416 protein-coding genes, 1 tRNA gene and 2 pseudogenes (2 of these 419 running past the window's edge) are annotated in these 457,276 nt (G+C 66.7%); 231 read left to right on the plus strand and 188 right to left on the minus strand.

The annotated features are described in order from the left end of the window. Positions 1–183: the 5' portion of a TetR/AcrR family transcriptional regulator gene (locus SGRAN_RS05250; protein ID WP_067181275.1), read on the minus strand. The gene continues 423 nt to the left of window position 1, outside the view; only the first 183 of its 606 coding nucleotides appear in the window; the start codon lies at positions 181–183; its stop codon lies off the left edge, out of view. A gap of 447 nt (positions 184–630) precedes the next feature. Between SGRAN_RS05250 and SGRAN_RS05255 the strand changes: the two genes are divergently transcribed. From SGRAN_RS05255 to SGRAN_RS05265, 3 genes are read left to right on the plus strand one after another with little or no spacing between them, the layout of a single operon-like run. Further along, positions 631–1,677: a phosphotransferase family protein gene (locus SGRAN_RS05255; protein ID WP_237233784.1), complete on the plus strand. Its 1,047-nt coding sequence runs from the start codon at positions 631–633 to the stop codon at positions 1,675–1,677. Between the two features lie 10 nt (positions 1,678–1,687). Next, a complete protein-coding gene (locus SGRAN_RS05260; RefSeq protein WP_067181276.1) occupies positions 1,688–2,434 on the plus strand; it encodes an SDR family NAD(P)-dependent oxidoreductase in 747 nt (248 codons plus the stop codon). Between the two features lie 14 nt (positions 2,435–2,448). Beyond that, positions 2,449–3,675: an acyl-CoA dehydrogenase family protein gene (locus SGRAN_RS05265; protein WP_067181278.1), complete on the plus strand. Its 1,227-nt coding sequence runs from the start codon at positions 2,449–2,451 to the stop codon at positions 3,673–3,675. 66 nt (positions 3,676–3,741) lie between these two features. Here the strand turns inward: SGRAN_RS05265 and SGRAN_RS05270 are convergent, their stop codons facing one another. Then, on the minus strand, positions 3,742–4,374 hold the full coding sequence (locus tag SGRAN_RS05270; protein ID WP_082737082.1) for a TetR/AcrR family transcriptional regulator: 633 nt from the start codon (positions 4,372–4,374) through the stop codon (positions 3,742–3,744). Between the two features lie 475 nt (positions 4,375–4,849). Between SGRAN_RS05270 and SGRAN_RS05275 the strand changes: the two genes are divergently transcribed. From SGRAN_RS05275 to SGRAN_RS05305, 7 genes are all read left to right on the plus strand, one after another. Next, positions 4,850–7,156 carry a TonB-dependent receptor gene (locus SGRAN_RS05275; RefSeq protein ID WP_082737083.1) on the plus strand — a complete coding sequence of 769 codons (2,307 nt, stop codon included), beginning with the start codon at positions 4,850–4,852 and terminating at the stop codon, positions 7,154–7,156. Positions 7,157–7,167: 11 nt separating this feature from the next. Then, on the plus strand, positions 7,168–8,739 hold the full coding sequence (locus SGRAN_RS05280) for an AMP-binding protein (protein ID WP_067181285.1): 1,572 nt from the start codon (positions 7,168–7,170) through the stop codon (positions 8,737–8,739). A gap of 34 nt (positions 8,740–8,773) precedes the next feature. Then, positions 8,774–9,964 (plus strand): lipid-transfer protein, encoded by a 1,191-nt coding sequence (locus SGRAN_RS05285; RefSeq protein ID WP_067181288.1) that lies wholly within the window; start codon positions 8,774–8,776, stop codon positions 9,962–9,964. Then, the gene (locus tag SGRAN_RS05290) at positions 9,961–10,419 is read left to right on the plus strand and encodes a MaoC family dehydratase N-terminal domain-containing protein (RefSeq protein ID WP_067181290.1); all 459 of its coding nucleotides are present in this window, start codon (positions 9,961–9,963) and stop codon (positions 10,417–10,419) included. The genes SGRAN_RS05285 and SGRAN_RS05290 overlap by 4 nt, the downstream gene beginning before the upstream one ends. Next, positions 10,412–10,819 (plus strand): MaoC/PaaZ C-terminal domain-containing protein, encoded by a 408-nt coding sequence (locus SGRAN_RS05295; RefSeq protein ID WP_067181293.1) that lies wholly within the window; start codon positions 10,412–10,414, stop codon positions 10,817–10,819. The genes SGRAN_RS05290 and SGRAN_RS05295 overlap by 8 nt, the downstream gene beginning before the upstream one ends. 23 nt (positions 10,820–10,842) lie before the next feature. Next, complete coding sequence (locus SGRAN_RS05300; protein ID WP_067181295.1) at positions 10,843–11,673, plus strand: SDR family NAD(P)-dependent oxidoreductase; 831 nt, start codon at positions 10,843–10,845, stop codon at positions 11,671–11,673. Between the two features lie 102 nt (positions 11,674–11,775). Further along, positions 11,776–13,176 (plus strand): hypothetical protein, encoded by a 1,401-nt coding sequence (locus SGRAN_RS05305; RefSeq protein WP_172709616.1) that lies wholly within the window; start codon positions 11,776–11,778, stop codon positions 13,174–13,176. A gap of 91 nt (positions 13,177–13,267) precedes the next feature. Here the strand turns inward: SGRAN_RS05305 and SGRAN_RS05310 are convergent, their stop codons facing one another. Then, positions 13,268–14,332, minus strand: coding sequence for a phosphotransferase (locus SGRAN_RS05310; protein ID WP_172709617.1), 1,065 nt, complete (start codon positions 14,330–14,332; stop codon positions 13,268–13,270). A 17-nt stretch (positions 14,333–14,349) separates the two neighbouring features. Then, a complete protein-coding gene (locus SGRAN_RS05315) occupies positions 14,350–16,032 on the minus strand; it encodes a GMC family oxidoreductase (protein ID WP_067181300.1) in 1,683 nt (560 codons plus the stop codon). Between the two features lie 174 nt (positions 16,033–16,206). Here SGRAN_RS05315 and SGRAN_RS05320 point away from each other — a divergent pair, with 174 nt between their 5' ends. The 5 genes from SGRAN_RS05320 (at position 16,207) to SGRAN_RS05340 (ending at position 23,260) form a co-directional block, all read left to right on the plus strand. Next, a complete protein-coding gene (locus tag SGRAN_RS05320) occupies positions 16,207–16,425 on the plus strand; it encodes a ferredoxin (RefSeq protein ID WP_067181302.1) in 219 nt (72 codons plus the stop codon). Next, positions 16,422–17,636 carry a cytochrome P450 gene (locus tag SGRAN_RS05325; RefSeq protein WP_067105196.1) on the plus strand — a complete coding sequence of 405 codons (1,215 nt, stop codon included), beginning with the start codon at positions 16,422–16,424 and terminating at the stop codon, positions 17,634–17,636. The genes SGRAN_RS05320 and SGRAN_RS05325 overlap by 4 nt, the downstream gene beginning before the upstream one ends. Before the next feature lie 82 nt (positions 17,637–17,718). Then, the gene (locus tag SGRAN_RS05330; protein ID WP_067181304.1) at positions 17,719–19,182 is read left to right on the plus strand and encodes an aldehyde dehydrogenase; all 1,464 of its coding nucleotides are present in this window, start codon (positions 17,719–17,721) and stop codon (positions 19,180–19,182) included. A gap of 123 nt (positions 19,183–19,305) precedes the next feature. Further along, entirely contained in the window at positions 19,306–21,723 is a 2,418-nt protein-coding gene (locus SGRAN_RS05335) for a TonB-dependent receptor (protein ID WP_067181306.1), read from the plus strand. Positions 21,724–21,838: 115 nt separating this feature from the next. Then, positions 21,839–23,260 carry an MFS transporter gene (locus SGRAN_RS05340; protein WP_067181308.1) on the plus strand — a complete coding sequence of 474 codons (1,422 nt, stop codon included), beginning with the start codon at positions 21,839–21,841 and terminating at the stop codon, positions 23,258–23,260. A 6-nt stretch (positions 23,261–23,266) separates the two neighbouring features. On the opposite strand, the gene SGRAN_RS05345 is transcribed toward SGRAN_RS05340, so the two are convergent. Next, positions 23,267–23,734 (minus strand): MarR family winged helix-turn-helix transcriptional regulator, encoded by a 468-nt coding sequence (locus tag SGRAN_RS05345; protein WP_067105192.1) that lies wholly within the window; start codon positions 23,732–23,734, stop codon positions 23,267–23,269. A 144-nt stretch (positions 23,735–23,878) separates the two neighbouring features. On the opposite strand from SGRAN_RS05345, the gene SGRAN_RS05350 reads away from it, so the two are divergent. From SGRAN_RS05350 to SGRAN_RS05415, 14 genes are all read left to right on the plus strand, one after another. Continuing rightward, on the plus strand, positions 23,879–24,742 hold the full coding sequence (locus SGRAN_RS05350; protein ID WP_067181310.1) for an enoyl-CoA hydratase-related protein: 864 nt from the start codon (positions 23,879–23,881) through the stop codon (positions 24,740–24,742). A 48-nt stretch (positions 24,743–24,790) separates the two neighbouring features. After that, positions 24,791–26,410 carry an AMP-binding protein gene (locus SGRAN_RS05355; protein WP_148650799.1) on the plus strand — a complete coding sequence of 540 codons (1,620 nt, stop codon included), beginning with the start codon at positions 24,791–24,793 and terminating at the stop codon, positions 26,408–26,410. Next, positions 26,407–27,207 (plus strand): SDR family NAD(P)-dependent oxidoreductase, encoded by an 801-nt coding sequence (locus tag SGRAN_RS05360; RefSeq protein ID WP_067181320.1) that lies wholly within the window; start codon positions 26,407–26,409, stop codon positions 27,205–27,207. The genes SGRAN_RS05355 and SGRAN_RS05360 overlap by 4 nt, the downstream gene beginning before the upstream one ends. A 79-nt stretch (positions 27,208–27,286) precedes the next feature. Next, positions 27,287–28,579 carry a Zn-ribbon domain-containing OB-fold protein gene (locus tag SGRAN_RS05365; protein ID WP_067181322.1) on the plus strand — a complete coding sequence of 431 codons (1,293 nt, stop codon included), beginning with the start codon at positions 27,287–27,289 and terminating at the stop codon, positions 28,577–28,579. After that, entirely contained in the window at positions 28,576–29,754 is a 1,179-nt protein-coding gene (locus tag SGRAN_RS05370; RefSeq protein ID WP_067105187.1) for a lipid-transfer protein, read from the plus strand. Before SGRAN_RS05365 ends, SGRAN_RS05370 begins: the two co-directional genes overlap by 4 nt. A 25-nt stretch (positions 29,755–29,779) precedes the next feature. Continuing rightward, complete coding sequence (locus tag SGRAN_RS05375; RefSeq protein WP_082737423.1) at positions 29,780–31,444, plus strand: AMP-binding protein; 1,665 nt, start codon at positions 29,780–29,782, stop codon at positions 31,442–31,444. 70 nt (positions 31,445–31,514) lie between these two features. Then, positions 31,515–32,663: an acyl-CoA dehydrogenase family protein gene (locus SGRAN_RS05380; protein WP_067186921.1), complete on the plus strand. Its 1,149-nt coding sequence runs from the start codon at positions 31,515–31,517 to the stop codon at positions 32,661–32,663. Beyond that, the gene (locus SGRAN_RS05385) at positions 32,663–33,430 is read left to right on the plus strand and encodes an acyl-CoA dehydrogenase family protein (RefSeq protein ID WP_067181324.1); all 768 of its coding nucleotides are present in this window, start codon (positions 32,663–32,665) and stop codon (positions 33,428–33,430) included. Before SGRAN_RS05380 ends, SGRAN_RS05385 begins: the two co-directional genes overlap by 1 nt. 12 nt (positions 33,431–33,442) lie before the next feature. After that, complete coding sequence (locus SGRAN_RS05390) at positions 33,443–34,225, plus strand: SDR family NAD(P)-dependent oxidoreductase (protein WP_067181327.1); 783 nt, start codon at positions 33,443–33,445, stop codon at positions 34,223–34,225. Between the two features lie 49 nt (positions 34,226–34,274). Continuing rightward, positions 34,275–35,513, plus strand: coding sequence for an acetyl-CoA C-acetyltransferase (locus tag SGRAN_RS05395; RefSeq protein ID WP_067181330.1), 1,239 nt, complete (start codon positions 34,275–34,277; stop codon positions 35,511–35,513). 30 nt (positions 35,514–35,543) lie between these two features. Further along, entirely contained in the window at positions 35,544–37,862 is a 2,319-nt protein-coding gene (locus tag SGRAN_RS05400) for an acyl-CoA dehydrogenase (protein ID WP_067181331.1), read from the plus strand. Between the two features lie 160 nt (positions 37,863–38,022). After that, positions 38,023–38,805, plus strand: coding sequence for an enoyl-CoA hydratase-related protein (locus tag SGRAN_RS05405; RefSeq protein ID WP_067181334.1), 783 nt, complete (start codon positions 38,023–38,025; stop codon positions 38,803–38,805). A 43-nt stretch (positions 38,806–38,848) separates the two neighbouring features. Next, positions 38,849–39,415 (plus strand): FAS1-like dehydratase domain-containing protein, encoded by a 567-nt coding sequence (locus tag SGRAN_RS05410; protein ID WP_172709618.1) that lies wholly within the window; start codon positions 38,849–38,851, stop codon positions 39,413–39,415. Continuing rightward, a complete protein-coding gene (locus tag SGRAN_RS05415; RefSeq protein WP_067181338.1) occupies positions 39,415–39,864 on the plus strand; it encodes a MaoC/PaaZ C-terminal domain-containing protein in 450 nt (149 codons plus the stop codon). The genes SGRAN_RS05410 and SGRAN_RS05415 overlap by 1 nt, the downstream gene beginning before the upstream one ends. 72 nt (positions 39,865–39,936) lie before the next feature. Here SGRAN_RS05415 and SGRAN_RS05420 read toward each other — a convergent pair whose 3' ends face one another. After that, entirely contained in the window at positions 39,937–41,547 is a 1,611-nt protein-coding gene (locus SGRAN_RS05420; protein WP_067181340.1) for a flavin-containing monooxygenase, read from the minus strand. Next, the gene (locus SGRAN_RS05425; RefSeq protein WP_311880686.1) at positions 41,544–43,304 is read right to left on the minus strand and encodes an N-acyl-D-amino-acid deacylase family protein; all 1,761 of its coding nucleotides are present in this window, start codon (positions 43,302–43,304) and stop codon (positions 41,544–41,546) included. Before SGRAN_RS05425 ends, SGRAN_RS05420 begins: the two co-directional genes overlap by 4 nt. A gap of 100 nt (positions 43,305–43,404) precedes the next feature. On the opposite strand from SGRAN_RS05425, the gene SGRAN_RS05430 reads away from it, so the two are divergent. Continuing rightward, entirely contained in the window at positions 43,405–44,568 is a 1,164-nt protein-coding gene (locus tag SGRAN_RS05430) for an acyl-CoA dehydrogenase family protein (protein WP_067181345.1), read from the plus strand. A 19-nt stretch (positions 44,569–44,587) separates the two neighbouring features. Beyond that, on the plus strand, positions 44,588–45,706 hold the full coding sequence (locus tag SGRAN_RS05435; RefSeq protein ID WP_067181348.1) for an acyl-CoA dehydrogenase family protein: 1,119 nt from the start codon (positions 44,588–44,590) through the stop codon (positions 45,704–45,706). A 3-nt stretch (positions 45,707–45,709) separates the two neighbouring features. On the opposite strand, the gene SGRAN_RS05440 is transcribed toward SGRAN_RS05435, so the two are convergent. Continuing rightward, the gene (locus SGRAN_RS05440; RefSeq protein WP_067181351.1) at positions 45,710–46,813 is read right to left on the minus strand and encodes a CaiB/BaiF CoA transferase family protein; all 1,104 of its coding nucleotides are present in this window, start codon (positions 46,811–46,813) and stop codon (positions 45,710–45,712) included. A gap of 102 nt (positions 46,814–46,915) precedes the next feature. Between SGRAN_RS05440 and SGRAN_RS05445 the strand changes: the two genes are divergently transcribed. Beyond that, positions 46,916–47,590, plus strand: coding sequence for a nitroreductase (locus tag SGRAN_RS05445; protein ID WP_067181354.1), 675 nt, complete (start codon positions 46,916–46,918; stop codon positions 47,588–47,590). Between the two features lie 33 nt (positions 47,591–47,623). On the opposite strand, the gene SGRAN_RS05450 is transcribed toward SGRAN_RS05445, so the two are convergent. After that, positions 47,624–49,213 carry an AMP-binding protein gene (locus SGRAN_RS05450; RefSeq protein ID WP_172709620.1) on the minus strand — a complete coding sequence of 530 codons (1,590 nt, stop codon included), beginning with the start codon at positions 49,211–49,213 and terminating at the stop codon, positions 47,624–47,626. Between the two features lie 52 nt (positions 49,214–49,265). Then, entirely contained in the window at positions 49,266–50,435 is a 1,170-nt protein-coding gene (locus SGRAN_RS05455) for a thiolase family protein (RefSeq protein WP_067181358.1), read from the minus strand. A 364-nt stretch (positions 50,436–50,799) separates the two neighbouring features. On the opposite strand from SGRAN_RS05455, the gene SGRAN_RS05460 reads away from it, so the two are divergent. Both SGRAN_RS05460 and cueR read left to right on the plus strand, forming a co-directional pair. Next, positions 50,800–53,316, plus strand: coding sequence for a heavy metal translocating P-type ATPase (locus SGRAN_RS05460; protein WP_067181361.1), 2,517 nt, complete (start codon positions 50,800–50,802; stop codon positions 53,314–53,316). Further along, the gene (gene cueR, locus SGRAN_RS05465; RefSeq protein ID WP_067181364.1) at positions 53,313–53,762 is read left to right on the plus strand and encodes a Cu(I)-responsive transcriptional regulator; all 450 of its coding nucleotides are present in this window, start codon (positions 53,313–53,315) and stop codon (positions 53,760–53,762) included. The genes SGRAN_RS05460 and cueR overlap by 4 nt, the downstream gene beginning before the upstream one ends. A 63-nt stretch (positions 53,763–53,825) precedes the next feature. Here the strand turns inward: cueR and SGRAN_RS05470 are convergent, their stop codons facing one another. Together SGRAN_RS05470 and SGRAN_RS05475 are read right to left on the minus strand one after the other, a co-directional pair. Next, complete coding sequence (locus SGRAN_RS05470) at positions 53,826–58,580, minus strand: autotransporter outer membrane beta-barrel domain-containing protein (protein ID WP_148650800.1); 4,755 nt, start codon at positions 58,578–58,580, stop codon at positions 53,826–53,828. Between the two features lie 106 nt (positions 58,581–58,686). Then, positions 58,687–59,769: a helix-turn-helix transcriptional regulator gene (locus tag SGRAN_RS05475; RefSeq protein WP_067181369.1), complete on the minus strand. Its 1,083-nt coding sequence runs from the start codon at positions 59,767–59,769 to the stop codon at positions 58,687–58,689. A gap of 193 nt (positions 59,770–59,962) precedes the next feature. On the opposite strand from SGRAN_RS05475, the gene SGRAN_RS05480 reads away from it, so the two are divergent. From SGRAN_RS05480 to SGRAN_RS05525, 10 genes are all read left to right on the plus strand, one after another. Beyond that, positions 59,963–61,657, plus strand: a complete 1,695-nt coding sequence (locus tag SGRAN_RS05480; protein ID WP_067181371.1) for an alpha/beta hydrolase-fold protein — start codon at positions 59,963–59,965, stop codon at positions 61,655–61,657. Positions 61,658–61,672: 15 nt separating this feature from the next. After that, a complete protein-coding gene (locus SGRAN_RS05485; protein ID WP_067181373.1) occupies positions 61,673–62,392 on the plus strand; it encodes a hypothetical protein in 720 nt (239 codons plus the stop codon). 123 nt (positions 62,393–62,515) lie between these two features. Beyond that, entirely contained in the window at positions 62,516–63,109 is a 594-nt protein-coding gene (locus SGRAN_RS05490; RefSeq protein ID WP_148650801.1) for an RNA polymerase sigma factor, read from the plus strand. Then, the gene (locus SGRAN_RS05495) at positions 63,081–64,052 is read left to right on the plus strand and encodes a FecR family protein (protein WP_172709621.1); all 972 of its coding nucleotides are present in this window, start codon (positions 63,081–63,083) and stop codon (positions 64,050–64,052) included. Before SGRAN_RS05490 ends, SGRAN_RS05495 begins: the two co-directional genes overlap by 29 nt. A 75-nt stretch (positions 64,053–64,127) precedes the next feature. Beyond that, positions 64,128–67,397 carry a TonB-dependent receptor gene (locus SGRAN_RS05500; protein ID WP_082737092.1) on the plus strand — a complete coding sequence of 1,090 codons (3,270 nt, stop codon included), beginning with the start codon at positions 64,128–64,130 and terminating at the stop codon, positions 67,395–67,397. A 64-nt stretch (positions 67,398–67,461) separates the two neighbouring features. Then, the gene (locus tag SGRAN_RS05505) at positions 67,462–69,387 is read left to right on the plus strand and encodes a S9 family peptidase (RefSeq protein WP_067181383.1); all 1,926 of its coding nucleotides are present in this window, start codon (positions 67,462–67,464) and stop codon (positions 69,385–69,387) included. Then, entirely contained in the window at positions 69,384–71,195 is a 1,812-nt protein-coding gene (locus SGRAN_RS05510; protein WP_148650802.1) for a DUF885 domain-containing protein, read from the plus strand. The genes SGRAN_RS05505 and SGRAN_RS05510 overlap by 4 nt, the downstream gene beginning before the upstream one ends. After that, positions 71,192–73,012 (plus strand): DUF885 domain-containing protein, encoded by a 1,821-nt coding sequence (locus SGRAN_RS05515; protein ID WP_067181388.1) that lies wholly within the window; start codon positions 71,192–71,194, stop codon positions 73,010–73,012. Before SGRAN_RS05510 ends, SGRAN_RS05515 begins: the two co-directional genes overlap by 4 nt. After that, positions 73,009–74,232, plus strand: coding sequence for a M1 family metallopeptidase (locus SGRAN_RS05520; protein WP_148650803.1), 1,224 nt, complete (start codon positions 73,009–73,011; stop codon positions 74,230–74,232). Before SGRAN_RS05515 ends, SGRAN_RS05520 begins: the two co-directional genes overlap by 4 nt. Beyond that, positions 74,229–75,338 carry a dipeptidase gene (locus SGRAN_RS05525; protein ID WP_067181392.1) on the plus strand — a complete coding sequence of 370 codons (1,110 nt, stop codon included), beginning with the start codon at positions 74,229–74,231 and terminating at the stop codon, positions 75,336–75,338. Before SGRAN_RS05520 ends, SGRAN_RS05525 begins: the two co-directional genes overlap by 4 nt. Here the strand turns inward: SGRAN_RS05525 and SGRAN_RS05530 are convergent. The 5 genes from SGRAN_RS05530 to SGRAN_RS05550 are packed head-to-tail and all read right to left on the minus strand — an operon-like array spanning position 75,312 to position 80,682. Next, a complete protein-coding gene (locus SGRAN_RS05530) occupies positions 75,312–76,151 on the minus strand; it encodes an ABC transporter permease (RefSeq protein WP_067181394.1) in 840 nt (279 codons plus the stop codon). The genes SGRAN_RS05525 and SGRAN_RS05530 overlap by 27 nt on opposite strands. Next, the gene (locus SGRAN_RS05535) at positions 76,148–77,314 is read right to left on the minus strand and encodes an ABC transporter permease (protein WP_082737094.1); all 1,167 of its coding nucleotides are present in this window, start codon (positions 77,312–77,314) and stop codon (positions 76,148–76,150) included. The genes SGRAN_RS05530 and SGRAN_RS05535 overlap by 4 nt, the downstream gene beginning before the upstream one ends. Before the next feature lie 7 nt (positions 77,315–77,321). Next, entirely contained in the window at positions 77,322–78,371 is a 1,050-nt protein-coding gene (locus tag SGRAN_RS05540) for an ABC transporter substrate-binding protein (protein ID WP_067181399.1), read from the minus strand. After that, positions 78,368–79,492 carry an ABC transporter ATP-binding protein gene (locus SGRAN_RS05545; protein WP_148650804.1) on the minus strand — a complete coding sequence of 375 codons (1,125 nt, stop codon included), beginning with the start codon at positions 79,490–79,492 and terminating at the stop codon, positions 78,368–78,370. The genes SGRAN_RS05540 and SGRAN_RS05545 overlap by 4 nt, the downstream gene beginning before the upstream one ends. After that, a complete protein-coding gene (locus tag SGRAN_RS05550) occupies positions 79,486–80,682 on the minus strand; it encodes an aminotransferase-like domain-containing protein (RefSeq protein WP_067181401.1) in 1,197 nt (398 codons plus the stop codon). The genes SGRAN_RS05545 and SGRAN_RS05550 overlap by 7 nt, the downstream gene beginning before the upstream one ends. Positions 80,683–80,841: 159 nt before the next feature. Between SGRAN_RS05550 and SGRAN_RS05555 the strand changes: the two genes are divergently transcribed. From SGRAN_RS05555 to SGRAN_RS05575, 5 genes are read left to right on the plus strand one after another with little or no spacing between them, the layout of a single operon-like run. Next, entirely contained in the window at positions 80,842–82,236 is a 1,395-nt protein-coding gene (locus SGRAN_RS05555; protein WP_067181403.1) for an amidohydrolase, read from the plus strand. Further along, positions 82,233–83,513, plus strand: coding sequence for an amidohydrolase family protein (locus SGRAN_RS05560; protein WP_067181406.1), 1,281 nt, complete (start codon positions 82,233–82,235; stop codon positions 83,511–83,513). The genes SGRAN_RS05555 and SGRAN_RS05560 overlap by 4 nt, the downstream gene beginning before the upstream one ends. Further along, the gene (locus SGRAN_RS05565; protein ID WP_067181409.1) at positions 83,510–84,232 is read left to right on the plus strand and encodes a hypothetical protein; all 723 of its coding nucleotides are present in this window, start codon (positions 83,510–83,512) and stop codon (positions 84,230–84,232) included. The genes SGRAN_RS05560 and SGRAN_RS05565 overlap by 4 nt, the downstream gene beginning before the upstream one ends. Before the next feature lie 11 nt (positions 84,233–84,243). Continuing rightward, entirely contained in the window at positions 84,244–85,650 is a 1,407-nt protein-coding gene (locus SGRAN_RS05570; protein WP_082737096.1) for an amidohydrolase, read from the plus strand. Further along, positions 85,647–86,903 (plus strand): amidohydrolase family protein, encoded by a 1,257-nt coding sequence (locus SGRAN_RS05575; RefSeq protein WP_067181415.1) that lies wholly within the window; start codon positions 85,647–85,649, stop codon positions 86,901–86,903. The genes SGRAN_RS05570 and SGRAN_RS05575 overlap by 4 nt, the downstream gene beginning before the upstream one ends. A gap of 8 nt (positions 86,904–86,911) precedes the next feature. On the opposite strand, the gene SGRAN_RS05580 is transcribed toward SGRAN_RS05575, so the two are convergent. After that, on the minus strand, positions 86,912–89,722 hold the full coding sequence (locus SGRAN_RS05580; protein WP_067181417.1) for a M16 family metallopeptidase: 2,811 nt from the start codon (positions 89,720–89,722) through the stop codon (positions 86,912–86,914). 44 nt (positions 89,723–89,766) lie between these two features. Next, entirely contained in the window at positions 89,767–91,101 is a 1,335-nt protein-coding gene (locus SGRAN_RS05585; RefSeq protein WP_082737098.1) for an amidohydrolase family protein, read from the minus strand. Between the two features lie 139 nt (positions 91,102–91,240). Here SGRAN_RS05585 and SGRAN_RS05590 point away from each other — a divergent pair, with 139 nt between their 5' ends. The 16 genes from SGRAN_RS05590 to fghA all read left to right on the plus strand — a co-directional run bounded on the left by SGRAN_RS05590 (position 91,241) and on the right by fghA (position 105,496). Next, a complete protein-coding gene (locus SGRAN_RS05590; RefSeq protein ID WP_067181420.1) occupies positions 91,241–92,167 on the plus strand; it encodes a 4-hydroxy-tetrahydrodipicolinate synthase family protein in 927 nt (308 codons plus the stop codon). Between the two features lie 206 nt (positions 92,168–92,373). Then, on the plus strand, positions 92,374–93,414 hold the full coding sequence (locus SGRAN_RS05595) for a rod shape-determining protein (protein ID WP_067181423.1): 1,041 nt from the start codon (positions 92,374–92,376) through the stop codon (positions 93,412–93,414). Positions 93,415–93,701: 287 nt separating this feature from the next. Beyond that, on the plus strand, positions 93,702–94,478 hold the full coding sequence (locus tag SGRAN_RS05600; protein ID WP_067181426.1) for an SDR family NAD(P)-dependent oxidoreductase: 777 nt from the start codon (positions 93,702–93,704) through the stop codon (positions 94,476–94,478). Then, complete coding sequence (locus SGRAN_RS22920) at positions 94,475–95,278, plus strand: enoyl-CoA hydratase/isomerase family protein (protein ID WP_082737099.1); 804 nt, start codon at positions 94,475–94,477, stop codon at positions 95,276–95,278. Before SGRAN_RS05600 ends, SGRAN_RS22920 begins: the two co-directional genes overlap by 4 nt. 59 nt (positions 95,279–95,337) lie before the next feature. Next, complete coding sequence (locus SGRAN_RS05610; RefSeq protein WP_311880708.1) at positions 95,338–96,039, plus strand: UdgX family uracil-DNA binding protein; 702 nt, start codon at positions 95,338–95,340, stop codon at positions 96,037–96,039. 13 nt (positions 96,040–96,052) lie between these two features. Beyond that, a complete protein-coding gene (locus SGRAN_RS05615; protein WP_067181430.1) occupies positions 96,053–97,066 on the plus strand; it encodes a ligase-associated DNA damage response exonuclease in 1,014 nt (337 codons plus the stop codon). After that, complete coding sequence (locus tag SGRAN_RS05620) at positions 97,063–98,655, plus strand: cisplatin damage response ATP-dependent DNA ligase (protein WP_067181433.1); 1,593 nt, start codon at positions 97,063–97,065, stop codon at positions 98,653–98,655. Before SGRAN_RS05615 ends, SGRAN_RS05620 begins: the two co-directional genes overlap by 4 nt. Before the next feature lie 98 nt (positions 98,656–98,753). Further along, positions 98,754–99,371, plus strand: a complete 618-nt coding sequence (locus SGRAN_RS05625) for a superoxide dismutase (RefSeq protein WP_067181436.1) — start codon at positions 98,754–98,756, stop codon at positions 99,369–99,371. A 118-nt stretch (positions 99,372–99,489) separates the two neighbouring features. Next, on the plus strand, positions 99,490–100,869 hold the full coding sequence (locus SGRAN_RS05630; RefSeq protein WP_067181440.1) for an L-serine ammonia-lyase: 1,380 nt from the start codon (positions 99,490–99,492) through the stop codon (positions 100,867–100,869). A gap of 18 nt (positions 100,870–100,887) precedes the next feature. Next, positions 100,888–101,139 carry a hypothetical protein gene (locus SGRAN_RS22120; protein ID WP_172709622.1) on the plus strand — a complete coding sequence of 84 codons (252 nt, stop codon included), beginning with the start codon at positions 100,888–100,890 and terminating at the stop codon, positions 101,137–101,139. A 170-nt stretch (positions 101,140–101,309) separates the two neighbouring features. Next, on the plus strand, positions 101,310–102,422 hold the full coding sequence (locus tag SGRAN_RS05635; RefSeq protein WP_067181442.1) for an S-(hydroxymethyl)glutathione dehydrogenase/class III alcohol dehydrogenase: 1,113 nt from the start codon (positions 101,310–101,312) through the stop codon (positions 102,420–102,422). A 7-nt stretch (positions 102,423–102,429) separates the two neighbouring features. Next, a complete protein-coding gene (locus tag SGRAN_RS05640) occupies positions 102,430–102,813 on the plus strand; it encodes a VOC family protein (RefSeq protein WP_067181445.1) in 384 nt (127 codons plus the stop codon). A gap of 17 nt (positions 102,814–102,830) precedes the next feature. After that, positions 102,831–103,706 carry a formyltetrahydrofolate deformylase gene (gene purU, locus SGRAN_RS05645; RefSeq protein WP_067109207.1) on the plus strand — a complete coding sequence of 292 codons (876 nt, stop codon included), beginning with the start codon at positions 102,831–102,833 and terminating at the stop codon, positions 103,704–103,706. A gap of 49 nt (positions 103,707–103,755) precedes the next feature. Continuing rightward, a complete protein-coding gene (locus tag SGRAN_RS05650; RefSeq protein ID WP_067109204.1) occupies positions 103,756–104,133 on the plus strand; it encodes a VOC family protein in 378 nt (125 codons plus the stop codon). A gap of 8 nt (positions 104,134–104,141) precedes the next feature. After that, positions 104,142–104,645 (plus strand): prolyl-tRNA synthetase associated domain-containing protein, encoded by a 504-nt coding sequence (locus SGRAN_RS05655; protein ID WP_067186924.1) that lies wholly within the window; start codon positions 104,142–104,144, stop codon positions 104,643–104,645. Continuing rightward, positions 104,642–105,496, plus strand: a complete 855-nt coding sequence (fghA, locus tag SGRAN_RS05660) for an S-formylglutathione hydrolase (protein ID WP_067181448.1) — start codon at positions 104,642–104,644, stop codon at positions 105,494–105,496. The genes SGRAN_RS05655 and fghA overlap by 4 nt, the downstream gene beginning before the upstream one ends. A gap of 4 nt (positions 105,497–105,500) precedes the next feature. On the opposite strand, the gene SGRAN_RS05665 is transcribed toward fghA, so the two are convergent. The 5 genes from SGRAN_RS05665 to SGRAN_RS05685 form a co-directional block, all read right to left on the minus strand. After that, on the minus strand, positions 105,501–106,478 hold the full coding sequence (locus SGRAN_RS05665) for a quinone oxidoreductase family protein (RefSeq protein WP_067181452.1): 978 nt from the start codon (positions 106,476–106,478) through the stop codon (positions 105,501–105,503). A gap of 98 nt (positions 106,479–106,576) precedes the next feature. After that, positions 106,577–108,334 carry a DEAD/DEAH box helicase gene (locus SGRAN_RS05670; RefSeq protein WP_067181455.1) on the minus strand — a complete coding sequence of 586 codons (1,758 nt, stop codon included), beginning with the start codon at positions 108,332–108,334 and terminating at the stop codon, positions 106,577–106,579. A 146-nt stretch (positions 108,335–108,480) separates the two neighbouring features. Then, positions 108,481–109,659 (minus strand): BaiN/RdsA family NAD(P)/FAD-dependent oxidoreductase, encoded by a 1,179-nt coding sequence (locus SGRAN_RS05675; RefSeq protein WP_067181458.1) that lies wholly within the window; start codon positions 109,657–109,659, stop codon positions 108,481–108,483. 6 nt (positions 109,660–109,665) lie between these two features. Further along, entirely contained in the window at positions 109,666–109,845 is a 180-nt protein-coding gene (locus SGRAN_RS05680; protein ID WP_067109190.1) for a hypothetical protein, read from the minus strand. Continuing rightward, entirely contained in the window at positions 109,842–110,318 is a 477-nt protein-coding gene (locus SGRAN_RS05685; protein ID WP_067181460.1) for a GreA/GreB family elongation factor, read from the minus strand. The genes SGRAN_RS05680 and SGRAN_RS05685 overlap by 4 nt, the downstream gene beginning before the upstream one ends. Positions 110,319–110,448: 130 nt before the next feature. Here SGRAN_RS05685 and SGRAN_RS05690 point away from each other — a divergent pair, with 130 nt between their 5' ends. Both SGRAN_RS05690 and SGRAN_RS05695 read left to right on the plus strand, forming a co-directional pair. Then, entirely contained in the window at positions 110,449–111,213 is a 765-nt protein-coding gene (locus SGRAN_RS05690; protein ID WP_067181463.1) for a head GIN domain-containing protein, read from the plus strand. Positions 111,214–111,257: 44 nt separating this feature from the next. Then, complete coding sequence (locus tag SGRAN_RS05695; protein ID WP_067181466.1) at positions 111,258–111,968, plus strand: head GIN domain-containing protein; 711 nt, start codon at positions 111,258–111,260, stop codon at positions 111,966–111,968. Positions 111,969–112,086: 118 nt separating this feature from the next. Here the strand turns inward: SGRAN_RS05695 and SGRAN_RS05700 are convergent, their stop codons facing one another. Next, positions 112,087–112,938: a LytR/AlgR family response regulator transcription factor gene (locus SGRAN_RS05700; RefSeq protein WP_172709623.1), complete on the minus strand. Its 852-nt coding sequence runs from the start codon at positions 112,936–112,938 to the stop codon at positions 112,087–112,089. A gap of 89 nt (positions 112,939–113,027) precedes the next feature. On the opposite strand from SGRAN_RS05700, the gene SGRAN_RS05705 reads away from it, so the two are divergent. Genes SGRAN_RS05705 through SGRAN_RS05720 form a run of 4 tightly spaced genes read left to right on the plus strand, consistent with a single transcriptional unit; the run spans position 113,028 to position 116,185 of the window. Beyond that, the gene (locus SGRAN_RS05705) at positions 113,028–114,161 is read left to right on the plus strand and encodes an acyltransferase family protein (protein WP_311880687.1); all 1,134 of its coding nucleotides are present in this window, start codon (positions 113,028–113,030) and stop codon (positions 114,159–114,161) included. Between the two features lie 58 nt (positions 114,162–114,219). Next, positions 114,220–114,576, plus strand: coding sequence for a hypothetical protein (locus SGRAN_RS05710; protein WP_067181474.1), 357 nt, complete (start codon positions 114,220–114,222; stop codon positions 114,574–114,576). Beyond that, a complete protein-coding gene (locus SGRAN_RS05715; RefSeq protein ID WP_067181476.1) occupies positions 114,573–115,658 on the plus strand; it encodes an alpha/beta fold hydrolase in 1,086 nt (361 codons plus the stop codon). The genes SGRAN_RS05710 and SGRAN_RS05715 overlap by 4 nt, the downstream gene beginning before the upstream one ends. Continuing rightward, positions 115,655–116,185 carry a GNAT family N-acetyltransferase gene (locus tag SGRAN_RS05720; RefSeq protein ID WP_067181479.1) on the plus strand — a complete coding sequence of 177 codons (531 nt, stop codon included), beginning with the start codon at positions 115,655–115,657 and terminating at the stop codon, positions 116,183–116,185. The genes SGRAN_RS05715 and SGRAN_RS05720 overlap by 4 nt, the downstream gene beginning before the upstream one ends. A gap of 22 nt (positions 116,186–116,207) precedes the next feature. Here SGRAN_RS05720 and SGRAN_RS05725 read toward each other — a convergent pair whose 3' ends face one another. The 4 genes from SGRAN_RS05725 to ispG are packed head-to-tail and all read right to left on the minus strand — an operon-like array spanning position 116,208 to position 118,510. After that, complete coding sequence (locus tag SGRAN_RS05725) at positions 116,208–116,687, minus strand: GNAT family N-acetyltransferase (RefSeq protein WP_067181482.1); 480 nt, start codon at positions 116,685–116,687, stop codon at positions 116,208–116,210. After that, complete coding sequence (locus SGRAN_RS05730) at positions 116,684–117,064, minus strand: type II toxin-antitoxin system VapC family toxin (protein WP_067181485.1); 381 nt, start codon at positions 117,062–117,064, stop codon at positions 116,684–116,686. The genes SGRAN_RS05725 and SGRAN_RS05730 overlap by 4 nt, the downstream gene beginning before the upstream one ends. Next, the gene (locus SGRAN_RS05735; RefSeq protein ID WP_067181488.1) at positions 117,061–117,303 is read right to left on the minus strand and encodes an AbrB/MazE/SpoVT family DNA-binding domain-containing protein; all 243 of its coding nucleotides are present in this window, start codon (positions 117,301–117,303) and stop codon (positions 117,061–117,063) included. Before SGRAN_RS05735 ends, SGRAN_RS05730 begins: the two co-directional genes overlap by 4 nt. Before the next feature lie 55 nt (positions 117,304–117,358). Then, positions 117,359–118,510: a flavodoxin-dependent (E)-4-hydroxy-3-methylbut-2-enyl-diphosphate synthase gene (gene ispG / locus SGRAN_RS05740; protein ID WP_067181490.1), complete on the minus strand. Its 1,152-nt coding sequence runs from the start codon at positions 118,508–118,510 to the stop codon at positions 117,359–117,361. Positions 118,511–118,728: 218 nt separating this feature from the next. Here ispG and SGRAN_RS05745 point away from each other — a divergent pair, with 218 nt between their 5' ends. Together SGRAN_RS05745 and SGRAN_RS05750 are read left to right on the plus strand one after the other, a co-directional pair. Further along, complete coding sequence (locus SGRAN_RS05745; protein ID WP_067181493.1) at positions 118,729–119,496, plus strand: TorF family putative porin; 768 nt, start codon at positions 118,729–118,731, stop codon at positions 119,494–119,496. A 230-nt stretch (positions 119,497–119,726) separates the two neighbouring features. Beyond that, positions 119,727–120,458, plus strand: coding sequence for a TorF family putative porin (locus tag SGRAN_RS05750; RefSeq protein ID WP_067181496.1), 732 nt, complete (start codon positions 119,727–119,729; stop codon positions 120,456–120,458). 43 nt (positions 120,459–120,501) lie between these two features. On the opposite strand, the gene SGRAN_RS05755 is transcribed toward SGRAN_RS05750, so the two are convergent. The 4 genes from SGRAN_RS05755 to SGRAN_RS05770 all read right to left on the minus strand — a co-directional run bounded on the left by SGRAN_RS05755 (position 120,502) and on the right by SGRAN_RS05770 (position 125,665). Then, positions 120,502–121,650 carry an alpha-hydroxy acid oxidase gene (locus SGRAN_RS05755; RefSeq protein WP_067181499.1) on the minus strand — a complete coding sequence of 383 codons (1,149 nt, stop codon included), beginning with the start codon at positions 121,648–121,650 and terminating at the stop codon, positions 120,502–120,504. A 102-nt stretch (positions 121,651–121,752) separates the two neighbouring features. Beyond that, positions 121,753–122,973 (minus strand): NAD(P)/FAD-dependent oxidoreductase, encoded by a 1,221-nt coding sequence (locus SGRAN_RS05760; protein ID WP_067181502.1) that lies wholly within the window; start codon positions 122,971–122,973, stop codon positions 121,753–121,755. Continuing rightward, complete coding sequence (locus tag SGRAN_RS05765) at positions 122,973–124,613, minus strand: amidohydrolase (protein ID WP_067181505.1); 1,641 nt, start codon at positions 124,611–124,613, stop codon at positions 122,973–122,975. The genes SGRAN_RS05760 and SGRAN_RS05765 overlap by 1 nt, the downstream gene beginning before the upstream one ends. 173 nt (positions 124,614–124,786) lie before the next feature. After that, positions 124,787–125,665: an NAD(P)-dependent oxidoreductase gene (locus SGRAN_RS05770; protein ID WP_082737101.1), complete on the minus strand. Its 879-nt coding sequence runs from the start codon at positions 125,663–125,665 to the stop codon at positions 124,787–124,789. Between the two features lie 58 nt (positions 125,666–125,723). On the opposite strand from SGRAN_RS05770, the gene SGRAN_RS05775 reads away from it, so the two are divergent. The 3 genes from SGRAN_RS05775 to SGRAN_RS05785 all read left to right on the plus strand — a co-directional run bounded on the left by SGRAN_RS05775 (position 125,724) and on the right by SGRAN_RS05785 (position 128,059). Beyond that, complete coding sequence (locus SGRAN_RS05775) at positions 125,724–126,974, plus strand: threonine ammonia-lyase (RefSeq protein WP_067181511.1); 1,251 nt, start codon at positions 125,724–125,726, stop codon at positions 126,972–126,974. A 177-nt stretch (positions 126,975–127,151) separates the two neighbouring features. Then, complete coding sequence (locus SGRAN_RS05780; protein WP_082737428.1) at positions 127,152–127,550, plus strand: acyl-CoA thioesterase; 399 nt, start codon at positions 127,152–127,154, stop codon at positions 127,548–127,550. Further along, positions 127,547–128,059, plus strand: a complete 513-nt coding sequence (locus SGRAN_RS05785) for a GNAT family N-acetyltransferase (protein ID WP_067181516.1) — start codon at positions 127,547–127,549, stop codon at positions 128,057–128,059. The genes SGRAN_RS05780 and SGRAN_RS05785 overlap by 4 nt, the downstream gene beginning before the upstream one ends. A gap of 10 nt (positions 128,060–128,069) precedes the next feature. Here the strand turns inward: SGRAN_RS05785 and SGRAN_RS05790 are convergent, their stop codons facing one another. Continuing rightward, entirely contained in the window at positions 128,070–128,399 is a 330-nt protein-coding gene (locus SGRAN_RS05790) for a DMT family transporter (RefSeq protein WP_067112112.1), read from the minus strand. Positions 128,400–128,500: 101 nt separating this feature from the next. Between SGRAN_RS05790 and SGRAN_RS05795 the strand changes: the two genes are divergently transcribed. Next, on the plus strand, positions 128,501–128,983 hold the full coding sequence (locus tag SGRAN_RS05795; protein WP_067181519.1) for a GNAT family N-acetyltransferase: 483 nt from the start codon (positions 128,501–128,503) through the stop codon (positions 128,981–128,983). A 3-nt stretch (positions 128,984–128,986) separates the two neighbouring features. Here the strand turns inward: SGRAN_RS05795 and SGRAN_RS05800 are convergent, their stop codons facing one another. Continuing rightward, positions 128,987–129,682: a class I SAM-dependent methyltransferase gene (locus SGRAN_RS05800; protein ID WP_067181523.1), complete on the minus strand. Its 696-nt coding sequence runs from the start codon at positions 129,680–129,682 to the stop codon at positions 128,987–128,989. Continuing rightward, positions 129,675–130,133, minus strand: a complete 459-nt coding sequence (locus SGRAN_RS05805) for an Rrf2 family transcriptional regulator (RefSeq protein WP_067181526.1) — start codon at positions 130,131–130,133, stop codon at positions 129,675–129,677. The genes SGRAN_RS05800 and SGRAN_RS05805 overlap by 8 nt, the downstream gene beginning before the upstream one ends. A gap of 248 nt (positions 130,134–130,381) precedes the next feature. Here SGRAN_RS05805 and SGRAN_RS05810 point away from each other — a divergent pair, with 248 nt between their 5' ends. Continuing rightward, entirely contained in the window at positions 130,382–130,891 is a 510-nt protein-coding gene (locus SGRAN_RS05810; protein WP_067181529.1) for a GNAT family N-acetyltransferase, read from the plus strand. Here SGRAN_RS05810 and SGRAN_RS05815 read toward each other — a convergent pair. From SGRAN_RS05815 to SGRAN_RS05830, 4 genes are all read right to left on the minus strand, one after another. Continuing rightward, positions 130,870–131,637, minus strand: coding sequence for an alpha/beta fold hydrolase (locus SGRAN_RS05815; protein ID WP_067181532.1), 768 nt, complete (start codon positions 131,635–131,637; stop codon positions 130,870–130,872). The two genes, SGRAN_RS05810 and SGRAN_RS05815, sit on opposite strands and share 22 nt — an antisense overlap. A 19-nt stretch (positions 131,638–131,656) precedes the next feature. Continuing rightward, the gene (locus SGRAN_RS05820; RefSeq protein ID WP_067181533.1) at positions 131,657–132,826 is read right to left on the minus strand and encodes a PQQ-dependent sugar dehydrogenase; all 1,170 of its coding nucleotides are present in this window, start codon (positions 132,824–132,826) and stop codon (positions 131,657–131,659) included. Between the two features lie 204 nt (positions 132,827–133,030). Then, positions 133,031–133,666: a sigma-70 family RNA polymerase sigma factor gene (locus SGRAN_RS05825; RefSeq protein WP_067181536.1), complete on the minus strand. Its 636-nt coding sequence runs from the start codon at positions 133,664–133,666 to the stop codon at positions 133,031–133,033. Further along, the gene (locus tag SGRAN_RS05830; RefSeq protein WP_237233788.1) at positions 133,663–133,920 is read right to left on the minus strand and encodes a NepR family anti-sigma factor; all 258 of its coding nucleotides are present in this window, start codon (positions 133,918–133,920) and stop codon (positions 133,663–133,665) included. The genes SGRAN_RS05825 and SGRAN_RS05830 overlap by 4 nt, the downstream gene beginning before the upstream one ends. A gap of 510 nt (positions 133,921–134,430) precedes the next feature. Between SGRAN_RS05830 and SGRAN_RS05835 the strand changes: the two genes are divergently transcribed. Further along, entirely contained in the window at positions 134,431–135,057 is a 627-nt protein-coding gene (locus SGRAN_RS05835; RefSeq protein ID WP_067181541.1) for a sigma-70 family RNA polymerase sigma factor, read from the plus strand. A gap of 371 nt (positions 135,058–135,428) precedes the next feature. Here SGRAN_RS05835 and SGRAN_RS05840 read toward each other — a convergent pair whose 3' ends face one another. Then, positions 135,429–136,226 (minus strand): response regulator, encoded by a 798-nt coding sequence (locus tag SGRAN_RS05840; protein ID WP_067108234.1) that lies wholly within the window; start codon positions 136,224–136,226, stop codon positions 135,429–135,431. Positions 136,227–136,436: 210 nt separating this feature from the next. On the opposite strand from SGRAN_RS05840, the gene SGRAN_RS05845 reads away from it, so the two are divergent. Both SGRAN_RS05845 and SGRAN_RS05850 read left to right on the plus strand, forming a co-directional pair. Further along, positions 136,437–137,975, plus strand: coding sequence for a sensor histidine kinase (locus tag SGRAN_RS05845; protein WP_082737102.1), 1,539 nt, complete (start codon positions 136,437–136,439; stop codon positions 137,973–137,975). A gap of 314 nt (positions 137,976–138,289) precedes the next feature. Next, positions 138,290–140,158, plus strand: coding sequence for an arylsulfatase (locus tag SGRAN_RS05850; protein ID WP_237233790.1), 1,869 nt, complete (start codon positions 138,290–138,292; stop codon positions 140,156–140,158). Here the strand turns inward: SGRAN_RS05850 and SGRAN_RS05855 are convergent. After that, complete coding sequence (locus tag SGRAN_RS05855; protein ID WP_067181543.1) at positions 140,078–141,031, minus strand: formylglycine-generating enzyme family protein; 954 nt, start codon at positions 141,029–141,031, stop codon at positions 140,078–140,080. The two genes, SGRAN_RS05850 and SGRAN_RS05855, sit on opposite strands and share 81 nt — an antisense overlap. Continuing rightward, a complete protein-coding gene (locus tag SGRAN_RS05860) occupies positions 141,028–141,660 on the minus strand; it encodes a TetR/AcrR family transcriptional regulator (protein ID WP_067181545.1) in 633 nt (210 codons plus the stop codon). The genes SGRAN_RS05855 and SGRAN_RS05860 overlap by 4 nt, the downstream gene beginning before the upstream one ends. Before the next feature lie 128 nt (positions 141,661–141,788). Here SGRAN_RS05860 and SGRAN_RS05865 point away from each other — a divergent pair, with 128 nt between their 5' ends. After that, complete coding sequence (locus SGRAN_RS05865) at positions 141,789–142,433, plus strand: hypothetical protein (protein WP_067181548.1); 645 nt, start codon at positions 141,789–141,791, stop codon at positions 142,431–142,433. Between the two features lie 14 nt (positions 142,434–142,447). Continuing rightward, positions 142,448–144,082 carry a sulfatase-like hydrolase/transferase gene (locus SGRAN_RS05870; protein WP_067181550.1) on the plus strand — a complete coding sequence of 545 codons (1,635 nt, stop codon included), beginning with the start codon at positions 142,448–142,450 and terminating at the stop codon, positions 144,080–144,082. A 12-nt stretch (positions 144,083–144,094) separates the two neighbouring features. On the opposite strand, the gene SGRAN_RS05875 is transcribed toward SGRAN_RS05870, so the two are convergent. Further along, positions 144,095–144,709 carry a TetR/AcrR family transcriptional regulator gene (locus SGRAN_RS05875; RefSeq protein WP_067181553.1) on the minus strand — a complete coding sequence of 205 codons (615 nt, stop codon included), beginning with the start codon at positions 144,707–144,709 and terminating at the stop codon, positions 144,095–144,097. A gap of 226 nt (positions 144,710–144,935) precedes the next feature. Between SGRAN_RS05875 and SGRAN_RS05880 the strand changes: the two genes are divergently transcribed. From SGRAN_RS05880 to SGRAN_RS05895, 4 genes are read left to right on the plus strand one after another with little or no spacing between them, the layout of a single operon-like run. Beyond that, positions 144,936–147,266 (plus strand): TonB-dependent receptor, encoded by a 2,331-nt coding sequence (locus SGRAN_RS05880; RefSeq protein ID WP_082737104.1) that lies wholly within the window; start codon positions 144,936–144,938, stop codon positions 147,264–147,266. Further along, positions 147,266–147,616: a c-type cytochrome gene (locus SGRAN_RS05885; RefSeq protein ID WP_199775053.1), complete on the plus strand. Its 351-nt coding sequence runs from the start codon at positions 147,266–147,268 to the stop codon at positions 147,614–147,616. The genes SGRAN_RS05880 and SGRAN_RS05885 overlap by 1 nt, the downstream gene beginning before the upstream one ends. Continuing rightward, entirely contained in the window at positions 147,616–149,031 is a 1,416-nt protein-coding gene (locus SGRAN_RS05890; RefSeq protein WP_067181562.1) for a D-arabinono-1,4-lactone oxidase, read from the plus strand. Before SGRAN_RS05885 ends, SGRAN_RS05890 begins: the two co-directional genes overlap by 1 nt. Further along, a complete protein-coding gene (locus SGRAN_RS05895; protein ID WP_082737105.1) occupies positions 149,024–150,301 on the plus strand; it encodes an alanine racemase in 1,278 nt (425 codons plus the stop codon). The genes SGRAN_RS05890 and SGRAN_RS05895 overlap by 8 nt, the downstream gene beginning before the upstream one ends. A gap of 142 nt (positions 150,302–150,443) precedes the next feature. Here SGRAN_RS05895 and SGRAN_RS05900 read toward each other — a convergent pair whose 3' ends face one another. The 14 genes from SGRAN_RS05900 to SGRAN_RS05965 form a co-directional block, all read right to left on the minus strand. Further along, positions 150,444–151,721 carry a M20/M25/M40 family metallo-hydrolase gene (locus tag SGRAN_RS05900; protein WP_067181566.1) on the minus strand — a complete coding sequence of 426 codons (1,278 nt, stop codon included), beginning with the start codon at positions 151,719–151,721 and terminating at the stop codon, positions 150,444–150,446. A gap of 158 nt (positions 151,722–151,879) precedes the next feature. Then, positions 151,880–153,067, minus strand: coding sequence for an acyl-CoA dehydrogenase family protein (locus SGRAN_RS05905; RefSeq protein ID WP_067181568.1), 1,188 nt, complete (start codon positions 153,065–153,067; stop codon positions 151,880–151,882). Beyond that, positions 153,064–154,125: an acyl-CoA dehydrogenase family protein gene (locus tag SGRAN_RS05910; RefSeq protein WP_067181570.1), complete on the minus strand. Its 1,062-nt coding sequence runs from the start codon at positions 154,123–154,125 to the stop codon at positions 153,064–153,066. The genes SGRAN_RS05905 and SGRAN_RS05910 overlap by 4 nt, the downstream gene beginning before the upstream one ends. Then, positions 154,122–155,729 carry an AMP-binding protein gene (locus SGRAN_RS05915; RefSeq protein ID WP_237233799.1) on the minus strand — a complete coding sequence of 536 codons (1,608 nt, stop codon included), beginning with the start codon at positions 155,727–155,729 and terminating at the stop codon, positions 154,122–154,124. The genes SGRAN_RS05910 and SGRAN_RS05915 overlap by 4 nt, the downstream gene beginning before the upstream one ends. A 28-nt stretch (positions 155,730–155,757) precedes the next feature. After that, the gene (locus SGRAN_RS05920) at positions 155,758–156,891 is read right to left on the minus strand and encodes a nitronate monooxygenase (protein WP_067181573.1); all 1,134 of its coding nucleotides are present in this window, start codon (positions 156,889–156,891) and stop codon (positions 155,758–155,760) included. A gap of 59 nt (positions 156,892–156,950) precedes the next feature. Further along, positions 156,951–157,340: a MarR family winged helix-turn-helix transcriptional regulator gene (locus SGRAN_RS05925; RefSeq protein WP_210434202.1), complete on the minus strand. Its 390-nt coding sequence runs from the start codon at positions 157,338–157,340 to the stop codon at positions 156,951–156,953. A 101-nt stretch (positions 157,341–157,441) separates the two neighbouring features. Continuing rightward, positions 157,442–158,650 carry an NnrS family protein gene (locus SGRAN_RS05930; RefSeq protein ID WP_210434203.1) on the minus strand — a complete coding sequence of 403 codons (1,209 nt, stop codon included), beginning with the start codon at positions 158,648–158,650 and terminating at the stop codon, positions 157,442–157,444. A gap of 215 nt (positions 158,651–158,865) precedes the next feature. Continuing rightward, on the minus strand, positions 158,866–159,723 hold the full coding sequence (locus SGRAN_RS05935; protein ID WP_067181579.1) for an SMP-30/gluconolactonase/LRE family protein: 858 nt from the start codon (positions 159,721–159,723) through the stop codon (positions 158,866–158,868). Next, positions 159,696–160,511 (minus strand): SDR family NAD(P)-dependent oxidoreductase, encoded by an 816-nt coding sequence (locus SGRAN_RS05940; protein ID WP_067181582.1) that lies wholly within the window; start codon positions 160,509–160,511, stop codon positions 159,696–159,698. Before SGRAN_RS05940 ends, SGRAN_RS05935 begins: the two co-directional genes overlap by 28 nt. Before the next feature lie 5 nt (positions 160,512–160,516). Further along, a complete protein-coding gene (locus SGRAN_RS05945) occupies positions 160,517–161,515 on the minus strand; it encodes a transketolase family protein (protein ID WP_082737107.1) in 999 nt (332 codons plus the stop codon). Next, the gene (locus SGRAN_RS05950; RefSeq protein WP_199775056.1) at positions 161,512–162,366 is read right to left on the minus strand and encodes a transketolase; all 855 of its coding nucleotides are present in this window, start codon (positions 162,364–162,366) and stop codon (positions 161,512–161,514) included. The genes SGRAN_RS05945 and SGRAN_RS05950 overlap by 4 nt, the downstream gene beginning before the upstream one ends. Before the next feature lie 25 nt (positions 162,367–162,391). Next, positions 162,392–163,177: an SDR family NAD(P)-dependent oxidoreductase gene (locus SGRAN_RS05955; RefSeq protein ID WP_067181584.1), complete on the minus strand. Its 786-nt coding sequence runs from the start codon at positions 163,175–163,177 to the stop codon at positions 162,392–162,394. 62 nt (positions 163,178–163,239) lie between these two features. Then, complete coding sequence (locus tag SGRAN_RS05960; RefSeq protein WP_237233811.1) at positions 163,240–164,598, minus strand: cytochrome P450; 1,359 nt, start codon at positions 164,596–164,598, stop codon at positions 163,240–163,242. 104 nt (positions 164,599–164,702) lie between these two features. Beyond that, entirely contained in the window at positions 164,703–165,362 is a 660-nt protein-coding gene (locus SGRAN_RS05965; protein ID WP_067181586.1) for a TetR family transcriptional regulator, read from the minus strand. A 175-nt stretch (positions 165,363–165,537) separates the two neighbouring features. Between SGRAN_RS05965 and SGRAN_RS05970 the strand changes: the two genes are divergently transcribed. From SGRAN_RS05970 to SGRAN_RS06040, 15 genes are all read left to right on the plus strand, one after another. Then, entirely contained in the window at positions 165,538–167,952 is a 2,415-nt protein-coding gene (locus SGRAN_RS05970; protein ID WP_067181589.1) for a TonB-dependent receptor, read from the plus strand. Positions 167,953–167,999: 47 nt separating this feature from the next. Then, positions 168,000–169,127, plus strand: coding sequence for an NAD(P)-dependent alcohol dehydrogenase (locus SGRAN_RS05975; protein ID WP_067181591.1), 1,128 nt, complete (start codon positions 168,000–168,002; stop codon positions 169,125–169,127). After that, positions 169,120–170,553, plus strand: a complete 1,434-nt coding sequence (locus SGRAN_RS05980; protein WP_067181594.1) for an aldehyde dehydrogenase family protein — start codon at positions 169,120–169,122, stop codon at positions 170,551–170,553. Before SGRAN_RS05975 ends, SGRAN_RS05980 begins: the two co-directional genes overlap by 8 nt. Next, on the plus strand, positions 170,550–171,362 hold the full coding sequence (locus SGRAN_RS05985) for an enoyl-CoA hydratase-related protein (RefSeq protein ID WP_067181596.1): 813 nt from the start codon (positions 170,550–170,552) through the stop codon (positions 171,360–171,362). The genes SGRAN_RS05980 and SGRAN_RS05985 overlap by 4 nt, the downstream gene beginning before the upstream one ends. Beyond that, positions 171,359–172,147 (plus strand): enoyl-CoA hydratase/isomerase family protein, encoded by a 789-nt coding sequence (locus SGRAN_RS05990; protein ID WP_067181599.1) that lies wholly within the window; start codon positions 171,359–171,361, stop codon positions 172,145–172,147. The genes SGRAN_RS05985 and SGRAN_RS05990 overlap by 4 nt, the downstream gene beginning before the upstream one ends. Then, complete coding sequence (locus tag SGRAN_RS05995) at positions 172,144–172,959, plus strand: VOC family protein (RefSeq protein WP_067181601.1); 816 nt, start codon at positions 172,144–172,146, stop codon at positions 172,957–172,959. The genes SGRAN_RS05990 and SGRAN_RS05995 overlap by 4 nt, the downstream gene beginning before the upstream one ends. A gap of 1 nt (position 172,960) precedes the next feature. After that, a complete protein-coding gene (locus tag SGRAN_RS06000; protein ID WP_067181604.1) occupies positions 172,961–174,508 on the plus strand; it encodes an acyl-CoA synthetase in 1,548 nt (515 codons plus the stop codon). 3 nt (positions 174,509–174,511) lie between these two features. Next, entirely contained in the window at positions 174,512–175,612 is a 1,101-nt protein-coding gene (locus SGRAN_RS06005; protein WP_237233814.1) for a phosphotransferase family protein, read from the plus strand. Continuing rightward, positions 175,609–176,949 carry an acyl-CoA dehydrogenase family protein gene (locus SGRAN_RS06010; RefSeq protein WP_237233825.1) on the plus strand — a complete coding sequence of 447 codons (1,341 nt, stop codon included), beginning with the start codon at positions 175,609–175,611 and terminating at the stop codon, positions 176,947–176,949. Before SGRAN_RS06005 ends, SGRAN_RS06010 begins: the two co-directional genes overlap by 4 nt. After that, the gene (locus SGRAN_RS06015) at positions 176,949–177,242 is read left to right on the plus strand and encodes a putative quinol monooxygenase (protein WP_067181610.1); all 294 of its coding nucleotides are present in this window, start codon (positions 176,949–176,951) and stop codon (positions 177,240–177,242) included. The genes SGRAN_RS06010 and SGRAN_RS06015 overlap by 1 nt, the downstream gene beginning before the upstream one ends. 37 nt (positions 177,243–177,279) lie before the next feature. Beyond that, on the plus strand, positions 177,280–178,344 hold the full coding sequence (locus tag SGRAN_RS06020; RefSeq protein WP_067181613.1) for a zinc-binding dehydrogenase: 1,065 nt from the start codon (positions 177,280–177,282) through the stop codon (positions 178,342–178,344). 13 nt (positions 178,345–178,357) lie between these two features. After that, a complete protein-coding gene (locus SGRAN_RS06025; RefSeq protein ID WP_067181616.1) occupies positions 178,358–179,581 on the plus strand; it encodes an NAD(P)/FAD-dependent oxidoreductase in 1,224 nt (407 codons plus the stop codon). Positions 179,582–179,920: 339 nt separating this feature from the next. Beyond that, positions 179,921–180,430 (plus strand): RNA polymerase sigma factor, encoded by a 510-nt coding sequence (locus SGRAN_RS06030; protein WP_404950399.1) that lies wholly within the window; start codon positions 179,921–179,923, stop codon positions 180,428–180,430. Between the two features lie 5 nt (positions 180,431–180,435). After that, positions 180,436–181,446 carry a FecR family protein gene (locus tag SGRAN_RS06035; RefSeq protein WP_172709625.1) on the plus strand — a complete coding sequence of 337 codons (1,011 nt, stop codon included), beginning with the start codon at positions 180,436–180,438 and terminating at the stop codon, positions 181,444–181,446. 264 nt (positions 181,447–181,710) lie between these two features. Beyond that, a complete protein-coding gene (locus tag SGRAN_RS06040) occupies positions 181,711–185,241 on the plus strand; it encodes a TonB-dependent receptor domain-containing protein (protein WP_237233836.1) in 3,531 nt (1,176 codons plus the stop codon). 584 nt (positions 185,242–185,825) lie between these two features. Here the strand turns inward: SGRAN_RS06040 and SGRAN_RS06050 are convergent. Further along, positions 185,826–185,912 (minus strand) — tRNA-Leu (locus tag SGRAN_RS06050). A gap of 319 nt (positions 185,913–186,231) precedes the next feature. Between SGRAN_RS06050 and SGRAN_RS06055 the strand changes: the two genes are divergently transcribed. From SGRAN_RS06055 to SGRAN_RS06125, 15 genes are all read left to right on the plus strand, one after another. After that, positions 186,232–187,812, plus strand: a complete 1,581-nt coding sequence (locus tag SGRAN_RS06055) for a hypothetical protein (RefSeq protein ID WP_067181623.1) — start codon at positions 186,232–186,234, stop codon at positions 187,810–187,812. An 83-nt stretch (positions 187,813–187,895) separates the two neighbouring features. Next, positions 187,896–190,574, plus strand: a complete 2,679-nt coding sequence (locus SGRAN_RS06060; protein ID WP_067181626.1) for a TonB-dependent receptor domain-containing protein — start codon at positions 187,896–187,898, stop codon at positions 190,572–190,574. A gap of 591 nt (positions 190,575–191,165) precedes the next feature. Continuing rightward, complete coding sequence (locus SGRAN_RS06065) at positions 191,166–192,035, plus strand: type II secretion system protein N (RefSeq protein ID WP_067181628.1); 870 nt, start codon at positions 191,166–191,168, stop codon at positions 192,033–192,035. Between the two features lie 4 nt (positions 192,036–192,039). Continuing rightward, positions 192,040–194,244 (plus strand): type II secretion system secretin GspD, encoded by a 2,205-nt coding sequence (gspD, locus tag SGRAN_RS06070; RefSeq protein ID WP_067181631.1) that lies wholly within the window; start codon positions 192,040–192,042, stop codon positions 194,242–194,244. A 17-nt stretch (positions 194,245–194,261) separates the two neighbouring features. After that, positions 194,262–195,743, plus strand: coding sequence for a type II secretion system ATPase GspE (gspE, locus tag SGRAN_RS06075; RefSeq protein WP_067186935.1), 1,482 nt, complete (start codon positions 194,262–194,264; stop codon positions 195,741–195,743). Beyond that, positions 195,736–196,953, plus strand: coding sequence for a type II secretion system inner membrane protein GspF (gene gspF / locus SGRAN_RS06080; RefSeq protein ID WP_067186934.1), 1,218 nt, complete (start codon positions 195,736–195,738; stop codon positions 196,951–196,953). The genes gspE and gspF overlap by 8 nt, the downstream gene beginning before the upstream one ends. Positions 196,954–196,965: 12 nt before the next feature. Further along, a complete protein-coding gene (gspG, locus tag SGRAN_RS06085) occupies positions 196,966–197,448 on the plus strand; it encodes a type II secretion system major pseudopilin GspG (protein ID WP_067181633.1) in 483 nt (160 codons plus the stop codon). After that, positions 197,423–197,914, plus strand: coding sequence for a GspH/FimT family pseudopilin (locus tag SGRAN_RS06090; RefSeq protein ID WP_067181636.1), 492 nt, complete (start codon positions 197,423–197,425; stop codon positions 197,912–197,914). Before gspG ends, SGRAN_RS06090 begins: the two co-directional genes overlap by 26 nt. Continuing rightward, a complete protein-coding gene (gspI, locus tag SGRAN_RS06095; RefSeq protein WP_237233852.1) occupies positions 197,904–198,365 on the plus strand; it encodes a type II secretion system minor pseudopilin GspI in 462 nt (153 codons plus the stop codon). The genes SGRAN_RS06090 and gspI overlap by 11 nt, the downstream gene beginning before the upstream one ends. Positions 198,366–198,436: 71 nt before the next feature. After that, on the plus strand, positions 198,437–199,090 hold the full coding sequence (gspJ, locus tag SGRAN_RS06100; RefSeq protein ID WP_148650808.1) for a type II secretion system minor pseudopilin GspJ: 654 nt from the start codon (positions 198,437–198,439) through the stop codon (positions 199,088–199,090). Beyond that, positions 199,087–200,091, plus strand: a complete 1,005-nt coding sequence (gspK, locus tag SGRAN_RS06105) for a type II secretion system minor pseudopilin GspK (protein ID WP_067181642.1) — start codon at positions 199,087–199,089, stop codon at positions 200,089–200,091. The genes gspJ and gspK overlap by 4 nt, the downstream gene beginning before the upstream one ends. A gap of 1 nt (position 200,092) precedes the next feature. Next, entirely contained in the window at positions 200,093–201,250 is a 1,158-nt protein-coding gene (gspL, locus tag SGRAN_RS06110; protein ID WP_067181644.1) for a type II secretion system protein GspL, read from the plus strand. 8 nt (positions 201,251–201,258) lie between these two features. After that, positions 201,259–201,729: a type II secretion system protein GspM gene (gene gspM, locus SGRAN_RS06115; protein ID WP_237233859.1), complete on the plus strand. Its 471-nt coding sequence runs from the start codon at positions 201,259–201,261 to the stop codon at positions 201,727–201,729. After that, positions 201,726–202,445, plus strand: coding sequence for a type II secretion system protein N (gene gspN, locus SGRAN_RS06120; RefSeq protein ID WP_067181649.1), 720 nt, complete (start codon positions 201,726–201,728; stop codon positions 202,443–202,445). The genes gspM and gspN overlap by 4 nt, the downstream gene beginning before the upstream one ends. Before the next feature lie 6 nt (positions 202,446–202,451). Next, complete coding sequence (locus SGRAN_RS06125; RefSeq protein WP_067181651.1) at positions 202,452–203,195, plus strand: prepilin peptidase; 744 nt, start codon at positions 202,452–202,454, stop codon at positions 203,193–203,195. Here the strand turns inward: SGRAN_RS06125 and pal are convergent. The 15 genes from pal to SGRAN_RS06200 form a co-directional block, all read right to left on the minus strand. Further along, positions 203,182–203,553, minus strand: coding sequence for a peptidoglycan-associated lipoprotein Pal (gene pal, locus SGRAN_RS06130; RefSeq protein ID WP_404950401.1), 372 nt, complete (start codon positions 203,551–203,553; stop codon positions 203,182–203,184). The genes SGRAN_RS06125 and pal overlap by 14 nt on opposite strands. 244 nt (positions 203,554–203,797) lie before the next feature. Further along, positions 203,798–205,171 (minus strand): Tol-Pal system beta propeller repeat protein TolB, encoded by a 1,374-nt coding sequence (gene tolB / locus SGRAN_RS06135; RefSeq protein ID WP_067181652.1) that lies wholly within the window; start codon positions 205,169–205,171, stop codon positions 203,798–203,800. Positions 205,172–205,177: 6 nt separating this feature from the next. Next, positions 205,178–205,975 (minus strand): hypothetical protein, encoded by a 798-nt coding sequence (locus tag SGRAN_RS06140; protein ID WP_237233860.1) that lies wholly within the window; start codon positions 205,973–205,975, stop codon positions 205,178–205,180. Positions 205,976–206,011: 36 nt separating this feature from the next. Beyond that, complete coding sequence (gene tolR / locus SGRAN_RS06145) at positions 206,012–206,518, minus strand: protein TolR (RefSeq protein ID WP_067181655.1); 507 nt, start codon at positions 206,516–206,518, stop codon at positions 206,012–206,014. After that, positions 206,518–207,216, minus strand: a complete 699-nt coding sequence (gene tolQ, locus SGRAN_RS06150) for a protein TolQ (protein ID WP_067181657.1) — start codon at positions 207,214–207,216, stop codon at positions 206,518–206,520. The genes tolR and tolQ overlap by 1 nt, the downstream gene beginning before the upstream one ends. Continuing rightward, the gene (locus SGRAN_RS06155; RefSeq protein ID WP_067181660.1) at positions 207,210–207,674 is read right to left on the minus strand and encodes a YbgC/FadM family acyl-CoA thioesterase; all 465 of its coding nucleotides are present in this window, start codon (positions 207,672–207,674) and stop codon (positions 207,210–207,212) included. Before SGRAN_RS06155 ends, tolQ begins: the two co-directional genes overlap by 7 nt. Before the next feature lie 98 nt (positions 207,675–207,772). Then, positions 207,773–208,795 carry a Holliday junction branch migration DNA helicase RuvB gene (ruvB, locus tag SGRAN_RS06160; RefSeq protein ID WP_148650957.1) on the minus strand — a complete coding sequence of 341 codons (1,023 nt, stop codon included), beginning with the start codon at positions 208,793–208,795 and terminating at the stop codon, positions 207,773–207,775. 139 nt (positions 208,796–208,934) lie between these two features. After that, positions 208,935–209,276 carry a GIY-YIG nuclease family protein gene (locus SGRAN_RS06165; protein WP_067181662.1) on the minus strand — a complete coding sequence of 114 codons (342 nt, stop codon included), beginning with the start codon at positions 209,274–209,276 and terminating at the stop codon, positions 208,935–208,937. Between the two features lie 68 nt (positions 209,277–209,344). Beyond that, on the minus strand, positions 209,345–209,746 hold the full coding sequence (locus SGRAN_RS06170; protein WP_067181665.1) for a GFA family protein: 402 nt from the start codon (positions 209,744–209,746) through the stop codon (positions 209,345–209,347). Next, positions 209,743–210,345, minus strand: a complete 603-nt coding sequence (gene ruvA / locus SGRAN_RS06175) for a Holliday junction branch migration protein RuvA (RefSeq protein WP_067181668.1) — start codon at positions 210,343–210,345, stop codon at positions 209,743–209,745. The genes SGRAN_RS06170 and ruvA overlap by 4 nt, the downstream gene beginning before the upstream one ends. Before the next feature lie 91 nt (positions 210,346–210,436). Continuing rightward, positions 210,437–210,910 carry a crossover junction endodeoxyribonuclease RuvC gene (gene ruvC, locus SGRAN_RS06180; protein ID WP_067186937.1) on the minus strand — a complete coding sequence of 158 codons (474 nt, stop codon included), beginning with the start codon at positions 210,908–210,910 and terminating at the stop codon, positions 210,437–210,439. Positions 210,911–211,076: 166 nt separating this feature from the next. Continuing rightward, positions 211,077–211,823: a YebC/PmpR family DNA-binding transcriptional regulator gene (locus tag SGRAN_RS06185; protein ID WP_067112384.1), complete on the minus strand. Its 747-nt coding sequence runs from the start codon at positions 211,821–211,823 to the stop codon at positions 211,077–211,079. Between the two features lie 72 nt (positions 211,824–211,895). Continuing rightward, on the minus strand, positions 211,896–212,213 hold the full coding sequence (locus SGRAN_RS06190; RefSeq protein ID WP_067181670.1) for a YbjQ family protein: 318 nt from the start codon (positions 212,211–212,213) through the stop codon (positions 211,896–211,898). 164 nt (positions 212,214–212,377) lie between these two features. Beyond that, entirely contained in the window at positions 212,378–212,620 is a 243-nt protein-coding gene (locus SGRAN_RS06195; protein ID WP_067112377.1) for a DUF2312 domain-containing protein, read from the minus strand. A 786-nt stretch (positions 212,621–213,406) separates the two neighbouring features. Next, positions 213,407–213,736 carry a DUF1244 domain-containing protein gene (locus tag SGRAN_RS06200; protein WP_067112997.1) on the minus strand — a complete coding sequence of 110 codons (330 nt, stop codon included), beginning with the start codon at positions 213,734–213,736 and terminating at the stop codon, positions 213,407–213,409. Positions 213,737–213,799: 63 nt separating this feature from the next. Here SGRAN_RS06200 and pyk point away from each other — a divergent pair, with 63 nt between their 5' ends. The 7 genes from pyk to SGRAN_RS06235 all read left to right on the plus strand — a co-directional run bounded on the left by pyk (position 213,800) and on the right by SGRAN_RS06235 (position 223,115). Further along, positions 213,800–215,296: a pyruvate kinase gene (gene pyk, locus SGRAN_RS06205; RefSeq protein WP_237233867.1), complete on the plus strand. Its 1,497-nt coding sequence runs from the start codon at positions 213,800–213,802 to the stop codon at positions 215,294–215,296. Positions 215,297–215,479: 183 nt separating this feature from the next. Further along, positions 215,480–216,253 carry an arginyltransferase gene (locus tag SGRAN_RS06210; protein WP_067113001.1) on the plus strand — a complete coding sequence of 258 codons (774 nt, stop codon included), beginning with the start codon at positions 215,480–215,482 and terminating at the stop codon, positions 216,251–216,253. A gap of 93 nt (positions 216,254–216,346) precedes the next feature. Next, on the plus strand, positions 216,347–216,733 hold the full coding sequence (locus SGRAN_RS06215) for a DUF3060 domain-containing protein (RefSeq protein WP_067181672.1): 387 nt from the start codon (positions 216,347–216,349) through the stop codon (positions 216,731–216,733). Positions 216,734–216,944: 211 nt separating this feature from the next. Beyond that, complete coding sequence (locus SGRAN_RS06220) at positions 216,945–219,383, plus strand: FAD-dependent oxidoreductase (protein ID WP_067181675.1); 2,439 nt, start codon at positions 216,945–216,947, stop codon at positions 219,381–219,383. Next, positions 219,383–220,261 carry a hypothetical protein gene (locus SGRAN_RS06225; protein WP_067181678.1) on the plus strand — a complete coding sequence of 293 codons (879 nt, stop codon included), beginning with the start codon at positions 219,383–219,385 and terminating at the stop codon, positions 220,259–220,261. Before SGRAN_RS06220 ends, SGRAN_RS06225 begins: the two co-directional genes overlap by 1 nt. Before the next feature lie 15 nt (positions 220,262–220,276). Then, positions 220,277–222,223, plus strand: coding sequence for a cytochrome c3 family protein (locus SGRAN_RS06230; protein WP_067181680.1), 1,947 nt, complete (start codon positions 220,277–220,279; stop codon positions 222,221–222,223). Positions 222,224–222,266: 43 nt separating this feature from the next. Beyond that, on the plus strand, positions 222,267–223,115 hold the full coding sequence (locus SGRAN_RS06235) for a phosphodiesterase (RefSeq protein ID WP_067181682.1): 849 nt from the start codon (positions 222,267–222,269) through the stop codon (positions 223,113–223,115). Between the two features lie 592 nt (positions 223,116–223,707). On the opposite strand, the gene SGRAN_RS06240 is transcribed toward SGRAN_RS06235, so the two are convergent. The 7 genes from SGRAN_RS06240 to SGRAN_RS06270 form a co-directional block, all read right to left on the minus strand. Continuing rightward, on the minus strand, positions 223,708–224,652 hold the full coding sequence (locus tag SGRAN_RS06240; RefSeq protein WP_067181685.1) for a D-2-hydroxyacid dehydrogenase: 945 nt from the start codon (positions 224,650–224,652) through the stop codon (positions 223,708–223,710). Between the two features lie 112 nt (positions 224,653–224,764). After that, complete coding sequence (gene cysS, locus SGRAN_RS06245; RefSeq protein WP_067186939.1) at positions 224,765–226,237, minus strand: cysteine--tRNA ligase; 1,473 nt, start codon at positions 226,235–226,237, stop codon at positions 224,765–224,767. 210 nt (positions 226,238–226,447) lie between these two features. Continuing rightward, a complete protein-coding gene (locus SGRAN_RS06250; protein ID WP_067181687.1) occupies positions 226,448–232,462 on the minus strand; it encodes a hypothetical protein in 6,015 nt (2,004 codons plus the stop codon). Between the two features lie 30 nt (positions 232,463–232,492). Continuing rightward, positions 232,493–234,316 carry a ShlB/FhaC/HecB family hemolysin secretion/activation protein gene (locus SGRAN_RS06255; RefSeq protein ID WP_148650810.1) on the minus strand — a complete coding sequence of 608 codons (1,824 nt, stop codon included), beginning with the start codon at positions 234,314–234,316 and terminating at the stop codon, positions 232,493–232,495. Positions 234,317–234,512: 196 nt separating this feature from the next. Continuing rightward, the gene (locus SGRAN_RS06260) at positions 234,513–235,277 is read right to left on the minus strand and encodes a hypothetical protein (protein ID WP_067181690.1); all 765 of its coding nucleotides are present in this window, start codon (positions 235,275–235,277) and stop codon (positions 234,513–234,515) included. After that, positions 235,264–237,333 carry an adenylate/guanylate cyclase domain-containing protein gene (locus SGRAN_RS06265; RefSeq protein WP_082737430.1) on the minus strand — a complete coding sequence of 690 codons (2,070 nt, stop codon included), beginning with the start codon at positions 237,331–237,333 and terminating at the stop codon, positions 235,264–235,266. Before SGRAN_RS06265 ends, SGRAN_RS06260 begins: the two co-directional genes overlap by 14 nt. 4 nt (positions 237,334–237,337) lie before the next feature. Then, positions 237,338–240,442, minus strand: coding sequence for a CHAT domain-containing protein (locus tag SGRAN_RS06270; protein WP_067186942.1), 3,105 nt, complete (start codon positions 240,440–240,442; stop codon positions 237,338–237,340). Between the two features lie 251 nt (positions 240,443–240,693). Here SGRAN_RS06270 and SGRAN_RS06275 point away from each other — a divergent pair, with 251 nt between their 5' ends. The 7 genes from SGRAN_RS06275 (at position 240,694) to nadA (ending at position 245,925) form a co-directional block, all read left to right on the plus strand. Then, the gene (locus SGRAN_RS06275; protein WP_067111309.1) at positions 240,694–241,032 is read left to right on the plus strand and encodes a DUF1476 domain-containing protein; all 339 of its coding nucleotides are present in this window, start codon (positions 240,694–240,696) and stop codon (positions 241,030–241,032) included. A 13-nt stretch (positions 241,033–241,045) separates the two neighbouring features. Then, positions 241,046–241,279 (plus strand): BolA/IbaG family iron-sulfur metabolism protein, encoded by a 234-nt coding sequence (locus SGRAN_RS06280; RefSeq protein WP_067181692.1) that lies wholly within the window; start codon positions 241,046–241,048, stop codon positions 241,277–241,279. Between the two features lie 49 nt (positions 241,280–241,328). Continuing rightward, positions 241,329–241,661, plus strand: coding sequence for a Grx4 family monothiol glutaredoxin (grxD, locus tag SGRAN_RS06285; protein ID WP_067111307.1), 333 nt, complete (start codon positions 241,329–241,331; stop codon positions 241,659–241,661). 63 nt (positions 241,662–241,724) lie between these two features. Further along, positions 241,725–242,942, plus strand: a complete 1,218-nt coding sequence (locus SGRAN_RS06290; RefSeq protein WP_082737115.1) for a GGDEF domain-containing protein — start codon at positions 241,725–241,727, stop codon at positions 242,940–242,942. A gap of 355 nt (positions 242,943–243,297) precedes the next feature. Beyond that, positions 243,298–244,227 (plus strand): MBL fold metallo-hydrolase, encoded by a 930-nt coding sequence (locus SGRAN_RS06295; protein WP_237233869.1) that lies wholly within the window; start codon positions 243,298–243,300, stop codon positions 244,225–244,227. Then, positions 244,224–244,841: a DUF4230 domain-containing protein gene (locus tag SGRAN_RS06300; RefSeq protein ID WP_067181695.1), complete on the plus strand. Its 618-nt coding sequence runs from the start codon at positions 244,224–244,226 to the stop codon at positions 244,839–244,841. Before SGRAN_RS06295 ends, SGRAN_RS06300 begins: the two co-directional genes overlap by 4 nt. Before the next feature lie 94 nt (positions 244,842–244,935). Then, a complete protein-coding gene (nadA, locus tag SGRAN_RS06305) occupies positions 244,936–245,925 on the plus strand; it encodes a quinolinate synthase NadA (protein ID WP_067111304.1) in 990 nt (329 codons plus the stop codon). A gap of 10 nt (positions 245,926–245,935) precedes the next feature. Here the strand turns inward: nadA and SGRAN_RS06310 are convergent, their stop codons facing one another. Together SGRAN_RS06310 and SGRAN_RS06315 are read right to left on the minus strand one after the other, a co-directional pair. Continuing rightward, the gene (locus SGRAN_RS06310) at positions 245,936–246,220 is read right to left on the minus strand and encodes a helix-turn-helix domain-containing protein (RefSeq protein ID WP_237233871.1); all 285 of its coding nucleotides are present in this window, start codon (positions 246,218–246,220) and stop codon (positions 245,936–245,938) included. Beyond that, positions 246,186–246,461 carry a BrnT family toxin gene (locus tag SGRAN_RS06315; protein ID WP_067186944.1) on the minus strand — a complete coding sequence of 92 codons (276 nt, stop codon included), beginning with the start codon at positions 246,459–246,461 and terminating at the stop codon, positions 246,186–246,188. The genes SGRAN_RS06310 and SGRAN_RS06315 overlap by 35 nt, the downstream gene beginning before the upstream one ends. Positions 246,462–247,169: 708 nt before the next feature. Between SGRAN_RS06315 and SGRAN_RS06320 the strand changes: the two genes are divergently transcribed. The 7 genes from SGRAN_RS06320 to SGRAN_RS06350 all read left to right on the plus strand — a co-directional run bounded on the left by SGRAN_RS06320 (position 247,170) and on the right by SGRAN_RS06350 (position 255,773). Then, the gene (locus SGRAN_RS06320; RefSeq protein ID WP_148650811.1) at positions 247,170–247,364 is read left to right on the plus strand and encodes a hypothetical protein; all 195 of its coding nucleotides are present in this window, start codon (positions 247,170–247,172) and stop codon (positions 247,362–247,364) included. Continuing rightward, a complete protein-coding gene (locus tag SGRAN_RS06325) occupies positions 247,361–247,555 on the plus strand; it encodes a hypothetical protein (protein WP_067181701.1) in 195 nt (64 codons plus the stop codon). Before SGRAN_RS06320 ends, SGRAN_RS06325 begins: the two co-directional genes overlap by 4 nt. Before the next feature lie 1,208 nt (positions 247,556–248,763). Further along, the gene (locus SGRAN_RS06330) at positions 248,764–249,027 is read left to right on the plus strand and encodes a GlsB/YeaQ/YmgE family stress response membrane protein (RefSeq protein WP_067110264.1); all 264 of its coding nucleotides are present in this window, start codon (positions 248,764–248,766) and stop codon (positions 249,025–249,027) included. Positions 249,028–249,205: 178 nt separating this feature from the next. Beyond that, the gene (locus SGRAN_RS06335) at positions 249,206–249,478 is read left to right on the plus strand and encodes a GlsB/YeaQ/YmgE family stress response membrane protein (RefSeq protein ID WP_174521660.1); all 273 of its coding nucleotides are present in this window, start codon (positions 249,206–249,208) and stop codon (positions 249,476–249,478) included. A gap of 281 nt (positions 249,479–249,759) precedes the next feature. Beyond that, entirely contained in the window at positions 249,760–250,965 is a 1,206-nt protein-coding gene (locus tag SGRAN_RS06340) for an efflux RND transporter periplasmic adaptor subunit (protein ID WP_404950403.1), read from the plus strand. A gap of 34 nt (positions 250,966–250,999) precedes the next feature. Then, positions 251,000–254,416 carry an efflux RND transporter permease subunit gene (locus SGRAN_RS06345; protein WP_067181707.1) on the plus strand — a complete coding sequence of 1,139 codons (3,417 nt, stop codon included), beginning with the start codon at positions 251,000–251,002 and terminating at the stop codon, positions 254,414–254,416. A gap of 73 nt (positions 254,417–254,489) precedes the next feature. Beyond that, a complete protein-coding gene (locus SGRAN_RS06350) occupies positions 254,490–255,773 on the plus strand; it encodes a DUF445 domain-containing protein (protein WP_404950404.1) in 1,284 nt (427 codons plus the stop codon). Between the two features lie 280 nt (positions 255,774–256,053). Here SGRAN_RS06350 and SGRAN_RS06355 read toward each other — a convergent pair whose 3' ends face one another. Next, positions 256,054–256,848 carry a Rossmann-fold NAD(P)-binding domain-containing protein gene (locus SGRAN_RS06355; protein WP_067181710.1) on the minus strand — a complete coding sequence of 265 codons (795 nt, stop codon included), beginning with the start codon at positions 256,846–256,848 and terminating at the stop codon, positions 256,054–256,056. Positions 256,849–257,016: 168 nt separating this feature from the next. Between SGRAN_RS06355 and pepN the strand changes: the two genes are divergently transcribed. Then, entirely contained in the window at positions 257,017–259,617 is a 2,601-nt protein-coding gene (pepN, locus tag SGRAN_RS06360) for an aminopeptidase N (protein ID WP_067181713.1), read from the plus strand. A gap of 148 nt (positions 259,618–259,765) precedes the next feature. Here pepN and SGRAN_RS06365 read toward each other — a convergent pair whose 3' ends face one another. From SGRAN_RS06365 to SGRAN_RS06385, 5 genes are all read right to left on the minus strand, one after another. Continuing rightward, positions 259,766–260,086 (minus strand): DMT family transporter, encoded by a 321-nt coding sequence (locus tag SGRAN_RS06365; protein ID WP_067181715.1) that lies wholly within the window; start codon positions 260,084–260,086, stop codon positions 259,766–259,768. Positions 260,087–260,333: 247 nt separating this feature from the next. Next, complete coding sequence (locus SGRAN_RS06370) at positions 260,334–260,933, minus strand: ABC-type transport auxiliary lipoprotein family protein (RefSeq protein WP_067181717.1); 600 nt, start codon at positions 260,931–260,933, stop codon at positions 260,334–260,336. Between the two features lie 11 nt (positions 260,934–260,944). Next, on the minus strand, positions 260,945–261,886 hold the full coding sequence (locus tag SGRAN_RS06375) for an MlaD family protein (protein ID WP_067181720.1): 942 nt from the start codon (positions 261,884–261,886) through the stop codon (positions 260,945–260,947). Continuing rightward, on the minus strand, positions 261,886–262,752 hold the full coding sequence (locus SGRAN_RS06380) for an ABC transporter ATP-binding protein (RefSeq protein WP_067181721.1): 867 nt from the start codon (positions 262,750–262,752) through the stop codon (positions 261,886–261,888). Before SGRAN_RS06380 ends, SGRAN_RS06375 begins: the two co-directional genes overlap by 1 nt. Continuing rightward, a complete protein-coding gene (locus SGRAN_RS06385) occupies positions 262,752–263,858 on the minus strand; it encodes an ABC transporter permease (protein ID WP_067181724.1) in 1,107 nt (368 codons plus the stop codon). Before SGRAN_RS06385 ends, SGRAN_RS06380 begins: the two co-directional genes overlap by 1 nt. A 98-nt stretch (positions 263,859–263,956) precedes the next feature. Here SGRAN_RS06385 and SGRAN_RS06390 point away from each other — a divergent pair, with 98 nt between their 5' ends. Then, a complete protein-coding gene (locus SGRAN_RS06390) occupies positions 263,957–264,664 on the plus strand; it encodes an HAD family hydrolase (RefSeq protein ID WP_082737116.1) in 708 nt (235 codons plus the stop codon). Positions 264,665–264,924: 260 nt separating this feature from the next. On the opposite strand, the gene SGRAN_RS06395 is transcribed toward SGRAN_RS06390, so the two are convergent. The 6 genes from SGRAN_RS06395 to lgt all read right to left on the minus strand — a co-directional run bounded on the left by SGRAN_RS06395 (position 264,925) and on the right by lgt (position 270,956). Continuing rightward, on the minus strand, positions 264,925–266,217 hold the full coding sequence (locus tag SGRAN_RS06395; protein WP_067181727.1) for a cystathionine gamma-synthase family protein: 1,293 nt from the start codon (positions 266,215–266,217) through the stop codon (positions 264,925–264,927). Between the two features lie 94 nt (positions 266,218–266,311). Then, the gene (locus tag SGRAN_RS06400) at positions 266,312–267,718 is read right to left on the minus strand and encodes an SLC13 family permease (protein WP_067181730.1); all 1,407 of its coding nucleotides are present in this window, start codon (positions 267,716–267,718) and stop codon (positions 266,312–266,314) included. Between the two features lie 24 nt (positions 267,719–267,742). Further along, positions 267,743–268,510 (minus strand): peptidoglycan editing factor PgeF, encoded by a 768-nt coding sequence (gene pgeF, locus SGRAN_RS06405; protein ID WP_067181733.1) that lies wholly within the window; start codon positions 268,508–268,510, stop codon positions 267,743–267,745. Continuing rightward, positions 268,507–269,028, minus strand: a complete 522-nt coding sequence (locus tag SGRAN_RS06410) for a GNAT family N-acetyltransferase (RefSeq protein ID WP_067110241.1) — start codon at positions 269,026–269,028, stop codon at positions 268,507–268,509. Before SGRAN_RS06410 ends, pgeF begins: the two co-directional genes overlap by 4 nt. Positions 269,029–269,032: 4 nt before the next feature. Beyond that, positions 269,033–270,028 (minus strand): class I SAM-dependent methyltransferase, encoded by a 996-nt coding sequence (locus SGRAN_RS06415; protein ID WP_237234049.1) that lies wholly within the window; start codon positions 270,026–270,028, stop codon positions 269,033–269,035. A gap of 52 nt (positions 270,029–270,080) precedes the next feature. Then, positions 270,081–270,956: a prolipoprotein diacylglyceryl transferase gene (lgt, locus tag SGRAN_RS06420; protein ID WP_067181737.1), complete on the minus strand. Its 876-nt coding sequence runs from the start codon at positions 270,954–270,956 to the stop codon at positions 270,081–270,083. Between the two features lie 76 nt (positions 270,957–271,032). On the opposite strand from lgt, the gene SGRAN_RS06425 reads away from it, so the two are divergent. The 9 genes from SGRAN_RS06425 (at position 271,033) to SGRAN_RS06465 (ending at position 280,157) form a co-directional block, all read left to right on the plus strand. Next, on the plus strand, positions 271,033–272,739 hold the full coding sequence (locus SGRAN_RS06425) for a class I adenylate-forming enzyme family protein (RefSeq protein ID WP_067181740.1): 1,707 nt from the start codon (positions 271,033–271,035) through the stop codon (positions 272,737–272,739). A 195-nt stretch (positions 272,740–272,934) separates the two neighbouring features. Next, entirely contained in the window at positions 272,935–274,176 is a 1,242-nt protein-coding gene (locus tag SGRAN_RS06430; RefSeq protein ID WP_067181742.1) for an SAM-dependent methyltransferase, read from the plus strand. Between the two features lie 42 nt (positions 274,177–274,218). Next, positions 274,219–274,512, plus strand: coding sequence for a type II toxin-antitoxin system RelE/ParE family toxin (locus SGRAN_RS06435; RefSeq protein ID WP_067181744.1), 294 nt, complete (start codon positions 274,219–274,221; stop codon positions 274,510–274,512). After that, the gene (locus tag SGRAN_RS06440) at positions 274,509–274,793 is read left to right on the plus strand and encodes an addiction module antidote protein (RefSeq protein ID WP_076074348.1); all 285 of its coding nucleotides are present in this window, start codon (positions 274,509–274,511) and stop codon (positions 274,791–274,793) included. Before SGRAN_RS06435 ends, SGRAN_RS06440 begins: the two co-directional genes overlap by 4 nt. 148 nt (positions 274,794–274,941) lie before the next feature. Beyond that, positions 274,942–276,180, plus strand: coding sequence for a mechanosensitive ion channel family protein (locus SGRAN_RS06445; RefSeq protein ID WP_067181750.1), 1,239 nt, complete (start codon positions 274,942–274,944; stop codon positions 276,178–276,180). Between the two features lie 308 nt (positions 276,181–276,488). Further along, a complete protein-coding gene (locus tag SGRAN_RS06450; protein WP_067181753.1) occupies positions 276,489–277,706 on the plus strand; it encodes an argininosuccinate synthase in 1,218 nt (405 codons plus the stop codon). 192 nt (positions 277,707–277,898) lie between these two features. Next, positions 277,899–278,117, plus strand: a complete 219-nt coding sequence (locus SGRAN_RS06455; protein ID WP_067181756.1) for a hypothetical protein — start codon at positions 277,899–277,901, stop codon at positions 278,115–278,117. A 49-nt stretch (positions 278,118–278,166) separates the two neighbouring features. After that, positions 278,167–279,168, plus strand: a complete 1,002-nt coding sequence (locus SGRAN_RS06460) for a threonine aldolase family protein (RefSeq protein ID WP_067186947.1) — start codon at positions 278,167–278,169, stop codon at positions 279,166–279,168. Continuing rightward, positions 279,165–280,157, plus strand: coding sequence for a DMT family transporter (locus tag SGRAN_RS06465; RefSeq protein WP_067181760.1), 993 nt, complete (start codon positions 279,165–279,167; stop codon positions 280,155–280,157). The genes SGRAN_RS06460 and SGRAN_RS06465 overlap by 4 nt, the downstream gene beginning before the upstream one ends. Before the next feature lie 337 nt (positions 280,158–280,494). Here SGRAN_RS06465 and murA read toward each other — a convergent pair whose 3' ends face one another. After that, positions 280,495–281,778: a UDP-N-acetylglucosamine 1-carboxyvinyltransferase gene (gene murA / locus SGRAN_RS06470; RefSeq protein ID WP_067181763.1), complete on the minus strand. Its 1,284-nt coding sequence runs from the start codon at positions 281,776–281,778 to the stop codon at positions 280,495–280,497. 73 nt (positions 281,779–281,851) lie between these two features. On the opposite strand from murA, the gene SGRAN_RS06475 reads away from it, so the two are divergent. Further along, complete coding sequence (locus SGRAN_RS06475) at positions 281,852–282,853, plus strand: DMT family transporter (protein WP_172709626.1); 1,002 nt, start codon at positions 281,852–281,854, stop codon at positions 282,851–282,853. 10 nt (positions 282,854–282,863) lie between these two features. On the opposite strand, the gene SGRAN_RS06480 is transcribed toward SGRAN_RS06475, so the two are convergent. Together SGRAN_RS06480 and SGRAN_RS06485 are read right to left on the minus strand one after the other, a co-directional pair. After that, positions 282,864–283,466: a 2-hydroxychromene-2-carboxylate isomerase gene (locus SGRAN_RS06480; protein ID WP_067181769.1), complete on the minus strand. Its 603-nt coding sequence runs from the start codon at positions 283,464–283,466 to the stop codon at positions 282,864–282,866. 200 nt (positions 283,467–283,666) lie between these two features. Next, positions 283,667–284,410, minus strand: a complete 744-nt coding sequence (locus SGRAN_RS06485; RefSeq protein WP_067181772.1) for an SDR family oxidoreductase — start codon at positions 284,408–284,410, stop codon at positions 283,667–283,669. 118 nt (positions 284,411–284,528) lie between these two features. Here SGRAN_RS06485 and SGRAN_RS06490 point away from each other — a divergent pair, with 118 nt between their 5' ends. Next, on the plus strand, positions 284,529–285,023 hold the full coding sequence (locus tag SGRAN_RS06490) for a winged helix-turn-helix transcriptional regulator (RefSeq protein ID WP_067181776.1): 495 nt from the start codon (positions 284,529–284,531) through the stop codon (positions 285,021–285,023). 132 nt (positions 285,024–285,155) lie between these two features. Here SGRAN_RS06490 and clpS read toward each other — a convergent pair whose 3' ends face one another. From clpS to SGRAN_RS06505, 3 genes are all read right to left on the minus strand, one after another. Then, the gene (clpS, locus tag SGRAN_RS06495; protein ID WP_067113696.1) at positions 285,156–285,521 is read right to left on the minus strand and encodes an ATP-dependent Clp protease adapter ClpS; all 366 of its coding nucleotides are present in this window, start codon (positions 285,519–285,521) and stop codon (positions 285,156–285,158) included. A gap of 183 nt (positions 285,522–285,704) precedes the next feature. Further along, positions 285,705–286,442 carry a phasin family protein gene (locus SGRAN_RS06500; RefSeq protein ID WP_067113698.1) on the minus strand — a complete coding sequence of 246 codons (738 nt, stop codon included), beginning with the start codon at positions 286,440–286,442 and terminating at the stop codon, positions 285,705–285,707. A gap of 123 nt (positions 286,443–286,565) precedes the next feature. Beyond that, positions 286,566–288,377 (minus strand): PHA/PHB synthase family protein, encoded by a 1,812-nt coding sequence (locus SGRAN_RS06505; protein WP_067181779.1) that lies wholly within the window; start codon positions 288,375–288,377, stop codon positions 286,566–286,568. A 116-nt stretch (positions 288,378–288,493) separates the two neighbouring features. On the opposite strand from SGRAN_RS06505, the gene SGRAN_RS06510 reads away from it, so the two are divergent. The 3 genes from SGRAN_RS06510 (at position 288,494) to SGRAN_RS06520 (ending at position 292,014) form a co-directional block, all read left to right on the plus strand. Further along, positions 288,494–289,708 (plus strand): LL-diaminopimelate aminotransferase, encoded by a 1,215-nt coding sequence (locus SGRAN_RS06510; protein WP_067113702.1) that lies wholly within the window; start codon positions 288,494–288,496, stop codon positions 289,706–289,708. 76 nt (positions 289,709–289,784) lie between these two features. Then, a complete protein-coding gene (locus SGRAN_RS06515) occupies positions 289,785–290,264 on the plus strand; it encodes a DUF2721 domain-containing protein (RefSeq protein ID WP_067186948.1) in 480 nt (159 codons plus the stop codon). 436 nt (positions 290,265–290,700) lie between these two features. Continuing rightward, positions 290,701–292,014 (plus strand): spinster family MFS transporter, encoded by a 1,314-nt coding sequence (locus tag SGRAN_RS06520; RefSeq protein WP_067181782.1) that lies wholly within the window; start codon positions 290,701–290,703, stop codon positions 292,012–292,014. Here the strand turns inward: SGRAN_RS06520 and SGRAN_RS06525 are convergent. Further along, a complete protein-coding gene (locus SGRAN_RS06525; protein ID WP_067113033.1) occupies positions 292,011–292,601 on the minus strand; it encodes an NADPH-dependent FMN reductase in 591 nt (196 codons plus the stop codon). The two genes, SGRAN_RS06520 and SGRAN_RS06525, sit on opposite strands and share 4 nt — an antisense overlap. Positions 292,602–292,697: 96 nt before the next feature. Between SGRAN_RS06525 and SGRAN_RS06530 the strand changes: the two genes are divergently transcribed. After that, entirely contained in the window at positions 292,698–293,582 is an 885-nt protein-coding gene (locus tag SGRAN_RS06530; RefSeq protein ID WP_067181786.1) for a haloalkane dehalogenase, read from the plus strand. Here the strand turns inward: SGRAN_RS06530 and SGRAN_RS06535 are convergent. The 5 genes from SGRAN_RS06535 to SGRAN_RS06555 all read right to left on the minus strand — a co-directional run bounded on the left by SGRAN_RS06535 (position 293,579) and on the right by SGRAN_RS06555 (position 299,878). After that, positions 293,579–294,175, minus strand: a complete 597-nt coding sequence (locus SGRAN_RS06535) for a ferric reductase-like transmembrane domain-containing protein (RefSeq protein WP_237234050.1) — start codon at positions 294,173–294,175, stop codon at positions 293,579–293,581. The two genes, SGRAN_RS06530 and SGRAN_RS06535, sit on opposite strands and share 4 nt — an antisense overlap. Before the next feature lie 54 nt (positions 294,176–294,229). Beyond that, on the minus strand, positions 294,230–295,519 hold the full coding sequence (locus SGRAN_RS06540; RefSeq protein ID WP_067113039.1) for an adenylosuccinate synthase: 1,290 nt from the start codon (positions 295,517–295,519) through the stop codon (positions 294,230–294,232). Between the two features lie 245 nt (positions 295,520–295,764). Further along, positions 295,765–296,880, minus strand: coding sequence for an ATP phosphoribosyltransferase regulatory subunit (locus SGRAN_RS06545; protein WP_067181793.1), 1,116 nt, complete (start codon positions 296,878–296,880; stop codon positions 295,765–295,767). Between the two features lie 163 nt (positions 296,881–297,043). After that, a complete protein-coding gene (gene serA, locus SGRAN_RS06550; RefSeq protein ID WP_067186949.1) occupies positions 297,044–298,630 on the minus strand; it encodes a phosphoglycerate dehydrogenase in 1,587 nt (528 codons plus the stop codon). Between the two features lie 120 nt (positions 298,631–298,750). Beyond that, complete coding sequence (locus tag SGRAN_RS06555; protein ID WP_067181796.1) at positions 298,751–299,878, minus strand: phosphoserine transaminase; 1,128 nt, start codon at positions 299,876–299,878, stop codon at positions 298,751–298,753. Positions 299,879–300,132: 254 nt separating this feature from the next. Here SGRAN_RS06555 and SGRAN_RS06560 point away from each other — a divergent pair, with 254 nt between their 5' ends. Together SGRAN_RS06560 and SGRAN_RS06565 are read left to right on the plus strand one after the other, a co-directional pair. Then, positions 300,133–300,804 carry an extensin family protein gene (locus tag SGRAN_RS06560; RefSeq protein WP_237233873.1) on the plus strand — a complete coding sequence of 224 codons (672 nt, stop codon included), beginning with the start codon at positions 300,133–300,135 and terminating at the stop codon, positions 300,802–300,804. A gap of 37 nt (positions 300,805–300,841) precedes the next feature. Beyond that, positions 300,842–301,714 (plus strand): LOG family protein, encoded by an 873-nt coding sequence (locus SGRAN_RS06565; protein ID WP_067181803.1) that lies wholly within the window; start codon positions 300,842–300,844, stop codon positions 301,712–301,714. A 69-nt stretch (positions 301,715–301,783) separates the two neighbouring features. Here SGRAN_RS06565 and SGRAN_RS06570 read toward each other — a convergent pair whose 3' ends face one another. Next, a complete protein-coding gene (locus tag SGRAN_RS06570) occupies positions 301,784–302,233 on the minus strand; it encodes a c-type cytochrome (RefSeq protein ID WP_067181806.1) in 450 nt (149 codons plus the stop codon). After that, positions 302,233–302,883 carry a c-type cytochrome gene (locus tag SGRAN_RS06575; protein WP_067181810.1) on the minus strand — a complete coding sequence of 217 codons (651 nt, stop codon included), beginning with the start codon at positions 302,881–302,883 and terminating at the stop codon, positions 302,233–302,235. Before SGRAN_RS06575 ends, SGRAN_RS06570 begins: the two co-directional genes overlap by 1 nt. A gap of 168 nt (positions 302,884–303,051) precedes the next feature. Here SGRAN_RS06575 and SGRAN_RS06580 point away from each other — a divergent pair, with 168 nt between their 5' ends. Next, positions 303,052–303,942, plus strand: a complete 891-nt coding sequence (locus SGRAN_RS06580) for a prephenate dehydratase (protein ID WP_067110357.1) — start codon at positions 303,052–303,054, stop codon at positions 303,940–303,942. A gap of 24 nt (positions 303,943–303,966) precedes the next feature. Here SGRAN_RS06580 and SGRAN_RS06585 read toward each other — a convergent pair whose 3' ends face one another. From SGRAN_RS06585 to SGRAN_RS06600, 4 genes are all read right to left on the minus strand, one after another. Beyond that, on the minus strand, positions 303,967–304,644 hold the full coding sequence (locus SGRAN_RS06585; protein WP_067181814.1) for a CDP-alcohol phosphatidyltransferase family protein: 678 nt from the start codon (positions 304,642–304,644) through the stop codon (positions 303,967–303,969). Between the two features lie 123 nt (positions 304,645–304,767). Then, a complete protein-coding gene (locus SGRAN_RS06590; RefSeq protein WP_237233875.1) occupies positions 304,768–305,259 on the minus strand; it encodes a hypothetical protein in 492 nt (163 codons plus the stop codon). Then, positions 305,256–308,063 (minus strand): DNA polymerase I, encoded by a 2,808-nt coding sequence (gene polA, locus SGRAN_RS06595; RefSeq protein ID WP_067181817.1) that lies wholly within the window; start codon positions 308,061–308,063, stop codon positions 305,256–305,258. Before polA ends, SGRAN_RS06590 begins: the two co-directional genes overlap by 4 nt. Before the next feature lie 66 nt (positions 308,064–308,129). Next, entirely contained in the window at positions 308,130–308,618 is a 489-nt protein-coding gene (locus SGRAN_RS06600; protein ID WP_067181821.1) for a GFA family protein, read from the minus strand. Positions 308,619–308,965: 347 nt separating this feature from the next. Between SGRAN_RS06600 and sul2 the strand changes: the two genes are divergently transcribed. Both sul2 and SGRAN_RS06610 read left to right on the plus strand, forming a co-directional pair. Continuing rightward, positions 308,966–309,781, plus strand: coding sequence for a sulfonamide-resistant dihydropteroate synthase Sul2 (gene sul2, locus SGRAN_RS06605; RefSeq protein WP_001043260.1), 816 nt, complete (start codon positions 308,966–308,968; stop codon positions 309,779–309,781). A gap of 86 nt (positions 309,782–309,867) precedes the next feature. Further along, a pseudogene (locus SGRAN_RS06610) lies at positions 309,868–310,110 on the plus strand (phosphoglucosamine mutase); the annotation flags it as partial. A gap of 235 nt (positions 310,111–310,345) precedes the next feature. Here the strand turns inward: SGRAN_RS06610 and SGRAN_RS06615 are convergent. The 3 genes from SGRAN_RS06615 to SGRAN_RS06625 all read right to left on the minus strand — a co-directional run bounded on the left by SGRAN_RS06615 (position 310,346) and on the right by SGRAN_RS06625 (position 313,008). Continuing rightward, on the minus strand, positions 310,346–311,839 hold the full coding sequence (locus SGRAN_RS06615) for an IS91-like element ISCR2 family transposase (protein ID WP_001120888.1): 1,494 nt from the start codon (positions 311,837–311,839) through the stop codon (positions 310,346–310,348). A gap of 210 nt (positions 311,840–312,049) precedes the next feature. Next, entirely contained in the window at positions 312,050–312,274 is a 225-nt protein-coding gene (locus SGRAN_RS06620; protein ID WP_000743213.1) for a hypothetical protein, read from the minus strand. Then, positions 312,271–313,008 carry a recombinase family protein gene (locus SGRAN_RS06625; protein WP_001366550.1) on the minus strand — a complete coding sequence of 246 codons (738 nt, stop codon included), beginning with the start codon at positions 313,006–313,008 and terminating at the stop codon, positions 312,271–312,273. The genes SGRAN_RS06620 and SGRAN_RS06625 overlap by 4 nt, the downstream gene beginning before the upstream one ends. 147 nt (positions 313,009–313,155) lie before the next feature. On the opposite strand from SGRAN_RS06625, the gene SGRAN_RS06630 reads away from it, so the two are divergent. From SGRAN_RS06630 to SGRAN_RS21515, 5 genes are all read left to right on the plus strand, one after another. Then, positions 313,156–313,488, plus strand: a complete 333-nt coding sequence (locus SGRAN_RS06630) for an ArsR/SmtB family transcription factor (protein ID WP_000447876.1) — start codon at positions 313,156–313,158, stop codon at positions 313,486–313,488. Further along, complete coding sequence (gene arsH / locus SGRAN_RS06635; RefSeq protein ID WP_001239389.1) at positions 313,485–314,252, plus strand: arsenical resistance protein ArsH; 768 nt, start codon at positions 313,485–313,487, stop codon at positions 314,250–314,252. The genes SGRAN_RS06630 and arsH overlap by 4 nt, the downstream gene beginning before the upstream one ends. Beyond that, positions 314,249–314,755 (plus strand): arsenate reductase ArsC, encoded by a 507-nt coding sequence (locus SGRAN_RS06640; protein ID WP_000140066.1) that lies wholly within the window; start codon positions 314,249–314,251, stop codon positions 314,753–314,755. The genes arsH and SGRAN_RS06640 overlap by 4 nt, the downstream gene beginning before the upstream one ends. Further along, positions 314,752–315,819 carry an ACR3 family arsenite efflux transporter gene (arsB, locus tag SGRAN_RS06645; RefSeq protein WP_001272375.1) on the plus strand — a complete coding sequence of 356 codons (1,068 nt, stop codon included), beginning with the start codon at positions 314,752–314,754 and terminating at the stop codon, positions 315,817–315,819. Before SGRAN_RS06640 ends, arsB begins: the two co-directional genes overlap by 4 nt. A gap of 114 nt (positions 315,820–315,933) precedes the next feature. Then, the gene (locus SGRAN_RS21515; protein WP_000131871.1) at positions 315,934–316,137 is read left to right on the plus strand and encodes a hypothetical protein; all 204 of its coding nucleotides are present in this window, start codon (positions 315,934–315,936) and stop codon (positions 316,135–316,137) included. Between the two features lie 36 nt (positions 316,138–316,173). Here the strand turns inward: SGRAN_RS21515 and SGRAN_RS21520 are convergent, their stop codons facing one another. The 11 genes from SGRAN_RS21520 to guaA all read right to left on the minus strand — a co-directional run bounded on the left by SGRAN_RS21520 (position 316,174) and on the right by guaA (position 325,696). Continuing rightward, positions 316,174–316,398, minus strand: a complete 225-nt coding sequence (locus SGRAN_RS21520; RefSeq protein ID WP_000211355.1) for a type I toxin-antitoxin system ptaRNA1 family toxin — start codon at positions 316,396–316,398, stop codon at positions 316,174–316,176. A gap of 63 nt (positions 316,399–316,461) precedes the next feature. After that, complete coding sequence (locus SGRAN_RS21525) at positions 316,462–316,710, minus strand: hypothetical protein (protein WP_000213809.1); 249 nt, start codon at positions 316,708–316,710, stop codon at positions 316,462–316,464. A gap of 4 nt (positions 316,711–316,714) precedes the next feature. Further along, positions 316,715–318,142: a P-type conjugative transfer protein TrbL gene (trbL, locus tag SGRAN_RS06650; protein ID WP_001405816.1), complete on the minus strand. Its 1,428-nt coding sequence runs from the start codon at positions 318,140–318,142 to the stop codon at positions 316,715–316,717. 10 nt (positions 318,143–318,152) lie between these two features. Continuing rightward, entirely contained in the window at positions 318,153–318,389 is a 237-nt protein-coding gene (trbK, locus tag SGRAN_RS06655) for an entry exclusion lipoprotein TrbK (protein ID WP_000718002.1), read from the minus strand. A 12-nt stretch (positions 318,390–318,401) separates the two neighbouring features. Next, a complete protein-coding gene (gene trbJ, locus SGRAN_RS06660; RefSeq protein ID WP_000836966.1) occupies positions 318,402–319,181 on the minus strand; it encodes a P-type conjugative transfer protein TrbJ in 780 nt (259 codons plus the stop codon). A 140-nt stretch (positions 319,182–319,321) separates the two neighbouring features. Beyond that, positions 319,322–319,510 (minus strand): FitA-like ribbon-helix-helix domain-containing protein, encoded by a 189-nt coding sequence (locus SGRAN_RS21530; RefSeq protein ID WP_000024442.1) that lies wholly within the window; start codon positions 319,508–319,510, stop codon positions 319,322–319,324. A gap of 1,032 nt (positions 319,511–320,542) precedes the next feature. Next, positions 320,543–321,424, minus strand: a complete 882-nt coding sequence (gene repC, locus SGRAN_RS06665) for a replication protein C, IncQ-type (RefSeq protein ID WP_000743064.1) — start codon at positions 321,422–321,424, stop codon at positions 320,543–320,545. Further along, entirely contained in the window at positions 321,411–322,238 is an 828-nt protein-coding gene (locus tag SGRAN_RS06670; RefSeq protein WP_001162384.1) for a helicase RepA family protein, read from the minus strand. The genes repC and SGRAN_RS06670 overlap by 14 nt, the downstream gene beginning before the upstream one ends. 4 nt (positions 322,239–322,242) lie before the next feature. After that, the gene (locus tag SGRAN_RS21535) at positions 322,243–322,464 is read right to left on the minus strand and encodes a helix-turn-helix transcriptional regulator (RefSeq protein ID WP_001179606.1); all 222 of its coding nucleotides are present in this window, start codon (positions 322,462–322,464) and stop codon (positions 322,243–322,245) included. A gap of 147 nt (positions 322,465–322,611) precedes the next feature. Beyond that, the gene (locus SGRAN_RS06675; RefSeq protein ID WP_000954590.1) at positions 322,612–323,814 is read right to left on the minus strand and encodes a tyrosine-type recombinase/integrase; all 1,203 of its coding nucleotides are present in this window, start codon (positions 323,812–323,814) and stop codon (positions 322,612–322,614) included. A gap of 304 nt (positions 323,815–324,118) precedes the next feature. Next, complete coding sequence (gene guaA / locus SGRAN_RS06680) at positions 324,119–325,696, minus strand: glutamine-hydrolyzing GMP synthase (protein ID WP_067181824.1); 1,578 nt, start codon at positions 325,694–325,696, stop codon at positions 324,119–324,121. Between the two features lie 224 nt (positions 325,697–325,920). On the opposite strand from guaA, the gene SGRAN_RS06685 reads away from it, so the two are divergent. Further along, positions 325,921–328,551 (plus strand): TonB-dependent receptor plug domain-containing protein, encoded by a 2,631-nt coding sequence (locus tag SGRAN_RS06685; protein WP_067181827.1) that lies wholly within the window; start codon positions 325,921–325,923, stop codon positions 328,549–328,551. 6 nt (positions 328,552–328,557) lie between these two features. Here the strand turns inward: SGRAN_RS06685 and SGRAN_RS06690 are convergent, their stop codons facing one another. The 4 genes from SGRAN_RS06690 to SGRAN_RS06705 form a co-directional block, all read right to left on the minus strand. Then, positions 328,558–329,607, minus strand: coding sequence for a glycosyltransferase family 4 protein (locus tag SGRAN_RS06690; protein ID WP_067181830.1), 1,050 nt, complete (start codon positions 329,605–329,607; stop codon positions 328,558–328,560). Next, the gene (locus SGRAN_RS06695) at positions 329,604–330,485 is read right to left on the minus strand and encodes a UDP-2,3-diacylglucosamine diphosphatase (RefSeq protein WP_067181833.1); all 882 of its coding nucleotides are present in this window, start codon (positions 330,483–330,485) and stop codon (positions 329,604–329,606) included. Before SGRAN_RS06695 ends, SGRAN_RS06690 begins: the two co-directional genes overlap by 4 nt. A gap of 117 nt (positions 330,486–330,602) precedes the next feature. Continuing rightward, positions 330,603–332,036 (minus strand): aldehyde dehydrogenase family protein, encoded by a 1,434-nt coding sequence (locus tag SGRAN_RS06700; RefSeq protein ID WP_067181838.1) that lies wholly within the window; start codon positions 332,034–332,036, stop codon positions 330,603–330,605. Positions 332,037–332,174: 138 nt separating this feature from the next. Then, positions 332,175–333,821 carry an acetolactate synthase large subunit gene (locus tag SGRAN_RS06705; protein ID WP_067186951.1) on the minus strand — a complete coding sequence of 549 codons (1,647 nt, stop codon included), beginning with the start codon at positions 333,819–333,821 and terminating at the stop codon, positions 332,175–332,177. A gap of 459 nt (positions 333,822–334,280) precedes the next feature. Here SGRAN_RS06705 and SGRAN_RS06710 point away from each other — a divergent pair, with 459 nt between their 5' ends. Then, positions 334,281–335,288, plus strand: coding sequence for a hypothetical protein (locus tag SGRAN_RS06710; RefSeq protein ID WP_067181842.1), 1,008 nt, complete (start codon positions 334,281–334,283; stop codon positions 335,286–335,288). A 41-nt stretch (positions 335,289–335,329) separates the two neighbouring features. On the opposite strand, the gene cobT is transcribed toward SGRAN_RS06710, so the two are convergent. Both cobT and SGRAN_RS06720 read right to left on the minus strand, forming a co-directional pair. After that, positions 335,330–337,159, minus strand: a complete 1,830-nt coding sequence (gene cobT, locus SGRAN_RS06715; RefSeq protein ID WP_067181846.1) for a cobaltochelatase subunit CobT — start codon at positions 337,157–337,159, stop codon at positions 335,330–335,332. Beyond that, a complete protein-coding gene (locus SGRAN_RS06720; RefSeq protein WP_067186952.1) occupies positions 337,156–338,394 on the minus strand; it encodes an alpha/beta hydrolase in 1,239 nt (412 codons plus the stop codon). The genes cobT and SGRAN_RS06720 overlap by 4 nt, the downstream gene beginning before the upstream one ends. Positions 338,395–338,513: 119 nt before the next feature. On the opposite strand from SGRAN_RS06720, the gene SGRAN_RS06725 reads away from it, so the two are divergent. Beyond that, the gene (locus SGRAN_RS06725) at positions 338,514–339,578 is read left to right on the plus strand and encodes a DUF5694 domain-containing protein (RefSeq protein WP_067181849.1); all 1,065 of its coding nucleotides are present in this window, start codon (positions 338,514–338,516) and stop codon (positions 339,576–339,578) included. Between the two features lie 18 nt (positions 339,579–339,596). Here the strand turns inward: SGRAN_RS06725 and cobS are convergent, their stop codons facing one another. The 3 genes from cobS to SGRAN_RS06740 form a co-directional block, all read right to left on the minus strand. Next, the gene (gene cobS / locus SGRAN_RS06730; RefSeq protein WP_067181852.1) at positions 339,597–340,586 is read right to left on the minus strand and encodes a cobaltochelatase subunit CobS; all 990 of its coding nucleotides are present in this window, start codon (positions 340,584–340,586) and stop codon (positions 339,597–339,599) included. A 93-nt stretch (positions 340,587–340,679) separates the two neighbouring features. Then, positions 340,680–341,117 carry a nuclear transport factor 2 family protein gene (locus SGRAN_RS06735; protein ID WP_067181855.1) on the minus strand — a complete coding sequence of 146 codons (438 nt, stop codon included), beginning with the start codon at positions 341,115–341,117 and terminating at the stop codon, positions 340,680–340,682. 11 nt (positions 341,118–341,128) lie between these two features. Beyond that, positions 341,129–341,719, minus strand: a complete 591-nt coding sequence (locus SGRAN_RS06740; protein WP_067111254.1) for a DnaJ domain-containing protein — start codon at positions 341,717–341,719, stop codon at positions 341,129–341,131. A gap of 28 nt (positions 341,720–341,747) precedes the next feature. Between SGRAN_RS06740 and SGRAN_RS06745 the strand changes: the two genes are divergently transcribed. From SGRAN_RS06745 to SGRAN_RS06755, 3 genes are all read left to right on the plus strand, one after another. Next, the gene (locus SGRAN_RS06745; RefSeq protein ID WP_067181858.1) at positions 341,748–342,026 is read left to right on the plus strand and encodes a BolA family protein; all 279 of its coding nucleotides are present in this window, start codon (positions 341,748–341,750) and stop codon (positions 342,024–342,026) included. Beyond that, complete coding sequence (locus SGRAN_RS06750; RefSeq protein WP_067181861.1) at positions 342,023–342,910, plus strand: pirin family protein; 888 nt, start codon at positions 342,023–342,025, stop codon at positions 342,908–342,910. Before SGRAN_RS06745 ends, SGRAN_RS06750 begins: the two co-directional genes overlap by 4 nt. Before the next feature lie 73 nt (positions 342,911–342,983). Then, on the plus strand, positions 342,984–343,907 hold the full coding sequence (locus SGRAN_RS06755; RefSeq protein ID WP_067181864.1) for an alpha/beta fold hydrolase: 924 nt from the start codon (positions 342,984–342,986) through the stop codon (positions 343,905–343,907). Positions 343,908–344,047: 140 nt separating this feature from the next. Here the strand turns inward: SGRAN_RS06755 and SGRAN_RS23120 are convergent, their stop codons facing one another. After that, positions 344,048–344,488, minus strand: coding sequence for a hypothetical protein (locus SGRAN_RS23120; protein WP_311880688.1), 441 nt, complete (start codon positions 344,486–344,488; stop codon positions 344,048–344,050). Positions 344,489–344,514: 26 nt separating this feature from the next. On the opposite strand from SGRAN_RS23120, the gene SGRAN_RS06765 reads away from it, so the two are divergent. After that, positions 344,515–345,654: a serine hydrolase domain-containing protein gene (locus SGRAN_RS06765; protein ID WP_237233879.1), complete on the plus strand. Its 1,140-nt coding sequence runs from the start codon at positions 344,515–344,517 to the stop codon at positions 345,652–345,654. A 23-nt stretch (positions 345,655–345,677) separates the two neighbouring features. On the opposite strand, the gene SGRAN_RS06770 is transcribed toward SGRAN_RS06765, so the two are convergent. Next, positions 345,678–346,505: a PhzF family phenazine biosynthesis protein gene (locus tag SGRAN_RS06770; protein ID WP_067181870.1), complete on the minus strand. Its 828-nt coding sequence runs from the start codon at positions 346,503–346,505 to the stop codon at positions 345,678–345,680. Next, on the minus strand, positions 346,502–347,080 hold the full coding sequence (gene pdxH, locus SGRAN_RS06775; protein ID WP_067186954.1) for a pyridoxamine 5'-phosphate oxidase: 579 nt from the start codon (positions 347,078–347,080) through the stop codon (positions 346,502–346,504). The genes SGRAN_RS06770 and pdxH overlap by 4 nt, the downstream gene beginning before the upstream one ends. Before the next feature lie 192 nt (positions 347,081–347,272). On the opposite strand from pdxH, the gene SGRAN_RS06780 reads away from it, so the two are divergent. From SGRAN_RS06780 to SGRAN_RS06820, 9 genes are all read left to right on the plus strand, one after another. Continuing rightward, positions 347,273–348,202 (plus strand): DnaJ C-terminal domain-containing protein, encoded by a 930-nt coding sequence (locus SGRAN_RS06780; RefSeq protein WP_067181873.1) that lies wholly within the window; start codon positions 347,273–347,275, stop codon positions 348,200–348,202. Positions 348,203–348,205: 3 nt separating this feature from the next. After that, positions 348,206–349,288, plus strand: coding sequence for a YihY/virulence factor BrkB family protein (locus SGRAN_RS06785; protein WP_076074434.1), 1,083 nt, complete (start codon positions 348,206–348,208; stop codon positions 349,286–349,288). Continuing rightward, positions 349,285–350,112, plus strand: a complete 828-nt coding sequence (locus SGRAN_RS06790; RefSeq protein WP_067111277.1) for an SDR family oxidoreductase — start codon at positions 349,285–349,287, stop codon at positions 350,110–350,112. Before SGRAN_RS06785 ends, SGRAN_RS06790 begins: the two co-directional genes overlap by 4 nt. A 7-nt stretch (positions 350,113–350,119) precedes the next feature. After that, a complete protein-coding gene (locus tag SGRAN_RS06795) occupies positions 350,120–350,635 on the plus strand; it encodes a GNAT family N-acetyltransferase (protein WP_210434204.1) in 516 nt (171 codons plus the stop codon). 61 nt (positions 350,636–350,696) lie between these two features. Continuing rightward, a complete protein-coding gene (locus SGRAN_RS06800) occupies positions 350,697–351,125 on the plus strand; it encodes an endonuclease domain-containing protein (RefSeq protein ID WP_067186956.1) in 429 nt (142 codons plus the stop codon). Further along, the gene (aroC, locus tag SGRAN_RS06805) at positions 351,122–352,198 is read left to right on the plus strand and encodes a chorismate synthase (RefSeq protein ID WP_067181879.1); all 1,077 of its coding nucleotides are present in this window, start codon (positions 351,122–351,124) and stop codon (positions 352,196–352,198) included. Before SGRAN_RS06800 ends, aroC begins: the two co-directional genes overlap by 4 nt. 7 nt (positions 352,199–352,205) lie before the next feature. Next, a complete protein-coding gene (locus SGRAN_RS06810; RefSeq protein ID WP_067181882.1) occupies positions 352,206–353,975 on the plus strand; it encodes an SLC13 family permease in 1,770 nt (589 codons plus the stop codon). Positions 353,976–354,074: 99 nt separating this feature from the next. Beyond that, complete coding sequence (locus tag SGRAN_RS06815; RefSeq protein WP_067181885.1) at positions 354,075–355,421, plus strand: dicarboxylate/amino acid:cation symporter; 1,347 nt, start codon at positions 354,075–354,077, stop codon at positions 355,419–355,421. Between the two features lie 53 nt (positions 355,422–355,474). Then, positions 355,475–356,800: a dicarboxylate/amino acid:cation symporter gene (locus SGRAN_RS06820; protein ID WP_067181888.1), complete on the plus strand. Its 1,326-nt coding sequence runs from the start codon at positions 355,475–355,477 to the stop codon at positions 356,798–356,800. Between the two features lie 50 nt (positions 356,801–356,850). Here SGRAN_RS06820 and SGRAN_RS06825 read toward each other — a convergent pair whose 3' ends face one another. After that, positions 356,851–357,708 carry a hypothetical protein gene (locus tag SGRAN_RS06825; RefSeq protein WP_067181891.1) on the minus strand — a complete coding sequence of 286 codons (858 nt, stop codon included), beginning with the start codon at positions 357,706–357,708 and terminating at the stop codon, positions 356,851–356,853. Positions 357,709–357,945: 237 nt separating this feature from the next. On the opposite strand from SGRAN_RS06825, the gene SGRAN_RS06830 reads away from it, so the two are divergent. Together SGRAN_RS06830 and SGRAN_RS06835 are read left to right on the plus strand one after the other, a co-directional pair. Continuing rightward, the gene (locus SGRAN_RS06830; protein WP_082737121.1) at positions 357,946–359,337 is read left to right on the plus strand and encodes a cytochrome P450; all 1,392 of its coding nucleotides are present in this window, start codon (positions 357,946–357,948) and stop codon (positions 359,335–359,337) included. Positions 359,338–359,374: 37 nt separating this feature from the next. Continuing rightward, positions 359,375–360,091, plus strand: coding sequence for an extensin-like domain-containing protein (locus tag SGRAN_RS06835; protein WP_237233883.1), 717 nt, complete (start codon positions 359,375–359,377; stop codon positions 360,089–360,091). 225 nt (positions 360,092–360,316) lie between these two features. Here the strand turns inward: SGRAN_RS06835 and SGRAN_RS06840 are convergent, their stop codons facing one another. The 9 genes from SGRAN_RS06840 to SGRAN_RS06880 all read right to left on the minus strand — a co-directional run bounded on the left by SGRAN_RS06840 (position 360,317) and on the right by SGRAN_RS06880 (position 369,427). Next, the gene (locus SGRAN_RS06840) at positions 360,317–360,679 is read right to left on the minus strand and encodes a HesB/IscA family protein (RefSeq protein WP_067181897.1); all 363 of its coding nucleotides are present in this window, start codon (positions 360,677–360,679) and stop codon (positions 360,317–360,319) included. 103 nt (positions 360,680–360,782) lie between these two features. Continuing rightward, positions 360,783–361,265: an SUF system Fe-S cluster assembly protein gene (locus SGRAN_RS06845; protein WP_067181899.1), complete on the minus strand. Its 483-nt coding sequence runs from the start codon at positions 361,263–361,265 to the stop codon at positions 360,783–360,785. Continuing rightward, a complete protein-coding gene (locus SGRAN_RS06850) occupies positions 361,262–362,464 on the minus strand; it encodes an aminotransferase class V-fold PLP-dependent enzyme (RefSeq protein WP_082737433.1) in 1,203 nt (400 codons plus the stop codon). Before SGRAN_RS06850 ends, SGRAN_RS06845 begins: the two co-directional genes overlap by 4 nt. A gap of 38 nt (positions 362,465–362,502) precedes the next feature. Then, on the minus strand, positions 362,503–363,228 hold the full coding sequence (locus SGRAN_RS06855; RefSeq protein WP_067181903.1) for a SufD family Fe-S cluster assembly protein: 726 nt from the start codon (positions 363,226–363,228) through the stop codon (positions 362,503–362,505). Positions 363,229–363,433: 205 nt separating this feature from the next. Beyond that, on the minus strand, positions 363,434–364,282 hold the full coding sequence (gene sufC / locus SGRAN_RS06860) for a Fe-S cluster assembly ATPase SufC (protein WP_067181906.1): 849 nt from the start codon (positions 364,280–364,282) through the stop codon (positions 363,434–363,436). An 80-nt stretch (positions 364,283–364,362) separates the two neighbouring features. Further along, complete coding sequence (sufB, locus tag SGRAN_RS06865) at positions 364,363–365,850, minus strand: Fe-S cluster assembly protein SufB (RefSeq protein ID WP_067181909.1); 1,488 nt, start codon at positions 365,848–365,850, stop codon at positions 364,363–364,365. 4 nt (positions 365,851–365,854) lie between these two features. Beyond that, positions 365,855–366,346 (minus strand): Rrf2 family transcriptional regulator, encoded by a 492-nt coding sequence (locus tag SGRAN_RS06870; RefSeq protein WP_067181912.1) that lies wholly within the window; start codon positions 366,344–366,346, stop codon positions 365,855–365,857. 295 nt (positions 366,347–366,641) lie between these two features. Continuing rightward, positions 366,642–367,523, minus strand: coding sequence for a helix-turn-helix domain-containing protein (locus SGRAN_RS06875; protein ID WP_067181915.1), 882 nt, complete (start codon positions 367,521–367,523; stop codon positions 366,642–366,644). A gap of 95 nt (positions 367,524–367,618) precedes the next feature. Beyond that, positions 367,619–369,427, minus strand: coding sequence for a DUF885 domain-containing protein (locus SGRAN_RS06880; protein WP_067181918.1), 1,809 nt, complete (start codon positions 369,425–369,427; stop codon positions 367,619–367,621). Positions 369,428–369,510: 83 nt separating this feature from the next. On the opposite strand from SGRAN_RS06880, the gene SGRAN_RS06885 reads away from it, so the two are divergent. The 3 genes from SGRAN_RS06885 (at position 369,511) to SGRAN_RS06895 (ending at position 374,235) form a co-directional block, all read left to right on the plus strand. Continuing rightward, a complete protein-coding gene (locus SGRAN_RS06885) occupies positions 369,511–370,581 on the plus strand; it encodes a quinone-dependent dihydroorotate dehydrogenase (RefSeq protein ID WP_067181921.1) in 1,071 nt (356 codons plus the stop codon). A 70-nt stretch (positions 370,582–370,651) separates the two neighbouring features. Continuing rightward, positions 370,652–372,343, plus strand: a complete 1,692-nt coding sequence (gene ggt / locus SGRAN_RS06890; RefSeq protein ID WP_067186959.1) for a gamma-glutamyltransferase — start codon at positions 370,652–370,654, stop codon at positions 372,341–372,343. A 62-nt stretch (positions 372,344–372,405) separates the two neighbouring features. Next, a complete protein-coding gene (locus tag SGRAN_RS06895) occupies positions 372,406–374,235 on the plus strand; it encodes an AMP-dependent synthetase/ligase (protein WP_210434205.1) in 1,830 nt (609 codons plus the stop codon). Positions 374,236–374,633: 398 nt separating this feature from the next. Here SGRAN_RS06895 and SGRAN_RS06900 read toward each other — a convergent pair whose 3' ends face one another. The 7 genes from SGRAN_RS06900 to SGRAN_RS06930 all read right to left on the minus strand — a co-directional run bounded on the left by SGRAN_RS06900 (position 374,634) and on the right by SGRAN_RS06930 (position 379,267). Further along, complete coding sequence (locus SGRAN_RS06900; protein ID WP_237233884.1) at positions 374,634–375,080, minus strand: hypothetical protein; 447 nt, start codon at positions 375,078–375,080, stop codon at positions 374,634–374,636. 64 nt (positions 375,081–375,144) lie between these two features. Beyond that, the gene (gloB, locus tag SGRAN_RS06905; RefSeq protein WP_067181927.1) at positions 375,145–375,873 is read right to left on the minus strand and encodes a hydroxyacylglutathione hydrolase; all 729 of its coding nucleotides are present in this window, start codon (positions 375,871–375,873) and stop codon (positions 375,145–375,147) included. Between the two features lie 67 nt (positions 375,874–375,940). Further along, on the minus strand, positions 375,941–377,032 hold the full coding sequence (locus SGRAN_RS06910) for an NAD(P)H-dependent flavin oxidoreductase (protein WP_067181929.1): 1,092 nt from the start codon (positions 377,030–377,032) through the stop codon (positions 375,941–375,943). A 1-nt stretch (position 377,033) separates the two neighbouring features. Next, positions 377,034–377,471, minus strand: coding sequence for a VOC family protein (locus SGRAN_RS06915; RefSeq protein WP_067181932.1), 438 nt, complete (start codon positions 377,469–377,471; stop codon positions 377,034–377,036). A gap of 23 nt (positions 377,472–377,494) precedes the next feature. Further along, positions 377,495–377,932: an acyl-CoA thioesterase gene (locus tag SGRAN_RS06920; RefSeq protein WP_067181935.1), complete on the minus strand. Its 438-nt coding sequence runs from the start codon at positions 377,930–377,932 to the stop codon at positions 377,495–377,497. 9 nt (positions 377,933–377,941) lie between these two features. Then, positions 377,942–378,742 carry an alpha/beta fold hydrolase gene (locus SGRAN_RS06925; RefSeq protein WP_067181938.1) on the minus strand — a complete coding sequence of 267 codons (801 nt, stop codon included), beginning with the start codon at positions 378,740–378,742 and terminating at the stop codon, positions 377,942–377,944. Between the two features lie 120 nt (positions 378,743–378,862). Continuing rightward, positions 378,863–379,267: a MerC family mercury resistance protein gene (locus SGRAN_RS06930; protein WP_067181941.1), complete on the minus strand. Its 405-nt coding sequence runs from the start codon at positions 379,265–379,267 to the stop codon at positions 378,863–378,865. A gap of 149 nt (positions 379,268–379,416) precedes the next feature. On the opposite strand from SGRAN_RS06930, the gene thrS reads away from it, so the two are divergent. Both thrS and SGRAN_RS06940 read left to right on the plus strand, forming a co-directional pair. Further along, positions 379,417–381,420, plus strand: coding sequence for a threonine--tRNA ligase (thrS, locus tag SGRAN_RS06935; RefSeq protein ID WP_067181944.1), 2,004 nt, complete (start codon positions 379,417–379,419; stop codon positions 381,418–381,420). Beyond that, a complete protein-coding gene (locus SGRAN_RS06940; RefSeq protein ID WP_067181947.1) occupies positions 381,417–382,178 on the plus strand; it encodes a sulfite exporter TauE/SafE family protein in 762 nt (253 codons plus the stop codon). The genes thrS and SGRAN_RS06940 overlap by 4 nt, the downstream gene beginning before the upstream one ends. Here SGRAN_RS06940 and SGRAN_RS06945 read toward each other — a convergent pair. Together SGRAN_RS06945 and SGRAN_RS06950 are read right to left on the minus strand one after the other, a co-directional pair. Further along, positions 382,175–384,679 (minus strand): ABC transporter permease, encoded by a 2,505-nt coding sequence (locus tag SGRAN_RS06945; protein ID WP_067181950.1) that lies wholly within the window; start codon positions 384,677–384,679, stop codon positions 382,175–382,177. The genes SGRAN_RS06940 and SGRAN_RS06945 overlap by 4 nt on opposite strands. A 28-nt stretch (positions 384,680–384,707) precedes the next feature. Then, positions 384,708–385,409 (minus strand): ABC transporter ATP-binding protein, encoded by a 702-nt coding sequence (locus tag SGRAN_RS06950; RefSeq protein WP_067181953.1) that lies wholly within the window; start codon positions 385,407–385,409, stop codon positions 384,708–384,710. 17 nt (positions 385,410–385,426) lie between these two features. Here SGRAN_RS06950 and SGRAN_RS06955 point away from each other — a divergent pair, with 17 nt between their 5' ends. After that, a complete protein-coding gene (locus SGRAN_RS06955) occupies positions 385,427–386,143 on the plus strand; it encodes an arylesterase (protein WP_067181956.1) in 717 nt (238 codons plus the stop codon). Between the two features lie 2 nt (positions 386,144–386,145). On the opposite strand, the gene SGRAN_RS06960 is transcribed toward SGRAN_RS06955, so the two are convergent. Both SGRAN_RS06960 and SGRAN_RS06965 read right to left on the minus strand, forming a co-directional pair. Next, positions 386,146–386,796 carry an MOSC domain-containing protein gene (locus tag SGRAN_RS06960; RefSeq protein ID WP_067181958.1) on the minus strand — a complete coding sequence of 217 codons (651 nt, stop codon included), beginning with the start codon at positions 386,794–386,796 and terminating at the stop codon, positions 386,146–386,148. Then, positions 386,793–387,344 (minus strand): MarR family winged helix-turn-helix transcriptional regulator, encoded by a 552-nt coding sequence (locus SGRAN_RS06965; RefSeq protein WP_067181961.1) that lies wholly within the window; start codon positions 387,342–387,344, stop codon positions 386,793–386,795. The genes SGRAN_RS06960 and SGRAN_RS06965 overlap by 4 nt, the downstream gene beginning before the upstream one ends. A 95-nt stretch (positions 387,345–387,439) precedes the next feature. Between SGRAN_RS06965 and SGRAN_RS06970 the strand changes: the two genes are divergently transcribed. Beyond that, positions 387,440–387,679 (plus strand): thioredoxin, encoded by a 240-nt coding sequence (locus SGRAN_RS06970; protein ID WP_067181964.1) that lies wholly within the window; start codon positions 387,440–387,442, stop codon positions 387,677–387,679. A gap of 78 nt (positions 387,680–387,757) precedes the next feature. Here the strand turns inward: SGRAN_RS06970 and SGRAN_RS06975 are convergent, their stop codons facing one another. From SGRAN_RS06975 to SGRAN_RS06985, 3 genes are all read right to left on the minus strand, one after another. After that, positions 387,758–388,216 carry an outer membrane beta-barrel protein gene (locus SGRAN_RS06975; RefSeq protein WP_067113725.1) on the minus strand — a complete coding sequence of 153 codons (459 nt, stop codon included), beginning with the start codon at positions 388,214–388,216 and terminating at the stop codon, positions 387,758–387,760. Positions 388,217–388,625: 409 nt separating this feature from the next. Next, positions 388,626–389,858 (minus strand): 23S rRNA (adenine(2503)-C(2))-methyltransferase RlmN, encoded by a 1,233-nt coding sequence (gene rlmN, locus SGRAN_RS06980; protein ID WP_210434206.1) that lies wholly within the window; start codon positions 389,856–389,858, stop codon positions 388,626–388,628. Between the two features lie 61 nt (positions 389,859–389,919). Then, on the minus strand, positions 389,920–390,264 hold the full coding sequence (locus tag SGRAN_RS06985) for a hypothetical protein (RefSeq protein WP_067181969.1): 345 nt from the start codon (positions 390,262–390,264) through the stop codon (positions 389,920–389,922). Positions 390,265–390,542: 278 nt separating this feature from the next. On the opposite strand from SGRAN_RS06985, the gene SGRAN_RS06990 reads away from it, so the two are divergent. Continuing rightward, entirely contained in the window at positions 390,543–391,226 is a 684-nt protein-coding gene (locus tag SGRAN_RS06990; RefSeq protein WP_067181972.1) for a hypothetical protein, read from the plus strand. A gap of 19 nt (positions 391,227–391,245) precedes the next feature. On the opposite strand, the gene SGRAN_RS06995 is transcribed toward SGRAN_RS06990, so the two are convergent. After that, positions 391,246–391,740, minus strand: coding sequence for a hypothetical protein (locus tag SGRAN_RS06995; RefSeq protein WP_067181975.1), 495 nt, complete (start codon positions 391,738–391,740; stop codon positions 391,246–391,248). A 161-nt stretch (positions 391,741–391,901) separates the two neighbouring features. Between SGRAN_RS06995 and dnaN the strand changes: the two genes are divergently transcribed. After that, positions 391,902–393,017 (plus strand): DNA polymerase III subunit beta, encoded by a 1,116-nt coding sequence (gene dnaN / locus SGRAN_RS07000; RefSeq protein WP_067105679.1) that lies wholly within the window; start codon positions 391,902–391,904, stop codon positions 393,015–393,017. Between the two features lie 251 nt (positions 393,018–393,268). Here dnaN and SGRAN_RS07005 read toward each other — a convergent pair whose 3' ends face one another. Beyond that, positions 393,269–394,609 (minus strand): PQQ-dependent sugar dehydrogenase, encoded by a 1,341-nt coding sequence (locus tag SGRAN_RS07005; protein WP_067181979.1) that lies wholly within the window; start codon positions 394,607–394,609, stop codon positions 393,269–393,271. A 159-nt stretch (positions 394,610–394,768) separates the two neighbouring features. Between SGRAN_RS07005 and SGRAN_RS07010 the strand changes: the two genes are divergently transcribed. Beyond that, the gene (locus tag SGRAN_RS07010) at positions 394,769–394,984 is read left to right on the plus strand and encodes a hypothetical protein (protein ID WP_082737434.1); all 216 of its coding nucleotides are present in this window, start codon (positions 394,769–394,771) and stop codon (positions 394,982–394,984) included. 13 nt (positions 394,985–394,997) lie between these two features. On the opposite strand, the gene argC is transcribed toward SGRAN_RS07010, so the two are convergent. From argC to SGRAN_RS07025, 3 genes are all read right to left on the minus strand, one after another. After that, entirely contained in the window at positions 394,998–395,924 is a 927-nt protein-coding gene (argC, locus tag SGRAN_RS07015; protein ID WP_067181982.1) for an N-acetyl-gamma-glutamyl-phosphate reductase, read from the minus strand. Continuing rightward, complete coding sequence (locus SGRAN_RS07020; RefSeq protein ID WP_237233885.1) at positions 395,921–396,871, minus strand: C40 family peptidase; 951 nt, start codon at positions 396,869–396,871, stop codon at positions 395,921–395,923. The genes argC and SGRAN_RS07020 overlap by 4 nt, the downstream gene beginning before the upstream one ends. A gap of 84 nt (positions 396,872–396,955) precedes the next feature. Then, on the minus strand, positions 396,956–398,359 hold the full coding sequence (locus tag SGRAN_RS07025; RefSeq protein WP_067181988.1) for a leucyl aminopeptidase family protein: 1,404 nt from the start codon (positions 398,357–398,359) through the stop codon (positions 396,956–396,958). Positions 398,360–398,455: 96 nt separating this feature from the next. Between SGRAN_RS07025 and SGRAN_RS07030 the strand changes: the two genes are divergently transcribed. Genes SGRAN_RS07030 through SGRAN_RS07040 form a run of 3 tightly spaced genes read left to right on the plus strand, consistent with a single transcriptional unit; the run spans position 398,456 to position 400,419 of the window. Then, positions 398,456–399,256 (plus strand): DUF4163 domain-containing protein, encoded by an 801-nt coding sequence (locus SGRAN_RS07030; RefSeq protein ID WP_237233887.1) that lies wholly within the window; start codon positions 398,456–398,458, stop codon positions 399,254–399,256. A 5-nt stretch (positions 399,257–399,261) separates the two neighbouring features. Continuing rightward, positions 399,262–400,197: a glucose 1-dehydrogenase gene (locus SGRAN_RS07035; protein WP_082737122.1), complete on the plus strand. Its 936-nt coding sequence runs from the start codon at positions 399,262–399,264 to the stop codon at positions 400,195–400,197. Between the two features lie 39 nt (positions 400,198–400,236). Continuing rightward, positions 400,237–400,419: a DUF3008 family protein gene (locus SGRAN_RS07040; protein ID WP_067181993.1), complete on the plus strand. Its 183-nt coding sequence runs from the start codon at positions 400,237–400,239 to the stop codon at positions 400,417–400,419. A gap of 16 nt (positions 400,420–400,435) precedes the next feature. On the opposite strand, the gene SGRAN_RS07045 is transcribed toward SGRAN_RS07040, so the two are convergent. Continuing rightward, complete coding sequence (locus SGRAN_RS07045; protein ID WP_067186963.1) at positions 400,436–401,992, minus strand: flavin-containing monooxygenase; 1,557 nt, start codon at positions 401,990–401,992, stop codon at positions 400,436–400,438. Between the two features lie 191 nt (positions 401,993–402,183). Here SGRAN_RS07045 and SGRAN_RS07050 point away from each other — a divergent pair, with 191 nt between their 5' ends. Together SGRAN_RS07050 and SGRAN_RS07055 are read left to right on the plus strand one after the other, a co-directional pair. Beyond that, positions 402,184–403,308, plus strand: a complete 1,125-nt coding sequence (locus SGRAN_RS07050) for a DUF47 family protein (RefSeq protein WP_169799626.1) — start codon at positions 402,184–402,186, stop codon at positions 403,306–403,308. Between the two features lie 178 nt (positions 403,309–403,486). Then, positions 403,487–404,500 carry an inorganic phosphate transporter gene (locus tag SGRAN_RS07055; RefSeq protein ID WP_067181996.1) on the plus strand — a complete coding sequence of 338 codons (1,014 nt, stop codon included), beginning with the start codon at positions 403,487–403,489 and terminating at the stop codon, positions 404,498–404,500. A gap of 46 nt (positions 404,501–404,546) precedes the next feature. Here the strand turns inward: SGRAN_RS07055 and SGRAN_RS07060 are convergent, their stop codons facing one another. After that, on the minus strand, positions 404,547–405,182 hold the full coding sequence (locus SGRAN_RS07060) for a response regulator transcription factor (protein ID WP_067181999.1): 636 nt from the start codon (positions 405,180–405,182) through the stop codon (positions 404,547–404,549). A 321-nt stretch (positions 405,183–405,503) separates the two neighbouring features. Between SGRAN_RS07060 and SGRAN_RS07065 the strand changes: the two genes are divergently transcribed. The 6 genes from SGRAN_RS07065 (at position 405,504) to SGRAN_RS07090 (ending at position 410,319) form a co-directional block, all read left to right on the plus strand. Beyond that, positions 405,504–405,965 carry a curli assembly protein CsgF gene (locus SGRAN_RS07065; protein ID WP_067182002.1) on the plus strand — a complete coding sequence of 154 codons (462 nt, stop codon included), beginning with the start codon at positions 405,504–405,506 and terminating at the stop codon, positions 405,963–405,965. Beyond that, entirely contained in the window at positions 405,962–407,071 is a 1,110-nt protein-coding gene (locus tag SGRAN_RS07070) for a CsgG/HfaB family protein (RefSeq protein WP_082737123.1), read from the plus strand. The genes SGRAN_RS07065 and SGRAN_RS07070 overlap by 4 nt, the downstream gene beginning before the upstream one ends. Positions 407,072–407,384: 313 nt before the next feature. After that, entirely contained in the window at positions 407,385–408,800 is a 1,416-nt protein-coding gene (locus SGRAN_RS07075; RefSeq protein WP_067182006.1) for a hypothetical protein, read from the plus strand. 60 nt (positions 408,801–408,860) lie between these two features. Then, a complete protein-coding gene (locus SGRAN_RS07080) occupies positions 408,861–409,484 on the plus strand; it encodes a hypothetical protein (protein WP_067182008.1) in 624 nt (207 codons plus the stop codon). Beyond that, a complete protein-coding gene (locus tag SGRAN_RS07085) occupies positions 409,481–409,954 on the plus strand; it encodes a hypothetical protein (protein ID WP_067182011.1) in 474 nt (157 codons plus the stop codon). Before SGRAN_RS07080 ends, SGRAN_RS07085 begins: the two co-directional genes overlap by 4 nt. A gap of 83 nt (positions 409,955–410,037) precedes the next feature. Next, positions 410,038–410,319 carry a hypothetical protein gene (locus tag SGRAN_RS07090; RefSeq protein ID WP_148650812.1) on the plus strand — a complete coding sequence of 94 codons (282 nt, stop codon included), beginning with the start codon at positions 410,038–410,040 and terminating at the stop codon, positions 410,317–410,319. Here the strand turns inward: SGRAN_RS07090 and SGRAN_RS07095 are convergent, their stop codons facing one another. Beyond that, entirely contained in the window at positions 410,320–411,801 is a 1,482-nt protein-coding gene (locus tag SGRAN_RS07095; protein ID WP_067182015.1) for a DUF4403 family protein, read from the minus strand. A gap of 74 nt (positions 411,802–411,875) precedes the next feature. After that, complete coding sequence (gene rimO / locus SGRAN_RS07100) at positions 411,876–413,246, minus strand: 30S ribosomal protein S12 methylthiotransferase RimO (RefSeq protein WP_067182017.1); 1,371 nt, start codon at positions 413,244–413,246, stop codon at positions 411,876–411,878. Positions 413,247–413,330: 84 nt separating this feature from the next. Here rimO and SGRAN_RS07105 point away from each other — a divergent pair, with 84 nt between their 5' ends. From SGRAN_RS07105 to SGRAN_RS07115, 3 genes are all read left to right on the plus strand, one after another. Further along, the gene (locus SGRAN_RS07105) at positions 413,331–413,657 is read left to right on the plus strand and encodes a DUF423 domain-containing protein (RefSeq protein ID WP_067182023.1); all 327 of its coding nucleotides are present in this window, start codon (positions 413,331–413,333) and stop codon (positions 413,655–413,657) included. A gap of 108 nt (positions 413,658–413,765) precedes the next feature. Next, complete coding sequence (locus SGRAN_RS07110; RefSeq protein WP_067182026.1) at positions 413,766–414,917, plus strand: acyl-CoA dehydrogenase family protein; 1,152 nt, start codon at positions 413,766–413,768, stop codon at positions 414,915–414,917. Further along, on the plus strand, positions 414,914–415,891 hold the full coding sequence (locus tag SGRAN_RS07115; protein WP_237233893.1) for an acyl-CoA dehydrogenase family protein: 978 nt from the start codon (positions 414,914–414,916) through the stop codon (positions 415,889–415,891). The genes SGRAN_RS07110 and SGRAN_RS07115 overlap by 4 nt, the downstream gene beginning before the upstream one ends. Here the strand turns inward: SGRAN_RS07115 and SGRAN_RS07120 are convergent. Beyond that, the gene (locus SGRAN_RS07120; RefSeq protein WP_067182030.1) at positions 415,858–416,652 is read right to left on the minus strand and encodes an IclR family transcriptional regulator; all 795 of its coding nucleotides are present in this window, start codon (positions 416,650–416,652) and stop codon (positions 415,858–415,860) included. The two genes, SGRAN_RS07115 and SGRAN_RS07120, sit on opposite strands and share 34 nt — an antisense overlap. A gap of 101 nt (positions 416,653–416,753) precedes the next feature. Between SGRAN_RS07120 and SGRAN_RS07125 the strand changes: the two genes are divergently transcribed. The 3 genes from SGRAN_RS07125 to dmpG are packed head-to-tail and all read left to right on the plus strand — an operon-like array spanning position 416,754 to position 419,502. Further along, on the plus strand, positions 416,754–417,533 hold the full coding sequence (locus SGRAN_RS07125) for a 2-keto-4-pentenoate hydratase (RefSeq protein WP_067182033.1): 780 nt from the start codon (positions 416,754–416,756) through the stop codon (positions 417,531–417,533). A gap of 5 nt (positions 417,534–417,538) precedes the next feature. Beyond that, positions 417,539–418,468 carry an acetaldehyde dehydrogenase (acetylating) gene (locus tag SGRAN_RS07130; protein ID WP_067182036.1) on the plus strand — a complete coding sequence of 310 codons (930 nt, stop codon included), beginning with the start codon at positions 417,539–417,541 and terminating at the stop codon, positions 418,466–418,468. Then, a complete protein-coding gene (gene dmpG, locus SGRAN_RS07135; protein ID WP_067182038.1) occupies positions 418,465–419,502 on the plus strand; it encodes a 4-hydroxy-2-oxovalerate aldolase in 1,038 nt (345 codons plus the stop codon). Before SGRAN_RS07130 ends, dmpG begins: the two co-directional genes overlap by 4 nt. Positions 419,503–419,728: 226 nt before the next feature. Here the strand turns inward: dmpG and SGRAN_RS07140 are convergent, their stop codons facing one another. After that, the gene (locus tag SGRAN_RS07140) at positions 419,729–420,544 is read right to left on the minus strand and encodes a hypothetical protein (protein WP_237233895.1); all 816 of its coding nucleotides are present in this window, start codon (positions 420,542–420,544) and stop codon (positions 419,729–419,731) included. A 39-nt stretch (positions 420,545–420,583) separates the two neighbouring features. On the opposite strand from SGRAN_RS07140, the gene SGRAN_RS07145 reads away from it, so the two are divergent. The 6 genes from SGRAN_RS07145 to SGRAN_RS07170 all read left to right on the plus strand — a co-directional run bounded on the left by SGRAN_RS07145 (position 420,584) and on the right by SGRAN_RS07170 (position 428,454). After that, positions 420,584–421,768 carry a CaiB/BaiF CoA transferase family protein gene (locus SGRAN_RS07145; RefSeq protein WP_067182041.1) on the plus strand — a complete coding sequence of 395 codons (1,185 nt, stop codon included), beginning with the start codon at positions 420,584–420,586 and terminating at the stop codon, positions 421,766–421,768. Positions 421,769–421,770: 2 nt separating this feature from the next. Continuing rightward, positions 421,771–422,637, plus strand: coding sequence for a crotonase/enoyl-CoA hydratase family protein (locus SGRAN_RS07150; protein ID WP_067182044.1), 867 nt, complete (start codon positions 421,771–421,773; stop codon positions 422,635–422,637). 11 nt (positions 422,638–422,648) lie between these two features. Further along, positions 422,649–424,271, plus strand: coding sequence for an acyl-CoA dehydrogenase family protein (locus tag SGRAN_RS07155; protein ID WP_067182046.1), 1,623 nt, complete (start codon positions 422,649–422,651; stop codon positions 424,269–424,271). Positions 424,272–424,279: 8 nt separating this feature from the next. Beyond that, complete coding sequence (locus tag SGRAN_RS07160) at positions 424,280–425,026, plus strand: crotonase/enoyl-CoA hydratase family protein (RefSeq protein WP_237233897.1); 747 nt, start codon at positions 424,280–424,282, stop codon at positions 425,024–425,026. Positions 425,027–425,167: 141 nt separating this feature from the next. Continuing rightward, entirely contained in the window at positions 425,168–425,770 is a 603-nt protein-coding gene (locus SGRAN_RS07165) for a Yip1 family protein (RefSeq protein ID WP_067182051.1), read from the plus strand. Positions 425,771–425,940: 170 nt separating this feature from the next. Then, entirely contained in the window at positions 425,941–428,454 is a 2,514-nt protein-coding gene (locus tag SGRAN_RS07170) for a TonB-dependent receptor (RefSeq protein ID WP_067182054.1), read from the plus strand. Between the two features lie 106 nt (positions 428,455–428,560). Here SGRAN_RS07170 and SGRAN_RS07175 read toward each other — a convergent pair whose 3' ends face one another. The 3 genes from SGRAN_RS07175 to SGRAN_RS07190 all read right to left on the minus strand — a co-directional run bounded on the left by SGRAN_RS07175 (position 428,561) and on the right by SGRAN_RS07190 (position 432,858). After that, complete coding sequence (locus tag SGRAN_RS07175) at positions 428,561–430,009, minus strand: TonB-dependent receptor domain-containing protein (RefSeq protein WP_311880709.1); 1,449 nt, start codon at positions 430,007–430,009, stop codon at positions 428,561–428,563. Positions 430,010–430,071: 62 nt separating this feature from the next. Continuing rightward, positions 430,072–431,243, minus strand: a protein-coding gene (locus SGRAN_RS07180) for an IS3 family transposase (RefSeq protein ID WP_148650813.1) whose coding sequence is annotated in 2 segments (ribosomal slippage) — positions 430,072–430,979 and positions 430,979–431,243 — 1,173 coding nt in all. Because the reading frame shifts where the segments join, the coding sequence is not laid out codon by codon here. A gap of 31 nt (positions 431,244–431,274) precedes the next feature. After that, a complete protein-coding gene (locus SGRAN_RS07190) occupies positions 431,275–432,858 on the minus strand; it encodes a TonB-dependent receptor (protein WP_311880689.1) in 1,584 nt (527 codons plus the stop codon). 434 nt (positions 432,859–433,292) lie between these two features. Here SGRAN_RS07190 and folE point away from each other — a divergent pair, with 434 nt between their 5' ends. The 7 genes from folE (at position 433,293) to SGRAN_RS22135 (ending at position 440,806) form a co-directional block, all read left to right on the plus strand. Continuing rightward, positions 433,293–433,889 carry a GTP cyclohydrolase I FolE gene (gene folE, locus SGRAN_RS07195; RefSeq protein WP_067105618.1) on the plus strand — a complete coding sequence of 199 codons (597 nt, stop codon included), beginning with the start codon at positions 433,293–433,295 and terminating at the stop codon, positions 433,887–433,889. Positions 433,890–434,191: 302 nt separating this feature from the next. Next, the gene (locus SGRAN_RS23230; RefSeq protein ID WP_404950434.1) at positions 434,192–434,524 is read left to right on the plus strand and encodes a helix-turn-helix domain-containing protein; all 333 of its coding nucleotides are present in this window, start codon (positions 434,192–434,194) and stop codon (positions 434,522–434,524) included. A gap of 641 nt (positions 434,525–435,165) precedes the next feature. Further along, positions 435,166–435,846: a hypothetical protein gene (locus SGRAN_RS07200; protein WP_210434208.1), complete on the plus strand. Its 681-nt coding sequence runs from the start codon at positions 435,166–435,168 to the stop codon at positions 435,844–435,846. 107 nt (positions 435,847–435,953) lie between these two features. Then, positions 435,954–436,505, plus strand: a complete 552-nt coding sequence (locus SGRAN_RS07205) for a hypothetical protein (protein WP_067182065.1) — start codon at positions 435,954–435,956, stop codon at positions 436,503–436,505. 87 nt (positions 436,506–436,592) lie between these two features. Next, the gene (locus SGRAN_RS07210) at positions 436,593–437,423 is read left to right on the plus strand and encodes a fimbria/pilus periplasmic chaperone (protein WP_082737125.1); all 831 of its coding nucleotides are present in this window, start codon (positions 436,593–436,595) and stop codon (positions 437,421–437,423) included. Between the two features lie 9 nt (positions 437,424–437,432). Beyond that, positions 437,433–439,922: a fimbria/pilus outer membrane usher protein gene (locus SGRAN_RS07215; RefSeq protein ID WP_067182070.1), complete on the plus strand. Its 2,490-nt coding sequence runs from the start codon at positions 437,433–437,435 to the stop codon at positions 439,920–439,922. Further along, positions 439,919–440,806, plus strand: coding sequence for a hypothetical protein (locus SGRAN_RS22135; protein WP_148650814.1), 888 nt, complete (start codon positions 439,919–439,921; stop codon positions 440,804–440,806). Before SGRAN_RS07215 ends, SGRAN_RS22135 begins: the two co-directional genes overlap by 4 nt. 5 nt (positions 440,807–440,811) lie before the next feature. Here the strand turns inward: SGRAN_RS22135 and SGRAN_RS22140 are convergent, their stop codons facing one another. From SGRAN_RS22140 to traA, 3 genes are all read right to left on the minus strand, one after another. Then, on the minus strand, positions 440,812–441,219 hold the full coding sequence (locus SGRAN_RS22140; RefSeq protein ID WP_172709628.1) for a hypothetical protein: 408 nt from the start codon (positions 441,217–441,219) through the stop codon (positions 440,812–440,814). 120 nt (positions 441,220–441,339) lie between these two features. Beyond that, on the minus strand, positions 441,340–442,041 hold the full coding sequence (locus SGRAN_RS07220; RefSeq protein ID WP_067182072.1) for a DUF6118 family protein: 702 nt from the start codon (positions 442,039–442,041) through the stop codon (positions 441,340–441,342). Positions 442,042–442,052: 11 nt separating this feature from the next. Beyond that, positions 442,053–444,989: a Ti-type conjugative transfer relaxase TraA gene (traA, locus tag SGRAN_RS07225; protein WP_067182075.1), complete on the minus strand. Its 2,937-nt coding sequence runs from the start codon at positions 444,987–444,989 to the stop codon at positions 442,053–442,055. A 172-nt stretch (positions 444,990–445,161) separates the two neighbouring features. Between traA and SGRAN_RS07230 the strand changes: the two genes are divergently transcribed. Genes SGRAN_RS07230 through SGRAN_RS22540 form a run of 3 tightly spaced genes read left to right on the plus strand, consistent with a single transcriptional unit; the run spans position 445,162 to position 445,905 of the window. Next, positions 445,162–445,467: a conjugal transfer protein TraD gene (locus tag SGRAN_RS07230; protein WP_067182078.1), complete on the plus strand. Its 306-nt coding sequence runs from the start codon at positions 445,162–445,164 to the stop codon at positions 445,465–445,467. Further along, positions 445,451–445,747 (plus strand): conjugal transfer protein TraD, encoded by a 297-nt coding sequence (locus SGRAN_RS07235; protein WP_067182081.1) that lies wholly within the window; start codon positions 445,451–445,453, stop codon positions 445,745–445,747. The genes SGRAN_RS07230 and SGRAN_RS07235 overlap by 17 nt, the downstream gene beginning before the upstream one ends. Continuing rightward, a complete protein-coding gene (locus tag SGRAN_RS22540) occupies positions 445,744–445,905 on the plus strand; it encodes a DUF6771 family protein (RefSeq protein WP_172709629.1) in 162 nt (53 codons plus the stop codon). Before SGRAN_RS07235 ends, SGRAN_RS22540 begins: the two co-directional genes overlap by 4 nt. Positions 445,906–445,907: 2 nt before the next feature. On the opposite strand, the gene SGRAN_RS07240 is transcribed toward SGRAN_RS22540, so the two are convergent. The 4 genes from SGRAN_RS07240 to SGRAN_RS07255 all read right to left on the minus strand — a co-directional run bounded on the left by SGRAN_RS07240 (position 445,908) and on the right by SGRAN_RS07255 (position 447,977). Continuing rightward, positions 445,908–446,339, minus strand: coding sequence for a MucR family transcriptional regulator (locus SGRAN_RS07240; RefSeq protein WP_067182083.1), 432 nt, complete (start codon positions 446,337–446,339; stop codon positions 445,908–445,910). Positions 446,340–446,410: 71 nt separating this feature from the next. Next, entirely contained in the window at positions 446,411–446,923 is a 513-nt protein-coding gene (locus tag SGRAN_RS07245; protein WP_067182086.1) for an RNA polymerase sigma factor, read from the minus strand. Positions 446,924–446,979: 56 nt separating this feature from the next. Further along, positions 446,980–447,489, minus strand: a complete 510-nt coding sequence (locus SGRAN_RS07250; protein WP_082737128.1) for a sigma-70 family RNA polymerase sigma factor — start codon at positions 447,487–447,489, stop codon at positions 446,980–446,982. Next, the gene (locus tag SGRAN_RS07255) at positions 447,486–447,977 is read right to left on the minus strand and encodes a hypothetical protein (protein WP_237233900.1); all 492 of its coding nucleotides are present in this window, start codon (positions 447,975–447,977) and stop codon (positions 447,486–447,488) included. Before SGRAN_RS07255 ends, SGRAN_RS07250 begins: the two co-directional genes overlap by 4 nt. A 216-nt stretch (positions 447,978–448,193) precedes the next feature. Between SGRAN_RS07255 and SGRAN_RS22785 the strand changes: the two genes are divergently transcribed. Both SGRAN_RS22785 and SGRAN_RS21550 read left to right on the plus strand, forming a co-directional pair. After that, positions 448,194–448,637 carry an excalibur calcium-binding domain-containing protein gene (locus SGRAN_RS22785; RefSeq protein WP_237233902.1) on the plus strand — a complete coding sequence of 148 codons (444 nt, stop codon included), beginning with the start codon at positions 448,194–448,196 and terminating at the stop codon, positions 448,635–448,637. Positions 448,638–448,697: 60 nt separating this feature from the next. Continuing rightward, positions 448,698–449,042 carry an Imm8 family immunity protein gene (locus SGRAN_RS21550; RefSeq protein WP_082737130.1) on the plus strand — a complete coding sequence of 115 codons (345 nt, stop codon included), beginning with the start codon at positions 448,698–448,700 and terminating at the stop codon, positions 449,040–449,042. A gap of 44 nt (positions 449,043–449,086) precedes the next feature. Here SGRAN_RS21550 and SGRAN_RS07260 read toward each other — a convergent pair whose 3' ends face one another. The 4 genes from SGRAN_RS07260 to SGRAN_RS07275 form a co-directional block, all read right to left on the minus strand. Continuing rightward, positions 449,087–450,007 (minus strand): nucleotidyltransferase and HEPN domain-containing protein, encoded by a 921-nt coding sequence (locus SGRAN_RS07260; RefSeq protein WP_067182093.1) that lies wholly within the window; start codon positions 450,005–450,007, stop codon positions 449,087–449,089. A 118-nt stretch (positions 450,008–450,125) separates the two neighbouring features. Beyond that, on the minus strand, positions 450,126–451,880 hold the full coding sequence (locus tag SGRAN_RS07265) for a ParB/RepB/Spo0J family partition protein (protein ID WP_067182095.1): 1,755 nt from the start codon (positions 451,878–451,880) through the stop codon (positions 450,126–450,128). Between the two features lie 479 nt (positions 451,881–452,359). Further along, the gene (locus SGRAN_RS07270; protein WP_067182098.1) at positions 452,360–454,567 is read right to left on the minus strand and encodes a KAP family P-loop NTPase fold protein; all 2,208 of its coding nucleotides are present in this window, start codon (positions 454,565–454,567) and stop codon (positions 452,360–452,362) included. A 486-nt stretch (positions 454,568–455,053) separates the two neighbouring features. Beyond that, positions 455,054–455,704, minus strand: a complete 651-nt coding sequence (locus SGRAN_RS07275; RefSeq protein WP_237233913.1) for an outer membrane protein — start codon at positions 455,702–455,704, stop codon at positions 455,054–455,056. A 445-nt stretch (positions 455,705–456,149) separates the two neighbouring features. Here SGRAN_RS07275 and SGRAN_RS07280 point away from each other — a divergent pair, with 445 nt between their 5' ends. The 3 genes and pseudogenes from SGRAN_RS07280 to SGRAN_RS22925 all read left to right on the plus strand — a co-directional run. Beyond that, a complete protein-coding gene (locus SGRAN_RS07280; protein ID WP_067182103.1) occupies positions 456,150–456,377 on the plus strand; it encodes a helix-turn-helix transcriptional regulator in 228 nt (75 codons plus the stop codon). After that, the gene (locus SGRAN_RS07285; RefSeq protein WP_067182106.1) at positions 456,374–456,571 is read left to right on the plus strand and encodes a hypothetical protein; all 198 of its coding nucleotides are present in this window, start codon (positions 456,374–456,376) and stop codon (positions 456,569–456,571) included. Before SGRAN_RS07280 ends, SGRAN_RS07285 begins: the two co-directional genes overlap by 4 nt. Positions 456,572–456,649: 78 nt before the next feature. After that, positions 456,650–457,276 (plus strand): annotated as a pseudogene (locus SGRAN_RS22925) (recombinase family protein); its annotated part runs 447 nt beyond the window's last position; the annotation flags it as partial.

The raw sequence follows: 457,276 nt of genomic DNA on the forward strand, positions 1-457,276 counted from the left end.
GCGCGCGTAATAATAAAGGGCGGCGCGGGTGATATCGAGCGCATCCGCGATATCCTCCAGCGTCGCATGCCGAAACCCCTTCTCGGCAAAGACGCGCGCGGCGGCGCGGATGACCTCGTCGTGCCGGTCGAAGAATTTCTGCTTTCGCGGGCGCGGCGGCCGTTTTGCAGAGACTGCGTCCATCTTTCGTCCTTCGTTACGGTCGCAGGCGCGCGGTGAGTGGCAATGACAAACGTCGGGCCCGGGATGCCCGCCGGTGCCGCCTCTTAATCCGACCCTGCGAAACGATTAATCAGCTTCAACGTCAAATAAACTGCGCGTTGAAATTTGCAACGCCGAAGGCCTCTTTGAGGCGGCAAGAGGCGCCGCTAGTTGACAAGGAAACTTCATAAATCTACTAACTGTTCAGACAAAAAATGGAGAAGCTGGATGAGGATATCGCTTTTGGCGGCCATGCCGGGTTGCGGCGTAGCGGCGGCTCCGGCTACCGTTGCGCACGCCGATAGCGCGGACCTGTTCAACGGTCCCTGCGAGCGGCCCGACATCGGGGAAATCCAATAGAAGCCCGGACATTCGCTTCCGTCGTCCCCATCTGGCGGGGATGACCGGATGCGCTATCAGGTGACTGGAATGCGTGAAGGGGCAATGATGATCGAAGGGGTCGATCTGGCCGCGCTGCGGGCGTGGATGGATGGGCAGGGCATTGGGAAGGGCCCGATCGTCGACGCGCATCCGCTATCGGGCGGCACGCAGAACATCCTGCTACGCTTCAGGCGCGGCGAAGAGGTCTATGTGCTGCGCCGTCCTCCGCTCAATCTGCGCGCCAACTCCAACGAAGCGATGCGGCGCGAAGCGCGCGTCCTGGCGGGCCTTGCCGGAAAGGGCGTTCCGCATCCGCGGTTGATTGCCGCATGCCCCGACGAGGCGGTAATCGGCGCGGCCTTCTATTTGATGGAACCCGTGGACGGCTTCAATCCGGTGGCGGGATTGCCGCCGTTGCATGCCGGCGACCCGGCGATCCGCCATCGCATCGGCCTGTCGATGGTGGAAGCGATCGCGGCGCTGGGGGCGATCGACTATCGCGCCGCCGGGCTCGAAGGGTTCGGCAAGACCGACGATTATCTGGAGCGGCAGGTCGGCCGCTGGCGGGCGCAGCTTGCCTCCTACGCCGATCTGCCGGGCTGGCCCGGCCCCGATGCGATCCCGGGCGTCGATACCGTCGGGCGCTGGCTCGACAGGCACCGGCCGGCGGATTTCCGCCCCGGGATCATCCACGGCGATTTCCATCTCGCCAACGTCATGGTCCGCCCCGACGGCGGCGACCTGGCCGCCGTCGTCGACTGGGAACTCAGCACGATCGGCGACCCGCTGCTCGATCTTGGCTGGTTGCTCGCGACCTGGCCCGAGGGCGACGTCCCGCGCGCGACCGACGTCGCGGCGACGCCGTGGCAAGGCTTTGCGACGCCGGCGGAACTGGTCGCGCATTATGGCGCCGTCAGCGGACGCGATCTCGCGGCGCTCGACTGGTATGTCGTGCTTGCCTGCTTCAAGCTCGGCATCATCCTCGAAGGCACTTACGCCCGCGCCTGCGCCGGAAAGGCGCCGCGCGAGACGGGCGACCGGCTCCATGCCCATAGTGTCGACCTGTTCGCGCGCGCATTGCGCCGCATTGGCTGAAAGGAAGAAGATGAAGGACGATACCGACTTTTCAGGCAAGCGCGTGCTTGTCGTCGGCGGGTCGAGCGGAATCGGCAACGGCATCGCGCACGGGTTCCGCGAACGCGGCGCGCGGGTCCATGTCTGGGGCACGCGCGCCGATGCTGGGGATTACGGCCCCGCCGACGGGTCCGACCTGTCGGGCCTCGGCTATGACTGCGTCGATGTCGGCGACCCCGACGCGATCGAAGCCGCGCCCGCGCCGGCTTCGTTTGACGGGGGCCTCGACGTGTTGATCCTGTGCCAGGGAACCGTCATCTATCGCCGCGGTGAATTCGAGCGCGCGGGTTGGGACCGGGTGATGGCGGTCAATCTCGACAGCCTGATGCACTGCGCGCGCAAGTTCCGCGCGGCGCTGTCGGACAGCAGCGGATCGATCGTCATCGTCAGTTCGGTTTCGGGACTGAAAGCGAATATCGGCAACCCCGCCTATGCGGCGTCGAAGGCCGGGGCGATCAGCCTGACCAAGACGCTGGGGCAGGCGTTCGCCGCCGACGGTATCCGCGTCAACGGCCTCGCGCCCGGTCTCGTCGATACCAAGCTGACAAAGGTCACGACGCAAAATCCCGCCCGGCTCGAAGGCGCGCTCGCGAATATTCCGCAGCAGCGGCTGGGGACACCCGCCGACATGGCGGGCACCGCCATTTTCCTCGCCTCGCCGCTTGCCTCCTATGTCACGGGCCAGACCATCGTGGTCGACGGCGGGCTGATGCTGTAACGAAAGGCAGAAACATGGATTTCGAATATAGCACCAGGGTCGCGGCCCTGCTCAAGACGCTCGAAGCCTTCATGGACGAGCATGTCTATCCGAACGAGCGGGCCTATTACGACTTCGTCCACGACCAGAACAATCTGTGGCAGGAATGGCCGCAGATGGAGGCGCTGAAGGACAAGGCGCGCGCCGCCGGGCTGTGGAACCTGTTCCTGCCGCACGAATATGGCGAATTCTCTCCGGGGCTTTCCAACCTCGAATATGCGCCGCTGGCCGAAGCGATGGGGCGCGTGCCCTGGGCGAGCCAGATCTTCAACTGCTCGGCGCCCGACACCGGCAATATGGAGGTGCTGGCCAAATTCGGTTCGCCGGACCAGCAGGAACGCTGGCTGAAGCCGCTGCTCGCCGGCAAAATCCGCTCGGCCTATGTGATGACCGAGCCGCAGGTCGCTTCGTCCGATGCGACCAACCTCGAGCTGTCGATCCTGCCCGACGGCGACGATTATGTGATCAACGGCCGCAAATGGTGGATATCGAACGCGATGCATCCGCGCTGCGACATCTTCATCGTGATGGGCAAGACGCATTTCGACGCGCCGCGTCACATCCAGCACTCGCAGATCCTCGTCCCGCGCGACACGCCGGGGGTCGAGGTGGTGCGCCATCTGACCGTGTTCGGCTCGCACAATTCGCCGGGCGGCGAGGTCGAGCTGAAGTTCGACAATGTGCGCGTGCCGAAGGAAAATCTGATCCTGGGCGAAGGGCGCGGGTTCGAAATCGCGCAGGGGCGCCTCGGGCCGGGGCGCATCCATCACTGCATGCGCTCGATCGGACAGGCGCAGCGCGCGCTCGAACATATGGCGCGCCGCGCCGACAGTCGCGTCGCCTTCGGCAAGAAGCTGGCCGACCAGAGCAGCATCCGGCAGGATGTCGCGCGCAGCTTCTGCGAAGTGGAAATGGCGCGGCTGCTGACGCTGAAGGCGGCCGATGCGATGGATCGGTACGGCAACAAGAAGGCGAAGGACCTGATCGCCGCGATCAAGGTGATCGCCCCGACGATGGCGCAGACCGTCGCCGACCGCGCGATCCAGGTGCACGGCGGCATGGGGGTGAGCGACGACACGCCGGTTGCCGGCTTCTTCACGCTCAACCGCTATATCCGCATCACCGACGGACCCGAAGAGGTGCATATGTCGCAGCTCGGCAAGCAGAAGATCGCCGAATATGCCGCGATGAACGCGCGATAAGCGGCACATCCGGATTCCGGCGATGCCGGGCGGCGAACGCCCGGCATCGCCTTTCCGTGAACCGCGCTAGCGGGGAAAGCCGTCCGGAAGGGGCGGGTGGATCAGTCCGTTGACCAGCATCATCATCATGGCGTCCATCAATTCGCCCGCGGTTTGCTGGCCGTCGTTCGCATACCAGCGGGCCAGCGTGTTCGCCGCCGCATAGAGGGTGAACGCCAGAAGCCGGTCGTCGCAGCTCTGGATCGACCCTTCGGCGATGCCCTCCCGGATCAGCCGCCGCACCATGTCCGTGAGTTCGCGCCGCTGCTCCAGGCTCTTTTCGCGCAACGGCGACGGCAGGTCGTTGGGCGCGGTGAGGGCGAGGCAGCGACCGAAGTCGTCGGTCATGCATTCGGCGTAGAACCGGAAATATATGACGATCTTCCGGAGCGCGGAGCTGTCCGTATCTTCGCAAATCTCCAGAAAAGCCCTTTTAATCTTCCCGGCGGCATAGATGTTCGCTTCGAGAAGAAGCTCGTCCTTCGACCGCACATAATAATAGAGCGCGGCGGGCGTCATGCCCAGTTCGTTCGCGACGTCGTTCAGCGACGACCCGTGATAACCCAGCCGCGCAAACACCCGCGCAGCCCCCTGGATCACGTCGAGCTTCCTCGTGGCGTAGCGACGATTTCTTTTGGGGCTGACGGTGGGTGACTGCATGGCGATTCCTAAATGATGGCGAGCGGCCGGCGGGGCGGCCGGGCCGGATCATATTCCGCCCTCCGCGCGACGACCTGCATGTCGCGGGTGAGCCCTTGGCATCCTTGATATGGGATCCCCCGGCCGTCCCTCGGCCTTGTCCACCCCCTTTTTTCCGAAGACCGTAGCACAGCGGCATGCCGACCCCAAAGGCCGGTATGAATCGCTCGCGAGAGACGGGACACGGGGGTGTTCCTGCCGTTGCGGGGCGCTATCGTCATTGCTGTCCAATGAGTCAAATTAATATGAAAGCTCGTTTGCTTCGTAAATGGGCATCTTACGGAGTTATCTGCAATATGCTGCGAAAATTCGCTGTAATTTTGTACTGTCGTTGACAGCACGCCCAAATTATTCTAATGATCGTTTAGGAAAAAAATAGAGGATTCGGGTTGGCGGACCAAGGCTCTCCCGGGTCTCGAATGGAGAGGATGCTGGGATGGGTAGAAAACGCATGTTCATGCTGTCGGGCGCGGTTTTCGTTGCGATTTCGGCCGGTGCCGCTTCGGCGCAGGAGGCGCAGCCCGCGCAAGGCGAAAACGAGATCATCGTGACCGCGCAAAAGCGCTCCGAGAATATCCAGGACGTCCCCATCTCGATCGCGGCCTTTTCCAGCGCGCAGATGGAGCAGGCCAATATCGCCGATATCGCCGACCTGGGTCGCGTGGCGTCGAACTTTTCGGTCACCAAGCCGGGGCAGGCCGCGAACGTCCGGATTTCCGTCCGCGGCATCGCTTCCTCCAGCAACACGGCGACCGAGCCGAGCGTCGCGTCGTTCGTCGACGGCATCTATATCCCGCGCCCCGGCGCCGTCATCACCAGCTTCCTGGACATATCGGCGGTCGAAATCCTGCGCGGGCCGCAGGGAACGCTGTTCGGGCGCAATGCCAGCGTCGGCGCCCTCAGCCTCCGCACGGCGGAACCCGAGCAGAGCTTTTCCGGCCGCCTGACCGGAGAGATCGGCAACGCCGACCGCTACAAGATCGACGGTTACATCAACGTCCCTCTGTCGGACAATGTCGCGGTCCGCGTCGCGGCGCTGCGGCAGTGGTTCGGCGGATATTGGCACAACCGCCTCGATGGCAAGCAGTTCGGAGGTGCGGACGATTTCGTCACGCGCGGATCGATCAAGGCGGAGTTTGGAAATGTCACCTGGCTGGTGCGCGGCGACTATGCCGAGACCAGGGGGGACGGCGGATATAATGCCGACTTCATCGCTTCGTCGATCAGTCCCGCTCAACTCGATGCGTTGCAGGCGCGGCTCGGGGGCCTTCTCCCCGACACCGAAATCGGGGACCGCAACGCGAATTTCGTCCGCGTCGGCGACTTGCGCGACCGGCAATGGGGCGTCAGCAGCGACCTTTCGCTGGATAGCGGCGGGTTCACTTTCCGGCTGATCAACAGCTACCGGGACTGGACCTCCTCTCAGCTCGACGGCGACCTCGGCTATCTGCCGGTGCCGCTGGTGACGCGCACCGGCGATTACGACAGCGAGAGCCAGAGTCACGAGCTTCAGATCATTTCGCCCAGTGACGAGCTTCTCGGTGGGAAGCTGGATTTCGTGGCGGGGCTTTATTATTTCGAAGAGGATTATCGCATCGGGGAAGGTTTCAACCTTCAAAGCGGCTTCTGTGGTCTCGCCGCCAGTGCCGCGCAGAGGCCGGCTTGCAACGCCTCCCTGGTTTCTCCCGGCGGCGACGGGGCCACGGACCTTCAATTCTCCCAGAACGTCAAGAGCTATGCCGTCTACGGCCAGTCCACCGTCCATCTGACGGACCGGCTGGACGCCACGCTCGGCGTCCGCTGGACGCGCGATGAAAAGCGCGGCCTGTTCGATCAGAAAGTCAACAATCCCTTCGGCGCGGCGCTGCGGGCCGCCGAGCTTACGCCGTTGTCCCTGAACGACAGCAAGGTGACGTGGCGGGCCAATCTGTCCTACAAGCCGACCGACGACCTGATGCTCTTCGCCACCTATTCGACGGGATATAAGTCGGGCGGATTCAATTCGGGCGGCGGCACGCCGGCGCTTGGTCAGCGGCGCCTGTTCGCCCGCGAAGAAGTCGACAATTACGAGCTCGGTGTGAAATCGAGCTGGCTGGACGACAGCTTGCAGGCCAATCTGACGCTCTATCGCATGGACATCGGCGGCTATCAGGATCGCGGTTTCGATGGCACCAGTTTCGTCGTCCGCAATGCCGGCAGCCTGCGGCAGCAAGGCATGGAATTCGACGTCGTCATGCGGCCGGTCCGCGATTTCTCGGTCACTGCGTCGCTTGCCTATCTGGACTCGAAGTTCACCAGCTATGAATTCGGGCCCAACCTGCCCGGCCTTTCGGGAACGCAGGATCTGAAAGGGAAGCGCGTGGCCTTCGCGCCGGAATTCACCGGCAATGTCGCGGCGGAATGGCGCGGCGACATCGGGTCGAACCTCGAATGGAGGATGAACGGCAATATCTCGTTTCTCTCCGACTATTTCAGTTCGGTCAACGATGGGAACCCGCAAACCATCATGGACGGCTTCGCGCAGATCGGCGCCCGATTCTCGATCGGAAGCATGGATGAGCGCTGGACCCTCGCCCTGTTCGGCAACAACCTGATCAACCAGTCCTTTTGCTCGTCCACCGCCTATCAGCTTCTCGACGGTCCTCTGGGCCTGCGGAACGGGGTCTTCCCCGGAAGCACGGCGATCCGCTGCATCCACGGCGAGCCGCGAACCTATGGCGCATCCGCCACGGTCCGCTTTTGAGGATCGGCAGAGTGACCGGGTCGGTTGAAGACGGGGGCGGCAGCGTGGCCGCGGTTCGCGCCGCGGTCACAGGCTGCGCCGACCGCCCTGCGATCATAACCCGTCATGCCGAACTCGACTGGAGCGGCACGCTGGAGAGCGCGGCCCGCATCGCCGGCGCGTTGCGGTCGCTGGGTGTCGGGCGCGGCGACCGGGTGGCGATCCTGGCGGCGAACGACGGCCTCTATGTGCAGCTTTATCTGGCGATCCCCTGGATCGGGGCCGTGCTGACGCCTTTGAACTGCCGGTGGAGCGTCGCGGAAAATGCCTTTGCCCTGGCCGATTGCCGACCCTCGCTGATGATCGTGGGCGAAGGGTTCGAACAGGCGGCGCAGGACGCGATCGCGCGAAGCGGGCTTGCGCTTCCAGTCGTTTCGTCCGGCGCGCTGCGCCCCGAATGGGTACCGGCCAGCGAGTTTTCGGGACACGCGCCCGTCCCCCCCGAACAGGTGGACGGCGATGCACCGTGGGGCATTTTCTATACGGGCGGGACCACCGGCCGCGCCAAGGGGGTCATGCTCAGCGGAGCGAACGTCGCCGGCAACTCGCAAACCGTGCGCACGCTTGGCGTGTTTCCCGATGGTTGTCGCGCGCTCATCGCGGCGCCGCTCTTTCACCTCGCCGGCGCATCGGCGCTCATGTCGACGATGCTGGCCGGGGGCGCCGCGGTCGTGGCGCCGGGCTTCCATCCCGCCGAAACGCCGCGGCTGATCGCGGACAACGGCGTCACCGACGCCTTTCTGGTTCCGGCGATGATCCGGATGGTCCTCGACGATCCGGGTTTCGATCCGGGCCTGCTGTCGGGCGTGCAGCGGATTCTCTATGGCGCCTCGCCGATGTCGGAGGCGTTGCTCGACCGCATCACGGCCGCAGCCCCGCACGCCCAGTTCTACCAGGCCTATGGCATGACGGAAACCTCAGCGGCGGCGACGCTCCTCACCCCGGACATGCACCGGGACGAGAATCGCCGGGCGGGCAAGCACCGCAGCGCCGGCCGGGCGATCCCCGGCACCGAGGTGCGTGTCGCCGACCCGGCCGGCCGCCCCGTCGCGGTGGGCGAGGTCGGCGAGATATTGGTCCGCGGGCCGGGCGTCATGCTCGGCTATTGGGAACAGCCCGAGACGACGGCCGCCGCGCTGGCGAACGGCTGGATGCACACCGGGGACGGCGGATATCTGGACGAAGACGGATTGCTGTTCGTCGTCGACCGGATGAAGGACATGATCGTTTCGGGCGGCGAGAACGTCTATTCCGCCGAGGTCGAAGCCGTGCTCGACAGTCACCCGGCCATCGCGCAGTGCACCGTGATCGCGGTACCGGACGCGCGCTGGGGCGAGCGCGTCCATGCTGTCGTCGTCTTCCATCCCGACACGGACACCGGCGAAGAGGAACTGGTGGCGTACTGCCGGGATCACATTGCCGCATATAAATGCCCGAAATCGTTCGAGTTCGTCCCGGTCCTGCCGCTGTCCGCCGCGGGCAAGGTGCTGAAGGCCGAGTTGCGGGCGCGGCATTGGACGGGGCAGTCGTCCAACGTCTCCTGACCGATTTCCATCATTTTTCCAAGGAAGTGAACCGATGAAGAATGTGCATGTTGCCGGTGTCGGCATGATCCCCTTCACCAAGCCGAGCCAGGCCGAGGACTGGGACGTGATGGCCGAAAAGGCAGTTCGGCTCGCGCTGGCCGATGCCGGGATCGGCTATGACCAGATCGAGCAGGCCTATGCCGGCTACGTCTATGCCGATTCGACCGCGGGCCAGTCCGCGCTGTACCGCGTCGGCATCACCGGCATCCCGATCGTCAACGTCAACAACAATTGCTCGACCGGGTCGACCGCGCTGTATCTCGCGCGGCAGATGGTGGCGTCGGGGGCCGCCGACTGCGTCCTCGCCGTTGGGTTCGAGCAGATGAATCCGGGCGCCATCGGCATGATCTTCAACGACCGGAAACGGGTGATGGACCTGCACCAGTCGGTGCAGGAGGAGATTCAGGGCGTCGCCGAAGGCGTGCCTTTCGCCGCCCAGCAGTTCGGCGGTGCCGGCATCGATTATCAGCAGCGTTACGGCATCGGCGACGAGGTTTTCGGGATGATCGCCGTGAAGGCGCGGCGGCACGCGGCGGGCAATCCGCTGGCGCTGTTCCGCGATCCGCTGACGCTGGAAGAGGTCATGGCCGCCAAGCCGCTCTACGGCCCGGTCACCCGGCTCCAGGCCTGCCCGCCGACCTGCGGCGCGGCCGCGGCGATTCTCGTTTCGCCGGCCTTCGCGGCGCGGCACGGGTTGGATGCGTCGGTGGAAATCGTCGCGCAGGCATTGACGACCGACACTGCCGCCGCCTTCGAAAACCGATCGATGATGAGCGTCGTCGGCTACGACATGTCGAAGGCCGCCGCCGATCAGGTCTATGCGGCGGCGTCGATTGGGCCCGACGAAGTCGACGTGGTGGAACTGCACGACTGTTTCACGCCCAACGAGCTCATCACCTATGAGGCGCTCGGCCTGACTGCGGAAGGCACCGCCGAGCGCTATATCCGCGACGGCCAGAACAGCTATGGCGGCAAGCATGTCGTCAATCCGTCGGGCGGCCTGCTGTCCAAGGGGCACCCGCTCGGCGCGACCGGCCTCGCCCAATGCTATGAACTGACGCACCAGCTTCGCGGCACGGCCGACCGCCGGCAGGTCGAAGGCGCGCGCGTCGCGCTCCAGCACAATATCGGGCTGGGCGGCGCCTGCGTCGTCACCCTGTACCGAAAGGCCGGCGCGTCATGATCGATCGCGACAAGCATATCGGGCAGGCGTCCGAACCCCGCACGGTCGAGGTCGAGCGCGGCTTCCTGCGCTTCTTTGCGGAGGCGACCGGGGAAACCGACCCCGTCTATTTCGACGATGCGGCCGCGCTGGCCGCCGGGTTCCGGGCCATCCCGGCACCGCCGACCTACCTCTTCTCGCTCAACATGTCCGTCCCCGCGAAAATCGGCGCGGTCCTCGATCCGGTGAACGGGATGGGCGTCGACATGAGCCGCATTCTGCATGGCGAACAGAGCTTCACCTATCACCGCCCGATCTGCGCGGGCGACCGCCTGACCCTGGTGACGACGACCCGGGACATCTACGCCAAGAAGGGCGGGGCGCTGGAATTCGTGGTCCAGGACACCACGGCGCACGACGAGGACGGCGTGCTCGTGGCGGAAATGGAAAGCGTGACGGTGGTGCGCAATGGCTGAGACTCTCGCAGTGGGCACCATATTGCCCGAACTCGTTCGCGGTCCGATCGATCGCACCACCCTCGCACTGTTCGCGGGCGCCAGCCACGATCATGTCCGGCTCCACATCGACAGCGACTATGCCCGCGACGCCGGGATGGGCGACGTCTTCGCGCACGGCATGTTGTCGATGGCCTATCTTGCGCAGGCGCTGCGCAGCTGGGCGCCGCAGGATCGCATCCGGCGCTGGAACGTGCGGTTCACCGCGATCACCCCGCTCTATGCGACGGTCCGCTGCACCGGCGAGGTGCTGGAGGAAATCGAGATGGACGGCGAGCGCGCCCTGCGCATCGCGATCAACGCCTTCATCGACGACGGCACCCGGACGCTCGCGGGCGAAGCGCTCGTCGCGGTCGCCTGAAACAAAAGGAAAGACAGGATATCATGACGTTGAAACTGGAAGGCAAGGTCGCGATTGTATCGGGATCGGGACGCGGCATCGGCCGCGCGGTCGCGCTGAAGCTTGCCTCGGAAGGCGCCGCCGTGGTCGTCAACGACCTCGACGAGGCGCCGGCGCTCGAAACGATCGCGGCGATCGAGGCCGCGGGCGGCCGCGCGGCGGCGTGCATCGGCAATGTGACCGCGCCCGATTTCGGTGGGCGCTTCGTCCAGACGGCGCTCGACCGGTTCGGCGGCCTGCATATCATCGTCAACAATGCGGGCTATACGCGTGATGCCGTGATCCAGCGGCAGAGTGACGAGCAGTTCCAGGCGATGCTGGACGTGCACACCGTCGCGCCGTTCCGCATCCTGCGGGCGGCCGCCGAGCCGATCCGCCTGTTCGCCAGGCAGGAGGCTGCCGAAGGCCGCGAGGTTATCCGCAAGGTCGTCAACATCTCGTCGATCGCCGGCACGAACGGCAATGCCGGGCAGGTCAATTATTCGGCCGCCAAATCGGCGCTGATCGGCATGACCAAGACGATGTCGAAGGAGTGGGGGCGCTACAAGGTCTGCGTGAATTGCGTCGCCTTCGGCTTCATCGAGACGCGGCTGACCAAACCCAATGACGATCCGGATTCGCGCATCGGCATCGAAGGACAGGAAATCCAGGCGGGCGTCCCTCGCCAGATGCTGGAGATGCTGAAGACCGCGGTTCCGCTGGGCCGGGCGGGCCTGCCCGAGGAAGCGGCCGGCGGCGTCTATCTGATGTGCGCGCCGGAGAGCGATTATATCAGCGGTGAAGTCGTGTTGGTCGGCGGCGGCGTCAGTCTCTAGCCATCCTGGGTCGGGCGTCGGGAGAAAGAGGGTGAAGGATCGATTCCGCGCGGCGCTGCCAACAAAGCAGACGTCGGCATCCCGCAACCTCGAAAGGACAGTATGATGATCAGATCGATAGCCGCAGCCATTCTTGCGGGCCGCCGGTTCGAACTCAAGCAGTCGCGCCTGGGGTTGGCTATGGTGTTGGGGGGCCTGGCGGCCGCCAACTTCACCCCTTCGGCTATGGCCGCTTCCCATTCGCAGCGCGGACAGGACGCCAGTGCGTGTTTCTGGTTTGGGCCGTATGTCAAAGACAATCCGGGATTCAATGTCGGTTTCCCCGATACCGGAGCGGCATACTGGTCGGCGAACATCGCCATGCCAGCCGGGTCGAAGATCGTGCTCAGGGGGCAGTACGCACATGCCCGCTACCAATCGGTCAGCGCCTACGAAGCAAATGGCGCGGCGCTTGATTCGCTAACCGACTACCAGATTGCCCCTGACCGGGGCTCGCGTAACCCTTTCCTCCCCGGCGAACGGCGAACGGGTGAGAAGAATCGATCATTCACCGTGGAAATCCGGAACGAAGCTGTCCCTGCCTCGGATCGCGCATCCAACACGCTATATGCGAAGGCATCGGCTGGCGATCGGCAAATTCTGTTCTTCCGCTTGTATGTTCCCGACAAGAACCGAGACTTGACCGGCGGCGTGGGACTGCCGACGCCAGAACTCGTGCTCGCCGATGGACGCCGGATGACCGGCAAAGCCGCTTGCGCCGCGCTCAACGTCGCGGCGGAGATCGTACCGATCCCGATACCCACCAAGGCGCAGTACGCGGCGCTTCGCGACCGGCCGGGCGCACCGGATGGTTTCCCAGCCCAGAATCCGCCGGTATTCCATGCCTTCTATAATCCGAAGTTTCGAACCGCGTGCCTGTACAGCCTGAATCCGGGGGTCGACTGTCGTCCCGCCACGGCCCCGGCGCGCGCCGGCGGCCTCTACCCGAACATCGACAACAACTATATCGCTGCCTATTTGAGCCGCCGCTACGGAAAGGTGCTCGTGTTCCGGGGGAAATTGCCGACGGTGCCGACAACCTACAACCGCACCCCGCGCTCGTCGGAGGGACAGTTGCGCTACTGGTCGATCTGCCAGACCGAGAGCATCGCAACCACCCGGACCACCTCCTGCCTTTACGACGAGCAGGTTCCCATCGATAGCGATCGCAACTATGTGATCGTCAGCAGCCTCGACAGCGACCGTCCCAAGAACGCGACCGCGAAATGCGGCGTTGGCTTCCTGTCATGGTCTGCCGTCGGCGACGGGGCAGGGCATCTCGACGATGCCTATATATATGTGCGCAACTTGCTTCCTTCATCCGGCTTCTCCCATGCGAACCAGAATACGAAGCTGCCGGGCGATGAGGCGGCGGTGCTGGGCGATTACCTCCCCCGGGCGGAGTATATGAGCATCGAGGAGTTCGAGAAAATGGGGTGCCCGGCCAGTCGCGACGAGCGCTAGCGGGGTATGGCGAAGTCTACTCAGGGCGCCGGTGGGCGGCAGAAGCTTTGGGGTCTCCGCCGACCTGTAATGGCGTGAGGCTGCCTGCGCGCTACACGCCGAGGGCGCCAAGGCAGTCGTGGTCCGCCGCCGCGGCGGCAAATCGTTCGGCGACCGCGATGTTGTTTTCCTCGGACTGCATCTCGACCGGGTTCACCGTCCAGAAGAACAGGCCGTAGGCATCGTGCAGGATATAGTCTTCCCATGCCGTTTGCAGCGCGATCGCGGGGCCGCCGAGTGCGTGCAGTTCGGTCAGATAGTCCTGCAGGAGATCGCGCTCGCAATGCCGTCTGTCGTCGATGCTCAGGGTCGAGCCGACGAGATAGTTCACGTCATGCGCCCACGACCCGCGCGCCAGCGTCTGCCAGTCGTAGAAGCCCAGCGCTCCTTCCTCGTCGATATAGGTGTTCCCGATATGCGGATCGCCGTGGAGCAGGCAGAATGGTTCCGTCAGATGCGATTGCCGCAGACGGTCGAGCGCCGCGCCCATTCGCGCGACGTCGCGGGCAAAGACGGGAAGCTGGGCCGCGCGCGGCAGCGTCATGATTTTCGCCCAGGTCGCCGGCTCGCGCTGCCGCGCTTCGTGCCCGCCTCCCGGCAGGGCGGGGCCGAGGCTGGCGATGGTGTCGAGGAACGCCCCGTTCCACCATTTGGCATGGATTTTCGCCAGTTGCCGCAACCCGCTGCGCACCGCGTCGATCGCCACCGTTTCGGTGGCGAGGTTGAAATGGATGTCCCGCAGCGTGAGGTCTTCCATGACGATGACCGACTGGCCGGACGCGTCGAATTCGGCGAAAAAAGCCTGCGGACAGCGCATGCCGAGTTCGGGCTGGAGCGATTTGTAGAAGACCGCCTCGTTGATGTAGCGGCCCCGCGGCATCAGATATTCGCTGTTCGGCGAATAGGCGCCCTTGACGCAGACCGATGCGGGCAGGGGGCGGTCGGGGGTGCCGCCCTCGGCGACGATTTCCATGAGCATCTTGGTCCCGGTGCCCTGGATGACGAGGGTGGGCTTCGCCGCATGCACCCTGGCCGCGGGCGCGTGGGTCCGCAGCGCCTGCTGCATCCAGTCGGCGGTGAAATCGTCGAGCGTCTTGGGAAGTGCGAATCCTGCCATCTGTCCGTCCTTGAAAATCATGCCGCCGTGCCGGGTCGTCCTGGACCGTCGCGGTCGGCGAGAATCATGTCGGCCGCCTTTTCGCCGATCATGATGGCGGGGGCGTTCGTGTTGCCCGAAATGAGCCGGGGCATGATCGACGCGTCCGCAACGCGGAGACCCTCGACGCCCCGGACGCGCAGCCGCGGGTCGAGCACGGCGAGGGCATCGTCGCCCATCCGGCATGTTCCGACCGGGTGATAGAGCGACGTCCCGCTGGATCTGGCATAGTCGAGAAGCTCGGCGTCGGTCTCGATTCCGGCGCCGGGCCGCAATTCGCTCTCGATATAGGGCCGCAGGGCGGGTTGCGACGCGATGGCGCGCGCCCAGCGCAGACCCTGGACGGTGACGGACCGATCCTCGGCCTCGGCCAGATAGTTGGGCGCGATGGCGGGGTGATCGCGCGGATCGGACGACCGGATCGTCACCGAACCCCGCGATTGCGGCCGCATGTAATAGGCGGAAAAGGTCATGCCGGGCTGGCGTTCGAGCGTCATCGCGATGAACCGCTTGCGCCCCGTCGCCGCCAGGTCGGCGGTCGCGGGCAGGATGTGGAACTGGATATCGGGCGTCTCCAGCTCCGGCCGTGACTTGCAGAAGGCGCCGACCGCCGCCGCCGCGAAGGTCAGAAGGCCGCGGCGCCGGAGCACATAGCGGGCGATCTGGCCCGCAAGCCGTATCCCTTGCGTCAGCTCGTTGACCGACTTCACGCCGGGACGCAGCCGGAAGGCGGTGGCCACGCCGAAATGATCCTGCAGATTCCGGCCGACCTGCGGACTGTGGAAAACGGGTCGGATCCCGAGGGCGCTCAGCAGGCTGGCGTCGCCGATGCCGGAAAGCTGAAGCAACTGCGGCGAGTTGATCGCGCCCCCGGCGAGAATGATTTCGCGGCGCGCCCGAATCGTGTGGATCGCGCCATGCGCCGAATATTCCACGCCGACCGCTCGCCCGCCCTCGAAGAGTATCCGCAAGGCGAGCGCATTGGTCCGCACGTCGAGATTGGGGCGCGTCATCACCGGATGCAGGTAGGCGACCGCGGCGGAGCATCGCCGGCCGTTCCGCGTGGTCTGCTGATACCAGGTCGCGCCTTCCTGTTCGGCGCCGTTGATGTCGGCCCGCCGCGGTATTCCAGCCTGCTGGCAGGCATCGAGCAAGGCTTCGCCGACCGCGAATCTTTCGCGCTGGTCGCCGACATGCAGCGGCCCGCCGGCGCCGTGCCATTCGTCCTCGCCATTCTCCTGATTTTCGGCGCGCCGGAAATAGGGGAGCACATCCTCCCATGACCAGCCGGTGCATCCGAGCTGACGCCAATGGTCATAGTCCTGGGGCTGACCCCGGACATAGATCATGCCGTTGATGGACGATGTGCCGCCGAGCACCTTTCCGCGCGGCCAGGAATAGACGCGGTTTCCGGTGGACGGGTCGGGCTCGGTGCGGAAGTTCCAGTTGACCTTCGGGTCCGCGAGCGTCTGGGCATAGCCGGCCGGAACGTGGATCATCAGGTTCGACAGCCACTGCGCAGCGTTGCGATGCGGCCGGTCGTCTCCCCCCGCCTCGAGAAGGACGACGCGGTCGTCGGGGCGGGCGGACAACCGGTTGGCGAGCACGCACCCGGCCGATCCCGCGCCGACAATCACATAATCCGCAACCGCAGGCTCCATCGGCGAGCACCCGTTCCAAACCGGCCGCCCGTCGCGACCGTTCCACAAAATCATCTTGGCCGAAAAAAAGGTATGATACAATACGATATTGTTCTAGACTAAATCGAGATGCTGCGATAAATCCTGTTTCCGAAACGGCGAAAACGCTGGCGGAGCCTGGTGGAGAGGAGAGCCATGAAGGCCATTGTCGATGTCGGGAAATGCAGCGGACATGCGCGCTGCGTCGCGGTCGCGCCGCATGTCTTCGTGCTCAATTCGGACGGCTACAACGAACGGGCGATCAACCCCGTGCCTGCCGGACATGAGGTAGAGGGGCGCCGCGGCGCCCGCGCCTGTCCGGAACGGGCGATCCGCATCGTCGAAGACGGCGAAGAATCGGAGGCGGGCCGGTGAGCGGCGGATGCCCGTCGCGGCCCGACATCGCGCCGGACATGGTGCGGCGCTGGGATCTGGCGCGCGAAACCGAAGCGGTCGGCTGCCCCTTCGTCGCCGCCAGCAAGCTGCACGACGGCCCCGACATCTTCTTCAACCTTTCGGATGACCTGAGGAACGTCGACGGCGGAAGCTGGATCGTCACGCGCGCCGACCTGCAACGCGAGGTCCTCCAGAAATCCGAACTCTTCTCCAGCCGCGGCATCTCGGGATTCTCGGCCATATTGGGCGAAAGCTGGCCGCTGATGCCCGTCGAGCTCGATGCGCCCGATCACATGCGGTACCGCAAGCTGATCAACCCGCTCTTTTCGCCGCGGCGCATGGACGAGATCGAGGCCGGGGTGCGCGAATCCGCGATCGAACTGATCGAGGCGGTCCGGCATCGCGGCGGATGCGAATTCATGACCGCCTATGCCCGCGAACTGCCCGTCAACGTCTTCCTGCGGCTGATGGGGCTGCCGCTGGCAGAGGTCGATACCTTCCGGAAATGGGAGGACGAGATGATGCACAGCGACGATGTCGCGGTTCGCGCCGGCGCCGCGCATGCGCTCAAGGCCTATCTGCTCGACATCATCGGCCGCCGCCGCGCCGAGCCGACCGACGATCTGATCAGCCATCTGGTCACCGCGACGCTCGACGATCGGCCGCTCGACGACGATGCCGTGCTGGGCCTGTGCTTCTTCCTCTATATTGCGGGGCTCGACACGGTGGCGGCGACGCTGAGCTTCATCTTCGCGACATTGGCGGAGCAGCCCGACCTCCAGAATCGCCTGCGATCGACGCCGGCGGAGATTCCCGAGGCGGTGGAGGAACTGATCCGCGCCTTCGGCACGGTGGTGACCAGCCGCTATCTGACCGAGGACACGGTGTTCCACGGCGTCGCCATGCGCAAGGGGGACAGGGTGATCACGCCGCTCGGCGTCGCATCGCGGGACCCCGCCGAATATGAGGACGCCAACACGCTGAACATCGACCGGCTGAGCACGCGAAACATCTCTTTCGGGGCGGGGCCGCATCGCTGCATCGGATCGCATCTGGCGCGGCGCGAGATCACGCTCACGCTCGAGGAATGGCTCGCGCGTATCCCCGAGTTCCGGCTGGCGCCGAACGGCAAGCCCGTTCCCAACGTCGTCACCGTCTGGGGCCACGACACGCTGCAGCTCGAATGGTGAGCCCGGACCGGTCCATGCGCCGGCGCGGCCGGATCGCTTGCCGCGGGTTGCCGGAAGCCCCCGAACGGCCGGAGTACGACCTTTGAACGATCGCCCGCGGATCGCCCCCGTGGCGCGGCCCGACGCGCTCTATATCGACGGGGCGTGGACGCGCGCCTCGACGGGCCAGCGGATCGCGGTCGCGGATGCGGCCACCGCAACGGTCTTCATGGAGGTGGCCGAGGCCGGAACCGACGACATCGCGCTGGCCGTGCGGGCGGCGCGGGAGGCGTTCGACGCGGGGCCCTGGACGCAGATGACTCACGACGAGCGGGCCGCTTGGCTTTGGGCGATCGCGGACCGGCTGGAAGGGCGGCTCGCCGATCTCAAGTCGCTCTGGATCGCGGAGACGGGCATCACGACCACGCACGCCGACCGGGTCATGCCTTCGATCCCCGACGGCTTTCGCTCCTATGCCGGCCTCGCCGACAGCTTTCCCTTCAGCGAGGAACACGCCTCCTCCGTGGGCGGCCGTGCCTTGCTCCTGCGCGAGCCCGTCGGCGTCGTCGCCGCGATCATTCCCTGGAACGCGCCCGTTTCGATGATCATGCACAAATGCGCGCCGGCGCTTCTCGCCGGCTGCACGATCGTCCTGAAGGCGTCGCCGGAAGCGCCGGGCGCCGCCTGCATCTTTGCCGAGATCTGCGACGAGGTGGGGCTGCCCCGCGGTGTGGTCAACATGGTCACCGCCGACCGGCAGGCCTCCGATGCCCTGGTACGCGACCCGCTGGTCGACAAGATATCGTTCACCGGATCGACCGAGGTAGGCCAGCATATCGGCGCGGTGTGCGGTTCCCGCGTCGCGCGCTGCACGCTCGAACTGGGGGGCAAGTCCGCCGCGATCGTCCTCGACGATTTCGACATAGGGCAGGCGGCCGCCACGATTGCCGGCGGCGCCACCTTCCTTTCCGGCCAGGTGTGCGCCGCGCTGACGCGGGTGGTCGTCCGCCGCGACCGGCACGATGCCATGGTGGAGGCGCTCTGTTCGGCTTTCGCAACCGTCCGGGTCGCCGATCCCTTCGATCCTGCGACGGGCATGGGGCCGGTGGCGAGCGAGCGGCAGCGCGCGCGGATCGAGCAATATGTCGAAGGGGCGGTTGCGGAGGGCGCGACGCTTGCGTGCGGCGGCGTGCGTCCCTCCAACGGCCTGGACGGCTTTTTCGTGGCGCCGACGGTGTTCGGCCATGTATCGAACGCCATGACGATCGCGCGCGAGGAGGTGTTCGGGCCGGTGCTTTCGGTCATTCCCTGCGCCGACGAACGCGAGGCCGTCGCGCTCGCGAACGACAGCCTGTACGGGCTGAACGCCGCCGTGTTCACCGCTTCCGCCGACCGCGCCCTCGACGTGGCCCGGCAGATTCGCGCCGGCAGCGTCGGGCATAACGGTTCGCGGCCCGATTTCGGCATCGCATTCGGCGGCTTCAAGCGATCGGGAATCGGCCGCGAAGGCGGCGCGGAGGGCCTGCGGTCGTTCCTCGAAACGAAGACGGTCGTTCTGGCGCCCTGAACGGGTGCTCGGCCGAATTAAGAATGCTTCTATAAGGTATTGACACATACCATATGTAACGATACATATCCGTCGAACGAATAAGGAAGCGGGGAGTCCCGCACCGAATGGGAGGGACGGAAGATGGGTTCCAAGATAGTTGCGCTCGTTGCGGGCTGCTCGATATTCGGCCTCGCCGGTGGTGGGCAGGCCTGGGCCCAGGATGCATCGCCGGCGAACAGCGCGCCGACCGACGCCGGCGCGCGCGCCGACCAATATGGCTATGACTCGCAGGACATCGTCGTCACCGCCCGCAAGCGCGAGGAATCGCTGAGCAAGGTGCCGGTGGCGGTTTCCGCATTTTCGGGCGCGAAGCTCGAGGAAACCGGGATCAAGTCGGCGCTCGACATCGGCAATTTCACCCCCGGCCTCCGCGTGGCGCAGAGCCTTCAGGCAGACAGCAGCGCGGTCTTCACCCTCCGCGGTCAGGCGGCGAGCGAAATCCAGCTGACCTTCGACCAGCCGGTCGGCGTCTATGTCGACGGCGTCAACTATCCGCGCGTCTATGGCCTGTCCGCCGCCTTCTTCGACCTCGACCGCATCGAGGTGCTGAAAGGGCCGCAGGGAACCCTCTATGGCCGCAACACGACGGGCGGTGCGATCAACCTCGTTTCGAAGAACGCCGATTACGACGGCGAGCACGGCTATATTTTCGCCGAGCTGGGCAACCATGCCAGCCGCCGGGTCAACGGCGCGATGAATGTCGAACTCGTCGACGACAAGCTCGCGGCGCGCATCGCCTTTCAGAACTGGACCCGCGACGGCTACGGGACATCGCGCATCACCGGTCAGGATGTCGGCGGCAACAAGAACCAGACCTATATTCGGGGGTCGCTGCAATTCGACCCGACGAGCAATCTGTCGATCGGCCTGAAGGCCGATGTCCTGCGCATTCGGGAAAACGGCCCGCTGCTCACCCCGCGCTTCTACCTCCCGATGACGAACGCCGACCAGCAGGTCGCGATCGACCTGGGGCTCGACCCGACATTGCCGGCGAGCATCACGGCGGCGCGCGCCGCCCTGCAGGACGCGGTGAATCGGGGAACCGCGGACTTCTTCACGTCCGACATCAACGACAAGCAATTCGACGATCTGGATGCGGTGTCGGTCGGGCTGACCATCGCCTACGACATCAGCGACGCGGTCAGCATCAAATCGATCTCGGGTTTCCGCCGGTTCAAGAACGATCGTCAGATGGACCTCGACGGCACCCGCTTCAATCTGCTGCTCTACGGCGCCGACAGCCCGGGGCCGAACTATTTCCCGCCGTACGCGCTGGTCAAGGACCGGCTGTTCACGCAGGAACTGAACCTCACCGGCGAGGCGGGACCGCTGACCTGGCTGGTCGGCGGGTTCGTCAGCGACGAGAAGGGCGACGATTCGTCGACGAACAATCTGTGGGCGGACCAGATCCGCGTCGTGCAGGGGAACCCCTATACGATCAACCAGACCCATGTGATCGACATCATCAACCGCAGCTGGTCGATCTTCACGCAGAACGACGTGCGGCTGTCCGACCGGATCACGCTGACCGGCGGGCTCCGCTACAACCGCGAGACGAAGGGGCTGACGCAGCTCAACAATCGTTTCGCGCCCTCGACGGGCCTCTATCAGTGCAACACGACCTCGACCGCCGTCGTCACCGATCCGATGCAATGCGCCGTCACGCGCCGGGCGACCTTCGAAGGCTGGTCGTGGCTCGCCAGCATCAGTAACCAGATCACCGACGACGTGCTGCTCTATGCGAAGATTTCGCAGGGCTTCAAGGGCGGCGGCTTCGACACCCGGCCGATCGCTCCGCCGTTCCAGCCGGAAAAGGCACGCGAGATCGAGGTGGGGATGAAGGGACGGCTGCTGGACGGCCTGCTGCGCACCAATATCGCCGCCTATACGACGCGCTATTCGAACAAGCAGGAAACCGCGATCGTTCCGGTCGGCAACGTCAACACCGTGCTGACGACCAACGCCGCGCGTGCGCGGATACGCGGCTTCGAGGCCGATGTGACGTTGCAGCCCGCGCAGGGCCTGTCGCTCGGCGGCACGGTGGCCTATCTGGACGGCAAGTATAATTCCTATCCGACCGCGCTGAACCGGCTCAATCAGGTCGTCGACGCCAGCGGCGAGCATTTCCCGAATCCGCCCTGGACCTATACGTTGAACGCCCGTTATCAGTTCTTTGCGCCCAATGCGCGCATCGCGATGCAGGCCGACTGGTCGTGGGCTGCCGGCGCCCGGCCGACCCCCCGCCTCGTCGATCAGGCCCTTCCCGTCGCGCTCGTCGACGAACTGGTCCGCAGCGACGTCGGACTGCTCAACCTGCGCCTCGATTACACGATCGAATCGGCCGACGTCACGATCGCCCTGTTCGCGACGAACGCGCTCAACAAGAAATATCAGATACTGGGCTCGACCCGCGCCGGCGGCGGCGGACCCCAGCTGGCCGTGACGCGGGAACCGCGCATGTTCGGGATCTCGTTCCGCAAGTCGTTCGGCGGGGAATAGGCCGACCGGATGCGGCTCGACCGGGCGGCCCCCGATTTCCGGCGGCCGCCCTTTTTCGGTTGCCCGGCGCGGCCCGGGCGGCAGGATGGCGTGGCAAGCTGACAAGGAATCGCGCGTGGACAGGTCAAGCAAGTGGTTTCCCTATCTGGCACTGACCGCTCTCGTGCTGGCCGAATTGTCGGCATCCTACGAAACGAGCATGGTGTTTGCCGCGTTGCCGACCCTGCTGCGCGAATTTCCCGATCCGATCGGGGTGAGCTGGCTCGTCACCGGCTATCTCGTCGGCTCGGCCGCCTTCGCGGCGGTCTGCGCGCGCCTCGGCGACCTGTATGGAAGGGCGCGCATCCTCGTCATCATGCTCATGCTCTCCGCCATCGGCTCCGCGATGGCCGCATGGGCGCCGACGCTGGCATGGCTGATCGCCGGCCGGGCATTGCAGGGATCGGCGGGCGCCGTGCTGCCGCTCTGCTTCGGCCTGGCGCGCCTGCACCTTCCGGCGCCGATGCTGCCGATCGCGATCGGCGTGCTCGCGGGGACGGCATCGCTGGGCGCCGGCCTGGGGTTTCTGGCCGGCGCGATCATCGTCGACCATATCTCATGGCGCTGGATGTTCACCCTCAGCTTCGGCCTCGCTCTCGCCGGCGCGGCCATCGCGGCGTGCTTCTTTCCGCTGCGCGGCGCGGGGGCACGGCCGCAGGGCGATCTCGACGTGCTCGGCGGCATCCTCTTCGTTCCCGGCGTGGTGGGGATATTGCTGGCGGCGACCGACGCGTTCCGCTGGGGCGTGCTCGATCCGCGCAGCCTGGCCCTCGGCGTCGCGGCGCTGGGCGTGCTCGCGCTCTGGGCGCGCTACGAGCTCCGGCATCCGGCGCCGCTGATCGACATCCGCCTTCTGGCGCGCCGGGAGATTCTGCTGGCCAACGGCGTCTTTTCGATGTGCGCCTTCGGCGCGATGCAGACCACGATCATCGTGACGATGCTCGTGCAGCAGCCGACATGGACCCTCGTCGGGCTGGGCGCGACCGCGACGGCCGCCGCGCTCGTCAAATTCCCCGCCTATGCCGTGGGCACCGTCGGCTCGCCCTTCGGGGGATTGCTGACGAGCCGGATCGGCGGCCGCGGCGCGGCGATATGGTCGGCGTCGATCATGACCGGCGGATTGCTCGCCCTTCTGGCCGACCACTCCTCGATCGCGATACTGCTGGCGTTCGGGATCGTGATCCAGATCGGGATATCGATGCTCTATGCGACCGTCGGCAACATCATCGTCCTCGCCGCGCCCACCGACCGGACGAGCGAGGCGGCCGGCCTGTCGAGCGTTCTCCGCGCGATCTTCCAGGCGATCGGCTCGCAGGTCGTGCTGCTTACCCTCGCATCGTCGACGATCGCCCTCGAAGCGGGCGGAAGCCCCGCCTATCCCGACGGCCGTGCCTATGCCCTGGCGCTGATCATCATGGCGGCGGCGGGGGTGGCGGCGATCGCGATGGCCGCCGCACTGAAGAAGGAAGCGGCCGCGCCCCGTCCGGCCGCGGCGTAGCGCCGCCTATTCGGGGTCTTCGTTCGCCAGTTCGAGCAGGTTCGATTTCACGGTCTGCAGCGACCGCAGCAGATTGTCCCGATCCTCGGCCTTCACGTTTCGCAGGATGCGCTCGCTCAGCGGGCGCAGCCGCTGACGCATCGCCCGGATCGCCTGCCGGCCCTTGTCGGTCACATAGACGCGCCGGACGCGCCGGTCGACGGGGTCGTCGCTCCGGCTGATCAGGTCGGAGGCTTCGAGCCCGTCGAGAATCCCGCCCAGCGCCGCCTTGCCGACGCTCAGCACCGCGGCGAGTTCGACCTGGCTCAGCCCGTCCTCCGCCCCCAGGCGCGCGAGCACCCATGCATGCGACCGGGTGACGCCCAGGGGTTTCATATCCTTGTCGAACACGACCCGTCGCAGACGCGCGACGTCGTGCATCAGAACCCCCAGTTCGACGTCCCACTGGTCATATTTTTCGGAATGGCGTGTCATTTGTTCTCCGGCCATCTGCTTCGTATTCAAGCATACTTCATCGCGCAATCCCATTTGGTCAAGGGGCGTCTCCCGCAAAATCGGCCTTGCCACCCGATTTCGTATGGTATAGAACCATACTAGTTAGACGGTGGAGAGGAAATCATGCCCGAATTTAAAGAGATCAAGGTCGAAATCGACGGCCCCGTCGCCACGATCTCCTTCAATCGCCCGGAGCGGCTGAACGCGCTCAATGAAACCATGCACGTCGAACTGCTCGACGCGCTGGCCGAGCTGGACCCGGGCGATGCCGTGCGGGTGATCCGGCTGAAGGGCGAGGGCCGGTCCTTCTGCGCCGGCGGCGACATGGGCCAGATCTATGACAAATATCTCGAGGAATCGCCCCCGAAGGGCGCGAATGCGGCCGATCTCGGCGAGGCGCAGCTGTGGCGCGACCGCGTCTGGCTGCGGACACTGGCCGACCGGCATCTTCATCTGTGGAGCTATCGCAAGCCCGTGGTCGCGCAGGTGCACGGCTATTGCCTTGGCGCCGGCATCGAACTCATCGGTTCCTGCGACCTCATCTTCTCCGCCGAAAGCGCGCGGTTCGGGCACCCGCCCTCGCGCGCGCACGGCATCCCCGTCACGATCGGCCAGTGGCCGCTCAAGATCGGTTCGATCAAGGCGAAGGAGCTGCTGTTCACCGGCGACATGATCGGCGCCGCCGAGGCCGAACGGCTCGGGATGATCAACGCGGCGGTGTCGGACGATGCGCTCGATGCGCACGTCATGGCGATGTGCCGCAAGATCGCGAACGTTCCGCTCGATGCGCTGACGACGGTCAAGCATCTCGTGAACCGCTGGGACGAGATCGGCGGGCTGCGGACCGCGGTCTATGCCGGCGCGGACTATAACGCGATGTACCACACGACGCCCGCTTTCGACCGCTTCATCGAGATCGCGGCGAAGGACGGCGTGAACGCGGCGATCGCCTGGCGCGATGCGCCGTTCAAGCAAGCCGAATCCTGAACGCGGCCCGTGACGCCGCTTCCGTCAATCCTGGCCGAGGTATCGAACATGCACGATGACGCCCTGGCTCGCGAAAGCGAGCCCTCGATAGCCGATATTCTTACCGCCGCCGGATATCCGGCCGGAATCCGCTTTGCCGACATCGTCGCGAAGATCGCGGCGGCGCCGGCCGACCGGCTGGCGATCGAATATGAGGACCGGCGGATCAGCTATGGCGAGGCGGCGAAGGCGATCGGCGGCATCGCCCGCCTGCTCGAAAGCCGGGGGATCGGGCGCGGCGATCATGTCGGCTACATGTTCCGGGGGCACCCGCACGCCCTGTACACGCTTCTCGCGACCACGCTCATCGGCGCGGTGCTGTGCCCGATCAACTACCAGATGAGCGGCGCGCTGCTGACCCGGCTGTTCGAACGCTATCGCCTCTCGCTGGTGATCGCCGACGAAGCCTGCTTCGAAGCGGCGTCCGAAGCCGCCGCGGCGGCCGCTTCTCCGCCGGCCGTCCTCGATGGCCATGGCCCCGAATTCTGCGCCGCGGTCGACGCGGGGCACAGCGTGGCGCCCTTTCTGGCGCGCGATTATCCCGCGATCACCGACCCCGCCCTGATCATGGGCACATCGGGAACCACGGGCGAGGCGAAGGGGGTCGTCCTTGGCCAGTCATGGGCGGGCGGCGGCCTGATCGCGGCGCGCAAATGGGGCTGCTTCGACCATCCGCCGAAAGTCTACATCGCCCTGTCCTGGGGCTATACGGCGGCGGTGTGGCAGGCGTGCATCGCCTTCGCGCTCGGCGGCTCGGTGGTCATCCCCCCGCGCTTCAGCGCCAGCCGGCTCTGGCAGGATTTCCATGACCGGAAATGCGATCATATCCACCTGATGGGCACCATGCCGCGCATGTTGCTGAACCAGCCGAAAAAGCCGGAAGACGGCGCCCACGGCAGGATCGTCGTCACGTCGGCGGCGATGCCGGCCGATGCCTGGGTGCCGTTCGAGGAACGGTTCAATGCGCAGATCTTCGAATGCTATTCCTCGGTGGATTCGGGCGGATGCTGGATGACCAACGATGGAAGCGCGCCGCCGGGATCGGTCGGCAGGCCGTGGAAGGAATATGAGGCCCGTATCGTCGACGACGACGACCGCGACGTTCCGGACGGAGAGATCGGCGAACTCATCATGCGCGCACGCGATTTCGCGCCGGTCGTCACCTACTTCAACGACCCCGAGGCGTCGGCGGAGAAGGTGCGCGGCGGATGGGTGCATTTCGGTGACTATTTCCGCCGCGACGCCGAAGGCCATTACTGGTTCGTCGAACGCAAGCGCGACCTGATCCGGCGGCGCGCGATGGGCATCGCGCCCAGCGAGATAGAGACGGTGATCCGCCAGATGCCGGGTGTCGCGGAGTGCAGCGCGATCGCGGTGCCTTCGGAGCTGGGGGAAGACGAGGTGAAGCTTGTGATCGTGAAAGACAGCGGATCGGCCATCGCGCCGGCCGACATCGCCGCCTATTCGGCGGAGACGCTGCCGACCTACATGATGCCGAAATATATCGAGATCGTCGACGAACTGCCGCGCACGTTCGGCAGCGAGCGGGTGCAGCGGTTCAAGCTGCGCGAGGCCTGGAACAGCCCCGGGACGTGGGACGTTCCGGCGGCCGGGTATCTGGGCGCATGAGCGGCGCGGGCATCACCGCCGCCGTCGGCGCGGACGCGATTTCGCTTGCCGGACGCCATGTCGTCGTCACCGGCGGCGGGCGCGGGGTCGGCCGGGCGATCGCCGAAGGCGTTCTGGCGCTCGGGGCGAGCGTGACGGTCGTCGACCGCGACCCCGCGGGGCTGGAGGAACTGGAGGCGCAGCATGGCGCCCGGCTGATGGGCGCGGTCGCCGACGTGGTGGACGAGGCGGCGGCCGCACGATGCGTCGACGCCACGCTGGAGCGCTTCGGACGCATCGACGGCCTCGTCAACAACGCCGGAATCCTGCGCCCGGCGCTGATCGAGAAGATGACGATGCAGCAGTGGCGCGAGGTCATCGACGTCCACCTGACCGGCACCTTCATCTGGACGCAGCTCGTCGGCGAGCACATGCTGGCGCGCGCCGAGGCGGGACATCCCGGCGGGGCGATCGTCAACATCTCGTCGGACGCCGGTCGAACGGGAACGGTCGGACAGCTCAACTATGCCGCCGCGAAAAGCGGGCTCCTCGGCATGACGATGGCGACCGCGCGCGAATGGGGGCGTTTCAGCGTGCGATGCAACAGCGTCGGCTTCGGCGTGATCGAAACCGCCATGACCGAGACGATACGCGGCGAGCGATTCGGGGCCGCGACGCTCGCCCGCATCCCGCTGGGGCGCTGGGGGCAGGTCGAGGAGGCGGCGCATCCCGTCTGCTTCCTGCTGTCCGATGCCGCATCCTACATCACCGGCCAGCATCTTTTCGCGAATGGCGGCATGTTCATCAGTCTCGCATGATGGATCCCGCATTGCGCCGAATAGGCGGCATTCCAGAGTCCATAACGCGCGGGCCGGTCAGGCCGCAGGGAGAATATTCATGGCTGAAGAGCTGACACTGAACGATTCGAGCCGCCCGGATTCCGGCGGAGACGGGGCAGCACCCGTGACCGGGTCCGTGGTTGTCGATATGGGGCCGGTGACCGCGTTCGACATTGCGCGCTGGTCGGCCGCGCTCGGCCTGGCCCTCGACCCGTCCCGCGACGGGATGGCGGTTCCGGCGGCCTTCCTCCCCGCGCTAGCATGCGCCGCATGCGAGCAGGGCGGCCTCCTGCCGCGGCTGTTCGGCGCCGACGGAGAGGGCGTGGCGCCGCCGCAGGTCGTCCGGATCCGCACGCACCTGTCGGATGAGATCGCCGTCGGCCGGCCGGTGCGCGTGTCGCTCGCGGCGGGACCGGTCGAGGATTACGAGAAAAGCGCGGTCGGCGCGGGGCGAGCGGTCCGGATCGCCGCCGGAATATCGGGCGACGGCGGCGCCTCGTCTTCCATCGTCGAACTCACTATCCTGCAGCGAAACGCCGGGCCTGCGCCGGCGGGCCGCACCCGTTGGCCGCAGCCGCTCGTGGCCAACGACAATCGCTTCTGGTGGGACGGGGTCGATCGCGGGGTTCTGCTCATCCAGCGCTGCAAGGAATGCGGGACGCTTCGCCATCCGCCCGGGCCGAGCTGCCCCGCCTGCGGGTCGCTGTCGTGGGATACGGTCACCGCATCGGGCCGCGGCACGGTCCACAGCTTCACGATCAACCATTCGCGGCTGGGCGATCTGCCGTCGCCTTATGTCGTCGGCCTGATCGCGCTCGACGAAGGCGTTCGCATCGTCAGCAACATCGTCGGAATCGATCCCGCGGACGTCCGGATCGGCATGGAGGTGGAGGTCCGGTTCCGGCCCGCGAACAGCCTCGAACGTGCGATGCCGCTGTTCGTCCCCGCGGGCGGAGACGGGATCCTGCCCGCGTGTCTCCGCACCGGGACCGGGCTGGAGCCGGTCGACATCGAGCTTCCGGCGGCGCGCATCGCGGGCGCCGCGGTCGCCAGCAATAACCTGTCGCCGCTGCATCGCGACCCTGCCGCCGCGCGCGCCGCGGGCTATGCGGCGACCGTCCTCGACCTCGCGAGCGCGGCCGCCTTCGCGCACGATTATCTGCGCCGTCACGATCCGGGGCGCATCGAAACGTTCGAGGTCGCGGCGGGCAGGCCCGTGCTGGCGGACACTGTCCTCACGATCCGGGGGAGCCGGTCCGGCGCGCACGACTTCGCGATTACCGCATCGACACCGCTCGGCGGCGGGTTCGACGCGCAGTTCAGCATTCGGGATAGCGAGACAAGCAAATGACCAGTTCAACCAGCTTTCCGACCGGAAAGACCGCGATCGTCGGCATCGGCGCCACCGAATTTTCCAAGCAGTCGGGCCGGTCCGAACTGCAACTGGCGATCGAGGCCACGCAGCACGCGCTGCGCGACGCCGGTCTCAAGCCCTCCGACATCGACGGCCTGGTGACCTTCATGTCGGACACCAGTTCCGAAATCGACGTCGCGCGCAGCCTCGGCATGCAGGGGCTGCGCTTCTTCACCCGCACGCCTTACGGCGGCGGCGGCACCTGCGCGACGATCATGCTCGCGTCGCTGGCCGTCAATGCCGGGCTCGCCGATTATGTCGTCTGCTATCGCGCGTTCAACGAACGGTCGGGGAACCGCTTCGGCGCTCCCGCCGTCCCGGTGGCGACCTCGCAGGGCATCAACATGGGCTGGTACACCACGTTCGGCCTGGCCACCCCCGCCTCGTTCATCGCGATGGTCGCGCGGCGCTACATGCATGAATATGGCGCGACGAGCGAGGATTTCGGCCGCGTCGCCGTTGCGTGCCGCAAGCATGCGGCCACCAATCCCAACGCCTGGTTCTACGAAAAACCGATCACGATCGAGGAACATCAGGCCTCGCGCTGGATCGTCGATCCGCTTCACCTTCTCGATTGTTGCCAGGAAAGCGACGGCGGCGTCGCGGTGGTCGTGACGAGCGCGGAGCGCGCGCGCGACCTTCCGCATCGTCCCGTCCATATCGCGGGCGCCGCGCAAGGCGCGGCGGCGGGGCAGGAGGCGATGACGAGCTATGCGCGCGACGACATCGCCTGCCTTCCGGAAATGGCGATGGTCGGCCGGCAGCTCTGGGCGCAGAGCGGCATGGCGCCCTCCGACATCGACTGCGCGATCCTCTACGACCATTTCACCCCCTTCGTCCTGCTCCAGCTCGAGGAACTGGGTTTTTGCGCGCGGGGGGAGGCGCGGCACTTCATCGCCGGCGGCAATATCGAACATGGCGGGAAACTGCCGATCAACCTGCACGGCGGCCAGCTCGGAGAGGCGTATATCCATGGCATGAACGGCCTGAACGAAGCGGTGCGCCAGATCCGGGGCACCGCCGTCAACCAAGTCGAGGATTGCCGCAACGTGCTGGTGACCGCGGGAACCGGGGTGCCGACCAGCGGGGTCGTGCTGCGCGCCGATGCATGACATGATGGCGAGAGAGTTGGAGCCGATGCCCGTCCCTTCCGAATCCGCAGAATCCGCCTCGACATCGGCGGCGCGCCCCTACCGCCCGGCGGACGCGGGGCCGCTCTGGAGCCAGGCGGGCCAGATGACGATCCCCGGCCTGCTCGCCGAGGCGGTGCGCCAATGGCCCGATCGGACCTTTCTGGAGTTCGGCGACGTTTCCTACAGCTTCGCCGCGTTCGACCGCGAGGCGGACCGGCTCGCCCGCGGGCTGGAGGCGCAGGGGGTGGTCAAGGGCGCGACGGTCACGACGATGCTCGACAACAGCGACGACGCCGTCCTCATCTGGTTCGCGATCAACAAGCTGGGCGCGATCGCGGTGCCGCTCAACACCGCCCTGAAGGGCGGTTTCCTCAGCCACCAGATCAACGACGCGGGATCGGCGCTGCTGATCGCGGAGGCGCATTACATCCCGCGCGTGACGGCGATCCGGTCCGAACTGCCGACGCTGCGCACCATCATCGCGCGCGGGGGTCAGGGCGATGAATTTCCCGACTTCTCGCTCCTGCGGACATGCGGCGACGAGCCGGTCGCATCGCGCGTCGAACCCGGCGACATCGCGCTGATCATCTACACCTCCGGCACCACCGGGCCGTCGAAGGGCTGCGCGCTCCCGCACGGCTATGTCCTGACCATGAGCGGCCGGGTCCGCGAGGCGACCGACCGCCGCCAGGACGATGTCGTGCTCAGCCCGCTGCCGCTTTTCCACATCGCCGCGACCGCGAACCTGATCCTCGCCTCGATGATGGTCGGTGCCCGGTCCGTCCTGCTCGAACGCTTTTCGCTCGGCCGCTTCTGGTGCGAGGTCGAGGCGAGCGGGGCGACGCAGGTCAATCTGATGGGGTCGATGATCGCGCTGATCGCCCACGCCCCCGACAGCGACGTCGCGGCGCGCTGCTTCGGCCAGGTGCGCTGTGCGCTGGGAGTTCCCTTTCCGCCCCCGATCGAGACGATCTGGCGCGAACGCTTCGGGACGGCGATCGTCGGGAACCATGCGTTCGGCATGACCGAGGCGGCGCCGGTCGCCTATCGTCGCATCGGCCGGGAAAGGCCGGGGACGTCGGGCATAGTGTCGCCCGACTTCGATGCGCGCGTCGTAGATGACCGGGGCGAGGAATGCCCGCCCGGCGTGCCCGGCGAACTGCTGCTGCGCCCGGTGCGCCCCAACGTCATGTTCACCGGCTACTGGGGGCGCCCGGTCGAGACGATGGCGGTGTTCGGCGACCTCTGGTTCCACTCGGGCGACATCGTGTCGATCGACACCGACGGCTATCTGACCTTCGTCGATCGTAAGAAGGATTATCTGCGCCGCGGCGGCGAGAATATTTCGAGCTTCGAGATCGAGGCGGTCTTTCGCGCCCATCCCGCGATCGAGGATGTGGCGGTCCACGCCGTTCCGTCCGAGGTGTCGGAGGATGAGCTGAAGGTCGTGGCGATTCCGCGCGACGGCATGACGGTCGACGCGGAGGAATTGTGCCGGTGGTCGATCGAGCGCGTTCCCTATTACGCCATTCCCCGCTTCATCGAGTTCCGCACCGAACTGCCGCGCACGCCCACCGGGCGCGTGATGAAGCACCGCTTGCGGGCCGAGGGCATCACCGCCGCGACCTGGGACCGTGCGGCGTCGTCGATCGTGATCGAAAAAAGATGACTCGGCTTCCTCGATGGCAGGGCGGCCGCCGCGTCGCCGCGGGCGCCGCTGTGCCCGGCGGACCGCGCGCATGATCCGCCCGCTCGAACTGACCGCCATCCCCGCCGGGGACGAGGCGCTTCGCGGCGAGGTCCGGGCCTTTCTGGACCGGGAGCTTCGCGAACTGCCCGCCGGTCGCCGCGCGCGATCGTGGCTCGGCTATGACGCCGCCTTCAGCGCCCGCCTCGCCGAACGCGGCTGGGTGGGGCTGACGCTGCCGCGCCGCCTTGGCGGCGGCGGGCGAAGCCATTTCGCGCGCTTCGTCCTCAACGAGGAACTGCTCGCCGCCGGTGCGCCGGTCGCCGCGCACTGGATCGCCGAACGGCAGAGCGCGCCGCTGCTGCTGAACTTCGGCACCGCGGCCCAGCAGGCGCATTATATTCCGCGGATATGCCGCGGCGAGGCGCATTTCTGCATCGGCATGAGCGAGCCGGGGGCGGGGTCCGACCTGGCCGGCGTCCGCACCAGCGCCACCCCGTCGGGCGACGGCTGGCGGCTCAACGGGTCGAAAATCTGGACGACGAACGGCCATCTCGCCCACTTCATGATCGCGCTCGTCCGCACGTCGGGAAAGCCCGGCGATCGGCAAAAGGGGCTGTCGCAGTTCATCGTCGATCTTTCGCTGCCCGGCGTGACGCGCCGGCCGATCCTCGATCTGGCGGGGGACGCGCATTTTGCCGAGGTGCATTTCGACGATGTCGAACTGGGCGAGGATGCGCTCGTCGGGCGCGAGGGCGAAGGCTGGGCGCAGGTGATGAAGGAACTGGCCTTCGAACGCAGCGGCCCCGAACGCCTCTATTCGAGCATGGTGCTGCTGGACCAGTGGCTGGCCTTCGTGCGCGGCCGCCGCGAAACGACCGCGACCGACCGCGCGCTCGCCGGCCGGCTGATCGCGGAACTCGGCGCGCTGCGGCAGATGTCCCTCGCGGTCACCGCGCGGCTCGACGACCCCGAAAGCCCGGTCACCGAGGCGTCGATCGTCAAGGATCTGGGGACCCGTTTCGAACAGGACGTTCCCGAGCGGATCGCCGAGCATCTCGCCTCGCTCGGCACGCCGATCCCGGCCGACCTCGGCGCGGCGCTGAACTATACCGCCGCGATGGCGCCCTCCTTCTCGCTGCGCGGCGGAACGCGGGAAGTGCTGCGCGGGATCATCGCGCGCGGATTGGGGCTTCGCTGATGACGATCGATCCGCTTCTGCTCGAACAGTTCGACCGCTGCCTGCGCGCGGCGGACGCCGCCGACCCGTGGGGCGAACTTCTCGCCGCGGGTTTCCTCGACCTGTGCCGGCCCGAATCCGCAGGCGGTGCCGGGGTCGGGATCGACGGCCTCTTCGGCCTCGCGATCGCCGCGGCCCGGCTGCGCCCCGCGCTGCCGGTCGTGCAGACCATCGTGGCGCGCCGCCACGAGCCGGACGCGCTCGCGGTCGCGGATATCGAACGGTTTCTCGTCGATCGCGGCTGCGCCGACGTTGCCCGGCCGCTCGCCGCCCTGCTCGCCGCGGGCTCGATGGTCGGCCTCATGGAGGCGCTGCTCGACATGACCGTCGACTATGCGCGTGTCCGCGAGCAGTTCGGCGGGCCCATCGCGCGCTTTCAGGCGGTGCAGCACCAGATCGCGGTGATGGCGGAGCATGTCTTCGCTGCGCGCATCGCCACCGAAGCGGCCTTTGCCGGGTGGCGGCATCCGCCCCGGGATGCGCTGGTGGCCATCGCCAAGTCCCGCGCCACGCGCGCGGCGCGCGTCGTCGCGGCGACTGCCCATGCGGTCCATGGCGCGATCGGCATCAGCGGGGAGCATGCGCTGGGCGGTCTTGCCGCGCGGTTGCGGGCGCTCGGCATGGCGCACGGCGGCGCCACCTATTGGGACGAACGGCTGGGGGCCGCGGTGCTCGACGACGACGCACCGGCGATCGAGATCGTCGTCGGCCTGCAACGTTCGACGTGAAGGAGAATCGAAATGGAATTGGGTCCGCATGTTTCGGCCGTCGTGACCGGTGGCGCGTCGGGTCTCGGCGAGGCGACGGCGCGGCGTCTCGCCTCGCACGGCGTCCGGGTGGCGCTGTTCGACATCGATCGTGACCGCGGCGAACGAATCGCGGCGGACATCGGCGGCCTGTTCTGTCCGGTCGATGTTTCGGACATGGGGAGCGTCGCCGCCGGGCTGGCGCAGGCCCGCGCCGCGCATGGGCAGGAACGTATCCTGGTCAATTGCGCCGGGGTGGGCGGCGGCGCCAGGACCGCCAGCCGCGACCGCGAGACGGGCGAGGCGCGTCTCTATCCGATGGCGAATTTCGAGCGGATCATCGATATCAACCTGCTGGGGACGTTCCGCTGCATCACCAGCAGCGCGGCCGGGATGCTCGCGCTCGAACCCGACGCGGAAGGCGAGCGCGGGGTGATCGTCAACACCGCCTCGATCGCCGCAAAAGAAGGCCAGATCGGCCAAGTCGCCTATGCCGCCTCGAAGGCGGGCATCGTCGGGCTGACGCTCAACGTGGCGCGCGATCTTGCGTCGGAAGGGATCAGGGTCAACACGATCCTGCCGGGGCTGTTCGACACGCCCCTCCTTGGCCGCACGCCCGAGGCGGTGCGCCAAAGCCTGGCCTCGCAGGTCCCCTTTCCGAAGCGGCTGGGCCGGGTCGACGAATTCGCGCAGCTCGCGGAGACGATGATCACCTGCGGATATTTCAACGGCGAGCACGTCCGGCTCGACGGAGCGATCCGGATGCAGCCGCGATAGGCCGGCCCGACAGGGCACGGATCGAAACATCAGGAAAGGGAAACAGGAAATGCCGGAAGCATGGATCATCGACGCATGCCGAACGCCGCGCGGCATCGGCAAGCAGGGCAAGGGCGCGCTTGCCGACATTCACCCGCAGCAACTCGGCGCCACGGTGCTGCGCGCGCTGGTGGAGCGAACGGGAATCGACACGCGCGACGTCGACGACGTGATCTGGGGAACGAGCGCGCAGGTTCATACGCAGGGCGGCGACCTCGGCCGGATGACCGCGCTCGATGCCGGTTTCGCGGTCGAGAGCAGCGGCATCACGCTCGATCGCTTTTGCGGCTCGGGCATCAGCGCCGTGAACTTCGCGGCCGCCACGATCATGGCGGGGCAGGAGGATCTCGTCGTCGCCGGCGGTACGGAGATGATGTCGATGCCGGGACGGCGCGGCAGCGACAAACCGTCGGTCATGGATTGCGGCAATATGCGCCTGCGCGCCGCTCATCCCCAGTCGCATCAGGGCGTTGCCGCCGACGCGATCGCGACGCTCGAAGGGATTTCCCGCGCCGATCTTGATGCGCTCGCGCTGCTCAGCCAGCAGCGCGCCGATCACGCGATCCGGGGCGGCCACTTCGATCGCAGCCTCGTCCGCGTCGTGCGCGAGGATGGCTCCGTCGCGCTCGACCGCGAGGAATTTCCCCGGTCGAACACGACGCTGGAAAGCCTGGCGGCGCTCAAGCCCTCCTTCGCCGCGCTCGCCGACGTCGTGGTCGACGCGGACGGCACCACCTATCGCGACCTCGTCACCCGGGCATTCCCCGGGCTCGAGATCGACCATGTCCATCACGCGGGCAATTCCTCCGGCGTCGTCGACGGGTCGGCCGCCCTGCTCCTTGCATCGCCCGACTATGCGCGCGCGCATGGCCTGAAACCGCGCGCCCGGGTGGTTGCGATGGCCAATGCCGGGGATTCGCCGACGCTGATGCTCAACGCCCCCGTTCCGGCGGCCCGGAAAATCCTGCGCAAGACCGGAATGGAGCTCGCGGACATCGACCTCTTCGAGGTGAACGAGGCGTTCGCCGTGGTGGCCGAGAAGTTCATCCGCGATCTCGATCTCGACCGCGAGAAGGTCAATGTGAATGGTGGGGCCATGGCGCTCGGCCATCCGATCGGCGCCACCGGTGCGATCCTGATCGGCACGATCCTCGACGAACTCGAACGGCGCGACCTCGAACGCGGGCTGGTCACCATGTGCGCGGCCGGCGGCATGGCGCCCGCGATCATCATCGAACGGATCGGCTGATCCCGGTCGCCGAGAAGGAAGGGGTTTCGAGTGGCTGAAGACAGCGAACTGGAACTGCTGCGCGAAAGCGTCCGGCGGCTCGTCGAACGGAAGCGGCCGGCGATCTGGAATTCGGCCGGTGCGACCGGACGCTGCGATCCCGACGTCTGGGCCGCCGTTCGCGACAGCGGCCTGCTGCTCGCCGGGCTTGATTCCGCGCATGGAGGCTTCGACCGGGGCTTGGCTGCGGCGGCGGTCGTGCTCGAAGAAACGGGGCGCGGCCTTTTCGACGCCCCTGTTCTGGCGAACATGATCGGCCTCCAGCTTCTCCAGCGGGCGGCCGATCGATCCGCCAACGCGGCCGCCTGTCTGGCATCGGTGATCGAGGGCAGCGAGCGGCTGGCGTTCGGCTGGTCCGAACCGGGGGCTCGCTTCGGCTGGTCGGGCGCCACGGTTCACCATGTCGACGGCGATCGCATTCGCCTGTCCGGATGCAAGACGATGGTGATCGGCGGCGGCGATGCCGACACGCTGATCGTCGCGTCGCGGTTGGCCGAGGGGACGCCGGCCTTGCTGCTCGTTCCCGCCGCGCCCGCCGGCGTCGAACGCGACGGCTATGCGCTGATCGACAATCAGGGCGGCGCCGATATCCGCTTCGACGACGTCGGCCTGCCGCTCGATTGCCTGATCGCGGAGGGGGCGGAGGCGCAGGCGATTCTCGACAATGGGCTCGACTTCGCGGCGCTCGCCGCGACGAGCCAGGCGCTTGGTGCCATGCAGGCCCTTTTCGACCTGACGCTGGACCATGTGAAGCAGCGGGTGCAGTTCGGGCGTCCGATCGGCGCGAACCAGGTCGTCCAACATCGGCTCGTGGACCTGCTGCGCATGATCGCCGAAACGCGGGTCGCCACCGGGGCGGCTTTCGCAGCGCTTGCGGCGGGCACGGCGGACCGAAGCCTCGCGGTCGCGACCGCCCGCGTGCTGGGATGCCGGGCGGCGCGCAAGGTCGGTCAGGATGCGGTGCAGTTTCACGGCGCGATCGGCACGACCGACGAAAGCGTCGTCAGCCATTATTTCCGAAAGCTCATCTTCCTGTCGACGATCTTCGGCGATGCCGGGCATCATTGCGACCGGTTCGCCGCGCTCGACGATGGCGAACCGGGCGGGACGACGGGGCCGCTCTCGGAGGCCGAGGCGGCGTTCTGCGAAGAGATTCGGGCCTTCGTCGAGGCTGAATTGTCGCCAGAGACGCGGGCCATCACGGCGGCTGGAGGCACGCCGCCGCAGGCCCTTCGCCTCGAATGGGAGCAGGCTCTGGGCCGCAAGGGCTGGTTCGCTTACAGTTGGCCCGAGGCGGAGGGCGGTCCGGGCTTTTCGGTGGTCGAGCAGTTCCTGTTCGAGACCATCACCGCAGAGATGAACGCGCCGCGACTGCCGCTGTTCGGGATCAAGATGGCCGGGCCGATCCTCAATGCGTTCGGTACCGCCGAGCAGAAGGCGCGCCATCTGTCGGGGATCATGGCGGGCACGACCTCCTGGTGTCAGGGCTATTCGGAGCCCGGTGCCGGCAGTGACCTTGCATCGCTCCAGACGCGCGCGGACCGGCGCGGCGATCATTATGTCGTGAACGGCCAGAAGATCTGGACTACCGCGGCGCAGCACGCCGACTGGATCTTCATGCTCGTCCGGACGAGCCGCGAGGAAAGGCGACAGGACGGCATCACCTTCCTGCTCGCCGACATGCGCTCGCCCGGCATCACGGTGCGGCCTATCATCTCGGCCGACGGGCATCACGGCTTCAACGAGGTTTTCTTCCAGGACGTCGAAGTGCCCGTCGAGAATCGCGTCGGTGAAGAGGGGCGCGGGTGGTCGATCGCCAAGTATCTGCTGTCGCACGAACGATTGGGGGTGCTTGGATCGCTCGCCTTGCGTCAGGCCATGGGCCGCGCGGTCCGTTCGGCCGGGCGGCTCGACGCCGCCGGTCGCCCCTTCGGCGACCACCCCGCCCTGAAGGCCCGGCTGACGATGCTGAAGATACGGATGCGCGCCCTCGACGCGTGGATCGCGCGCCTGCTCGCCGACATCCGGGAAACCGGCTCGGTGGGGCAGGACGTGTCGATGGCGATGATCGCCGCGACGTTGCTCGGCCAGGACATCGCCGAGTTCAACATGGATATGCTCGGCGAGGACGCGCTGCCCTTTTCGTTCGCCGACAGCCGCGCGCCCGAACGCCGGTTCGGTCCGGCGGAGGATTTTACCCGGACGGCGACCGCCAACTATATCTACCAGCGCGTCTTCACCATCCTGGGCGGCACCACGGAGATTCAGAAGAACATCATCGCCAAGTCGATCCTCGGGCTTCCGTCCTGAAGCGGCCACCGGACAGGATCGCAAAAAGCGCTTGCTATCATGATCCTGTTCAATATGGTATAGAACCATACGGAATAGCTGGCCATAATCGGTCGGCTCGGGCGTTCGATGTTCGTGCAGTCACGCACGGTTCGAGGCGCTCCGACAGCGGAGGTCACGGGTGAGGGAATTTGTCACTACGCAAACCGACGGGCGCGTCCTGACGGTCACGATCAACCGGCCCGACGTGATGAACGCGCTTCATCACGCCGCGCATGAGGAACTGGCCGCCACCTTCGATGCGTTCGCGGCCGACCCCGATCTGTGGGTCGCGATCGTGACCGGAGCGGGCGACCGGGCCTTCTGCGCGGGTAATGACCTGAAGGCCACCGCCGCGACGCCGCTCAAGGACCGCAAGCCCTTTCCGCCCTCGGGTTTCGGAGGCATCACCCATCGCAGCGATCTCACCAAGCCGGTGATCGCGGTGGTCAACGGCATCGCCTTCGGCGGCGGCTTCGAGATCGCGCTTGCGAGCGACATCATCGTCGCGTCGGACAGGGCGGTATTCGCCCTGCCCGAACCGCTGGTCGGGCTGGCCGCCGTCGCCGGCGGAATTCACCGACTCGCGCGCATGATTCCGATGAAGCAGGCGATGGGCATGCTGCTCACCGGGCGGCGCGTCGATGCGGTCGAAGGACGCGAGCTCGGTTTCGTCAATGAGGTCGTGCCGCACGATCAACTGATGGCGAGCGCGCGCGACTGGGCGGACCGGATTCTGAAATGTTCGCCGCTCGCGGTGCGGGCGACCAAGCAATGCGCCTATGCTGGGCTCGAGCATGGCGGTGTCCATGCGGCGCTCGCGGCCGAATATCCGGCGCTCAAGGCCATGCGCGCGAGTGAGGATTTCATCGAGGGACCACGCGCCTTCGCCGGCAAGCGCCAACCCATATGGGTCGGCCGCTGAGCCCGGCGTCGGCAGGGATTCACCAACAGATCGAGGGATGAGCATGACAGGAACATCACAGGCGAAAGGCCAGCCCGACGGAGGCGCGCTCTCGAAGGCGGTCATCGGCACCTATGAGGAGGGGCTGAAGATCGTCGGCAGGAAAAGCGACGTGCACACGGCCGATTTCTCGGCAACCGAGGCGATCACCCAGTTTTTCGCCGGCAGTATCGAAGATGCCAATCCAAGCTATTGGGACGCCGGATATGCCGAGGCGCAGTGGGGCGGCATCGTCGCTCCGATGGGGCTGCTGGCGACCCTGTCGAAGGCGCTTCCATGGCGGCCGGGCGGCGTCGAGACCCGCCGCAACATCGTGTTCAGCGTCCCGCTTCCGGGCGCGACCGTGATCAATGCTTCGGCAGAAACCGAATTCTTTCGTCCGATCCTGCTCGGCGACCGGATCAGTTCTTACGACGAAGTGTCGGGCATCAGCCTGGAAAAGACGACGCGCCTCGGCACCGGCCACTTCGTCACCGTCGTCACCACCTATCTGAATCAGAATGGCGAGATCGTCGCCCGGAACACCAACAATGTGTTCCGCTTCATTCCGCACGAAAAGGGAGACGCGTGATGGCGATACGGCCGAACAGGACATGGGACGATGCGGCGGAAGGCACCGTCGTGCCGCGGATCGAGCTGGATTTTCCCTACACGCGCGTCGTCTGGGGTGCGGTCGCGTCGATGGACATGTTCCCGGGCCATCATGAAGCGGCCTACGCCCAAAGCCAGGGGCAGAAGACCATCTATGTGAACACGATGGTCTATCAGGCGTTCATCGACCGCGTGGTGACCGACTGGGCGGGACCGGGCGCCTTCATCGTCAAGCGAAAGATGACGATGCAGCGTCCCGTCTATGGCGGCGATCGCATGTACGGCGAAGGCGTCGTGACCCGCCGCTATCGCGACGATCAGGGGCGGGCGCTGGCCGACATCGACGTCGATGTCGGCAATGCGGAGGGCGTCTGCTGCCCCGCCAAGGTGACGGTGATGCTGGACGTCGCCCCGCGATCCCTGTCGTGACGGCGTTCGCTCGCCCGGCGCAGGACCCGGGCGAGCGACCCGGCATGGACGGCGACGCGGCGAGCCGTCCCGTCAGGAAAGGACAAAGCCGGCATAACCGTCGCGCGCGACGCCGGCGCAATAGGCGGTGTACCGGCCGAGCCCACCGACATAGGGCATGAAGATTTCCGGCTTTCCGGCGATGTTGGAGCCCGAATACCAGGATTTCGTCCGGGGATAGAGCGTCGCCTGCGCCACCTCGTTGACATGCTCGACCCAGGCGTCCTGCGCGTCGGGCGACGCTTCGATCGTCTCGAACCCCCTGTCGCGCATATGGTCGAGGCAGTCCGCGATCCAGTCGACATGCTGTTCGATCGACAGGATGACATTGGCGAGCACGGAGGGACTGCCCGGGCCGGCGACCACGAACAGGTTCGGAAAACCGGCGATCGACAGACCGAGATAGGTTTGCGGGCCGTCGGACCAGGCCTCGCGCATCGTCTGGCCTCCGCGCCCCCTGATGTCCATCGCCAGCAGCGGGCCGGTCATCGCGTCATAGCCGGTCGCGAAGACGATGGCATCGACCGGGCAGGTCCGCCCCGCGGTGACGATGGCGTCGCCGGTGATGGTCGATATCGGGTCCTCGTTCACGTCGACCAGCGTGACGTTCGGACGGTTGAACGTCTCGTAATAGCCGCTGTCGAGGCAGATGCGTTTGGTCCCGATGTGATAATGCGGGGTCAGCTTGTCGGCGACGTCGGGCCGCTCCACCATGTCGCGGATCTTGCGCTGGGCAAATTCGGTCGCCGTCCGGTTCGAATCGGCGTTGATCAGGAGGTCGGTGTACGTCCGCATGAGCAGCGTTCCGCCCCGGTTCCACCATTTCTCATAGTCCGCGGCCCGCCGCTCCTCCGGCACGTCGAGGGCCGATTGGGTCGCCACGTCGGACGGCGGCCTGTAAAGCCCGCTGGGGGACGCCTTGTTCGATCTCGCGATATCCGCGAAATTGCGCCGGCGTTCTTCCACCTGTTGCTCTGTCAGGGGGGCATTCCGGGCGGGAAGGCTGAAATTCGGCGTGCGCTGAAAGACGTAGAGGCGCTCGGCCTGCGCGGCGATGTTCGGGATCACCTGGATTCCGGACGAGCCGGTCCCGACGACCGCCACCCTGCGCGCGGTGAAGTCGACGCCGTCGTGCGGCCAGCGCCCCGTATGATAGACGTCGCCTTTGAAATCCTCGATTCCCGGCAATGGCGGCGTTTGCGGCAGCGACAGCGCGCCGGTCGCCGCGATCAGGAACGGTGCGACGTGGCGCGACCCGTCATCGGTTTCGACCTCCCACTCGGCCGTCGCTTCGACGAAGCGTGCGCGTGTGACGCGGGTATCGAAGACGATGTCGCGGCGCAGGTCGAAGCGATCGGCGACATGGTTGATATAGGCCAGGATTTCGTCCTGCCGGGCGAAGCGCTCGCTCCACGTCCATTCGCGCTGAAGCGCATCGGAGAATGTATATTGATAGTCGAGGCTTTCGACGTCGCAACGCGCGCCCGGGTATCGATTCCAGTACCAGGTTCCCCCGACGTCCGATCCGGCTTCGATGACGATCGCCCGTCGCCCGGTCTGCCGCAGCTTGTGGAGCATGTAGAGCCCCGCCAGTCCGGCGCCGATGACGATGACGTCGTGGCGCATGGCGTCGTTGTCGGTCATGATCGGCTGTCTCCATTGGTGCACGATGCGAAGGCTGCGGTTCGGCCGCGGCGCACGAGGCGTCCGGGAAGCCGGCCGGTGGGAAGGCCGTCGCGATAGGTCACTTCCCCGCTGACGATGGTAGCGGCGATTCCGTCGGCCCTTTGCCGCAACCGCCTCCCGCCCGCCGGCAGGTCGTGAAAGACGGCGGGGCCGTGGAGGCGGAGCCGCTCGAGATCGATGATGTTGAGATCGGCTTTCTTTCCGACCGCGATCGTTCCGCGATCGGACAGGCCGACGGCATCCGCGGGTATCGCGGACAGCTTGCGCACCGCGTCGGGCAGCGTAAGCCCGGCGCCGGGTGCGGCATCGCGGACCCAATATGTCAGCAGGAAGGTGGGATAGCTGGCGTCGCAGATCATCCCATAATGCGCCCCGGCATCTCCCAGCGCGACGATCGTGTTGGAATCGCGCAGCAATTCTCCGGCGGCGTCGAGCCTGTGGCCGATGAAATTTCCGCTGGGGCAATAGAGGATAGCTTTGCCGTCGTCCTCCAGCAGGCAGTCGTACAGCAGATCCGCCTTGCTGCGCCCCGCGCGCGCCGCCAGTCGGCCGATCTCCTCGTCGGGCGTCGGATCGTATCGAGGCGGGTCGCCGAGCCGGTAATGTTCGCGGTCGAGCGAGACCATGCGAAGCGCCGGAAGATTGTCGGATTGCGGCGTTTCGGCGAGCAGGCGTGCACGGATCGTCGGATCGCGCATTCGGGTGACGCGCTCGGGCAGCGGCAGATCGCGCAGCGGGGCGTAAGAGGGGTTCAGCGAAAAGGGATGATAGGAAAGATCGAGGCCCAGCAGCGTGCCGATCGGGCGCGGGAATATCTGCCCGCGAATGGGGGCGCCGGCGGGCTGGTCGGTGGCCAGCCTGTGCCGGAAGACGCGCCATGCATCCTTTTCGCCCGGATAGTTCGGCAATTGTTCGGCGACGAGCGTGAACGACAACGGACGGCCGGACTTTTCGACCAGGCGCCGCATGAGCGCATATTCGTCCGCAGCAGTCGAATCGACGGCGGCGATGAGCTGGAAGACGCCGTCCCCGGCGCGCCGCAATCCTTCTGCAAGGCCGAGCAGTTCCTGTTCCGCGGCGTCGACGCTCGGCGACAATTTGCCGGCTTTCGTGCGGTGCAGCAGGAAACGCGAGGTGGATACGCCGATCGCGCCCGCTCCGATCGCCTCTTCGACCAGCGCCGCCATGCGTTCGATTTCCCCGGGCGTCGCCGGCGCCCGGTCGACACCGCGCTGCCCCATGACGAAGACCCGAATGGGGGAGTGGGGTATCTGCACCGCGACATCGACGTCGAATTGCCGCTGATCGAGGAAATCGAGAAATTCCGGAAAGCTGGTCCATGTCCACGGAAGGCCGGCGGCCATCACGACATCGGGGACGTCTTCCACGCCTTCCATCAACGCCAGCAGCGCATCGCGGTCGTCCGGCCGGCACGGCGCGAAGCCGACGCCGCAATTGCCCGTGACGACCGTCGTCACGCCATGCTCCGACGAAGGGGCAAGCCGGTTCTCCCATGTCGCCTGTCCGTCGAAATGCGTGTGGATGTCGATGAAGCCCGGCGTCAGGATGCGGCCGCGCGCATCGATCTCCTCTCGCGCCGGCCCGGCCCGGCCGACCGACGCGATTCGCCCCGACGCGATCCCGACGTCGCCGGAATAGGGCTCGCCGCCCGTACCGTCGACGATCAGCGCGCCCCTGATGGCCAGATCGAGCATCGTCATATCCTCCCGCCGTTATTATGTATGCTTGAATACTATATTAGTCCATACTATTGTGCGGGCGCGCGTCCAGAACGCGTCAAGAAAGGCGATTGGCATGGACACCCGCTACCCGGCCCGGATCGAAGATTTCCGCAACGAGGTCAGATCCTATTTCGAGGATCTTGTGCGCCGTTTCGGCGGCGATGGCTCGACCGAGAACCGCACGCATTACCGGGCGCTGGCTCGACAGCTCGGCGCCGACGGGTGGCTCGGAATTTCGCTCGGCGAGGAATGGGGCGGCGGCAACCGGTCTGCGGTCGAGCAGCTCATCGTCTCCGAAGAGGCCGAACGCGCCGGGGTCTCGCTGCCCTTTCTGACCACCCATACGGTCGGACCGCTGATCCAGCGTTTCGGCAGTGCCGAGCAGAAGGAGCGGTTTCTCCCCGCGATCGTCCGGGGGGAGATATTGTTTTCGATCGGCTACACCGAATCCCAGGCGGGCACGGACCTCGCCAGCCTCTCCACCTCGGCGGTTCCGCACGCATCGGGCTATGTGGTGAATGGCGAGAAGCTGTTCACCAGCTTCTCCAACGTCGCCGACTATGTGTGGCTCGCGGCGCGCACCGATCCGCAAGCGCCGCCCCATCGCGGCATTTCGGTCCTGCTCGTCCCCACCGATGCGCCCGGCTACTCGTGGACCCCGCTGGACATTCTCGATCACTATCCGGTGTCGGTGACGCGATACGAGAATGTCGTTGTGCCGTCGGACAATCTGGTCGGCGGCGAGGGGAACGGCTGGAAGCTCATCATGGGACAGCTGAGCCGCGAGCGGGTCCTGTGCTTCACGGTCGCCGGCACCGCGCATATGGTCGAGCAGGTGACGCAATGGGCGCGCCGGACGGTCGGTATCGACGGCCGCCGCATCATCGACCGGCCGTGGGTGCAGACGAACCTCGCCCGGATGCGCGCGCATCTGGAGGTGTCGCGCCTTCACGCCGCCGAGCTCGCCGCGGCGCTCGATCAGGGCGAGATCAGCTTCGCCCAATCGTCCAGCTACAAGGTCCTCGCGAGCGAAACGCTGATCCTGTGCCAGCGCCTGCTCCTCGAAATATTGGGGGCGCAGGCGCCGCTGCGCGGCACCTCGCCGATGGCGGTCCTCGAGGGCAAGCTCATCAAGGCCTATAACGGCTATCTGGTGAAGCAGTTCGGCGGCGGGGCAAACGATATATTGCGGGGCCTGATCGCGACCGACGCGCTCGCCTTTCCGCGCATCCGCTAGATTTCGAGGGAGCAACCCAATGGACTTTCAGCCTACCGACCTGCAACGATCGGTCGCCGATCTGGCCGATCGCCTTCTCCGCGATGCCGCCGGCGAAGGCCGTTCGATCGCGGCGCTGGATACGGCGCGATGGTATGACGCAGCGCTGCATCAGCAATTCGCCGACAGCGGGCTTTACGGGATCGGCGTACCCGAAGCGCTCGGAGGCAGCGGCCTCGGCATGCGGGAGGCCTGTTCGGTGCTCGAACGGATCGGCGCGCACGGGGGGCGGGTCCCCTTTCTGTCCAATGTCGTGCTCGCCGCGATGCCGCTCGCCCGCTTCGGCCGGTCGGCGAGGCAAAGCGATGTCGCCCGCCGCATCGCATCGGGATCGCTCTGTGCGACGGCGGCGCTCGACGAACCGGCGATGGAAACGCCGTTCGGGCTCGCCACGTCGGCGGTGCGATCGGGCGACGGCTTCCTGCTCTCGGGGATCAAAACCTCGGTCTCGGCCGGCATGATGGCCGACTTCGTCCTGGTTCCTGCGCGGATGGAGGACGGGGAAAGCGGCCTGTTCCTGGTCGACGTGACGTCGTCCGGCGTCGCGCGCGAATTGCAGGTTTCGGCCGACGGCTCGCCGGAGGCGCTGATGACGCTCGACGCGGCCCCGGTCGCGGGCGACATGGTGCTTGGGGGCGAGGCGGAGCGTGCCTCGGTGCTCGATTGGATCGTGCAGCGCGCCCGCGTCGCCGTCGCCGCCTGCCAGCTCGGCGCGGCGCGGCGCGCGCTCGGCATCACCGCCGAATGGGTCAACCAGCGCGAACAGTTCGGGCGGTCGCTCGCGAGTTCTCCGATGGTCGCGCTGCGTGCCGCCGACGTCTACATTGCCATCGAGGCGCTGCGCCTGACCATGTGGCACGCCGCGGACCTGCTGGCGGCGGACATCCCGGCGTCCGATGAAGCATCGAGCGCCAAATATTGGGCGAGCGAGGTCGGCAGCCTGACCGCCGCGACGGCCCATCTGCTGCAGGGCGGGATCGGCGTGGTCATGGAGTCCGAACTGCCATGGCTCACGCTCAGGCAGCGGCACCTCGAATTCCAGTTCGGCGCCGCGCGCCAGCAGCTTGCCGAAATGGGCGCCCGGCTGGCGGCAGCCTAGCAGCTACGCCTGCTGACGCCACTCCGACAGGATGGCTTCGGCTGACATGCGGGATTGTGCGACGGGTCGCGGCCCTGCTGAGGGATGGTTGGAAAAGCGGGGGGCGGGGGCAGGCTGCACCACGTCCTGCGCGATCCGATGCACGCCGCGTTCGATCATGTGGGGATGGCGGGATGCTTCGTCGAGGCTGAGCACCGGTGCGAAGCAGGCGTCGCTTCCGTCGAAGATCGCTTCCCATTCGGCCCTCGTCTTGCCGGCCACGATGTCCGCGACCCTGCTGCGCAAACCGGGCCAATCCGACTGCTCCATCTGGCGTCGCGGGTCATGGTCCAGGCCCAGCTTCTCGCACAATATGGCGTAGAATTGGGGTTCGATCGCGCCAAGGGCGATGAATTTGCCGTCGGAACAGCGGTAGGTGCCGTAAAAATGGGCCCCTCCGTCGAGGATGTTGGTTCCCGGCGTGTCCGACCAGCGGCCGCGCGCCCGGAGCGAGTAGAAGGTCGACAGCATGTGGGACACGCCATCGCACATGGCGGCGTCGACCGTTTGTCCGCAGCCGGTGCGGCGCGCCTCGATCAGAGCCGCCAACACGCCGACGACCAGATAGAGCGAGCCTCCGCCATAATCGCCGACGAGGTTGAGCGGCGCCACGGGAGCGCCATCGGAGGAGCGAATCGAATCGAGGGCGCCCGTCAGCGCGATATAGTTGATGTCGTGCCCCGCGATCCGGGCAAGCGGCCCCGCCTGTCCCCACCCCGTCATCCGCGCATATACGAGCGCCTTGTTGCGCGCCGCGAGCCGGTCCGGCCCCAGGCCCATCCGCTCCATGACGCCAGGCCGGAACCCCTCGATGACGACATCGGCGGCGCAGGCGAGATCGAAGGCCCGCAGGCGGTCCTCCTCATCCTTGAGGTCGAGTTCCACGACCCGCCGCCCGCGAAAGATGAAATCCTCCGGCGTCTTGACCCCTGTATCCGGTCGCGCGATCGAGACGATCTCCGCTCCCATGTCGGCCAACATCATCGCGGCGAATGGGCTCGGCCCGATCCCCACGAATTCGACGATGCGGATTCCCTGCAAAGGTCCGGTCATATCCTGCGATTGCATCGGAATGCCTTTCAATAGTATTGAGCAATATGATATTATACAGTATCATATCCTGCTATAGCCAGAGAGAAATCGCATGCGTGGTGGAGGAGGGGAGCGGAATTGACTGGTGCCGATTCGTTCGATGCGTTGCTGGCCGCACGAAGCAGTTGCAGGGCCTTTCTTCCCGATTCTGTCGATCGGCCTATCATCGAGGCCATCCTTGCCAGCGCGCAGAAGACGGCGTCCTGGTGCAACAGCCAGCCCTGGCAACTCTTCATCACCACGGGCGCGGCGACGGATCGCTTTCGTACGGCCTATGCCGCGGCGGCGGATCGGTCGGAGCCCGCCCCCGACTTCGAATTTCCGTCCGAATATTCCGGCGTCTATGGTCAGCGGCGCCGGGAATGCGGGCGCCTGCTATATGAAAGCCTGGGTATAGAGCGCGGCGATCGCGCACGGGCACAGGAGGCCGCGCGTGATAATTATCGATTTTTCGGGGCGCCGCACGTCGCGATCGTGACGTCGCCGGCCGACCTCGGTCTCTATGGCGCGATCGATTGCGGAGCCTATGTCCATAATTTCATGCTTGCGGCAAAAAGTCGCGGCGTCGCGAGCATCGCTCAGGCAGCCCTGGCGCGCCATCCCGAGGTGATACGCCGTCATTTCGGAATGGCGCCCGATCGCCGGGTCGTTTGCGGTATCTCTTTCGGCTACGCCGATCCGGCCCATCCGGCGAACGCCTTCCGTACGCCGAGGGCCGCTATCGCCGAAGCAGCGCATTTTTTCGAGGTGTAGCGGGTGCCGGCGTGAGCGATCGGCCGGGCGGCCTCAACTTTGCACCGCGGTTTGGCCGGCGGAAATCGGCGCGCCCGGTCGCCTGACCGGAATGCCCAGTTCCTCCCGATCCCAGTGAAACTCGCCGTTGGGCCGGTTTCTGAGCTCATGCTTGCGTATGCGCATGCTCGGCGTTTTCGGAAATTCATCCGTGAGCGCAGCGAAACGGGGGACCATGAAATAGGGCAGACCATCCGCGCAGAAGCGAAAGAACGCGTGGGGATCGAACGTGCCCGGATCTTCGACGACCAGCCACACCTTCACCTCGTCGTCGCCGCTGTCCGACACAGCCCCGACACAAGCGGCCTCGATGACTCCCGGAAAGAGCGCCACGGCCTTCTCGACCTCCACCGACGAGATATTCTCCCCGCGGCGGCGAAGCGAATCCTTGACGCGGTCGACGAAGAAAAACCTGCCGAGCGTGTCGCGTCGCATCACGTCGCCGGTATGAAACCAGCCGTTGCGCCAGGCCTTTGCGGTGGCGGAGCTGTCGCCGACATATTCGCAAATGATCTGCCACGGCTGCCGGGTTCGCAGGATCAGTTCCCCCGGCGTGCCTTCCGGAACGTCGAGGTCATTTTCGTCGACCAGCCGGCATTCGTAATCGGGGGTGAGCCGCCCGCAATAGCCGTCGTGCAATTCGTCGTCGGGATGGCTTGCGAGCGGGCCCGGAACCTCGGTCGAACCATAGCCCGTCCGGATTTCGGCAATTCCGAAGCGTTGCTTGAACGCCTCCGGATCGCGGGGCGGCGGGCTGGCAAGGACGACGCGCACCTTGTGATCGCGATCCGACGGGCTCGGAGGCTGCTTCGTCAGAAACGGCACCATGCTGCTGATCAGCGCGGTCATGGTGACCCCGGCGCGGGCATTGTCCTGCCAATAGGTCGAGAGCGAAGGGGCCGAGCGCACATGCAGACGCACCCCGCATCCCAGCGCGGCAACGACGAAACGCAAGGCGGCGCCATGATAGAGGGGGATGTCGACGAGCAGGCAATCCTCGCTGCCCCGCGATCCGTCCGCGACGAAATTCGCGCCGCCGCGCAGACCGTGCAGATAGGTGCAGCTTGCCAGCTTCGACGGCCCGGTCGTTCCCGACGTCAAAAGGCAGATCGCCGTGTCCCAATATTCGATCGGCCGGTCCAGTCCGGGCGGCGTGCGGTCGGCCCCGTGCATCTCCTCCGCAAGCGCGATCGGGATCGAGAGGTCTTCTTCATCGAATACTGGCGCGAAGCTCGCATTCGTGACGATCAGCGCCGGCGCCGATAGCTCCAGAAGATGTCGCAGCATCGCGCCGCGGAAGCCGACGTGCGCGGGGACGATGACCGCTCCCAGGCATGCGATCCCCCACCAGACGCGCAGGAAATCGGCGCCGTTCGGCAACATCACCAGAATGCGGTCATCGCGGCGGATGCCCCGTGCGCTCAGTTCGTTCGCGAAGGCATAGGCCGTCCCCAGCGCCTCGGCGCGGGTCAGCGTCCCGCCGTCCTCGAAGCTCACCAATATCTCGTCGGGCGAGCGGCTTGCCCCGCGTTCGAGCAGGGATCTGACGACGACCTCTTCGGACTTGATGACTCGTTCGATCATTCCGGAACCCCCGCGCATCTGCATGTCTTCGGCATCGAATGCGGAGAGCCGGTCAGGCCTCCAGCAATGTGATCATGCACGCGGCCGCGCCATTGAAGATGCTGCCACCGGCATTTTCGGCGAGGCCGATCCGGGGATTCGCGACCTGCCGCGGCCCGCATCGCCCGCGCAACTGGTTGGCCAGTTCGACGATCTGGGCGGCGCCCGTGGCCCCGACGGGGTGTCCGCGCGCCGTCAGGCCTCCCGAGGGGTTGATCGGCAATCGCCCGTCGATCTGGCTCGCTCCGCTGCGGATGAGCGACGGGCCGTCGCCCCGGGCCACCAGAAGCAATTCTTCCGGCACCATGATCTCGGCCGGCGCGGCGGCATCGTGCAGTTCGACCAGGCTGACGTCCTCGGGCGATATGCCCGCCGCCTCGAACGCCTTGGCGGCGGTCCGCGAGACGATCTCGTGATTGTCCTCGATTTCGGCCGACGCGAGCAGGCTCGTCCGCACTTTCGGGCCCGTCTTGCCCTTTGCCCTGGCGAAGCCGGAGGAGCAGAGGACGATCGCCGCCGCGCCGTCGCCGATGCCGGCGCACATGGGCCGGGTGAGCGGCGCCACGATCTCCCGCGCGTTCAAGACATCCTCGCGCGAGAGCGGAACCTTGACCTGCGCGATCGGGTTCAGGCTGCCGTTCCGGGTGTTCTTCGCCACGACGTCCGCAAAATCCTCCGCCGTCGCACCCGAGCGTGCCATGTAGTTTCGCGCGTTGGCGGCATAAATTTCCATGAAGACCGGGCGGGGCTTGCCGCCATCGCCGGCCGTCTCCTGTCGAAGCGACACGTCGGTTGCGGCCGCCAGCGCCTTCGTCGCCAGCGTCCGATCGGTTGAAGTCATCTTCTCAGCGCCCACGACCACCACCACGTCGTGCATGCCCGACTGGATCGCGAGATGCGCGAGATAGAAGGCCGAAGAACTCGATGCGCAGGCATTCTCGACCGCCGCCATCGGTCGCCCGACCAGCAGCGACTGCGACAATATGGTCTGCGAGCGGATCATCTCCTGTCCGGTCACGACACCGCCCACGGCGTTGCCGACCAGCACGAGGCCGACATCCTTGCCCTCCAGCCCCGCGTCCTTCAGCGCTTCCGCCACCGCTTCGGCGGCGAGCGTTCGCGCCGGCGTATCGACGAACATTCCGAACCGGCTGGACCCCGTGCCGATGATGATAGTTTCCATCACAGATTTTCCTCTGGAGGAGCGCGGGAGACGGCAAAGGTCCGGCCCGGCGCTCTATTGACTGCAATACCCCGACCGCTCGCGGACCGTGCCGTTTGAGGTCGCCGTCCCGGCTGCCTCGATTTCCCCAAGCGTCGTGCGGCGACTAGAGCGTCATAAAATATGTATAGATATGGTATTGGTCAATACTATATTCCTGACCTTGCTCGACCGCCGGTGAACGGGACGGGTGCACGGCAAAGCGCGGCGACCGCGCACATGCCCCGGCCGGCTCCGTAGCGCTGCATTATCACCCTTGACCTTCCAACGATGGGAAGCTGCATCCTGATACCAGTTCCCATGGTGACACGTGAGGTGACGGGCGATGCCGGCCGCAAAAATCAAGGATCATGCCGTCGATTCGGCGATCCGCCTGCCTGTCGAGGGCATGAGCTGCGCGTCGTGCGTCGGGCGCGTCGAGCGAGCCTTGCGCGGGGTCGAGGGTGTCGACGCCGTCAGCGTCAATCTGGCGACCGGATACGCCGACGTCCGGGCAAGCGGAGCCGTAGACCGCGCTGCGTTGGTGCAGGCGGTCACAGCGGCCGGTTACGGTGTGCCGGCCACTGCGACCGAACTCGCGATCGAGGGGATGACCTGCGCATCGTGCGTCGGACGCGTGGAGCAGGCGCTGAAGGCGGTTCCCGGCGTGACCGGTGCATCGGTCAATCTGGCGACCGAACGCGCCAGCGTGCGCGGCGTCGCCGAGGTTGCGGCGCTGGTCGCGGCGATCGCGCGCGCGGGCTATCGGGCGCATCCGGTCGGGATCGATGCCGAGCGTGGAGGGGAGGCCGACGAGCGCCGGGATGCCGAACGCCGCGCGCTGAAGCGCGACGTCATCCTCGCCGCCGCACTGGCGCTGCCCGTGTTCCTGCTGGAGATGGGATCGCACCTGATCCCCGGCGTGCATCACCTGATCGCCCGCACCATCGGCGTGCAGACGAGCTGGCATATCCAGTTCGTGCTGACGACGCTGGTGCTCGCCGGCCCCGGCCTCCGTTTCTTCCGCAGCGGGATTCCAGCGCTGGTCCGTCTGGCGCCGGACATGAACGCGCTGGTTTCGGTCGGGACGCTTGCGGCCTACGCCTATTCGCTGGTGGCGACCTTTGCGCCGCACCTGCTACCGGCGGGAACGGTGAACGTCTATTATGAGGCCGCCGCCGTCATCGTCGCCCTGATCCTGTTCGGCCGCTATCTGGAAGCGCGCGCCAAGGGGCGCACGTCTGCGGCAATCGAGCGACTGATCGGGTTGCAGCCGCGGACGGCTCGCGTCCGCCGCGCCGGCGCGCTGGTCGAGGTCCCGGTCGGCGCGGTGGGCGCGGGGGATATCGTCGACGTGCGGCCCGGCGAGCGCATTCCCGTGGACGGCGAACTGGTCGAAGGCGGAAGCTTCGTCGACGAATCGATGATTACCGGCGAACCCATCCCCGTTGCCAAGGCGGTGGGGAACGCGCTGATCGGCGGCACGGTGAACCAGCAGGGCGCGTTCGCCTTTCGCGCCACCGCGGTGGGCGAGGCAACCATGCTCGCGCAGATCATCCGCATGGTGGAGCAGGCGCAGGGGGCCAAGCTGCCGATTCAGGCGCTGGTCGACCGTGTGACGATGCGGTTCGTTCCCGCGGTCTTCGCGGTGGCCGCGCTGACCTTTGCTGTGTGGCTGTGGGTTGGGCCGTCGCCTTCGCTGACCTTCGCGCTGGTCAATGCCGTCGCCGTGCTCATCATCGCCTGTCCCTGCGCGATGGGACTGGCGACGCCGACCGCGATCGTCGTCGGCACCGGGCGCGGCGCCGAGTTGGGCATCCTGTTCCGCAAGGGCGAGGCGCTCCAGCTGCTGCGCGATGCGGCGGTCGTCGCGGTGGACAAGACCGGGACGCTGACCGAGGGGCGTCCCGCGCTGACCGATTTCCGGGTGACGGACGGGTTCGACCGCGCCCGTGTCCTGGCGCGGATCGCGGCGGTGGAGGCGAAATCCGAGCATCCGATCGCGCGTGCGATCGTCGATGCGGCGCGGGCGGAGGGACTCGATCTGCCGGCCGTCGTCGATTTCGAATCGATCACCGGCTTCGGGGTGAAGGCCGATGTCGAGGGTGAGGCGATCCACATCGGCGCCGACCGCTACATGCGCGAACTCGGCCTCGACGTCGCCGCGTTCGCCGCCGTTGCCGAGCAGATGGGACAGGAGGGCAAATCGCCGCTCTATGCCGCGATCGGCGGGCGCCTCGCCGCCGTCGTCGCTGTGGCCGACCCGATCAAGCCGACGACGCCGGCCGCGATCGCGACGCTTCATCGGCTCGGCCTGCGCGTGGCGGTGCTGACCGGCGACAATCGCCGAACCGCCGACGCGATCGCGCGCCGGATCGGCATCGACACGGTGGTTGCCGAGTTGCTGCCCGCCGACAAGGTGGAGGCGATCCGCCGCCTGAAGGCCGCGCACGGCCGCGTCGCCTTCGTCGGCGACGGCATCAATGATGCGCCGGCACTGGCCGAAGCGGATGTCGGCATTGCCGTGGGCACGGGTACCGACGTCGCCATTGAAGCGGCGGATGTCGTGCTGATGTCGGGGCATCTGGGCGGCGTCGCCACGGCCATCGCACTGTCGCGCGCGACGATCCGCAATATCCGCCAGAATCTGTTCTGGGCCTTCGCCTATAATATCGCGCTGATCCCGGTTGCCGCGGGCATACTCTATCCGCTGTGGGGCATCCTGCTGTCGCCGGTCTTCGCCGCCGGTGCTATGGCGATGTCGAGCGTTTTCGTCCTGGGTAATGCGCTGCGCCTGCGCCGCTTCGGCCCGCCCGAAGCGGCGATGCCGGCCGGGCAGGACGCGGCGGGAGAGGCGGCATGAACATCGGGCAGGCATCGAGGGCATCGGGCGTTTCCGCCAAGATGATCCGCTATTACGAACGGACCGGCCTGATTCCGAAGGCATTGCGCAGGGAATCGGGCTATCGCGACTATTCGCCGTCCGACGTGCACATGCTCCGCTTCATCCGCCGCGCGCGCGACCTTGGCTTCGCGGTTGCGGAGATCGACGACCTGCTGAACCTCTGGCGCGACACATCGCGGCACAGCGGCGACGTGAAGCGGATCGCGCAGGCGCACATCGCCCGGCTCCGCGATCGCATCGAACAGCTCGAACAGATGGCTGCGACGCTGACCACCCTCGTGCAATGCTGTGCGGGCGACGACCGGCCCGATTGCCCCATTCTGGCGGATCTGGAAGAGGCGGGGGAGGGAAACTCGACTGGCCAAGCTGCGGGCGGCACCGGCAGGCTGCGGCATCAGCCTTGACGCGTTAGGCCGGGGGCATGGCGCGCGGGCCGGGTCGGACCCGCGCGCCGGCCCACACGGCCGTCAGAATGCCAGGCGCAGCCCCAGTGCGACGTGGTGGCCGTTGCCGCCGCCATATTCGCCGTCATAAGAGGCGGTCAGGCGCATGCCCGGCGCCAGCCGGACGCCGATTCCCGCGCCGAGCGTCGGCAGGAAGCTCTTGCGTTCCGCGCCCGCCACCACGAAGCGGCTGCCCGCTCCGATGAAACCGGCGCGGGCGGTCGTCGCTTCGCCGTTCAGCTGATAACGGAACCCCGCCTTGATCCAGGGCTCGACCGCGGCATCGTCGGCCTGTCCGCCGACCAGCGCCAGCGACGCGTCGACGAAGGTCGCCTTCACCCGTTCGCTGTCGACCGCAAGGCCGAAGGCCGCGCTGCCGGTTTCGGCGACCGCGCCGCGCCGGGTCGATACGTGCGTCAGCCCCGCTTCGGGCCGGACCGCCCAATTCGCTCCCGCCGCCAGATCGTAACCGATCGCGGCGTCGACGACGAAGCTGCGCAGGCGGTGGTCGCCCGTCACCCGCGCCGCGCCCGGAACCGCGCGGTCGGTGGTCGCATCGCTCCAGTCGTGGGCGATCAGCGCATGCAGCGTCAGTCCGCCGGTTTCGACGTGACCGGCGATGCCGGCGATCACGCCGTCGGAGTCGGTTCGCGCGTCGAGCCCGGCGATCGTCTGCCGGCCGTCCATATAGCCGACGAAGGCCCCGATCGATGCCGCTTCGCTGCCGAAGCCGATCCCGCCCAGCACCCCGTGGCTGCGGCTTTTCGCCCGCGCGGTGCCGATCGCGGCGTCGCCCTTCAGCGTCCGCCAGTCGCCGAACAGTTGCGCGAAGCCATAGAGGCCGGGCTCCGCCGCGGCGCTCGCCGCCGCGCCCGAGCGCAGCGATTTCGCCAGGCTGAGGCCCTGTTCGACGCCCAACTGCGCAGCGCTGGCATAGGCTTCGGCATGGAGCTGGCCGAACGCCGCGGTGCTGGCGAAGCCGCTGCTGTCCAGTAGCGTCGGGATGGCGCCCAGCAGCGTGGCCCCCGCGTCGCCCGACACCAGCAGGCCGTTGACATAGTCGATCGCCGCGCCGGTCTGCGTCGCCACGTCCGATGCGGCGACGAACGTGCCGAGCAGTTGCAGCTTGGTCGGCGTATAGCGCAGGAAGCCCTGAACCGCCGTACGGTCCCAGCTCGCGATCGTATATTCGCCGCTGATCCCGCCGTCCGCGACGATCATGTCATAGGCGATCCCCGGCGTCAGCGGACGGCTGCCGGTGATGGTCAGCGTGGCGCCGTTCGCGATCGTCAGCGCACCGCTGACCAGCAGCTGGTCGCTCTGCCCCACGGGGACGAATTCGAACAACAGGTTCGATCCCGACGCCATGGTCAGGTCGCCGTTGTGGATCATCACCTCCGGCGAGGCGCCGGGCGACAGCGTGCCGCCCGCCAGAACGGTGATGTCACCGTTGACCGTGCCCGCGCTGCCGAAGGTGCCGCCCTGCTGGACGGTGACGTCGGCATTGATGTCGGACCCTTGGGCGCCGATCAACCGGCCCTGGTTGATCTGGATATCGTCGAAGGTCGCGGTTCCGCCGATCTTGCCGGTGCCGCCGTTGACGTTGAACTGCTCGATCTGCTCGAAGCCCGACAGGTCGAGGATCGGCAGGTCCGCCTCCGGCACCGTTGCGGAGGAGAAGCTGGCGTTGACGATGTCGGTTCCGCCGCCGCCGACCACCGCGCCGCCGATCGCCCAGTCCCCGGTCAGGTCTAGCACATCGTCACCGCCGCCGAAGCGGACGTCGCCGCCGATCTGGCCGCTGTTGGCAAAATGGTTGCCGCCGTCGCCGAAACTCACGTCGCCGGTCACGACGCCCTGATTGACGACATTGTTCTCGCCGTCGCCCAGCGCGATGTTGCCGGTCAGGGTCAGGCCTTCGGGGTTGGCGATCCGGTTGTTGCCGTCGCCCGCCAGGATGTCGCCGGTTATCGAGGCCTGGTTGGTGACGACATTGTCGCCCCCCTTCATGTTGACGTTGCCGACGATGGTGCCCTGAAGGACGACCGTCTCGCCGCTTCCCTCGCTGCCCGACACGGCGTCGTTTCCGGCGCCGACGTCGATCGTGGAATCCTCGGTCAGGATCAACTCGCCGCCTTCGGCCACGGTGATGCCTTCTTCGGCGACGACGCGTCCGGTGCCGATCAGCTTCTCGATCTCGAAATTGACGAACTTCGCGCGCAGGACGGGGTCGATCGATCCGGTATAGAGCGCCCCCGTGATGTCGAAGACCAGCGTATCGGTCCCGGTGCCACCGTCCGCGATGCCGTCGAAGCTTGCCAGCAAGCCATGGATGAAGGTGTCGTCGCCGTCGCGCAGGAAGACATTGCCGCTGATCGACCCGTAATTCTCGATGATGTCGTCGTTGGCGCCGAGGTCGATCGACCCGATGATGACGCCGCCTTCGCGGTTGATGACGTGGTCGATCGACCCGACATAGCCGGCGGGGTCCGCGGGGTCATATTCGTCGCCCAGGGTCTGGATCGCGCCGGCCAGATAGCGATCGGGCAGGTCGGGACCGTTGAACACGACATTGGGCGCGTTGGCATAGTCGCTTCCCGCTCCGCCCTCGATGCGGCCCGAGTTGACGATGGTGATGAACTGGCCCGACGCGGCGATCGCGACCGACGAGGCTCCCGCCGTTCCGGCCTGCTCCTGATAGCCGTTGGGCAACAGGACGCTGAAGTTGGCGAGGGCCGAAATCACCCCGTCCGCGCCGTTCTCGATGCGGATGGTCGAAGTGCCCGTCACGTCGGACGCGTCGACGTTCAGCGCCGCGACCGGGTTCACCAGCACCATCTCCTGGGGCATGCCGATCAGTTGTCCGGGGACGACGGTCGCGCCGCCCGCCGCGACGATGCTGCCGGTGTTGACGACCCGCACGTCGGCCGACCCGATGTGCCCGTCATCCTCTTCGCCGGCCTCGATCTCCATGTCGACGGCGCTGCCTCCGCGCTCGTCGTTTCGTATCGTGCCGCTGTTGATGAAGACGAACCGCTGGTCGGGATCGGTGCCGTTGTAGATTTCGAGCGCCGCCTCACCGCCATAGGCAAAGGTCATGAAATTCGTCTGGTCGACGGTCCGGGCGGCCCGGACGATCGAACCGTTGTTGTCGATCGTGGCGTCGACCGTTTCGGCGTCGATCACCATGCTGCCCTCGACCGTGCCGCTGTTGACGACGGTCAGGCTCGACGCCGCGATCTCGGGCAGCCCGGACTCCTCGTCGGCGTCGCTCGACAGAAGTTCGTGCTCGATTTGCAGCGCAACGCCCCATTCGCGGGTCGATGCGGCGATCAGCCCCGCATTTTCGAAGCGCAGCGTGTCGGTGGCGATCTCGGCAAGGAAACCGTCGCGGATCACCCCGGTTGCCCCGTTGCGGATCGTCGCGCTGGTTCCGTTGAATTCATCGGCGCCGTCCGGCCCGATCGTCAGATCGAGCTCGCCCACCTCCAGCGTCAGGCCGCGGGCGAAATAGGTCGGGCTGTCCAGCCCTTCGATCGTGCCGCTGTTGTCGAATGCGAAGGTGCTGGCGATCACCCGCGCGTCGAGCCCGCCGGTGATGGTGCCGCTGTTGCCGATCGTCATCGGATTCGGCGCGGTGCTGTCGACGGCCGATCGGATGCGGACGGCCGCTTCCACCCCGTCGTCATATTCCATTTCGAGCGCCGCTTGCGGACCGCGCGCGCCATTTTCGGCCATGGCGATCGAACCGCTGTTGTCGAACGCGAAGGCGCGATCGGTTGCGGCGCGGATCAGCGTGCCCGGCCCGTTGGTGCGCAGGCTGACATCGCCTTCGTTGACGAAGCTGGCGGTGGACAGGCGGATGTCGCCGTCGACCGAGCCCTTGTTGACGAAGCTGTTCAGTGCGCTGCCATAGGGGATGCTGCGGAAGGGAGTCGGGTTGGCCGGCGTGGCGCCGCGCGGCTGCACACCGACCTTCTCCTGGGAATAGCCGATCGCCGTCGGAACGACGATCACGCCCGGCGGATAGGCGCCCACGGGATCGAGGGTGGTGATGGCGGCAGTGTTGACGACGTTGCCGTTCCCGGCAAGGTTGATCGTCGTGCCGCTGCCGGTGAGGGTCAGCGTCGTGCCGGCCCCCAGCACTTCATAGCCTTCCACCTCGAAATCGGCGGGCTTGGCATATTGTCCCAGCGCTACCGAGCCGGTTGCGCGATAGCTTTTGGCGAAGACGTCGATTCCCGCGCCGGCCGACAGCGATCCGAAGATGCCGTCGTCGTCGCCGCGCTGGAGGAAATAGGCGCTGCTGAAGCCGGTGGTGCCGAGCCGCAGGTTACCGTGCAGCTCCCCGCCTTCTTCCTGGACATAATATATCTGCGGAGCGGTGAAGAGGGACGCGGCGGGCGCGTCGTTGACCACGACGTCGCCGTGGATCGTCCCCGCGTTGACAATGCCGAAGGTCAGCCGCGGCACGCCCTGGATCGCTACACCGCCTGCGCCATCGATGACGCCCCCTTGCTGGTTGGAGACCAGCAGCCCGACCGACCCGTCCTGACTGATCGGTGGCGTGCCGGTGATGGTGCCGCTGTTGACCACGATGGTCACGGTGCCCGTTTCCCCGCGGACCGGTCCGCTCGCGCCGTCATTCTCGAACGTGCACACCGATCCGACGCATTCGCTCTGCGCCAGTGCGGGCTGAGCGGTGCCCAGCGCCAGCAGGCTCGCCCCCACGATCAGGCTCGCCTTGCGATTGGTCGCACCAGAAACAGTCGTCCGCATATAATCCCCCCCGATATGTTCGAAAAACATCGATCGAGGTCGGCTATTGCGAGGCGCGGCAGGGCGCATCACCCAGATGGGTGAAATTCGGTCTTTTTATCGATCGTTAACCAAAACGGGTCAGCAGCGACACCAGTTCGCTCTGGCGCGTGGTGGACGTCTTGGCGAAGGCGCGCTTCAGTTGCGACCGGATAGTCTCGACCGAAATTCCCCATTCCGACGCCAGTTCGGCGGGCGCCCGGTTCTCCGCGATCGCGCGCGCGACCCGCGCTTCGGCGGGTGTCAGGTCGAACAGTGCCGCGATGATGTCGGCGCCGGGCAAGGCGCGATTGTCGGGGTCGGCGAGGATGGCGAACAAGCGGACCCGGTCGAACATGCCCATCGCATCGCGGCTGGCCGGGACCAGATGCAGCACGGCGCGCCCGGTCTGGTCGTGGTCGCGAATGGCGATCGAACAGCCGCGATCGATCCAGCGCATCGTCGCCAGCCCTTCGGCCAGCCGCCGGTCCGCGACGCTGTCCGCGATCTGAAGGCGGGTGCTGCCGTCGAGCAGCAGGTCGTCGAAGGCGGCTTCGAAGCGCTTGCTCGCGCGCAGCACGCGCCCCCGGATGTCGAGCAGCGCGACCGCCATGTTCATGACGTTGAACGCCTCGACCAGGCTTGCCGCCCGTTGCCGTCGTACCTCCCCGGCCAGGGTCGCGGCGCGGGCCAGGTGCGGCCGCAGCCCGTCGAGGAAGGGGGCGGCCTGCTGCGCGGCCTGATGCGACGGAAAGCCTTCGATCGCGACCACCACCGCATCGTCGTTCGGGCCCTGGATGATGGTCCCCGAACCCGCAGCGATCCCGGCGGGAGTCAGGAATTCGGTGTACATGGGCAGCGCGTTGATCTCGTCGATGCTGTGCAGGTCGATATCTGCCAGGAAGCCCGGATAGGACGCGCGCTCCAGGCGGCGCGCGACCCGGCTGTTGTTCCGGTTCCAGCCCTGCCGGTCGAATTCCTGCGAGACCTCCGCGACCGCGGGCGAGGAGACGATCTGGATTCCGGCGGCGTTGCGGCGGATCAGATTCCCGCCCAATGCGTCCAGCGATTTCGCGATATGCTCCAGCAGGCCCGGCCAAAGGTCCGGAATCACCGCCGTTTCATAGATGCGGCCGATGATCGCGTCGGTCGCTTCATGACGATGACCCAAGCTTTTTCCTTCCCCCAAAGGCTTGCCATCGTTCATTAAATGCGATGCGAGCCATTTGCCAACCGTGAATTCGCACGGGCGTCGCCGCCATGGCCAACGTGTCGAAGCGTGCCAGCCCGTTGACGGCCGAGTGGCGGAAATCGCCGGCCGGTTCATCGTCATCCGGAGAGCTGTTATTCGAGGGGGAGCGGACGTGAGGCTTTTCAATCATTGCAGGCGGGGGATTCTGGCCGTTCTGGCGCTGGTTTCACTGATCGTCGTCGCGCCGGCTTCGGCGCAGATCAGCTTTTCGGTGACCCTGCCGTCGAAGGCTGCCGATGCCCCGGTCACCGGACGGTTGATCGTCGTCGCCGCCCCGCGCTCCAATACATCGCTGGCCCGGGCCGAGCCGCGCCAGTTGCTCGGGATGAGCGGCCCGCCGGCCTTCGGCGTCGATGTCGAGAATCTCGCGCCCGGCACGACGGTGACGGTCGATGCGAAGGCGGACGGCTTTCCATTCGACCTCGATCGGTTGCCCGCCGGCGACTACAGGATCCAGGCGGTCCTCATTCCCTATGTGAAGGCGAAGCGCGCCGATGGTCATACCATCTGGGTGCCGGTCAGCGACCAGCGCGTCGGTGCGGCGATGTTTCCCGGCAATCCGTACAGCAAGCCGCTCGACGCCCGCCTCGATCCCGCGGGCGGCGCGCCCGTCGCGCTGACGCTGACCGAGAAGATCGGTCCGGTCGCGCGCGATCCCGACACGCCGTGGATCAAGCGCGTCCGCATCAAGAGCAAGATATTGTCGGATTTCTGGGGCATTCCCATCTCGATCGGTGCCGAGGTGCTGCTGCCGAAGGATTTCGCCAAGCATCCGAACGTGCGCTATCCGGCGATCTATACGTTCGGCCATTTCGGCGCGCCGTTCAATTTCAACCCCGATCCGGCGAGCGATACCGATGGCGCTCGGCGCGGCGCGGCCGACGCCAACGTCAAGACGGGCTATCAATTCTCGCGCGAATGGACGGGCGACGGCTTCCCGCGCATGGCGGCGATCACGCTCGAGACGCCCGGACCCTATTTCTTCGAATCCTATGCGCTGAATTCGGCCAACAACGGACCGTGGGGCGACGCCATCACCAGGGAGTTGATGCCCTATCTCGAAAAGACCTTCCGGCTGATCGATCAGCCCTATGGCCGGATCGTCGAGGGAGCCTCGACCGGGGGCTGGGAGGCGCTGGCTCTGCAACTCCATTACCCCGACCTGTTCGGCGGCGCGTGGGTGTTCAATCCCGATCCGATCGACTTCACCCGCTACCAGCTCACCGATATCTACAAGGAGGACAATATGTTCACCTTGCAGATCAACGACTGGATCACGAAGGAAAAGCCCTTCCGCCGCAGCCGCGAGGGGATGCCGCTGATGGACCTGCGCACCCTCGCCGCGTTTGAGGCGATGATGGGGTCGAAGGGACGGTCCTATTATCAGCTCGACATCTGGCAGACGACGCACGGTCCGGTCGGTGCCGACGGCTATCCGGTGCTGCTCTATGATAAGAAGACCGGCGCCATCAACAAGGAGGTCGTCCGCTACATGCGCGAGCACGGCTTCGACCTGTCGGGCTATGCGCGCGACAATTGGGCGACGCTGGGACCGAAGCTGCGCGGAAAGCTGAACTTCTTTGCCGGCGAGATGGACGATTTCTACCTCAATCTCGCGGTCTACTGCTTTCAGGACATGGTCGCCGAGGTGGCGGGCCCGGATTATCCGATCCGCTTCGAATACGGCCGGCCCAAGAAGGGGCACAACTGGCACCACACCGATTGGGCGGGCGTCGTCCGCGAGGTCGCCGACCATGTCCGCAGCGCGGCCCCCGCGGGCGCGCCGGTCGATACGTGGAATTATTGAAGAGGGGGATGGACGATGACCGGGAAGCGCATGGGGCAGATGATGCTGATCGCGGCGGGCTTCGCTGCGGGCGCCGCGACGCCCGCCGCGATGGTGATGGCTGACGCCGGACCGGCGAAGAGCAGCTTTGACGAGATCAGCGTCAAGCGGATCAACATCGTCGAACCCGACGGCAAATATCGGCTGGTGCTCGCCAATTCGGAACGCTTTCCCGGCCTGTTCATGGAGGGCAAGGAATATAAGCACCACAGCCGCGATACGGGCGGCATGCTCTTCTTCAACGACGAAGGCGACGAGGTCGGCGGGCTGACCTTCGACAGCAAGACCGTGGGCGAGAACCGCCGCGCCAGCGCATCGTTGATGTTCGACCAGTACAAGCAGGACCAGACCGTCGGCATCCAGTATAGCGAGGCGAACGGCCAGCGCGCTGCCGGCCTGCGCGTCTGGGACCGGCCCGACTGGCCGATCAAGCCGCTGATGGAGATGAGCGAGCGCGCCGCGACGGCGCCCGATCAGGCCGCCCGCGACCGCATCCGCGAAGAGATGCGCGCCTATGCGACGGCGAAGGGGACGGCCGCCGAACGGCTGTTCGTCGGCAAGACGTCCGACGATGCGATCGTGAAGCTCGCCGACAAGAGCGGCAAGCCGCGCCTGCTGCTGCGGGTCGGTGCATCGGGGGAACCGAGTATCGAATTCCTCGACGCGACGGGGAAGGTGGTGAAGCGGATCAGCTGATCGCCGGCGACGCGGTGCTGCAGCACGGCCGGGCACCTGCCCGGCCCTTCGTCGTGCGCGATACAAGCATTTGTAATTCCAACAAATAAGTCATGATATTGTCATTTTTCCTTGACCCGGGCGGTGAATGCTGATGCCATCGCGGCGATGGATCATCAGGCTCGACTTCGCTGGTTCGCGCGGGAGGTGCTGCCGCACGAACCCGATCTGCGCAAATGGCTTGTCGGCCGCCTGCGCGGCCTGGGCTCGTGCGACGTCGACGAGGTGGTGCAGGAGGCTTATGCCCGGCTGTGGACCGCCGATTCCGATTCGATCCGCAACGCGCGCGCCTATCTGTTCGTCACCGCACGGCATATCGTCGGCGAGCATGTCCGCCGGTCGCGCATCGTGGCGATCGATCTGGTGGCGGATTTGGATGCCCTGAACATCGTCGATGAGGAAATGAGCGTCGACAGGCGCCTGAGTGGACAAGAAGAACTGGCGCGCCTGCACGGAATATTGCAGACGCTGCCGCCCAAATGCCGCGAAGCTTTCGAGCTGAAGAAGTTTCAGGACTTCTCGCAGCGTCAGATCGCCGAGCATATGGGGATCGCCGAGAGCACGGTCGAGAAGCATCTCGCCAAGGCGCTGCGGCTGGTCTCCGAGGCGATGAAACAGGCGCCCGCGGGCGCGGAGGATGGAAGAAGGCGTGAGCGCAGGTTCTGGAAATGGGGCTGACATCGACGCCCGGGCGGCCGCCTGGGCGGTGCGGTCGGCCGAGCGTGCGCTCGACGACCGGGAACAGCGGGAACTCGATGCCTGGCTGACCGCGGACAGTCGTCATCTTGGCGCCTATGTGCGCGCGCAGGCGCTGTGGCTCGATATCGACCGGGCGGTGGCGCTGGAGAGCGGCGCGCGCCGTGCCGTGCCGCCCGCGCGGGCGCGGAACTGGCGGCCCTTCGCCATGGCGGCTTCGCTCGCGCTCGTGGTGCTCGGCGGCGCTACCGCCTACGACCATCTCGCTGGCCGCGTCGAAACGGGGCGCAGCGAGGTTCGCCACATGGTGCTCGAAGACGGCTCCACCGTGACCCTCAATGGCGATTCCGCGGTGCAGATCCGCTACGACGACAAGGTCCGGCAGGTGATCCTGCGGCGCGGCGAGGCGTCGTTCGAGGTCGCCCACAACAGCAAGCGGCCGTTCGTGGTCCGTGCCGAGGGGCTGGACGTCCGTGCGGTCGGCACCGAATTCGTCGTCGGGATCGGCGCGAGCGGGGTCGAGGTGACGGTGGAAGAAGGCGTCGTCGCGGTCGGAGGCACGGCGAGCGGGTCGGCCGCGCCGCGCTATATCCGCCGCAACGAACAGTTCGTCGCCGCCACCACCGGCCCGCGCAAGGAGGTGCTCGACGCCGCCGATGTCGAACGGCGCATCGCCTGGCGCAAGGGGCTTCTCGTCTTCAACGGGCAGCAGCTCGGCGACGCGGCGGCGGAGGTCAACCGCTATTCCGACCTGCGCGTGACGATCGACGACCCGACGCTGGCGCGGGCCGAATTCATGGGCGTTTTCAAGCTGGGGGATGCGCGGGCCTTTGCCGGTGCCGCCGCCAGCGCCTTCAACGGCGAGGTGATTCGCCGCGGCAATGAGCTGGTGCTGGTGCGCCAGCAGAATTCTCCTTCGCACTGATAGCGGATTTCCGCGTGCCGTCCCTCGTTCGCCTTTGGAAGCGTCACTTTGCTTCGGGGCATTAGGGAGGGCAGAATGATGATCTGGGGGACACCGGACCGAATCCATACACACGCGGTGCTGATGGCCGGCGTGGCTGCGGCTATATGCTGGACGGCGCCGGCCGCGGCACAGGAACGGCAGCGCTATGTCATCCCGTCCGGCGACGCCGCGACGGCGGTGCAGCGGCTCGCCGTTCAGTCGGGCGTGCAGGTGATGATACCCGACTCCGATCTGGCGGGGGTTCGGACCAACGGCATCGATGGCAGCTATACGCCGGTCGAGGCGCTGCGCCGCATGCTCGCGGGCAAGGGGGTCGAGGTCTTCCAGAATCGCGACGGGGTGGTGGTGATCCGCCGTGCCGGCCGGGCCGCGACCGAACCCGGCACCGAACTGGTCGGCGAAGACATCATCGTGACCGGCTCGCGCATCAAGCGCGCGGGTTTCGATACGCTGCAATCGGCGACCGTGACCGATCGCGAACAGATCGAAAAGCGCGCCTATACCAACGCGATCGAAGCGCTGCAGGATACGCCGGGCTTCGCGCCCGCCGCGAACAGCCAGATCGGGGCCGCGCAGGCCAATCTCGGCGTCGCGCAGAGCTATTCCAACTTCCTCGGTCTCGGCTCGCAGCGCACGCTGACGCTGGTCAACGGCCGGCGCTTCGTGTCGTCGAACACCGTGTCGGGCAGCGGCGCGGCGACCTCGCCGGGGTCGCAGGTCGACCTCAACCTGATTCCCGTCGGCCTGATCGACCGGATCGAAACGGTCGCGATCGGCGGTGCGCCGGTCTATGGCTCGGATGCGATCGCGGGCACCGTGAACATCATCCTCAAGGACAATTACGACGGGCTGGAACTGACCGGGCAGGCTAGCCTCAGCGACCGCGGCGACGCCGCGAACCAGGCGGTGCGCGCGCTGTTCGGCAAGAATTTCGCGGGCGGTCGCGGCAACATCGTCCTCGGCGCCGAATATGTGCGCCAGGAAGGCATGGTCCTCGCCTCACGGTACAAGTTCCGCTACCTGAGCCCGTCGGGCAATGTCGATCGCACCGACGGCATCCCCGCGCAGCTCGTCGTGGGCGATCTGCGCTACGCCGCGCTGACCGAGGGCGGGCTGCCCTATCTGGCCGGCGACATCGCACCGGGAACGGGCAGCTATATTCGCGACGCTGCGGGCAATCCGCTGCAATTCGGCCCGAACGGCGATCTCGTTCCGTTCAACCTCGGCGCCAGCTTCTTCGGGTCGAGTTCGGGCCCCTATGCGATCATGCGCGACGGCGGCGATGGGCTCGATCCCGCGAAGCATTTCAGCCTGCTGACGCCGAACGAGCGATATCTGTTCAATGCGACCGGTCATTACGACCTGACCGACAACGTCACCTTCTTCGTCGAAGGATCCTACGCGCACACCAGCGGCACCAAACTCAGCGACCTGTTCCAGTTCGCGGCGCCGAACATCCTGGGCGGGCCGGTGTTGACGATGAGCATCGACAACCCGTTCCTCAGCGCCCAGGCGCGCGACATCCTCGTCGCCAACGGCGTCACGAGCTTCAAGCTCAACCGCAACATGAACGACATCGCCGATCGGGCGCCCGGCCGCACCAAGCTCGACGTCTATCGGATCGTCGCCGGCTTCCGCGGCGATTTCGATGTCAGCGGCGAAAAGTGGAACTGGGATCTTTCGTACAACTACGGTCGCAGCCGCAACGAATCCGAGTTCAATCAGGTCAATCTGACGCGCTTCCTGCAGGCGATCGACGTCGTTGGCACGCCCGGCGCTCCGGTCTGCCGGTCGGGCGGAAGCTGCGTTCCGCTCAATATCTTCGGCGAAAACCGATTCTCCGACGAGGCGGCCGAATATGTCGTCGATCGCGGCGTCGGCATCAGCATCAACTCGCTGCAGACGATCACCGCCAACCTCGACGGCCGCCTGCCGTTCGGGATCGCCGACCCGATCGCCTTCAACATCGGCTACGAGCATCGCCGCGAATATGGCAGCTTCGTGCCCGATGCCATATTGAAGGGCGGCATCAGCCTGCTCGGCGGATCGGCCGCCTTTGCCGATACGCCGCCGTTCAGCTTCAATACCGACGAAGTCTATGGCGAGACGATCGTTCCGCTGATCGACGAAGAGATGGGGCTGCCGCTCGTTCGCGCGCTCCAGTTCGAAGGCGCGCTGCGCTATGTCGATCACTCGACGGCGGGCGGCGACCTCACCTGGTCGGCGGGCGGCCGCCTGCAGCCGAGCTTCATCGAGGGGCTGACCTTCCGCGGTGTCTATACCCGCGCGATCCGGGCGCCTTCGATCGTCGAACTCGCCCTGCCCGGGGCGAGCGTGCTGCGCAACGCGGCCGACGTCTGCGCGGCGAGCCGCGTCAATTCGGGACCGAATCCCGCCGTGCGCCTCGCCAATTGCACCGCCGCGCTTGCCGCGGTCGGCGGCCCGGCTCCCAACGCCTTCAACCCGACGACCAGCGGTGCGTCGCCGGCGGGGATCGTGTCGGGCAACCTCGATCTTCGGAACGAGCGGGCGAACAGCTGGTCGATCGGCATGGTCTATCAGCCGCAAGCAGTGCCCGGCCTTCGTTTCGCGGTCGATTACAACAATATCGATCTTCACGACGCGATCAGCCGCTTCACGCTCGTGACCGCGCAGGCGGCCTGTTACGACAGCCCCAATTATCCGAACGAGAACGCGTGCAACGCCTTCAGCCGCCTGACCGCGGCAGAAGCGGCGGCGCAGCCGGGGGCGGCGCGGATCGCGGGCGATATCGCCAACGGCTACGCCGAATCCTATTACAATACCTCGTCGCAGAAGTTCGCGGGCATCCTCGGCCAGCTCGACTATCGCATCGGGGTGCCGAACATCGCGTCGGGCGGCGAGCCGGGCGCGCTGCGGCTGGGCCTCAGCGCCTTCCGCGTCACCAAGTTCACGACGCAGGTCTCGTCGGGTTCGCCGATCATCGACGTGAAGGGCACGGTGGGCACGCCCAAATGGCGGATCAACGGCCGCATCGGCTATGGTTTCGATCCGTTCGACCTCGATTTCCAGGTCGTCTGGTCGCAGAAGACGATCGCCGACCATACCGCGACGATCGAGGATACACCGATCCTCTATTATCCGTCTTCGACGATCGTCAATGCGACGCTCGGGGCCCGCATCAACGACAATTTCCGCCTGCAGTTCGGCGTGCGGAACCTGTTCGATCAGGCGGTTCCCTATGCCGGCGAGGTATCGCGCCAGTTCGGCGTCTACGACCCGATCGGTCGGACCTACACGCTGCGTGCGACGGCCAACTTCTGATGGGGGGAGCCGGGGCGGGACCGATTGTCCCGCCCCCGTTCTTCGCCGACTCCAGGGAACGAACATGACCAGATATCTGCTCGGCATCGCGCTCGCCTGCCTCGCCGTTCCGGCTTTCGCGGACGATGGCCCGAAGCGCTACACGATCGAGCAGTTGATGGATTCCGATTCGATCGGCGGCCTGTCCTGGTCGCCCGATGACAGCAAGCTGATCTTCACCAGCAACCGCACTGGCATCGCCAATATCTACGTCATGCCGTCTGCGGGCGGGGAGGCGGTGCCGCTGACCCGGTCGACCGGCGAAACGATCCGCGCGATCGGTTATTTCCCGCACGACGAGCGTATCCTTTTTTCGAGCGATCAGGGCGGCAACGAACTCGCGCATATCTATGTCCGCGAACGCGACGGAACGGCGCGCGATGTAACGCCCGGCGACCGGCACGTCGCCCGCTTCGTCGACTGGGCGCACGATGGCCGCTCCTTCTTCGTCCAGACGAACGAACGCGACCCGCGCTTCTTCGACCTCTACGAGATTCAGGCCGACGGTTATGAAAAGACCCGGCTGTTCGAGAACGACAAGGCTTATCAGGTGCGCGCGGTCAGCCCCGACCGGCGCTATGTCGCGCTCAGCCGGATCGTCGATAATGCGACGCGGCATTGCTATGTCTATGACCGGACCGCCGCGAAGCTCATCCAGCTCACCCCCGAGGGCCAACCGGTGGCCTGCGAGCCGCAGGTCTTTGCAAGCGAGGGCGCGCAGCTTTTCTACACCACCGACGACGGCGGCGAGTTCGCCTTTCTGGTGCGGCGGGACCTGGCGACCGACGAACGCATCACCGTCTTCAAGCCCGACTGGGACGTCGAGGGCGCGGCGCTGTCGCGCGACGGGCGGACGCTGATCGTCTCGGTCAACGAGGATGCGCGCTCGCGCCCCTACCTGTTCGATGCGCGCGATTTCCGTCCGATCGCGCTCGACGTCGGGACGCCCGATGCGAGCACCGCGCTGCTGCTCGCCAACCATGCCCGAAGGGCGCTGATCAGCGCCTCGAACGGCTCGACGCCGGGGGAGATATCGCTTCTCGATCTCTCCAGCGGCAGGCGCACGCCCTTGCTCGACGCGCGTGCCCCCGGCGTCGCACCCGAAGACCTTGTGCCCGGAAAGGTCGTGCGCTTTGCATCCTATGACGGGCTGGCGGTGCCGGGCATCCTCTATGTGCCGAAGGATGCGCGCGCCGGCGACCGGCGGCCCGCGGTGATCCATGTTCACGGCGGCCCCGGCGACGAAAGCCGGGTCGGCTATCGCCCCTTGCCGCAATATCTCGCCAACCACGGCTATGTGGTGTTCGAGATCAACAATCGCGGTAGCAGCGGGTCAGGCCGCACCTTCTATCACCTCGACGACCGCCGCCATGGCGACGCCGACCTCGACGACGTGGTCGCGGCGAAGCGGATGCTCGTCGACACCGGCTTCGTCGATCCCGACAAGATCGCGATCCAGGGCCAGAGCTACGGCGGCTATATGACGCTGGCCGGGCTGGCTTTCCGGCCCGACGCCTTCGCGGCGGGGGTCGACATCTATGGCGTTTCGAACTGGCCGCGCCTGCTCGCCAACACGCCGAGCTGGTGGGAGGATCTGCGCCGGCTGCTGTTTACCGAGGTCGGCGATCCCGAAAAGGATGCGGACTATCTGCGCAGGATTTCGCCGGTGTTCCACGCGGACGCGATCCGCAAGCCGCTGCTCGTGCTCCAGGGCGCGAACGACCCGCGGGTGCTGCCGGTCGAATCCGAGGACATCGTCGCAAAGGTCAAGGCGAACGGCGTGCCCGTCGACTATATCGTCTTTCCCGACGAGGGGCATGGCTTTCGCAAGAAGGCGAACCAGATCGCCGCCTATCGCGCCATCCTCGAATTCCTCGACGCGCATGTGAAGAATGCGCCGGGGAAAGAGGCGGAAATCTCCCCGTTGGGCGATTTTCCGATCGGCCGGTGACGGGGGCTCGCCTCAGCCGGCGCGAATTGCTCGCCGCCGGCGCGCTCGTTGCGGCGGCGCCGGCCTGGGCGGTCGGCGGAGACGAGGACGCGCGGCTGAACGCCTTTTTCGAATCGGTGTTCCAGCGCGATCTCGCCCGCAGTCCGTCCGCGCAATCGGCGATGGGCGTCAAGGGCGGGCAGGCGGGGTGGCCCGACGTCAGCCAGCGCCGCGCGGACGAGGATATCCGGCTGGCGCGGGGCGATCTCGCCGCGCTTCGGCGCTTCGATCGCCGCGCGCTGACGCCGCAGGCCCGGCTCAGCTACGATCTTTTCGCTTATGATGCTGAAGAGGCGATCGAGCGCCATCGCTGGCGCGGCCATCACTATCCGGTGTGCCAGATGCGCGGGCCGCAGCGCGACATTCCGCAGACGCTGATCAACAACCATGCGATCGCGGATCGCGCCGATGCCGAGGCGTATGTCGCGCGGCTGCACGCCGTGGCCCCCTATCTGGCAGCCGTCGTCGCGGGTCTGGAACGGCAGGCAGCGAACGGCGTCGCCCCTCCCGCCTTTTCCATCCCGCTCGTCATCGGCAATTGCGAGAAGCTGATCAGCGGCGCGCCGTTTCAGTCCGGGGCGCCCGACAGCCCGATGCTGGCCGATTTCCGCGGCAAGATCGCGAAGCTGGCGCTGTCCGATACCGAAAAGTCGCAGCTGCTGCGCGCAGCCGAGGCCGGCTTGCTGGAAGGATTCGGTCCGGGTTTTCGCCACCTGATCGCCTGTCTGCGCAGTATCCCCTGCGGGGAAGGCTGCAACGACGGCGTCTGGCGGTTGCCCGACGGCGATGCCTATTATGCGGCGCAACTGCGCTGGAACACGACGTTGTCCCTGTCGCCGGCGGAGGTGCACCGGATCGGGCTCGAAGAGACCGCGCGGCTTCATGCAGAGATGCGGGCCGTGGCGAAGCGCGCGGGTTTTTCGGGCACGCTCGCCGAGTTGTTCGAGCATGTGCGCACCGATCCGCGCTTCTATTATCCGGATACGCCGGAGGGGAAAGCGGCCTATCTCGACGCGATGCGCGCGAAGATCGCGGCGGTGACCGCGCGGCTCGGCGAACTCACCAACCATGTGCCGAGCGCCGACGTGGTGGTGAAGCCGGTCGAACCCTGGCTCGAAGCGTCGGCCGGCACCGCCGGCTATTTCGCACCTTCGGCCGACGGCACGCGCCCCGGCATCCTCTATGTCAACACGCGCGACATGCGGAATCTGCCGATCTACGAGCTGTCGGCGCTTTCCTATCACGAAGGGGTGCCGGGCCATCATCTCGAAAAGGCGGTGACGCGGGCGCTGACCGGCCTGCCCCGATTCCGGGCCTTCGGCGGCTATACCGCGTTCAGCGAGGGCTGGGCGCTGTTCGCCGAACAGCTTCCGGTCGAGATGGGGCTTTACGACGATCCGTGGCAGGAATTCGGCCGGCTCTCGATGGAATTGATGCGCGCGGGGCGCCTCGTCACCGACACCGGCGTTCATGCGCTGCGCTGGAGCCGGGAGCGGGCGGTCGCCTGGCTGGATGAGAACACCCCGGCGAACCATGCCGACAATGTCACCGCGATCCAGCGCTATATCGTCACCCCGGGTCAGGCCTGCGCCTATGAAATGGGGAAGCTCAAGCTCGTCGAGCTGCGCGACCGCGCGCGGACCCGGCTTGGCGACCGGTTCGACCTCCGCCGTTTCAACGACAGTGTGCTCGGCAGCGGTCCGCTGCCGTTGCCGCTGCTCGAAGCCCATATCGACGCCTGGATAGCCAAGGGGGGAGGAACCGCATGAGCAGCGGCAGTATTGGCCGGCGCCATTTCATCGGATCGACGGCGCTTGCGGGGGCCGCGCTGATCGCGCCGCCGGCGTTTGCGATCGAGACCGGAGAGGACGCGCGGCTCGACGCCTTTTTCGAACGCATCTTCCAGCGCTCGCTCGATCGCAGCCCGACGCGCCAGTCGGTACTCGGCATCCGCCGCGACCAGGACAAGTGGGACGACGTCAGCGAGGCGCGCGAGCTGGAGGACTACCGGCTGCGTCAGCGCGATCATGCCGAATTGCAGGAGTTCGACGTCGCGAAACTGTCGCCGCAGGCCCGGCTCAGCCACCGCATGTTCGCGCTCCAGTCCGAACGCGCGCTGCGCGACTTCAAATGGCGGCATCATGATTATGTGATGACCCAGATGGGCGGCGTGCACACGCGCGTGCCGAGCACGCTCACCAACAGCCATCCGATCGCCACACGCGCCGATGCGGAGGCCTATATCAAGCGGCTGGCCGGCGTCGAACCGCTGATGGCGCAGGCGGTCGCGCGGCTTCGGGCACAGGAGGCGCGCGGCATCCGGCCGCCGCGCTTCGTCTATGGGCTGGTGATCGAACCTTGCGTCAACCTGCTGAAGGGGGCGCCGTTTGAGGGAGAGGGCGACAGCCCGATCTTCGCCGACTTCAAGACCAAGCTCGCCGCGGCCGACCTTTCCGATGCCGATCGCGCCGACCTTCTCGCGCGCGGCACCGCGGCGCTGACAGGGGGCTTCGCCGCCGGCTATCGTGCGCTGGTCGCGCACCTGCGCGCGGCCGAGGCGCAGGCCGACGGCGTCGACGGCGTGTGGAAGCTTCCCGACGGCGAGGCCTATTACGAGGTGCAGCTCGAATCCTATACCACGCTGCCGCGAAAGGCGGCCGATGTGCACGCGCTCGGATTGCGCGAGGTGGCGGCGATCCACGATGCGATGCGCGCGATCATGCGGCGGACGGGTTTCGACGGCGATCTTCAGGCCTTCTTCGCCTCCATGCGCACCGACCCGCGCTTCTATCATCCCGACAGCGATGCCGGCCGCGCGGCCTATCTGGCCGAGGCCAATGCGCTGCTCGACGAGATTCGCGCGCGGCAGGGCGAATTGTTCGGTCATCTGCCGAAAGCGCCGGTCGAGGTGCGCGCGATCGAGGCGTGGCGCGAGAAGTCGGCGCCCAAGGCGCATTACCGCAACCCGCCGCAGGATGGCTCGGCGCCCGGCATCTTCTACATCAATCTCGCCGACATGCAGGCGCAGCCGCGCTATCAGCTTGCCGCGACGCTCTATCACGAGGCGATCCCCGGCCATCATATCGAAACCTGCATCGCGCACGAGATGGAGGGGATTCCGAAATTCCGCCGTTTCGCCAGCATCGCGGCGTTCAGCGAGGGCTGGGGCCTCTATTCGGAACTGCTGCCCAAGGAAATGGGGCTCTATGCCGATCCCTATTCGGATTTCGGCCGGCTTTCGCTGTCGCTGATGCGCGCTTGCCGCCTCGTCGTCGATACCGGCATCCATGCGATGCGATGGACCCGCGAGCAGGCGGTCGCGTGGCTCGATGCGAACATGCCGTCGAGCCATTACGACAACCAGCGCGAGATCGACCGCTATATCGTCCTGCCCGGGCAGGCGACCGCCTATTACATCGGCATGCAGACGATCGTCGCGCTGCGCGCGCGGGCACGCGAAAAGCTCGGCGACCGCTTCGACCTTCGCCGCTTCCACGATGTCGCGCTTGGCGCCGGTCCGCTGCCGCTGCCGCTGCTCGAGGAAAGAATAGACAATTGGATCGCCGATGGAGGAGCCGCGGCATGAGGATGATTTTCGCTTTCGCCGCTGCCTGCCTGTGCGGCGGCAACGCGCTTGCCGCGCCGCCGCACTATGACGTCGCGGCGCATTTCGACCCCGACGGCCGGCTCGACGCGGAAGTCACGATCACGCTCAGCGAAGGGGAGGCCGAAAAGGCCTTTCTGCTCTCGCAGCGTTTCGCGGTGCAGCCGACGGCGCTGCCGCACGGCGTGACGATGACGGTCGAGCCGGCCGATTCACCGATGCCCGCGCTGAACCGGTACGTCTTCCGCTTCGCCGAGCCGCACGCCGAGCCGGTCAAGCTGCATTTCCGCTATGCCGGGCCGATCGATACCGAGCATGACAGCGGCAACAAGCCGCTGCGGCCCGAAGGCTATGAGCTGTTCCTCGATCATATGTGGTATCCGGTCGGCGCCGACATCCAGACGCGCTTCACCGTCGATGCGACGATCGACGGGCTCGCGCCCGATCTGGTCGTCGTCGCGCAGGGCGACGTCACGCGGACCCCCGATGGCGTGCGGATCAAGCGGGATTTCCTCGACATCGACCTGCCGTTGGTCGCGATGCGCGGGCTGGAGCGTGCCGAGGCGCATGGCGTCGAATTCTATTCGCGCGACCTGTCGGCGTGGCGCTCGCGGCAATATATCAAGCATAGCGAGGCCGCCGCGCGCTATTTCGAGGCGATGTTCGGTCCCTTGCCCCGCAAGGTGCGGATGGCGCAGGTGTGGCGCGAGCGGTCGATGGGCTATGCGCGCACGGCCTACACGGTCGTGACCGAAGGCCGCGCGGGCAGTCCGGAGGATTCGGAGGTCGGACCCGGCCGCCATGTCGCGCACGAGATCGCGCATGCCTGGTGGATGCTCGCGAGTCCGCTGACCGACGATTTCTGGCTCGTTGAATCGGCGGCCGAATATATGTCGATGCGCTATGTCGAGCAGGCTTTCGGGGCGGAGGAACTGGCGAAGAACATCGCGGCCAAGCGCGAGGCGACGACGAAGGCCGGTCCGGTCATGGGGCACGGCCGGCCCGACCGGGTCCAGCTCTACGGCAAGGGGCCGCTGCTGCTGGTCGATCTGGAGCATCGGATCGGGCGCGCGGCGATGGATCGGCTGATGATCGCGATGGCGAAGGAGCCGGTGCACACGACGGCGATCTTCCTGCGCCACCTGACCGAGATCGCGGGTGCCGATGCGGCGCGCGAATTCGACACGGCGCTCCACACATGAAGGTCTCGCGGCGGACGGTGCTGGGCGGCGCGGCCGCGCTCGCCGTCTCCGCCCGTGCCGGGGCGACCGGGTTCGGGCGCGGTCGATACGACCGCGCCATGGTCATCGACGGCCTGTCCTCGCTCGGCCCGCTCGATCCCGAGGGGCCGGCGGTCGCGTCGCAACTGGTCGCCTATCGCGCGTCGGGGCTGACGGCGATCCACCAGACGGTCGGTGCGGCGGGGAACACCGCGGGGCGTTTCGAGGAAACGCTGCGGCGCATCGCCCGCTACGAACGCTTCGTTCGAGCCTTTCCCGACCGGCTGCTCCACGTCCGCGCCGCGGCCGACCTGCGCGCCGCACAGGACAGCGGCCGGTTGGGGGTGATCTTCGGGTTCCAGGATACGGTGCCGCTCGAAACCGACGCGGGTCGGCTCGACCTGTTCGACCTGCTCGGCGTCCGCATCGTGCAGCTCACCTACAACAAGCGCAACCTGGTCGGCGACGGCTGTCTCGAGCCCGGAAACGCCGGCCTCAGCGATTTCGGGCGCGAGGTCGTCGCCGGGCTCAACGCGCGGCGGATGATGGTCGATGCCAGCCACGCATCGCAGCGCACGATCGCAGAGGCGATCGCGGCGTCGACCGCGCCGATCGCGATCAGCCACACCGGCTGCCGCGCGCTTGTCGATGTGCCGCGCAACACCGCCGATGCCGAGCTGCGCGCGCTGGCCGATCGCGGCGGGGTCGCGGGCATCTATTTCATGCCCTTCCTGCGGGCGAGCGGGCAGCCGCGCGCCGACGACGTGATCCGGCACATCGAACATGCGGTGAAGGTCGCGGGCGAGGATCATGTCGCGCTCGGCACCGACGGCGGCATCGGGGCGGTCGGACTGACCGCCGGCTATGCCGAGAACCAGCGGCGCTTCTATGAGGAGCGCAAGGCGGCGGGGGTGGCGGCGCCGGGCGAGGCGCCCGACGTCTTCAACCTCGTTCCCGACTATAACGCGCCGACGCGCTTCCTGACGCTGGCCGACGATCTGTCGGCGCGCGGCTGGCCGGCGCGGCGCATCGAAAAGCTGCTCGGCGCCAATTTCGCGCGACTATGCGCCGACGTCTGGGGCCGCTGAGCCCGTCCGCAGCCGCTCGCCGCGCCGGCGCAGCAGTTCGGCGGTCCCCAGCAGCAGGGTCGACGCGACGATCAGCAGCGTCGCCGCGGCGGCGATGGCGGGACTGATCTGTTCGCGCACCCCTTCGAACATCTGGATCGGCAGCGTGCGCTGTTCCGGACCGGCGATGAACAGTGCCACCGTCGTCTCGTCGAACGAGGTCATGAAGGCGAAGACCGCGCCCGCGGCGATCCCCGGCGCGGCGAGCGGCGCGAGGACGCGGACGAGCTGGGTGAGCGGTGGCGCGCCGAGGCTGGCCGCGGCGCGCAGCAGGTCCGGGTCGAGGCCACTCAGCGAGGCGTGGACGACGATCACCACGAACGGCAGCGCCAGCGCGCTGTGCGCGATCACCAGCCCCACCGGCCCGTTGACGAGACCCAGCGGCGCGAACAGGAAATAGAAGGCGACCGCGACGACGACGATCGGCATGACGAGCGGCGCGCTGATCAGCGCGACGATGACCGGCTTGGCGCGCGAGCGCATGTGCGAAAGGCCGATCGCCGCCAGCGTCCCGAGCGGCGTCGCGATCGCCGTCGTCGCCACCGCGATCTTGAAGCTGTTGCCGAAGGCGTGCGTCCATTGCGGCGAATCGGCGAGCGTGCGGTACCAGCGCAGCGACAGCCCGCCTTCGGGAAAGACGAGGAAGCCGCCGGGATTGAGCGAAAGTGGAACGACCGCAAGGATCGGCAGCACCAGAAAGGCGAACACCAGCGCGCAAAAGGCGATCAGCGTCGCCCGGCCGAGCCGCCCGGATCGCGAGCGGACGGCGATCATGCCGGCACCGTGCGGACCATCGTCCGTCCCGCGAACAGCATCAGCAGCAGCGGCAGCACCAGCAGCAGGCTGAGCGCCGCGGCCATGCCCCAGTTGAGCGACTGGTTGGTATAGAAGGCGATCGAGGCGCTGATCATCTGGTCGGCGCCGCCGCCCATCAGCGCGGGCGTCACATAATAGCCGAGCGCCAGGGTGAAGACGATGATCGCGCCCGCGGCGACGCCCGGCAGCGTCTGCGGCAGATAGACCTTCCGGAACGCGAGCATCGGCGAGGCGCCGAGCGAGCTTGCGGCGCGCATCGCCGTCGGCGCAATGCCCTTCATCACGCTGTAGAGCGGCAGGATGAAGAAGGGCAGCAGCACATGCGTCATCGCGATATAGACGCCGAGGCGGTTATAGATGAGCTGGATCGGCGCGTCGATCAGCCCGATCGTCTGGAGGGCGCCGTTCACGACGCCGTTGGTCTGGAGCAGCACCGCCCACGCCGCCGTGCGCACCAGCGCCGACGTCCAGAAAGGCAGCAGTACCAGGATCAGCAGCGGGTTGGCGGTCCGCGCGGGCAGCGAAGCGAGCAGATAGGCGACCGGATAGCCGAGCAGCGTGCACAGCAGGGCGACGACCGCGCTGATCTTGAAGGTGCGCAGGAAGATGTCGCCGAACACCGCCTGCTCGCGCGGAACGCCGACGATGCGGCCTTCGGCGTCGAGCCGCCGGTCGAGCGCGGCGAGCAGATAATAGCTGGTCAGCGGTCCGTCTGCATGGCGCATCACCGACCATATGGCGGGCTGCCCCCAGCGCGGGTCGATCCGCGCGAGATCGGCGACCGTATCGCCGGGCGCGCCGGCCGCGAGCCGGTCGGCGGTGGCATAGAGCAGGCTCCGCGATCCGACCATGTCGTAGTTCAGCCGATTGGCGACGCGGTTGAGCGTGCCCGCCCGATGCGCCGCCAGCGCTTCGTGCGCCACCGTGCGCGCGAGCCCGTCGGGCGGCAGTCCGTCGCCGTCCCATGCGCGCAGCGCCGCCGCGCTTTCGGGCCAGGCGCGTTCGAGATCGCGGTCGATCACCGCGCGCGACAGCATCAGCATCACCGGCGCGATGAAGCTAGCGATCAGGAAGATCAGCAGCGGCGCGACGAGCGCGAAGGGCCACCAGCGGCGCGTCATCGGCGGATCAGCGCGCGACCCAGGCGTTGAACCGCTGGGTGAGCTGGTCGCCGTACTCGACCCAGAAATCGGCGTTGAGTTCGAGCGCGCCGACCATGTTCGCGGGGTCGCTCGGCGTATCGCGCTTCAGCTCCGGGCCGACCTCGCGGTTCGCTTCGATGTTGGTGAGGCCGGTCGGGATGAAGCGCGCCAGCCGCATCTGGCTTTCGGGCCGCGTCATGTAGCGCAGCAACTGGGCGGCCTCGGCCTTGCGCGGGCTGTTGGCCAGGATGACCCAATAATCGACGGCATAGATGTTGCCGTGCCAGTTCAGCTTGAAATGGCGGCCTTCGGTGCGGTTGGCGACGACCAGCCGGCCGGGGCTGGTCACCGACATCACCACCTCGCCCGACCCCAGCAGGTCGGGAACCTGCGAGATCGACGACCACCAGACGACATGCGGCTTGATTTCGTCGAGCTTGCGGAAAGCGCGATCGACCCCCGCCGGCGTGCGGAGCGTCGGATAGACCTGGTCGGGCGGCACGCCGTCCGCCATCAGGGCGAACTCCAGCGAATATTTGGGGGTCTTGCGCATGCCGCGCTTGCCGGGAAAGCGCCTGACGTCCCAGAAATCGGCCCAGCTTTGCGGACCGGCCCCGCGGATGCGGTCGCCGTCATAGCCGATCACATAGGACCACAGCATCGCGCCCACGCCGCAGTCGTGCACCGCCGCGGGCAGGAAGGCGTCGCGTCCGCCGAGCGCGGCCCAGTCGAGCCGCTGGAACAAGCCTTCCTCGCAGCCGAGGATCAGATCCTCGGTCTCGACCTGGACGATGTCCCAGCTCGTGTCGCCACCGGTCACCTTGGTGCGGATCACGCCGACGCCACCGCGCCAGCTGTCCTCGCGCAGCGGGATGCCGGTCGCCTGCGAGAAGGACGACCAATAGGCCTGCCGGTGCGCGTCCTGCGAGGAGCCGCCCCAGCCGACCACGGTCAGGGGGCGAAGGTCGGACCCCGATCCGCAGGCGCCGAGCGTAAGCAGTGCCAGCGCGCCGAGCGCTCTCAGCCGGAATGTCATGATCCCTCTCCCCCCGGATTCGAGCCATCCGCCGCCGGAAAGACGAAGCAGCGGTCGGTGCACCAGCCGATCGCCAGCCGGTCCCCCGGCTTTACGTCCCGGTCGGCGGAAACCCGTGCGATCAGCGATCCGCCGCCGTCGAGGCCGACATGGATGCGACGGTGATCGCCGTGATAGACAAGCTGGTCGACGCGTCCGTCGAGCGCGTTGCAACAGGGGAGCGGCTGCTCGCCCATCTCGATATGTTCGGGCCGGATCGCCGCGACGACGGCGGTGCCGGGGGTGAAGGTGGCGGCCGCGGTCGCCCGCACGATCTGGCCGCCCGCCAGCCGGATCGCGCACTGGTCGCCCTGCTGCGTGATCACCGTTGCGGCGAGGCGGTTGTTTTCGCCCATGAAACCGGCGACGAAGGCATTGGCGGGCCGTTCGTATATCGTATCGGGCGGGCCGAGTTGCTGCACCCGTCCGTCGGCGAACACCGCGATGCGGTCGGACAGCGTCAGCGCCTCGCTCTGGTCGTGGGTGACATAGAGGATGGTGAGGCCGAGCGCGCGCTGGATGCGCTTGATCTCGATCTGCAGATGTTCGCGAAGCTGGCGGTCGAGCGCGCCCAGCGGCTCGTCCATCAGCACCAGGTCGGGTTCGAAGACCAGTGCGCGCGCCAGCGCGACGCGCTGCCGCTGGCCGCCCGACAATGCGTCGGGCCGTCGGTCGCCAAGACCTTCGAGCCGAACCAGCGCCAGCGCCGCTTCGACCTTCGCTGCCGCATCGGCGCCGCGAATGCCGCGGACGCGCAGGGGAAAGGCGATATTCCCGGCGACGCTCATGTGCGGGAACAATGCGTAATTCTGAAAGACGACGCCCATGTTGCGCTTGTGCGGCGGCCGGTCGGCAAGCGAGCGGCCATCGAGATATATGTCGCCCTCGCTCGGCGTCTCGAACCCCGCGAGCATCATCAGCGTCGTCGTCTTGCCCGAGCCCGAGGGGCCGAGCAGGGTCAGGAATTCGCCGCGCTCGACCGCCAGGTCGAGCCCGGCCACCGCGGCAGCGGCGCCGGCCGCATAGCGTTTCTCGACGCCGCGGAACTCGACCAGGGGCGAGGCGGATGCCGCCATCAGCATGTCATCGATCGATAGACGGCGCCCAGTCGCCGCACGCCCTCTTCGATCTGCGGCGGCGTGGCATAGCTGTAGGCCAGCCGGACGTGATTGCGCGGGACGCCCGCGCCTTGCGACGCGAAGAAGCGGCTTCCGGCGATCAGGTGCACGCCCGCTTCGGCCGCACGCGCCGCGAGCTGGTCGCCGTCGGCCTCGTCGGGCAGCGTCACCCAGACATAATAGCCGCCTTCGGGCGCCGCGACGCGGGCGGTGGGCAGTTCGCGCGCCAGCGCCGTCATCATGGCGTCGCGGCGCTCCCGATAGGCCGCCTGCACGCGCGCGATATGCGCGGGAAAGGCAGGGGAACTCGCAAACCCATGAATGATCCTCTGGATCAGCGGCGAAGAACCGCCTTCCGATTTGAGCGCGATCATCCGCGCGATCAGCGCGGGTTCGGCGGCGACCCAGCCGATGCGCAGTCCGGGGGCGACCAGCTTGGAAAAGCTGCCGAGGTGAAAGATCGATCCCGACCGGTCGAGCGCTTTGAGCGGCGCCTGGTCCGCGCCTTCGAAGCGCACGCGGCGATAGGGGCTGTCCTCGATGATCGCGATACCGCGCTCCTCCGCGAGCGCGACCAGCGCGGCGCGGCGCGCGTCGGGCATCGTCGTGCCGGTCGGATTGTGGAATTCGGGGACGTTGTAGATCAGCTTGGGCGCCGCCCGGCCGGCGGCGGCGCGGCGATCGAGTTCGGCGGCAAGCGCCGCGACGTCGAGGCCCGCCGCATCCTGCCCGACCTCGATGAACTCGACGCCGAAATTGCGGAAGATCGGCACCGCGGTGAAATAGGTCGGCGCGGTCACCACGATCGCGTCGCCTTCGTCGAGCAGCAGCCGGCAGACGAGGTCGATCCCCTGCTTCGCGCCGTTGGTGACCAGGATGTGGTCGGCGGTCAGGTCGCAGCCGTTGGCATTCATCCACTCCGCCAGCCACGCGCGCATATAGGGCTGGCCGCGGCCCGATGCATATTGCAGCGCCTCCTCGCGATGCGCGCCGAGGGCCGCCTCGGCATAGGGCGTCAGGTCGGGCAGCAGTTGCGGCGCGGCGAAACCCGAATCGAAGAAGATCGTCCCCTCGTCGAACTCGGATGGAAAATGCGGGGCCGGAAAGCGCGTCGACAGGGGTCTTGCCCGGCGTGCCAGACGATCATCACTCAACAAATCCTGTGCCCCTCTCCTGCGCCTCGCCTGTTCGCGAAGCGGCTCACCCTGCCCGGAACGATGGTTCGGGCCGACGAATCCGCCATCATCCGACGACCAAAAAGCGAGTGGCGGATTTGCGCGCGCCATCGCTCGTGCTGGTCGGGAGGGGGAAGAATGCGACGACGTCTGCGATATACGGGGGGACGGGCCGTCGGCGCCTTATGGGCCGCGCTCGCGCTTGCCGCCGGCGGCGCCATTGCCGCCGATCCGGCCGCCGAAGGACCCTTTCCCAGCACCTATCGGCCGGCCGCCGCGGCGCCGACCGCCATCGTCGGCGCGACGCTGCTGACCGGAACGGGCGCCGAGATCGCCGATGCGACGCTGCTGATGCGCGACGGCCAGGTCGAGGCGGTGGGCGCGAACCTTGCCGTTCCCGACGGCTACGCGCGCATCGACGGTCGCGGCAAATGGGTGACACCGGGGATCATCGACGCGCATTCGCATCTCGGCGTCTATCCTTCGCCGGCCACGCCGTCGCATCAGGACGGCAACGAAGCCGTCGCACCGAACACCGCGGAGGTGTGGGCCGAACATTCGGTCTGGCCGCAGGACCCGAAATTCCGTCTCGCGCGCGCCGGCGGGGTGACGACGCTGATGGTGCTTCCGGGTTCCGCGAACCTGTTCGGCGGGCGCTCCGTGACGCTCAGGAATGTTCCCGCGGTGACGACGCAGGGCATGAAATTCCCCGGCGCTCCCTATGGATTGAAGATGGCGTGCGGTGAGAATCCGAAGCGCGTCTATGGCGCGCGGGGCCGGTCGCCGGCGACGCGGATGGGCAATGTCGCGGGCTATCGCAAGGCATGGATCGACGCTGCGGATTATGCGCGCAAATGGGACCGGTGGGAAAGCGGCGGGCGCACCGGCGAACCGCCGAAGCGCGATTTGCAGCTCGAAACGCTCGCCGGGGTGCTGAAGGGCGAGATTCTGGTCCAGAACCACTGCTACCGCGCCGACGAGATGGCGGTGATGATCGACGTCGCGCACGAATTCGGCTTTCGCATCCGCGCCTTCCATCACGCGAACGAGGCCTACAAGATCATACCCCTGTTGGTGAAGGAGGACATCTGCGTCGCCACCTGGGCCAACAGTTGGGGCGCGAAGATGGAATCGCTCGACGGGATAGAGGAAAATGCGCCGATGATCGACGCCGCGGGCGGCTGCGCGATCATCCACTCGGATGACGGCCTGCTGATCCAGCGGCTCAATCAGGAGGCGGGAATCGCGATGACCGCGGCCAACCACGCCGGCCTGTCGATCACCCGCGGCGAGGCGATCCGGTGGATCACCTCCAATCCGGCCAGGGCGCTCGGCATCGCCGACCGGGTCGGCTCGCTCGAACCCGGCAAGATGGCCGACGTCGTGCTGTGGAGCGCCAATCCGTTCAGCGTCTACGCGCTTGCCGACCGGGTCTGGATCGACGGCGTGCCGATGTGGGATCGCGGCGATCCGCGTTATCGCTTGCCGTCGGACTTCCTGCTCGGCCAGCCCGGTCAGGATTTCGCGCGATGACCCGTCTCGGCCTTTTCCTGCTGGCGCTGGTCTGCACCGGCCCGGCCGCGGCGGAAACCGTCGCGATCACCGGCGGCCGCGTCGTCACCATGGGGCCCGCGGGCGACATCGCCGACGGGACGGTGGTCATCGCCGACGGCCGTATCGTCGCGGTCGGCGCGGGCGTCGCGGTGCCGCCCGATGCGACGGTCATCGACGCGCGCGGCAAGGTCGTGACGCCGGGGTTGGTCGCGGCGGGGACGGCGCTCGGCCTCGTCGAGGTGCGGATGGTCGCCGCCGCCGACGATCGCGCCACCCACAAGCGCGACATCAGCGCCGCGTTCGACGCCGGCTATGGGCTCAATCCCGATTCGCTGCTCGTGCCTGTTGCGCGGCTGGGCGGCATCACCCGTGCGATCGCCACCCCCGCCTACGACGACAAGGGGGACCGCGAACTGCCGTTCGCCGGGCAGGCGGCGGCGGTCGTGCTCGACGGCCGCCCGATGCTGATGCGGCGCGGGGTCGCGATGGTGCTCGAAATGGGCGAGGGCGGCGCCGAACGAACGGGCGGCGCACGCGGCGGAGAGTTGGCCCTGCTGCACGCGCTCTTTGCGGAGGTGCGCGATTTCAAGGCGCGCCGCGCCGCCTATGACCGCGGCGAAACGCGCGCCTACATCCTGTCGCGCGCCGATATGGAGGCGTTGATCCCCGTCGTCGACGGCCGGATGCCGCTGCTCGTCACCGTCAACCGCGCCTCCGACATCCGCGACGCGCTTGCGATGGCCCGCGCCGAAGGCGTGAAGCTGATCCTCGAGGGCGTCGCCGAGGGCTGGCGCGTGGCGGGCGAGATCGCCGCGGCGGGCGTCCCGGTCCTCGTCACCCCGGTCCAGAACAGCCCGGCGTCGTTCGAAGCGCTCGGCGCGACGCTCGCCAACGCCCGCCGTCTCGCCGAAGCCGGCGTGCTGGTCGCGATCGAGGGCAACGGCAATCATCGGGAGCGCGAACTGCGCTACAATGCCGGCAACGCGGTCGCCAGCGGCCTCGACTGGCGCGCCGGACTGGCCGCGATCACGATCAATCCGGCGCGCATCTTCGGGCTCGCCGACCGTGTCGGCTCGCTCGAATCGGGCAAGGACGGCGACGTCGTCGTCTGGGACGGCGATCCGCTCGACACGCTGACGCGGCCCGTCGCCGTGCTGATCCGCGGCGCCCGCCAGCCCATGACCTCGCGCGCCACCGAATTGCGCGACCGCTATCTTCCGACCGTCCGGTCTTCCGCCGAAGGAGAAACCCCATGAACGTGAACAAGCTGCTTTTGCTGTATTCGGGTATATTGACCGCGGCCTTCGCGTTCGCGGTGGTGAGCGAGGCGGGGGCCGACACGCGGCCGGGCAAGGCGGCGTTCGAAGAGATCGACGTCAAGCGGATCAACGTGCGCGAGGACGACGGGACGATCCGCATGATCGTATCGAACAGCAGCCACGCGCCGGGCATCATCATGCACGGCAAGGAACGTCCGCATCCCGCCGGCAATCGCGGCGCCGGGATCATCTTCTACAATGAGGAAGGGTCCGAAAACGGCGGCCTGACCTTTGCGGGCAAGACCGGTCCCGACGGCAAGGTGTCGGGCGGCGGGCATCTGAGCTTCGACCAGTATGAGCAGGATCAGGTGATCCAGCTGACCCAGAGCGAATATGACGGGCGGCGCTGGGCGGGGATGATCATCAGCGACCGGCCCGATCAGCCGCTCGACTTCGATCTCGCCGAACGCATCTCGAAGATGCCCGACGGTCCGGAACGCACCGCGCTGCTGGAGAAGGTGCAGGCGGAGGGCAGCTTCGGGCGCCAGCGCCTCTATGTCGGCAAGACGCGCGATCGCGATTCGGCGGTGATGCTCAGCGACGCGATGGGGCGGCCGCGCATCCGGATGCAGGTGACGTCCGACGGCAAGGCGTCGATCGACTTCCTCGACGAAAAGGGCGCCCTCATCCGGTCCGTCGCCCCCAACACGCCGTGATGGGTCACGCGATGGCAGCGCGTCCGCTCCTCGTCGCGGCGGCGGCCTTCGCGCTCGCCGGCTGCGCCGCGTCCGACGGGGCGGGGCCGCAGGCGGCATCCGCCGGGCCCGCTGCGCCCACCGTCCATTCGGCCCCTTTCCCGAGCACCTATCGTCCGCCGGCAACCCGGCCGGTCGCTCTGGTCGGCGCCACCGTGCTCACCGCGACGGGGGAGGAGATCGCCAACGGCACGGTGCTGATGGAGGATGGAAAGATTGCCGCGGTCGGCGCCGGGCTGCCGGTTCCGGCGGGCTATCGGGCGATCGACGCGCGCGGCAAGTGGGTGACGCCGGGGGTGATCGACGCCCATTCGCATCTCGGCGCCTGGTCGCAGCCCGACAGCGTCGGCGCGCTCAACGACGTCAACGAGATGACCGACCCCAATACGGCGCAGATGTGGGTCGAACATTCGATCTGGCCGCAGGACCCCGGTTTCGACACGGCGCGCGAGGCGGGCGTGACGACGCTGATGGTGCTTCCGGGCTCCGCGAACCTGTTCGGCGGCCGCACCGTCACGCTCAAGAACGTGCCCTCGGCCACCGTCCAGGGCATGAAATTTCCCGATGCCCCCTATGGCATCAAGATCGCCTGCGGCGAGAATCCGAAGCGCGTCTATGGCGCGCGCGGCCGGTCGCCGGCGACGCGGATGGGCAATGTCGCGGGTTATCGCAAGGCGTGGATCGACGCCGCCGACTATGCGCGCAAATGGGATCGGTGGGAAAGCGGCGACCGCACCGGCGAGCCGCCGAAGCGCGACCTGCAGCTCGAAACGCTCGCCGGGGTGCTGAAGGGCGAGATATTCGTCCAGAACCATTGCTACCGTTCCGACGAGATGGCCAACATGATCGACATCGCGCACGAGTTCGGCTTTCGGATTCGCGCCTTCCATCACGCGAACGAGGCCTACAAGATCGCGCCCCTGCTGGTGAAGGAGGACATCTGCGTCGCCACCTGGGCCAACTGGTGGGGCTACAAGATGGAGGTGTTCGACGCGATCGAGGAGAATGCCGCGCTCGTCGAGGCGGCGGGCGGCTGCGCGATCATCCATTCCGATGACCCGGTCCTGATCCAGCGCTTGAATCAGGAGGCGGCGGTGGCGCTGTCGGCCGCCTGGCGCGCCGGGCTGAAGATCGAAAAGGCCCGGGCGATCCGCTGGTTCACCGCCAACCCGGCCCGGGCACTCGGCATCGCCGACCGGGTCGGCACGCTCGAACCGGGCAAGAATGCCGACGTCGTGCTGTGGAGCGCCGATCCCTTCAGCATCTATGCGCGCGCCGACAAGGTCTGGATCGACGGCGGTCTCGTCTTCGATCGCGACGATCCATCCTATCGGCGCCATTCCGACTTTCTGGTCGGGCAAGCGGGAGAAAGGCCATGATCCGCTTCCTCGCCGCCTGCGCGGCGCTCGCCCTCGCGGCGCCGGCGGCCGCCGAAACCGTCGCCATCGTCGACGCGACGCTGCTGACGATGACCGAGGCCGGGACGATCGCGAAGGGGACGGTCCTGATCCGCGACGGACGCATCGCGTCGATCGGCGCAAATGTCGCGGTTCCGCCCGACGCCCGCATTGTCGACGGTCGCGGCGGCGTCGTCACGCCGGGCTTCATCCAGGCCGACAGCACCCTTGGCGCGGTCGAGGTCAGCCAGGTGCCGGCGAGCGCCGACCGCGCGACGCACAGCCGGACGATCAGCGCCGGCTTCGACATCTCGCTGGGGCTCAATCCCGATTCGATCCTGCTGCCGGTCTCGCGGCTTGCGGGAATCACGCACGCGGTCACCACGCCGCTCTACGACGACCGGTCCGGGCGTGACCTGCAATTCTCGGGGCAGGCGGCGGTGATCGATCTGGCGCAGCGCCCCGACATGGTCACGCGGCCGCGCGTGGCGATGGTGCTCGAAATGGGGGAGGGCGGTGCTGAGCGCGCGGGCGGCGCGCGCGGATCGGCGATCGTGGCGCTGCGTGCGACGCTCGCCGACGTCCGCCATTTTGCGCGCCACCGCGCCGCCTACGACCGTGGGGAAGGGCGGCCGCAGACGCTGTCGCGCATCGACCTCGAAGCGCTGGTGCCGGTGGCGGAAGGCCGCATGCCGCTGATCGTCAAGGTCGATCGTGCGTCGGATATCGTCGAGATGATCGCGCTGGCCCGCGAGGAGGGACTGCGCATCATCCTCGACGGCGCCGAAGAGGGCTGGCGGGTGGCCGATGCCATCGCGGCGGCGAAGGTGCCGGTCATCGTCGACCCGCTGGCCAACCTGCCGCACAGCTTCTCGCAGGTCGGCGCGTCGATGGACAATGCCGCGCGGCTGCACGCCGCCGGGGTTGCCGTCGTCCTCAAGGCCGGCAGCGGCGTCGCGCATCGCGCGCGCGAACTGCGCTACAGCGCCGGCAACGCGGTGGCCTGGGGCCTGCCGCACGATGCTGCGGTGGCTGCCATCACCATCAACCCGGCGCGCGTTTTCGGGGTCGCCGACCGCATCGGGTCGCTGGCCGTCGGACGCGCGGCCGACCTGATATTGTGGAGCGGCGATCCGCTCGAGCCGCTGTCGCAGCCCCGCCTGATCTTCGTCGAGGGGCTCGAAAAGCCGCTGACCGCCCGGCCGCTAGACCTGCGCGACCGCTATTTGCCCTGAGCGTCGGCTCAGGGCAGCGGCTTGCCGTCGACGTCGATCAGCTTCACGGCGGGATAGCGCTCGCGCAGCGCCGCGATCCACTGTTTCGAATCGCCGGCAAGAATCAGCGTCGCCCGATCGCTCCGGATATGTCCGGCGACCGTTGCGGCGATGTCTTCGGGGGATGGCGGCGCCTTCGCGGACACTTCGGATGCGAGCACGTCGAGCGACGCATCGCTGGCAACCAGCGTCGAGAGATAGTTGGCGAGACCCGCCGCGCGCTCGGTCTGGCTCGACAGTCCGTTGGCGACGAATGTCGCGCGGTCGGCGATCCGGGCGGCGTCCATGGGCTCGCTGCGCAGGCGCGCGATCTGGTCGAGCACCAGCCCTGCGACCTCGATCGCCGATTCGGTCTTGGTCTGCGTCGCGGCGATCAGGACGGTGGCGTCGCGGCGCACGTCGAGCAGACTGCCGGCGCTGTAGCTGAGGCCGCGCTTGACGCGGATCTCCTGGCTCAGCCAGCCTTGGAAGCCGCCGCCCAGGCCCGCGTTGATGACGCGCAGCGCGGGCCAGCCCGCATCGCCCCGCCCGACGGCCGGAAGCGCCGCGACCACGGCGGTCTGGCCGGCGCCGGGCATGTCGATGGCGATGATCTGCGGCGCGCGGGGCGCGGACGCTGCGCGGGGCTGCGGCGCGGGGACGGCGGCTTCGCCTTTCCAGCCCCCGAAAATGCGATCGGCCAGCGCAAAGCCCTGATCGGGCGACAGCGCGCCCGCGACGATCAGCGTCGCGTTACTTGGAATCCACCATTGGCGCTGCGCCGCGACCAGCCCGTCGCGTGTGACCGCTGCCAGCGTCGCTGCGCTGGGTGTGCGGCCATAGGGGGCGTCGCTGAACAGGGCGGCCGGCACGGTGCGTAGCGCCGTCTGGAGCGGCTGCTTGTGCGCGACGGTGATGGCGGCGACCTGCTGGCTGCGGACGCCGTTGAGGGCGTCGGCGGGGAAGTCGGGGCGGATCGCGACGTCGGCCAGGATATGCGCCGCGGCTTCGGCGTTGGCTGCAGGCACCTGAACCGACAGGACGGTCGCGTCGGATTCGGAACTCGCCGCGATCGTGCCGCCGAGCGCCGCGATGTTGCCGGCGATCCGCTCGGCACTCCGCCCCCCGGCGCCTTTCAGCGCCAGCGCCGCGGCGATGTCGCCGCGCCCGGCCTCGCCCGGCGGGTCGGCGGCGTCGCCTCCGTCGATCACCAGCGTCAGCGCGGCCAGGGGCACGTCGGATGACCGGGCGACGACGACGCGCAACCCGTTGGCAAGGCGGCGCTCGGCAACCGACGGCAGCGTCGCGGGGACCGCCGCACCGGGTTGCGGCGGCGGCTCGCGGTCGGCCTCGCTCGCCAGCGTCACGGACGGCGCGCTCGCCGGCGGCACCGCCGGGCCCATCGCCGTCACGTCGGGCGCGCGGTCGCCGGCGTAGCCCGCGGGCCGCAGGCTTTCGTCGCGATAGCGGAGCGTCACGCGGCTCGCATCGGCCAGCCAGCGGCGCGCGATCCGCTGAAGGTCCGCCGGCGTGATCGCGCGGATGGTGGCGAGCCGTTCGTCGACCAGATGCGGATCGCCGGTCAGCACCGCGCCGCCGCCCAGCGCATAGGCGCGGCCGCGCGCCGTTTCGCGGGCGGAGAGCGCATCGCCGAACAGGCCGTTCTTCGCCGCCGCCAGTTCGCCCGGATCGAGCGGCGTATCGCGCAGCCTGGCGATCTCGGCGGCGAAGGCCGCCTCGGCTTCGCTTGGGTCGCGATCCTTGGCCAGCGTCACGACCAGCGCAAAGGCGTAGCCGTCGCGCGCGGGCAGGTTGTAACTGGTGACGGCGGACGCAAGCCCCTTTTCGTCGACGAGCGCGCGGCGCAGGCGCGACGCCGCGCCGCGGGTCAGCACGGCCTCGATCAGGTCGATTCCGGCCGCGTCACGGTCGGCTGCGGCGGGCGCGCGCCATGCGAACGCCAGCGCCGGCAGCGGCACGTTCGGCGCATAGGCGTCGATCGTCCGCGCCGCCACCGGACGCCCCTTGGCCGGATCGCGCGGAATGGCCCGCTGCGGCCGTGCGATCGACCCGATGTAGCGGTCCGCCCAGGCATCCAGCGTCTCGGGGTCGAAATTGCCCGAGACCACGAAGACCGCGTTGTCGGGCCGATAATAGGCTTCGTGAAAGGCGCGCACGTCGGCCAGCCGGGCCTGGTCGAGGTCGGCGAGCGAGCCGCCGATCGGGCGGGCATAGGGGTGCCCGTCGAAGGCGAAGGCGGGCAGCAGCGTATAGAGGATGCGGCCATAGGGCTGCGCCAGGACGCGCTGGCGCAGCTCCTCCTTGACGACGTCGCGCTCCGAATGAAAGCTTACCTCGTCGATCACCAGATTGCGCAGCCGCTCGCCTTCGAGCCACATCATCGCCTCGAGCCGGTTGGCGGGGGCGGTGACATAATAGTCGGTGTAGTCGAACAGCGTCGACGCGTTGGCGGTGCCGCCCATCGCGTTCACCGCCTCCAGCACCCCGCCGGGCAGATTCCGGGTCGTCTTGAACATCAGATGCTCGAACAGATGGGCAAAGCCGCCGCGCGCGGGGGGATCGTCGCGTTGGCCGACATCGTACCAGATGTTGATCGACACCGTTGCGGTGCCCGTGTCCCGGATCGCGTAGAGGGTCGCGCCATTGGCGAGAACGCGCTTCGTGAAATCGAGTTTCGGCACGTCGAGCAGGGCCGGCGCCGCCGCTGCCGTCTGTGCCGCGGCCGGCGTGAAGGACAGCGGGCTGGCGGCGAGAAGCAGGAGAGGGATCAGGCGGCGCATCGGAATCTCCCTGAATAGCGTAAGGGCTTCGGGCAAAGAGGGGGTCAGCGGAGCAGCGAGATGCCGTCGCGTCGCACCACGCGGCCGCGCTGCATGACGAACAGTGGTCGCTCGGTCGCGCGGATGTCGGTGAGCGGGTTGCCGGGGACGGCGACGATGTCGGCCCATTTGCCGGGCGTCAGCGTGCCCATCTCGGCTTCGAGGCCGATCAGCCGCGCCGCATTGCTGGTGCCCGCGAGCAGCGCCGCGCCGGGGCGCATTCCCGCCTCGACCATCAGCGCGAACTCCATCGCATTGCGGCCGTGGCCGTCGGGACGGACCGTCGCGTCGGTCCCGAGCGCGATCGGGACTCCGATGCGCAGCGCGGCGCGGAACATGTCCGCGTGCGCGGCGGCGGCGACATGCGCCTTTTCGGCGATGTTGGGGGGATAGCCGTCGGCGTGGCTCTCGACCCAGTCGAGCGCCATGAAGGTGGGGACCAGATACACGCCTTTCGCGCGCATCAGTTTCAGCGTGTCCTCGGACAGGAAACTGCCATGCTCGATCGAATCGATGCCCGCCTCGACCGCCAGCCGCGAGGCCGCGTCGCCGTGCGAGTGCGCGGCGACCTTGCGTCCCCATTTATGGGCTTCGCCGATCACCGCCTCCAGTTCTTCGCGCGTCAGTTGCGGGACGTCGACGGGGTCGTAGGACAGCACGCCGCCGGAGGCGCAGACCTTGATCGCGTCGGCGCCCCACTTGATCTGGTCGCGCACCGCCTCGCGACACTGGTCGGCGCCGGTGCAGACGCCCTCGCGCGGGGTCAGCGGGGCGACGCGCTGCGCGGGAAAGGGGGGACGGTCGCAGCTGCCGCCCGTCGCGGTGATCGCATTGCCGGCGGCCAGGATGCGGGGCCCCGGCGTCAGGTCCGCCGCGATCGCGTTGCGGAGCCCGACGTCGATGAACTCGCGGCCGCCGACATGGCGCACCGCCGTGAAACCGGCCTCAAGCGTCCGGCGCGCGTTGGCGGCGGCATAAAAGGCCATTTCGGTCGGGTTGCGCATCAGCTCGTTGAGCGTCTTGCGATAGTAATTCTCGTCGGGTTCGAGCGTCAGGTGCGAGTGGACGTCGATGAAGCCCGGCAGCAGCGTCGCGTCGCCCAGGTCGATGACCTCGGCGCCTTCGGGAATCGCCGCATCGCCGCCCACCGCGACGATCCGGCCGGCCCGCACGACGACGACGGCATCGCTGCGCAGTCGCTCGCTCGTCGCGTCGAACAGGTGCGCGGCGCGAAGCACGACCGTTTTTTCGCTATCCTGTGCCGATCCGGTCGCGCCGGCGCAGAGCAGAAGGACGCCCGCCAGCCCCGCGCGCGCGATGCGTTGAATGGCTTTCAGCATGGCATGTCCCCCGACCCCTTCGGCAAAGACGCGAACGCCCTATCGCATAGGAGCGACGAGTGCGCCGAATCCGCCAGCGCGATAGCGGATTTCGCGTCGCCATCCATCTGTTCATGCGCGGCAGCAACAGGGGAGCAGCATGTCCAAGAGCCGGATCGAGGGATCGTTCGTCGCCACCGTCACACCGTTCGACAGCCGCGGAGAGATCGATTTCGGCGCCTGGCGGACCCTGATCGATCATCAGCATCGCCACGGCACCGCGGCGATGCTGTTCCTGGGATCGACCGGCGAACCATCGCTGCTGTCGCCCGAGGAGAAGCAGCGGGTGATCGTCGAGACCGCGAAGATGCGGCCGCCGGGGATGCTCTTCTACTACGGCTGCACCGGGGCCTCGACGGCGCAGGTGATCGACAATGTGCGCTTTGCCGCCGCCAATGGCGCCGACGGCGCGATTATCGCCGCGCCTCCCTATATCTGCGCGCCGGAGACCGATATCGAGCAATTCTATCTCGACGTCGCCGATGCGTCGGACCTGCCGCTCGGCATCTACAACAACCCGCCGCGCGTGAAGACCGACCTTCATTGGGACCAGCTGCTGCGGCTTTTCCGCCATCCCAATATCGTCGTGCACAAGGAATCGACGGGCCGCGTCGGGCAGGTGGCGCAGATTCTCGCGGCCGCACCCGACGTTTCGGTGATGTGCTGCGATTCCCCCAATCTCGGGCTGGTCGTGCCGACGATGGCGTTGGGCGGGCACGGGACCGCGAACATGAGCGGCAATCTGGCCCCGGCCGAAATGGCCGCGATCTCGAAACCCTGGACGGGTGCCGACGATGCCGCCGCTTTTCGCGAGCGCTATCTGGAGCTGCTGCCGCTGCTGCATTTTCATTATTCGGCGATCAACCCGGTCGCCATCAAGTCGCTGATGCGCGCCTGCGGGTTGCCGGTCGGCGAATTGCGCCGGCCGCTTCGCGGCCTGTCGCCGGCGCAGGTCGAGACGGGGCTGGAATTCATCCGCACGAGCGGAATGGGGGCTCGCTACGGCTATACCACCGGGACGGCGTGAACAGGGCGCGGCGATCGCGCGATCCCTGGAGCGTCCGGGAACTGCCGGATTTTCGGTCAGGCGCGGGAAACCCACGGTCCGGCTCGCACGGTTATTGACCTGGCCTCGCCCTTTACCCATGCGGACGGCTTGCTTGGGCAAGCGTGGGCCGGGGGGCGGGGCGCTTGATTCGGGCGCGACAAGGATCAAAGGTTTCGTCCCCGTTCATGACCATATTCCAGCGCTTCGCGCCGCACGCGCATGACATCGCCATCGACCTCGGGACGGTGAACACCGTCATCTACGTTCGCGGTCGGGGGATCGTGCTCAACGAACCGTCGGTCATCGCGCTCGAAACGCGCGACGGGATTCGCCACGTCAAGGTCGTCGGCAACGACGCCAAGCCGATGATGGGCAAGACGCCCGCCAATATCGAGGCGATCCGGCCGCTCCGCGACGGGGTGATCGCCGACATCGACGTCGCCGAACAGATGATCAAGCATTTCATCGACAAGGCGCTCGGCGGGCCGAGCCGCCTGCGCCGCCGCAGCCACGTCGTCGTCTGCGTCCCCTCCTGCTCGACGCATGTCGAGCGCCGCGCGATCCGCGACGCGGCCTCCAACGCCGGCGCCATCAGCGTCCAGCTGATCGAGGAACCGCTGGCCGCGGCGATCGGCGCCGGGCTGCCGGTGACCGAACCGCGCGGAACGATGGTCGTCGACATCGGCGGCGGCACTACGGAGGTCGCGGTGCTGTCGCTCGGCGGCGTCGCCCACAGCAGTTCGGTGCGCGTCGGCGGCGACAAGATGGATGACATGATCGCCTCGTCGATCCGCCGCAAGCACAACATGATGATCGGCGAAATGACCGCCGAGCGCGTCAAGCTCGCGATCGGCTCGGCCGTCGCACCGCAGGGCGAGGGCATCGTCATGGCCGTCAAGGGGCGCGACCTCGTCACCGGCCGGCCGTCCGAAGTCCAGGTGTCCGAAGCGGAGATAGCGGAGGCGCTCGCCGAACCCGTCGGCCAGATCGTCAGCGCGGTGAAGGCGGCGCTCGAACGCACGCCTCCCGAACTGTCGGCCGACATCATCGAGGAAGGCATCACGCTGACCGGCGGCGGGGCGCTGCTGCGCCGCATGGATCAGGCGATCGCCAAGGCGACCGGCCTGCCCGTCCGGGTGGCGGAAGAAGCGCTGATCTGCGTCGCGATGGGCGCGGGCCTGACCTTCGACGATCAAAGCTATCGCGGCATATTGATGGCCGCCTGACGGCCGCGCAGGCCGATGGGAATATCCTTTTCGGCTGCCCGAACCCTCATCCCCCGCCCGCCACCGTTGGCGGCTGCGACGGGGGAATAGGTTGGTTGTGCACGGGAAGAACATTAAGAGAACAAATGATGGCTGTCAAGCTGCGCATGCACGCGATGGCGACACAGTTTGAAATGCGTCGCGTGACTTTGCTTGGAGGGGAGGCGCCCGCCGCCGCCCCACGCTCCCCTCGGTTGACGTAAACGGTAACTTGTCTATCGGTCGCTGCATCGGAACGGGAGACATCTATGAGCAAGGAACCGCAATTCGATCTTTCGGGGCGCGTCGCGCTGGTGACGGGGGCGTCGTCGGGGCTCGGTGCCGGGTTCGCGCGGGCGCTGGCCGCGGCGGGCGCGAAAGTCGTGCTGGCCGCGCGGCGCGCCGACCGGCTCGCCGAACAGGTCGCCGCGATCGAGGCGGCGGGCGGGCAGGCGGTCGCGGTGTCGCTCGACGTGACCGACGAGGCGTCGACCAAGGCCGCCTATGATGCCGCGGAGGCGGCGTTCGGTACCGTCGACACGATCATCGCCAACGCCGGTGTGGCGACCGAGAAGGTGGCGCTGGGACTCGTGGTCGAAGAGGTCGACGGCCTGCTCGCCGCCAATGTCCGCGGCGTCTTCCTGACCGTGACCGAGGGCGCGCGGCGGCTCGAAGCCGCGGGCAGCCGCGAGCGGCAGCACGGCCGCGTCGTCATCATCGGCTCGATCACCGCCGACAAGGTGTTCCCGGCGACCTCTGTCTATGGCGCGACCAAGGCGGCGGCGCGCCACATGGGCAAGGCGTTCGCGCGCGAATGGGCGCGGCGCGGGATCAACGTGAACGTCATCCAGCCCGGCTATTTCGAATCCGAGATGACCGCCGAACTGTTCAGCAGCGAGGCGGGTCGCAAGTTCGTCGCCAGCTTCCCGCGCCAGCGGCTGCGCCCGGCCAGCGACCTCCATGCGCCGCTGCTCTTCCTCGCCTCCGACGCGTCGGCGGGGGTGACCGGCAGCGTCATCACCGTCGACGACGGCCAGACCCTGTGACGGACGAAGCGAAGGGCGAACTGGTCGTCGAGCGTCGCGGCGCGGTCGAGATCGCGACGCTCAACCGGCCCGAGCGGCTGAATGCGCTGAACGAAGGGCTGGTCGAGGCGCTGAACGCCTATTTCGGCGGGCTCGCCGAACGCAAGGATGTGCGCGTCGTCCTGCTGCGCGGCGCCGGTCGCGGCTTCTGCGCCGGGCTCGACATCCAGGAAGACCGGACCGGCGACGAAACGCCGGTGCTGCGCACGCTGCGGACCCAGACCGATATCGGCAATATCTATCGCAGGATGCGCGCCTGCCCGCAGCCGATCATCGCGCTCGGCCATGGCGCCGCGGCGGGCGGGGGGCTGTCGCTGCTGCTCGCGTCGGACGTGCGCTACGGCGCGCCCGACTTTCGCTGCAACGCCGCCTATATCCGCATCGGGCTCGGCGGCTGCGACATGGCGTCGAGCTATTTCCTGCCGCGTCTCGTCGGGGCGAGCCTCGCGTCGGAGATGATCCTGACCGGGCGCTTCGTCGGCGCGGAGCGGGCGCTCGCGGCGGGGCTGATCAGCGAGATCGTCGACGAGGACAAGCTGCTCGACCGCGGGCTCGCGCTCGCCGAAGAGATGCTCGCGACCAGCCCATGGGGCCTGCGTCTGTCCAAGCAGGCGCTGAACCTCAACATCGACGCGCCAAGCCTGGAAGCGGCGATGGCGATCGAGGACCGGCAGCAGGTGATCCTGTCGGCGACCGAGGATTACAAGGAAGCGCTCACCGCTTTCCTCGACAAGCGCCCGCCCGAATATCGCGAGCGATAGCGGGCCTTCGGAAGGAAAGACGGCGACCCGGGCGTCCCTGCCCTGGAAAGGCGAGCCGGATTCGAGCAGAACAGGAACGGAAGCGCGCGGCGGCCGTTTCGGGAACGACCCGTACGGAGACGGAACCGACCCGCGTGCCCGAAGATCAGCCATCCGCCGATGCCTCCGACGCTCCCGCAACGCTGTCCGCGCTGGCGGCGGCAGTCGATCGCTGCACGCGCTGCCCGCTCTATCGCCACGCGACGCAGGGCGTGGCGGGCGAGGGGCCGAAGAGAGCGCGCATCATGCTGATCGGCGAACAGCCGGGCGATCAGGAGGACCGGCAGGGCCGGCCGTTCGTCGGCCCGGCGGGCCGGCTCCTCGACGCCGCGCTGGACGAAGCCGGGCTCGACCGCCGGCGGCTGTTCCTCACCAATGCGGTCAAGCATTTCAAGTTCACACCGCGCGGCAAGCGGCGGCTGCACCAGACCCCGACCACCGGAGAGGTCGATATCTGCCGCTGGTGGCTCGACAGGGAGCGCGCATTGGTGCAGCCCGATCTCATCGTCACGCTGGGCGCCACCGCGCTGCGTGGGGTGACGGGAAAGAGCGCAAGCATCCGGTCGATGCGCGGGCGTGCGGTGGAACTGGAGGGAGGCGCAAGGCTGGTGGCGACGGTCCATCCGTCCTTCCTGCTCCGTATGCCCGATCGCGAGCGCGCGACGCAGGAGCGTGCCGCCTTCGTCGCCGACCTCGTTCGGGCGCGGACGCTGCTGGCGTGACGGGGGCTGTCTGATGGCGCGTACGGCGGCCTGGCTCGAACCGCATCCGCATGGCCTCTACGTGCGGCCGGCCGATCTGTGGATCGACCCGTCGCGCCCGGTCGAGCGCGCGGCGGTGACGCACGGCCATGCCGACCATGCGCGCAGCGGCCATCACGCGGTTTTCGCGACGCCGGAGACGCTGGCGATCATGGCGCTGCGCTATGGCGTCGATACCGCGGCAAGCCGCAATGCCGCCTTCGCCTACTGCGACGGGTTCGAACGCGGCGGCGTGCGCTTTTCCTTCCACCCCGCCGGACACGTCCTCGGCAGCGCGCAGATCGCGATGGAATATCGCGGCGAGCGGATCGTCGTCACCGGCGATTACAAGCGCCGCGCCGACCCGACCTGTGCGCCGTTCGAAATCGTCCCCTGCGATATCTTCATCACCGAGGCGACCTTCGGCCTCCCGGTGTTCCGCCATCCGCCGACCGACGGAGAGATTGCGAAGCTGCTCGCTGCGGTGCGCGCCGAGCCCGACCGCTGCGTCCTCGTCGGCGCCTATGCGCTGGGCAAGGCGCAGCGCGTGATCGCCGAACTGCGCCGCGCGGGATGGGATGCGCCAATCTTCATCCACGGCGCGCTCGAACGCATGTGCGCGCTCTACGCCGCCCATGGCGTCGCGCTTGGCGACCTGCGGCTGGTCGGCGAGACCGCAAAGGCCGAAATGGCGGGGCAGGTCGTGCTCGCGCCGCCCTCCGCCCTGCACGACCGCTGGTCGCGGCGGCTGCCCGATCCGATCACCGCGATGGCCTCGGGCTGGATGCGGGTGCGCCAGCGCGCGCGGGCGCGCATGGTCGAACTGCCGCTCGTCATCTCCGACCATGCCGACTGGGACGAACTCACCGCGACGATCGCCGAGGTCGAACCGCGCGAAAGCTGGATCACCCACGGCAGCGAAGAAGGGCTGCTGCGCTGGTGCGAACTGACGCAGCGCCGGGCGCGCGCACTGCATCTCGTCGGGCGCGATCTGGAGGAAGAGGCGTGAAGCGCTTCGCGGCCCTGATCGACCGGCTGGTCTACACGCGCTCGCGCAACAGCAAGCTGGCGCTGATCGTCGATTACCTCCGCCACACACCCGATCCTGATCGCGGCTGGGCGCTCGCGGCGCTGACCGACGCGCTCGACTTCCCGGCGGTGAAGGCGGGAACGGTGCGCGCGCTGCTCGCGACGCGGGTCGACGAGGAACTGTTCCGCCTGTCGCGCCATTTCGTCGGCGACACGGCGGAGACTGCGGCCTTGCTGTGGCCGGACGGTTCAGGGAAAAAGGGCGATATCAGCGTTTCCGCTGCCGTCGACGCCCTCTCCGCCGCGACGCGCAGCGATGCGCCCGCGGTCCTTGCTTCGCTGCTCGACCGCCTCGACGCCGACGGCCGCTATGCGCTGCTCAAGCTGGCGCTCGGCGGGATGCGGGTCGGGGTGTCGGCGCGGCTCGCGAAGCAGGCCTTCGCGCAGGCGTTCGATGTGCCGGTCGATGACGTCGAGGAATTGTGGCACGCGATCCCGCCGCCCTATGCGCCGCTCTTCGCGTGGGGCGAGGGGCGCGCCGCCCGGCCCGATCTTGCCGACGTCGCCTTCTTTCGCCCCTTCATGCTCGCGCACCCGCTCGACGAGGGCGAGGCGATCGATTTAGCCGCCTTCGCCGCCGAATGGAAATGGGACGGCATCCGCGTCCAGATCGCGCGCGGCGGGAGCGGGGGCGGCGGCGAGACGCGCCTCTACAGCCGCGGCGGCGAGGATATCGGCGCCGCCTTTCCGGAACTGCTCGCCGCCTTCGACCAGGATGCGGTGATCGACGGCGAACTGCTGGTGCGCGGCGAGGCGCAGGGCGGGGTCGAGGGGGGCGCCGCCAGCTTCAACGCGCTCCAGCAGCGGCTCGGGCGCAAGACGGTGACGAAACGGATGCTCGCCGACTATCCCGCCTTCGTGCGCGTCTACGATCTGCTCGGCGTCGACGGCAACGACCTGCGCCTGCTGCCATGGACCGAGCGGCGGCGGCAGCTGGAAGCGTTCGTGCCGCGGCTCGCGATCAGCCATTTCGACCTGTCGCAGGTCATCGAGGCGCGCGATTTCACGCATCTGGCGGAGTTGCGCGCGGGCGCGCGCGACGCGGCGATCGAGGGGGTGATGCTCAAGCGGCGCGACGCCCCCTATGTTGCCGGTCGCCGCGCCGGGCTGTGGTACAAGTGGAAGCGCGACCCGCTGACCGCCGACTGCGTGATGATGTATGCGCAGCGCGGCAACGGGCGGCGCGCCAGCTTCTATTCGGATTACACCTTCGGCTGCTGGTCCGACGCGGGCGAACTGCTGCCCGTCGGCAAGGCCTATTCGGGCTTCACCGACGAGGAGCTGAAATGGCTCGACAAGTTCGTGCGCGACCACACCACCGATCGCTTCGGCCCGGTGCGCGAGGTCGAAAAGACGCTGGTGCTGGAGGTCGCCTTCGATTCGATCCATCCGTCGAAGCGGCACAAGTCAGGGCTCGCGATGCGCTTCCCGCGCATCGCCCGCATCCGGCGCGACAAACCGGCGGAAGAGGCCGACCGCATCGCGACGCTGAAGGCGATGGCGACATGACTGGCCGGGCAGGAAAATTTGCCTTCGCAGGGTTGTAAGCGCTAAGCGCGATACCGAGTTAGAAGCCCTATCCGTTCAAGCAAAAAATGGAGACTGCCATGACGATCGCCTTCCCGCCCCTGCCCTATGCGCAGGATGCCCTCGCGCCGCATATCTCGGCCGACACGCTCGCGACGCATCATGGCAAGCATCACAAGGCCTATGTCGACAAGGTCAATGCCGCGATCGAGGGCACCGACCTTGCGGACAAGAGCCTCGAGGACATCGTCCGCCATGCCGAGAGCGCGGGCAACAAGGGGCTGTTCAACAACGCCGCCCAGTCGTGGAACCACGCCTTCTACTGGAACAGCCTGTCGCCGACGAAGACCGCGCCGCAGGGGGATCTCGCCGCGGCGATCGACCGCGATTTCGGCTCTCTCGACGACCTCAAGAAAAAGCTCAAGGATACCGCGGTCAATCACTTCGCCTCGGGCTGGGCCTGGCTCGTCACCAAGGACGGCAAGCTGTCGGTCACCGACACGCACGACGCGGGGACCGAGGCGACCGGCGGCGCCAAGCCGCTGCTCGTCATCGACGTGTGGGAGCACGCCTATTACATCGACCGCAAGAACGTCCGCCCCGATTATGTGAACGCAGTGGTCGACGAACTGCTCAACTGGGATTTCGCGGCCGAGAATCTGGCGCGCGACGGCGCCTGGACCTACCCGGCGGCGTGACGAAGGCCTGTCGTCCGGCAAGGGCCGGATGACGACGGGCGATGTGGGGCGCGGGGACCGGCGGCGACCGGTCCGCGCACCCCTATCGTCCCCGCGGGGCTTGGCCTATAGCGCCGCCATGACGATCAGCCTTTTCGAACTGTTCAAGATCGGCGTCGGTCCGTCGAGCTCGCACACCGTCGGGCCGATGGTCGCGGGCCGCCGCTTCGGCGAGTGGCTCGATGCGCATGGCCTGCTGGACCGCACGGCGCATGTCGAGGCCGACCTCTACGGCTCGCTGGCGCTGACCGGCAAGGGCCACGCCTCCGATACCGCGCTCGTCGCGGGCCTGGCGGGGGAGGTGCCCGCGACGACCGACCTTGCCGCGATCCAGGCGCACTGGGCGCGCGCCGAACGCGAAGGCCGTCTCGATCTGCTCGGGCGGGTTCCGGTGCGCTTCGAACCGAAGCGCGACCTGCATTTCCAGATGCGCCAGCGCCAACCCTTCCACACCAACGCGCTCAGCTTCACCGCGCGCGACGCGGACGGCGAGATACTGGCGAAGCGCATGTATTTCTCGATCGGCGGCGGCTTCGTCGTCGACGAGGAAGAGGCGGGACGCAACAGCCGCGGCGCCGAGGACGAGGTCGAGCTGCCCTTTCCCTTCACCTCGGGCGCCGACCTGATGGCGATGGGCGCGGCGTCGGGAAAGAGCTTCGCCGCAATGATGCTCGACAATGAACTTGTGCACCGCGACGCGGAGCAGGTCGAGGCGGGGCTCGACGCGATCGCGGCGGCGATGGATGCATCGATCGACGCGGGCTGCGCGAGCACCGGCATCCTGCCCGGCGGCCTTAAGGTCCGGCGCCGCGCGCCGCAGATCGCCGCCGACATCCGCGAGCGGCACGAGGCGAACCTGTCCGAACCGCTCGCGATGATGGACTGGATCAACTTGTGGGCGATGGCGGTGAACGAGGAGAACGCCGCCGGCGGCCGCGTCGTCACCGCGCCGACCAACGGCGCCGCGGGGATCATTCCGGCGGTGATCCGCTATTACCGGCGCGGCTGCCGCGGCGATGCGGCGGGGGTGCGGACCTTTCTGCTGACGGCGGGGGCCATCGGCGCGCTCTACAAGCGCAACGCCAGCATTTCGGGCGCGGAGGTCGGCTGTCAGGGAGAGGTCGGCGTCGCCTGCTCGATGGCGGCGGCGGGTCTGACCGCCGCGCTCGGCGGCACCAACGCGCAGATCGAGAACGCCGCCGAGATCGGCATGGAGCACAATCTCGGCCTCACCTGCGATCCCATCGGCGGCCTCGTCCAGATTCCCTGCATCGAGCGCAACGCGATGGGCGCGATCAAGGCCATCGACGCCAGCCGCATCGCGATGATCGGCGACGGCACCCATGTCGTCAGCCTCGACACGGTGATCGCGACGATGCTGCAAACCGGCCGCGACATGCGCGACAAATACAAGGAAACGTCGAAGGGCGGGCTGGCGGTTAGTGTGGTGGAGTGTTGAGCGACATGCTAGTTGCGAATGTGTATCGCCAATGCCAGTTACTCTCAGATGGATGTCGTTCGCGAACTGGTAAGCCCTAGCGGCAAACGAAAGCTTCGTTTGTATCGAAGGGGCGATGGCTTCTTCGGATACGAAGAGATTTATGAAGCGTTTGATGAATATGTTGGTCTGTATTGGTCGCCCGGCCATCGGTCGGGTGTATTCGATACCTATGATGCCATGATGGCGGAGATTGAAGCAACCACACCTTGGTTGCGTGAAAATGGCTGATCATTTCATCGGTCGCTTTTATCCTAGCCCACTCCGCCGCAACGCCGCCGGCAATTCCTCGCGCAGCTTGTCGATCAGGAGACGCACCTTCGGCAGCAGGTGGCGGCGCTGCGGCCTCTTGCATTGGGGACGGCTTTGACGGAAGGGACGCGGCAGAAGGAGACCGCCCCATGAAAACCCGCGCCGCCGTCGCGTTCGAAGCGAAGAAACCGCTCGAGATCGTCGAACTCGACCTCGAAGGCCCGAAGGCGGGCGAGGTGCTGGTGGAGATCATGGCGACGGGTATCTGCCACACCGATGCCTATACGCTCGACGGCTTCGACAGCGAGGGCATCTTTCCGTCGGTGCTCGGCCACGAAGGCGCCGGTATCGTGCGCGAGGTCGGGGTGGGGGTGACGTCGGTGAAGCCCGGCGACCATGTGATCCCGCTCTACACCCCCGAATGCCGCCAGTGCAAAAGCTGCCTGTCGGGCAAGACCAACCTGTGCACCGCGATCCGCGCGACGCAGGGCAAGGGGCTGATGCCCGACGGCACGACGCGCTTCAGCTACAAGGGTCAGCCGATCTTCCATTATATGGGCTGCTCGACCTTCTCCAACTTCACCGTGCTGCCCGAGATCGCGGTCGCGAAAATCCGCGAGGACGCGCCGTTCCAGACAAGCTGCTACATCGGCTGCGGCGTCACGACCGGCGTCGGCGCGGTCGTCAACACCGCGAAGGTGCAGGCGGGCGAGAATGTCGTCGTCTTCGGGCTGGGCGGCATCGGGCTCAACGTGATCCAGGGCGCGAAGCTGGTCGGTGCAGACAAGATCATCGGCATCGACATCAACCCCGATCGCGAGGAATGGGGCCGCAAGTTCGGCATGACGCACTTCATCAACTCGAAGGGCCTGTCGCGCGACGAGACGGTCGCGAAGATCGTCGAGGTCACCGACGGCGGCGCCGACTACAGCTTCGACGCCACCGGCAATACCGAGGTGATGCGCACCGCGCTCGAATGCTGCCACCGCGGCTGGGGCGAGAGCATCGTCATCGGCGTCGCCGAGGCGGGCAAGGAAATCGCGACACGCCCGTTCCAGCTCGTCACCGGCCGCGTGTGGAAGGGCACGGCGTTCGGCGGCGCCAGGGGCCGCACCGACGTGCCGAAGATCGTCGACTGGTACATGAACGGCAAGATCGCGATCGACCCGATGATCACCCACGTCCTGACGCTGGAGGAGATCAACAAGGGTTTCGACCTGATGCACGCGGGCGAAAGCATCCGCAGCGTCGTGGTGTATTGACGCGCCCATGTTCAGCCATGTGATGCTCGGCGCCGACGATATCGAGGCCGCCCGCCGTTTCTACGATGCCATCCTCGGCGCGCTGGGCGCCGCGCCCGGCGCGATCGACGAGCGTGGCCGGCTCGTCTACAGCCATGCGGGGTGCCGCTTCCTGATCAGCGCGCCGATCGATGGCAAGGCCGCGCATGGCGCGAACGGCGGGACGCTCGGTTTTGCCGCGTCTTCGCCCGAGGCGGTCGATGCGTGGCACGCGGCGGGCGTCGCGAACGGCGGGACCGCGATCGAGGACCCGCCGGGGCCGCGCGATGCCACCGAAGGCCGGCGGCTCTATCTCGCTTATCTGCGCGATCCGGCGGGCAACAAGCTCTGCGCGCTTTACCGGATCGCCTGAAGGGTGCCGCACCGCCGATGACCGCCGCGACCGACCATCCGGGCTATGTCCTGACCTTCAGCTGCATCGACGCGGTCGGCATCGTCGCGGCCGTGACGGGGCTGCTCGCCGAAGCCGACGGCTTCATCCTCGACAGCCAGCAATATGCCAATCTCGAATCGGGGCGCTTCTTCATGCGGGTCGCGTTCCGCGCCGCGGGACCGCGCTTTCCCGAAGGGCTCGCCGCGGTGCAGGCGGCGTTCGCGCCGGTCGTCGAACGCTTTGCGATGGATGCGCGCATTCGCGACGCAGCGCAAAAGCCGCGCTTCGTCATCGCCGTATCGCAGGGCAGCCACTGCCTCAACGACCTGCTCCACCGCTGGTCGACGGGGAATCTGGCGATCGACGTCGTCGGGGTCGTGTCGAATCACGAGCATCTGCGGCGGCTTTCCGAATGGCATGGCGTGCCCTTTCATCATCTGCCCGTCAGCGACGCCAACCGCGCCGAACAGGAGGCCGCGATCCTCGACGTCATGGCGCGCGGCAAGGCCGATTATCTGGTGCTCGCGCGCTATATGCAGGTGCTGTCGACCGACCTGTCGGCGCGGCTCATCGGCCGCTGCATCAATATCCATCACAGCTTCCTGCCGGGTTTCAAGGGCGCACGGCCCTATCACCGCGCGCACGAGCGCGGGGTGAAGCTGATCGGCGCGACCGCGCATTTCGTGACCGGCGACCTCGACGAAGGCCCGATCATCGAACAGGCAGTCGAGCGTGTCGATCATCGCCATTCGGTCGACGACCTGATCCGCACCGGCCGCGATATCGAGGCGCAGGTGCTCGCGCGCGCGGTGCGCTGGGTCGCCGAACAGCGCGTGTTGATCGACGGGTGCAAGACGGTGGTCTTCCGCTAGGCAACGTTATAGGTATCGATTCGCAACCAGAATCAGGAGGAGCGGACACATGTACAGCCACAATATGGTCGGGTCGAATGACCTCGAGGCATCGCGGAAATTCTATGATGCGACCTTCCAGGCGATCGGCGGCAAGCCGGGAATCCAGGACGACAAGGGACGCCTGATCTACATGCACAACGGCGGTCTGTTCCTGGTGACGGCGCCGATCGACGGGCAGCCGGCGACCGCGGGCAACGGCTGCACCATCGGTATCGCGATGGCCAATCCCGAACAGGCCGACGCGTGGCATCGCGCCGGGGTCGAAGCGGGCGGCACCGCGATCGAAGACCCGCCGGGCGTGCGCGAAGGCAATGGCATGAAGATGTATCTCGCCTATCTGCGCGACCCGTCGGGCAACAAGCTCTGCGCCCTGCACCGGATGTGAGGACGATCGTGCGCGGCGAAGCGGGATTGCTGGCGGATCTGGATGCGCTCGCGATTCCCTTTGCCGCGCACGAACATGTCGCGGTGTTCACCGTCGCCGAGAGCGAAAAGGTCAGCGCCGCGATCCCCGGTGCGCACAGCAAGAACCTGTTCCTCAAGGATGCCGGCGGGACCTTCTGGCTCGTCACCGTGCCGGCGGAGGCGCGCGTCGACCTGAAGGCGTTGCCCGACGCGATCGGCTGCAAGCGTGTGAGCTTCGGCAAGCCGGAGGATATGGCGCGGCTGCTCGGCATCCAGCCGGGATCGGTGACGCCGCTCGCCGCGATCAACGCGCCGCCGGGCAGCATCGCCGTCGTGCTCGATGCGGGCCTGGCCGCGGCGAGCCGCGTCAACGTCCATCCGTTGCGCAACACCGCGACGCTGGGGCTCGCCGGGGCGGCGATCCTCGACCTTCTGCGCCATTGGGGGCATGATCCGCTGGTGGCGCCCATTCCCGTTCAGGCCATCGCATGACCATCGAAACCCTTTCGACGACCCGCAGCCATGGCGGCACGCAAAGCGTCTGCCGTCACGCAAGCGACACGACCGCGACCGACATGAGCTTTGCGATCTTCGTGCCCGACCATGCGGAAGGCGCGAAACTGCCGGTGCTCTGGTATCTGTCGGGGCTGACCTGCACCCATGCCAATGTGATGGAGAAGGGTGAGTATCGCGCCGCCTGCGCGCGGCACGGCGTCATCTTCGTCGCACCCGACACCTCGCCGCGGGGGGAGGGCGTTCCCGACGACCCCGACAGCGCGTGGGATTTCGGCCTCGGCGCTGGCTTCTATGTCGACGCGACCGTCGAACCATGGGCGAAGAACTACCGGATGCGCTCCTATATCGAGGACGAACTGCCCTCGCTGCTGCTGCGCCATTTCCCGATGGCCGACATGACGCGGCAGGGGATCAGCGGCCATTCGATGGGCGGCCACGGCGCGCTGACCGTGGCGCTGCGCACCCCCGACCGTTTCCGCTCGGTCTCGGCCTTCGCGCCGATCGTCGCGCCGACGCAGTGCCCATGGGGCGAAAAGGCGCTGGGCGGCTATCTGGGCCCCGACCGCGCGCTATGGACCGCCTATGATGCCTGCGCGCTGATCGACGGCGGCGCCCGGCTGCCCGACCTGCTGGTCGACCAGGGCGATGCGGACACCTTCCTCGCCGAGCAGTTGAAAACGCCGCTTCTCGAAGAGTCGTGCCGAAAGGCCGGGCAGAAGGCGACGATCCGCATGCAGCCGGGTTACGACCACAGCTATTATTTCATCTCGACCTTCATGGCCGAGCATGTCGCATGGCATGCGGAGCGGTTGAAGCGCGGGCGGTAAGCCGTCACGGAATCAGTAGCGTCGATCCGGTCGTCCGCCCCGCCTCCAGATCGGCATGCGCGCGCGCCGCGTCCTGCAATCCATAGCGCTGGCCGACGGTGATCGCGACCGCCCCGCTTTCGATCATCTCGAACACGCGCGCGGCGCCCGCTGCGCGTTCGCCGGGGTCGAGATAATAGTCGAACAGCGTCGGCCGCGTGACGAACTGCGACCCATGCTGCGCCAGGATGCCCAGATTGACCCCGGTCACCGGTCCGCCGGCATTGCCGTAGCTGACGATCAGCCCGCGGCGCGCGGTCGCCTTCAGCGACACGTCCCATGTCGCCATGCCGATGCCGTCGAAGGTCACGGGGACGCCCTGGCCGTCGGTGATCTCGCGAACATGCGCGGCAACGTCGTCCTGCTTGTAGCGGATGACATGGTCGGCACCGGCGTCGCGGGCCGTCTGCGCCTTGGCTTCGGTGCTGACGGTGCCGATCACGGTCGCGCCGACCGCCTTCAGCCATTGGACGAGGATCAGCCCGACGCCGCCCGCCGCCGCGTGGACCAGCACCGGCCAGCCCGCCTCGATCTTCGCGCAGCGCTCGACCAGCGCCTCGACGGTGCAGGCCTTGAGCAGCGCAGCGGCGGCGGTGTCGTCGTCGATGCCGGCCGGCAGTTTCATCAGCGATGCGGCGGGAACGATCCGCGCGCTCGCATAGGCGCCCCGCTGCGGGCCGAAGGTCGCGACGCGGTCGCCGGGCTGCAGGCCGTGGACGTCGGGGCCGATCGCGACCACCTCGCCCGCCGCTTCGACGCCCAGTCCGCCGGGAAGCTCGATCGGATAGGTGCCGTCGCGATGATAGGTGTCGATATAGTTGAGCCCGATGGCGGTCTGGCGCACCAGCACCTGTCCGGCAGCGGGCGCGCCGAGCGTCACCTCGCGCCACTGGATAACCTCGGGACCGCCCTGCTCCGCGATGAACGCCTCGATTGCCTGCATGGCTGCTCTCCTGCTGGTCCGTTTCATCTGGAGCGAGCGGGCAGGCAGCGCAAGGGTCGATGCGATATAAGCCCCTCCTCTTCGGAGGAGGGGGTGAGTCAGCGGGGTGCGCGCGGCTTGCCCTTGCCGAAGGGCTTGGCCTTGAACCCGCCGGGCTTGCCATGGGGCTTGCGCGGCCCGTCCTTGCGCGGACCCCCTTCGCGTCGCGGCGGCCAGGTCGCGCCGCCGGGCGCCGGCGTGATCGCGACGCCGTTGTCGTCTTCGCCATCCTTGTTGGCACTGCGCTCGACCGCCTCGGCGAAGCGGTCGGCGATGGCGAGCGGAATGTTGAACAGCGTTTCGTTCGGGCCGATGCGGATCGCGCCGATCTCGTGCTTGGTGACGTGGCCGCGGCGGCAGAGCAGCGGCAATATCCAGCGCGGGTCGGCATTGTGGCGGCGGCCGATATTGAGCCGGAACCAGACGCTGTCGTCGAAACCGTCGCGGTGCCCGCCGCGCTCGCGCGGTTCGCGTTCGGCGCGTTCGCCCCGCTCGCGGCGCGGCGGCGGACCGTTGTCGATCAGTTCCTCGGGCAGCGGCATGGTGGCGCGGTGCGCGCGGACGAGCGCGGCGGCGATCTCCTCCGGCGCGCGCTCGGCGAGCAGGCGGCGGCCGAGTTCGATATCCTCTTCGTCATGCTCGATGGGGGCGAGCAGCGCCTCGATCAGCCGTTCGCGGTCGCGTGCCCGCACGTCGTCGGCGGTCGGGGCGCCGGTCCATTCGGCGTCGATCCGGGCGCCGCGCAGCATGGCGTCGACACGGCGGCGGCGCGGATAGGGGACGATCAGCACCGCCGTCCCCTTCTTCCCCGCGCGCCCGGTGCGACCCGAACGGTGCTGGAGCGTTTCGGCATCGCGCGGGATTTCGACATGGACGACCAGGCTCAGGCTGGGCAGGTCGATACCGCGCGCCGCGACGTCGGTCGCGACGCACACCCGGGCCCGGCGGTCGCGCAGCGCCTGAAGCGCCTGGTTGCGCTCGTTCTGGCTATGCTCGCCCGACAGCGCGACGGCGGCGAAGCCGCGGTTGACCAGCCGCGCGTGAAGGCGGCGGACATTGTCGCGCGTGGCGCAGAACAGCATCGCGGTTTCGGCGTCGTGAAGGCGCAGCAGGTTGATCACCGCGCTTTCGATATCGGCGGGCGCGACGGTCACCACCTGATAGGCGATGTCGCCGTGCCCGCGATCCTCGCCGACCGTCGAGATGCGAAGCGCATCGCGCTGATAGCGTTTGGCGAGCTGGGCGATCGGCTTGGGGATCGTCGCCGAGAACAGCAGCGTGCGCCGCGTTTCGGGCGTCGCGTCGAGGATCTCCTCCAGATCTTCGCGAAAGCCCATGTCGAGCATCTCGTCGGCCTCGTCGAGCACCGCGACGCGCAGCGCCGCGAGGTCGAGCGCGCCGCGCTCGAGATGGTCGCGCAATCGGCCGGGCGTTCCGACGACGATGTGCACGCCCTGATTCAGCGCCCGGCGCTCGCGGCTCGCGTCCATCCCTCCGACGCAGGTCGCGATGCGCGCGCCGGTGGCGGCGTAAAGCCAGCCCAGTTCGCGGCTGACCTGCAGGGCCAGTTCGCGCGTCGGCGCGACGATCAGCGCAAGCGGCGCCGAGGCGAAGGGTAGGCGGCCGTCCGCCAGCAGTTCGTCGGCCATCGCAAGACCGAAGGCGACCGTCTTGCCCGAACCCGTCTGCGCCGAAACGAGCAGGTCGCGGCCGTGGGCCCCGGCTTCGATGACCTGCGATTGCACCGGGGTCAGCGTCTGATAATCGCGCGCGCCGAGAGCGTCCGCGAGGGCGGGGGGAAGATGATCGAAGGCCATATTTCTCTTCTTTTCCGTAACGGGCTGCGCCGCCGATTCGTTAATTCGTCATACCGGACTCGATCCGGCATCCATTCGCCCCTTGCCACGAAGCGCTGAAGGGACCCCGGATCAGGTCCGGGGTGACGAAGGAACGCAAGCTTTTCCTAAAGCGCCTGGCCCGCTGCGTATCCGCTGGCCCACGCCCATTGAAAATTATAGCCGCCCAGCCACCCGGTGACATCCACGGCTTCGCCGACCGCATAGAGCCCCGGAACGCTTTTGGCCATCATTGTTTGCGACGACAGCCCGGCGGTCGCGATACCGCCCACGGTGACTTCGGCCTTGGCGAAGCCCTCGGTGCCGTTGGGGTGGAAGGCCCAGCGCTTCAGGCGTCCCTCGGCGTCGACAAGTTTGCGGTCGGTCTGCGCCGCCAGCTCGCCCGGCAGCGCGAGGCGGTCGGCAAGCGTCTGTGCGAGCCGGGCGGGGAGCAGGGGCGCGAGGGTCGAGGCCAGCGTCGCCCGCGGCCGCGCGCGCTTCGCCTCGACCAGCCAGCCGGGTGCGGCGTCGGGCAGGAAGTCGATCGTCACCGGATCGCCGCGCTGCCAATAGCTGCTGACCTGGAGGATCGCGGGCCCCGACAGGCCGCGATGCGTGAACAGCGCGGCTTCGCGGAAAGCCGCGTTGCCCGCGCGCGCCTCGACCGGCGCCGCGACACCCGACAACTCGCGGAACAGCAGATCGTCGCCGCCGAGCGTCAGCGGGACGAGCGCGGGACGCGGCTCGACGACCTTCAGGCCGAAGCGCCGCGCGAGGTCGTAGGCGAAGCCGGTCGCGCCCATCTTCGGAATCGACGGACCGCCGGTCGCGACGACTAGCGCGGGAGCGGTGAAGCGCCGTTCGCCGAAGGTCACCCCGAACCCGTCGGCGCCGTGCACGACCTCGTGGACCGGCTGGCCGTGCAATATGGTGACGCCGCCCTTCGCCGCCTCTTCCATCAGCATCGCGACGATCTGCTTCGCCGATCCGTCGCAGAACAGCTGGCCGAGCGTCTTTTCGTGCCAGGCGATGCCATGCGCTTCGACCAGCGCGAGGAAATCGGCGGGTGTGTAGCGGGCGAGCGCCGATTTGGCGAAATGGGGGTTCGCCGAAATATAGCGGTCGGGGGCCGTGTGAATGTTGGTGAAATTGCAGCGCCCGCCGCCGGAGATCAGGATTTTCTTCCCGATCGCGTCGGCATGATCGAGCAGCAGCACCCGCCGTCCGCGCTGCCCGGCGACCGCGGCACACATCAGCCCGGCCGCGCCGGCGCCCAGCACGATGGCATCATAAGGGGCAGCGGTCATCGGCGGTCAGCGCAGCTTTGCGATCGACAGCCCGTCCTGCTTGGCGCGCGCCTTCACCGACTCCTCGCTGCGCGTCAGCGCCCTGGCGATCGCCTTCAGCGCCATGCCCTTCCTTGCGAGCGTATGAAGCTTGTCGATTTCCGCCGCCGTCCATGGCTGCTTGTGGCGTTCGAACTTGTCCTTCATGCCTGCGCCTCGGGGTCGGGAGCGGCGGCCAGGACAGTGATCGCGTCTTCGTGCCCCTGAAATTCGACCATATCCTCGACCTCGGCGCCGAGCAGCGCGCGGCCGAGCGGGGCGGTGAAGGCGATGCGCCCGACGGTCGGGTCCGCCTCGTCATGGCCGACGATCGTCACTTCGCGGTCGGCGCCGTTCAGCCGGTAGCGCACCCGGCTGCCGATACCGACCGATCCTTCCGCGGGCGGTGCCTGCACCTCGGCGGTCGCCTTGCGCGTGCCAAGATAGCGGAGCTGGCGTTGCAGCTTTGCCTTCGCTTCGGCATCCGTTTCCGCCTCGATCGCCGCGTCGAGCGCCGCCACGCCTTCGCCGAGCAGGCGCAACCCGCGCGGCGTCACCAGATTCGGTCCCGGCGGAATCGGCCATTCGAAGGTCGGTTCCTTATGTTCGTCGTCGCTCTCGCGCCGAAAGGCTACGCTCATCGTCCATACTCTCGGGGAAGGGGAAACTCCCTTTGCACCGCGAAGGTGGCGACAAGATGGCGCGGCGCCGGTCGCGCTGGACAGTCCCTCCTTCGTGTATTATAATCATAACACACGAAGGAGATATGCGATGCGCAACTGGACGATGGCCTTCCTCCCGCTGGCGCTGGCGATGACCGCGACGGGCTGCAGCGGCGCCGATCGCGGCGACCGCAGCGAGACGCGCGGCGATGCCGACCGCGCCACCGATGCGGGGCCGCAAACGACGCAGAATTTCACCCTCACCGGCTTCACCGGCGTCAAGGTCGCAGGCCCTGACGACGTCACGATCCGTCAGGGCGACAATTTTTCGATCGCAGCCAGGGGACCGCAGGCGGAGATCGACGAACTCGACATCACGCTCGACGGAGCGCTGCTGTCGATCGGCCGCAAGCGCGAGGGCTTCAGTCTCGGCGGTGGCCGCCATCGCGGTGTCGAGATCGCCATCACCATGCCGAAACTCGACACCGTGCGGCTGACCGGGTCGGGTTCGATCGACGCCGACGCGGTCGCGGGCGACAAGGTCGCGGCGGTGCTGACCGGGTCGGGCGACCTCAAGATCGCGAAGCTTACCGGCAAGCGCGCCGACATCACCGTGTCGGGGTCGGGCGATATCGATATCGACAATGGCACGATCGACGCGGGCGACATCAGCGTGACCGGATCGGGCGACGTCGATGCCGACGGGCTGGTCGCGACGACGCTGGCCGTCTCGGTCACGGGATCGGGCAATGTCGAGACGCAGGCGACCGGCAAAGCCGAAGTCCGCGTCCTCGGTTCGGGCGACGTGACGCTGACCGGCGGCGCGACCTGTTCGACGCGCAAGATGGGATCGGGCACCGTCACCTGCAGGTGACGCGCCCGCTGGCGCGGCCCGCGCGGAACGGTTAAGGCGGCGGTATGACCAGCGCCTCGCGATGGGCCGCGCTTGCGGCGGCCGCCATCCTCTTCGCCGGACCCGCGGTAAGCGCGGAGAAACGCTTCGGCCTCACCAGTTTCGAGGCGATAGAGGTCGATGCCGATTTCATCGTCGAGGTGACGACGCGGGCGCCGGTCGGCGCGGTCGCGATCGGGACGCCCGAAGCGCTCGATCGCGTCAGCCTCGAAACGCGTGACGGACGCCTGGTGATCGGCGAGCGCCGGTTCGCGGGCGACGAGCGCCGGACGAAACCGCAGGCGCCGGTGACGATCCGCGTCAACGCCGTCAATTTGCGGTCGGCCATGCTGGGCGGAGCGGGCGCGCTGCACATCGACCGGCTGAAGGGAACGCGCGTGAGCATCGGTCTGCGCGGCCCCGGCGAGATCCGGGTGGGCGAGGTGATCGGCGACCGGCTGTCGGTCGCGATGATCGGCAACGGCACGATGACGCTCGCGGGTTCCGTCAAACAGGCGCAGGCGACGCTGTCGGGGGCCGGCAGCCTCGACGCCGGGGCGCTGGTGGCGGGCGCATGGACCAGCGACAGCGAAGGGGCGGGGGACCATGTCCTGCGCGCCGAAAAATCCGCGACGATCACGGCACGCGGGATCGGGCGGACCGTCGTGCTTGGCCGACCGACCTGCACGGTGCGCAATATCGGCAGCGGTTCCGTCACCTGCGGGCAGGCGCGATAGAGTGTTTTCAAGTCAGGTGGAATCACCTGACGACTCGGAAAACACGGTAAAACAAGAGTTCAGAGCGCCGGTTTTGATTCCATCAAAACCGAACCCACTCTAGGTGCAGCGACCGCGTTCAGCCTTCGATGCGGGGGCGATATCGGCGGCTGCCGCGCAGCACCTCGCCGTCCGCCAGTTCGACGTCGAAATCGCCGCTCCTGTGCGTGACGACGCGGCGCACCGCGTCCTTGCGGACGAGGCGGCTCCTGTGGATGCGCACGAAGCCGGCGCCGGCCAATTCGGTCTCGACTGCACTCAGCGTCGCGCGATGGAGCAGGCGGCGCCCGCGCCATGCGATCTCGACATAATTGCCCGCGGCGGCGACATGGTCGATCTCGGCGACCGGAAGGCGGTGCGCGACCGATCCATCGCTCACGGTCAGCGTCCGCGATGCCTCGGTCGGCGTGGAAGGCGCGGCGTGACGCGCGATCAGCCACTGCATCAGGAAAATGAGCAGGATCAGTTCGGCGTAGGTCGCCGCGTCCTTGCGCAGTTCATAGAGGATCGGCGATCCGTCGGGCGATTCGAACGAATAGCTGCTATCGGCAAGCCACCAGACGAACATGCGCAGCCCCACCATCAGCGCGATATGGGCGAGCGAAACGGGCAGGGCGAGCGCGGCATGGATCGCGATCGTCGCGATCCAGCCGAAGCGTGGCGGACGGATGAAGCGGACACCGAACCAGCAGAGCAGGATCATCATCGTCCAGGCGACGAGGCTGGTGCCCTCATAGGCCCAGGCCGTCGACGCCGGCACGTCGCGGCCGAAGGCATGGCGCTCGGCGAGATAGGAATAGACGTTCGAGGTGATGCGGATGAGGCCGTAAGCGAAAAGCGCGCCGAAGAGCAGGATCGTCAACCGGCGCGGGCTGATGCGATTCGTCCCGGCTCCGCCGCCGTTGGTCCCAGGCGCTGTTCCTTCGGTCACGCTCCCTCCGCCGCTGGTCCCGCGCCGGTCGCGGCTCTGTCCGGTCCTGACGTAGCCGTCCTCGCGAAACCGGGCAAAGGAGATTCGGCGTGGCCGGAGCGACACGGCATCTTGGCATGGACTGGCTGCGGATCGGTGCGTTCGCGCTGCTGATCCTCTATCATATCGGCATGGTCTTCGTGCCATGGGGTTGGCACGTCAAGAGCGAGCCGGCGATCGATTGGGTCGCGATTCCCATGCTTGCCACCAACGGCTGGCGGCTGCCGCTGCTGTTCCTCGTTTCGGGATATGCCAGCGCGGCGCTGCTGGTGAAGCTTGGCGGGGCAGCGGCTTTTGCACGGGCACGAAGCGCGCGACTGCTGATCCCGCTCGCGTTCGGCATCCTCGTCGTCATACCGCCGCAGCCGTGGATCGAACTGGCGGGACAGCATGGCTATGCCCACGGCCTGCTTCATTTCTGGCTGCACGATTATTTTCGCTTCGGAACGCTGGACGGGATCGTCCTGCCGACGTGGCAGCATCTGTGGTTCGTCGTCTATCTGTGGGTCTATACGATGCTCGCCGCCCTGTTGTTTGCCATCGTGCCTTCCCGGCTATGGGTGCGGGTCGCCGATGGCGCAGCGCGGCGGCTCGGCGGGTGGAATGTCCTGCTGCTGCCGATGGCCGGCTGGCTCCTTGTCTACGCCGCCTTTCCGGGCCATCGCGAAACCCACGCGCTCGTCGATGACGGGCCGGTGCATCTCCATTACCTGATCGCGTTCGCGGTCGGGTGGCTGCTTCGCACGCGTCCGGTCCTGTTCGACGCGGTCGCCTGTTGTCGGACCGGAGCGGCGATACTGGCCGTCCTCGCCTTCGTACCGATCGTCTGGATCGCATGCGCGTGGCCGGAGGGCGGGCCCGCATGGGCGGACATGGTGTTCCATGGTGCGCGGCAGGTGCAGGGTTGGGCCGCGATCGTCGCGCTGGTCGGCATCGCGGACCGCTGGTGGAATCGCGACCATCGCTGGCGCGCGCCGCTCGCCGAGGCGGTCTTTCCCTTCTACATCATCCATCAGACGATCATCGTCGTCGCGGGCTGGTATCTGATCCGGGCCGGCGTCGCGGCGCTCCCACTCTTCGTGCTGCTGGTCGCGGCGACCGTCGCCGGCTGCTGGGCCTTCTATCTCGGCGGGCGGCGCGTCGGCTGGCTGCGGCCGCTGATCGGACTGCAGCGCGGCGCGTGACAGCGGCGCGATCTTGTGCAACCTTCTTCTCCGAAACATGACGGGAAGAAGGTGAAGCATGGCGACCAAGGGACCGCAGGACTTCATGGATGCCTATCGCGACATGCTGGGCAATTGGGAAAAGATGGCGAACGAGTTCGGCGCCAAATTCCTTCAGCAGAAAGAGGCGGCGCAGGCGATGAACGGCCTGAACAACGCCAAGGTCGCGATGCAGGCGCAGATGAAGGACGGCATGCTGAAAGCGCTCGACGCGATCCAGATGCCGAGCAAGGCCGATATCGAGGATCTGGGCGCGCGGATCGGCGCGATCGAGGCGGCGGTGGCGCGCATCGAGACGCTGCTCGCAAGCGGCGGCCAGCCCGCCGACGGGGCGCCGAAGCCCGCCCGGACGCGCAAGCCCGGTAAGACGAAATGACCGGCGGGGCCGCGGCGCAGGCCGACGCGGACCCCTTTGCCGCCGCGCGGCGCGAGTTCGAGCGCGCGATGCTGCGCAATATCAAGGGAGTCGAATATCTTGGCTCCCCCGCGCCGGTCGTGGGGAGCAGCGGCAAGGACGTGCTGATTTCGCGCGGGACCTTTCGCCTCTATCACTACCGCCCATTGGTCGACGAGATCTACCGCATGCCGCTGATGCTGGTGATGGCGCCGACCAACCGCGGCTATATCTTCGACATGGCGCCGGGGCAGAGCTTCGTCGAGTTCCTGCTGAAGGCGGGTTACGACGTCTTCATGGTCGACTGGGACGCCCCGCGTCCCGAGGAGAAAACGGTCGGGATCGCTGACTATGTGCTCGATTTCCTGCCGAGCGCGGTGCAGCGCGTCCGCGCGGTGACGGGCGAATCGGATGTCAGCGTCGTCGGCTATTGCGCCGGCGGGCTGTTGTCGCTGCTGTGGGCGGCAACCGCCGGGGCGGCGGGTCCGGCGAACCTCGTCACCTTCACGACGCCGGTCGACTTCCGCCACATGCCGCAGTTCCAGGCGTGGTCCGACAAGAGCTTCTTCGATGTCGACCGGCTGGTCGACACGGTCGGCAACGTGCCGAGCGACCTGATCATGACCAGTTTCGAGATGCTGCGCCCGGCGCAGCGGGTCGCGAGCAATATCCGGCTCTACGACAATCTGTGGGACGATGAATTCGTCAAGGCGCACCGCATGTTCGACCGCTGGGGCATGGATGCGCTGCCGCTTCCCGGCGAATATTTCCGCGACATGACCAAGAAGCTGATGTGGGACAATGCGCTGATGGCGGGGACGATGACGGTCGCGGGGCGGCCGGTCGACCTCGGCGCGATCGCCGCGCCCTATCTGCACATCACCGCGCAGCACGATCATATCGTGCCGCCGCCGGCATCGGCGCCGCTGATCGATATGGTAGGTTCGCAGGAGAAGAACCAGGTGGAATTGAAGGGCGGGCATGTCAGCCTGATCGCCGGCGCCAATGCGGTGCGCCGCATGTGGCCGATGGTCGACGAATGGCTGGGCGAGAAAAGCGTATGAGCGAAGGGACGATCCGCGAACTGGAGCCCGGCGACGGCCCGGCTATCCTGCGCTTCGCCGCGGCGGTGCCCGCGCATGACCTGCTGTTCCTGGCACGCGACATCCGCAACGAGCGGGTCGTGTCGGCGTGGCTGGCGGCGGCGGCGGGCGACACGATGCCAAGCCTCGTCGCGACCGACGGGGAACAGGTGGTCGCGACGGCGGCGCTGCTCGCCGATCCGCTCGGCTGGTCGCCGCACGTCGCCGAGGTGCGGCTGCTCGTCGCGCCCGAATGGCGCGGACGCGGGCTGGGGCGGCAGCTTCTCGACCGCTGCATCGTGCTGGCCGGCGAGCGCGGCGCGGCCAAGCTGGTCGCCTACATGACCCCCGATCAGCGCGGCGCGATCACGCTGTTCGAGGAAGCGGGCTTTCGCGCCGAGGCGTTGCTGCGCGATCATGTCCGCGACGCCGACGGTGCGCTGCACGACCTGGTGCTGCTGTCGCTCGACCGTGGCCGCGCCGAGCGGATGGCCGAGGCCTATCGATAGGGCGCCCGCGCCGACTCCGGGCTCACGCCGCGGCGAGTGCCGGGAGCGCGGCGCCGTCGACGCGCATCGCCGTCCATTCGTCCATCATCCGCGCGCCGAGGCTTTCGTAAAAGCCGATGGCCGGCGCGTTCCAGTCGAGCACCGACCATTCGAGCCGCGCGCAGCCGCGCGCGACGCAGAGCTTTGCCAGATGCGCGAGCAGCGCCTTGCCGAGCCCCGCTCCGCGTGCCTCCGGGCGGACGAACAGGTCTTCGAGATAAAGGCCGGGCTTTCCTTCGAAGGTCGAGAAATTGTGGAAGAAAAGCGCGAAACCCTGCGGCTGTCCGTCGACTTCGCCGATCACCACCTCGGCATGCGGATGCGGGCCGAAGAGATGCTCGCCGAGCGTCGCTTCGTCGAAGCGCACTTCGTCGGCGAGCTTTTCATAATCGGCGAGCGCGCGGATGAGCGCGGCGATCAGCGGCAGGTCGGCGGGCGCGGCGGGACGGATCGAAAGGGTCATCGTATCTGACGGATATCGAGGTCGAGGTCGAGCCGGGACCAGTCTTTGTCGGCGGTCAGGATCGGACTGCCGCTGGAAAAGCCGAGAGCCAGGCAGGCACGGTCGCCGAACGACAATCCGAGATGCCTTGTAAGCGGACGCAATTCGGCGACCTTCAGGGCATGTTCGCTAGAAAAATCGCGGATGCGGAACTGAAAACGCGCGAGCGTCTGCTCGGCTGCCAAGACGGAAACACCCTGTTCCACTAGCTTCGTGTAGGTTTCCGCAAGATTGACGACCGACAATTCGCATTCGTAACGGAGTTCGAACACGTCGGCGCCGCCGGGTTCGTTCAACAGGGCTGCGAGCACCGCCGACGTATCGACGACATAGGTCATTCGCGCTCCGCTTCACCGCGGCGTTCGGCGATGAAGTCATCGACCGTGAAGGGCTTTTTGATCAAACGCTTCATCTCCGCCTGGATTTCCCGTAGCACCTGCCGGCCCGGCTTGATCACGATCGAATCGCCGTCGCGCTCGACGACCAATGTGTCGCCATCGGTCAGATTCAGTTCGCGACGCAATTCGGCGGGGATGACGATCTTGCCGCCTTTGACCAGCTTCGCATGATAGGACATGAAGTGCTCCTTGGGTCTTATTTGATATCACAAGACCCAAAGAGCAACAAGAGTCCTATGCCGCCTTGCCGTGCAGCTTGTCCATGCTCACCGAACTGCCCGCCTCGATCTCCGCCGCCTTCGCTTCGACGAGCTGGACGATGTGCGCGATCATGTCGGCGTCCTCGACATGATGATCGGTGACACCCGACAGATAGACCATATGTTTGCCGTGGCCGCCGCCGGTGATGCCGATATCGGTCTCGCGCGCCTCTCCCGGGCCGTTGACGACGCAGCCGAGGACCGAGAGCGACATCGGGGTCTTGATGTGCTGAAGCGCCTCTTCGAGCTTCTGCACGGTACGGATGACGTCGAAGCCCTGCCGTGCGCAGCTGGGGCAGGATACGACGCGGACGCCGCGGGTGCGCAGGCCCAGCGATTTCAGGATTTCATAGCCGACGCGCACCTCTTCTTCGGGTTCGGCCGACAGGCTGACGCGGATCGTGTCGCCGATGCCCGCCCACAGCAGATTGCCGATCCCGAGCGCGCTTTTCACCGTGCCGCCGATCAGCCCGCCCGCCTCGGTGATGCCGAGGTGCAGCGGACAGTCGACCGCTTCGGCAAGCTGCATGTAGGATGCGACGGCGAGAAAGACGTCGCTTGCCTTCACCGCGACCTTATACTCGTGGAAATCATGGTCCTGGAGCAGCTTGATATGGTCGAGCGCGCTTTCGACGAGCGCCTCGGGGCAGGGCTCGCCATATTTTTCGAGCAGGTCCTTCTCCAGACTGCCGGCGTTGACGCCGATGCGGATCGCGCAGCCGTTCGCCTTGGCGGCGCGCACGACCTCGCCGACACGCTCCGACGATCCGATGTTGCCGGGGTTGATGCGCAGGCATGCCGCGCCCGCGTCGGCGGCCTCGAGCGCGCGCTTGTAGTGGAAATGGATGTCGGCGATGATCGGGATGCGCGAGGCGCGGACGATCTGGCCCAGCGCCGCGGTCGAGTCGGTGTCGGGGCAGGACACGCGGATCAGGTCGGCGCCAGCCTCTTCGCAGCGGCGGATCTGGTCGATCGTCGCCACCGCGTCGCTGGTCAGCGTGTTGGTCATCGTCTGCACGGTGATCGGCGCGTCGCCGCCGACGGGGACGGTGCCGACCATGATTTGCCGACACGCGCGTCGCGCGATGTCGCGCCAGGGACGCAGGCCGGGATTATGATCGCTCATGGCTGTTGCTCGATAGTGGAGGGGCTGCCGCTCCTTAGCCCTCCGGCGCCCGCTTGGCAAAGGCTCGTGGAAGAGGACGGCGCTGTGACGCGAAAGCCACAGCCGGGCGCGATCCGCGACCGGCGCGGCCGGTTGCACCTTGTGCCGCGCCGGAAAAGCGGCTCTTTCGGCGCCGCCGAAGGGACGGAACAGGCGATAATCGAAAAAAAGGGACATCCATGACACGACACCGCACAGCAGCTCCGGCCGCGTTCGGCGCCGCCGCGATCATCGCTCTGGCCGCCTTCGCGACGCCGGCTCTCGCGCAGGATCGCGGCATCGGCGTCGGCCCGATCGCCGTTTCGGGCAGCGTCGATCTCGTTTCCGATTATCGGTTTCGCGGCCTGTCGGAATCGGGCGGCGACGTCGCGATCCAGCCGAGCGTCACGATCAGTCACGACAGCGGCCTCTATATCGGCGCCTGGGGATCGAATATCGAGGACACGCCGACCTATGGCGAGATCGAGGCCAATATCTACGGCGGCTATGCGACCGAGATCGCGTCGGGGACCGAAGTCGATGTCGGGCTGACCTATTACTGGTATCCCGACGGGCGCAAGGCGGCGGGGTCGTCGGACTATGTGGAGGCGATCGGCCGGTTGTCGCACACGCTGGGGCCGGTCGAGGCGACGGGCACGCTCGGCTATGCGTGGAGCCAGGCCGCGCTCGGCAACGACGACAATCTCTATCTGCGGTTCGACCTCGCGGCGGGCATCCCGACGACGCCGGTCACGCTGTCGGGATCGGTCGGCTATACCGACGGCGCGCTCGGCGCATTCGCGCCGGGGGGGCATTATTGGGATTGGTCGATCGGCGCGTCGGCGAGCTTCGGCCTGATCACCGCGGGGATCAAATATGTCGATACCGACATTCCCAGGACCGGGGTGAAGGCGATCGACAAATATTATGACGCGGGCGTGGTGCTGTCGCTGGGCGTGTCCTTTTAGCGCGCGATGACGACTCCGGGCGGGCGCGAACCGCGAGGGAGCTTTTGAGCACCCCGGCAACTGTTGCCGATTTGTCGCATGGCAAAGCCAAGCGCTCCCCGATGCATTTTTTGTTTGTGCGCCGCAGCATTTTGACCGACACAAAGCGTGTGCGGAAGGACCGGCCCTGACAGAGGCCGGCCGCCGCGCAGCAGGCAGGGACGATCCGTTCAACTTTCGAGGATCAACCCATGACAAATCTCTCTCGCGCATGCGCCTGCATGCTCCTTGTCCTGTCCGCCTTGCCGGCTACCGCTTTCGCCCAGGATCAGGCGTCGGAAGGCGCCATCACCGTTTCGGGCAATGCCACCGTCGTCAGCGACTATCGCTTCCGCGGCTTCAGCCAGTCGAACGAAGAGGCGGCGATCCAGGGCGGTTTCAGCATCGGCCACGACAGCGGTCTCTATGTCGGCACCTGGGGGTCGAGCATCGGCTTCGCGAACGGCACCGAGATCGACGTCTTCGCCGGCTACGCGAAGGAGGTGGTGCCGGGGCTGACCGCCGACATCGGCGCGACGCTCTATCTGTATCCCGGCACCTCGAACACGTCGGTGATCGAGCCCTATTTCGCGGTGTCGGGCGACCTTGGCCCCGCATCGATCAAGACCGGAATCGCGTGGGCGCCGGGCGGCCAGGACTCGCTGGGCGATGCCAGCGGCGTCTATCTCTACACCGACGCCGGGGTCGCCATCCCGAACACACCCTTCACGTTGAAAGGCCACGTCGGTTACGCGAAGAGCGACAGTTTCCTGGGCGGCGCCGACGGCGATGTCGTCGATTACTCGGTCGGCATCGAGGCTAGCTGGAAGGCGCTGACGGGCAGCATCGCCTATGTCAACACCGACGCGCCCAGGGCGCTGGGGTTCAAGGAGGCGGTGGGCGCCGACGGCGCGGTGATCTTCACGCTCGGCGTGTCGTTCTGAGATGCGGCGGGGCGGCTTCCGGCGGCCGCCCCGTTCGCTGGATTCAGCGCCAGCGCAGGTTGCCGCGCGACAGGTCGGCGAGGCTTTTCGCGCCCATCAGCTTCATCCCGCGCTCGATCTCGGCGCGGAGCAGCGTGACAGCGCGCGCCACCCCGGCCTCGCCCGCGGCGGCGAGTGCGTAGAGATAGAGGCGGCCGCCCGAACAGGCTTTCGCCCCGACCGATAGCGCCTTCAGCACATGGGTGCCGCGGGTGATGCCGCCGTCGCAGATCACCTCGACCTTGTCGCCGACCGCGTCGACAATGTCGGCGAGCGCGTCGAAGGGCGCAATGCTGCCGTCGAGCTGGCGCCCGCCATGGTTCGACACCATGATCGCGGTGGCGCCGATGTCGACCGCGCGCCGGGCATCCTCGACCGCGACGATGCCCTTCAGGCAGAAGGGACCGTCCCATTGCTTGCGGATCGCCTCGGCGCGCCGCCAGTCGAGGCTCTGGTCGAGCATCGTGGTGAAATATTCCGCGACCGACCGGGGAACGCTCGACCCTTCGGAGACGTGCGTGGCGAGGTTGGGAAGGCTGAACTTCTCGCGGCAGACATAGTTGAGGCCCCAGCCGGGCTTGATCGCATAGCTGAGCATGTTGCGCGCGGTGAAGCGCGGGGGAGAGGTGAAGCCCGAACGCAGGCAGCGCTCGCGATTGCCACCGACGATCGTGTCGACCGTCAGCGCGACGGCGTCGAAGCGCGCCGCGCGCGCCGCGTCGAGCATCGCGCGGTTCAGCCCCTCGTCGTGATGGACATAAAGCTGGAACAGCTTGGGGCCGCCGGTCAGCGCGCCCGCCTCGGCGAGGCCGATCGTCGCGAGGCTGGAGATGCCCGCGACGGTGCCCGCGTCGGCGGCGGCGCGCAGCACCGCGCGCTCGCCCTGCCAGTGGAACAGCCGCTGCAGCGCGGTCGGCGACAGGAACAGCGGCATCGCGACCTCGCGCCCGAACAATGTCGTGCGCATGTCGACGGTCTCCATGCCGGTCAGCACGCGGGGGATCAGGTCGCAGCGGTCGAAGGCATCGCGGTTGCGGCGGCGCGTCACCTCGTCGTCGGCGGCGCCGTCGATGTAATCGAACACCGGCCACGGCAGGCGCCGCTTCGCCAGCGCGCGGAAATCGTCGATATTGTGGCAGTCGGTGAGGCGCACCCTATCCCCCGTTCGTCCTGAGCCTGTCGAAGGACAGTCCTTCCTTGCAACCTATGAAGGAAAATACGGCCCTTCGACAAGCTCGGGGCAAATGGAAAAGACCTATCCTGCGAGCCCACCCGTCAGCCGCGCCAGCGCCCAGCGCGGTTCGATGGGGCGCGCGGCATCCTCGACATGCGCCGCGACGCGCGCGCCGATCGCCGGGGCGAGCGCGAAGGCGCGGCCGGCGGCGCCGCCGACCAGCCACGCGCGCGGCTGGTCGGGCAGCCGGTCGAGCAGCAGGTCGCCGGTCAGCGTACGGCAATCGTGCGCCGCCGCGCTCGCGACGACGGGCGCGTCGGCCAGCCGCGGCAGGCGGCCGGTCAGCCATTGCCGGACCTCCGCCAGCGCGCGTTCATCGGCGCGGCGGTCGAAGCTGTCGGGGTCGACCGTGGCGTCGGGCATCCCCTTCCAGCAGCGCAGCCCCACCCCCTCGACGTCGGGGAGCAGGGTGAAGCCATAGGCACGGTCGATCAGCGCGGGCATCGCGGGCGGACGGAACTGCGTGTCGCCCTGGCCGGCGCCGAAATGGAAAAGCTGATGCCGGACTGCCGACAGCCGCTGCGGGGTCAGTATCTGGGGGAACAGCTCGGTCAGCCAGGCGCCGCTGGCATAGACGATGCTTTCGGCGGTGCCGCCGTCGGGCAGCACATAGAGGTCGCGCCGCTTGTCGCGCAGCGGCGCGGGCATGACGACGGTCTCGGGCTCGACCTGCGCGTCGAGGATGGTTTCGAGCACCCCGCGCCGCCCGGCGATCATTGCCGCCTTTTCGGCGAGCAGCGCGCTTTCGTCCGCGCGCCAGGCGACCTGGGTGAAACGGTGGCGCAGCCGGTCGCCGGCGAGCCGGTCGGCCCCGCGCGGTTCGTCGTGCGTGTCGGCCGCAGCGGCCTGCGTCGTCACGGTTTCGCAGCGCGTCACGATCGGCAGGCTGGCGCTGTCGGACAGGCGCTGCCACGCCTCGATGCTGTCCTCGACGAGCCCGGCATAGAGCGCGTCGCCGTCCTGCACCGGGTCGAGCAGCATCGTCGGCAGGTTCGACGCGGCCCGGCCGTTGCCCGCGCCATAAGCGTCGAACAGGCGGACGCTGCGTCCCTGCCGCACGAGGTGCCACGCGGTCCAGGCGCCGATCGCGCCAGCGCCGACGACCGCGACGTCGACATGCTTTTCGGGCGCCTTCGCACCCTTGCGCCGGCGCGACGCGCGCGGCTCCTTCTTCGCCGCCGCCCCGAGCGCGAGCGCCGTCGGAACCGCGGCGAGCGCGCCGAGCAGGCGGCGGCGATCCATCAGCCGCCCTTTTTCCGGTAATAGCGCGACCCGCCGATCCAGGTTTCGAGCGGGGTCATGCGGCGGATCTCGTCGGGGCTGGCGAGCAGCGGATCGCTGTCGACGATCAGGAAATCGGCGCGCATTCCAGGCATCAGCGTCCCCAGCCGGTCCTCGGCGAAGGCGGCATAGGCGGCGGTGCGGGTGAAACCGTCGAGCGCGCTCTCGCGGCTCACCGCTTCCTCGGGGTGCCAGCCGCCGAAGGGCTGGCCCGCGGCATCGGTGCGCGAGATAGCGGCGGCGATGCCGGGGAAGGGGTTCGCGCTTTCGACCGGCACGTCGGACCCGAAGGCAAGGCGGACCCCGGCATTCTCCAGGCTGCGCCAGGCGTAGGCGCCCTTCAGCCGTTCGGGGCCCAGCCGCGCCTCGGCCATCAGCCGGTCCGACGGCTGGTGGATCGGCTGCATCGAGGCGATGACGCCGAGCTGCTTGAAGCGCGGGATATCGGCGGGATCGACGATCTGCGCATGCTCGATGCGCCAGCGGCGCTCACCGGGCAGATCGGCGTTGAGGTCGGCGATCGCGTCGAGCGCCTCGGCATTGGCGGCGTCGCCGATCGCGTGGATCGCGACCTGGAACCGGTCCATCGAGGCGCGCACCATCTTATTGCGGAGCTGCGCGGGGGTGAGCAGCGGCAGCCCCTTCTGCCCCGGCGCGTCGGCATAGGGCGCCTTGAGCCATGCCCCGCGCGAGCCGAGCGCGCCGTCAAGATACAGCTTCACCCCGACCATGCGCAGCCGGTCGTCATAGAGCCACGGCGTCGGTTCGGGCCCCGCGATCAGCGCCATGTCGCCGACGTCATGGCCATAGGAGAGGATGCGGACCGTCAGCTGCCTGCGGTCGCCGGCGCGGCGATAGGCCTGCCAGTCCTCGATCGTCGTGCCCATGTCGGCGATCGCGGTGATCCCCTGTTCGATCAGCTTCGCCTGCGCGAGCAGGAAGGCGCGGTCGAGATCGCGCGCCAGCGGCTTCGGCCGCGCGGCGTCGATCAGCGCCGCCGCCGCGTCGACGAACACGCCGCTCGGCTTGCCGCCCGCCGTTTCGATGCGTCCGCCCTCGGGTGCTTTCGTGGCGGCGGTGATCTTCGCCGCCGCCATCGCGGCGCTGTTCGCCCAGCCGGCATGGCCGTCGACGCGTTCGAGCCAGACCGGGCGGGCGGCTTCCACCGCGTCGATGTCGGCGGCGGTCGGAAAGCGGCCGAGGCCCCATTTCTCCTGGTTCCACCCGCGCCCGATGATCCACGGCATATCGGGATTGTCGGCGGCATATTTACGGATCGCGGCAAGCGCTTCGTCGAGCGAGCGCGTTTCCGACAGGTCGAGCGTCATCAGCGAAAGGCCGAGGCCCATGACATGGCCGTGCGCGTCGATCAGCCCGGGAATCAGCGTGCGGCCCTTGCCGTCCTCCTTGAAATCGGGTCGCTCGGGCCGCTTGTCCTTGCGGTCGAGCAGCTGCTTCACCTTGCCGTCCTCGTCGATGACGAGCCCGGTGAAGCGCACGACCTTGCCCTGCTGGTCGAGCGTGATGCCGTTGACATTGTCGACCAGCGTGTCGGCGTGGGCCGGGGCGGCGATGACAAGGGCGAGGAGGGTCGCGATCAACCCCCTCCCGCAAGCGGGAGGGGCAGCGAGACTTGCGAGCCTGCTCGCTAGTCGCAGCGGGGTGGGCAGGCGGCGCGACCGGCCGGCCGGCTCCGCAGCAACCGGACCCGGCTTCGCCGGACCGAGTTTCGCTGCCTGTCCCGCAAGCGGGAGGGGATGTTTCCCTTGGCCCCTCACTTCGGCAACCGCGTCACCAGCGAGCTGGTGTCCTTTCGCCCGCCCCCGGCCTTTTGCACATCGGCATAGAATTGATCGACCAGGCTGGCGACCGGCAGGGTCGCGCCGTTGGCGCGCGCCTCTTCCAGCGCGAGGCCGAGGTCCTTGCGCATCCAGTCGACCGCGAAGCCGAAATCGAATTCGTCCTTCGCCATCGTGCCCCAGCGATTGAGCATCTGCCAGCTTGCCGCCGCGCCGCCCGATACCGCCTCGAACACCTTGTCGGTGTCGAGCTGTGACGCCTGCGCGAAGCGCAGCGCCTCCGACACGCCCTGGATGGCGCCGGCGATCGCGATCTGGTTGACCATCTTCGTCGTCTGCCCCGCACCGGGACCGCCGATGTGGACGATACGCCCGGCATAGGCGCGCATCACCGGCTCGGCGGCGGCAAAGGCCTCGGGCGATCCGCCGCACATGATCGACAGCGTTCCCGCCTGCGCGCCCGACTCGCCGCCCGACACCGGGGCGTCGAGGCTCATCAGCCCGAGTCCCTCGGCCTCCGCGGCAAGCCGGCGGGCAATGCGCGCCGAAACGGTGGTGTGGTCGACGAACAGCGCGCCCCGGCGCATCGCCGCGAAGGCGCCGTCGTTGCCGAGCGTCACCTGCGCGAGGTCGTCGTCGTTGCCGACGCAGGACAGGACGACGTCGGCATCGCGCGCCGCCTCGGCGGGAGTCGCCGCCGCGGTGCCGCCGTAATGCGCCGCCCATGCATCGGCCTTGGCCCTTGTCCGGTTGTAGACGGTGACGCTGTGTCCCGCCCTGACGAGATGACCCGCCATCGGTCCGCCCATGACGCCGGTGCCGATGAATGTGACGCGCAATGTCCGTTCGCTCATGCACCGGTCCATAACCATGGTTTGCGTGCCGCGCCAGATGGGGTTAGGGCGCAGCGCTATGACCGATCAACTCACCCTGACCTCCGCCGCCGATTTCTCGGCGATCACGCTCGACGACGTGCGCGCGGCGGCGGGGCGAATTATGGGTGCGGTCGTTCGCACGCCGACGCTGAAGTCGCAGACGCTGTCGGAACTCGTCGGCGCCGAGGTGTGGCTGAAGTTCGAGAATCTGCAATTCACCGCCGCCTACAAGGAACGCGGCGCGCTGAACGCGCTGCTGCTGCTCAGCGAAGAGGCGAAGGCGCGCGGGGTGATCGCGGCGTCGGCGGGCAATCATGCGCAGGGCCTGGCCTATCACGGCAAGCGGCTGGGCGTCCCCGTGACCATCGTCATGCCGAAGACGACGCCGCAGGTGAAGGTGTCGCAGACCGCGAGCCACGGCGCGCAGATCGTGCTGTTCGGCGAGAAGTTCGACGACGCCTATGCCCATGCGCGCGAACTGGAAAAGGAACGCGGGCTGACCTTCGTGCATCCGTTCGACCATCCGCACACCGCGGCGGGGCAGGGGACGGTGGCGCTCGAAATGCTCGAGGACGTGCCCGAGCTCGATACGCTGATCGTGCCGATCGGCGGCGGCGGACTGCTCAGCGGCATGGGAACCGCGGCGCGCGGGATCAAGAACGACATCCGTCTCGTCGGGGTGCAGGCCGAGCTTTATCCCTCGATGTACGCCGAACTCAACGGCGTCGACATGGCGTGCGAGGGCGATACGCTGGCCGAGGGGATCGCGGTCAAGGAGCCGGGGACCTATACCCGCCGCCTCGTTGCCGAGCTCAACGACGATATCGTGCTCGTCGCCGAACGGCATCTGGAGCGCGCGGTCAGCCTGCTGCTCCAGATCGAGAAGACGGTGGTGGAGGGCGCGGGCGCGGCAGGCCTCGCGGCGATGCTCGCGCATCCGGAGGAGTTCACCGGGCGCAAGGTCGGACTCGTCCTGACCGGCGGCAATATCGACACGCGGCTGCTCGCCAACGTGCTGCTGCGCGACCTTGCGCGGTCGGGCCGCATCGCGCGGCTGCGCATCCGGCTGCAGGACCGGCCGGGGGCGCTGTTCAAGGTGATGGAGGTGTTCAACGCCGAGCAGGTGAACATCATCGAAATCTATCATCAGCGCATCTTCACGACGCTGCCCGCCAAGGGGCTGATCACCGACATCGAGTGCGAGGCGCGCGACCGCGAGCATCTCGACAAGCTGGTCCGGGCGCTGCGCGACGCGGGCTATATGGTGACGACGGTCGAGCTGGCGTAAATCGCCCCCCCTTCTGCCTGTGGGAGGAGCCTTTCCCGCCCCGTCACCCTGAACTTGTTTCAGGGTCCATGGCCCTGACTTTGAACGAAACGCCGGGTTTGTCGAAAGCGCAGGCCATGGATGCTGAAACAAGTTCAGCATGACGATTGTGGGATGCCCTTTCATGCGAGGATCGAGATGAAAGACTTCACCCTCTCCCTCACCGCCACGCCCGACACGATCGACGAACTCGGCCATGTCAACAATGCGGTCTGGGTCCAGTGGATCCAGCAGGTCGCGACCGCGCACTGGGATACCGCGGCGCCGCAGAGCCACAAGGATGCCTATGTCTGGGTCGTGGTGCGGCACGAGATCGACTATCTGCGCGCGCTGGGGCCGGGTGAGAGCGTCACCGCGCGGACGTGGGTCGCCGATGCGCCGCAGGGCGCGAAGTTCGATCGTTTCATGGAATTCACTGGCGCGGATGGGCGGGTCCATGTTCGCGCGCGGACGGTGTGGGCGCTGCTCGACAAGGCGAGCGGGCGGCCGCTGCGGGTGACGGCCGCTGTCGTCGCGCCCTTTCTGGACAAGCCATGAGCGGCGGCGCGGCGACGTGGCGCCCGATGCGTGCCGACGACCTGCCCGCGGTCGCCGCGATGTCCGATACCGTGCACGGCGCCTTCACCGAACCGCTGGCGACCTATGCCGAGCGGCTCGCCCTCTATCCGCAGGGGTGCCATATCCTCGAAAGCAGGGGGTTTGAGGGCGAAGGGACGGCGATCGGCTATCTCGTCACCCATCCGTGGCGGCTCGGAGCGCCGCCGAAGCTCGGGGCCGCGCTGGGCGCTCTCCCGGCGGAACCCGACAGCTATTATCTCCACGACATCGCGCTTCTGCCCGCGGCGCGCGGCCAGCGGGCGGGGGAGGCGGCGGTCGCGCTGGTCCGGAATCTCGCGCGGGCGGCGGGCCTGCCGGTGATCGAACTGGTCGCGGTGGGCGGTGCCGACGCCTATTGGCAGCGCCTGGGGTTTGCCTATGCCGCGCCGGGCGCCGACGGTCCCTATGGCCCCGGCACCTTCGTCATGCGGCGGCCGGTGGAGGCGTGATGGCCCCGCGCTATTGTGCAAGGCTTTCCGAAAAGACGTTCATCACGATCACCCCGGCGATGATCAGCGCCATGCCGACGATCGCGGGCGTGTCGAGCTTCTGCCCCTGGAACAGCCAGGCGACGGTCGCGATCAGCACGATGCCGACGCCCGACCAGATCGCATAGGCGACACCCGTGGGCATCGCGCGCAGCGTCAGCGACAGGCAATAGAAGGCGACGGCATAGCCGACGATCGTGACGAGTGACGGGCCGAGCCGGGTGAAGCCGTGCGATTCCTTCAGAAAGGAGGTTGCGACGACCTCCGACACGATGGCGATGAAAAGATAGACATAGCTCATGGCAGGCGCTCCTCGCCCCACGGGGATATGCCGCCCGGCTGGGCGCGTCCAGCCGTCGCGGTGCTTGCTGGCGCGGCGGCGGCGCGATAGGCACGGCGGCCATGCAGATACGATCCGCCACCCCGGCCGACGCGGCCGCCATCTGGGCGATCATCGGGCCGACGATCCGGGCCGGCGATACCTATGCGCTCGATCGCGACATGGGGGAGGAACAGGCCCTCGCCTATTGGTTCGGGGCCGACAAGGAGGTGTTCGTCGCCGAGGTCGACGGGGCGGTGCTCGGCACCTATTATCTGCGCGCCAACCAGGCGGGGGGCGGCGCCCATGTGTGCAATTGCGGCTATATGACCGCAGCCGCCGCGACCGGGCGCGGCATCGCGCGGGCGATGTGCGATCATTCGGTTGAGCGCGCCAGGGCGCGCGGCTTTCGCGCGATGCAGTTCAATTTCGTCGTCTCCTCCAACGACCGCGCGGTCCGGCTCTGGCAAAGGCTGGGGTTCGAGGTTGTGGGACGCCTGCCGGGCGCGTTCGATCACCCGGCGCACGGGTTCGTCGACGCGCTGGTCCTGTATCGGACGCTCTGACCGTCAGGCATAAGCGACCCAGCCGCGCCAGGTGAAGGCGGCATAGAACAGCGCGACGCCGGAAAAGCCTGCGGCGCGCAGGACCGCCTCATCCTCTTCGGGCGACAGCATGGCGACGTGGCGGGCCACCGCATCGCGTCCTTTCGCCGTCGCACCGGGATCGGCACCCGAAGCGACGGCATAGGCGGCATAGCGGTCGAGCCAGCGGTCGCGCTCGCCGGGTTCCTGGGGGAAGCTGCCGTGCGCGACGACGAAGGGCGCCCCGGGGCGCAGGCGTTCGCGGACCGCCGCCGCCGTGCGTATCCGTTCGTCGCGGTCGAGGAAATGCAGGGTGAGGAGGCAGGTGGCGCCGTCGAAGGGACCGGCGGGGGCATCGTCGATGACACCCTCGACCAGATTCGCACGCGCCGCGTTCGGCCCGAGCATCTGCGCGGCCATCGCCAGCATCGGCCCGGCCGGATCGACGCCGGTGAAGCGCCAGCCGGGGTGAGCCTCCGCCATCGCCTTGAGCTCCAGTCCGCCGCCCGCACCCAGCGCCAGCACATGCCCGCGCTCGGGAACATGCTCGGCCAGCAGCAGCCCGGTCATGCGATGGAGGCCGTCCATACCGGGCACGAAGCGGCGCGGGCCGTCGGCATAGTGCTCGACCGTTTCGGGGTCTTTGAAATGGTCGAGGAAATATTGGATGGCTTCAGCCATGAACAGGGTCCTTGCAGGCAGTGGGGAGCGCGGCGAGGCGCGCGTGGAAATCGTCGGCGAGCGCGGCCAGCGTCACCCGTTCGAACCGTGCGAGCAGCAACGCCTCTGCCTCGCGAAAGCTTGCCTCGAGGGCTGCGTTCACGGCCTGTTCGACGAGGCAGTCGGGCGCATCGTCGCGATTCCCCATTGCGATCAGCGCCGGACGGCCGATCGCGCGATAGATGTCGGCCAGGCTGATCGCGGCCAGGTTTCGCGCGACCGTCCATCCCCCGCCATGCCCTTTCTCCGAATGCACCAGCCCCGCGTCGCGCAGCCCGCCCAGCAGGCGGCGAACGACGACGGGGTTGGTCCGCATCGCCTTTGCCAGCTGTTCGGACGTTCGCGGTTCCCCTGCGTCCGCCATGTGGAGCAAGATATGGAGAACGCCCGAAAGACGGCTGTCGCGTTTCATGTAACTTAAATTAGTGCGTGATGGACACGAGTCAAGCCGACTTGATCGGCGCGCGCGGGGATGCTAGACGCGCCGCCGTGATGACCAGCGACCGATCCCCACGTTTCAAGGCATATTGGCGCTCCTTTACCTAAGGAGCGGCATGGCATCACCTATCATGACCATCGCCGCCGTGTCGGAAGGCGCCTGGTCATCATCCCGAAACCACACCCTCTCTGCCACGGCGCGCCCTTTCGGAAAGCCGCAAGATGACAGAGACATTGATCCGCCTGACCACCGCGCGCTGCCGCATCGACCGGCTCGACGCCGCCGACGCGCCCGCGCTCGCCGCGATCACCGATGCGTCGGTGACCGAGCAGGTGCATTTCCTGCCCACCCCGTTCACCGAGGCCGATGCCCGCGCGCTGATCGCGCGTTCGGGCGGCGATGACGTCTTTTACGCCGTGCGCGAAGGCGCGGCGCTGATCGGCGTGATCGGGGTGCATCGCCGCGGCCGCGATCACGAGGTCGGATACTGGTTCGCCGCTGCGGCGCGTGGCCGGGGCCTCGCGCGCGAGGCGGTCGCGGCGGTGGTGCGCGATCTGGCGGCGGCGCGGCCCGGCGGCACGATCGTCGCCGAATGCCGTCCGGGCAATGCGCGCTCCGAAGCGCTGCTGCGCCGGATCGGCTTCGTGCCGACGGGGCGGGCAGGCCGGCGGCCGGGGCGCATGCTGTTCGCGTGGCGCGCGGGCGCCGACTACCGGATCGACGTCTGCTGATCGCGCGCCGCGACCTCTTCGGTCAGCGCTTCGGCGATCGCGGCGACCGAGGTCGGGGCATAGGCGAAGCCCATATGGCCGCAATCGACCTCGACCTGCCGATCGCTTTCGTGCGGCAAACCGCGCGCGCTCGCCGCCGCGACGACCCCGTCATGCGCCGACCACAGGGCGAAGGTCGGCATCTCAGGGCGCGGGGCGGGGTGGAAGTCGATCGGCGGATTGTCGACCGGATGGCGCGCGATCAGGTGATAGAGCCGCCACGCGCGATTGGCGCGGCGGCTGCCCGAAAAGGGCGATCCCAGCGTGACGACGCGCGCCACCCGGCCGGGGTGATGCTTCGCATATTCGCGGGCATAGATGCCGCCGAGGCTCCAGCCGACGAGCGCGGGCGCGCGGCCGGTGCGGTCGATGATCCATTGGACGCGCGTGTCGATCCGCTCGATGATGTCGGCGGTGGCGCCGCGATTGAAGCCGAGGCCCCAGGCATAGCAGCGAAAGCCCGCGCGGCGCAGGTCGGCGCGCAGCCCCTTGGTCGACCAGTCGCCGGCGAGGAAGCCGGGAAGGACCATCACCGGCGGCCAGGGGCTGTCGGGGTTGGGTTCCGGCGGCATCGGGCGGATGCGTCCGCCCAGCGCGCGCAGCAGCGCCGCGACCTCACGCCACAACAGGCCGAGCGGCGGCGGCGCGTCGGGATCGGGAACGCGGGCCGGCCATTCGGCGCGGCGCGAGAGCAGGGTGCGGATCATGGCATGCGCCCGCGCGGGATCAGCCCTTCGGGACCAGCTTCAGCAGCTTGCCGTCCTTGCCGTCGCTGAGCAGCCAGACGCTGCCGTCCTCGCGCACCTCGACCTCGCGGATGCGGGTGCCGAAATCCCAGCGGTCGGCCTTGTGCAGCCGCTCGCCGTCGACGCGCATGCGGATCAGGCCCTGTCCCGACAGCGCGCCCATCAGCAGGCTGTTCTTCCAGCCGGGATAGAGGTCGCCGCCGTACCAGGCGAGCCCGCCCGGCGAGACCGACGGATTCCACCACAGCTTCGGCGCAGCGAATTCGGGGCGGGTCGCATGGTCGGGGATCGGCTTGCCGTCATAATGGTCGCCGTTCGACACGATCGGATAGCCGTAGTTGGCACCGCGTTCGACCAGATTGACCTCGTCGCCGCCCTTCGGCCCCATTTCCTGGTTCCACAGCCGCCCGGCGCCGTCGAAGGTCAGCCCCAGCAGGTTGCGGTGGCCGAGCGACCAGATCTGCGCGGTGACGCCGCCCTGCGCGGCAAAGGGATTGTCGGCGGGAACGCTGCCGTCGGGGTTCAGCCGGACGACCTTGCCGAGATTGGCCTTCATGTCCTGCGCCGGGTCGAATTTCTGCCGCTCGCCGGAGGTGATGAAGAGATGCTTGCCGTCGGGCGAGAAGGCGAGGCGGTGCGAGAAATGGCCACGGCCCGGCACCTTGGGGTCCTGTCTCCAGATGATGCGGAGGCCGTCGAGCCGCGGCGCGTCGCCCTGAAGCAGCTTCGCCGTGCCGACGACCGCGCCGAAATTGTCGCCGTCGCCCGCCTCGACCCAGCTCAGATAGATGGTGCCGGTGGTCGCGAAATCGGGCGCGAGGATGACGTCGCCGAATCCGCGCTGCCCGCCGTAGGCGACCGGCGGAACGCCTGCGATGTCCAGCGTCGCCCCGTCTTCCTGCCACAGCTTCAGCTTGCCCGCGCGTTCGGTGACGAGCGCCTGCCGTCCGCCGGGAAGGAAGGTCATCGCCCAGGGCTCGTCGAAGGCCGCCGCCGTCTCGACGGTGAAGGGCGCGTCGGCAAGCGGCGCCGCGGGTTGCTCGCCCGAAGCGTCGAGCCGCGCATTGTCGGCGGCGTTGCTCGCCGGGCCGGTCGAACAGGCGGCGACGATCATCGCGGCGGAAAGGGCGAGGGCTGGAAGCTTCATCATCGCAAATACTCGCTTGGCTGGGGAGACGGACGCAGTCTGGCGCGCGATCGGCCGAATGTCGAGCGGGAGAGAGTGGAGAGGGCGGTGCGGCACAACTCTTCTGGCGCCGAAGTCGTCGAAAAGCCGCGTGCTTCCGCGAGGCGGAAGCCAGAGTGGCCTCGCATGGCTCCGGGTCCCCGCCTGTGCGGGAACACGGCGTCACCGTCAGCGCCGCGATTCCTCGCGGCGCGCGGCGATGGTTTCGACGCTGTCCATGATCGCGTCCATCGCCTCGCTCGCCGGGGGCGCGTCGGCGCGCTTCTGCGAGAACTGGCCGCGCGTCATGATCTCCTCGAGCGCGCCGCGCGCCCGCGAAACCCGGCTCTTCATCGTGCCGAGCGCACAGTCGCAGATGCTCGCCGCTTCCTCATAGGACAGGCCGCCCGCGCCGACGAGGATCAGCGCCTCGCGCTGGTCCTGCGGCAATTCCATCAGCGCGCGCTGCAGATCGGCCATCTCGCTCGCCTCTTCCTGCGAGGCGGGGGTGGACAATGTGCGCTCGACCGCCAGTTCGTCGTAATCGCCGCGGAATTTGTTGCGGCGCATCTGCGACAGAAAGGTGTTGCGCAGGATGACGAAGGTCCACGCCTTGATCGAGGTGCCGCGCTCGAACCGGTCGCGCGAGGCCCAGGCCTTGACCATCGTGTCCTGCGTCAGGTCGTCGGCGAGGTCTGGATTGCCCGACAGGCTGCGGCCATAGGCGCGCAGGTGCGGAATGACGCCGGCGAGCAGCGTCTTGAATTCGCCATCGGTCAAACGCTTGTCGTCCTGCGATGGCGCCGCAGCTTGGGTTCGGGTCATTCCTTGGTCGGGCTTTTCTGATCGAGCTGGGACAAGAGATCGAGCATCCCGTCGGGCAGTTTTTCCGCGACGATGTTGCCATAGATCATGCGCAGCCTGGCGCTGACCGGCTCGGGCGACTGGCGGCCCGTCAGCGTCCGGTGCCACTGGTCGCTTCCCGTCCCCGGAAAGCCACCGTGCATCCGGCGTGGCGCGTCGACAGCGCGGCCGGGCGCATGTGCGCCGTTGATCCTGTTTTCTCCGTGCGTTGCCATTCCGAAGCAACGACAGAGGGGGCCGCAGGTTCCCCGCGTCCGATTTTTTGCGACGAGATGCGTTGCCCTAAAACCACAGTAAGCGGGCGCGGGTCCGCGTGCGTGCGGCCCTGACCTTAGGGTCAGGACCCCTTAATGGCACGTTCGAGGCGTCGAAATGGCGAAGATATCGGGTTCGGGCGGGTGCAGCGGGTAGCATCGCTACCCGCAAGGCCGCGGGCCCGAGATCGAAGCCATTTCGGCGTCCCCCCAGTTATGCGGGAGGGGGGATTTGACCGATTTTGCCCATGGCTTCGTCGACAAGTCTCGAAATATATTCATACTCCTGCGCCTTTCCTCCTCGCCCTGAGCAAAATCGCTTCAAACCTCGAACGCGCCATTAAGGGGCCCTGACCCTAGGTATTTGCCACCGGTGCGATAGGCTTTGCATCGGCGGCGCCACCCGCTAAGTAACGACGGAATGCATGATTTTTCTTCCGCGCGGCTCTTGCGTCCCGATCGGCGCCGACCATGAGCCGCACCTCCGACATCGCCCCCTCCGGTCCGCTCGACGACGCCAGTTTCAAGCGCGAGCTCGCGGCGCTGCTGCCGCATCTGCGCGCCTTCGGCCGCAGCCTGTGCGGCAATGCCGACCTCGCCGACGATCTGGTGCAGGAAACGATGTTGAAGGCGTGGAAGGCGCGCGCCCAATATGTCCCGGGCCCGTCGAGCATGAAGAGCTGGGCCTTCGTCATCCTGCGCAATTGTTTCCTGTCGCAGATGCGGCGCCGGAAATTCACCGCCGACTACGACGAGCTAGCGGCCGAGCGGATGCTGGTCGCGCCCGACGACCAGGACGACAGCCTGCACCTGGCCGACGTGCAGCGCGCACTGATGCTGCTGCCGGTCGATCAGCGCGAGGCGCTGGTGCTGATCGGCGCGGGGGGGCTGTCCTATGACGAGGGTGCCGAAATCTGCGGCGTGGCGGTGGGCACGATGAAGAGCCGCGTGTCGCGCGCGCGCGCCGCGCTGCACGCGATTCTCGACAGCGGGCAGATGCCGCTGCGCAGCGCCGACGAACTGCCGGCGAGCGAGGCCTTTGCCGCCATCATGGGCACGGTCGACGATCTGACTGCGAACGGACCCGCCGGGGGGTGAATATGCCGTATGGCCTGTCCCGTTCGGGTTGAAGCGGCATGATAGGTTCCCCCCCTGAAAGGGAGGGGCTTGATTCAATCAAACAGGACAAAGCCTGGAGCGGTGAGCCGGAAATCTGGATCACCTCTGTTTCCGTTCGTGCTGAGCTTGTCGAAGCACGGTCCTTCTTGCGGCGTCAAAAGAAAGGACTGCCCCCTTCGACAGGCTCAGGGGGAGCGGTTCAGATTTAACGCACGATGTTCTATAGCCTGTGGGGATTCAGTTTTTTTCGCAAAACAAAACCACGTGCTCCCGCGTGCTGACGGCACGTGAGCAGCGGAAGCGCGAAACGCCGCCATTTGCAGGCCGTCAGAGCTGAATGGCAATCCGTCCTAGGCTGCGAGTTGCGGCGTGAAGAGCAGGCTCTGGCTGATCGCGGCGCGCACCGTATTTTCGCGGAAGGGTTTCGAGATCAGGAAGGTCGGTTCGATGCGGTTGCCGGTGAGCAGCCGTTCGGGAAAGGCGGTGATGAAAATCGCCGGAACCGGCGCGATTGCCAATATGTCCTGCACCGCATCGATCCCCGAGGACCCGTCGGCAAGCTGGATGTCGGCAAGCACCAGCCCCGCCTCGCTGCGCTCGAACGCCGCGACGGCGTCGTCGTGGGTCGTCGCGATCCCGGCGACCCGATGGCCGAGGTCGCGGACGATCTGCTCCAGCTCCATCGCGATCAGCGGCTCGTCCTCGATGATCAGGACCGAGGTGCGCGATTCGCGGTCGAGGTCGGCGACCGCCTCGTCGAGCAGGCTTTCGACCGTCGCGACGTCGGTGCCGGTGACGATCGCCGCCTCTTCGACCGAAAATCCCTCGAGCGCCGTCAGCAGCAGAATCTGGCGCCCCAGCGGCGTGATGCGCGCGAGGCGGCGATTGGCGGCGCGAACGAGCGGGTCCTCCGCGGCGTCGCCGTCGACCTCGCCATCCTCGATGAAGGCGCTTTCCCAGATGCGGTGGAAGCAGCGATAGAGGTCGATGCGGATGCCCTGGCCCGACCGGATCTCGTCGGGCGCGGCGACGATGACTTCCAGCAAGGTATGGACGAAATGGTCGCCATGCGACTGGCTGCCGGTGAGCGCGCGCGCATAGCGGCGCAGGAAGGGCAGGTGCCCGCGGATTTCTTCGCCCAATGGCATGTTGGAAGCTCCCTCTTTGATTGAGTCATACGCGGCTCGCCTGCGCAGGTTCCGCTTTTCGCGCGCAAAAAAGCATGGCGCCGCGCTGCAACTTGTCGCGTCGCGATGCGTAGACATAGCCGGGACGCGACATGGGTTCGGCGCAAGCGGGTGAATTTGCGACCTTTTTGCGATTTCGGACCCCCAGGCTTTGATTTGGGAACCGGATTCATGGCAAAGCGGCCCGGGGTGACAAACGGCGCGGACACGCCGGATCGCAGCAAGGGACAGGCATTGGCCGACGGTGGGGACAGCGAGGCAGTGCGCGACGAACGTCGCCGGCTCGATACATTGCGCGAATATCACATTCTCGACAGCGGTCCGGACCCCGCTTTCGACCGGGTGACGAAGCTGGTCGCCGACCTGTTCGACGCGCCGATCGCGCTGGTCTCGCTGCTCGACGACCGCCGGCAATGGTTCAAGTCGGCGCACGGGCTCGACCTCGCCGAAATCCCGAGCGACATCGGCTTCTGCCGCCATGTCGTTGCCGACCAGCAGGCGCTGATTGTTCCCGACGCTGCGCTCGACCCGCGCTTCCGCGACGATCCGCTCGTCACCGGCGAGCCCGGCATCCGCTTCTATGCCGGTGTGCCGTTGCTGGCCCATAACGGCGTCGCGCTTGGAACGCTGTGCATCATCGACCGCAAGTCGCGTCCTGCGCTCGACGCGCGTTTGCTCGGCCGGCTGCGTGATTTCGCGGCGATCATCATGGCCGAGGCCGAACTGCGCCGCACCGCTGCCGAGCGCGACGCGGCGCGCCGCATGCTCGAACGCGCGCTCGATTTCTCGTGCATCGCCACCTGGCAGCTCGATCCGCGCACCGATCAGCTGCGCTGGCGCGGCGCGACCGCCGAGCTGTGGGGGGCCGATTTCCAGACCGCGCTGTCGACCGGCGAGGGATTCTTCGCCCGGGTCCATCCCGACGACCGCGCGGCGGCGCGCCGCGTCCTCGACGAATCGATCGACACCGGCGATCCCTATGCGACCGAATATCGCATCTGCCATCCCGAGCGCGGGGTGCGCTGGATCGCGGCGCGCGGCGACTGGGACGTGCGGGCGGACGATGCGATGCTGACCGGGATCAGCGTCGACATCACCGAACAGAAAAGCCGGCAGGAAAACGCCAACCTGCTGATGCGCGAGCTTCATCACCGGATGCGGAACCTGTTCGCGACGGTCGGGGCGATCATCTCGCTGACGCGCCAGTCGGCGCGCGACGTCGACGATTATGTCGACCGGATCAGCAGCCGGCTCGACGCGCTCAACCGGGCGCAGAACGTGCTGCTGGGCGCCAATTTCATGACCGGGTCGATGCATGCGCTGCTGCGCGAGGTGGAGGCATCCTTTCCGCGCATCCGCTGGTCCGGACCCGATCTGCTTCTCCCCGAAAATGCACTGGTGGCGATGGCGCTGCTGTTCAACGAACTGGCGACGAACGCCGCAAAACACGGCGCGCTGTCGGCCGAAAAGGGCCGCGTCGATATCGAATGGACGCAGGACGACGAGGATGCCGACCCGCGCCTGCTGCGCCTGACCTGGACCGAATCGGGCGGCCTGCGAGCCGTCGCCCCGCCCGAACGGACGAGTTTCGGCACGCTGCTGATGGAACGCAGCGTGCGCAACAATCTGGGCGGCACGATCGAACGCCGCTGGGAACCCGGCGGCCTGATCTGCGAGATCACGCTGCCCGCGCGGTGGCGCGAGGCATAGGGACCCTCAGCTGAATCACCGACTTTCCCCGTCCGGAATGGAAGTAACGCGTTTGCTCTCTATGTTTCGTCACCCTGAACTTGTTTCAGGGTCCACGGTCTGCCCTTGAATAGAAGGCGGCGCAGTAGGGAAGGCCGGGCCATGGATGCTGAAACAAGTTCAGCATGACGACGGGAGGATAAGTGTGCGGAAACCGAATCTCCGCTGGCCATAACCCACGCCGCTCCAACTGCACCTCCATCTTGCGACGCCCCCTTGCGCATGTGTCGATATATTGGCATGGATAGTGCCAATATAACAGCAGGGAGGGAGCGATGGCTGTGCGCGTGGAAACCGGCGGGGGGCCGGACCGCATGGCCGTCGTTCGCCGCGCCGGGCTCCTGGCCGTCGGCGCCCTGCTCGCGGCGGTGCCGGCTGCGGCGCAGCGCGCCCCGGCACCGCCGCGCCATCCCAATATCGTCATCCTGCTCGCCGACGACTGGGGCTTTTCGGACGTCGGCTCGTTCGGCGCCGGCTATGCGACGCCGAATATCGATGCGCTCGCGAAGGCGGGGGTGCGCTTTTCCAACTTCCATGCCGCGGGGTCCTGTTCGCCGACGCGCGCGATGCTCCAGACCGGGGTGATGAATCACCGCGCCGGGCTGGGCAACATGCCCGAGACGATCCCCGACGCGCATCGCGGCAAGCCCGGATACGACACGGTGATGAATCACAGCGTCGTCACCATCGCGCAGATGCTGAAGGCGGCGGGCTATCGCACGTACCTGACCGGCAAATGGCATTTGGGCAGCGATGCGACGCGGCTGCCCGAGGCGCGCGGCTACGACCGCGCCTTCAGTCTCGCCGATGCGGGCGCCGACAATTTCGACCAGCGCCCGATCGAGGGCATGTACGACAAGGCGAACTGGACCGACAACGGCAAGCCCGGCAAACTGCCCAAGGATTATTATTCGTCGCGCTTCGTCGTGCAGACGATGATCGACTATATCGAGGCCGACCGCGCGAGCGGCAAACCCTTCCTCGCCTCGGTCAATTTCCTGGCCAACCATATTCCCGTGCAGGCGCCCGACAGCGACATCGCGCGCTATGCGGGTCTGTATCGCGACGGCTGGACGGCGCTGCGCGAGGCGCGGGCCCGCCGCGCCGCCGCGCTCGGCATCGTGCCCGCGGGCGCGCCGATGGTGACGATGGCGACCACCCGCGACTGGAAGGCGCTCGACGCCGACGAACGCAGGGCGGCGACGCGCACGATGCAGGCCTATGCCGGCATGGCGACCGCGATGGACCGCGAGATCGGCCGTCTCGTCGCGCATCTGAAGGCGAGCGGCGACTACGACAACACGATCTTCGTCTTCCTGTCGGACAACGGACCCGAACCGCTCGATCCCTATAACCGGCTGCGCAACCGGCTGTTCCTGGGGATGGAATATGACACGTCGATCGCGAACATCGGCCGCCGGCACAGCTTCAGCGCCATCGGTCCCGGCTGGGCGAGCGCGGCGGCGTCGCCGCTGTCGGGCTACAAGTTCAGTGCGACCGAGGGGGGGCTGCGCGTGCCGCTCATCATCGCATGGCCCGGCCATCCGCGGGTCCGCGCGGGCGCGATCAGCGACGGCTTGGCGCACGTCACCGACATCGTGCCGACGCTGACCGAACTCGCCGGCGTTCCGGCACACGGCGGGACATGGGAAGGCCGGCGGGTCGAACCGCTGGCCGGACGCAGCCTGGTGCCGATGCTTGCCGGCGCGGCGGGCAGCGTCCATGGCGACACGCCGATCGGCTATGAACTGTCGGGCAACGCCGCCTTGTTCCGCGGCGACTACAAGCTGGTGCGCAACCTGCCGCCGACCGGCGACGGGCGATGGCAATTGTTCGACATCCGCACCGACCCCGGCGAGACGCGCGACCTGTCGCGGACGATGCCCGACCGCTTCACCGCGATGCGCGCCGATTACGCGGCCTTTGCCAAGGCGAACGGGGTGCTCGAAATGCCGGCGGGCTACACCGCCGACGATCAGATCAACCTCTATGCGTGGCGCAAGCAGGGGCGCAAGCGCGCGATCCAGGCGGCGCTGGTGCTCGGGGGGGCGCTCGTCGCGATCTCAGCGCTGGGCTGGCTGCTGATCCGGCGGCGGCGGGCGCGTCGTGTCGATCAGGCGAAAGCCGATGTGATCGGTGCCTAGCGAGCGTTCCTGAAACTGGCGCGCCGCGGGGCGATAGCGCGCGCAATAATTGGCCGCGCACAGGAAGCTGCCGCCCTTGATGACATTGCGCTCGGGATCGGGGCGGTCGGTGTCGAGAGCGCTGGTCGTCCATTCCCAGACATTGCCGATCAGGTCGTGAACCCCGTGGTTGTCGGCGGGAAAGCAGGCGACCGGCGCCCGGCCCCTGAAACCGTCGGTGCCGAGATCGCGGACCGGAAAGACTCCCTGATAATAGTTGGCGAGCGGGCGGCCATCGGCATCGACCGGCATGTCGCGCCGTGCGCCGCCGGTCGCCGCCGCCAGTTCCCATTGCTCCTCGCTCGGCAGCGCCTTGCCCCTCCAGCGCGCATAGGCGAGCGCGTCTTCGAAGCCGATCTGCACCACCGGGTCGCGGTCGCGATCCGCGATGCCCGTCTTCGGCCCTTCGGGATGGCGCCACTCGGCCCCGACCACCCAGCGCCACCAATTGGGGTTGCCGTCGGTCGGCGCCGCGAACACCGCCGAACCGGGGACCAGCATTTCGGGCGGCGCACCGGGCAGCCTGGGCGGGTCCTTCTCGGCCAGCGTCTTGTAGCCGGTCGCCTTCACGAATTCGGCGAATTCGGCGTTGGTGACTTCGTGCGTCGCCATCCAGAAGCCCTTGACCGTCACGGCGCGCGCCGGCGCTTCCTCGGGCAGCGTCACGTCGGCGCCCATGGTGAAGGTGGCGCCGGGAATCCAGACATAATCGGCCGCAGGCATTGCGGGACATTCGGGCGGCTGCACCTCGGCGAGCCGCTCCGCCTTCGGTTTGCCGCAGGCAGCGAGCACGGCCAGCGCGCCGAGCGACAGCAGCGCGGCGCGGCCGGTCACCGGTTTTCTCCCGCGGGCGCGACGGCGAGCAGCGCCTCGACCATATGCGCCATCACCGTTCCCGCCTCTTCCGCGGGCAGGCCCTGGTCGTGGCGCATCGCGCGCCAGGTCTGGAACGACAGCGCGGCGCACAGCGCCTCGCTCGCGATCCGGTCGGCGGCGACGGCGTCGGGCAGCAGACGGAGCACCAGTTCGCGCTCGACGGTGATCACCCGGCCATATTCGGCCATCAGGAACGGCGACTGATAGCGCTTGATGTTCGCGGCGAGGCGGAAGGGCAGCATCGTCTCGAACACCCGCACGCGGCGCCGGACCAGATCGCGGACATGCGCGCGCCAGTCCCCGCCTCGATAAGGCGCGGTGACGATCGGCATCACCCGCTCGGCGACGGTCGCCGAAATCTCGCTGTAGAGCGAATCCATGTCGTCGAAATGGCGGAACACGGTGCGCAGCCCGATCCCCGCTTCCTCGGCGACGCGCGCCGCGCTCGGCATCAGGTCGCCGCCGGCGATCAGTTCCATCATCGCCTCGACGATGCGCTTGTGGCTCGACCGGCTGCGCTCGCGCCGCCCGTCGATGCGCTCCGGCCGCGCCGCCTTCGTCTCCCGCTTCTTCGTTTGCGTCGCCATGCCGCCTCCGCTGGCCCAGCTTGCCGCCGGGGTCAATGGGTGACGCCGAACCGTCTTGCGTCGCCATGAATATAATGACACATAGAGTGTCAATTGTTTCGGGGCAACCGAAGAGAGGGGGAGAGGCGATGACCGGACCGGAGACGGCGCTGGCGGCGATCTGGGCGGGCGCGCTGCTCCTCTGGCTTGCCTTCCTGCTGTTCTACGACGGTATCCGCCGCCCGCTGCGCGGCGAGGAGATCGAGGCTTTCCTCGCGACGCTGGGGCCGCGCATGGCGGAAACCGGCAACGATGCCGGGCGGCTGCGCGCCTTTCTGGAAGCCGACGATGGTCGCGAATTCGTGATGGTCAACCTCGTGCGAACCCGGCCCGGACTCGTCACCGACCCGGCGAGCGGCACGGCGCGCGAGGGCAGCGAGTGGCTGCGTCGCTATTCGCAGCCGTTCGTGCGCGGCCTGATCGCGCGCGGCGGCCATCCGCTGTTCGTCGGGCGCAAGGTCGGCGGCTATATCGACGCGTGGAATACGCCCGCCGACCCCGGCTGGTCGCTTGTCGGTACGATGCGCTACCGCAGCCGCCGCGACCTGGTCCGCATGGCGGGCGACCCCGCCTTCCGCGCCGTGCATCCGAACAAGACGCTGGGGATCGAATCGACCTTTTCCTTCCCGACGCAGCGCCAGATCGGCTTTTACGCCAGCCCGCGCGTCACCGTCGGGCTGGCGCTCGCGCTCGCGGCGGCCTTCGGTCACATCGCGGTTCTGACATTCGGATAAGTGGGGAGGGCAGGATGCGAAAGAGATGGGTGGCGCTCGGCGTGCTCGCGCTGGCGGGAGCGGGGGGTTATTGGGCGTTCGAGGCGAACAAGTTCCGCCTGCCGGGACTGATCCAGGACTGGCGGGACCCGATGCAGCCCAATCGCGCGGTGTCGTGGCAGCAGGGGCCGGAGGCGCCGCCGGCGGGCGAGCGCCCCCCCAATATCATCCTGATCGTCGCCGACGACATGGGTTTCAACGACATCAGCCTCAACGGCGGCGGGGTCGCGGGCGGGATCGTCCAGACGCCGAACATCGACGCGATCGCGCGCGAGGGGTTGAATTTCACCACCGCCTACGCCGCCAACGCGACCTGTTCGCCGTCGCGCGCCGCGATGATGACCGGGCGCTATCCGACGCGGTTCGGCTTCGAATTCACCGCCGTTCCCACCGCTTTCGCGGAAAACCTCGCGCATGGCGACGGCGTCGGGCCGCTGAAGGCGATATTCCACAAGGAACTGATCACCGACGATATTCCCGACTATCCGGACATGGGCGTTCCGTCGGGTGAGGTGACGATCGCCGAGGCGGTGAAGGCGGCGGGCTATCACACCATCCATATCGGCAAGTGGCATCTGGGCGAATCGCCCGCGCTGCAACCGCAGGCGCAGGGCTTCGACGAAAGCCTCGCGATCCTGGCCGGCGGGGCGAAATTCCTGCCCGACGACGACCCCGACACGGTCAACGCCAAGCTGCCGTGGGACCCGATCGATCGTTTCATCTGGGCCAATCTGCGCCACGCCGTGACCTTCAACGGCAGCAAGCGCTTTCATCCCAACGGGCATATGACCGATTATTTCGCCGCCGAGGCCGAAAAGGCGATCGCGGCGAACCGCAACCGGCCCTTCTTCCTCTATCTCGCCTTCAACGCGCCGCACACGCCGTTGCAGGCGACGAAGGCGGACTATGCGAAGCTGCCGCAGATCAAGGACTACAAGACGCGCGTCTATGGCGCGATGATCGCGCAGCTCGACCGGCGCATCGGCGACGTGATGGCGGCGTTGAAGAAACAGGGGATCGACGACAACACGCTCGTCATCTTCACCAGCGACAATGGCGGCGCCTGGTACAACGGCATCCCGCGGCTCAACGCGCCCTATCGCGGGTGGAAGGCGACCTTCTTCGAGGGGGGCATCCGCACGCCGCTGTTCATGCGCTGGCCGGGGCATATCGCGCCGGGATCGACGCGCGCCGACATGACCGGGCATCTCGACCTCTTCGCGACCATCGCTGCGGCCGCGGGCGCGAAGCTGCCGTCCGACCGCATCATCGACAGCGAGGATATCCTGGCCGGGCCGGCGAAGCGGCAGGCGATGTACTGGCGGTCGGGCGCCTATCGCGCGGTGCGCATGGGCGACTGGAAGCTGCAGGTGACGAAGCGCCCCGAAAAGGCGCGCCTCTATAATCTGGCCGCCGACCCGACCGAACGGCACGACCTGTCGGCGCGCGAGCCGCAGCGCGTCGCGCAGCTTGCCGCGATGATCGCGCAGCAGAACAGGGACATGGCGAAACCGATCTGGCCGGGACTGATCGAGGGACCGGTGCGGATCGACGTGCCGCTCGACGCACCGTGGCGCGACGGGCAGGATTATGTCTATTGGACCAACTGAGGCCGGCGGGGATCAGTCGACGAGGTCGAGGATGACGAGCCTCTGCATCCGCGCGGTTTCGGCGAGGATGGCGTCGCGCGCGATTCCGCTTTCGGCGTGGAGCAATTCGGTCGCGACATAGCCGAACTCGACGAGCATGCGCATGCGCAGCCAGACCTCGTCGCGGGTCCGGTCCGGCAGGAATGGCTGGAAACCATCGGTCAGTCGGTCGGTGACATAGCGGTGCGATTCGATGCGGACATGTTCGAGCCGGGGGCTCGAATGCAGCGCACGTTCGATCCAGACGCCCCCCGGTTCGGCCTCGGTGATCTCCGCCGTCTCGCGGAGCAGTTCCTCGTTATTCTCGGCATAGGCGTGGATGCCCGCGCTCGCGTAGCGGTCGAGCCAGCGGACCAGCGCCTCGTTCTGGCGATCCATCAGGCGCTCGCCGAGCGCGACGATCACCTCGAACTTGTCGGCGAAGTAATAATAAAGCGCCGGCGGCGTGAGCCCGGCGCGCTCGCAGATCAAATTGGTCGAGATGCGATCCATCCCGACCTCGGCCAGCAACTCGCCCGCCGTGTCGAGCAGCCGCTCGCGCGTCGATCGGCGGGGCCGTCCGGCCGCGTCCTGCCCTGGTGTCGCCATTGCTCCCCGTATCTCCATCGCTCCCTGCGCGGCCGCATCGGCCTGGGTCCTGACCCGAGGGTTGACCGACCCATAACCCGTTCGCCCGCGCGCGCCAAATCGTCCGCACGGCAAGGCCGGCACCCCAGGAGTCAACCGAGCCGACCTGCGCACCGTGAATATTGACCCATTATAGCGATTGCTATAATATAGCGATAACTACATTGCCATTCTCGGGAGGAATTCGATGGGTTTTCAGGTTAAGACGGGGCGTCGTGCGTTGTTGATGCTGACGGGTTGCGCGCTGGTCGTTCCGGCGATCGCATCAGCGCAGGACGCGGTGCCCGCCGATGAAGGCATCGGCGACATCGTCGTCACCGCGCAGCGGCGCGAGCAGAATCTTCAGGACGTTCCCGTTGCGGTCACCGCCTTTGCCGGCGACGCGCTGTCCGACCTCGGCATCCAGTCGAGTTCCGACATCGCCGGAGTGGTGCCGAACCTCGAGATCGGGCTTCCGGGCGGCGCGGGCAACCAGCCGCTCATCTATATTCGCGGCGTCGGGCTCAGCGATACCAACCGCAACAATTCGGGCCCGAACGGCGTCTATATGGACGAAGTCTATATCAGCTCGCCGAGCGCGCAGACCTTCCAGCTTTTCGATCTCGAGCGCGTCGAGGTGCTCAAGGGGCCGCAGGGCACGCTGTACGGCCGCAACGCGACCGGCGGCGCGATCAACTTCATCACGGCGAAGCCGAGCCGCGATTTTCAGGCGCAGGCGTCGCTTTCCTATGGTTCGTTCGACACCATCACCGGCGAGGCCGCGATCGGCGGTCCGATCTCGGACAGCGTCCGCTTCCGCATCGCGGGCACCGGCACCCATGCGAACGGCTATATCCACAACCTGCTGACCGGCCGGCGCGAGAACGGGCAGGGCAGCTTCGCGCTGCGCGGCCAGCTCGCGGTCGACGTCACCGACAATTTCGACGCGCTGGTCAACGTCCACGGCGGCCGCGTCGACGTGCGCTCGCCGCAATTCCGCAGCCTCGGCCTGCTCGATCCCGACACCGGCTTCACGACGCCCTGCGCTGCCGACGCGATCATGGCGAACCAGTGCGGCAACCTCCTCGGCTATGTCAGCCCCGAGGGTTTCTACGACGGCAATTACGACCGCAGCGATCGACTGAAATCGAAGAGCTGGGGCACCGCGGTACGGCTCAACTGGGATCTGGGCGACGTGACGCTGACCTCGATCTCCGCCTATGATTTCGACGACAAGCTGCACCAGGAGGATTCGGACGCCAGCCCCGCCGCGCTGCTCCACCTCACTTATGGCGTGCGGTCGAAGACCGTCACCCAGGAACTGCGCCTGTCGGGATCGACCGGCAGCGTCACCTGGGTCGCGGGCGGCTATTATCTGCACGAGGTGCTGAAGCAGGACCAGACGGGCGACCTGTTCCGCGACCTGCGCGTGCTGACCCCCGATGGCGGCGCCGATCCGGAAGGCCTGACGACCGGCGGCGCGCCGGTGCTCTTCTCGCGCACGCTCAACCGCCAGACGACCGAGGCCGCCGCCATCTTCGGCCAGGCCGAGATCGAGCTGGCGCCGTCGCTGCGTGCGACCGTCGGCGGCCGCTACAATTACGAGCGCAAGCGCTTCCGCGCCGCGGCGCAGTTCGAGGACGAGATCATGACCTTCTCGGACGAGGACGGCAATATCGTGACCGCGCCCGTCCCCGGCGGCATCCTGCCGCTCTATGCGTTCGACAATCGCAAGTCTTTCGACAATGTCTCGTTCAAGGTCGGCCTCGACTATGACATAACCGACGACGTCATGGCCTATGCCACCATCTCGACCGGCTTCAAGAGCGGCGGCTTCAACGGCGGCTATCTGAGCTTCGATCCCGTCGAGGCGGAGGAACAGGCGAAGCCGTTCAACGAGGAAACGCTCACCGCCTATGAAATCGGGCTGAAATCGACGCTGCTCGACCGGCGCCTGCGCTTCAACGCCGCGGCCTTCTATTATGATTACAAGGATCTTCAACTCTACACGCTGATCAACACCGGCGCGATCCCAGTTTCGCTGCTCGCCAATGCGGCGAATGCGACCATCTATGGCGCCGAGTTCGAGATGATCGCGCGGCCCGTCGACCGGCTCGACATCACGCTCAACCTCGGCCTGCTCGATACCGAGATCAAGGATTTCGTCAGCGCCGGGACCGACTATTCGGGCAATCGGCTGGCGCTGTCGCCCAAGGTCAATTTCAGCGGCGTCGCCAATTACGAGATCCCGCTGTCGAACGCCGTCGCGCTCGCGCTTCAGCCGTCGGTATCCTATCGCAGCAGCCAGTTCTTCTCGACCGACAACAATCCGCTGCTGAAGCAGAAGGGCTATTGGCTGCTCGGCGGCCGCATCGCGGTCAAGGACGAGGACGGGCGCTGGGAAGCGGCGCTTTTCGGGCGGAACCTGACGCGGAAGAAATATATCAATTTCGCCGTGGACCTCGCCGATTTCGGGTTCGTCGAGCAGTTCCAGGGGCAGCCCCGGAGCTTCGGCGTCGAGTTCCGGGTCAAATATTGATGCGCAGGCTGCTGTTGGTCCCGGCGGTGCTCCTGCTGGCGGCCTGCCAGTCGGAGCCGCCTCCGGCGAAGCCGCTGACGCCCGAGCAGAGCGCGGCGCTGAAGCCCGCCGGCGTGCGCCTCGCCGGGCTTTACGAGCAGGCGTGCAAGTCGTGCCACACGGTTCCGGACACCGGCGCGCCGCTGACCGGCGACCGCACGCAGTGGGACGCGCGCTGGGCGAAGGGCGAGGCGGCGTTGCTGGAAAGCACGATCCGCGGGCTGAACGGCATGCCGGCGGGCGGGCAATGCTTCGCCTGCTCGCCCGACGACTATACGGCGCTCATTCGGTTCATGGCGGGGAGGGATTGATGGGCAAGGTAACGCGGCGCGCGCTGCTGGTCGGCGGCGGCGTCATCGGAGCGGGCGCGGTCGGCGTCGGCGGTCTGGCCGGACGCAACTGGCTGCGCGACCGCGAGCCGGCATCGCTCGCGGCACAGGACGCCGAAGGCCGCCTGCTATGGAGCAACTGGTCGGGGATCGCGCACAGCTATCCCGAAAAGCGCGGCGCGCCGAAAAGCGAGGAGGAACTGCTTTCCATCCTGACCCGCGCGCCCGCGCCGGTGCGCCCGGTCGGGTCGGGGCACAGCTTCACCGCGCTGGTGCCGACCGACGGCACGCTGCTGACCCTCGACGGCATGGCGGGGCTGGTCGGCCATGATGCCGCGACCAATCGCGCGACGGTGCGCGGCGGCACCCGGCTCGCCGACCTGGGCCCCGCGCTCGCGGCGGTGGGGCAGGAGATGGTCAACCTGCCCGACATCAACAAGCAGTCGATCGCGGGGGCGATCGGCACCGGAACGCACGGCACCGGGCGCGGCATCCAGGCGATGCATGGATCGGTCGTCGCGATGCGGATCGCGACCCCGACGGGCGAGGTCATCGACTGCGATGCCGCCAACCGCCCGGAGGTGTTCAACGCCGCGCGCGTCGGCCTCGGCGCCTTCGGCGTCGTGACGCAGGTCACGCTCCAGAACCAGCCGCTCAACCGCATCCTCAAGCGCACCGAAGTGCGTCCTACCGAAGAGGTGCTGGAGGATTGGCCGGCGCTGCGCCAGCGGCACCGCAACGTCGAATTCTATGTCCTGCCCTTCACCGGCCATTCGGTGGTGATCTCCAACGACGTCACCGACAGGCCGGTCAAGCCGCGCGGTCCCGACGCCGACACCGAAACGCTGATGGGGCTGAAGCAGCTTCGCGACTGGTTCGAGTTCGCCCCGTCGCTGCGCCGCAAGCTGGCCGCCGAGGAACTGGCGAAGATCCCGCCCGAGGAGGTCGTCGACGAGGGGTGGAAACTGCTCTCCAACGAACGGCCGGTGCGGTTCAACGAGATCGAATATCACCTGCCGATCGAGGCGCAGGTCCCGGCGCTGCGCGAGGTGCTGAGCGCGATAGAGACACACCGCAAGGACGTCTTCTTCCCGATCGAGGTGCGCGTGATCGCCGCCGACGACGCGTGGCTCTCTCCCTTCTACGGCCGCGAGAGCGGGTCGATCGCGGTCCACGCCTATTATCGCGAGGAGCATGATTTCTTCTTCAGCATCGTCGAGCCGATCTTCCGCCGCCACGGCGGCCGCCCGCACTGGGGCAAGCTGCACAGCCTGAAGGCGCGCGACCTTGCGCTGCTCTATCCGTGCTGGAAGGAAGCGGGCGAGGTGCGCCGCGCGCTCGACCCCGAGGGGCGGATGCTCAACGACTATCTGAAGGGAATCTTCCTCGATGGCTGAGGCTGGACGGACGAGGCGCTGGACGCGCCGGGCGGCGATGGTCGGCGGCGGCGCGGTGGTGCTTGGCGGCGCGGCGGTGCTGGCGTCGCGCAAGGGCGACCATGGCGGCGCGCACGACCGCTATTTCCTCGCGCTGTCGGCGGCGCTGCGCAAGGCGGGGATCGCGCATCCGGTGCTGGTCGTCGACCAGCAGCGGCTCGACCGCAACATCGCCGCGGCGCGCGCGACGCTGAAACCCGCCGCGCTGCCGCTGCGCGTCGTCGTCAAGTCGCTCCCCGCGACCGGCCTGATCGACCATGTCGCGCGCGGCCTCGCGACCAACCGCTTCATGGTCTTCAACGGCGCGATGCTCGACAGCATGGCGGGGCGCGCCGATGCCGACCTGCTGCTCGGCAAGCCGCTGCCCGCGATGGAATATGCCGAATTCGTCGACCGGGCCGGCGCGGAAGCGGCGGGCCGCGTCCAGTGGCTGATCGATACGCCCGCGCGGCTGCGGCAATATGCGGAGATCGCGGCGGCGCGCGGAGCGAAGCTGCGCGCCAATATGGAAATCGACGTCGGCCTGCATCGCGGCGGCTTCGCCGACGGCCGGACGCTAGCCGAGGCGGTCGAACTGGCGCGCACCTTCCCGCACGTCGCGGTCGACGGCCTGATGGGCTATGACGCGCATGTACCGAAGATGAGCGATCCCGACGCGGCCTACGCCGCCTCGCAAAAGCTCTATCGCACCGCGATCGGCGTGCTGCGCGAGAAGCTGGGCGTCGATCCGGCGACGCTGACGCTCAACGGCGCGGGCAGCCCGACCTATGCGCGCCACGCGCAGGGCACCGTCGCCAACGAGGTGTCGGTGGGGTCGGCGTTCGTCAAGCCGGTCGATTTCGACCTCGCGTCGCTTGCGCGGCATGTTCCCGCCAGCTTCATCGCGACGCCCGTGATCAAGGCGGGCCGCATGGAACTGCCGGGCAACGAGTGGCTCACCGGCCCGCTGACCTTCATGGACCCCAACGCCGCGCGAGCCTTCTTCATCTATGGCGGCCACTGGCTCGCGACGCCGGTGTCGCCGCCGGGACTGCAGTTCAGCGACCTCTACGGCCGGTCGAGCAATCAGGAGATGCTGACCGGGTCGACGCGGGTGGCGCTGAAGCCCGACGACCATGTCTTCTTCCGCCCGAACCAGAGCGAGGCGGTGTTCCTGCAATTCGGCGATATCGCGCTGTTCGACGGCGAGACGATCAGCGGCTTCTGGCCGACCTTTCCGGTCTCCGCCTGACGCTGCGGGCGGGGCTGCTTTGACTTAACCTGATATCGTCATTGCGAGCGAAGCGAAGCAATCCAGGGCGGTTTACGCCACTCTGGATTGCTTCGCTTCGCTCGCAATGACGGTTATGGCAACGCCGGTCCGTCGCCGCCGCTTATTGCAGCCCCGCCGTCGCGAGCAGGATGCCCAGGCCGACGCTGGCCCCGTCGAGGCTCTTGGTCTTTTCGACGTCGATCCACTCGTCGAGCGAGTGCCCGCGTCCGGCTTCGCCGCCCGACCCGATGGTGATCGCCGGGATGCCCAGGCTCATCGGGATGTTGGAATCGGTCGATGAAAAGCTGGCGCGCGGGGTCAACCCTTTCGCGCGGATGATCGCCTCCGCGGTGCGCGCGATCGGCGCGGTCAGCGGCGTCTGTCCGGCCGGCCGGTCGCCGATCAGCTTGATGTCGGTGGTGATCGGGCCTTCGCGGGTCGAGCGCGCGGCATTTTCGCCCTCGACGCTCTTGTCGACGATCGCGAGGAAGGCTTTCTCCACCTTGGCGAGCTCTTCCGGGCTTTCCGACCGCATGTCGAAGTCCATATAGACCTCGTTCGGGATCGAATTCACCGAAGTGCCGCCGCCGGTGACGCTGGCGGAATAGGTGGTCTTGGGCGTCGCGGGCACCGGAATCCGATAGAGATCGAGGACGGTCTGGCTCATCGCCACCATCGGGTTGACGAGGCCGAAGGCGCCGAAGCTGTGCCCGCCCGGCCCCTTGTAGGTGATGCGATAGCGTTTCGATCCGACGCCGCCGTTCACGAAACGCGACGGATCGGTCCCGTCCATCGAGAAGAAGGATTCGATCCGGTCCTTGTACTTGCCCTTCGCCATCATGTAGCGGACGCCGCGCAGGTCGCCCGGCCCTTCCTCTCCGACATTGCCGACGAAGACGATGTCGCGGCGCACCTTGATGCCGCTTTCCTTCATCGCGCGCGCATAGGCGAGCAGCACCGCCAGGCTGCGCGTGTCGTCGCCGATGCCGGGGGCGTGGAGGCGCGTGCCTTCGCGGCGCACCTTGATCGGCGTACCTTCCGGAAACACCGTGTCGAGATGCGCCGCAATCATCACCACGGGCCCGCCCGCCGGGCCGGTGCCGCGATAGACGCCCATGACATTGCCTTCTTCGTCGGTTTCGATGTCGGTCAGTCCCGCATCCCGCAGCATCTCGCGATAGGCGGCCGCGCGCGCCGCTTCCTTGAAGGGCGGCGCCGGAATTTCGGTCAGCGCGATGATCTCCGCGACCATGCGGTCGTGGTCGCGGTCGAGAATCCGGACCGCGGCGTCATAGGCCTTGTTCTTCAGAACCGCCTCGGGCTTCGGGGCGGGCGCCGCCATGGCCGCGCCGGCAGAAAGCATCAGCGCCGCCAGGGGCAGAAAGGCGATATGTCGCATGAAAAATCCTTTTGCTGAACAGGGTCCCGCATCCTCTGGATGCGCCGCCGCGCCCGATGTCAAGAGACGTCCGCCCCGGATGGCGATGCCGCTCGAAAAAGCAGCGCGTGATTTTGCTTGCCTCGTCGCCCCGTGCCGCCCGGCGTGACGAACGGGTCTTAACCTGCCCGCACCTCGCGAAACGGGATGGTGCGGTCGATCTCGGGTTCCTTCGGCAGTCCCAGCACGCGCTCGCCGATGATGTTGCGCTGGATCTGGTCGGTGCCGCCGCCGATCGAGGTGAAATAGGCGTTGAGCGACAGGAAATTCGCGTCCTCGGCGCGCGGGTGATCGGGGCCTTCGAGCAGGCTTTCGGGACCGAGCAATTCGGTGCGCAGGCGGCCTTCCTCGTGCAGGATGCGGCTCATCGCGAGCTTGCCGAGCGACATGATCGACGACGACGTGCCCTGCGCCAGTTCCGCCTTCGCGCGCTGGGTGTTGAGCTTGTTGAGCGCGCGCCACGCGATCACCTGCGCGACGTCCTGCCGCACCGCCGGATCGTCCAGCTTCCCGGCCTCGCGCGCCAGTTCGAGCATGGCATGATCGCCCTTCGCCCCGGCGGCGCCCGACCGCGCGCCGCGCGCCATGTCGCCCATCACCGACCGTTCATAGGCGAGCGCGGTCTGGAGCACGCCCCAGCCGCCGTTCAGCGGCCCCAGCAGATTTTCGTCGGGGACGAAGGCGTCGGTGATGAACACCTCGTTGAAATGCGATTCGTCGGTGATCTGGCGCAGCGGCCGCACCTCGACGCCTTCCTGTCGCATCGGCAGGAAGAAGAAGCTGATGCCGCGATGCTTGGGCACGTCCCAGTCGGTGCGGGCGATCAGCATGCCGTAATCGGCGATCACCGCGCCCGATGTCCAGATTTTCTGCCCCGTCACGCGCCAGCCGCCCTCGACCTTCTCGGCGCGCGTGCGGATCGCGGCGAGGTCGCTGCCTGCGCCCGGTTCCGAATAGAGCAGGCACATGCCGACTTCGCCCGCCAGCAGCTGCGGCACGATCACGCGCTTGAAGCTGTCGGTCGCGTGGGCGAGCGCGGTGTTGGCCCACAGGTTGCTGCGGTCCTGTCCGGCGCCGGGGGCCCCGGCCGCGGCGAAGGCGCGCTCGACGATCTTCGCCTGCTCGGCCGACAGTTCGCGGCCGTACCAGTCGCGCGGCCAGCGCGGGACGGCCCAGCCCGCGTCGCGGACCTGCGCCAGCCATTCGGCGCGCGGGTCGCGCCCGAAACTTTCCTCGCGCGGCGGCGCGCCGCGCCAGTTGGCGGTGAGCCATGCCTCGACCTCGGCCTGCAAGTCCGCGTCGGTCATGCCGCCATCTCCTTCTGCATCGCGTCCAGCGCCGCGACATAGCGGTCGCGCCAGACGCGGCTGTCACCGAAAAGCTGCACGTCCGACCGCGCGCGGCGCAGATAGAGGTGCGCGGGATGGTCCCAGGTGAAGGCGATGCCGCCGTGCATCTGGATGCCGTCCTTCGCACAGCGCAGGAAGGCGTCGGCGCAGGCGAAGGCGGCGAGCGCGACCGCCGCATCCTTGCCCGCCGCGCTCTCCGCCACTTGCCGCGCCGCGTCGCGCGCCGCGCTCGTCGCGCTTTCGGCCTCAAGCAGCAGGTCGGCCGCCATATGCTTGATCGCCTGAAAGCTGCCGATCGCGCGGCCGAACTGGTGGCGCTCGCGGGCATAGTCGACGGTGATGTCGAAAATGCGCCGCGCGCCGCCGGTCTGTTCGCCCGCCAGCGCGACCAGCCCGATGTCGCGCGCGCGCCTGGCCGCGGCACCGTCGCCGATGCGCGTCGCGGCGCCGTCGAAGCGGACATCGGCCATGCGGCGGGTGCGGTCGAAGGTGGGCAGCGGCGTGATCTCGGCGCTCGCCCGCTCGACGAGATGGACGCCCTCGTCGCTGGCGAGGAGGAAGATATCGGCGATCCCGGCATCGGGAACGAAGCGCGCCGTACCTTGTGCCCGGCCGCCCTCGATCCGCACATTGCTGCCGCCCGTCCAGTCGAGCGCGCCGAGCAGCGCGACCGCCGCGATCGTCCGCCCCGCCGCCAGCGCTTCGGCCAGTTCGCCGTCGAGCAGCACCGATGCCATGGCGGTCGAGATCAGCGGCACGGGCGCGAGCGCCGCGCCCGCTTCCTCCATCACCAGTTCCAGTTCGACGGCGGAAAGCTGCGATCCGCCCGCACCGGCCGCGACCAGCAGCCCCGCAATCCCAAGCTCGGCCAGGCTGCGCCACAGCGCGGGATCGTGGCCGCTGTCGCTCTCCATGATGCGGCGCACGTCGCTTTCGGCGCATTGGTCGGCGAACAGGCGGCGCACCGTGTCGCGCAGCGCGGTCCGTTCCTCCTGGTTCATCGTCGCGTCGGTCATCGGGCGGTCGCTCCTTCTGCGATGGCGCGGGCGGCGCCGTAGTCGGCCTTGCCGTTGGCCGCGCGCAGCGGCCGGTCGGCGACCAGCAGCCGTTTCGGCACCTTGTATCCGGCAAGCTGCGCGCGGACATGATCGCGCAGCGCTTCGGCGTCGAACGCGGCATCGGCGTGCAACGTCACGACGCCGACGATCGCTTGTCCCCATGTCGGATCGGGCACGCCGACGACCAGCGCGTCGCTGACGCTGTCGTGCCGTTTCAGCGCCTCCTCGACCTCTTCGGCAAAGACCTTCTCGCCGCCGGTGTTGATGCAGCCGCTGCCGCGGCCCAGGAAGGTCAGCGATCCGTCCGCCTCGACGCGCACCCAGTCGCCGGGGATGCAATAGCGCACGCCGTCGATGACGCGGAAGGTCGCGGCCGATTTCTCTGCGTCCTTGTAATAGCCGAGCGGGTTGGGCGGGCCGAGTGCGAGCCGCCCGACGCCCCCCGAGCCCGCGAGAACGGGGCGGTCGGCTTCGTCAAAGACGCGGCAGCGCTCGCCGAGCGTGAAGCTCGCGGTTTTCACCTCGCAGTCGCGCGTCATCACCGACGCGCCCAGCCCCAGCGCTTCCGAAGAAGACAGCGCGTCGTTCAGCACGGCGTCGGGCATGTGGCGCAGCAGTCCGCGCTTGATTTCCATGCTCCACATCACACCCGACGAGGTGACGGACAGGACGCTCGAAAGATCGGCGGGCGCGGTTCGCTTGTCCAGTTCGGCGAGCAGCGGCCGGCCGAAACTGTCGCCGACGATCACCAGCGCCTGCGGGCGGTGCGTTTCGACGGCTGCGATCATCTCGCCCGCGTCAAAGCGGCGCTGTGTCAGCGTGACGATGCTGCCGCCCGAAAGCATCACCCCGATCGATGGCAGCAATCCCGTGCCGTGCATCAGCGGGCAGGCGGGGAGCAGGCGCGGTCCCGGTCCTTGTGCGCGGATCGAGGCCGCAAGCTCTTCGAGCGTGTCGGGTACGGGCTCGCCCAGCGTGCGTGCCGGGCGCACCAGTATCTCGCGCATTTCGCCATGTTCCCACATCACGCCCTTCGGCATGCCCGTGGTGCCGCCGGTATAGATGAAGAATATGTCGTTCGGCGACCGCTCGATCGCCAGCGGGGCGCCGTCGCCTGCCACGCTCACGGCCGCGAAATCCTCTGCAAAGCCGGGCGAGGCGGCGCCGTCCGTCACCTCGATCCAGCGCGTCACCAGCGGCAGGTCGGCGCGGATCGCCTCGACATGATCGCGGAATTCGGCGGCATAGACGACCGCGCGCGCGTCGCTGTCGTTCAGCAGGTAGCGCAGCTCGGCGTCGGTATAGCGATAATTGACGTTGACCGGCGCCAGCCGCGCCTTGAAGGCGGCGGCCAGGCTGAGGATATATTCGGGCCCGTTCCGCAGGTAGATGGCAAGCGAATCGCCGGCCTTCAGCCCGCCCTCGCGCAGGCTGCGCGCCAGATTGTTGGAGAGGCGGCCGGCTTCGCCCCAGTCGATCCGCCGGTCGCCGTGCAGGCACAGCGGCGCGTCGGGGGGCAGGTTGCGCTCGACGATGTCGAGCATGTCGCCGAAATTGAACACCGCGCTCTCCCCTGTGGATGTACTGATCCTAATCGGCGAGCAGGCTGTTCATCCGCTCGACGGCTTCGAGATATTCTTCCTTGAAATCCTGCACCACCGCGCCCGCGCCGCGCACCGAGTCGACGAGCCCGACGCCCTGTCCGACGAAATAGGTCACCATGTCGCGCGCCTTGTCGTTGCCTGCCTCGGCCGCGCGGTCGGCGGCGCGCAGCGACTTTTCGCTGATCAGGCTCATCAGCGGCATCGGCAGCGCGCCGGGGCTGTCCGGGCTCTTCTCCCAATTCTCGGTCCACGTCGACTTCAGCTGGCGCGCGGGCTTGCCCGTGCGGCTGCGCACGCGCACCGCGTCGCGGCTGCTGGCGGCGATCATCTTCTCGCGGAACACCGGAGAGGTCTCGCTCTCGGGCGTCGCGAGCCACACCGACCCGGTCCAGGCGCCCGCCGCGCCCATCGCCATGCAGGCGGCCATCTGCTGCCCCGTCATGATGCCCCCCGCGGCGAGCACCGGCACCTCGCGGATCGGCCGGATCGCCTTGATGACCTCAGGCACCAGGACGAGCGTGCTGACCTCGCCGCAATGGCCCCCGGCCTCGGTCCCCTGCGCGACGATGATGTCGACGCCGGCCTCGACCTGCCGGATCGCATGTTCGCGGGCGCCGACCAGTGCCGCCACGGGAACGCCGTGTTGCTTGCCCATCGCGATCATCTCCGGCGGCGGCACGCCGAGCGCGTTGGCGATCAGCCGGATCGGATGCTCGAAGGCGGCCTCCAGCGTCCGCAGCGCCGTTTCGGGATCGAAGGGCTGGGCGCGGTTGCGGCTGACCGGCTCGGCGGGCGGCGGCACGTCGGCATCGGCGAGCAGACGTTCGGCAAAGTGGCGATGCGCTTCGGGAATCCGCGCCTCGAGCGCGGCGGCGGTCACGCTGCCTTCGCCCCGCGTCGCCATATTTTCCGGCACCAGCACGTCGATACCATAAGGCTTGCCGTCGACATGATCGTCGATCCACTTGAGCTCTTCGCGCACCGTTTCGGGGGTATGCGCGGTCGCGCCGAAGACGCCGAAGCCGCCCGCGCGGCTCACCGCCGCGACGACGTCGCGGCAATGGCTGAACGCCAGCAGCGGAAACTCGATGCCGAGCATGTCGCAAAGCTGTGAGGTCATCGCTCTTTCCACCCTTGTAATTGGTTCGTCAAACGAACTAACTTTGCGAAGCAGGACTGTCAATCCCGCGGGGTGGGCGTCCGGTTGCGGTCGATGACATGGGCGAGCTCCTCGATCCGGTCGAGCAGGCCTTCGGGTTCGTCGATCGCCAGATAGGCGGAAAGGTCGCGGGCGAGGGCGCGCTCGAAGGCGGCGTATTCCGCCAGCCCGGCATCGGTGAGGCGCAGCATTTCCGCGCGGCCGTCGTCGGGGTCGGTATAGCGTTCGATCATGCCGCGCTTCGCGAGCCCGGTGACCAGCGCGGAGGCGGCGGGGCGGCCGATGCCGGACATGGAGGCGAGGACGCTGGCGCGGCGCGGCTCGCGCTTCAGCGTCAGCAGGAAGCGATATTGGGCGATGGTCAGCTCCGCCCCCTGGGCAAAGCGCTCCAGCAGCCTGTGCAAAACCACGACCACCCGCGTCAGCAGGATCCATCGTCGATCCGTGTCCAATAGTCTTCTCGCAATCCCTCGAAAGCCGGCCCCCGGTTAGGGACAGTCGGCCGCTCGCGTCAACCGGCCCGGCGCATCATCAGCATCGGGCCATAGACCCAGGTGAAGAGGCCGAAGGCGCCGCTCCACAGCAGCGCAGAGAGCATTAGCAGATCGGCGTACAGGTCGGCCGCAAGGGGCGCGGCGACGCGTACCAGCGCGGCCGCGTGGACGAGCAGCAGCGCGGCCGCCGCCGCGGCGCCGCCGCTGCGGGCGCGCCCGGTGTGGCTGAGCGTGGTGCGCGCCATCATCGCCAGCGTCATCGCGCCGATCGCGCCGGCGGTCAGCGCGTGGATCGCGCTGGTCGCGGGAACATGCTGCGGAAAGCCGATCGCGGCGCCCAGCAGGACGAAGCCGATCGCCAGCCACAGATAGGCGAGATGGAGGCCCCAGACCAGCGGCTCGCGCCACGTTTCCCAGCCGCGCCACCGCGCGAGGCGCAGCCCCGTGCCGATGCCGGCGGCCGCGAGCAGCAGCCCCGTCGCCGGCGCGTCGGGAAGCGCCAGCCATGCCAGCAGGGCGCCTGCGGTCAGCCATGTCGCTGCCCGGTCGAGGCGGCCGTGCGGCGCGGGTTCGCGCTGCGCCTTGCGCTGGGCCAGCCAGTTGCGCGTGAAGCTGGGTACCAGCCGCCCACCCATCACGGCGATCAGCAGCGCGATCATGCCCAGCGCCAGCCGCTCCGCCACCGGCCCTGCCGCGGGCCATGCGAAGCGGAGGTGGAAGGCGATGTTGGCAAGCGCGAGCGCGCTCACGACGAGGCACGGTACAAGGCCCTTGCCGTTACGCGCGGCGATCTGCTCGCGCCACAGCGCCGCCGCGAAGACCGGCAGGAAGGCGGCGTCGATCGCCATCGCCACGCCGTTCCCGGGCTCCGCCAGCAGCATCGCCGCGCGCCCGGCGAGCCACAACGCGGCGAGCGCCGCGACTGGCGCCCCCGCGACTGGATAGCGCCCGGTCCAGTTCGGCCCGGCGATGATCATGTAGCCGGCGATGACCGCGGCGGTATAGCCGAACAGCATCTCGTGGACGTGCCAGTCGCGTGTGACCGCGCCCGCCAGCGGACCGCTTCCCGACAGCACGGCAACCCACAGGGGCACCGCAACCGCGGCAAAGACCCCGGCGAGCAGGAAAAAGGGGCGGAAGCCGAAGCTGAACAGCGCCGGGCCGCGATAGGCGCGGATGATCTGCGCGGTCGTCCGCATCGTCTCGCGCGCGCGGCTCTGTCCCATGTCGCCCCCTTGTCGTTCCGGATGAAGGATAGCTTTTTCCGGCGCAAAGGGAAACGCGCATGGGTGAACTTATGCGTGAGCGATGCTTGCTCCGGTTCCTGATCCATCGGTGCCTGAAACCAGGCTTCGGTCTTCCAGCCGATAAGAAGCCGTCACGCCCCTTGAGCTGGTTTTTCAGCCGGCGGCATTTGGAGCGAGGGTTCCGAGAGGCGGCCTCATTCTGATCCGATAGTCAGATCGATCCATTTTATCGTTCCCGGACGCGTCGTCATTCGGGACGATGCAGGAGAAGAGAATGGCGAAGAACAGCCGATAAAAACTATGGTCTTCTTTGGGCCGCCAATGGCGACGGAATAGGCGGTGCATCCGGCCGGCAAGGAAATCCGCTGAATGGCACCACGGTTCCGGATGCAACGGATGGCGCTTCCCGAAGAGGCTCCAGCGACCCAGACCGCTCCCGTTTCCTCGAGCGCGATCCCGTCCGGCGTCTCGCCGTCCATCGCTGCCCAGGTTCGCCTCGACCGAAGGCCGCCGTCGGCAGCGATGTCGAATGAAGTCAGCTTCCCCGCGCCGCTCTCTGCGACAATCAGCGATCGGTCGCGGTGGATCGCCATGCCGTTCGGGAAAGCCAGGCCGTCCGCCGCCACAGAGGCGGATCCGTCGGGCCGGACGGCACAGATATTGCCGGGCCTGAAGCGTTCGCCCGCCCATATGTCGTACCCCATCGAGCCCACATAGGCGCGGCCCTGGGCGTCGACGATCATGTCGTTGGCATGCGCGAGGGCCAGCCCGGTCAGGTCGGCATGCAAAACGGGCCGTCCCTTGACGACGGCCAGGATTTGCTGCCGTCGCATCGACACGACGAGCAAGGTTTTGTCGGGCAGCCAGCCCAGCCCCGATGGATTGTCGTCGAGCTCCAGCTCGATTCTCATTTTTCCTTCGAGATCGACCGAACACACGCGCTTGGCTTCGATGTCGGAAAACCACAGCCGGTCATCATGCCAGCGCAGTCCCTCGGGAAGGACCAGGCCGGCCGCGAGCTCGTTCAGCCGCGCAGTATCTTCTTGTCCCATCCGCGCTGCCTGTAGAGACGATCGAAATTGGGTTGTCCCGTTTGCGCCGTCACGCCGCCATCGATCGTCAGCGTCGTTCCGGTGATGTAGGAGGCGTCGCTCGATGCCAGAAAGGCTATGCCGGCCGCCATTTCGTCGGCGGTTCCGACACGGCCCATCGGGACAAGCCGCTCATAATCCTCCATGATCGCGGCATCGCGAAGGTGCGATTTCAGCATGGCGGTTCCGACACCCCCGGGACAGATGCAATTGACCCTTATGCCTTCGCCGGCGTGATCGACCGCCATGTTGCGCGTCAGGTTGACGACGCCCGCCTTGGCGACATTATAGGCGGCGAGCCCCGGGTCGGCGAACAGTCCGGAAATGGAAGCCGTGTTGACGATGCAGCCCCCTGCGGTGCGCAGATAGGGCAGCGCCGCCCGACTGCCGAAGAAAACGGCATCGAGGTCGACCGCCATCGTCCGGCGCCACTGTTCGGCGGTGATCTCGTCGACATGGCCGAAGCAGCCGATACCCGCATTGTTGACCAGCACGTCGAGGCGGCCGAGCGATTGCGCCGCATCGTCGATGAAGCTGCTGATCGCGTCGATGTCGGAGACATCCACCGCGCGCAGGGTCCTGGCGGATTCGGCAATACCGGTGCGCGTCACCATCTGCGCGAGCGCATCCTCGCTGAGGTCGCAAAGCGCGAGGATCGCGCCTTCGGCGGCGAAGCGACGCGCCGTCGCTTCGCCGATCCCCGATGCCGCGCCGGTGATGGCGACGACCATGCCCTCGAAACGTCGCATGGCCTTCACCGACCGATCAGGGTGCGGAGCGCCGTCGCGACGCCATCTCCGGTCAGGCCGTAATGGCGGTAGAGATGGGTCGGGGGCGCGACGAGGGCATATTCGTCCGGCAGGGCGTGCCGGGCGAAGCGCACGGCAATGCCGCCTTCGGCCAGTATTTCGGCGACCGCGCCGCCCAGCCCGCCGTGCGGATTATGTTCCTCGACGGTCAGGATCGCTCCGGTCTCCCGCGCTGCAGCGCGGATCGCATCGGCGTCGATCGGCTTGATATAGGCGGCGTCGAGGACGCGAACCGAAAGCCGGGGCGCCGAATCGGCGAGAATGTCGGCGGCGTCGAGCGCGGCCTTGACCCCGATCCCCGTCGCGATGATCGTCGCATCCCGTCCGTCACGCAATGTCCTGAAGCGGCCGTGGGTGAAGTCGGGCACCGCGTCATAGACGGGCTTTTCCGCGCCGCGACCGATGCGGATATAGACCGGGCCGTCGATATCGATCGTGCTGCGGATCAACCCGCGGATCGCGTTTCCGTCGCACGCCGAAACCACCGTCATATGTCCCATGGCGCGGGTTATGGCGATGTCCTCCACCGCATGGTGCGACGTGCCGTAAAAGCCCATCGAGATGCCCGCATGGTGCGAAAGGATGCGGACTTTCTGCCGGGTGTAGGCCAGGTCGGTCCGGACCTGCTCGGCGCACAGAAGCGAGGCGAAGGAGGCAAAGGTCGAAACATAGGCGATATGACCCGACGCGGCGAGCCCCGCGGCGATCGACATCATATTCTGTTCGGCGATACCGGTATTGATGAAGCGGTCCGGAAAGCGGCGCTGAAAGGAATCGAGGCCGTTCGACGATGCCAGGTCGGCCGTGAGCACGACAAGTTCGGGCCGCCTTTCCGCTAGTTCTTCGAGTTCGGCGCTCATCGTCAGCGCCGTCAGTTTCGGCATCGATGTCTGGATATTCCAGCTTGCCGGGTCGAGCGGCTTTTCGAGTTCGGCGATGGTCATGCGTCGAGCCTTTCCTGAATTTCGGCGACCGCCACCGCCTTGTCGGCGGGTCCCAGGAATCCGAGATGCCAATAGGGGGTGGTTTCCATGAACCCGACGCCCTTGCCCTTCTTGGTGCGGGCGACGATCATGTGCGGCCGGTCGCTTTGCTGGGCGCGGTCGAAGGCCGCGAGGACGGCCTGCATGTCGTGCCCGTCGATCTCGTTCGTCGACCAGCCGAAGCTCTCGAACTTCGCCGCGATCGGTTCGATGTTCATCACATCTTCCGTGTTGCCGTCGAGCCCCATGCCGTTCGCATCGACGATCCCGATCAGGTTCGACAGGCCATAGTGCCCGGCAGCCATCGCGGCCTCCCAGACCTGACCCTCCGCCAGTTCGCCGTCGCCGATCATGACCCAGGTCAGGAAATCGCGCTGCTGCAGTCGCGCGGCCAGCGCCATGCCGACGCCGACGGACAGGTTGTGACCGATCGACCCCGAGGAAAAATCGCAGCCCGGAACCTTGTTCATATCGGGATGATCGCCGAGCGGCGAGCCGAGGCGGGTATAGGTGTCGAGCCAGTCCTCGGGAAAATAGCCCAGTTCGGCAAGGATCGGATATTGGCCGATCGCGGCATGACCCTTGCCCAGCAGGAAGCGATCGCGATCCGGCCACCGCGGATCGGCCGGCTTGAGGCGCAACGTGTGATAATAGAGCGCTGCGAACATTTCCGCGCAGGAAAAGACGCTCGAATAATGGCCGCTTTTGGCGATCTCGACGAGCCGGATCGTTTCCAGACGAATCCAGTCGGCCTTTTTTTCGAGCATGCGAGGGTCCGCTGCCCGGTTACGGGGCAGGATGGCGTTGTCCATGATGAAATCCTTGGCTGGCGAAAGATCAGTCGGAGAATGCACCGGGCATCATGCCCACCGACTGGCCGCCATCGACGACGATCATCGCGCCGCTGGTGTAGGTGGCGATATCGCTGGCGAGGTAGAGCGCGGCGCCGACGATCTCGGGCGGATCGCCCGCGCGGCCGAGCGGGATCGACTTTTTCGCGTGGCGGGTAAAGGCTTCGGAACGCGACCAGGCCTTGCTCACGTCGGTGTGAAACGGACCGGGCGCAATGGCGTTGACGCGCACTGTGGGGCCATATTCCTGCGCGAAGGTGGTCGTGAAGATATTAACGCCCGATTTTGCGGCATCATAAGGTGCGGCGCCGAACTCGGGACGCAGCGAACCGGTCGACGAGATGTTGATGATGCACCCCCCGCCGCGCCCGACCATGTCCGCCCCGAACAGGCTGCAAAGTCGAAAGGGGCCTTTCATGTTGACCGATATGATCTTGTCGAACAGCTCTTCGCTCGTCTCGACCGAGGAAGGCGCGATCGGCGACATGCCGGCGTTGTTGATCAATATGTCGGCCCCGCCCCATTCGCGCTTCACCTCTTCGAACAGGCGGTCGCAGTCTTCCCAGCGTCCGGCATGCATCTGGTGAGCCGAGGCTTTTCCTCCGCGATCCCGGATCGATCGGGCGACCTCTTCGCAGGCGTCGAGCTTGCGGCTCGCGATCGCCACCGTCGCGCCCGCCTTGGCGAATCCCTCTACCATCGCGAGGCCGAGCCCGCGACTGCCGCCCGTCACGACGACCACCTTGCCGGTGAAATCAAATGTAGCGTTCATGTCCGAAAGTCACTCCCGTCTCGCATGTCGGAAAAAGGCAATCGCCTTGCGCGGAGGGCCGGTCAGGCCGTCTGGTAGCGGATCGGCAATGATTTCAGGCCGCCCACGAAAATGGCTTTGGTATATTTGGGGGGGCCGGCGGGCTCGATCGCGTCGAGATTCGCAAGCAGTTCTTCGAGCAGGATGCGGATTTCCAGCTTTGCCAGATGCTGGCCGAGGCAGACGTGGGCACCATAGCCGAAGGCGACATGCTTGTTCGGCGACCGGTCGGGCTGGAACTGCTGCGGATTTTCGAAGATCTCCTCGTCCCGATTGCCCGAAGGATAGCAGAGCATCAGCCAGTCGCCCTTGCGGATCAGCTGTCCGCGCAATTCATAATCCTCGGTGGCGCTGCGCATGAAATGGCGGACCGGCGTCGTCCATCGCAACGCTTCGTCGATCAGCGCCGGAATGCGCGACGGATCTTCCTTGAGTTCGCGGAACAGCTCGGGCGACCGCGACAGGGCCCAGAGCGCGGTGGCCGAAGTCGACGAGGTGGTGTCGTGGCCGGCCGTCGCCACCGTGACGTAATAGCTCAGGGCCTCGATCTCGGGGACCGGCTGTCCATCGATCTGGGCATTGGCGATGATCGACAGGACGTCGTCGCGCGGATTGACTTTGCGATCCTCGTGGAAGGGGCGAAGGAAGGCATTGAAATCCCGGAAGACATTGTCCGAGCCGAGGGAGAAAGTATCGTCGCCTTCGCGTCCCAGTTCCTCATCGGCGACCGAGAAGACCTCCTGCGTAAGACGAAGCACGCGGGAATAATGCTCGTCCGGGATGCCGAGGATGTTCATGATCACCTCGAGCGGATAATGCACGGCGATGTCGGAGACGAAATCGCATGTCCCGCCGGCGGCCCGCATGCGTTCGACGGTCTTTTTCGCGATGGCGCGAATCTCTTCTTCGCGCTTTCTGACGCTGCCCGGCTGGAACCATGCCTGGGTGAGCATCCGATACCGGCCGTGTTCGGGCGGGTCCATATAGACGATGCTACGGTGGACCTTCTCGGCGTCTTCGCCGCCTCCAGCGAGCTTTTGATACTCCTCTTCGGGCATCAGGACGGCGGACAGGTCGCCGCTGTGAAAAAGGCTGTTCTGCCGGCTGATCTCCATGATGTCCTGATATTTGGAGACGACCCAGAAGGGACGAAAACCGGGGACGTCCGCAATGGCGAGCGGATATTGCGCGCGGATCGTCGCCAGCAGCTCGTGCAAGCCCGCCTCGTCCGCCCAGACGGCGGGGTCGGTCAGCCGACTCGCCATGTCTGCCGGCAATTGCGGCGCATTGCCTTGCTCTTGGGGCTGCGTGACCAGATTTTGCGCCGACATCTCCCAACTCCTTTTCCTGTCGTGACGATTGGCGCCGCCTCGTTCCGTCATGGCGAATCTCTTTTGCGGCGCCGCCTATCCTTTACACCTTACACGTGTAAGTAACAATAGGCTATGCGAAGTTTCCGCAGATTTTAAGCGAGGTTTCCGGATTGCTATCCGGCGACGTCGGTCTGCAGCCCGGCGCGCACGAAATTCAGGACATGTTCGGTGTAGCGCTGGCGCATTTCGTCGCTCACTTCGGAGGCGTGGAGGCCCAGGCGATGCACATAGGAAGCCGTGAACATATAGTCGCAAGCGCCCGTGAGCGTGAAATAGCTGAATGTCGGGTCGACGTCGCGAAACTCGCCCGATTCGACGCCTTGCTGGATGATCGCGCGCTGGGCGATCAGCAGTGGTTCGACGCTGCTGGTGTAGACGTGTTTCGCGATCTCTTCGTCGGTCCCGTTGATCAGATAGGCGACCAGCTCGTTCATGTAGGGATAGCGGTAATGGGTGTTGATCAGGCCGCTCAGATGCCGCTTGAGCTTTTCCCATGGCGTAATCGGCGCGTCGATCAGCGCCCGCAGGTTACGGATCGGCAGGTTCACGATGCGGTCCAGCAGCGCGACGAGCATGCCGTTCTTGCTTTTGAAATAATAGCGCACGAGTCCCGTATTGAGGCCGGAGCGCTCGGAGATGTCGGCGATCGCCACATCGAGCCCGCGGCGTTCGATCATCAGCGAGTGCAGCGCGTCGAGCAGGGCTTCGGGCGAGCTTTGCGTTCCTTTTGCGCGCGTGGCGCGCGTCGTTTTCTTCATTGCCAGATCGGCCATCCCGTCAAAATCCCCATGCTTTGCCCGTGCAAGTGAGCTTGCTTCATCCTGTCTGGCATTTTGCCTAACTCGACTCAAGTTGTCTTGACAATCATTTTTACATACACGAGTAAGTTATTAATGTCGAACCCGAGTCGGGATATCGATGCGATAAGGCAAATGGGAGGGTTGGGTGATGAACACGCGTTTTTCGGGATGGTCCAGGGCCGCCGCCGTATCGTTGGTCGCCATCGCGGCGATGTCAGCCGGGGATGCCGCCCACGCGCAGGACGCGGCGGCGCAGAAGGAAAGCGCGTCGGGCGGTGCGCCGGGCGTCGGCGAAATCATCGTGACGGCGCAGCGCCGCGAGGAGTCGGTCAACAAGGTTCCCATTTCGATCACGGCGCTGTCGGGTGATCAGTTGCGCGACATGAATATCCGCGATGTCGCGGACCTGACGCGCGTGGTCCCCGGTTTCACCGAGGCCAAGTCGGCGGGCGGCACGCCGATCTATACGATCCGCGGTATCGGCTTCAACACCGACTCCATGTCGGCGACGTCGCCGGTCGGCATCTATGTCGACGTGGTCGCCTACGCCTATCCCTACATGAGCACCAATATCCTCTTCGACATGGAGCGGGTCGAGGTTCTGAAGGGGCCGCAGGGAACGCTCTATGGCCGCAACACGACGGGTGGGCTCGTCAATTTCGTGCCGGCGAAGCCGAGCGACACGTTCGAAGCGGGCGTGGCGGTCGAGGCGGGCAATTTCCTGGCCTATGACGCGACCGCCTATGTCACCGGGCCGCTTGCCGAGGGGCTGAGCGCGCGCTTGGCGCTTCGCGTCAATGGCCGGGCCGATGAATGGCAGCGCAGCGTCACCCGCGACGATGAACTCGGCAAGGCCGCGCAGCAGGCGGGACGAGCGATTCTGGCGTGGAACGGGGGTGGCGTGAAGCTCACGCTGACCGGCAGCTTCTGGCGCGACCGATCGGATACGCAAGCCCCGCAGGCGATCGCCTATGACCCGCAGCAGCCCGCGTTCGGCAACCCGCTGGGGTCGGCGTCCGTCATCACGGGCAAGTCGAACCGCGCTGCCGACTGGACGCCGCTCGACTATCCCGGCCCGTTTGCCAACGGATATGAGCGCCCGCCTTACCGCGTCAGCGCGAATTTCCAGGCCGTGTCGGGCCGCGCCGAATTCGATCTCGACGACAATCACCAGTTCATCTCTTTGACTGGCTTCAACCATGTCGATCGCGAGCAGATGACCGACAAGGGCGGCACCCAGCTCGAAACGGCCGGCCGCTATGCCATCGGCAAGATCAATTCCTTCTCGCAGGAGTTCCGGATCACCGGACAGGACGGCCCCGCGACCTGGCTCGTCGGCGCCTATTATGGCGTGGACAAGGTCCAGGACGAGCTGGTCGGGTTCGACACCGACATGTCGATCATCGGCTTGCTGCGCTCCGTGGCCGCCAGCGTGCCCAGCAGCTATACGCCCGACGAGATCGCGGACGGTTTCCGTGCCTATCGGGCGCTCATCGCGATCCGCGACAAGACCTTCGGCGTCTTCGGCAATGTCGATCTGGAACTGAGCGACCAGTTCAAGCTGATCGTCGGCGCGCGCTACACGAAGGAAAAGCAGCGGTTCGAGGGATGCTCGGCCGATTTCATGGGCAATACGGCGCCCATCTGGAACACCGCGCTTGCAGCGATCACGGGGACCAATGTCAATCTGCAGCCGGACCAATGCCTGACCTACAAGGATGATTTCAGCGGATCGTCGGGACTGGTCACCATTCCGCTGAACGAGGATAATTTCTCCTTCAAGGGCACGCTCAACTGGACGCCGCAGCCGGGCACCCTGTTCTACGCGTCTTTCTCGCGCGGCTACAAGGCGGGGGCGTTCCCGTTCAGCTCCGCCAATGTCGAGCAGCAATTGCTTCCCGCGAAGCAGGAAGAGGTGCTCGCCTATGAAGTCGGCACCAAGCTTTCGCTCGCCGATCGCAAGCTGCAGCTCAACATGGCCGGCTATTATTACGACTATCGCGACAAGCAGCTTTCGGCGCGTGTCTTCGACCCGGTGTTCGGGACCTTGCAGCGGCTGGTCAATATCCCGAAATCGGTCGTCTATGGCTTCGAAGCCGATCTGACCGGGCGGGTGGCCGAAGGACTGACCTTCCGCCTCTCGGGCAACTATCTGCATACCGAGGTCAAGGATTTCACGGCCTTCACGCTGGCCGGAACACCCGCCAATTTCGACGGCGAAGCCTTCCAGCTCTCGCCCAAATGGATGGGTACGGCCTCGGTCGACTATGAGACGCCCGTATCCGATGCGCTGGGCGCGGGCTTCTCGGTCGGCGTGAACTATCAGTCGGGTTCGAAGGGGCAACTCGAATCGAATCCGTTGCTCGCGATCAACGCGCGCGCGCTGGTCGATGCGTCGATTTTCCTCTTCGGCAACGACAGCGACTGGAAGGTGTCGCTGTGGGGCAAGAATCTGCTCGACAAATATTATTGGACCAACACCGACAGCGAACAGGACAGCTATATCCGCTTCACCGGAATGCCGCGCACCTTCGGCATTTCCTTCTCGACAAAATTCCGGTGACCGGCCCAGATCGAGGCAGGTGCCGCAATCATGAAGAGGTATGACCGATGAAGTGCAAGGCTGCGATCGCGCGTGAGGATGTTGCCGAATTCGGCTGGAGCGAGGTCGAACTGGACGAACCGCGCGCCGACGAGATCCTCGTCCGCATTGCGGGCGTCGGCCTGTGCCACACCGACCTCATCGCCCGCGACCAGTTCATCCCGGTCGGATCGCCCGCGGTGCTGGGGCACGAGGGCGCGGGCGAAGTGGTCAAGGTCGGGTCCGCCGTGACGAAAGTGGGGCCCGGCGACCGCGTCGCCCTCAGCTTCCGTTCGTGCGGGGCGTGCCGCAGCTGCGCCGATCACATGCCGAGTTATTGCCAGCATTTCGGCGGTCTCAACATGAGCGGCGCGCGTCCCGACGGCAGCAAGGCGGTGCGGCTCGACGGTCAGCCGATCTCGTCCAACTTCTTCGGCCAATCCTCCTTCGCCGAATATGCGCTCGCTTATGAAAGCAATGTCGTGCGTATCGACGACGACGAGGTTCCGCTTGAACTGCTGGGGCCGCTCGGCTGCGGTATCCAGACCGGGGCGGGGGGCGTGATGCGTTCGCTTGCCTGCCCTGCGGGCTCGTCGCTGCTCGTCGTCGGCGGGGGATCGGTGGGGCTGGCGGCGGTGATGGGTGGCGCGGTGCAGCGGTGCGGCACGATCATCGTGGTCGAGCCGCATGCCGCGCGCCGCGACCTCGCGCTCGAACTCGGTGCGACGCATGCGATCGATCCGATCGGCAACGACGTGGCGGCTGCGGTACGGGATATCCTTCCCGATGGGGTCGATTATGCCTTCGATACCACCGGCCGGCCGGACTCGTTCGCCGCCGTGCTGGCATCGCTCGCCGTGCGCGGTCATTTTGGCATGGTCTCGGCGCAGGCGGCGGACACGACGATCACACTGGACGTCAACAGCTTCATCCTGGCAGGCCATCATGTCCAGGGCATCATCGAAGGCGACAGCGATCCCGACGTCTTCATTCCCGAACTGATCGCGCACTACAAGGCCGGGCGCTTTCCATACGACCGGCTGGTGACGACCTATCCGCTGGCGGACATCAACCGCGCGATCGAAGACCAGCATGCGGGGCGCTGCATCAAGGCGGTCCTCATTCCCGATCACGGCAAGGGGGCAGCCCATGACTGAACCAGGCGCTTTCGCCATGACCATCGGCGGCCGCCCGGTCGCCGGCACCGCATGGTTCGATGTCCTCAATCCGGCGACCGAGGAGGTCGTCGGCCGCGCACCCGATTGCAGCCGCGCTCAACTCGACGCAGCGGTCGAGGCGGCGCGGGGGGCATTTCCGGCTTGGCGGGCGACGCCGCTTGCCGAACGGCAGCGGCTGGTGGCGAGGATCGGCGAGGTGATCCGCGAGCTGGCGGGCGACCTGAAATATCTCCTCACGGCCGAACAGGGCAAGCCGCACGCGGCCGCGGAGGCCGATCTGCTCGACGGCGCGCGTTGGTGCGAAGCGGTATCGACGCTGTCGCCGCCGGTGATCGTCAACGAGGATGACGCGGAACGACGGTCCGAAACGCATTTCGTGCCGATCGGCGTAGTCGGCGGAATCGCACCGTGGAACTTCCCGATCGCGCTGGCGATGTGGAAGGTCGCACCGGCACTGGTCGCCGGGAACACGATGGTGCTGAAACCGTCGCCCTTCACGCCGCTGACGACGCTTCGCATCGGCGAGGCGTTGCAGGCGGTACTGCCGCCGGGCGTGCTCAACATCGTGACGGGGCAGGACGAACTGGGCCCGTGGATGACCGCGCATCCGGGTATCGACAAGATCAGCTTTACGGGCTCGACCCAGACAGGCCGCAAGGTGATGGCGTCGGCGGCCGCCACGCTGAAACGTGTGACGCTTGAGCTTGGCGGCAACGATGCCGCGATCGTCCTGCCCGATGTCGATGTCCGCGACACCGCCGAGAAGCTGTTCTGGGCGGCTTTCTTCAACGCCGGGCAAATCTGCATCGCGACCAAGCGCGTCTATATCCATGCGGATATCTATGACGAACTGCTCGACGCCCTGACCGCCTATGCCGCGACGGTGAAGGTCGGGAACGGCGCGCATCAGGGCGTCGACCTCGGGCCGATCCAGAACCGGCTGCAATATCGGCGGGTCGTCGATCTGATAGAAGACGCCCGGCAACAAGGCTATGCGCTGCGCACGGCGGGCGAAGTGCCCGACGGGCCCGGCTACTTCGTTCCGATCACCTTCGTCGACAATCCGCCGGATGACGCCCGGATCGTCGCGGAAGAGCAGTTCGGTCCCGTTCTGCCGCTGATGAAATTCGACTCGGTCGACGAAGCCGTCGCGCGTGCCAATGCGTCGGACTATGGTCTGGCGGGATCGGTCTGGTCGCAGGACGAGCAAGCCGCGCTCGCCATTGCAGGGCGGCTCGAGACCGGGACGGTCTGGATCAACGAGGCGCTCCATGTGACGCCCTTCGCTTCCTTCGGCGGACATAAGCAGTCGGGCATGGGGGTCGAAAATGGCATCGACGGCATGCTCGAATATACCAATCCGCAGACGATCGTCCTGCGCAAGGCCGGCGGGGGCGGAGCGTGAGCGACGATATCCGTTATGAGGTGAAGGGCAGGGTGGCGATTGTCCGCCTGAACCGGCCCGACAAGCTGAATGCCTTCACCTACGACATGCTGGCGGCCTTTCGGGATCGGATCGACGAGGCGGTACGGGACAGCGCGGTTACCGCGATCGTCGTCACCGGAACGGGGCGTGCTTTCTGCGCCGGAATCGACGTGAGCCTCCTCGAACAGAGCGTGACCGAGGGGCGCGAGAGCGAGGGCCGCGACCATGTCCGCGATGGCGACCTTCCGGCGCTGTTCAGTTTCCTGCTGCGCGTTCCCAAGCCGGTAATCGCGGCGGTCAACGGCGTTGCAGCCGGTGGCGGTTTCGTACTCGCCATGATGTGCGACATGCGCATCGTCGCCGACGATGCCTATCTGGCGACGATCTTTTCGCGGCGCGGCCTGATCGCCGAACATGCGATGAGCTGGATATTGCCTCGCCAGATCGGCACCAGCCGCGCGCTCGACCTGCTGTGGAGCTCGCGCAAGGTGGGCGCTCGCGAAGCGCTGGCGATCGGGCTCGCCGATCGTATCTCCAACCCCGAAGCGCTGCTCGACGATGTTGCGGCTTATGTGGAGGAACTCGCCGCCAGCGTATCTCCGCGCGCGATGGCGGTCATCAAGCGGCAGGTTTATGCCCATTGGTCGGCCGCCCTGCGCGAGGCCTCGATCGAGTGCGAATGGCAGATGAACGAAGCACTCGCCCATTCCGACGCCGAAGAGGGCGCGCGCAGTTTCGTCGAACGTCGCGAGCCGCGTTTCGGGGTGCTGGAGGTGCGGTTGCCATGAGCGATTATCGCACGATCCTCTTCGATCGCCGGGACGCGGTCGCGCAGATACAATTCAATCGGCCCCATGCCCGCAACAGCCTGACCGACGAAACCTCCGCCGAATTCGCCGACGCGGTCGAACGGACATCGCGGGACGCTTCGATCCGGGTTTTGCTGATCCGCGGCAACGGCAAGGATTTCTGTCCAGGTGCCGATGTGAAGGCTTATCATGGCGATCCCGATGTTCAGGCGGGGCATGACGATGCCAGGCCCGAAGATTTCCGATCGAGCATTCTGCTCCATGAAATGCCCGCCGTCACGGTCGCCGCGATCCGGGGCGGCTGCGCCGGGGCGGGGTTCGGATATGCGTGTGCGTGCGATATTCGCGTCGCCGACCGCAGCGCTCGATTCAACACGGCGTTCCTCGATGTCGGGGTTGCGGGCGACATGGGTGTTCCCTGGTCGCTTCCCCGACTGATCGGCGCGGCGCGCGCGCGCGACCTGTCCTTTCTGCCGCGCAAGTTCGACGCCGCAGAGGCCCATGCGATCGGACTGCTGGCCAGGCTCTTCCCCGACGAAGTTTTCGAGGCCGAAGTCGAAGCTCTCCTTGCACGGCTCTGCGGAATGGCGCCGCTGGCGCTCCGGGGATTGAAGGCCAATTATCTCGCCGCCGAGAGAATGGATTTCGCGGATTATGTCGCGCTGGAGACGGAGCGCCATCTGGAACTGTTCGACAGCGAAGACAGGGTGGAGGCTTTCGCCGCCTTTGCCGAAAAGCGCCCCGGCAGGTTTCAGGGACGATGACGCCGGTCGCCGACAATGGCCGCGCGGACTATCGGCTGCGACAGGTCGCCTTCGCGTCGACCGATCTCGAGCCGGTGGCGGACGATTTCGAAGCCGTGTTCGGACTGAAAATCGCCTTCCGGGACCCCGAAATCATCCACTATGGTCTCAAGAATATCGTGATGCCGGCGGGCTCCGATTTCATCGAGGTGGTCCAGCCCGTTCAGTCGAACACCTCGGCCGGCCGCTATCTGGCGAAACGCGGTGAAGATGGCGGCTATATGGTCATCGTGCAGGCGGCCGACGCGCTGGCGCATCGCGCGCGTCTTCAGGCGGCGGGGGTCGAGATCGTCGATGTCATGGATGTCGAGGACCACCAATGTTCGCATATCCATCCGCGCGAGTTCGGGGGCATATTGGCGTCGATCGATTCCACGCCGATCGCTCCGGACTGGCGCGATGCCGATAGCCACTGGTATCCGGCGGGCGGCGCGAACTGGCCTGCGGCGCGCACCGCGGACGTTCAGGGTATCGCCGCCGTCGCGATCCAGTCGGCCGATCCCGTCGACACGGCGGGCCGCTGGTCGCATGTCCTCGCGGCGCCGCTCCGCGATGGGCCGCCGCGGATCGAGTTGCTGCGCGGTGCCGAGATTCGTTTCGTGACCCCGACCGACCGGCATGGACGGGGTATCGCCTATACCGCCCTTGCGATGCGCGAGCCGGGGCTCGCGATCGAGCGTGCGCGAAGCCGTGGGCTGCCGGTCGAGGATGGGGCCGTCCTGATCTGCGGCGCGCGTTTCCTGCCTGTGCCGATGATCGGGGAGTTGGGCTGACATGCATCCGTTCGTTCATGCCCGCGCGACGCCCGACAAGCCCGCCTATATCATGGCCGGTTCGGGCGAGGCGGTGAGCTATGCCGAACTGGAAGCGGCGGCCAACCGTGCAGCGCATCTGTTCCGCCGCCACGGCCTTCGCCGCGGCGACAATGTCGCGCTGCTGATGGAAAACAGCGTGCATTATTATCCCATCTTCTGGGCGGCGCAGCGTGCGGGTCTCTATCTTACCGGGATTTCGACCAGGCTGACGGCGGGCGAGGCCGAATATATCGTTCGCAATGCCGGGGCAAAGCTTCTGGTCACGTCCGCGGCGCTGAAGACGGTCGCGCTTCTGCTGGCCGATCGGCTGGCGGACGTCGCGCTCTATATGGCCGGCGGGATCGAGTCGCCTTTTCGGTCGTGGGAAGATGCCGTCGCGGCGATGCCTTCGGAGCCGGTGGCCGACGAATCGCCGGGCGCGCTGATGCTCTATTCGTCGGGAACGACGGGGCAGCCGAAGGGCGTCAAGCATCCCTTGCCGACCGGCCCGATCGACGAGCCCAATTATCTCGTCGAATTGATGCTCACGCTCTACGGCGGTTCGCGCGACATGGTCTATCTGTCGCCGGCCCCGCTCTATCATGCCGCGCCGCTGTCCTGGTCGACGATCGTCCATCGTCTGGGCGGCACGGTGATCCTGATGGAGCGTTTCGACGAGGAGCGGGCGCTCGAATTGATCGACCGCTATCGCGTGACGCATTCGCAATGGGTGCCGACCCATTTCTCGCGGATGCTGAAGCTGCCGGAAGCTGTTCGGGCGCGATACGACATGTCGTCGATGGTCACGGCGATTCACGCCGCGGCGCCCTGCCCGGTCCCGGTCAAGGAAGCGATGATCGCGTGGTGGGGGCCGATCATCCACGAATATTATGGCGGCACCGAATCCTGTGGAACGACCCATTTGTCGACCGAGGAATGGCTTGTGAAGAAAGGCTCGGTCGGCCGCGCGCGGCTCTGCGAGGTCCATATCTGCAACGATGAAGGCGAACCACTGCCAGCAGGCAAAGAAGGACTTGTCTACTTCGCGGGCGGCAATGATTTCGAATATCATCTCGATCCGGAAAAAACGGCGGCAAGCCGCAACAGGCTGGGCTGGAAGACGCTCGGCGACATCGGGCGGCTCGACGAAGACGGCTATCTTTTCCTGACCGACCGCAAAAGTTTCACCATCATTTCAGGGGGCGTGAACATCTATCCGCAGGAGATCGAGAATCTGCTCGTCACGCACCCGAAGGTGGCGGATGCAGCGGTGATCGGCGCACCCGACGAAGATATGGGGGAGCGCGTGGTCGCGGTGGTGCAGCCGCTCGACCCCGCCGACAGCGGCGAAGCGCTCGCTGAGGAACTGAAGCTGTTTTGCCGCGCGAGCCTCAGCGGGCTCAAGGTGCCGCGGCAGATCGATTTTCGGGACGAACTGCCGCGCCAGCCTACCGGAAAACTCTACAAGCGCCTGCTTCGCGACGAATATCGGCAACGCGCCGACCAGGCGGCGACGGCAAGGACGTAGCAGATGATGTCGGACTCTTTTCTCAGCCATGCCGGAGCCGATCGGGACGCGAACCGTCTGGTGGATCTTGCGCGTCTGGAACAATGGCTCGACGATGCCGGCGTCGGGTCGGGGCCGCTGGAAAATGTCGTGCCTCTGGCGGGGGGAACCCAGAATATCCTGCTGGCGTTCGATCGCGAGGGCGAGCGTTATGTTCTTCGCCGACCGCCGTTGTTTCCCCAATATGACGGAAATGCCACGATCCGGCGCGAGGCGCGCTTTCTGACCGCGTTGCGCGGCAGCGATGTTCCGCACCCGCCGATCGTCGCCGATTGTCCCGATCACGACGTGCTGGGCGCATCCTTTTTCGTGATGAAGCGGATCGACGGCTTCAACGCGCATGACCGTCTGCCGCCCCTTCATGCCGAAAGCGCGCGCATCCAGCGCGCGATGGGCTTCGCGCTCGTCGACGGCATCGTGGCGCTCGGCCGTATCGATCCCTTTGCGGTGGGCCTCGGCGATATCGGTCGGATCGACGGCTATCTCGATCGCCAGGTGCCGCGCTGGCTGAAGCAACTCGACGACTATCGGCAGTATGAAGGATGGCCGGGTGCGAGCGGTCTGCCGGGCGTCCAGGCGGTCGCCGACTGGCTCTCGGCCCACAAGCCCCAGGGTTTTACGCCTGGCATCGTGCATGGCGACTATCATCTCTCCAACGTCATGTTTCGCCCCGATGGCCCCGAACTGGCGGCCATCGTCGATTGGGAACTCGCGAGCATCGGGGATCCGCTGGTCGATCTCGGCTGGGTGGTGGCGACCTGGCCCGGTGCCGAAGGCCCGGTTCCGGGCACGGTCGGCGCGCATCCGTGGATCGGTTTTCCAACGGCCCAGGAACTGGTCGAGCATTATGAACGCAACAGTCCACGCGATCTGTCGCACATCCGCTGGTACGCGGTGCTCGGATGCTTCCGGCTCGGAATATTGGTCGAGGGAACGCATGCGCGGTCGTTTGCGGGCAAAGCCGATCCTGCGATCGGCGATCGCCTTCATGCGCAGGCGGTTTTCCTTTTCGAACGCGCGTCGAAACTGATCGCGGGTAACCCTCCGCTTTCCACTATCGATTGAGCAAAGGCCGCCGAAGGGCGAAACTCACGAAATATTTACTTACTTATATATGTAACATGGAGGCAAATTTGGGCTGGGACTTTGAAACCGATCCTGATTTTCAGGCGGAACTCGACTGGATGGCGGCGTTCGTGCGCGAAAAGGTGGAGCCGCTCGACCATGTGCTCGACAATCCCTATGATGTGACCAACCCCCGAAACATCAGGTTGGTCCGTCCGCTGCAACAGCAGGTGAGGGATCGTGGACTGTGGGCCTGCCACCTGGGGCCCGAACTCGGCGGCAAGGGTTTCGGGCAGGTCAAGCTCGCGCTGATGAACGAGATATTGGGTCGGTCGAAATTCGGATCGGTGGTCTTCGGATGCCAGGCTCCGGACACCGGCAACGCGGAAATCCTCGCGCATTACGGCACGCCCGAGCAGAAGGACCGCTTCCTGAAACCGCTTCTCGAGAATGAGATCGTCTCCTGCTTCTCGATCACCGAGCCGCAGGGGGGCGCCGATCCGACGCTGTTCACGACGAAAGCGGTCGAAACGGACGGTGAATGGGTAATCGACGGCGAAAAATGGTTCGCCTCGAACGCAAGCTGCGCCGCCTTCTTCATCGTCATGGCGGTCACCGATCCCGACGCACCGCGCCACGAGCGGATGTCGATGTTCATCATCCCTGCCGGAACGCCCGGCCTGGAGATCGTCCGCGACGTCGGCCATGTCGGCGAGAAGGTTCCGATGCACGCCTATCTGCGCTTCAATGGCGTCAGGGTTCCGGCCGGGAACATGCTCGGGAAGCGCGGACAGGCGTTTGCGGTCGCGCAGACGCGGCTGGGCGGAGGCCGGATCCATCATGCGATGCGGACGCTCGGCGAGGCGCGCAAGGCGTTCGAAATGATGTGCGAACGTGTCGTGTCGCGGCAGACGCGCGACGGTCTGCTCGCCGAAAAACAGACCGTGCAGGAAAAGATCGCCGATAGCTGGACCGAACTCGAGCAGTTCCGCCTGCTCGTCCTGCGCACCGCGTGGCTGATCGACAAGTATCAGGACTATCGGATGGTGCGGAAGGATATCGCCGCCGTGAAAGCGGCAATGCCGCGCGTGCTGCACGACGTCGCGAGCCGGGCGCTGCATTTGCACGGCTCGCTCGGCGTGAGCCATGAAATGCCCTTCATGGACCAGATCGCCATGTCCTATGTCCTCGGGCTCGCCGACGGACCGACGGAAGTGCACAAGGTCACGGTCGCGCGGCAGATCCTGCGCGACGTCGTGCCGTCGACGGACCTGTTTCCCGCCTATCACATCCCGCGGCTGGAAGCGGAGGCGCGTGCGCTGGTGGGGGAGGCCTGATGGCGCAGGTCGCGACGATCGTCACGCTCGATATCCTGCCCGACAAGGACGCGGAGTTCCGATCGATTATCGAAGCGATGATTGCGGACGTCCGGGCGAACGAGCCCGACACCTTGCTCTATTGCCTGACGCGCGACGCCGAGGGCGGCCGCTACCGCATGCTCGAACTCTATGCGTCCGCGGATGCCGCCGCGGCGCATGGCAAGCGCGAGACGATCCGCGCGCGAGCGCGGCTCATTGGCCCATGCCTCGCCACGCCCGTCACGATCGAGAAACTGGAAGGCATATTATGATCGCAAATTGTCACTATGCCGCAGCGGGAAAAGGCTGATGCGCGCGGTCGTCCTCCGAAACGGCGAACTCATCGTCGCCGAGCAACCCGAACCGGCTCCGGGTGAAGGTCAGGTGCTCGTGCGGACCCGCACCTGCGGGATCTGCGGCACCGATCTGCACGCACGCCATCATCTGGCCAATTTCCTGGACGGGATGACGCGCTCGGGCTCTCACCTGCCGACCGATCCCAGGGCGGATGTCGTGTTCGGGCATGAGTTTTGCGGGGAGATACTGGATCACGGTCCGAACACGGACCAGCGGCTCGCGCCGGGGACGCTGGTGGTCGGCCTGCCCTATATAACCGGACCTGCCGGCGCGGAATATGTCGGCTATTCCAACCGCTTCCCCGGCGGGTTTGCAGAGCGGATGGTATTGACGGAACGTCTGCTGTTTCCCGTCGGCAACGGACTGTCGGCCGATCACGCCGCGCTGACCGAACCCTTCGCGATCGGCGAACATGCCGTCGCGCGTGCGCGCGTCCCCGAAGATGCCCGTATCATGGTCGTCGGCTGCGGCCCCATCGGTCTTGCCGTGATCGCGGCGCTCAAGGCTCGCGGGCTGGGTCCGGTGGTCGCCATCGACTTTTCACCGGCCCGGCGCCGCTTCGCGGAGGCGATGGGGGCGGACATCGTTGTCGATGCTGCTGACGAGACGCAAGCGTCCGTCTGGGCGCGGATCGGCAACAGGAAGCAGCGCGCGGTTGCGTTCGAATGTGTCGGCAGGCCGGGCGTCGTACAGCATATCATCGAAGAGTTGCCGCGTAACGGATTTGTCGTCGTCGTCGGCAACGTCCTGGAACCGAGTTCGATCGATCAGGTGATCGCCTTCAACAAGGAAATCGATATCTGCTTTGCGCAGAATTACACCTCGGGCGAATTCCGCTCCACGCTCGACAATATCGCCGAGGGTCGGATCGACGTGACACCCGTCCTGACCGGAATCGTGCCGCCCGAAGGGGTTGCAGCCGGTTTCGATGCGCTCGCGGATCCTGAGAAACATGCCAAGATCATCGTGAGCTTCGACGTGCCGGCGCCTGACATTTCGGATCACATATCCGATTGAGCGAGCGTTATCGATGCATTTTGAGGTCTTGATTGTGGGCGGCGGTCACGGTGGTGCGCAGGTTGCGGTGATGCTGCGGACGCAGAAGTTTGCGGGGAGCGTTGCGATTGTCGGCGACGAGCCGGAGCTTCCCTATGAGCGCCCGCCTTTGTCGAAGGAGTATTTCGCGGGCGAGAAGGACTTCGAGCGCATCCAGCTCCGCCCCGCCCGATATTGGGACGAGCGCGACGTGACGATGCTGCTCGGCAAGCGCGTCGTCTCGGTCGACCCGGCGGTGCACACCGTCACGACCGACGGCGGCGAGACGATCGGCTATGGCAAGCTCGTCTGGGCGGCGGGGGGCGCGCCGCGCATGCTGCCGATCCCGGGCGGCGACCTGCCGGGAGTGCAGGGGGTGCGCACCCGCGCCGATGCCGATGCGATGAAGGCGGCGTCGGAGACGGCGAGGCAGATCGTGGTGATCGGCGGCGGCTATATCGGGCTCGAGGCGGCGGCGGTGCTGACCAGGGCGGGCAAGCAGGTCGTGCTGCTCGAAGCGCAGGACCGGGTGCTCGCGCGTGTCGCGGGCGAGGCGCTGTCGCGCTTCTACGAAAAGGAGCATCGCGAGCATGGGGTGGACCTCCGGCTCGGCGTCTGCGTCGAGGCGATCGAGGGCGAGGCGCATGTCACCGGCGTTCGCCTGTCGGACGGCGAGGTCATCCCCGCCGACCTCGTCATCGTCGGCATCGGCATCGTCCCGGCGGTGGAACCGCTGCTCGCGGCGGGCGCCGAGGGCGGTAACGGCGTGCTCGTCGACCGCCATTGCAAGACGAGCCTTCCCGACATCTATGCGATCGGCGACTGCGCGGCGCACGAAAACCCCTTTGCCGAGGGCGCGGTGATCCGGCTCGAATCGGTGCAGAACGCCAATGACCAGGCCAATGTCGTCGCCAGGGGCATTTGCGGCGACGCGGCGCCTTATCATGCGATCCCGTGGTTCTGGTCGAACCAGTACGACCTCAAGCTCCAGACCGCGGGCCTGTCGACCGGGCACGACCGGGCGGTGCTGCGCGGCGACCCCGCGACGCGCAGCTTCTCGGTCGTCTATCTGAAGCAGGGCAGGGTGATCGCGATCGACTGCGTCAATGCGACGAAGGACTATGTCCAGGGCCGCATGATCGTCACCGCAGGGCTGCTGGCAACCCCCGGGCAGCTCGCCGACACCCGGACCCCGCTCAAGGAACTCCTCGCACCCTGACGCTCAGGCAGCATCATGCGGCGCATCGCCCAGCGCCTGCTTCAGCGTCGTCCTGATGCCGCGAAGCAGACGGCGCAGCACCACGATGACAATCACCGCCGCAACCGACAGAAGCACTGAAGGAGAAGCTGTCGAACGTGCTGGAACTGGCCGCGATCACCGGCCACAAATCGCTCGCGATGCTCCAGGTCTGTTACAAGCCCAAAGCGTCCGATCTTGCCGCGCGTCTGGATGCCTAATGGAACCGTCGAAGCGATTTTCTGGCCTCTCGCGAAGATTCTCCTAGACCTGCGGGCGCGTCATACGTTCTTCTAATCAGGACGACGAAGGGACGAGAGTGTGCCGCCCGAAGAGGAGGGTCAATCCAGCAAGCGACTGGATCAACGCTGGCGTCCGGCGTTGATGGCCTTTTTCCTGCGCCGCGTCCAAAGCCATGCCGAGGCGGAGGATTTGACGCAGGAGGTGTTCGCAAGGCTGCTGGTCGGGAAAGGAACGACCGATCAGCCCGATGTCTATGTCTTTCGCATCGCGCAGAATCTGCTGGTCGATCGCGTCCGCAAGCTCGTCGTCCGCCAGCGTCATCACGATGCCGTGCTTGCCGAACCGGATCGCAACCTCGACGTGGTCGATCCCCACATCATCGCCGCCAGCCATCAAGAGATGGCGGTGTTTCTTTCCGCCCTCGCCACTTTGCCGGAGCGCACCCGCACCATGTTCATCCTCTATCGGCTCGAACATCTGAGTCAGGACGACATCGCCGCGACCTTCGGCATCTCGACGAGCGCCGTGAAGCAGCAGATTGCCAAGGCAACCGCGCTGTTGACCAGACAGATGCAGGGCGCGCAATGAAGGCCGTGCAGAACGATAACCAGCCCGATCGGCACGAGGAAGCGGCGCTTTGGTGCATCAGCCTTGCCGAAGGGGAGTTGCCCCCCGGCGAACGCGAAGCCTTCGATCGCTGGATGCAGGATGATCGCAACGCCGCCGCCTTTCAGGCCGTCGTTCGCACCTGGGAAACGGCCGACAGCGCCGCTCATCTTCCCGAGGCGATCGGGATGCGGAGCGCCGCGCTGGAAAGCTATCGCACCGTCCACCGCCGCCGCTGGGCGCGGCGTCCGGGTACGCGGTTTGGGGGCGCCCGGTCCTGGTGGGCGGGCGGGATCGCGGCGGCGCTGCTGCTGGCGGTGACGTCGCTCTTCATGCTGGGCCATTCTGCCCGTCCCTATCAGACCGACGTGGGCGAACGCCGCGTCGCGCTTCTGGACGATCGGTCCAAGCTGTCTCTCGACGCCGACAGCCTGGTCGAGGTCGATATGACCGACAAGCAGCGCGAGCTGACCCTGGTTCGCGGTCGCGCGCGGTTCGATGTCGCGAAAGACCCGCTGCGTCCCTTCACCGTGGTCGTGGGCGACAAGATGGTCGTGGCGACCGGCACCTCGTTCAGTGTCGAGATGATCGGCAAGGAACTGCGCGTCCTGCTCTATCACGGGCGGGTATCGGTGCTGGACCGGGGCGACCCCGCCCACGCCCGAAAGGAACTGCAAATGGAGCCGGGGCAGGAGATGATCGCTCCGATCGGCGCGCGCGCGAAGCCGACGCTGGTTTCCTTCGATCCCGAACGATCCGCTTCATGGGAAACCGGGCAGTTGAGTTTCGGGGACGAGCCGCTGGCGCTCGCGGCGGCCCGGATGAATCGCTATTCCGACCGCAAGCTGGTGCTGGGCGATGCGAAGGTTGCGGGGGTCCGGGTCAACGGCGTGTTCACGGCGGGCGACACGGCGGCCTTTGTCGAGGGCGTGACCCGCATGAACCCCGTGCGCGCTGAATATGCGGCCGGTCAGATCACGCTGAAAACTGTGCCCTGACTCACGTCCCGGCGCTCCCTTCACCATCCGCCCTCTTCGTCACCCCGGACTTGATCCGGGGTCCATGGTCTGCCCTCTCCTTCGGGCGTGGCGTTTTTGCTTCGCGCGGAGACGCGGAGGCGCGGAGAGGCTGCATTCGCCGCGCAGCGGCTTTCCCTTCCAATCGTGCGGCCAGTCGCACCGTCCATAGGAAAAGGGGCCTGTCGGCCCGAGCCGTCTTCTCCGCGCCTCCGCGCCTCCGCGTGAAATCAACGGGGGCTGCCCATGGTGGAGAGCACGGGGCCATGGGTCCCGGATCAAGCCCGGGGTGACGAAAACAGGATTCCGCCCGAAAAAATTGATCCCCCGCGCTATCCCTGCGCCCCGGTCGCACGTTTTACCCCAAGACGGCTCGAAACGGGGCCGAACATCAGGGAGGGCAAGCCAATGGCACGACGGGGGTATTCACATTCGCTGGCGCTGGGCGCGCTGGCGGTTTCGCTGGCGACGGTCGCGGTCGCGCAGCCCGCCTACGCGCAGGATCAGGTTTACAGCTTCGACATTCCCGCGCAGGACTTGGATTCCGCGCTCAAGGAGTTCGCGCGCGTGTCGGGCCAGCAGGTCGTATTCAATTCGCAGGACGCGCGCGGCAAGACCGCGCCCGCGCTGAAAGGCAGCCATTCCGCGAGCGATGCGCTCGATCTTCTGTTGCGCGGTTCCGGGCTGGTCGCGGAGCGCGGGCGTTCCGGCCTGTTTCTGATCCGAACATCACGTGCTGCCGCGACCCCCGCTGCCGATGACAGTGGCTACCGCCCCGAGGAAATCATCGTCACGGCGCAGAAGCGTAAGGAGGCGGTTCAGGACGTTCCGATCGCCATCACGGCGCTGTCGCAGAAAAGCCTGGAAGAACAGAAGATCGAGGGCGGCCCCGACATCATGCGGGCCGTGCCGAACCTGACATTCAGCAAGTCGAACTTCACCGGCTACAACCTGTCGATCCGCGGCGTCGGCACCAAGTCGATCTCCGCGACCAGCGATCCGGGCGTTGCCGTAGCCTTCAACAACAGCGCCCTCATCCACAACCGCTTCTTCGAGCAGGAATTCTTCGACATGGAGCGTGTCGAGGTGCTGCGTGGACCGCAGGGCACGCTCTACGGCCGCAACGCGACGGGCGGCGTCGTCAACCTGATCACGGCCAAGCCCAAGCTCTCCACGTTCGAGGGCAATCTCAAGGGCGAGGTCGGCAATTACAACAGCCGCCGCCTGCTCGCGATGCTCAACGTCCCGCTGGTCGAGGACGTGCTGGCGGTTCGCGTCGCGGGTTCGATGACCCAGCGCAGCGGCTATGACTATAATGCGACGACCAAGAACCGCATCAACGGCCGCGATCTCTGGTCGCTGCGAACATCGGTGGCCTTCGAACCGGCACCATGGTTCCGCGCCAACCTGATCTGGGAGCGCTTCAGCGAAGACGACAACCGCTCGCGCACCGGCAAGCAGCTTTGCCACCGCGACGACGGGCCCACGCACGTCGGCGGGGTCGATCTGGCAGACAACGTGAACGTGTTTACAGGCGTGGAAATCCGGCGCGCCTTGTTCGGTCAGGGATGCAAGCCGGGCAGTCTTTATGATGACGCGGCCTTCGGCACGCCCAATGGGCTGTCATATAATTTCATTCTGGGAGCAGTTGCGCTAAAGGACTCGGGAACGGGTATTGGGGTAGACCCGAATGCCCCTTCGTTCTTCAATAATCTTGCTTCGGTGGTTCAGCCTGTCGATCCGTACGGCGGCCTCATGCAATCTCGTAATTTGCGAGAAATCAACTCGATTCGTGATCCCCGCTATCGGGCGAAGGCCGATCTCTTCCAGTTCAACCTCGACGTGGACATTACGCCCGCACTGACATTCTCGTCCCAGACGGCGTATAATTCCGATAAAGTCTATTCGCTGCAGGATTATAATCGCTTTACAAGTCTGCCTGTATTTACAGACTCGACAAAATTGACACGCTTCGATGGACAGCCCAGCGAGTTCAGTAATTTGATACCTGGCGGAATATTCTGCGATCCTCAGATCGGCTGTTCCGATACGGTTGCAGGAATTGACATAAGTCAGGCCAAGTCAAAGCAATTCAACCAGGAGTTCAGACTGCAGTCCTCATTCGACGGACCGTTAAACTTTAGTGTTGGGGCTAATTATACTAGGTTTAAGACATTAAATGATTATTACGTCATGTACAATGTACTTACTGCTTTGGCTTGGAGCGGGGGATTTTATCCGGCATTTGGAACTGGTGTTCCATGGAACCCCGCCATGTGCCCTTATTCCACACGAGCATTCGGAGTGCCGGTCGATCCCAGTGATCCGTATGCGGCCTGCGTGTACGTCGACCCCAATCCGGTTGAGAGCATCAACGGAAATGGGCACAATTACTTTCGGTCGAAGAACCCCTATAAGCTTAAATCCACCGCGCTGTTTGGAGAGGCTTATTGGAATATTCGTGACGACCTGAAACTGACGGCTGGCTTTCGCTACACTGAGGATCGCAAGACGTTTACCCCGGTTCCGTCGCAAGTTCTGCTGGCACGCTCCTTGCTTGGAGGTGGGAATGTCTCGGCCGGATACCCCGAAGGCCCGCCGATCAAGCAGAAATGGGGCGAGTGGACGGGACGCATCGGCCTCGACTGGAAGCCGGAATTGGGCTTCACGGACGATACGATGCTCTATGCCTTCTATTCGCGCGGCTACAAAGGTGGCGGCGCCAATCCGCCGAGCCCGGACTTCGCAACCGAGGAGGAGTGGCTCGCCAACGCTATTGCCGACGGCATGCCTCAATCCGATATCGATTTCTATCGCGGCTTCGGCTGGGTTCCGGCGCTGACCCTTACAGGAGTGGGATACGAATCAACGTTTGAACCTGAATTCGTGAACGCCTTCGAGATTGGTGCCAAAAACAGCCTGCTGAATGGAGCGCTGACCTTGAATGCAACGGCGTTCTATTATGACTATAAGGATTATCAGGTCTCCCAGATCAGGGACCGCACCGCCGTGAACGAAAATTTTGACGCCAAGGTCTGGGGGCTGGAATTCGAGACGGTGTTCGCGCCAACACGCAACCTTCGGATCAATGCCAATGTCGGCTATCTCCGCACCAAGATCGGGAAGGGCGAGACCTCGATCGACATCATGAACCGCACCCAAGGAAATCCGGACTATACGCTGGTCAAACCATGGATGCAGTTGCCTTCGAACTGCGTTGTCCCAACTCACGTCGCGGCTGAATGGGCTCGAACCAAGCCGGGGCTGCAGGGCTATTGGGGTATGTGCGGTGGGGTGAGAGGGGCTGTGAACGGGTTCTTTCCGCCGTTCATCGGCGACCCGGCTTTTGGCGGCACGGCTTATGACTACACCAACTATCCCGAACTGAACGGCGGGGCCGGTCTCAAGGCGGATCTCGGGGGTAACGAACTGCCGAACTCGCCGCGCTGGACCGCCAATTTGGGTGCCCAATATACTATCGACTTCGATCCGGACTGGAGCGCCACGATCCGCGGCGACGCCTATTGGCAGGCGAAAAGCTGGGCGCGCGTCTATAATCTGGCGCCCTATGATCGCCTGAAAGGCTGGTCGAACGTCAACCTGTCGCTCCGCATCGATGGTCCCGAAGACCTGACGTTCGAGGCCTATGTGAAGAATGTCTTCAACAAGTCCCCGATCACCGACTCCTTCCTGAACTCGGACGATACGGGCCTGACCACCAACGTCTTCACGCTCGACCCCCGCATCATCGGGTTCAGCATCGCGAAGAGGTTCTAGAGTCCTCTCCCACCCCAATCCACTGGGGGGAACGCCTTGGGCCGCCGCTCGCCTTATCAGTGGCGAACGGCGGCTCATCTTTCGGCAAGCGCAAGGTGAAAGGAAGCAACGCAGCCATTTCCCGCCGCATCAAGACCCGGCCGCGAGCGCGCTCACTTCGGGTTGGAATGAACCACCGCCGTCTTTGTCTGGTCATCCCGGCGAAGGCCGGGATCTCACCCTCTCGTCATGACGCACCGGCGAGATTCCGGCCTCCGCCGGGATGCCGATTCCATCAAAAATGATCACGCTCCAGGTTGCACCGAAAGCACGATCTGCCGGATGGTATCGCAATGCCCCGATCGGTTGCCGCCGCGCTTCGCGACGCTTGGGCGGCCCCGGTGGCTGCCTGCCGTCGCGCGCGAATGGGCGATGGTGAACAGCGATCAATCGACGGGGCGCAGAGGGCGCCCGCGCATCATCCAATAGAGAGAAAATGGCCCGCGCGGTGGCGTCAGTCGTCGCACGTTTTGAACGGCTCACGGAATTCTCCGTGTGCCAAATTGTGCCAAGGCCCCTAAAAAATCCTTGTTTTCAAGGAAAAATGGTGCGGTCGAGAAGACTCGAACTTCCACGGCCTTTCGGCCACAACGACCTCAACGTTGCGCGTCTACCAGTTCCGCCACGACCGCACATCATGTTGGGCCGGACGGGTCCGGCACCGGGTAGGAGCGGGCGCCTAGCAAAGCTTGCGGGGGGATGCAAGCGAGCTTCGCCGCTTTTGTTCCGCGCGTCCCGCATCGCCCGGCGCGCGCCGTTCGCCGCGCTGCGGGCGCGCCTGTCATCGAAGCGACTCCGAAGCGTCATCCCTCTGTCATCGCTCTACCGTCAGACCGTCATCGAATCACCCTAGTGGCGGCGTCACCGGGGGCGAGACGGCGGTGCCTCTCCTCGTTCGCCGGTGATTTTTCAGCAGCGTCCAGGCGGCGCACACCGGGAACGGAGATTTTCATGGCGGCATTCGCACGCATTCGTTTGGTCATGCTCAGCGGCGTGGCCTGTTCCATCCTTGCCGCCTGCGGGGCCGACGGCGTCGCCTCGCCGGGCGAGGGCACGATCGTCATTCCGGCGCCGACGCCCACGCCGACTCCCACCCCCACGCCGACCCCGACGCCGGGCACCGTCACCCCGGCCGCGAACTGCCCGGCCATCGCGGGCAGCGACCAGCTCAGTGACCTCGGCACGATCAGCGGCCCGCAGGGCACCTGGCGCAACTGCGGCTTCCCCGCGCGCTTCAACGCGACGACCGCGATCCCCAAGGTGCCGGGCGTCATCTATTCGCTGCCGGGCCGCGTCGATGTCGGCAAGGACGAGGGGCCGTCGGGCACCAACACGGTCGTCACGCTGACGATCGACCCCGGCGTCGTCATCTTCGGCGCGACCGGCGTGTCGTGGCTCGCGGTTAACCGCGGCAACAAGATCGACGCGGTCGGCACCCCGACCCAGCCGATCATCTTCACCGGCCGCGGCAACGTCGTCGGCTCGGCGGACGACAGCACCTCGCAGCTGTGGGGCGGCGTCGTGCTGCTGGGCCGCGCGCCGGTCACCGACTGCTTCGCGCCGGGGCCGGGCGTCGTCGAGGGCACCGACAGCTGCTACCGCGAGACCGAGGGGGCCAGCGGCGCGCATTACGGCGGGTCGAACAAGGCCGACAGCTCGGGCCGCATGTCCTATGTCCAGATCCGCTATTCGGGCTTCACCCTCGCGCCCGACAAGGAGCTTCAGGCGCTGACCCCCTCGGGCGTGGGGTCTGGCACGCAGCTCGACCATATCCAGAGCCACAACAGCTCCGACGACGGTATCGAGGTGTTCGGCGGCACTGTGAACATGAAGCACCTCGTCATCACCGGCGCCGAGGACGACAGCCTCGACACCGATGTCGGCTATCAGGGCAACATCCAATATGTGATCGCGGTCCAGCGCGCCGGCGGCACGATCGGCGATTCGATCATGGAGATCGATTCGGACGGCAACGAGAATGCGTCGCCGCGCCAGCGCGTGACGATATCGAACTTCACCTTCATCCACCGCAACAACGCCGCCGGGAACGGCGCCGCGATCCGCATCCGCGGCGGGGCCGACTATAATTTCGTCAACGGCCTGATCGTCGCGCCGGGGTTCCGCTGCCTGCGCATCGACAGCACGACGACGACGCAGGCCGCCAATCCCGCGCTCGACGAAGCCGGTCCGCCGCGCTTCGAATCGGTCTCGATGCAGTGCAACGGCACGCCGTTCCGCGGCGGCGGAAGCCCCGCCGTCACCGATGCGGAGGTCAAGGCGATCTTCGAACTGGGGGCGGAGAACCGGACGACCTATGTCCCGACGCTGACCGACCTGTTCGTCAACGGCGCGACCGAGACCGGCTACAAGCCGTTCGATGCCAGGACGCTGAACGCCTTCTTCGACACCACGGCCTATGTCGGCGCCGTCCGCGACGCCAGCGACACCTGGTACCAGGGCTGGACGTGCAACTCGGCCACGGCCTCCTTCGGGTCGGCGAGCGGTGCCTGCACCGCGATCCCGACGACCTGATCCGACGCGACCCGATCGGGGGAGCGGGCGGGCGCTGCACCGGCCCGCTCCCCCCTTCTGCCTTATTCTTGGGGACACTCCACATGACCAAGCGGCCGATCTTCGCCAGCCTGCTTCTCCTCAGCTCCGCGCTCGTCGCGCCGGCCGCCCTCGCCCAGCAGGAGCCGGCCGAAGGCGCGGCGCCCGCCGGCGAACGCCCGGCGTCCGACGAGGCACAGGGCGACGTCTCGATCCCCGGCGGCGGCGGGCAGGAGATTGTCGTCACCGGCCGCTTCACCCCCAATGTCGTCCGCGCGACGCCGGAGGTCGTGTCGGTGCTCTCCTCGGCCGACATCGCGCGCACCGGCGAAGGCGACATCTCGGGCTCGCTCCAGCGCGTGACCGGCCTTTCGGTCGTCGGCGGCGGCTTCGTCTATGTCCGTGGCCTCGGCGACCGCTATTCGCTGGCCTTGCTCAACGGATCGCCGCTGCCGAGCCCCGAGCCGCTGAAGCGCGTCGTGCCGCTCGACATCTTTCCGTCCAACGTCATCGATTCGACGCTCGTCCAGAAAAGCTATTCGGTGAATTTCCCCGGCGAGTTCGGCGGCGGGGTGATCAACCTGACGACCAAGGCGACCCCGCGCGAACCCTTCCTGACCCTGTCGGGCGGCATCGGCTGGGACAGCGAGACGACCAATCAGCTCGGCTACACCTATTATGGCAGCGACACCGACTGGACGGGGTTCGACGACGGCACCCGCGACGTGCCGCCGCTGTTCGCCGCCGCGCTGGCCAGCGGCAAGCCGATCCTCGAGGGTGCCGATTTCAGCCGCGACGAGCTGAAGGCGATGGCGATGCAGCTGTCGAACGCGCCGACGACGCTCCTCCAGCAGAACGACCATATCCCGGTCAACTGGTCGGCGGGGCTCACCGGCGGCACGACGATCGCGCTTCCGGGCGGCGAACTGGGCATCATCGCGACCGCCGGGATCAGCAACAAGTGGCGCACCCGCGACACGCTGCAGCAGACCTCGGTCGAGCGCGACCTGTCGGGCGATCCGCAGTCGAGCTATAACCGCGTCGTCACCGACAATCGCGTCGTCGTGAACGGCCTGCTCGGCTTCGGGCTGGAACTCGGCGAACACAAGCTGCGCTGGACCAGCCTCTATATCCGCGACACGCTGAAACAGGCCCGGCTCGCGCTCGGCACCGACCGCAACCAGTCCGACCGCGACATCATGAAGCAGGACACCGCCTGGTACGAACGGCAGCTGATCAACACCCAGTTCGTCGGCGAGTTCAAGTTCGACCGGCTGTCGCTCGACCTGCGCGGCGCCTACGCCAATTCGCAGCGCGAGGCGCCCTATGAGCGCAGCTTCACCTATGTCCGCACCAACCTGCCTCCCGAACAGGACCCGGTCGGCGGCAAGTTCGTCAATGACCTCGGCGGCAGCCGCGGCGACGCGTCGATCGCCTTTTCGGAGCTGAACGAGGACCTATGGTCGGGCGGCGTCGACCTGTCCTATGAAATCGCGCCGCGCGTCAGCGCGACGGTCGGCTATGCCTACAGCGACACGCACCGCGTCGCGACGCGCCGGTCCTTCCTGTTCCGCGCCTCGAACCTGCCGCTGGCGGTGCAGCAGCTCCGCCCCGACTATCTGCTCTCCGACGCGACGATCCAGCTCTACGACATCACGATGATCGAAACCTCGGCGCAGGACGGCACCGCGGCCTTCGATGCCAAGCTGCGCACCCACGCGGGTTATGCCCAGCTTCAGGCCGAGATCGTGCCGGGGGTCAATGTCAATGCGGGCGTCCGCTATGAACAGGCGAAGCAGACGGTCGCGCCGGTCGACCTGTTCGGCAGCGGCTCGTCGGCGATAGTGGCGACCAACCTCGACCGCGATTACTGGCTACCGGCGGTGACGCTGACCTGGGAACTGGCACCCGACATGCAGCTTCGCGCGAGCGGGTCGAAGACGATCGCGCGCCCGCAGTTCCGCGAACTGGTGGCGCAGGTCTATCAGGACCCCGAATCGAACCGCCTGTACCGCGGCAACCCGTCGCTCACCGACAGCGAGCTGTGGAATGCCGAGGCGCGCTACGAATGGTATTTCGGGCGCGATCAGCGGCTGTCGGTCGCCGGCTTCTACAAGGCGATCGACAATCCGATCGAGGCCTATACCTCGATCTCGGATTCGTCGATCAACACCAGCTACGCCAACGCGCCCAAGGCGACGCTCTATGGCGCCGAGGTCGAGCTTCAGAAATATGTGCCGCTGGACAATATGTCGGATGGGGCCTTCTGGGCCAGCCGCCGGCTCGTGCTGATCGGCAACTACACCTACACGCAGTCGAAGATAAAGGTCGGCGCGGGCGACACCACCGTCATCGACGGGACCCGGCAGGACGCGGCCAATTATTTCTTCGACGGCGCGCCGCTGACCGGCCAGTCGGACCATCTGGTCAACGTCCAGATCGGGCTGGAGGACACCGACCGGCTGTCGCAGCAGACGTTGCTGCTGACCTATGCCAGCCCGCGCGTCACCAGCCGCGGTCCGTCGGGGCAGCCCGACCTGCTCGAAAAGCCGGGCGTCTCGCTCGATTTCATCGCGCGGCAGGGCCTGATGCTGCTGGGCAAGGAGATCGAACTGAAGTTCGAGGCCCGCAACCTGACCGGCCGCACCTACAAGGAGGTGCAGGAATCGGGGAGCAACCGCATCTATTTCAACCGCTACAAGCTCGGCCGCACCTTCTCGCTGAGCGCGTCGCTCAAATTCTAGACTCTGTCCTGTGGGGATTTAGGGTTCGGCACAGCTTTTCCCATTCGTCAACTGTTCCCCGGCGAAAGCCGGGGTCCATGCGTGGTAGCGCTGTGCCATCTGGACCCCGGCTTTCGCCGGGGAACAGCTCCCTACTTGCCTGAAGGGTATATATCCCAACTTGTTTCAGGGTCCATGGTCTGCCCTCGACTGAACGACGGCGCAAAAGGGAAGGTCCGGCCATGGACCCTGAACCAAGTTCCGGGTGACGAATGGGTAAAGCCGTGCCGAACCCCGAACCCCCACAGGCCGTAGATTCCGATAACTTCGGATCGACCCCCTTTTTGCGTCATTGCGAGCGGAGCGAAGCAATCCAGGGCGGCTTACGCCTGCTCTGGATTGCCGCGCGGCTGCGCCGCTCGCGGGTGACGGTCCCTTGACGGCATCATGCCATGGCAATGCGGCTGCCCTTCCTCTTCATGGAAGGGCATTCACCCTCGGACTCGCTCCACTGACAAAAAACTGTAATCTTCCCGTCAACTGATTGTCACCGATCGGCCCTAGGGCGATTCGCGTGCCGCAGATTCAGCCTCGGGGGGACAAAGGGATTTCATGGCGATGGTGATGCCCGGATCGGCCTTGCGGCTGCCGCGCGCGTTTCCCGCGTGGCTGCGCGGCGGCCGGCGCTCGCCGCGCGCGCTGGCGCCGACGCTGCTTATCGGCCTGATCGGCGCGCTGCTCGTGCTGCAGGCCGTGCGCCTGCTGTGGGCGCTGATCGTGCCGCTGGCGCCGCTCGGCGCATGGCAGCCGCAGACCGCGGCGATCGCATCGCCCGCCGAACGGCGCGCGCTGTTCGCGGGCTTCGATCCCTTCTTCCGCACCGCGGCGCAGGGACCGGCAAGCGCGACCGTCACCGCGCTCGGGCTGACCCTCCACGGCGTCAATATCAACGAGGCGACCGGCGGCGGCTCGGCGATCATCGCGGGCGAGGACGGCGTGCAGGCAAGCTATGCGGTCGGTGACGAGATCGCGCCGGGGGTGACGCTCGCGGGCGTCGCCTTCGACCATGTGGTGCTCGACCGCGGCGGTGCGCGCGAAAGCCTGTTCCTCGACCAGAGCGGCGAGGCGCCGGTCGCCAGTCCCGCATCATCGCTTCCCATGCCGACCCCTGAGCCTGCGGCACCCGCCGCTGGCGGCGAACTCTCGCCCGCCGCGCTGAAGGCGGGGGTCGCCTTCGCACCGCGCAGCGAGGGTGGGCGCGTCACCGGCCTCGTCGTTCAGCCGCAGGGCGACGGCACCGCCTTCCGCGCCGCGGGCCTGCGCCCCGGCGACGTCATCCGGTCGGTCGGCGGCCGCCCGATCGCATCCGCGGGCGACGTCGCGGCGCTCGCGGGCCAGTTCACGCCGGGCGCGCGCCTGTCGCTCGAGGTCGAGCGCGGCGCGGGCGTCGTCCCCATCGCCCTCTTCCTGTCAAAGCCGTAGGTTCATGCGCTTCAAACTTTCCCTGATGCTGGCCGTCGCGCTCGTTTCCGCCGCACCGGCCCCCGCGTCGGCCCAGTATACGCTCAACGTCCGCGACGCCGACATTCGCGCCTTCATCCAGGACGCGGCGCGGATCACCGGGCGCACCTTCGTCATCGACGGGCGCGTGGGCGGCAAGGTGTCGGTCGTCACCGACCGGCCGCTGTCGCGCAGCGAATATTTCGAGATATTCCTCGCCACCCTGCGCTCGAACGGGCTGGTCGCGGTGCCGGGCCCGAACGGCAGCTATCGCATCCAGCCGATCGACGGCGCCGCGGCGCAGCCCGGTCGCATCGGCAGCGACCGCGCGGCGCAGAACCAGTTCGTGACCGAGATCATCCGCCTGCGCCACATCGACGCGGTCGCGGCGGTCGAAACGCTGCGCCCGCTGGTCAGCGCGCAGGGCTCGCTGACCGCGAACCGCAACGCCAACAGCCTCGTCGTCGCCGATTTCGCCGACAATATCCGCCGCATCCGCGCGCTTGCCGCCAGCATCGACCGCGACAGCTCGACCAGCGAGATCGTATCGCTGAAGAATGCCGGCGCGCGCGAGATCGCCGCGGCCCTGCAGGCGCTGGTGCCCGCGGCCGGGGAGGGGGCGCAGGCGCCGCTCGCGGTCGTCCCCATCGACAGCAGCAACGCCATCGCGCTGCGCGGCGACCAGGCGATGGTCGCGCGCTTCGTCCAGATGGCGCGCGACCTCGACCAGAAGGCGGCGGGCGGCACCGAATTGCGCGTCTATTGGCTCGAACATGCGAATGCCGAGACGCTGCTTCCGACCTTGCAGCAGCTCGTCGGCGGCGGCAGCGACCCGGCGCAGAAGGCGGGGCTTCCCCCTGCGTCCTCCTCCTTCGGGTCGGCGGGCGAGGGTGGGGCCGCACCCGCCGCGGCGCCGGCCGCTGCGTCCGCCGGCGTCGGCGGATCGGGCGGCAGCATCGCGACGCGCGGACCCGCGATCGTCACCCGCTACGAAGGCGCGAACGCGATCATCGTCGCCGCCAATTCCGACGTGCAGCGCATGCTCGGCGAACTGATCCGCCAGCTCGACGCACGGCGCGAGCAGGTGCTGGTCGAGGCGGTGGTGGTCGAGATCGGCGACGATGCGGCGAAGCGGCTCGGCGTCCAGTTCCTGCTCGGCGGCAAGAATATTCCGTTCGCCGCGACCAATTACAGCAACGCGGTGCCGAACATCCTGACGATCGGCGGCGCCTATGCGGCCAACCGGCTGACCCAGGAAACGACGACGGTCAACGGCACCACCACCGTCACCCAGACGACGAGCGCGCTGGGCAACAGCCTGCAGGAAGCGGCGGCGGCCTCGATCCTTCAGGCGACCGGCGGCTTCGGCGGTTTCGCGGGGGATATCGGCAAAAACACCGTGTTCGGCACGATCATCAACGCGGTGCGGTCGGATACCAGTTCGAACCTGCTGGCGACGCCGCATATCGTGACGCTCGACAATCAGGCGGCGAAATTCCTGGTCGGGCAGGAGGTGCCGATCACCACCGGCGAGGCGCTCAGCGACAATTTCGACAACGCCTTCCGCACCGTCCAGCGCGAAGAGGTCGGCATCAAGCTGGAGGTCACGCCGCAGGTCAACGCGGCGGGCGAGGTCAAGCTGTTCGTGCGGCAGGAGGTGTCGAGCGTTGCCGGCCCGGTATCCTCGCGCAACAGCGACCTGATCCTCAACAAGCGCTATTTCGAAACGACGCTGACCGTCGATGACGGCCAGATACTGGCGATCGGCGGCCTGCTCAACGACGACGAGCGGCGGACGATCGAGCGCGTGCCGCTGCTCAGCGACATTCCGCTGATCGGCGAACTGTTCAAGTCGCGCACCCGCAGCCGCGCCAAGACCAACCTGATGGTGTTCATCCGCCCGACCGTGCTGCGCAGCCGCGAGGACAATGCCGCGCTCACCGCGCGCCGCTACGGCTTCATCCGCGACGCCCAGCTTCGCCGCAATCCCGACGCCGAGCCGGCGATCGATGCGCTGGTGCGCGACTATCTGGGCACGGTGCCGCCGCTGCCGAGCGCGCCGACCGCCGCCGACACCACCGTCGGCCCGGTCGACCTTCCCGCGCTGCGCGGCGCCGACGGCACCGTCACGCCGACCGAGGTGCCGCCGTCGGTCGGGGACGCGCCGCGGCCGGGGGGAGCGGATCGGTGACCGCCGCCGAACCGGCCATGCCCCCTGCGCCGCCGGTCGATATCCCCTATGGCTTCGCGCGCGCGCACGGCGTCGTCATCGCGCCGGGCGAGGACGGCGTGTGGCTGGCGACGCTGCGCGAGGGCAGCGATCCCGCGGTGCTGATCGAGGTCAAGCGTCACCTCGCGGCGCCGCTGCGCGTCGCCACCGCGCCGCCCGCCGATTTCGACCGCCTGCTGTCCGATCATTATGCCGTCGACGCGTCGGCGGCGGCGATGGCGGGCTCGCTCGACGGCGGCGACATCGACCTGATCGCGGGCGGCCTGCCGAGCGCCGAGGACCTGCTCGACAGCGCCGACGACGCCCCCGCGATCCGCCTGATCAACGCGATCATCGCCGAGGCGGTGCGGCAGGGGGTCAGCGACATCCATGTCGAGCCCTATGAAAGCGGGCTGGTCGTGCGGATGCGCACCGACGGCGTGCTGCGCGAGCATCTGCGCATGCCGCCGCACGTTGCGCCGGTCGTCGTCAGCCGCATCAAGGTGATGGCGCGCCTCGACATCGCGGAGCGCCGGGTGCCGCAGGACGGGCGCATCGCGCTGACGCTCGCGGGCAAGGCGGTCGACGTGCGCGTGTCGACCCTGCCGAGCCGCGCCGGCGAGCGCGTCGTGATGCGCATCCTCGACAAGGACACGGCGGGGATCGACTTCGACGTCCTCGGCCTGACGGGCGAGGCCGACCGCATATTGCGCGAGGCGCTCGCCGAACCGAACGGCATCATCCTCGTCACCGGGCCCACCGGGTCGGGCAAGACGACGACGCTCTATGCGGCGCTCAAGCAGTTGAACGACGGGCAGCGGAATATCCTGACCGTCGAGGATCCCGTCGAATATGCCGTCGACGGCGTCGGCCAGACGCAGGTGAACCCGAAGGTCGGGCTCGATTTCGCGGCGGGGCTGCGCGCGATCCTGCGCCAGGACCCCGACGTCGTGATGGTCGGCGAAATCCGCGACCGCGAGACCGCCGACATCGCGGTGCAGGCGTCGCTGACCGGCCACCTCGTGCTTTCGACCGTCCACACCAACGACGCGGTGGGCGCGATCACCCGCCTCAAGGACCTGAAGGTCGAGCCCTTCCTGCTCGCCTCGACGCTGCGCGCGGTGCTGGCGCAGCGGCTGGTCCGCAAGCTCTGCGACCATTGCCGCGAGCCGGTGCAGGCCGACAACGGCATCGCCGCGGTGCTCGGGCTCGACATCGGCACGGTGATCTGGCGCCCGAAGGGCTGCGAGGCGTGCGGCCACAGCGGTTTCAAGGGCCGCATCGGCGTGTTCGAGGCGATCCGGGTCGACGAAACGATCCGCCGCTACATCTACGCCGGCGGCGACGAGACGATGATCGCGAAACACGCCTTCCTCAAATCGCCGACCCTCGCTTCGGCGGCGCGCGCGATGGTCGCGAAGGGACTGACCACGCCCGAGGAGGCGATCCGCATCGCGCGGCGCGAGGATGTCGATGCCTGACTATCGCTATGTCGCGATCGACCCGCGCGGGCGCGAGCGCCGCGGGCGCCTCCGCGCCGCGAACGACGATGCCGCGCGCGCCGACCTGACCGCGCGCCGCTTCCACATCGTCGCGGTGGAGGAAGCGGGCGCGCGACCGGCCGGCCGCTCGCTGTTTCTCGCGCGGCGCCGCGACCGCCTGACCGCGAGGGACCTCGCGCTGTTCACGCGCCAGCTGGCGACGCTGGCCGAGGTCGCGCCGCTCGAAGAGGCGCTGCGCACGCTGGGCCGCCAGAGCGAAGCGGAAAGCGCGCGCGCGGTGATCGGCGACGTCCACGCCGGGCTGCTCGAAGGCCGCCGCCTCGCCGATGCGATGGCGCGCCAGCCGCGCAGCTTTCCGCCGCTTTACCGCGCGATGGTCGCGGCGGGGGAGACGACCGGCAGCCTGACGCTGATCCTCGCGCGGCTCGCCGACCTGCTCGAACGCCAGGCCGAGGTGCGCGGCAAGCTGATCGCGGCGCTCGCCTATCCGATCGTGCTCGCCATCGTCGCGGTCGGGGTCGTCGCGGCGCTGATGATCTTCGTCGTCCCGCGTGTCGTCGAACAGTTCACCGACGTCGGGCAGCAGCTTCCCTTCCTGACCCGCGCGGTGATCGCGATCTCGGGCTTCCTCGCGGGCTGGTGGTGGCTGATCGCGCTGCTGCTCGCCGCGGCCGCCTTCGGCTGGACGACGGCGATGCGCCGCCCGGCGTTCAAGGCGCGGGTCGATGCGCGGCTTCTGCGCCTGCCGCTGATCGGCCGGCTGCTGCGCGACCTGTACGCCGCCCGCTTCGCGCGCACCCTCGCGACGATGGTGTCGAGCCGGCTGCCGCTGGTCGAGGGGCTGCGGCTGACGGTGCCGACGATCCGCAACGCCGCGCTCGCCGCCGCGACCGCGGGGCTCGTCGATCAGGTGCGCGCCGGCGGCAGCCTGTCGTCGGCACTTCGCGATGCGGGGGTGTTCCCGCCGCTGCTCGTCTACATGACCGCGAGCGGCGAAAGCGCGGGGCGGCTGGAGGCGATGCTCGAACGCGCCGCCGATTATCTGGAGCGCGAGTTCGACCGCTTCACGGCGGCGTCGATGGCGTTACTCGAACCTGTCATAATTGTCGTTATGGGGTCGTGCGTCGCCTTGATCATCCTCTCCATCCTGCTGCCGATCCTCCAGTTGCAGAACCTTGCGGGGCTATAATAGATGTCGCTGATGCAGCTTTTCCTTCGCCTGATGCTCGATTCCTCGCGCCCCGCCGTTCGGCGCCGCCGCCGCAAGGGCGAACGCGGCTTCACCCTGACCGAACTGATGGTGGTGATCTTCATCATCGGGCTGCTCGCGACGGTGGTGATGATCAACGTGCTGCCGAGCCAGGACAAGGCGATGGTGACCAAGGCAAAGGCCGATATCGCCACGCTGGAAAACGCGCTCGAACAATATCGCCTCGACAATCTCACCTATCCGGCGACCAGCGACGGACTGAACGCGCTCGTCACCGCGCCGCCCTCGCTCGGCCAGCCCGAACGCTACCGTCGCGGCGGCTATATCAAGAAGCTGCCGAGCGATCCGTGGGGACGGCCCTATAATTATCAGGCGCCCGCCGCGAACGGAAAGGCGTTCGACGTCTGGTCGCTCGGCGCCGACGGCGCGCCGGGCGGGACAGACGAAAATGCCGATATCCGCGGAGACAGTTGAGCCGCGCGCGGCGCGTCGCGGCGTCGGGAACCGGGGATTCACGCTCGTCGAACTGATGGTGGTGCTGGCGATCCTCGCGCTGGCCGCCACCGCGGTCGTGCTCACCATTCCTGGTGAGGAGCGCGGGCTGCGCAGCGAGGCCGACCGGCTCGCGGCGCGGCTCGCCGCCGCGCGCGACGTCGCGGTGATCGAGGGGCGCAGCGTCGCGGTCGACTTCGCGCCCTCGGGCTATGGCTTCGCGCGCCGCGTCGACGGCGCGTGGCAGCCGCTCCCCGGCCGTGCGTTCGAGCGGCGGAACTGGCCCTCGGGAACGGGGTTCGCGGCCGGGGACGGACAGGCGGTCGCGCGCATTCTCTTCGACCGCGTCGGCACCAGCCCGACGCCGCAGGCGCTGCGGCTGTCGAGCGGCGACGCGCGCGCGGTGATCCGCGTCTCGGCGACCGGGGAGATCGGTCGTGACGAATAGGCGGAACCGTTCCCCGGCGAAAGCCGGGGTCCACGACATCGAGCGCGGCTCGCCGCCGCTCGGGGCCGCGGCGTCCGCCGGGGCGCGAACAAGGGCCGATGATCGCGGCTTCACCTTGCTGGAAATGCTCGTCGCGCTCAGCATCATCAGCATCGCGGCGCTGACGCTGGTGCGGCTCGACGCCTATGCGGTCCGCTCGGCGGGCGACCTCGACGAGCGCACGGTCGCGGGCATCGTCGCGCAGAATCGCGCGGTCGAAATCTGGACCGACCCCGTACCGCCGACGATCGGCGCCAGCGCGGTCGGCGTTGCCAACGCCGGCCGCAACTGGCGCATCGAACAGCGCGTCGCGCGCACCGCCGACGACAGCCTGCTGCGCATCGACCTGATCGTGCGCCCCGAAAGCGGTCGCGGTCAGGCGGCGCTGACGATCGTCAGGTCGTCGCGGTGACATATCGCCGGCCGCCTTTCTCGTGCTCCCCGGCGAAGGCCGGGGTCCAGGGTGCTGTAAAGCGGTGTTCCGTGCGACCTCCCGAGGCCCCGGCGTCCGCCGGGGCGCGCCACCCTGACGGGCAGCGCGGCTTCACCCTCGTCGAAATGCTCGTCGCGCTGTCGCTCTTTGCCGCGATCGCGGCGATCGGGGTTGGCCTGCTCCGCAGCAGCGTCGATACGCAGGACGCGGTGCAGGCGCGGCTCCAGGCGATGAGCGGGACCAACCGGCTGCGCGCGGTGATGGCGAACGATCTTGCACAGGCGGTGCAGCGCTCGACGCGTGGCCCGGCGGGGGAGGCGGTGCCGGCCTTCTTCGGATCGGCGACCGGCTTCGCCTTCGTCCACGCCGGGGCGGCCGCCCACGACGGCGCGCCGCGACCTTCGGTCGAGCGCGTCGGCTATGCGCTGGTCGGCGGCGAGTGGCGCCGCGCCGTCCAGCCGATGCTCGACGGCACGGCGCTTTCCGAAGGCGACCGGCTGGTTGGCGACGTGACCGGTGTCGCGGTTCGCTATCGTGGCGATGACGGCGCCTGGTCGGAAAGCTGGACGTCGGAGCCCGGCGACCGCCTGCCGCGCGCGGTCGAGGTGCGTTTGACACGCACCGGCCGCGCACCGCTGACCATGGCCTTTCTGGTCGCGCCGACCATGCTGCCGCCGCCGGTTCCGGCGGAGATCGCGCCATGAAGCGGCGCCGGGACGAACGCGGCGCCGCGCTGCTCAGCGTGCTGCTGCTCGTCGCGGTGATGGCGGTGATCGCCGCGACCGCGCTCGACCGGCTGACGCTGGCGACGCGCATCGCGGGCAGCGCCGCCACGGTCGATCAGGGGCGCGCCTACGCCTTTGCCGCCGAACAGATCGCGCTGCGCCGCGTCGCCGACCTCGTGGCGCGCGATCCGGCGAAGCTGACGCTCGCGGGCGGCTGGCTCGGCCGCGATTTCGATCTGCCGCTGCCCGGCGGCGCGGGAACGGCGCGGCTGACCGACGCCGCCAATTGCTTCAACCTCAACAGCCTCGCTTCCGAGACGATGCCGGGCCGGCTCAGCCAGCGGCCCGGCGCGGTCGCGCAGTTCGCGGAATTGATGGCGCTGCTCGGCATCGACCGCGGCGAAGCGCAGGCGGTTGCCGCCGCGACCGCCGACTGGATCGACAGCGACGCCAACGAAGCGCCGCTCGGCGCCGAGGACGGCGCCTATCGCGCGATGCAGACGCCGTATCTCGCCGCCAACCGCAAGATGGCGGACAGCAGCGAGTTGCGCGCCGTGCGCGGGGTCACGCCAAAGCTTTATGCGCGGCTGCGGCCGTGGATATGCGCGCTACCGCTCGCCGAGCCGGTGAAGATCAACGTCAACACGCTGCGGCCCGAACAGGCGCCGCTGGTCGCGATGCTGGTCCCCGGCCAGATCGGGATCGCGGACGTGCGGGCGGCGCTGGCGGCGCGCCCCGCCGACGGCTATGGCAGCAGCGAGCGATTCTGGAATGCGCCGTCGCTCGCGCGGATCGACCCGCCGCAGGATGCCGCCGCGCAGGTGGGCGTCGGCAGCCGCTGGCTGATGCTGCGGACGCGGGTGACGATGGGGGATGGGGTGCTGACGGCCAATGCGCTTATCGATGCCCATGGCGGCGCACTCGTGGCGGGGGCGGCCCCGCCGGCGATCGTGCGCCGCGACTGGGGCGACAGCGACTGATATGGCGCGCACGCTGCTCCTCTGGCTGCCGCGCATCGCGGCGCTCGGCGACCGATCGGCGCCGCCTCCCGCCTGGCTGCGTGTCGACGACGGCGTGATCGTCGATTCGGGGCAGGACGAAGGCCGGGTCGACGCGTGGGAACGGAGCGGGGAGCATAGGGGAGAGGCGGGCGAAGACGACCGGCTGATCGCGCTCGCGCCCGCCGCCGATGCGCCGCTTCGCTGGCTCTCCTATTCCGACGCGGCGCCGGCGCAGGCCGCCGCGGCCGCCCGGATCGACGCGCTGCGCGACAGTCTGGGCGATGCAGCGGCGCTGCACATCGTCGCCGGCGAACCGGTCGAGGCGGGGCAGGCGGTGCCGGTGGCGACCACTACCCAGGCCGCGATGCGGGCGTGGACCGGCTGGCTCGAAGCGCAAGGGCTGGCGCCCGCCGCGATCCTGCCCGTCGCGGCGCTGGTTCCGCCGCCCGAGCCCGACGCGCTCTGGCTCGCCGAAGTCGGCGGCGAACGGATCGTCCGCACGCCCGACCGCGCCTATGCGTCCGATCCGGAGATCGACCCGCTGATCGCCGCCGGGCGAACGATCGCGCCGCTCGATGCGGGGCGGATGCAACAGGCGTTGCTGCTGTCGCTCGCCGCGCCCGCGCTCGACCTGCTCAGCGGGGCGTGGAAGCCGAAGCGCCGCTGGGCGGTCGATCCGGGGCTGTTGCGTCTCGCCGGGCGAGGGCTGCTGGCGCTGCTTCTCGTCAGCGTGGCGATTCCGGTCGTGCATGCCGTCCGGTTGGCGTCCGACACAAGGCGCGCCGATGCGGCGGCCGTCGCGGCGGCGGAGCAGGCGGGGATCGCCGCGCCCGACGCCCCGGCCGCGGAGGCGGAGATCGACCGGCGCCTTGCCGCGGCGGGGGGCGGTCCGCTGGCCTTTTCAGTGCCCGCCTCCGCGCTCTATGACGCGATGCGCGATGCACCGGGGGTGACGCTGCGCACGCTGGCGCACCGCACCGACGGCACGCTGACGACGACGCTCGCCGCGCCGCGTATCGACGACATCAACCAGGTCCTCCTCGCGCTCCAGGCTCGCGGCTATCGCATCACGGCGCAGCCGATGGCGGGCACCGACGGGCAGCAGATGGCCAATGTGACGATCCGGGCGGTCCCATGAGAGAAAGCGTGCAAAACTGGTGGGCGGGGTTGACGCAGCGCGAGCGCTGGCTGGTCGGCATCGCCGCCGTGCTGGCGCTTGCAGTGCTGCTGTGGGCGCTCGCGCGGCCTGCCTATGCCGCGTTCGTCGATCTGGACACCGCGCATCGCGCCGCGGTCGAGCGCGAGGGGCGCGTCGCGGCCAAGGTGCGGCTGCTTTCGCGGCGCCCGGCCTCTTCGGTCGCGGCGGCGGTCGATGCGGCGTCGATCGACCAGTATCTGGCGCAGTCGGCGGGCGAGATCGGCCTGACGCTCGATCGCAACGAGGCGCGCGGGGCGCGGCAGGCGACGATCGCGATCGCCACGGCGAAGGCCCCCGTGCTGATCGACTGGCTCGCCGCGCTCGAGGCGCAGGGGTTCGTGATCGATCAACTCAGCATCACGCCCGCCGCCGACGGCACCGTCGGCGTGACCGCCGACCTCAGAAAGGGCGGCCGGTGACCGGCGGACGCAGGCGCTGGATCGCGGCGGCGGTGCTGTTCGCGCTGCTGCTGATCGGTGCGACCTTTCCGCTGCGGCTCGCGCTGGGACTGGCGGGGGCGGATGATGCCGGGGTCGCCGCGCGCGAGGTGCGCGGGTCGATCTGGTCGGGGACGCTGATCGACGCGCGGCTCGGCGTCCTGCCGCTCGGCACGGTGCACGCCAGCCTGTCGCCGCTCGCGCTGTTGACGGGACGGATCGAACTCGCCTTTTCGCGCAGCGACGAACGGCTCGGCGCGCTGGCGGGACGGCTTCATGGCAGCGATCCGCGCGGGCTGTCGGAGGTTGACGGCGTGACGAGCGTGTCGGGCGGACTGGGCGCGATTCCCGTCGATACGCTGCGCTTCGAGGGCACCACCGTCCGCTTCGGATCCGACGGCCGCTGCGTCGAAGCGGGAGGACGACTGCAACTGTCGGTCGCGGCTCCCATCGCCGGCCTCGACCTGTCGCGCGGCCTGTCGGGCCCGCTCACCTGCGCGGACGGCCGCGCGCAGGCGGCGCTGTCGAGTCAGTCGGGGATGGAGCGGCTGACGCTTTCGTTCGACGGCAGCGGCGCGTATCGCGCGGCGTTCGCGATCAATGTCGATCGCGATCCGGCGATGGCGGCGGCGCTCGGCGCGCTGGGATTCAAGCCCGGACCGGACGGGTTCCGGCTCGCGACCAGCGGCCGGTTCTGAGGATCGGTGGCCGACGTCATCCTTGCCGCGGCGATCGGGCTGATCTGGGGCAGCTTCATCGCGACGCTGGTGCTGCGCTGGCCCGCCGGGCGATCGGTGCGCGGGCGGTCGTGTTGCGATGCGTGCGGGCAGGCGCTCGGCGTGCGCGATCTGGTGCCGCTGCTGTCGGCATTGGCGCGGCGCGGTCGGTGCCGGCATTGCGGCGCGGCGATCGATCCCTTTCACGCCAGCGTCGAACTCGGCGCCGCGACGATCGGTGTTGTTGCGCTGGCGATGGTGCCCGGACCGGCGGGATGGCTCTGGGCGGTGTTCGGCTGGCTGCTGCTGCCGCTTGCGCTGCTCGATGCGCGGCATCTCTGGCTTCCCGACCGGCTGAACGCCTTGCTCGCCGCGGTCGGTCTGCTCTTTGCCGGGCCGATGCTGGAGGCGAGCCTGCTCGACCGCTGGATCGGCGCGCTGGCCGGCGGGCTCGCGCTGGCGCTGCTCGGCTGGAGTTATCGCCGCCTGCGCGGCGGCGAAGGGATGGGCGGCGGCGATCCCAAGCTGGTCGCGGCGATCGGCTGCTGGATCGGCTGGCAGGCGCTGCCGCTGATGCTGCTTCTCGCCAGCCTGTCCGGGTTGGTCTGGGCGCTGGCGACGCAAGGAAAAGGGGACCGGCCGCTGGCGGCGCGGCGGGTCCCCTTCGGTCTGTTCGCGTGCATCGCGGCTTTTGCCGCGGTGCCGCTGTGGCTCTGGCTCAGCGGCCGATGACCACCGTCACCGCGCGGCGGTTCTGCGCCCAGGCTTCCTCGTTCGACCCGAGCGCCGCCGGGCGCTCCTTGCCATAGCTGATGACCTGGATGCGCGACGGATCGACGCCCAGCGAGGCGAGATAATTCTTCGCGGCATTGGCGCGGCGCTCGCCCAGCGCGATGTTGTAGTCGCGGGTGCCGCGCTCGTCGGCATGGCCTTCCAGCGTCACGCGCACCGCCGGGTTGCGCTGGAGCCACTGCGCCTGGCTCTGCAGCGTCGCCTGATCCTCGGCATCGACATTATACTGGTCGAAGCCGAAGAAGATGCGGTCGGAGGTGACGCTGGCGACGAAATCTTCCTGCGATCCGGGGACCACGCCGGTGCCGGTATTGGCGCCGGTATCGGTGCCGGTGCCTTCGGGCGCGGGGGGAGTTCCTTCGGCGGCTTCGGCGAGCAGGCGCCGACAGCAAGCATGGTGATCGCCGCGATCATCGCGGTGCTTTTGCGTATCGTCATGTCTTCTGTCCTCTTGTTGTTGTGGTCCGTCGTCGTTTCGCGAGGGATTAACCCATGTTGCACGCGATAATGCAACCCCAGCCCCCCGCTTTGGTTCCGATTGGTCAGGGCAGGATCGGCCCCCAGCTCGGGTCCGATCCGTCCTGCGGCGTCGGCAGGCGGCGCAGGTTCACGCCGGTCAGGTCGACCTGCCACAGCGTCGACTTGCCTTCGCGGCCCGCCGTGGTGCGGAAGAACTGGATGACGCGCCCGTTCGGCGACCAGGTCGGCGCCTCGTCCTGCCAGCTGTTGGTTAGCATGCGGACGCCGCCGCCGGTCGGGGTCATCACGCCGATGCGGAATTCGCCGCCGCCCATGCGGGTGAAGGCGATCAGGTCGCCGCGCGGCGACCATTCGGGGGTGGCGTAGCGCCCGCCGCCGAAGCTGATCCGCTGCTGGTTCGATCCGTCGATGTTCATCGTGTAGAGCTGCTGGCTGCCCGACCGGTCGCTTTCGAACACGATCTTCTTGCCGTCGGGCGAAAAGCTGCCGCCGACGTCGATGCCCGGCGTCGTGGTCAGCCGCACCGGCGTGCCGCCCTCCGCTGAGACGCGATAGATGTCGGTATTGCCGCCGACCGCCATCGAATAGAGAATCTGCCTGCCGTCGGGCGACCAGCGCGGGGCGAAGGTCGCGTTGCCGCTTTCGGTCACCAGCTTCTGCGTCCCCGCCGCGACATCGTAGATAAAGACGCGGACGCGGTTGTTCAGATAGCTGACATAGACGATCTTCTTGTAATCGGGCGAGAAGCGCGGGCTGATCGCGAGCGCCTGGCCGTTGGTGATGAAGCGGTGGTTGCCGCCGTCCGAATCCATGATCGCGAGCCGCTTGATGCGGTTCCCCTTCGGGCCGCTCTCGGCGATGTAGGCGACGCGGCTGTCGAAGAAGGGCGATTCGCCCGACAGGCGCGAATAGATGGCATCGGCGCATTTATGCGCGGCGCGGCGCCAGTCGGCGGGCTGGATTTCGAACCCCTGCCGCACCAGTTCGCTGCCGAGTTCGGTGTCGTAGAGATAGCAGCCGACGACGAAGCCGCCGGTACCGGTCGCGCGCACGAAGCCGTGGACGACATTCTCGGCATTGCGCGCCTTCCAGTCGGCGAAGCGCGGTGCGGTGACCTCTGCCATGCCGATCGCGCGGACGCTGCCGGGGCCGAGCGGCGCATAAAGGCCGCTGCGCTCGAGGTCGTCGGCGATCACCTTCGCGATGTCGCGGCCCAGATTGTCGGTGCGCAGCCCGGCGACCGTCGTCACCGCGGGCGTCGCGAAGGCGGGCACCGCGATGACCGTGCGCTCCTGCGAAAGCTGGCCTTCGATCGTCTCGCGCGGTTCGGTCTGGGTGACGGCGGGCGCGGTCGGGGCGCTCGCATCCTGCGCCTGCGCGGCGATCGGCGCGGCGGTGAGCAGCAGGGCGAGCGAAAGCGTGGTGCGAAAGGACATCTCTCTCTACCTTTTGATGAAATCGAGCGTGTAATTCTGCCAGAAGCTGTAATTCTCGGTCGGCAGGTCGAAGGGGGCGGCGAGTTCGACGGCGCGTTTCGCGCATTCCTGGTGCCGCTGGACCTGGAACTTGTTGCTGTCGTTCTCGCCGGTCGTGGTGACGCTGGTGAAACCCGCGAGAGCGCCCGATTCGGTCAGCCGGAACTTGACCACCGTCTTGAGCTGATCGACGTCGACCCCCGACACGCGGCAGCCGTTCCAGCGCGGCGCGACCGCCGACTTGATGCTGACGTCGATCGACCGGCGTACTTCGGCCGCGGTCGCCGCGGCGGGCGCGCCCTTGCTCGCCGGCGCCTTGGGCTGCGACTTGGCAAGCCCGTCGACGATGCCGTCGAGGCGCCCGGTCGGGCCGCTGGTCTGTTTCTTCGGCGGTGCCTTGGGCGCGGGCTTGGGTTTCGGTTTCTCGGCGGCGGGGGGCGCCTTCTTCGGTGGCGCCGGAACGGGCTTCGCCACCTGCTTGGGCGTCGGCGCGGGCGTTGGGCGAACGATCGGTTCGGGTTCCGGCGGCGCGGGCACCGGCTCGGGCGGGGCGGCGATGTCGGTCGCATCCTCTTCGCCCAGCCGCGCGGCGGGCGGGGTTTCGGCGATCACCGGCGCGGTCGATTGCGGCGCCGTCTCCGCGATCAGATCGACCTCCATCGGCGGATTGTCGAAGCGCCGGTCGCCCGCGGTCCACTGGATCGACAGCAGGCCGATGATGAGCAGGTGCAGCGCCACCGCGATGGCGATGCCGTGCCTTTCCATGCCCCTTGGTGCCTGTGCCGCAGCCATGCCTCGTGCCTATTGCCCGCTGTCTGAACCGTCGGTGACCGTCGCGGCGGGTGCGGCGTCCGACGATCCGGTCGTGACCAGCGCGATGCGCGACAGGCCGGCGCGGTTGAGCTCGCCCATCACGCGCATCACCCGGCCATAATCGAGCCCCTTGTCGGCGCGGAGCATGATCTGGCGGGGGCGTTCCTTGCTTCGATCCTCGCGTGCGATGACCTCCAGCCGCGCGGGCAGGTCGGCCTCGGCCACCGCCTGGTCGCCGATATAGATGGTGTCGTCGGCGCCGATCGACAGCTGCACCGGCTCCTGCTCCTCGGTCTCGACCGGCTTCGCCCGGCTTTCGGGCAGGTCGATCGGCACCGCGGAGGCGAGCAGCGGCGCGGTGATCATGAAGATGATCAGCAGCACCAGCATCACGTCGACGAGCGGAGTGACGTTGATCTCCGACATCGGCGCGCGGCGCCCGCCGCGTCCGCGCCGCCGGCCGCCGGCGCCGCCCGAAGGGCCGCTCATCGCCATCAGCCCTCGACCTCCAGTTCGCGGCTGAAGGTCGCGTGCAGCCCGTCGGCGAAGCGGCCGAGCCGCGATTCGAGCCGGTTCAGCCGCTGCGAGAAGGCGTTGTACGCGATCACCGCCGGAATCGCCGCGAACAGGCCGATCGCGGTCGCGAACAGTGCCTCGGCGATGCCGGGCGCGACGACGGCGAGGCTACTGTTGTTCTCGGCCGCGATCGCCGTGAAACTGCGCATGATGCCCCACACGGTCCCGAACAGCCCGACGAAAGGCGCGACCGCGCCGATGGTGGCGAGCGGGCCGATCTTCTCGGCCAGCCGGTCGACCTCACCCTCGACCGCCGCGTTCATCGCGACGCCCAGCCGCTCGCGCGTGCCTTCGCGGTCGACGGACTTGCCCGCGGTCGACCGCCGCCACTCGCTGATTCCAGCCGACAGCACCTTGGCACTCGGCAGTTCCTCGCGGCCGTTTTCGTCATAGAATTTGTCGATGTTGCCCGCGCGCCAGAAATCGCGCTCGAAGCGTTCGGAGGCGCGCATCATCTTGCCGACGCTGCGGCCGTGACCGATGATCACCGCCCAGACATAGACGGATGCGGCGAGCAGGCCGATCATCACCGCCTTGACCACGATGTCGGCCTGCAGGAACAGCGCCACGGGGGACAATGTCGCCGCGTCGGCGGCCAGCTTGATATTGTCTAGCAAGGGATGGTCTCTCCATTCATGATGGCGGTGAAGCGATCGGCCCAGCCCGCGGGCTGGCGGCGCGGCCGGCCCTCGGGCGACAGGAAGGCGGCGGTGACGTGTCCGTTCGTTAACTCGTCCGGACCGCGAAGGATGCGCTGCGCGATGACGACGCTGGCGCCGCGCACCGCCTCGACCGTGCTGACGACGAGCAGGTCGTCGTCGAGCTTCGCGGGACGGCGATATCGGATGGCAAGGTCGGTGACCGCCCATGTGCCTTCGCCGCCCTCCATCGCCGCGCGCTGGTCGATGCCGGCGATGCGCAGCATGTCCGATCGCGCGCGTTCCATATAGCGCAGGTAATTGGCGTGATAGACGATGCCGCTCAGGTCGGTGTCCTCGAAATAGACGCGCACGCGATAATGATGCGCGGTCCCCACGAAAGCGCCGGGGATGAAGGGTGGCGGAACATCGACCATCGACAGACCGATAGCGGGTGCTCGACTCGTCGCAAACCCCCGTTTCACAATTCGTCGCAGGTCCGCGGCATTTGATGGGGAAAGTGGCGGTTCGGGCCCTATTTTCCCTGGTCGAACAGCCCGTCCTGCGTCCCGGCGGGCGGGTTGAGCCCCAGATGCTTCCACGCGCTGGCGTTGAGCATCCGTCCGCGCGCGGTGCGGGCGATCAGGCCGATCTGGAGCAGATAGGGCTCGATGACGTCCTCGATCGTGTCGCGCGGCTCGGACAGGCCCGCCGCGAGCGTGTCCGCCCCCACCGGCCCGCCGCGATAAATGTCGGCGATCATCGTCAGATAGCGGCGGTCCATCGCGTCGAGCCCCAGCGCATCGACTTCCAGCCGGTTGAGCGCGGCGTCCGCCACCTTCGCGTCGACCGTCGGCGCACCGGCGACGGTGGCGAAATCGCGCACCCGGCGCAGCAGCCGCCCGGCGATGCGCGGCGTCCCGCGCGAGCGCTTCGCGATCTCGAGCGCGCCGTCGGACGCGATGCCGAGACCGAGCAGCCGTGCGGCGCGGCCGATCACCTGTTCGAGTTCGGCGTGCGTGTAGAAATTGAGCCGCACCGGAATGCCGAAACGGTCGCGCAGCGGCGTCGTCAGCAGGCCCTGCCGCGTCGTCGCGCCGACCAGCGTGAATTTCGGCAGGTCGATCCGTACCGACCGCGCCGACGGCCCTTCGCCGATCATGATGTCGAGCGCGCGATCCTCCATCGCCGGATAGAGGATTTCCTCGACCGCGGGCGCAAGCCGGTGGATCTCGTCGATGAACAGGACGTCGCCGTCCTCCAGATTGGTGAGCAGCGCCGCGAGGTCGCCCGCCTTGGCGATCACCGGGCCGCTGGTTGATCGGAACCCGACCCCCAGTTCGCGCGCGACGATCTGCGCCAGCGTCGTCTTGCCCAGCCCCGGCGGCCCGAAGAAGAGCACATGGTCGAGCGCGTCCGAGCGCGCCTTCGCCGCCTCGATGAAGATGCGCAGATTCTCCCGCGCCGCCGCCTGCCCGACGAACTCGGCGAGCGATTTGGGCCGCAGCGCGGCGTCGGCGTCCTCGGGGGTGCGCGTGGGAGTGGTGAGGTCGGTCACGGTCTGGCGATACCCGTAAATCTCGTCATGCTGAAACGGTTTCGGCGTGCGGCTTCGTCCGACACGTCCGGCCATGGACCCTGAAACAAGTTCAGGGTGACGAGAAATGAGAGCGAAGAGTCGGGTGTCAAAATCTTCGTCATGCTGAACTTGTTTCAGCATCCATGGTCTGACCGATCGATTCCGCGCCGACTTCGAATGCGAGATCGCGCCATTCCGGATTGCCGGCGTCGATCAGGTTGATCTTCCATTGGCGGTGCCAGTTCTTGAGCTGCTTTTCGCGGGCAATGGCCAACTCCATCGTTCCGAACAGTTCGAAATGGACGAGGCGATATGTGCGATATTTCGCGGCAAAGCCTTTGGTAACGCCGCTGTGATGTTGCCACAGGCGCTGAGCGAGGTTGGATGAGACACCGATGTAGAGCGTGCCGCCCTTGTGATTGGCGAGGATGTAGATGCAGGGCTGAAAAACGTCGCGCATGGCAGCCTGTTCAGGGCCATGGATGCTGAAACAAGTTCAGCATGACGAAGGAGGTTGACGGTGCGCGCTCAGTCAAGATGCTCGATCCCTTCGCCCACGATCGCGACCCACGGGTCCCGCCGTTCCTCATAGACGGAGACACGCGGCGTCAAGCCGTGCCCCGGCTCGAAATTGCCGAGCGGCACCGCATATTCGCGCTGCGGGCCGTTGCGATACCACAGCGTCGCGCCGCATTCGGCGCAGAAGAAGAAGTCGGCGACTTTGCCGCTGTCGCCCGCCTGCTGCCACATCGTCGCCTCGCCCTCGGTCCGGACGCGGTCGGCGGGGAAGCGGGCCTGCGCGGCAAAGGCGCTGCCGCTGCGTGCCTTGCAGTTGCGGCAATGGCATACCGACACGCGCACCGGCTCGCCGGTGCAGGCGATGCGGAGCTGGCCGCAGCGGCAGGCGGCGTGGCGGACGGCTTCGGTCATTTCGCCGCCTTCTTCAGCGCTACCCGCACCAGCGCATCGAGCGAGGCGCCCGCGCCCAGCTCCTCGCTGGCCGCCGCGACCGCGGTGCTGGCTTCGCCCGGCTTGAAGCCGAGGCCGGTGAGGGCGGCGATGGCGTCGCCGAGCGGGCCGGCAGCGGCAGACAGGGTGGGATTCGAACTCCCGGCGATCCCACCCAGCGCCCCCGCCTTGTCCTTCAGTTCATGCGTGATGCGCTGCGCGAGCTTCGGCCCGACGCCGTTGGCGCGCGCGACCATTGCGCTGTCGCCGGTGGCGAGCGCGCGTTGCAGGTCGCCGATTTCCAGCGCCGAGAGGATCGCGAGCGCGACCTTGGCGCCGACGCCCTGGACGCTGGTCAGCAGACGGAACCAGTCGCGCTCCTCGGCGCGCGCGAAGCCCAGCAGGCGCAGAAAATCCTCGCCGACCAGCATTTCGGTGTGGACGGTCACGTCGCCGCCGACCGGGCCGAGCGCGTCCAACGTGCGTGCCGACGCCTCGACCAGCCAGCCGACGCCGCCGACGTCGATCACCGCATGGCCCGCGCCGCTGCTGTCCAGTTTTCCGGTGAGTTTCGCGATCATGTCCCGTGCCTAGCGCGACGGGAATGAAAAGGGAACATCTATGCTTCGGGCGGCGGCCTCGAAAATAATTTCGCGCCTTCGCGTGCCATATTCAAACGCGCGGTCGGTGATTGGCGTGGCAGATCGCCACCGCCAGCGCATCGGCCGCGTCGGCGCCCGCGACCTGCGCGCCGGGGAGCAGCACGCGCAGCATCGCCTGCACCTGTTCCTTCGCCGCGCCGCCGGTGCCGACGATCGCCTTCTTGACGAGCCGCGGCGCATATTCCGCCACCGGCAGGCCGCCGCGCGCGCAGGCGAGCAGCGCGACGCCGCGCGCGTGCGCGAGCTTCAGCGTCGACTGCGGATTGTCGTTGACGAACACCTCCTCGACCGCGGCCTGGGCAGGAGCATGATCGGCGATCACCGCCGCAAGCACGGTGTCGAGATGTGCGAGGCGGTCGGGCAGGGCGGCCCTGGCGTCGGTCTTGACCTGCCCGTTGGCGACATGGCTGATCCGGCTGCCTTCGACGCGGATGACGCCCCAGCCGGTGCAACTGAGCGACGGATCGAGGCCGAGGATGATCACCGACATTCCTCTCCCCTTGGGGGAGAGGATAGGAAGGCTTGCCAGCTTGTCTGGCTAGCCGGACTTGGTGAGGGAGTGCGGCGGAGGCATGCCCTCACCCAGCTGCGACCAGCGGGCAAAGCCCGCAAGTCTCCGCATCCCTCTCCCCCAGGGGGAGAGGGAATGATCACCCCAGTTTCTCCAGCACCGCGTCGGGAATCTCGTAATTGCCCCAGACGGTCTGCACGTCGTCGTCGTCGTCGAGCGTATCGATCAGTCTGAACAGCGTCTGCGCGGTCGCCTCGTCGGCGATCTCGCTCCTGATCGTCGGGCGCCACGCGAGCTTCACGCTCTCGGCCTCGCCCAGCTTCGCCTCGATCGCCTTGGCGACTTCGTGCAGGGCATCGACGCTGGTCCAGATTTCATGGCCGTCCTCGGACGACTCGACGTCGTCGGCGCCGGCGTCGAGCGCGGCTTCGAACACCGTGTCGGCGTCGCCCGCGCTCGCCGGATAGGTGATCTGGCCGAGCCGGTCGAAACCGTGGCTGACGCTGCCGCTGGTGCCGAGGTTGCCGCCGTTCTTGCTGAACGCGGTGCGGACGTTGGTCGCGGTGCGGTTGCGGTTGTCGGTCAGCGCCTCGACGATCAGCGAGACGCCGCCGGGGCCATAGCCTTCGTAGCGGATTTCCTCGTAATTCTCGCCGTCGCCGCCCGATGCCTTGTCGATCGCGCGCTGGATATTGTCCTTGGGCATCGACTGCGCCTTGGCCGCGTTGACCGCGGCGCGCAGGCGGGCGTTGGCGTCGGGGTCGGGCAGGCCCATCTTCGCCGCGACGGTGATTTCGCGCGCGAGCTTGGAGAAGAGGGCGCTGCGCTTCTTGTCCTGCGCGCCCTTGCGATACATGATGTTCTTGAATTTGCTATGGCCGGCCACAGCCTACCTCCATCGATATGGAAAATGTGGCGTCGCCCCTAGCGTGAACGGCTTTTCGAAACAACCGCCGCGTCAGAGGACGACCGCGGTCCCGCTCGCCGACACCATCAGCATCGACCCGTTCTGGCCGAGCACCTCATAGTCGATGTCGACGCCGACCACCGCATTGCCGCCGAGCTTCGCCGCCTCGGCCTCCATCTCGCCCAGCGCTTCCTTGCGCGCGCGGGCGAGGACGTCCTCATATTTGCCCGAGCGGCCGCCGACGATGTCGGTGATGCTGGCGAACAGGTCGCGGAAGATGTTTGCGCCGACGATCACCTCGCCGGTGACGATGCCCAGATAGTCGCGGACCGGACGGCCCTCGACGGTGTTGGTGGTGGTGCTGAACATAACCATGAACCCTTCATCAAATCTGTTCGGGCTGAGCTTGTCGAAGCCCCGTCCTTGTTTTCCATGTTTAAAGAAAAGAACGGCCCCTTTCGACTGCCTTGCAGGCGCTCAGGACAGGCTTCGACAAGCTCAGGGCGAACGGGAGAGAGTGATATGGGCCGTCCTCAGTCGATCCCGAGCGCCGATTTATAGACGTCGAGGATGGCTTCCATCTCCTTGCGGTCGTGCACCGGCATTTTGCGCAGGCGGACGATCTGGCGCATGATCTTGGGGTCGTAACCCTGCGATTTCGCTTCGAGATAGACGTCGCGGATATCGTCGGCGATGCCTTTCTTCTCTTCCTCCAGCCGCTCGACGCGCTCGATGAAAAGGCGCAGTTGTTGGTCGGCAGTGGTGGCTTCGCTCATGTCATGCTCCGCTGGATGGGTTGGATGGGGGGCGAGAATCGCCTCGGCGGCTCCCCTAGAGCATTTTCCAGTCAGGTGGAATCACCTGACGATTCAGAAAATGCGGAAGAACAGGAATCTGGAGCGGCCGATCCGATGTAATCGGATCCGCCGCTCTATGGTCTGCGGGGATTCGGATTTCGGCACGCTGCCTCATCCGTTCGTCATGCTGACTCGTTTCAGCATCCATGGCCGGACCTTCCCTTTTGTGCCGCCTTTCATTCGCGGGCAGACCATGGACCCCCGGATCGGGTCCGGGGCAGGCTCTGAAACAAGTTCGCAATTATCCCCTTCCGACAGGTGAGCGTTCCCCGGCGAAAGCCGGGGTCCAGATGGCACAGCGCTGCCTCGCATGGACCCCGGCTTTCGCCGGGGATCACCAGCATCCCTGTCTCAGGGGTATAAACGCCAAACAAGTTCAGGGTGACGAATGGGAGAAACCGCGCAGAACGCCAAATCCCCACAGACCATAGGGCGCGATGCGCCCAGATTGACCGCTGGCGTCATCGCGAGCGGAACGAAGTGATCGCCAGCTAAGGCGTGTGGGGATTCATCTTGCAACTGTCCTTTATCGTGTGTCCCCGCGAAGGCGGGGACCCATCTGCGGTGGTTTCGAGATGGAACCGGCCGAAGATGGACCCCCGCCTTCGCGGGGGAACACGGCTTTATACAATATCGCGGCGATAGACTCTGAATCCCCACACGCCTTAGAGTGCCGGTTTTGATTCCATCAAAACCGAACGCGCTCTAGCGGGGTCCGGGATTCTTCGCCATGCTTTCTTCCATCCGGCGGAGCTGCTCGGCGGTCGCGGGAACATGGTGGCGCGCCTTCCACTCGGCGGTCGGCATGCCGTGGACGATCGCGCGGGCCGCCTCCTTGTCCATCCCGTCCGCCTCGGCGATCCAGTCGCCCAGGCAGTTGCGGCAAAAACCGGCCAGCCCCATCAGGTCGATGTTGGCGGCGTCGTGGCGGTGCCGGAGCAGGCGTACCAGCCGCCGGAACGCCGCCGCGGCCGCCGCATCGTCGAGGGCGTCGAGCGGATCGTCCACGCCGTTCTGGTCTTCGCTGCACGCCATGGCTGCCTCCTTTTGCGTGGATCAATCGGTATCGCGCGGTTGCCATGGCGCGAACGAAGCGCCATGCCCACGCACCGTAACGGCAATCAGGCAAGCGGAGCAACCGTGGTCCACACCCTTCCCCCCCGCCAGCGCAAGGTGCGCATCCTCGCCACGCTCGGCCCCGCGAGCGCGAATCCGGAGATGATCGCCGCGCTGCACCGCGCCGGTGCCGACGCTTTCCGCGTCAACATGAGCCATGGCGACCACGCGGGGCATGCGAAGGTGATCGCGGCGATTCGCGCGCTCGAGAAGGCGACCGGGCGCCCGTCGACGATCCTCGTCGATCTGCAGGGTCCCAAGCTGCGCGTCGGGACGTTCGCGGACGGCCCGGCGGAGCTGGTGACGGGGCAGGCGTTCGTGCTCGACACCGATCCGGTGCCGGGGGATGCGCAGCGCGTCCACCTGCCGCACCCCGAATTGTTCGCCGCGCTCGAACCCGGCACGCGGCTGCTGATCGACGACGGCAAGCTGGTGCTGCGCGTGAAGAGCGTGACTTCCGACTGCATCGCGACGATCGTCGAGGTCGGTGGCCGCATTTCGGACCGCAAGGGCGTCAACGTCCCCGACGTCGTCGTGCCGCTCGCCGCGCTCACCGAAAAGGACCGCCGCGACCTGTCCTTCGCGCTCGAACAGCATGTCGACTGGATCGCCTTGTCCTTCGTCCAGCGGCCCGAGGACGTGGCCGAGGCGCGGCGGCTGATCGGGGGCAAGGCGGCGCTGCTCGTCAAGTTCGAGAAGCCCGCGGGCGTCGCCCGGCTCGAGGAGATACTGGAGATCGCCGACGCCGCGATGGTCGCGCGCGGCGACCTGGGCGTCGAACTGCCGCCCGAGGCGGTGCCGCCGCTCCAGAAGCGCATCGTCGCGACGGCGCGGCGGCTGGGCAAGCCGGTCGTCGTCGCCACCCAGATGCTCGAATCGATGATCGTCTCGCCCACCCCGACGCGCGCCGAGGTGTCCGACGTCGCGACCGCCATCTATGACGGCGCCGACGCGATCATGCTGTCGGCGGAGACCGCGGCGGGCGCCTGGCCGGTCGAGGCGGTGACGATGATGGATTCGATCGCGCGCTCGGTCGAGGGCGATCCCGACTATTACCGCCGGCTCCATTTCACCGAGACCTTTCCCGACGCGACGACCGCCGACGCGCTGGCCGAGGCGGCGGGCGGGATCATCGCGACGATCGCCGCCGACGCGATCATCTGCTTCACCGCGTCGGGCTCGACCGCGCGCCGCGTCGCGCGCGAGCGGCCCGGCGCGCCGCTGCTCATCCTGACCCCGAAGCGCGAGGCGGCGCGGCGGCTCGGCCTGCTGTGGGGCGCGCACGCGGTGCCGACCAAGGACATCGGCAGCTTCGAGGAGATGATCGCCAAGGGCAAGCGCATGGCGCTGCGCCACGGCGTCGGCCAGGCGGGCGCGAAGCTGGTGATGATGGCGGGGGTTCCCTTCGGCACGCCGGGGTCGACCAACGTGCTCCACGTCGCGACGCTGACCGGCGACGAGCTCAAGGGCTACGCCTGATCGATTCGAAACGGGACAGAATGTCCGGCCCGACCGCGCGGTTTTTCGATCTGATTCAGATCGGGACGAACAAAAATGGTAAACGGTCTTTGCACCATTGACGCGGGGCGGCATAGTCGGTGGAAAGAACGCGCCGGACCCGCGTGGGGGGATCCGCATCACAAGTCTGGAGGTCTAGTCCGCGTGTCCGCACCGTTCCGTTTCCCGCGCTTCTTCGTCACCAGCCCCGCGCCCTGCCCCTATCTGGAGGGCCGGACCGAGCGCAAGGTATTCACCGAACTGAGCGGCAACAATGCGAACGAGCTCAACGACGCGCTCGGCCGGATCGGCTTCCGCCGCAGCCAGTCGGTCGCCTACCGCCCGAGCTGCGCCGATTGCTCGGCCTGCGTCTCGGTGCGCGTCTGCGCCGCGGAATTCCGGCCCAGCCAGTCGCAGAAGCGCACGATGCGCCGCAACGGCGACCTTGTCGTCACCGCCTGCAAGCCGTGGGCGACCGAGGAGCAATATGCGCTGCTGCGCGCCTATCTGCTGTCGCGCCACCCGAGCGGCGGCATGGCCGACATGGACGAGCAGGATTTTGCCGACATGGTCGAGCAGACGCCGGTCGATTCCTACATGATCGAATATCGCGAACCGGCGGCCGACGGTGGCCGCGGCCGCCTCGTCGGCTGCTGCCTGACCGACCGGCAGGGCGACGGCCTGTCGATGATCTACAGCTTCTTCGACGCCCACCATCCGCTGCGCGAGGGACTGGGCACCTTCATCATCGCCGATCATGTCCGGCGCGCCGCGAAGGCCGGCCTGCCCTATGTCTATCTCGGTTACTGGATCGAGGGGTCGGCGCGCATGGCCTACAAGGCGCGCTTCCGCCCGCTCGAAAAGCTCGGCCCCGACGGCTGGTCGCGCTTCGAGCCGGTGGCGTCCGATCGCATCGCGGCGATGTTCGAACTCGCCTGATCGTCCGCCGCACCGCGTTCGTTCATCGTGGAGCAAGATTTGTCCGCGCATGCCATGCGATGGGGCATTCGAGGGGTTGTGAAGGAGACAGCCTTGCTTTCGAACGCCTTTTTCCCGAAATTCCCCGTCATGGCCGCGATCGGCCTTGTCGCCGCGGTGCCGGCTCTGGCTTTTGCGCAGAGCGGCAGCGCCGGAACGCGCAGCGGCGCGACGATCGACGGGGTCGGACAGACGCTGACCGTCGATTGCGAGGGCCGCGCGGCGGTCGTCAGCGGTACCGAAAACGAGATCAGCTTCGTGGGCGACTGCCCGTCGCTGACCGTGACCGGCACCGACAACCGGATTCGCATCGCGCTGCGCGCCGGGGCGCCGGTGAATGTGTCGGGCGTCGACAATGTCGTCACCTGGAGCACCGCCGGGAAGGCGCGCCCGCGCGTGTCGATCCAGGGCGTCGGCAACCGGGTCGCGCCCGCGCGCTGATCGCGCGCGCTTCGGCCGGCATCCGTCTCCCCGGTTGACCAGCCCCCGCTTTCAAGGGCATAGCGTTTCGATCAGGACATAAGTCCGGGTCGCATCCATGCAGAGGTTGCCGGGGGGCTGGCGGCCAGGGGGAAGGGATGCCAGCGCGCATGTTCGTCAGGATGGTCGTCAGCCGCAGCGAACCTGCCTTTCGCGCGCGGGCCGCGCGCGCATGAGCGAGCCGGTCCGGGTCGCGATCATCGGGTCCGGTCCCGCCGGGCTGAGTGCCGCCGCGCGCGCGGCGCAGCTCGGGCTCAGCCATGTGCTGCTCGAAAAGACCGACCATCTGTCGGACACGATCTTCAAATATCAGAAGGGCAAGCACGTCATGGCGACGCCGGCTCGCCTCGACCTGCGCTCCGACTGCCGTTTCGACGAAGGGTCGCGCGAGGCGATCCTGGGCATCTGGGACGAGGACGCGGCGGCCAACAAGGTGACCGTCGCCTATCGCGCCGAGGTCGTCGAGGTCACGGGCGAAAAGGGCGCCTTCCATATCCGGACGGCGAGCGGCGATACGATCGTCGCCGAGCATATCGTGCTCGCGATCGGGACGCAGGGCAACCCGAACTGGCTGCGCTGCCCCGGCAATGATCTGCCGCATATCATCTATCAGGTCGACGACCCGGAGGATTTCAGGGACCGGCACATCACGGTCGTCGGGTCGGGCGACGCGGGGATCGAAAATGCGCTCGGCGTCGCCGAGGAGGCGCTCGAGAACCGGGTGACGATCCTCAACCGGTCGAAGGATTTCGCGCGCGCCAAGGCGAAGAACGTCTCCGACCTGATGGAGGCGGGCGAGAATGGCGCGATCGACATCCGCACCGAAACCCAGCCCAAGATCGTCGAACCGGGCTGGCTGACGCTGGAGACGCCGACCGGCGACGAGCGGATCGAGTGCGACGTGATCGTCGCGCGGCTGGGATCCGTCGCGCCGCGCGCCTTCGTCGAATCGATGGGGATCGAATTCACCGGCCCCGACCGCGAAGCCTTTCCGAAGCTGTCGCCGACCTTCGAGACGACGGTGCCCGGCATCTACGTCATCGGCGCGCTCGCGGGCTATCCGCTGATCAAGCACTGCATGAACCAGGGCTATGACGTCGTCGAATTCATCAACGGCAACAGCGCGTTGACCCCCGCCGACGAAAAGGACCTTGCAACGATCTTCGCAAACCTGCCGCAAAAACGACCAGTCAGCGAATGGCTCGATTATCTGCGCGCGCGGGTGCGCATCTTTGCCGATGTGTCGCCGCTCCAGATGCGCGAATTCATGCTCGATTCGAAGGTCGCCTATTACCCCGCTGGCGAGGTGGTGTTTGAAAAGGACGAGCCGGGTTCGTCGCTGTTCGCGATCGCCGACGGTCATGCGCTGGTCGCGGTGGCGCCGGGCGTCACCGTGCCGATCGAGCAGGGATCGATCTTCGGCGAGGTCGGGCTGATCTCTGGCCGCAAGCGCGGCGCGACGATCCGTGCCGGTGAGGACAGTATCTTCGTGGAGGTGTCGCGCACCGCCGCGATCAAGCTGATGGGCGCGGTTCCGGGTGCGAAGCGCGTCATCGAACGCATCTCGCTCGAACGCCAGCTTCTCCAGATCTTCAAGGGCGGCCTGACGGTCGATGATCTGGCGCCCGTCATTGACGGGGCCGAGGTGATCCGCGTGCCCGCCGGCAAGCCGGTGGTCGTGGAGGGCGACGCGGGCGACGACGTCTATGTCATCCGCTTGGGCTCGATGGTGGTCGAAAAGGACATCGGCGGCCGGTCGATCTTCCTGCGCTACCTGCCCGCGGGCAGCTATTTCGGCGAAATGGCGGTGCTGAGCGGAGAGAAGCGCAACGCTACCGTCAAAGCCGCGATCGGCAGCGAGGTGATCAAGCTGACCGGCGCCGGCTTCAAGGCGATGCTCGCCGCGCGGCCGCAGGTGCGCGAGGCGACGGAGGCCGCGGTCGCCGAGCGCGCGGCGATGAACAGCTTCATCGAATCGCGCAAAATCAGCTATGCGAGCGCGGTCGACCTCTATTCGGACACCGCCAGCTTCATTATGAAGGAAGGGCTCGGCGAGGCGACCGATGCGCTGCTGATCGACGAGAATCTGTGCGTCGGCTGCGACAATTGCGAAAAGGCCTGCGCCGACAGCCACGAAGGACTGTCGCGGCTCGACCGCGAGGCGGGCCGGACCTTCGCGCATCTGCACGTCCCGACGAGTTGCCGCCACTGCGAGCATCCGCACTGTATGGCCGACTGTCCGCCGAACGTCATCCATCGCGGCCCCGACGGCGAAGTCTATATGGAGGATGGCTGCATCGGCTGCGGCAACTGCATGCGCAACTGCCCCTATGGCGTGATCCGCATGGAATCGACGCCGCCGCCGAAGCCCGGTCTGCTCAGCTGGCTGCTGCTCGGCCGGGGCCCGGGGCCGGGCGAACCGTCGCCCAAATGGACCAAGGCGAATATGCCTGAGGGCAAGAAGTCCAAGAAGATCGCCGTCAAGTGCGACATGTGCAAGGGGATCGCCGGCGGTCCCGCCTGCGTGCGCGCCTGTCCCACAGGCGCCGCGATCCGCGTCTCGCCCGAGGAATTTCTTTCGGTTGCCCGGCTCGAAGAGGATGCCGACTGATGGCGACGCTGTTCCGGCGCCGTGCGCAGCGCACCCATGTCGAACGCGTCCGTCAGCGCCGGCACGAGGGATTCCTGCGCTACGCCAATTTCCGCTGGGCGAAGATTTCCGGCATGCTTTGCCTGCTGATCGTCGTTTCCTATGCGCTGGTCGATGTGACGCCGCGTCCCAATGGCGGGAGTTGGTACGGCTATACGCTGGGGACGATCGGTGCCGCGCTGATCCTGTGGCTCACTGCGCTCGGCTATCGCAAGCGCCGGATGACGAGCGATTACTGGTCGCTGAAGGCGTGGACCTCCGCGCATGTCTATCTGGGGCTCAGCCTGATCGTCATCGGCACTTGGCACACCGGTTTCCAGCTCGGCTGGAACGTCCACACGCTCGCCTGGGCGCTGATGATGCTCGTCATCCTGTCGGGGCTCTATGGCGTGATCGTCTATGCGACGCTGCCGGCGGCGCTGTCGAACAACCGCGAGCAGATGACGCAGATGCAGATGCTCGAGGCGATCCGCGCCTTCGACCGCCAGCTTCATGCCGCGGCGCAGCCGCTGACGGCCGAGGATGCCGTCCTGCTGCTCGCGGCGCTGGACGAGGACCCGTTCGCGGGAGGCATCCGCGCGCGGTTGACCGGGCGCTATCTGCGCTGTGCGACGGCCGCGGCGCTGCGCGCGCTGGCGGGTTCGCGCGCGGCCAATGCGGAAGCGCGCGGCAAGGTTGTCGGTCTGCTGCGCCAGAAGGAGGCGGCGCTTGCGCGGCTGCGCCGGCATCTGCGGCTGCGGTCACTGCTCGAAATATGGCTTTATGTGCATGTTCCGCTGAGTTTTGCGTTGATCGTGGCGTTGTCGGCGCACATCGTCAGCGTTTTTTTCTACTGGTAGGCGGGGAGGGGGACGATGAGCTTCATCCTGCGCCGCATCGCGACGACGAAGACGGGCAAGCAGATCGTCCGCGACCAGCCGCTGCCGGGCGACACGATCACGCTGGGGCGCGAAAGCGGCAACGGCATCCACATTCCCGACCTGGCGGTGAACCCGCACCATGCGACGATCAGCAGCAGCGACGGCCGCCATGTCCATGTCGCGGCGCAGGAGGGGTTGGGCTTCGACCTGAACGGCCGCACGCTCGACGCCGCCGACATCGACAGCGCGGCGGGCGCCGAGCTGCGGTTCGGCGGGCACCGGCTGACGATCGCGCGCGAGGGCGATGCGATCGTCCTGCTCGTCGAACGGATCGACGAACTGTCGCAATCGTCGAAGGATGTCGACGAGGCGAAGGCCTTCTCGCTGGCCGGGACGATGCCGGGCAAGCGGCTGGGCGCCTGGGCCTTCGCCATCCTCGTCTTCCTTGCCTTCCTCGCCGGGCCGATCTGGGCGTGGCACAGCTATCGGCAGGTCGACGAGCGGCCGGGCGGTTATCATGCCGACCTCGCCTGGTCGTCGGGGCCGCTGTCGAGCGCGCACAAGAGCCTGAAGGGCGACTGCCAGTCGTGCCACGTCGACGCCTTCGTCGCGGTGACCGACAAGGCGTGTGTCGGCTGCCATACCGGCGAGCACAAGGCGATGAGCGCGGCCCACGCCAATGCTCCGACCGCGATGCTGCTTGCGGCGCGGCACCCGCCCGGTGTCGGCGAGCGCATCCTCGCGGGCTTCGCGAAGACCTTCAACCGGCCGCAAGGCCGCTGCGTCGATTGCCATACCGAGCATGAAGGCGCCGGACCGATGCCCGCGACGCCGCAGAAATTCTGCGCCGACTGCCATGACGGGATGCAGGCGCGGCTGATGAAGGCGGGCTTCGAGCCGACCGTCGCCGATGCCGCCGATTTCGGCACGCTGCATCCCGAATTCCGGCCGCTGGTGCGCACCGCGCCGGGCGCGAAGCCGGTGCGCGCGGCACTGAGCAAGGGGGCGATCGTCGATCAGGGCGGGCTCAAATTCCCGCACGACCTGCATCTGCAGACCAATGGCGGCGTCGCGCGCATGGCGGCGAGCTTCCGTGGCCGCCATGGCTTCGGGCAGAAACTCGAATGCGCGAACTGTCACCGCCCCGACGCCGACGGGGTAGGGATCAGGCCGGTCGAGATGGAGCGCGACTGCGCGATGTGCCACAGCCTCGCGTTCGAGACGGTCGGCGGGGTCACGCGGACGCTGCGGCACGGCGAGCCCAGGCAGGTCGTCGCCGACCTGATCGCCTATTACCGCTCGACCCCGCCGACGCGGCCGCTGCAACTCGGCGGGATGGAACGGCGGCGGCCCGGCCAATATGCCGAGGGGCAGGTCTACAACATCTATTTCCGCGAAGTCGCGGTACGCCCGAACCGCGCCGAGGATGCGGTGCGCGCCGTCTTCTCGAAAGGCGGCGCCTGTTATGATTGCCACACCATCTTCGCGCCGGCCGCGGGCAACGACTGGCGCGTGATGGCGGTGAACCAGACGCCGCACTTCCTGACCAAGGGCTGGTTCGACCATGACGCGCACAGGGAAACCGATTGTGCCGACTGCCACGTCGCGGCGACGCGGTCGAAGGCGGCGAGCGACCTTCTGATCCCCGGCCTCCGCCAGTGCCGCGACTGCCATGTCGGCGAGGGTGGCGCGCGGCTGGTCAAGGTCGAAACCGCGACCGAATCGCCGTGCGCGATGTGCCACGAATATCACAGCGACGGGGGCAAGCCGTGGGTGCCCGCACGCCAGCGCAGGAAGGGAAGCGCGGCCATCGCCGATCGGCCGCCGTCCGCCGCGCAGGCTGTGAGCCTGATCACAGGGCCGGGCGTGCGCGGCCTCTATGATGAGATATGGCGCGGCTCGGCGCCGAAACTGGCCTCGACGACAGGGCGCGGCGGATGAAGATCAGGCGGTCGGGGTCCGGCGGCCGGGGTGGGGGACGGATATGCTAATCGCCCAGATCACCGATATCCATCTGGGTTTCGACCCGGATAATCCGGCCGAATACAACCGCAAGCGCCTCGACGCCGTGCTCGACGTGCTGATCGAGGGGCCGAACCGCCCCGACCTGCTGATCGCCACCGGCGACATCACCGATTGCGGCGATGCCGACAGCTATGCCCAGCTCAAGGCCGCCTTTTCGCGCTGTCCCTTCCCGGTCTGGCCGAGCGTCGGCAACCATGACCTGCGCGACCCGTTCCACGCGGCCTTCCCCGGCTTCGACGACGGTGCCGGCTTCGTCCAATATGCGATCGAACTGCCCGAACTGCGGCTGGTGACCATCGACACGCTGGAGGAGGGGCGCCACGGCGGCGCCTTCTGCGGCGCCCGCGCGGCGTGGCTCGACGCCGAACTGGCGAAGGATGGCGGCAAGCCCACCTATATCGTGATGCACCACCCGCCGATCGAAAGCGGGATCGAATGGATGAACACCCATCCCGGCGAACCCTGGGTCGACCGCCTGACCCGGGTCGTGCGCCGCCATCCGCAGGTGCGCGGCCTGATCTGCGGCCACTTGCATCGCAGCGTGACCGTGGCGTGGGAAGGACGCACCATCGCCATCTGCTCCTCGACCGCGCCGCAGGTGTCGCTCGACCTGCGGGCGATCGACCCGGACCGCCCCGACGACCGCCCGATGATCGTCGCCGAGGACCCGGCCTATGCGCTGCACCACTGGAACGGGCGCGAACTGGTCAGCTTCTACGACCATGCCGGGGCGCACACGACCCTCGCCAGATATGACGAGCGCCTGCAACCGCTGGTGCGCGAGTTGAAGGCCGAGCGGCCGGAGTAGAGTCGGTCCCGGATCGCTCGCCGTCCTGCGGCCTGTGGGGATTCGGGTTTCGGCACGGATGTGTCCCTTTCGTCACCCTGCAACAGGTTGGCATTAGCAATTGGAGCGGCGTGTCATAAATCTGCAATGCCCCTTATCCGCTCGACACGAACGGGACGATGGGTCAGATTTAAGGCTCAATGCTCCATCCCTTTTCGACGAGGAATGGTTCCCCGGCGAAAGCCGGGGTCCAGATGGCGCGGCGCTGCCCTGCATCGGACCCCGGCTTTCGCCGGGGAACAGCTCCTTACCCACCTGATGGATATCTATACCAACGTGTTTCAGGGCCCATGGTCCCCGAATGAGAGGCGGCGGAAAAGGGAAGGTCCGGCCATGGATGCTGAAACGAGTTCAGCATGACGAAGGATGGGGCAGCGCGCCGAACCCCGAATCCCCACAGGCCTTAGACCATGATGACATCAGACCGACTCGTCATTGCGAGCGACGAAGCCGCGCGGCAATCCAGAGCAGGTGGTAACCGCTCTGGATTGCTTCCCCCGGATCGGGTCCGGGGTCGCAATGAAGACGTGGGTCAATCCAAAGTCATCGGAGTCTAATAGCCCAGCGTCAGGTCGACCTGCGGCGCGACCGGTTCGCCCCTGTGCCAGCGATCCAGATTGTCGAGGAAGCGTTCGGCGGCGCGCGCGAACATCTTGTCCTGCGCGCGGCCCGACAGGTGCATCGTGACATGCGCGTTGTCGAGCGCCCACAGCGGGTGGTCGGCGGGCAGCGGCTCGGGCGTGGTGACGTCGAGGAAGGCGGCGCCGATGCGCTTTTCGGTCAGTGCCGCGACCAGCGCCTCCTGATCGACGACACTGCCGCGCGCGATGTTGATCAGCGTTGCGTCGGACTTCATCGCCGCCAGCTCGACGGCGCCGATCATGCCGTCGGTTTCCGCCGTCGCGGGCACCGCGAGGATCACCCAGTCATAATCGCCGAGGCGGCCGCGCCACTGGTCGGGGGTCAGGGTGCCCGGTCCGGGCGAGCGGCGCACCACCGTCACATCGACCGCAAAGGCCTTCAGCCGTTCCTCGATCAGCCTGCCGATCGCGCCATAGCCGAGCAGCAGCGCCCTCGATCCTGCCAGTTCGACCTTGCCCGGCGAATCGATCAGCCATTCGTGGCGTTCCTGCGCGCGCACGACTTCGCGATACCCCTTGGCGATGGTCAGCATTCCCATCACCACATATTCGGCGATGGTGATCGCGTTGATCCCGGCGCCGTTGGTGACGACGACGCCGCGCGTGCGCAGCAGGTCGAGCGGCATGCGGTCGACCCCGGCATAGATGGAGTTCAGCCACCGCATCCTCGCCGCCGCGGTGATCGCGGTCGCCATGTCGTGCTTGTCGTGCATGTCGAACCAGCCAATGTCGGCCTCGGGCGCCATCGCCATCGCCTCTTCCTTGGTCCGGAAGAAGCGCGGTTCGACCCAGTCGGGCAGGCGGCTTTCGACGAGCGGGCGGATCATTTCCGACAGGACGGTGACGGTCTTGGTCATGGAAATTGCTCTCCCTTTTCCGTTCGCATCGAGCGAAGTCGAGATGCCCATCGGTCGCGCGCGTCTGTCGGGTGTCTCGACTTCGCTCGACACGAACGGAACGCGATGTCGTTCAGCTTTCGAGCCGCCAGTCCCAGCCGAGCGGGTCGCCGTCCATCACCTCGACCCCGGCGGCGCCCAGCTCGTCACGCAGCGTGTCGGACGCGGCGAAATCCCTGGCGGCCCGCGCTTCCTTGCGGCGCGCCAGCGTCGCTTCGATGGCGGTTTCGTCGATGGTCGCACCCTTGGGACGGACGCGCAGCGCCTTGCGCGAGAGCGTCAGCAGGTCGAGCCCGAGGACGCCGTCCATCCGCGCCAGCAGCGTGCGCTTCTGCCCGGCGTCGACCTTCTTCATCGCCGCCGCCTCCTCGATCAGGGTCAGCGCGATCGGGGTGTTGAGGTCGTCGGAGACCGCCGCGTCGAACCTTGCGAGCAGGTCGGCCAGCCGCCGGTCGGTCACCGGTACAGCCTCCGCTTCGCGGACCGCCGTCGCCGCCATCACCAGCCGCTTGAGCCGGGTCAGGGCCGCACCGAGGCCTTCCCACGAAAATTCCAGTTCGCTGCGATAATGCGCCTGGAGGCACATCAGGCGATAGGCGAGGGGGTGATAGCCGCGGTCGACGAGCGTCTGGAGGCGCAGGAATTCGCCCGCCGATTTCGACATCTTGCCGCCGCGGTCGATCAGGAAATTATTGTGCATCCACATGCGGGCGCCCGAATGCTCCGCGCAGTCGAGCCCGCCGCAGCCGCGCCACGCCTGATTCTGGGCGATCTCGTTCGGATGGTGGATTTCGCGGTGGTCGATGCCGCCGGTGTGGATGTCGAACGGCAGGCCCAGTTCGGCCTCGCCCATCACCGAGCATTCGAGATGCCATCCGGGCGCGCCGCGTCCCCACGGCGAATCCCATTCCATCTGGCGTGTCTCGCCGGGCGGCGTGCGGCGCCAGATCGCGAAATCGGCGGCGTGGCGCTTGCCCTCGACCTCGTCGATGCGGCCTTCTCCCTCGTCGGTCACCGCGCGCGCCAACCGGCCGTAATCAGCGACGGTCGACACGTCGAAATAGAGGCCGCTGTCGAGCTGGTAGCAATGGGCGTCGGCGATGCGCTCCGCGAACGCGATCATGCGCGGGACATAGTCGGTGGCGACCGTCCATTTCGCGGGATCGCGCACGCCCAGCCGCGCGAGGTCGCGCTTGAACTCGGCGGTGTAGAAGGCGGCAATGTCCCACGCCGACTTGCCCTGCGATGCCGCCGCTTTTTCCATCTTGTCGTCGCCGGCGTCGGCGTCGGAGGTCAGGTGGCCGACGTCGGTGATGTTGATGATGTGGCGCAGCGCATAGCCCTTGAACGCGAGCGTCCGCCCCAGCGTGTCGGCGAAGACATAGGCGCGCATGTTGCCGATGTGCTGGTAATTGTAGACGGTCGGCCCGCACGAATAGACGCGCGCCTCGCCCGGATGGACGGGCCGGAAATCTTCCAGTTGGCGCGTCAGGCTGTTGAACAGCCGGAGCGGCGCGCCGGGCGCGGAGGCGGGGGCGTCGGTCATCCCCGCGCCCATGCCCCGCGCCGGGGTTCGCCGTCAACCGAAAGGCGCCTCGAAGCAAGTCCGGGAGTGATGCGCTCATGATCTCCCCTCCCGCTTGCGGGAGGGGGCGGGGGTGGGCAGGCGGCGTTGCATTGGCCCACCCCGCTACGGCTAGCGAACGAGTTCGCAAGCCTTGCTGTCCCTGCCGCAAGCGGGAAGGGAGTCAGCCATTCAATGGCCCGATATGCCCTGGCTCCCCGGCGAGGTCCACAGGTCGTCGTTGCCCGCCCCCGTCACCGGATCGTCGAGCAGCGGCTCGCCGGTCATCGGGTCGAGTTCGCGCATCGTGATCAGCGGCGTCGGCAGGCTGTTGCCTTCGCCTTCGTCGCTGTCGGCGCTTGCCTCTTCCTCGATGACGTCCTGAACGGGGAAATTCATCTCCACGCCTCCCGGCTGCGTGGGCAGGCAGGCGCCTGTGTTGAGGATCAGGCAGCCGTTGAGCGTCGAGCGCCGGTCGAAGCTTCCGGAAGCCGGCGCCGCGCCGTTGACGGTGAGCAGCGCGATCGTGTCGAGGCCGGTGACCGGGCCCGACGCGCCGGCCCCGACGCCGTTGACGACGATGCGCGCGCTCGGCGCCGATGCTTCGACGTTGAGTCCGAGCGCGCCGAAGGTCAGCCCGCGCCGCTGAGCGGTCTGCGTTCCGGCGCCGCTGTTCTGGACATAGAAGCCGTCGCCGACGGCGGCATTGATGCCCCCGGCGAACAGCGCGCCCTCGTCGCTCGTCACTCCGTCATTTTCGGCAAGGCGCGCGTCGATGGCGTCGATCGAAGCCGCCCCCGCGATGTCGCCGATCGCCGCCTGCGTTGCGACGAAGACGGCGCTCGCGGCGAGGTTCAACCGGCCGGCCGGGTCGCTGCCGTTCGACAGGCGCACGCTTCCCTGGCCGAGGATGACCTCCAGCGCCGTGTCGGCGGCGACGGTCAGGCTGTTGGCGTCGGCAAGATCGGCCAGCGCAACCGCGCCGATCACGCGCGCGCGGCCCGGCGTCCGCAGCGTCAGCGATCCGTCGGCGCCGAGGTTGGCGTTCGAGGATGCGCCGCCGGTCATGGTGAAGCCGTCGATCACCAGGTCGGGCTCGGCGCCGCCGCCGGCGACCGCCGGCGCGACGATCTCTATGGCGGCGGCATGGAGGCGCGTCATCTCGTCGGCGTCGATGTGATAGCCGGCGACGGTGCCGGTGCCGCCGACGAAGCTTTGCCGTCCGTCGTCGTTGTTGGCGAGCGACAGCGTGCGGGTGATGCCGGGGGTGCCGAGGCGGCCGCTCGGCGCAATGGTGATGTCGCGCGAGGCGAGCGTCATGTCCCGCCCGGTCACCGCGTCGTCGACGAGGATGGTCGTGCCGGCGCTGGCGGCGAGGGCGTTGGTCACGCCGACGCCGGTCATCGTGATCATCTCGTCGGCGTTGAACTGGGCGGCGTCGGCGGTCAGTGCTTCGATGATCATATGCTCGCCGCTGTTGTCGAAGCGCGCCGTGCCGGCGATGGTGGCATTCTCGACGATGAACCGGTTGCCCGAGCGGATCGTCGCGTCGCCGACGTCGGTGACGATGTTGACGAAGGTGATCGGTCCGTTGGTCCCGATGTCGAGGCTGTCGGCGCTGACGCTGACGGCGTCGCGCGAATTCAGGTTTCCGACGCGGACGGCGCCGTCGTCGGTGGTCAGCGTCGTCACGCCGCGGCTGTAGATCTCGTCGGCGTCGATCCCGGTCCCGGCGCTCAGCGTCACGGCGCCGTCATCGCCGGTTTCCGCCGAATCTATGGCGATCGATCCATCGGCAATGAGCGTCAGGTTGCCGCCGGCGACGACCGATCCCGTGACCGCGCCGCCCGCGTCCGCGATCAGATTGTCGAAGGCGCCGACGCGGACGGCGGCGATGTCCGTGCCGGCCGTCAGCATGACGTTCGACAGGTCGGCCGGCGTCGTCGCGATCTGCAGGAAGGGCACCGGCACCGATCCGCCGCCCGCATAGACGACGCTGCGGCCGTCGGGGCCGGTTCCGGTGGTCGCCGCATCGGTGGCGTCGATCGCGCCGCCCGCCTGGACGGTCAGGTCGTCGCCGGCGGTGACGTTGGCTAGCGTCGCGGTCGTTCCGGCGAGGACGAACACATCCTCGCCCGCGGTCGCTCCGGTCAGGCTCGCCGCGCCGCCGGTACGGATACCGATCATCGTCGCCGCGCTGCTGTTGGTCAGCGCCGCGTCGCCGCCCGCATCGACGAATACATAGCCTTCGGAGAGGGTGTTGCCCGACGGATCGGCATAGCCGCCCGCCGCATCGGCTTCGGCGGTCACATTGCCCGCCGCATTCAGTTCTATGTTGCCGCCCGCGCGATAGGTACCCGAAAGGTCCGTTCCGGCGGAGACGATGATGTTGCCCGCCGTATCGGCCAGGCCGATCGCGACGCCGCCCGTGCTCGCCGTCGCGCGCAGCGTTCCATCGGACTGGATCGTGCCCCCGACGGCGATGCCCGGGCCGTCGATGGCGACCGTGCCGCCTGCGGTGATGTCGGTTCCGAAGACCCCGTCGGCGGCGCCGGTGCCCTCCGCGGTCAGCGAGACGAAACTGCCCGCGCTCACCGTGTTGAAGGCGATCGACTGGCCGTTCACCGATACGAAGCCGCCGGCGCTCGAATTGCCGAGGTCGACCGTGCCGGGCGAGGCCACGACGATGTCGCCGCCGGTGACGATCGAGTTGAGCCCGGTCGCGAAGCTGCCGACGTTGGCGGTGAAGTTGCCCGCCGCCTCCGCATGGACGACGGTGGCGGCACCCGTAGAGGTCAGCACGATGTTGGCGCCATCGGCTTCGGAATCGGTGCCGCTGCCGGTCGCTTCGATCCGGCCGAGCGCCATGCTGGCGGCGGTGATGCGCATATCGTCGCCCGCCGCGATGATTCCGGAGGTTCCGATGCTGCCGTTGACGGCGCTCAGCGCCATGTCGCCGCCCGCGCGCGCCGACCCGATGGCGATCGAGCCGTTCGTCGATGTCAGGGCCAGCGCGGCGTCGCTCGCCGCGGTGCTGCCCGCGTCGCCGGTAATACCGTTGGCGGCGGTCAGCGTGGCATTGCCCACCGCCGTGATAGTCGGTGCGCCGCCGGCCGCCGGCGTGGCGTGCCGCAGGTCGATCTGGTCCCCGGCCGCGATGTCCAGCGTGCCGCCCACCGCGACGTGGCCGCCGCCGGCGGCATAGATGCCGACCGACCCGTCGGTCGTCAGCCGCATGTCGCCCGTCGTCGCGATCGAGCCCGCGCCGGTGGGTGCCAGCAGAATGCCCGTCGTCGCGGTGTCGAGATTGCCGGCGGTCGGCGCGGCCACCCCGGTTACCGAGACGCTCAGATCGGCAAAGGTCGTGCGGCCGTCGCCGCCGATCACGACCCGCCCGGCATCGTCGCCGCTGGCCGAGATGCCGGTGAAGCCCAGGTTCAGCTCGCCCGTCCGACCGTTCGCTGTGGTCGCTTCGAACAGGACGCGGCCGCCGGCGGTTCGGCCTTCCCCGCCCGCGCCTCCATCACCGCCCGTTCCGAATCCCCCTTCGCCGGGCGCCCCCGCGGTGCCGTCGGCCCCGACGAGCAGCGAGTTGCTGCCGGTGGTGATCGTGCCCCCGGCGGCGAGCAAATGCACCGTTCCGCCGATGCCCGTTCCCGCCGCACCGCCTTCGCCGCCGATGGCGGTGCCCATGTCGTTGCCGGCGCCGCGGCCACCGGCGCCGCCGGTGCCCACGCTTCCAAGATCGGCGATCGACGACGAGTTATTGGCGTCGATCAGCACCGTGGCGCCGTCGCGCGCGATGATTTCCTGCGTGCCGCCGGTGCCGGTGCCGCCGGCGCCGCCCGCCGGGGAAATGGTCGGATCGGTGTAGGAGATACTGCCGAATCCGCCTTCTCCGCCGGTGGCCGAGGCGCGCAGGTTGGCGCCGAGAACCACCGCGCTGCCGGTTTCTCCGATGACCTCCAGCCGCGCGGTGCCGCCGACCGCGTCGCCGCCGTTTGCCCCCGTCGAGCCGGCCGAAAAGCCGCCCGCGCCGCCGACCGCCTCGGCGCTCATGATCGAGAAAAGCGAACCGACGGCGTGGTCGGTGACGATCAGTTGCGCGGTTCCGCCTTGCGCGTTGCCGCCGCGCCCGGCCGGCCCGGCGCCATAACCGGTTCCGCCCACGCCGCCGAGTGCGTCCGCATTGACCATGACGAGGTCGGAAATATCCGTATCGGCGGCAAGACCAAGCGTCGCGGTGCCGCCCTGGCCCAGACCGCCGCCGCCCTGGGCGCCGGTCAGGTCGCTGCCCGAACTGAAATCATAGGTGGCGCCGCCGCTGCCGCCCTCGCCATGGGCATCGACGGTCAGGGCTCCGCCGCTTATGGTGCCCGATACCAGATCGAAACGGGCCGAACCGCCGATGCCGTTGCCGCCGTCACCAGCATCTCCGCCTGTCACGAACGCATAGAATTCGCCGCCGGTGCCGCCGCGACCCGACGCGTCGAGAAGAGCTGCGCCCATCTGCACGTCGGCGCCGTCGATGCGCATCGTCGCGGTTCCGCCGTAGCCCATACCGCCGGTTCCCGCCGGGCCGACCGGAATGCCCGAATCGAAATCGGCGCCGCTGATCCCGATTCCACCGCCGCCGCGCGCGACGATCGCGATGTCGCCCGCCTCGAGTTCGCCGCCGGTCAGTTCGGCGCTTGCCACGCCCCCGTGCCCGGTGCCGCCGGGGGTGTTGCCGTCTTCCGCCACGGCGCTGATGACGAGATCGCCGACCTCGGTTCTACCGCCGCTTTGCGAAAAGGTCGCGGTGCCGCCCTGGTTGATGCCGGTGACCGGATCGGTCCGGCCGTCGGCCCGGATGGCGAGCAGCCCGCCGCCGGGCAGGCCGCCGACGAAGATCGAACCCCCGTCGCGGACCGTGACCGAGGCGTTGCCCGTCGCGCCGCTCGATTCGATGGTCAGATTGCCGTCCGCGCCCGCCGACTGGCCGCTGCCCCCGGTGCCGACCACCAGCGCCGCCGAGGCATCGCCGATGAACAGGCCCTCGCCTTCGACATGGATCTCGCCGGGCCGCTCCGGCACGGGGGCGGTGGGCGGGACGGCGGGAAGCTGTTGCTGCGATTGCCCCAGGAAAGCGCCGCTGGCGTGGGCGGTGGTGTTGCTGAGGAAGCGCACGTCGCCGACCGTGATGTTCGCCGCGGGGCCGTTGGCGGTCGAGGCATCGATCTCGCCACCGGCGATATTGTAGCCCGCCGACAGCCGCACCGCGCCATCGGGGTCGGTCTGGGCCGTGATGGCATCGCGATAGCCGACCTGTCCCGACACGAGCATGGTGACGGCGTCGTTCTTCGCGATCGCGACCATATGGATGCGGCTGTCATAGGCGCTGCCCTGGATATGCGACGGGCCGGTCGTGATGCCCGTATGCGTGATGGCGTTGCCGCCTTCGGCACCGGTCAGCACGTTGATGTCGAACAATCCGGTGTTGATCCGGATATCGGCGGCCTCGGCCGCGACATAGGCGACCGAACCGTCGACCTCGACGCGGCCGGCCTGCACGATGCGCGGCGCGACCAGCGCCACATAGCTGCTGCCCGGATTGACCACCTGGTTCGCATTGATCTCACCGCTCACGGCGATCGCCGCCAGGCTGCCGGGGGAGCCCCGAAACCGGATCGCGCCGGTCGTCGCGTCGAAAAATCCGCCGGTCGTGTCGATGTCGTTGGCGGTGAGAAGCAGGCTGCCGACGTTGATTTCGGCGTTGGCGCCGATCAGGATGCCGCCGCCGTTATAGAACCAGATGCTGCCGCCCTGGTCGCTGACGTTGCTGCTGCTGATGGTTCCGTTCAGCGCAACCCGGCGGCTCAGCGAGCCCCCGGCGCCGTTCACGAACCGGTTGAGGACGATATAGTTGCCGCTGCCGTTGAAATTCCAGTTGCTGTTTTCGGGCAGCACGTCGATGTCGCCGCCGGTCGGTGCGGTGTCGGTCGGCACCCAGTTGATGATCGTCTGGGGATCGGAGACGCCCACCGTCGTCGTCCGGCTTGCCGTGTCGGTGCCGATGGTGACGCTGCCGGGTGGGTTGAGGGGCGTCGCCGCGACCTGCGCATAAGCGCCCGGTGCGAACACCATCAGACCCGCCGCGACGGCGCAGCTTTCGAGCAGGCGCCGCTTGCCTTTGTGAACGGCCGAGGGAACTGCGTGGGCCGGCATGGCGTTGATCCTTGCTGCAAAAATCATGGCTCAGCGCCTTCCGATGCCGAACTGGGTGGTCAGCGACACGAGCAGTCGGGGGTCGGGGCGCTGCGTGAGGAACCCCGCCCGGTTGAGCGGCACCGCGAGCGTCATGTCGAGCCGCGCGGCGTTGCCATAGGCGACGCGGACGCCGCCGCCGGCGGAATAGAGCTTTTGCGGGTTGAGCCCGTTGAAGGCGCTATCCTTGTTCCACACCCAGGCGGCGTCGAAGAAGGCGAAGGGCTGGAGCGCGAAGCTCTTGATATTGGCGGGAACGAACGAGCCGACCCGCGCCTCGAGTGCGACGGCGACGCCGCCGTCGCCGATCACCGTACCGGGGTCGAACCCGCGACCGACGGTGAAATTGCCCCCCGAAAACTCCTCATAGGCGAGCAGCGGATCGCTCGCCCATTGCGCGCGCGGGGCAGCCGACAGCGTGAACTGCTTGACCGGACGCCATTCGGCGAGCGCGTTGGCGCGCAGCAGGAAGGCGTCGGGCTTGCCCTCGATCCGGGTCAGCGGCACCGCGCCGGGCAGGAAGCAGGCCGCGCCGCCCGGCCCGCAATCGTCGCTGGCGCCAAGGAAATCGACGCCCTGCCGCGCCTCGATCGACGAAGCGAAGGACCAGCGCGGCTCGGCGGGGCTGTAGCCGTCGCGTCCCGCGATCGCGGCGGGGTCGATCCAGGCGGCATCGGCGCGCAGGTTGAAGACGCGCAGCCGGTCGCGGTTGAGCGGCACGCCGCCGAACCCGATATCCTGGTCGATCAGGTCGAGCCCGCCCGACAGGGTCAGCCGGTGCGCCTGCGCCAGCGCGACGGGGTAGGAGGCGAAGAGACTGGCGATCTGCGTGTTCGACTTGATCGGCAATCCAGCGACATCGGGCCGTGTCCAGGCGTAGGTATAGCTGCCGCCCAGCCGCAGACCGTCGCCGCCCACGCGGAATTCGTGCGCGAGCTGCACGACCTGCTGTTCCTTGAAGTCGGCGGTCGAATAGATGCTGGCGGTGGTCAGGTCGCCCATGCCGGTCAGCCCGGCGACGCGGACGCGCGCGACCCCGCCCAGCCGGCCGACGTCGCGCGATCCGAAATTCTGGATATTGGCGTCGAACATCACCGGGGTGCGGGCGACGCGCACCTCGCCGACCACCTCGCCCGGGTTGGCGCCGGGGCGCAGCGTCAGCCGCGCATCCATGCCGGGAATGTCGCGCGCCAGCAGCAGATAGCGCTCGGCATCGATGATGTTGAACACCGGCTGATCGTCGAGCCGGGAAAGATAGCGTTGCAGCAGCCGTTCGTTGCTGCCCGCGTCGCCGCGCACCTCGATCCGCGTCATCCGCGCGGCGAGGATGTCGAGTTGGACGATGCCGTCGGCGATGGTCTGCGGCGGAACGCGCACCGCGGCCAGATAGCCCTTGGCGCGCAGGATCGTGGCGGCATGGTCGCGAATGTCGCACACGACCGAGATCGGCCACGACTGGCCGACGCGGTCGGACCAGCTGGCATCGAGCATCGCCGGGTCGATGCCTTCGACGCTGGAGAAGTGGACGCCGCGCAGCGTGATGCGCGTGCTCGCATATTCGGGGTTGGCGAGCGGACAGGGCGCGCGCTCGATGCTGTCGTCGGCGGCGACGATGCGCTCGCCCGGGGGAACCGCGGGGGGCAGCGACGGCTGCTGGATCTCCTCGCGCGTCGGGACCTGCGGCGTCGTCTGCGCGATCGCGGGAAGCGGACACGCCGCCATGACCAGCCCGGCGGACCAGCCCCATGACCGACGTCGTCCGGATGGCGCCCGCCGCGCGGTTGCCGGTGCGTCCGATTGCCCCAGATCGATCATGTCCACCCCTTGCGTACTGGCGCGTCCCGGCGTGGCCGGTCGCCCCCATCTTGTCGCGTCCGCCACGTCGGCGGCACCGCGAATATACGACCCAGGGAAAGCTCAGCCGGTTGTGCGGCTATAATTTTTCCCAGTGCTACCAGATGCATCGGGCGGGTTCAATGACCGCCCGCTGCCTCCGGTGGCCGGCCATTCGTCAGCCGCCGGCGGCTTCCGCCTCCGACATCGCGTCGATCAGGCGGTCGAGTTGCGGCGTGCAGCCCTTCGCCATCAGCATGTCGATCGATCGCTCGACGGTGTCGGGCGCCGATTCGATCTGTGCGAAGCGCACCGTGACCGGCGCGGTCAGGCCGGCGCCCGACAGGCGATAGTTGACGCCATATTGGATCGGCACGGCGTCGGCCGGCCATTTGCGGAAATTGGCGCCCGACACGAAGGCGACGGTTTCGCCGCGATCGCCATGCTCGATCTTGAGCAGTTCGTCGCTCTCCATGTGCGGGCGCCACAGCATCAGCGTCGCGGGATCGGCGACGCAGAAGGTGCCGCCCTCGCGATAGTCGAGCAGCCACAGGTTCGGCGCGCGCATCTCGGCAGGCACGGGCTCGTCGGGGCCGCGCGAGAATCCGCCGCGCGACCGCGTCGTCGGCCCCTTGGCGAGCATGCGCGTCACCGTCGTGCCCATCGACTGGCTGGCCTGGATCGTGCCCCCGGCGTTGAAGGTGCCCGGCCCCGACAGCGTCCGTGTCCGGCCGCTCTGCATCAGCACGACCTTGTCACCCGCGACCAGCGTCACCCGGTCGCTCGCCTTCAGCTTCGCGCCGGTCGGATATTTGGCGGCCGACGGTCCGGTCGAGCGCACCACCATCGACTGGGCGGCGGCGGTGCCGGCGAGCGCGACGGCGAGGACGGAGGCGGCGAGGGCCAGGCCGGCACGGCGCATCCGCAAGTCAGGACAGAACATAGCTTTCTCCCTTTTCGGTATCGTTCAGGCGTTCGATCAGGAACTGGATGGCGGCATCCTGTCCGAACTCGCCGGCCAGCGCTGTGGCGCCGGTCACATAGGCTTTCCTATCGCCCGCCGCGTGCGCGGCGACAAGCGCGGCGATGCGGCCGCGCTGCGCGGCGTTCAGATCGGGACGCGGCGTGAAGACGTCGACCGGCCGTGCGCGGCCGCGCAGTGTCACCCGTCCCATCGGCACCAGATCGTCGCGGCCCGACCGCTCGGCCGCCTCGGCAGAGATCAGCACGCCGGTCTTCAGGCTCTTGTTCGCCGATTCGAGCCGCGAGGCGGTGTTCATGCTGTCGCCGAGCGCGGTATACTGGATGCGCCCTTCGCCGCCGAAATTGCCGACGATCGCGTCGCCGACGTGCAGCCCGACGCGCGTCATGCCCAGCGGCGGGACGCCCTCGGCCATATCGACGCGGAATTGTTCCCCCGCCCGATACATGGCGAGCGCGGCGGCGGCGGCCTTTTCGCCGTCGTCGGGGCGGCCGATCGGCGCGCCCCAGAAGGCGACGACGGCATCGCCGACGAACTTGTCGATCGTCCCGCCATGGTCGAGCACGATGTCCGACAGCCGGTCGAGATATTCGTTGAGCAGGCGCGCCACCGTTTCCGGCGTCGTCGCGTGGCTCAGCTTGGTGAAGCCCTCGAGATCGGTGAACACGCAATAAATGGTGCGCCGCTCGCCGTGCAGCGAAAGCTGGTCGGGGTCGCGCATGATCTGCGCGGCAACGTCGGCGGGCAGATATTTGCCGAGCGCCGACTGCGCGAAGGCGCGCTGGCGCGACCCGATGGTGCGCGCCGCGGTGCCGACGGCGGCATAGCCGAACAGCCAGCCGAGCGCCCAGCCGAAGGCGGGCAGGGTGGTGGTGTCGATGCCGCGCCCCTGGAACCAGAAGGGGACGACGACGAAGAAGGCCATCTGGACGAGGAAGGCGAGCGCCACCCAGCGCGCGCGCACGTCGATCAGGCTGGTCAGCCCGCCCGCCAACACGACGAGCAGGGCGAGCGCCCACAGCAGCGCGCCCGGGATCGGCGCAGTCCATGCCCCGTCGAGCTGCTGCGCGAGCATATGCGCGTGCACCTCCAGCCCGATCATCGTTTCGTGCAGCCCGGTCAGCGGGTCGGTGAAGCGGCTCATCGGCGTATTGAACTGGTCGTTGTCGATGATGTCGCCGCCGATCAGCACATAGCGTCCGCGCACCAGTTCCGACAGGCTGGCGCGCAGGTCGGCGTCCATCGGCATCGCGAACGTATCGATGGGCAGGTTGGCGAACACCGGCTCTTCCTGCCCCGCGGTCGCGCGCGCCGGGGTCAGGAAGCGGATATTGCCCTGAAAATCGGCATGCGCCGCGTCGACCGGCGCCAGCGCGTTCGCCATCAGCGGCGGCAGCGTCTTCGGCCGGTCGGGCCAGGTGCGGATCACCCCATCGCCGTCGGTGCGGAACAGCACGCTCGTCGGCTTCGTCGTCGCGGTGGCGACGTCGGCGATGAAGGCCTGAAGGAACCTCTGCTGTTCGTAGAAGATCGTGTTCGGATTGCTCGCCTGCTCGGCATAGGCGAGCCACGTCGGCGTCCGCATCGCGCGAAGCTGGCTTTTCAGCAGCGGATCGTCGGGGCGCGGCGAATCGAAGGCGATGTCGATGCCGATCGCCTTTGCCCCCATCTGGTCGATGTTGGCGAGCGCGCGCGCGAGCAGGGTGCGGTCGAGCGGCGAACGGATGCCGGTGTTGAACAGCGTCTCGTCGTTGTAGGTGATCAGGACGATGCGCTTGTCCTGCGCGACCTTCGGCGCCATCAGCGTCGCGCGCGCATCATAGAGCGCCCGCTCGGCATCGTTGATCAGCGGAATCTGCCAGCTCGTCCGCGCGATCAGCACGGCGAGCAGGAGGAAAAGCAGGGTCGCCGCCATGCGCGATGGCCCAAGCTGCGTCGCCAGCCGCCGCAGGCGCTTGCCCAGCGGAACGGTGGCGGGCCGTTCGGCCGCGTCGGGGGGTGCCTGCGGTCGCGTCATCGGTTCAGCGCGCGGCGCGGCCTGCCGGGACGATCGGCGCCGGTGCCGGCGTCGGAGCCGCGTCATCGTGCAGCAGCGGCTGGCCGCCGTCGCCGACAATCGCGAAGCCCGCCCAATAATAGGGGTGCGAGGTCTGCTTGTCGTTCATCAGCCGCATCTGCGTGGCGGCAAGCGCGTCGGCGATGCTTTCGCCCTGCGATGCCGCGAACAGCCCGCCGATCAGCCGCTTGGTCGCATCGAAATCGTCGGGCGCGGGCCAGTGGCTCGCGATCACCGAACGGCCGCCGGCGCCGATGAAGGCGCGCACCAGCCCGTCGAGCGCATTGCCGCCGCCGCTCGCGACCCCCGCCTCGCGCGTCGCCGACACCGACGCCGCGCCCGCGGTGTCGCAGGCCGACAGGATGACGAGGTCGGCGTCGAGCTTGAGGTCGAAAATCTCCTGAAAGGTCAGCAGCCCGTCCGAATCGCCGTCGCCGAACGAAGTCACCAGCGCCGGCCGCGCGGGGCAGGAGGGGCGCGGTGCCGTCACCAGCCCGTGGGTGGCGAAATGGATGATGCGATAATCGCCGAGGTCGGTGCGGGTCTTGACCGCGGTGTCGGTGAATGCGCTGCCCGTCAGCAGCATCGCCGCCTCGGGACTCATCCGGCTCTTCGCCTCGACCAGTTCGTCGGCCGAGATCGGCCGGCTCCACTGGCCGATGTCCCAGCGGCACTCGGCGTCGCTGCCGATGGCGCCGCCGGCGCCGCGGCTGCCGAGCGAGGGAAGCAGGCCGGCGACGGGGGCATTGTGGCCGAGCCCGAAATATTGCTTGGCGGCGCTCGACGGCGCGGTCTGGCGGGCGTTGTGGAAGGCGAGCGCGGACACGGCGGTGCTCGGCCGGACGGTGCGGCCCAGCCAGGCGATCCGGCGCATGTCGAACGCATCGGCATTGGGGTCGAGCAGTCGCTGTTCATAGTCGGCGAGCCCGGTGTCGGAGGTGACGAGCAGGGTGATCGGCAGGCGCAGCATCGCGCCGTCGGGTTCGAAGATCAGATGCGGGATTCCCGGCAGGCGATCCGCCACCGGTCCGAACAGCTGCGCATAAAGCTTGCGCGCGGTCGCGGCGTCGAAAGGATAGGTGACGCGGCGCCCGTTTTCGACCGTCGAGATGGTCGACCGGATCGCGTCGACCGCGCTTTCCAGGCTCCCGGCGTCGATGTCGGCCCGCCACAGCTGCGCCGTGCCGCGATCGATCAGCATGGCATAGACGGCATCGCCGACGACGAGCATCTTCAGATAGGCCTCGTCCCCCCGCAGCGTGCGTTGCAGGTCGGCGAGGTCGATCTTGCCCGGCGTCACCGCGCGATATTGCGGAAAGGCCGACAGGCGCGTCACCGTTTCGGCCTGCTGGGTCGACAGATTGTCGAGCTGGGTGCGCAGGTCGGCGCGCAGCGCGCCGATTTCCGGCGTCGCGGGCATCTGCGCGAGCCGCGCATCCTCGATCCGCGCGCGTTCGATGTCGCGGCTCAGCGTCGTCGCCTGGCGGAACAGCGCCGCGCCCTCGTCGCTGCCGCTCGACAATTCGCGTGCCAGCACCGCCTGCGTATCGGCGACGCCGGGACGGACCTGGAGCTGGCTGGCGACGAAGAAATCGCCGACCGCCGCGGGATCGCTCGCGGCGCGCTCGGTGAGCAGCCGGTAATAGGGGGCCATCATATTGGCCATTCCCGCCGTCGAACGCTGCGAATTCGCCAGCGACGCCACCACGTCGCGATAGATGCCGAGCGCCTTGTCCGGCTGGCCGTTGCGCGTCAGGAAGGCAGCGTAGCGTGCGCGCGCTGAAGCGAGCGCGGTGGTTTCAGGATATTCGACCGCGAGCGCCTGCACCGATTGCTGGAAACGCGCGTCGGCGTCCGCGATCTCGCCCATCGCCTCTTCGCTCAGCGCCAGTTCGCCGAGCATCTGCGAGCGCAGGCGGACGATCGAGGTCACGCGGCCTTCGCGCACCGCGAGCGCCTCGTCGAGGCCGCGGAGCTGCGCGGTCTTCGCGGCGGCGGCATTGCCGCGCAGCCGCTCGACGGTGCCCAGCAGATGCGTCGCCTGCGCGTCGATGATCCGCGCGCGCTCGGCCGGGGTCAGCCGTTCGCGGTCGGAGGTCTGGCGGATTGCGCGCGCGCTCGCGCCGCTGTTGATGCCGGCGGCGACCTCGGGGGTCAGCGTCACCGTGCCGTCGGCGGCCGCCGCGGCGGTGGCGAACGACGGCAGCGGCGCCTGCAGCAATTCGGCGGCGGCGTCATACTGGTGGCGGTTGAGCGCGTCGATCGCGCGGAAATTGCGGCGCAGGCGAAGCTGGACCGGGTCGCTGGTCGGGATCGCCTCGACCTCCGAGAACAGCCGCTCGGCCTCTGCGAATTCGCCGAGGTTCGATTTCTGCAGCGCGCGGTTCAGGATGAATTCGGTGGGATCGAGGTCGGCCGCCGCCTGTTCCTCCGCAGTGCGGCGCGACAGCGCCTCGAAGAATTCGGCCGCCTCGGCATAGTCGCCGCTGTGGTTGCGGCGGTATCCCTCGGCAAGAGCCTTGTCGATGTCGATCGCTCCGGCCAGCGTGCGCGCGAAGCCGTCGTTGCCGCCGATCGATGTCGTCGCGGCCCTGATAACCCCCGGGACGATCCGGCGAGTGCGGATCGATTCGAGCGCCAGTGTCAGCGCGTCGTCATAGGCGGCGAAGCCCTCGACGGCATAGGCGGTGTTGCCGTCGGCCTCGATCCGCGTCCGCCACGCAATCGCGCTGTCCTTGACGGTGCAGGCGTCAGGGGCGGTGCAGGCGATCGTCCCCGCGCGCGCCTTCTCGATTCGCGCCAGCGCTTCGGCGGGGGTGGCGCGCAGCATGCGGACATGGCCGACCGGCTGGCTCGCGTCGCGGCACAGGATCGTCCACGCGCGGTCGAACATGCCGTCGATCACCGCGTCGCGGACCGTCGCCTGCACCTCGCACAGCGACCCGCCCTGGCTGCCGATCGAGAAACTGTCGCGCAGCGTCGGATCGTCGCCCTGCGCCGCGGCCGCGCACGGCGCCGCAAGCGTCGCGAGGGCGAGCGCCGGCAAGAGGTTGGAACGTCGCGCGGTCATGGTCAAATCCCCCATACAGGCCGGTTGTGCCCGGCCGTCGCTCTGCGACGAGGCGCAGTCTTCATCGCTGCGGTACGACCCCATTCCCGTCGCCGCGGACCCTAAACCCTTCGTACGAAAAAAGGAAGTGATCTGCCGCACAGTCCGGCGGGGCGGGATAACCGTTCGTTGCCGCACAGGCGGCTTGCGCCCGGCACGGGGGCGACCTATCTGGGGCCGACAGGCTCTCAGGCTCTTTTCGTGAGGACAAGATGACGCAATTCGATGATCGCAAGCGTGCCTTTGAAGCGAAGTTCGCGCGCGACCAGGAAGTCCAGTTCCGCATCACCGCCCGCCGCAACCGGCTGGTCGGCGAATGGGCGGCCGAACGCATGGGGCTGACCCCAGAAGAGACCGACGCCTATGCGAAGGCGGTCGTGCAGGCCGATTTCGAGGAAGCGGGCGACGAGGATGTGATCCGCAAGCTTGCGGGCGATCTCACCGCCGCGGCGGTCGAGATCAGCGATGCGGAGATTCGCGCCGTGCTCAACGACAAGACGGCCGAGGCGCGCCGCCAGTTCATGGACAGTCTGGACGGCAGCCAGGGTTGAGGGGGACAGCGCGATGGCGATGCGCGAGGCGGATTTGCGGGCGGCGATCACGACGGCCTTTCCGGGCGCCGAGGTGACGATCACCGACCTTGCCGGCGACGGCGATCATTTCGCGGCGCATGTCGTGTGCGAATCCTTTCGCGGCATGACGCGCGTCGCTCAGCACAAGGCCGTCTATGCCGCGCTCGGCGGCCGCATGGGCGGCGAACTTCATGCCTTGCAATTGACCACCGCCATCCCTTCATAAGGGGTATCCCGCGTATTTTTCGGCGCACCCGCGCCATCGGAGGCATATCATGAGCGACCCCACCGTCCACGACCGCATCGCGAAGCTGGTCGCCGATCATCCCGTGCTGCTGTTCATGAAGGGGACGCCGCTGTTTCCGCAGTGCGGCTTTTCCTCGCGGGCGGTCGCGATGCTCGACCGGCTCGGCGTCGCCTACGACTCGGTCGACGTGCTGCAGGACATGGAAATTCGCCAGGGCATCAAGGAATTCTCCGACTGGCCGACGATCCCGCAGCTTTATGTGAAGGGCGAATTCGTCGGCGGCAGCGACATCATGATGGAGATGTGGGAGGCCGGCGAACTGCATCAGCTGATGGACGACATCCCAGCGCGTGCGGAATAGGCCGCATCCGGGTCGATGCGGCTTTCCCGGCTGGAAGGATCCGGCTAACGCATAGGTGACTCCATGCAGGCAGCGGAAGGTCGCTCCGTCGCCATTGACGAGATGGATCGCGAAATGGAGCGCGGGCTGCGGCGCCTGCGTTTTTCCGATCCCGTCGAAGCGGTCTTCCTGCGCGAATATCTGAAAAGCCGCGCCCGCATGGTGCCGCTGTGGGCCTTCCTCGGCACCCTGCTTTATCTGGTGGCGATCCTCGGCGACCTCAGCATGATGCCCGACGTCGCGCCGACGGTCATCGCCCTGCGCCTCGGCCTGTTCCTGCCCTACGCCGTCGCGGTGGTCTGGATCATGCGGCGGTGGCCCTCGCCCGCGACCTACGACCGGCTCGCGCTGGGGGTCGGCCTGCTCGGCCTGTCGCTGCCGATGGTGATGCTGGTCTTTTCGCGGAGCGATCATCTCTTCGTCTATCAGACGGGCAGCGTCGGCACGCTCGCCTTCTTCGTCATCGTGCTCCGCCCGCGCTTTCCGACCGTCCTCGCAGGGCTGGCGGCGATGGTCGCGATCCAGATCGCAACGACGGGCCTCAACGGCAGCTTCGACGCCGTGACCTATTCGGGTATCGTGTCCTTCCACATCACGCTCGGCATCTTCCTCGCGCTGTCGGCCTATTTCGCCGAGCGGGTCGATCGCCAGAATTTCCTCAATCGCCTGCGCGGGGAAGCGTTGCAGGCACAGTTGACCGCCCTGTCGGAACGCGACCCGATGACCGGGCTTTACAACCGCCATTCGCTGCGCCGGTCACGCCACGCGATCTGGGCGCCGGGGACGGCGCGCACCATCTCGCTGCTGATGCTCGATATCGACAGCTTCAAGCTCTACAACGACGTCCACGGCCACGTCGACGGCGATGCCTGCATCCAGCGGGTGAGCGACATCGTGCGCAAGCAGGTGGACGAACAGGGCACTGTGTTCCGCTATGGCGGAGAGGAGATACTGATCCTTCTGCCCGATACCGGCCAGGCGCCCGCCCTGTCGGTGGCCGAGGCCATTCGCCAGGCGATCGAGGGCGCGGCGATCCGTCACGACGGCTTGCCGGGCGGCGGGGTCGTCACGGTCAGCCTGGGCGTCGCGACGGGTCGCACCGACGCGGACGATCTGGAGGAACTGCTGCGGCGTGCCGACACTGCACTCTATGCGGCGAAGGGGGCGGGACGGAACCGGGCGCGCCTCGCCGATCCGGAAGCATCGCTGCCCGCATCGGCGATCGGGCGGCCGTCGCCCTAAACGGTTCCGAAAAAGCAACCGGGGGGCGGGGCCGTTCGGCCGCTCCGCCCCCCTTTTGCCTTTGGGGGTAAGTGGGGATGTCCCGGTGGGGGCAGGGGGTAGCGGGGACCAGACCGATACCCCCTGCCGCTCCATTGAGCGGAACACTCGGGAACGAAATATGTCATACAAGCGCCGTGCCAGATCGACGAGCGCGCGCATTTTCGGGGTTTGCACTGGTTAGCGAAACCTTGCCGGCGCGCCGATCTGTCAAATTTTCCGACAGGTCCCGGGCCCGCGGGCCGCGCCGGGCGAGGGGGCTGCGTACCCCTTTTCTGTCGCCCCGGCCCTTTTCCTTTCGGTCCGGCGATGCCACATGGACGCCGTGACCGACGAAAAGCCCTGGCCCGACACGATCCACGCCGGCGAGTGTGAGCAGCACGAGCCGCTGGTCCGGCGCGTGCTCGCGCCTAATCCCTCGCCCTATACCTTCACCGGCACCCAGACCTGGCTGGTCGGGGCGGGCCGCGACGTCGCGGTGATCGACCCCGGCCCGACCGGATCGGGGATGAGCATCGGCGATCCGCCCGACGCCAACGGCACCGGTCATGTCGACGCGATCCTGCGCGCGGTGGAGGGGCGGCGCGTCGCCGCGATCCTGTGCACCCACACGCACCGCGACCACAGCCCGGCGGCGCGTCCGCTGAAGGAGGCGACCGGCGCGCCGATCGTCGGCTGCGCCCCGCTCGCGCTGTCCGACGACGGGCCGCGCGCCGATTCGGCCTTCGACCCCGATTATGCCCCCGACCGCGTCCTTGCCGACGGCGAGCGCGTGGCCGGCGACGGCTGGACGCTCGAAGCGGTGGCGACGCCGGGGCACACCTCCAACCACCTCTGCTTCGCGCTCGTCGAAAGCGGGGCGCTGTTCACCGGCGATCATGTCATGGCCTGGTCGACCAGCGTCGTCAGCCCGCCCGACGGCGACATGGCGGCCTATATGGCGAGCCTGCAGAAGCTCTACGAGCGCGACGACCGCGTCTATTATCCCGCGCACGGCCCGGCGGTCGCGAAGCCGAAGCAGCTCGTCCGTGGCATGCTCGGCCACCGCCGCCAGCGCGAGCGGCAGATATTGCGGGAACTCGAACAGGGTGTGCGCGTGGTGCCCGACATGGTGAGCCACATGTACAAGGGTCTCGACCCGCGCCTGACCGGCGCCGCCGGCCGTTCGGTGCTCGCGCACCTTCTCGACCTCGAGGCGCGCGGCCGCGTGCTGCGCGACGGCGACGCCTGGAGCCTCGCGGCATGAGCCGGGGCGCCTTCCGCACCCTGATCGTCGTCCTGTTGGCGGCTGCGATCTTCCTCGGCTGGCGTGCGTGGGACGGCTGGCAGAAGAGTTATGATCCCGAAACGGTCGTCGCGGCGAGCCTGCAAGGGCTTCAGGAACAGAATGTGCTGGTGCCCTTCACCGCGCGCTATGTCGCGGTGGTGACCTCGACACAAAGCCGCCTGGGGCTCAGCGCGAAGAAAACGCTGATCATGCCTGGCACGGTGCGCTACGAACTCGACCTCGGCAAACTCAAGCCGTCGGACCTCGACTGGGACGCGGCGGCCGGTACGCTCACCGTCGCGCTGCCGCCGCTGCGCCTCGCGGGGCCGGAGATCGACATCGACGCAATCAGCGAGTTTCGCGACGGCGTGATCCTGCTGACGCTCACCGATGCCGAGGCGGTGCTCGACGCCGCCAACCGCAAGGCGGCACAGGAAGAATTGATCAAGCAGGCGAAGGGATCGACCCCGATGCGCCTCGCCGAAGGTGCCGCCCGCGCCGCGATCGAGCAGAGCTTCGCGATGCCGCTCAAGGCCGCGAGGATCGACGCAAAAGTGACGGCGCGCTTCGCCGAGCAACGTAGGCCGGGATAAGGCCGGCTGCGGCGAATTGCCCTGTCGCGGGGCAGCGTGTAGGGGAACGCGGCTCCCGATGGCGAGGGGGCCAGGACCAGATAAGGATAAAGCCATGACTGCTCCCATCCGCGAAAATCTTTCGGGCCTCGACCTGCGCGCCGAGATCGACCGGCTGCGCAAGGAGCGCAACGCCGTGATCCTTGCGCATTATTACCAGAAGCCCGAGATTCAGGATCTTGCGGATTTTGTGGGTGATTCGCTGGAATTGTCGCGCAAGGCCGCCGAGACCGACGCCGACGTCATCGCCTTTTGCGGCGTCAAGTTCATGGCGGAGACGGCGAAGATATTGTCGCCCGAAAAGATCGTCGTGCTGCCCGACATGGATGCGGGATGCAGTCTCGAGGACAGCTGTCCGCCCGAGCAGTTCGCGCGTTTTCGCGCCGCACACCCCGACCATATCGCGCTGACCTACATCAACTGCTCGGCGGCGGTGAAGGCGCTCAGCGACATCATCGTCACCTCGTCGAGCGCCGAGACGATCATCGGCCAGCTTCCGCCCGAACAGAAGATCATCTTCGGCCCCGACCGGCACCTCGGCGGCTACATGAACCGCAAGTTCGGACGCGACATGCTGCTGTGGCCGGGCGTGTGCATCGTCCACGAAGCGTTCAGCGAGACCGAACTGCTCAAGCTGAAGGCGCAGCACCCCGACGCGCCGGTCGCGGCGCACCCCGAATGCCCGCCCTATATCGTCGACCATGCCGATTATGTCGGCTCGACGAGCGGCATCCTGCAATTCGCCAAGACCTTCCCCGGCGACACGCTGATCGTCGCGACCGAACCGCACATCATCCACCAGATGGAAAAGGCGCTGCCCGAAAAGAATTTCATCGGCGCGCCGGGCGCCGACGGCAATTGCAACTGCAACATCTGTCCGTACATGGCGCTCAACACGATGGAGAAGCTCTACCTCGCGCTGCGCGACCTTCAGCCGCGGATCGAGCTGGACGAGGAATTGCGCCTGGGCGCGAAGAAGAGCCTCGACCGCATGCTCGAAATGGCGTCGGGCACGGTGGGCAAGGGGGATTTGGGGCGGGCGTAAGCCGTGAGGGCTACCCCGCCACCGCCCGCTTCGTCATCTCCGGTTCCGCCGCAATCACCTTGAGGTAGGCCCGTACCGCCGGGGGCGGCATGTGGCGGCCGATCTCATATTGGCGGATATTGGCGACCGGAATGCCATAAGCGCGCGCGAACTCTTCCTGACTCATGCCAAGATCGTTTCGGAGCGTGCGAATGCGGCGGCCCATCAGGCCGCGTTCCAGACCGGCGACGCTGACATCGAAGTCTTCGGGATCGCCGGGGTCAGCCGGAATGGCGATCGTAGTTTCCTTGTTCACCTGCATTGCTCCTTCGCACCGAGATCAGTCGTATCCTGTCGCCTCTCCAGACATGGACGGCCGTATAGAGCTTGCCCCCGACGAGCCCGATCGCCTTGAATCGCTCCTCGCCATCGATTTCCCGGTGTGACGCGAGGATCAGATGGAATGGGTCGCCGAATATTTTGAGGCCGAACGACAGTTTCAAGCCATGTTTGAATCGATTGGCCTCGTCCTTGGACGGATCATATTCGAAATCCATGAAGTCATATATGTGATTCACATGGTTTGCGCAAGCGAGTCGCCGAGGCGATTCGATTTGCGCGCCGCCTTTCGAATCCGAAAATGCTGCGCTCTTGTTACAAAAATGCTGCGCAGCAAAGCCAAGTTGCTAATGCCGGACTTATCCACAGGCGCGGGCGCTCGAAAGGGCGATTCCGCGCTTTTTCTGTTGGCGGCGGCGGCGCTTCGTGACAGCTTCCAATCATCGGACGACAGAGACGTCGGACCGCCGGGACGGAAAGACTGGTTGCAAGACCAGCCGGACGGAAACGGAAGGGTCGGACGACGAAACGACCGATAGCCCGATCACGGAACGCGGATATTCCCACGAGTTGAAGCGAACCCGATCAGGCGATTGGAAGGCAGACCATCGCTCGGGAAAGGCGACTGCTTCGGCAGATGCCGGACGAGATGACGAAGGGCCTTCCGGTGAGGCCGGCCCCCGCAAGGGGGCCGACCGAACCGTCGCCGGATTGTTCCGGCGCGCGTCACGGCGCCTCGTTTGGCGGTTTGCTGATCGCAAGACAGCGGGCCGGGATGGGGCAGGCGGCAGCGCAGGACAAAACCGGATAGTGGGGGCTGGCAGCGATGCCGGCCCCCATTTCGTTTCGTCGCCGGCGTTGCGGCGGCATTCCCATTCCTGTCCGCGGGCGATCCGGCCTACCGCGACAAAGCGGAATTGGAGGCGATGAAAACGCGCGATCCTGAGGCGATCGCGGCGCAGAGGCTTCTCGAAAGAGGCGTGGAACAGCATCGTCTCGACCAGATCCGGGCCGAGGAGGCAAAGGCGATGGAACGCGCTGTCGAGCATGTGCTATCGGCCGCCAAGCCCGGGCCGGAGCGAATTTTCGAAGGACTGTTGAGCGCGGGAGGCGCCGCATGAGCGATCAGCCGACCAATGGTGTGCGTACGCTGAGTTACCGCGCGGCGCTGCGCGAGGCGCTGATCGAGGAGATGCAGCGCGACGAGCGCGTTTTCATGATGGGGCAAGATTTGCCGTCACCCGCGAGCGGCGAAGCCGCGCGGCAATCCGGAGCGTGTGCGGGCCGCGCTGGATTGCTGCGCGCAGTTTAGGGTCAGGGCCCATAATTTGCCATTCGAGGTTTGAAGCGATTCTGCTCAGGGCGAGGAAGCAAGACGCGGGAATATGTCGATATTTCAAGACTTGCCGACGACGCCATGGGCAAAATCGGTCAAATCCCCCTCCCGCATAACTGGGGGGACGCCGAAATGGCTTCGATCTCAGGCTTGCGGGTAGCGATGCTACCCGCTGCGTCCGCCCAAGCCCGATATCTTCGCCATTTCGACGCCTCGAACGGCAATTAATGGGCCCTGACCCTAAGACCCGTGGGGATTCGGATTTCGGCACGGTTTCTCTTTTCCGTCACCCTGACCTTGTCCGGCAACGATCCCTTTTCGATAAGTCACCGTTCCCCAGCGAAAGCCGGGGGCCATGCGGGGCGGCGCTATGCCATCTGGACCCCGGCTTTCGCCGGGGAACAGCGCCTGACCTGACTGAAGGGTATAGATGCCAGCCTGTTTCAGAGCCTGCCCCCGGACCCGATCGGGGGGGGCATGGTCCGCCCTCGTCTGAAAGGCGGCGCAAAAGGGAAGGTCCGGCCATGGATGCTGAAACGCGTTCAGCATGACGAACCGATGAGGCAGCGTGCAGAACGCCGAATCCCCACAGGCCTTGGGACCAATCGACATTCAGCTCTGGCGGCCTGCAAATGGCGGCCTTTCGCGCTTCCGGTGCTCACGTGCCATCAGCACGCTGCGCTCCGGTTCGCGAAAAACCACCATTTTCGCCTCGCCATCTTCTGAATGTCGATTGGTCCCAGAGCATCGAGCCTTGAATCTGACCCATCGTCCCGCTCGACACGAACGGATATGGGGGCGTCGCGGGTTTATGGCACGCCGCTCTATCCTGAGCGCCTGCAAGACAGTCGAAGGCTCGCGATGACCGGGGGGCGGGGGGCGGGCTCGGCCTGCACCGCGATGCCGCGTCGAGCGGGCGATCCGCCCAATTGCGACGTCGCGGTGTGATGGCTGTCACAACGCCGTCGCCGTTCTTCCCTTATGCCTGCTCCCGCGACCCAGATCAGTTCCCCGATCCGGAATTGATCTCCCTTTCCCGGCCGGGCCTTTCGCGGTCCGGCCGGGAACCTTTTTCGCCCTTCTCGCATTATGTCCGCATCGTCGGGACGATGCCCGGATCGCCGGGCATCGGCATCATCTGCCGCCGTCGGCGGCTTCCCGAACCGACAGAGAAAGGGACGGACATGGGTATCATCATCACGTTGATCGTCGGCGGCATCATCGGCTGGCTGGCCAGCATCGTCATGCGGACCGATGCGCAGCAGGGCATCCTCCTCAACATCGTCGTCGGCGTCGTCGGCGCATTCCTCGGCAACATCCTCGGCGGGATGTTCGGCATGGGCGCCTCGCTCGACGCGTTCAGCCCGATCGGCCTGCTGTGGTCGTTCATCGGCGCGGTCGTGCTGCTCGGCCTGATCAACCTCGTCCGCCGCGGCAGCGTCCGCTGATCCGAAACGGGGCTTCGTCCGGCGGCCACCATTTCGCTAGAATGTTGTTTTCCCGTGTTTTCCGAGGCGTCGGGCGAGTCCGCCCGACTTGAAAACACTTCTAGGCGGCCGCGGATATTTGCGTTACCACCATGTGCCTGCTGCGTCGGGCAGATCAATGATCGTAGGGGGTCAAATCATGATTGATTTCATCATTGCACTTGTCATGGGCGGCATCATCGGCTGGCTGGCCAGCATCGTGATGCGGACCGATGCCCAACAGGGCATCTTCCTGAATATCGTTGTCGGTTGTATCGGTTCGATCCTCGGTCGGCTGTTGCTGGGCGGCCTGATCGGCGGCGGGCATCTGCGCGGCGACGCGTTCGACTGGCGGACGCTGCTGACCGCCTTCGTCGGTGCGGTGATCCTGCTCGCGATCGTCAACCTCGTCCGGCGCGGCCGCGTGCGCTGAAATCCCGTGGCGGCCGGGCGTGACGCCCGGCCGACGCAAGGGCGGCCACCCGCAGGGGTGCGCCGCCCTTTCCGTTGTCCGAAGCCGCTGGAATCGGCCGTCCATCCCGTCTATGAGCGGCCGGCGGACGGAGCGATGGCGGCCGGCGTTTGCCTCTTGCCACTAGTGATGTAATACGGTAATACACCTACGAGGATTTGGGTCCTGTCATGCGGGCGGGGGCGTATCGCTGTCGGCGGTCGTCGCGTCGGCTGCCATGGGCAGCGGATGGGGATTTCGGCGTGAACTACGAGCGGAAAGTGGAAGCGATGGACAGCCTGGCGGGATCGACCCCGAGCTTTTATGACGAGGGCGAGAGCCGCCGCAAGCGCACGCGACTGATCGTCGCGCTGGTGCTGATCGGGTTCGCGCTGGCCGCGACCTGGTATGCCTTCACGCACCGGGGCACCGGCGCCGCGACCGCCGAAGGGGCGGACGGCGCCGCCGCGCAGAGCGTCCCCAACGTCACCGTGGTGATCCCCGGGCGGGTGTCGGTGCAGGCGGCGATCGCCGCGAACGGCACGATCGCCGCGCGCCGCGAAATGCCCGTCGGGGTCGCGGGCGAGGGCGGCCAGGTGATCCGCGTCCTCGTCGAGCCCGGCCAGTGGGTCGGCGCCGGCCAGACGCTCGCGGTCATCGACCGTTCGGTGCAGACGCAGCAGGCGGCCAGCCTCTCCGCCTCGATCCGCGTCGCGCAGGCCGACGCGAGCCTCGCGCAGGCCGAACTCGAGCGTGCCGAGGCGCTGGTGTCGCGCGGCTTCATCTCGAAGGCCGACCTCGACCGCAAGCGCGCGACCCGCGACGCCGCCAACGCGCGCGTCCGCGTCGCGCAGGCGCAATATCAGGAAGCCGTCGCGCGCAACGGTCGCCTCAACATCGTCGCGCCCGCCGCGGGGCTGGTGCTGACGCGCGAGGTCGAACCCGGCCAGGTGGTCGGCGCGGGCAGCGGCGTGCTGTTCCGCATGGCGAAGGGCGGCGAGATGGAAATGCTCGCCCAGCTCGCCGAGGCCGACCTCCAGCGCGTCCGCGTCGGCACGCGCGCGACGATCACCCCGGTCGGCACCGACCTGCAGATCGCGGGGCAGGTGTGGCAGGTGTCGCCGATCGTCGACATGAACACGCGGCAGGGCACCGCGCGCATCGCCATCCCCTACAGCAGCGCGCTGCGCCCCGGCGGCTTTGCCGACGCGCGGCTGGTGTCGGGCACGGCGGAGGCCCCGCTGCTCCCCGAAAGCGCGGTGCAGAGCAGCCCCGACGGCAATTTCGTGCTGATCGTCGGCAAGGACGACAAGATCGAGCGGCGCGCCGTGAAGGTCGGGACCGTGACCGACGGCGGCGTATCGATCGCCTCCGGCCTGTTGGGCACCGAAAAGGTGGTCGTGCTCGCCGGCGCCTTCCTCAACCCCGGCGAAAAGGTGAAGCCGGTGATCCAGAAATCGGCGCAATAAGCGCACCCGGACCAGCACGTAAGGCGTTTGAATCATGAGCTTTCGCAACATCTCCGCCTGGTGCATCCGCAATCCGGTGCCGCCGGTCGTGCTGTTCATCCTGTTGCTGCTGGCGGGCCTCGTCAGCTTCAACCGGATGGATGTGAACGACAATCCGGACGTCGAATTCCCGCTGGTCCAGGTCATCGTCGTGCAGCCCGGCGCCGCGCCGGCGGAGCTGGAGACGCAGGTGACGCAGCGCGTCGAGGCGGCGGTCCGCGGGGTCAGCGGCGTCGACGAAATGTCCTCCTATGTCAGCGAGGGCAACAGCCGGACGATGGTGCAGTTCGCGATCGGCACGCCGATCGACCGCGCCTATAACGACGTCAATCAGGCGGTTCAGCAGATCCGCAGCGACCTGCCCGACGGCATCCTCGAACCGCAGGTGGTGCGTATCGACGCGGCGGGCGGGCCGATCACCTATTTCGCGGTCGAGGCGACCGACATGACGCTGGAACAGCTCAGCTGGTTCGTCGACAACACGGTCGCCAAGGAGCTGCTGTCGATCCCCGGCATGGCCAAGGTCAGCCGCGCCGGCGGCGTCGATCGCGAGATTCGCGTCATCCTCGATCCCGCGCGCATGCAAAGCTATGGCCTGACCGCGAGCCAGGTGAACCAGGAACTGCGGCAGGTGAACCTGAACGCCGCGGGCGGCCGGACCGAGATCGCGGGGGCCGAACAGGCGGTGCGCGTGCTCGGCAACGCTGCCAATGCCTTCCAGCTCGGCGAGACGCGCATCGCGATCGGCAACGGCCGCACCGTCCGCCTGGCCGACATCGCCAAGGTGACCGACGGCTATGCCGAACAGCGCAACCTCGCGATGATCCGCGGCAAGCAGGTGCTGTCCTTCTCGATCGAGAAGGCGAAGGGCTCGTCGGACGTCACCGTCCACGACGAGACGATGAAGAAGCTCGCCGAGATCAAGAAGAACAATCCCAAGGTCGACTTCAAGATCCTCTTCACCAAGACCGAATATGTGAAGGAGCAGTATCGCAGCTCGATGGCCGCGATGATCGAGGGCGCGGTGCTTGCCGTCGTCGTCGTCTTCCTGTTCCTGCGCGACTGGCGCGCGACGCTGATCAGCGCGATGGCGATCCCGCTGTCGGCGATCCCGACCTTCTGGTTCATGGACATGATGGGCTTTTCGCTGAACAGCCTGTCGCTGCTCGCGCTCAGCCTCGTCGCCGGGGTGCTCGTCGACGACGCGATCGTCGAGATCGAGAATATCGTCCGACACATGCGAATGGGCAAGACGGCCTATCAGGCCGCAATCGACGCCGCCGACGAGATCGGCCTCGCCGTCGTCGCGACGACGTCGTCGATCGTCGCGGTCTTCCTGCCGGTGGCGCTGATGCCCGGCATCTCCGGGCAGTTCTTCATCCAGTTCGGCATGACCGTCGTCTTCGCGGTGCTCGTCAGCCTGGCCGTCGCGCGCATGATCACGCCGATGATCGCCGCCTATTTCCTGTCGGCGCAAGGCGAGCAGGAGCATGCCGGCGGCCCGTGGATCGACCGCTACGAACGCATCCTTGCCTGGACGCTCGACAACAGCAAGCATCACGCGGTTCGCGCGCGTTACGAGGCCATCGCGACGCGGCCGGCCTTTCTGTCCGTGCCGCTGATCGCCGCCGGCCTCGCCGTGCTGTTCATGGCCTTCCGCTATTTCCAGCCGGTGCCGGTGGGACAGGACGCGCCGAACCCCGCGATCCATTTCCTGCTGCTGACGCCGATCAGCTTCGTCGCCGCCTATCTGCTCGTCGGGCTGGTGCAGATCGTCGTGGGGGCGCTCGCCTATGCGGCGGGGATGCGGCAATGGGCCTTCACCCACTGGGCCATGTTCATGGCGCGGCGTTTCTGGGCGCGATTGTTCGACCATCGCGTGTGGATCGTCGGGATCGGCCTGCTCGCCTTCCTCGGCAGCATCCTGCTGTTCACGCAGCTGCCGAACCAGTTCCAGCCGACGATCAACAGCGATTACAGCCAGATCAAATATGAGCTGCCGCCGGGCTCGACGCTGGCGCAGAGCACGCATGTCTCGAACGAGATCAACGCGATCCTCGCGGACGACAAGGCGGTGGAGAATGCCTTCTACGACGTCCAGGTCGGCAGCGGCGGGGTCTATATCACGCTGAAGAAGCATCGCGAGGTCACCAGCGTCGAATGGGAACGCGGCCTGCAGCCGAAGCTGGCGGCGATCCCCGACGCGCGCGTTTCGTTCCAGAGCCAGGCGGGCGGCTTCTCGGGCCGCGACATCACCTTCATCATCGGCGGCGACGATCCGGTGCTGCTCGAACGCCATGCGCAGAAGATCGTCGCGGAGATGAGCAAGCTCAAGGAACTGCGCTCGGCGCGGATCGAGGGCGACATTCCGCGGCCGGAGATCATTGTGAAGCCGCGGCTCGACCTCGCGGCCGAACTCGGCGTCACCACCGCGGCTCTCAGCCAGACGATCCGCATCGCGACGATCGGCGACATCGACCAGAATGCCGCGAAATTCTCGCTGTCGGACCGCCAGATCCCGATCCGCGTCCTGCTGTCGGAGGATTCGCGCCGCAGCCTGGCGACGATCGAGACGCTGCCCGTGCCGACCTCGCGCGGGACCACCGTGCCGCTGAAGGCGGTGGCGGAGATCGGCTTCGGGGCCGGCCCGACCGAATTGCGCCGCTACAACCAGACGCGGCGCATCGTGATCGGCGCCGACCTCGCGCCGGGGCTGGTGACGAGCGACGCGCAGACCAGGATCGACGCGCTGCCGGCGGTCAAGTCGATGCCGCAGGGCGTGCGCAAGATCATCCAGGGCGACGCCAAGTGGCAGGCCGAACTGGCGACCAATTTCATGATCGCGGTCGTGTCGGGGCTGATGCTCGTCTTCTCGACGCTGGTGCTGCTCTATCGCCGCTTCCTGTCGCCGCTGGTCAACATGTCGTCGCTGCTGCTCGCGCCGCTCGGCGGTCTGCTCGGCCTGTGGATCACGGGCATGGAAATCTCCATGCCGGTCTATATCGGCCTGCTGATGCTGCTCGGCATCGTCGCGAAGAACTCGATCCTGCTCGTCGACTTCGCGATCGAGGAGATGGACCATGGCGTCGACAAGCTCGCGGCGCTCAAGGATGCGGGCCGCAAGCGCGCGCAGCCGATCGTGATGACGACGGTGGCGATGATCGCCGGCATGGTGCCGACCGCGCTGTCACTGTCGGGCGACGGGGCGTGGCGCGCGCCGATGGGCGTCGTCGTGATCGGCGGGCTGGCGCTGTCGACGCTGCTCACGCTGCTGATCGTCCCGGCTGGCTTCAGCCTGGCCGACAGCATCGAAAAGCGCCTGGGCCGCTTCTTCTCCGCCAACCTGCTCACCTATCGCAAGGGCGACGACACGCGTCCGCACGGCGACCCGGCGCCGTCGCCGGCGGAGTGACGCGGGGGCGACATCGGCGCGCGCGGACGGCGCGCCGGTTGCAACCTTTGCCGCGCTTCGCCATTTGTTGGGCATGACCGAGCCGACCTCCGCCCGCCCGAGCGCGCCCTCCGACCATTGGGGCGTCGCGGTTCCGACGGGCGGGCTCAACATCCGGGTCGTCGCGACCGGGCTGCTCGTCGTGATGGCGCTGATCTTCGTCAGCGCCAAATATTATCAGGACGTGCACCCCGCGATCGGATTCGTGCGCGCCTTTGCGGAGGCGGCGATGGTCGGCGGGCTCGCCGACTGGTTCGCGGTCACCGCGCTGTTCCGCCACCCGATGGGGCTGCCGATCCCGCACACCGCGATCGTGCCGCGCAACAAGGACCGCATCGGCGACACGCTGGCGCGGTTCCTGCTCACCAATTTCCTGCTGCCGCGCCTGATCGCGCGCAAGATGCAGACGGTCGACGTCGCGGGCGCGGTCGGCAAGTTCCTGTCGGAACCGGCCGAGGGCGGCGGGCGGCTGAAGCTCGGCGCGTCGCGGATCATCGCCGACGCGCTCGGTGCGCTCGACCAGCAGCGGCTGGGCGGGATGGTCAAGTCGGCGATCGCCGACCGGCTGCGCGAACTCGACGTCGCGCCGCTGCTCGGGCAGGCGCTGCAGGCCGCGCTGGCGGAGGGGCGGCACCAGCCGCTGCTCGATGCGATGGTCGGGTGGGGATCGAAGACGCTCGAACTCAACGAGCATCTGATCCACCAGATGGTCCACGACAACAGCAACGCGATCGTCCGCTTCACCGGGCTCGACGAAAGCATCGCGAACCGCATCGTCGCCGGCCTGTCGAAGCTGCTCGCCGAAATGGCGGTCGACGAGACCCACCCGCTGCGCATCCGCGTCGAGGAGGGGCTCGCCAAGATGGCGCTCGACCTCCAGCATGACCCGGAGGTCAAGGCGAAGGTCGCGCGCGTCCGCGACGAACTGCTCGAGAACAAGGCGGTCAAGCGCTGGCTCGACGGCCTGTGGGAGCAGGGCCGCGCCGCACTGCTCAAGGCGGCACGCGACCCCGAAACCATGCTCGCGGGGCGCATCGGCGAACTCATCACCCAGTTCGGCGCGATGCTGGGCGAGGACGAGGCGATCCGGCGCACGCTCAACCGCTACGCGCGCCGCGCGGTCGTCGGCATGGTCGACAGCTATGGCGAAACGGCGCTGCGGCTGGTGTCCGACACGATCCGCGGCTGGGACGCCAAGACGATCACCGACCGGCTGGAAAGCGCGGTCGGCGACGACCTGCAATATATCCGCATCAACGGCACGCTGGTCGGCGGGCTGGTCGGGGTGCTGATCCACGCGGTGGATGTGCTGCTGTAGCCGGGGCGGTTTTTCGGAAAAGCTCACGCAAAGGCGCGAAGGCGCAAAGAGAATAATCCGGCGCGGCGTAGCGACAATCTCACACAAAGACACAAAGAGGGCGGAGGAAATATCGACCTCCGTTTATCATCCCGTCGGGTGCATGGGGAAAGGACCGGACAAAGTCCGGTCAATTTATCTGCTGTGCCTGCGGATCAAAGGAGAGGTGGCAATATAGGCCGCCCTCTTTGTGTCTTTGTGTGAGATTTTTCTCTTTGCGCCTTCGCGCCTTTGCGTGAGATCAATCGAGCATTGCCCTCAACCCCTCGCGCCACGTCGGATAGGTCGGCGCCCAACCCAGCAGCCGTTTCGCCTTGCCGTTCGCGACGCGGCGATTCTCGGCATAGAAGGCGCGCGCGGCGGGCGACAGGGCCGCGTCGTCCAGCGATTGCAGCGGCGGCAGCGGCGCCCCCAGTATCGCGCAGCCCCATTCGACGAGCCGGTTCTGCGAACAGGGTTCGTCGTCGGCGAGGTTGTAGACGCCCGCCGGCCCGCGCAGCGACGCGATGACGCCGCCCGCGATGTCGTCGACGTGAATGCGACTGAAGACCTGTCCGGGCAGCGCGATGCGATGCGCGCGCCCGTCGCGTATCCGGTCGAGGATCGACCGGCCGGGGCCATAGATGCCGGGCAGGCGAAAGACGCGCCCGTCGCCGCGCAGCGCCTGCCACGCGGCGTCGGCGGCATTGCGGTCGGCGCGGCGGCCGTGGACGGGTGCGCTCTCGTCGACCCACGCGCCGCGCGCGTCGCCATAGACGCCGGTCGAGGACAGATAGCCGACCCACGTCGCCGGCGCGACGGCGATCGCCTCGCCATAACGGGCGAGCACCGGATCGCCCCCGCCCGCCGGGGGCACCGACGACAGGATGTGTGTCGCGTCGCGCAGCGCCGCCAGCACCGCCGGCGCATCGGCGAAGGCGATGCTGTCGCCGCGTCCGTCGCGCGTGGTGCCGATGACCTCCCACCCGCGCGCGCGCAGCCGCGCCGCGAGGTGCCCGGCCGCATAGCCCATTCCAAAAATCAGCATGTTGCTCATGGGTCGCCTTATTGCGCGGCGCAGCCGCCAAGCCTAGGACAATGACCGACAGTTTTTCCGTTCGTGCCGAGCTTGTCGAAGCATCGTCCTTTCTTTCGGCGCCGAAACGAAGGACGACCCTTCGGCAAGCCCAGGGCGAACGATTCTCGTTCGAGGTTTCTTCCGCACATGACCGACGCGTCCTCCTCTCCCGTCCCCCCCGTCACCATCCATCGCACCGCCTATCGCCCGCCCGAATGGCGGGTGCCGGAGGTGGCGCTCGATTTCGCGCTCGGGCTCGAAGAGACGCGGGTGACGGCCGCGCTGTCGGTGGTGCGCGATGCCGATGCCCCGGCGCCGCTCGTGCTGCGCGGCGACGCGCTGACGGCAGAAGCGGTGCGCGTCGACGGCGAGGCGTGGAACGGCTGGCGGATGGACGGGCCGGACCTGGTCGTCGATCTGGGCGACCGGACCGCCGCGGTGGTCGAGGTCGATACGCGGATCGACCCCGCCGCCAACAGCCAGCTGATGGGGCTCTATGCCTCGAACTCCATGCTCTGCACCCAGTGCGAGGCGGAAGGGTTCCGCCGCATCACCTTCCACCCCGACCGTCCCGACGTGCTCAGCCGCTACCGGGTGCGGATGGAAGGCGACAAGGCCGCTTTCCCGATCCTGCTGTCGAACGGCAATTGCGTCGCGACGGGCGAGGGGGAAGGCGGAACGCACTGGGCGCTGTGGGAAGACCCGTGGCCGAAGCCTTCCTATCTGTTCGCGCTCGTCGCCGGCGACCTCGTCGTCAACCGCGATCATTTCACCACCCTGTCGGGGCGCCGGGTCGAACTCGGCATCTGGGTGCGCGCGGGCGATCAGGATCGCACCCACCACGCGATGGCTTCGCTCAAGCACAGCATGGCGTGGGACGAGCAGGTCTATGGCCGCGAATATGACCTCGACCTGTTCAACATCGTCGCGGTCAGCGATTTCAACATGGGGGCGATGGAGAACAAGGGGCTGAACGTCTTCAACACCCGCTATATCCTCGCCGACCCCGACACCGCGACCGATGCCGATTACGACGGGGTCGAGGGGGTCGTCGCGCACGAATATTTCCACAACTGGTCGGGCAACCGCGTCACCTGCCGCGACTGGTTCCAGCTCAGCCTGAAAGAGGGCTTCACCGTCTATCGCGACCAGAGTTTTTCGGCCGCGATGGGGTCGGCGGCGGTCAAAAGAATCGAGGATGTGCGCGTGCTGCGCGCCGCGCAGTTCCCCGAGGACGCCGGGCCGCTCGCGCACCCGATTCGCCCCGACAGCTATCAGGAAATCTCGAATTTCTATACCGCCACCGTCTATAACAAGGGCGCCGAGATCATCCGCATGATGGCGACGATGGTCGGCCCCGAACGGTTCCGGCGGGGCACCGACCTCTATTTCGACCGCCACGACGGCGAGGCGGCGACCTGCGAGGATTTCGTCCGCGCGATCGAAGACGGCGCCGGCATCGACCTGACGCAATTCCGCCTGTGGTACAGCCAGGCCGGAACGCCGCGGATCGCCGCGCGCCTCGAAGGCGACGCGGCGAGCGGCGAATGGGTGCTGCACCTCGCGCAGACCATCCCGCCGACGCCGGGACAGCCCGACAAGGCGCCGATGCTGATCCCGCTGCGGATCAAGGCGTTCGACCGCGACGGCGCGGCACAGGATACGGCGGAGCAACTCGTGCTGCTCGACCACGCCGACGCGACGGTGCCGCTCGGCCGCTTCGCCGGCCGGCCGATGCTGTCGATCAACCGCGGCTTCTCTGCCCCGGTGATCGTCGATTGCGCGCGCGCGCCGGGCGAACTTGCGTGGCTCGCGGCGCACGACGACGATCCCTTCGCGCGCTACGAAGCGTTGCAGCAGCTGATGCTCGACACGCTCGTCGCGGCGGTGTCGGGGGAGGCGGCGGAGCGCGGCGCGGTGGTCGATGCGGTGCGCGAGACGCTGGCGGGCGCCGCCGCCGATCCGGCCTTCGTCGCGGAAGCGGTGCTGCTGCCGAGCGAGGCCTTCATCGGCGACCAGATGGTGACGGTCGATCCCGACGCGATCCGCCGCGAACGGCTCGCGCTGCAGGCCGCGATCGGCGAGGCGCTCGAAAGCGAATGGCGCGCGATCCTGGCCGATCCCGCGCCGCCCGCGACCGATCTCTCTCCCGCCGCCAAGGGGCGCCGCCGGCTGCGCGGGGTCGCGCTCGCCTACCTTGGGGCGACGGCAAGGGACGACGCGCCCGCGCTGGCCTTCGCCATCTTCTCCGACGCCGACGGGATGACCGAGCGGCAGGCGGCGCTCGCGACGCTCGCGCACGGCGACAGCGACGAGCGCGCCCATGCGCTCGACATCTTCTACCAGCGCTACCGCGACAATCCGCTCGTGCTCGACAAATGGTTCCAGGTGCAGGCGTGGTCGCTGCGCCCCGACACCGTCGATGCGGTGCGCGACCTTGCGCGCCATCCCGATTTCACGCTGGCGAACCCCAACCGCGTGCGGGCGCTCTATGGCGCCTTCACCGCCAATCAGGCGGCGTTCCACCGCCCCGACGGCGCCGGCTATCGCCTGCTCGCCGACCTCGTCATCGCGCTCGACCCGAAGAACCCGCAGACCGCCGCGCGCCTGATCCCGCCGCTCGGCCGCTGGAAGCGCTTCGACGAGGCGCGGGCGGCGCTGATGAAGGCGGAACTGGGCCGCATCCTGGCGCAACCGGGCCTGTCGCGCGACGCGACCGAGCAGGCGAGCAAGAGTTTGGTGGGGTAGATTCCAGCCATTTCCGATCTTGTCATCCCCGCGAAAGCGGGGATCCAGAGCGTGGGGCGGCTGGCCTCTCCCTGGGTTCCCGCTTTCGCGGGAACGACGAAGCGAAAAAAACGGGAATGGCGACGTTCGGTCGTTTCCGCGCTCTTCTTCACCCGGCCGAAAACAGCTTGGTGCCCACCACGCCGATCACGATCAGCGCCATGAAGCCGACCTGCACCGCGCTGACCTTTTCGCCGAACAGCAGGATGCCGCCGATGATCACGCCGACCGCGCCCAGCCCGGTCCAGATCGCATAGGCGGTCCCGGCCGAAATCTCGCGCATCGCGAAGGCGAGCAGCGCCATGTTGACGAAGCTCAGCGTCACCGGCACCGCCGACGCCTGCCACGTCCCGACCGTCGCCGCCCATTTCAGGCTGAGCGCCCAGCAGATTTCGGTGAAAACGGCGATGGCGAGGATGATCCATCCCATGAAGAGTCCTTTCCGGTCGGCGGGCTCGGGGGAAGGGCGCGCGCCGGAAACCCGAAAGAGGCGCGCAAGCCGCAGCGTGGCTGCGCGGCGCGCTTAGATCGGAATGCCGTGAATTGGAACCGTCATTGCTTGCGAGGCAATCCGGAGCGGTTTACGCTGGAGCGGCGCGTCCTTAATCTGACCGATCTTAGGTTCCGCGTTCTACTCGGGTTGCTTCGTTTCGCCCGCAATGACGAGGCGGGATATCTCAGTTCCCCAGCCATCCCGCGACGTCGCTCGCGACCTTGTTCGCGGCGCGGGTCAGCGCTTCGCCCACCGGCTTGGCCTCGACCCGGCCGCCGATCGGCTCGCGCGCCTCGAAGCGGCGCTGGGTGACGGTCTTGCCGCCCGCGCCGACGCGCATCGCCTGGTAGACGACGATCGCCTCGTTCGACCGCGCATCGACCCCGAACTCCATCAGCTGCCCGGCAAGCTGCTCGCCCGGCGCGGTCAGATACTGGCCTTCGTCGATCACCACGCGGTTCGTGCGCGCGGCGACGGTTTCGGACAGCAGGCGCTGGAACAGCCGCTGCGGCGCCTCGACCCATTGCGCGTCCTTGACATAGGCGACGCTGGCGTCGTCCTGCTGCACCGGGATGCGCGTCGTGCGCAGCTTCTGCGGCGCGGCGGGGATCAGGATGGTCAGCGTCGCGGCGTCGCTGGCAGTGCGCGCCTCGCCCGCCGTCGGGGCGGCGTCGGCATCGAGCGTCAGCAGGAAGGGCGGCACCTTGCCGCCGAAACTGACGCACCCCGAAAGCAGCAGGGCGCCGAGCGCGAGGGTCAGGGGAGTGCGAAGGCGGCTGGGCATCGGACGAATCCTCATTTCTTGTAGTCGGGCAGCTTGCTGCCGCCGATCACGGCGCCGGCGCCCTGCTGGTCGAGCTTGTCGGTCAGGCTGGAGAGCGAGGCGGAGGTGCGGCGCAGGTCGCGGATCAGCGCATTGGCTTCGGGAACGGTCGTCTCGCTGAAGGTGCGAAGGCCCGGCCGCGCGTCCGAGATCGCCTGTTCGAGCGTCTGCATCGACTGGTTGGCGGAGGCGAGCGTGTCGCGCAGATTCCGCATCGCCGGGTCGACGTTGCGGTCGATCGTGCCCTGCGTCGCGGCGGCGAGATTGCCGATCTGCTCGGCCGCGTTGCCCGTCTGCTGGATCGCGATGCGCGTGTCGGCGAGCGCCTTTTCGAGCGCGGGGCCGTTGCGCGCGAGGATCGCGGTCGATTGCTCGACATTGTTGAGGATGCCCTTGATGCTCGCCTGATTCTCGTCATCGACCAGTTCGGCGAGCCGTTCGGACAGCGTCGAAAGGCGCTGGAGAAGCTGTGGCGCGGTGTTCAGCAGTTCGCCGAGTCCGCCGACGCGCGTCGGGATCACGGGCTTGCCCGCCGGCCCCTTGTCGCTGATCGGCGGCGCCCCCTTCACCGCGCCGTCGAGCGCGATCTGCGACACGCCGGTGAAGCCGACGCCCTCCAGCGCGGCGGTGGTGCCCTGCAGGATCGGCACGCTCTCCTCCACCTCGATGCGGACGCGGACGAACTGCGGATCGTCGGGCCACAGCGCGATCTGGCGCACCTGTCCCACCGGCACGCCGGAGAACTGCACCTGCGCGCCCTTGTTCAGCCCGTCGACCGACTGTTTGAAGAAGATGTCATATTCGCGCTTCGCGCCGCCGCTGTCGTTCGCCAGCCAGACCACGAAAAAGGCCAGCGCGACGGTGAAGAAGAGGACGAAGGCGCCCACCAGCACATTGTTCGAGCGTGTTTCCATCAGCTTTTCCTATCGCGCGGGACGCGCTCGTGCGATTCCGTCGCGGCGCGGCCGCGCGGTCCGTTGAAATAATCCTGTATCCAGGGGTGTTCGGTGGCAAGCAGTTCCGGGATCGTCCCGACCGCGATCACCGTCTTCTCGGCCAGCACCGCGACGCGGTCGCAGGTCGCATAGAGCGTGTCGAGGTCGTGGGTGATCAGGAAGACGGTCAGCCCCATCGTGTCGGCAAGCTCGCGGATCAGCGCGTCGAACTTGGCGGCGCCGATCGGGTCGAGCCCGGCGGTCGGCTCGTCGAGGAACAGCAGCGCCGGGTCGAGCGCGAGCGCGCGTGCCAGCCCGGCGCGCTTGACCATGCCCCCCGACAGTTCGGCCGGATATTTGGGGCCCGCATCGGGCGGCAGGCCGACCATCGCGACCTTGTAGGCGGCGATCTCGTCGAGAAGCTGCTGGTCGATGCGCGGATAATATTCGCGCAGCGGCACCTGGATATTCTCCGCAACGCTGAGCGTCGAGAAGAGCGCGCCGCCCTGGAACATCACCCCCCAGCGGCGGCGCAGGTCGCGCGATTCCTCTTCGTTGGCGATGGTGTCGAGCGAAGTGCCATAGACCTCGATCTCGCCCGCGGTCGGAATCTGCAGGCCGACGATCGACCGCATCAGCACCGACTTGCCGGTGCCCGACCCGCCGACCACCCCCAGTATCTCGCCCGACCGCACGTCGAGGTCGAGGCCGTCGTGGACCACCGCGTCGCCGAACCGGTTGACGAGGCCACGGACGCGGATCGCATATTCGAACTGCTCGGGCCGCACCGCCTCGGCCGCCGCAATCTCCTGCCGGATCTCCTCTTCCTGCTCGCCGGCGCTCATCAGTTCCACCCGATCGTCGAGAAGAAGACGGCGAAAAAGGCGTCGAGGACGATGACGAGGAAGATGGCGGCGACGACCGCGGAGGTCGTGCGGCGCCCGACCTCCTCGGCATTCTGGCGCACCTGCATCCCTTCATAGCAGCCGGTGACGCCGATCAGGATGCCGAACACCGGCGCCTTGATCAGCATGATCCAGAAATCGGTCATCGGGATGATCTCGCGCAGCCGCTGGATATAGGTGAGCGGCGGCAGGTCGAGCCCGACCCAGCAGAAGGCGCCGCCGCCGACGATCGCGCAAATGCTGGCATAGAAGCCGAGCAGCGGCATGGTGATCGTCGACGCGGCGACGCGCGGCAGCACGATCGCTTCCATCGGGGACACGCCGATCGTGCGCATCGCGTCGACCTCTTCGGTCAGCTTCATCGTGCCGATCTGCGCCGCGAAGGCGGAGCCCGACCGGCCCGCGACCATGATCGCGGTCATCAGCAGCCCCAGCTCGCGGATCGAGGCGCGGCCGACGAGGTTGATCGTGAACACCTCCAGCCCGAACTGGCGCAGCTGCACCGCGCCCTGCTGCGCGATGACGATGCCGATCAGGAAGCTCATCAGCCCGATGATCGGCAGCGCGTCGACGCCGACGGTCTGGAAGCGGGTGACGATCGCGTGCCAGCGGATGCGGCGTCGCGCGCGAATCTGGATGAACAGCGCAATGATCATCGCGCCGAAGAAATCGACGATGCCGACCAGCTCGCGCCATATGCTGAGGCTCGCGGTGCCGATCTGCTCGAGCATGCGCGCCCACATCGGCCGCCGGTCGCGATGGATACGATATTCGCTCTTGTCGTCGGCCAGCGCCTTCAGCAGTCGCTGCGCCTCTTCGCTGGCGCCGACCACCTTCGCGTCGTGCGCCTGCGCGGTGCGCGTCACGATCCAGGCGCCGACGGTGTCGATTCGCTCGATCGCGGAAAGGTCGAGCGTCGCGACCGGTCCCAGCGCGTCGAGCCGGGCGGGCAGGTCGCCGAGCCGCGCGAGCGTCAGACGCCCGGTGAAGCGCACATCGACGCCATCGGCTCCTTCGTCCGTTTCGAAATCCGCCCTGGCCGCCATCGTGCGGACGACCTTGGATTATTTGCCGAATGACGGCAAGCGAATCCGTGGTGCGGGCCGGGCTTGGCCGGCGATGGCGGCGGGGGTAAGGAAGCCGTATGGACCGCCCGCCCGCACCCGATTACGCCCATCGCATTGCGATGTACGACATGGACCGCACGATCACGCGCGCGGGCACCTACAGCGGCTTCCTGATGCACGTCGCGCGGCGGCGCCAGCCGTGGCGGCTGCTGCTGCTGCCGCTCGTCGCGCTCGCGGGGCTGGCCTATGCGCTGCGGCTGATCGACCGGTCGCGGCTCAAGGCGATCAACCTGCGACTGCTGGTCGGCAAGCGCTTCCGCCGGTCGGAGATCGCGCCGCTCGCCGAAAGCTATGCCGACAAGGTCGTCGCGCGCGGGCTGCACCCGGCGGCGCTCGACCAGATCGCGGCCGACCGCGCGGCGGGCTATCGCCTGCTGCTCGCGACCGCCTCCTTCCACCTTTATGTCGATGCGATCGCGCGGCGGCTGGGGATCGACGACGTCCTCGCGACGCGGCTCGACGAACCCGACGGCGCCGACCATGTCCATGCCCGGTTGGCGGGCGACAATTGCTATGGCGAGGCGAAGTTCGCGCGCATCGGCGAATGGCTCGCCGACAACGACATTACGCGCGAGGCGGCGCATATCCGCGCCTATTCGGACCATGTGTCCGACCGGCCGATGCTGCATTTCGCCGACCAGGCGGTGGCGACGACGCCGTCGCGCAGGCTGAAGAAGCTCGCGCCGACGATGGGCTGGCAGGTCGTCGACTGGCGGCAGAAATAGGGTGTCGACGTCGCTCGCGCGAATGTAGGGGCTGCTGTGTCTTCCCGCCGTGAGTCATGAATTTCGCGCCGAGGCGCAGAGTTCGCAGAGAAACATAGCTCTCCCGTTCGTGCTGAGCTTGTCGAAGCACCGTTCCTGATCCCTCGACCTCAAAAGCAAGAACGGCCCTTCGACAAGCTCAGGGCGAACGGCAGAAAACCTCTGTGAACGCTGCGAACTCTGCGCCTCTGCGCGAATATATCCTATACCGGCTTCGCGGCTCAAACCGCCGCCAGCGCCTGGTCGAAATCGGCGATCAGGTCGTCGGCGTCCTCGATGCCGATCGACACGCGCACCAGATTGTCGGTGATGCCCAGCGCCTTCTTGCGCTCGTCGGGAACCGACAGGTGGGTCATTGCGGCGGGGTGGCTGGCGAGCGTTTCGGTGCCGCCTAGGCTGACGGCGAGTTTTGCGATCTTCAGGGCGTCGAGGAAGCGGAAGCTTTCCGCCTCGCCGCCGCGGATGAACAGCGAGAAGGTCGATCCCGCGCCCGAACAGTGCCGGTCGAAGATGTCCTTCTGCCGCGGGTCGGCGATGAAGCCGAGGTAGCCGAGCCCCTCGACCTTCGGATGATCCTTCAGGAAGGTGCAGACCTTCAGCGCATTCTCGCCCGCGCGGCTCATCCTGAGTTCGAGCGTTTCAAGGCTGCGCAGCAGCATCCATGCGGTGTTCGGGTCGCAGATGGTGCCGATGGTGTTGCGCATCGGCCGGATGATGTCGATCAGCCGCTGGTCGCCCGACACGCCCCCGGCGACGAGGTCCGAATGCCCCCCGGCATATTTGGTGAGGCTGTAGACGACGAGTTCGGCGCCCTGTTTCAGCGGCTGCTGCCACAGCGGGCCGAGAAAGGTGTTGTCGATCGCGATCGCGGGCTTCTGATCGCCGGGAAAGGCGGCGTCGCGCGCCGCGCGCACCGCCTCGACATCGACCAGCGCATTGGTCGGGTTCGCCGGGCTTTCGAGATAGACGAGCGCGACCTTGCCGCCCTTTTCGTCGGCCAGCGTTCTGGCGCGGGCGAGCAGCGTGTCGAGTTCCTCGCGCGTCGCGCCGGCAGGGAAATCGACGAAGCTGACCCCGAAGCGCGACAGGATGCGCGCGATCAGCGTCTCGGTCGCGGCATAGAGCGGGCCCGAATGGACGACGACATCATTCTGGTTGACCAGCGACAGGAGCAGCGTGGCGATCGCCGACATGCCGCTGGAAAAGACGAGGCTGTCGTCGGCGCCGTCCCATATCGCGAGGCGGTCTTCGAGGATTTCCTGGTTCGGCCCGTTGAAGCGCGAATAGACGAGGCCGTCGGCCGGCCCCTGCCGCTTGCCGGTGATATGTTCGAAGAAGCGCTTGCCCGCCGCCGCATTCTCGAAGGCGAAGGTCGAGGTGAGGAAGATCGGCGGCTTCAGCGATCCTTCGGACAGCACCGGGTCGTAGCCATGCCCCATCATCAGCGTCGCGGGATTGAGCGTCCGGCCGCCGATCGTCTTGATGTCCGCCTTGGGTTTGCCGCGCATGGCCATGAAATGCTCCTTTGGATGAGGCGTTCCGTCTACAACAGCGCCGGTTGCAATTGAAACGAAATCCGCGCGCGGCGTGCGCTGCGGCGGCCCCGCCCTACACCAGCATCGCGACGGTCCAGATCACCCCGATCAGCAGCGGCGCGCCGATGATGTCGAGGACCAGCCCGGCCTTCAGCATGCGCGGCAGCGCGATGTGGCCGGTCGACCAGGCGAGCGCGCTCGGCCCGGTGCCCGACGGCAGCATGAAGCCCCAACTCGCCGCCATCGCGACGGGCAGGGCGAGCAGGATCGGATCGGCCCCCGTCGCCGCGATCAGCGCGGTCAGCACGGGCATGATGCCGCTCGCGGTCGCGACATTGCTCGCGAACTCGGTGACGAGGATGGTCAGCGCGACGATGATCAGCGCCAGCAGGATCGCGGGCATTGCGCCGAGCGGGGCGAGGATGGTGCCGAGCCACGCCGCGAGCCCGCTCTCGGTCATCGCCGCCGCCAGCGCCAGTCCGCCGCCGAACAGCATGATGACGCCCCACGGCGCCCGGTCGGCTTCCTTCCAGACGAGCAGCGGACGGCCCGTCCCGTCGGGAACGACGAACAGCAGCAGGCTGCCCGCCACCGCGATCGTGCCGTCGGTCAGCGCGCCCTTCGGAAACAGCGGCGCCAGCAGCGGCTGCGCGATCCACGCCGCGACGACCAGCAGCGCGATGGGCACGACGCGGCGCTCGGCGCGGCTCCACGTCGTCGCCTCGCCCAGCGCGCTCGCCGCGGCGGCGGCGTCGAAGGGATGGTCCTTCAATCGCTGGACGCGCGCGAGGACGAAGGTGGCGATCGGCACGCTCAGGATCACGACCGGCAGGCCGAACATCAGCCAGTCGAGGAAGGAGATGTGCACGCCCAGCGTCCGCTCGATCAGCCCGGCGGCGATCGCGTTGGTCGGCGTTGCGACCAGCGTCCCGAACCCGCTGATCGTCGCGCCGAAGGCGGTGCCCATGATCACCGCGCCGGCGAAGCCCTCGGTCTCTCCCTCGGGGATGCCCGCCGCCTCGATCACCGCGAGCGCGATCGGGATCATGATCAGCGCGGTCGAGGTGTTGGAGACGAGCAGGCCGATCGCCGCGGTCGCCGCCATGAAGGCGAAGAGCAGCCCGGTCGCGGTCGGGGGCGCGCGCTTGAGCAGCGCCAGCGCCACCCGGCGGTGCAGGCCGACGCGCTCGATCGCCAGCGCCAGAAAGGCGCCGCCCAGGATCAGGAACAGGATCGGCGAATAATATTCCTTGGCGATGGCGTTGGAATCCATCACCCCGAAGCTGGGCACGAGCAGAAAGGGCAGCAGCGCGGTGACCGTCAGCGGCATCGCCTCGGTCATCCACCACACCGCCATCAGCAGCGTCATCGCCGCGACCGCCCAGGCGCCCGGCTCCATTCCGGCGGGCGCCGGCAGTATCCGCATCAGGGCGAACGCCAGCAGCCCGCCGGCCAGCCCGAACAGCCGCGCCCCCGTCATCGCGTCTCCCTCATCGCGTTCCCCTCATCGCGCCGCGATGCCGATCAGCGCCATCTGGCGTCCATAGCCGGTCTCGCCCCGGTGGCAGGCGCGGCGATAGCTGAAATACTCCGCGACCTCGGCGTAGGTGTCCTGCCCGCCGATCGCGATCCGCGTCACCCCCGCCGCGGCAAGGCGCGCGGCGACATAGGCGGCGATATCGAACATCGCGTGGCCGGCGCGCCCGGCGGCGAAGAAGCGCTCGTTTTCGGGGTCGTCGTCGACGAAGCGCTGCACGAAAGCCTCGTCGACCTCATAGGAGGCGCGGCCGATGCACGGGCCGATCGCGGCGGTGATGCGCGCGCGGTCGGCGCCCAAATCCTGCATCGCGTCGAGCGTCGCGTCGGTGACGCCCGCGAGCGCGCCCTTCCACCCGGCATGCGCGGCGCCGACGACGCCGGCCTCGCGGTCGGCGAACAGCACCGGCACGCAGTCGGCGGTCAGGATCGACAGCAGGATGCCCGGGGTGCGGGTCGCGAGCGCGTCGGCCTCCGGCCGCGCGGCGGGGTCGCTTGCCGCATCGAGGACGACACAGCGGTTGCCGTGGACCTGATAGAGGCCGGCCAGCGCCGCGCCGGGCAGCAGCGCGTCGGCGGCGCGGCGGCGGTTCTCGGCGATCAGCGCGGGATCGTCACCCGACCCGAGCCCGCAGTTGAGCGAAGCGAGGTCGCCGTCCGACACCCCGCCGCGGCGTCCGAAGAAACCGTGCGAGACGCCCTCCAGCGGCGCGGCGGTGTGAAAGGGCGGGGTCACAGGTCGAGCCTCCAGATGCGATCTTCGTCGATATGGTTGCCGACCCGGAAAGCGTTGCGGCCGACGTCGACGAAACCATAGCGGCGATAGAAGGCCTGCGCGCGCGGATTTTCGGTGAACACCGACAGATAGAGGATGGCTGCGCGCTCGCGGGCCCAGGCGATGCCCCATTGCATCAGCGCGGCGGCAACCCCGGTGCCCTTCGCCGCCTCGCCGACATAGAGCTGGTGCAGTTCGGTCGCATCGTCGGCGGGCTGGCCCTCGGGCAGCGCGAAGTCGATCGGGCCGAGCTTCGCGAAGCCCGCGACCGCGCCCCCTGCATCGCGCACCAGCCCGATCGTCCAGGCGGGATCGGCGATCTGCGCGCGGATGCGCGCGGGCGGGTTCCAGTCGGCGAGGAAGGCCGCGAGGTCGGCGGGGTCGTAAAGATGGCCGAACGTGTCGACGAAGGCCGTTTCGGCGAAGCGCGACAGCGCCTCGGCATCGTCGGCGCGGGCGGGGACGACGGCGGCGGTCATGCGGTCACTCCGGAAAGCCGGCGGGGCGCGGCCAGCCGGCCGCCAACACCGCGAGGCACTGGAACAGTTCGCCCATCTGGCCGGGTTCGACCAGCCGGTCGCGCTGGCCGCGCAGTTCGGCGGCGCGCGCGGGCGCCGCGGCGCTAAGCGTTTCGAGCCGCGCGTCGATTCCCATCGCGCTCAGCCAGATGCCCTGTCCGACGGGGCCGAGGACGTGGGTCGAGGGGCGCCGCGCGGCGTGGGCGAGCGCGGCGAAATCGACATGCGCGGTCAGGTCGGCCTCGCCCGGATCGGCGAAGGGATCGGCGAAGCGATGCGCCTTGACCGCCTGCAGCGTGTCGCCCGCCGCCGGGCCGCTGTAGCCATAGTCGACGGCCAGCATCGCGCCGCCCTGCCGCGCGAGGCGGGCGCTGCACTGGTGCATGACCGCCGCCGCCGCCGGAGCGGTCTCGACGATCGTGCCCTCGCCGCGCACGCGCAGCGCCGGGGGGATGATCTCGTCCACCGGCGTGTCGCCGGGAACCGCGACGAGGCGGCCGTCGCGGCGCTCGACCATGCGCTCGCGCCAGCCGTCCGCCGTCCGCACATATTGATGGATCGGCAGCGCGTCGAAGAATTCGTTGGCGACGACGACCAGCGGCAGGTCGTCGGGCAGGGCGTCGACCGCGTCGTGATGCTCGGCCGACGGCAGGCGCGCCGCCTGCGCCGCGCGCAGCACCGGGCTCGCCTCGACCAGATGGATGCCCTGCGGCGCGCAGCCGAAGCGCGCGAGCGTGCGCAGCGCGTCGGCGGCCAGCGTGCCGCGGCCGGGGCCGATCTCGACATAGCGGATCGCGGGGCTGCCCGCGCGCCGCCACAGGTCGGCGATCCAGATGCCGATCATCTCGCCGAACATCTGGCTGATCTCCGGCGCGGTGGTGAAGTCGCCGGCGGTCCCCAGCGGGTCGCGCGTCGCATAATAATGCGCGTTGGCGGCCGCCATATAGTCGGCGACCGTCATCGGCCGTCCCGCCGCCACTTCCCTGATCAGCTGCGCCGGCGTGGGCGGGCCGTCACGCAATGCTGTCGGGCCCCGCGATCGGCTCGACGCGCTGGCGGCGGCGTTTGGCAGTCGCGACCAGCCAGATTCCGGCGATCAGCATCGGCACCGTCAGCGTCTGTCCCATCGTCAGCCCCCACGGCAGCGTGCCGAGCTGGACGTCGGGTTCGCGGACGAATTCGAGCGCGAAGCGGCTGAGGCCATAGAGGATCGCCGCCATGCCGAACAGGAAGCCGGGCTTGTAGCGCGCGTCGGTGCGCCAGAAGAGGAAGGCGAGGACGAGGAAGGTCACGACGCCCTCCAGCCCCGCCTCGTAGAGCTGGCTCGGGTGGCGCGGGTCCATCGTGCCGCTGCCCGGAAAGATGATCGCCCAGGGCACCGTCGTCGGGCGCCCCCATAGCTCGCCGTTGACGAAATTGGCGAGGCGGCCGAAGAACAGGCCGAAAGGCACGACGCACGCGATATAGTCGCAGAAGCGCAGGAAGCTGAGCTTTTCCTTGCGCGTGACGTACCAGATGGCGATCAGCACGCCGACCACGCCGCCGTGCAGCGACATGCCGCCGTCCCACAGGCGGAAGATGGCGATCGGGTCGGCCAGATAGGCGCCGAGATTGTAGAAGAGGACATAGCCGATGCGGCCGCCGAGGATGATGCCGAGCATCGCATAGAAGATCATGTCGTCGGCGTGGCGGCGCGCCATCGGGGCGCCCGGCTGCGCGATCAGCCTCAGCAGATACCAATAGCCGACGAAGATGCCGGCGAGATAGGCGAGCGCGTACCAGCGGATCGGCAGGCCGAAGACGTGGAAGGCGATTTCGCTGTTTTCGCCCATCAGATCATGGAAGTTCAAATATTGCGTTGCTTCGGCTAGAAGCGCAGGAAATGTCATAAAGGCTCGGCCCTTCCCCAGGAGAGGCCTTTCCCCATAAGGGGTAAGCGCACCGAGACCAAGAGGAGAGATACTGATGCCATCCGCGCTCGACCTGCGCCTGGACGCCGCTTACGAACAGATCACCGGCCCCGGAGGGCTCATCCAGGTCGGATCGGTCGAACGCTTCGGGCGGGACCTGCCGTTCATCACCAATGCCCCGACCAACCTCGCCGACTATGTCGCCTTCTTCTGCGCGCAGCACGGCGACGCGACCTTCCTGGTCGAGGGCGACGAGCGCCTGTCGTTCCGGCAGACCTATGCGGCCGCGCGGCGGGTCGCGGCGGCGCTGGTCGAAGGGCACGGGGTGCAGCGCGGCGACCGCGTCGCGATCGCGATGCGCAACGCCAACGCCTGGTGCGTCGTCTATATCGGCGTGCTGCTGGCGGGCGGCTGCGCGACGCTGCTCAACGGCTGGTGGCAGGGCGGCGAGCTGGCGGCGGGGATCGCCGACAGCGAGGCGAAGCTGGTCATCGCCGACCCGCAGCGCGCCGAACGGCTCGCCGGAACCGCGCACGGCGCGACGGTGATCACGCTCGACATCGCCAGGCCGATCGACGAGGCGATCGCGCCGATCACCGACGCGGGCGGCAGCGCGGAGACCGAATTGCCGCGGCTGACCGGGCAGGATCTCGCGACCATCCTCTTCACCTCGGGATCGACCGGCCAGTCGAAGGGCGCCTATTCGCGGCACGAGGCGGTGGTGCAGGCGGTGTTCAACTATGTGACGCAGACCGCCAGCATCGTCCATCTGCTGACCCAGGACGGGCTGATGTCGGACATCCAGCCCGCGACGCTGATCTGCACGCCGTTGTTCCACGTCACCGCGGAGATTCCGGTGTTCCTGCAAAGCTTCGCGCTGGGGCGCAAGCTGGTGCTGATGCCGAAATGGAACGCCGAAGAGGCGATGCGGCTGATCCAGGACGAACAGGTCAATTATTTCGTCGGCGTGCCGCTGATGAGCTACGAGATCCTCGTCCATCCGAACCGGTCGAAATACGACCTGTCGACCTGCAAGAGCTATGCGGGCGGCGGCTCGCCGCGTCCGCCCGAGCACGTCAAGCGCCTCGCCACCGAGATGGGCGACGGCAAGCCGCTGCTCGGCTACGGCCTGACCGAGACCAACGCCGTCGGCTGCGGCATCATCAACGAGAATTATCTCGAAAAGCCGTTGTCGACCGGCCCGGCGTCGAAGCCGCTCGTCGACCTCGCGATCCTCGACGACGACGGCAACGCGCTGCCGCAGGGACAGGTCGGCGAAATCTGCATCCGCTCGGTCTGCAATTTCGAAGGCTATTGGAACAATCCCGAGGCGACGAAGGCGGCGATCTTCGCCAACGGCTATTTCCGCTCGGGCGACCTCGGCTATCTCGACGAGGACGGCTATCTGTTCATCGTCGACCGCAAGAAGGACATCATCATCCGCGGCGGCGAGAACATCAGCTGTCAGGAGGTCGAGGCGGCGATCTACGAACATGACGACGTGAACGAATGCGCGGTGTTCGGCCTGCCCGACGAGCGGCTGGGCGAGGTGCCGGGCGCCGTACTGTGGACCAAACCGGGCAGCGCGCTCGATGCCGCGGGGCTGGCCGATTTCCTGAAGACACGCCTCGCGCCCTTCAAGGTGCCGCAGCGCATCTGGATCGCGCGCGATCCGCTGCCCAAGCTCGGCACCGAAAAGATCGACAAGGTGACGCTGCGCACCCGCTACCGCGAGGAATATGCAGCGGAGGCGGCCGCCTAGGCTCGGTCCGTTCGGAGGAGAAGGGCCGCGAATCCCGAACCGTCGTCCCAGCTTGCGCTGGGACGATGGAAAATCGGGCATTGCGTGCACGACGCGGGTCCCGCGCCGCGACCGGGACGACATCGGCGATCCTGCATGCTATGCCGGCGACCGAGCGCAACCAAATGCCGCCAGGGGGGTTCTGAACCGAGACCTATGTCGATCCTGCGTCCCTTCCTTACCCGCGTCGTGCGCCGCGGCAGGTTGACCGTCGTCATGCCCGACGGTCGCGAAGAGCGTTTCGGCGAGCCCGAGCCCGGTTTTCCGGAGGTCACCGTCCGCTTCCGGAACCGGCGCGCGATGCGCCGGATCATCTTCGATCCGCGCCTCGGCGCTGGCGAAACCTTCATGGACGGCGACCTCCAGATCGTCGAGGGCGACATCATGGAGCTGATCGCGCTGCTGCGCATGAACACGCCGTGGGACCGCGGGGCGAAGCTCAAGGACAAGACCGTCTTCGGCGAATGGCTGGAAGGGGTGCGGACGCGATTCAACTCGATCAACCGCCGCCGCAGCGCGCGCGCCCACGTCCACCATCACTACGACATCGGCAACGATCTCTATCGCCTCTTCCTCGACGATGACATGCAATATAGCTGCGCCTACTGGCCGCGGCCGGACATGACGCTGGAGCAGGCGCAGGCGGCGAAGAAGGCGCATATCGCGGCAAAGCTCGCGCTCGCGCCCGGGCAGCGCGTGCTCGACATCGGCTGCGGCTGGGGCGGGATGGCGATCACGCTGGCGAAGCTGGAGCAGGTCGAGGTGCTGGGCATCACCCTGTCGGACGAGCAGCTCGCCCTCGCGCGCCAGCGTGCAGAGGCGGCGGGGGTCGCCGACCGCGTGCGCTTCGAGCTGATCGATTATCGCGACCTTGCGGCGCGCGAGCCGGGGCGCTTCGACCGCATCGTTTCGGTCGGCATGTTCGAACATGTCGGCGCGCGCAATTTCGAGACCTTCTTCCGCGCCTGCGCGAACCTGATGACGGCGGACGGGGTGATGCTGCTCCACACCATCGGCCGTTTCGGGGGGCCGGGGTCGACCGACGCCTTCACGCGCAAATATATCTTCCCCGGCGGCTATATCCCCGCGCTCAGCGAGACGGTGGGGGCGAGCGAGAAAAGCCGGCTGATCGCCACCGACGTCGAGACGCTGCGCCTTCACTATGCGCTGACGCTGCGCCAATGGTATGCGCGCACCGTCGCGCACGAGGCACAGATCGTGGCGATGATGGGCGAGCGCTTCTTCCGCATGTGGACCTTCTACCTCGCCGGCGCGACCGCGGCGTTCGAGAGCGGCAGCATGGGCAATTACCAGATCCAGTTCGCCCGCAGCCGCCGCGCGCTGCCGCTGACGCGGGATTATTTGGGCGAGGCGGAAGCGAGATATGGCGCGATGTGATCCATAGTTGACACGTCTGACGATGTAATCTATAGTTCACATATGATCGAAATTCGGCGCACGGACGATTTCATCCAGTGGATTGCCGGACTTCGGGACGTTGCAGCACGCGCTCGTATCGCAAAGCGCCTCAATCGTCTTGCGACGGGTAACTCGGGGGATGTCAAATCGGTCGGCGGCGGAGTCAGCGAACTGCGCTTCACGTTCGGGCCCGGATATCGCGTTTATTTTACGAGGCGGGGCGATGTCGTGGTGATCCTGCTGTGCGGTGGTGACAAGGGATCGCAATCGCGCGACATCGAAAAGGCCAAGGCAATGGCGAAGGAGATCGAATGATGGCCATTGAAACCAAAATCTGGGATCCGGCGGAACTTCTTCGCACGCCCGAGGATATCGCCGCCTATCTCGACACCTATCTGGAAGACGGCGACAGCGAGGAAATCCGCGAGGCGTTGAGGACCATCGCTCGCTCGCAAGGCATGACGGCGCTGGCCCGCAAGACCGGTCTGACGCGGGAAGCCCTCTACAAGGCGCTGGGTGAGAACGGCAATCCGACCCTCGATACGCTGGTCAGGATATGCAGGGCATTGGGGCTGCGACTTTCGCTGGCGGCGTGAAAAGGCGGAAACGGGTTCGGCATTACGAAGGCGTAGGTCAGCCTGCGGAAGTTGGCGAAATTTGACACCGGCGCGCGGGGCGTGCGATGTTTTGATATCCCGCCCATAGCCAAAGGAGACAGGCCTGCGCGCCAGCAGGCACGATGTCATGCATTCCATCACGACCGAAACCCTCTCGATCGCTGCTGTTTTTCCCTTCCTTGCCGACCTGCCGCCCTGGGCCGAGACCGTGATCGGCCTGGGCCTGCTTCTCACCATCGCCTGGGTCGTCAACTTCATCGTCAAACATGTCGTGTTGCGCGTTGCGCTGCGCTGGCTGCCGCAGGGCGGGCCGACGCCGGTCCCCGTCGCGGCAAGGCTTGCCAACGTCTTTCCCGCGCTTGTCATCTCGTCGGGCATCGGAGCGGTGCCGCATTTGCCCGCGGGCGTCGTCACCGTGGTCGGCAATGTCGTCGCCGCCTCCATCATCCTCTTCATCGCCATGGCGATCAGCCGGGCCTTCAGCCTGGGGAACGAGATATACGAGCGGCGGCCCGACGCCGCGAGCCGGCCGATCAAGGGCTACATGCAGGTGCTGAAGATCATCCTCTATGCCGGGGCGGCGATCCTGATCGTCGCGGCATTGATGGAGCAATCGCCCCTGCTGCTGCTGTCCGGCCTCGGCGCGATGGCCGCCGTGCTGATGCTGGTGTTCAAGGATACGATACTCTCGCTCGTCGCATCGGTGCAGCTCACCTCGAACGACATGCTGCGCGTCGGCGACTGGATCGAAATGCCGCAGCTCAACGCCGATGGCGACGTGATCGACATCGCGCTGCACACGATCAAGGTGCAGAATTGGGACAAGACGATCACCACCATCCCGACGCATCGCCTGATCGCGGAGAGCTTCAAGAACTGGCGCGGCATGTCGGAATCGGGCGGGCGCCGGATCAAGCGGTCGCTGCTGATCGACCAGAACTGCATCCGTTTTCTGACCGCGGATGAAAAGCAGCAATTGCGCCGCCTGCGGCTGATCGACGATTATCTGGAGAGCAAGCAGGGCGAACTGGGCGAATGGAATGCCCGGGTCGAACGGGCCGGGCACGATCCGGTCAACAGCCGCCGCGTCACCAACGTCGGCACCTTCCGCGCCTATGTCCTCGCCTACCTGCGGGCGAACGGTCGCATATCGAAGGACATGACGTTGCTGGTCCGGCAGCTGGCGCCGACGGCGCAGGGCCTTCCCATCGAAATCTATTGTTTCACCAGCACGACCGCATGGGCGGAATATGAGGATATCCAGTCGGATATCTTCGATCATCTGTTCGCGATCATGCCCGAATTCGGATTGCGGCCCTTTCAGGACCCGAGCGGCGTCGACTTCCGGCTTCTGCGCGCCGCCTGACGTGCTGTTCCTACGCTCCGCGCGCTCGCGGTACGGTCAGAGCGCGATGACATCGAATGGACTCGTCATTGCGAGTGGCGAAGCCGCGCGGCAATCCAGAGCGGGCGGTAACTGCCCTGGATTGCTTTCCCCGGATCAGGTCCATCCTTCGTCATGCTGAAACAAGTTCAGGGTGACGAAAGGGAAAGTTCCGCATGACGAAGGGTGTGGCCGCGCCCTTTTCCGCCCCTTCGCCCGATCAGGCCGTTGCGCCGCGCGGGCTGGCCTGCTAGCCGCGCCCGCGTCGTTTCCCGCCAGAAGGTGCCATCATGTCCGAGTCCATCAAGCGCGTCGTCCTCGCCTATTCGGGAGGGCTCGACACCAGCGTCATCCTCAAGTGGCTGCAGACCCGCTATGGCTGCGAGGTCGTGACCTTCACCGCCGATCTGGGGCAGGGCGAGGAACTGGAACCCGCGCGCGCCAAGGCCGAGCTGATGGGGATCAAGCCCGAGCATATCTTCATCGACGACCTGCGCGAGGAGTTCGTCCGCGACTTCGTCTTCCCGATGATGCGCGCCAACGCCCGCTACGAGGGCGACTATCTGCTCGGCACCTCGATCGCGCGGCCGCTGATCTCGAAGCGGCTGGTCGAGATCGCGAAGCAGACCGGCGCCGACGCGGTCGCGCACGGCGCGACGGGCAAGGGCAACGACCAGGTGCGCTTCGAGTTGTCCTGCTATGCGCTGAATCCCGACATCAAGGTGATCGCGCCGTGGCGCGAGTGGGACCTGACGAGCCGCACCGCGCTGATCGACTTCGCCGAAAAACACCAGATTCCGGTGCCGAAGGACAAGCGCGGCGAAAGCCCCTTCTCGACCGACGCGAACCTCCTCCACACCTCGTCGGAGGGCAAGGTGCTCGAGGACCCGTGGGAAGAGACCCCCGACTATGTCTATTCGCGCACGGTGAATCCCGAGGATGCGCCCGATGCGCCCGAATATGTGACCATTGATTTCGAGCGCGGCGACGGCGTCGCGCTGAACGGGCAGGCGATGTCGCCCGCGACGCTGCTCGCGGCGCTCAACGACCTCGGCCGCAAGCATGGCATCGGCCGGCTCGACCTCGTCGAGAACCGTTTCGTCGGCATGAAGTCGCGCGGCATGTACGAGACGCCGGGCGGCGAAATCTATGCCCGCGCGCATCGCGGGATCGAAAGCATCACGCTCGACCGCGGCGCGGCGCACCTGAAGGACGAGCTGATGCCGAAATATGCCGAGCTCATCTACAACGGCTTCTGGTTCGCGCCCGAGCGCGAGATGCTGCAGGCGGCGATCGACCACAGCCAGGAAAAGGTGTCGGGCACGGTGCGGCTCAAGCTCTACAAGGGCAGTGTCGCCGTTGTCGGCCGCAAGTCGCCGCACAGCCTGTACAGCGAGCGCCACGTCACCTTCGAGGACGACGCCGGCGCCTACGACCAGAAGGACGCGGCGGGCTTCATCAAGCTGAACGCGCTGCGGCTCAAGCTGCTGGCGAAGCGCGACCGCTGATCGCGCGGCGCGGCGCGGTTTTCGGCTGGCCGCGCTTGCGCGGCCGAAGCCGGTCGGTCCGGTCGTTTCATGCGCCGTGCCGTCCGCCCCTGCCACCACCATGCAACCGAATCGCGGTAAGGACGTTCCGGGTCCGATGGAGTCTCCCGCCATCGGAACGGGGCGATTTGCTCGGGAGCGGAGTGGTCCGCCATGGAGAATCCTGCCGCGCCGAACGACGGCGTCTACGAATGGCACAGCCGTTCGATCCTGCTGCCCCGTTTCGGTCTGCTGCTCGACCGCAACGGCACGCACTTCCGCCTGCTGATGCCGGGCGAATATCTGGTGCGCCGGTCGCGGACCAAGGGCAAATGGCTCTACCGTCCGCGCTCGCCCGACCGGGACGCCGCGCCGGACGCCTGGAGCAAATAACGGCTTAGCAGGATGCCCGCCCTGCGCTAAGGGCGGCGGCATGACCGCCCTGCGCTTCTTTTCCGACAATGCCGCCGCGGTCCATCCCGCGGTCATGGACGCCCTGGCCGCGGCGAACCATGTCGACACCGCCTATGACGGCGACGCGCTCAGCGGGTCGCTCGACGCGGCCTTTTCGGACCTGTTCGAAACGGAGTGCGAGGTCGTCTGGATTTCGACCGGAACCGCGGCGAACAGCATCATCCTCGCCCATTTCGTGCGGCCGTGGCAGGGCATCCTCTGCTATGAGGAAGCGCATATAGAGGTCGACGAATGCGGCGCCCCGACCTTCTATTCGGGCGGGGCCAAGCTGATGCCGCTGCCCGGTACGGGGGCAAAGATCGATGCCGATGCGCTGAAGGCGCGAATCGCCGGCATCCGCGCCGACGTCCACCAGGTCCAGCCGGCGGCGATCAGCATCACCAACGCGACCGAATACGGCTTGTCCTGGCGTCCCGACGAGGTCGCCGAGATCAGCGAGATCGCGAAGGCCAGCGGCATGAAACTGCACATGGACGGCGCGCGCTTCGCCAATGCGGTCGCCTTTCTCGGCTGCACGCCGGCCGACGTCACCTGGCGCGCCGGGGTCGACGCGCTGTCGTTCGGCTTCACCAAGAACGGCGCGATGATGGCCGAGGCGCTGGTGTTCTTCGGCGGCAGCGGCGGCGCGGGCGTGCGCGAACTCAAAAAGCGCGGCGGGCACCTGCTCAGCAAGGGGCGCTTCGTCGCGGCGCAGATCCGCGCGATGCTGAAGGGCGATCTGTGGCTCGCCAACGCGCGTGCCGCCAATGCCGGGGCGGCGGCGCTCGCCGCGGCGTGCGGCGACCGGCTGATGTATCCGGTCGAGGCGAACGAGCTGTTCGTGCGGCTGACCGCCGAAGAGGCGGCCGATCTGCGCGCACAGGGATTCGATTTCTATGACTGGGGCGAAGGCGCCGCGCGCCTCGTCACCAGCTGGGATCAGGACGCCGCCTCGACGGCGCCGCTCGCCGCGGCGATCGCGGCGCTATGAGCCAGCCCGGCGCATCGCTCCTCCATCCGCGCGTCCTCATCCCCTTCGCTCTGGTGACGCTGATCTGGGGATCGACGTGGATCGTCATCAAGGGGCAACTCGGCATCGTCCCGCCGAGCTGGTCGGTGACCTACCGCTTCATCGTTGCGGCGGCCGCGATGTTCCTGTTCGCCGCGATGCGGGGCGAACGGCTGTGGCTCGACCGCCGGGCCTTCGCCTTCGTCGTGCTGCTCGGCATCGCGCAGTTCACCTTCAACTTCAATTTCGTCTACCGCGCCGAACAACATATCACGTCGGGGCTAGTCGCGGTGCTGTTCGCGCTGCTCATCGTGCCGAACACGCTGTTCGGACGGTTGTTCCTGAAGACCCCGCTCGAAGGGCGCTTCCTGGCGGGCGCCGGAATCGCGATCGTCGGCGTCGGGTTGATGATCCTGCACGAATATCGCGCCGCGGCGCTCGGTCCGCAGGCGGTGGTCGCGGGCACGCTGCTGACGCTGACGGGGGTGCTCTCGGCCTCGATCGCCAACGTCATGCAGGGGACGAAGATCGCCCGCGCGCAGTCGATGACGGTGATGATCGCATGGGCGATGCTCTTCGGCGCGCTCGCCGACGGCGGCTTTGCATGGATCACGACCGGGCCGCCGACGATCGAGGCGACGCCCGTCTATCTGCTGGGCGTCCTCTATCTGGGCATCGTCGCCAGCGCGGTGTCCTTCCCGCTCTATTTCAGCGTGATCCGCGCCGTCGGCCCCGGGCAGGCGGCGTGGTCGAGCGTGCTGATCCCGATCATCGCGATGGGCTTTTCGACCGTCTTCGAAGACTATCACTGGGCGCCGCTGTCGATCGCGGGCGGCGCGGTGGCGCTCGCCGGGCTGATCATCGCGGTGGCGAAGCGGCCCGAGCGCCCCTCGGTCAGCGGAAACATGGTGTCGGTCGCGGTCGACGCCCCCGAATGCTCGGCCTCGGCGAACGAGAACCCGCGCGACTGACGCCGGAGCGGATGGCACGCGATGGATTCGCTTCGTCTCTGCAAGCGGAGCGATCCTGCGAAGGGCTTTCCTACATTATCGCGCCGTGCCGGCCTTCAACGCATGACTGTTTTAATCGTGCATACACGCGTCTCCCCTCCGCTTGCGGGAGGGGCGGGGTGGCCGGCGGCGTTGCGTCTACCCACCCCGCTGCGGCTAGCGAACAAGTTCGCAAGCCTCGCTGCCCCTCCCGCAAGCGGGAGGGGATGTCGAATGGACGCACGATCCCTCAAAAAAAGGGGCGTACCGCGTGCTCTGTATGCCTTGAAATAATGTTGCGCGCTTTTCGCGCGCCGCGTCAGTCGTCGCTGACCCGCTCGATATCGGCGCCGACCGCCTGCAATTTTTCTTCCAGCCGCTCGTAGCCGCGGTCGAGGTGATAGACGCGGTTGACCTGCGTCTCCCCCTCGGCGGCGAGCCCGGCGATGATCAGGCTCATCGAGGCGCGCAGATCGGTCGCCATCACCGGCGCGCCGACCAGCTTCTCGACGCCGCGGACGACCGCGGTGCGGCCCTTGACCTGGATGTCGCAGCCCATGCGCGCGAGTTCGGGAACGTGCATGTAGCGATTCTCGAAAATCGTCTCGGTGAACAGCGAAGCGCCGGTGCCCAGCGTCGCCATCGCCATGAACTGCGCCTGCATGTCGGTCGCGAAGCCGGGGTAGGGCGCGGTCGACAGCGTCACGGGTTCGGCGCGGCCCGACATGGCGACGCGGATGCCGCCCTTGACCTCCTCCACCGTCGCGCCCGCCTCGCGCAGCGCGGCGAGTGTCGCCTCCATCTCGGCCGCCTTTGCGCCGACCAGTTCGACGTCGCCTTCGGTGATGACCGCGGCGCAGGCATAGCTTCCCGCCTCGATGCGGTCGGCCATGACGCGATAGGTCGCGCCGTGCAACCGGTCGACGCCCTCGATGGTCAGCGTCTCGCTGCCGATGCCGTCGATCTCGGCGCCCATCGCGGCGAGGCAGTTGCACAGGTCGACGATCTCGGGCTCGCGCGCCGCATTTTCGAGCACGCAGGTTCCCCTGGCGAGCACCGCCGCCATCACCGCATTCTCGGTCGCGCCGACGGACACGACAGGAAAGGTGAACCTGCCGCCGGCCAGCCGTCCGCCCGGCGCACTCGCCTTCACATAGCCCGAGGCGAGCTCGATCTCCGCCCCGAAGGCTTCGAGCGCCTTCAGGTGCAGGTCGATCGGCCGGTTGCCGATCGCGCAGCCGCCGGGCAGGCTGACCGTCGCCTCGCCCGCGCGCGCGAGCAGCGGGCCGAGGACGAGGATCGACGCGCGCATCTTGCGCACGATGTCATAGGGGGCGACGGTCGAGGTCAGCGTCGTCGCGCGCGCGGTCATCACGCGTCCGAAATCCTCCGGCCGCGATCCTTCGATCGTCGTCGAGCAGCCGAGCTGGTTGAGCAGGTGGCCGAAACCGTCGACGTCGGCGAGTCGCGGCAGGTTGCGCAGCGTCAGCGGCTCGTCGGTGAGCAGCGCGCAGGGGAGCAGGGTGAGCGCGGCATTCTTGGCGCCGGAAATGGGGATACGGCCCTTGAGTCGCTGGCCGCCGCGAATGACGATTTGATCCATCGAGCGTGTTTAGCGGATGCGCGGGAGCGCGCAAGCGGTTGCCTCCGGATGCCCGGCACGGCACGGAGGAGCGATGAACGGCGGAACAGGCATGGAAGAATCGGCGCGCGCGGCTCCGGGTGCGGGGCTGGCGGGATTATGGGCGCGGCCCTATCTGCTGCTGACGCTGACCGCGGCGTGCTGGGCGGGCAATTCGATCGTCGGGCGGGCCGCGCGCGATTTCGTGCCGCCGATCGCCTTGTCCTTCTGGCGCTGGGCGCTCGCATTGCTGCTGTTGCTGCCGCTCGCCTGGCCGCACCTCCGGCGCGACTGGCCGGTGCTGCGCGCGCACTGGCCGATCATGATCCTGCTGGGGATGCTGGGGATCGGGTCGTTCAATACCCTGCTCTACAGCGGGCTCCAGACCACGACCGCGCTCAATGCGATGCTGATGCAGTCGGCGCAGCCGGCGCTGATCCTGCTCATCGGGGCGCTGCTGATGAAGGAGCGCACGACCGCGCGGCAGATCGCGGGCGTGGCCGTCTCGCTGGCCGGGGTATTGACCATCATCTCGCGCGGCGACGTGCAGGCGCTGCTCGCGCTGCGGCTCAACGGCGGCGATGCGATCATCGGCTTCGCGGTGGTGCTGTGGGCGGTCTATTCGGTGCTGCTGCGCCGCCGCCCGCCGGTTCATCCGCTCAGCCTGCTGGCGGGTTCGATCCTGATCGGGATCGTGGCGATCGCGCCCTTCTATGCCGGCGAACTGGTGCAGGGGCGGCGGATCGTCGTCGCGCGCGAAAGCGTGCTGGCCATCGGCTATGTCGCGATCTTCCCCTCGTTCCTCGCCTATCTCTTCTTCAACCGCGGTGTCGAACTGATCGGATCGGCGGCGACGGGGCAGTATATGAACGTCATGCCGCTGATCGGCGCCGGGCTGGCGATCGCGTTCCTGGGGGAGGAACTGCATCTCTTCCACGTCGCCGGGCTGTTCCTGGTGATCGCGGGAATTTTCGTGGCCGGCCGCAGCATGCAGGCGCCGGTTACGGCGGCCGATGCGGTGGTCCCGGCGCGACCGTCCGATGGCGGCAGATTCTAGGGGTTCTGACCTAGCCCAGCAGCGCCTCTTCGACCTGGGCCAGACGATCCTTGCCGAAGAACATCGCGTCGCCGACGAAGAAGGTCGGGATGCCGAACACTCCGCGCGCGACGGCGGCCTCGGTATTGGTGGCGAGCTTTTCCTTGATGGCGGGCTCCTGCGTCCGTGCGAGCAGCGCCGGGCCGTCGAAACCGTTGGCCGACAGGAAGGCGGCGGCGACGGCGGGGTCGTCCATCTTCAGCCCTTCCTCCCACATCGCGCGGTTCACCGCCTCGACATAAGCGTCGAGCCGCCCGTCGTCCGCGGCGACGATCGCGCCGCGCATGATCAGCAGGGTGTTGACCGGGAAATGGGGGTTGAGCCGGAAGCGGGTCAGCCCATGCCGTTCGATGAAGCGGCGCATTTCCAGATTCTCGTAGGCGAGCTTTGCCGGCACCCCGGCATATTGCACCATCGGCGCCTTGTTGCCCGTCGCCTTGAAGATGCCGCCGAGCAGGCAGGGGGTGACCACCAGTTCGGCGCCGGTGCGATCGAGGATGCCCGGCAGGACCTTCAACGTCAGATAGGCGTTGGGGCTGCCGAAATCGAAGATCAGTTCGAGGGTCTTGGTCATGCTTCAAATCCTTTCCCTTCTCCCCTTGCGGGAGAAGGATAGGGAGCCTTATCGCGAAGCGATTAGGCGGACTTGGATGAGGGGTTGCGAGCGAAGCTCGCGCGATCCTGCGGATCGCATACCCCTCACCCAGCTATGACTAGGCGGCCGAGCCGCCAAGTCTCCGCAACCTTCTCCCGCAAGGGGAGAGGGAATTTCCGTCACCATTTTTCTCCCCATGGGCGAAGGTCGAGTTCGTGCGTCCACGCGCTCCGCGGTTGCTTGTGCAGTGCCACATATTGGGCGGCGATCGCGTCGGGACTCAGGATCAGGTCCCGCGCCCTGGCATTGTCGAAATCGGGGTGGCGGTCGCGGATGAATTCGGTGTCGATCGCGCCGTCGATCACGACATGCGCGACGTGAATGCCCTGCGGCCCCAGCTCGCGCGCCATCGACTGGGCGAGCATCCGCAGCGCCGCCTTCGCCCCCGAAAAGGCGGCGAAGCCCGACCCGCCGCGCAAGCTGGCGGTCGCGCCGGTGAATATTATGGTGCCGCGACGGCGCGGCGTCATGCGCTTCGCGGCCTCGCGCCCCATCAGGAACCCGGCCAGACACGCCATTTCCCAGACCTTGCTGTAGACGCGCACCGTCGTCTCGCCGATTGGGAAGTTCACATTGGCGCCGATGTTGAACACCGCGACCTCGACCGGCCCGACCTCTGCTTCCACCCGGTCGAACAGGCCGGTCATCGTCTCTTCGGACCGCGCATCGCCGGGAAAGGCGCGCGCGCCGTGCCCCCGGTCGCGGATGGACTGCGCGAGGGCCTCGAGCGCGTCGGCGTGGCGTTCGCGGCGGTTGACGCAGGCGATCAGCCCTTCGGCGGCAAAGGCGCGCGCAATGGCGCCGCCCGTCGCATCGCCGGCGCCGATGATGACGGCCGCGGGAGTGGATGCTGGATCGGTCACGGCGAATCTCCTCTTGCAGGCGATAGTAACTATGATAATCATAGTGACAAGAGGTTTCTGGCGATGGACCGGGTGTCGATGAAACAATTCCCCTCAGGGCGGCGGTAGGGAGGCGGGCTTGCCGAGGCGCACCGACCTGTCGAACACCTTGTGCCCGGTCGGCCGCTCGGCCGAGCTGCTCGGCGACCGGGCGGTGCTGCTGATCCTGCGCGAGCTGTTCTTCGGGCGGCGGCGGTTCGAGACGATCGTCGCGACCACCGGCCTCGGCCCGCAGCTCGTTTCGGCGCGGCTCAAGCGGCTGCTTTCGGAAGGGGTGATCGAGCGCCATGCCTATCGCGACCGGCCGCCGCGCCACGAATATCGGCTGACCGCCAAGGGCAGGGATCTGTTCGACGTGCTCTATGCCCTGCGCGGCTGGGCCGAGCGCTGGGCCTATACGCCCGGCGAGACGGGCGGCGGGCCGGCGATGCGCTATGTGCACCGCGCGTGCGGCGCCGATGTCGGGACGGCGACGATCTGTCCGGGGTGCGGCGAGCCGCTGCGCTATGGCGAGCTGAAAGGCGAGCCGTCGCCCGCGCTCCGGGCCGAACAGGCGGCGCGTTCGGGCGGTTGATTTCCCCTTCGGCTTGCCGCTAGTCGCAGTGGGGAGGGTAATGGCGCGCGCATTGCAGCCCACCCCGCTGCGAGTAGCGAGCAAGCTCGCAACTCTCGCTGCCCCTCCCGCATGCGGGAGGGGATGAACCGTTTACGCCTTCTCCAGCGTGCACTGCAGCGGGTGCTGGTTCTGCCGTGCCGCGTCCATCACCTGGTTGACCTTGGTCTCGGCGACCTCGTAGCTGAAGACGCCGCAGACGCCGACGCCCTGCTGGTGGACGTGCAGCATCACCTGCGTCGCGCGCTCGATGTCCATGTTGAAGAAGCGCTGGAGCACCATCACGACGAATTCCATCGGCGTGTAGTCGTCGTTGAGCAGCAGCACCTTGTACATCGACGGCTTCTTGGGCTTCGCGCGCGTGCGCGTCGCGATGCCGACGCCGGGCGTGCCGGGCGCGCCATCGTCCTTGTCCGCCATCGCGTGGACCAGATGCGGGATCGAAGCGGGAAGCATCATCGGGGGAATATCGCAAGCCCAGCCGGAATCGCAAGAGGGAGGGGTGGTTAATTCGCCGCGCCGCAAGGGCCGGCGAAAGCAAGAACCGCCCGCTTCCGAAAAGGAAGCGAGCGGTCTTGGGAGTGTCGGCGCGGGCGGGGAGAGGAGGGGGAGTGCCCGCACCAACCGGGAAGAAAAAGGCCCTTAGGCTGCCTTCATCTTCGAGCTGATGACCGAAACGCGGTTCGAGATCGGCGCGAAGCTGTCGTTCGCCAGCTTGACGACCAGTTCGCTGGTCTTCGAGGTCTGCGCGACGGCGGCGTCGAACGCCTTCTTGCTGTTCTCGGCATAGAGCTTCAGGAACTCGGCCGGCGACTTGACGGCGGTGTAGCCCTTCAGCGCGGCGGTGGTGTCCTCGAAGCTCTTGCGGGCGAAGGCAACGCCTTCCTGACCCAGCGTTTCGAAGCCCTTGGCCGCGATCTTGCCCGACTCGACGATCGCTTCGATGTTCGCCTTGTTGAACTCGGCGGCCTCTTCGGCGATCTTGCCCGACTTCGCCATCGCATCCTTGGCGCGCTGGTTGAAATCGGCGGTCAGGGTCTCGACGCGGGTCTTGGCTTCGTCGGCGAACTTCTTGACGGTGTCGTTCATGGTCTTGAATCCTTTGGTGGCGGCGGCGACCGGCTTCGGCGCGGCCTTGGGGGCGGTCTTCCTGGCAGCCGCCTTCTTGGGGGCGACCTTCTTGACGGCCGGCTTCGCGGCCTTCTTTTGGACCGGCTTGGCCTTCGCCTTCACGGTCGGGGTCTTAGGCGCTTCGGCCTTCGCGGGCGCCGGAGCGGCATCTGCGGTCACGGCCGGGGCAACCGGAGTCGCCGGCTTGGCGGCGGTTTCCAGCGTCGCGGCTTCGAAAGCCTTTTCAGCACTGTCCATCTTGGTAGCCATCGAAACAACTCCTTTATGTTGCAGTGCACAATATAGGAGGGAGTCGTCGATTTCAAGAGATTTTTTGTGCGCTGCACAAAAAATTCGTGGCGCCTGTCCGGGGGCCGCTATATTCGCGCGATATTACCGCTGCTTGACATAGCGGCCGGGGGCATCCTCGATCGCCTTTTTCTTGCCCTTGCCGGGGATGCGCGCGCCCTTGGCGGCCGTTTTCTTGCCGTCCTGTGCCGAGATCCAGCCGATCCAGTGCGGCCACCAGCTTCCCTTGGTCTCGGTCGCGCCTGCCTCGAACTCGGCGAGCGATTTGGCGTCGTTGTCGCCGGTCCAATATTGATATTTGTGCGCCGCGGGCGGGTTGACGACGCCCGCGATATGCCCCGATCCGGCGAGCACGAAGGTCCTGGGCCCCGACAGATGATCCATCAGCCGCCAGACGCTGGCGAGCGGTGCGATGTGATCCTCCCGCCCCGCCTGGATATAGGCGGGGGTCTCTATCTTCCGGAGGTCGACGGGCGTGCCGCACACCGAAAGGCTACCGGGAAGGACGAGGCGGTTGTCGCGATAGAGATCGACCAGATATTGCCGGTGCCACTTCGCGGGCAGGTTGGTCGTGTCGCCGTTCCAGTAGAGCAGGTCGAAAGGCGGATAGTCGTTGCCGAGCAGATAATTGTTGACGACATAGTTCCAGATCAGGTCGCGGCCGCGCAGGCTGTTGAAGGTCGCGGCCATGTAGCGCCCATCGAGGAAGCCCGGCGCCGACAACTGCTGGAGCAGCGCGAGATAGCTATCGTCGACGAACAGCTTGAGGTCGCCCGCGAGCTCGAAATCGACCTGCGCGGTGAAGAAGGTCACCGACCTGACCTTGTCCGCCTCGCCCCGCGCCGCGAGCATCGCCAGCGTCGCGGCGAGCGTCGTCCCGGCGACGCAATAGCCGATCGTATGGACGTGCGGCACGCCGAGCAGGTCGCGCACCGTGTCGATCGCATCGACCTGCGCCGCGACATAATCGTCCCACACCACGTCCTTCATCGAGGCGTCGGCCGATTTCCACGACACCATGAACACCGACAATCCCTGATCGACAGCCCAGCGCACGAAGCTTTTCTGCGGGTTGAGGTCGAGGATGTAGAAGCGGTTGATCCACGGCGGGAAGATGACGAGCGGGACGGTGAAGACCTCCGCGGTCGTCGGGGCATAATGGATGAGCTGGTAGAGTTCGGTTTCGTGGATGACCTTGCCGGGGGTCGTCGCGATATTGACCCCGACCTCGAACGCGTCGGTATCGACATGGCTCAATTGCCCGCGCGCGAGGTCCGCGAGCATGTGCTTCAGCCCCTTGAGCAGGCTTTCGCCGCGCGTCTCGACCGCGCGCTTGATGACTTCGGGATTGGTGATCGCAAGGTTGGTCGGCGACAGCGCCTCGGCCGTCGCCTTCGCCGCGAACTCCAGCTTCGCGCGCGCTTCGGGGTCGAGGCCCGAAAGCTGGCGGGTGGTGGCGAGCATTTGGTCGGAGAGCAGGCCGTAGGTCTGGCGAATCAGTGCGAACACCGGGTTCTGCGTCCAGTCGGGATCGGCAAAGCGCCGGTCCTTCGGTGCTTCGGCCGGTGCCGCGGGCGCAAAGGGCGGTTGCAGCGTCGCGAGCGACGACCAGAACTGCACCCCCTGTTCCCACATCCTGGCGCTCTGTTCGGCCCACATCTGCGCCGCGGGGTTTGCCAGCCAGGTGGCGGGGTCGAACGGCGACGCAGCACCCGCGCCTCCATCCTTGTCGGTCTGCCTGTCAGCCCCGGCCTGTCCCATCGCATGGTCGAGCATCATCTGCTGCGCGCGCGCCATCACGCTCGCCCAATGCTGCATGTCGTCGGGGGAGGGGATGAAGGGGTTCGGCGTCGTGCCGTTGTCGTCCCCGCCCGTATTGCCGCCCGCGTCGCTCATGCTCGTTCCTGCTGGTCAGTGCCGATATTATGCCTATAACAAGCCGCGATGCGGCTGGCGAGATTGCCGCTCGCGTCAAGGCCGAACTTAACGAAAAGGAGTTGTTCTAGTTCCCCATGTCCGAGGATGAATTCTATCGCATCAAGCGCTTGCCGCCCTATGTCATCGCCGAAGTCAACGCGATGCGAGCGGCAGCACGCGCGGCGGGCGAGGACATCATCGATCTGGGGATGGGCAACCCCGACCTGCCGCCGCCGCAGCACGTCATCGACAAGCTGTGCGAGGTCGCGCAGAAACCGGACGCTCACGGCTATTCGCAGTCGAAGGGGATTCCGGGGCTGCGCCGCGCGCAGGCCAATTATTATGCGCGCCGCTTCAACGTCGAACTCGACCCCGAAAGCGAGGTCGTGGTGACGATGGGGTCGAAGGAAGGGCTCGCGAGCCTCGCCACCGCGATCACCGGGCCCGGCGACGTCGTGCTCGCGCCGAACCCCAGCTATCCGATCCACACCTTCGGCTTCATCATCGCCGGGGCGACGATCCGCAGCGTGCCGACGACCCCCGACGAGAATTACTGGCGGGCGCTCGACCGCGCGATGGCCTTCACCGTGCCGCGCCCGTCGATCCTGGTCGTCAACTACCCGTCGAACCCGACGGCCGAAGCGGTCGACCTCGCCTTCTACGAACGGCTCGTCGCCTGGGCGAAGGAAAACAAGGTCTGGGTACTCAGCGACCTTGCCTATTCGGAGCTGTATTACGACGGCAACCCGACGCCCTCCATCCTTCAGGTGCCGGGGGCGAAGGATGTCGCGATCGAATTCACCTCGATGTCCAAGACCTACTCGATGGCGGGCTGGCGCATGGGGTTCGCGGTCGGCAACAAGCGGCTGATCGCGGCGATGACGCGCGTCAAATCCTATCTCGATTATGGCGCCTTCACGCCGATCCAGGCGGCCGCCTGCGCGGCGCTCAACGGCCCGCAGGACATCGTCGCCCGCAACCGCGACCTGTATCAGAAGCGCCGCGACGTGATGGTCGAAAGCTTCGGCCGCGCGGGTTGGGAGATTCCCAGTCCGCCGGCATCGATGTTCGCCTGGGCGCCGCTGCCCCCCGCGCTTCGGGACATGGGCAGCCTCGAATTCTCGAAACAGCTTCTGACTCATGCCAAGGTCGCGGTCGCACCGGGCGTCGGCTATGGCGAGGACGGCGAGGGCTTCGTCCGCATCGCGATGGTCGAGAATGAACAGCGCATCCGGCAGGCGGCGCGCAACATCCGCAAGTTCCTGCAGATGCACGGCGTCAATACGCCATCGGTCGCGGCGGGCGGCTGACCGGTGACCGGGCGGGCGGGTCGCGGCCCATGAACGGACGGGACTCCCGGTTCACGGCGGAGCGGCCGGCGTGACGATGGCGGCGGACGCGAGCGCGATCGCGCAGACGATCCAGTTGTCGGTCACCCCGGTGTTCCTGCTGGTGGCGACCGGCAGCCTGCTCAACGTGCTCGCCGGCCGGCTGTCGCGCGTCGTCGACCGTTCGCGGGTGCTGATGGCGCGCTGGCCGGAAACCGAGGGTGAAGAGCATGCGCGCGTCGTCGCCGAACTGCGCGCCGCCGACCGCCGGATGCGGGTTATCAACAATTCGATCCTCGCCGCCGTCGCCTGCGGCATCGTCGTCTGCCTGCTCGTCGCGCTGCTGTTCACCCAGGCGTTCACTGGCCTGAACCTGGGGGTCGCGGCGTCGTGGGCCTTTGCGCTGGCGATGCTGTTGCTGCTCGCGTCGCTGCTGCTGTTCCTCCTCGAGGTGCGCCTCGCCATTCGCGCCATTCAGGTGCCGATGGATCTGCTCGAGGGTGAGGAAGCCGGGTGGCTGCGCCGGTCGCGACGCTAGACCGCCGTGCCTTAAGTCCGAACCGTTTGCCCTGAGCCTGTCGAAGGGCCGCTCTTTCCTTTGGCGCCGCAAGAAGAAGCACGGTGCTTCGACAAGCTCAGCACAAACGGAAGAGCGGTTCGGATTTAGCACTCGCTGCTCCGGCGCATTCCAAGCCGGTTCGGGCGGTGCCCCGGGGTCAGCGGAATTTCGGTGCATCTCCCTCGATACATGGAGCGGTTCCGATTCCGGCGACAGGAGGTCATGCCTGATGGCACCACCTCGTCTGGACTCCGGCTTTGGCCGGGGAGCGGATATGGCGGATGGGGCATCCCCATTTTTTTGCGGCACGCGGGCCCGGCCGCCGTAACGGCAAGGCCGGCGCGGTCTTTCGCGCCGCTTTCAGCGCCATTGACACGCTCGTTCGGCCTCTGCACCCATGGCGGCGGAGAGACGAATGAACGATAAATCTGCCCTTGCACCGGGGCTCGGGTCGCCGCCCACGGACGGCATGGGCGCGGGGACGCGCGCGACGCTGTGGCTCCTGCTGATCGTCTATATCTTCAATTTCCTCGACCGGCAGATCGTCAACATCCTTGCCGAACCGATCAAGGGCGACCTCGGCCTGACCGACACCCAACTCGGGCTGCTCGCCGGTCCGGCCTTCGCGGTCTTCTATGCGCTGCTCGGCATCCCGATCGCGCGCCATGCCGACCGGGCCGGGACGAACCGCGTCCGGCTGATCGCGCTGGCGCTCGCCATCTGGTCGGTGATGACCGCGGTGTGCGGGCTCGCGCAGAATTTCGTGCAGCTTCTCCTCGCGCGGATCGGCGTCGGCGTCGGCGAGGCGGGCTGCACCCCGGCGGCGCATTCGCTGATCACCGACAGCGTACCGGCGGCGAAGCGTTCGTCGGCGATCGCCTTCTACGGCCTCGGCGTCCCGGTCGGCTCGCTGCTCGGTTTGATCCTCGGCGGCGTGGTCAACGACCTTTATGGCTGGCGCATCGCGCTGATGCTCGTCGGCCTGCCGGGGTTGATCCTCGCGCTCGTCGTGCTCTTCGTCATGCGCGAACCGCGCCATCACCGCGTCGCGGAGGCGACCGCCGCTTCCGCGACCGCGGCGCTTCCCGCAAGCGCGGCACTCAGGGAGGTTTTCGCCTCGCGCGCCTTCGTCTACATCCTGATCGCGGCGTCGGTGACGGCCTTCCTCGGCTATGGTAAGGCGTTGTGGACGATCAGCTTCTTCATCCGCAGCCACGGCCTGTCGACGACCGAAGCGGGGCTGTCGATGGCGGTGGTGCTGGGACTGGCGGCGGCGTTCGGCACCTGGCTGGGTGGCAAGGTGGCGGATGTCTTCGGCCGGCGCGACAAGCGGCATATCCTGACCTTTCCGGCCTATGGCATGGCGATCGTCGCGCCGCTGCTGTTCCTCGGCTATTATATGGAGGACTGGCGGGTCGCGATGGCGCTGCTGATCGTGCCCAGCATCGTCAATTCGGCCTATTATGGCCCCGCCTACGCCTGCGTGCAGGGACTGGTGCGGCCGCAGGCGCGCGCGGTCGCGGCGTCGATCATGCTGTTCGGGCAGAATCTGATCGGGCTCGGGTTCGGGCCCTTCCTGTTCGGCGTGTTGTCCGATGCATTGGTGCCGAGCGTCGGCGGGGAAAGCGTGCGCTATGTCCTGTACGGCGCCGCATGGCTGGGGTTGATCCCCGCCTTCTTCTTCTGGCGCGCCAGCCTGCGCCTGGCGGCGGAGCTCAAGACGGGTTAGAAGGGCGGACGCTCGGCGGCGCGCTGCGCTTTCGCCGCGTCGATCCACCAGCACAGATCGTCGGCGAAGCGCGGAAAGGCCTTGATCAGCCGGCCGCCGTCCTCGCCCGCGGGCAGGCCCGCCGTATCGAAGGCGCCGCCGATCCGCGCCAGGCTGAGCGGCGTCGAGGTGACGACCATGCCCATCGCGCCCAGCGTGGTGCGCCACGCAGTCGCGGCGCGGATGCCGGCGAAGGGACCCGCCGAATAGGATGCGACGGCGGCCGGCCGCCACGCGAACTGCGGCAGATAATGATCGACGAGATTCTTGAGCCCCGGCTGCAGGCCGCCGTTATATTCGCCCGCCACGAAGACGAAGCCGTCGGCGGCCGCGATCCGGTCCGCCAGCGCGGCCATCGCCGCGGGCGCTTCGCCCTCGCGATAGTCGCTGTGCCGCCGGTCGAGCATCGGCAGGTCGACGGCCTTCGCATCGACCAGTTCGGCGCGGTCGCCGCGCGCGGCGAGGGCTTCGACGATCCAGCGGGCGAGCTTGATGCCCTGCCGGTCCTGGCGATAGCTGCCATAGAAGACGAGGATGACGCGGCTCATGCGCCTCTCGTGCCACGTCCGCCGTCCGAACGGAAGCGGGTTGCGCCTGCCGGTCGCGTGTCTAAGCTGGATCGGGGAGAGGTGGGGGAGAAGGATATGCGCGTATACCGCACGCCGGACGATCGGTTCGCCGGGCTGCCGGACTGGCCCTTTGCGCCGCAATATGTCGAGATCGCGGACGGTCTGCGCGTCCATCATGTCGATGAAGGCGACGCCGCGGCGCGGCCGGTGCTGATGCTCCACGGCGAGCCGACCTGGGGGTATCTGTATCGCAAGATGATCGGTCCGGCGGTCGATGCCGGGTTTCGCGTCGTCGTGCCCGACCTGATCGGCTTTGGCCGGTCCGACAAGCCGCTCGAGGCATCGGCCTACAGCTATGCGCAGCAGGTCGCGTGGATGCGGCAGTGGATCGAGGCGCTGGACCTGAACGACATCATCCTCGCCTGTCAGGACTGGGGATCGTTGATCGGCCTGCGGCTGGTGGCGGAAATGCCCGAGCGGTTCGCCGGTGTGGCCCTGTCGAACGGCGGTCTGCCCGAAGGGCAGCCGGCGCCGCGCGCCTTTGCCATCTGGCGCGCCTTTTCGCGATACAGCCCGGTCTTTCCGATCGGGCGTATCGTCAATGCCGGGGCGAAGCGGTCGCTGACGCCAGAGGAAATCGCCGCTTATGACGCGCCCTTTCCGACGCGCGCGGCGAAGGTTGCGGCGCGTATCTTCCCGTCTTTCGTGCCGCTGGGCGACAATGTCGCGGTGCCCGATCAGAAACGGGCGTGGGCGGCGCTGGAGGCATTCGACAAGCCGTTCCTGTGCTGCTTTGCCGACGGCGATCCGATCACGCGCGGCGGCGATGCGCTGTTCGTCGAGCGCATCCCCGGCGCGCGCGGCATGGCGCACCGCACGCTGCACGGCGGGCATTTCATTCAGGAGAATGACCCGGCAGGCTTCGTTGCGGCGATCCGCGACGTGGCGGCGGCGCGCTAGACGTTCGCCCTTCTTCGCGCCGGAAGGAACCGGACCGCGGCGGCGGCGATCAGCAGCAGCGCCGGCGGGATATACAACGGGTCGATCGCCGCGCGGCCCCCATAGCTGACCATGAAGATCAGCCAGATGTACCAGACGCCGGCCTTGTGCAGCCGCTGCCAGTTCTTTGCGCCGAGCTTACGCACGGCGCCGTCGAACGAGGTCGCGGCGAGCAGGGCGATGAAGACATAGGCGATTCCCCCGCCGACGAGCGTCGGGATCGGGGGCGGAGGTGTCCGGTCGCCATAGGCGCCGAACAGCCACAGGATGGCGAGCAGGTGGATGAGGTGCGAGAAGGCGAAACCCAGCCCGAGCCAGCGTCGGTTGCGGATCGTCCAGCGTGTCGCGGACGTGGACCGCAGCCGGACGATCGCGCTGGCGGTGAAGGCGGCGACGAACAGGAGGAGCGAGGAGCGCGCGCTCGCGCGGATCAGCATGCGCGTGCCGTCGACTCCGCTGCCCGCGATGGCGAGGATGATGGCACTCATGACGAGCAGCATCGCCATCAGCAGGATCAGCAGCCGCCCGCCTTCGCTCCATCCATCGGTTCGCATCGCCACATAGGCCCCCTCCCGATCGAAGGGTTATAGCGCGTTCGCGCGTGCTTCCTAGTCGCTGAACGGATCGCGGATCAGGATGGTGTCCTCGCGTTCGGGACTGGTCGAGACGAGCGCGATCGGGGTTTCGATCAGTTCCTGCACGCGCTGGATATATTTGATCGCCTGCGCCGGCAGGTCGGCGTAGCTGCGCGCGCCCGCGGTCGACTCGGCCCAGCCCTCCATCTCCTCGTAGATCGGTTCCACCGCGGCCTGGTCGGCGGCGTGGCTCGGGAAATAGTCGAGGATCTTGCCGTGCAGACGGTATCCGGTGCAGATGCGCACCTTCTCGAACCCGTCGAGCACGTCGAGTTTGGTCAGCGCGATGCCGGTGACGCCCGATACCGCGCAGCTCTGCCGCACCAGCACCGCGTCGAACCAGCCGCAGCGGCGCTTGCGACCGGTGACGGTACCGAATTCATGCCCGCGCTCGCCGAGCTGCTGGCCGGTCTCGTCCTCCAGTTCGGTCGGAAAGGGGCCGCTGCCGACGCGCGTCGTATAGGCCTTGGCGATGCCGAGCACGAAGCCCACCGCCGAGGGGCCGAGGCCCGAGCCCGCCGCCGCGGTGCCGCTGACGGTGTTCGAGCTGGTGACGAAGGGGTAGGTGCCGTGGTCGATGTCGAGCAGCACGCCCTGCGCGCCCTCGAACAGGATGCGCGCGCCCGCCTTGCGCACCTTCTTCAGCCGCTTCCACACCGGCTGCGCATATTCGAGCACGAAGTCGGCGATCTCGGCGAGGTCGGCGAGCAGGCGCTCGCGGTCGATCGGCGGCTCGCCGAAGCCCGCGCGCAGCGCGTCGTGGTGCGCGGTCAGGCGGTCGATCTGCGGTTCGAGATGGTCGAGGTGCGCAAGGTCACAGACGCGGATCGCGCGGCGGCCGACCTTGTCTTCATAGGCGGGGCCGATGCCGCGCCCGGTGGTGCCGATCTTCCCCGCACCCGCGGCCGTCTCGCGCAGCGCGTCGAGGTCGCGGTGAAAGGGCAGGATCAGCGCGCAATTGTCCGCGATGGCGAAATTGTCGGGATTGATCTCGACCCCCTGGCCGCGCAGCTTGGCGATCTCGTCGCGCAGCGCCCAGGGATCGAGCACGACGCCGTTGCCGATGATCGACAGCGTGCCAGTGACGATGCCCGAGGGGAGCAGCGACAGCTTGTAGGTCTGGTTGCCGACGACGAGCGTATGGCCGGCGTTATGCCCGCCCTGAAAACGGACGACGGCGTCGGCCCGATTGGCGAGCCAGTCGACGATCTTGCCCTTGCCCTCGTCGCCCCATTGCGACCCGATGACGGTGACATTTGCCATGATGCTGTCCTGCTGAATGCGGCCCGGTCCGGCCCGGCGCGGGCTTAGCGGATTTGGCCGCAGAGGCAAGGGGCGGGGCGTGGAATATGCGGCGGGTCCGTGCCGGGTCCCGGTCGTGCAGGGGAACACCCAAGGTCGTTTGTGCTGAGCTTGTCGAAGCACCGTCCTTCTTCTGCGGCGCCTGATAGAAAGAACGGCCCTTCGACAAGCTCAGGGCAAACGGTGCATATTTAAGGCATGATGCTCTAAACCGCGACCGGCCCGTCGGGTCCCAGGCTCCATCCGCAGCCGAGTCGTCCGGCCTCGTCGGCTTCGGTGAGCGCGGCGATCGTTCGCCAGCCGTCGGCGCGCAGGCTGGCGGCGAGCGCCGCATCATGGCCCAGCGGCAGGAAGATGCGGCGCTCGGCCTCGTTCGCGGCGCCCAGGCCGTCGTCGATCAGCGGATCGGGATAGAGCGAAAAGCCGACCGCCGGCTCCTCCTGTTCCTCGCCGAGCGGGATCGCATAGCCGCCGCCGCGGCCGATCGCGTCGCCGTGGCCGGGAACGAAGATCTGGAAACCGAACCAGCTCTGATAGGCGAAGCCGTGGCGCTCGGTGGGGTCGAGGGTCAGCGCGGCGCGCTGGCGGATCGGCGCGGCGATCGCCTCGAGCGCGTCGAGACGGCTTGCCAGCGTGCCCTCGCGGTCGAAGGCGCGCAGGTCGGCGAGCGCGCGGTCGAACGGCCCGGTCGCGCGGAGCAGCGGCAGATAGGCCTGTGCGCCGAGACGGACGAGCGCGCCCGCATCCTTGGCGTCGAGCGCGTCGCGCAGGTTCTCGCGGTCGGCGGCGACGGGCAATGGGCCGCTGGCGAGCAGGTCGACGACGTCGGGGAGGGTGAAGTCGATCGTCGCCGATCCGATCCCCGCCGCGTCGAGCGCGTCGATCGCGACCGAGACGATCTCGCGCGCCGCCGCGACGCTGTCGCTGCCGATCAGTTCGGCGCCGACCTGCAGCATCTCGCGCGCCGGGCGAAGCTGGCTCGCGCGCAGCTTCACCACCTGCCCCGCGTAGCAGAGGCGCAGGGGGCGCGGCGCGGCGGCGAGCAGCGAGGTGGCGATGCGCCCGACCTGCCGCGTAATGTCGGGACGCAGCGCCAGCGTGCGCTGCGACACCGGGTCGGTGAAGCGCAGCAGGTCGCGCGCCGCGCGGGCGTCGTCGCCGCTCAGCGTCTCGCGGAACTCGGCGAGCGGCGGCGCGACGCGGCCGTAACCGTGCGCGCGCATCGCATCGACCAGCGCGCGCGTCACGCGCGACGCCGCCTCCGCCTGGCGCGGCAGGCGGTCGCGGAGGCCTTCGGGGAGCAGGGCGGGGGCCTTGGTCATGGGGCTGGCCTTAGGACGGTCAGATGTGGAGTCAATAACTCCCCTCCCGCTTGCGGGAGAGGCGGGGGTGGGCAAACACCGCTGCGAAGGCCCACCCCGCTGCGACTAGCCGGCAAGCCGGCAAGTCTCGCTGCCCCTCCCGCAAGCGGAGGGGGGTTTGAGATCAGAACGTCAGCCCCTTCACCGTCTTCACGCCGGGAAGCTGGCAGACCTGCCACAGCAGCGGTTCAGGCATCGGCGAATCGAGGCTGAGCAGCAGCACCGCTTCGCCCCCCGCGGCGCGGCGGCCGAGGTGGAAGGTGCCGATGTTGAGCCCCGCCTCGCCGAGCGCGGTACCGATGCGGCCGATGAAGCCCGGCGCGTCCTCGTTGACGATATAGAGCATGTGGCCGTCGAGGTCGGCCTCGACCTTGATCCCGAACATCTCGACGAGGCGCGGCTCATTGTTGCCGAACAGCGTGCCCGCGACCGACCGGTCGCCCGCCTCGGTCGCCACGGTGACGCGGACGAGCGTCTGGTAATCGCCCTCGCGGTCGTGGCGCACCTCGCGCACGTCCAGCCCGCGCTCGCGCGCGAGGTGGGGGGCGTTGACCATGTTCACGCTGTCCGAATAGCGCCGCATCAGGCCGGTGAGCACCGCGGCGGTGATCGGCTTCATGTTGAGCTCGGCCGCCGCGCCCTCGACCTCGACCGAGATCGTGGTCAGATTGTCGTGCGCCAGTTGGCCGACGAGGCTGCCGAGCTTTTCGGCAAGGCTCATATAGGGGCGCAGCTTGGGCGCTTCCTCGGCCGACAGGCTGGGGACGTTGAGCGCGTTGGTGATGCCGCCGGTCAGCAGATAGTCCGAAATCTGCTCGGCGACCTGGATCGCGACATTGACCTGCGCTTCGTCGGTCGAGGCGCCGAGATGCGGCGTGCAGATGAAGTTCGGCGTACCGAGCAGCGGATTGTCCGTGGCCGGCGGCTCGGTCGCGAAGACGTCGAGCGCGGCGCCCGCGACATGGCCCGAATCGAGCGCTTCTTTCAGCGCCGCCTCGTCGATCAGGCCGCCGCGCGCGCAGTTGATGATGCGCACGCCCGGCTTGGTCTTGGCGATATTCTCCTTCGACAGGATGCCGCGCGTTTGATCGGTCAGCGGCGTGTGCAGCGTGATGAAGTCGGCTTTTGCCAGCAGCGTGTCGAGGTCGACCTTCTCGACGCCCAGTTCGATCGCGCGCTCGGGGGTCAGGAAGGGGTCGAAGGCGACGACCTTCATCTTCAGGCCCAGCGCGCGCTCGGCGACGATGCTGCCGATGTTGCCGCAGCCGATCAGGCCGAGCGTCTTCTGCGTCAGCTCGACGCCCATGAACTTGTTCTTCTCCCACTTGCCGGCCTGTGTCGAGGCGTCGGCTTCGGGGATCTGCCGCGCCAGCGCGAACATCATCGCGATCGCATGCTCGGCGGTGGTGATGCTGTTGCCGAAGGGGGTGTTCATCACGACGACGCCCTTCTTCGACGCTTCGGGGATGTCGACATTGTCGACGCCGATCCCGGCGCGGCCGACGACCTTCAGATTGGTCGCGGCGGCGAGGACATCGGCGGTGACCTTGGTCGCCGAGCGGATCGCGAGGCCGTCGTAATCGCCGATGATCGCGATCAACTCGTCCCTGGTCTTGCCGGTGATCTCGTCGACCTGGATGCCGCGCTCCTTGAAGATCTGCGCGGCCTTGGGGTCCATCTTGTCGCTGATGAGAACTTTGGGTGTGGTCATTTCGATGACTTTCAAAAACGCCGTTCGTCCTGAGCCTGTCGAAGGACAGTTCTTCTTTTGGACGTCGGAAGAAAAGGGCGGCCCTTCGACAAGCTCAGGGCCAACGGAAAAGAGGGAGTGTCAGGCCGACAGTTCGGCGTAGGCCCAGTCGAGCCACGGCCCGAGCGCTTCGATGTCGGCGGTGTCGACGGTCGCGCCGCACCAGATGCGCAGGCCCGGCGGGGCATCGCGATAGCCCGCGATGTCATAGGCCGCGCCCTCGGCTTCGAGCAGGCCGGCGAATTTCTTGATGAAATCCGCGTCCGCGCCGGCGACCGACAGGCAGACCGAGGTTTTCGACCGGCTCGCCGGATCGGCTGCGAGGTGGCTCAGCCAGTCGCGGTCTGCTACGATCGCGTCGAGCGCCGCGGCATTCGCATCGCTGCGCGCCTTCAGGCCGTCGAGCCCGCCCAGCGCCTTCGCCCATTCGAGCGCGAAGATCGCATCCTCGACCGCGAGCATCGACGGGGTGTTGATCGTCTCGCCCTTGAACACGCCCTCGGTCAGCTTGCCGCCCTTCGTCAGGCGGAACACCTTCGGCAGCGGCCATGCGGGGGTGTGGCTTTCGAGCCGTTCGACCGCGCGCGGGCCGAGGATCAGCACGCCGTGCGCGCCTTCGCCGCCCAGCACTTTCTGCCAGCTGAAGGTCGCGACGTCGATCTTGTCCCACGGCAGGTCATAGGCGAACACGGCGCTGGTCGCGTCGGCGAAGCACAGCCCCTGACGGTCGTCGGCGATCCAGTCGCCGTCCGGCACGCGCACGCCGCTGGTGGTGCCGTTCCAGGTGAACAGCACGTCGTTCGACCAGTCGACCTGGTTCAGGTCGGGAAGCTGGCCGTAATCGGCGCGGACGACCGTCGGGTCGAGCTTGAGCTGCTTGGCGGCATCGGTGATCCAACCTTCTCCGAAGCTTTCCCAGGCCAGCGCCGTGACCGGCCGCGCGCCCAGCATCGTCCACATCGCCATTTCGAAGGCCCCGGTGTCCGATCCGGGGACGATGCCGATGCGGTGCGTGTCGGGCAGGCGTAGCATCTCGCGCATCAGGTCGATGCAAAGGGCGAGACGCGCCTTGCCGATCTTCGCACGATGCGAACGGCCGAGCGATTCGGTGGCGATCTTCTGGGGGGACCAGCCCGGCGGCTTGGCGCAGGGACCGGAAGAGAAAAAGGGACGCGCAGGCTTGGCCTGCGGTTTACGCACTTCAATCATGTCAACTCTCCTTACAGAGAGCACGCGCGGCGTTGGGACCGCGTGGCCCGGCGCCGCGTTTAAGGAGGAGGGCGCAACTGTCAAATGATTTGTGCGGGCGGCAGCGATGCGGGGGCTTTCGCCCGCCGATCTCCATCGCCGAGAAAGAGGAGCATCGCATCATTTGCGACGAACCGCGAAGATGGTTTACGGGCTGTTAACCCTTTCGTCGATAATTTGACGGCATGGCGATCCCGACGGTCTTGAAGCCCCGGATGCTCGTTGCGGCCACCGCGGCCTTTGCGCTGTCGGCCTGCTTCGGCGCTCCCGACGTGATGAAGCGGTCCGATGCGAAGCGTCCCGGCGCGAAGACGGTCCAGCGCCCGCAGGTCACCGGCGCGCCGTCCTTCACCAGCACCGACGCGCAGCAATGCGCCTTCGACCTCAAGCAGGCGGGGGTGCGCTTCACGCCGCTGCCGAACCAGGATCATGGCGGCGGGTGCAGCTCGATCGATTCGGTGAAACTGCTCGACATCGGCACCCCGGTGACGAACCTCGGGCCGATGACCTGTCCGCTCGCGCGCAATTTCGCGGCGTGGGCGCAATATGCGGTGCGCCCCGCGGCGCGGAAATATTTCGGGACCGAGGTCGTGAAGATCGAGACCTATGGGACCTACAGCTGCCGCAATATCTATGGCGGCCGTTCGGGGCGTTTGTCGCAGCACGCCTATTCGAACGCGATCGACGTCGCGGGCTTCGTGCTCGCCGACGGGCGGCGGATCATGCTCGACGGCGGGTGGAAGGGCGACAGGCCGTCGCAGGACTTCCTGCGCGCGCTGCACAAATCGGCGTGCAGGCGTTTCGGGACGGTGCTCAGCCCCGACTATAACGCCGCCCATTACAATCATTTCCATCTCGACATGAGCGGCAACGGTTTCTGCCGCTGACTTGGCAAGCGCGGCGCGGGCGGCTAGCTGCGGCGGCATGGCAAAAGACAAGCAACCCCATCGCTCGCGTTTCCACAAGGCCAAGGACGACGCGCAATTCGCCCAGCAGGCGACCACCACGCCGCAGACCGCCAGCGCCGCCTATCGGCTGGCCTTCCAGGACACCGATTTCCTGCTGCGCGAGGATCTGCGCCCGGTCCGCTTCCAGCTCGAACTGCTCAAGCCCGAACTGCTGCTCGACGAGGCGGGGATCGAGTCGACCCTCGTCATCTATGGTTCGGCGCGCATCCCCGAACCCGGTCAGGCCGATGCGCTCGAAACCGCGGCGACCGACGACGTCCAGCGCAACATCGCGCGCCGGCTGAAGGCGAAGGCCAAATATTACGACGAGGCGCGCCAGCTTGCGCGGCTTGCGAGCCAGACGCCGTGCGACGACCGGGGATGCCGGCATTTCGTCGTCTGCTCGGGGGGAGGCCCCTCGATCATGGAGGCGGCGAACCGCGGCGCGGCGGACGAGGGGCGCGAGTCGATCGGGCTCAACATCGTGCTGCCGCACGAGCAGGCCCCCAACCGCTACGTCACCCCGTCGCTGAGCTTCCAGTTCCACTATTTCGCGCTGCGCAAGATGCACTTCCTGCTCCGCGCGCGCGCGGTCGCGGTGTTCCCCGGCGGCTTCGGCACCTTCGACGAGATGTTCGAACTGCTGACGCTGATCCAGACGGGCAAGATCAAGCCGATTCCCGTGCTGCTGTTCGGCAAGAGCTTCTGGAACCGGGTCGTCGATTTCGAGGCGCTGGTGGAGGAAGGCGTGATCAGCGCCCGCGACCTCGACCTCTTCGCCTTCGTCGAGACGGCGGACGAGGCGTGGGGCATCATCCAGGATTTCTACGCGAACGACGATCATCATTGACCGGACCGTCGCTCCGGCGAAAGCCGGAGCTGCGAGTAGTCTGGACAGATGGAAATCGCCGGGTCGTCGTTATTCCGACTGCGCCTCCAGATAGAGGATCAGCGCCTTGCGTTCGGCGGCGTCGGGGATGCCGGCAAAGGCCATGCGGGTGCCGGGGAGATTCTTCATCGGCGCGGCCAGATAGGCGTCGAGCGCGGCTTCGTCCCAGACGCCGCCCCTGGCCTTCATCGCGCCCGAATAGGAGAAGCCGGGGTGCGAGGCGACGGCGCGGCCGACGATGCCGTGCAGGTTCGGGCCGACCCCGTTGCGCCCACCCTTGTCGATCGTGTGGCAGGCGACGCAGCGCTTGAACAGCGGCTCGCCCATCGCCGCGGTCGGTTCTACCGCAGCCGCAGGCTCCGCCGGTTCTGCCGGTGTCGCGGATTCCGCCGCCGGATCGTCCGTGGGGGCGGGCTGGTCCGACTGTCCGCAGCCGGCGAGCGCGAAGGCGACCGCCAGCAAGGCGGGCGCGGGGCGCATCACTTCTTCGCTTCGGCCGGTGCAGGTGCGGCCGCATCGGCGGGCGCGGCAGCCGCGTCACCTGCCGCGGGCGCGGCGCCCTCTGCCGGGGCTTCGCCTTCGGCGGCGGCGTCTTCAGCCGGCGCGGCTTCGGGCGCGGGCAACGGCAGGTTGGACCCCATGCTGTTCATGTAGACGATCAGGTTGGCGCGATCCTCGGGGTTCGACAGGCCGGCGAACGACATCTTCGTGCCCGGGGCATATTTGCGCGGGCTCGTCACCCACTTGTCCATGCCCTCGAAATCCCAGTTGCCCGGGACGCTCTTCAGCGCATCCGAATAGGCGAAGCCGGGAACGTGGCCGTGCGGCTTGCCCAGCGCGCCCCACAGGTTCGGACCGATGCCGTTGGCGCCGCCCGAGTTGATCGTGTGGCACGCGGCGCACTTCGCGAACACCGCCTCGCCCTTTGCCGGATCGGCGGCGGCGAGCAGGTTGGCGAGCGGCACGGCCGATTCGGCGGCGCCCCCGCCACCTTCGGCATCCTCGATCGGATAGCCGGGCTTTTCGGGGTTGTGGCTCGCAAACAGCATCCCGGTCCCGATCGACAGGCCGAGAGCGCAAATACCGGCGAACAATACCCAGCCGGCAATAGTGTTGTTGCGATTGTCCATGCTTGCAGCCCCGTTCGCTGGCGCCCTTGATCAACAGGCGCATGATATGATTGGCCGCTCCCTTACTGGTGCGCGCGCGGCGGCGCAAGGGGATGAAATCGGCGACGCCGCCATTGCGCCGCCGCCGACGGCCCGCTATGCGCCGCGGCGCAGCTGGGGAAGGCAGATATGGGCAGCTATTCGGCGTCGGCGCAGCGACTGGTGGACGAGATGAAGGCGGCGGCGCTGGCCGAACCCGCGCGCGGCCTGGCGTTTCAGGGCGCTCCCGGCGCGAACAGCGACCTCGCGGCGCGCGAATATGACCCCGACGCGCTGCCCTTGCCCTGCTATGCGTTCGAGGATGCAATCGATGCCGTGCGCGAAGGGCGCGTCGACCGTGCGATCATCCCGATCGAGAACAGCCTGCACGGCCGCGTCGCCGACATCCATTTCCTGCTGCCCGAATCCGGCCTGTCGATCGTCGGCGAGCATTTCCTGCGCATCCGCTATGGGCTGATGAGCCGGGACCTCGGCCCGGTGACGCGCGCGATGAGCCATGAGCAGGCGCTGGGTCAGTGCCGCAAATGGCTGCGCGCGAACCGGATCGACCCGGTGGCGCACAGCGACACCGCCGGGGCCGCCGCCTGGGTCGCCGACAGCGACGAGGTCGGACTCGCCGCGCTCGCACCGCCGCATGCCGCCGACCTGTACGGCCTGACACTTCACGCGACGGGACTCGAGGACGCCGATCACAATATGACGCGCTTCGTCGTCCTCGCGCGCACGCCGCGCGATACGCAGCCGCAGGGCGTGCCGCTGATGACGACCTTCGTCTTCGAGGTGAAGAATATCCCCGCCGCGCTCTACAAGGCGCTCGGCGGCTTCGCGACCAACGGCGTCAACATGACCAAGCTCGAAAGCTATCAACTCGGCGGCAGCTTCGCGGCGACCAAATTCTATGCCGACATCGTCGGGGCGCCGGGCGAGGAAGCCGTCGACCGCGCGCTGGAGGAACTCGATTTCCAGACCAAGTCGGTGAGCCTGCTCGGCACCTATCCGATGGCGCGCGTGCGCGGATAGCGCGGCACTGGAGCCGACCGGCGCCTAACCGCCGCGATGGCGGAGCATCCGTGCGGTCGTGAAGCTCTGGACGACGAACAGCGTCACCAGGATGCTCGCGACGAACAGGCCGAACAGGTCGAATGCCGAAAAACCGGTGCCCGCCACCATGTCGGGGCCGACGAGCGGCATCGCCGCGGTCATCACCATCAGCATCAGCCGAAGCTCGGTGGGGCCGCCCGCGAGATAGGAGAGGCGGAATTCGCCGATGATCTTCGCCGCCAGAAAGGTGTGGATCGACAGCATGAAATAGCCGGTGACGGCGAGCAGCGCGACTTCGAAGCGCATGTGCGGGCCGAGCCCCAAGGCGCCGATCATCAGGAAGGTCGCCATCGCGTCGACGCTGTGATCGACGAAATAGCCGTAGGCGGGACGCTCGATCCGCCGCCAGCGCGCGAGGCTGCCGTCGAGCGAGTCGCCGAACCAGTTGACGATATAGCCGGCGAGCGACAGGCCGAGCCATTCATTGTCGAGCCAGCTCAGCATGTAACCCGCAGCGACCATCAGCGCGCCGACGAAACCGAGCAGGGTGAGCTGATCGGGCGTCACCCAGGCGGGCAGGCGCGCGCACAGCCAGTTCAGAAGGCGGCGCTCGCTACGCGCCAGGATATTGTGCTGGATACGCGTCGGGGCCTTCATCTCGGCGCTCGGGATACCGGACATGTCTGCCTTTCGTTTCTGGCTGTCACATCTGCGTCAGCCAGACGTCACCGAACCGCCATAGAGCGAAAGGCCGCGCGGCGAAAGGGCGCTGGAGCCGGCCGCCGCTTCAGTCGCGATGGGCCGTTAATCGCGCCAGGGACCGATCTCCCCGACCTCGCCGATGGTGCGGAAACGCGCGGCGCCGTCGATCCACGCGACTTCCCACATCGGCGCGGGGCGTGCCCATTCGCCGATCACGAACAGCGGCAATCGGTTCTTCGTGACGAAGGCGAGGTCGTCGGGGGTCGGACCGGGAACGATGGTTTCGGGTCGCTGGTGCAGCCGCACGACCGCGAGCGTGCCCGCGGGCGGGGCGGGGAGCGACTGGCGCACCGAAAAGCCGAAGCTGCCCGTGACGGCGGGGAACCCTTTGTCATCGCGTGCCAGCAGCAGGATCTTGTCGCCGGTGCCGAGCGGGCCGCCGACCGGCCGGCCCACCGCCTTGCGGCCGACGACGGCCGCGAACTCGCGCAGGTCGCTTTCGGCGACGGGCGCCGGCGCGGCGGCTTCGGCGGGGAGAGAAGCCGCGAGCGGATCGAGGGCGAAGGCGGCGAGCAGAAGGGCGATGCCGGTCAATGCGCGTCGCCCCAGCTCTTGCCGACTCCGATCTCGACGTCGATCGGGACCGACAGCTTCAGTATCGGCTCGGCAGCGCCCATCATCACGCGGCGGATCACCGCGCCCGCGGCTTCGGCCTTGGCCTCGGGGGCTTCGAAGACCAGTTCGTCGTGGACCTGCAGCAGCATCGTCACGTCGGACAGTCCGGCATCGGCGAGCGCCCCGGGCATGCGCGCCATCGCGCGCTTGATCAGGTCGGCGCTGGTGCCCTGGATCGGCGCGTTGATCGCGGCGCGCTCGCTGCCCTGCCGCTCGTTCTGGTTCGCGGCCTTGATGCGCGGGAACCAGGTTTTGCGACCGAACAGCGTCTCGGTATAGCCATGTTCGCGCGCGCCCTCCAGCGTGGCCTGGATATAGTCGCTGATGCCGGGGAAGCGCTCGAAATAGCGGCTGATCAAGGCTTGCGCCTCGTCGGGCGTGATTTCCAGCCGCCCCGCGAGGCCCCAGCGCGAGATGCCGTAGAGGATGGCGAAGTTGATCGTCTTGGCCTTGGCGCGCGTATCGCGGTTGACCTCACCGAACAGCTCGATCGCGGTCGCGGCGTGAATGTCCTGCCCCTGCGCAAAGGCCTGTTTCAGTTCGGGGACATCGGCCATGTGCGCCGCGAGCCGGAGTTCGATCTGGCTATAGTCCGCCGCCATCAGGACATGGTCCGGCGCGGCGATGAAGGCGTCGCGGATCTGCCGCCCGACCTCGGTGCGGATCGGGATGTTCTGGAGGTTCGGGTCGGTCGACGACAGCCGCCCGGTCTGCGCGCCGACGAGGCTGTAGCTGGTGTGGACGCGGCCGGTCTTCGCGTTGATCTGTTGCTGCAGCGCATCGGTATAGGTGGATTTCAGCTTGGCGAGCTGCCGCCATTCGAGGACCTTCCGCGCGATCGGCACGCCGTCGCGCTCGAGCCGTTCCAGTTCGTTCTGGTCGGTCGACCAGTCGCCCGACTTGCCCTTGCGCCCACCCTTCAGGCCCAGCTTGTCGAACAATATCTCGCCGAGCTGCTTGGGGCTGCCGATCACGAACGGCTGGCCCGCGAGCGCATGAATCTCGCCTTCCGTGCGCAGCATGGCGTTCGCGAACTCGCCCGACAGCCGCGCCAGATAGTCGCGGTCGACCATGATCCCCGCGCGCTCCATCGCCTCGACGGTCGCGACGAGCGGGCGATCGACCATCTCGTAGACGCGCGTCCCGCCTTCGAGCGGCAGGCGCAGCTTGAGCAGCTTCCACAGCCGCCACGCGACCTCGGCATCCTCGGCCGCATATTCGGTCGCCCGCGCCAACTGCACCTCGGCGAAGCTGATCTGCGACTTGCCGGTTCCACACATTTCCTTGAAGGTCAGGCACGTGTGGTCGAGGTGAAGCTTGGCCAGTTCGTCGAGCCCGTGGCCGTGCTTGCCCGCGTCGAGCGCGAAGCTCATCACCAGCGTGTCGTCATAGGGCGCGATGCGCACCCCGTGCTGCGCGAGCACGCCGATGTCATATTTGAGGTTGTGGCCGACCTTGAGCACCGCCTCGTCGGTGAACAGCGAATGGAGCCGGCCGAGTGCATCGGCGACTGGCACCTGTTCGGGCTTTTCGGCGAACATGTCGGTGCCGCCGTGGCCGAGCGGGATATAACAGGCCTTGCCCAGGCCGGTCGACAGGCTGACCCCGACGAGCGTGCCGGTAACGCTGTCGAGGCTCGCGGTCTCGGTATCGACCGCGACGACATGCGCGGCGCGCGCCGCGTCGATCCAGCGGTCGAGCGCCTCGATCGTCGTCACCGTCTCGTAGAGCGAGCGGTCGATCGGCGGCATCGGCGGCAGCGTCGGAGTCGATGGCGCGGCGGTGGCAGCGCCCGCATCCGTCGCACGCGGCAGCGTCGGCGGACCGCCCGGCGTCGTCCCGGTGTCGAGCTTCGCCGACAGCGAACGGAAGCCATGCTCATCGAGGAAGAGCTTCAACGGCTCGGGCGGGATGGCATCCAGCCGGAAACCCTCCATCGGCTCGGGCAGCGGGCAGTCGCGCTTGAGGTCGACCAGAATACGCGACAGCCGCGCCATCTCCGCATGTTCGATCAGATTGTCGCGCAGCTTCGACGGCTTCATCGTCGCGGCGCCCGCCAGCGCCGCCTCCAGGTCGCCATATTCGACGATCAGCTTGGTCGCGGTCTTGGGTCCGACCCCGCGCACGCCGGGGACGTTGTCGACGCTGTCGCCCATCAGCGCCAGCACGTCGCCGACCAGTTCGGGACCGACGCCGAATTTTTCCTGCACCGCGTCGAGACCGAGCCGGACGTTCTTCATCGTATCGAGCATGTCGACCTCCGGCGCGCCATTGCCCTCGCGGACGAGCTGCATCAGGTCCTTGTCGCTGCTGACGATGGTGACGTCCCACCCCTCGCGCACCGCGGCCTCGGTATAGCTGGCGATCAGGTCGTCGGCCTCGAAACCCTCCATCTCGATGCACGGCAGCGAGAAGGCGCGCGTCGCGTCGCGGATCAGCGGGAATTGCGGAACCAGGTCGGCGGGCGGATCGGGCCGGTTCGCCTTGTACTGGTCATAGATTTCGTTGCGGAACGACTGGCTCGAATGGTCGAGGATGACGGCAAGGTGCGTCGGGCCGTCGGCGGCGTGCAGATCCTTCGCGAGCTTCCACAACATGGTGGTGTAGCCATAGACGGCGCCGACCGGCACGCCCCGGGGGTTCGTCAGCGGCGGCAGGCGGTGATAGGCGCGAAAGATGTAGCTGGAGCCGTCGACCAGATAGAGGTGATTCTTCTCGGACATGGCGGCGGTGTAGCAGGGCGGACCCGGCCTAGCGATAGGCGATCCGGCTCCGCCACGCCGGCCTCGTCAGGGCCAGCTTTCGGTGTCGTGATCGGGATGCTGGTGGTTGCTCGCGGCGATGGCTTCGGCGATACCCGACATCGTCTGCTCGGTGGTGCCTTCCTCGCGCAGCGTGACGAGCGTCTCGAACCAGGGCATCCGCGCCTCGATGCCGAACTGCATTTTCGGCGGAAAGCGCGCAGGCTCGTCGAGCGATCCGGTCGTGACGCTCAGATGCCGGCTTTCCGGATAGTCATAATAGAGCGGCGTCCCGCAGTCGCGGCAATAGCCGCGCTCGATCTGGTCGGAACTGTTGAAGATCGCGGGCGTGCCGCGCGTCCAGCGCAGCGCATCCTTCGGCACGCCGACCAGTGCCGCGAAGACATGCCCCGTCGCCTTCTGGCACATGCGGCAATGGCAGATGTGCGACGTGTCGAGCATCGCCGACGCATGATAGCGCACCGCGCCGCACTGGCAGCCACCCGATGCTTCGGTTTCGATGCGGGTCGGGGTCATCCTTCGTCTCCTCATGCGGACGGGATGGTCCCCTTTCCGATCACTCCCACTCTATTGTAAACAAGACATTTTTATCTTTTATATTCAATGGCTTATTTTCCTGCTAATTGGTAATACCATGAAAAATACCATGCTCAGAAAAGGCTTAACAATATTTTGAAAAATTGCCTACTGAGCGCTGCCGCACAGCTCCATAGGCCGCTTTCCTGGCTTTGCTTCCAGATGTATGCTCTTCTGCTCCTGCAGCTAATGGATCACCGCAAACAGGTTACTCGCCTGGGGATTCCCTTTCGACCCGAGCATCCGTATGAGACTCATGCTCGATTATTATTATTATAGAAGCCCCCATGAATAAATCGCTCATCATTTTCGGCATCGTCAACATAACCTCGGACAGTTTCTCCGATGGAGGCCGGTATCTGGCGCCAGACGCAGCCATTGCGCAGGCGCGTAAGCTGATGGCCGAGGGGGCAGATGTGATCGACCTCGGTCCGGCATCCAGCAATCCCGACGCCGCGCCTGTTTCGTCCGACACAGAAATCGCGCGTATCGCGCCGGTGCTGGACGCGCTCAAGGCAGATGGCATTCCCGTCTCGCTCGACAGTTATCAACCCGCGACGCAAGCCTATGCCTTGTCGCGTGGTGTGGCCTATCTCAATGATATTCGCGGTTTTCCAGACGCTGCGTTCTATCCGCAATTGGCGAAATCATCTGCCAAACTCGTCGTTATGCATTCGGTGCAAGACGGGCAGGCAGATCGGCGCGAGGCACCCGCTGGCGACATCATGGATCACATTGCGGCGTTCTTTGACGCGCGCATCGCGGCGCTGACGGGTGCCGGTATCAAACGCAACCGCCTTGTCCTTGATCCCGGCATGGGGTTTTTTCTGGGGGCTGCTCCCGAAACCTCGCTCTCGGTGCTGGCGCGGTTCGATGAATTGCGGCTGCGCTTCGATTTGCCGGTGCTTCTGTCTGTTTCGCGCAAATCCTTTCTGCGCGCGCTCACAGGCCGTGGTCCGGGGGATGTCGGGGCCGCGACACTCGCTGCAGAGCTTGCCGCCGCCGCAGGTGGAGCTGACTTCATCCGCACACACGAGCCGCGCCCCTTGCGCGACGGGCTGGCGGTATTGGCGGCGCTGAAAGAAACCGCAAGAATTCGTTAACTGCACATTCGGGATATTTCTCTATATTCGCGGTTCAGCAGGCATGTCCCCTTTGAGGGCGACCCGACGACAGGATAATCGACCTTATGGTGCGCAAATATTTCGGCACAGACGGTATTCGTGGCAAAGCCAACGAAGGCGCGATGACGGCGGAAACCGCCTTGCGCGTCGGCATGGCGGCTGGCCGTGTCTTTCGTCGCGGTGACCACCGCCATCGTGTCGTGATCGGCAAGGATACGCGCCTGTCGGGCTATATGCTTGAACCCGCGCTCACAGCCGGTTTCACCTCGATGGGCATGGACGTATTCCTTTTTGGCCCGCTGCCGACAACGTATAGGAAGAATAAACGCCCTTTTCACCCAAGTCCAACAGCTTTGGACCGCAGTTGACTCTTTCGACACCCCTGCGATGCAACCCAATCCGGCTGACGGGGAGCCAGCAACGCTGAAAATTTACCCTCCTCTTTCCCACTAGCGGCTCCTTTTCCGACAACCAGCACGGCGGATCCCTGCCGCGGCGCTGTGAACGCAGCATTTTGATTGGTATCGTTGGCCTTCAGGCTCGTCAGTCAAACAGACCCAGGAGCAGCTCAGCCGGTGGCGCCCGGCTTTCGGGTAACGCCCTGGTCCCGCTGGTTTCGGCTTTGTGCTTCAGGTGATCAAGGATCTGCTTGATCACTATAGGGTCTTCAATGCAGGCGATGACTTTCATGGCGCCGCCGCAGCCGCTGCAGGTCTCGATGTCGATATTGAAAACACGCTTGAGCCGTTGCGCCCATGTCATCGACGCTCGCCGTTGTGCTGGTGTTGCCGGTTCATCAGCCACCCTGACCTTGTTGCCCCTGCCCCGTTTTGCCGGCGTGACCAACGCCCGGTGCCGACTGTTGGGTGCGAACACCCCGTGGAAGCGGGTTAGGTTGACTCTGGGCTTCGGTACCAGGGCGGCCAGCCTTGCAATGAAATCCAATGGTTCGAAAATGACGTGCGTGGTGCCGTCCCGGTACGGCGTCTTGAGCTGGTAGCGCACGTTGCCGCCTCGTGTTAACGACAGCCGCTTCTCGGATACCGCCGGGCGGCTGATGTACCGGCACAGCCGTTCGAGCTTCTTGCGTTCATCGGCCCTGGCCGCCACGCCGGCGTGCAGGCTGGACCCGGCTACCTTGCCAATCCCGTCACCGAACGGATCACCACTGGTCGGCAGAGTTTGCAAAGTGAACACCTTTCGCCCCGCCTGTGAACCGACAGCGATACGGTAAGTGATCGAGTGCCCCAGCAGGGGTGTCATCGGGTCGTCATCCACCGCATCCGAGGCCAGATAGCTGTTTTCGACATCCCGTTCCAGCAGGCCTTGCCGTTCCAGATAGCGACCCACCCGGTGGGCGATGGTGTGCGTCAGCTGGGTGAGCTCTGGGCTGGTCGGCGCCTTGACCCAGCGGAAACGCGCTGAGCCGTGGGATTGCTCGACATACACACCGTCGAGAAACAGCATGTGGAAGTGAACATTCAGATTGAGCGCCGATCCAAAACGCTGGATCAGGGTGACCGCGCCCGTCTTGGCCACTTGGTGGGTATGGCCCGCTTTCTTGACCAGGTGCGTGGCAATGACGCGGTAAACGATGCCCAGCACCCACCCCATGATCTCGGGCCGGCTGGCAAACAGGAAACGCAGCTGAAACGGGAAGCTCAACACCCACTGACGCATGGGTTGTTCAGGCAGTACTTCATCAACCAGCAAGGCGGCACTTTCGGCCATCCGCCGCGCCCCACAGCTCGGGCAGAAACCGCGACGCTTACAGCTGAAAGCGACCAGGTGCTCGGCGTGGCAAGACTCGCAGCGAACCCGTAGAAAGCCATGCTCCAGCCGCCCGCATTGGAGAAATTCTTCAAATTCCCGTTGCACATAGCCCGGCAATTCCTTTCCCTGCTCTGCCATAAGCGCAGCGAATGCCGGGTAATACTCGTCAACGATCTGATAGAGAAGGGTTTGCTCGGGTCGGTGGCTCTGGTAACGACCAGTATCCCGATCCCGGCTGGCCGTCCTGGCCGCCACATGAGGCATGTTCCGCGTCCTTGCAATACTGTGTTTACATACAGTCTATCGCTTAGCGGAAAGTTCTTTTACCCTCAGCCGAAATGCCTGCCGTTGCTAGACATTGCCAGCCAGTGCCCGTCACTCCCACTCGATTGTAAACAAGCACACAAAACCCTTTAGTGACAACAATTTGCAAGAACTATCAGGCTCAGTGCCATGAAAAATACCATGACCAGATCATGAGGTTGAACACGGCTTGCGCCGGCAGCGTTCACGCTCCTGGTCGGCGATCTCGCCCGGCTGCAATGCTAGCTCAGCATCGGTCATGCGCTCCAGCACGTCGCGTAGGCGGATGGTGCAAGGAATGGGCGGCAGCTCGAACTCATAGCCGCCGGCGATCATTTCGGCCGCAATCTCCTCGGTGATGAAAAACGGCTCGTCGTCTTGGTTCGGCTTCTTCATGCCCTTTCCTCCTGGCGCTCATCCTGGCCGACAGCGGCCAGGGCATCGGCTTCCGTCAATGCGTCCTCCACGAACGCGCCGTGCTGCTTCGCTTCGGCCTGGCTGACCTCGGCCCATATCCGTTTCACCTGGGCCGCACTGTACCCGGCCAGCTCGGCGGTCTTGTTGATGCTGTAGCCGGACTTGCGCAGCGCGACAACTTGGGCGCGGCGCTTCGGATCAGCACGGCGGCCCTTGTACCGCCCGGCCTGGCGGGCCAACTCAATGCCTTGGCGCTGGCGTTCGCGCCTGTCCTCGTAGTCGTCGCGGGCCATCTGCAAGGCCAGGCGAAAAAGCATGATCTGCACGGCTTCCAGCACGATCTTGGCGACGCCCTGGGCCTCGGCCGCCAGGTCGGATAGATCGACCACGCCAGGGACGGCCAGGCGTGCGCCTTTGGCCTGTATCGAGGCCACCAGGCGCTCGGCCTCGGGCAAAGGTAGGCGGCTGATGCGGTCGATCTTCTCGGCAATGACCACCTCGCCGGGCTGTAGGTCGCCGATCATGCGCAGCAGCTCAGGCCGGTCGGCGCGTGCGCCGGATGCCTTCTCACGGTAGATGCCGGCGACGTAGTAGCCGGCGGCCTTCGCGGCCGTAGTGATCGCCTCTTGGCGTTCCAAGTCCTGCGCGTCGGTGCTGACGCGCAGATAGACCCGCGCCACCATCGGCGCGGCTACTGGCTTCGTCCTGCGCATACTTGCGGGCTCCTTTGGGCATACTCAAATGCACCCATCTTAAACTGGCAGGCCAATTTATCACATATCGATCTAAATGCGCCTAGCTCATTTTTACAGCTTAAATGAGCTATTGAGCACACTCCATATTTCGACTATTATTGAAACATGGAAACGATAAATGCTGTAGCCGCCCTGGCGGCCATCGCTCAAGAATCGCGCCTCGCGGTGTTCCGGCTTCTCGTCCAGGCCGGCCCCGCCGGCATGGCCGCCGGAAAAATCAGCGAAGCGGCCGGCATCCCGCCGTCTTCGCTATCCTTCCACCTGAAAGAGCTGGCACACGCCGGCATGGTCACGTCGCGGCAAGAAGGCCGATTTGTGATCTACGAGGCGAACTTTTCGACGGCCACTAACCTGGTGGCCTTTCTCACGGAAAACTGCTGCGGCGGCCAGGTGTGCAACCTGTCTTGCACCACGGAAGCCGGGAAGGTGTTGGCATGAGACTTCGCCATCTTTCCGACCCCGATTCTTTGCCCGCTTTGGACAAATCCTTTGCCATCGAGCGCCCGGCGCTCGGGCTGGCACCCGACGCCCCGCCGGTGCGTATCCTGCTGCTGTATGGCTCGCTGCGCGCCCGCTCGTTCTCACGGCTGGCCGTCGAGGAAGCGGCCCGGCTGCTGCAATTCTTTGGCGCAGAAACACGCATCTTCGACCCGTCCGATTTGCCGTTGCCCGATCAAGTGCAAAGCGACGATCACCCGGCCGTCAAGGAGCTGCGCGCCCTGTCCGAGTGGTCAGAGGGACAAGTCTGGTGCAGCCCGGAACGCCACGGTCAGATTACCAGTGTCATGAAGGCGCAGATTGACCATCTGCCGCTTGAAATGGCCGGCATCCGGCCGACCCAAGGCCGCACCCTGGCCGTGATGCAGGTATCCGGCGGCTCGCAGAGCTTCAACGCCGTGAACACCTTGCGTCTGCTCGGCCGCTGGATGCGAATGTTCACCATTCCGAACCAGTCGAGTATCGCCAAAGCGTTCCAAGAGTTCGACGCGGCGGGCCGCATGAAGCCCTCGCCGTACTACGACCGAATAGCCGATGTGATGGAAGAACTGGTGCGCTTCACGGCGCTGGTACGGCCGCACCGTGAAGCACTGACAGACCGCTATTCCGAACGGAAAGCGGCCGGCCACGTCATCGACGAGGCCACCGATCTTTCATCCATCGCCATTGCTCCCCAGCCACTACCAGAAAGCGAAACATCATGACCGAAAGAATCTATAACGTCCTCATCCTCTGCACCGGCAATTCGGCGCGCAGCATCATGGCCGAAGCTCTCATCAACACGATGGGGCAAGGGCGCTTCCGCGCCTACAGCGCCGGCAGTCACCCAACCGGCAAGGTCAATCCCTTCGCCGTCGAAAAGGTGGAGTCGGTGAATTACCCGACCGAGAATCTGCGCAGCAAGAGCTGGGACGAGTACGCCACGCCCGACGCACCGAAGATGGACTTCATCATCACCGTCTGCGACAACGCCGCCGGCGAAATGTGTCCGGTGTGGCCTGGTCAGCCGATCTCGGCGCATTGGGGATTTGAAGACCCGGCCGCCGTCGAAGGCACTGACGCCGAGAAGCGCCGGGCCTTCGAACAAACCTTCCGGCACATGATGAACCGCGTCCGCCTGTTCGTGAATCTGCCTCTCAAAATGCTTGACCAGACGGCCATCAAGCGCGAGCTGGCGAACATCGGCAAGACCGAGCAGGAAGCATGAGCGCCGGCGCACAGGCCATCGCCGCGAAGCCGCGCCAGGCCCCGATGAGCGGCTTCGAGCGTTACCTGACGCTGTGGGTGGCCCTGTGCATCGTCGCCGGTGTTGCGCTCGGCCAGGGCCTTCCTGACGTGTTCCAGGCCATAGGCCGCATGGAAGTGGCCCAGGTCAATTTGCCGGTGGGCCTGCTGATTTGGGTAATGATCGTCCCGATGCTGGTCAAGATCGACTTCGGGGCGCTGCACCAGGTCAAAGAGCATTGGCGCGGCATCGGCGTCACGCTGTTCGTGAATTGGGCCGTCAAGCCATTCTCGATGGCCCTGCTGGGGTGGCTGTTCATCCGACAAGTGTTCGCTCCGTTCCTGCCGGCCGATCAACTGGACAGCTACATCGCGGGCTTGATCTTGCTGGCCGCCGCGCCCTGCACGGCAATGGTGTTCGTGTGGAGCCGCCTTACCAACGGCGACCCGCTTTTCACGCTCTCGCAAGTGGCTCTGAACGACGCCATCATGATCGTGGCCTTCGCGCCCATCGTCGGCCTGCTGCTGGGCATGTCCTCGATCTCGGTGCCTTGGGACACGCTGCTGATTTCGGTCGTGCTCTACATCATCGTGCCGGTGATCCTGGCGCAGCTCTTGCGGCGGCATCTGCTCAAGCAAGGACAGGCCGCCTTTGAACGGGCCATGCAGAAGATCGGGCCGTGGTCGATGGCCGCGCTGCTGCTGACGTTGGTTCTACTGTTCGCCTTCCAGGGCGAGGCCATCATCCGGCAGCCGTTAGTGATCGCCATGCTAGCCGTGCCGATCTTGATTCAAGTGTTCTTCAATTCCGGGTTAGCCTACTGGCTGAACAAGCGGGCGGGGGAAAAGCACTCTGTCGCCTGTCCTTCGGCCCTGATCGGTGCCAGCAACTTCTTCGAGCTGGCCGTGGCGGCCGCCATCAGCTTGTTCGGTCTGCACTCCGGCGCTGCATTGGCAACCGTGGTCGGCGTCCTGGTCGAAGTGCCGGTGATGCTGCTGGTCGTGCGCGTGGTGAATCGCTCGAAGAGCTGGTACGAACGAGGTTGAACATGAGTAGGAAAAAACTGAGGAAATGATTGCAGATTGCCGCGCCGGCCGCTTCCTGGCGCATTCGATCACTGACCTGGAACACCTAGTATCCATGCTTGCTGAGGTCGCCCGATGACAGACCCAAAGAACCTAGAGAACAGGCTGCATGAGAAGGCCGACCCGGCCCGCGCCGTTTCCACTGGTCGGGTGCGCTACACACTGGCCGAACTACTGGCCGACGCGGAAGCATCCGGGGCTTACCCGCTGCCGCCGGAGGAACGCGAATGGATGGATGCGCCGTCTGTGGGTCGGGAATGGCCAAACAGTGAAGATTGAAAAAGGCGGCCAGTTCGAGTGGCCGCCCTTTCGTCATTAGCTGCACGCTTGGCGCAAGGCGTTCATTGCTTCTTGAAAATCAGCCTGTGTCGCCCGGCCCGTTTCAGCTTGGTAGTACACCACCATAAAAGCATTAGCGACGGCTTCGGCCAATGGCCCAAGGCTCCGCGCTTCCGCTTGGTTGATGTACTCCAAAGAAGAAAGAATAGCCGCTGCTTGATGCACTGCTTGCCCTGGTTCGATAATATGTTGTGTTGTCATAATTCACCTCTCCAGTAGGTGTTGATTGAAAGTGCCGGGCTGGTTGTGGCCAGCCCGGTGCGCCTACAGGTACAGCCCCGCCGCCTCCGCGAATGCTGACCGCTCATTCCTGCCGCCATTAACCTCAATACTTATCGGCTTAGTTTCGCTCTCTCTCATAGGGTCTGGCCGTGATACAAAAGCGGCTGTTTCTGTCTCTGCATCGACCTCGGTCGATTGATCACCCAGCGGCGAAATAAATACCTGGCTGACTTCTTCCCTTGGCGCTTCATCCAGGGCCGCCAATGCGGCCATGTATGTTGATGTCGTCATCGTGCTAACTCCTGACTTCGTTACTATCTGGGCCAGAATCGGCGCCCAAGCTATTGCCCTCGAACTGGCCAGATTGGCTTGCTTCTTTCGGCTCCATGCTTTCGCGTATCGAAGCAGCCAGTTTTCCGCCTGTGGTTTCGCTCACTCGCTCCTGGAATCCCTGCTTCACTTGAGAGCCGACACCCTTGGCTAACTCGGAGGCCGTGCCTGTGGCCAGCTTCGCGGCCTTGGCAAAGCCGCCACCGCTTGAGCTACTGCCGCTGTCACCAAAGCCAGCCGCTTGGGCGAATGGGCTACTGCCAGCAGTACCCGCTTCACCACCACCGTTTCCGCCACTGCTGACAACTGACCCCATGCTGGACATGTCACCGCCGGTTTCCATACTCGCTGATGCTTTCTGAAAAGCCGCTTGGAGTGCACTTGCACCTCCGGCTGCACCGGCTGCGGCACCCATAACCGCTTTACCTGCCAGGGCAGCGCCGCCAGTTGCCATACTGGCCGCCGTCACCGCCGCCCCAACTGCCGCACCCGCACCGAAGTTTCCAATTCCACCGGCTGCGCCAATACCACCACCAGACACAAGACCAGAAATCATCGGCGGAACTTTGTTGACCAAGAAAAGCAAGATGACCGATATAACCAACATCACGGCCAGTTCCTGGGATGCCATGTTCTCGCTGATTTGCGTGTAGTAGTGATTGATGAACTCTTTGCCAATCGCAACCAGAAGCACCATTGCCATAAGCTGTGCGGCCAGGCCCAGCACGGTCTTGTAGTAATTGATCGCCATGTCGGAAGTCCAACGACTTCCACCAAAGCCAAGGAAGAACACACCGGCATACAACAGAATCCAGGCTGATGCGAGCAACAGCAACAGGTTGACCGCAATCAACGCCAGGACAAACAAAACAGCCAGGGCCATTAGCTCCATGACCAGAGCAGTTGCCATCTGCCGCCATCCCAGCTCCGAGGTGGCCTGTACTGTGCGGTTGTATAACTCGAAACCAAGATCAAGGATGCTGGAGGGCCCAAGATTGCTATTGGAAAGTCCCCCCGCCTGCGCGCCCAGAGTTTGCAATGACTGAACAATCGTACCGGCGATATTCATGCCCTGGTTCGCATTCGTCAGCAACCACCAGAAAAAGCCGGTGAAGATCGTGAAGCGAACGAACTCCGCGAAGAACTCGCCAATGTCGGCCTTGCGCAAAGCCATCATGCCGAATGTCCAGACCATCGAAATCACAACCAGCGTCCAGAACAAACGCGATGCAGCGGACTCAATAGCTGGCCCCCATGTTGCGGCAGCATCATGAAAACGCTTGAGCACATCATTCATAACACCGCTGCTACTTAGCTCCTGCGCCATTGCAGGTTCAGCCAGCACCATTGTGGCGACCATCATCAAGCCACCTAGAGCAATTTTCTTTCTCATGGCGACCACCTCAATAATCATCTTTAGGGCTGGGCTTGAACTCCCACTGACGCATCTGCTTGGCCTTCTGGAATGCTCTGCATTCCTCGGTAAAGGCCTCTCGGTTCGCTTCGCTGCGCATTTCATTCAGTGCTGCCTGGAACGCATCGGGGGCACACGTCGCCGCATTTGGTTCGGGCATCCTTTCCTGTTCACATCCAGCCAACAACAGCAACGTAGCCGCGGTAGTAAAAAAGATTTTTTTCATCTCACCGCCTCCCTAGTAGTTGTCTGCCGGACTCGGGCGAAACGTCCAGGTACGCATTTGCTCGGCCCTGGCATCACCTCGCGCCTCGGCATCGAGTTCTGCTGCAATCCGGGCTGCCTCCGCGTTGTGTTGGGCGGTCAACATGGTGCGAATCTGCAAGAGCTGATTGGCCTGCTGGCTGGCGAGCTGGTTGGCGTAGCCGATGGCCTGTAGCTGGCCAGTTGCACCCTGGGCCGCGCCTTGCAGCCGCTCCAGGGTACGGGCGTCATCCTTCAAAGCCTTTTGCTGGTCGGCAACGGTCTGGAACAGGGCATCGTTGGCCTTCTTTTGCGACTCTGACGCCAGGCGGCGGTTCTCTTCCATCGCTGCCTTTTCGGCCGGCGTGCATCCGCCGCTGCCGTTGAAGCATGGCGAGCTGCGGTAATAGGCCACGTCCTGAAACTTGGCCAGGTAACGATCCAGGCTGCCTAGCTGGTTCTCGTAATAGGCCAGCGTGTTTTGCGCGGCAATCAGCCGGTTGATCGTAGTCTGCGCCTGATCCCAGATATACGCGGCTGGGGCCATCGTGTTCTGGAGCTGATTTTCGTACTGCTGCAACTGGGTCTGGTACTGCTCAATCTGCTTGAGCGTCTGCGCCACCGACTCGATGGCCGTCATGATGTTCTGGGCCAGGTTGCCGCCGTCGATGACGGGGATACCAGCTTGCACAGGGGCGGTGGTAGTGGTGATAAAGCCGGTTGCGAGTGCAACGGCTAGAGCGGTTTTTTTAGCCGCTAAAATTTTGGACTTCATGGTCGTACTCCGTCGATGAAAAGAAGGCATTGCCTTGACCAAGCGTTGTGCTTGTTCTCGGCAACGTTTCATCGAAGAGCTACGCCACTAGCTGATCGGTATTGCCCTTGGCGCTGAGGCCCGGACTTACAAACGTAAAACTACTCTGTTTTTTTATCGCTTTCGGACAAGCCAACTTCCCGGCCAATCTCTTCAAGCTCTAGCGGCTGTACTGCCGCCGTCAGTATTTCGCGTATTTCCGCGTCGGTGCTCCTATCGTTGAGCGCTGCTCGAACTTTCAACGCACGGTGCACCTCGGCGGGTAAATTCCTGATAAGCACATTTGCCATATCAATACCCTTTTGGTGTACCCGACAACCATGCTATCAAAGATATTAAAAATAGCAAGACCTATACTCTTGCAACCGGCGGTAGCCGATCAGCCCCGCAGGGCAGGATTCCCGTTGAGTGCCCCCGGCGCGAATAAGGGACAGTGAAGATAGATAACCGGCTTGCCGGTTAGCTAACTTCACCCATCCTGCCCGCATTTCACCCACTATTGAAAATCTAGCGCATATCGAACGTAAAGCGTTTTATCGTCAAACAAACACCGATTCTTGGCAACATAACCGTAATCGTCACCAAATCGGCCTGCAATCGACATAGTCGCTTCAAAATCGCTGCTCAATCGGCTTTAAATCGGAACCTAAAATGCCAACAATCGACACAAACCATTCGCCCCGATGGGGCGAGTTGGACGCCAAAAAAGAAGGGCATAACCCGCCCCTCAAGTGTCAATGAACACAAGAAATTTGCCTCCCCTCCCGTCATACCACTAAGGCGACGTATTGATACTTGAGGGGCAACCTTTCCTGATGTTGACACCTTCACGCAGGTTACTGGTTATGGGCGTCCAACACACACGGCTCATTCCTGCTTGGTAATAATAAGAATAATAATCTTCTTATTATTCTTACCGAACGAATGGGCACTGCTTAGCCATTTCACGTTTCGAGCCAAGGTTTCAGTACAGATAACTACAAGTGCACACAGCGGCCCTCCAGCACCGTTAGACGCAGATTCTGCTTCAGCTCATGGAATAAGGGACTCCGGGTTGTTTTCCCCTCTCACAAGGCGTTTCAGCGGCCACTGAAGCCGCCTTCTCTTCTTGGCGTTAAACCATCGGCCTATGGCCGATTGATAAAGCCCGCCAGGGCTTTATTGGCAAGGTCAGAACGCGCCCTCAAGGCGCGAGCTGCACCGCGCATGATGGATTATCTTTAGATAATCTTGGATGGATTTCCCAAACTGCCCGCAAAGCAGCGCACCGTCTGGGTTTTCCAAATTGGGACGGGGAACGTTACGACGGCAGAAGGGGAGCGTTACGACGGTAACAAGGGAACGTTACGACGGTAAACGGGTGCAGTTGCCGTGGGGCCAGGCCTCTTGATCTCCCATTTTCCCTTGGCGTATTCGTTCACTACCCAACCCACGGCGGCAAGTTCGGCCAGTGCCTTCCGGGCAGTCTGACGGCGTTTTTTCATAGCTTCGGCATTGGCTTCATCTGGCCAGACATAGCCGCAAAGCGTGTCCAGTTCCACGCGCCCGGATTTGCCGGGGTCGATCCAGCCGCATAGCCGTTGGTGCATCAGCCGTGCCGGATCAGTCTGTAGCACCCGCACTTCCGCCATGTCGATACGGGCATATGGACGATGCCCCAGGATCGCTTCGGCAATACGCGGATTCAGGGCAACCCATAGCCTGCCGTCCGTCTCGTCAAAAGCATGACTCATCAGGTGGAACGCGGCTTGCCGCCGTCCCTTCGTCACAAGGATGGTGACGTTCGACATGCGCAGCAGGCTGGCTTTGAGCGCCTTGATGTTGTCGCCGCTATCCGTCATGCCCGTTTCTGAGAGCAGTTTGGTCAGGCTCTCACGAACCACCAAGCCGTCTTGCTCAATGGCTTCGAAACGGGGTTCAAGGAATAGCCGTAGCTGTCGCCCCGTCTCACTGGTCGGTTCCGGGGTTAGCAAGATGCCGTTCGGGCCGCCAAGGGCCACGATGCCTTGCAAAAGACGCATATCATCGGCCCCGAGAGGTTCGAATCCGACGAAACGCATGGATTCGTCCTCGCCAAAGGTGTAGGTCACGTCCAGCTTGCAGCGTTTGCGATCGCCACGCTTGAGGCTGCGGAACAGGCCAGGTGCCAAACAGTGCGCGGGATCATGTCGGACGTGGGTCAGGTCATGCTTAGGCTTCTTCACGCTGTCTCCTTTTCACCTTGCACTGCCGCTCCAGTACAGCAGGCTTCAACACGCCGCCGTCGTGCCGTCTAAACCAGAGTTCTTGAAAAGGTGCGCCATAGTTGGCCTTGCTGACGCCAAAGCGGACAAAATACCCACGCTGACAATCATCGACCCCCAGTATCTCGGCCTCGCCTTGCGTCATGCCGGATAGGTACGATTGCCAACGGATGTTATCAACCAGTACGGACGATCCACGACTGGCCTGCTGTTGATCGCCCGACCCCATCATGGCTGCGCTTTTACTCGCGTGGTGCAGAAACACAATGGAGCAGCCTGTATCAGCGGCTATGGCCTCCATGTGCCCAACAACCTGCGCCATCGGCCCGCTAGCGTTCTCCTCCTCAATGTGGAAGCGCCGCAAAGTGTCCAAGATCATCAAGCGACGACCTTCAGCGGCTCGTTTGAGAGCATCGAACCAGCTAGCAGCCATGATGTTTGGGCATTTACCGATCAAGGGTTCAATGAGCAAACCATCAGCCACGGCTTGCCGTTCCGCTGCGCTGAGGTGTGCCCCAAGGGCGTGCAGACGATGGTGAATAGCGGCCGGTGGATCTTCAGCAGGCAGATAGACCACTTGCCCGGTGGGAAACTCGCCTATTTCAAGTAAATCAGGCCCGCCTGCAATCTGTGCAGCCAATTGAAGGGCCAACATGGATTTACCAGCCCCACCAGGCGACACAAGAGCACCAACAGTGCCAGCAACCATATTAGGCAGAACATAATCAATGGGTGGCGGCAATTCCGTGAAAGCCGCCATAAGATCAAGAGCCATATAACTAGCCCTCTATAGGGCCAGGTCGCGCAGCTTGATCACCCGATGATTTACGTGCCTCAATCCACTCTTCGACCTCTGACAAATCCCAGGCGACATTTCTACTGGTTAACGCGATACGGCGTGGAAAATCCCCTCGCTGCTCCAGGTTATAAATTGTTCGTGTCGAAAGCGGGATCATCTCCAGGAGCTTCTTCCTGTTGATGAGGGTCTTTATATTTTGCATGGGTCAATACCTCTCAAATGAATAGTTGCTATTCATCGAGTAGCTGCGCGAAGCAGCTAATCGGTAATTGACCTGCCCGATGCCAATGGCGGCCTTATTTATAAATTCACGGCATCAACTTCAATGCTATCAAAGATAGCAAAAACATCAACCCTTACTGCCTCCCGAAGTCCACTCATCAATCATATCGGCCCAATCCTGCAACATCGCCGCCCGCTGCTCGCGGTACTCAGCCTTGTTGTAGACAGCCCTCACGCCCTTCTGCTCGTGCGCCAGGCACTTCTCGATCCAGTCGGTGTTGTAGCCGGCCTCATGCAACAGCGTGCTGGCTGTGCGCCGCAAATCATGCGGTCCGAACTTGGTAAGTGACTTCCCATCTTTCTGCGCCGCCTTGTAAGTCAGCGTCAGCACCTGGTTAAGTGTGGCAGCGCTCATCGGCGCATCCGAGTCGTACCGTGATGGCAAAACGAAGTCGGAACCACCGGCAAAGGTTTTCATGGCAATGAAAATATCCAGAGCCTGCTGGGACAGAAATACCAGGTGCGGGTTACGGCGTTTCATCCGCTCCTTTGGAATCGTCCACAACGCTTCGCTGAAATTGATCTCGCTCCAGGTCGCATTGGTCAGCTCGCTCTTGCGCACCATCGTCAGCAATAACAGCTTGGCCGCCGCACGGTTTGTTGGGCTTGTGCCCACTCGCTCCATGTACTGGTACATCAGCCCAATTTCTTCTGGCGTCAACGCTCGGTCACGTGGCTCGAATCGAGCGATGCTTGTTGGGCGCACCAGTTCTGCCGGGTTTTCGACCTTCTGCCCACGCTCGATGGCCCAGCGAAATACCTGCAACACGATTTCACGCACATGAACGGCGGTGGCCGGTGCGCCTCGCTCAACAATGGCATCAGCCAGCGCCCGCAAGTCTTCGTGGGTGATCTCCACCAGCTTCTGATTGCTGAATTTCGGCTTCAGCTCACGCTCATAAACCGAGCGGCGCATATCGCGGGTGGAGTCGGCCATCTGGTAGCCACGCAGCCACTTCTCCGCCCAGGCACCGAACGTCTCTGCATCTTTCACCCGCGCCTTGTCTCGGGCTTTCTCCTTGGCCGGCGACTTGCCCGCCGCAACCATCTTCTTGGCGTCACCCAACAGCTCGCGGGCTTCGGCCAGGGTGATGCCACCGACACCATAACGCCCAAAGGTGATGGTCTCCTGCCGACCGTTGATTGAGTAGTTGTAACGGAACGAGATGGAGCCGGCTGGAGTCACTGCCACATAGAGACCTTCCCGGTCATTCACTTTGTAGAGTTTGTCCCTGGGCTTGAGATTGCGCAGCTTGGTATCGGTCAGCATGTACCTTGTCCTTCTTCGTCTCCGATACCATGCTGAAAAAATCTCGAATTTATCGTATTTTTTCTTACGAAACAGTAACTTATAGAATATTAATACCATGAACACACAAAAGAACGCAGCATGGTATCGGCATCAATCATGGCATCGCCAAACCATAATACCAGCTTTAATGCCATGCTCAAACGGTGCTTGGCGCTTCCTCCCGTTGCCAGATCGTGCCAAACACAAACAAAAAAAAGCCCGCAATTACGCGGGCTTAGCGGCATTTCATGCCATCAGGTGCCTGGCTGTGCCAGACGCGGAATCATTCCCACTCGATCGTTCCCGGCGGCTTCGAGGTATAGTCGTACACCACCCGGTTGATCCCCTCCACCTCGTTGATGATCCGCGTCGCGCAGCGCGACAGGAAGCTTGCGTCGAAGGGATAGATATCGGCGGTCATGCCGTCGGTCGAGGTCACGGCGCGCAGTGCGCAGACATGGTCGTAGGTGCGCCCGTCGCCCATCACGCCGACCGTCTTGACCGGCAGCAGCACCGCGAACGCCTGCCAGATCGCATCGTAGAGGCCCGCGCCGCGAATCTCTTCCAGATAGACGGCGTCGGCCTTGCGCAGGATGTCGCAGCGCTCCTTCGACACCTCGCCGGGGATGCGGATCGCGAGGCCGGGGCCGGGGAAGGGGTGGCGGCCGACGAAGATGTCGGGCAGGCCGAGTTCCTTGCCGAGCAGGCGGACCTCGTCCTTGAACAACTCGCGCAGCGGCTCGACCAGCTTCATGTTCATGCGTTCGGGCAGGCCGCCGACATTGTGGTGGCTCTTGATCGTCACGCTCGGCCCGCCGGTGAAAGACACCGATTCGATCACGTCGGGATAGAGCGTGCCCTGCGCCAGGAAGTCGGCGCCGCCGAGCTTCTTCGCTTCTTCCTCGAAAACGTTGATGAACTCGCCGCCGATGAACTTGCGCTTCTTTTCGGGGTCGGTGACGCCGGCGAGGCCGGCCATGAAGCGGGCCTCGGCGTCCACCACCACCAGTGGGATGTTGTAATGGTCGCGGAACAGCGTTTCGACCTGCTCGCGCTCGTTGAGGCGGAGGAGGCCGTGGTCGACGAAGACGCAGGTGAGCTGCTCGCCGATCGCTTCGTGGATCAGCACCGCGGCGACGGCGCTGTCGACGCCGCCCGATAGGCCGCACAGCACGCGCTGGTCGCCGACTTGCGCGCGGATCTCGGCTATCTTGGTCGCGCGGAACTCGGCCATGGTCCAGTCGCCCGAGCAGCCGCAGACGTGGCGCACGAAATTGGCGATCAGCTTCGCGCCGTCGGGGGTGTGAACGACCTCGGGGTGGAACTGCGTGCCGTAATAGCGGCGCGCGTCGTCGGCGATCAGTGCGAAGGGCGCGCCGTCGCTGACCGCGACGATGCGGAAACCCGGCGCGAACTCGGTCACGCGGTCGCCGTGGCTCATCCATACCTGATGGCGCTCGCCGACCTGCCATAGCCCGTCGAACAGCACGCAGGGCTCGGTGACGGTCAGGAAGGCGCGGCCGAACTCGCCGTCGCGCGTCCCGTCGCTGCCGCCCGGTTCGACCTGTCCACCGAGCTGCTGGCTCATCACCTGCTGACCGTAACAGATGCCGAGGATCGGCAGGCCGCTGTCGAACACCGCCTGCGGCGCGCGCGGGCTGCCCGCCGCAGGGACCGAGGCGGGCGAGCCCGACAGGATCACGCCCTTCGGCTGCATGCGCTGGAGCGCGGCCTCGGCGCTGCCGAACGGCACGATCTCGCTATAGACGCCGGCCTCGCGGACGCGCCGCGCGATCAACTGCGTCACCTGGCTGCCGAAGTCGACGATCAGGATGGATTCGGAGGGAGCTGGAGTCTGCATGGCTGGCCGATAGAGAGGCGCGCCCTCGCTGTCCAGCCGTCGCCGTAACGTCGTGCCCGGGTGGCCTGCGGGCAAACCGCCCCCTTCGCATGTCCTGCCATATTGTTGCGACAAATTGTGACCAGATGAACGCGCGGTGCCAATCCTCGTCAGGGCGCGTTCAGTCGTCGCTGCTAGGGAAAAACCAAGACAAGATATACGGATAACGGAAAGCGCCTCTCCCGATGAAAAGCCCTTCTCTCTCTCTCCGCTCGGCCCTGCTTGCGGCGACGGCGCTCGCCGCGACGCCCGCGCTGGCAGTCGATGATCAGCCCGTCGATACCGTTTCGGTGCAGTCGGATTCCGATTTCGGCGACGACTATGAGGACGAGATCGTCGTCACCGCGCCGCGGCTGGCGGGGCAACTCGACACCGATTTCGCGGCCGAGGTCGAACTCGATGAGGCCGATATCGCCAGCTATGGCGCGTCGTCGATCGCGGAACTGCTCGACGCGCTCGAACCGCAGACGCGGTCGGGCCGCGGGCGCGGCGGCGGACGTCCGGTGATCCTGGTCAACGGGCGGCGCATCTCCGGCTTCGGCGCGGTCCGCAACATCCCGCCGGAGGCCATCGCCAAGGTCGAGGTGTTTCCCGAACAGGTCGCGCTGCAATATGGCTATGCCGCGACCGAACGCGTCGTCAATTTCGTGCTCAAGTCCGATTTCCGTCAGATTTCGGCCGAAGCGGAGGCCGGCATCCCGACGCAGGGCGGGCAGTTCAAGAGCGAGCTCGAACCCGCCTTCATGGCGATCGGCAACAATGGCCGGCTCAACCTCAACGCGAGCTGGGAGCATCAGACGATGCTGCGCGAAAGCGACCGCGACCTGATCCCGGTCACTGGCAGCATCGCCGACGCCGAGGCGCGCAGCCTGTCGCCCGCCAGCGACACCTATGTCATCGACGGCACGCTGGTGCGCGGCATCGACAAGGTGACCGAGGCGTCGGTCAGCCTGCGCTTCGACCAGACCGACAGCCTCAGCCTGCTCGGCCCCGGTGCCGGCGGTGCGGGCGATCCGCTGCGCCGCGACAGCCGCACCCAGAACTGGACGAGCTCGGCGAGCGTCAACGGTATGCTCGGCGATTGGCGCTGGTCGGCGACCGGCAATTATTCCGATGCCGACCAGCGCATCTTCACCGATCGCCTCGGCGGCACGAGCGACCGCTTCGACAGCAGCCAGCAGAGCTTCGGCGGCAACGCCAATATCTCGGGCAGCGTGATCGACGGCTGGGCCGGACCGATCCGCGCGTCGATCACCGGCAGCTATACCGGATTGCGCTTCGACAGCCGTTCCGAACGCAACGGCACGATCACCGTCACCGATCTGGCGCGCGACACCCCCAGCGTCTTCGGGTCGCTGACCGTGCCGCTGCTCGATCCCGATTACGAGGTCGGCAAGCTCGGCCGCCTGTCGCTGACCCTCAACGCCGAGGTCGAGCGGCCGAGCGACTTTTCCGCGCTCAAGAGCTGGGGCGCGACGCTCAACTGGGGCCTGACCGGCAACCTGTCGCTGCTCGCGAGCTTCGCGAGCGACGAGGCGGCGCCCAGCATGACGCAGCTCGGCGCGGCGCCGCTGGTGACGCCCGCGGTCACCTATTACGACTTCGCGACCGGTCAGACGGTGCAGATCACGACGACCACCGGCGGCAACCCGTTCCTGCTCGCCGAGCAGCGCCGCGACCTGAAGCTCGGGCTCAACTGGAACGTGCCGATGGTCGACGGGCTGCGCTTCTCGATCGACTATAACCGCAACCGCAGCCTCGACACCGCGAACAGCTTCCCGCTGCTGACGCCGGAGATCGAGGCGGCGTTCCCCGGCCGCGTGGTCCGCGATGGCAGCGGCACGCTGATCGCGCTCGACCAGCGGCCGGTCAATTTCGATCGCGCGACCAATTCGCAGATCCGCTGGGGGATCAACTATGGCGCGAGCTTCGGGCAGAAGGAAGCGACCGCGAGCGAAGGCACCCGAACAGCTTCCCGCTGCTTGACGCCGGAGATCGAGGCGGCGTTCCCCGGCCGCGTGGTCCGCGATGGCAGCGGCACGCTGATCGCGCTCGACCAGCGGCCGGTCAATTTCGATCGCGCGACCAATTCGCAGATCCGCTGGGGGATCAACTATGGCGCGAGCTTCGGGCAGAAGGAAGCGACCGCGAGCGAAGGCACCGGCGGCCGGGCCGGCGGACGCCGCGGTGCGGAGGGGGCCGATGCGCCGCCGCCGCCCGACGGCAGCGCGGCGCCCCGGGGCGAAGGCGGCCCGCCGCCGTCCGCGGGCGGGCGCGGCTTTGGCCGGCCCGGTGGCGGCGCGCGCGGACCGGGCGGCATGTTCGGGGGGCGCCGCAGCGGCGGCCGCTGGAACATCTCGCTCTATCACACCGTCAAGCTCACCGACAAAGTGCTGATCGGACCGGGCGTGCCCGAGCTCGACCTGCTTGGAGGCTCGGCGACCGGCAACGGCGGCGGCAGCAACCGGCACCTGCTCGAACTCGACGGCGGCGTCTTCTACAAAGGCTTCGGCGCGCGGGTCAGCGCCAAATACGACAGCGGCAGCACCATCGTCGGCGGTGCGAACGGCAACCTCGATTTCCACGATCTGGCGACCTTCAACCTGCGCGTCTTCGCCGATTTCAACCAGATGCCGAAGCTGACCGGGAGTCTGCCTTTCCTCAAGAACTCGCGCGTGCGGTTGTCGGTCGACAATCTGTTCGACGCGCAGCGCCGGATCACCGATGCGAGCGGGGTGGTGCCGCTGAACTATCAGCCGGGCTACATCGACCCGCTCGGCCGCTATATCGAGCTGCAATGGCGCAAGGCATTCTAGGCATTCCTAGGCCGCGAGGCCGGGCGCGGCGAGCGCGCTGGGATCCGGGTCTCGCGGAATGAAGGTCAAGGCGTTCAGGAACTGCGCCGTGCAGCTTGTCCAGCCATAGCGTGCGCCGAGGGCGGCGGCGTCCTCGCGGCGGCAGGTCAGCGCGCGCGAGATGGCGGCATTCAGGTCTTCGTCGAGGGCACCCGCACCGTCGCGGACGATGTCGCCCGGTCCCGGCACCGGATAGGCCGCGACGGGCGTTCCGCACGCCAGCGCCTCGATGACGACGAGGCCGAACGTGTCCGTTCGGCTGGGGAAGACGAAGACGTCCGCGCCGGCATAGGCCGACGCCAGTGCTTCGCCGCCGAGCTTGCCGAGAAACACCGCGTCGGGGTAGCGCATCCGCAGGTCGGCGAGCGCCGGGCCGTCGCCGACGACGACCTTGGTTCCCGGCTGCGTGGTGGCGAGAAACGCCGCGATGTTCTTTTCGACCGCGACGCGGCCGACGTAAAGCTGGATCGGACGCGCGAGGCCGGCGAAGAGGGGGTGAGGCGCACGATCGGGACGGAACAGTCGCGGGTCGACGCCGCGTTCCCATAGCATCGTCCGGTCGAGGCCGTGCGCGGCCAGTTCGCGCTGCAACGAGCGCGTCGCGACCATGATGTGCCGGGCGGGGCGGTGGAACCAGCGGATGAAGCGCCAGACGCGGCCGGGCGACACGGGCAGGCGCGCCGCGACATACTCCGGAAAACGCGTGTGATAGGCGGTGGTGAAGGGAAAATCATGGTCGAGGCACCAGCGCCGCGCCGCGAGCCCGAGCGGACCTTCGGTCGAGATATGGATCGCCTGCGGGGCGAAGGCGCGGATGCGCCGCCCGACCGCGCGCTTGCCCGCAAGGGCGAGGCGGATTTCGCCATAGGTGGGGCAGGGGATCGAGCGGAACAGGTCGGGCGAGATCACCTCGACCGCATGCCCCTGTGCGCGCAGTTCGGCGATCGTCGCCTGGAGCGTACGGACGACGCCGTTGACCTGCGGTTCCCAGGCGTCGGTGACGATGGCGATCCTCATGCGGCACGTGCCGATGCGGGCTGTTCGAGCGGCGCCGGGGCAGAGCGCGCCGCAACTTCTTCGGCCCAGCGCACGATCTCCATGCGGCCGTCGGCATGCTCGACCAGCGCGGTGCAGCCTTCGACCCAGTCACCGTCATTATAGTAGTCGACGCCGTCGATCGCCCGCATCTCCGCGCTGTGGATATGGCCGCAGACGACGCCGTCGACTCCGCGCGAGCGGGCAGCATGGGCGACGACTTCCTCGTAGCGGCCGATGAACTGGACGGCGTTCTTGACCTTGTGCTTGGCGACGAGCGACAGCGACCAATAGGGCAGGCCCATGCGGCTGCGGATGGCGTTGACCACCACATTCGCCTTCATCAGCGCGGTGTAGGCGGCATCGCCGACGAAGGCGAGCCAGCGGTGCGCGAGCATCACCGCGTCGAATTCGTCGCCATGGACGACCAGCAGCTTGCGGCCGTCGGCGGTCTCGTGCACCGCCTCGCGCCGGATTTCGACCCCGCCGAAATCGAAGCCATCGAAGGGCTTGACCATCTCGTCATGGTTGCCGGGGACATAGACGACGCGCGTGCCGCGCTTGGCGCGCTTGAGCACGCGCCAGACGACGTCGTTATGCTCGGGCGGCCAGAAATGGCGTTTCTTGAGCCGCCAGCCGTCGATGATGTCGCCGACGAGGTAGAGCGTCTCGCAATCGACATGGTCGAAGAAGTCGATCAGCAGCGCCGCATTGCACCCGCGGGTGCCAAGGTGGATGTCGCTGATCCACACGGTGCGATAGCTGCGCCGTTCGCCGACGACGCATTCGGGCACATGCGGTTCGGCGGCGAAGGGATCGGCGAAACGCACCGGGATCGGCAGGGTCGAGATTGAAGCCATGTCGCACTCCGTAAGCAGCCTTGGCTGCCCACGGCCTAGACACGGCTTTTGTTACACCCTGCGAATCGAAGCGAAGACGGTTCGGTGACGGTCTGGCGACGGTCCGGTGACAAGCGCTCACGCGCGCCGAATCACCATGTTCCGAATCTCGGTCATGTCCTCCATCGCGAACCTTATGCCTTCGCGGCCCAGCCCCGAATCCTTGACCCCGCCATAGGGCATGTTGTCGACGCGATAGCTCGACACGTCGTTGACGACGATGCCGCCGACGTCGAGGTCGTCCCACGCCGCCAGCACCTTGTGCAGGTCGCGCGTGAACAGGCCCGCCTGAAGGCCGAACTTGCTGTCGTTGACCTCGGCCAGCGCATCGTCCCAGTCGGTGAATTTCGACAATATCGCGAGCGGGCCGAACGCTTCCTCGCGATAGGCATCGGCCTTGCGGTCGACATTCTCCAGCAGGGTCGCCTCCAGCATCGCGCCGTCGCGCCGGCCGCCGGCCAGCAGCGTCGCGCCGCCCGCAACCGCATCCTCGATCCAGCCGCCCAGCCGCGCCGCTTCCTTTTCAGAGATCATCGGGCCGATGAAGGTATCGCGGTCCTTGGGGTCGCCGGAAACGAGCGCCTTCGTCTTTTCGACCAGCATCGCGCGGAAGCGGTCATAGATGTCGGCGTGGATCAATATCCGCTGCACCCCGATGCATGACTGGCCCGACTGGTAGAAGGCGCCGAAGATGATCCGCGCGAGCGCATGGTCCAAGTCGGCGTCCCTGTCGACGATCACCGCCGCGTTGCCGCCGAGTTCGAGGATGACCTTCTTTTTCCCCGCCTTTGCCTTCAGGTCCCAGCCGACGCCGGGCGATCCGGTGAAGGAGAGGAGTTTCAGCCGGTCGTCGCTGGTGAACAGGTCGGCGCCGTCGCGGCTGGCGGGCAGGATGCTGAACGCGCCTTCGGGCAGGATGTCGCATTCGGCGAGCACTTCGCCGATGATGATCGCGCCGAGCGGGGTCATCGACGCGGGCTTCATCACGAAGGGACAGCCGACCGCGATCGCCGGCGCGATCTTGTGCGCGGCGAGGTTGAGCGGGAAGTTGAACGGCGAGATGAAGCTGCACGGGCCGATCGGCACGCGCTTCCACATCCCCATATAGCCCTTTGAGCGCGGCGAGATGTCGAGCGGCTGGATCTCGCCGTAATTGCGCACCGCTTCCTCGGCGGCGATGCGGAAGGTGTCGATCAGGCGGCCGACCTCCCCCTCGGCATCGGCGATCGGCTTGCCCGCCTCGACGCACAGCGCATAGGCGAGTTCGTCGAAGCGCTCGCGGAAACGCGCCACGCAGTGATTGAGGACGGCCTGCTTCTCGAAACTCGCGAGCTTCGCCATCGGCGCCGCAGCGCGCACCGCGCCGGCAATCGCCTCGTCGATCACGTCCGGGGTCGCGAGCGCGGTGCGGAAGGCGACCTCGCCGGTGAACTTGTCGGTGACGGCGAGGTCGGTGTTCGGCTGCGCCGCCTTGTTGTTGAGGTAGAGGGGGTAGACGTCCTTGAGTTTCATTTCAAATCTCCCCCCTCCCGCTTGCGGGAGGGGTCGGGGGTGGGTTAGCGGGGGTGCGTCAGGGCCACCCCGCTGCGACTAGGGAGCAAGCTCCCAAGTCTCGCTGCCCCTCCTGCAAGCGGGAGGGGCAGCGAGTGGTCATAATTCCTTCGACAGCCGTTTGATGTCGATGTTCAAAATCTGGTCGTTCTCCGAATAGTCGACCGGGCAGTCGATCAGGTGGACGCCCGGCGTATCGCGCGTGTGGGCCAGAAGCTGCTTCAGATGCGCCGCGCTTTCGACGCGGTAGCCGTTCGCGCCATAGCTTTCGGCATATTGGACGAAATCGGGGTTGTTGTAGGTGAGGCCGAAATCGGCGAACCCCATGTTCGCCTGTTTCCAGCGGATCATGCCATAGGCGCTGTCGTTGAGGATCAGCACGGTCAGGTTGAGGCCCAGCCGTACCGCGGTCTCCATCTCCTGACTGTTCATCATGAAGCCGCCGTCGCCGCAGATCGCCATCACCTTGCGTTCGGGATAGAGCATCGCCGACATCATCGCGCTCGGCAGCCCCGCGCCCATCGACGCAAGCGCATTGTCGAGCAGCACCGTGTTGGGGCGATAGGCGGTATAGCCGCGCGCGAACCATATCTTGTAGACGCCGTTGTCGAGGCAGATGATGCCGTCGTCGGGCATCGCGTCGCGTACCTGCTGCACCAGATGCGGCGGAAAGATCGGGAAGCGCGCATCCGCAGCGAGCGACCGCGTATGCTCCAGGTCGGCCTTCCGATAGGCGAGCATGTGATCGAAGTTCCAGCCGCCGTTGGGGACGATGTCCTCCTTGATCTGCCAGATGGCGTTGGCGATGTCGCCGATCACCTCGATATCGGGGAAATAGACCGGATCGACCTCTGCGGTCCTGGTCGAGACATGGATGACGCGCGGTCCGCCCTGCTGCATGAAGAAGGGCGGTTTTTCGATGACGTCGTGACCGATGTTGACGATGCAGTCCGACGCCTCGACCGCGCGGTGGACGAAGTCGCCCGCCGACAGCGCCGCGCAGCCCAGGAAGCGCGGGTGCCGCTCGTCGATCACCCCCTTGCCGAGCTGCGTGGTCAGGAAGGGGATTCCGGTCTTTTCAACGAATTGCAGCAGCATGCGGCCGGTCATCGTGCGGTTGGCGCCCGCGCCGATCACCAGCACCGGCGCCCGCGCCGCCTCGAGCGCCTTCACCGCCTCGCGCACCGATTTGACGTCGGCGATGGGGCGGCGGACATGGCTGCGCTTCAGCGGCACCGACGCGGTTTCCTCTTCGGCGATATCCTCCGGAAACTCGATATGGGCGGCGCCGGGCTTTTCCTCCTCGGCCAGCCGGAAGGCCTCGCGCACCCGGCTCGGGATATTGTCGGCGCTGGCGAGCTGATGGGTGAATTTGGTGATCGGCTTCATCATCCCGACGACGTCGAGAATCTGGAAGCGGCCCTGCTTCGATTTCTTGATCGGCTTCTGCCCCGTCACCATCAGCATCGGCATGCCGCCCAGTTGCGCATAGGCGGCGGCGGTGACGAAATTGGTCGCGCCGGGGCCGAGCGTCGCCATGCAGACGCCGGTCTGGCCGGTGTGGCGGCCATAGGTCGCCGCCATGAAGCCCGCGCCCTGTTCGTGACGGGTCAGGATCAGCCTGATCTGCTTCGATCGCGACAGGCTGTCGAGCATGTCGAGATTCTCCTCGCCCGGAACGCCGAAGATATATTCGACGCCCTCTTCCTCGAGGCATGCGATGAACAGGTCGGATGCTTTGGTCATGGTCGGTCGCCCCCTTTTCGGGCCCGCATACCGATCATGCGACCCCAAGCCTGCGCCGGCGACCTCGGCGCGGATCATGGCCCAGCGGCCCCGTCCTGCGATCGCGAGTCCCTGCTGTGCCGGAGGGGATGTGTAACGAGAGGGGGACGGGTTGTCACGCGGTGCGCGAGGCGAAGCATCTAGGACAGCGGTTCTGTGTTCCTATCAAGATTAGGCAATCATCCCTTTCGGCAGGTCACCGTTCCCCGGCGAAAGCCGGGGTCCAGATGGCGTGGCGCTGCCCCGCAAGGCCCCCGGGCTTGCGCCGGGGAACGGACCCTTCCGTGTCCAATGGATATGTACGCCTTGAGGTTATACCGGTCGCATCGATTTTTCATTTTCCCGCCTTGCTCGGTCCACGACTATCCGGTGGATGGCGCGGTGGCGAAATCGCGTTTGCAAGACAGTGAGGGGAAGCAGATGATCGATCGGGTTCGCAGGGCATGGGGCGTGCCGATCCGGATGGTCGTCGCGGGCGGCGCCGGCTTCGCGCTGGCCTGGGCCGCCGTCCCGTCCGCTTCGGCTTCGGAGGCTGTCGCGTTCGAGGTCGGCAAGTCCTACGGCCACTATATCGAATATCTGCCGGGCAATGCGCCGGTGATCCTCGTCGCTCCGCACGGCGGCACGCTGCTGCCGGAGGATATTCCCGACCGGACGAAGGAGCGCTGCGGCGGTGCGCACACCGTGGTCGGACCCGACCGGAACACCGCCGAGCTGGTGCAGGCGATGCGCCAGTCCTTTCACGACCGGTTCGGCACCTATCCGCACGTGATCATCAATCGGCTGGCGCGGCAGAAGCTCGATGCCAACCGGTCGGCGGCGGAAGGCGCCTGCGGCAATGCCGATGCCGAGCAGGCGTACAAGGAATGGCACGCCTTCATCGATATCGCGAAGAAGGAAGTCCTGCGGACGAGCGAGCGCGGATGGTTCATGGACATCCACGGCCATGGACACAAGGTGCAGCGGCTCGAACTCGGCTATCTGCTCACCGGGGGGCTGCTCGACCGTTCGGACGAGACAATCGACGGCGACGCGCGCGCCCTCGAAAGGACGAGCATCCGCAGCCTTGCCAAAGGTGAGGGAGCGTCGCTCTCGGCCCTGCTTCGCGGGCCGACGAGCCTCGGCACCCTGTTCGCGGACGCAGGCTTTCCTGCGGTTCCGAGCGCGAGCGATCCCGGCCCCGGAGGCCAGTCCTATTTCAACGGCGGCCCCAATACCCGCCGCCACGCCTGCGGTTCGGGGAGCGATTCGCCCGAAGGCCGCATCTGCGGGCTGCAGATCGAGGCGCATTTCCGGGGCGTTCGCGATACGGCCGAAAGCCGGAAGCGCTTCGGCGACGCGACCGCGAAAGTCCTCGAGCAATTCTTCGCCGCGCACTGGGATGTCGGGCTGGCCGGGAAGGCCGGGGCGGCGGGCGCGCACGACTGATATGGGGCGACCGAACCCCTCATCGAGGGGAAGGGTGATGCTCAGTCGATGTCGAACAGCCCCGCCAGTTGCTCGACCATCGTGCCGCCGAGCTGTTCGGCGTCCATGATCGTCACCGCGCGGCTATAATAGCGCGTCACGTCGTGGCCGATGCCGATCGCGCAGAGTTCGACCGTCGAGCGGTTCTCGATCCATTCGATCACCTGCCGCAGATGCTGGTCGAGATAGGCGCCGTGGTTGACCGACAGCGTGCTGTCGTCGACCGGCGCGCCGTCGCTGATCACCATCAGGATGCGGCGTTCCTCGGGCCGGGCGACGATGCGGCTGTGCGCCCACATCAGCGCCTCGCCGTCGATATTCTCCTTGAGCAGCCCCTCGCGCATCATCAGGCCCAGCGACTTGCGGGCGCGGCGATAGGGCTCGTCGGCGGGCTTGTAGATGATGTGCCGCAGGTCGTTGAGGCGGCCGGGGTGCGGCGGACGGCCCGCGGCGAGCCAGTCCTCGCGGCTCTGCCCGCCCTTCCATGTCCGCGTGGTGAAGCCGAGGATTTCGGTCTTGACGCCGCAGCGTTCGAGCGTGCGCGCGAGGATGTCGGCGCTGATCGCCGCGATGCTGATCGGCCGTCCGCGCATCGAACCGCTGTTGTCGATCAGCAGCGTGACGACGGTGTCGCGGAAATCGGTGTCGCGCTCGATCTTGTATGACAATGAATGGCCGGGCGAGACGATGACGCGGGCGAGGCGGGCGGCGTCGAGCTGGCCTTCCTCCTGGTCGAAATCCCACGCGCGGTTCTGCTGCGCCATCAGGCGGCGCTGGAGCCGGTTGGCGAGCTTGGTCACCGCGCCCTGCAGATGCGTCATCTGCTGGTCGAGATAGGCGCGCAGCCGCGTCAGTTCGTCGGCGTCGCACAGTTCGGTCGCCGCGATGATCTCGTCATGCTTTTCGGTGAAGCGGATATAGTTGAAGTCGGGAACGTCGGTCGGCAGGCGGTTGGGGCGGACGGGCAGCATGCCCTCGTCGCCCTCGCCGCCCATTTCGGGGTCGCCGTCGCCCTCCATCTCCTGCGCGTCGGGGTCGCTGTCGCCGTCGTCGGCCTGGTCGCCGTCCATCTCGGCGCGCGCGTCGACCTGGCTTTCGCCGCTGCCGCCCTCTTCGCTGTCCTGCTGGTCCGGGCTTTCGTCGGCCTCGGACTCCGCCTCTTCCTGATCGCCGCCGTCCTCGCTGCCGTCCTCCAGCGGATCGTCGCCGTGGATGAGGTCGAGGTTGCGGAGCGCCACCCGCGCGGTCTCGGCAAAGGCGGCCTGGTCGTCGAGCAGCATCGACAGCGCGGTCAGGTCGGCGCCGGCATCCTTGGCGATCCATTCGCGTACCAGCGACAGCCCGGTCTCGGTGCCGTGCGGGGCCTGCTCGCCGGTCAGCACCTCGCGCAGCATCAGTTCGAGCGCGCTCGACACCGGCACGTCGTCGCGGTTCTGCGCGCGGCTGATCGGGTCGGAGCGCATCCGCATCGCGAGGCTGGCCGACAGGTTGGCGCGCATCCCCGCCATGGAGCGCGCGCCGAGCGCCTCGACCCGCGCGCGTTCCATCGCGTCGAAGGCGGCGGCGGCAAGCGGCTCGGCCGGGCGGGCCGCGGCGTGCGTCCGCTCGTTGTGGTGCTTCATCCGCAGCGCATAGGCGTCGGCGAAACCGCGCGCCTCCGCGACCTGATCGCGCGGCAGCGTGCGCGACGGGGTCGGGACCTTGATCGCCTTGCCGACCTGCGCCGGCGCGTCGGCGGTGAAGCCGACCTCAACCTCCGGATCGCGCGTCACGGCGCGGGCGACGCTCGACAGCGCGGTCTTGAAATCGTCGAGGGGAGAGGATTGGCTCATGGTGCTTTGGGATCGGGGATTCGGTTGCAGATGCTGTCGTCGCCGTTCTTGGGCGCTGCCGGGTCGGGAAGCAAGCGGAAGACATGCGAAACATGCGTCGCGATGCGCTCCGGGCGCGTCCGCCGGCCCGCGACGACATCGACGAAATCGCGGCAGGCCGCTCCGCTGCGCAGGAAATTGCTGTGCCCGGTCGACCCGCGCGACACGTCGGTGGTGTCGACGACGGTGAGACCAGGGATCGCGACGGGATAGCAGCGCTCGGGAAGCCCGCGGGCCTTCAGGTCGGCGGCCTCGAACGGGTCGAAGCAATAGGGCGAGCCCAGCCGGGGATAGCCATGCAGCGCGCGCGAGGCGGCGAGCGCCTTGTCGCGCAGCGAGACATAGATGGTGATGTGCCGGTCGCGGGCGACCTTGGCGGGCGTGAGCGCGCCGTCGGCGATGTCGCGTTCGAAGGTTTCGCGATCGATGTCGGGCGAGGCGAGGATGATGTTCGAGATGTTGCGGCTGTCGGCGCTCGGCGCGGCGCGATCGACATAGGCGATGGCGGGAACGACGAGCCGCGCGCCGAGCGAGTGCGAGACGATCACGATCTCCTTCACCCACGGCTGCTCGGCGAGCGCCTTCAGGAAATCGCGGAAGTTGCGGACGTCGTGATACATGTTGGTCTCGTCGACCATGTAGCCGAACACGTCGTGCTGCGACGGCCAGCTATAGGCGACCGTCGGGCCGTCGAAGCCGGTCATGCGCGCGATCTGCGCCGCGTCCCTGGCGGTCGTCTCGAAACTTTCGCGGTAACCGTGGACATAGAGCAGCACGCGCCCCTGGCGCCGATCGGTCTCGGCCTGCAGCGCACGCCACCAGTCGCCTTCCGCCTGCAACGCGAGCGGCGTGCGGGTTCGCGTCTTGCCGTCGACCTTTTCCTCGCGCGGCGCCGCGAAGCGGCCGTGGCGCACCCGGTCGCCGCGATAGACGAGCAGCGCAAGGTCGCTCGTCCGGCAGTCGGGCAGGCGGCTGGTGACGACGAAGAGCGGCAGCGCCTCGCCATCGACCGGCGCGCCCGGTTTCGGATCGCAGCGCGGGTCGGCGACATAGGCGGCGTGGCGGATCTTGCCGTAATCGACCGGCGTGATGCAGCCGGCGAGCGATAGCGCGGCGAGCGCGGCGGCGGCGCCGGACAGGCGGCGCGCCGGCGCACGGCGGCGATGGAAAACGCGGATCGCACGAAGTCGGCGCATCGCGGGACGCTGGCAGAGGCGGCGTGGCTTGGAAAGCCGAAATCGGTCGGTGCAATGTGTATTGATTGAATAATACACTTCGTCTATCGAGGGGCAGTTCTGATGCAGGAGAGAAGCCGATGTCCGCAATGCTGGCCCTGTTGCTCGCCGCGGGGGCGGAGGTCCCCTATGTTCCGGCTTTCGATCCGGCCGCGCTCAAGAGCCAGGTCGCGGGGCCGCCGAACCTCGTCGTCGTGCTCGGCACGCCGCATCTTTCGGGCTTGCCCGCCGATTTCGATCCCGCGCATCTCGAACCGCTGCTGGCGCGGCTCGCGGCGTGGAAGCCCGATATCATCACCATCGAGGCGGTGTCGGGGCCCGAATGCGAGATGATGCTGCGCTACAAGGCGCGCTATCCGGGAACCTACGACTCCTATTGCCGCGATCCGGGCCCGGCGCAGAAGGCGCTGGGGCTCGACATGGCCGCGGCGACGACCGAGGCCGACCGGCGGCTCGCCGCCTGGCCCGCGCAGCCGCAGCCGGCCGACCGGCGCCATCTGGCGGCGCTGTTCCTCGCGGGCGGCGAGCCGGCGTCGGCGCTGGTTCAGTGGCTGCGCCTGCCGGCCGCCGAGCGGCGGGCCGGCGACGGGCTGGACGAAGCCCTGGCGTCCGAACTCACGGCGCTGACGACGCGGCGCAACGAGGATTATCTGATCGCCGCGGCGCTCGCGGCGCGCCTCGGGCTCGAACGCGTCCATGCGGCGGACGACCACAGCGCCGACGCGATCAATGCATCGCTCGACGACGATCCGGGTTTCGAGGCGGCGATGCGCCGCGCCTGGAACAATCCCGTGGCCGAGCGGCGCAAGGCGCGGGACGATGCGCTGATGGCCCGGCTCGACGGCGAGGACGTGCTGGCGCTCTATCGCGACTATAACAGACCGGAGACGGCGCAGGTCGCCTTCGACAGTGATTTCGGCGCCGCGCTCGCCGATCCGTCGCCGGAGGGCTATGGCCGGCGCTATGTCGGCTGGTGGGAGGCGCGCAACCTGCGCATGGTCGCCAACATCCGCGCGGCGATCGCGGCGCAGCCGGGATCACGGACGCTGTCGATCGTCGGTGTCTCGCACAAGGGTTATTTCGAGGCTTATCTCCACCGGATGCACGACGTCCGGCTGGTCGATGCCGAAACGGTCCTGCAATAGCGGGAGGCGGCTCCCGCTTTACTTGCCGACCACGCTTTCGGGCAGGTCCTCGCCGAACACGCGCTGATAATATTCGGCGACGATCATCCGCTCCGCCTCGTCGCACTTGTTGAGGAAGGAAAGGCGGAAGGCGAAGCCGAGGCTGTTGAAGATGGCGGTGTTCTGCGCCCAGCTGATCACTGTGCGCGGCGACATGACGGTTGAGATGTCGCCGGCCATGAAGCTCTGGCGCGTCAGGTCGGCGACCTTGACCATGTTGGCGACGGTCGCGTCGTCGGCGGTCGGCACCTTGGCGAGGATGATGGCGCTTTCGGTCGCGGCGGGCAGATAGTTGAGCGTGACGACGATGTTCCAGCGGTCCATCTGCCCCTGGTTGATCTGCTGCGTGCCGTGATAGAGCCCGCTGGTGTCGCCGAGCCCGACCGTGTTCGCGGTCGCGAACAGGCGGAAGTGCGGATTCGGGCGGATCACGCGATTCTGGTCGAGCAGCGTCAGCTTGCCCTCCGTCTCCAGCACGCGCTGGATCACGAACATCACGTCGGGGCGCCCGGCGTCATATTCGTCGAAGACCAGCGCGGTCGGCGTCTGCAGCGCCCAGGGCAGCAGCCCCTCGCGGAACTCGGTGACCTGCTGGCCGTCGCGCAGCACGATCGCGTCGCGGCCGACGAGGTCGATGCGGCTGATGTGCGCGTCGAGATTGACGCGGATGCACGGCCATTTCAGCCGCGCCGCAACCTGTTCGATATGCGTCGACTTGCCGGTGCCGTGATAGCCCTGCACCATCACGCGGCGGTTGTATTTGAAGCCCGCGAGGATCGCGAGGGTGGTGTCGCCGTCGAAGACATAGGCGGGGTCGAGGTCGGGCACGCGCTCGTCGGCCTCGCTGAACGCGGGCACCTTCATGTCGATATCCACGCCGAAAACCTCGCGCGCGTCGATCTCGGTATCGGGCGCCGCGAGAAGCGTCGAACCGTGATGATCGGGGAGGCTGTTCGGAATATCGGTCATGGCAAATGTCCAGCAGGGCAAAGAGGGAGAGTCGCCGCCGGCGGCGCTACGCCGTCGCGGTATCGCCATGGGTTGCGGCTTGCAACGCCTTATTCAGAACAGGTCGAGCGCCTTCATCACCGCGGATTGGTCGTAATAGGGCCGTTCGCAGACGATCCGGTCGCTGCCGGGCACGAATTCGAAGCTTGCCGCCATGCGGATGCGGAACGCCTTGCCGGTCGGCTCGACGGTGCGCAGACCGAGGCGCAGCGGGCCGAGATGGGTGCCGGTCAGCCAGAATTCGACGAGCACCGTGTTGGTCGCGGCGTCGGCGGCGATCGCGATGATCTCGTTCGCCTGGTCGGGGAAGGGTTCGCGCGACGAGGCGAAATAGGAGCGCACCGCCGCCTCGCCGTCGAAGATGGTGCCGGGGCCGAGCAGTTCGTAGCGCGGGTGATCGAAGGTCGCGAGGACGGCGTCCCAATCCTGCGCGATCTCCAGCGCCATGTGGCGCTTCACGGTTTCGATCCGCCGTTCGTCGAGGTCGCTCATCCATCCTCTCCCTATGCGAAGGCCGCGTTCTTTCGCAGCAGCTGATAGGCGGCGACCACTTCGCCGAGCCGCGTCTCGTGGCTGCGGTCGCCGCCGTTGCGGTCGGGGTGATAGCGGCGGACCAGTTCGCTGTAGCGGCGGCGGAGCGCGGCGCGCCCGGCGTCGGCGGGCAGGCCCATCATCGCCAGCGCGCGATGCTCGTCGCGGGTGAAGCGCGGGTCGGCGGCCTGCCGCCGCGCCTCGTCCATCCGCTGGCGGAAGCGCGCGCCTAACGCGTCGATCGGATCGCGGAAATCGGCCCAGCGCGGCGGCAGGTCGGCGCTGCCTGCGGCGCGGAAGGCGCGGCTCTCGGTCTCCCAGCCCGCGGTCGGCGACTGCGCGGCCAGGATCTGCTCGGCATTCATTCCGTCGAAGAAATTATAGCCGGCGTTGAATTCGCGCACATGGTCGAGGCACAGCCAGCGCCACGGCGGCGGCCCGTCGGGCGAGCGGTGGCCGGTGACGGGGGCGCGGAACTCGCCGGGCTCGGTGCAGCCGGGGGCTTCGCATTGCGCCTCGCGGGGCACGCGGCCGTGGAATCGGTTGGGGCGGGGGCTTGTCATAGGGAACGTCCGCGCCCAACATGGGGGCATGACGCAGAAAGGTCCAGTCCAACGCGAAATGGAGGAGCGGCTGCGCGCCGCTTTCCCCGACGCCGATTTCATCCTCAGCAACGACAGCGCGAAGCATCATGGTCATGTCGGCGACGATGGATCGGGCGAGTCGCATTTCAGCCTGAACATCGAATGGGCGGGCTTCGCGGGCCAGAACCGCGTCGCGCGCCAGCGGACGGTCAACAAGGCGCTGGGCGACCTACCGGGGCAGCGCGTCCATGCGCTGGCGATCAAGGCGACCGCGCCGGGAGAATGACGATGCAGGTGATCACGCCCTCGACGCACGACATCGGCGCCTTCGACGTGCGGCGGACCCTGCCCGACAAGGCGCGGACGATGGTCGGCCCCTTCATCTTCGTCGACCAGTTCGGCCCGGCGCATTTCGACATCGGCAAGGGGATGGACGTGCGGCCGCACCCGCACATCAACCTGGCGACCGTCACCTATCTGTTCGAGGGCGCGATCGATCATCGCGACAGCCTGGGCACCTTGGCGACGATCCGTCCGGGCGCCTGCAACCTGATGACCGCCGGGCGCGGCATCGTCCATTCGGAGCGTACCCCGGCGGCCGAGCGCGCGACCGGATCGGCGATTTCCGGCATGCAGACCTGGCTCGCGCTGCCCGACGGCAAGGAGGAGATCGACCCGGCGTTCGAGCATGCCGCGCAGGAAGACCTGCCGTTGATCGACGACGGGCAGGTATCGGCGCGCGTCATCATGGGCAGCCTGTGGGGCGCAAGCTCGCCGATCACCCAGCATGCCGCGACCATCTATGCCGACATCGCGATGAAGGCGGGGGCGGCGATCCCGATCGAGGCGGAGGCCGACGAGCGCGCGGTGGTCGTCGCGCTGGGCGACGCGAGCCTCGATGGCGAGAGGCTCGATCGCTACAGCCTCTATATTCTGAAGCCCGGCGAGGCGATGACGCTGCGCGCGGCGAGCGATGCGCGGGTGATGCTGCTCGGCGGCGAGGCCTTCACGACGCCGCGGCACCTGTGGTGGAATTTCGTCAGCTCGTCGCGCGACCGGATCAACGAGGCCAAGCACGACTGGAAGGATCGCAAATTCCCGTTCGTCCCCGGCGACAGCGAGGAATATATCCCGCTGCCCGGGATGCCGAAGACGCCCGCCTATCCCTGATCGAACTGACAGGCTTGTCAGCGGGAAATAATCCCGCCACCTTCGCGCCGACGGAAGATGGAAGGAGCGCGAGATGGTAGGCGATTTCGAACAGAAGCGGGTGGCGCTTTCGACCGGGGTAGACCTCGACGTCGTCGACATGGGGCCGCGTGATGCGCCGGCGCTGGTCTTCCTCCACGGATTTCCCGAATCGCACCGCACCTGGCGCCACCAGCTTCCGCATTTCGCCGACCGCTTCCGCTGCATCGCGCCCGACCAGCGCGGCTATCGCGGCTCGTCGAAACCGCAGGGCGCGGACTCCTATACGCCCGACAAGCTGATCGCCGACGTCTTCGCGCTCGCCGATGCGCTCGGCGTCGAGCGTTTCACCGTCGTCGGTCACGACTGGGGTGGGGCGATCGCGTGGGGCGTCGCGCTCGGCGGCCAGCCCGGCGGGCTGCACCCGCAATGGGCGGGGCGCGTGACGCGCGCGGTAATCGCCAATGCGCCGCACCCGGCCATTTTCCAGCGCCTGCTGCTCACCAATCCGGAGCAGCGCGCGGCAAGCCAGTATATCCGCACCTTCCGCGATCCCGCGAGCGACGCGCTGATCGAGGAGCAGGGCATCGCCGGGCTGCTCGCGCACGCCTTTGCCGGCCGCGTGCCGAGCGGCGGTATCCAGCCGCCCGAGGAGATCGCCCGGCTGATCGTCGATTGGGAGGACCGCGAGGCATGCCGCGCGATGATCAACTGGTATCGCGGCTCGCCGGCCGAGGTGCCGCCGATGGACGCGCCCTATGGCGAACCGCCCGCGACGCCTTTCCCGAAGCTGACGATCCCGACGCTGGTGATCTGGGCGCTCGACGATGTCGCGCTGCCGGCGTGCAATCTCGACGGGCTGGACGTGCTGGTTCCCGACGCGACGATAGTCGAGGTGCCGGGCTGCGGCCATTTCGTGCCGTGGGAAGCCCCCGACCGCGTCAATGCGGCGATGGACGCTTTCCTGGCGGCGGGTTAGGACGGATCGACATTCAGAGGATGGCGAGCCGAAAATGGTGGTTTTTCGCGACCCGGAGCGCAGCGTGCTGATGGCACGTGAGCACCGGAAGCGCGAAAGGCCGCCATTTGCAGGCCGCCAGAGCTGAATGTCGATTGGTCCTAGCGCACCGGATCGAGCAGGCAGCCGTTGGCGCCCGCGTAGCGCGCGCTGCGCGAGGCGAGGAGGGGGACGCTGCCCGTCACCGTCTTGGTCGCCGGATCCTCGCTCAGCGACACCAGCTCCATTCCCGGCTCGAAATCACTCTGGCAGCTTTCGAGGCTGCGGCCCTGAACGTAGCGGCACGAGCAGCCGACCCGCGCGGCATAGGCCGAGCCGAGTTCGGCCTGCGCCTTGAAAGACGGGAATTTCCAGATCAGGAAGGCGAGCAGCAGCACCCCGACGATCGCCGCCCACGGCAGGCAGCCGCCCCAGCGGCTCGCGCCCCGCTTGCGCCCGCGCAGATGCGCCGGCACCTCGGGCCTTGGCAGCGGCGGCAGGGTGGGCGCGGCCGGCGGCGTCGGTTCGCCCGTTGCCGTCTGTGGCGGGTTGGTGTTACTCACGGGATGCCATGATCACGAAAAAAGCCATGCTGGCAAGTGCCGTGCTCGCGATGCTGGGCGGCTGGTCGCTGACGCAGGCGGCGGGGCAGGGCGCGACCGCGGCGCCGGTGCCGGCCCCGCGGTTCGGCGCGGCGCCCGACCCGGCGATCGCCGCCGAGACGCTGCCGCCGCTTCCCGCGCTCGATCCGGCGGTGAAGGCGCGCGCCGATGCGCTGTTCGCTGATGCCGACGCGGTCGGCGAGACGCGCGCGCTCTATGTGCTGCGCGACGGCAAGCCGATCTATGAACGCTATGGCGATGGGTTCGGGCCCGACAGCAAGCTGATCAGCTGGTCGATGGCGAAGAGCATCACCGCGGTGCTGACCGGCTTCCTCGTCGCCGACGGGCAATTGTCGCTCGACGGTCCGGCGCCGGTCGCGGCGTGGCAGCGCAGCGGCGATCCGCGCGCCGCGATCGCGCTGCGCGACCTGCTCCACATGACCTCCGGCATCGAACATGTCGAGGTGGGCGACCCCGTCTGGAAGGGCGACACGGTCGACATGCTTTTCGGTCCCGGCGCGCAGGACATGGCGGGCTTCGCCGAAGCGAAGCCGGCGGTCGCGCGGCCGGGCGAGCTGTTCAACTACAGCTCGGCGACCAGCGTCATCCTCGCCGATATCCTCGCCGACACGCTGACCCCGTCGCCCAGCCCCGAGGCGCGGCGCGAGGCGGTGCGCGACTTCATCCAGGGGCGGCTGATCGAACCGCTCGGCATGACCAGCCTGACCCCCGAATTCGACGCGAAGGGAACGATGATCGGCGGGTCGATCATGCATGCCACCGCGCGCGACTATGCGAAGTTCGGCGAATTCCTGCGCAATCACGGCGTAGTCGACGGCCAGCGGCTGCTGCCCGAAAGCTGGATGCGCTTCATGCTGTCGCCGTCGCCCGCCGACGCTGGCTATGGCGGGCATATCTGGCTGAACCGTCAGCGGCCGCGCGGTGCCGACATCGCACTATGGCCCGACCGCGGGCCGAACGATCTGTTCGCCTGCATCGGCCACCAGGGGCAATATATCATCGTTTCGCCGTCGCAGCGGGTGACGATCGTGCGGCTGGGAATCACCAGCGACGACCAGTTTCCGGCGCTGCGGCGGCATCTGGCGGATTTGCAGGAGGCGCTGTGACGGCGGCGCGATAAGACGTCCGGTCAGAGCAGGAAATCGCCCACCAGCGTCGTCACGCAACATCCGGTCAGTTCGACCTGATCGCCGTCCATGCGGCAACCGACCGAGCCGCCGCGCCTGCTGGCCTGCCACGCCGAAAGGCGTTCGCGGCCGAGCCGCGCGGACCAGTAAGGCGTCAGCACGCAATGCGCCGATCCCGTCACGGGATCTTCGTCGACGCCCGCGCCGGGGACGAAGACCCGGCTGACGAAATCGGCGGCCGAGGGATCGTCGGCGCCGGGCGCCGTCGCGATCGCCAGCACTTCGCCCTGTGTGCGCAGGGCCGCCATGTCGGGCGCCAGCGCACGCACCTCGGCCGCGCTCGCATAGACCAGCAGGGCATAGCCGCCGCCATGCCACAGCGTTTCGACCGGCCGCCCGCCGACGGCCGCCGCGATGTCGGGCAAAGGCTTCGGTTCGGGGCGATAGGCGGGCAGGGTCATGCGATAGACGTCGTCGCCGTCGTCGTCCCCGGCGCGCGCGACCGTCAATATCCCGGCCTTGCGCGTGCGGAAGGTCATCGCGTCGCGCCACGGCGCGGCCGACAGCAGGACATGGCCGCTCGCCAGCGTCGCATGGCCGCATAGCGCGATTTCGACGCCCGGCGTGAACCAGCGGAGCTCATAATCGGCGGCTTCGCTTTCGTCGGGGACCAGAAAGGCGGTTTCGGACAGGTTGTTCTCCGCCGCCATCGCCAGCAGCGTCGCGTCGTCGAGCCATTCGTCGAGCGGCATCACCGCGGCGGGGTTGCCTGTGAAGGCGCGGTCGGCAAAGGCGTCGACGCGCGTGACGGGAAAGCGGCGCCAGCTCATGGGAACAGCAGTCCTTTCGACCATATATCGCCTTCGCGCACGAACAGTGTGCGCTCGTGCAGGCGGTGCGCGCGGTCCTGCCAGAACTCGATTCGTTCGGGCGTCACGCGCCAGCCCGACCAGCGCGGCGGGCGCGGCACGTCCTGCCCCTCGAAGCGCGCCTGCATCGCGGCGAAGCGCGCCTCGAAGGTCGCATAGCTGTCGAGCGGCCGCGACTGCTCGCTGGCCCAGGCGCCGAGCTGCGAATCGCGGCCGCGGGTCGCGAAATAGGCGTCGGCGACGCTTTCCTCGACCGGCGCCGCTGCCCCTTCGATGCGAATCTGGCGGCGCAGCGATTTCCAGTGGAACAGCAGCGCGACGTGACGGTTCGCGGCTAACTCCTCGCCCTTGCGGCTGTCGAGGTTGGTATAGAAGACGAAGCCGTCGGGGCCGTGCTCCTTGAGCAGCACCATCCGCACTGACGGGCGGCCGTCGGGCGTCGCGGTGGCGAGCGCCATCGCATTGCTGTCGTTGGGTTCGCCGGCGCGCGCTTCGGCATACCAGGCATCGAACAGGGCGAAGGGGTCGGTGGTCATGCGGGCGCTTCTAATGCGCTGCCGGCCTGTGGTCGAGCAAAAGCCGTCCCCGATCATGTCGTCACCCGGATCAAGTCCGGGGTGACGGAAGACGGAGCTGTTGTCGGGGAACTTGACCGCCCCGCGCGCCATTCCCACATCGCCGCGCAATGGGCCTTCACGGCCAGTCACTTATCGGGCTACAGAAGATATATGGCAGATCCCTATTCCACCCTCGGCGTGGCGAAAAACGCCGATGAAGCGGAGATCAAGTCCGCTTATCGCAAGCTCGCCAAGCAGTTGCACCCCGACCGGAACAAGGACAATCCGAAGGCGGCGGAGAAATTTTCCGACGTCACCAAGGCCTATGACCTGCTGTCCGACAAGGAAAAGCGCGGGCAGTTCGACCGCGGCGAGATCGACGCCGACGGCAATCCCGCCATGCCCTTCGGCTATGGCGGCGGCGGCTTTCGCGGCGACCCACGCGGCGGGCCGCAGGGCGATTTCAGGGGGTTCGGCGGCGAGAGCGCCGATTTCGGCGATATCTTCGAGGGTCTGTTCGGTGGGCGCGGCGGCGGCGGGGGCCCGTTCGGCGGCTTCGGCGCGCGCAGTGCCCCGCCGCCGAAGGGTGCCAATGTCGCCTATCGCCTGTCGGTGTCCTTCATCGACGCCGCGACGCAGGCGATGCAGCGCATCACCCTGGCCGACGGCAAGACCATCGACCTCAAGCTGCCTGCGGGGGTCGAGACGGGGACGCAGATGCGGCTCGCCGGCAAGGGACAGCCGGGGCCGGGCGGCAATGGCGACGGCATCGTCACCATCACGGTCAAGGACCATCCCTTCTTCGTGCGCGACGGCAGCAACATCCGCCTCGACCTGCCGGTGACGCTGGCCGAGGCGGTGAAGGGCGCGAAGGTCAAGGTGCCGACGGTCGACGGGCCGGTGATGCTGTCGATCCCGGCCGGGTCGACGTCGGGCAAGGTGATGCGGCTCAAGGGCAAGGGATTCAGCCAGAAGAGCGGCGGGCGCGGCGATCAGCTGGTGCGGCTGATGGTCGACCTGCCGAAGGACGACCCCGCGCTCCGCCGGATCGTGGACGAATGGACCGATACGCGCGCCGTCCGGGCCGAACTCGGCGTGTGATGCGTGGCTGATCGCAGCCAGAGGAAATCGTCCGCCGCGCTGGAGCGCGAAATCGCCGACGAGGTCGAGCGGGAGTTCCGCGCCGAGGGGCATTCGCCGCACTCGCCCGAAGCGCGCGCCGAACGCGCCAAGCGCCTGCATCTACGCGCGCGGGCGCAGGGGGTCATCGAACGCGGGCGCGAGACGCTGGGACCCGGAACGCGCGCCTTCGCGATCGTCCGGCGCGTGCTGGTCGGCACCTATACCGACGGCTTCATCCACGCGGGGAACCTTGCCTATCTCGCGCTGATCGCGCTCTTTCCCTTCTTCATCCTGCTCGCCGCCGCGCTCAGCCTGTTCGGCGGCAGCGCGGGCGGCGAGGAAGCGATCGCCGCGGTCTTTTCGCTGATGCCGCCGACGGTCGCCAAGGCGCTGGCCGGGCCGATCCGCGAGGTGATGGGGGCGCGCACCGGCTTGTTCCTGTGGCTCGGCGCGATCGTCGCGCTGTGGACGGTGGGCAGCCTGGTCGAAACGATCCGCGACATATTGCGCCGCGCCTACGGCACCCATTTCTCCAAGGGCTTCTTCCATTACCGGCTGCTGTCGATCGGCATCATCACCGGCGCGGTGGTGCTGATGCTGCTGTCGTTCAGCATGCAGGTGCTGATCGTTGGGATCGAACAGTTCGTGACGCGCGTGCTGCCCGAACAATATCAGGCGTGGGGCGTCGTGCTGATTTCGCGCGGGGTGTCGGGGGCGGGGCTGTTCCTCGCCATCTACATGCTCTTCTATTCGCTGACGCCGTCGAAATACCGCAAGCTCAAATGCCCGAAATGGCCTGGCGCGCTGTTCACGACCTCGTGGTGGATCGCGGTGACGCTGGCGCTGCCGCCGCTGCTCGCCAGCCTGCTCAGCTATGATGCGACCTATGGCAGCCTCGCGGGGGTGATGGTCGCGCTTTTCTTTTTCTACCTCGTCGGATTGGGTATGGTGATGGGTGCCGAGCTCAATGCCGCGCTGGTCGAGGTTGAGGATCTGGGGCACGACGCTATTGGGCGCGTGGACGACATCATAATCGAAGACGACAAGACCGGAGAAACGGAATGACGGGTCTGATGAAGGGCAAGCGCGGGTTGATCATGGGCCTCGCGAACGACAAGTCGCTCGCATGGGGGATCGCGAAAGCGCTGCACGGCGCGGGCGCCGAACTCGCGATCAGCTATCAGGGCGAGGTGATGCTCAAGCGGGTGAAGCCGCTGGCGGACGAACTCGGCTGCGACCTGCTGATCGACTGCGACGTGTCCGACATGGCGAATCTCGACCAGGCCTTCGCGACGCTCGCGGCGCGCTGGCCGACGATCGATTTCGTCGTCCACGCGATCGGCTATACCAACAAGGAGGCGCTGCGCGGCCACTATGCCGACATCGGGCTCGAGGATTTCCTGATGACGATGAACATCAGCGTCTACAGCTTCACCGCGGTTGCCAGGCGTGCCGCGGCGATGATGCCGCCGAAGGATCCCGAGACGGGCGAGGGCGGGGGCGCGATGCTGACCTTGTCCTATTACGGCGCCGAAAAGGTGATCCCGCATTACAATGTCATGGGCGTCGCCAAGTCGGCGCTGGAAACCAGCGTCAAATATCTCGCCAACGACTATGGCCCGCAAGGGGTGCGCGTGAACGCCATTTCGGCGGGGCCGATCAAGACGCTGGCGGCGAGCGGTATCGGCGATTTCCGCCTGATCCTGAAATGGAACGAATATAATGCGCCGCTGCGCCGCAACGTCACCATCGACGATGTCGGCGGCTCGGCGCTCTATCTGCTGAGCGATCTCGCGAGCGGCGTCACCGGCGAGACGCACCATGTCGATGCGGGCTATCACACCATCGGCATGAAGCAGGAAGACGCGCCGGACATCGCGCTTGCATGATGCGCCGGTGATCCGGCCCGCGCGCGCGGAGGATGCCGACGCGATCGACGCCATCATCCGCACCGCCTTCGCCGGATCCGGGCATGGCTATCAGGGCGAGGCGGAACTGGTGCGGATGCTGGAGGCGGACGGCGACGCACTGGTCTCGCTCGTCGCGGAAGCGGGCGGTGCGGTCGCGGGGCATGTGCTGTTTAGCCGCATGGACGTCGAGGCCGACAGCGCGGCGCTGTCCGCCGCCGGCCTCGCGCCCGTGTCGGTGGCGCTGGAGCGGCAGGGACGGGGCATCGGCGCCGCGCTGATCCGCGCCGGGCTCGACGCGCTGCGCGCGCAGGGTGTGGCAATCAGCTTCGTGCTCGGGAACGAGGCCTATTACCCGCGCTTCGGCTATTCGCCCGATCTCGCCGCGCGCTTCGCTTCGCCCTTCGCGGGGCCGCATTTCATGGCGATGATGCTGGACTCGCACGCGCCCTGGCCGTTAGGCGGGCGCGCGGATTATGCGCCGGCGTTTGGCCGGATGGGGTAGGACCTCTCTCCCCTCGGGGGAGAGGGAGGGGCCCGTCGCGAAGCGATGGGAGGGTGAGGGCGTGACGAAAAGCCGCTTCGAAATACGCGATGGCACCATCGATCGCGCCCGTGCGCTTCGGCGCGATTCCACGCCTGCCGAGAAAAAGCTGTGGCCGGTGCTGCGCGGCTCGGCGCTTGGCGGCCATAAGTTCTGCCGCCAGCAGCGGCTTGGGCCCTTCATCGCCGACTTTGTCTGTCAATCCGCGCGACTGGTGATAGAGGTCGATGGCGATAGCCATGCGTTTCAGATCGACTATGACGCGCGGCGCACTGCATTTTTGGCGAAAGAGGGATATCGGGTGCTACGCTTCACCAATCGGCATGTGATGGAGAATCCGGAGGGCGTCTGTCGGGCGATCGAGGCTGCTCTGGCTGGCGGACCCTCACCCTCCCACGCGGCTGCGCCGCGCGGGCCCCTCCTTCTCCCCCAAGGGGAGAGGGATCGATGAGTTTCAACAGCTTCGGACGCGTGCTGCGCTTCACCACCTGGGGGGAAAGCCATGGGCCGGCGCTCGGCGCGATCGTCGATGGCTGCCCGCCGCGGCTTGCGCTGTCGGAGGGGGATATCCAGCCGTTCCTCGACAAGCGCCGTCCCGGCCAGTCGCGCCACACGACGCAGCGGCAGGAACCCGACCAGGTGCGCATCCTGTCGGGCACGTTCGAGGGCAGGACGACCGGCACGCCGATCAGCCTGATGATCGAGAATGTCGACCAGCGGTCCAAGGACTATGGCGAGATTGCGCAGGCCTACCGCCCCGGCCACGCCGATTATGCCTATGACGCCAAATACGGCATCCGCGACTATCGCGGCGGCGGCCGGTCGAGCGCGCGCGAGACGGCGGCGCGCGTCGCCGCGGGCGCGGTGGCGCGGCTGGTGATCCCCGAGGTGCAGATTCACGCCTGGGTGGCGGAGATCGGCGGCGATGCGATCGATCCCGCCAACTTCGACCTCGACGAAATCGACCGCAATCCCTTTTTCTGTCCCGATCCCGCCGCGGCGCAGCGCTGGGAAGCGCTGATGGACGGCGCGCGCAAGGCGGGCAGTTCGCTGGGCGCGGTGATCGAATGCGCGGCGAGCGGGGTGCCCGCGGGCTGGGGCGCCCCGATCTATGCCAAGCTCGACGCCGACCTCGCCGCCGCGATGATGGGGATCAACGCGGTGAAGGGGGTCGAGATCGGCGCGGGATTCCACGCGGCGCGCCTGCGCGGCGAAGAGAATGCCGACGCGATGCGCCCTGCCAGCGACGGCAGCAACCAGCCCGATTTCCTGTCGAACCATGCGGGCGGCATCGCCGGCGGCATCTCGACCGGGCAGCCGGTGGTCGTGCGCGTCGCCTTCAAGCCGACCAGTTCGATCCTTACGCCCGTCCCGACGATCAACCGCGCCGGCGAGGCGGCCGACATCGTCACCAAGGGACGCCACGATCCCTGCGTCGGCATCCGCGGCGCGCCGGTCGTCGAGGCGATGATGGCGCTCGTCCTCGCCGACCACAAGCTGCTCCACCGGGCGCAGTGCGGATAAGGGGCGGGTGGAGCTTCTCGCCGACTTCATCGCCGCGCACCGCGCCGTCATCGGCCTGGTCCTGCTGGCGGGCATCTTCATCGCCTTCCTGTGGGAACGCTTTCCGCCCTCGGTCGTCGCGGTGGGGGGCGCGGGGGTCATGCTCGCGCTCGGGCTGCTCGACGAAAAGGCCGCCTACGGCGTCTTCTCCAACAGCGCGCCGCTGACCGTCGGGGCGATGTTCGTCCTCTCCGGCGCGCTGATCCGCACCGGGGTGATCGACCGCGTCGGCAATTATGTCGTCGACCTTGCCAGACGGAGTCCGCGGCTCGCGGTGGTCGCGGTGTTCGGCGGCGGGCTGGTCGTGTCGGGCTTCATCAACAGCACGCCCTTCGTCGTCGTGATGATGCCCGTCTGCTTCCGGCTGGCCGAGGCGATGGGCGTGTCGCCGAAGCGGCTGCTGATGCCGCTGTCGATCGTCGCGGTGCTCGGCGGCTGCCTGACGCTGGTCGGCACCTCGACCAACCTTGTCGTCGCGGGCATCGCCGAGCAGGCGGGGCTCGAGCCCTTCGGCCTGTTCAGCATCACCCCCTATGGCCTTGCGATCGCCGGTGCGGGCATCCTCGGCCTGCTGGTCATGGCACGTTTCCTGCCGTCGGATTCGCCGCGCATCGCCGAAAAGGCCGACGGGTCCGAACAGCTTTATCTGACCGAGTTGACGCTGCGCGAGGACGATCCGGCGATCGGCAGCGCGCTGGGCGAGGCGAATCTGGATTTCACGCCGATCGGCGTGATCAGCGGCGGACGCTTCATCACGGGTCCCGACGCGCGCGCGCATGTGCTGGCGGCGGGCAACCGGATCGTCGCGCGGATCGACGGCGCCAGCCTGATGACGCTGCGCGGCGGCGGCCGCTTCGGCATCGGCATCGGCGACAAGCTCGACAAGGAGGCGATGGTGGCCGAGGTGACGGTGTCGCCCAGTCACCGCGAGATCGACCGTCGGCTGGGCGAAATTCCCTTTCTTCAGGGACAGCCCGTCCGCATCCTCGGCGTCTCGCGCTTCCGCCACAATCCCGGGCCGACGCTGTCCGAAAACCGCATCCGCGCCGCCGACCGGCTGCTGGTCGAGGCCGATGAGGCCGACATCGAAAGGCTGCGCGCCAATCCCGGTCTGATCGGCGTGGCGATGACCTCGATCACCGCCTTCCGACGTCGCAAGGCATGGATCGCGATCCTTGTCATGGCCGGCGCGGTGCTGCTGTCGGCGCTGGGGGCGATGTCGATCGGCATCGCAGCCTTCATCGGGGTCGGCATCGTGTTGCTGACGCGCTGCATCGACGCGTCGGAGGCGTGGGCGAGCATCGACGGCGACGTGCTGATCCTGATTTTCGCGATGCTCGCCGTCGGCGCCGCGCTCGAGGCGGCGGGATCGGTCGCGCTGGTCGTCGGCGCGCTCGAACCGGTGCTGACCCACGCGCCGCCATGGGCGGTGATCGCGATCGTCTATTTCTCCGCGATGCTGCTTTCCGAACTGCTCAGCAACAATGCGGTGGCGGCGCTGATGGGGCCGCTGGTCATCGGCATCGCCGACGTGTCGGGGGTGGCTCCCTATCCGCTGCTGATCGCGCTGATGATGGGAGCATCGGCCTGCTTCGCGACCCCGGTAGGTTATCAGACCAATACCCTGGTCTATGCGGCGGGCGACTATCGCTTCGTCGATTTCGTTCGCGTCGGCGTTCCGCTCAATATCCTGACCGGGATCGCGGGTTGCACGGCGCTGGCTTTCTGGTCGCCCTGACGGCCGTTCGCCGCATCGGTGATTGCCCGCGGTCCGCCGGGCTGTTACCCGAACCACGAAAACAGACCCGGACGATCCGGGAAAAGGGGAACATCTTTCATGGCTAAACGCCTCACGCTCTACATCCTGATCGGCATGATCCTCGGCATCGTCGCCGGGGCGATCTCCTATGCGCAGGTCGGCGCCGACAAGGAGGCCGCGACGCAGGTCGCCGGCTATTTCAAGCTGCTCGCCGACGTCTTCCTGCAGCTCATCAAGATGATCATCGCGCCGCTGGTGCTGGCGACGATCGTCGCCGGCATCGCCAACATGGGCGACAGCGCGGCGCTCGGCCGCATCGGCGGGCGCGCCCTGCTGTGGTTCATCACCGCCAGCCTCGTCTCGCTGTCGCTGGGGCTGCTGCTCGTCAACCTGCTCCAGCCCGGCGTCCGGCTCGACCTGACGCCGATGGCCGACATCGGTGAGGTCAAGACCGACGCGCTCAACCTGCGCGATTTCGTGATGCACATCTTCCCCAAGTCGATCTTCGACGCGATGGCGCAGAACGATATCCTCCAGATTCTCGTCTTCTCGCTCTTCGCCGGGGTCGGCCTGTCGGCGCTCGGCGAGCGCGGTGCGCCGCTGGTGCGCGCCGCCGACGCGCTCGGCGAGCTGATGCTCCAGATCACCAACTATGTGATGCTGTTCGCCCCCTTTGCCGTGTTCGGCGCGCTCGCCGGCGTCATTACGGTCAACGGGCTGGGCATCCTGCTCGATTTCCTGCGGCTGATCGTCGAATTCTATTTCGGCCTGCTGCTGCTGTGGGTGGTGCTGCTCGCGCTCGGTGCGATCTTCCTCGGCAAGCGCATTTTGATGCTGGTGCGCTATATCATCGAGCCGCTGCTGCTCGCCTTCTCGACCGCCTCGTCGGAGGCGGCGCTGCCCAAGCTGTTCGAGCAGCTCGACCGCTTCGGCGTCCCGCGCCGCATCTCGGGCTTCGTGCTGCCGCTCGGCTACAGCTTCAACCTCGACGGGTCGATGATGTACATGAGCTTCGCGACGCTGTTCATCGCGCAGGCCTATGGCATCGACCTGTCGATCGGGACACAGATACTGATCCTGCTGACGCTGATGATCACGTCGAAGGGAATTGCCGGCGTGCCGCGCGCCAGCCTGGTCGTGATCACCGCGACGCTGGCGCAGTTCGGCCTGCCGGTCGAGGGCGTCGCGCTGATCCTGGGCATCGACCAGTTCCTCGACATGGGCCGGTCGGCGACCAATGTCGTCGGCAACGCGGTCGCCACATCGGTCATCACGCGGTGGGAAGGGATGCTGGAAACGGCCGATCCCGCGGACATGGATTACCCCCACGCGCCGAGCCGCACCGCGCACCGCGGCGCGCGCGGGCTTGAGCTGCAGGAGGATATGGTGGAGGATAGCGGCCCGCCCGCGGCCGGCCGCACCTGACGCCCAGCATTCCGGCCGCTCCCCCCGACACGGGCGCGCAAGGGAGCCGAACCATGGCCGACACGACGGCAAGCGCGAGCGCGCGCAGCGAGGAGGTGCGCGCCCGCCGCCTGCAATGGCGCATGCTGATCGGCTTCGCCGCGGGGCTGATCGCCGGCCTCGCGGTGCATTACGGCGCCGCCGACGCCGGCTGGGTCGATGCGGTCACCGCCTATGTTACCGGGCCGATCGGGCAAATTTTCCTGCGCCTGCTGTTCATGCTCGTCATCCCGCTGCTGGTATCGGCGCTGATCGTCGGGGTGGCCGAAATGGGCGAGATGCGCGCGCTGAAGTCGGTCGGCGTGCGCACGCTGGTCTATACGGTATGCGTCTCGGCCGTGGCGGTGGCGATCAGCCTGCTGCTCGTCAACCTGCTCCAGCCCGGCGCGGGGGTCGACCCCGCGCTGGCCCGGACGCTGATCGCGCAGGGCGCCGACGGGGCGAAGGCGATCACCAGCCAGGCAGGCGAGGCGAAGACGGGCATGGATGCGCTCGTCGCGATCATCCCCAGCAATTTCATCGGCGCGATGAGCCAGAACGACGTGCTGGCGGTGATGTTCTTCGCGCTGTTCTTCGGCATCGGCCTGATGATCGTGCAGACCCCGCAGACCGCGACGCTCAAGAGCGCGATCGAAGGGGTGTTCGAGGTCGCGATGACGCTGATCGGCATCGTCATCCAGCTCGCGCCGGTCGCGATCTTCTGTTTCATGTTCAATCTGGCCGCCGAGTTCGGCTGGGACCTTATGGTCCGCCTGTCGGCTTATGTCGGCGTCGTGCTGCTCGCGCTCGGCCTCCAGATGTTCGTGGTCTTTCCCATCGTGCTGCGGCTGCTCGCGCGCAAGTCCCCGCTCGCCTTCTTCCGCGAGACGCAGGAGGCCTTCGTGATGGCCTTCGCCACCTCTTCGTCGAACGCGACGCTGCCGACCGCGCTGCGCGTCGCGCACGATGGGCTGCGCCTGCCCGACCGGGTGGCGCGCTTCGTCCTCACGCTCGGCGCCACCGCCAACCAGAACGGCACCGCGATGTTCGAGGGCGTGACGGTGATCTTCCTCGCGCAGTTCTTCGGCGTCGACCTGACGATGCAGCAGCAGGTGATGGTGATGCTCGTCTGCATCCTCGGCGGCATCGGCACGGCGGGGGTGCCCGCGGGATCGCTGCCCGTGATCGCGCTGATCCTCGCCTCGATCGGCGTGCCGCCGGAAGGGATCGGGCTGGTGCTGGGGGTCGACCGCTTCCTCGACATGTGCCGCACGACACTGAACGTCGTCGGCGACCTCGTCGCCGCGACGGTGGTGTCGGCGGGCGTCGGCGATGCGGAGGGCGCGGAGCCGGCCGCCTGACGCAGGCGTTCAGGCCCCTCTCCCGAAGGAGAGGGGGGAGAGGGGAGATCCTATTGTTCGCGGACCGGGCCGGTGGGCTCTATGCGGCTTCCGCGCACCGGACCGCTCGGCCGTGCTGGCGGGGCGGCGCGGGGCGGCGGGGCCGGCCGCGAGGCGCGCGGGGGCGGCGCACCCGCTTCGGGTGCCGGGCGCGGCGGGCGGACTGCCTCGTTGCCGCCGGGGCGGTTCCCCACCGCCGGAGGCGTGCCGCGGCCCGGGTGCGCGCCTTGCGATCGATCGCCGTCGCGACCCTGCCAGCCACCGGGTCGGGTGCCCTGAGGTCGGTCGCCATCGCGACCCTGCCAACCGCCGGGACGGCGCGGGGGCTGGGCGGTGCCATTGTCGGGACGGGTGGGGTTATGGCCGGCCGCCGGGGGCGTTCCGCGGCCGGGCCGGGTGCCTTGCGGCCGGTCGCCGTCATGTCCTTGCCAGCCGCCGGGGCGTCCCGGGCGGACGGGCGGGTTGCCGGGACGGGTGCCGCCCTGCCACTGACCGCCGCCGCGATCGCCGCGGTGCTTCCACCACGCGCGCCGGCCGCCCCAATAGTTCAGATATTGGCCGCGCAGCGGATAGCGGTTGCGGTAATTGTCGTACATCCACATCCCGTAGCCGGGATAATAATAGTCGTCGTACCAGCCGCCGCCAAAGCCGATCTGGACGAAGCCGCCGCCGTAATCGGCCGGATCGTAGCAGCCATAGCCGTAACCGTCGTCATAGCTGTAGGGATCGTAGTCGTAATAGGCGTCGGGGCAGGCCCCGGCGGAGGCATAGCTGCTGCCATAGACGTCGCCGTAATAACAGCCGCCGAGCGCGGTCGTCGCGACCACGCCAAGCGCGAGGAAGAGGGGGCGACGGATCGTCTTGCGCATGATCTTGTCCTTTCCGGACCAGCGAGGCGGTCCGTTTTCTGTCGGACAAACTGCCCGAGTCGAGTTGAATTCGCGGTGAATGGAGAATGGATGCGCGACACGACGCCGGCTCTCGCCTCCTGCTCGCGCAAGGGGGGGGGCACGGGTCCCATTGTCGCGTCCGGCACTTGCTTGCATTGGTGTCAATAGGGCGATAGCGTCGGCGCGATCGGGTGAATCAGCAAGGATGATGCGACAATGAATGCCCCCGCGAATAGCATGTGGTCCGAACGCCGCTTCGGTCCCGACACCGCGCACTGGCTGCCACGCGGCCCCGAAAGCGCGCTCGATCATATCCCGGGCGACGACGGGATTCCCCTGCTCGGCACGACGCTGGCGCAGCTTCGCGATCCCGTCGGCTTCACCAACCGCATGGTCGACCGCCACGGCAAGGTCTATCGCGCCCGCAGCTTCGGCGGGCGCGGGGTTTCGCTCGTCGGGCCGGAAGCGAACGAACTGGTGCTGTTCGACCGCGACAAGCTGTTCTCGTCCGAACAGGGCTGGGGGCCTGTGCTCAACCTGCTGTTCCCGCGCGGGCTGATGCTGATGGATTTCGACAAGCATCGCGCCGACCGCCGCACGCTGTCGGTCGCCTTCAAGCCCGAGCCGATGCGCCTCTATGCCGATGCGCTCAACGAGGGGATCAGGGACCGTGTCGCGCGCTGGAGCGGGACGCGCTTCGCCTTCTATCCCGCGATCAAGCAACTGACGCTCGACCTTGCGGCGACCAGCTTTCTGGGCATCCCCTGGGGTCCGGAGGCGGAACGGATCAACAAGGCGTTCGTCGACATGGTGCAGGCGTCGGTCGGCGTCGTCCGCGTGCCCCTGCCGTTCACCGCGATGGGGCGCGGCGTCGCAGGGCGGAAATTCCTGGTCGAGTATTTCACGAAGATGGTCCCTGAACGCCGCGCCTCGACCGGCGACGACATCTTCACCCAGATTTGTCAGGCGAAGGACGAGGAGGGCGAATATCTGTCGGTCGAGGCGATCGTCGACCACATGAATTTCCTGATGATGGCGGCGCACGACACGATCACCAGTTCGGTGACGTCGCTCGTCTGGCTGCTCGGGCGGCATCCCGAATGGCAGGACCGGCTGCGCGAGGAGATGCTGCGCGTCGCGCCCGCGGGCGAGGGTGTCGGGCACAACAGCCTGGGCGAACTCGAACTCACCGAATGGGCGTTCAAGGAGGCGCTGCGGATGATTCCGCCGGTTCCGGTGATCCCGCGCCGCGCGCTGCGCGACTTCGAATTCGGCGGCTATCGCATTCCCGCCGGCACCAACGTCGGCGTCAGCCCCAGCTATACGCACATGATGGACGAATATTGGCCCGATCCCGAACGGTTCGACCCGATGCGCTTTGCTCCCGACGCGGCGAAGGGGCGGCACAAATATGCATGGGTGCCGTTCGGTGGCGGCGCACACATGTGCCTGGGGCTGCATTTCGCGCACATGCAGGCGAAGATCTTCTTTCACCACGTCCTGACGACGCATCGCATCGAGATCGCGGACGGCTATGCGCCCGACTGGCAGATGTGGCCGATTCCGCGGCCGAAGGACGGGCTGACGGTGACGCTGACGCCGCTCTGACCTTGCCGGGCGAGGCGCGATCCGCCACGTGGGGGCGGTGAAGAGTGTCCGGCCCTATCTGCTGTGGTTCGTCGCCGCCCTGCTGGTGACCGTCGCCGCGATCCGCGCGATGACATGGGTGCGCGATCATCCCGAACATTGGCCGGGCGCGCGGTTCGAGCTTGCGCATCCGCAGGGCTGGGCGACGCATCGCAAGCTGATCGGCCTCGCCGACGACGATGCCGGCTGCTTCGCGGCGTTCGAGCGGGCGGGGGCGGGATATCAGCGGCGGCCTGTCGTCGGCGAGGGCGCCTGCCGTGCCAGCCAGCGCATGGTACTCACCGGCGACCGCCTCGTTCCCTCGCTCCGCCCCGCCAACGCCGCCCCCGGCTGCGCGGTGACCGCGGCCATGACCCTGTGGACCCGCGACGTCGTGCAGCCGCTCGCACAGCGATATTTCGGGCAGAAGGTCGTCGAGCTGGAGAATCTGGGCAGCTACAACTGCCGCACCATCGCCGGGCGCGCGGCGCAGAGCGAGCATTCGACCGCCAATGCGATCGACATTTCGGCCTTCGTCCTCGCCGACGGAACGCGCATCGCGCTGATCAACGACTGGGACGACGGCGATCGGCGAAGCGAGTTCCTGCACGCGGTGCGCGACGGCTCATGCGGCCTGTTCAGCACCGTGCTGTCGCCCGACCACGACGCGGCGCACGCCAACCATTTCCACCTCGACATGGCGGTGCGCACCGCGGGCTGGTCGGTCTGCCGTTGAGGGGTGGGCGCGGATATTCTTGATCCGACCTTTCTTCCCGTTCGACACGAACGGATTGGGTGTTCCGATCCGGGGGGCGCTTGTTCCTTAAAGCGTGATGATATTGGATTGACCCGCTTCGTCATTGCGAGCGGAGCGAAGCAATCCAGGGCGTTTTACGCCTGCTCTGGATTGCCGCGCGGCCTCGCCGCTCGCAATGACGATTTCATGCGATGTTATCACGCCCTAAACGGTGAAGCTCTCGCCGCAGCCGCAGCTTCCCTTGGCATTGGGGTTCTGGAAGACGAAGCCTGCGGCGAAATCATCCTCGACCCAGTCCATGACGCTGCCGATCAGGTAGAGCACCGATGCGCCGTCGATGTAGAAGGTGCCGCCGGGCGTCTCGATCTTTTCGTCGAACCGGTCCTCTTCGGTCACATAGTCGACCGAGTAGGCGAGCCCCGAGCAGCCGCGGCGCGGCGTCGACAGCTTGACGCCGATCGCGCCCGCGGGGGCGTTTTCCATCAGCTTCGCGACGCGCGCCTCGGCACCCGGGGTCAGCGTCACTGCGGCAGGGCGAATTCTGGCTTTCGTGTCCGTCATCGTCATCTCCCCCCTCCCGCCTGGGGAGGGGCCGGGGGTGGGTTCATTCTATGTAGGGATGATTCGGCCCGCGGCCCACCCCCAACCCCTCGTGCTTGCGAGAAGAATGTCATAGCATCCCCAGTTCCAGCCTCGCCTCGTCGCTCATCGCCTCGGGCGACCAGGGCGGGTCCCAGACGAGGTTGACCTCGGCGTCGCCGACGCCGGGCACGGCACCGACGCGCAGCTCGACCTCGCCCGGCATCGATTCGGCGACCGGGCAATGCGGGGTCGTCAGCGTCATGGTGATCGCCACATGCCCCTCGTCGATCTCGACATTGTAGATCAGCCCGAGGTCGTAGATGTTCACCGGGATTTCCGGGTCGTAGATATCCTTGAGCGCGGCGACGACGGCTTCGTACAGGTCGCCGCCGACCGCGTTCGGGTCGGCCGCGGCCGGTTTGGCGGACAGGAAGCCTTCCAGATAGTCGCGCTTGCGTTCCAGCTTCGCGCCCATCGTTTCCGGCGCCGTTTCGGCATCGGCGACGCGCGCCCTGGGCGGCGCGTCGACGCTTTCGACTTCCTCGATACGGATCGTGCGTTCGTCGGTCATCCGAAAATCCTTTCGACGCGGGCGAGGCCGTCGATCAGCGCCGCCACATCGTCGTCGTTGCTGTAAAGCCCGAAACTCGCGCGGGCGGTCGCGGCCACGCCCAGATGCTCCATCAGCGGCTGGGCGCAATGATGCCCGGCACGGATCGCGACCGAGCTTTCGTCGAGGATCGTGCCGATGTCGTGCGGATGAACCCCCGCCATCGCGAAGCTGACGATCCCGGCGCTGGTGTCGGGACCGAACAGCGTGACGCTGTTCCGCCGCGCGAGCTGTTCGCGCAGCGACCCGACCAGCGCGCATTCGTGCGCGTGGATCGCGTCGAGGCCGATCGCATCGACATAATCGACCGCCGCCGCGAGCCCCAGCGCCTCGATGATCGCCGGCGTTCCCGCCTCGAAGCGGGTCGGGGCGGGGGCGTAGGTCGTCCTGTCGAACGTCACGCGGTCTATCATCGACCCGCCGCCCTGCCACGGCGGCAGCGTGTCGAGCCTGTCGCTCCACAGGACGCCGATGCCGGTCGGGCCATAAAGCTTGTGGCCCGAGAAGACATAATAGTCGCAGCCCAATGCCGCGACGTCGACCGGCAGCCGCGGCACCGCCTGGCAGCCGTCGACCAGCAGTTCGGCGCCGACGCGGTGCGCCAGCTCCGCCGCGCGCGCGACGTCGAGCGGGCTGCCGAGCACGTTCGACACATGCGCGAAGGCGACCATGGTATGATCGGGCGTCAACATGCGTTCGGCCGCGTCGAGGTCGATCCGGCCGTCGGCGGTCAGCGGACAGACGTCGATCTGCCAGCCCGCGAGCTGCCACGGCACGATATTGCTGTGATGCTCGATCAGCGACAGCAGCACGCGGCCCTTCTTCGGATGGGCATAGGCGACGAGGTTGATCGCCTCGGTCGCACCGCGCACGAAGGCGACCTGGTCCTCGGTGGCGCCGATGAACGCCGCGATCCGCCGCCGTGCCGCCTCGTAAGCGAGCGTCATGTCGGCCGAGCGCGCATAGACGCCGCGGTGGACGGTCGCATAGTCCCGCCCCATCGCCAGCGTGCAGGCGTCGATCACCGCCTGCGGCTTCTGCGCGGTGGCGGCGCTGTCGAGATAATGCCAGCCGGGGGTGAGGCCGGGAAACTGATCCCGAATGCCGTTCGTGTCGAGCGAAGTCGAGACACCGGGCGTGCGTCCGCTGCCGAGAGCCATCTCGGCTTCGCTCGATGCGAACGGCGAAGAGAGGTTGGTCACACCAATTCTCCCAGCTTCGCCAGCGCCAGCTCCCGCAGCCGCGTCTCATCCTCGGCGCCGTCGAACACGCCGGCGACGAAGGCCTGGAGCAATATCTTCTTCGCGCCGGCGGGCGGAAGCCCGCGCGACTGGAGATAGAAGAGCGCCTGCGCGTCGAGTTCGCCGATCGCGCAGCCGTGCGCGCATTGCACATCGTCGGCGAAGATTTCGAGCTCGGGCTTGGCGTTGGCGGTGGCGCTGCGGTCGAGCAGCATCGCTTTCACGTCCTGCTCGCTGTCGGTCTGCTGCGCGCCGCGTGCGACCGCGACCTTGCCGAGATAGGTGCCCGTCGCGGTGCCGCCCAGCACCGACCGCACCATCTGCCGCGAGCGCGCGCCGGGTTCGGCATGGGTGACGGTGGTGACGATCTCCAGCGTCTGCTCGCCGCCGCCGATCTGCGCCGCGCCGAGCGTGAAGTCGGCGCCCTCGTGCAGCGTGACGTTCAGTTCGATGCGGCCATAGGCACCGCCGATGTTGAGGACGTGCAGCGACGCGGCCGCGTCCTTGCCGAGAGTGAGCTCGATCTGTCGGATTGCGCCGGTATCCTGCACGATGGCGCGTGCGAAGTTGCCACCCGCGGGCACGAGGATGCTCTCGGGCGCGGGCAGGGGCCATGCCGCAGCGACCGCTTCGATGTCGGCATAGCGCCACGCTTCGTCGCGGCGGGTGGGAAGGATGGTCATTTCCCCTCTCCCCTTGGGGGAGAGGGTTGCGAAGACTTGCGAGCTTGCTCGCTAGTCGTAGCTGGGTGAGGGGTGTGCGATCGCGACGCGATCGCGCGAGCCCGTGGCTCGCCCGCCCTCATCCAACTGCGCCTAAACGCCTTCGGCGCCAAGGCTTCGTATCCTTCTCCCCTCAAGGGAGAAGGGGCAAAGGCGTGCGCCACGCTCACGCCACCACCTCGGCATAGCCATGTTCTTCCAGCTCGCGCGCCAGTTCCGGCCCGCCCGATTTGACGATGCGCCCGGCCGCGAGGACGTGGACGAAATCGGGCTGCACATAGTCGAGCAGGCGCTGATAGTGCGTAATCAGCAGTACCGCCTTGTCGGGTTTGCGCATGATCGCGTTGATCCCCTCGCCGACGATCCGCAGCGCGTCGATGTCGAGGCCGCTGTCGGTCTCGTCGAGGATCGCGAGCGTCGGATCGAGGATGCCCATCTGCACCATCTCGTTGCGCTTCTTCTCGCCGCCCGAAAAACCGACGTTCACCGGACGCTTGAGCATGTCCATGTCGAGCCCCAGCAGCCCCGCCTTTTCGCGCGCGAGCTTCAGGAAGTCGCCACCCGACAGCGGCTCCTGCCCGCGCGCCTTGCGCTGGGCATTCAGGCTTTCGCGCAGGAACTGGACGTTCGACACGCCGGGGATTTCGACCGGATACTGGAAGCCGAGGAACAGGCCGGCGGCGGCGCGCTCGTGCGGGTCGAGGGCGAGGAGGTCGATCGCCTCCCCCCCATCGTCACCCCGGACTTGATCCGGGGTCCATTCGGCGCGCACGTCGCGGGCGCTGCTCCGAATGGATGCCGGATCAAGTCCGGCATGACGGGAAGGGGTGAACGTCACCGACCCTTCCGTCACCTCATACCCCGGCCGACCGCCGAGCACATAGGACAGCGTCGACTTGCCCGCGCCGTTCGGCCCCATGATCGCATGAATCTCACCCGCATCGATGGTGAGCGACAGTCCTTTCAGGATCGGCTTGTCTGCGACAGTGGCGTGGAGGTTTTCAATTTTGAGCATATTCATCTTTCAAGCCTCTCCCCTTCAGGGGAGGGGTTGGGGTGGAAGGCGTCTCGCCTGATCTATGAGCGTGAGGTTTATCACCCGACCGACCCCTCCAGCGAAATCCCCAGCAGCTTTTGCGCCTCAACCGCGAACTCCATCGGCAGCTGCTGCAGCACTTCCTTCGCGAAGCCGTTGACGATCAGCGCTACCGCCTCTTCTTGCGACAGCCCCCGCTGCATCGCGTAGAAAAGCTGGTCGTCGCTGATCTTGCTCGTCGTTGCTTCATGCTCGACCTGTGCGCTCGGGTTGCGGACTTCGATATAGGGCACGGTGTGTGCGCCGCACTGGTCGCCCAGCAGCAGGCTGTCGCACTGGGTGAAGTTGCGCACCCCCTCGGCATTCGGCGCGACGCGGACGAGGCCGCGGTAGGTGCCGTTCGACTTGCCGGCGCTGATTCCCTTGCTGACGATGGTCGAGCGGGTGCGCTTGCCGTTGTGGATCATCTTGGTGCCGGTGTCGGCCTGCTGATAATTGTTCGTCACCGCGACCGAATAGAATTCGCCGACGCTGTCGTCGCCGTTGAGGACGCAGCTCGGATATTTCCAGGTGATCGCGCTGCCGGTTTCGACCTGCGTCCACGACGTCTTCGACCGCGCGCCCTGGCACAGCGCGCGCTTGGTGACGAAATTATAGATGCCGCCCTTGCCCTCGGCGTCGCCGGGATACCAGTTCTGGACGGTGCTGTACTTGATCTCGGCATCGTCGAGCGCGACCAGTTCGACCACCGCGGCGTGAAGCTGGTTCTCGTCGCGCATCGGTGCCGTGCAGCCTTCGAGGTAGCTGACATAGGCGCCCTTGTCGGCGACGATCAGCGTCCGTTCGAACTGCCCGGTATTTTCGGCATTGATACGGAAATAGGTCGACAGCTCCATCGGACAGCGCACGCCCTCCGGCACATAGACGAAGGTGCCGTCCGAGAAGACCGCGCAGTTGAGCGCCGCGAAATAATTGTCGTGCATCGGCACGACGCGGCCGAGCCACTTCTTCACGAGGTCGGGATGCTCGCGGATCGCCTCGCTGATCGACAGGAAGATGACGCCGGCCTTCTTGAGCTCCTCGCGGAAGGTGGTCGCGACCGAAACGCTGTCGAACACGGCGTCGACCGCGACCTTGCGCGCGCCCTCGACTCCGGCGAGCACCTTCTGCTCCTCGATCGGGATGCCGAGCTTTTCGTAGACTTTCAGAATCTCGGGATCGACCTCGTCGAGGCTCGACACCTTCGGCTTCGTCTTGGGCGCCGCATAATAATAGGCGTCCTGGTAATCGATCGGCGGGACGTTGAGCTTCGCCCAGTCGGGCGGCGTCATCGTCAGCCAGTGGCGATAGGCCTTCAGGCGCCAGTCGAGCATCCATTGGGGCTCGCCCTTCTTGGCGCTGATGAAGCGCACCGTGTCTTCGCTCAGCCCCTTGGGCGCGAATTCCTGTTCGATCGGCGAGGACCAGCCATGCTCGTAATCGGCGACGCGCAGCGCGGCCTCGCGAGCGGCCTGGTCCTTGACGGCGGTTTCGGGTGTATCGGTCATGTCTCTAACTCGTCGCCCCGGCGAAGGCCGGGGTCGCTGTCTTTTTATCCTGCGGCGCCGGAGCGGACCCACCGGCGACCTCCGCCTTTGCAGGCGCAACGGTGAGGGTCGCGAGGCTGATGTCCGCGAGCGCCGCGCGCACCGCGCCGTTGACGATGCCGAGGTGCGGCTGAATCTGGCAGCTGCCCTCGAAACCGCAGTCGTGGCGGCCTTCGTCGCAGCAGGCGGTCAGCGCGATCGGGCCTTCGACCGCCTCGATGATCTCGGCGATGTTGATCGCCGCGGCGGGCCGCGCCAGCCGGACGCCGCCGCCGCTGCCGCGCGAGGCGACCAGCAGTCCGGCGCGCGCGAGCAGGCTCACCAGCTTCTGCGCCGTCGGTCCCGGGATGCCCGTCTGTTCGGCCAGCAGTGCGGCGTGCAGTGGCATCGATCCGCACTGGCGCGCGGCGGCGCTCATCAGCACCACGGCATAATCGGCAAGGTTGGACAGGCGCACGGATTTCCTCGCTGGAATTGCGAATGATTCTTAACTGGAGTAAATTACTCCACTTATATAGGCGAGGCGTGCGCGGGGTGCAAGCAAGGCGATTTTGTGCGGCGCAAATAAAAAGGCACCCGCCCGGCCGAAGCCGAACGAGTGCCGAGATGAAGGTCTCAGTCCTCGTGAAAAGAAAGAGCTCTTCTGGGTCGCAATGTCCGATTATGCGCGCGCCGCGATTCGCGATTGTATGAAAACGCCAAATCGACGCGATCAAAAATTTTGATGGTAAATGCGGTCGTTGCCGACTTGCCTATGTGTCCGACACGATCGGGCTGACTCTGCCCGCGAGCTGCTTGCGTCCGCGCGTCGTCGCCTCGGTATAGAGCGTCGGCGTTGCCAGCTGTCCGGGCGTCGCGCCGGCGAAGCGCTTGATCTCGCGGATCAGGTGCGACTGGTCGTAGAAGGCGTCGCCAAGATGCGCCGATTCGAGATCCTCGCCGCGCGCCAGCGCCGCGGCGGCGCGGACGGCGCGATATTTGCGCGCCAGCATGCGCGGCGACAGGCCATAGAAATGCTTGGTCATCCGTTCGACCGAGCGGATCGACATGCCGGTGGCCGCGACCAGGTCGGGAACGTGGGGGGAGGCCGTTTCGGTCAGCCAGCGGTCGACGGTGCGGATGAACCACATCGGCGCCGGCTCGCCCCGCTTCAGCACCTCGCGCACGAAATTGTTGCCGATGACCAGCCGTTCGGCGTCGCTCGCCGCATCGTGGACGCGACTCGCGACCTCGTCCACCCAGTCGCCGAACAGGTCGGCGGCGTCGATCGCGCGATCGGTCAGCTTTTCGGCGTCGGCGCCCATCAGCGCGGCCCAGCCCGCCGGCAGCATGCCGAAGCCGAAGATTTGCGTCGGGCCATTGCTGATCGCGCGCACCCGGCCGCTCGTCGGCCCGACGATATTGGCGCGGCACACCGATGCATGATGGCCGTCGGCGAAGACATATTCGCCGTCGGCCACGGTCAGGAAGCGGAACTGCGGCCGGTCGGCGCGCTCATATTCGTCGAAGCGCGGCATGTTGATGCGCGCGCAGTAAAAGCTCGACACCATCTCCGCCAGATCGGGATCGGGCGGAAAATAGTGAAGCTCGAACGGCGCGCTGCTGCCCGTGCCCGCGGACGCATTGTCTGACATGACGAACGACCCTCGGCGGCTTTATTGCCGCCTTGTTTCCGATACGTATAATTTTCCATAAGCGGCGGGGCGTCAAGCCGCAATGATCAAAGGCGTCAGGCGCTTTCGTGCGCGATCCACGCATCGACGCGCCGTTCCATGACGTCGAGCGGCACCGGTCCCGATTGCAGCACCACGTCGTGGAAGGCGCGGATGTCGAAACGCTCGCCCAGCGCCGCCTGCGCGCGGGTGCGCAATTCCATGATCTTGAGCTTGCCGATCAGATAGGCGGTCGCCTGACCCGGATAGACGATATAGCGCTCGATCGCCTTTTCGATGTCGCCGTCGGGGTTGGGGGTGTTGTCCTTGAGATACCGGATCGCCTGCTCGCGGCTCCAGCGCTTGTCGTGGATGCCGGTATCGACGACGAGCCGGCACGCACGCCACAATTCCATGCCGAGCCGGCCGAAGTCGCTGTAGGGGTCGGTATAGAAGCCCATGTCCTTCGCCAGCTCCTCCGAATAGAGGCCCCAGCCCTCGGTATAGGCGGTGAAGCCGCCGAAGCGGCGGAAGGGCGGCAGGCCGGTGAGCTCGGTCTGCACCGCGCGCTGGAGGTGGTGGCCGGGAACCCCCTCATGATAGGCGAGCGCCTCGAGTTCGGTTTTCGACATGTCGCGCAGGTCGTAGAGATTGACGTAATAGGTGCCCGGCCGCGACCCGTCGGGCGACGGCGACTGGTAAAAGGCCTTGCCCGCCGATTTCTCGCGGAACGCCTCGACCGCCTTCACCTGCAGATGTGCCTTGGGCAGCGTGTTGAAGAAGGCGGGCAGCCGCGCCTCCATCGCCGCGACCCGCGTCGCGACGTCGGCCAGATAGGCCTCGCGCGTCGTATGATAATATTGCGGGCTGGTGCGCAGATGCTCGAAGAACTGCGGCAGCGTGCCCTTGAAGCCGACCTTCGCCATGATCGCCTTCATCTCGCCGTGGATGCGCGCGACCTCGCGCAGGCCGAGGTCGTGGATCTCGGCCGCGCTCATGTCGGTGGTCGTGTAATTGGCGAGCAGCGCCTGATAATAAGCGGCGCCGTCGGGCAGGCGCCAGATGCCGTCGGCGGTCGGCGCGTCCGCCTGCTGGCGCTTCATCTCGGCGAGCAGGCGGCCATAGGCAGGCCCGGCGCTTTCGGTCCACGCCGCCCGCGCGGCGTCGACCAGCCGCGCCTTGTCCGCGGCGGGCGCGTCGAGCTTGCCGACCTTCGTGGCGATGTCCTCGATCACCGCATTGTCGGGCTTCATCAGATTCTCGATGTCGGAGATGACATAGGCATAGACCCATTTGGGCGGCTGGATGCCCTTTTGCGCGCGCGCGGCCGATTGGGCGCTCAGCGCGTCGAGAACGGGGCCGAGGCCGCGGATGCGGTCGACATAGGCCTGCGCCTCCACGGCGTTGGAGACGCGGTGGATATTGATGAGGAAGGCGGGGAGCCGGCTCTGCGCACCATTCATCTGGTCGAAGATATAGGCATGGACGCGAAAGGCGAACAGCCGGTCCGCCCGCTCCGCTTGCGCGTTGAACAGTTCGAACGACAGCGCATCGTCGGGCGAAAGCGTCCGCGGGTCGAAGCTGGCGCGCATCGCTTCCGCCGTCGCCTGCTGGAGCTTGTGGCTCGCGACCTCGGCTTCGTCGCCGACATCGTTCCAGCGGCCATAATCCTGGTCGCGGATGCCGCGATAGGCCTTGCCCTGGGGGCTCAGCGAAAGCTGTGCGGCGTCATATTGCTCGAAGAAATCGGCAAGCCCTGCGCCGGCGGGCGGGACGGGGATCGATGCGGAGGCGGGCGCGCGCTCGGCCGCCACGGGAGCGCAGCCCGCGACAACGAGCGCGATCAGGCAGGTCGACAGGCTGGCGGCGATGCGGCGGTGCGACACGATAATCTCCTGTTATGTCCGGCGGATTTGCCCGATCCGCTGTGGGGCTTGCCATAGCGGCCGGCGCGGCGCAATGGCGGGCCATGTCGCTCTTCGCCTCCGCCTGCGATGCCGCCTATGCGCTGGCCCGCCCGATCGTCCACGCCACCGATGGCGAGGCCGCGCACAATCTGACGCTCGCCGCGCTCCAGCCGCTGCCGCGCGCGCGGCGCGCGCTGACCAGCCCGGCGCTCGCGACCGAATTCGCGGGTCTGTCCTTCCCCAATCCGGTCGGGCTCGCGCCCGGCTTCGACAAGGATGCGCGCGTCGCGCACGCGATGCCGCATTTCGGCTTCGGCTTCGTCGAGGTCGGGACGCTGACCCCGCTGCCGCAGGCGGGCAATCCGCGCCCGCGCCTGTTCCGGCTGGTCGAGGACGGCGCGATCATCAACCGCATGGGCTTCAACAACGGTGGGCAGGCGGCGGCGGCCGGGCGGATCGCCTGCCTGCGCCGCCACGGCCTGCCGGTGCCGCTCGGCATCAACATCGGCGCGAACAAGGACAGCGTCGACCGCATCGCCGACTATGCGAAGGGCACCGCGGCGATGGCGCCGCTCGCCGATTATCTGACCGTCAACATCAGTTCGCCGAACACGCCGGGACTGCGCGCCCTGCAGGACAAGGGCGCGCTCGAGGCGCTGCTCGACGGCGTCGCCGCGGCGCAGCCCGCAGGGGCCGTGAAACCCGTCTTCCTGAAGGTTGCGCCCGACCTCGAGCCCGCCGACATCGACGATATCGTCGCGGTGGCGCTCGACAAGCGGCTCGCGGCGGTGATCGTGTCGAACACGACGATCACGCGCCCGCCGCTCGCGTCGCGCCACGCGGGCGAGGCCGGGGGGCTGTCGGGCGCGCCGCTCGCCGCGCTGGCGCTTCGGCGCGTCCGGGATTTCCGCACCGCAAGCGGCGGCAGACTGCCGCTGATCGCCGCGGGCGGCATCGCGTCGCCCGAACAGGCGTGGGAGCGCATCCGCGCGGGCGCCAGCCTCGTCCAGCTCTATTCGGCGATGGTCTATGAAGGGCCGGGCCTTGCCGGCCGCATCGCGCGCGGACTGGAAACGCTCGCCGCGCGCGACGGCTTCGTGCGGGTGGCGGACGCGGTGGGGGCGGGCGGCTAGGCGAAGACCCGTGCCAAGGAAGGAGAGGTCGGGGTTGCGCTGGCCCAAGGGCCGCGCCAATGTCGCGCGCATGATCAAACGACTCCTTGCCGCGCTCAGCCTCTTCGTCCTTGCCGTTCCCTCCCTCGCCGTCGCGCAGGGGGTGACCTCGTCCGCCGACCCGCGCGCGACCGAGGCGGGGCGCGCGATCCTCGCCGACGGCGGTTCGGCCGCCGATGCGGCGATGGCGATGATGCTCGTCCTGACCCTCGTCGAGCCGCAGTCGAGCGGGGTCGGCGGCGGCGGGCTGCTCGTCTATCACGACGCCGCGAGCGACAGCATCGCGACGATCGACGGCCGCGAAACCGCGCCCGCGGCGGCGAAGCCCGACCGCTTCCTGGGGCCCGACGGCAAGCCGCGCCCGTTCATGGAAGTGGTACCGGGCGGCCTGTCGGTTGGTGTGCCGGGCAACGTCCGCCTGATGGAAATGGCGCACGGGAAATGGGGCAAGCTCGAATGGAAGGCGCTGTTCCAGCCCGCGATCAGGCTGGCGGAGGAGGGGTATCAGGTGACGCCGGTCCTCCACAACTGGCTGGTCCGGTTCGAGGAGCTGTGGAAGGATTTCCCCGCCGCGCGCGCGATCTATTATATCGACGGCAAGCCCGCACCGGTCGGCGCGACGATCCGCAACCCCGCCTATGCCGCGCTGCTCCGCGACATGGCGGCGCGCGGCCCCGACGCTTTCTATACCGGCGCCAATGCCCGCGCGATCAGCGCGGCGGTCGCCGGATCGAAGCGCAACCCGGCGCAGATCACCGCGAAGGACCTCGCCGCCTATCGGGCAAAGGACCGGCCGGCGGTGTGCACCACCTACCGCGTCTACAAGGTCTGCGGCATGGGGCCGCCCTCGTCGGGGGCGACCACCGTCTTCGGCATCCTCGGCCTGCTCGAAGGCTGGGACATGAAGGCGATGGGCAAGGACAACCCGATGAGCTGGCACCTGCTGGCGGAGGCGATGCAGCTTGCCTATGCCGATCGCGCCAAATATCTGGGCGACGGCGATTTCGTTTCGGTGCCCGTCGCCGGGCTGCTCGACAAGGCGTATCTGGCCGGGCGGCGCCAGCTCATCTCGCCCTTCGGCGCGGCGGGCCATTATGAAGCGGGGAACCCGCCGGGGGCCGAACCGCGCACCACCTCGGGGCCGGTCGCCGAACATGGCACGACGCATTTCGTCGTCGTCGACCGCGCCGGCGACGTCGCCTCGATGACCTCGACGGTCGAGAGCATTTTCGGCAGCCACCTCAACGTCAACGGCTATTTCCTCAACAACGAGCTGACCGATTTCGACCACAGCCCGGTGCAGGGCGGCGCGCCCGCGGCCAACCGGGTGCAGGCGGGCAAGCGCCCGCTGTCGTCGATGTCGCCGACGATCGTCTATGGTCCCGACGGCAAGGTCGTGCTCGCGGTCGGATCGGCGGGGGGCAAGCGCATCATCATGCACGTGACCAAGACGCTGATCGGCGTGCTCGACTGGGGCCTGTCGGCCGAAGATGCGATCGCGCTGCCGAACCTGTTCTTCGGCCAGCAGGGCGTGCTGATCGAGGACGATGCGGCGGGCAAGGCGATCGCCGCGAAGATGCAGCCCTTCGGCTATGCCTTCACGCCGACCGAACTGGGATCGAAACTCAACGCGGCGCAGCGCGTCGACGGCGTCTGGCACGGCGCCGCCGATCCGCGCGGCCCCGGATCGGCGTCGGTCGACGGATCGCCGCCGCAGGGATGATGCGTGGCCTTTCCCGCTCCGGGCGATAACAAACGATCCAACCTCTCTGGGAGAGTAGAGGAATGAAGCTGGAAAACCCCCATCTCGACCATTTCCCCAGCCTCGTCGCGATGTTCTTCGACCGCGCCGAGCGGGGCGGCGAGACGCCTTTCCTGTGGCGCAAGGCCGATCGCGCGTGGCAGCCGCTGTCGTGGCGGCAGGTCGCGAACCAGGTCGCCGCGCTGGCATATAATCTGCGCCGGCTGGGGCTGCGCGACGGCGACCGTGTCGTGCTGGTCAGCGAGAATCGCCCCGAATTCTGCATCGCCGACCTCGCCATCATGGCGGCGGGGTGCATCACCGTGCCGACCTACACCACCAACACAGAGCGCGACCACCAGCATATCCTCGACAACAGCGGCGCCAGCGCGGTGATCGTCTCCACCGCCAAACTCGCGCGGACGCTGATGCCCGCGGTGCTGCGCTCGAACGTGCGGCTGGTCATCAGCATGGAAAGCCTGCGCGTCGGCCAGCAGGGCAATGTCGCGATCCACGACTGGGACCCGCTGGTCACAGGGGGCGAGGCGCATCTGGACGAGGCAAAGGCGCGGGGCCTGGCGATGACGCGCGACGACACCGCCTGCCTCATCTACACCAGCGGCACCGGCGGCGCGCCGCGCGGCGTGATGCAGCATCATGGCGCGATCCTGCACAATGCGGCGGGCGCGGCCGAAGTGCTGGTCAATGATTTCGGCATCGGCGACGAGGAGGTGTTCCTGTCCTTCCTGCCGCTCAGCCATGCGTATGAGCATTCGGGCGGGCAGTTTCTGCCGATCATGGTCGGCGCGCAAATCTATTATAGCGAGGGGCTCGAAAAGCTCGTCTCGAACATCGAGGAGACGCGGCCGACGATCATGGTCGTCGTCCCGCGCCTGTTCGAGGTGATCCGCGCGCGGATGATCAAGGCGGTCGAAAAGCAGGGCAAGCTGGCGAACTGGATGCTGAGCCAGGCGCTGCGCGTCGGCGAAAAGGATTATGAGCGGCGCATGGGCGTGCTCGACCGTCCGGTCGACCTGCTGCTCAACAAGCTGTTCCGCCCGAAGATCCAGAAGCGTTTCGGCGGCCGGATGAAGGCGCTGGTGTCGGGCGGCGCGCCGCTGAACCCCGAAATCGGTGTCTTCTTCCATTCGATCGGCCTGACCCTGCTGCAAGGCTATGGCCAGACCGAGGCGGGGCCGGTGATCAGCTGCAACCGCCCCGCGGCGGGGCTGAAGATGGACACGGTCGGCCCGCCGCTGATGAATACCGAGGTGCGGATCGCCGACGACGGCGAAATCTGCGTGCGCGGCGAACTGGTCATGAAGGGGTATTGGCGCAACCCGGCCGAGACCGAGCGCGTGCTGGTCCCCGATCCGGCCGAGCCCGAAAAGGGGCCGTGGCTGCACACCGGCGACATCGGCCATATCGACGAGGCGGGTCGCATCGTCATCACCGACCGCAAGAAGGACCTGATCGTCAACGACAAGGGCGACAATGTGTCGCCGCAGCGCGTCGAGGGGATGCTGACGCTCCAGCCCGAGATATTGCAGGCGATGGTCTATGGCGACAAGCGCCCGCACCTGGTCGGCCTGCTCGTTCCCGATCCCGAATGGATGGACGAATGGGCCGAAGCGGAAGGGCTGCCCAGGGACCTGAAGCTGCTGCGCGAGCACGAGAAATTCCGCGCCGCGATCCGCGCCGCGGTCGACCGGGTCAACGCCCAGCTCTCGGTGATCGAGAAGGTGCGCAAGTTCGACTTCGCCGACGAACCCTTCACGATCGAGAATGAACAGATGACGCCGTCGATGAAGATCCGCCGCCACGTGCTGAAGCAGGTCTATGCCGACAAGATCGCGGCGCTGTATCGGGGGTGATGCCTGCTGCGTGAACGTCTTTGAACGAAGCAGGCCGTGTCCCCGCGCAGACGGGTCGGAAAGAGTCTATGGTCTGCGGGAATCCGGGTTCGGCTTCCTTCCGTCACCCTGAACTCGTTTGGCGTATATATCCTTCGGACGGAACGGGGCACATTATGGCACGGTGTTTCGGACTCTGATGACTTTGGATTGACCCACGTCATTGCGAGCGGAGCGAAGCAATCCAGAGCGATTTATGCATGCTCTGGATTGCCGCGCGGCTTCGCCGCTCGCAATGACGAGTCCATCTAAATGTCGCCATGGTCTAACGAAAAGCATGGCTTTTCATCGGAGCAGGCGGGGCTGCGACCCGAGAGCTCGGCGCAAACCGAACCCCGCCTGCGGCCGGGCCTGTCGGCTCAGCCTTCGTCCCCCGCCGGTTTGCGATAGGGGATGAAATCGCCGAAGACGCACGTCGGTCCGCGGATGCCGCTGCCGCGATCGACCAGGTGGAAGAAATCGCCGCTGCACGTCTGGGTGCCGAACTGGCGCACCACCATTATGTCGCTGTCGCGCGCGAGGCCGGGGCAGCGGCCTTTCAGGTCGTTGCGATAGACGATGCGACTTCCCTGCCGATAGAGCAATATATCGTCCGACACGCGGATCGTATCGGCGCTCGCATAGTGCGGCAGGCACCGGACCGGCTCGCCCGCGACCTTGCCGGCCAGATATTTGTCGAGCGTCCGGCTCTGTTTCGGGGTCAGCGCCGCGGCGCCGGCATCGGCGCTGCCGGCGGGGGCGCAACTCGCGACCAGCGGCATCGCGCCGATCAGCGCCGCCGCACATAACGGATTCAGCCTGGCCATGATCGGACTCCTTGCAGTCGGTACGATGCGCCGGGGAGGATGAATGCGCGCTGAAGCCGCCGCATCACGCGGCATCCTTGAGCGCGCGGATGCGCCCGAGCTCGGCGGCGGTGGGCGCGCGCAGGAAGGGGTTCGTCGCGCGTTCCGCACCGATGCTCGTCGGCACCGTCGGCTCGCCGGCGGCGCGCGCCGCCTCGACCGCGGCAAGGCGGTCCGCGAGCGCCCGGTTGTCGGGGTCCACCGTCACCGCGAAGCGCGCGTTCGACAGCGTATATTCGTGCGCGCAATAGACGCGCGTCGCGTCGTCGAGCGTCGCGAGCCGCTGCATGTTGGCGAACATCTGCTCGGCCGTTCCCTCGAACAGCCGGCCGCACCCCATCGCGAACAGCGTGTCGCCGACGAAGATCGCGGCGTCGTCGGCGAAATGATAGGCGATATGGCCCGCCGTATGCGCGGGCACGTCCCAGACGTCGGCGACATGCGATCCCAGCCGTACCCGGTCGCCGTCCTTCACCAGCCGGTCGGCGGTCGGGATGCGTTCGCGCTCGGCGGCGGGGGCGATGATCTCGCAGCCCGTCTTCGCCTTGATATCGGCGTTGCCGCCGGTGTGGTCGGGGTGCCAGTGGGTGTTCCAGATCGCAGTGATCGGCCAGCCGCGCCGGTCGGCTTCGGCCAGCACCGGATCGGCGACCGACGGGTCGACCACCATCGTCTCGAAGCTTTCGGGATCGTGGACCAGCCAGACATAATTGTCGCTGAGGACGGGGATGCGGACGATATCGAGCGCAGCCATGCTCTTTTCTCCTTCGCGGTCCGGCCTCTTGCCCTGATGACGGAGCGGGCGGCCGCCGGCCTTGGCGTCAGCGCGATTGTGGCGGGTGCGATCCGCTTCCGTCAAGCCGCGCGAGGGCTTCGCTGGCGAGCCGCTCGGTCAGGGCACGGGCGGTGCCGGCGCGGCCCAGCGGTGCCGCCTGTCCCGCCCATAGCGGCGAGAAATCGCCGCCGCCCTGCGCTTCGTTCGCCTTGCGCAGCGGTGCGAGGGTGGCTGACGCATGGGGGAAGGGCGGCGCGGCGTCGGCCATCGGCCCCAGTTCCGCGACCAGCCGGTTGCGCATGCCGCGCGCGACGCCGCCCGAAAACAGGTTGGTGAGCAGCGTCGCCTCGGCCTCCGGTCCGTTGAGCGCGCGGCGGTGCGCGGCGCCGATCGGCGCCTCGTCGGTGAACAGATAGGCGGTGCCGATCTGCACCCCCGCCGCGCCGAGCATCAGCGCGGCGGCAACCCCGCGCGCGTCGGCGATGCCGCCCGCCGCGATGACCGGGCAGGCGACGGCGTCGACGACCTGCGGCACCAGCGCCATCGTCCCGATCTGGCTGTCCGGTTCTTCGCCCAGGAACCAGCCGCGATGACCGCCCGCTTCATAACCCATGGCGATGATCGCGTCGCAGCCGCGCGCCGCGAGGTGTCGCGCCTCGGCAACGGTGGTCGCGCTTGACACGATCGCGATGCCGGCGACGCGCAGCGGCGCGAGCAGCGCCTCGTCGGGCAGGCCGTAATGGAAGCTGGCGACCGCGGGCTTCGCCGCGACCGCCGCTTCGCCCATCGCGGCGTCGAACGGCGCGCGCAGCGGGGGCGGGGGTCCGGCGTCGGCGATGCCATATTCGGCATAATAGGGCGCCAGCGCTGCCTGCCATGCCCCGGTGTCGGGCGCGGGCGGCAGGCGGTGGCAGAAGAAGTTGAGGTTGAGGGGCGCGTCGCTCCGCTCGCGGATCGCCGCCACCGCCGCGGCGACGCCATCGGGGGTCAGCATGCCGCACGGCAGCGACCCGAGCGCGCCCCCGGCCATCGCGCCGACGATCATGTCGGTCGACGTCGCGCCCGCCATCGGCGCCTGGACGATCGGATGCCGCGTCCCGAACAGCCCGGTCAACCGGCGATCGGGCCAGCCGGGCATCCTACCAGCTTCCGACGTTCGGCATCGACGCCCAGGGTTCCTGCGGCGGCAGGTGGCCGTCCTGCAGCAGCTCGACCGAAATGCCGTCGGGCGAGCGCACGAACGCCATATGCCCGTCGCGCGGCGGACGGTTGATCGTCACTCCCGCGTCCATCAGCCGCCGGCACGTCGCATAGATATCGTCGACGCGATAGGCGAGATGGCCGAAATTGCGGCCGCCGGTATAGGTTTCGGGGGCGCTGCCGTCCTCGGGCGGCCAGTTGTGCGTCAGCTCGACCTCGGCGATCCCCGCCTGTCCCGGCGCGGCGAGGAAGATCAGCGTGAAGCGGCCCTGCTCGCTGTCGAAGCGGCGCACTTCCTCGAGCCCGATCAGCTTGAAGAAGGCGATGGTGGCGTCGGGGTCGGTGACCCGGATCATCGTGTGGAGATATTGAACCATGAAACCTGTCTAGGATCAGGACCCTAGGCGCGCAACGCCCGTCCTTCAAACGCTTCGAACAACGCCAGGAACACCTCCGGCACCGGCGAAGCCGCCCCGCGCGCCTCTGCGACGTGGACGTTGACGATCCGCCCGGCGGCGCGCAACTCGTCCTTGCCCTTGCCGTGCAGCTCGAACAGGAAGGTCATTGAACTGCGCCCGGCGCGCTCGGCGCGGACGCAGATGTCGATCTCTTCGTCGAGCAGGATCGGAGCCTTGTAATCGACCTCCGCGCGCGCGACGTGGAATTCGGGGCTGCTGTGATCCGGCCAGCGATCATAGACGCCCGCCGCGCGCCAATATTCGGTGACGCCGATGTCGAAATATTCGAGATAGCGGCTGTTGAACACCACCGCCTGCGCATCGATCTCCGCATAACGGACGCGCTTGGTGACGTGAAAACGAAAGTCGCTGCGGGCCATGGTTGTCCTTCAGGCTGGATGGGCCGCGAATCGCGCGACCGTGTCGATGAGCAGGGCTATGTCGCCGTCGCGCGACAGCCGGTGGTCGCCGCCCTTGACGAGCGTCACCTGCACGTCGTCGCTCGCCAGCGCCGCGGCGAGGCGCAGGCTGATGTCGGGCGGGACGTCGCCGTCCTCCTGCCCGTGGAGCAGGCGGACCGGGCAGGTAAGGGGGATCGTGCCATCCAGCAGCCGGTTCGCTTCGCCCGATTCGAAGAGGGCGCGCGTCGTCACATAGGGCTGGTCGCCGTAGGGCGTATCTTCGATCAGCGCGCCCTCTGTGCGGATGATCGCCTTTTCGGCGTCGCTGAAACCCCATTCGGTGAAATCGGGCGCCGCGGCGATGCCGACGAGGCCCGCGATGCGCCGCGGCCCGTCGCGCTGCGTCAGCGCAAGCGCCGTCAGCAGCATCAGCCAGCCGCCCATCGACGATCCGACGAGCAGCACGCGCCCTTCGACCTTCGCGTCGATCAGGTCGAGCACGTCGCCGCGCCAGTCGAGCAGCGTCTGTTCGGCGAACTGACCTTCGGACAATCCGCATCCCGCATAATCGAGCAGCAGGCAGGCGCGCCCTTCTGCCGCCGCCCAGGCGAGCAGCGCCGTCGCCTTGCCGCCCGCCATGTCGGACATATAGCCGGGCAGGAAGACGATCGTCGGTCCCGCGCCAGTGACATGGCGATAGGCGAGGCGCGGTCGCCCCGGCCGATCGAGCCATGCGGGCGCTGCGGCCGTGCCGGAAACGGGGAGGGGAGGAAACTGTTGTCTCTCCATGGACGGGGGCGGTTCCTGTTCTGGCAGCGGCGGATCGAATATCGAGACCCGCTGCCCCTAGCCCGCGTGCAGGGGGCCTGCAAGCTCTCCGCCCCCGCTGCCCCCCGGGAAGCCGCCGATTTATCCGCGGCGATGGCGGAACCGCCAGTTGAGGCCGTGCGCGCTCGCGAGACTCAGCGCGCCGAGCGAGGTGAACAGCCGGTCGGCCGTCTCGGGATCGCCAAGCGCGATCCATTGCCCGTGCGCCGCCAGCCCCAGCGCCAGCAGCAGCAAGCCCACCGCTGCCAGTATCGCGGGCAGCCGTCGGCGATGGTGCCGCCAGCCGCCGGCCATCGCGACCCACGCCGCGGGCAGCGCAAGCAGCAGCACCGCGGCATGAAAGCTTTCGGGCAGGCCGAGCCACGGCGCGAGTGCCGGCGCCAGCAGCAGGAGCAGCGGCAGCAACAGGCAATGGACGAGGCAGCCAAGCGAGAGGGTGATTCCTGCAAGGTCGGCGACGCGGGAACGGGGGACGGGAATGCACATGGGGCGAATCCTTCGCGGTGGCGATGCGTGCCGCCTCCATAATGATACATTGTATCATTGCAACCCCGATTGCGAATCCGCCCCTTGCCGCCCATATCGCATGCTGGCAAAGGGGCGCAGTTTCCCTCGCCAGAAAGGCCGATTTCCCAATGTCCGAGATGATCCGCGTCACCCTTCCCGATGGCTCTGCCCGAGAAGTCGCGCGCGGCACGACCCCGGCGCAGATCGCGGCGGACATCGGCCCCGGGCTCGCGAAGGCCGCGCTTGCCGCGCGTGTCGACGGCGAGGTGCGCGACATCATGCGCCCGCTGGAGGCCGATAGCAGTCTCGCGCTCATCACCAGCCGCGACGAGGCCGACGCGCTCGAACTCGTACGGCACGACTATGCGCATATCCTGGCCGAGGCGGTGCAGGCGCTGTGGCCGGGGACGCAGATCACCTTCGGCCCCGCGACCGACGACGGCTTCTACTATGACGTGAAGGCGCCCGACAGCCGCGAACCCTTCTCAATGGACGACCTGCCCGCGATCGAGGAGAAGATGCGCGAGATCATCCGCGCCGACAAGCCGCTCCGCCGCGAGGTCTGGAGCCGCGACGCCCTGATCGCCAAGTGGGAAAAGGACGGCGAGGTCTTCAAGGCCGAATGGGCGAAGGAACTGCCCGAGGGCGAGGATCTGACCGTCTATTGGTCGGGCGACGACTGGCTCGACATGTGCCGCGGCCCGCACCTCGCGAGCACGGGCAAGGTCGATCCGCAGGCGTTCAAGCTGATGCGGGTGGCGGGTGCCTATTGGCGTGGCGACCAGAAGAACGCACAGCTGACGCGCATCTACGGCACCGGCTGGCTGAGCAAGAAGCAGCTCGACGCGCATCTCCACAAGCTGGAGGAAGCCGCGAAGCGCGACCATCGCCGGCTGGCGCAGGAGATGGACCTGTTTCACCTCCAGCAGGAAGCGCACGGCAGCGTCTTCTGGCACCCCAAGGGCTATATCGTCTGGCGCGAACTCGAGGCCTATATGCGCCGCGCGATCGACGGCGCGGGCTACAAGGAGGTCAAGACCCCGCAGGTGATGGATGCGCGCCAGTGGGAGCAGTCGGGCCATTGGGGCAAGTATCGCGAGAATATGTTCGTCATCCCCGACGAGGTGCCGAACACCGAGGACGAGGGCCCGCTCGTCTCCGACGCCGCCGAATGGATGGCGCTCAAGCCGATGAACTGCCCGGCGCACGTCCTGATCTTTCGCCAGGGGATCAAGTCCTATCGCGACCTGCCGCTGCGCATCTACGAGAACGGCTGCTGCCACCGCAACGAGCCGCACGGCGCGTTGCACGGGCTGATGCGCGTGCGCCAGTTCACACAGGACGACGCGCATATCTTCTGCCGCGAGGACCAGATCATCGACGAGGTGCAGAGCTTCTGCCAACTCGCCGACCGCATCTACAAGGATTTCGGTTTCTCCTATGCGATCAAGCTCGCGCTGCGGCCCGACAATCGCTTCGGCAGCGATGAGGTCTGGGACGTCGCAGAGGCCGAGCTGCGCGACGCCGTGGTGCGCGCGGGGCTCGCGACCGACGACTATGGCTGGGGGGAACTGCCGGGCGAGGGGGCCTTCTATGCGCCCAAGCTCGAATGGCACCTGACCGACGCCATCGGGCGGACGTGGCAGGTCGGCACGATCCAGTCCGACCGCGTGCTGCCCGAGCGGCTCGACGCCAGCTATATCGGCGAGGACGGCGAGCGGCACCGGCCGATCATGCTGCACCGCGCGATCTTCGGCAGCTACGAGCGCTTCATCGGCATATTGATCGAACATTATGCGGGTCGCTTCCCGACCTGGCTCGCGCCCGTGCAGGCTGTGGTCGCGACGATCGTCAGCGACGCCGACGATTATGCCACGGGCGCCGCGGCGCAGCTTGCGGCGGCGGGCATCCGCGTCGAAACCGACCTGCGCAACGAGAAGATCAACTACAAGGTGCGCGAACACAGCCTGGCGAAGGTTCCTTACCTCCTCGTCGTCGGCAAGCGCGAAGCCGAGGAAGGGACGGTCGCGATCCGCACTCTCGGCCAGGACGGCCAGCGCATCCTGCCGCTTGCCGAGGCGATCGCGATGCTGAAGGACGAGGCGACGCCGCCGGACCTGCGGCCCGCTTGACGGGCCTCGACGATCTGGTCGGCCTCGCGCCGCTGACGATCGCGGGGGCGGCGGCGATGACGTTCGGCGCCGCCTATGTGCGCGGACTCACCGGCTTCGGCATGGCGATCATCCTCGTGCCGCTGCTCGGCCTGATCATCGCGCCGACGCAGGCGGTGACGCTGGGCATCCTGCTGCAACTGCTGATCGGTCCGGTCGGGCTGGGGCCGATCATCCACGATTCGGACCGCGCGAGCGCGATTCCGATCGCGCTGATCGCGGTGGTCACGACGCCGCTGGGGATGCTGGCGCTGAAAGGCGTGACGCCCGATGTCGCGCGGTTGCTCATCACCAGTGTCGCGGTGGGTGCCTTCGTCGCGGTGCTGCTGCCCAAGCAGCCCGAGGGACATCAGCCGGGCCGGCTCGCAATCGGGGGCACCGGGCTCGCCGCTGGGATATTGACGGGTTTTGCGGCGATGCCGGGGCCTCCGGTCGTTCCCTTCTATTACCGGCGTCCCCTCGAACCGCGCGTGGCGCGGGCGTCGATGCTGCTGATCTTCTTTGCGACCGCCATCGCCGGGACGCTCGCGTCGATGTGGGTCGGGCTGGCGACGTTGCGGCTGTTCCTGCTGGCCGTGCTGCTGTTCCTGCCGATGTGGCTGGGCAACCGGCTTGGCGGCCGCCACTTCGGTCGCGTGGCGCCGCATGTCTGGCAGGCGACGGTGGCGGTCGTGCTGGGCGTCGCCGCCGTCTCCGCCGTGGTGCGGCTGCTGAACTAGAGGCTTCGCAGCGCCTGTGCGGGGCGGGCCGAGAGCAGGGGCCAGCTTCCCGCGATGCCGATCAGGAAGGCGAGGCCGGCACCGCCGAGCAATGTCAGGCCGACGATCAGCGGATCGGGCGCGAAGGTGAAATCGAACAGCTCGACGACGACATAGGCGGCCGCGGCGAGCCCGAGCCCCAGCGCGAGCAAAGCGACGATGCTGGCCAGCGCCGCATATTCGAGCGCCTGCGCGCCCAATATCTGTCCGCGCGTCGCGCCGAGCAGCTTCAGGATCACGCTGTCGTAGACGCGCCGCTCGCGGCTGGCGGCGATCGCGCCGATCAGCACCGCGATGCCCGCGAGGATCGCGATGCTTGCCGCGACCGCGATCGCCTGGCTCATCTGGGTGAGAAGGGTCGTGACCTGGCTGACGACGTCGCGCACCGCGATCAGCGAGGCCGAGGGAAAGTCGCGCGGCACGCTCCGCGCGAGTTCGGTTTCTGCCGTCGGTCCCACGGCCACGGTCGCGACCATGTTGTGCGGCGCCGCGTCGAAGGTGCCGGGCGAGAAGACGAGCACGTAGTTGAGCCCGAAATTCTCCCAATCGACGGTGCGGAAGGAGGCGACCTTCGCCTGCACTTCCACCCCCAGCACGTTGACGCCGAGCGTGTCGCCGAGCCGCAGTCCCAGCGACGCCGCGACCTCCCGCTCGACGCTGACGAGCGGTGGGCCCCGATAGCCTGCATCCCACCAGCGGCCGGCGACGAGCGTGCTGCCCGCGGGCAACGTCGCGCTGTAGGTCAGGCCGCGGTCGCCGCGCAGCACCCACGCGCCCTCCGGCAGTTCGGCCAGTTCGTCGACGCGCTGGCCCCGGAACTCGGTGACGCTGCCGCGCAGCGCCGGGATCATGTTGATCGCGGCATCGGGATCGGCGCGCGTCACCAGCGACCGGAAATCGGCGGCGCGGTCGCGCGGGATATCGAGGATGAAGAAGCTCGGTGCGCGCTGCGGCACGGTGCGCGCGATCTCCGCCGTGATGCTCGTCTGGATCGCCGCGAGCGCGACGAACAGCGTGAGGCCGAGCCCGAGCGCGACGACGAGCGCGCCGGTCGCGGCGCCGGGGCGGTGGAGATTGGCGAGGGCGAGACGCGGCAGCGGGCGGCGCGGTCGCGGAAGGCCGCCCGCGACGCGCCGCACCAGCCAGCCGAGCCCGACCAGCACGACGAGCAGGGCGGCGGCTGCGGCGACGAAGCCCAGCGCGAACAGCGGCTCGCGCGCCGTCGCGACCGCGAGCGCGACGATGGCGGCGAAGGCGACGCCGACCGCCGCCAGCACGCGCGCCTCGATCCGTCCGGCTCCGCTCACCGTCGCGCGGTAGAGCCCGGCGGCGGGAACGCGGCGGGTCGCCGCGAGCGGCGGCAGCGCGAAGGCAACGGCGATCAGCAGGCCATAGGCGGCGCTGACCGCGAGCGGCAGCGGATAGAGCGCGAAACCGGGGCGCACCGGCAGCACGTCGCCCGCGATCGCGCCGATCGCTGCCGGCGCGACGGCACCGGCGGCAAGCCCGGCGACGATGGCGAGCGCCGCCACGGTCAGAATCTGCAAGCCATAGATGCGCGCGACGGTCGCACTGTCGGCGCCCAGCACCTTCAGCGTGGCGAGGCCGGGCCGCTTTCCCGCGAGATAGCTGGCGACGCCGTTGCCGACGCCGATCCCGGCGATCACCAGCGCCGCGAGCCCGACGAGCGACAGGAACTGCCCCATGCGCTCGATGAAGCGGCGCGTTCCCGGTGCGCCGTTGCCGCGGTCGGTGACGTCCCAGCCCGCATCGGGAAAGGCGGTGGTCAGGCTCTTGCCCACCGCGGCCGGATCGGCGCCCGCTGGCAGGCGGATGCGATACTTGCTTTCATAGAGGCTGCCCGGCTGGATGAGCTGCGTCGCCGGCAGGTCGTCGATGCCGATGATCGCGACCGGCCCTAGCGTGAATCCCTCGCCCAGTCGGTCGGGCTCGTCGGCGATGATACCGTCGATTCGGAACGCTTTTTCGCCGAACTTCACACTCGATTGCGGTTCCAGCCCGAGCCGCGAGGCGAGGTCGGCCCCGATCCAGACCGTTCCCGGTGGCGGGGGGCCGCGCCGTGCGCCGCTCGCCAGCCGCATCGTGCCATAGAGCGGATAGGCGTCGTCGACCGCCTTCAGTTCGGCGAGCAAGGCCTCGCCGTCCGGCGCATTCGCCATCGCGCGCATCCGTACCGTGGCGGAGGTTGCTCCCGCGAGGCGGAACGCCGCCATCTCTTCGGCGCTCGCCTGCCGCTGCGGCAGCGCGAGCTGGAGGTCGCCGCCGAGGATCGTCTGGCCGCGCGCCTCGAGCTCGGCGGTGATGCCGCTGGTCAGGCTGCCGATCGCGGCGAGCGTCGCGACGCCGAGGAACAGGCAGACCGCGAGCAGCCGCAGGCCGCGGATGCGCGCGGCGAGGTCGCGCCGCGCGATCCGCCAGAGCGTGGCGAGGGCGGGGGTCAATTCGCGCCCCTTCGAAGGATGGGCCAGTTCATGCAGCCCGCTCCTCGATCCGGCCGTCGTGCATCACGACGACGCGGTCGCAATGATCGGCGAGCGCCGGGTCGTGGGTGATGATGAGCAGCGTGGCGCCCAACGCGGCGCGGCGCGCGAAGATCAGGTCGATGATCGCGTGGCCGGTCGCGGTATCGAGGTTGCCGGTCGGCTCGTCGGCGAAGATGATCGCGGGCTCGCCCGCCATCGCGCGCGCGATGGCGACGCGCTGCTGCTCGCCGCCCGAAAGCTGTGCGGGATAATGCGTCAGGCGGTGGCCAAGCCCGACCGCCTCCAGCTCCGCCTGCGCGCGTCCGAACGGATCGGCGTGGCCGGCGAGTTCGAGCGGCACCGCGACATTTTCGAGCGCGGTCATCGTTGGGAGCAGGTGGAAAGCCTGGAGCACGATCCCGATCCGTCCGCGCCGCGCCCGTGCGAGCGCATCCTCGTCCATCGTGCCGAAATCGAGGCCGGCGACGCGGATCGTCCCGCCGCTTGCGCGCTCGAGCCCCGCAAGCACCGCCATCAGCGAGCTTTTGCCCGAGCCCGAGGGGCCGAGCAGCGCGACCGAAGCGCCCGCGTCGACCGTCAGATCGACCCCACGCAAAATTTCGACCGGGGCCTTGCCGGTCCCCAGCGTCAGCGTCACATTATGGGCGGCGATCGCCGGTTCGGGCGATGCGGAGAGCGCGTCGGTCAAGAAAGGACCCTTTGGAGATGAAAACGGCCGGATGGCGTTCGATGCTGCTATATGGTTGCATGCTCGCGCTTTGCCAACCGCTCGCGGGTTGCGGGTCGGCGGATGCGCCCGCGGCCCCGAAGGACGACGGGGCGTCGCATGCGCAGGCCGCGCCCGCGATCCCCGCCGATGCGCCGCTGGTCATCGCGTTCGGCGACAGCCTTTATGCGGGCTATCAGCTCGGACCGAAAGAGGGGCTGGCGCCGCAACTTCAGGCCGCGCTGACCGCCGATGGCGTCGTGACGCGGGTGCAGAATGCCGGCGTGTCGGGCGATACCAGCGCGGCGGGACGCCAGCGGCTGGCCTATGTCCTCGACAATGCACGACAGAAACCCGCGCTCGTGCTGCTAGGGCTCGGCGGCAACGACATGCTGCGCGGCATCGGTCCCGATCAGACACGCGCCAACCTCGACGCGATGCTGGCGGAACTCAAGCGGCGCGATATCCCGGTGCTGCTCACCGGGATGATGGCGGCACCCAATCTCGGCAGCGATTACGAAAAGAAATTCAATCCCATATATCCCGATCTTGCCGCGAAATATGGGGTCAGCTTCTATCCCTTCATCCTCGACAATGTCGTCACCGACCCGTCGCTGATGCTCGCCGACCATCTGCATCCCAATGCCGAGGGAGTGAAAATCGTCGTGCAGGGCCTTGCACCGCTGGTCGAGGCGGCGCTACCCGCCGCCGGGTAGCGTCAGGGCGTGATCAGCTTCTCGGCGCGCCTGCGCCAGTTTCCCGCCAGCGCGTCGAGCGCCGCCAGATCGCGGATCGCCGCCGGCTCGCGCTTTCCGGCGCCGCCGATCAGCAGCGCGAAGACGCGCGCGATCGTCCAGTCGGGCAGCGGCCGCGCGATCAGATCGAGCGTGTCGCCCGCCGCGACCGCCCCTTCCTCGATCACCCGGTAATACCAGCCGCTGCGGCCGCTCTTCACCACCGTCGCGGGCACGCTTGCGATGCCGAAGCGGTGGCCGAGCTTCCAGCACGGCTGGCGCCCCTGGCTGACCTCGATCAGCGCGGTGCCGAGCCGGTAGCGGTCGCCGATGCACACTGCATCCTCGACCATGTCGCAGGTCGACAGATTCTCTCCGAACGCACCGGGCGCGGTAAGCAGCGGATGGCCGCCCAGCCGCTCGATCCACCAGGGATAATGGTCGCGCGGATAATGATGGATCGCCTTGTCGGGACCGCCATGCACGGTCAGGTCGCCCTGCTCGTCGCCCGCGATGCCGAGGAAGCCGACGTGCCGTGACCCGGCGACGGGCGTCTTGCCGATCGCGCTCGGTTCGCCCCGGTCGCCGAAGGCGCGCGCCTTGCCGGTCAGAAGCGCGTCGATGGCAATGCTCATGCGGCCTCCTGCTCGATGCAGATCGCGCGCGAATCGGTTTCGTCGAGCGGCACGCCGAGCAAGGCGCAGCGATGCGGGTTTCCGCCTTCGACAGCGCGGCGGAAATGCCGGCAGTCGGCGCATAGGCCGAAGGGGCGGTGACCGCGCGCGGCCAGAAAGCCGCCGAGCATCCGGGCGAGCAGCGCCTCCAGCGCCGCGCGGTCGGCCGGCGCCATCGGGGCGAGCATCGCCTCGGCAATGGTGTCGGGGGCGGAGGCGAGCAGTGTCTCCCCTTGGGTTGTGAGGGCGAGCCGGACCAGCCGCCGGTCGCCCGCGTCGCCCGTCCGCGCGACGAGCCCCTTGCGTTCGAGCGCCGCCACGGTCTGTGACACCGTTCCCTTGGTCTGCCCCAGCCATGCGGCGAGCGCCCCCGGCGTGCGCGAAAAGCGGTTCGCGGCGGCCAGATAGCGCAGCGCCTGCCACTGCACGGGCTTGAGCCCCGCGGCGTGGCCGTCGCCCGCGATCAGGCGCGCGGTACGCGTCAGCATGTCGGCCAGATCCTGCGTCATCTCTTTTTAGTATCGACTAAAAACCATTTGCACAATCCCGGTGGGCATGACAGATATATGGTATCGACTCGATACTTTTTAAAAGGAGACGAACCATGACTGAGAAGGCGATTTTCTATCATGCCGGATGCAGCGTCTGCCTCGACGCCGAGCAGGTGGTGGCCGACGCGATCGACCCCGCGCGCTACGACGTCGAAAGCGTCCATCTGGGCGAAACACCGGGCCGCGTCACGGAAGCCGAAAGCGCCGGGGTCCGCTCGGTGCCCGCGCTGGTGCTCGGCGGGCAGGCCTATCATATCAATTTCGGCGCTCCGATCGACGCGCTGAGGGCATGACCGTCCCGGCGCCCTGACACCAATGAAAAAGGGGCGCACTGCGGTGCGCCCCTTCCCCTTTCAACTCTGGCGGTCGCCTTAGAAGGCGAGGCCGACGCCGACGCCGAAGGTGTCGTGGTCGCTGAAGTTGTTGATGAACTGATGGCGATATTCGATCTTGCCATAGACGTTCTGGCCCAGCTTGTGCTGATAGCCGGCGCCGACATAAGGGTCGTCGATCTGGCCGAAGGTGTAACCCGCGTTGACATAAGCCTTGCCGTTGGTGCCGACATTGGCGCCCGCGCGGCCACCGGCCGAGAACTGGACGTCAAAGCCCTTCTTGAGAACCTTGTCGCCGGCAATCTCGGCGCCGATGAAGGTCGTCTGGCCGGCGTTCAGGTCATAGCCGCCCGCGATGCCGAGCGTGGCGTCGTCGAGCCCGCCGCCCGAGATGTAGCCGCCGCGCACTTCGACGCGAGCTTCGCCGCCGTCGGCGGCAAGGGCGGGGGTGGCAACGACCGCGGTGAGGAGAGCGGCGGCAACTGCGAACTTTTTCATGTCATTTTCCTTTTTTCTTCAATCGGGACGCGCCCTGTTGGGTCGCGACCCGGCCCCTAAATGGGGTTGCGGCCTGTCGCTGCCATGAATGGATCGTTCAGAATAAGACAATTTTCTTACCTGTGTTGTTTTTGCAACACGGTTGGATGCGAGCAGACCTCGTCATCCCGCGAAAGCTGGAATTGCTTGCGGGTTTTGGTCGGGTCGACAGCGATCCCGGCTTTCGCTGGGATGACGGTTGGGAGCTTGATTTCGGCGAAGCCGGTTAGCGCTTAGACCTGATGACTTTGGATTGACCGACTTGCGTCATTGTGAGCGGAGCGAAGCAATCCAGGGCGGTTTACGCCACTCTGGATTGCCGCGCGGCTTCGCCGCTCGCAATGACGAGTCCTTCCAAAGTCATCATGCTTTAGCCCAGCGCGGCCTGCTTTTCCTCGGCGATGCGGTCGAGTTCGGCGCGCGTGGGCTTGGTCGCCGCGCTCTTGAGCTGGCCGCAGGCGGCCATGATGTCGCGTCCGCGCGGGGTACGGATCGGCGCCGAAATCCCCGCCTCGAAAATCAGGTTGCTGAACGCGCGCACCCGCTCGGGCGGCGAGCATTCATAGGGCGCGCCGGGCCACGGGTTGAACGGAATCAGGTTGACCTTCGCGGGCAGCCGGTACTGCTTGAGCAGTCGCACCAGTTCGCGCGCGTCGGCGTCGCCGTCGTTCTTGTCCTTCAGCATCACATATTCGAAGGTGATGCGCCGCGCATTGTTCGCACCCGGATAGGCGGCGCAGGCAGCGAGCAATTCCTCGATGCCGTATTTGCGATTGAGCGGCACGATCTCGTCGCGGATTTCCTTGCTGACCGCGTGGAGCGATACCGCGAGGTTGACGCCGATCTCCTCGCCCGCGCGCGCCATCATCGGCACGACTCCGCTCGTCGACAGGGTGATGCGGCGCTTGGACAGCGCCAGCCCGTCGCCGTCCATGACGATCTTCAGCGCGCTCTTGACCTCGTCGAAATTGTAGAGCGGCTCGCCCATCCCCATCATCACGATGTTGGTGAGCATGCGGCCATCGGCGGTGTAGTGGCCGGCGTCGTCTTCCTCGTCTTCCGCACCCCCTGCCATCGTTCCCTTCGGCCATTCGCCGAGTGCGTCGCGCGCGAGCAGTACCTGCCCGACGATCTCGCCCGCCCCCAGATTGCGGACGAGGCGCATGGTGCCGGTGTGGCAGAAGCGGCAGTTGAGGGTACAGCCGACCTGGCTCGACACGCACAGCGTTCCCCGATCCGCGTCGGGGATGAACACCATCTCATATTCCTGGCCGTCGGCGGCGGCGAGCAGCCATTTGCGGGTGCCGTCGTTCGACACCTGCGCGGTGACGACGGTGGGACGGCCGACGATGAACCGCTCGGTCAGCCACGGACGCATCGTCTTGGCGATGTCGGTCATCGCATCGAATTCGGTGACGCCGCGGTGATAGATCCAGTGCCAGATCTGCTTGGCGCGCAGCTTGGCCGCCTTGGCGTCGAGCCCGGCTTCCTCCAGCGCGGCGCGAATCCCTTCGCGCGTCAACCCGACCAGGTCGATGCGGTTGCCGCCGCGCAACGGCACGGTGCCGGTCGTGACCGGGTCGATATGGCCGGGAATCTGCATGATGCGCGGCGATATAGGAGGGAAGGGGGGCTTGCGCAATCGCGCATCGCCCGCCTTCATCTCAGTGCGGCAGGCCTTCCTCGATCGCTTCCTCGAAATCGGTGAGCGGGCCGACCGGCTCCTCGGGCGGGCGGCCGGGCGCCTGCGGAAAGATCGCGTCGAGGCGGCGGCGCAGCGTGTCGTCGAAGTTAGACTGCCCTGAAATCCGGGCATTGCACACGGTCAGTTCCATGCGGATCGCATCCTTGATCCGCTGCAATCCCTCTGCGCTCAGCACGCCGGCGTTCATCAGCTCCTCGCAAAGCTGGATCAGCCCAACGGTCGTCGCATGGGCGCGCAAACCGATGAAATCGAGCGTCTTGTGCCGCTCGCGGGCGGTACCGTCACAGCGCACGGGCGCGTTCATCTTGCTGTCTCCTCATCCCAATCGTTCGACCGGGCAGGGCGCGTCTTTCTGCTGGACGCGTCCCCGGCAGTCATCCGCGATCATGCGCAAAGAAGCGGGTGGGGGCAAGCGTCATCGCAACAATCTGTCGAATCCGTGTCGGTCGGCGTAACGATCCATCCGCTCGGAAGAAAAGGGAGCGAATGCTTGACGGTTCCGGCCGCCAACGGGCAAGGATAAGGGCACGCCGATCGGGTCGTTCTCATCGGTTCCTCCCCTCTTTTCTGCGAGATACCATCATGCCCCCGCGATATGCCCTTCCCTTGCTGCTCGTCGGATCGCTGACCGCGGCGCCCGCGATCGCCCGGTCGGCGGCGCCTTCGATCGAGACGCTCGAGAAGATCATCGCCGATCGCGATCCCGCCGTGCGCGTCGAATCGGTCGATCACGAGCGCATTACCGCCAAGCGAATCGACATCGTCGGAGACGACGGAACGATCCGCATGACCTTGGCCGCCGACACGCCGGCGCCGATCATCGACGGCATCCAGTACAAGCGGGCGTTCGACGTGTCGGGACTGATCCTCTACGATGCCAGGGGTAGCGAGCGGGGCGGGTTCGGCGTCGCCGACCTGCCGGACGGCAGCATGGCGGTGCTGGCGCTCGACCATCCGGCGCAGGATGCCATCGGCTGGCGTGTCGCGCCCGACGGCGCGGTGAGCTTCTCGATCAACCAGGCGCCGCCGCTGCTTCGCGAGCCGGCGCTGGGAAATCGTCTGGTTCCCGGCGTGGCGACCTCGACCCGGATCAAGCTGGACGTTGCGGCGGACGGCACGCCATCGGTGGCGCTTGCCGATGCGGAGGACCGGGCGCGGGTGCGGCTGACGGTGACCCCCGAAGGCTATGGCGCGATCGAATTCCTCAACGCGGCGGGCGAGGTCGTCGAAACGCTGGCGCCGGAGGCGAAGGCGGCGCGGAAGTAGGCACGGCGCAGCGAAGGCGCTACCCCGCCCGCGCGCATCCCAGCGCCGCCGCGTCGATCGCGGTCGCCGCGCCGCGCAGGCGGTAGGTGTCGGCGATCGCGCCGCCGCTTTCGGTGCCGCTCTCGACGCTCATGCTCGGGGCCGAACGCATCGCGGCGATGATCGCGGCGTCCATGCGGGCGTCGCTCGCCCAGCCATGGACGCCGTTGCCCGTGAGGATGAAACGGCGGCTGCCGACGGTCAGCCGCAATTCGCGGTTGGCGCCGCGCGGTTTCGACAGGCGAACATAGAATTGGCCGCGGATGCGCGCCTTGGGCCAATAGCCGACGCTGGCATAGGCCTTCGCGCGGGGCGTGCCGATCGTCGCCGCGGGCGCGGCGATGGCGTAGCAGCGCGGCGTCGCCGCCTCGCGAAAGGCGCCCCAGCCGTCGAAGACGCCGAGCGCGGTGCGCGGGGCCGCCCAGGCGGCGGCCGGCAGCGCCGCGAGCAGGAGGAGGAAAAGCGCCGGGCGCATCCGGTCCGATTGCGCGAAACGCTCGGCTTTGCAAGCATTGGGTTGCGCGGCGCGATGCGTTCGGTAAGGAAGGTTGGCATTTTCGGGGGCAGGGAATCGGGGCGCCGAATCGCCCGCCCCCGCAGGGACTTCTCCCGCAAGACACAGGATGGCGGACAAGAATGAAAGCGACGATCGAACGCGCAGTGCTTCTGAAGAGCCTCGGCCACGTCCAGTCGGTGGTCGAACGGCGCAATACCATTCCGATCCTGTCGAACGTCCTGATCGAAGCCGACGCCAGCGGGCAGTTGAAACTGATGGCGACCGACCTCGACCTTCAGGTCGTCGAGACCGTCGCCGCGAAGGTCGAAACGCCCGGCACGACGACCGTGTCGGCGCATACGCTGTTCGAGATCGCACGCAAGCTGCCCGAGGGGGCTGAGGTCAGCCTCGCCGCCGCCGACGGCAAGATGCAGGTCAAGGCCGGCCGCTCGAACTTCAACCTGCCGACGCTGCCGCGCGACGATTTTCCGGTGATCGCCGAGGGCGACCTGCCGACCAGCTTCGAGCTGCCGGTCGCCGAGCTGATCCAGATCATCGACAAGACGCGCTTCGCCATCTCGACCGAGGAAACGCGCTATTATCTCAACGGCATCTTCCTGCACGTCGCGGAGGATGCGAGCGGGCCGGTGCTGAAGGCCGCGGCAACCGACGGCCACCGCCTCGCGCGCTATACGGTGACGCGGCCCGATGGTGCGAGCGCGATGCCCGACGTGATTGTGCCGCGCAAATGCGTCGGCGAGATCCGCAAGCTGCTCGACGAGGCCGAGGGCAACGTCGAGGTCAGCCTGTCGGCGACCAAGATCCGCTTCCAGCTCGGCCATGCGGTGCTGACGTCGAAGCTGATCGACGGCACCTTTCCCGATTATAGCCGTGTCATCCCGACCGCGAACGACAAGCTGCTGAAGGTCGATCCCAAGAGCCTGTTCCAGGGCGTCGACCGCGTGTCGACGATCGCGAGCGAAAAGACGCGCGCGGTGAAGGTCGGGCTCGACAAGGATCGCATCACCCTGTCGGTGACCAGTCCCGAAAACGGCACCGCGGCCGAGGAACTGCCCGCCGGATACGACAGCGAGCCGCTGGAGATCGGCTTCAACGCCCGCTATCTCAGCGACATCTTGGGGCAGGTCGACGGCGACACGGTCGAACTGCATCTGGCCGACGCCAATGCCCCGACGCTGATCCGCGAAAGCGAGAAAAGCCCGGCGCTCTATGTGCTGATGCCAATGCGGGTGTGATGCCCGCGTAGCCATTCGTCATTGCGAGCAAAGCGAAGTCATCCAGAGCGGTGTTGCGCCTCTGGAGCATCGAGCGTTAAATCTGCGTTACCCTTCCTGCCGTTCGTGCTGAGCTTGTCGAAGCACCGCTCTTTTCTTGCGGCGCCAAAAGAAAGAACGGCCCTTCGACAAGCTCAGGGCAAATGGTTCGGATTTGACGCTCGATGTTCTGGATGGCTTCGCTTTGCTCGCAATGACAGGGACGGTCCCGATTATCCTGCCTTCGCGACCCGCCAGATCACGCCGCCGGTGTCGTCGGCAACCAGCGCGCTGCCGTCTTTCGCGACCTTGACGTCGGCGGGGCGGCCGCGCGTCGTCTTGCCGTCGGCGGCGAGGAAGCGGTCGAGGAGGATGACGGGCAGCGCGTCGGCGGGGCGCTTGTTGGCGCCGAACCGGACGAAGACGACGTCATAGCCCGTCGCGGGTTCGCGGTTCCACGATCCGTGGCGCGCGACCAGCACGCCGTTCGCCCAGCGTTCGCCAAGGTCGAGCCCCTGGGTGAAAGTCATCCCCAGCGGCGCGACATGCGCGCCGAGGCCATAGGCGGGGCGCTTGGTATATTGGCGCTGATCCTCCTCGGGCGGCGCAACGCGCGGATCGATGTAGCCGCCCCAATAATACCAGGGCCAGCCATAGAAATCGCCTTCGTCGATCTCGGCCAGATAGTCGGGGACGAGGTCGCTGCCCAGCATGTCGCGTTCGTTGACCACGGTCCAGAGCTGGTCGCTGCCGGGGTAGAAGGCGAGGCCGACGGGGTTGCGGATGCCCGCGGCGAACGTCCGCACATAGCCGTTCTCCGGCCGTACCTCGAGCACCGAGGCGCGCTTCACCTCGTTCGCCATGCCCTTTTCGCCGATGTTGCTGTCGGCGCCGACGCCGACATAGAGCCAGCCATTGGGTGCCGCGGCGAGGCTTTTCGTCCAGTGGCGGTTGGTGCCCTTTGCGGGCAGGTCGGCGATCTTCTTCGCCTGGCCCGTCATCTTCGTCGCGCCCTCGACATAGGGGAAGGCGAGAATGGCATCGGTGTTGGCGACGTAGAGCGTATCCTTCACCAGCGCCATGCCGTAGGGCGAGTTGAGGCCGGTGATATAGGCGCTGCGCACCTCCGCCTTGCCGTCGCCGTCGGCGTCGCGCAGCAGCGTGATGCGGTTTGCCGACACGCCGCCGGCGCCCGCCTTGCCCATCAGTGATTTCATCACCTTGCCTTCGATCCCGCCATCCTCGCGCGGCGGGCTCTGCGCCTCGGCGACCAGTACGTCGCCATTGGGCAGCACCAGCATCGCGCGCGGGTGGTCGAGCCCGTCGGCGAAGCGCGCGACGGTCAGACCTTCGGCAGCCCGCGGTGCCTCGCCCGCCGGCCAGCTCGTCGCCTCGGGGACGTTCATCGTCGGAAACGCCTCGGGATGCTGCGAGGCCATCACCGGCACCCGGCCGCTGAGCTCGGCGGTCGAGAAGCGTGCCACGTCGGGGCGCGACATGATGTAGAGGACGACGCCGCCGGCGATCAGGATCAACAGCAGGACGAGGGCGGCATATTTGACGATCTTGCGCATGGCGCCTGTCTACACCGGCGCTTCGCCGCGGCAAAGCGCGAAACACGGGCGGCAAGGCACATGCGCGTTAACCTTACCGGATCGTTCATCACGGTTGGGAACGGCGCGGTGAGGCGGTGGCGCTAGATGGCGGGTTCGATGCAACGGATCGGGGTTTCCATGCAGCTGCCCGCACCTTTCCTGGCCGACCGCGCGGCGGTCGACGAAGCCGATGCGCTGATCCGCGACCATGGCGAGGAAGCGGGCTTCGCCGCGGCGGCGCGCGCTGAGCAATATCGCGTGCTGGGCAACCATGTTCATTTCGCGCGCTGGCGACAAATCGAGCGCCTGATCACCTATCTGTCGATCGAGGCCCCGCTCGATACCGTTCACTGAGCGCGGCGACGCTTTACAGGCGCAGCCCCGCGGTCTCGGGCAAACCCGCCATGATGTTGAGGTTCTGGATGCAGGCGCCGCTGGCGCCCTTGCCCAGATTGTCGAGGCGCGCGATGAGCCGGACCTGGCTGGCATCGGCGTTGGCGAACAGGAACAGGTCGAGCCGGTCGCTGCCGCCGTCGGAGGCGCGCAGCAGCATTTCACCGCTTTCGGGCGCCGTGCCCATCGCGACGACCGCGCTGCCCGCATAATGATCGGCGAGCGCGCCGCGTAGCGCGTCGGGCGAGGCGCCGCCGGGCATCGCCGCGAGCGGCAGCGGCACCTCGACCATCATGCCGCGATGCGCGGGGACGACGGCGGGCGAGAAGAGCGGGGCGACAGCCAGACCGCAGCGCGCCTGCATCTCCGGCACATGCTTGTGGCCGAGTGCCAGCGCATAGCCACGCCAGGCGATGTCGCGGTCGGCCTCGAAGCGTTCGATCAGTGCCTTGCCGCCGCCCGAATAGCCGCTGACCGCATGACAGATATAGGGCCAGTCGGCGGGCAGCAGACCCGCGCGGACGAGCGGCGCGACGAGCGCGATGAAGCCGGTCGAATAGCAGCCGGGGTTGGAGACGCGCGCGGCCTGCGCGACCGCGTCATGGCCGCTGACCTCCGGAAAGCCGTAGATCCAGCCCGGGGCGACGCGGTGCGCGGTCGAGGCGTCGATCACGCGCGTGCGGTCGTTGTCGATCATCGCCACCGCCTGCCGTGCCGCGTCGTCGGGTAGGCAGAGGATGACGAAATCGGCGGCGTTCAGCGCCTCGCGCCGTGCCGCCGCGTCCTTGCGCCGCGCATCGTCGAGCGTGAGCAGGGTGAATTCGGCCCGCCCCGCGAGCCGCTCGGCGATCTCAAGGCCGGTGGTTCCGGCGGCGCCGTCGATGAAGACCGTGTGTGTCATGCCTGCCCCGGCCGCCGGGCGCCGATGATCGGCGGATCCTTGCCTTCGGCCGCGACGCGCGCGACCAGCTCGGCGAGCGGCTCCGCCTTGACCGCGCCCCAATGCCGGCTTGCATGGACGATCGTTTCGGGGTCCGTCATGATGCCGACATGGCCGGGAAAGAAGACGAGGTCGCCGCGCGCGAGAGCGGCCGGATCGACCGCCCTGTCGGGACCGAGCGCCGCGAACTGCAGGTCGCTGTCGCGCGGAAGCGGAACGCCCGCCGCGCTCCAGGCCAGCTGGACGAGCCCTGAGCAGTCGATGCCCTTCGCGGTGCGGCCGCCCCACAGATAGGGTGCGCCGACCAGCGCTTCGGCTATGCCGGCTGGATCGTCGTCGCGGCCGTCCGCTTCGACCAGCGCGGCGCGGGGCAGAAAACCGTGCGGCGTCGCGAGCCATTCGCCCTGCTCCTCGCCCATGACCAGCGCGCCGCGCGGCAGGATGGCCGATCCGCCGCTGGCGGCGTCGGGCGCGCTGTGCAGGATCGCCTCCGCGGCCGCGACGCGGTGGGTCGGGGCGATCGGTGCGCCGAGCGCTTCGGCGGCGAGATAGCCGACATAATGATCGGCAAGGCTGTAGCCCCACGCCCAGCCGCCGGTGAGGTCGAGCAGCGCGAAGGCCTCGCCGAACAGCAACTCGCTCGTCTGCCGGGCGTCGGGCGCCGGGTCGGCGCGCAGCGCCGTCGCCGGAAGCACGCAGCTCCGCATCATCGGCGCGGCATAGTGCGGGGCGAAATAGTGGCCGGCAACCGCGATGTCGGCGAGGTCGGGGCGGATCGCGACGACGCGGGGGTCGAACGGCTGCGACGTTCCGGCGAGGGCGAAGCGGTCGCGGCCCGCACCGGCCGCGCCGGGGCGCCCCATGCGTACCCGGCTCGCCGCGGATTTATCGCCAATCTCTGCTTTCACTAGCCGTCCTGAAAATGGATGAGGTCCGCCGGGGCGGACAATCGCGCGCCATTAGACCAGCGGGACGCGCTTTATCAAGGATGTTCAGGCCTTGCCGCGCCGGTCGTAGCGTCCTTGCAGCATCGCCCATGCCGCGCGCAGTCCCAGCGCCGCGCCGCCCTTCGGCCGCCCGGGCTTCGCCGAGGGGCGCCACGCGAAGGTATCGAAATGCGCCCAGGCCGCGCCTTCGGGAACGAAGCGCTTGAGGAACAGCGCGGCGGTGATCGACCCCGCGAACGCCGACGTCCCGGCATTGCCGAGGTCGGCGATGTCGGTTTCGAGAAGGTCGGCATAGCCGTCCCACAGCGGCATCCGCCACAGCGGATCGTCGCGCTCGACGCCGCCTTTCAGCAGTTCGTCGGCGAGCGCATCGTCGTTCGCATAGAGCGCCGGAAGATCGGGGCCGAGCGCGACGCGCGCGGCGCCGGTCAGCGTCGCGAAGTCGACGACCAGCTCGGGAGCATCCTCGCCCGCCTTCGCCAGCGCATCGGCGAGCACGAGCCGTCCCTCGGCGTCGGTGTTGCCGATCTCGACCGTCAGTCCCTTGCGGCTGCGCAGCACGTCGCCGGGGCGGAAGGCGTCGGCCGATATGGCGTTCTCCGCCGCCGCGACGAGGCAATGCAGGCGGACGGGAAGGCCGGTCGCCATGACGAGTTCGGCGAGCGCGAGAACGTGCGCGGCACCGCCCATGTCCTTCTTCATCAGCCGCATCCCCGCCGCGGGCTTGATGTCGAGCCCGCCGCTGTCGAACGCGATCCCCTTGCCGACCAGCGCGATGCGCGGATGATCTTCCTTGCCCCAGACGATCTCGATCAGGCGCGGCGCATGGTGGCGCGCGGCGGCGCGGCCGACCGCGTGGATCATCGGATAGCCCTGTTCGAGCGCTTCGCCCTTCGTCACCGTCAGCGTCCCGCCGTGCGCCCTGGCGATGCGTTCGGCCGCGGCTTCGAGTGCGGCGGGGCCCATGTCGGCGGCCGGGGTGTTGACGAGGTCGCGGACCAGCGCGACGCCGCGCATCTCGGCGACGACCGGCGCGATCGCCGCAACGTCGGTGGTCAGCAGCACGCGGCCCCCGCGCGCATCGGCCTTCGATCGATAGGCGTCGAAGCGATATTGCCCGCTCAGCCAGCCGAACAGCGCCTTGCCGGGCTGGCGGCCTTCGACGCGGTAGCGGCCTTCGGGCAGCGTTCGCGCCAGCTTAGCGAGGCACCAGGCCGACAGGCTGTCGACATTGGCGACCGCGGTCACCACCGACCAGCTTTCGGCATCGTCGCCGGGCAGAATGGCGTGGGCGTAGCCGTCGGGTTTGTAGCCGGCGGCGGCGAGGGCGGTGCGTTCGCGGGCGCTGCGCCCCTTCAGCCAATCGTCATAGCTTGTCTTGTCGACCAGATGGATGATGCGGGCGTCCTGCCCCTTGTCGGGCTGGATCAGATCGGAATAATCGAACATGCGGTCGTGCTAGGCCGATAGGGAAACTTTGTCGATTCCCGGCGTTGTTGGCGCATGACGAGGATATTCCCCCATCGCTCCGCGGCTCTCCTGTGCATGGGTGCGCTGCTTGTTGCCGGCTGTTCGGAAAAGGCAGCGCCGACCCGCGCCGAAAAGGAGGCCGCGGCGTCGGTCTCGGGCGCGCCGCCGAACGGTGCCGCCGATGTCGCGGCGAAGGAAGCGACCGCCTACAAGGTCGAGGAAAAGACCGACCTCATCGAATTCGCGTACAGCTATCCGGTCGAGGCAGCCCGCATTCCGGGGCTTGCGGCATGGCTCGACAACGACCGCGCGGTCCAGCGCGCGGCGCTGGTCGCGGCCGCCGAGCGCGACAGGGCGGCGGCGGCGAAGGAGGGTTTTCCCTATCACGCGCACAGCCACCTCCAGAGCTGGCAGCGCGTCACCGATACGCCGCGCTTCCTGAGCCTGTCGGCCGAGATCGGGACCTATATGGGCGGCGCGCACGGGATGCAGAGCTTCGACACGCTGGTGTGGGACCGTAACAAGGCGACACGGCTGAAGCCGCTCGACATGTTCACGAGCGGCGCGGCGTTCGACAAGGCGGCGAACGACGATCTGTGCGCCGGCGTCGAGCGCGCCAAGGCCGCGCGCGGCGTTGAATGGAACCGCGATACCGACAGCGTTTTTGGCAAATGCCCGGTGGCGTCGGCGCAGACGATCTGGCTCGGCTCGTCCGACGGGAAGAAGCTCGACCGGCTGACGATCGGGATCGGTCCCTATGAAGTGGGCCCCTATGTCGAGGGCAGCTACAGGATCGACCTGCCGATGTCGGCGGCGCTGATCCACGCGCTCAAGCCCGAATATCGGGGCGATTTCCGCCCGGCAACGCGAGGATAGCGACGATGGCCAGGCAGCCCAAGGCCGGCAAGGTCGGCGAAACCCCCACCGAGAAGCGCGGCAAGAAGCGCGCGGCGGCGAAGCTCGAAAAGGCGGTCGGCAAGGCGAAGACGATCGCCGATCCGCCCAGCGACCGCGAATCCGACCTCAACCGCCCGCCCCGGTGGGAACCGCGCTATCCGGGATCGGGCCGGCTCGACGGCAAGGTCGCCATCGTCACCGGCGGCGACAGCGGCATCGGCCGCGCGGTCTGTGCGCTTTTCGCGCGCGAGGGCGCCGACATCGCGATCGTCTACCGGGACAACAAGGCGGACGCCGCGGACAGCGTCGCGATCGTCGAGGGCGAGGGGCGCCGCGCGATCGCGATCAGGGCCGACGTCGGCAAGCCCACGGCGGGCGCGAAGATCGTCGAGCGGACGATCGAGCGCTTCGGGCGGCTCGACATACTCGTCAACAATGCGGGGGAACAGCATCCGGCGGAGGACATCCGCGACATCGACCCCGACCAGCTTCAGCGCACCTTTGCGACCAACATCTTCGGCATGTTCTACCTCGTACAGGCGGCGCTGCCGCATCTGCGCAAGGGCGCGGCGATCGTCAATTGCACCAGCGTGACGATGTACCAAGGCTCGCCGGGCTTGCTGGACTACAGCGCGACCAAGGGGGCGATCACCGCCTTCACGCGGTCGTTGAGCGAGAATCTGGTGGCGAAGGGAATCCGCGTCAACGCGGTGGCGCCGGGGCCGATCTGGACCCCGCTAAACCCGCGCGGCGGCGCCCCCGCCGACAAGGTCGCGCATTTCGGGGAGAGCACGCCGATGCAGCGGCCGGGCGAACCCAATGAGGTGGCGCCCTGCTTCCTGTTCCTCGCCTGCGACGACAGCAGCTATATGTCGGGCCAGGTGTTGCATCCCAACGGCGGGACGATCGTTAACGGATAGGGGCGCTAACGGATAGCGGGGGCAGACAGGAGACAGGTCATGCCAGCCAGATCCAGGGCTCAGCAGAAAGCCGCCGGCGCCGCGCTCAGCGCCAAGCGCGGCGACACCCCTAAGTCCGACCTGAAGGGCGCGTCGCGCGAGATGGTCGACAGCATGAGCGAAAAGCAGCTCGAAGAGCTTGCCAAGGGCGCGCGCAAGGGCAAGCCCGAGCACGTCGATTGACGACGACGGCGTCCTATTACTCGGCCGCCTCCAGTTCCGCCGGCGGCGATGCCGCCGCCTTGCGCGCGTGGCCGAAGGTCAGAATGCCGTCGGCGATCGTGCCCGTCCGCATGTCGACGCGGTCGCGCACATAATTCTGGCTGAGCCGCCACGGCATGTCGACCGCGCTTTTCGGCATGATGTGCAGCGCGCGCTGGATATAGCCCGACGAGAAGTCGAAGATGTCGTCCTCGACCAGCGTCGAGGGGTCTTCGAGCACCGGCGTCGCGACCGTGGTGCCGGTATCGCGCATATGGTTGAGGACGCGGCACACATATTCGGAAACGAGGTCGGCGCGCAGCGTCCAGCTCGCGTTGAGATAGCCGAACACCGCCGCAAAGTTCGGCACGTTCGAGAACATGCACGCCTTGTAGTAGAAATGCTGGCTCCAATCGACCGTCTCGCCATCGACGCGCACCGGAATCTTGCCCGCGACCGCGAGCTTGAGACCCGTCGCGGTGATGATGATGTCGGCGTCGAGGTGCCCGCCCGATTTGAGCTGGATGCCGGTCCGGTCGAAGCGCTCGATATGATCGGTGACGACCGACGCCTGTCCGGCCTTCATCGCCTCGAAGAAATCGGCGTCGGGGACGAGGCACAGGCGCTGGTCCCACGGATTGTAGGGCGGGGTGAAAGCGACCGGATCATATTTGTCGCCGAGCGCCTGCTTCAGCTTCTTGGTCAGGAAATCGGCGACCTTCTCCGGCTTTTCGCGCGCGCGGCGGAACACGATGTCCTGCAGGCGGATATTCTTGAAGCGCGTGATGCTGTAGGCGAGCTTTTCGGGCAAGATCTTGCGCAGGAAATTGGCGATCCCGTCCTTCGCCGGGCGGATCGCGTACCAGGTCGGCGTGCGCTGGAGCATCGTCACATGCGCCGCGCCCTTGCCGTCGCCCCTTTCGGTCATCGACGGGACGATGGTCACCGCGGTCGCGCCCGACCCGATCACCACCACCTTCTTGCCCGCATAGTCGAAATCCTTCGGCCAGAACTGCGGATGGACGATCTGGCCCGCGAAATCCTCGCGCCCCGGGAAATGCGCGTCATAGGGCTCGTCATAGTCGTAATAGCCGGAGCCGAGGTAGAGCCAGCGCGCGGTCGTCGTCGTGGTCGCGCCCGCGTCATCTTCCAGCGTCACGGTCCAGCGCGCCTCGGCGCTGCTCCAGTCGGCGCCGACTACCTTGCGGTTGAATCGGATATGGTCGCGGATATGGCGCTCGTCGACGATGCGGTTCAGATAGGCGAGGATCGACGGACCGTCGGCGATCGACTTTTCATGCTTCCATGGTTCGAAGATGAACCCCAGCGTGTGCATGTCGCTGTCCGAGCGGATGCCGGGATAGCGGAACAGATCCCAGGTGCCGCCCAGATTCGCGCGTCGCTCGACGAGCGCGAAGCTGCGGTCGGGACAGTTCATCTGAAGATGCACGGCCATGCCGATGCCGGAGATGCCCGCGCCGACGATCAGCACATCCTGATCGACGGGGGCGGCCGCCGTCCGTTCGCTGTGATCGAGGGTCGCGCTGCCAGCCATCATGTCGTCTCCCATTCGTCTTTGGCAAACAGCTTACGCACAGCGTTGCATTTTGCAATCGAATTGACGGGCACGGAAACCGGGCTCGACGCCATGCGCCATTGCCGCTGTCACAATATTGTCATAGGGGCGTCACCAATTCGCAATCACGGGTTCGCTTGCGCGGACCGCAAGGGGTAAACGCCGACGACATGCGGCAGATCGCTGTCCTTCCCTATCGATTCGGCGGGCCAGGCATGGACGGCCCGACCGAGATTCTGCTGATCACCTCGCGCGGGACCGGGCGCTGGGTGATCCCGAAGGGCAATCCGCTGAACGGCATGGAACGCCATGCGTCTGCAGCGGTCGAGGCGGAGGAGGAGGCCGGGGTGGTCGGCGCGGTCTGTCCGACGCCGATCGGCAGCTTCCAATATCGCAAGCGGCGCCCGAACGGCGCGGCGATCATGTATGATGTCGAGGTGTTTCCGCTCGCGGTGACGCGCGAACTCGACGAATGGAAGGAAATGGACGAGCGCGAACGGCGCTGGTTCCCCTTCGACGCGGCGGCGGCGTCGGTCGACGAGCCCGACCTTCAGGCGCTGATCCGTTCGTTCGGGGACAGCGGCTTTCGCGCCGCGGCGCAGCGGTCGGGGTTCATGTTCCACGTTGCCGAAAAGACAGGGGTCAATCGCATGTTTGCCTGGTTCCAGCGCCTGCTGCCGAGGCAGGGCAATTTCTTCGACCTGTTCGAGGCGCATGCGGCGACATTGGCGGCGGGCGCCGAGGCGCTTGCGCGGCTGCTGCAGGGCGGCGAGGGGATGGCCGATCACGTCCAGGAGATCGTCGAGCGCGAGCATGACGCCGACGAGATTACGCGCGAGGTCCTGCAGACGGTGCGCCGCACCTTCCTGACCCCCTTCGACCGCAGCGCGATCACCGACCTCATCGCCTCGATGGACGATGCGATCGACGAGATGCAGAAGACCGCCGGCGCCATCGACCTCTACGACGTCAAGACGTTCGAGCCCGAAATGTGCGACATCGCCGCGATCATCGTCGATGCGGCGCGGCTGACGGTCGAGGCGCTGCCGCTGCTGCGCAACGTCGCCGCCAACGGCGCGCGTCTGCACGAACTGACCGAGCGGCTCGTCCGCATGGAAGGGCATGCCGACGAGATCCACGATGCGGGCCTCCGCCGCCTGTTCAAGGAACATGGCGCGACGAACACCATTCATTTCATGATCGCGCGCGAGCTTTACAGCCATCTCGAACGCGTCGTCGACCGCTTCGAGGACGTCGCGAACGAGATCGACGGCCTGGTCATCGACCACGCGTGAGCGGACGGACGCAAGACATGCCCGGCATGAAAAGTCCCGTTCGCATCGAGCCCTTCGGCTGCCTCGCAGGCGCTCAGGATAAGCGACGTCGAGAGGCCCACCGGGGCCGCGCAAGGTCGACGGGTGTCTCGCCTTCGCTCGCCACGAACGGCTCTCTGGCACTGGACGGATAGGCCCCATGCACGAACTGGCCTTTCCCCTTCTCGCCGGGCTGATCCTGCTGGCGCTGGCGTTCGACTTCCTGAACGGGCTGCACGACGCCGCGAACAGTATCGCGACGGTGGTCGCCACGCGCCTGCTGCGGCCGGTGCAGGCGGTGATGTTCGCCGCCTTCTTCAACTTCGCGGCCTATTTCCTGTCGATCAGCTTCCCCGAACTGCACCGGGTCGCGGAGACGATCGGGGCCGGACTGATCGACAAGAATCTGGTGACGCCCGCGGTCGTGTTCGGCGCGCTGGTCGGTGCGATGTTCTGGAACATCGTCACCTGGATCAAAGGCATTCCTTCCTCGTCGAGCCACGCGCTGGTCGGCGGCATCGTCGGGGCGGGCGTCGCGCATGCGGGCTTCGAAGGCATCCAGTGGTCGGGGCTCAACAAGACGGTGATCGCCATCTTCCTGTCGCCGATGCTCGGCATGCTGCTGGCGATGCTGGTCATGCTCGCGAGCAGCTGGGCGCTGCGCCGCGCGACCGCGAAATTCGCCGAAAAGAGCTTTCGCCGCCTCCACCTCTTCTCCTCGGCCGCCTATTCGATCAGCCACGGGCTCAACGACGCGCAGAAGACGATGGGGATCATCGCGGTGCTGCTCTATTCGACCGGCTATCTGGACGGCGAATTCCACGTGCCGCACTGGGTCGCGATCAGCTGCTATATCGCGATCGCGCTCGGCACGCTGTCGGGCGGGTGGAAGATTATCGAGACGATGGGCGGGCGCATCACCAAGCTGTCGCACCATCAGGGTTTTGCCGCGTCGACCGGCGGGTCGATCATGGTGTTCGCGGCAAGCTGGTTCGGCATCCCGGTGTCGACGACGCACACCATCACCGGCAGCGTCATCGGCGCGGGCGTCGCCCGCCGTGCGAGCGCGGTGCGCTGGGGCGTCGCGAGCAACGTCGTCGTCGCCTGGTTCATCACCATTCCCGCGAGCGCGGTGGTCGCGGCGATCTTCTATTCGTTGACGCGGCTTTTCTGATCGCGGAGCCGCTATCGCCGGTCTCGCACGACCCGTGCCGCCATCATCAGGCGGCGCCCGCGATGACGTTATCCTCCAGCAGTCCGGCGATGAATGCGATCCTCAATATTCCGGCGAGGGTCCTGCAGTTCATCTTCTCCATGATATTCGCGCGATAGACCTCCACCGTGCGGGGGCTGATCCCCAGTTCGAGTGCGATGACCTTGTTCTGCTTGCCGCTGGCGACTCCGTGCAGCACCTCGAGTTCCCGGGGCGACAGCTTGCCGAGCTGGGCGATTGCGTCGCGGCGCCGCGCCTCCGCCGCCTGTCGATTGTGCAGCGAGCCGAGAACGTCGCGGATGCCGTTCAGCAGCAATTCGCTTTCGGCCGGCATCGCGATGAAATTGGCGGCGCCGCGTTGCAGGGCGGCGACGGCGGTCCGAACATCCGCCTGTTCCGAAAGGATGATCGTCGCGACCATCGTGCCGCGCCGGTTGATCGCTTCCAGAAGGTCGAGGTCCGCCGCGGTCGGCGCGCGCAGGTCGATCAGCACGCAGGCCGGCTCGCTGTCGAAATCGTTCGCCAGCATCGCCTCGCCGCTGGACCATGGCCGTACCCGGTAGCCATTGGCGTGAAGCAGGAGGGAGAGCGTGTTGCGAACGGCCTCGTCGTCGTCAACGACATGGACCAGGTCGTGTTTCATCTCCCTAACTCCCAACCGTTGTTCGATGATTTGCTTTCGAAACTTCGTCGGGCGACCTCGTATGACGTCTTTGGCCTATTACTCCCTTAGCCATCTACCCGTAAAGCCACCATCCGTAGTGGTACGGGTAGGCGACTCGCCCAAGCTGGCATAGCGTCATCCACTTCGGCGGTTGCCAATCGGCTGCCGCGACAAATGTTTCGGCTCTCCACGTCGCGATAACGGGCGGTTGGCCGAAGCACCCCGAGCCTCAAACGCTTTCCGGGCGACCGGCAGGCGGGTCGCGAATTTGCGGCGGGGATAGCAGGCGGAGGACGTGCCATGATTTTCCGGGCGAAATGGGCCGCACCAGCGGCGCTGGGGGCGTGTGCCGTGCTGATGCCGGCGGCGGGGCAGGCGCAGGACATCGTCTACACGCCCGTCAATCCCTCGTTCGGCGGCAACCCGTTCAATTCCGCCCACCTTCTGGGCATCGCCTCCGCGCAGAACAAATACAAGGACCCCAACGCCGTCACCTCGACCGATCCGGCGCAGCAGTTCCTGCGCACGCTGCAAAGCCGCCTGCTGTCGTCGCTGGCCACCCAGATCACCGACATCATCTTTGGCGAGAACGCGCAGGACAGCGGCCTGATCCAGTTCGGGGACCAGGAGATTTCCTTCGTCCGCGGCCTTGATTCGGTCACGTTGACGATCACCAACAATGCCGACGGCAGCGTGACCGAGATCGTCATCCCGCTGCTGCAAGGCAGCGATGACGGCGGCCTGACGGGACCGGGCGAATGACCTCTCCCCTGCGCCTTCGCACCGCCGTCGTAGCGGCGGCCACGACGCTGCTCTGCGCGTGCGCCGTGAACGACGGAGCGAGCTGGTCGGCGCCGCAGCCGGTGCTGCCGACCCCCGCGACCCACACCTTGCAGACACTGCCGGCACCCGGCGACAATATCTCAGTCGCGGTCTATAATTTCGCCGATCAGACGGGCCAGTTCAAACCGACCGAAGGGGTCCAGACGCTGTCGCGCGCGGTCACGCAGGGCGCGACCTCGATTCTGGTCAAGGCACTGCAGGAATCGGGGCGCGGGCGCTGGTTCACCGTCATCGAGCGTGAGCGTCTCGACAATCTGCTGCGCGAGCGCGCCGTGATCCGCGAGATGCGGGCGTCCTATCTGGGCGAGACGAAACTCAATCGCCAGGCGCTTCCCCCGCTGCTTTTCGCGGGCGTCATCCTGGAAGGCGGCATCATCGGATACGATACCAACACCAAGTCGGGCGGTATCGGCGCGCGGTTCCTGGGCATCGGCGGCAGCACCAAATATCGCGAGGATACGGTGACCGTCTATCTGCGCGCTGTCAGCGTCAAGACGGGCGAGGTGCTGCTGACCGTCAGCGTGCGCAAGTCGATCGCGTCGATCGGGCTCGACGCCAATGCCTTCCGCTATGTCGCGTTCAAGGACCTGCTCGAACTGGAGGGCGGTGTCGCGACCAACGAGCCCGACGCTCTTGCGCTGCAGCAGGCGATCGAATCCGCGGTCTACGGCCTGATCATCGAAGGCGCGGGGCGCGATCTGTGGTGCATGTCGACGCAGCCGGAGTTCAGCGAAAAGCTGCTCCGCCAATATTATGCGCGCCGCGACAATATCGAGCCCGAGGCGGTCGAACTGGTGCGCCGCACCGATGGAAGCACGATCACTGGCGCATGCACGCCCGGCTATGTCCAGGCGCGTGCGCCAGCGGCGCCGGCGCATCGCGGCGATGCACCGCAGCTTTCGGCGCGGCCCGCGCAGCCGGCTGCACGCCCGACCGGACCGGCGCAACCCGCGCCGCCCATACCGACGCTAAACACGCTGGATACGACGAACGTCACGGCCCAGCCGAACAAGGGAGGGGAATAGAAGGAATCGCCCGGATCATCCGGGCACGAAAGGCGGTCCCGTCGACACTCTGATTGGCATCGCGATGTCGACGAGACCGGACTTGGCAAGGTTTACGGGAAACCTCGCCAGACGCGAGCGTCCGTCCGGCTTCATATCGCAGCCGCGGCGGAATCGCAAGGTGCGGCGGCGCCGATCCCCCCCGTGGCCGCCGCACCGACCGCGTTCTCTCTTCCCGTCGGCAGCCAGCGGGGCCGGCGCTGGATGACGCAACGGATCCGGCCTTTGTATTGCGGCGGCGTATCGCCTGCCGCAAAAGCCAAGGAGCAGGAAGATGAAGAAAATGATGATGAGCGCGGCTTCGGTTCTCGCGCTAGCAATCGCCGGACCGGCGCTCGCCCAATCGGTCAGCACCGTCAACCAGTCGAACACCGGCAATACCGCCAATGTCGACCAGACGGGTTCGCTGGACGGCGGCGATTCGCTGGTCACCCAGAGCGGCGCCAACAACCTCGCCAACGTCACCCAGGCCGACGACGGATCGGGTTCGACCCCGATCAACGTGTCGGAGGTCGACCAGTCCGGCGACAATAATGTCGCCACGGTATCGCAGGACACGTCGACCATCGCGATCCAGACCGAGTCGTTCGTCAATCAGTCGGGCAACAACAATAATGCCGACGTGACGCAGGTCGACGACTGGCAGTCCTCGACGATCAACCAGACCAGCGACGGCAACAGCGCGACGGTGGTTCAGGGCGATGCGACGGCGGCGTTGACCGACGACAGCTACGGCAACAACAGCATGATCAATCAGGGCGGCACCGGCAGCCAGATCGCCGAGGTGACGCAGACCGGGCTGCGGAACGACAGCACGGTCGATCAGATCGGCGACGTCGGCGAGGCCTATGTCGTGCAGAGCGGGGCCGACAATTTCTCGACCGTCCTGCAGACCGGAACCGACGACGACGCCGACGTCAACCAGAGCGGTGACGGCAACAGCTCCGACATCGTCCAGGACGGCGAATCGGTGCTGGCGACCGTCGATCAGTCGGGCAACGGCAACAGCAGCCTTGTCGACCAGACGTCGCCGGGCGGCATCCGGCCGATCAATTCGTCGGTCTATGTCGACCAGTCCGGGGACGGCAACGACTCCGAAGTCTTCCAGCGGGCCAACGACGGCTATGCGGAGGTCCGGCAGTGGGGCACGAACAGCGTGTCGAGCGTGCTGAACCACGGCAACCGTTCGATCGCCTATGTCTGGCAGCTTGCCGGCGACGACAATGACGCGTCGATCGTCCAGCGGGCCGAGGACAGCGACGCCTTGGTCTATCAGGTCGGCAACCGCAATACAGGCAGCATCATCCAGCGCGAGGATAGCCCGCCGACGGAGAATTTCTCTGCGGCGATCTACCAGTATGGCAATGACGGCACGTCGTCGATCGACCAGGACGGCGACAACCATATCGCGGTCAACGAGCAGACGGGCAATTTCGACAGCTCGTCGATCCTCCAGACCGGCAGCGGCAGCTATGCCGGCGTCGGTCAGTATGCCGACAACAACAGCTCGACCGTGACCCAGGCAGGCAACTCGCAATATGCGCTCGTCCTGCAATTTGGTTCGGGCAACACTTCGTCGGTCGATCAGAGCGGCAACAACAACACCGCGAATGTGACGCAGCTCACCAACGGAAACGTCTCGACCGTTCTTCAGTCGGGATCGTTCAACGTGGCGAACGTCGCACAGTGACCCCGCGCCCCGGAGGACGCCCGAGGGTGCCCTCCGGGGACTTTTTATTGGAGAAGTCCGATGAAACGCCGTGATCTATGGCTTCTCGCCGCCGGGGCCTTGTCGGCCGGACCGGGCGTCGCCATGGCCCAGTCCACCGCGACGATCGACCAGTCGGGGACCGGGCTTTCGGCCGCGGTCGCGCAGGGCCAGCATCCCGGTCAGAGCGTGACGATCGAACAGATCGGCTCCGCCGGCGACGTCGACGTGACGCAGGACTCCCCTCATGCGGCGGCCGACCTCACGCTGACCGGCGACGCGCTTCGGGCCGACATCGTCCAGCAGGGCGATGCGCTGGCCGCCGTCACGCTAGCGATGGAAGGGAGTGACGGCACCGTCGGCGTTCGCCAGTCGGGCGCGCCGGGGGGCAGCAATATCGCGAGCATATGGCAATCCGGCCAGGCGAACAGCGCGCTGGTGACCCAGCAGGCGGACGCCGGCGCGGCCAACCATGTCGGCCTGCTTCAGGACGGGATCGGCAATATCGCCATGCTGACACAGACCGGCGCGGGGAACGCGCTCGACCTGACCCAGCAGGGGAACGACAATCTGGCCGCCATCGATCAGATCGGCACGGGCCTGATCCTGCAAATCCTTCAGGAGGGCGGTGCCTCGATCGGCATCACCCAGACGGGAAGCCGTTGATCGTCGCGCTTGCCTTGCTTCTTGTCGCGCCGCCGACCGCGGAACCGCCGCCGAGCGGGGGCGAGGCGACCACGGTGAACCAGATCGGGCCGCCCCGCGAAAAGGGCGGCGATCGGGTCGAACAGGTCGACGTCCGCAAATCACCCAGCGTGGCCGTCGAGCAACTGCCGGACACGATCGACCTGCCGCGCGACGATAGCGGTCCCGAAGGCAGCCTGGAAAAGCTGACGGTGGAGCATCCGCGCGCGGAACTGTATCGGGAGGTCGCGACGGCCTGGGAAATGATACGCCGCCGGGGCCAGCAGCCCACGCCCGAATTGATCGCGCGCGAGATCGGCCCCGACATGCTGGCGCGGTTCCTGAATCAGTTTCCGGGGTCCGAAGGGATATTCGGAGCCGATTCCGACCAGCTGCCGATCGGGCCGCCCGATCCGCCGGTCCAGCCGCCCAAGCCGGGCAATCGCCGGTGAAACCGCGGAGCGCCTGGGTGCGGGCGGCGCAATTTCTGTTGGCGGCACCGCTTGCCGCCTTCTTCGCTTCGGGATCGACCGCCATGACATCTCGCGACGCCTCACCGATCCTGCTGCAGACGGAGCGGCATGCGGGATATGTCGAACTGACCCTCGAAGGCCGGCCGGGGCATGGCGAGCGCTATGTCTATACGGTCGAGGTGACGGGCAAGTCGCGCTCGCGCAATTCGGCGAGCTATGTCGCCGGCGCGAAGCCCCATATCCTCGGCCGGACGCGCTTCCCCGACGAGGGGCCGTGGCGCGTCACCTTCACGATCGCGGACGGCGCGGGCCGCATTCTCCATGAAGAGACGGTGGCCGGCTGACTATCGGGCGGGTCGATAGGCGATGCTGGCCGATCCGCTCATCCGGACCGGCAGATAGAGGCCCGCGCCATAGGCCTTGATCTCGCCGGTTTCGAAGCCCGTGACGGTCGTGCGAATCTCGAAATCGCCCTCGCGCCGCTGATCGACCGCGCGGCGGATCTTGCCTTCCAGTTCTTCCACGTCGCGGGTGAAATTCTGCGTCAGCGCGGACGCAATCAGGGTCGAGAAGCCGGGGCTTTGCCCGAGCTTCAGCAGCAGATCGCCCCCGATCCCGTCGGTGTCGCCCAGAATCGTCAGATCGGCAAAGCGTACCTCGGCCGACCCCGGATCGTTGACCGGGATCGCGGTGGCCCAGATGCGGCCGTGCGTCGGCCCCTGCGGGATGCGCTGCGGCTGCGCTTCGACCGAGACACCCACCGCGACGCGGCCGCCCGGCGCGCCATAGACCGTCACCTTGTCGAACTTCGCCATCACAGGCCCGACCTTCGGAACCTCGAACGGCTGCGCCGACCGTTTGACCAGCGCGCGCAGGATCACGGGTTCCAGCTCCGCATAATCGGCGACGACCGGCACGAACACGTCGAGGTGCGGGCGCGGCGTTTCGTGCACCAGTCGCGGCAGCGCCGTCGGCGCGGGGTCGGCGGGGCGCTCACCGACGAAACTTTCGGTCATCGCCTCGAGCGCGAGGTTCAGCTTGATGCGCTGTCCGTCGACGCGATAGCCGCCATAAAGAAGGCGCTGCGGCGTCAGGCGCATCCACACCGGCGGATTTTCGCGATTGAGTTCGAGGGTGGTGAAACTGCGCCGCCAGATGTCGGCGGCCTGCCGCTTCACGTCGACCCGGGCGATCTCCCGGTTCACCTCGCGCTCGACATCGCGCACGACGGGCTTCAGCTTCGCGTCGGCCTGATCGGTGAAGGTGATGCGCCGGCCGAGGAAGTCGATCCCCGGCGGCTTCGTCCAGCCATAGGCGATGCGCACCTTGCCCTGCAGCCGCCAGTCGGGGGTCAGTTCGACGCGGATGCGCGCATGCGCCATCGCCGATCCGGTCGCGGTCTCCCCCTTCAGAACGCCGCCAACGTCGCGCGCGCTGACCCGCGCATTCAGCGGCACGTCGACGACGATCTCCTGCCCTTCGCCGCGCAGCCGCAGGGGGCCGCGCGTCACCTGCCCGACGATGGTGCAGGCGATCGGCGGCGTGACCTTCACCTTCTTGCCGAAAACCTTGACGCCCTGCGGCGGCACGCACTTCGGTTCGCGTCGGTCGATCGTCCACAGCGTGCGCGGCACCGCGCGTTCGAGCGCGGTGCGCAGCGCCGCTGCGTCGGCGTCGATCGGCACCGCGACCAGCGAGGTCTGCTTCGGCGTCGGCGCGGTGTCGGTGGCGCGGGGCGGCGCCATGTCCGCGACCGTCTGCGCCTTGCAGCCGGCAAGCGCCGCCGCGATGACGATCAGATATGGCAGTCGCTGTGCTATCCGCATGTGTCGGCCCCCGGTCGATATCTGTTCTACCACCGACCGGGCCGAAGCGTTCCCGTAAAAATGTCGCCCAGAAATCAGGCGGTCACGACCCCGAACAGGTCATGCTCGTCGGCGTCCTCGACCAGCACGTCGACGATGTCGCCCGCCTTCAGCCCCGCGGCGACGTCGCGGAGGTAGACATGGCCGTCGATCTCCGGCGCGTCGGCCTGGCTGCGGCCGGTGGCGCCGATGCTGCCATCCTCGTCGGCCTCGCCCACCTCATCGATGATGACGGGGAGGGTGCGGCCGACCTTCGCCGCGAGCTTCGCGGCGCTGATCGCGGCGGTCTTTTCCATGATCCGCTGATAGCGCTCTTCCTTGACCGCCTCCGGCACCGGATCGGGCAGGGCGTTCGCCTGCGCGCCCGCGACGGGCTCGAAACGGAAGGCACCGACGCGATCGAGCTGCGCCTCGTCGAGCCAGTCGAGCAGATAGCGGAAATCCTCCTCGGTCTCGCCGGGGAAGCCGACGACGAAGCTCGACCGCACCGCGATGTCGGGCGCGATCGCGCGCCACGCGGCCAGCCGTTCGAGCACCTTCGCTTCGTTCGCGGGGCGCTTCATCGCCTTCAGCACCTTCGGGCTCGCATGCTGGAAGGGAATGTCGAGATAGGGGGTGAGCAGCCCCTCCGCCATCAGCGGGATCACCGCATCGACGTGCGGATAGGGATAGACATAGTGCAGCCTCACCCACGGCGCACGACCTTCGTTCGTCCGAAGCTGGCCGAGTTCGCGCGCGAGGTCGGTCATGTGCGCGCGCACCTCGCGCCCCTTCCACTCGCGCGGATCATGGCGGATGTCGACGCCATAGGCCGAGGTGTCCTGGCTGATCACCAGCAGTTCCTTCGTCCCCGCCGCGACGAGCTTCTCCGCCTCGCGCAGCACCGCGTCGATGCGGCGGCTGACCAGCCGACCGCGCAGGTCGGGGATGATGCAGAAGGAACAGCTGTGGTTGCAGCCCTCGCTGATCTTCAGATAGCTGTAGTGGCGCGGGGTCAGCTTGAGCCCGCCCTCCGGCACCAGGTCGACGAACGGGCCCTGCGTCGGCGGCACGGCGTCGTGGACCGCATCGACCACCTGCTCATACTGGTGGGCCCCGGTGACCGCGAGCACCTTCGGGAAGCGGGCGCGGATCAGATCGGCCTCGCTGCCCATGCAGCCGGTGACGATGACGCGGCCGTTCTCCGCCATCGCCTCGCCGATCGCCTCGAGGCTTTCCTCCTTCGCGCTGTCGAGGAAGCCGCAGGTATTGACGAGCACCACGTCGGCCCCGGCGTAATCGGGCGACAGGCCATAGCCATCGGCACGCAATTTCGTCAGGATGCGTTCGCTGTCGACCAGCGCCTTCGGGCAGCCGAGCGAAACCATGCCGACTTTCGGCTGGGCGGGGAGGGTCTTGACTGGCATGATCGGCGGCGCCCTTATGCGATTTTTGCGGCTTTGTCACGCGCGACGCCATCGGGCGGCCGCGCGAAGGAAGGAAAAGGATCGATGCTCGGATTGTTTGCGGCGATTTCAGCGGCCGTCGCGGTGGCGGCGGGCGCGTTCGGCGCCCATGGCGCGGCGGGGCAGCAAGAGGCCGAATGGCTGCGGACCGGCGGCCTCTATCAGTTGATCCACGCGGTCGGGGCGCTCGCCGTGATGGGCGTCGCGCGTGGGCCGGCGGCGATGTTGCTGGCCGGCTCGATTCTGTTCGCCGCCACCCTCTATGCGATGGCGCTGGGCGCGCCGCGGTGGCTGGGCGCGATAACGCCGGTCGGCGGCGCCCTGATGATCGCCGGCTGGCTGTGGGCGGCGTGGGCGATGCCGCGAGGGTGACCGAATCGGCCTTCGGGAAAAGAGGCTGGCATATCTATTGCTGCCGGGGCGGCGATGGGGCATGCGGTATCTGCCGCGGTGCGGCCGGCCACATAGGAGGGAGGACGGGTGTTCGACACATTGACCCTCGCGGCGCTGCCCGCCGAAGACGAGGCGCTGCGCCCGGCGATCCGCGCGCTGGCAGCCGAAGCCGTCGCGGCGCGCGGCGACGCGGTTCGCGCCCGGTCGTGGGCGGGGTTCGACGCGGCGTTCAGCCGCAGGCTGGGCGAAGCGGGTTTCCTGGGCCTGACGCTGCCCCGGCACTATGGCGGCGGCGAACGCGGGCCGTTCGCGCGGTTCGTCGTCGTCGAGGAACTGCTCGCGGTGGGCGCGCCGGTCGCGGCGCACTGGATCGCCGACCGCCAGAGCGCGCCGCTGATCCTGCGCTTCGGCACCGAGGCGCAGCGCGAAGACTATCTTCCACGCATCTGCCGCGGCGAGATTTTCTTCTGCATCGGGATGAGCGAGCCGGGGTCGGGGTCCGACCTCGCCAGCGTGCGCACCCGCGCCGAGCGCACCGAAAGCGGCTGGCGCGTCAACGGCCAGAAGATCTGGACGAGCAACGCGATGCACAGCGACTACATGATCGCGCTGCTCCGCACCTCGGGCACCAGCGAGGATAGGCACGGCGGCCTGTCGCAGCTCATCATCGACCTCAAGGCGCCGGGCGTGACGGTGCGGCCGATCGCCGATCTGGCGGGCGACGCGCATTTCGCCGAGGTGTTCTTCGAAGATGTCGACCTGCCCGCCGACGCGCTGATCGGGCAGGAGGGCGAGGGCTGGAAACAGGTCACGGCCGAACTCGCCTTCGAACGCAGCGGGCCCGAGCGCATCTATTCGAGCGTCGTGCTGCTCGACGCCTGGGTGCGGCATCTGCAGGCGATGGGGCGCGAGGATTCGGCGACGGTGGCGCTGGTCGGCGATTTCACCGCGCGGCTGGGGACGCTGCGGGCGATGTCGATCGCCTGCACCGCGCGGCTCGCGCGCGGCGAGAGCCCGGTGGTCGAGGCGTCGCTGGTCAAGGACCTCGGCACCGGCTTCGAACAGGAACTGCCGATCGCGATCGGCGACGACCTCGCCGCGCATCCGGACGAGCCGGTCGATGCGGAGCTGTATCGCACCTTGCTCTATGTGACGCATGTGGCGCCGAGCTTTTCGCTGCGCGGCGGCACGCGGGAAATATTGCGCGGCATCATCGCGCGCGGAATGGGACTGCGATGATGGATCACGACGCGCTTCTTTCGCCCTTCGAGCGGATGCTCGAAACCGTCGCCGCGCCCGCCGCGGTGCGCGCGGTCGAGGCGGGCGGCGATACCGATGCGATGTGGGACGCGGTCGCCGGATCGGGGTTCCTCGACGCGCTGGTTGCCGAGGCGGCGGGCGGCTTCGGTCTGCCGGTCGCGGCGGTGCAGCCGCTGTGGCAGGCTCTGGGGCGCCACGCGGTGCCGCTGCCGGTCGGCGAGACGATGATCGCGCGGGCGCTGCTGGCGGATGCCGGTGTGCCGCTGCCCGACGGACCGGTCGCGCTCGCTGTGGCGGCGCCGGGACAGGCGGTGGTGGTGCCGCTGGGGCTCGTCGCGCGCCATGTGCTGGTCGAACAGGACGGGCGGCTCGCCCTCGTCGCGGCGGACGGGGCCGAAGCGACGGGCGTCGCCGGCAGCCTCGCGGCGCGGATGCGATGGGACCGGCTCGACGGGATGCTGCCGGCGCCGGCGGGGGGATTGCGCGCGCTTGCGGCGGTGCTGCGCGCGGCGCTGATCGCCGGCGCGGCGGATCGGCTCGTCGCGATGACCGCCGCCTATGCCAACGAGCGCGCCCAGTTCGGCAAGCCGATCGGCCGCCAGCAGGCACTCCAGCAGAATCTGGCGGTGATGGCCGAAGAGGCGGTTGCGGCGCGCATCGCGTCGCAGCTCGGCTGCGCCGGGACCTGGCCGCCTTCGCTGGTCGCCGCGGCGACCGCCAAATCGGTGGCGAGCAGAGCCGCGACGCGCGTCGCCGCGACCGCGCACGCGGTGCACGGCGCGATCGGGATCAGCGCCGAACACGACCTTCAGCTCTTCACCCGCCGCCTGCACGAATGGCGGCTCGCCGACGGGTCCGAAAGCTGGTGGAACCGGCAGCTCGGCGCCCAGCGGCTGACAAGCGGCGCCGGGTCGGTCGACTATGTACGGGCGGAACTGGCGGCGCCCGCCTGACCGGTCTCTCCGGCGAGGCGGCGGGCCACCGCGCGCAGCCGCGCGATCGCTTTGCGCCGCACCGCCGCATCGGGTGTGCGCCCAAGGAAGGATAGCGAAATCGCGCCCTCGATGCGCCCGTCCTCCGGCGGCAGCGGCACCGCGATGCAGAACAGGTCGTTGCGGATTTCATGGCGGTCATAGGCGATGCTGGTCCGGCGGATCGTCGCCAGCTCGTCTCGCAGCACCGCCGCATCGGTGATCGTGTTCGGGGTCAGCGCGATCAGCGGGCCGCCGGCGAGATAGGCGGCCAGCGCGGGCTCGGGCAGCGCGGCGAGCAATATCTTGCCGATCGCCGAGCAATAGGCTTCGAGCTGCATCCGTTCGGCGGTGAACAGCTCGGCGGCGTCGCCGCGCTCCTTGACAATGTAGGTGACCATCGAATCCTCAAGAATTCCGGCATGGGCATAGGCGCCGAACTGTGCCGCCAGCCGCGCGAGCGGGCGGCGCAGGCCGGCGGCAAGCGCGGGGCGCGGCTCGCTGGGCTGCGCGAGGGCGGCGAGGCGCGGCGCGGCGCGATAGACGCCCTTCGCGGTGCGGACCAGATAGCCTTCGGCCTCGAGCGTCAGCGCGAGGCGATGCGCCGTCTGCGGCGGCAGCGCCAGCCGCGCCGCCACCGCCGACAGGGTCGAGCGCCCGCCGTCGCGAACCAGCGCTTCGAGCAGCCGCAGTCCCTTGATCAGCGTCTGCGACGTGTAAGCGGGGGGCGAGGGCGAATTCATGCCACTTTTTGGCAGGCTTGCTCTCGAATATTAAGAGATAATCGCAATCGCGCGGTGGCGCCCGGCGCGATCCCTGATAGCAGGCGTGCAGGGAGACCGAGATGACAGCGACATTCGAAGACCTCGCGCGGCGGCTGCGCGACGCCTATGCGGGCGGGACCGTGTCCCCGCTTCGCGACGGGCTGGACCCGACCGATGCCGACGGCGCCTATGCGGTGCAGACGATCAACACGCGCTTCTGGGAAACGCAGGGGCGGCGCATCGTCGGGCGCAAGGCGGGATTGACGGCGAAGGCGGTGCAGCAGCAACTTGGCGTCGACCAGCCCGATTTCGGGGTGCTGTTCGACGACATGCGCATCGCCGACGGCGGCCGGCTCGACCCGGCGCGGGCGATCCAGCCGAAGGCGGAGGCGGAGATCGCCTTCATCCTCGGCGCCGACCTGCCCGATGCCGGGTCGACCGCCGAACAGGTCGCGACCGCGGTGACATCGGTCCATGCGGCGATCGAGATCGTCGACAGCCGTATCGCCGACTGGAAGATCAGCTTTGCCGACACGGTCGCCGACAATGGCTCGTCGGCCTTCTTCCTGCTCGCCGACGCCGGGCGGCCGCTCGCCGGGCTCGACCTCGAAGGCGCGGCGATGGAGATGACCGTCAATGGCGCGGTCGCCTCGACCGGGGTCGGCGCCGCGGCGCTCGGCAATCCGCTCAACGCCGCCGCATGGCTGGCGCGGACGCTGGCGGCGCGCGGCGAGCCGCTGAAGGCGGGCGACATCCTGCTCGCCGGCGCGCTGGGGCCGATGGTTGCGCTGACGCCCGGCGACGTGGTGGTCGCGCGCGTCGCGGGTATCGGCGAATGCCGCTTCACTTACGGGAACTGAAAATCATGGCGAAAACCAAAGTGGCGATCATCGGGTCGGGCAATATCGGCACCGACCTGATGATCAAGATCATGCGCCTGTCGAAGGGACTGGAAATGGGGGCGTTCGTCGGCATCGATCCCGAATCCGACGGCCTGAAACGCGCCGAGCGGCTCGGCGTACCGATCACTGCAGAGGGGCTCGACGGGCTCGTCGCGATGCCGGGCTTTGCCGACATCGGCATCGTCTTCGATGCGACCTCGGCAGGCGCGCACCAGCGGCATAGCGAGGTGCTGATCGCCCACGGCAAGCGCGTCGTCGATCTGACCCCGGCGGCGGTCGGGCCGTACACGATCCCGCCGGTCAACGGCGATGCGCATCTGGATGCGCCGAACGTCAACATGGTGACGTGCGGCGGGCAGGCGACGATTCCGATCGTCGCGGCGGTGAACCGGGTGGCGAAGGTGCATTATGGAGAAATAGTGGCGTCCATCGCGTCGAGGAGCGCCGGCCCCGGCACCCGCGCCAATATCGACGAGTTCACCGAGACGACGAGCCAGGCGATCGTCGAGGTCGGCGGTGCGGCGCGCGGCAAGGCGATCATCGTCCTCAACCCCGCCGAGCCGCCGCTGATCATGCGCGACACCGTCTATTGCCTGTGCGACGACGGCGACCGCGATGCGATCCGCCGGTCGGTCGAGGCCATGGTGGCCGAGGTGCAGAGCTATGTCCCCGGATACCGGCTGAAGCAGGCGGTGCAGTTCGAAAGCATCGGCGGCAACGCGCCGCTGACCATTCCGGAGATGGGCGGCAGTTTCACGGGCCTGAAGGTCAGCGTCTTTCTGGAGGTCGAGGGGGCGGCACATTATCTGCCGGCTTACGCGGGCAATCTCGACATCATGACCTCGGCGGCGCTGAAGACCGCCGAGAAGATCGCCGAAAGGATGGCGGCATGAGCTTCGACCCCACCACCACCAAGCTCTATATCCAGGACGTGACGCTGCGCGACGGGATGCATGCGATCCGCCACCAATACGGCCTCGACCATGTGCGCGCGATCGCGCGGGCGCTCGACGCTGCGAAGATCGACGCGATCGAGGTGTCGCACGGCGATGGCCTGCAAGGATCGAGCTTCAACTACGGCTTCGGCGCGCATACCGACTGGGACTGGATCGGCGCAGTGGCCGAGGTGCTGGAGCATAGCGTGCTCACGACCTTGCTTCTCCCTGGCATCGGGACGATTCACGATCTGAAGCACGCCTATGAAATGGGCGTGCGATCGGTCCGCATTGCGACGCATTGCACCGAGGCCGACGTCGCAAAGCAGCATATCGAGTTCGCGCGCGGCATCGGTATGGACGTCGCGGGCTTTCTGATGATGAGCCATATGTCCGAGCCCGAAGCGCTCGCGGGCCAGGCGAAGCTGATGGAAAGCTATGGCGCGCATTGCGTCTATGTCACCGATTCGGGCGGTGCGCTGACGATGGACGGCTATGCGGCACGGCTCGCCGCCTATGATCGCGTGCTGAAGCCCGAGACGCAGCGCGGCGTCCACGCGCACCACAATCTCAGCCTCGGCGTCGCGAACAGCATCGTTGCGGTGCAGAACGGTGCGATCCGCGTCGACGCCAGCCTTGCCGGCATGGGCGCGGGGGCGGGCAATGCGCCGCTGGAGGTCTTCATCGCCGCCGCCGACGTCTATGGCTGGAACCATGGCTGCGACCTGTTCGCGCTGATGGATGCCGCCGAGGAACTGGTGCGCCCGCTGCAGGACCGCCCGGTGCGCGTCGATCGCGAGACGCTGACCCTCGGCTATGCCGGGGTCTATTCCTCTTTTCTGCGCCATGCCGAAAAGGTCGCCGCCGACCACGGACTCGACACGCGCGCGATCCTCGTCGAACTCGGCCGCCGCAAGATGGTCGGCGGTCAGGAGGACATGATCGTCGACGTCGCGCTCGACATGGTGCGCCGCCGCGATGTCGCGGGCTGATGTGTCGAGTTTGGAGCGTGATGATGTTCGGATGAACAACGTGTCCCCGCGCAGGCGGGGACCCAGAGCGATGTGGCGCCGACCTTGGCCCTTCGAAGCTCTGGGCTCCCGCTTTCGCGGGAGCACGCGGCTTTGCGAGCCAAGACAATCATGCATTAGTATCCAAATTACCGTCCCAACGGATTTGAGATGGTACAGATAAAGGCGCGGCTAAAGGCGCCGCGCTTTATCCCCGCAGATAGGCCTGCCAGATCGCCTTGCCGACGCGGTCGTAGCGGTTCATCGCCGCGATCAGGCGTGACAGGCCGTCGGCTGGGCCGAACGCGTCGGGAAGCAGCGGATCGCGCATGATGGCGCGGATCGCCTGCCGTCCGAGCAGCAGCGTCTCCGCCGCCGCGGCGGGTAGCGGCATGGCGTCGATGCGCACGCCACTGCGGTCGAGCGCCCCGGCCAGTTCCAGATAGGCCGCGCGCCGGGCGTCGGCGGGCCACAGCGTCGGGAAGCGTTCCGCGCGCCCCGCGTCGAGCCCCGCCGCCTCGACGACGCACAGCGATGCGGCCGCGTCGAGCGTCGCCAGCCTTTGCCGCGCCCCCTCGGCACAGCCCTCCAGATTGTCGGGGCGCGCCCAGACGTTCGTCTCGGCCTCGGCGAAGCCTTCGAGGTCCAGCGCGCGCAGCGTGCGGCGCCACGCCGTCCGGTCGGCGCGTTCCAGCGGCCCCGCGATCGCCAGCAGCCAGCCGCCGCCCCACGCGCGCCGCAGGTCGAGCCGCGTCCGCCAGCCCAGAATGCGCTGCTGGAGCGGCGCGCCGCCCGAACCGATCGTGTAACGGCCCCGCGCGATCGCGCGTACCCGGTCCTCGGCCTTGAGGCGCGTCAGCGCGGTGCGGATTCCGGGGGCTTCGATGCCGAACGCGGCACCCGCCCGCACCAGCTCGCCGACCGAAAAGGCCGGCGGTTCTCCGGTGTCGAGCAGGTCGAGGATCAGCATCCGCGCGCTCATCGTGCCGTCATCGGCGATTATTATGTTGCGTTCTGCGTCCATATCCGACTTATTGTGCAATAAATAATGTAGGAGAGGAAGATGCTGCCCCTCGAAGGCATCACGGTAATCGATCTGACCAGCGTTGTCGCGGGACCGCTCGCGACTCAGATCATGGCGCAGCAGGGCGCGCGCGTGTGGAAGATCGAACCGCCCGAGGGCGACCGGGCGCGCCTGCTGGGCGCGATCGCGGCGCCGGGATTCAGTTCGGCGCACGTCGCGCTCAACGCAGGAAAACAGTCGATCGCGCTCGACCTTGCCCGCGCCGAGGGCCGCGCGCTGCTCTGCCGTCTCGTTCCGCATGCCGACCTGCTGATCCACAATTTCCGGCCGGGGGTGATGGAACGGCTGGGGTTGGGCACCGCGGCGCTGCACGCGCTTCGCCCCGATCTGGTGATCGCGCGGATCAGCGGTTTCGGGCAGGATGGGCCGATGTGCGGCACCCGCGCCTATGACCCGATCATCCAGGCCGAATCGGGGATGGTGAGCTGGGACGACAGCGGCGAGCCGACGCTGGCGCCGCAGTGGATCTGCGACAAGACGGCGGGCCTCTATGCCGCGCAAGCTGCGACCGCGGCGCTCGTCGCGCGCGGGCGTAGCGGCGAGGGGACGGTGGTCGACATCTCGATGCTCGAAGCGGCGGTCGCCTATGGCTGGATCGACCTGCACGGGGCCGAAGTCTTTCCCGACGCGCCGTCGCGGATGCCGAACATTGCGGCGGTCTATCGTCCCTGGGCGACGGCGGACGGCTGGATCGTCGTCGTCATGCTGTCGCAATCGGAGTTCGAAGGCTGGGCGCGGGCGATCGGCGCGCTCGAGCTGCTGTCCGATCCGCGCTATGCCGACATGGTGACGCGCTTCCTCCACTGGGACGATCTGCGCGCCTTTTCCGCCCCGCGCGTCGCGGCGATGACGACGAGCGAGGCGGTTGAGCGGCTGGCCGAGGCGGGAGTGCCGTGCGGCGTCGCCAACCGCTCGGCGGTGCTGCCGGATCATGCACAGCTCGCCCACGACGATTTCGTCGCGCTGACCGACCATCCGCAGGCGGGACCGGTGCGCCGCGCCCGTGCGGTTGCGCGCTTCGATGGCGCGCGGGCGGGAACCGATGCCCATGCGCCGCGGGTCGGCGAACATGGCCGCGCGATCCTCGCCGCCGCCGGCCTCGACGCCGCCGAAATCGCTGCCGCGCTCGCCATGGGCGCGGTCCACCTCCCCGAGGAGATTTGACCATGCGTTTCGAAACCCTGTCCTATGCGACCGACAACCGGGTCGCGACGATCACGCTCGACCGGCCCGACCATTTCAACGCGATCGCGCACGGCATGCCGCGCGAAATCCGCGCCGCGGTCGAGAAGGCGGAGGCCGACCCCGACGTCCATGTCATCGTCGTGCGCGGCGCGGGGCCGGGCTTTTGCGGCGGCTATGACCTCAAACATTATGCCGAGCGCAAAGGAGAGATCAGCGGGTCGCAGGACATGCCGTGGGATCCGACGCTCGATTTCCAGATGATGTGGCGCAACACGCAGGATTTCATGGCGCTGTGGCGTGCGACCAAGCCGACGATCGCGCGCGTCCACGGTGCCGCGGTCGCGGGCGGATCGGACATCGCGCTGTGCTGCGACTTCCTGATCATGGCGGAGGATGCGCGCATCGGCTATCCGCCCGCGCGCGTCTGGGGCGTGCCGACGCCCGCGATGTGGGTCTATCGGCTGGGGCCGCAGATGGCGAAGCGGATGATGATGACCGGCGACCTGATCGACGGACGCGAGGCGGCGCGCATCGGCCTGGCGCTGGAGGCGGTGCCCGAGGCGGAGCTCGACGATGCGGTTGAGCGGCTGGCGGGGCGGCTGCGCGGCGTGCCCCGCAACCAGTTGATGATGACGAAGACCGTCGTCAATCAGGCCTATGACAATATGGGCCTCAACAACACACAGATGTTCGCGACGCTGTTCGACGGCGTTTCGCGCCATTCGCCAGAGGGTATATGGTTCCGCGAGCGCGCGCAGGAGGTCGGCTTCAAGCAGGCTGTGGCCGAGCGCGACAGCGGCGATCCGATCGCGAGCCAGGTGTCGAAGCGCCTGCCGGTCGAAGATTGAGGAGACAGATAATGACCGCCATCCGCCCGATCGACCGGCTCGACACGCACGAGGTGTTCAACCAGCCGCCGCCGCTCGAAAACACGAACCTGTTCACCAGCGACCGGGCGCTCGTCGATGCGGTGACGCAGGCGGGGGCGGCGGGCCATGCCGACCGGCTGGCGGCGCTGGGGCAGCGCTGCGGCTCGGCCGAGGTGATCGAATGGGGCGTCGAGGCGAACCGGCAGGTGCCGGTGCTCGAAACGTTCGACCGCTACGGCCACCGCGTCGATGAAGTGCGTTTTCATCCCGCCTATCATGAACTGATGCGGCTGGGGCTCGACAGCGGCTTTGCGTCGGCCGCGTGGGACGGCAGCGCGCACGGGCATGTGCTGCATTCGGCGATCCTCTTCCTGACCGGGCAGGCCGATTCGGGGACGAGCTGTCCGATGACGATGACCTATGCCGCGGTGCCCGCGCTGCGTGCCGAACCGGCGGTTGCTGATGTCTGGGCGCCGCGCATCGCCGCCGGCCGCTATGACCCGGCGGTTCGCCCCGCCGCCGAAAAGGCGGGGGTGACGATCGGCATGGCGATGACCGAAAAGCAGGGCGGCAGCGACGTGCGCGCCAACACGACGCGCGCCGAGCCGGCGGGCGAGGAGGGCTGGTACAGCCTCACGGGGCACAAATGGTTCTGTTCGGCGCCGATGTGCGATGCCTTCCTGACGCTCGCCTATGCCGGGGGCGGGCTGACCTGCTTCCTCGTGCCGCGCTGGCTGCCCGACGGGACGCGCAACGCGGGCTTTCGCGTCATGCGGCTCAAGGACAAGATGGGCGACCGGTCGAACGCCTCGTCCGAAATCGAATATCATGGCGCGCTGGCGCAGCGGCTGGGGCCCGAAGGGCGCGGGGTGGCGACGATCATCCAGATGGTCCAGCACACGCGGCTCGACTGCGTCGTCGGATCGGCGCAGCAGATGCGTGGCGCGCTCGCGCAGGCCTTGTGGCACACCGCGAACCGTTCGGCCTTCCAGCGCCGCCTGATCGACCAGCCGGCGATGGCGGCGGTGCTCGCCGACCTTGCGGTCGAAAGCGAGGCGGCGACGGCGCTCGGCTTCCGGCTGGCGCAGGCGTTCGATGCGGACGATCCCCTCGCGCGGCTGCTGACCCCCGTCGCCAAATATTGGGTGTGCAAGCGCGCGCCCGGCCTCGTCTATGAAGCGATGGAGGCGCATGGCGGCGCCGGCTATATCGAGGCGGGGCCGATGCCGCGCCTGTTCCGGCAGTCGCCGCTCAACGCGATCTGGGAGGGGTCGGGCAACGTCATCGCGCTCGACCTGCTGCGCGCCATTGCGCGCGAACCCGACGGGGTCGAGGCGCTGCACGCCTTCCTGGCGGCGCAGCGCGGGCACGACGGCGCCTATGATCGCTGGATCGACGCGATCGACCTGCGCGCCGCGCACGAAGGCACCGCGCGGCTGCTGATCGAGCGGCTGGCGCTCGCGGCGCAGGCGGCGGTGCTGATCGGCCAGGGCAACCCGCTCGCGGAGGCTTTCTGCCGCCTGCGGCTGATCCCGCGTGGCAGCGCCTATGGCGCCTTCGATGCCGCGATCGACACGCGCATGATCGTCGACCGCGCGATGCCCGCGGCATGACGGTCCGCGTGACGAACGACGGCGCGGTGCGCACCGTCACCATCGATCGGCCCGCGTGCCGCAACGCCGTCGACCCGGCGACCGCCGACGCACTGCGCGCCGCCTTCGCCGATTTCGAGGCCGACGACGGCAGCGCGGTTGCGGTGCTGACCGGGGCCGGCGGCCATTTCTGCGCCGGTTTCGACCTGAAGGCGGTGGGGCAGGGCGAACGCCGCTACGAGCCCGCGGGCGACGGGCCGATGGGGCCGACGCGGATGCTGCTGTCGAAGCCGGTGATCGCCGCGGTCGAGGGCTATGCGGTCGCGGGCGGGCTCGAACTCGCGCTGTGGTGCGATCTGCGCGTCGCCGCCGAAAGCGCGACCTTCGGCGTCTTCTGCCGCCGCTGGGGCGTGCCGCTGATCGACGGCGGCACGGTGCGCTTGCCGCGCGTCGTCGGGCAGGGGCGGGCGCTCGACATGATCCTGACCGGGCGGCCGGTCGCGGCGGACGAGGCATTGGCGATGGGGCTGGCCAGCCGCGTCGTGCCGGACGGCGCCGCGCTGCCGGCCGCGCAGGCGCTGGCGGCGGAAATTGCGCGCTTTCCGGCGCTGTGCATGCGCACCGACCGGACGTCGGCCTATCGCCAATGGGACTTCGATCTGGCCGAGGCGCTGCGGTTCGAGGGGCGCGAGGGCGAAAGGCCGCTACGCGCCGAGGCGAAGGCCGGCGCCGGCCGCTTCGCCGACGGTGCCGGACGCGGCGGCCGGTTCGAGTAAGCCCGAACGCGCCTTTCCCGTTTCGGCATGCGGCGCGCCCGGCGGTCCCGTTTCCGCCGTCCCTGTGCTATGGAGCACAGCGGCGACGGGCCGGAATCCCGCATATGGCCCCGTCGAAAGCCGCGAAATGGGGAGAGGAAGATGACAGCGAATGATGGCAAGCCGGCGCTCGTTGCGCGCGTGAAGGGCATTCTTCTGCGTCCGGCGGAGGAATGGGCGAAGATCGATACGGAGGCGGACACGATCGGCGACATCTATCGCCGCCACGTCCTGCCGCTCGCGGCGATTCCCGCCGTCGCCCACTTCATCGGGTCAACCGTCTTCGGCTATTCGGCGATGGGCTTCACCTTCCGGCCGTCGGTCGGCGCGGCGCTTGGCACCGCGCTCGTCCAATATGGCGCGGCGCTGGTCGGCGTGTTCGTGCTGGCGCTGATCATCGACGCCCTCGCGCCGACCTTCGACGCGGCGCCCAATCGTGTGCAGGCGTTCAAGGTCGCCGCCTATTCGGCGACCGCGAGCTGGGTGGCCGGAATCTTCGGCCTCGTCCCGGCGCTCGCCGTGCTGATGCTGCTCGGCCTCTACAGCCTGTATCTGCTCTACCTCGGGCTGCCGAAGCTGATGCGGGCGCCCGAGGCGAAGGCGCTGGGCTATACCGCCGTCGTCGTGATCGCCGCGATCGTGGTCGCGCTGCTGCTCAGCCTCATCATAGCGCCGGTTTCCGGCCTGTTCAGCGGGCGACTGTAGGGGGGCTCGCACGGGGACTGTTGCTTTTCGGCCACTATCGAACGGAAAAGCCAAGGTTTTTCTTTCTTCGCGTTGACGGTGTCCGGCGGTTCACTAGAGCCGCTGGCACCCCCGAAGCATCCCCTCCTCAGGCCCCTGTGGGCTGCGCTTCGCGGGTCGGAGAGAGAATCATGACCTTGCGCAACATGCTGCTGGGCGCCACGATGCTGTGCGCCGCCGCGACCCCCGCCATCGCCTTCGCCCAGAACGCGGGTGCCAGCGATACTGATTACGGTAACGAGATCATCGTCACCGCGAGCAAGCGGTCGCAGACGTTGCAGGATACGCCGATCGCGGTGTCGGTGGCCTCGGCGGCCGACATCGAGAATTCGCAGATCCGCGACCTCATCGACCTGCAATCGGCGGTGCCCAGCCTGCGCGTGGCGCAGCTTCAGTCGAGCGCCAACACCAATTTCATCATCCGCGGATTCGGCAACGGTGCCAACAACCCCGGCATCGAGCCGTCGGTCGGCGTCTTCATCGACGGTGTCTATCGCTCGCGTTCGGCGGCGCAGATCGGCGACCTGCCCAATCTCGAGCGCGTCGAGGTGCTGCGCGGCCCGCAATCGACGCTGTTCGGCAAGAACGCCTCGGCGGGCGTCATCAGCATCGTCACGCAAAAGCCCCAATATGATTTCGGCGGCTCGGTCGAGGCGACCTATGGCAATTACGACGCGATCACGGTGAAGGGCAATGTCACCGGCCCGATCGGTGAAAATGTCGCTTTCTCGCTCGGTGGCAATTTCAACCGCCGCGACGGCTATGCGCAGGATCTGCGGCTGGGCAAGGACGTCAACGACCGCAACCGCTGGGGCGTGCGCGGGCAGTTGCTGTTCGAGCCGACCGACGCGCTGTCGATCCGCCTGATCGGCGATTACGACAAGATCGACGAGAATTGCTGCATCGCGGCGAACGTCATCGCCGGGCCGACGGTTGCGATCACCGACCTGCTGGCGGGTGGGACGAGCGTCGATGCGGCCAACCCCTTTTCCTACCGCGTCTACAACAATTTCCTGTCGTCGAACGAGATCGAGAATTACGGCGGATCGGCGCAGATCGACTATGATCTCGGCGCGCTCGCGCTGACCTCGATCACCGCCTATCGCGAGGTGCGCGCCGACACCAATCAGGATTCGGATTTCTCGGGGGCCGACCTGATCGGGCAGAAATCGGACGATACCGCGATCAACACGTTCACCCAGGAACTGCGGCTGACGTCGGACTTCGACGGGCCGGTCAACTTTCTGATCGGCGGCTATTATTTCCACGAGAAGATCCGGCAGCACAGCCAGATCTATTTCGGCGACGACTTCCGTCCCTATGGTAACGCGCTGATCCAGGCGGCCAGCGGCGGGCTGCTGGACGTTCCGACGCTCGAGGCCGCGCTGGGTGCGCCGAACGATTCCTTCTTCCACGCCGGCGACGGCATGGACGAACATTACCGGATGAAGAACACCGCCTGGTCGATCTTCGGCACGCTCGATTTCGGGATCAGCGACCGGCTGACGCTGACGCTCGGTGGCAACTATACGAAGGACCGCAAGCGTTTCTCGACCGACGTCATCAGCACGGACGTCTTTTCGGGGATCGACCTCGACGCGGCCGCCTATACGCCGTTCCGTGAATTCGTGCTTGTCAGCAGTGGGGTGGATCCGGCGACCGCCGCTTTCCTCGCGGCGAATCCGACGCTGACCCTGCCCGATGGCAGCAGCGCGAACCCCCTCGCAGGCCTCAAGGATTTCCAGTTCCTGCCGCCTTTCCTCGACGTTCCGAACAGCGTCGAGCCGGGCCGGGTCAGCGACGGCGATTTTTCGTGGAGCGCGCGCCTGTCCTATGAATTGACCGATACGGTCAACGTCTATGCGACCTATGCGACCGGCTTCAAGGCTGCCTCGGTCAACCTGTCGCGCGACAGCCGCCCGCTGGCGGCGGACCTGCCCGCGATCGTCGCGGGCGGCCTCGCGACGCCGAATCTGGTGGCGGGCACGCGCTTCGCGGCACCCGAGGAATCGGAAGTCTATGAGGCGGGACTGAAAGCCAACTGGTCGGTCGCGGCGCTGAACCTCGCGGTGTTCAAGCAGTCGATCAAGGGGTTCCAGTCGAACGTCTTCACCGGCACCGGCTTCGCGCTCGCCAACGCCGGCAAGCAGTCGACCTTCGGGATCGAGTTCGACGGATCGGTGCGGCCGGTCCGCGGGCTCAACCTGAACCTCGCCGTCACCTATCTCGACGCCAAATACGACAGCTTCGTCGCCTCGGCGTTCGGCGACCTGTCGGGCATGAAGCCCGCGGGCATCCCCGACCTGTCGGTGTCGATGGGCGGCACCTACACCCACGAATTCGCGGGCGGGACGCGGGCGATCGCGCATGTCGACTACCAGTATGAAAGCCCGACGCAGATCGTCGATGGCCTCGCCGCCCTGCCGGCGAGCGTCGCGCAGAATCTGAAGCGCGAGGTCAACCAGCTCAACGCCTCCTTCACCGTCGCGCTGACGAACGGCCTCGAACTCGGCGTATGGGGCCGCAACCTGACCAATGCGCGCTATCTGACGACGATCTTCAACGCCGTCGCGCAGTCGGGCAGCGTCTCGGGCTATCCCAGCCAGCCGCGGACCTATGGCGTGACCGCGCGTTTCAAATTCTGACCGGACGGCGGGCGTTCGCGCCTGCCCTTCGACGACGGACAAAAGAAACCCCGGCCTCTCGTTCGAGAGGCCGGGGCTTTTTTGTTCGGCGTTGCCGCCGGATGGCTTAAAACTTCATGCCCGCCCCGATGCCGTAACGGCGCGGTTCGAGGGTGAAGATATTGGTGAACAGCCCCGATGATTGATCGGTCAGATAAAGGCCGGTCGTCGCATTGTTGTCGAAGATGTTCTGAACAAAGCCGCGTACATACCAGCGGTCGTCGCGCCCGTTGAGCTGGAGTTGGGCATTGGCTTGGGCATAGCCCTTCACTTTGTTTACCCGCCCGTTGAAGATATTGCCATAGCTGTCGCCGGTATAGGTGAGATCGAGGCGCGGGACGAGTGACATGCCGCTGGGGAAGTTGACGGTATGCTGGACGCCGGCCGAGAATTTGAAATTCGGCGCCTGCGGCAGCGAATTGCCCTTGATGCTGATCGGCACGCCGCCGCTGTACACGGTGATCGCACCGCCCGTGGCCTTTGCGGCATTCAGAAGGCTGGCTCCGGTCGGATCCGATTCGCTTCCGCAGATGCTGTAAGCACCCGACGCCGCGCCGAGATTAGCGTCGGAAGGGAAATCTTCCGGCGGGCGTAGGCCGTTGGTGCGATCGAGCCCCTTCGCCGCATTGACGGCGTCATTGAAGCCCGTGACAAAGGCGTTGGCGGTCGTTTGGCCGCCCACATTCGCCACGACCGCGCAGTTGAATGCCTGGGTGATGTCCTTGATGATGACCGAATCGGGCAAGCCGCCGGACGGGTCGCGCTGGTTCACGAACAATTTGTCGTCGGTGACCTTCGTCTTCAGATAGCTGAAGCCCAGGTTGATCAGCCAGTCGGGGTTGGGGCGCACCATGGCTTCGGCCTCGAAACCATAGATGTCGGCGTCGACATTGTCGTTGACCGAGGTGCGCGCGACGATGCGGCTCAATTGCAGGCCTTTGTATTTGTAATAGAAGCCGGTGAGATTGAGTTGTAGTACGCCGTCGCCGAACGTGTTCTTCGAGCCGATCTCGAAAGCATTGATGATTTCCGGCGCAAAGGTTTCGGTCACCCCCGCGACATTGAATTGCAGCGCCGGGTTGATCCCGCCCGATTTGTAACCGCGCGAATAGGACGCGTAGAGGAGGTTGTCCGGGGTGACCTTGAAGTCGATCACCGCGCGGCCCGTCACTTCGTCGAACTTTTGGGTCCGGTCGCGAATCCGCTGAGCGCCCGGCAGGCCGGTGACGCCGGCGTCCGCGTCATAGCCCGCGGAATAGGGCGAGTTGAAGATGTCTCCGGTAGTCCCGTAAGGAACGAGGAACGACGCCAGTGTCGAGTTGGAAAGGTCACGTTTCTTGTCGTTGTTGTAGCGCAGGCCGACGGTGAATTTCAGCCGGTCGCTCGCCTCGAAATACGCCTCGCCGAACAGGCCGTAGGAATTGAGCGTCAGGCTTTCGTTGTGATTCTTGAAATAGGGTGATCCCAGATAGGACGGATCCAGCCCGTTGGCGAAAGCCGAAAAGGTCCCGAACAGATGAGGTGGTCCCGCCTATTTGGACAGTTTGGCGGCTAAGTTAAGCTAATCCCGGTTGTCGTTCATGCCGCCTGTTTGATCATCAGATCATGGGGGGCATGCCCCCCATGATCTGATTGCCCGATCCGCCGATAGGCCTCTGCCGGGGTCCTCCCGGCAAGGCCCGAGTGTGGACGCTGGGTGTTGTAATAGGTGATCCACCGGCCAAGACCAGCCCGCAACTCGGAGCCGGTCTCGAAGGCGTGCAGATACACGCATTCGTATTTCAGGGAACGCCAGAGGCGCTCGATGAAGACATTGTCCATCCACCGCCCCCGGCCATCCATGCTGATGCGGACCTCTGCGTCGCGCAGCACGCTGGTGAAGGCAAAGCTGGTGAACTGGCTACCCTGATCGGTATTGAAGATCTCGGGGCTGCCGAAGCGCGTCAGCGCTTCCTCCAATGCCGTGACGCAGAAGCCCGCGTCCATGGTGTTCGACAGTCGCCACGCCAGTACCTTTCGGGTGGCCCAGTCCATGATCGCGACCAGGTAAAGGAAGCCCCGGCGCATCGGGATATAGGTCACGTCAGCGCACCACACATGGTTGGGCCGCTCGATCGTCAGCTTGCGCAGCAGATACGGATAAACCCGGTGCTGCGGGTGCGGATCGCTCGTGCGCGGCCGCTGATAAATGGGCGATAGCCCCATCTTCGCCATCAGCCGCCGCACCCGTCGTCGCCCAACGTCATGACCATTACGGCGCAGATGCCGGACCATCTGCCGACTGCCGTACCACGGCATGTCGAGGAACGCCGCGTCGATCACCCGCATCAGCGCCAACGTCTCCTCGGTCTCCGGCACTGGCGCGTAATAGTAGCTCGACCGGCTGATCGACAGCAGTCGGCATTGCGCCGCGATCGACAGGCGACGGTGAGCAGCCTCGATCATCGATCGCCTCCGTGCCACGCTCATCGACCGGAGGCTTTCGCTAAAAAATCCCGCTCGACCAGCAACTGCCCGATCTTCGCATGCAGCTTGTCCACTTCGGCCTCGCTGGCCGCCCTGGCCGCTTCACCTGCGCCGGAAAATGTGCCTGCCATCCCCGCAATCGCCTGCCGCTTCCACGACGCAATCATCGTGTGGTGAACGCCATGCTTGGCTGCCAGCTCCGCCAGCGTCAGATCGCCCCGGATCGCTTCAAGCGCAACCTTCGCCTTGAAATCCGCGCTGTACCGCTTCCTCGTCGTCTTCATTCCCGTACCATTCCTTCAGGTCGGGACTAGCTTAACACCCTGTCCAGAAAACCGGCACCACCTCAAGACTCGCAAAATAGTCGATCGAGAAAGCGTTGACGTAATAGTCGACGTTGGTCGATTTCGACTTGGCATAGATGCCGCCGAGCAGGAAGTTAAACGGTCCATCGAAATCGCTGCTGATGATCGCTTCGCCCGACCAGCTTTCGGTCTTGCCGACCGAGCGGTCGAACGCCAATGCGTTGTCGCCGCACACCGCATCGCCGCCGAACACGCCCAAGCCGTTTGGATTGGTGTTCGACGTGCACAGCTTGCCCGTCGGGCCATCGGGAATCAGCGCGGCCGCAATCGGTGCGAAATAAGCTGCCGATCCCGGCGCGAAAGCCGGGAGCGGTGCCGGCAGGCCAGTCGGAATACCGTTGGCGGCGAGGAAAGCCAACGCGTTGAGGCCCGGCTGGATCGTCGCGCGATTGGCAACGTCGAGGTTGTAATCCTGCCGCGAATCGACGCGGGTGCGTTGATAGATGCCCGTGAGGCCTAGCCTGATCGCGCCGAAGTTATGCTCAAAATGCGCCTGTGCCTGAATCTCGTCGGTGAAATATTCCGGCGTAAAGTCCGTATTGACAGTGCGGACATCGGCGGGTTCGATCGCGCCGGCATTGGCGTCAGGGCCATAGAGGCTGCCGGTGCCGAGACCGAGCAGGGGCGAAATGCCGTTGAGTGCAAACACTTCGCGCGATCCTAGCACGCTTGGGAAGGTCGAGTTGCCGTTCACCTTTTCAGCGTCGCGACGGTTGTTCAGGCAGCCGAGGATACCGGTCGGGTCGCGCTGGCAAAATTGCTTCTGGATGCGCAGACGGTCATCCTTTTCGCGGAAATAATAGCCCATCAGGTCGAGCGTGGTGTCCGGGCTGGGTTCCCAGCGTATCGAACCGCGAACCGCATACATGTCGCGCCCGTCGATGCGGCTGTCGTCGAACAGATTCTTCGTATAGCCGTCGCGCTTCAGGTAAAAGCCCGCCGCTCGGAGGGCGAGCGTGTCGCCGAGCGGGATGTTGACCATCCCCTTGACCTTCCACGCATCGAAATTGCCGTATTCGCCGTCTGCGCTTGCCTGGAACTGGCCGACCTTCGGCTTGGCGGTGACGAAGTTGACCACGCCCGAGGTCGCGTTGCGGCCGAACAGCGTGCCCTGCGGCCCGCGCAGCACCTCGACGCGTTCGAGGTCGAAATATTCGGTCTCGAAGATACGCGTCTGGAACAGCGGCGAACCGTTGACGTGGATCGCGGTCGCGCTGTCGCAACTCGACCCGACGCAAAGGTCGCCGATACCGCGGATTGTGAAGCTCGACCCGGTGAAATTGCCCTTTGAGAAGGTGACGTTGGGAAGGGTCAACTGGAGGTCGGACGCATTGTCGATCTGCTGCTTTTCCAGCGCTTCCGACGAGAAGGCGCTGACCGCGATCGGCACGTCCTGCAGGCGTTCGGACTGGCGCTGCGCGGTGACGACGATCTCGCCGCCGAACGCGTCGGTCGTGGAACCGCTCTGCGCATAGGCCGGTGTCGCCACCGTCATGGCCAGGATGGACGTTCCGATCAGTGCGTTGAACTTCATTTATATCCTCCCATTTTCGATCCCGCGGTTGCGGGTCGCCCAAATCTGATTTGTGGTTGGGGAAGGGACGCCGATCAGGCATGCGAACGGGCACCGGACCCGTCCGATCCGACGCCAGAGCAGTTGCTGCTCGCCAGCGATGCTGGTCATCGTCCTCTCCCACCGGCGTCGGGGAAAACGCCGGCCTCTCCGGATTACGGTCCGCTCAAGCGAACTCTGTAATGGTCCAAAGGTGCGCTTAGTTGACGAAAGCGTCAAGCCACTTGTGCGGGAGAAAAAATCGCGGGAAAGCGCGCTCCTCGGCCGCTTCCGAAAAGCCACGATTCCCCAACGTAAACTTGTCCCGGGGTGGGAATTTCTTCGCGCCATGGGCTTGCGCAAAGCCATTTGGGGGGCGACATGTGCGACATGATAGCAACAGTGAAAGAGGGGCGATGACCGAGGTGGAACTGGGGCCGGACGGCAAGATTCTCGTGCCCGGTCCCGTGCAGGACGCGATCCGCACGCTGATCGAATGGGCGGGCGACGACCCGTCGCGCGAGGGTTTGCTCGACACGCCGAAGCGCGTCGCGCGGGCGTGGAAGGAATATTGCCAGGGCTATGCCGAGGACCCGGGCCTCCACCTGTCGCGCACCTTCGAGGAGGTCGGCGGCTATGACGAGATCGTGCTGCTGCGCGACATTCCGTTCCAATCGCACTGCGAGCATCATATGGCGCCGATCACCGGCAAGGCGTCGATCGCCTATCTGCCGAAGGATCGCGTCGTCGGCATCTCGAAACTGGCGCGCGTCCTGAACGGCTATGCCCGCCGGCTTCAGGTGCAGGAGCGGCTGACGGCCGAGGTCGCGCGGTGCATCTGGGACCATCTCCAGCCGCACGGCGTCGCGGTGGTCATCGATGCGCAGCACGGCTGCATGACCGGCCGCGGCGTGCGCACGCCGGGCGTGGGCATGGTGACGAGCCGCCTGCTCGGCTGCTTCCTCGACGACGAACGCAGCCGCAAGGAAGTACTGAGCCTGATGGGGTATTGATCGAAACGTCGCCCCAGCTTTCGCGGGCACACCCATGTTATAACTTCTTGAAGATCACAGTTTGACGTCATTTGCCCAAGCTGCAAGCCTGTCGCCGCCATTGCCAGTCGGCATTTCAAAATCCTATGAGTTGCCAATAGCAAAATAACACGGCAGCTACCGCACCCAGTCAGAGTTTCCTGCGCACTGATAACGGAACGTTTGGATTGCCCGACGCGATGTCGAGCTCAGATGAAAAGTGCTTGTGCGGGAAATTAATGTTTGGAACGATCCTCATGGATATAACCTCGACGTCAAAATCGATGCCATCGCCGAGTGGGGTTCCTGGCACACTTGCTGAATCTCTCGGCGCTCGAATCGAAAGGCTGCGTACCAGGGCGGGGTTTACGCAAGGTCAGATTGCTTCAGCCCTTGGTGTAAGTGTTCCAGCTATCTGCAATTGGGAGGCGGGGCGTTCGCGCCCAAAGGCAGATCGCCAGCAAGCTCTTGCCGACTTCCTAGGTGTTTCTATGCAGGAATTGCTCGGAATACGCGGTCCTGAGGGAATACAGACTGTCGTGGATGCCTGCAGATTGAAAATTGCTGCCGCCGCTGGTGTCCGTCCAGAACAGATACGTATCAGCGTCGACCTTTGAGATATTGGAATCTGCTCTTCCGAAAACCTCTATCGCTTCATCTGTCCGTCCTTCCTACAAGGCCGGACTCTAATCCTGGCTGGTGGAAACCAGGGGTCACGTCACGACCTATAGAGTTGCGGGCAGCTAGCAGACCCTTAGCCGAACGCTCCGGGATCGGGGCGACATGAGTGGACCGATAAGTTTATATTGAAGCGCATCGGCATCAGAAATGCTCTCCGCCGTACCCGGGCGTCAGCCATCGTGCAGCTTCTCCGGCCTACTTCCTATGATTCTAGCAAAAATTCCTCGGCAAACTGGAAATTTCTCCATCGAGACTCGGGTAACAGCTCAGTCAATCCTAAACTTTGTTAGTTAACGCTAGGGTTTGATGAAGGTTAACCGCCGCTAACGTAGCAAAAAGTCGCGGAAGGGGAGTTTATAATTATATTTTAAGGCGTTAGCCTGAAATTGGGCAGCGGATTTCGACGGCGCCCCTTCTCGATCTGGTTCATCCCGGGACAATTTTAAGTGTGCCGGCGGCGCGGCCGGGGATTTGGGACTCGACTAAATGATAACAAGTTTTTAACCCCTCCCTCGTCGAGCGAATCAATCTGGTTGGCTCGGCAGGGGGTCGCACATCGCAGAAGCATTTTTGTTTCATGTATGGTGTTGAACAAGGGGTGGGGAGTTTCGAGAAAAGATTCCGCTATTTTGTAGTGGCTGTTAAAGCGTCTCTAATTGGATGCTTTAAATCTCGTAAGTTCACTCCGTATTTATACGGACTATTTGCTATGCTTTGCATTGATAGGCGCCCGACAAATGCCATTCTCCGGATGGCGTTGGCCTCTTCACTGATGATTTCAAATGGAACCGTTGCATTTGCGCACGCTCGCGATGACGCGAGCCAAAGTTTGGAACTTAAGATATTTGGCAAGGTGAGCCCTAAGTGCGAGCTAAGTTTTTCCGATGATGAAGCGGACGTGGTGCTCACCGAGCAGGCCGGCACAACGACATTGCCTTTCGCGGTAGATTGCAACCAGCGGATGAATGTTCAGATGCGTTCGCTGAACGGCGGTCTCCAGCATGTCGAAGTAGGCCGCGAACCCCGGTTCAACGGATTTGCGAATTTTGTGCCTTACACGGCAACTTTCAGGATCGACGTCGAAGGCGCGAGGGAAGTTTCGGCTGAAAGCCGCGAGATGACTTCATCGGCCCGTGGCAACGTCGGTCGGATCCCATTTCAATCGAAGGGCGAATTGAATTTTGCCTGGGCTGCTACGCCGCCCCTCCTAGGAGGCCAATATCGCGACGTAATCGAGATCCGCGTTAGCGGATATTGATTGACGTCAACCGAAATCTTCGGCTCGAAACCCGAGCGGAAGGTAGAATGCGGCATCTATTGCCGTTGGGGAAGCGGGAGAAATCCCGAAATGAAGGAAGAAACGACATGATGAAGCGTATTCTCATTGCAACCGCCATGGTCGCCGCCGCCACTCCGGCGATGGCTGCTGAAACCACGACCGTCAACGGTGCGACCGTCGCGTTCTCGGGCAACCGCGCGACTGTCTGCGAAGTTCGTGATTATGAAAACACCGTTCAGTTCGGCGCGCTCGGCGAATTCGGTGCCGCTACGCCGGTGACCGACACTGCGTCGATCTATTGCAACGTGAAGTTCAATGCGTCGATCGCCTCGCAGAACGGCTATCTGCGTCTCGTGACGAATGATGCCGGCGCCACCCCGATCTCGCAGTCGAACACGACCGCAACGTCGTATCAGCAGTTCGCGTCGGCTCTTGATTATGGCGTCGCCGTTCAGGGTCTCGGCAGTGCCAACACGACTGCCATTGGTGCGTCGTCGCAGGTTGGCCTGGGTTCGAACCTGCCTCCGATCAGCGCTTCGGCTCAGCTGACCTACTCGACCGTCACCAGCGCGAAGCCGCTGCTCGGCGGTAACTATGCTGACTCGGTTACGCTGACGCTGACGCCGGTCGCATTCTAATCGTTTAAAACGATACGAGTTTCAGGCCGGGGGCATCGTTGCTCCCGGCCTGTTCCGCTGTTAAGGTGACGTTCCCGGGGGGGAAATATGAAAAGCTGGTTACGCTCGACGCTGCTTGGTGTGGCCCTGATCTTGCATCCCGTGCAGTCGGCGAATGCTCAGTCCCTCGCTGTGGAGCCGCTGTTTATCGAAACTCAACCGGGGCAGAGCGCGGCAGTTCGCGTTCGGAATAGCTCATCGGTACGGCAGACCGTCGAAGTGTCGATCACTGAGCGTGTTGCAAACGAAGCCGGTGAAGTCATCCGAGTCCCCGCTGATGACGACTTCATCTTATTTCCCCCGCAGGGCGTCATTGAAGCCAATGGGGTCCAGGTATTTCGCGCGCAGTCGATAAATCCAGCAATCGACCGTTCCAAATCATATTATATCACCGTTCGCCAGTTGCCCGTGGATCTTACTATGGAGCCCGGCTCTAACGGAGCGCAACTCCAGGTCGTCTTTGCCTTCGACGTTGCGATGCACACCGTCCCGCGTGGAGCAGAATCAAATGCCGTAATCGCGTCCGCGGCGCCCGCAACGGCCAGTATGTCGGCGGTCGCGATCGACGATCCTGCCCGTTCGCCAGATCCAGCCGTCAGAGCCAAGGAGCCGCGGATTGAAGTTCCGGGAGTCGAAATCCTTCTTAGGAACGATGGGAATAAGTATATTTATCTGCATCATCTTGAATATCTGGTAAGCGGCACGACCGCACAGGGAGAAAAGGTCGACTTGCCGATTCTGAGCGAGGACGAAATACTGGAAGCGGTTTCAATGCCGCTGGTTCTTCCTGGAACCGGACGCAAATTTATCCTGCCGTTCCGCAATGGTCCCGCCCTCGCATCTGCGACTGTTCGCGTCCGCACACGCGCAGGATATTAAGAGCAAACAATGGCCGGCATTTCGAGCCTCGCCCATGCGCTGGAGCCAATTCTTCTGCTTGCCGCGTCTCAGCCAGCGGAGCCGGCAACCAATACCATAGATCAAACGATGGCCGAGCCAGTTCGGCCCCCCGCCTCGTCGATTACTATCAGCCTCCCCGTGACTTTGGATGGACGCTATATCGGCGATATCCAGATGGATTTTGCGGGCGAGTCAGTGACTTTCCCTGCGGAGCGCTTCGTGCAGCTCATCCAAGCCGACGTGACTGCCGCGACGACTACCTTAATCGCGCAAGGCTCCTCCGCCGGGATTTTAACGCCGCAGGCGGCATCAGTCGGCGGACTACAAGTTCGATATGACTCTGGATTACAAGAACTTCAGGTCATCACGCTCCTCGAAGCACGAAATCGCCGTATTCTCAATGTCAGCCCGGGCGAAGGCGCAGACACCAGCCCCGTCGAAGTGCCCGAGGCCGTTTCGCTTTTTCTGAATGGCGCGATTTCCTACAGCCACATCGTAGAAGGGCGCCGCGGGAGCAACCGAGGCCGTCAGCCGCTTACGGGATCCCTCGAATTCGGCGGTCGGCTGTTCGGGAATGCGGGTGTCGCGTTCATTACGCGCCAAGTCTATGATGAGGCGGCGGCACATCCGTTTCGTCGCATCGAATCGCAACTTATTTACGACGACGTGACGCGGCTCATTAGAATCACCGCAGGTGATCTTCGCAATCGCGGAACGAATCTCCAAGCCTTGCCGCGTATGGCAGGTCTTTCAGTCGAACGGTTTTACGGGCTGGAACCGACACGTGTGTTTCGCCCGATCGGGCAGACGACGTTCGATCTCGAGCGCCCGTCGACTGTTCAAGTGCGCGTCAACGGTCTTGTTTTCCAAGAACTCTATCTCAACAGCGGTCGATATGATCTCCGGGATCTTCCCCTCAACCAGGGGTCGAACGCGATCGAACTCGTAATTCGCGATGACACAGGTCGCGAGCAAATCATTTCACAGAATAATTTCTTCGATTTCGATTTGCTGGCTACGGGCGAGACGGACTTTTCAGCAGCCGCCGGGGTCCGCTCCGATGCACCTGACGGGGTTATTCGCTACTCCAATGACTGGATATTCAGCGGCTTCGCTCGGCATGGATTTTCGGACACATTTACGGCAGGATTGGACGCTCAAGGCGACAAGGAAGGGGTCGCCATCGGCGCGTCAGCAATCTGGGCCTCTCCTATCGGGACGTGGCGCCTGCAGGCTAGCGGGAGTGAGCGTAAAGAGATCGGCTTCGGGTATGCGGCGGGTGCGGGTTATTCCAGCACCGGCTATTTTGGCAAGGACTGGCGGTGGTCGCTGCGCGCGGACGCCCAATATGTCGACGACAAGTTCGCGACCATCGGCGACATTGCGCTGTTGAATGGAAATACGATCGACCGGGCGGCGCGGACCCGCATATCGGCGAACGCTCAAATCAATAGCTCACGTTTGTCATTCAATTTATCGGGCGATTACGAAAAGATTCAAGGCGAGGGTACGCGCACGACAGCACTTGCCGGGGTGAACTATACAGTCAATTCGACCTTGGCAGTGGGCGTGTTCGGGCGTCATGTGAAGGCGCCGGGACAATCGAACACCGGGTTTTTCTTCCAACTCAACTGGACGCCGGGCAGAAATCGCCTCGTTCGTGCGACCTATGACACGGCGCGCCGCGAAGTCGATTTGAATTATCGATATTCGCCGCAGCCATATGTTGGCACGACAGGTTACGAGATTGGTCTGCGCCGCAGCGGCGAAATCGATACCGCCGAACTAAGCGGCCGGGTGGCACATATATCCAATCGATTCGAAGCGACTGCCCAGCATAGTGTATTGTCGACCGCCAATTTCGATGGCGATGAACGTATTCAGATTAGCCGCGCAACGGTGGCATCGAGCCTCGTTCTAGCCGGAGGCAAGGTGTCCTTGTCACGTCCTGTGCGAGAGGCTTTTGCGATTGTTTCGCGGCATCCCACTCTGGCGAAAAACCAGATACTGATTGATCGAACAGAAAATGGCGTGCGGGCGCAAAGCGACGGTTTTGGCCCGGCGGTCGTTCCCGATTTGCCGACTTACATCCGGACTTCAACCTATGTGGACGTCGAGAATCTTCCTCCTGGCTACGATTTGGGGTCGGGCCAATTCGGCTTTAAGGCACCGCTATATGCAGGGTATTCCGTGGAAGCGGGCTCGGCCGCTTCGGTCTCGATGATCGGTTCAGTCGTTAACAAGGCAGGTGAACCTCTGAGCTTTATCGCCGGACAAATGCAGCGCAAAGATCGACCGGCCGATGAACCGATCCCTGTGTTCACCAATCGTGCGGGACGTCTCGTGGGTATTGGCTTAACGCCGGGAGTTTACGTGCTAACACTTCGGACAGATCCGCAATACCAACAGGATATCACGATCGACGGAAACGGGAGCACCCTCGTTAACATCGGTGAGATAAGGGTAGATCAACGATGACCTCATTTCGCATTTTGGCTGTATTCGCCGCCGGATATGCCGCTGTTGCTCCTGCATTCGCCGCGCCTGATCGCTCGTCATGCGAAGTCGAAATTCAAGAACTCGGCGAGGCGAAAATCAACCGCTACAATGCGCTGGATGGTGGTGACTATCTTGAGCCGATCCGGCTTCGGATCCGCAATAAGGGCGACGAACTTTGCGCCGGGGTTGTGAAGATCTCTCGAATTACGGGCTCACCGGAATTAACCGGGCCCCACGGCGGAAAATTGACCTATACTATTGTCGCGCAGAACGATCTTGGAAATGTCGTGTACGATCCGAAAACTAACAATGGGAACCTGATTCCAGTTTCGATTCCCGGTCGATCGACCATTGAAATCAGTCCCCGCCTTTTCGTGAGCGGATCGCAGCCCGGTCGTGCCGGTCGTTACGCGGCGACACTTGAAGCCGGCTTCATTCCGGCAGGTAACAATGCGATGGCCGACGCCGCTCGGTTCAATGTGTCCGCCCAAGTCACCCCTAGCGTGCAGGCAAATTTCATTGGCTCGACCAATCCGCGCCACGCACGATTAGATCTTGGCGAACTCGTTCCCAACAAACAGGGATCAATTAGCCTGCAAATTCGGGCGAGCAGTGATTACCAAATATCGTTTCAGTCAGAAAACAAGGGCGTTTTAGAAGGTCCGGCAGATTCATCGATCCCATATTCGATGACCTATGCGGGAAGGCTTATCGACCTATCACGAACGGACGAGCAGCAGTTCAACCCCGCCGACCCTGTTCGCCCGCAAACAAACCTCATCAATGTCGTTGTCGGGCAGTTCAACAGTGCGCGCGCTGGAACTTATTCTGATCAGGTAACAATCACTATTTCGGCGCTTTGAGACGGTCAAAAGCCTACCGGCGTTATTTCGATCACCACGCTACTTGCGAATTTTTCCGCGTCGTCTTCATCTCCGTTCGCTAACCAGAGATTCGATGCGGCGATGGTCGGCTTGCCATTCGGTTCGATTAGCGTCGATCCTGAGCTGGCAGGGGCAGTGACGTTTCCGAATCCTAAGACCGCGTTGGCGGAAAGTGGCTGATGGCTGAAACGCATCTGATACCGCGTATTGCAGTATTGCCGGATCGTTCCGAGCGTAGAAATGCCTCCAACTTCGCCCAAAGAGGGAGTGAACGACATTTCGCACCGAATCGGAACGAAAGCGGACAGCAAAATACGCGCATCCGAGGCTTGTGCCGGAGCGGCCGCGACGCAAACCGCGGTCGCTGACAAAATCATACGGCTAATATGCATCGAAGACACCTTTCAGGCATGCTTCTAGGGTGCAGAGGTTAAAGATCTGCTAAATGAAGATTAGTTGTTTGGTGCCTGCTCTTATGGCTCGACTGTCGTGGAGCGCGAGCATTCACGAAGTCAAAGATCTGAGTGTCCGATCCTGATCGTGCACCGCACCTTCGTTTTCGTAACAAGAGCCGACTTTTCACAGGCAGAAATTTTCTCCAGATTGTCGCGACGCATCTCGGCAGCCGCGGCAATTGCCGCGTAAGTTTCCGGACTCCCGGCGCGCATCAGCCTCACGCCGCCCTCCCAAACGTTCGGCGCACCGACGATATGCGCTGCCATCTTCTCGGGCATGTGCCAGCTCTGAGGTAACGACCGGGCAATAGCACCTGGCAGGATCGACCACAGCAGACAACCACCAAGGATGCCGCCGCCGACCGCCCAGAGGAGATGACGACGTTGCTCGTCGATCGTCCGCATCGTCGAGACGATCCCACGCAGCTCATAGGCTCCTTTGTCAAAGCGCTCCTGTGCCTGGCCCAACTGCCATTCGTCGCTTTCGCGCGCCTGCCGGGCGGCGCGATCGATTCGCCGCGCCATATCTTCGGGTGTCAGCTCCATCGCGGGCTTGTCAGCGATCATGTTCAGCGCTCGCTCGGCCGAACCGAGACGCTTCACCATCTCGCCCAGCGTGTCGCTGTAATCCGGGATGCGGATTTCTGCTTTCTCGGCTGCAAGCTGCTGAACCGCGCGGCGCACGAGCGCGACCTCGCCTTCCAGCCGCGCGAACGCGTCTGCCGCGGTGTCCTCGATTTCGATGTCGTCTTCGTCCATTTTGCTTTCTCCTACATGCCGATGCCAAGTCCGCGCGTTCGCCCGCGACCGAGTCCTGCGATCTCGGCGAGGTCCTGCCCGATGGGCCGGATCGACCTTGCATCGATGCCGAGCGCCGACTTGCGGGTGCGCAGGATCGATTCGACCTGGGCGTCGCGTTCGAGGCTCTTCGCCATCGCTCCCATCTCGCCGGCGAGACGGCCCGCCGCGCGCTGCTCGCCGCGCGACAGCGCGCGGCTGCGCTGCTGCTGGAGCGCCTGCCAGTCACCCACGAACCGGTCGGCCCGCTTCGCGGGATCGATACGAATCTCGGTCTCTCGGTGCATGGCGCGCACTGCCGGCTCGGCATTCCCCTGCGCGGCCTGCTGCACGAGCTCGGGTTCGCGCGCGAACGCCGACGCCAGATCGGCGCGCGTGTGTGCGCCGGTGGCGGCAAGCGCGTCGCCCGCCCGCGCAAGCGCATCCTGCTGGTGGCGCAGCACCGGCAGATCCTTCGCGCGCATCCGCTCGATGTCGGCGAGCGCGCGCGCGTAGCGCTCGACCGCGCGCCGTGTGTCGTTCGTTCGCGACGCTTCAAGCGGCTCGACGCTCGCTCGCTTCGCGGTAGGCTTGAACCCGGCAAAGACGCTCCGCGCTCTCGCGGGGACCTGTCGGGCGACGTCGCTTGCACGCGACAGCGCGTCGCGGGCGTGGTCGCGGAAGCCGATTCCGCGTCGCTCGGCATAGGAGCGCACCGGATCGGCCTTGGCATAATCCTGCGCCATATCCTTCGCCCGCTCGCGAGAGAGCGTGCGCACAAGCTTGCTCTGGTCCTTGAAGTCGTCGCGGCCATAATGAAGGTCGACGCCGGTCCGGTGACGCGACAGCGCGACATAGGCGCTATGGCCGTCCATGCCGGGGGTCGCGAGCAAATGGGCGCGGTCTACCGTCATGCCCTGCGCCTTGTGGATCGTCGCCGCATAGCCATGATCGACATTGGCATAGTCTTTGAGGTCGAATGCGACCGAACGTCCGTCGTCGGTGCGCACGGTCAGGGCGGCGCTCCCGGCGTGCTCGACCGTTCCGAGCGTGCCATTCTTCACTTCGAGGCTGCGCTCGTTGCGTAGGAAGATGATGCGGTCCCCGACGGCGAACGCACGCTCGCCGCGCTCGGCCTTGACCGCGACGTCCTCGCTAAGATCACCCGCCGCGCGCATCCGATCGCGCGCCGCCTCGTTGAGCGCACGCACTTCGTCGTTGGTGTGAGTGAGAATGATCCGCGTATCGCCAGGACGCGCCTGCCGATCGCTATCCCAGCGCTCGATCAGGTCGTCCCGCGCCGCCGCGCGCGTGTCGGCGGCATGCACCATGTCTCGGTCGGCGTAGGCATGGATGGCGTCGCCGGCGCGCCCGGTGGCAAGTTCGCGCGTCGCCTGCTGCTGCCAGCTTTCTTGCTGGCGCCGCACCTCGGTGATCTCGGCAGCGCCATGGCGTTCATGGATCGCACGGAACGCCGCGCCCGCCTCGATCGCCTGCAACTGCTGCGGATCGCCGACCAGCACGACCTTCGTACCCGCGTCGGCAGCATAGGAAAGCACACGCTCCATCTGGCGCGTACCGACCATGCCCGCCTCATCGATGACAAGCACGTCGCGCGAGGTGAGCAGGTCGCGCCCCTGCGACCAACCATGCTCCAAGCTCGCGATCGTGCGCGAGCCGATGCCTGAGCCATTCTCGAGGCCTTCGGCGGCTATCCCCGACAGGGCCGCGCCGCGGACATTGAGCCCGGCGCTTTCCCACGCCTCGCGCGCGACACCCAGCAGCGCGCTCTTGCCCGTCCCCGCATAGCCGAGGACAATTGCCAGGCCTCGGTCTCGGGTTATATGCGCGAGCGCCGCCTGCTGTTCGCGACCGAGCACCAGGCCGGCAGTCCCGGCGGCATCCAGCCCTCCCTGGTGTGATGTCGCCGGGACGTTCGCATGATTGAGGGCCACCAGCTTGTCCGCCGCGCGCTGCAACCGCTGCTCGGTCTCGACCATTTCGCGCGACGTGAACCTATCCTCGCCCCGCCCATCCTTGCCAAGTTCGATCAGCTCGGGCGATGCTTTCACCGACTGCATCACGGCGTCGAACTGCTCGCGCCCGTCGCTGTGGCGATGCGCGAACATGGCGAGGTCGCGATTGGTGAAGGTCGCCCGTCCGTGCGTGATCGCGTCGAGCGCGATCGACGGATTAGCGATGATCCGCTCGCCATTGCGCGCGGCGATCTCGCGATGTTGTTCAATCCGTTCCGCTTCAAGGCCGCGGCCGTCCATGCGCGATGCGGCGCCGCCGATCTTGTCCTGCGGTTCGAGCGCGATGCCCTGCGCGTCGAGGCTGCGGTGATCGACGCGTGCATCGATATCGAGTTCGGCAAGCCGGGTGTTCACATGATCGGCCCAGCGTTCGCGCCAGCGTTCGACCTCGGCGGTCGCGTTCCACTCGCGGACCTTTGCGCCGAACGTCGCTTCTCCGTCCTCGCCGACGACGATCTCGCGCATCGTGAGCATGACGTGCGCGTGCGGCTTCGCCAGCCCGTCGGCGCCAATGTCCCAATGCACATTGAGGTCGGCGACCATGCCCCTATCGACGAACTCCGGTTGGACGAAGTCGCGCGCCAGCTCGACGCCTTGCTGTTGGTTCAGCTCGCGCGGGATCGCGAACTCGACCTCGCGCGCGAGCTGCGCGTCCTTGCGCTTCTCGAACGCCTCGACATCGTTCCAGAGGCGTTGGCGGTCATGCCATTCCTCGGGCGCACTCTCGGGCAGCAACACCTCCGAATGCACGACGCCCGACTTGTTGGCGAAGTCATGCGCGCGATCGAGTCGTTCGTCGTGCAATCGCTCGGCCGAACGGTAGGCCGCCGCAGCCACGGCGCTCCGTCCGGCAGCGCGGCTGATGACTTTGACCGAGAGATGGAAGATTGCCATTGCGGCCATCCATCTACACTTCAAAAGCCACGTCGGCACGACGTATAAGCGCGCCCTCACACGAATAAATCCGCGGAGGGACTAGGCTGTGTCAGACTGTCCCGACGACCTTGCTGCGCATCGGAAGACGCATCCCTATGGTGGGTGCATCACCCCATCATGGAGATGCGACATGCGCAAACCACGCGACATCGATTCGGAACTGAAGGCGCTCGAAGCCAAAGCGAAGACCCTCAAGGAACGCCGCGTTCGACAACTTGGCGAACTCGTCATTGCCACCGGCGCCGACGTGCTCGATGCCGACATGCTGACCGGCGCGTTGCTCGGCGCGGTCGCGACGAAAGATGCCCACGCGAAGGAGGGCTGGCGCAAGGCGGGCGCGAGCTTCTTTCAGCGCGGCGGGCGCAAAACCACAGCGCGATCTGATCACGGTGCAGCGAATGACACGGCGCCTGACGGCCATGCGGCATCGGCTTGAACTCGTGAAGGCACGAACCGGCACGCGCGAATGGCAGGTGAAGCGCCGCGAGCGCACGCGCCAGCTCATCGAACTCGGCGGGCTCGTCGTCAAAGCCGGGCTGGTCGAACTGACCTTTGACGATCGGGCGAAGCTCTATGGCGCCTTCCTCTGGATGGCCGAAAAGCTGCAGAGCGATCAAGGCGAACACGCCGCCGCGCTCTGGCAACGGCGCGGCAAACGCGCGTTCGAGGCCGAGGCGTTGCCGCGCGCCGACGCGTCTGCCATAGGCACGCCATGACACGCGAACTCACAGAAACGGTCCTCAGAGTCGTCGAGCGCGCGCCGCAATGGGTGCGGCGCGATCTCGATTCCAAAGACCCGGTCGCGCGCATCCGCGCCGAAGAGTCGCTCGCGGCGATGATCACCAACGCGCTCGAACGGCAGAGCGCCGCCTGAGGCTATTTGGCGCGGCGCGCGGGCGCCTTCTTGGGCCTGCCGCCGCGCCCCTTGGTGCCAAGCCCGATTTCTTTCGCAAGCGCGCGGCGCTTCTCGGCATAGTTCGGCGCGACCATCGGATAATCCTTCGGCAGGTTCCATTTGGCGCGATAATCGTCGGGAGTCATATTGTAGTGGGTCATCAAATGGCGGCGGAGCATCTTGAGCTTTTTGCCGTCTTCGAGACACACGATGTAATCGGGCTTCACCGACGCACGGATCGATACCGCCGGTTCCTGTTTGACTTCGGGTTCTTGGGCCGCGCCAAGTCCCGACAGCGCTTCGTGCACAGAACGGATGACGAGCGGAATATCCGATATCGCCACGCTGTTGTTGCTGACATGCGCCGCGACAATATCGGCCGTCAGCGTGACGAGCGTTTCGGTATCTTCCATTTGCGCCTCCGTTGCGATGCAGTTCGATAGTATTCTATCGATCTTCCCCATGCACCTTTGACGGCGCCGCTTCAACCATGTCGCGGCGCTGTCACCCGGCGACATCGCATCAACGCGCGACCGATCCGCTTCTCAACGGCCTTGGCGCTCATGCCGAGTTCATCGGCAATGCCCTGATAGGTCATGCCGCGCAGCCGGTGCATCAGGAAGATGCGCCGGGTCTTTCGCGACAGCGGGCGAAGCGCGCGCCAATAGGCGCGTCGCAAGTCCCTCGCTTCGAGCCGCCGTTCCTGTTCGGGCGGCGTCGGAGCGTCGCACGCCTCGTCGAACGGATAGAGAATTCCGCGCCGCTTTTGCTGGCGTATTCGGTTCAGCCATATGTTGTGCGCGATCCTAGTCAGATACGCCCGGGGATATTCGAGCTCGGCGAACTTGCCGCTGCCGTAAAAGCGCATGAACGCCTCCTGCGTCAGATCGGGCGCATCGTCGCGTCCGGCCTTCCGCCGGAAATAACCGAACACCCGCGCATGTTCGGCCCGATAGAAGGCCTCGAAGCTGACGGGCGGTGATCCGGGCTCACCCACAAAGTTTGGGCGTTCGCGGGTGCCGGTATCGCGTTGATGCCCGACGCGTGCGGCAGCTAGCATTGTGCCGCGACCGCGGCGCGGCATCGCGCGAGCGCCTGCACCATATGATAGTCTACGGTGGCGAGGCTGATACCCAGCCGCGCCGCAATTTCCTTGCAGCTCATGCGCTTCACCCGGCGCATCACAAACACCCGCCGCGTCTTGGGCGGCATCGCGCGCACGGTGCGCCGGTAGAGGCGGAGCATGTCGGCGGCCTCGATCCGCCACGTCTGCTCGGGCGGCACCGCTGCATCGCGGTCTTCCTCGAAGGGAAAGAAGATCGGCCTCCCTTGGCGTTTCCGGCGGGCGCGATCGATCAGCAGGTTGCGCGCGATCCGCGACAGATAGGCGGCGGGGTTATGAGCGCGGCCCGGCCCTCCGCTGCGCAGGAAGCGCGTGAATATCTCCTGCACCAGGTCGGGCGCCTCGTCGGGATCTACCCGTCGGCGCAACTTGCGCAGCAGGCGCCGATATTCGGTGTGATAGATGTCGTCGAACGACGCGGCGGGAACGGGCGCGGTCATGACCGTGCCTCCCGCTTGTCGAGCAGCGACAGCGGCGCATCGCGCGAGGCGCGATAGAGGGTGATGCCCGCTTCGATCCGGTCGAGAATGAAGCTGTCGCGCTCGGCCTTTGCGATGCGGATGTCGGCGCGTGAATAAATCTCAAGATCGACAGCACAGCGGTCGCCAAGCTCGCTGCGGATGATCTTACGGGCGCGGCACCAACAGCATTCTTCCTTGAACACCGGATGATTGACGACGATCCAGAGTTCGTAATCGGAAAAGTCGATCGTTCTCTTGTCTTCGTACCAGCTTCGCCGCGCATAGGGTCCGATCAGGATGATGCGCTTGATCCGCCCCGGCTCGGGCGCCTGCACGGATGATGGATCGAAGGAGCATCGCAGGATGCGCGCGATCCGTTCGATCTCGCGCTGCTTGCGGCGGATCAAATGGCCCACGCGCGCCATCACGACTTCGCGCGCGTAAACGTCGTTCGTTGGGGTAGACATGGTAAGCTCGCACAGCGGCGGTCCGCGCGTCGATGCGCGGATGTGCAAGCGGTGTCCGCTGTGTGCCGCTAGCGCGGTCTACAGCAACTGCCCGACCTCAGGCCGGACCTGCATGATGCTGGCAGGACGTTCCTCGGGATGGCCGCCAGTCATTCCATCCCGTGGCTGGGATTATGCCAGAATCGGCGAGTCCCGGCAAGCGGGACGGCGCCAGGGTTGTTCGCAGCTTCGCAAGCGGCGACCACATATGTCGGCATCACCGTTCGTTTACCGATAACGCGCTACGCTGGTGGTATGAAGCCGCGTCGTAATCCTCGATATCATGAGCCGCGCCGCTATGCCGGCGTCAAGCCTCGGCGAGCTGAACGCACGGCGTCCATCGGCGCCTATTTCGCTGGCGCAATGCTCATTGGCATCGGTGGGGGAACGGCATGGTCGGTTACCACACCCGAAGGACGAGAGGCGTTCATCGCGAATGCTAAAAATGTTGCCGTCAGTGCGGGTATGATACGAGAACGCGCGCCTCGGGAAGGCGATTACTGGCGTGGGTGCGATGACGCTCGGGCCGCCGGAACGGCGCCGATCTATCGTGGTGAACCTGGCTATCGCGAAGGGATGGACGGCGACAACGACGGAATCGCGTGCGAGCCCTATCGTTGACCGTGCTATGACACATTCCGACCGATTGCGGACATTGGGCCTCTAACCTAATCTGGGGCAATGGAAGCAGAACTCAGATCGCTTGCTACGCAAGATGGGGAATTCCTGACCGACATCGGGCCAGTCGGAGATTCGTTCTGTTTCACCGTCCGTGCTGAAATTGGTTCTAAGGGCAGCGTCGGAGCGGATCTGTTCGATTTTGACGTTTGTTCGCCAAGCTGGCTCGATTCCGAACTCGATCGACACTCAGTGCTGCCCGGTGGTCAGAGGCTATTCATGCGTAAATTCGAGCCCGACGCGGTGGAACTATATGTCCGCAAGCGCCTTCGGCACGCCACCGGTGCAAAATGGAATGAAATCGCAAGTAAAATTGGCGAATGGGCGCGATGGGAGTTTGCGGGCTAAAAAAGCCAACGTCCGCTCCCCCACCCCAAGCTTGCCGTTCGAAGCTAAGACTTTGAGGCGCTTTCAAGCTCCGCAATTTTGTCGGAGCAGACCTGATGGACGACGCGCCCCAATTCCTCAACGCGCTCGCCAAGCCAGCTCAACTCCTCTTCGCTGATCCGGAAATGTTTTGAATATCTCGCCTTGGTGTACGCTTCCTTCAGCTTCTGGAACATCGCGCGTTCGGCGCGATTGGTTTCCGGCCATACCCCATGCAGGCGCCGATCAAGCCCTTCGGCAAGCGACCGCAGGAAGGCGATGTTGTGATTATAGGGCGTGTAGCTCGTCAATGTGAGAAGCACGCAGGAATAAAGGCGCTCGGTAGCCTGATGAAGATTGAACGCGGCCTCGTTTAAATTCCCGCGCTCTGTTAGAAACTTAAACGACGCGTGAAAAGCGTCGGCGCTGGGATACCATTTGGCGTAATATTCCTTCGCCATGGCGAGCGCCTGTTCGGGCGTCTTCGGCTTGGGCGTGGCCAATTCCCGGTCATCGGCATCGTAGAGCGCAATCCCGTCCTTCGCGACCTCCATGAAGAAAACGCGGCCATGGGCGAGCCCATCGTTCACTTCGTGGAGCGAGTGAACGATGAAATTGACGGGCGTGCGCAGCGTCTTCTCGATCGTGTAGGCGCGGATTAGCCGTTCCTCGGCCTTCGCCCAATAGGCGGCGCGATCGGTCAGCTCCTTCTGGCTGACGATGACAAGAATATCATAGTCTGACTTGTATTGGTTCGCCGACAGCGGCGCATCGATCCAGTCGCCGCGGGCGTGGCTGCCGAACAGGATGATTTTCAGGATGCGGGCGCCCTTGCGGCGCCCGGTCGCGTTTTCCGTCGCCTGACCGAACTCGTCGAACAATATCTCGACGATGCGCTCAAGCTCGCGCTGCTTGGCGGCGGGAAGGTGATCGACGTCGGTTCGCATGGGCCAGGAATCTTCGGGCAATGCCCGTCACTTGGCAAGAACAGATTGCCCGGCGCTTTGCGCCGGGCCAAAATATCTAGAGGAACGGCAGCGCCGTTCCTCCGATGATGGGAACGTGTCAGGCGGCTTCGCGAAGCTCTGGTTCTCCCGTATTGTCGGGGCGCGCGATCAGCGCCGCGATATTCTCGCTCCGCTCGACACAGCCGACGCCGCCGCGTTCCGTGTAAGCGGACGGCGGGAAGGCGAACCAGCGGGGAAGCCAGCCGTCGACCTTCGCCCGGCCATTACTGCCGGTGAGACAGTCGACAAGGATGCCGCGCTGCACCTTCGTCGTCGCTCCCGCATTCGCCTCCGCTACGTCGGTTCCCGCGACCTCGGCGACGACCGCATTGAGCAATTGCTTGTCGCGGATGAGATCGGGAAGCACGGCACTATCGTTCCAGCATGTCCGCATGTCGGTTCCGGTGATCTGGCCCAGCATATCAACCTCGGCGCTGCCGACGGCAAGCGTCTCGCCCATCACGACGGGAAGGATGCGCATCACCGCCTCATCGGACAGCGCCGCCAAGCGGGCGTACAGTCCGGCAATGCCATGATCGCCGTCGTAGCCGCCAACCACGGTGGGCGTTTCGGTATCGAACCCAAACAGGTCGAGAACCGACCGCCGCGCCTTGTCGAACGCTGCTTCGCTCGGCGACACCTCGACGCTCTCGGCAATCACATCGCTCGGCGCGCGCTGCTTCTCGACATCGACCCGCCAAAGATGCGATCCAACGATGGCGTGAGCCACCACCATGCGCAGCGCAATGCCCGGTTCGGACAGCAAGGATACGCGAACGGCGGCATGGCGGTGAAGGTCGATATAATTGCCGAGCGCCGCGCTGATTTCAGGACGCGCGGGCTTGGCAACTTCGGTTCCCGCTTCGCCCTTGGCGCGCTGCCGCGCTTCCTTCATCGTGATATAGCCTTCGTGGAAGGCGACCTCGCCGCGATGGCTGACGGTCACGAATATCTTGCCGCCCTTCTTCTTCGGGCAACGCTCATGCTCCCAGCTATTGAAGTATGAACCGCGCTCCATGACGACGACATCGGACCAGCCAACACCGCGATAGAAGTCGGCTTGCTTCTCAACCTCGGCTAATTGCGCGGCCCAGAATGCTTCGGCGTCGGCAAAATAGCCGTCCTCGCCGAACAGGTCCGAAATGACGACGCCCTTGTAATCGGCAAGGTCGAACATCGCGACCTTGGCCGCAATTGCGCTGCCGCCGAACAGCCATGATTTGAGCTGGCTTCCGGTCGGGGCGTGCTTCTCGGGGCAATCGACCAGCGCCAGCCATTCGCGCTGTTGCGCCTTGGTGGCGAGGGTGAGGTGTCGCATCGTCACCGCATCGATCTTGTCGCTGCGATAGAGACCCCGGATGCGTGGCAAGAGATTGCCGATGGCGAGGGTCCGCTTCACCTGTAACGAGGTGAGTCCAAAGGTCAGGCCGATGTCCTCGATGCTCCGGCCTTCACGGACAAGACGGGTGAAGGATTCGCAGCGGTTAATCTCGTCGGGGTCGAGACGGGCGATATTCTCGATGAGTGAGGCTTCGAGCGCCGCTGCGTCGTCACCGGCTTCCATCACCGCACAGGGCAGCGGGTCGATGCCGCCGCATTCTTCGGCGATGGTCAGCGCCGCATGATAGCGCCGTTTACCCGCAACGATCTCATAGGCATCTTCCGAACCATTGGGGCGAACGATTAGCGGGACCAAAATACCGCGTGCCCGCACCGACGGCAGGATATTGGTGAGGTCCGGCTTCTTGGCGACGCCGCGCATGTTGGCGGGCGACACGGCAAGCTGCGACAGTTCGATATGCTTGAGTTCCATGATCCTATCTCCTTTGCTCTTTCCAAACCACCGCAGCCCCGGCTGAGCGGGGTGGGCGGCGAGAGCGACCGGAGAGGCCCGCCTGCAAGGCAGGGCGCACCCGAAGGGCTGCAACGAAGTGAAAGACCCCGAAAGGAGTTGCGCCCTGCCGGGCGGGCCTCAGAGGAGAGCGACCGACCACCCCGCACGGCCGGAGGCCACGCCAGCGCGCGGCACGCGCGATGACCTCCGGGCGGAGCCAGGCTCCGGCCATTGGCGTCAGCGATCGTTACGGCGTCAGCCGACGAGACGGTGCGAAGCGGCGGCTCGGTGGAGCGAAGCGGAATAGAGCGCAGCCGCCGCAGGCGGGACGCCACAAAGACCTGATCGAGCAGGTTGTACATGTCGAAACTTTGGCCGTTCTGGCCGATTCCTGACAGTCCGGTCTCGGCACCCGCTTCGGGGTGAGGGCTATCAAGCGGCCACCCGAGATCTGCGATTTAGAAATGGTCGCCGTCTTCGAAGCTTTTCTTGAGTTGCTGGGCCAGCGCGCTGACGCCTGATTTTCCTGCCGCCAGCTTCCCGACGCGTTCCCTCGCCGCTTCATAGCCGATCATTGGTTGCAGCGAGTCCCGCTTGAGAATCTTGAAGCGGCCTTCGGTCGTTCCGACGTCGCCTTGTAAGACAGCAACGATGAGCAGGAAATTTTCGTCATCGTCCACATAGCGGGCAATGAACGCCGTCGGCCCAGACGCATCGCCGCCTTGTGCCCAAGTAAGGAAGAGCTGGCGCGGGTCAATCGTGGACAAGACCTCGCTAAGTGACATCGAAGAATAGCGACCTTCCACTATCCGCGCGATCCGGTCCATCTCTGCGGCTGTAAAGAGCCACTCCGATTCAGGCTTGCGTTCGTCACCGAAGCGCCCTTGAAAAAAGACGTCATGGCGATAGAGGCTCGTGAGCCAGCCAATCGACGCCCCGGACTTGAACATGGTATCGAGCACGGCCGCTCGGTCATCGCCAACCTGTTGAAGTAGATGCGGAACCAGACGCTCCGCGCGATCCCATAGCGAAAAGACCCAAAAGCGGTCGAAAGGCCGCGCGCGATAGGCTGCGTCGAGACCCTCGGCAAATCCAAGCAATATGGTGCGTGCTTTTGCCTGATCGAGCGTCGGTATCCGGTCACCGACGCGTTCGAGAAGCAGGTCGGCCTTGCCGACAGGGCGCGAGGCATTCGCCTCGTGAAGCTCGATCAGTGTCTTGGCAACGGCAGCGGGATCGGTGTCGGCGGCGTCCCAGAATTGATCGAAATCGCTCTGCATGAGCGAATAAGATGGCGCCGCGAGCGCAAAATACTGCCGGTAATGATCGGGACTGAGCAACCGCCGGTTGGCGATCATTATGTTGCGGGCGGCGTGCGATACGCGGGCAAGGAGGTTGAAGCCTTGGCCCTGCTTGCCATAATCGACCTCGATTCCCGGCAGATGTTCAGCGAACTGCGCACGATAATAGGGATTTTCCCAATGTTCCTCGCCCATCGCCTGCTGGAGCTTCTTCAGCATGTCCGAGCGCTCCTGCTCGTCGACACGCGCGGCACCAATCGCGACCTCTGCCGCGACGGCGCTATAATCCTCGACCCAACGATAGAGCCTCGGATTGCCATCCTTGAGCAATTGCAGCCAAACGAGATCGGCGAAATCGAGACCAGCCTCTCGCAGCGGAGACCAGAGAAGGCGGATCGAATCGAGGGCGCGGTTGACGGCGCGCGGCGTGGTCAGCCACGTTCCGCCCTCCTGTTCTACGACCATCTTAAGACGGATCATTACGCCTTCATCGAGGTTGACTGCAATGTCGCGCAGCTCGCTCTCGAACCAGAAGCGAAGCTGAAAGGTCTCGGGCTGGGGCACCATGATCGTGAGCTGGACAATCTTCTCCAGAAAGGCCCGGCCATCGTCGATGTTCGCGGCGGTCTCGATGCTTTTGGCAATGACATTGCCGTCATAGCAAAGCAGATAGACGACATTGGGCAGGTCGGCGACCGAGCGGGCGAGGCGTAGCACCTCGATCGTCTCGGCGGGTTCGAGACGGTCGAGATCGTCGATCGTGACGATGATGCGGTGATCGAGCGCCCCCAAGGCTTCCTCAAGCTCGCGTTTCAGTTCGGCAAGCGGCTTGCCTGCCTTATCGCGCGCGCCAGCCTCGCCCGCCGCGCTGATCGCCTTGCCCGCGCCGGCGAGAATCGGATTGGCCATGAGCGAACCCGCGACCTCGACAAGCCCGCCAAATTTGCCGAGCGCGCCCGCGAAATCCCGCACTGCATCGACCGCGCGTTTCGCCTTTGCCCCGGTCGCCCGCGTCGCGTCTCCCCGGTCGGCCTCTATCCGTTCGATCGCCATAGCAAGCTCGGCGAACAACGCTGCGAGCAATGCATCGCGTTTACTCACCAGCCACGGCCGAAACGGCACAAGGCTGTGCGGCAGTGCCCCATCTTTTTCGAGTTCCCGCTCGATGAGATGTAGCAGGCTGGATTTGCCCGACCCCCAGCGCCCTTCGAGCCCGATGACCATGCTGTCGCGAATGGCCGGATCGGTCAGGATCTCGGCAATACGCCCGGCGAGCGGCTCGAAACCGAGCCGGTCGACATCGCCCTTGCCGAGTTTCCGATCGCCGCGCATCGTCGAACCGGCTTGCTGGTTTTGCTCCGTCATCCCCAACCTCTACCAAATGCGCAAATCCGGAAAAGCACCTTTACAGACCAGTCCGGATCAGTGCGCTCGACCTCCGACGGCAAAAGGCCCGCCTGCAAGGCAGGGCGCACCGCAGGCCGGAACAGAGTGGAGGACCCCGCAGGGGTTGCGCCCTGCCGGGCGGGCCTCAAAGGAGAGCGGCGCCCCCCCCGCACGGCCGGAGGCTACGCCAGCGCGCGGCACGCGCGATGACCTTCGGGCCGGAGCCAGGCTCCGGGCCCTCGCGTCAGCGATCGTTACGGCGTCAGCCGACGAGACGGGGCGTAGCGGCGGCTCGATGGAGCGAAGCGGAATAGAGCGCGGCCGTCGCAGGCGGGGCGCCAAGCCAATCCGTAGCTGGTTGCATGGGGAGCTCGTTGCTGACCGGCCGCGGAGCGGTCGAGCAGGACGAAAAAAAGGGCGGAAGCATAGCCTCCGCCCTTTCGATTGTTCGGCTTGTTGTTGCTGTCAGAAGCGGAAGCCGCCGGTGGCGACGATCTGATGGCGCGACGCCGAAATGCCGGTGTCGAACCCGCCGGAGCTGTATTCGCCATAGTCCGAATAGCGATATTCGAGACGAGCGAAGTTGATCTGGCCGACAAGCTCGGCGCCCGCGCCGACGCGAAAGCCGTCGAGCGTATCGCTGTCGCTGATGCTGCCAGTGCTGTCCGCATAACGTGCCTTGATGCGGACGTTGGTGTAACCGCCCTTGGCGTAGAGGAGAACATTCGAGCCTACCGCGAAGCCGACGCGCGCACCAACATAGAGGTCGCGCGATGCGGAGATCGACGCTTCATCGCCAGCTTCGAGGATGTCGGTCACCGATTCCTTGGCGGTCGAATCCGCCAGTTCGGCTTCCACGCCAACCACGGCATTGCCGAGATCGAAATCGTACCCCGCGGTAAGGCCGTAGGCAAAGCCGCCCTTCGACGCGCTTTCGCCGTCGAGGCTCAGCTTGACGCTGTCATAGCCCGCGACGAGGCCGACCTTCGCGCCGCCGAGCGAGGCATCTTCCTGCGCGTAGGCGGGAACGGAAACAACACAGGTGGCGAGAACCGCAAAAACTGCTTTTTTCATTCTAATTCCTCCAATATTCTTGGCGCAAAGCGCGGCGCCCATTTGGAGAAATGCTCCCGTAAGTCAATCTGATTTACTTGCTTCATGGCAAACACTTGTTAGGTGTTGCGCTATTGCTACAGTTTCGGCTTGATTGAGGAGCGACGTTCGCGCGGGACTTAATCGAGGATTAATTACCTGCGAAACTAACTTCTTTCTCTCAGCTTTCGTCATCAACGGTGCTTCCTACCGGCGCCGAATCGGGAAACTGGTCTGAATGGGCTGATCGCGTGCGCCAATCTTGGCCCCGTAGCCGGTGGCTGGGACAGTATGGGAAAAATATTTACGCCGCCTTTTTGTACGACAGCGGACGACAGGAAACGCCAGAGGACACTACGCCACCCGACGCGACCCGAGATGCCCCGAAGGGACGGTTGTGCTGCGCATCCGTATCACCAATTCTAGCTCCAGGCGTGACCACCGACCCTCACATGATGGAGTATAGCTAATGCCCGTTCCCGACAGGATCATCCGTCTCCGCACCGTACTTGCTCGCACTGGCCTGTCGCGGTCGACGCTCTACCGAAAGATGCACGAAGGCACTTTCCCGCAGCGGGTGAAGATCAACGTTCACGGTGCCGGATGGCACGAGTCCGCCGTCAACCGATGGATTGCCGATCCGCCCGCCTACCGCGCCGACAATGACAATCCGCCGTTCGATGGCGGGCCGATATGAAGAAGGACGAAACGCCGCGCACGCGGCTCGTGACGGCCGCGAACGATAACCCGGCGTCGATCGATCCTGACGCCGTTGATGCGGCACTGACACGCGTCGCCGAAGCGATCGGGCGGCATATCGCTCGCGAGCATATCCGAACGGCCGCCAACGACAACGAGCTACAGAAAAACCCGTCGGCCCCAAAGCGTTGACGCTAGGGTAGGCCCGCGCGAGACTGTCTTATCCGGCTGCGCGGCCTCTTGGTGCCGCGACATGGAAAGGAAGATGTCATGATCCGCGCCGCGCTCTATGCCCGCTATTCCTCCGACCAGCAACGCTCGGCGTCGATCGCCGACCAGCAGCGCATCTGCCGCGAACGCGCGGAGCGCGAAGGCTGGGTGATTGCGGACAGCTATGCGGATGCTGCCATCTCGGGGGCGAGCATGATCCTGCGGCCGGGTATCCAGTCGCTGCTCGCCGATGCGCAAGCGGGGAAGTTCGATATGGTGGTCGCTGAAGCGCTCGACCGGGTATCGCGCGATCAGGCCGATGTCGCGACATTGTTCAAGCATCTCCAGTTTGCGCGCGTTCCGCTCGTGACGCTGGCCGAAGGCGAAATCAGCGAGCTGCACGTCGGGCTCAAGGGCACGATGAACGCGCTGTTCCTCAAAGACCTTGCCAAGAAGACGCATCGCGGCCTTCGCGGGCGGGTCGAGAAAGGCTTCTCGGCGGGCGCCGTCGGCTATGGCTATCGGATGGTGCGGCGGCTTTCGAGCGAAGGCGAGTTGGTGCGCGGCGAGCGCGAGATCGATCCGGCCGAGGCGCTTGTCGTCGAGCGCATCTTTCGCGAGTTCGCGAGTGGAAAGAGCCCGCGCGCGATCGCGCGCGATCTCAACGCCGAAGGCATCTCCGGCCCG

Source organism: Sphingopyxis granuli (assembly GCF_001559015.1).
Taxonomy (GTDB): Bacteria; Pseudomonadota; Alphaproteobacteria; order Sphingomonadales; family Sphingomonadaceae; genus Sphingopyxis; species Sphingopyxis granuli.

Bases quoted from the DNA above. Each gene is read 5' to 3' on its own strand.
- SGRAN_RS07030 (WP_237233887.1), top strand. From the start codon at position 398,456: ATGGGTGCGCTGCTTGTTGCCGGCTGTTCGGAAAAGGCAGCGCCGACC.
- SGRAN_RS06260 (WP_067181690.1), bottom strand. From the start codon at position 235,277: ATGTTCTGTCCTGACTTGCGGATGCGCCGTGCCGGCCTGGCCCTCGCC.
- SGRAN_RS06465 (WP_067181760.1), top strand. From the start codon at position 279,165: ATGAGCCAGCCCGGCGCATCGCTCCTCCATCCGCGCGTCCTCATCCCC.
- SGRAN_RS06200 (WP_067112997.1), bottom strand. From the start codon at position 213,736: ATGGCGTGCAGCGAAGACCAGAACGGCGTGGACGATCCGCTCGACGCC.
- SGRAN_RS05675 (WP_067181458.1), bottom strand. From the start codon at position 109,659: ATGACCGCTGCCCCTTATGATGCCATCGTGCTGGGCGCCGGCGCGGCC.
- SGRAN_RS06020 (WP_067181613.1), top strand. From the start codon at position 177,280: ATGCGCGCGGTCGTCCTCCGAAACGGCGAACTCATCGTCGCCGAGCAA.
- SGRAN_RS07240 (WP_067182083.1), bottom strand. From the start codon at position 446,339: ATGGAAGATACCGAAACGCTCGTCACGCTGACGGCCGATATTGTCGCG.
- SGRAN_RS06190 (WP_067181670.1), bottom strand. From the start codon at position 212,213: ATGTTCAGCACCACCACCAACACCGTCGAGGGCCGTCCGGTCCGCGAC.
- SGRAN_RS05905 (WP_067181568.1), bottom strand. From the start codon at position 153,067: ATGACCGACGCGGACTTGCAGGCCGAGGTCGAGGCATGGCTCACCGCC.
- SGRAN_RS05720 (WP_067181479.1), top strand. From the start codon at position 115,655: ATGAGCGAAGGGACGATCCGCGAACTGGAGCCCGGCGACGGCCCGGCT.
- SGRAN_RS22140 (WP_172709628.1), bottom strand. From the start codon at position 441,219: ATGCATATTAGCCGTATGATTTTGTCAGCGACCGCGGTTTGCGTCGCG.
- SGRAN_RS06640 (WP_000140066.1), top strand. From the start codon at position 314,249: ATGACCGAAAGAATCTATAACGTCCTCATCCTCTGCACCGGCAATTCG.
- SGRAN_RS21520 (WP_000211355.1), bottom strand. From the start codon at position 316,398: ATGACAACACAACATATTATCGAACCAGGGCAAGCAGTGCATCAAGCA.
- SGRAN_RS05515 (WP_067181388.1), top strand. From the start codon at position 71,192: ATGAGCAGCGGCAGTATTGGCCGGCGCCATTTCATCGGATCGACGGCG.
- SGRAN_RS06170 (WP_067181665.1), bottom strand. From the start codon at position 209,746: ATGACCGAAGCCGTCCGCCACGCCGCCTGCCGCTGCGGCCAGCTCCGC.
- arsB (WP_001272375.1), top strand. From the start codon at position 314,752: ATGAGCGCCGGCGCACAGGCCATCGCCGCGAAGCCGCGCCAGGCCCCG.
- SGRAN_RS05295 (WP_067181293.1), top strand. From the start codon at position 10,412: ATGGCTGAGACTCTCGCAGTGGGCACCATATTGCCCGAACTCGTTCGC.
- SGRAN_RS05875 (WP_067181553.1), bottom strand. From the start codon at position 144,709: ATGGCGACACCAGGGCAGGACGCGGCCGGACGGCCCCGCCGATCGACG.
- SGRAN_RS05565 (WP_067181409.1), top strand. From the start codon at position 83,510: ATGAACGTGAACAAGCTGCTTTTGCTGTATTCGGGTATATTGACCGCG.
- pdxH (WP_067186954.1), bottom strand. From the start codon at position 347,080: ATGACCACCGACCCCTTCGCCCTGTTCGATGCCTGGTATGCCGAAGCG.
- SGRAN_RS06320 (WP_148650811.1), top strand. From the start codon at position 247,170: ATGAAAACGCGCGATCCTGAGGCGATCGCGGCGCAGAGGCTTCTCGAA.
- folE (WP_067105618.1), top strand. From the start codon at position 433,293: ATGACCGAGGTGGAACTGGGGCCGGACGGCAAGATTCTCGTGCCCGGT.
- SGRAN_RS06705 (WP_067186951.1), bottom strand. From the start codon at position 333,821: ATGACCAAAGCATCCGACCTGTTCATCGCATGCCTCGAGGAAGAGGGC.
- SGRAN_RS07280 (WP_067182103.1), top strand. From the start codon at position 456,150: ATGCCCGTTCCCGACAGGATCATCCGTCTCCGCACCGTACTTGCTCGC.
- SGRAN_RS06140 (WP_237233860.1), bottom strand. From the start codon at position 205,975: ATGGAAAGGCACGGCATCGCCATCGCGGTGGCGCTGCACCTGCTCATC.
- SGRAN_RS07220 (WP_067182072.1), bottom strand. From the start codon at position 442,041: ATGGACGAAGACGACATCGAAATCGAGGACACCGCGGCAGACGCGTTC.
- SGRAN_RS05270 (WP_082737082.1), bottom strand. From the start codon at position 4,374: ATGCAGTCACCCACCGTCAGCCCCAAAAGAAATCGTCGCTACGCCACG.
- SGRAN_RS06900 (WP_237233884.1), bottom strand. From the start codon at position 375,080: ATGGCCAGGCTGAATCCGTTATGTGCGGCGGCGCTGATCGGCGCGATG.
- SGRAN_RS06875 (WP_067181915.1), bottom strand. From the start codon at position 367,523: ATGTCAGACAATGCGTCCGCGGGCACGGGCAGCAGCGCGCCGTTCGAG.
- SGRAN_RS05910 (WP_067181570.1), bottom strand. From the start codon at position 154,125: ATGACCGACGCGACGATGAACCAGGAGGAACGGACCGCGCTGCGCGAC.
- SGRAN_RS07210 (WP_082737125.1), top strand. From the start codon at position 436,593: ATGAAAAGCTGGTTACGCTCGACGCTGCTTGGTGTGGCCCTGATCTTG.
- SGRAN_RS05540 (WP_067181399.1), bottom strand. From the start codon at position 78,371: ATGACATTCCGGCTGAGAGCGCTCGGCGCGCTGGCACTGCTTACGCTC.
- SGRAN_RS06440 (WP_076074348.1), top strand. From the start codon at position 274,509: ATGATGGCCATTGAAACCAAAATCTGGGATCCGGCGGAACTTCTTCGC.
- SGRAN_RS05390 (WP_067181327.1), top strand. From the start codon at position 33,443: ATGGAATTGGGTCCGCATGTTTCGGCCGTCGTGACCGGTGGCGCGTCG.
- SGRAN_RS06825 (WP_067181891.1), bottom strand. From the start codon at position 357,708: ATGCGCAAGACGATCCGTCGCCCCCTCTTCCTCGCGCTTGGCGTGGTC.
- SGRAN_RS06375 (WP_067181720.1), bottom strand. From the start codon at position 261,886: ATGGAAACACGCTCGAACAATGTGCTGGTGGGCGCCTTCGTCCTCTTC.
- SGRAN_RS07150 (WP_067182044.1), top strand. From the start codon at position 421,771: ATGCGTTTCGAAACCCTGTCCTATGCGACCGACAACCGGGTCGCGACG.
- SGRAN_RS05385 (WP_067181324.1), top strand. From the start codon at position 32,663: ATGACGATCGATCCGCTTCTGCTCGAACAGTTCGACCGCTGCCTGCGC.
- dmpG (WP_067182038.1), top strand. From the start codon at position 418,465: ATGAGCTTCGACCCCACCACCACCAAGCTCTATATCCAGGACGTGACG.
- SGRAN_RS05315 (WP_067181300.1), bottom strand. From the start codon at position 16,032: ATGGAGCCTGCGGTTGCGGATTATGTGATTGTCGGCGCGGGATCGGCC.
- SGRAN_RS05615 (WP_067181430.1), top strand. From the start codon at position 96,053: ATGGCGCGTACGGCGGCCTGGCTCGAACCGCATCCGCATGGCCTCTAC.
- SGRAN_RS05290 (WP_067181290.1), top strand. From the start codon at position 9,961: ATGATCGATCGCGACAAGCATATCGGGCAGGCGTCCGAACCCCGCACG.
- SGRAN_RS06915 (WP_067181932.1), bottom strand. From the start codon at position 377,471: ATGGTTCAATATCTCCACACGATGATCCGGGTCACCGACCCCGACGCC.
- SGRAN_RS05285 (WP_067181288.1), top strand. From the start codon at position 8,774: ATGAAGAATGTGCATGTTGCCGGTGTCGGCATGATCCCCTTCACCAAG.
- SGRAN_RS21530 (WP_000024442.1), bottom strand. From the start codon at position 319,510: ATGGCAAATGTGCTTATCAGGAATTTACCCGCCGAGGTGCACCGTGCG.
- SGRAN_RS05890 (WP_067181562.1), top strand. From the start codon at position 147,616: ATGGGCAAGGTAACGCGGCGCGCGCTGCTGGTCGGCGGCGGCGTCATC.
- SGRAN_RS05955 (WP_067181584.1), bottom strand. From the start codon at position 163,177: ATGAACGCTACATTTGATTTCACCGGCAAGGTGGTCGTCGTGACGGGC.
- SGRAN_RS07060 (WP_067181999.1), bottom strand. From the start codon at position 405,182: ATGAAACACGACCTGGTCCATGTCGTTGACGACGACGAGGCCGTTCGC.
- SGRAN_RS06055 (WP_067181623.1), top strand. From the start codon at position 186,232: ATGGCGGCATTCGCACGCATTCGTTTGGTCATGCTCAGCGGCGTGGCC.
- SGRAN_RS06165 (WP_067181662.1), bottom strand. From the start codon at position 209,276: ATGCGCGACGTTTTTCAGCCCTGCATCTACATCCTCGCCAATCACAAG.
- gloB (WP_067181927.1), bottom strand. From the start codon at position 375,873: ATGGCTGCGCTCGATATCGTCCGCATCCCCGTCCTCAGCGACAATTAT.
- SGRAN_RS05750 (WP_067181496.1), top strand. From the start codon at position 119,727: ATGACAAATCTCTCTCGCGCATGCGCCTGCATGCTCCTTGTCCTGTCC.
- SGRAN_RS06290 (WP_082737115.1), top strand. From the start codon at position 241,725: ATGCAGGCAGCGGAAGGTCGCTCCGTCGCCATTGACGAGATGGATCGC.
- SGRAN_RS05865 (WP_067181548.1), top strand. From the start codon at position 141,789: ATGACCGGACCGGAGACGGCGCTGGCGGCGATCTGGGCGGGCGCGCTG.
- SGRAN_RS06840 (WP_067181897.1), bottom strand. From the start codon at position 360,679: ATGACGATGACGGACACGAAAGCCAGAATTCGCCCTGCCGCAGTGACG.
- SGRAN_RS05345 (WP_067105192.1), bottom strand. From the start codon at position 23,734: ATGACACGCCATTCCGAAAAATATGACCAGTGGGACGTCGAACTGGGG.
- SGRAN_RS06315 (WP_067186944.1), bottom strand. From the start codon at position 246,461: ATGGATTTCGAATATGATCCGTCCAAGGACGAGGCCAATCGATTCAAA.
- SGRAN_RS06845 (WP_067181899.1), bottom strand. From the start codon at position 361,265: ATGACCGACGAACGCACGATCCGTATCGAGGAAGTCGAAAGCGTCGAC.
- SGRAN_RS06060 (WP_067181626.1), top strand. From the start codon at position 187,896: ATGACCAAGCGGCCGATCTTCGCCAGCCTGCTTCTCCTCAGCTCCGCG.
- SGRAN_RS05920 (WP_067181573.1), bottom strand. From the start codon at position 156,891: ATGACCTCACAGCTTTGCGACATGCTCGGCATCGAGTTTCCGCTGCTG.
- SGRAN_RS06435 (WP_067181744.1), top strand. From the start codon at position 274,219: ATGATCGAAATTCGGCGCACGGACGATTTCATCCAGTGGATTGCCGGA.
- SGRAN_RS05425 (WP_311880686.1), bottom strand. From the start codon at position 43,304: ATGCTCGATCTGGCCATCAGGGGCGCGCTGATCGTCGACGGTACGGGC.
- trbL (WP_001405816.1), bottom strand. From the start codon at position 318,142: ATGAGAAAGAAAATTGCTCTAGGTGGCTTGATGATGGTCGCCACAATG.
- SGRAN_RS05630 (WP_067181440.1), top strand. From the start codon at position 99,490: ATGACGATCAGCCTTTTCGAACTGTTCAAGATCGGCGTCGGTCCGTCG.
- SGRAN_RS05760 (WP_067181502.1), bottom strand. From the start codon at position 122,973: ATGGATCGCCGCCGCCTGCTCGGCGCGCTCGCCGCGGTTCCGACGGCG.
- SGRAN_RS06585 (WP_067181814.1), bottom strand. From the start codon at position 304,644: ATGTCCGGTATCCCGAGCGCCGAGATGAAGGCCCCGACGCGTATCCAG.
- SGRAN_RS06960 (WP_067181958.1), bottom strand. From the start codon at position 386,796: ATGAGCATTGCCATCGACGCGCTTCTGACCGGCAAGGCGCGCGCCTTC.
- SGRAN_RS06520 (WP_067181782.1), top strand. From the start codon at position 290,701: ATGAACGATAAATCTGCCCTTGCACCGGGGCTCGGGTCGCCGCCCACG.
- SGRAN_RS06525 (WP_067113033.1), bottom strand. From the start codon at position 292,601: ATGAGCCGCGTCATCCTCGTCTTCTATGGCAGCTATCGCCAGGACCGG.
- SGRAN_RS05470 (WP_148650800.1), bottom strand. From the start codon at position 58,580: ATGCGGACGACTGTTTCTGGTGCGACCAATCGCAAGGCGAGCCTGATC.
- SGRAN_RS05450 (WP_172709620.1), bottom strand. From the start codon at position 49,213: ATGATCGAACGAGTCATCAAGTCCGAAGAGGTCGTCGTCAGATCCCTG.
- SGRAN_RS05680 (WP_067109190.1), bottom strand. From the start codon at position 109,845: ATGAAGGACAAGTTCGAACGCCACAAGCAGCCATGGACGGCGGCGGAA.
- SGRAN_RS06765 (WP_237233879.1), top strand. From the start codon at position 344,515: ATGCTGGCAAGTGCCGTGCTCGCGATGCTGGGCGGCTGGTCGCTGACG.
- SGRAN_RS06355 (WP_067181710.1), bottom strand. From the start codon at position 256,848: ATGAGCAACATGCTGATTTTTGGAATGGGCTATGCGGCCGGGCACCTC.
- SGRAN_RS06820 (WP_067181888.1), top strand. From the start codon at position 355,475: ATGGCCGACACGACGGCAAGCGCGAGCGCGCGCAGCGAGGAGGTGCGC.
- SGRAN_RS05485 (WP_067181373.1), top strand. From the start codon at position 61,673: ATGACCGGGAAGCGCATGGGGCAGATGATGCTGATCGCGGCGGGCTTC.
- SGRAN_RS07035 (WP_082737122.1), top strand. From the start codon at position 399,262: ATGGCCAGGCAGCCCAAGGCCGGCAAGGTCGGCGAAACCCCCACCGAG.
- cysS (WP_067186939.1), bottom strand. From the start codon at position 226,237: ATGACCGACGCCCCCGCCTCCGCGCCCGGCGCGCCGCTCCGGCTGTTC.
- SGRAN_RS07125 (WP_067182033.1), top strand. From the start codon at position 416,754: ATGACAGCGACATTCGAAGACCTCGCGCGGCGGCTGCGCGACGCCTAT.
- grxD (WP_067111307.1), top strand. From the start codon at position 241,329: ATGAGCGACCCCACCGTCCACGACCGCATCGCGAAGCTGGTCGCCGAT.
- SGRAN_RS06410 (WP_067110241.1), bottom strand. From the start codon at position 269,028: ATGACCGCCGCCGTCGTCCCCGCCCGCGCCGACGATGCCGAGGCGCTG.
- SGRAN_RS06670 (WP_001162384.1), bottom strand. From the start codon at position 322,238: ATGGCTCTTGATCTTATGGCGGCTTTCACGGAATTGCCGCCACCCATT.
- SGRAN_RS05690 (WP_067181463.1), top strand. From the start codon at position 110,449: ATGCGCAACTGGACGATGGCCTTCCTCCCGCTGGCGCTGGCGATGACC.
- SGRAN_RS05265 (WP_067181278.1), top strand. From the start codon at position 2,449: ATGGATTTCGAATATAGCACCAGGGTCGCGGCCCTGCTCAAGACGCTC.
- SGRAN_RS07255 (WP_237233900.1), bottom strand. From the start codon at position 447,977: ATGTCTACCCCAACGAACGACGTTTACGCGCGCGAAGTCGTGATGGCG.
- SGRAN_RS05780 (WP_082737428.1), top strand. From the start codon at position 127,152: ATGAAAGACTTCACCCTCTCCCTCACCGCCACGCCCGACACGATCGAC.
- SGRAN_RS05970 (WP_067181589.1), top strand. From the start codon at position 165,538: ATGAACACGCGTTTTTCGGGATGGTCCAGGGCCGCCGCCGTATCGTTG.
- SGRAN_RS05455 (WP_067181358.1), bottom strand. From the start codon at position 50,435: ATGGAAACTATCATCATCGGCACGGGGTCCAGCCGGTTCGGAATGTTC.
- SGRAN_RS06445 (WP_067181750.1), top strand. From the start codon at position 274,942: ATGCATTCCATCACGACCGAAACCCTCTCGATCGCTGCTGTTTTTCCC.
- SGRAN_RS05585 (WP_082737098.1), bottom strand. From the start codon at position 91,101: ATGCTGAAAGCCATTCAACGCATCGCGCGCGCGGGGCTGGCGGGCGTC.
- SGRAN_RS06500 (WP_067113698.1), bottom strand. From the start codon at position 286,442: ATGGCTACCAAGATGGACAGTGCTGAAAAGGCTTTCGAAGCCGCGACG.
- SGRAN_RS05980 (WP_067181594.1), top strand. From the start codon at position 169,120: ATGACTGAACCAGGCGCTTTCGCCATGACCATCGGCGGCCGCCCGGTC.
- SGRAN_RS05275 (WP_082737083.1), top strand. From the start codon at position 4,850: ATGGGTAGAAAACGCATGTTCATGCTGTCGGGCGCGGTTTTCGTTGCG.
- SGRAN_RS07040 (WP_067181993.1), top strand. From the start codon at position 400,237: ATGCCAGCCAGATCCAGGGCTCAGCAGAAAGCCGCCGGCGCCGCGCTC.
- SGRAN_RS05830 (WP_237233788.1), bottom strand. From the start codon at position 133,920: ATGGCAACGCACGGAGAAAACAGGATCAACGGCGCACATGCGCCCGGC.
- SGRAN_RS05305 (WP_172709616.1), top strand. From the start codon at position 11,776: ATGATGATCAGATCGATAGCCGCAGCCATTCTTGCGGGCCGCCGGTTC.
- SGRAN_RS05860 (WP_067181545.1), bottom strand. From the start codon at position 141,660: ATGGCGACGCAAACGAAGAAGCGGGAGACGAAGGCGGCGCGGCCGGAG.
- SGRAN_RS05685 (WP_067181460.1), bottom strand. From the start codon at position 110,318: ATGAGCGTAGCCTTTCGGCGCGAGAGCGACGACGAACATAAGGAACCG.
- SGRAN_RS06000 (WP_067181604.1), top strand. From the start codon at position 172,961: ATGCATCCGTTCGTTCATGCCCGCGCGACGCCCGACAAGCCCGCCTAT.
- cobS (WP_067181852.1), bottom strand. From the start codon at position 340,586: ATGACCGATATTCCGAACAGCCTCCCCGATCATCACGGTTCGACGCTT.
- fghA (WP_067181448.1), top strand. From the start codon at position 104,642: ATGACCATCGAAACCCTTTCGACGACCCGCAGCCATGGCGGCACGCAA.
- SGRAN_RS05820 (WP_067181533.1), bottom strand. From the start codon at position 132,826: ATGATGAAGCTTCCAGCCCTCGCCCTTTCCGCCGCGATGATCGTCGCC.
- SGRAN_RS07140 (WP_237233895.1), bottom strand. From the start codon at position 420,544: ATGGACGCAGAACGCAACATAATAATCGCCGATGACGGCACGATGAGC.
- SGRAN_RS07270 (WP_067182098.1), bottom strand. From the start codon at position 454,567: ATGACGGAGCAAAACCAGCAAGCCGGTTCGACGATGCGCGGCGATCGG.
- SGRAN_RS06530 (WP_067181786.1), top strand. From the start codon at position 292,698: ATGCGCGTATACCGCACGCCGGACGATCGGTTCGCCGGGCTGCCGGAC.
- SGRAN_RS06700 (WP_067181838.1), bottom strand. From the start codon at position 332,036: ATGAAACTCAAGGACGTCTACCCCCTCTACCTCAACAACAAGGCGGCG.
- SGRAN_RS06250 (WP_067181687.1), bottom strand. From the start codon at position 232,462: ATGCCGGCCCACGCAGTTCCCTCGGCCGTTCACAAAGGCAAGCGGCGC.
- SGRAN_RS06675 (WP_000954590.1), bottom strand. From the start codon at position 323,814: ATGCTGACCGATACCAAGCTGCGCAATCTCAAGCCCAGGGACAAACTC.
- SGRAN_RS05320 (WP_067181302.1), top strand. From the start codon at position 16,207: ATGAAGGCCATTGTCGATGTCGGGAAATGCAGCGGACATGCGCGCTGC.
- SGRAN_RS07025 (WP_067181988.1), bottom strand. From the start codon at position 398,359: ATGTTCGATTATTCCGATCTGATCCAGCCCGACAAGGGGCAGGACGCC.
- SGRAN_RS05835 (WP_067181541.1), top strand. From the start codon at position 134,431: ATGAGCCGCACCTCCGACATCGCCCCCTCCGGTCCGCTCGACGACGCC.
- SGRAN_RS05355 (WP_148650799.1), top strand. From the start codon at position 24,791: ATGCACGATGACGCCCTGGCTCGCGAAAGCGAGCCCTCGATAGCCGAT.
- SGRAN_RS05695 (WP_067181466.1), top strand. From the start codon at position 111,258: ATGACCAGCGCCTCGCGATGGGCCGCGCTTGCGGCGGCCGCCATCCTC.
- SGRAN_RS06620 (WP_000743213.1), bottom strand. From the start codon at position 312,274: ATGAAGAAGCCGAACCAAGACGACGAGCCGTTTTTCATCACCGAGGAG.
- SGRAN_RS06955 (WP_067181956.1), top strand. From the start codon at position 385,427: ATGAAAACGGCCGGATGGCGTTCGATGCTGCTATATGGTTGCATGCTC.
- SGRAN_RS05790 (WP_067112112.1), bottom strand. From the start codon at position 128,399: ATGAGCTATGTCTATCTTTTCATCGCCATCGTGTCGGAGGTCGTCGCA.
- SGRAN_RS05710 (WP_067181474.1), top strand. From the start codon at position 114,220: ATGGCGACCAAGGGACCGCAGGACTTCATGGATGCCTATCGCGACATG.
- SGRAN_RS06155 (WP_067181660.1), bottom strand. From the start codon at position 207,674: ATGGTCGATGTTCCGCCACCCTTCATCCCCGGCGCTTTCGTGGGGACC.
- gspG (WP_067181633.1), top strand. From the start codon at position 196,966: ATGCAGCTTTTCCTTCGCCTGATGCTCGATTCCTCGCGCCCCGCCGTT.
- SGRAN_RS06895 (WP_210434205.1), top strand. From the start codon at position 372,406: ATGAAGCTGGAAAACCCCCATCTCGACCATTTCCCCAGCCTCGTCGCG.
- SGRAN_RS07235 (WP_067182081.1), top strand. From the start codon at position 445,451: ATGCGGCATCGGCTTGAACTCGTGAAGGCACGAACCGGCACGCGCGAA.
- SGRAN_RS07165 (WP_067182051.1), top strand. From the start codon at position 425,168: ATGACAGCGAATGATGGCAAGCCGGCGCTCGTTGCGCGCGTGAAGGGC.
- SGRAN_RS06430 (WP_067181742.1), top strand. From the start codon at position 272,935: ATGTCGATCCTGCGTCCCTTCCTTACCCGCGTCGTGCGCCGCGGCAGG.
- SGRAN_RS07285 (WP_067182106.1), top strand. From the start codon at position 456,374: ATGAAGAAGGACGAAACGCCGCGCACGCGGCTCGTGACGGCCGCGAAC.
- SGRAN_RS05815 (WP_067181532.1), bottom strand. From the start codon at position 131,637: ATGATCCGCACCCTGCTCTCGCGCCGCGCCGAATGGCCGGCCCGCGTT.
- SGRAN_RS05725 (WP_067181482.1), bottom strand. From the start codon at position 116,687: ATGACCCTTTCGATCCGTCCCGCCGCGCCCGCCGACCTGCCGCTGATC.
- aroC (WP_067181879.1), top strand. From the start codon at position 351,122: ATGAGTTTCAACAGCTTCGGACGCGTGCTGCGCTTCACCACCTGGGGG.
- SGRAN_RS06295 (WP_237233869.1), top strand. From the start codon at position 243,298: ATGGACGCCGTGACCGACGAAAAGCCCTGGCCCGACACGATCCACGCC.
- SGRAN_RS06515 (WP_067186948.1), top strand. From the start codon at position 289,785: ATGGCGGCGGACGCGAGCGCGATCGCGCAGACGATCCAGTTGTCGGTC.
- SGRAN_RS07190 (WP_311880689.1), bottom strand. From the start codon at position 432,858: ATGAAGTTCAACGCACTGATCGGAACGTCCATCCTGGCCATGACGGTG.
- SGRAN_RS06395 (WP_067181727.1), bottom strand. From the start codon at position 266,217: ATGGCCATGCGCGGCAAACCCAAGGCGGACATCAAGACGATCGGCGGC.
- ggt (WP_067186959.1), top strand. From the start codon at position 370,652: ATGATCAAACGACTCCTTGCCGCGCTCAGCCTCTTCGTCCTTGCCGTT.
- SGRAN_RS06855 (WP_067181903.1), bottom strand. From the start codon at position 363,228: ATGACCATCCTTCCCACCCGCCGCGACGAAGCGTGGCGCTATGCCGAC.
- SGRAN_RS06025 (WP_067181616.1), top strand. From the start codon at position 178,358: ATGCATTTTGAGGTCTTGATTGTGGGCGGCGGTCACGGTGGTGCGCAG.
- SGRAN_RS06255 (WP_148650810.1), bottom strand. From the start codon at position 234,316: ATGATCGATCTGGGGCAATCGGACGCACCGGCAACCGCGCGGCGGGCG.
- purU (WP_067109207.1), top strand. From the start codon at position 102,831: ATGACCGCCGCGACCGACCATCCGGGCTATGTCCTGACCTTCAGCTGC.
- arsH (WP_001239389.1), top strand. From the start codon at position 313,485: ATGAGACTTCGCCATCTTTCCGACCCCGATTCTTTGCCCGCTTTGGAC.
- SGRAN_RS06830 (WP_082737121.1), top strand. From the start codon at position 357,946: ATGAATGCCCCCGCGAATAGCATGTGGTCCGAACGCCGCTTCGGTCCC.
- SGRAN_RS07260 (WP_067182093.1), bottom strand. From the start codon at position 450,007: ATGCGAACCGACGTCGATCACCTTCCCGCCGCCAAGCAGCGCGAGCTT.
- tolB (WP_067181652.1), bottom strand. From the start codon at position 205,171: ATGTCCTTTCGCACCACGCTTTCGCTCGCCCTGCTGCTCACCGCCGCG.
- SGRAN_RS06685 (WP_067181827.1), top strand. From the start codon at position 325,921: ATGAAAAGCCCTTCTCTCTCTCTCCGCTCGGCCCTGCTTGCGGCGACG.
- SGRAN_RS05255 (WP_237233784.1), top strand. From the start codon at position 631: ATGCGTGAAGGGGCAATGATGATCGAAGGGGTCGATCTGGCCGCGCTG.
- guaA (WP_067181824.1), bottom strand. From the start codon at position 325,696: ATGCAGACTCCAGCTCCCTCCGAATCCATCCTGATCGTCGACTTCGGC.
- SGRAN_RS05350 (WP_067181310.1), top strand. From the start codon at position 23,879: ATGCCCGAATTTAAAGAGATCAAGGTCGAAATCGACGGCCCCGTCGCC.
- SGRAN_RS05415 (WP_067181338.1), top strand. From the start codon at position 39,415: ATGGCGATACGGCCGAACAGGACATGGGACGATGCGGCGGAAGGCACC.
- SGRAN_RS06560 (WP_237233873.1), top strand. From the start codon at position 300,133: ATGCTCGTTGCGGCCACCGCGGCCTTTGCGCTGTCGGCCTGCTTCGGC.
- SGRAN_RS05365 (WP_067181322.1), top strand. From the start codon at position 27,287: ATGGCTGAAGAGCTGACACTGAACGATTCGAGCCGCCCGGATTCCGGC.
- SGRAN_RS06450 (WP_067181753.1), top strand. From the start codon at position 276,489: ATGTCCGAGTCCATCAAGCGCGTCGTCCTCGCCTATTCGGGAGGGCTC.
- SGRAN_RS07045 (WP_067186963.1), bottom strand. From the start codon at position 401,992: ATGGCTGGCAGCGCGACCCTCGATCACAGCGAACGGACGGCGGCCGCC.
- gspK (WP_067181642.1), top strand. From the start codon at position 199,087: ATGAAGCGGCGCCGGGACGAACGCGGCGCCGCGCTGCTCAGCGTGCTG.
- SGRAN_RS05850 (WP_237233790.1), top strand. From the start codon at position 138,290: ATGGCTGTGCGCGTGGAAACCGGCGGGGGGCCGGACCGCATGGCCGTC.
- SGRAN_RS06995 (WP_067181975.1), bottom strand. From the start codon at position 391,740: ATGCGCCCGGCGCTTTTCCTCCTCCTGCTCGCGGCGCTGCCGGCCGCC.
- murA (WP_067181763.1), bottom strand. From the start codon at position 281,778: ATGGATCAAATCGTCATTCGCGGCGGCCAGCGACTCAAGGGCCGTATC.
- SGRAN_RS06455 (WP_067181756.1), top strand. From the start codon at position 277,899: ATGGAGAATCCTGCCGCGCCGAACGACGGCGTCTACGAATGGCACAGC.
- SGRAN_RS21535 (WP_001179606.1), bottom strand. From the start codon at position 322,464: ATGCAAAATATAAAGACCCTCATCAACAGGAAGAAGCTCCTGGAGATG.
- gspE (WP_067186935.1), top strand. From the start codon at position 194,262: ATGCCCCCTGCGCCGCCGGTCGATATCCCCTATGGCTTCGCGCGCGCG.
- SGRAN_RS05880 (WP_082737104.1), top strand. From the start codon at position 144,936: ATGGGTTTTCAGGTTAAGACGGGGCGTCGTGCGTTGTTGATGCTGACG.
- SGRAN_RS22120 (WP_172709622.1), top strand. From the start codon at position 100,888: ATGTGTATCGCCAATGCCAGTTACTCTCAGATGGATGTCGTTCGCGAA.
- SGRAN_RS05505 (WP_067181383.1), top strand. From the start codon at position 67,462: ATGACCAGATATCTGCTCGGCATCGCGCTCGCCTGCCTCGCCGTTCCG.
- SGRAN_RS06565 (WP_067181803.1), top strand. From the start codon at position 300,842: ATGGCAAAAGACAAGCAACCCCATCGCTCGCGTTTCCACAAGGCCAAG.
- SGRAN_RS06510 (WP_067113702.1), top strand. From the start codon at position 288,494: ATGTCCGAGGATGAATTCTATCGCATCAAGCGCTTGCCGCCCTATGTC.
- SGRAN_RS05555 (WP_067181403.1), top strand. From the start codon at position 80,842: ATGCGACGACGTCTGCGATATACGGGGGGACGGGCCGTCGGCGCCTTA.
- argC (WP_067181982.1), bottom strand. From the start codon at position 395,924: ATGACACACACGGTCTTCATCGACGGCGCCGCCGGAACCACCGGCCTT.
- SGRAN_RS05715 (WP_067181476.1), top strand. From the start codon at position 114,573: ATGACCGGCGGGGCCGCGGCGCAGGCCGACGCGGACCCCTTTGCCGCC.
- SGRAN_RS05900 (WP_067181566.1), bottom strand. From the start codon at position 151,721: ATGCGACATATCGCCTTTCTGCCCCTGGCGGCGCTGATGCTTTCTGCC.
- SGRAN_RS07105 (WP_067182023.1), top strand. From the start codon at position 413,331: ATGCTCGGATTGTTTGCGGCGATTTCAGCGGCCGTCGCGGTGGCGGCG.
- SGRAN_RS05420 (WP_067181340.1), bottom strand. From the start codon at position 41,547: ATGACCGACAACGACGCCATGCGCCACGACGTCATCGTCATCGGCGCC.
- SGRAN_RS05870 (WP_067181550.1), top strand. From the start codon at position 142,448: ATGCGAAAGAGATGGGTGGCGCTCGGCGTGCTCGCGCTGGCGGGAGCG.
- SGRAN_RS06630 (WP_000447876.1), top strand. From the start codon at position 313,156: ATGGAAACGATAAATGCTGTAGCCGCCCTGGCGGCCATCGCTCAAGAA.
- sufC (WP_067181906.1), bottom strand. From the start codon at position 364,282: ATGCTCAAAATTGAAAACCTCCACGCCACTGTCGCAGACAAGCCGATC.
- SGRAN_RS07115 (WP_237233893.1), top strand. From the start codon at position 414,914: ATGATGGATCACGACGCGCTTCTTTCGCCCTTCGAGCGGATGCTCGAA.
- SGRAN_RS05460 (WP_067181361.1), top strand. From the start codon at position 50,800: ATGCCGGCCGCAAAAATCAAGGATCATGCCGTCGATTCGGCGATCCGC.
- polA (WP_067181817.1), bottom strand. From the start codon at position 308,063: ATGTCCGAGAAGAATCACCTCTATCTGGTCGACGGCTCCAGCTACATC.
- SGRAN_RS06385 (WP_067181724.1), bottom strand. From the start codon at position 263,858: ATGGCGGCCAGGGCGGATTTCGAAACGGACGAAGGAGCCGATGGCGTC.
- SGRAN_RS06750 (WP_067181861.1), top strand. From the start codon at position 342,023: ATGACGATGCAGGTGATCACGCCCTCGACGCACGACATCGGCGCCTTC.
- gspD (WP_067181631.1), top strand. From the start codon at position 192,040: ATGCGCTTCAAACTTTCCCTGATGCTGGCCGTCGCGCTCGTTTCCGCC.
- SGRAN_RS05940 (WP_067181582.1), bottom strand. From the start codon at position 160,511: ATGCGACGTTTCGAGGGCATGGTCGTCGCCATCACCGGCGCGGCATCG.
- SGRAN_RS06270 (WP_067186942.1), bottom strand. From the start codon at position 240,442: ATGACCGCGCGACGTTCCAACCTCTTGCCGGCGCTCGCCCTCGCGACG.
- SGRAN_RS06265 (WP_082737430.1), bottom strand. From the start codon at position 237,333: ATGACGCGACCGCAGGCACCCCCCGACGCGGCCGAACGGCCCGCCACC.
- SGRAN_RS07055 (WP_067181996.1), top strand. From the start codon at position 403,487: ATGCACGAACTGGCCTTTCCCCTTCTCGCCGGGCTGATCCTGCTGGCG.
- SGRAN_RS05375 (WP_082737423.1), top strand. From the start codon at position 29,780: ATGCCCGTCCCTTCCGAATCCGCAGAATCCGCCTCGACATCGGCGGCG.
- cobT (WP_067181846.1), bottom strand. From the start codon at position 337,159: ATGAGCCAATCCTCTCCCCTCGACGATTTCAAGACCGCGCTGTCGAGC.
- SGRAN_RS06335 (WP_174521660.1), top strand. From the start codon at position 249,206: ATGATTGATTTCATCATTGCACTTGTCATGGGCGGCATCATCGGCTGG.
- SGRAN_RS06885 (WP_067181921.1), top strand. From the start codon at position 369,511: ATGTCGCTCTTCGCCTCCGCCTGCGATGCCGCCTATGCGCTGGCCCGC.
- SGRAN_RS06015 (WP_067181610.1), top strand. From the start codon at position 176,949: ATGGCGCAGGTCGCGACGATCGTCACGCTCGATATCCTGCCCGACAAG.
- SGRAN_RS05360 (WP_067181320.1), top strand. From the start codon at position 26,407: ATGAGCGGCGCGGGCATCACCGCCGCCGTCGGCGCGGACGCGATTTCG.
- SGRAN_RS06005 (WP_237233814.1), top strand. From the start codon at position 174,512: ATGATGTCGGACTCTTTTCTCAGCCATGCCGGAGCCGATCGGGACGCG.
- SGRAN_RS06695 (WP_067181833.1), bottom strand. From the start codon at position 330,485: ATGGCTTCAATCTCGACCCTGCCGATCCCGGTGCGTTTCGCCGATCCC.
- SGRAN_RS05810 (WP_067181529.1), top strand. From the start codon at position 130,382: ATGACAGAGACATTGATCCGCCTGACCACCGCGCGCTGCCGCATCGAC.
- SGRAN_RS05410 (WP_172709618.1), top strand. From the start codon at position 38,849: ATGACAGGAACATCACAGGCGAAAGGCCAGCCCGACGGAGGCGCGCTC.
- SGRAN_RS05370 (WP_067105187.1), top strand. From the start codon at position 28,576: ATGACCAGTTCAACCAGCTTTCCGACCGGAAAGACCGCGATCGTCGGC.
- SGRAN_RS07250 (WP_082737128.1), bottom strand. From the start codon at position 447,489: ATGACCGCGCCCGTTCCCGCCGCGTCGTTCGACGACATCTATCACACC.
- SGRAN_RS05840 (WP_067108234.1), bottom strand. From the start codon at position 136,226: ATGCCATTGGGCGAAGAAATCCGCGGGCACCTGCCCTTCCTGCGCCGC.
- SGRAN_RS06710 (WP_067181842.1), top strand. From the start codon at position 334,281: ATGATCGATCGGGTTCGCAGGGCATGGGGCGTGCCGATCCGGATGGTC.
- SGRAN_RS06225 (WP_067181678.1), top strand. From the start codon at position 219,383: ATGGCGACGCTGTTCCGGCGCCGTGCGCAGCGCACCCATGTCGAACGC.
- SGRAN_RS05435 (WP_067181348.1), top strand. From the start codon at position 44,588: ATGGACTTTCAGCCTACCGACCTGCAACGATCGGTCGCCGATCTGGCC.
- SGRAN_RS07130 (WP_067182036.1), top strand. From the start codon at position 417,539: ATGGCGAAAACCAAAGTGGCGATCATCGGGTCGGGCAATATCGGCACC.
- SGRAN_RS05895 (WP_082737105.1), top strand. From the start codon at position 149,024: ATGGCTGAGGCTGGACGGACGAGGCGCTGGACGCGCCGGGCGGCGATG.
- SGRAN_RS22135 (WP_148650814.1), top strand. From the start codon at position 439,919: ATGACCTCATTTCGCATTTTGGCTGTATTCGCCGCCGGATATGCCGCT.
- SGRAN_RS06735 (WP_067181855.1), bottom strand. From the start codon at position 341,117: ATGAGCGACCTCGACGAACGGCGGATCGAAACCGTGAAGCGCCACATG.
- gspF (WP_067186934.1), top strand. From the start codon at position 195,736: ATGCCTGACTATCGCTATGTCGCGATCGACCCGCGCGGGCGCGAGCGC.
- SGRAN_RS06475 (WP_172709626.1), top strand. From the start codon at position 281,852: ATGAACGGCGGAACAGGCATGGAAGAATCGGCGCGCGCGGCTCCGGGT.
- SGRAN_RS06300 (WP_067181695.1), top strand. From the start codon at position 244,224: ATGAGCCGGGGCGCCTTCCGCACCCTGATCGTCGTCCTGTTGGCGGCT.
- SGRAN_RS07275 (WP_237233913.1), bottom strand. From the start codon at position 455,704: ATGGGCGCCGCGCTTTGCGCCAAGAATATTGGAGGAATTAGAATGAAA.
- SGRAN_RS07050 (WP_169799626.1), top strand. From the start codon at position 402,184: ATGCGGCAGATCGCTGTCCTTCCCTATCGATTCGGCGGGCCAGGCATG.
- SGRAN_RS05745 (WP_067181493.1), top strand. From the start codon at position 118,729: ATGACACGACACCGCACAGCAGCTCCGGCCGCGTTCGGCGCCGCCGCG.
- SGRAN_RS05500 (WP_082737092.1), top strand. From the start codon at position 64,128: ATGATGATCTGGGGGACACCGGACCGAATCCATACACACGCGGTGCTG.
- SGRAN_RS05960 (WP_237233811.1), bottom strand. From the start codon at position 164,598: ATGACGGAACGAGGCGGCGCCAATCGTCACGACAGGAAAAGGAGTTGG.
- SGRAN_RS05440 (WP_067181351.1), bottom strand. From the start codon at position 46,813: ATGCAATCGCAGGATATGACCGGACCTTTGCAGGGAATCCGCATCGTC.
- pepN (WP_067181713.1), top strand. From the start codon at position 257,017: ATGACCGACGCGTCCTCCTCTCCCGTCCCCCCCGTCACCATCCATCGC.
- SGRAN_RS05300 (WP_067181295.1), top strand. From the start codon at position 10,843: ATGACGTTGAAACTGGAAGGCAAGGTCGCGATTGTATCGGGATCGGGA.
- SGRAN_RS06325 (WP_067181701.1), top strand. From the start codon at position 247,361: ATGAGCGATCAGCCGACCAATGGTGTGCGTACGCTGAGTTACCGCGCG.
- SGRAN_RS05625 (WP_067181436.1), top strand. From the start codon at position 98,754: ATGACGATCGCCTTCCCGCCCCTGCCCTATGCGCAGGATGCCCTCGCG.
- SGRAN_RS06815 (WP_067181885.1), top strand. From the start codon at position 354,075: ATGGCTAAACGCCTCACGCTCTACATCCTGATCGGCATGATCCTCGGC.
- SGRAN_RS06090 (WP_067181636.1), top strand. From the start codon at position 197,423: ATGCCGATATCCGCGGAGACAGTTGAGCCGCGCGCGGCGCGTCGCGGC.
- rlmN (WP_210434206.1), bottom strand. From the start codon at position 389,858: ATGCAGATTCCCGGCCATATCGACCCGGTCACGACCGGCACCGTGCCG.
- SGRAN_RS06720 (WP_067186952.1), bottom strand. From the start codon at position 338,394: ATGCGCCGACTTCGTGCGATCCGCGTTTTCCATCGCCGCCGTGCGCCG.
- SGRAN_RS05845 (WP_082737102.1), top strand. From the start codon at position 136,437: ATGGCAAAGCGGCCCGGGGTGACAAACGGCGCGGACACGCCGGATCGC.
- SGRAN_RS06365 (WP_067181715.1), bottom strand. From the start codon at position 260,086: ATGGGATGGATCATCCTCGCCATCGCCGTTTTCACCGAAATCTGCTGG.
- SGRAN_RS07010 (WP_082737434.1), top strand. From the start codon at position 394,769: ATGCAGCTGCCCGCACCTTTCCTGGCCGACCGCGCGGCGGTCGACGAA.
- cueR (WP_067181364.1), top strand. From the start codon at position 53,313: ATGAACATCGGGCAGGCATCGAGGGCATCGGGCGTTTCCGCCAAGATG.
- SGRAN_RS05995 (WP_067181601.1), top strand. From the start codon at position 172,144: ATGACGCCGGTCGCCGACAATGGCCGCGCGGACTATCGGCTGCGACAG.
- trbK (WP_000718002.1), bottom strand. From the start codon at position 318,389: ATGAAAAAAATCTTTTTTACTACCGCGGCTACGTTGCTGTTGTTGGCT.
- SGRAN_RS06230 (WP_067181680.1), top strand. From the start codon at position 220,277: ATGAGCTTCATCCTGCGCCGCATCGCGACGACGAAGACGGGCAAGCAG.
- SGRAN_RS06690 (WP_067181830.1), bottom strand. From the start codon at position 329,607: ATGAGGATCGCCATCGTCACCGACGCCTGGGAACCGCAGGTCAACGGC.
- SGRAN_RS07070 (WP_082737123.1), top strand. From the start codon at position 405,962: ATGACCTCTCCCCTGCGCCTTCGCACCGCCGTCGTAGCGGCGGCCACG.
- SGRAN_RS06780 (WP_067181873.1), top strand. From the start codon at position 347,273: ATGGCAGATCCCTATTCCACCCTCGGCGTGGCGAAAAACGCCGATGAA.
- SGRAN_RS06920 (WP_067181935.1), bottom strand. From the start codon at position 377,932: ATGGCCCGCAGCGACTTTCGTTTTCACGTCACCAAGCGCGTCCGTTAT.
- SGRAN_RS07120 (WP_067182030.1), bottom strand. From the start codon at position 416,652: ATGAATTCGCCCTCGCCCCCCGCTTACACGTCGCAGACGCTGATCAAG.
- SGRAN_RS05310 (WP_172709617.1), bottom strand. From the start codon at position 14,332: ATGGCAGGATTCGCACTTCCCAAGACGCTCGACGATTTCACCGCCGAC.
- SGRAN_RS05640 (WP_067181445.1), top strand. From the start codon at position 102,430: ATGTTCAGCCATGTGATGCTCGGCGCCGACGATATCGAGGCCGCCCGC.
- SGRAN_RS05580 (WP_067181417.1), bottom strand. From the start codon at position 89,722: ATGCGCCGCCTGATCCCTCTCCTGCTTCTCGCCGCCAGCCCGCTGTCC.
- SGRAN_RS05990 (WP_067181599.1), top strand. From the start codon at position 171,359: ATGAGCGATTATCGCACGATCCTCTTCGATCGCCGGGACGCGGTCGCG.
- SGRAN_RS07080 (WP_067182008.1), top strand. From the start codon at position 408,861: ATGAAACGCCGTGATCTATGGCTTCTCGCCGCCGGGGCCTTGTCGGCC.
- SGRAN_RS05975 (WP_067181591.1), top strand. From the start codon at position 168,000: ATGAAGTGCAAGGCTGCGATCGCGCGTGAGGATGTTGCCGAATTCGGC.
- SGRAN_RS05785 (WP_067181516.1), top strand. From the start codon at position 127,547: ATGAGCGGCGGCGCGGCGACGTGGCGCCCGATGCGTGCCGACGACCTG.
- SGRAN_RS06505 (WP_067181779.1), bottom strand. From the start codon at position 288,377: ATGAGCGACGCGGGCGGCAATACGGGCGGGGACGACAACGGCACGACG.
- SGRAN_RS05590 (WP_067181420.1), top strand. From the start codon at position 91,241: ATGTCCAAGAGCCGGATCGAGGGATCGTTCGTCGCCACCGTCACACCG.
- SGRAN_RS06790 (WP_067111277.1), top strand. From the start codon at position 349,285: ATGACGGGTCTGATGAAGGGCAAGCGCGGGTTGATCATGGGCCTCGCG.
- SGRAN_RS06400 (WP_067181730.1), bottom strand. From the start codon at position 267,718: ATGACGGGGGCGCGGCTGTTCGGGCTGGCCGGCGGGCTGCTGGCGTTC.
- SGRAN_RS06415 (WP_237234049.1), bottom strand. From the start codon at position 270,028: ATGACGGTCGCCGACTATATGGCGGCCGCCAACGCGCATTATTATGCG.
- sufB (WP_067181909.1), bottom strand. From the start codon at position 365,850: ATGACCGATACACCCGAAACCGCCGTCAAGGACCAGGCCGCTCGCGAG.
- SGRAN_RS05260 (WP_067181276.1), top strand. From the start codon at position 1,688: ATGAAGGACGATACCGACTTTTCAGGCAAGCGCGTGCTTGTCGTCGGC.
- dnaN (WP_067105679.1), top strand. From the start codon at position 391,902: ATGAAAGCGACGATCGAACGCGCAGTGCTTCTGAAGAGCCTCGGCCAC.
- clpS (WP_067113696.1), bottom strand. From the start codon at position 285,521: ATGATGCTTCCCGCTTCGATCCCGCATCTGGTCCACGCGATGGCGGAC.
- SGRAN_RS06555 (WP_067181796.1), bottom strand. From the start codon at position 299,878: ATGATTGAAGTGCGTAAACCGCAGGCCAAGCCTGCGCGTCCCTTTTTC.
- SGRAN_RS07075 (WP_067182006.1), top strand. From the start codon at position 407,385: ATGAAGAAAATGATGATGAGCGCGGCTTCGGTTCTCGCGCTAGCAATC.
- SGRAN_RS06345 (WP_067181707.1), top strand. From the start codon at position 251,000: ATGAGCTTTCGCAACATCTCCGCCTGGTGCATCCGCAATCCGGTGCCG.
- SGRAN_RS06280 (WP_067181692.1), top strand. From the start codon at position 241,046: ATGGCGATGCGCGAGGCGGATTTGCGGGCGGCGATCACGACGGCCTTT.
- SGRAN_RS06770 (WP_067181870.1), bottom strand. From the start codon at position 346,505: ATGAGCTGGCGCCGCTTTCCCGTCACGCGCGTCGACGCCTTTGCCGAC.
- SGRAN_RS06985 (WP_067181969.1), bottom strand. From the start codon at position 390,264: ATGAACGCGCCCGTGCGCTGTGACGGTACCGCCCGCGAGCGGCACAAG.
- SGRAN_RS07170 (WP_067182054.1), top strand. From the start codon at position 425,941: ATGACCTTGCGCAACATGCTGCTGGGCGCCACGATGCTGTGCGCCGCC.
- SGRAN_RS05965 (WP_067181586.1), bottom strand. From the start codon at position 165,362: ATGGCCGATCTGGCAATGAAGAAAACGACGCGCGCCACGCGCGCAAAA.
- SGRAN_RS05560 (WP_067181406.1), top strand. From the start codon at position 82,233: ATGACCCGTCTCGGCCTTTTCCTGCTGGCGCTGGTCTGCACCGGCCCG.
- SGRAN_RS06970 (WP_067181964.1), top strand. From the start codon at position 387,440: ATGACTGAGAAGGCGATTTTCTATCATGCCGGATGCAGCGTCTGCCTC.
- SGRAN_RS05650 (WP_067109204.1), top strand. From the start codon at position 103,756: ATGTACAGCCACAATATGGTCGGGTCGAATGACCTCGAGGCATCGCGG.
- SGRAN_RS05430 (WP_067181345.1), top strand. From the start codon at position 43,405: ATGGACACCCGCTACCCGGCCCGGATCGAAGATTTCCGCAACGAGGTC.
- SGRAN_RS05545 (WP_148650804.1), bottom strand. From the start codon at position 79,492: ATGCTGATGGCGGCATCCGCCTCGCCCCTGGTCGAGTTCCGCGGCGTC.
- SGRAN_RS05570 (WP_082737096.1), top strand. From the start codon at position 84,244: ATGGCAGCGCGTCCGCTCCTCGTCGCGGCGGCGGCCTTCGCGCTCGCC.
- SGRAN_RS06600 (WP_067181821.1), bottom strand. From the start codon at position 308,618: ATGACCCCGACCCGCATCGAAACCGAAGCATCGGGTGGCTGCCAGTGC.
- SGRAN_RS05935 (WP_067181579.1), bottom strand. From the start codon at position 159,723: ATGGGACAAGAAGATACTGCGCGGCTGAACGAGCTCGCGGCCGGCCTG.
- SGRAN_RS06975 (WP_067113725.1), bottom strand. From the start codon at position 388,216: ATGAAAAAGTTCGCAGTTGCCGCCGCTCTCCTCACCGCGGTCGTTGCC.
- SGRAN_RS05800 (WP_067181523.1), bottom strand. From the start codon at position 129,682: ATGGCTGAAGCCATCCAATATTTCCTCGACCATTTCAAAGACCCCGAA.
- SGRAN_RS06195 (WP_067112377.1), bottom strand. From the start codon at position 212,620: ATGAGCGAAGCCACCACTGCCGACCAACAACTGCGCCTTTTCATCGAG.
- SGRAN_RS06220 (WP_067181675.1), top strand. From the start codon at position 216,945: ATGAGCGAGCCGGTCCGGGTCGCGATCATCGGGTCCGGTCCCGCCGGG.
- SGRAN_RS05730 (WP_067181485.1), bottom strand. From the start codon at position 117,064: ATGACCTATGTCGTCGATACGTCGGCGGTGCTCGCAGCCCTGTTGAAC.
- SGRAN_RS06545 (WP_067181793.1), bottom strand. From the start codon at position 296,880: ATGACCAAGGCCCCCGCCCTGCTCCCCGAAGGCCTCCGCGACCGCCTG.
- nadA (WP_067111304.1), top strand. From the start codon at position 244,936: ATGACTGCTCCCATCCGCGAAAATCTTTCGGGCCTCGACCTGCGCGCC.
- SGRAN_RS05530 (WP_067181394.1), bottom strand. From the start codon at position 76,151: ATGATCGCCGTCCGCTCGCGATCCGGGCGGCTCGGCCGGGCGACGCTG.
- SGRAN_RS05795 (WP_067181519.1), top strand. From the start codon at position 128,501: ATGCAGATACGATCCGCCACCCCGGCCGACGCGGCCGCCATCTGGGCG.
- SGRAN_RS05670 (WP_067181455.1), bottom strand. From the start codon at position 108,334: ATGGCCTTCGATCATCTTCCCCCCGCCCTCGCGGACGCTCTCGGCGCG.
- SGRAN_RS06625 (WP_001366550.1), bottom strand. From the start codon at position 313,008: ATGCGCAGGACGAAGCCAGTAGCCGCGCCGATGGTGGCGCGGGTCTAT.
- SGRAN_RS06580 (WP_067110357.1), top strand. From the start codon at position 303,052: ATGGGCAGCTATTCGGCGTCGGCGCAGCGACTGGTGGACGAGATGAAG.
- tolR (WP_067181655.1), bottom strand. From the start codon at position 206,518: ATGGCGATGAGCGGCCCTTCGGGCGGCGCCGGCGGCCGGCGGCGCGGA.
- SGRAN_RS06925 (WP_067181938.1), bottom strand. From the start codon at position 378,742: ATGGAGAGACAACAGTTTCCTCCCCTCCCCGTTTCCGGCACGGCCGCA.
- SGRAN_RS05945 (WP_082737107.1), bottom strand. From the start codon at position 161,515: ATGACCATCGCCGAACTCGAAAAGCCGCTCGACCCGGCAAGCTGGAAT.
- SGRAN_RS06725 (WP_067181849.1), top strand. From the start codon at position 338,514: ATGTCCGCAATGCTGGCCCTGTTGCTCGCCGCGGGGGCGGAGGTCCCC.
- SGRAN_RS05395 (WP_067181330.1), top strand. From the start codon at position 34,275: ATGCCGGAAGCATGGATCATCGACGCATGCCGAACGCCGCGCGGCATC.
- gspL (WP_067181644.1), top strand. From the start codon at position 200,093: ATGGCGCGCACGCTGCTCCTCTGGCTGCCGCGCATCGCGGCGCTCGGC.
- SGRAN_RS06065 (WP_067181628.1), top strand. From the start codon at position 191,166: ATGGCGATGGTGATGCCCGGATCGGCCTTGCGGCTGCCGCGCGCGTTT.
- SGRAN_RS06040 (WP_237233836.1), top strand. From the start codon at position 181,711: ATGGTGGAGAGCACGGGGCCATGGGTCCCGGATCAAGCCCGGGGTGAC.
- SGRAN_RS06570 (WP_067181806.1), bottom strand. From the start codon at position 302,233: ATGCGCCCCGCGCCCGCCTTGCTGGCGGTCGCCTTCGCGCTCGCCGGC.
- SGRAN_RS06850 (WP_082737433.1), bottom strand. From the start codon at position 362,464: ATGGCTCTCGGCAGCGGACGCACGCCCGGTGTCTCGACTTCGCTCGAC.
- SGRAN_RS05735 (WP_067181488.1), bottom strand. From the start codon at position 117,303: ATGTCCTATCATGCGAAGCTGGTCAAAGGCGGCAAGATCGTCATCCCC.
- SGRAN_RS06390 (WP_082737116.1), top strand. From the start codon at position 263,957: ATGGACCGCCCGCCCGCACCCGATTACGCCCATCGCATTGCGATGTAC.
- SGRAN_RS07265 (WP_067182095.1), bottom strand. From the start codon at position 451,880: ATGGAACTCAAGCATATCGAACTGTCGCAGCTTGCCGTGTCGCCCGCC.
- SGRAN_RS05950 (WP_199775056.1), bottom strand. From the start codon at position 162,366: ATGGACAACGCCATCCTGCCCCGTAACCGGGCAGCGGACCCTCGCATG.
- lgt (WP_067181737.1), bottom strand. From the start codon at position 270,956: ATGACATTTCCTGCGCTTCTAGCCGAAGCAACGCAATATTTGAACTTC.
- SGRAN_RS06910 (WP_067181929.1), bottom strand. From the start codon at position 377,032: ATGCCCGGCTGGCCCGATCGCCGGTTGACCGGGCTGTTCGGGACGCGG.
- SGRAN_RS23230 (WP_404950434.1), top strand. From the start codon at position 434,192: ATGCCATCGCCGAGTGGGGTTCCTGGCACACTTGCTGAATCTCTCGGC.
- SGRAN_RS07090 (WP_148650812.1), top strand. From the start codon at position 410,038: ATGACATCTCGCGACGCCTCACCGATCCTGCTGCAGACGGAGCGGCAT.
- SGRAN_RS06745 (WP_067181858.1), top strand. From the start codon at position 341,748: ATGACGCAGAAAGGTCCAGTCCAACGCGAAATGGAGGAGCGGCTGCGC.
- SGRAN_RS06965 (WP_067181961.1), bottom strand. From the start codon at position 387,344: ATGACGCAGGATCTGGCCGACATGCTGACGCGTACCGCGCGCCTGATC.
- trbJ (WP_000836966.1), bottom strand. From the start codon at position 319,181: ATGAAGTCCAAAATTTTAGCGGCTAAAAAAACCGCTCTAGCCGTTGCA.
- SGRAN_RS05885 (WP_199775053.1), top strand. From the start codon at position 147,266: ATGCGCAGGCTGCTGTTGGTCCCGGCGGTGCTCCTGCTGGCGGCCTGC.
- SGRAN_RS07215 (WP_067182070.1), top strand. From the start codon at position 437,433: ATGGCCGGCATTTCGAGCCTCGCCCATGCGCTGGAGCCAATTCTTCTG.
- SGRAN_RS05930 (WP_210434203.1), bottom strand. From the start codon at position 158,650: ATGGGACAGAGCCGCGCGCGCGAGACGATGCGGACGACCGCGCAGATC.
- SGRAN_RS05525 (WP_067181392.1), top strand. From the start codon at position 74,229: ATGAAGGTCTCGCGGCGGACGGTGCTGGGCGGCGCGGCCGCGCTCGCC.
- SGRAN_RS06740 (WP_067111254.1), bottom strand. From the start codon at position 341,719: ATGACAAGCCCCCGCCCCAACCGATTCCACGGCCGCGTGCCCCGCGAG.
- SGRAN_RS06990 (WP_067181972.1), top strand. From the start codon at position 390,543: ATGCCCCCGCGATATGCCCTTCCCTTGCTGCTCGTCGGATCGCTGACC.
- SGRAN_RS05805 (WP_067181526.1), bottom strand. From the start codon at position 130,133: ATGAAACGCGACAGCCGTCTTTCGGGCGTTCTCCATATCTTGCTCCAC.
- pyk (WP_237233867.1), top strand. From the start codon at position 213,800: ATGCCCACGCACCGTAACGGCAATCAGGCAAGCGGAGCAACCGTGGTC.
- SGRAN_RS05665 (WP_067181452.1), bottom strand. From the start codon at position 106,478: ATGCAGGCAATCGAGGCGTTCATCGCGGAGCAGGGCGGTCCCGAGGTT.
- SGRAN_RS06480 (WP_067181769.1), bottom strand. From the start codon at position 283,466: ATGACCAAGACCCTCGAACTGATCTTCGATTTCGGCAGCCCCAACGCC.
- ispG (WP_067181490.1), bottom strand. From the start codon at position 118,510: ATGAGCGATCATAATCCCGGCCTGCGTCCCTGGCGCGACATCGCGCGA.
- SGRAN_RS21550 (WP_082737130.1), top strand. From the start codon at position 448,698: ATGGAAGCAGAACTCAGATCGCTTGCTACGCAAGATGGGGAATTCCTG.
- SGRAN_RS06380 (WP_067181721.1), bottom strand. From the start codon at position 262,752: ATGAGCGCCGGCGAGCAGGAAGAGGAGATCCGGCAGGAGATTGCGGCG.
- SGRAN_RS06615 (WP_001120888.1), bottom strand. From the start codon at position 311,839: ATGCCTCATGTGGCGGCCAGGACGGCCAGCCGGGATCGGGATACTGGT.
- traA (WP_067182075.1), bottom strand. From the start codon at position 444,989: ATGGCAATCTTCCATCTCTCGGTCAAAGTCATCAGCCGCGCTGCCGGA.
- SGRAN_RS05380 (WP_067186921.1), top strand. From the start codon at position 31,515: ATGATCCGCCCGCTCGAACTGACCGCCATCCCCGCCGGGGACGAGGCG.
- sul2 (WP_001043260.1), top strand. From the start codon at position 308,966: ATGAATAAATCGCTCATCATTTTCGGCATCGTCAACATAACCTCGGAC.
- SGRAN_RS07230 (WP_067182078.1), top strand. From the start codon at position 445,162: ATGCGCAAACCACGCGACATCGATTCGGAACTGAAGGCGCTCGAAGCC.
- SGRAN_RS05825 (WP_067181536.1), bottom strand. From the start codon at position 133,666: ATGACCCGAACCCAAGCTGCGGCGCCATCGCAGGACGACAAGCGTTTG.
- SGRAN_RS06350 (WP_404950404.1), top strand. From the start codon at position 254,490: ATGACCGAGCCGACCTCCGCCCGCCCGAGCGCGCCCTCCGACCATTGG.
- SGRAN_RS05600 (WP_067181426.1), top strand. From the start codon at position 93,702: ATGAGCAAGGAACCGCAATTCGATCTTTCGGGGCGCGTCGCGCTGGTG.
- SGRAN_RS06370 (WP_067181717.1), bottom strand. From the start codon at position 260,933: ATGCCCAGCCGCCTTCGCACTCCCCTGACCCTCGCGCTCGGCGCCCTG.
- SGRAN_RS06425 (WP_067181740.1), top strand. From the start codon at position 271,033: ATGCCATCCGCGCTCGACCTGCGCCTGGACGCCGCTTACGAACAGATC.
- SGRAN_RS06755 (WP_067181864.1), top strand. From the start codon at position 342,984: ATGGTAGGCGATTTCGAACAGAAGCGGGTGGCGCTTTCGACCGGGGTA.
- ruvA (WP_067181668.1), bottom strand. From the start codon at position 210,345: ATGATCGCGAAACTCACCGGAAAACTGGACAGCAGCGGCGCGGGCCAT.
- SGRAN_RS07145 (WP_067182041.1), top strand. From the start codon at position 420,584: ATGCTGCCCCTCGAAGGCATCACGGTAATCGATCTGACCAGCGTTGTC.
- SGRAN_RS06930 (WP_067181941.1), bottom strand. From the start codon at position 379,267: ATGTGCATTCCCGTCCCCCGTTCCCGCGTCGCCGACCTTGCAGGAATC.
- SGRAN_RS07095 (WP_067182015.1), bottom strand. From the start codon at position 411,801: ATGCGGATAGCACAGCGACTGCCATATCTGATCGTCATCGCGGCGGCG.
- SGRAN_RS06240 (WP_067181685.1), bottom strand. From the start codon at position 224,652: ATGACCAAGACCGTCACCGTCCTGTCGGAAATGATCCGCCCGCTCGTC.
- SGRAN_RS07155 (WP_067182046.1), top strand. From the start codon at position 422,649: ATGACCGCCATCCGCCCGATCGACCGGCTCGACACGCACGAGGTGTTC.
- SGRAN_RS07200 (WP_210434208.1), top strand. From the start codon at position 435,166: ATGTATGGTGTTGAACAAGGGGTGGGGAGTTTCGAGAAAAGATTCCGC.
- SGRAN_RS07005 (WP_067181979.1), bottom strand. From the start codon at position 394,609: ATGCGCAAGATCGTCAAATATGCCGCCCTCGTCCTGCTGTTGATCCTG.
- serA (WP_067186949.1), bottom strand. From the start codon at position 298,630: ATGACCACACCCAAAGTTCTCATCAGCGACAAGATGGACCCCAAGGCC.
- SGRAN_RS07065 (WP_067182002.1), top strand. From the start codon at position 405,504: ATGATTTTCCGGGCGAAATGGGCCGCACCAGCGGCGCTGGGGGCGTGT.
- SGRAN_RS06540 (WP_067113039.1), bottom strand. From the start codon at position 295,519: ATGGCAAATGTCACCGTCATCGGGTCGCAATGGGGCGACGAGGGCAAG.
- SGRAN_RS05775 (WP_067181511.1), top strand. From the start codon at position 125,724: ATGACCGATCAACTCACCCTGACCTCCGCCGCCGATTTCTCGGCGATC.
- SGRAN_RS06535 (WP_237234050.1), bottom strand. From the start codon at position 294,175: ATGCGAACCGATGGATGGAGCGAAGGCGGGCGGCTGCTGATCCTGCTG.
- SGRAN_RS06275 (WP_067111309.1), top strand. From the start codon at position 240,694: ATGACGCAATTCGATGATCGCAAGCGTGCCTTTGAAGCGAAGTTCGCG.
- SGRAN_RS21515 (WP_000131871.1), top strand. From the start codon at position 315,934: ATGACAGACCCAAAGAACCTAGAGAACAGGCTGCATGAGAAGGCCGAC.
- rimO (WP_067182017.1), bottom strand. From the start codon at position 413,246: ATGCCAGTCAAGACCCTCCCCGCCCAGCCGAAAGTCGGCATGGTTTCG.
- thrS (WP_067181944.1), top strand. From the start codon at position 379,417: ATGTCCGAGATGATCCGCGTCACCCTTCCCGATGGCTCTGCCCGAGAA.
- SGRAN_RS05520 (WP_148650803.1), top strand. From the start codon at position 73,009: ATGAGGATGATTTTCGCTTTCGCCGCTGCCTGCCTGTGCGGCGGCAAC.
- SGRAN_RS21525 (WP_000213809.1), bottom strand. From the start codon at position 316,710: ATGACGACATCAACATACATGGCCGCATTGGCGGCCCTGGATGAAGCG.
- SGRAN_RS06330 (WP_067110264.1), top strand. From the start codon at position 248,764: ATGGGTATCATCATCACGTTGATCGTCGGCGGCATCATCGGCTGGCTG.
- SGRAN_RS06575 (WP_067181810.1), bottom strand. From the start codon at position 302,883: ATGGACAATCGCAACAACACTATTGCCGGCTGGGTATTGTTCGCCGGT.
- SGRAN_RS05770 (WP_082737101.1), bottom strand. From the start codon at position 125,665: ATGAGCGAACGGACATTGCGCGTCACATTCATCGGCACCGGCGTCATG.
- SGRAN_RS05335 (WP_067181306.1), top strand. From the start codon at position 19,306: ATGGGTTCCAAGATAGTTGCGCTCGTTGCGGGCTGCTCGATATTCGGC.
- SGRAN_RS05635 (WP_067181442.1), top strand. From the start codon at position 101,310: ATGAAAACCCGCGCCGCCGTCGCGTTCGAAGCGAAGAAACCGCTCGAG.
- SGRAN_RS07205 (WP_067182065.1), top strand. From the start codon at position 435,954: ATGATGAAGCGTATTCTCATTGCAACCGCCATGGTCGCCGCCGCCACT.
- SGRAN_RS22540 (WP_172709629.1), top strand. From the start codon at position 445,744: ATGACACGCGAACTCACAGAAACGGTCCTCAGAGTCGTCGAGCGCGCG.
- SGRAN_RS05575 (WP_067181415.1), top strand. From the start codon at position 85,647: ATGATCCGCTTCCTCGCCGCCTGCGCGGCGCTCGCCCTCGCGGCGCCG.
- SGRAN_RS05535 (WP_082737094.1), bottom strand. From the start codon at position 77,314: ATGACGCGCCGCTGGTGGCCCTTCGCGCTCGTCGCGCCGCTGCTGATC.
- SGRAN_RS06235 (WP_067181682.1), top strand. From the start codon at position 222,267: ATGCTAATCGCCCAGATCACCGATATCCATCTGGGTTTCGACCCGGAT.
- SGRAN_RS05595 (WP_067181423.1), top strand. From the start codon at position 92,374: ATGACCATATTCCAGCGCTTCGCGCCGCACGCGCATGACATCGCCATC.